Here is a 355,322-nt window from a genome sequence, read left to right on the forward strand (position 1 = left end):
ACCGGGTTGGACCAGAAGCCGGTGGCCTTCTGGGTCTCACCGGTGTCCACCCACACCAGCGGCCTGCTGACCAACCACCCAGGGTGCTCCAGGCCGTGGTCGCTGTCCGCGCGCACGGTCTTGAGGCCACCCGCGCCGAGCCGCGAGTAGAACCCCGCGCTCACCGCTTTCGCGATCGGCCCGCGCATTCGACGCTGCTCGGTCAGCTCCAGCCTGGGAGCGTCCGAACGGTCGTCCGCGAACAGGGAGCCGAAAGTGCTGAACACGTCCATGAAACCCTTTCGCGCCTCCCACCAGCCCGCGACGATCGGATCGGGGTCCTCGTGGCAGCTGTCCAGGAACCGCTCCACGTCGGAGCGGGCGAACGCCCCGATCTGCGCCTGGTCGCCGATCAGCGTCCATCGCGTTCCACGCACCAGGGGCAGCGCCAGCTCCGTTGGCCACGCCTTCGCCGCCTCCTCGACGACCACCCAGTCGAACGGCTCCGCCGTGCCCTCTTGGACCAGCCGCTCGGCCGTGGAGGCGCCAGTGGTGGCGAAGACGACGTTGGCCCCGCGGCGCAACCTGGCTCGCAGTTCCGGACCGGAGTTGGGCAACGCGCCCAGCCAGTCCTGGACGATCTTCCGCACGCCGGGTGAATCCACCTGCGCCGTTTCACCAGAGACGATCTTTGAGCGGATGCCGTCCTGCATCCGGCTGAGCGCTTGATCCGCCAGGAACTGGTCCACCGGCTTGGCCACGTTGCGCTCGGTGAACTTGCTGGCCACACGTAGCGCCAGCCACTGGGTGTGGGCGGGTTCGCCCCGGTCGTCGACTGTGCCGATCTTGCGCAGTACGCGGGAGGCCAGGTTGTCCAACGCGTCGTGGGACTGCGCGGACACCAGCACCCTGGCGTACGGGTCGTCCTGCAGGTATGCCGCCACGGCCTGCGAGGTCACCTCGGTCTTGCCCGTGCCCGGAGGTCCCTGCACAGCGAACATCGCCTCGTGCTCCAGCATCGCGCGCACGGCTTCCCCGCCCTCGCCCTGCAATCCGGTACCCGCTTCGACCCAACGTCGGGGATCGCCAAGCAGCCCGAGCGGTCGGATCAGCGACTGGAGCAGGACGGGGTTGTTGGCCAACTCCTCCACCGCCTTGATCTGGTTCTGCAGGTTCCGCCGGACGATCGTGTCCTTCTTCAGTCGCAACCAACCACGCTCAGGTAGTTGCACCTGGTCGACCAGTTCCAGCACGACGGTGTCCTCGTTCCTGACCCCGGCCAGCCGGAAAGCCCCTACCTCGGTCTTGGCAGAGCCTGATTCCCGTTCTCCGCGCACCTGGATCTGCGAGCCTTCCAGGTCGTCGGCGGTGACCTCGGCGAAGAAGTCGGCCATGCTCGCCCGCAGCAGGGGGTCGCCGAAGATCTTCGCCTGCATCGCCGACGACCGGTACGCGCGTTTGCGATCCCGGTCGCGGTCCCAGCGCAGCACCGCCTTGGTCGCCGCGCCCCCGTTGTCCTCCAGGACGTAGGCGTACTCACGTGCTTGGAGAGTCGCGCTCTGGTACTGGACGAACCAGTCGAGCGCGTCGAGGTAGTGCTGCTGAGCCCGCGTCCTCGGTCGCAACTGGGCGGTGCCGCGGACCAGCGCCTTCCAATCAGGGCGCCCCTCGGACTTGAGCTTGAGCTCCGCCGAGTCCGTGAGGTGGTCGAGGGCCTCCACCGCGAAGACCTTGCCGCGCAGGCTGTTGTCGTGCAGGTCATGCAGGGCCCGTGGTGCCTTGGAGCGCTCAAGCACGTGCTTGATCACCTTGATCTTCTCGTGGTACTCCTTGCCGCCCATCCGCCTGTGGAACAGCGTGGTGGCGAACCACACGAAGTCCTTACCGAACAGCACGTCCTTGGCCTGCTCCAACGTCTCCTTCGCCGCGTTCCCAATGAACGGGGCTGCACCTTGCTCGCTATAGCACACGGAGGCTTCGCGCAGGTCGTTCTCGATCAGGTCGACCAACTGGGCCTTGCCTTCGTCGGTCATCGCCGACTCGCTCAGGCACTTCCACTTGAACAACGTGCGGTCGCTGTCCTTGCGCATGTAGGCCACCAGGTAGGGCAGGCCTGTGCCTTCATCGGGCGAGTAGTGGGAGAGCAAGGCGCTGTGCTGCTTGCTCAGTTCCGATGTGACCTCGGCTGCGGTCGGTCGCCCTCCGGCGACCGGCTCGAGCATCCGGCCCAGCAGTTCGGCCAGCGCGGGGGGCAATGAGCTTGCCGTGCGCACCTGGGCGCGAATGCGGCGGTGGAACTCCCGGTGCTCGGTTCTCAGCACTGGGTCTGAAGCTCCGGGTGCCAGCACCGGGTGGTCGTCGAGGAGTTCGGGACCCAGCAACCACTCCGCCGCGATCACCGCGAGACCGAACACGTCCCCGGCTGCGTCTCCCGCGCCCGTGTCGGTCGCCCCGGTGAGGAAGTCGATCCGTTCCGGCGGGCAGTAGGCCAGGAACCTCGGGTGCTGCCCCAAGTACAGCGGGCGGACCTGCGCCGCCCCTGCCCGGTCGACCTGCCGTCCGCGCAGCAGGTTCGACACCATGGTGCTCATCTCGAACCGGGCCAGCAGCACCCGGTAGCCCTCGTCCTCCTCGAGCGGGTAGCTCTCCAACGTGCCCGGCCACAGGTTGCGGTGCGCTATTCGCGAGTCGTGCAGCGCCGCTAACGCGTCCGCGAGCAGCCCCAGTGCGCGGATCGCGTCCACCCGGTCGGTGGCGAAGTACTCGGCCATCTCCCTGGGACCGTCCGCGCTGCTGTTGTGCACCGCGGTCCGGATGAAACCCGCGCCCGTTGCTCGCGCGTCCGACTCGAAGTCCTCAGCACGCACGTAACCACCTCCCTCCAGCACGGGGAGCGCCGGGTGCCCGAGGCTGCCGATGTGCTGGAGCACGCGCAGTTCCTGCTCCCACAGCCGTCCGCCCATCTCACCCAGCCCCAGGTAGACGGTCAGCGCCACTCGACGGTCCTGGTCGGACAGCAGGTGGTAGCGGTAGATCGAGCCCTCGACGATCGCGAAACCCGGTTCCCCGGAGAGCAGGCGGAACCGTCCGCCGCCGTACACGTCGTTCGAGAGGATGGTCCGCACCACGCGGTCGGCTTCGTCGATGCTCATGACCTCTCCCCGGTCGGAACCGCGCCCTCGTCTGTCAGACCACCGGTGGTTGTGGTGGGGAGTCAGGAGCAGCGTTGCGGTCAGGTGATACTCGTTACAGCGAGTCATCGCATGTTGGGGTGTTTCCGTTTCCAGCCGCATGGAACTTGGCGTTCAATCACCCATTCGCTGCTAAGGATTAACTGTGAGTGCCCAGTCGTGTCCGCATTCGTGCGGCTTACGGCTTTTTGGTGATAGGAAGCCGGTGTCGGGCAGGGCGGGCGATTCCGGGCCGGGAAGCAGGCATACGCTCACCGCCGGGAACGTGCCAGCACGCCCCCGCAGCACGCGCCAGACCCCGGTCCCGGAGCCCCGGCCGCCCTGCGGGGCGCTGGCCGCGAGCGGAACCGGGAGAGGTGCTGGGCGTGATCGGGAACTGGTGCGCGGACGACCGGCTGGACCTGGCGGGGCGGGTCGTGGTGGTGGCGGACGGGTCGCACGGCGTGGCGCTGGCCGTGGCGGCGGCGCTCTGCGACCGCGGCGCCCACGTGGTCGTGACCTGCCCGCCGAACGACGTCGACGCCGACCGCGCCCGCCTGGTCCTGACCGGCAGACCGGGGCCCGCGACCCTGGTGGAGCTGCCCCCGCACGACGCGGACGCCTGGCGCGAGCTCCTGGAGGGCGTCCACGAGCGCCACGACCGCCTGGACGCCTGCGTCCACCGCGCCCACCCCCGGCTCAGGGAAGCGGCCGAGGGGCAGGCGAAGGTGGCGGGCGGACGCCTGGTGCTGCTCACCCGACCCGACTCGGACGACGACCCGGTGGACGCCCTGGCCGACCTGGACCTGCTCCTCGACCCGGTCCCCGTGCCCGCGCACGACCCGGACGACGCGCGGGCCGCTCACGACCTGGTCGCGGAGGCGGTGGCGCTGCGCTGCGCGGGCTGACCGCCGCGCACGGGCACAATCGAGCCGTGCCCACCAGGACCGCCCGCCACCGCGCGCTCGCCGCCGAGCTGTCCGCCCTGCCCGACGCGGAACTCGCCGCCCGCCTCGCCGAGGCCCGCCAGATCGGCGTCGGCGTCGGCGGAGAAGCCTCGGTCCTGGACGTGGCGGGCGCCTTGGTGTTCGCCAAGCGCGTCCCCCTCACCGCCCGTGAACTGGCCGCCCCGCACTCCACCGCGAACCTGTTCGACCTCCCCCTCCACCACCAGTACGGCCTGGGCGGTCCGAGCTTCTCCGCGTGGCGCGAGCTCTCCGCCTCCCTGACCACCACCGAGGCCGTCCTGTCGGGCGGGACCGCCGCCTTCCCCCTGCTGCACCACTGGCGCGTCCTGCCCGGCCGCCCGCCGATCCCGGCCGAGCACGCCGGTCCGGAAGCCGCCGACCCCGCCACCCTCGCCCGCCTGGATGCCCTGGCCGACGCCCCCGCCAGCCTGGTCCTGCTGACCGAGCACCTCCCGCTCTCCCTGGAGGACTGGCTCCGCGCGGACCCCCTGGCCAAGGCCCCCGACCTCGAACGCCAGCTCACCGGGATCGTGACGGCCCTGCGCCGCCACGACCTGCTCCACATGGACGCCCACTTCGGCAACTTCCGCGTGCGGCAGGACCGCGTCCACCTCACCGACTTCGGCCTGGCGATCTCCCCGCGCCACGACCTGTCCCCGCCCGAGCGCGAGTTCGTCGCCCGGCACACCACCTACGACGCCGACCACACCGCCATGCGCCTGGTGAACTGGCTGGTCACCACCACCCACGACACCGCAGGCGACCCGGCGACCCGCAACGCCCACGTCCGCCGCTACGCGCGGGGCGCCGTCCCGGAGCACGTCCCCCCGGCCGTGGCCGCGATCATCACCAGGCACGCCCCCGCCGCCGAGGCCGGGAACGACCTCTGGTGGCGCCTGTTCGACGGCGACCTCACCGCCCGCCATCGCGCCTGACCCCCGAGGTCCGGCCTCAGCCGACCGCCGCCACCCCCGCGCCCGCCCCGGCCCTCTCGTACACCCGCTCGGTCTCCACGGCCACCCGCTGCCACGAGTACCGCGCGAGGACCCGGTCCGCCCCGGCCTCCCCGTACGTCTCCCGCCGCGTCCGGTCCGACAGCAGCGCCCGCAGCGCCACCGCCAGCGCCCTCGGGTCGCGCGGCGGCACCAACCGCCCCGTCACCCCGTCCACGACGCTGTCCACCAGCCCGCCCACCGAGGTCGCCACCACCGGCACCCCGCAGGCCATCGCCTCCAGCGGCACCAGCCCGAACGGCTCGTACCAGGGCGCGCACACCACCGCGTCCGCCGACTTCAGCAGCGCGGGCATCGCGTCCCGGCGCACTGCCCCGACCAGTCGCACCCGCCCGGCCACCCCGCGCTGCCGGGCGTGCTCGACCAGCCTGCGCGCCTCCGGGTCCCGGCCCACGTCCGAGGGCCCGCCCGCGATCACCAGCTCCGCCTCGGGCACCGCGGCCATCGCGCTGATCACGTCCGCGAACCCCTTGTGCGGCACCAGGCTCCCCGCGCACACCACCCGCCGCAGCAGCCCCGACCGCTCCTCGGACTCCCGCCGCGAGAACAGCGCCGTGTCCACCCCGAACGGCACCACCGACACCAGCCCCCGCGCCGTCCCCGCGCTGACCAGCTCGAACGCCTCCTCGTCCGAGGTGGCCACGATCCCGTCGACCTCCCGGCAGATCAGCTGCTCGGTCTGCGCCCGCACCGGGACCCCGGCGCCGCCCCGGTGCCACCGCTCGACCCCGCCCAGCCCGTGGAACGTCTGCACCACCGGCACGCCGAGCCCGCGCGCCCCCAGCAGCACGGCCAGCCCCGATGTCCAGGAGTGCGCGTGCACCAGGTCGGGCGGCGAGATCGCCCAGCGCCGCCGCAGGTACCGGGCGAACGGCCCGGTGTGGGGCAGCAGGTCCCCCTGCGGCGCGGGCTCGGCGGGCCCGGCGGGCACGTGCACCACCTCGTACCCCTCCGGCGCGCGCACCCGGTCCGGCTGGTCGACGCGGGTGCGGCGGGTGTGCACGACGACCTCGTGCCCCTGCCGGACCAGCGCGGCGGACAGCTCAGCCACGTGCACGTTCCGCGCTCCCGCGACCACACCGCCGGGAGCCACCAGGGGACTGGCGTGCTCGGACACCATCGCGATCCGCAACGAACCCACCTCCACGACCGACCGGCACCGCTCGTGCGGAGCCGAGAAATCCTATCCCTATTTCTCTCCACTCAGAATCGGACAAAACCTCCGGGAAGGATTTTGTGCGCGCTGTTCTCCCTGGTGAGCGCCCTGTGAAATTGTTTTCCGGAACACCGAATAACCGTCCGGGAGAACTTCACGAATTCCCGGAAGGCGCTTTTCCCGATAGCTACCAGGCCTGGTCGGCCGCCCGCTGGCGGGGCAGGGCGAGCGCGGCGAGCGCCGAGGCCACGTCGTCGCACGGCCGCAGCACCGCGTCGAGCCCGGCCGCCGCGACGGGTCTGCGCACCGCGCGCTGCCCGGCCACCACCGCCCACGGCACGCCGAGCCGCTCGGCCGCCGCCGTCACCGCGAGCAGCACGCCCAGCGCGGCGGCCGAGCAGAAGCGCACCGCGCCCAGGTCGACCACCAGCGCGGAGGGCGCGCGCGAGACCTCGTCGAACAGCCGCGCGCGCAGCGGCCCGGTGGTGCAGGCGTCCAGCTCACCGGTCACCCGCACGACGACCGCGTCGGCCAGGGCGGCGTCCGGAACGGCGCCGGGCGCCGTGGAAAGGGGAAGCGTGGAAGAAACGGGGCACATGGTTCAGCGCTCTTCTCCAACGCGCGCACCCGCCCGGTGGCGTGGACCACCCGACTCCGCGCGCGTTCGGTTGGCGAGAGGGGGCGGCTGTGCTCTCAACCGCGTCTGCCCTCGAACGGACCACCCGCCGGGCGGGGGGCACCGGACCTGCCGGTCGGACCGCCTCCCGCTCCTCCCGCTGGAAGGTGGCCCGATCCGAGTCCACCGCGTTCCGCGACCGACCGATAGCAGCCCGTGCGAACCGCCCGTGCAGCCGGAACGAAGCCCGCGCCGCCCCGGACGCGCGAAAGCCCAGCTACCCGACCGGCCGGCCCCACCGCCTCGTGCTCCAGCCGCACCGGCGACCGCGTCCCGCTCACCGGGGCCGTGCGCACCGCCCGGCGGCGGCAGCGAGTCGAACCGGTCGCCGCGCGCCGCCGCTGTCCGCGTGCTCCTCGGCGTCCCCCGCGCGGCTCAGCTCTCGCGCAACGTCTGCGACGGCGGCACCCCGTAGGCGGTCCGGTAGCGGGCCGCGAACACGCTCGCCCGGCCGTAGCCCCACTTCGCGGCGATCCTGGTGACCGTGTCCTGCCCCGTCGTCGCGGAGGCCAGGTCCGCGCGCGCGTGGTCGAGCCTGACCTGCCGCAGGTAGGCCATCGGGGTCGTCCCGAGGTGGCGGCGGAACGCCAGCTGCACGGCCCTGGTGCTGACCCTGGCGGCCTCGGCGACGTCCGAGGTGGTCAGGTCGCGGTCGGGGTTGGCGTCGATGAACGCGATCGCCCGCCGCAGCGCGTCCGGGTGGGCGTCGCGGCGGTCCTCGATCGTCGGGTCGGGGGTCGTGCTGTTCGGGAACGCGGCCAGCGCCGTCGCGGCCAGCGCCGTCGCGGCCAGCAGGCGGGAGGCGTGGCCCACCACCAGCGGGTTGGTCATCAGCTCCGGGCCTGCCAGCAGCTCGGCGCGCAGGTGGTCGCGGGTGGCGGTCCAGCCGCGCGCGGCCTCGGGGGACAGCGGCGCGTACCCGGTGAAGCGGACCGGCTCCGGGCCGGGCGCGACCTGCTGGAGCAGCGAGGTCGGCAGCACGGTCACGCTGAACCCGCCGCGCTCCACCCGCGTCCGGTACGGGTCCTCGGGCCGGGCGGCCAGGAACGCGTCACCGGGGCCGTGCGCGCGCGACCCGTCCGCCGAGTCGGTGTCGACCCGGCCGGAGCGCACCAGGCCGAACAGGTAGCTGCCGGGCGGGTCGACCTCGGCGTCGACGGTGGTGCGCAGCTCCACGTCGTCGAACCTGACCTCGCCGAGCGCGGCCGACGCCAGGCGCAGCCCGCGCCGGGGGCCGCTCGACCGGAGGACGAGCCTGGTGTAGCTGGCGCTGAGCAGCTCCTCGGCGGCCTCGTCGTCGGAGACGTCGACCACGTGCTCGACGGCCGTGACCTCCACGCGCCCGGCGCTCCGGGGCTCCGGCACCTCCGCCAGCGCGTCCTCCAGGCTGGTGCGCCGGACCAGCACCCCGCCGGGGTCCACCGCGTCCAGCACCACCCGGTCCAGCGCTCCGCCCGGTTCGACCAGCAGCGCGCACCGGCTCCCGCGCTCCGCGCACGTCCGCGCGAACGCCACCACCGCCCGCGCCCACCCCGAGCACCCCGGCCCCACGCGCGTCGAGCACCACCAGCGGCGGCAGCGGTCCGGCGGGGACGGCGGCGAGCAGCGCCCGCGCCACCTCGGCCGTCCCGGCCCGCAGGGCCCCGCCTGGCAGCGCCAGCACCAGCGCCCGTTCCCCGTGCAGCGCGGTGATCTCCACGTCCTGCTCTCCCGTGCTCCACGGGACGAGTGCCGGTGGGCCCTGGATCCGCAGCTGTGCGCCTCTGGTCCTCCACACACAGCAGGTCTGCGGGCCGCCCGCACCTCGGCGAGCGGTGCTGATCGGGTGAAACACCTCTTCGCCCGTTCGTCGCGGGGACCGCCCGCCGCTCACGAACCACCCGATCGAGTGGCCACAGCGGTTCTCCGCCGATCCGTTTTTGTCGGACCCCGCCCCTACTGTCCGGGTAGGACGGACGACCAGGGGAGGAAGCGGTGGCGGGGAGCGGGGCGGCAGGGGGGTTCACGGTTCCGGCGGCGTGGCACCGGAACGCGCACGAGCGGCGGGGCGGGCCCTCGCCGTGCCGCGCGGCGGTGGACCGGAAGGCGGCGGGGCGGGCGAAGCTGCCCGCGCTCGACCTCGGAGCGCTCGCGCGGGACGGGGACACGCACCCCTGGCTCCGCGCCGAGGCCGCCGAGGAGCTGGCGGGCAGGGCCAGTCCGCTCATCGCCGCCGGGCGGGTGAGCCTGAGCCGTCACACCGAAGACGCGCACGTCGTGGACGCGTGGGCGCTCGACCACGGGGTGGTCTTCGCCGCGCTCGCGGTGCTGCGCACCTGCTGGTTCGACCGGGAGGCGCGGATCGTCGACCCGGACGCCGAGGACAGCACCTGGTGGCGCCACCTCGCTCTCCTGCGGCGGGCCCGCGCGCTGCTGGCCGCCGCCTCCGACGAGGACCACGCCGCCGCCGTCGCCGCGCTGGACGGGGAGCGGAAGAGCGCTCGCCCCTCGGCCATCGCCACCTACCTCGTGCCGGGGCAGCCGGGGTGGGTGGAGCAGGCGCGCGACGGCCTTGCCGGGCTCGGGCGCCACGACATCGCCATCTGGCGGTTGCTGCTGCACTCGGTCGACTCGCCGGAGCAGTTGCGCGCCCTCCTGCGGGTGTCCGGGCGGCGCGCGCTGCGCGCGGACGGCGACGTCCTGCACACGCTCGGCACCGTCATCGGGCCGGATCTGGTCCCGTTCATCACGCACCTCCTCGTGGACGCCGAGGGCTACCGCCCCACCAGCGAGCAGACCAGGGGGATGCTGGTCCGCTTCGCCACCGCCCCGGCGTTCGACGCGCTCCTCGGCGAGGCGCTGGAGGGCCAGTCCCCGTTCCCCGTGCTGGAGGTGGCGCACCGACGTCCCCGGATGGCGCTGGAGCGGTTCGCGGCGGCGGGGGAGCCCGCGCGGGAGCTGCTGCTCGACCACGTCCGGAGCCACCCGGACCTGCTGGACGACGCGCCCGCGTGGGCGCGCGAGGTCGTCGCCCCCGAGCTGGCCGCGCGGTCGGCGGTGCCCGACGCGGTCGACGCCGAGCTGCCCGCCGCGCTGGTGACCCCGCCGTGGGAGGCGGTGCGCGAGCTGCCGGAACCGCTGGTGGTCGAGGGGGTTCCCGCGCCCGACGACCGGGCCGTGGTGTGGCGGGCCGGGCTGCGCGAGGTGTGGGCGGCCAGGAGCCTGTACACCGGGAAGGCCCACGACTCCTACTGGAACGGGTTCCCGGAGCGGTTCGAGCGGGGGGAGCTGTCCGCGAGCCAGCAGTTCCACTGGTTCGCGGAGGGGCCGCTCGACCAGGTGCTGCCCAGGGTCGCGGACTGGACCCTGCCGGAGCTGAACCGGCACTCCGGCGAGCTGGTCCAGGCGCTGGTGAACCGGTTCGAGGTCGACGCGTTCGGGCTCGCCCTCGACTACGCCCGCAACCCGGCGGCGCGCGCCTACGACGTGGTGCTGCCGCTGGTGTCGGTGGAGGTGGCCCGGCTGGTCGCCGCGCGGCTCGACGGGCCGAAGTCGGCGCGGCCGGTGTCGGCGCGGTGGGTGCGCGCGCACCCCGAGGCGGCGGCGCGGTTGTTGCTGGCGGACGCGGTCGGTCCGCCGGGGGAGCGCAGGGCGGCGGCGGAAGCCGTGCTGCGGATGGTGCCCGAGCAGGCGCGGGCCGCTGCGGAGGAGCACGGCGAGGACGTGGTGGAGGCGGTGGAGCGAGTGCTGTCGGTGGCCCCGTTGGACCTGGTGCCGTCACCGGTCCCCGATCCCGGCTGGTGGTGCCCGCCCGAGGCGCTGCCGAGGCTGCTGCTGCGCGGCGGCGGGCGGGTGCTGCCGGACCGGGCGGTGCGGCACGTGACGACCATGCTGGCCATGACCTTGCCCGGTCGGCACTACGCCGGGGTGGACGTGGTGCGCGAGGTGTGCGACCCGGAGTCGTTGGCGCGCTTCGCCGAGGCCCTGCTCGACCGGTGGCTGGCCCACGGGCTGCCCGCGCAGGGCAGGTGGGCGCTGTTCGCGCTGGCCCAGGTCGGCGACGACGCGGTGGTGCGGCGGCTGGTGCCGCTGATCACCGCGTGGCCGGGGCAGTCGCAGCACCACAACGCGGTCGCCGGGCTGGACGTGCTGGCAGGGATCGGCAGCGAGGCCGCGCTGGTGGCGTTGAGCGGGATCGCGCAGCGGGCGAAGTTCACGGCGCTCAAGCAGAAGGCGGTGCAGAAGGTCGCCGAGGTGGCCGAGGACCTGGGGCTGACCGCCGAGCAGCTCGGCGACCGCCTGGTGCCGACCTTCGGCCTCGACGGGTCGAGCGCGCTGGTCCTGGACTACGGGCCGCGCTCGTTCACCGTCGGCTTCGACGAGAAGCTCGTCCCGTTCGTGCTGGACGCCTCGGGCAAGCGGCTGAAGTCGCTGCCCAAGCCCGGCGCGAAGGACGACCCCGAGCTGGCGCCCGCCGAGCAGAGGCGGTTCGCGGCGCTGAAGAAGGACGTCAGGGCCATCGCGGCGGACCAGGTGGCGCGCCTGGAGCGGGCGATGGTCGCCGGGCGGGACTGGAGCGCCGGGGAGTTCACGGCGCTGCTGGCCGGGCACCCGCTGGTGCGGCACCTGGTGCGCGGACTCGTGTGGACCGCCGACGGGGCGGCGTTCCGGGTGGCCGAGGACGGCACGTTCGCCGACGCGGCCGACGAGCCGTTCGAGCTGCCCCCGGACGCCCGCGTCGCCCTGCCGCACCCGCTGCGCCTGCCGGACCTGCCGACGTGGTCGACCCTGTTCGCGGACTACGAGGTCCTGCAGCCGTTCCCGCAGCTGGCCAGACCGGTCCACCGGCTCACCGGGGCGGAGCTGGCCGGGCACGACCTGAGCCGGTTCGTCGGCGCGAAGACCGTGGTGGTGCCCGCGTCGGTCAAGCGCGCCTGGGAACTGGGGCCACCGGCGGACGCCGGGATGATCCTCGGCCTGCGCCGCCCGCTGCCGGGCGGGGCGTCGGTGTGGGTGGAGCTGGAACCGGGGCTGTTCACCGACCACTGGCAGGACTGGTCGGGGCAGCGGGTGGTGGAGGTCGAGCTCAGCGGGGTGGCGGACTTCGCGGCGGTGGACGAGGTGCTGGTGTCGGAGGTGGTGGGGGAGCTGGTGACCATGACTGCTGGGTGAGAGGGGTCGGGATGGCTGGGTGAGGGTGGCCAGGTCGGTGGGGCGGGGCCAGGTCGGCGGGGTGAGGGTGGCCAGGTCAATGGGGCGGGCGGCCAAGTCGGCGGGGTGAGGGGGGCAGGACGGCGGGGTGAGGGTGGCGGGCGTTGAGGGGGTGCTGCTCGCAGGGCGGTCACGGATCGCTGTCGTCGCGCGGAGGACGAAGTGCTGTCCGGGGGGCTGAGGTGGCTTGAGCGTCGTCCAGTGAGCGAGGACGGGTGATCGGGAGGGGCAGGTGACTGGACGGAGTGGTGACCGGGAAGGGCGGGCAACCGGACGGGGCGGGTGACCGGGCGAGAGGCGGGTGACCAGGGGGCGGGGGAGCGAGTGCCTGCCGGAGTCGGAGTCCACTGTGGACGGTGTGCGGGCAGGGGTGGTCGCGCGGGTTGGAGCGGCGCGGCTTCCTGCTGTTCCGGCCGCCTATCCAGTGCTGCTCGGTGCTGTCCGGGATCGGGCCAAGGCCAAGGCCAAGGCCGGGGCCGGGGCCGGGGCCGTTGCCTTGGCCGTGGTTGGGCCGGTGTCGGGTCAGGGCATCGCTGGGCAGCCGGTGCTGTCGTTCCCCGGTTCGGTGTGTCCGGATCGTCCTGTCGTTCCGGGGTCTGGGGTCTGGGTTTGGGTTCTGTGATCCGGTGTCCTGTGCGGACCTTCGGTGTGCCGGGTGACCTTTGCGCCCAGGCGCAAAGGCCTGCCTCGGTGCGTCGTGCGGGAGCAGGATGGTCGGGTTCGCGCCTCGGCGTGGACGTGGAGTCCGGGGACGCCCGCTCGGCGGGGTCGCCCCCGCCCTCGGTCTCCGGGCACGGCGCGCCTCGGCGTTCCGGCACGCTGCCAGGAGCCTCCTCCGGGGGCTCCTCCGGTGCGGGGGAGCGGCGCGGTGGCGTGGTGCCCGTCCGGTGCAACGGGAACCGCCGCACCGGGGGGACGGGCGCGTCTCCCCGCCGCGCGGCGGGTGAGGAGGACGCACGTGCTCGTGGACGAAGTGGCGATCAGGGTGCTCGGACCGGTCAGCGTCGTGTGGCGGGGCGGTGAGGTTCCGCTCGGACCCCGGCAGCGCAGGGTGCTGCTGGGCGTGCTGGCGGTGGAGTGCGGTCGGCGGGTGGGGGTCGCCGGGCTGGCCCGCGTCCTGTGGGGCGAGCACCCGCCGCGCACCGCCCGCGCGTCGGTGCAGGCGCACGTGTCGCGGCTGCGGAAGGTGCTGCGGGAGCACGGGGTGCCGCTGGAGATCACGACGGCGGACGACGCCTACACCGCGCGGGTCGACCCGAGCCTGGTCGACGCGCACCGGTTCGCGCTGCTGGTCGACCAGGCCAGGGCGGCGCGGGACGACGACGCCGCCGTCGAGCACTACCGCGCCGCGCTGGCGCTGTGGTGGGGCGGTGGCGCGGACAGCCCGGTGCTGCCGGGCGCGGGCGTGCGGGAGCTGCGGGTGGTGGCGCAGGAGGAGTGCGTCCGCGCGGAGCTGCGCAGGGGCAGGCACCGCGAGGTCCTGCCCGAACTCCTGGAACTGGCCGAGTCCAACCCCGGCCGCTCGCGCCTGATCGCCCAGCTCATGCTGGCCCTGCACCGAAGCGGCAGGCAGGAGGAGGCGCTGCGCGTGTACGACCGCGCGCGGGAGCGCCAGGCCACCGAGTTCGGCCTCGACCCGGACCCGCTCCTGGAATCCCTGCAAACCGCCGTCCTGGACCGCGCGCCCCTGCTGCTCGACCCGGCGTTCACCCCGGACGCCCTCCCGGTCCCGCACTGAGCGGGTGAGGGGCGCTGGACCGGGGGGCGTGCGATTCGCGCTGGACCGGGGCGAGTGATCCGCGCGGGAGCAGGAGGACGTGTTCCGGCTGGGCGCACGTTCCGGGCGGGTGTGGGGGACGCGTTCCAGCTGGGCACACGCTTCGGGCGGGCGCGGGGGCCGGTCGGGCGCGTGACCTGCGCGTGAGTCGGGCGGCAAGTCCTGGTTGGGCGCATGTTCCGGCCGGGCACAGGGTGGTAAGTCCCGCCCAGGTGCGGGGCTGCGCGATCAGGCCTTCTCGTCCCCGCCGGGCGCGGGACAGCTGAGTCCTGCCGGGTGTGGGATAGCCGAGTCCTGCTGGGTGTGGGGCAGCTGGGTCCTGCCGGGTGTGGGATAGCCGAGTCCTGCTGGGTGTGGGGCAGCTGGGTCCTGCCGGGTGTGGGGACAGCCGAGTCCTGCCGGGCTTGGGCGAGGCGGGCCCCGGTGGGTGCGGGGCGGTCGCGTTCCGCCAGGTCACCGGTCCGGTCAGCGCCGGGCAACCGCGCGACAAGCCGGAAACAAGCGGCTGCTCCTAGCGTTGTCCACGTGGCACCGCACCGGGTCGTCCGGCCGGGGACTGGGGACCGGCGCCGCGACACGATCGACACCGAGCTCAAGGAGGACGCCATGCGTCGTACTTACGAGACCCCGCGCCTGTCCAAGGTCGGCTCGTTCCGCAAGAGCACCGGCTACCTGGTCGCCCGCAAGGCGGCGGACGTCATCACCGGCTGGAAGGACCTGACCTGATCCAGGTCCGGTGATCACCCGGTGGGGCCGCGCGGCCCGCGGCCCCACCGGGGCGCCACCCACACCCCAACCGCAGCGAGTGGAACCCGAGTGGAACCGGAGTGAGCCCTGTGACCGCTTCCCCGAACAGCGCTTCCACCGCCCCCGGCACCGTTTCCACACCTGGCGCCGTTTCCGCCGCTACGGGCGCCGCTCCTGTCGCCCCCGCTTCCGTTTCCGCCGTCACGGGTGCCGCTTCTGCCACCCCCGGTACCGTTTCCGCCGCTACCGGTGCCGCTTCTGCCACCACGGGCATGGCTTCTGCCGCCTCCGGCGCTGCTTCTGCCACCACGGGTGCCGCTCCTGCCGCCCCCGCCCCCGCTTCCGCCGCGCTCGGCGCCCCCGCCCCTGCCGCCACTCCACCCCCCGCTGCGGCCCCCGTCCCCGCGTCTGCCCGCGCCCGCACACCACCGCGCGCGTTCCCCGCCCGCGCCACGTGGTTCGTCGCGCTCCCCGACGTCCCGGACGCCCACCCGGTCGCCCAACGATTGCGCGTCCACGCGCGCCGCCTCGTCACCCACCCCGGCGGCAGGCCGTGGCTGGTCGGCGACTGGCCGGACGGTGCGCTCGCGGTCGGGCGGGCCCGTGACACCACCGTCGCCCTGCTCGGGCAGCACGCCGTCACCGCCGAGGGGCTCACCGCCGTCGCCGAGCGGCTCACCGCGCCCGGCGCGGCACCCGGCTTCCCCGGCAGCGCGCACCTCCTCGTCTCCTCCGGCGGCGCGCAGCACCTGCGCGGGTCGGTGGTCCGGGCGCGCAGGCTGTTCCGCGCCACCGCGCACGGGGTCGCCCTGGTGTCCGACCACGCCGACGTCCTCGCCCACCTGCTCGACGCGCCCGTGGACGAGGACGCGCTCAGCCTGCGCCTGCTGTCCCCGAACGCGCCCCACCCCCTGGACTCGCTCTCCACCTGGCGCGGGGTGCGCGCGGTTCCCGCCGCGACCGCCGTGGACGTCGACCGGCGCGGGGTGGCGCGTGAGCGGCGGTGGTGGTGGGCGCCCGAGCCGGTGCTGCCCGCCGCCGAAGGGGTTCCGCTGCTGCGCGCGGCCATCGCGGAGGCGGTGCGGGTGCGGTTGCCGCGCCTCGGCGAGGTGACCGCCGACCTCGGCGGCATCGACTCGACCGGGCTGTGCTGCACCGCCGCGCGCGCCACCGGACGGGTGCTGGCCTGCACGTTCGCCAACCCCGACCCGGCCGACGACGACGTCGAGTGGGCCAGGCGCACCAGCGCCGACCTCGACGCGATCCGGCTGCACGTGATCCCGGTCGAGCGGCAGGCGGTGCGGTACGTTGGGCTCGGCGCGGTGACCGAGGTGTTCGACGAGCCCGCCCTGTTCGCCCCCGACCTGGCCAGGATCGCCGTGCCGTTCGACTGGGCCGCCGAGCACGGCTCGGCCGTGCACCTGTCCGGCTACGGCGGCGACGAGGTGTTCAGCGGCGCGCCCGCCTGGGTGCTGTCCCGGCTGCGCGCCGACCCGCGCGGGGCCGTGCGCGACCTGCGCGGGTACCGGGCGCGCGGCCGGTGGCGGTTCGGCGCGACCGCCAGGCAGGCGCTGCTGCCCCGCCCCTACCGCTCGTGGCTGCGCGGCGCCGCGACCGGCCTGCGCGGCCCGGTGGACGACCGCGCGCCGGTGCTCGACTGGTTCCTGCGCCCGACCGCGACCCCGTGGACCACCCCCGAGGCCGAGGCCGCCGCCCGCCGCCTCCTGCTCGCCGCCGCGCGCGACGCCGAACCGCTGTCCCCGGTGCGCGGCCAGCACGTGGACCTCCAGCTGATGCACGGCGGCTCCGCCGAACTGCGCAAGATCACCCAGCTCGCCGCCGCGCGCGGCGTCACCCTCGCCACCCCGTACTACGACGACGCCGTCGTCACCGCCGCCCTGTCGATCGCCCCGGCCGACCGGGTGAGCCCGTGGCGCTACAAGCGCCTGGCGGAACCGGTGTTCCGCGACGTGGTGCCCGCCGCCTCGGCGGCCAGGCAGACCAAGGGCGACGGCGCGACCTCGCACGCGGTCGGCCTGGCCCGGCACCGGGCGGAGGTCGTGGAACTGCTGGAGGACTCGCACGCGCACCGGTTGGGACTGGTGGACGCGCGGGCCGCGGCGGCGGCGCTGCGGTCGTCGGTCGACACGTCGGACGCCCTGGCGGGAGACCTGTACCCGCTGCTGGGGTGCGAGGTGTGGCTGCGCACGGTCGGTTGGGGTGGCAGCGCGACCGGGGGCGCCGCGGGGTGAGGCGGGCGGCGGGACCGGGGCAGGGGTTGTCCCGGCAGGACGAGCAGGGGAGTGGTGGGCATGAGGCTCGTGGACGGGGTGTCGGTCGCCGACACCGAGTACGGCGCGGTGCTGCTCGACGGTTCCAGCGGCGACTACTGGCAGCTCAACCCGACCGGTGTTCTGGTGCTGCGCGGGATCGCGGACGGGCTCGCGCTCGACGCGGTCGTGGAGCAGGTCACCACCGAGTTCGAGGTGGACCGGGAGGTGGCCGAGCGGGACGTCTCCGAACTGGTCGCCGAGCTGCGCGGGCAGCGGTTGTTGCGCGACTGAGCGATGGCGACCGGCGAGCGGAGACCGGCCACTGGCGACCGGCGAGTGGAGACCGGCCACTGGCGACTGGCGATCGGCGACCTGCCGCCACCCGCCAGCCGCCGTCGCGCACTCCGCCGCCCTCCCCGAACCCCCTTCCCCCGCACCACCTCCGCGCACCGAGAGGACCCTCCCGTGGCCCAGGCCGAGCACGTCGTCCACGATCCCGGCGCGGTGCCCGTGCGGCGCAGGTGGGCGGTCCGGGTGGTCGCGGTCGTCGCCGCGCCGCTCGCGCTGCTGCCGCCCAACCGGTTGCGCGCCCTGCTGACCGCGCTCAGCCGCCGGGCCCGGCCGGCGTCCGCCTCCGTCGCCGCCGCCGCGCGCCGCGACGTCGTCCTGGTCACCCTGTCCTGCGCCGGTCCCGAGAGCTGCCTGCGCCGCTCGCTCGCGGCGGCGCTGCTGTGCCGGGCCTCCGGGACCTGGCCGACCTGGTGCGTCGGGGTGCGCCGGGTGCCGCCGTTCGGGGCGCACGCCTGGATCGAGGTCGACGGCGACCCGGTCGGCGAGGGGGTCGCGGGCGACTACTTCCAGCGCCTGATCACCGTGCCCGCCGGGCGGGCCGGGTGAGCGCCATCCGGCCGCGCGACCTGCTCCCGCTGCTCGACGGCCGCCGCCGCTGGGTCGTCGCCGCCATCTCGCTGTCGCTGACCGCCACCCTGGTCGGCATGGCGCAGCCGCTGCTGGTCGGGCGGGTCCTGGACGGCGCGGGGCGCGCGGGTGGCGTGCCCACCGGCACGCTCGTGCTCCTCGCCGCCGCCTTCACCGCGCAGGTCGTCCTCGGGCCGCTCGGCGGCTTCCTGCTCGCCCGCGTCGGCGAGGGCGTCGTGCTCGGCCTGCGCACCCGCCTGGTGCGGCGCCTGCTGCGGGTGCGCGTGCCCGAGCTGGACCGGCACCGCGTCGGCGACCTGCTCTCCCGCGCCACCTCCGACCCGGCCGCGCTGCGCCAAGCCCTCGGCGGCGGGGTCGCGGACCTGGTCACCGGCGGGATCGGGGTGGTCGTCGCGCTCGTGGTCATGGCCGTGGTCGACCCGGTCCTGCTGCTCCTGGTCGCCGGGCTCGTGCTGCTCGCCGCCCTGGCGGTGCGGGCCACGCTCGGCGGCATCCGGGCCGCCGCCCACCGCACCCAGGACGCGCTCGGCGAGCTGACCGCCGACCTCGACCGCGCGCTCGGCGCGATCCGCACCGTCCGCGCCTCCCGGGCCGAGGAGCGCGAGAGCGCGCGCGTGCTGGCCGCCGCCGACCGCGTCCACCGCGCGGGCGTGCGGGTCGCCGGGCTCCAGGCGGTGGCCGCGCCCGCCGTGCAGCTCGCGGTGAACGGGTCGTTCGTGGTGGTGCTGCTGGTCGGCGGGCTGCGGGTGGTGAACGGGAGCGCGTCGGTCGCGGAGCTGGTGACGTTCCTGCTGTACCTGACCTACCTGGCCGCCCCGATCAGCTCCGTCGTGCACGCGCTCGCCGCGCTCCAGGAAGGCGCGGGCGCGCTGCGGCGCACCTCTGAGGTGCTGGCGCTGCCGGTGGAGCGGTCGGGCGGCGAGCGGGGCGGGGACGTGCCGGGCGCGCCGCTGCTGGAGCTGCGGGACGTGCGGCTGTCCTACGGCGCGCGGACCGTGCTGGACGGCCTGTCGTTCACCGTGCCCCGGCGCGGGGTCGTGGCGCTGGTCGGACCGTCCGGCGCGGGCAAGTCCACGGTGTTCGCGCTGGTCGAGCGCTTCGCCGAACCGGACTCGGGCGCGGTGCTGCTCAACGGCCGCGACACGTCCACGGTGGACGTCGACTGGTGCCGGTCGCGGATCGGGCTGGTCGAGCAGCACGCGCCGCTGCTGCACGGGACCCTGCTCGACAACCTCCGCTACGCCGCCCAGGACGCGACCGACGACGAGGTCCAGCGGGTGCTGCGGCTGACCGGGTTGCACGACCTGGTGCGCCGCCTGCCGGACGGGCTCGGCACGGACGTCGGCGACCGGGGCGTGCGGTTCTCCGGCGGGGAGCGGCAGCGGATCGCGATCGCCCGCGCGCTGCTGGCCGGGCCGGAGCTGCTGCTGCTCGACGAGCCGACGTCCCAGTTGGACGCCGAGGCCGAGCGCGCGGTGGTCGCGGCGATCGAGCAGGTCTCGCGCGAGTGCGCCCTGCTGGTGATCGCGCACCGGTTCAGCACGATCCGCTCCGCCGACCGGGTGGTGCTGCTGGAGGGCGGGCGGGCCGCGCCGGACGGGGAGCACGACCGGCTGGTGGAGAGCAGCGCGTTCTACCGGTCGCTGGTGGGGGTGCGCTAGGGGAACCGTTGCGGGGCAAGCGGTTCGGGGCCGCCGGGACGGGCCTTGACCCGTCCCGGCGCGGCTGCGGTCAGGCCGCGGTCTCGGCGGTCGCGGTCAGCACCGCGCGGCCGAGGACGTGGCCCGCCATGCTGAACCCGAGCAGCGCCGGGGTCGCGTCGGCGGGCACGCCGATCGACTCGACGTCGAGCGCGTGCACCACGACGACGTACCGGTGCTCCCCGTGCCCGGCGGGCGGCGCGGCCCCGACGTAGCGGGGGAGCCGGGCGTCGTTGGGGAGTTGGAAAGCGCTTCCCGGCAGTCCGGAACCGGTGTCGTCGCCCGCGCCCTCGGGCAGTTCGGTGGTGGACGCGGGCAGGTCGGCGACCGCCCAGTGCCAGAAGCCGGACCCGGTCGGGGCGTCCGGGTCGTAGACCGTCACGGCGTAGCTGCGGGTGCCCTCCGGCGCACCGCTCCAGGACAGCTGCGGGGAGCGGTCCGCGCCGCCGAGCGCGGACGAGAGCTGCGCCGGGGCGAACGGCTTCCCGTCGGTGGCGCTGTCGCTGGTGACGGTGAAGGTCGCCGCCTCGGGCAGGCGGGCGAACGGGTCGTTCATCGGGATCGGTCCTCTCGGGAGGGTGCGGCGGCCGGGGCTCCCGGCCGGTGCGATGAATCGACCATAGCACGGATAATCGATTATCCGTCCGATCGTCTACGCTGACCGGCATGACCAGGACTCCCGCCGAGGACGGCAAGCGGATGCTCTCCGAGCAGGTCCACGAACGGCTGCGGGACGCGATCATGCGCGGCGACCACGCGCCCGGCGCGCCGCTCAAGCCCCAGGACCTGGCCAGGGAGCACGGGGTGAGCCTCGCGGTCGTGCGGGAGGCGCTGGTGCGCGTGGTCGGCGAGGGGCTGGCGGACCGGCTGCCGAACCGGGGCTTCGCCGTGCCCGCCTTCACCGATCGCCGCTGGCAGCAGATCGCGGAGGCCCGCGCGACCGTCGAACCCGCCGTGCTGCGCCTGGCGGTCGAGCGCGGCGACGTCGACTGGGAGGCCCGCGTGCGCGCCGCCCACCACCGGCTCAGCCGCACCCCGGCGTTCACCCCCGACGACGGCGAGCACTACAGCGCCGAGTGGGCCGAGGCGCACCGGCGGTTCCACCGCGCCCTCCTCGACGGCTGCGGCAACCCGGTGCTGCTGGACGCCTTCGACCGGATGTGGTCGGCCAGCGAGCTGGCCCGCCGCTGGGCCGGGACCCGCACCCCGCAGCGGGACCACGCGGCGGAGCACCGGGCGCTGGAGGAGGCCGCGCTGGCCCGCGACGCGGACGCGGCGGCCGAACTGCTGGTCAGGCACCTGAGCCTGACGGCGGAAGCGCTCAAGGGGAACGGGTAGCGGGGGCAGGGCTGGTGATCCCTGCCCCACCCCACCGGTCAGCGCGCCCCCTCGCCCGCCACCGCGAACCGCAGCGCCCGCCCCAGCCACTCCAGCTCCCCGGTCGCCTCCGGCCACCCGCGCTCCCCGCGCACCCGCGACACCAGCACCCGGTACCGCTCCATCCGCGCCGCCACCCCGGCCTCGCACGAGCGCAGCACCGCCGCCAGGTCCTCGCCGGGGAACCACTCCTTCAGCAGCCCCGCGGCCTCCGCCCCCTCGGGCGGCACCCGGCGCTCCACCGCCCGCCCGACCTCGCCGACCAGGCGCCGCGCCCACCAGATCGACGCCCCCGGCGGCCGGGGCCGCTCCGGGGTCGGGGTGCTCAGCGCCAGCGCCACCCGCATCCGCTCGCGGAAACCGCCGTCCCCCACCAGTTCCGCCAGCTCCACCCACGCGTCGACCTGGTCGGCGCTCGGGTCGTCCGGCAGGTCGATCCGCAGCCCCCGCATCCGCTCCCGCTGCTCGGGCGTCAGCGCCAGCGGCCCGAACACCTCCTCCTTGAACTCCGCCACGACCCGTGCCCGCTCCTCGGTGGAGAGCCTCGCCAACCGGTTCACCAACGCCGTCTCCTCGGTGCTCGCCCCGCGCTCCGCCACTACCGACAGGACCGCCCGGCTGACCTTCAGCGCCCTGATCCGCGCGTCGATCGCGACCACGTGCGCCCTCGCCACCTCGGCCACGCTCGTCCGCCCGCCCAGCACCCGGCCCACCTCGTCCAGCCCGAGCCCCAGCTCGCGCAGGGCGCGAACCAGGTCGACGCGCGCCACGGAGGCCGAGTCGTACAGGCGGTAGTTGCCGGTGGAGCGGGAGGTCGGGGGCAGCACGCCCTCGTCGGACCAGAAGCGCAGCGTGCGCACCGGGAGCCCGGTCCGCGCGGCCAGCTCGCCGATGGTCAGCTCGTCGTCCATGCCGGGAATCCTGCGGGTTCCAGCGGGTGGAGGCTCAAGCCCGAACCCGCGACGAGCCGGTGACCGGCGCCGATCAGGCGGGCGGCCAGGCGCGCAGCGCCGCGTCCGCGACCAGCTCCAGCACCTCGGGGGGCGCCCCGCCCGCCGCCTGCACGGCGATCCCGTTCGACACCGCCATCAGGTACCGGGCCAGCAGCTCGGGGTCGCTGCCTGCGGGCAGGTCGCCCTCGGCCACCGCCTGCTCGAACCGCTTCCGCAGCCACGCGCAGCCCTCGTCGCGCCACGCGTTCAGCGCCTCGCGCGCGGACCGCGCGTCGTCGCCGACCGCCAGCGCGCCCTGCACGCCGAGACACCCCCTCGGGCTGCCTGGCGTGGTGGTCGAGCGCACCGAGCCGTGCAGGAACGCCCTGGCCACGTCGGCCGAGGTCGACTCCTCCAGCGCCTGCCGCGCGTAGCTGGCCCAGGTGCCCGCGTACCGGTCGAGCGCCTTGCGGAACAGCTCGTCCTTGTTGCCGAACGCCGCGTACATGCTGGTCCGGTTGATGCCCATGGCGGCGGTCAGGTCGGTGAGCGAGGCGCCCTCGTAGCCCTTGGCCCAGAACACCCGGACTGCCTGGTCCAGGGCCTCGTCCGCGTCGAAGCCCCTCGGTCGTCCCGTCCTGCGCCCGCTCTCCACGTCGCCCAGTCTACCTTTTCCGTACCGATCGGTACGTAAGTGCTAGGGTCGAGTTCAGCACCGGTCAGTGCGAAAATCGGAGGTCCGGAGTGGGGCAGCTCGAAGGCAAGACCGCCGTCGTCACCGGCGGCGGCACCGGGATCGGGTTAGCCAGCGCGGTCCGGCTCGCCCAAGAGGGCGCGCACGTCTTCATCACCGGCCGCCGCGAGGCCGCGCTCGCCGCCGCCGTCGCGGAGATCGGGGAGGGCTCGGCCACCGCCGTGCGCGGCGACGTCACCGACCCCGCCGACCTCGACCGGCTCTACGCGGCCGTCGAGGCGCGCGGCGCCGGGCTCGACGTGGTCTTCGCCAACGCCGCCGCCGCCTCGCGCGTCCCCCTGGAGAAGATCACCGAGGCCGACTACGCCGCGATCTTCGACGTCAACGTCCTCGGCGTCCTGCGCACCGTGCAGAAGTCCCTGCCGCTGCTCAACGAGGGCGCCTCGGTCATCCTCAACGCCTCCACCGCCGCCGAGCGCGGCGCGCACTCGTTCGGCCTGTACGCCGCGTCCAAGGCCGCCGTCCGCACGTTCGCCCGCACCTGGGCGACCGAGCTGAAGGACCGGGGCGTGCGGGTCAACGCGATCTCGCCCGGCCCGATCGCCACGCGCGGCCTCGGGCTGCTCGACGGCCTCGGGGACGAGGACGTCGACGCCTTCCACGAGCAGCTCGGCGGCGCGATCCTGGCCGGTCGGATGGGGCTCGCCGAGGAGGTCGCGGCGGCCGTGGCGTTCCTGGCGTCGCCGGGGAGCAGCTTCGTGATGGGCTCGAACCTGTACGTGGACGGCGGGGAGAACCAGGTCTGACGCTGCGTGCGCCGCGCGGCGGGTTAGGCTGCCGCCCATGTCCGACCTGGAGGTTTGGGTGGAGGCCGCGGTGACGCGGGCGGTCGAGTCGGGGTGCGCCGACCGGCTGTCCGTGCGCCGCGAGCGAGCCGGTGACGATCCCGTCGTGCTGGTCGACCTCGCCGAGGGGCACGTGCTCTCCCTGCGGGTCAAGGGCGAGCGGCGGGTCCAGTTCAACCTCGACGGCGCGGGCGTGCTGGAGGTCGACTCCGGGGACGGGGACCGGCTCGACCTGGAGTGGCTGCTGATGGCCTACTGCGCCGCCGAGCTGGAGGTCGAGGTGGACCTGCGGCTCGGGCAGTACCGCGCCTTCCGCCGGGGCGACGACGTGTTCTACCTGTCCCAGCCGCTGTTCGCGCGCTGGTGGGGGCCGAGGGAGTGGCGCCGGATCGACTGATCCGGCACTTCCCGGTTTCCGCCCCGTTCCCGCGGGTCACCCGGTGGGGAAGTCGTTGGGTGGACGCAATTAGACCGGTCGTCTAGAGTCGGTGGGGTCAGCGCACCTCGACGACAAGGCGGACCCGTGCACATCCTCATCGTGCTCACCTCCCACGACCGGCTCGGCGACACCGGCAAGCCCACCGGCTTCTGGCTGGAGGAGCTCGCCGCCCCCTACTACCGGTTCAAGGACGCGGGCGCGCGGCTCACCCTCGCCTCCCCCAAGGGCGGTCAGCCGCCGCTCGACCCCAAGAGCAACGAGCCCGACAGCCAGACCGACGACACCCGCCGCTTCGAGGCCGACCCCGAGGCCACCGCCGCGCTCGCGAGCACCGTCGAGCTGGGCGCCGTCGACCCGGCCGACTACGACGCCGTCTTCTACCCCGGCGGCCACGGCCCGCTCTGGGACCTCGCCGAGGACGCCGACTCGCTGCGCGTCATCCAGGACACCCACCGCGCGGGCAAGCCCCTCGCGCTGGTCTGCCACGCGCCCGGCGTCCTGCGCCACGCCGTCGACGCCGACGGGAAGCCGCTGGTCGAGGGCAAGCGCGTCACCGGGTTCACCAACACCGAGGAGGACGGCGTCGGCCTGACCGACGTCGTGCCGTTCCTGGTGGAGGACGTGCTCAAGGCCAACGGCGGCGACTACAGCAAGGGCCCCGACTGGGCGCCCTACGTCGTGCGCGAGGGCCTGCTGGTCACCGGCCAGAACCCGGCCTCCTCCGCGCCCGCCGCCGACGCCCTGCTGGACCTGCTGCCCGCGCGCAACGGGTGAACCCGCAGGTCGGACCGACCGGCCCGGTCGCCGGATAGGCTCAGCCCATGGCGAGCAAGAGGGGCGACCAGGGCACGCGCACCGCGCTGCTGGAGGCCGCGCAGCGGATCTTCGCGAAGAAGGGCTACGCGGCGGTCGGCATCAACGAGGTGCTGACCAGCGTCGGTGTGCCGAAGGGGTCCTTCTACCACTACTTCGCGTCGAAGGACGCCTTCGGCGAGGCCGTCGTGCGCCGGTACTTCGAGGAGTACCTGGCCGACCTGGACCGCCTGCTCGCCGGTGACGGCGACTGGGCGGCCAGGCTCGACGCCTACTGGGCGGGCTGGAGGGAGACCCAGGCGCTGGACGACTGCCAGGGCCGGTGCCTGTCGGTCAAGCTCGGCGCCGAGGTCGCCGACCTGTCCGAACCGATGCGGCTGGCGCTCAAGGACGGCACGACCGCCGTGGTCGACCGCCTGGAGCGCGCCGTCGCGGCGGGCAACGCGGAGGGCTCGCTGACCTCGGCCGGTCCGGCCAGGGGCACCGCGCAGGCGCTGTACTCGCTGTGGCTGGGGGCGAGCGTGCTGGCCAAGCTGCACCGCAGCCTGGCCCCGCTGGACGACGCGCTCGCCACGACCGGTGTGCTGCTCGGGCGGTAGCGCGGCGTCCGGCGTCGCGCGGTCAGGCGGTCCAGTGCGGGTCGCGACCCGCCAGACCCAGCAGGCGGTGCAGGGTCGGGGCGTCGTGCGGGACGGGCACCTCCTGGCCGAACGCGCCCATCTCCCGGCCCATCGACGCGGTCCGGACCAGCTCGGCGTGCACGGCGGCGACCAGGTCGGCGTCCAGCTCGACCTCCTGGCCGGTGGCGCGGGCCAGGTCCCAGGCGTGCACGAGGTACTCGCACAGCACCATGTTGCCGATCAGCGGCGCGGGCAGCGGGTCGGGTCCGCCCATCGTGGTCATGCCCTCCCACGCCGCAGGGTCCGCCCAGGCGCTCGTGCAGCGCTCGACCTGCGCCCGGACCTCGTCGGCCCACGGGCCGTCGCCGGGGTTCACCGGGGTGGTCGCGCCCTTGGTCGCCGCGCCTTCGAGGGCGGGGCCGTAGCGCAGGACGTGCGCGCCGAGCGCTCGCACGTCGAACTCGGCGCAGGGGGTGGGGGAGTCGAGCTGGTCGGGGCGGATGCCCGCGACGACCCGCGCGAACGCGGCGTTCGCGGCGGCCAGGTGCTGTGCGGTGGACATGTCCGGGAACCCTAGGCACCGCCCCGACCGGAGTCTTGGACGAACGCGACACGCGGTTGTCTAGGGTCGGCGGCGTGACCACCGACGAACGCGGCCTCGCGGGCGCCTGGCGGCGGCACCAGCGGCACGACTACCCGGACCCCGCGCCCGACCTGGCCCCGTTCATCGCCAGGCACTGGCACGTGTCCTGGGACTACGCGACGCCCTACCACCAGCTGATCGTGCCCCTGCCGAACGTGCACCTGACCTTCGGCTCCGGGGGCGCGCGGATCTCGGGCGTCGCGCGCGGGCACTGGACCAAGGTGCTGGCCGGTCGGGGCGAGGTGCGCGGGGTGGCGTTCCGGCCGGGCGCGTTCCGGGCGTTCCTCGGGGCGTCCGTGTCGACCATCACCGGTCGGGTGCTGCCCGCCGAGGAGGTGTTCGGACCGCTGTCGCCGCCCACGTCGACCGCCGAGCTGGAGGAGCTGCTGCGGTCCCGGTCGCCGGTGCTGGACCGGGGGGCGCTGGACGCGGTGCGCGCGGTGGGGCTGATCGAGTCGTCACCGGGGCTGACCCGCGTGGACGCGGTGGCGCGCGAGCTCGGCGTGGGGGTGCGGAGCCTGCAGCGGCTGTTCGCGGAGCACGTGGGCGTCGGGCCGAAGTGGGTGGTGCGCCGCTACCGGCTGCGCGAGGCCACGGACCGGCTGGCCGAGGGCGGGCGGATCGCCTGGGCGGATCTGGCGGCCGAACTGGGCTACGCGGACCAGGGGCACCTGACCAGGGACTTCACCGAGGTCTTCGGCGAGCCGCCGACCACCTACGCCCGGCGGTACTGAGCCGGTCGCCCCGGAGCGGTCACGGGGAGCGGTGCGGTCGGGGTGGTGCTGGTGGGGGGATCGGGAGCCGTGCTGCGGGGGACTGGGGCCGTGCTGCGGTGACCGGTGCCGAGCCGTGCGGCGCGGGTCACAGGCTGCCGAAGTTCTCGGTCCAGTACGCCTTGCCGCGCGAGTTGACCGTGTACGCGACACCCAGGTCCTTGTACGCGCAGTTCAGGATGTTGGCCTTGTGCCCGGCGGAGTTCATCCACGCCCGGACCACGGCCGCCGGGGTCGACTGCCCCATCGCGATGTTCTCCGCGGTGGCCCGCCAGTAGTAGCCAGCCGCGTCCACGCGCTGCGCCGGGGCGCTGCCGTCGGCGCCGGTGTGGCTGAAGTAGTTCTTCGCGGCCATCTCGTCGTTGTGGCCCTTGGCGGCGGCGGCGAGCTTGGTGTTCGCGACCAGCGCGCCGCACCCGGCCTTCGCGCGCTCCTGGTTCGTCAGCTTCAGCACCTCGGCGGCGTACGCGGGGGCGTCCTGGGCGGCCTTCGCGACGACCGAGGAGGTGGCCGGGTTGGTGGTGCGGGGCGCGGCGTTCGCGGCGCCGGTGGCGGCCAGCAGGCCGGTGACCGTCATGCCCGCGAGGAGGGCGAGACCGGCGATGCGCTGGGCGGTGGTCTTGGCGTTCATGTCGTGTCCCCGATCCGTTCGTCCCGACTTGCTGATGGGACAAGGTTCGGGTGCGTCGAGTGCGCTTCCGGTTCCACCTCGGTTGCGGAACGGGTGTGATGCGTCAGAACCCTCGAACCGGTGCCGTCCACGCCGTTCACCGGGGGCTCTGCGGGGCTGTGAGCTGCGGAGATGTCCCCCAGTGGGGAGAGAGCGCGCAGGCGCGCGGGTGCGGGCGGGGAGGTGGGGCGGCAGGCGGGTCCCGGCGGTCGGGGTGGACCGCCGGGACCCGCCCGCTCACGCCTCCGTGCCGGTGGGGGCCCGGTCGTCGCGCATCCTCGGCAGCCCGTGCGGCAGCTCCGCCCAGGTGCGCGGCGCCCGCTCGCCGTCGTGGCCCCAGCGGGCGGTCACGGCCTCGTCCGGGACCTGGAGCGGGCGCCACGCCGCCCTGCGGGGGAGCGGGCCGCCGAACAGGCGCCGTCCCGCCACCGGCGCGGCCGACAGCATGGTCCGGCGCAGCCGCTCCACCGTGCCGTCGCGCACCGGGTCGAGCGCGATCGACGCCGCGTGCTGCTTCCCGCCACCCCAGTCCGGCCTGCGCTCCAGCAGGTCCGGGCGCGCCGACACCACCAGCAGCAGCGGCACCGGGTTCGGCGAGTCCACCAGGGACTCCACCGCGTCCTGCACGGACCGCACCGCCAGGTGCAGGTCGCGCAGCACCACCACGAGCGGCCTCTCCTGGGCCGCCGCCTCGGTGAAGCGCCGCCACGCGTCGACCGCGTCGACCGGCACCCGCTCGCCGCCCGGCTCGAACAATCGCAGCACCCGCGCGGTCAGCTGCTCGGCCTGCCTGCCGGTGCGGCACAACCGCCCGCACCGCGACGCGAGCGCCGCCCGCACCGCCTCCCGGTCGCCGGGGGCCGTCCCGCACAGCGCGGCCACGACCCGCGCCAGCACCTCGGGGCCCCGGTCGCCGGGCAGCACCCGGCTGTCCACCACGCGCGTGCCCACCGACCGGGAGAACCCGTCCAGGAACTCGTCGCCCTCGCCGAACACCGTCACCAGGTGCGGGGTGTCGCGCCGCACCACCCGGTCCAGCAGGCCCCGCACCACCGCCAGCTCGCTGTCGTGCTCCCCGGACCGCGCCGCGCGCGTCCCGTCGACCCGCCACACCCCCGGCGCGCTGCCCGGCGCCGAGGTGAACGCCTCGCCCACCAGCTCGCGCGTCCGGTCGCACACCCACACCGCGTCCTGCGCCTCCGCCGTCAGCAGCTGCTGGCACCGCTCGACGAGCGCGCCGTCCACCGACGGCCCGAACGCGCGCCCCACCCGCACCAGCGCCGACCCGGTGGCCACCGCCACCCGCACCTCCACGCCCAGCCCCGCGCCCTCGGCGAAGCAGTCGCGCAGCGCCAGCGCGGCCTGCACCGCCCGCCGCGCGTCCTGCTCGTGCGAGTCGCCGCCGCAGAACAGGACCAGTGAGGCCGAGCCGATGGAGGTGGCCACCACGCCGCCCAGCTCCCGCACCCCCGACCGGACCATCGCGGTCACCGCGGCGAGCGCGTCGTCCACCTCCGAGGAGTCCCCGTGGCACCCGCTCGGCCTGACCCGCACCAGCGCCACGCTCAGGTCCCTGCGGCGGGCGCCCGAGGGGCCGCGCCGCGCGCGCAGGCGCTCCACCGGGTGCTCGGCCACCGGGTCGCCCGCGACCGGCCGGATCGCGGTGACCGGGGCGACCTCGCGCCGCGCGGGCGGGTCCAGACCGGGGTCCTGGGTGAGGATGCAGCCCTGGAGCTTGCGCAGCGCGGGACCGGGCTCCAGCCCGAGGTCGTCGACCAGCGCCGCGCGGAGCCTGCCGTAGACGGCGAGCGCCTCGGCCTGCCTGCCGCACCGGTAGAGCGCGAGCATCAGCTGCCCGCAGGAGCGCTCGCGCAGCCGCTCGGCCTCGACCAGCGACTCCAGTTCGGACAGCACCGACTGGTGCCTGCCGCAGGCCAGCTCCAGGTCGAAGTAGTCCTCCAGCGTGTCCAGCCGGGCGTTCTCCACCGCGGCCAGCTCCGGCCAGGACAACCCGCTCTCCACCAGGTCGGCCAGCGCCGAGCCGCGCCAGGCGCCCAGCGCCTCGCGCAGCAGCCCGGCGGCCACCTCGGGGTTCGCGGCCTCGGCGCGGGCCTGCTCGGTGCGCCGGTGGAACCGGGTCAGGTCGACCTGCTCGGGGTCGACGCGCAGCACGTAGCCGGGGGCCTCGGTGGACAGCCGGGGCGCGTCGGGGCCGCTCGTGGCGGCCAGCACGGCGCGCAGGCTCCACACCGCGTTCTGCAGGATCTTCCGCGCGGAGACGGGCGGGTCCTCGCCTGGCCACAGCGCGCCCACCAGCTGGCTGATCGGGACCACCTGGTTCGCCTTCAGCAGCAGGAGTCCCAACGTCGCCCGCTGCTTGATCCCGCCCAGAGCGAGCGGGCGTCCCTCGTGGAGCACTTCCAAGGGGCCGAGTAATCGGAACTGCATGTCCTGTCATCCCCCAGTGTGATGGCGATCGGGCGGGTGCCGCTCGCGCCCGCCCGACCGTCGTGGGTCCACTCAGTACCGGCGAAGAGGGTCCTTCCACGCGCACGCCCGGCGCCGCCGAGGCGAGTGGTGACGAGGCTGCCACCAGCCGCCCACCGGGTCATTCACCTGATCAGGTGAGCAGTCCGCTATGTCCCGCTCGTCTGTTCCCCGGCCTGCGCCGGGGCCGGGACACCGGCGTGCTCCGGGGCCTTCGGGCCACCGCGCTCGCGTGCCGCCGCGAACGACACCGCCGCGACGACCAGCGTCACCGCCGCGCCGATCCAGCCGATCGCGGCCAGGCCCGAGGAGAACGCCTCGCGCGCCGACGACACCAGCGCCGCGTCGCCGTCGGCGACGGCCAGCGCGCCCGCCAACGACTCGACCGCGTCCGGCGGCGCGCCCTCGGGCAGCCCGGCGCGGTACACGGCGGTGCCCACGCTGCCCAGCACCGCCACGCCCAGCGCCAGGCCGAACTCCATCGCCGTCTCCGACATCGCCGCCGCCGACCCCGACCGGTTCGCGGGCGCCGCGCCCACCACCAGGTCCGTGCCCAGCGCCATCATCGGGCCGATGCCCGCGTAGACCACGACCAGGCCGACCACCACCAGCACCAGCCCGCCCGGCCCGTCCAGCAGGCCCAGCAGGGCGTAGCCCGCCGCGGACAGCACCAGCGCCGCCGCGACCAGCCTGCCCGGCGGCACCCGCAGCGCCAACCGGGGAGCCGCCACCGACGAGACGATCATCGCCACCGCCGACGGCAGCAGCCACAGCCCGGCGGCCAGCGGCGAGTGCCCCTCGACCATCTGCAGGTACTGGGTGGCGAACATGTACACCACGCCCACCACCGCCAACCCGGCCAGCAGCGCCAGCAGCGCCGCCCGGAACGCGGGCCTGGCGAACAGCGCCAGGTCCAGCAGCGGGTCGGGCAGCGTCCGCTGCCGCCGCGCGAACAGCGCGCCGAACACCACGCCCGCGCCGACCGAGGCCAGCGCCACCGGGCCAAGGCCCTCCGAGGCGATCACCTTCAGCCCGTAGACCACCGGCAGGATCGCCGCCAGCGACAGCGCGACGCTGGCCGGGTCCAGTCGGCCGGGCGCGGGATCGCGCGACTCCGGCAGCAGGAACGGCGCGGCCACCAGCAGCAGCACCATCACCGGCACCGCGAGCAGGAACACCGAGCCCCACCAGAAGAACTCCAGCAGCAGCCCGCCGAGCAGCGGGCCCACCGCGACGCCCGCCGAGAAGCACGCCGCCCACACGCCGATCGCCGCGCCCCGCTGGGCGGGGTCGCGGAACATGTCGCTGATCAGCGCCAGCGTGGACGGCATCAGCGTCGCGCCCGCCACGCCCAGCAGGGCTCGCGCCGCGATCAGCACGGTCGGGTCGGTGGCGTAGGCCGCGGCCACCGAGGCCGCGCCGAACGCGACCGCGCCGACCAGCAGCAGCCTGCGCCTGCCGATCCGGTCGCCGAGCGTGCCCATCGTGATCAGGAAACCGGCGATCATGAAGCCGTAGACGTCGATGATCCAGAGCGTTTCCGCCCCGCTCGGGCGCAGGTCCGCGCCCAGGTGCGGCAGCGCCAGGTACAGCACCGTGGCGTCCACCGACAGCAGCAGCGTCGGCAGCGCCAGCACCGCCAGCCCGAGCCACTCGCGGGCTCCGGCGCGTTCGGCCGTGTTCTCCATGTCCTCCCTCTTCCCCAGGCATTCCGGTTCTTCCGCGTTCCGCGCTCTCCCGCTCGCGGCAGCACCGCTCACCGCGGGTCCGCCGCCGTCCGCGCCGCCGAGGGCCCGAGGGGGCGCGCGGCCCCCTCGGGCCGATCCCGGCTACTCCGCCGCGGGCTTGCGCAGCACCTCGTACAGCGCGGTGAAGCCGTCACCGGCGTGCCCGCGCTTGATCGCCTGCTCCGCGCGCTCGCGCAGGAACTCCGGCAGCGCGGTGTCCACGCCCTGCGCGCGGCTGGCGTCCACCAGGTGCTCGATCGCCACGGCCTGCATCCCGAGCGTGGAGTCGTTGTCGGGGTAGCTGCCCGCGTCCACCTGGGCCGCGATGTTGGGCACCTCGGGGGAGACCACGTGCTGGAACCAGTCCTGCGCGTACGGCAGGAACGACTCCGCGCGGACCTTCTCCGTGCCCACCAGGGCCAGCGAGTGCATGAACCCGGTCCAGGTCGTCCACATCAGACCGAGCAGCGCCGCGTCGTAGAGCGACGGCAGGCCCGCGTCCTCGCCGAGGTACGTGCCCGCGCCCGCCACCGACGACAGCGAGGCGGCGTGGCGCTCGTACAACGCCTGCGGACCACCGTAGAAGATCAGGGTGTGCTCCGAGCCGATCATCGTGGGCACGGCCATGATCGCGCCGTCCACGTAGTCCACCCCCCGCTCGGCGGCCCAGCGCGCCGTCTCGCGGGCCTCCTCGGGGGTGCCGGAGGTCAGGTTCACGATCACGCGCCCCGAAGGCGCGTCGCCCAGCGAGTTGACGATCTCCCGCATCGCCCGGTAGTCGAGCACGCACACGACGACCAGCTCGCTCGCGGCCACCGCCTCGGCGACCGTGGCCGCCCGGACGGCCCCCTGGGACACCAGGTCGTCCGCCTTGCCGGGAGAGCGGTTCCAGACGGTGGTCCGGTGCCCCTTCTCCAGGAAGGCCTTCGCCAGCGCGGAACCCATCGACCCCAGGCCGATCACGGTCACCGGCGCGAGGTTGTCCGAAGTCATCACAAATCCCCTCGTGTCGAACGCGGTCGCGGCGGCCGGGGCGCGCGGTCCTGCCCGCCCTCCGGCCGCTCCCACTGCCGAGCAGCCTGCGCGGGCCCCCTCTCAAAACCCTCTCGGTGGCCCGACAGGTCACCGGGAGCGGGCTGAACTGCGGATTTCCGGAATTTCCTGTCGGATATGGTGCTTTCATGCGCTTCGGCATCCTGGGGGAGCTGGCGGCGTGGTCGTCCGACGACCGCGTCGTCCCCTTACCGGGCACCAAGGTCCGCACCCTCCTCGCCGCACTCCTGATCGACGCGGGCCGCCCCGTGTCGGCCGACCGCCTCGTCGACGCCCTGTGGGGCGACACCCCGCCCAACAACCCGTCGGGCGCGCTGCACACCAAGGTGTGGCAGCTGCGCCGGGCGCTGGAGGAGGGCGAGCCGGGGGCGAGCGAGCTCCTCGTCGCCCAGGTCCCCGGCTACCGCCTGGACGTCACCGACCTGGACGCCCACCGCTTCGAGCGGCTCCTGGCCAGGGCCCGCGACAGCGCCGACCCCAGGGCCAGGGCCGCCGCGCTCGGCGACGCGCTCTCCGCGTGGCGGGGACCGGCGCTGGCCGACCTCGCCGACGCCGACTTCGCCCGCGCCGCCACCGCCCGCCTGGAGGAGCTGCGGCTGACCGCGCTGGAGGACCGCGCGGACGCCATGCTCGAACTCGGCGACCACAGCCTCCTCGTCGGCGAGCTGGCCGACCTGCTGGTGCGCCACCCGCTGCGCGAGCGCCTGCACGCCGCCCACATGCGCGCCCTCTACGGCGCGGGCAGGCAGGGCGAGGCGCTGGCCGCGTTCGACGCGCTGCGCGTCCGGTTGGCCGAGGAGCTCGGCGTCGAACCGGGTGCGGAGCTGGTCGCGCTGCACGGGTCGGTCCTGCGGCGCGACCTCGCGCTCGTGCCCCGCCCGAGCCCCATCACCACCAGCGCGCGCCCGGTCACCAACCTGCCGACCCCGGTGAGCGGGCTGGTCGGCCGGGAGGCCGCGGTCGTCCAGGTCCGCGCGCTGCTCGACGCGGGCAGGCTCGTGACGCTGCACGGCGTCGGCGGCGTCGGCAAGACCCGGCTGGCCGTCGAGGTCGCCTCCCGCGTCGCCGACGACTACCCGGACGGGGTGTGGCTGGTCGAGCTCTCCACCGCCGACGCAGGCACCGACGCCGACGTGGCCGCGGGCGGCTACTCGCCGGTGGCCAACCTGGTCGCCGGGGTGCTGGGCGTGCGCGACGAGGTCGCCTCCGGCGCGCACGGCGGCAGGCAGGCCGAGCAGCTCGCGGACGCCGTGCGCACCAAGCAGTTCCTGCTGGTGCTGGACAACTGCGAGCACGTCGTCGAGCAGGCGGCCCGGTTGAGCGAGCTGCTGCTGCGCAGCGCGCCCGGCGCGCGCGTGCTGGCCACCAGCCAGGAACCGCTGGGCATCGGCGGCGAGCGGCTGTGGACGGTGCCGCCGCTGACCCTGCCCAGCCCCGGCGGTCCCGGCGGTCCCGACGACGTCGCCGGGTCGACCGCCGTGCAGCTCTTCGTGGCCCGCGCCACCGAGGCCGCCCCCGGTTTCGCGCTCGACCCGTCCACCGCCGCCGCGGTCGGCGCGATCTGCCGCAGGCTCGACGGCCTGCCGTTCGCGCTGGAGCTGGCCGCCACCAGGGTGCGCGCGCTGGGCGTGCGGGAGGTCGCGGCCCGGCTGCAGGACCGGTTCGCGCTGCTCACCGTCGGCAGCCGGGGCGCGCCCGCCCGGCACCAGACGCTGCGCGCGGCCATCGACTGGTCCTGGGAGCTGCTCGCCGAGCAGGAGCAGGTGGTGCTGCGGCGGCTGTCCGCGTTCAACGGCGGCTGCTCGCTCCAGGCCGCCGAGGAGGTGTGCGGCGGCGGGCCGGTCCGGCGCGACGAGGTGCTCGACCTGGTGGCCCGGTTGGTGGACCGCTCGCTGGTGACCACCGCCGACGTGGACGGCGCGCGCCGCTACCGCCTGCTGGAGTCGGTCTCCGCCTACAGCTCCGAGCGGCTGCGCGAGGCGGGCGAGCAGGACGAGGTGCGGCTCAGGCACGCCGCCCACCACGCGGACCTGGCCGAGTGCGCCCTGCCGCACCTGCGCGGCCCCGACCAGCGGCGCTGGCTGGACCGGCTCACCGCCGAGGCGGGCAACTTCCGCGCCGCGCTGGACACCGCCGACCTGCCCGAGGCCACCGGGCCCGCGCTGCGCGTGGTCAACGCGCTCGCCTGGTACTGGTTCCTCAGCGGCAGGCTCGGCGAGGCCAAGCACGCCTTCGCCACCACGCTGCTGCGCGCCGGTGAGGCGGAGGCCGAGGCGGGCGGCCACGCCTCCGACCGGTCGGAGGCGCTGGCCTGGCAGGCGGGCTTCTCGCTGCGCGCGGGCGACTCGACCTACCCGCTGGAGCAGTGCGATTCCCTCGCCGAGGGCATCCGCGACCCGCTGCGCCGGGCGACCACCCGCTGGTTCCTCGGGTTCGCGCGCATCGGCTTCGGCGACCAGGACAGCGCCGAGAAGCGCATCGACCGGGCGCTCGGGGAGTTCCGCGCCCTCGGCGACCGCTGGGGCACCGCCGCCGCGCTCGCCGCGCTGGCCACGCACAGCGTGCTGCGCGGCGACCTCGCCACCACCCGCCAGTGCGGCGAGGAGGGTGCCCGGCTGTTCCGCGAGCTGGGCGACGGCTGGGGGCTGCTCCAGGCCACCGACGCGCTGGCCTCGCTCGCCGAGATGTGCGGCGACTACGCGGAGACCGCCAGGCTGCACCGCGACGGGCTGCGCACCGCCGAGTCGCTGGGGCTGTGGAACGAGGTGTCGACGAAGCTGTCCGGGCTCGGCCGCACCGCGCTGCTGCGCGGGGACTACGCGCAGGCGCGCGAGCTGCACGGGCGCGCCATGCGCCTGGCCGCCGAGCAGGGCTTCACCTTCGGCGAGCAGTTCGCCGAGGTGGGACTGGGGCTCGGCGCGCGCCGCGAGGGCAGGCTCGACGCCGCGCAGGCGCACCTGCGGCGGTGGCTGGACTGGTGCCGCCAGCTCGACGGCGGCCACGGCGCGGCGCTCATCCTGGCCGAGCTGGGCTTCGTCGCCGAGCTGCGCGGCGACGCGGCGGGCGCGCTGGCCCTGCACCGGGAGGGCTTCGCCTCGGCGTGGGCGACCGGCGACCCGCGCACCATCGCGCTGGCGGTCGAGGGCGTCGCGGGCGCGCTGGCGCTGGCCGGGCGGCACGAGCGGGCCGGGCTGCTGCTCGGCGCGGCGTGCGCGGTGCGCGACGCGGCGGGCGCGCCGCTGCCCGAGGTGGAGCGCGGCGACGTCGACCGGGCGAGCGCGCGGGGCGCGGCGGCGCTCGGCGGGGCGTTCGCGGACGTGGTCGAGCGCGGGAAGGTGCTGGGCCTGGGCGAGGTGCCCGCGCTGCTGGCGGAGGACTGACCCTCGGGCGCACCGCGCCGGACGCCTCGGAGGCGGCGACCGCTCGTCGCCCGCCCCCGGTCGTCGCGCGCCTGAGGGAGGTCGCGCGACTCGTCGTGCGGCCGCGCCGAGCGCCTCCCCGGTCGGCCGGCGGGGTCGTGGAGGTGGGCGATCCGCCACCGGGTCACGTGACGGCTGCGGTGACCGACCAGTTCCGGAAATCCGCACGCGCAATCCACCGGCGCAATCCGCCCGCGCCCCCCGAAAAGCATTTCCGCCGCACCCTCCCGCGCCATTCCCCGCGCCTCGCGCTCACCCCGCGCCCGCGTTCTCCCCGGCCGTCCCGGCGCTGCGGCAACCGCCCGGTAATCGTCCGCTCATCGCCTGCTCGCAGGCTTTTCGGTGAACCCGCGATGACCGCTCGGGCATCTTCCCTGCGCTAGAAAAGGACCGGCTCGCCAGTACAGCGGCGCCGCTCCAGCACCACCACTTCTCCCACCACCCCCCGTCGATCGGAGATGAGAAAATGAGGGCTTCCCCCGGAGCGCCCGAATTCGCGGACTCCTACCTCGTCGAGGTGCTGTCCGAGTTCGGGCTGGCGCTGAAGTACGTGCGTGCCGAGGGCAACACGCTGCACTACCTGGCCGACGACGGCAGCGAGGTCGGCGTCTTCGACGCGGCCAGCGGGTTCGGCTCGCTCATGTTCGGCCACAACAACCCCGAGCTGATCGAGCACGCCAAGCGCCTGCTGGACGAGCGCACGCCCGTGCACGCCCAGTTCTCCGGCTACTCCTTCGCCATCGACCTCGCGGCCAAGCTCAACGGGATCATCCGGCGCGAGCTGGGCACCGACGACAAGTTCTACGGCCTGTTCGGCAACTCCGGCGCCGAGGCCGTGGAGATCACGATCAAGCACGCCGAGCTCGACCGGGGGATGCGCGTCGCCGAGCTCAAGGAGCGGCTCGCCGCGAACGCCGGGACCGCCCGCGCCGCCGCCGAGGCCGGGGCCCGCCTCTCGGGGGCCGCCACCGCGCTCGCCGGTGGCGGCGACTTCGCCGCGCTCGCCGCCGAGGTCGCCCGCCGCAACGCCGCCACCGAGGCCCGCCCGCCGCTGTTCCTGGCGCTGGAGGGCGGTTTCCACGGCAAGCTCGTCAGCAGCGTGCAGCTCACGTTCAACGAGGAGTTCCGCGGCCCGTTCAAGTCCCTCGCCGCCCAGGCCAGGTTCATCCCGCGCGACCGCCCCGACCTGATCGACAAGGTCGTGGAGCAGGAGCGCGCCGTGCTGCTCGACCTCGTCGAGCGCGACGGCGTCGTCGACGTCGTCGAGCGGGACTTCCCGGTGTTCGCGGCGTTCCTGGTCGAGCCGATCCTCGGCGAGGCGGGCATCCTCCCGATGACCCGCGAGCTGGCCACGGCCGTGCGCCAGGCCTGCGACCGGCACGACGTCCCGCTGGTCTCCGACGAGATCCAGTCCGGCATGGGCCGCACCGGCTCGTTCCTGGCGGGCACCCGCATCGGCCTGCGCCCCGACTACGTCATCCTCGCCAAGGCGCTCGGCGGCGGCATCGCCAAGCTCGGCGTCGTGCTCGTCAACGAGCACCGCTACCGCAAGGACTTCGAGCTGATGCACACCTCGACGTTCGGGCGCGACGGGTTCTCCAGCAGGCTGGCCATCAAGTTCCTGGAGATGCTGGAGGCCGACGACGGCCAGGCGTACCGGGGCGCGGCCGAGCGCGGCGCGAAGGCCAAGGCCGTCATGGAGGCCATCCGCGACGACTACCCGGACGTGGTCGCCGAGGTCCGGGGCGAGGGCCTCATGCTCGGCTTCGAGCTGCGCGACCAGAGCGGCTCCGCCTCCGCCGAGATCCGCGAGGCCGTCGAGCACGAGGCGTTGGCGTTCGTCATCGGCGGCCACCTGCTGCGCGCGCACCGCATCCGCATCTTCTCCACCGCCTCCAACGTGGACACGATGCGCTTCGAGCCGTCGATCCACCTCACCGACGAGGAGATCGCCAGGGTCGACGCCGGGTTCCGGGACGTGTGCGAGATCCTGCGCGCCCAGGACGCGAGCAGGTTCGCGTGACCACCGCCCCTGCCGTCCCGCTGATCGACACCGCGGGGCGCGACGTCCACGGCGAGTCCGAGCGCCTGCGCGCGCTCGGCCCCGCCGTGCGGGTCGAGCTGCCCGGCGGGGTCCTCGCCTGGTGGGTCACCGACCACGCGCTCGTCAAGCGGCTGCTCACCGACCCGCGGATCTCCCGCGACACCTACCGGCACTGGCCCGCGTGGGGCAACGGCGAGTCCGAGCTGGCCCGCACCTGGTCGCTGGCGATGTGGGTGGCCGACCACAACATGATCACCGCCTACGGCGCGGAGCACACCCGGCTGCGCAGGCTGGTGGCCAAGGCGTTCACCGCCCGCCGCACCCAGGCGATGCGACCGCGCGTCGAGGCCATCACCACCGGCCTGCTGGACGCTCTGGCGACCGTCGCGCCCGGCGAGGTGGTCGACCTGCGGGCCCGCTTCGCCCACCCGCTGCCGGTCCAGGTGATCTCCGAGCTCCTGGGCATCCCGGACCTGCTCCGGGGACCGCTGCTGCGCTCCGTGCACGAGATCATGGACACCTCCGCGTCCCCGGAGCGCGCCAAGGCCACCGAGGTCGAGCTGTACCGGCTGCTGCGCGAGCTGGTCGAGGTCAAGCGCGCCGCCCCCGGCGACGACGTCACCTCGGGGCTGATCCAGGCGCACGGGGACGACGGCGCGGGCCTGGACGAGCGCGAGCTGGTCGACACCGTGCTGCTGATGTTCACGGCGGGCCACGAGACCACCGTGAACCTGCTCGACCAGACCACCGCGCTGCTGCTCACCCACCCCGAGCGGCGCGCCGCCGTCGAGTCCGGCGCGCTGGCCTGGGAGGACGTGGTCGAGGAGTCGCTGCGCCTCGAGGCCCCGTTCGCGAACCTGCCGCTGCGCTACGCGGTCGAGGACGTCCCGGTCGGCGACCTCGTCATCGCGGCGGGCGACCCGATCGTCATCGCCTTCGGCGCGGCGGGCCGGGACCGGGCCGTGCACGGGCCCACCGCGACCGAGTTCGACCCGACCCGCCCGACCCGGCGCGACCACCTGGCCTTCGGGCACGGCGCGCACCACTGCCTCGGCGCGCCGCTGGCCCGCATGGAGGCCGCGGTCGGCCTGCCCGCCCTGTTCGCGCGCTTCCCAGGGATGCGCCTCGCCACCACCCCCGACGGGCTCCGGCCGCTGGGCTCCTTCATCTCCAACGGCCACGCCGCCCTGCCCGTCCTGCTGCGCCCGCCGACCACCCGATCCGGAGAGGAAACCCGATGAGCGACGTGCTGGACGCCGTCAGGCAGCTCGTGCCCGTGCTGCGGGAGAACGGCAAGGAGGCCGAGCAGCGGCGCTGGATCCCCGACGAGAACGTCGACCTGCTCGACAAGGCGGGCGTGTTCGCGATGGCCGTGCCGAAGCGGTTCGGCGGGCTCGACCTCCCGGTCGCCGAGCAGATCGCCGTGCTCACCGAGATCGCCAGGGGCTGCGGCTCCACCTCGTGGACGGCCGTGGCGTGGGTGTCGAGCGCCTGGATGGTGACGCTCTACCCGGACCGCGCGCAGGAGGAGCTGTTCGCGAACGGCTCGGTGCGCGTCTCCGGCGGCTTCACCCCCACCGGCCGGGCGACGCCCGTCGACGGCGGCTACACCCTGAACGGCTCGTGGCGGTTCAACACCGGATGCCGGGGCGCTGACTGGGACCTGCTGGCCGCCGCGATCGAGCTGCCCGACGGCTCCGAGGGCGAGGTGTTCGCCCTGGTGCCCATGTCGGACCTGACGATCGCCGACGACTGGCACGTGTCCGGCGCCTCGGGCACCGGGAGCTCCACCACCACCGCCACCGACGTGTTCGTCCCGGCCCACCGCGTCGTCACCGCCGAGGAGGCGCTGGTCGAGGGCGCCGAGGGCCGCACCCCCACCGCGCACGGCCGCGCCTACAGCCTCATCAGCTACGTCGTCGCCGAGTCGGTCGCCGCCTACGTCGGCATGGCCAAGGGCGCGCTGGAGGTCTTCCTGGAGCGGCTGCCCGGACGCGGCCTCGCCTACACGTCGTGGACCGACCAGCGCGAGCACCCGCTGACCCAGCACAAGGTCGCGCTCGCCGCCAACAAGATCGCCGCCGCCGAGGCGCTGTCCGCCGCCTACGTCGAGCTGCTCCAGCGCCGCGCGGACGCGGGCGAGCAGCCCACGACCGAGGAGAAGGCCGCCGTCCGGGGCCAGGCGGGCACCGCGATCCTGCTGGCCAAGGAAGCGGTGGAGCTGCTCCAGACCATCGCGGGCGCCTCCGCGCTCAGCACGTCCGCCCCGTTCCAGCGGTACCACCGCGACCTGCTGGGGCTGACCACGCACGGACTCATGTCGCCCGACATGAGCCTAGAGGTGCACGGCCGGGTCCTGGTCGGGCTCGACCCGCAGTCCGTGTTCCTCTGACCTCACCGCAGGGGGATGAACCGAGATGAGTGAAGTGGGCAAGTCTGCCGGACCTACCCGACGCAGCCTGCTCAGAGGACTGGCCGCGACCGCCGTCGCGGCCGGAGCGCCCGCTCTCCTGCCCGCGCGGGCGTCCGCGGCGCGCCGGACGACCCACGACGTCGTCGTCGTGGGCGCCGGCTTCGCGGGCGCCACGGCGGCGCGGGAGCTGGCGCGGAAGGGCTTGCGCGTCCTGGTGCTGGAAGCGCGGGGCCGCGTCGGCGGTCGCGTGTGGACCAGCGAGTTCGAGGGCGCGCGGATCGAGCTCGGCGGGAACTGGGTCGACCCCATGCAGACCACCGTGTGGCGGGAGATCGAGCAGCAGGGCGTCGGGATGCTCGCGGACCAGGGCGCCGAGCGCGTCGTCTTCCCGAGCGGGAACGGGTTCGGGTTCCTCGCGCCGGAGGAGGCGTTCGGCAGGCAGGGCGAGCTGCTCGCCAGGTTCGCCGAGCGCTCCCGCGAGCTGTTCCCCGACCCGCTCGACCCGCTCGCGCGGGCCGACCTGCTGCGCGCGCCGGACGCGCTGACCGTGCTGGCCAGGCTGGACGAGATGGGCCTGTCCGCGCTGGACCGCAAGTGGCTGACCGGCGCGACCGGCGGCCTCGGCGGCAGCTCGGCGCGCGCCGCGTACACCCAGTTCCTGCACTGGTGGGCGCTGTGCGGCCACGACGCCGGGCTGTACTACGGCATCAACACCTACAAGCCCTCGGGCGGGCTGGGCTCCGTGCTCTCGGCGATCCTGGCCCAGTCGCGGGCCGAGGTGCGGCTGCGCGCCCCGGTCGCCTCGATCGCCGACGACGGGCGGCGGGTGACCGTCCGCACCCGCGCCGGTTCCGAGCACGTGGCCGGGGCCGTCGTGGTGGCGGTGCCGGTGAACACCTGGCGCTGCATCGACTTCGCGCCCGGCCTGCCCCCGGAGAAGCTCCGGGCGGCGGACCAGACGATCGGCGTGCCCAACGCCAAGAAGTTCGTGGTGCACCTGGGCGAGGGGTTCGGCAACACCTACGTGCACACCCCCGAGGGGTACCCGGTCGACACGCTCGTCCCGCTGCAGCGGACCTCCAGGGGCTGGCTGGCGGCGGGGTTCAGCGGGGACCCCGCGCTCGACGTCAACGACCCGGCGCGAGTCCGGGAGGCGATCAGGCTCGTCGTCCCGGACGCCGAGGTGCTGGCCGTGCGCGGTCAGGACTGGGGCGCCGACCCGCACTCGCGCGGCGGCTGGGCCTTCCGCAGGCCGGGGCAGCTGACCGGGCTGCTCCGGCCCGCCCAGCGACCGCACGGGCGGATCTCCTTCGCCACCAGCGACATCGCCTCCGGGTGGAGCGGTTACGTCGAGGGCGCGATGGAGTCCGGGCTGACCGCCGCCGCGCAGGTGGCGACCCGCGTCGCGGCCTGACCGGGGTGCGGCCCGCCCGGCTTCGGGTCGGGTGGGTCGCACCCACGGGCGTGCGGGAGCGGTGCTGGTGCGCGCGGCGACGGCGAGTCGGGCTGCAGCGGGTGCCCGGTGGCAGGAGTCCGGTGACGACGAGTCCGGGAGCACCGGACGGGGAGGGGTTTTCCGTGCTGGCAGAACGAGGTCCGGCGCCCGGCGCGCGGGAGTACGACTACGTCGTGGTGGGCGCGGGGTCGGCGGGGTGCGCCGTCGCGGCCAGGCTATCCGAGGACCCCGCAGTCTCGGTCGCGCTGGTGGAGGCGGGCGGGCCCGCCGAGCACCCGGACATCGCCGTGCCGCTGGGCGCGCTCGACCTCATCGGGTCCGAGGTGGACTGGGCGTTCAGCACCGGGCCGCAGGCCGGGATGGGCGGTCGGGTCGTGCCGTGGCCGCGCGGGCGGGTGCACGGCGGGTCGTCGGCCGTGAACTTCCAGATGTGGCTGCCCGGCCACCCCGCCGACTTCGACGACTGGCCGCCGTCCTGGTCCTGGCGCGCCGTGGAGCCGTTCCTGCGCCGCGCCGAGCGCTGGGCGGGCGAGCCCGGCGACGGGGGCGCGCTCGGCGTCGACGGGCCGCTGTGGATCTCCCCGCAGCGCGACCCCGACCCGAGCACCGAGCGCTTCCTCGGCGCGTGCGAGGAGGTCGGGCTCAAGCGCGTCGAGGTCGGCCCCGGAAACCCGGACGGCGTCGGCTGCGCGCCCACCCCTGTCACCCAGCGGGACGGCGCGCGCTGGAGCAGCGCCGACGGCTACCTCGCGCCCGCGCTCGGCAGGCCCAACCTGGACCTGCGGGACCGGGCGCTCGCGCACCGCGTGCTGCTCGACGCCGACCGCCGCGCCACGGGCGTGCTGCTCGTGGGCGGGGAGGTGCTGACCGCCCGGCGCGAGGTCGTGCTGTCGGCGGGCGCGGTCGGCTCGCCGCACCTGCTGCTGCTGTCCGGGATCGGCCCGGCGGCCGAGCTGCGCGCGGCGGGCGTCGACCCGGTGCTGGACCTGCCGGTCGGCCGGGGGCTGCGCGACCACCTGATCCTGGACCTGGCGGTGGGCGTGCCGGGGGCGACCCGCTTCCTCGCCGACGGCCGCGACCGCTGGGCGCGGGAGCGGAGGGGGCCCGCGACGTCGAACATCGCCGAGGCGGTCGCCTTCTTCCGCGCCGACGGCGGCGAGGGGCCGCCCGACCTGGAGCTGATCTGGTCGCCGATGGCGTTCGCCCCCGACGGGACCCCCGTTCCCGGCTACACCGTCGGCGTCGTGCTGCTGCGCCCCCGCAGCCGGGGCGCGCTCACCCTGGAGCGCGCGGACCCGCGCGTCCCGCCGCGCATCGACCCCGGCTACCTGACCGACCCGGCCGACGCGCGCGCCCTCGCTGCCGGGGTGCGCTTCGCCGAGCGGGTGCTGCGCGCGGGCGCCCTGCGCGAGCCCGGCGCGCGGCTGCTCGACCCGTGGCCGGACGGGGACGCGCTGGAGGGGTACGCGCGGGAGCGGGCCTCCACCGTCTTCCACCCCGTCGGCACGTGCGCGCTCGGCGCGGTGGTCGACGAGCGGCTGCGGGTGCGCGGGGCCACCGGGCTGCGGGTGGCCGACGCGTCGGTCGTCCCCGAGGCCCCGCGCGGGCACACCCACGCCCACGCGGTCCTGGTCGCCGAGCGCGCGGCCGACCTGATCCGCGCGGACGGGCCGTGATCGCCGCGTTCCGCCCGCCCGTCCGGTGAATTCTTTCGTCCACTTCCGGAATCGACGTCCGCCAGCCGCCCCCGCGTCCGGGGGAGAGCGCTGAAACCCATTCCGTCCGCGGACCGGATCGTTTCACGAAGAGAGCTGAGGAACTGCCATGACCGTTCAGACCGATCTGGGAACCCTCGACCTCACCGACGACCCCGAGGTGCAGAACGAGGTGTTCCTGGCCGCTTTCAACTCGGGCCGGGGCGCGATCTTCGACAGCCTCTACCGGGACGACTCGATCTCCAACCTGTCCGGGGCCCCGCTGACCGGGCAGGCCCGCACCGACGCCATCACGGCGCTGCTCGCCACCGGGCCCGAGCTGAAGTCGACGGTGCGGTCCTACTACAGCACGGCGGACACCTCGCTGATCATCGTCGAGTACGACCTGGTGGTGACCAAGGAGGACGGCGGCAGGCAGCGCATCCTCGGCAGGTGCACCGACGTGCTGGTGCGCGACGACGAGGGCAAGTGGGTCATGGCCGTCGACCGGCCCGTGGCCGACTCCACCGAGGACCTGTCAGCCGAGGAGCTGTGAGCCGGGGGCCGACTCCGGGCGCCCGCGCGCCCGGAGCGGTCCGCGCGGGAGGAGGTGTGCCATGGACCTGGCCCCAGAGCTGTCCGGGGTGACCCCGGTCGAGATGCGCTCCACCCTGTCCCGGTTCGCGACCGGGGTCGTCGTGCTCACCGTCGGCGGCGAGCACGTCCACGGGATGACCGCGAACGCGTTCACCTCGGTGTCCCTGGAACCGCCGCTCGTGCTGTGCTGCGTGGCCAGGACGGCCGCCATGCACCGCGCGATCACCTCGGCGGGCCACTACGCGATCTCGGTGCTCAACGCCGACCAGGAGCACTGCGCCCGCCACTTCGCCGACCGCCGCAGGCCCGAGGGCCGGGCCCAGTTCGACGCCGTCGACTGGCTGCCGGGCCGCAGCACGGGGGCTCCGGTGCTGACCGACGCGCTGGCCTGGGTCGAGTGCGCGCTGGAGGAGGCGCACGAGGCGGGCGACCACTCGGTGTTCATCGGCCGCGTCCTGGGCGCCGGGCGGGAGGAGAGCGGGGCGGGACTGCTGTTCTTCGACGGGAACTACGGGAAGGCCCCCGCGCAGGCGGGCCGCTGACCCGCGCGCACCACCGCGCCCCCGACCTGAGCAGGTCGGGGGCGCGGTGGTGCGCGCGGGATGCGCCCGGCGGCCCAGGCCCTGTGCGGTCGGGGCTGGGGAGACGGGATGTGGCGGCCCTGACGCCAAGCCGTCGGCGCCCCGGCTGAGGTGGTCGCGGCCGTGGGATGCTCCCGGCGGCCCTGGCCCGGTGTGGTCGGTGGTGGTGCGTGGCCGTGCGGCGGGCGTCCAGCCTGCTACCGGGATCGCGGAGCGCCTTCCGCCTTCGCCTCGCTCGCTCCCCGCCTCTCCCCGCCCGCCACCCGCGCCCTGCCCGCCTCCGCCATGCGCTGCTCGCCGCCCATCCGCACCTTCCCGTCCGCGCACGGCAGAACCCGCCCACCCGGTGGGGGAACCGGGTGGGCGGGTCGTGTCGGCCGGGTCGGTCGGGGGGCGACCGGTCCGGCGGCGCCCCGGCGCGGCTGGGGGTCCGCGCCGGGGTTCGATCAGGGGATCGACCAGGCGCTCTCAGCCCGCGGGCAGCAGCCCGTCGCCCCCGCCGCGCAGCTCCGCGCACACCGCGCGCAGCCCCGTGACCAGGCGGCCGATCGCCGCGTCGGTGATCCCCACCGACGGCTCGAACCGCAGCGCGTGCGTGGCGCTCGCGGTCGGGAACACCCGGACCGCGTGCTCCCGCAGCAGGTAGCCGGACACCAGGTAGCCGAACAGCCCGGTCCGGGCGAACTCCGCCACCCCGCCCGTCCCGCCGCCCTGGTCGTGGAACTCCAGCCCGAGCATCAGCCCGCGCCCGCGCACCTCGGCCACCACGTCCGGGAACTCCTCGCGCACCGCCCGCAGCGCGGCGGCCAGCGCCCCGCCCCGCTCCTCGGCCGCCCGGTACAGCGCGCCGCCGTCCGCTTCCAGCAGCTCGACCACCCGCACGCCCAGGTGGCACGAGAGCGCGTCCTTGGCGAACGTGGAGCTGTGCAGCAGCTCGAAGTCCGGCAGGTACCGGTCGCGCCGCACCAGCAGCACCGACGACTTCGCCAGCCCGCCGCCCAGCGCCTTGGCCAGCACCACGTAGTCGCCGAGCAGCCCGACGTGCGAGGCCGCGTAGAACGCGCCCGTGCGACCGACGCCGCACTGCACCTCGTCGACCACCACCGGGAACCCGGCCAGGTCGGCCGCCGCCCTGATCTCGCGCGCCACCTCGGCGTCCAGCACCCGGATGCCGCCCTCGCCCTGCACCGGCTCGACGAAGAACGCCGCCACCACCGGCACGTCGCGCTCCACCAGCGCCCCGTCCACGACGTCCAGCACGGTCACCCGCTCGGCCTCGACCGCCTTGGCGACCTCACCCGGCGGCACGAACCTGGCCTGCGCGGCCATCGCCTTGAACGGCAGCCGGTAACCGGGGTTGTGGGTCAGCTGCACGCTGCCCGCGAGCTTGCCGTGGAACGCGCCCTCCAGCGCCAGGAACACCGGCGGCAGGTCGAACCGGCCCGCGTTGTGCGCCCGCGCCCGCGCGGCCAGCGCCGGTTCCGCGCCCGCCAGGTGCTCCTCCACCTCGGCGCGCAGCGCGGCGACCCGGCCCGCCCGGTCGAGCTCGGCGTGCTTCATCGCCACCTCGACCGCCTCCGCGCCGGTGTTGGCGAAGATCGCCGAGTACGGCCGGTCGACGCCGAACTCGCGCCACAGCACCCGGTTGAGCGCCAGCGCCAGCTCGTTGGCGTACGGGTGGTACGAGAACTGGGCGTGCACGGGCGCGTCCGCCGCCAGCAGCTCGCGGGCCCGCTCCACCAGCGCGGGGTGGTTGTGCCCCAGCACCAGCGAGCCGTAGCCGCCGACGAAGTCGTCCACCGGGGCGGGCCCGTCCGGGGTGGCGCGCCACAGCACGTCGCCCCGCGCCCGCACGTACTCCGCGTCCAGCCCCAGCTGCGTCAGCAGCCCGCGCAGGTGCGCCTCGGCCAGCTCGGGCGCGGCGCCCGCGCCCACGTCGGCGGCCACGTCAGTTGTCGCCGAACGGGTTGTCGACGGCGTAGCGCCACCGACCGTCGGCGCCCTTGCGCAGCACGTCCAGGCCCGTGCCGGACAGCGGCTCGCCGTCCTCCACCTCGAACGTCCAGTCCACCACCAGCAGCGCGGTGTCCCCGGTGACGTAGGACTCCCGCAGCTCGGCGGTCATCCGGGGAGCGGACGCCATGAACTCCTCGATGGTCCGCTCGTGCTCGGCGCCGGACACCGGCAGGTCCGGCTCCCACACCGACACCGCGTCCTCGGTGTAGAGGTTGAGCACCGCCGCGCTGTCACCGGAGTTCATCGCGCGCACGTACAGGGCCGTCATCTTGGTCGCGTCGGTGGGGAGCTCGAACTCCTCAGCGGTCGTGGTCATGGCGAACCACTCCTTTTCTGCGGGTATCGGCCAAATGGCGATCCGGACGTTATCGGGGGTGCGGTCACGGACCGGTAATCGCGCGGCCCGAGAACGCCCGGCTACCGGTCCGTGACTGGTTCCGCGCCATTTCTCGGTAGGAACGGGGGGCAACAGCAATCCCCGGTGCGGAAGGGCGGCCGATGACGAACGTGGATGACGCGGTGGCGGTGGTCGGACTGTCCTGCCGGTTGCCGGGCGCGCCCGATCCCGACGCCTTCTGGCGGCTGCTCGTGGACGGCGGGCACTCGGTGACCGAGGTCCCCGACGACCGGGCGGGCGGGCTGCGGGGCGTCCCCGCCGAGGCGGGCGCGCGGTTCGGCGCGTTCCTGGAGCGGGTGGGCGACTTCGACGCCGACTTCTTCGGCGTGTCCCCGCGCGAGGCCGCGGCCACCGACCCGCAGCAGCGGCTGGTGCTGGAGCTGGTGTGGGAGGCCCTGGAGGACGCGGGCATCGTCCCCGAGCGGTTGGCGGGCAGCGCCTCGGCGGTGTTCGTGGGCGCGCTGCGCGACGACTACGCGACCCTGGTGCTCGGCAGCGGCGCGATCACCCAGCACACCAACACCGGCACCCACCGGGGGATCATCGCCAACCGGGTCTCGTTCGCGCTCGACCTGCGCGGGCCCAGCGTCGTGGTGGACACCGCGCAGTCGTCGTCGCTGGTTGCCGTGCACGTGGCGGCGCGCGCGGTGCGCTCCGGCGAGGTCCCGCTGGCGATCGCGGCGGGGGTGAACCTCAACCTGCTGGCGGAGGGCGCGGAGGGCGCGCGCCGGTTCGGCGGGCTGTCGCCGGACGGGCGGTGCCGGACCTTCGACGCGGGCGCCAACGGCTACGTGCGCGGCGAGGGCGCGGCGGCCGTGGTGCTCAAGCCGCTGCGCCGGGCGCTCGCGGACGGAGACGACGTCCGCGCGGTGCTCCTGGGCAGCGCGGTCAACAACGACGGGGCCACGCCGGGGCTGACCGTGCCGGACGCGCGCGCCCAGGAGCTGGTGATCAGGGCCGCCCTGGAGCAGGCCGGGGTGACCCCGGACCAGGTCCAGTACGTGGAGCTGCACGGCACCGGCACCCCGGTCGGCGACCCGGTCGAGGCGGCGGCGCTGGGCGCGGTGTTCGCCGGGCGAGCGGAACCGCTGGCGGTCGGGTCGGTGAAGACCAACGTCGGCCACCTGGAGGGCGCGGCGGGCATCACCGGGCTGGTGAAGGTGCTGCTGGCGATCCGGCACCGCGCGCTGCCCGCGACGCTCAACCACACCACGCCGAACCCCGCGATCCCGCTGGCCGAACTGGGGCTGACCGTCCACACGGGACTGTCGGGGTGGGCGGCGCCCGACCGCAGGCTCGTGGCGGGGGTGAGCTCGTTCGGGATGGGCGGCACGAACGCGCACGTGGTGGTGGCGGAGCCGCCGCCGGTGGGGGAGGGCGCGGGAACATCCTTTGTGGACTTCGGAACGTCGTCGGCCCCGACCGAACTCGCGCCGGTGGCCGACCCCGCGCTGGCAGTCAATCCCGCGCAGGCGAACCATCCCGCGCCGGTCGCGGTGCCCCTCTCCGGGCGCACCCCCGCCGCCCTGCGCGCGCAGGCCGACCGGCTGCGCCGGGTCGACGGCGCGCCCGCCGACCTCGGCTGGTCCGTCGCCACCACCCGCACCGCGTTCGAGCACCGGGCCGTCGTGGTCGCCGCCGACCGGGCCGGGCTCGACGTCGGGCTCGACGCGCTCGCCTCCGGGGCGCCCGACCCCGCCGTGGTGGTCGGTTCCGGTGGCGGCGGTTCGCTCGGCTTCCTGTTCACCGGGCAGGGCGCGCAGCGCGCGGGCATGGGATCGCGGCTGCGCCTGGCGTTCCCCGCGTTCGCCGCCGCCTTCGACGAGGTGTGCGCCGCGCTCCACCCGCACCTGCCCCGCGACCTGCGCGAGGTGATCGCGACCGGGACCGGGCTGGACGGCACGGAGTGGGCGCAGCCCGCGCTGTTCGCGGTCGAGGTCGCCGCCCACCGGCTCGCCGGGTCCTGGGGCCTGACGCCGTCCGCGCTCGTCGGCCACTCGGTCGGCGAGGTCGCCGCCGCGCACGTGGCGGGCGTGCTGTCCCTGCCCGACGCGGCCCGGCTGGTCGCCGCGCGCGGCAGGCTCATGGGCGCGCTGCCGCCCGGTGGCGCGATGATCGCCGTCGAGGCCGCCGAGGACGAGCTCGACCTGCCCGCCGGGGTGTGCCTCGCGGCGGTGAACGGGCCGCGCTCCCTGGTCCTGTCCGGCGAGGAGGGGCCGGTCGCGCGGTGCGCGGAGGAGCTGCGCGCCCAGGGCCGCCGCACCACGCGGCTCCCGGTGAGCCACGCCTTCCACTCGCACCTGGTCGACCCGGCGCTGGAGCCGTTCCGCGAGGTCGTCACCGGACTCGACCTGCGCCCCGCGCGCCTGACCGTCGTGTCCTCCAGGACCGGCCGCGTCGAGGACCTCACCGACCCCGACCACTGGGTGCGCCAGATCCGCGAGCCCGTCCGGTTCGCCGACGCCGCCCTCGCCGCCGGGGCCGACCTGCACGTCGAGCTGGGCCCGGACGGCGTGCTGTCCGCGCTGGCGGGCGCGCTCGGCCTGCGCGCCGTCCCGCTCCTGCGCGCCGGGGCCGACGAGGCGGTCACCGCCCTGACCGCGCTCGGCACGGCCCACGCGCGCGGCTTCGAGGTCCGCTGGCCCGGCGTCTACGCGGGCACGGGCGCCCGACGCGTGCCCCTGCCGACCTACCCGTTCCAGCGCGAGCACCACTGGTTCACCACCACGACACCCGCCCCGGCGCCCACGGGCGCCCGGCCGCCCGCAGGCGCACCCGCCGCAGCACCCGCAGCGACCCGGCCTGCCGCGCCCGCCACGTCCACCGGAGCCCTCCCCGCCCACGAGGTCGCAGACCTGGTCCTCGCGCACGTCGCCGCCGTGCTCGGCAGGCGCGACCCCGCAGGCGTCGACCGGACCCTGACCTTCCGCGCGCTCGGCCTGGACTCCCTCATGGGCGTCGAACTCCGCGAGGCCCTCGCCACCGCCCTGGACCGCCCCCTGCCCACCGGCCTGCTCTACGACCACCCCACCCCCGGCGACCTCGCCGCCCACCTCGCGAGCGCCGAGACCCCGGAGTCCCCCCAACCGCCCACACCCGACGGCGACCCCGCCGAGCCCATCGCCGTCATCGGCATGGCCTGCCGCTACCCCGGCGACGTCGCCTCCCCCGAGGACCTCTGGCGGCTCGTCGCCGACGAGCGCGACGCCGTCGGCCCGTTCCCCACCGACCGGGGCTGGCCCGCCGACCTCTACCACCCCGACCCGGACCGCTCGGGCGCCAGCTACGTCCGCGAGGGCGGCTTCCTGACCGGCGCGGCCGAGTTCGACGCCGGGTTCTTCGGCATGTCCCCGCGCGAGGCGCTGGCCACCGACCCGCAGCAGCGCCTGCTCCTGCACACCGCGTGGGAGGCCGTCGAGCGCGCCGGCCTGGACCACGCCGCGCTGCGCGGCACCCGCACCGGCGTGTTCGTCGGCGGCACCTCCGGCGACTACGGGCCGAGGATGCACGAGGCGGGCGAGCGCTCCGAGGGCCACGTGCTCACCGGCTCCGCGCCCAGCGTCCTGTCCGGCCGCATCGCCTACCACCTCGGCCTCGTCGGCCCCGCGCTCACCGTCGACACGGCCTGCTCGTCCTCGCTGGTCGCGCTGCACCTGGCGGTCCGCTCGCTGCGCTCGGGCGAGTCGAGCACCGCCATCGCGGGCGGCGTCTCGGTGCTGGCCGCGCCCGGCATGTTCCTGGAGTTCTCCCGCCAGCACGGCCTGTCCGCCGACGCCCGCTGCAAGTCGTTCTCCGCCGACGCCGACGGCACCGCGTGGGCGGAGGGCGTGGGCCTGCTCGTCCTGGAGCGGCTCTCCGACGCCCGCCGCAACGGCCACCGCGTGCTCGCCCTGATCCGGGGCAGCGCGATCAACTCCGACGGTGCCTCCAACGGCCTCACCGCCCCCAGCGGGCGCGCCCAGCGGCAGGTCATCCGGCACGCCCTGGCCGACGCGGGCCTGGCGACCGGCGACGTCGACCTGGTGGAGGCGCACGGCACCGGCACCGCGCTCGGCGACCCGGTCGAGGCCGAGGCGATACTCGCCACCTACGGCCACGACCGCGACCGCCCGCTGTGGCTCGGCTCGCTCAAGTCCAACCTCGGCCACACCCAGGCCGCCGCGGGCGTCGGCGGGGTGATCAAGCTCGTGCAGGCCATGCGGCACGGCGTCCTCCCGCGCACCCTGCACGTCACCGAGCCCACCCCGCGCGTGGACTGGTCGGCGGGCGACGTGCGGCTGCTCACCGAGTCCCGCGCCTGGCCCGACGGCCGCCCGCGCCGCGCCGGGGTGTCGTCGTTCGGCATCAGCGGCACCAACGCGCACGTCGTCCTGGAGCAGGGCGACCCGGAGCGCGCCGCCACCCGCGTCCCGGCCACCACCCCCGTCCCGTGGCTGCTGTCCGGCCCCGACGCCGACGCCGTCCGCGCCCGCGCCTCACAGCTCGCCGCGCTGCCCGACCCGGACGTCGTCGGCGTCGCCCGCGCGCTGGCCGCCCGCTCCCCGTTCGAGCACCGGGCCGCCGTCGTCGGCGTCACCGCCGAGGACTTCGCGCGGGCGCTGGCCGACGTCACGCCGGTGCGCGCCGTCGCGGGCGCCCGCACCGCCGTGCTGCTCACCGGCCAGGGCAGCCAGCGCGCGGGCATGGGCCGCGAGCTGGCCGCCGCCCACCCGGTGTTCGCCGCCGCCTTCGACGAGGCGTGCGCCGCGCTCGACCCGCACCTGGACCGGCCGCTGCGCGACGTCGTGCTCGGCGACGGCCCCGAGCTGCACGAGACCCGCTACGCCCAGCCCGCGCTGTTCGCGTTCGAGGTCGCCCAGCACCGGCTCGCCGAGCACCACGGCCTGACCCCCGACCTGCTGGCGGGCCACTCGCTCGGCGAGCTGGTCGCCGCCCACCTCGCGGGCGTGCTGACCCTGCCCGACGCGGCGCTGCTGGTCGCCGCGCGCGGCAGGCTCATGCAGGCCGCGCGGCCAGGCGGCGTGATGGTCGCCGTCCAGGCCGACGAGCGGGACGTGGTGCTGCCCGACGGGGTGTGCCTCGCGGCCGTCAACGGTCCCGGCTCGCTCGTCCTGTCCGGCGACGAGGGCCCGGTGCTGGAGCTGGCCGCCCGCTTCCCCCGCGCCCGCAGGCTCGCGGTCAGCCACGCCTTCCACTCGCACCACGTGGACGGGGTGCTCGACGAGTTCCACGCGATCGCCGCGACCGTCGAGCACCACGAGCCCCGGCTGCCCGTGGTGTCCTCGGTGACCGGCGAGCCGCTCGACGCCTCCGCCGACCACTGGACCCGCCACGTCCGCGCCACCGTGCGCTTCCAGGACGCGGTGCGCGCGCTGCGCGACCTCGGCGCGGGCGTGTTCGTCGAGGTGGGCCCGGACGCCGTGCTGGCCCCGCTGGTCCGCGCCCAGGGCGCGCCCGCCGTCGCCCTCGGCCGCGCGGGCCGCCCCGAGGTGGAGGTGTTCACCCGAGGCCTGGCCGAGGCGCACGCGCTCGGCGCGCCGCTGGACCTCGCCTCCCTCGTCCCGGACGCCGAACCGGCCCCGCTGCCCACCCAGCCGTTCCGGCGCGACCGCTACTGGCTCACCGGGCCCGCCCGCGCCTCCGCGCTGGTCGACACGACCGTCGAGCTGGCCGAGCCGGGCGCGCTCGTGCTGTCCGGCCGGGTCTCGCTGGCCGCGCAGCCGTGGCTGGCCGGGCACGTCGTCGACGGCGCGGTGCTGGTGCCCGCCACCGCGTTCCTGGACCTCGCGCTCGGCGCGGGCGCCCGCGCCGGGTTGCCCAGGGTGGACGAGCTGACCCTGGAGAAGCCGCTGCTCGTGCCGGCCACCGGCGAGGTGGAGGTGCAGGTCGAGGTCCGCGACGGCCGCTTCACCGTGCACTCCCGCGCGGACGGCTGGCTGCGGCACGCCTCCGGCCTGCTCGCCCCGGCCGCCGCCGAGCCCGAGCCGGTGCTGGTGCCCGAGCACGCGGTCCTCGAGCCCGTCGACGACGCCTACGCCAGGCTCGCCGCCCTCGGCTACGACTACGGCGACCCGTTCCGGGGGCTGCGCGGCCTGTGGCGCGACGGCGACGTGCGCTACGCCGAGGTGGCCGTCGACACCGGGGACCGGGCGTTCACCGCGCACCCGGCGCTGCTCGACGCCCTGCTGCACCCGATGGTGCTGCGCCCCGCCGACGGCTCCCTCCTGCTGCCGTTCGCCTGGCGCGGCGTCGAGCTGGCCGCCGAGGGCGTCACCGAGCTGCGCGCCCGGATCACCCCGGTCGGCCCCGACGAGTACGCCGTCGCCATCGCGGACGGCGCGGGCAGGCCGCTCGGCTCGGTCGACGCGGTCACCCTGCGCGCCACCCCCAGGGGGGCGCTCGCCTCGGCCCCGGTGTTCACCGTGGAGTGGCCCGAGGTGCCCGCGGACCTGCCGGTCGGCGAGCACGTCGTGGTGCCGCCCTCGGGCGCGGGCGACCCGAGCGCCGCCGTGCGCCGCGCGCTGGCCCTGGTCAAGGACTGGCTGGCCGAGGAGCACGACCCGACCGAGCGGCTGGTCCTGCGCACCTGGGGCGCGGTCGCCGCGGGCGGGCCGGTGCGCGACCTGGCGGGCGCGGCCGTGTGGGGCCTGGTGCGAGCGGTGCAGTCCGAGCACCCGGACCAGGTCGTCGTGGTCGACGCCGAGCGCGACGAGGACGTCGCCGCCGCGCTGGCCACCGGCGAGCCGCAGGTGGCCGTGCGCGGCGGTCGCTGCCTCGCGCCGCGCCTGGTCCGCGCCGACCTGCCCGCCGCCGCGCCGGTCCGCCTGGACGGCGCGGTGCTGGTCACCGGCGGCACCGGCGGGCTGGGCGCGCTGGTGGCCCGGCGGCTGCACGAGCGGCACGGGGTGCGCGACCTGCTGCTGGTGAGCAGGCGCGGCCCGGACGCCCCCGGCGCCCGCGAGCTGGCCGACGAGCTGGGCGCGCGGGTCGTGGCCTGCGACGTGTCCGACCGGGACGCGCTGGCCGCGCTGCTGGCGGGCGAGCGGCTCGCCGCCGTCGTGCACGCGGCGGGCGTGCTGGACGACGCGACCGTCGCCGCCCTCACGGACGAGCAGGTGGACCGGGTGCTGGCGGGCAAGGCGGACGCGGCCCGGCACCTGCACGAGCTGGCGGGGGACGTGGACGCGTTCGTGCTGTTCTCCTCCGTCTCCGGCGTGCTCGGCACGGCGGGGCAGGCGAACTACGCCGCCGCGAACACCTACCTGGACGCCTTGGCCCAGCACCGCCGCGACCTCGGCCTCGCGGGCGTCTCGCTCGCCTGGGGCCTGTGGGACGCGGGCATGGGGGAGGCGCTGTCCGAGGCCGACGTCGCCCGCTGGGCCCGCTCGGGGGTGGCGCCGCTGTCACCGGAGCGCGGACTGGAGCTGTTCGACCGGGCGCTGCTCGGCGGGCTGCGGGCTCGTGGCGACCGGGGCGCGTCCGATGGGGGCGCGCCTGAGCAGGCGGTGTCCGGCCGAACCACGCCCAGCCGAGCCGAGTCCGATGGGCCCGCGTCAGGACAGGCCGCGTCCGATGGGCCCGCCGCCAACGGCCCCGCCCCCGCCCAACCCCTGCCCACCGTCCCGGCGCTGCTGGTGCCCGCCGCGCTGGAGCCCGGCCGGGTCGACCCCGGTGGCGCGGTGCCCGCGCCGCTGCGCGGCCTCGTGCGGGTCAGGACCGCCCCGGCCGCCGTCGCCTCGGGTGCGGGCGCGTTCACCGGCTCGTCCGCGCTCGACCTGGTGCTCAGGTCCGCCGCCGCCGCGCTCGGGCACGCCGACCCGGCCGCCGTCGACCCCGAGCGGGCGTTCCGGGAGCAGGGCTTCGACTCGCTCGCGGGCGTCGACCTGCGCAACCGGCTCATCGCCGCCACCGGCCTGCGCCTCCCCCCGACCCTGGTGTTCGACCACCCCACCCCCGCAGGGCTGGCCGCGCACCTCGCGGGCGCCGCCGGACCCGCCACCCCCACCGCGCCCACCCCGAGGAGGGCCCCGGACGAGCCGATCGCGATCGTGGGCATGGCCTGCCGCTACCCCGGCGGCGTGTCCTCGCCCGAGGACCTGTGGCGGTTGGTCGCGGACGGCGTGGACGCGGTGAGCGGCTTCCCGGTGAACCGTGGCTGGGACCTGGACTCGCTCTACGACCCGGACCCCGAGCGCGTCGGCACCAGCTACACCCGCCACGGCGGCTTCCTGCACGACGCGGACCTGTTCGACGCCGAGTTCTTCGGCATGTCCCCGCGTGAGGCCCTGGCGACCGACCCGCAGCAGCGGCTCCTGCTGGAGACCGCGTGGAAGACGTTCGAGGACGCCGGGGTCACCCCCGAGTCGCTGCGCGGCACCCGGACCGGCGTGTTCACCGGCGTCATGTACGACGACTACGCGTCCCGCCTGCCGGAGACCCCCGGCGAGGTCGAGGGCTTCCTGCTGGCGGGCAACACCTCCAGCGTGGTCTCCGGCCGCCTCGCCTACACCTTCGGGCTCGAAGGCCCCGCGATCACCGTCGACACCGCCTGCTCCTCCTCCCTGGTCGCCCTGCACCTGGCCGCGCAGGCGCTGCGCGGCGGCGAGTGCGACCTGGCGCTCGCGGGCGGCGTCACCGTCATGGCGGGCCCCGGCACGTTCGTCGAGTTCTCCCGCCAGCGCGGGCTGTCCCCGGACGGCCGCTGCAAGTCGTTCTCCGCCGACGCCGACGGCACCGGCTGGGCCGAGGGCGTCGGGCTGCTGCTGGTGACCACCCTGTCCGAGGCCCGCCGCCGGGGCATGGACGTGCTGGCCGTCGTGCGCGGCAGCGCGGTCAACTCCGACGGCGCCTCCAACGGCCTCACCGCCCCGAGCGGCCCCGCCCAGGAGCGGGTGATCCGCTCCGCGCTGGCGGCGGCCCGGCTCTCCGGACCCGACGTCGACCTGGTCGAGGCGCACGGCACCGGCACCACCCTCGGCGACCCCATCGAGGCGACCGCGCTGCTCTCGGTCTACGGGCAGGAGCGCGAGCACCCGCTGTGGCTGGGCTCCCTGAAGTCCAACATCGGCCACTCCCAGGCCGCTGCGGGCGTCGGCGGCATCATCAAGGTCGTCCAGGCCATGCGGCACGGGATCATGCCGCGCACGCTGCACGTCGGCGAGCGCACCGACCACGTGGACTGGTCGTCCGGCGCGGTCGAGCTGCTCGCCGAACCCCGCGCCTGGCCCGACGACCGGCCTCGGCGCGCCGGGGTCTCCTCCTTCGGCATCAGCGGCACCAACGCCCACGTCATCCTCGAACAGGCCCCCACCACCCCCGAACCCCGCCGGGAGCCGACCACCGGCCCCACCGCCCTGCTGCTGTCCGCCCGCGACGGCGCGGCGCTGCGCGCCCAGGCCACCCGCCTGCGCGCCCACCTCCTCGCCCACCCCGACCTCGACCCCGCCGACGCGGCCCTCACCCTGGCGGGCCGGTCCCGGCTGCCCGAGCGCGCCGCCGTCGTCGGCGACCGCGACGCCCTGCTGCGCGGCCTCGCCGACCTCGACGGTCCCCAGGTCGTCCTCGGCGGCGGCGCGGGACGCGGCAGGACCGCGTTCCTGTTCACCGGCCAGGGCAGCCAGCGCCTCGGCGCGGGCCGCGAGCTGGCCGCCTGGTCCCCGGTGTTCCGGGACGCGCTCGACGAGGTGTGCGCGCGCTTCGACCCGGTGCTGGAGCGGCCACTGCGGGCGGTGCTGTTCGCCGAGCCCGACACCGCCGACGCGGCCCTGCTCGACCAGACCCGCTACACCCAGGCCGCCCTGTTCGCCGTCGAGGTCGCGCTGGCCCGCTTCGCCGAGGACCGGGGCGTGCGCCCGGACGTCGTGCTCGGCCACTCCATCGGCGGGGTCGTCGCCGCGCACGTCGCGGGCGTGCTCGACCTGGCGGACGCGTGCACGCTCGTCGCGGCGCGCGGCAAGGCCATGCAGGCCGCCCGCGACGACGGTGCGATGGCCGCGGTCGAGGCCACCGAGGACGAGGTGCGCGCCGCGCTGCGGCCGGGGGTGGCGATCGCCGCCGTCAACGGGCCCCGCTCGGTCGTCGTCTCCGGCGACGGCCACGCGGTCGCCCGCGTCCTGGCCGACTGGCGCTCCAGGGGGAGGCGGGGCCGCGCGCTCGTGGTCAGCCACGCCTTCCACTCGCCGCACATGGACGAGGTCCTGGAGGGCTTCCGCGCCGACCTGGCGGGCATCGCGTTCCGCGAGCCCCGGATCACCGTCGTCTCCGACCTGACCGGCGAGCCCGCGACCTCGAACCAGCTGCGCAACCCCGACTACTGGGTGCGGCACATCCGCGAGTCCGTGCGCTTCCTGGACGCCGTGCGCGCCGCCGAGCGGTCCGGCGTCACCGAGTTCGTCGAGCTGGGCCCGGACGCCGTGCTCACCGCCCTCACCCGCCAGTGCCTGCTCGGCGAGCCGGGCAGCGCGGTCCCGCTGCTGCGCGCCGGGCGACCGGAGCCGCAGAGCGCGCTCACCGCGCTGGCCACCCTGCACACCAGGGGAGTCCCGGTGCGCTGGGACTTCCCCGGCGCGCGACCGGCGCCGCTGCCCACCTACCCGTTCCAGGGCCGCCGGTTCTGGCTCGACGCGCCCACCACGTCCCGCCCGGCGGCGGGGCTGCGCCGCACCGGCCACCCGGTGCTCGGCGCGGCCGTGGAGGTGGCGGGCGACGGCGGCCCGGTCGTGCTCACCGGGCGCGTCTCGGCCTCCGGCTGGTGGGCCGACCACCGGGTGCGCGCCGACGTCCTGCTGCCGGGGGCCGCGTTCGCCGAGCTGGCGCTCGCGGCCGGGCGGCTCGCGGGCGCCCCGCACCTGGCGGAGCTGACCCTGGCCGCGCCGCTGGCGCTGGGCGCGGTCGACCTGCAGGTCGTCGTCGCCCCGCCCGGCGGGGAGCGCCGCGCCGTCACCGTCCACTCGCGCGCGGACGGCGGCGACTGGGAGCTGCACGCCACCGGCGCGCTCACCGGGCGAGCGCCCGAGCCCTCGGGCGTCGGGCAGTGGCCGCCGCCGGACGCCGAACCGGTCGACCTCGGCGGCGTCTACGAGCGGCTCGCCGACCACGGCTACCACTACGGCGCGGCGTTCCGGGGCCTGCGGGCGGTGTGGCGGCGCGGCGCGGAGGTCTTCGCCGAGCTGGCCACCCCGGAGCCCACCACCGGGTTCCTGGTGCACCCGGCGCTGCTCGACGCGGCGCTGCACGTGCTGCTGCCCGGTGTGGTGGACGAGGACGCCGACCCGGTGGTGCCGTTCGCCTGGCACGGCGTCCACGCGCACGACGGCGGCCCGGCCACCCGCGCCAGGCTCACCAGGGCGGACGGCTCCGTCAGCCTCGTGCTGGCCGACGACGCGGGCGCGCCCGTGCTGGAGGTCGACGAGCTGGTGCTGCGCCCGCTCGGGGCGGGCGCGCCCCGCGCCGACCTGCACGCCCTGACCTGGCGGGCGGCGGGCGGGACGACCGCGCCCACTCCCGTCCCGCCCCGGCACCGGGTGCGCGCCACCGGCCGCGCCGCCGTGCACGAGGCGCTGACCGCGCTGCGCGGCGCGGGCGACCGGCTCGCCGTGGTGATCGGCGACGGCGTGGAGCAGGCGGCCGTGCGCGGCCTGGTCCGCACCGCGCAGGCCGAGCAGCCCGGCCGGTTCCTCCTCGCCTCGGTCGACGCCGACGCCGACCCCGGTGCCGGGCAGGCGCTCGACGCCGCGCTGGCGCTGGGCGAGCCCGAGGTCGCGGTGCGCGGCGGCCAGGTCCTGGTGCCCAGGCTGACCCGCTCGGCGGGCGCCGGGAACGGGGTCGACTGGGGCTGCGGCCCGGTGCTGCTGACCGGCGCGACCGGCGCCCTCGGCGCCGCCCTGGCCAGGCACCTGGTCACCGGGCACGGGGTGCGCGAGCTGCTGCTGGTGAGCAGGCGCGGCCCGGACGCGCCCGGCGCGGCGGAGCTGGTCGCCGAGCTGGGCGGGCACGGCGCCCGCGCCACCGCGCTCGCCTGCGACGTGGCGGATCGTGGTGCGCTGGCGGGGTTGTTGGCCGAGCACCCGGTGACGGCGGTGGTGCACGCGGCGGGTGTGCTGGCGGACGGGACCCTGGAGTCGTTGTCCGCGGAGCAGGTGGACGTGGTGCTGCGGGCGAAGGTGGACGCGGCGTGGAACCTGCACGAGCTGGTGGGTGACGTGTCGGCGTTCGTGCTGTACTCGTCGGTTGCCGGTGTGCTGGGGACGGCGGGTCAGGCGAATTACGCCGCTGGCAATACTTTCCTGGACGCGTTGGCCGAGCACCGGCACGCGCTCGGTCTGCCCGCGGTGTCGATCGCCTGGGGTTTGTGGGAGTCGGACAGCGCGATGTCCGGCGGTCTGTCCGAAGTGGACCGCAAGCGCATCGCCAGGGCCGGACTGGTCCCCCTGCCCACCGCGACCGGGCTGGAGCTGTTCGACGCCGCCCTCGCCCACGGCGCGCCCGTGCTCGCCGCCACCGGGTTCGACCGGACCGCGCTGCGGGACCTGGTCGACCCGCCCGCCGCGCTGCGCGACCTGGTCCGCCCCCGACCCCGGCCCGCCGCCGCGCCCGAGGGCCGCGCGCCGGTCCCCACCACCGACCTGCCCGCGCTCGTCACCGCCCAGGTCGCCGCCGTCCTCGGCCACGACACCCCCGGCGCGATCGCGGGCGACCGCCCGTTCACCGACCTGGGGTTCGACTCGCTCACCGCCGTCGAGCTGCGCAACCGGCTCGGCGAGCGGCTCGGCCTGACCCTGCCCACCACCGTGGTGTTCGACCACCCGACCCCCGGCGCGCTCGCCGAGCACCTGACCGGGCTGCTGTCCCCGCGCGAGCAGGCCGGTCCGCTGCTGGACCGCCTCGACGCCGCGCTGCGCGACGGCCTGCTCGACCCGCGCGAGCTGGACCGGTTGCGCGCGCTGCTGGACCGGGGCGAGTCCCGGCCCGCCCAGGACACCGACCTCGACGCCGCCGACGACGACGCGCTGTTCGCGCTCGTCGACGAACTCGACTGACACGGGAGACGACGTGGCTGACGAAGACAAGCTCCGCGACTACCTGAAGCGGGCCATCGCCGACGCGCGCGACGCCCGGCGCAGGCTCAAGCAGGTCGAGGACCGCGCGCACGAACCCATCGCGATCGTCGGCATGGCCTGCCGCTACCCCGGCGGCGTCGCCTCGCCCGACGACCTCTGGCGGCTCGTCGACGAGGGCCGCGACGCCGTCACCCCGTTCCCGGTCAACCGGGGCTGGCCCGCCGACCTGCACGACCCCGACCCCGAGCGGGTGGGCCGCTCCACCACCGGGCAAGGCGGGTTCCTGCACGACGCGGACCTGTTCGACGCGGAGTTCTTCGGCATGTCCCCGCGCGAGGCGCTCGCCACCGACCCGCAGCAGCGGCTCCTGCTGGAGACCGCGTGGGAGGCCCTGGAAGGCGCGGGCGTCGACCCGGAGTCGGCGCGCGGCAGCCGGACCGGCGTGTTCACCGGCGTCATGTACAGCGACTACGGGGCGCGCCCGAACCTGCCGCCGGACGAGGTGGAGGGCTACCTGTTCAGCGGCAGCGCGGGCAGCATCGCCTCCGGTCGCCTGTCCTACACCTTCGGCTTCGAGGGGCCGTCGGTCACCGTCGACACCGCCTGCTCCTCGTCCCTGGTGGCGCTGCACCTGGCGGCGGACGCGCTGCGCCGGGGCGAGTGCGACCTGGCGCTCGCGGGCGGCGCGACGGTGATGTCCACGCCCACCGCGTTCGTCGAGTTCTCCCGGCTGCGCGGGCTGTCCCCGGACGGCCGCTGCCGGTCGTTCTCCGCCGACGCGGGCGGCACCGGCTGGGCCGAGGGCGTCGGCGTGCTGCTGCTGGCCAGGCTGTCGGACGCCCGCCGCGACGGCCGCCGCGTGCTCGCGGTGCTGCGCGGCAGCGCGGTCAACTCCGACGGGGCCTCCAACGGGCTCACCGCCCCGAGCGGCCCGGCGCAGGAGCGGGTGATCCGCTCCGCGCTGGCGGCGGCCCGGCTGTCGGGTTCCGAGGTGGACCTGGTGGAGGCGCACGGCACCGGCACCACCCTGGGCGACCCGATCGAGGCGGGCGCGCTGCTCTCGGTGTACGGGCAGGAGCGCGACCGGCCGCTGTGGCTGGGCTCGCTCAAGTCCAACATCGGCCACTCCCAGGCGGCGGCGGGCGTCGGCGGGGTGATCAAGGTCGTGCAGGCGATGCGGCACGGGGTCATGCCGCGCACGCTGCACGTCGGCGAGCCCACCGGGCACGTGGACTGGTCGTCCGGGGCCGTCGAGCTGCTCACCGAGCCCCGCGCCTGGCCCGACGACCGGCCACGCCGCGCCGGGGTCTCGTCGTTCGGGTTCGGCGGCACCAACGCGCACGTCGTCCTGGAGCAGGGCGACCCCGAGCCCACCCCCGAGCCGAGCGCGGGACCGCTGCCCGTGGTGCTGTCCGGGCGCGCGCCCGAGGCGGTCGCGGAGCTGGCCGGGCGGCTCGCGGACGTCCCGATCACCCCGGACGTCGCGCTCTCGCTTGCCACCCGCGCGCCCATGCGGTTCCGCGCGGGCGCGGTCGCCGTGGACGGCGCGCTGCGCGAGGTGCCCACCGCCGTGGCGGCCGAACCCGGCCCGGTGGCGTTCGCGTTCACCGGTCAGGGGGCGCAGCGCGCGGGCATGGGCCTGGAGCTGGCCGAGCGCTTCCCGGTGTTCGCGCAGGCCTACGACGAGGTGCTCGACCTGCTGCCCGACCGGGTGCGCGTCGCGATCACCACGGGGGAGGGCCTCGACGAGACCGGGGTCGCCCAGCCCGCGCTGTTCGCCATCGAGGTCGCGCTCGCGCGGCTGCTCGACTCCTGGGGCGTGCGCCCCGACTTCGTGGTCGGCCACTCCGCGGGGGAGTTCGCCGCCGCCCACGTCGCGGGTGTGCTGTCGCTGCCCGACGCGGCCCGGCTGGTCACCGCGCGCGGCGCGCTGATGCAGGCCCTCCCGCCGGGTGGGGCGATGGTGGCGGTGCGCGCCGGGGAGCACGAGCTGGACCTCCCGGACGGGGTCGCCGTCGCGGCCGTCAACGCGCCCGGCTCCCTGGTCCTGTCCGGCCCGGAGGAGGCCGTGCTCGCCTGCGCCGCGCCGTTCCGGCACACCAGGCTCGCGGTCAGCCACGCCTTCCACTCCCCGCTGGTGGAACCGGCGCTCGCCGAGCTGGACGCGCTCGCAGGCACCCTCACCCACCACGCGCCCACCGTCCCCGCCGTGTCGGCGGTGTCCCCGGACGCCGACTGGACCGACCCCGGTCACTGGGCCCGGCAGGCCCGCGCGACCGTGCGCTTCCACGACGCGGTGACCGCGCTCGCCGAGCGGGGCGTGCGCACCGTCGTGGAGGTGGGCCCCGACGCGGTGCTCTCCGGCCTCGTCGCCGCGGCCCGCGACGACCTCGCCACCATCGCCCCGCTGCGCGCGAACCGCCCCGAGGCCGAGACCGCCGCAGCGGCGCTGGTGGCCCTGCACGTGCGCGGGGTTCCCGTGGACTGGACGGCCGCGCTGCCCACCGCCCGGCGCGGCGCCGCGCCGACCTACCCGTTCCAGCGCAAGCGCTTCTGGCTCGAACCCGACGGGCGGCGCGACGTCACCGCCTCCGGCCTCACTGCCGCCGTGCACCCGCTGCTGGGCGCCTCGGTCGACCTGCCCGACGGGTCCACCGTGCTCACCGGCCTGCTCTCCACCGCCGCCCACCCGTGGCTCGGCGACCACCGCGTGCGCGGCGAGGTCGTCGTGCCGGGTACGGCGCTGGTCGGCCTCGCGGGCGGCGACCTCGCCGAGCTGACCACCTCGGAACCGCTCGTCCTCCCGGACGGCGAGGCGGTCACCGTGCGCGTGGTGCGCGACGGCGACGCGGTCGAGGTGTACGCGCGCCGCGACGGCGAACCGTGGACCCACCACGCGACCGGCGTCACGACCCCGGCCGGGGCGCGCGCCGACCGCACCCCCGAGGACCTGCGCGAGTGGCCGCCCGAGGGGGCCGTCGAGCTGGCGCCCTCCTACGACGGGCTCGACCGGCACGGCTACGGCTACGGACCCGCGTTCCGGGGCCTGCGCCGGGTGTGGCGGCGCGGCGGCGAGCTGTTCGCCGAGGTCGCCCTCCCCGAGGGCGTTCCCGCCTCGGGCCACCCGGTGCACCCCGCCCTGGTCGACGCGGCGCTGCACCCGCTGCTGCCCGGCGTCGTGGAGGACCGCGAGGCGCTGCTGCCGTTCTCCTGGCGCGGCGTGCACGTCCACGCCACGACGGGGCCGGCGGCGCGCGTCCGCCTCACGCCCACCGGCGACCGCGCGGTGTCCCTGCTGCTGACCGACCCCTCCGGCGCGCCCGCGCTGACCGTCGACGAGCTGCTCCTGCGCCCGCTGCGCGGCCTCGGCGCCACCCGCCTGCTGTTCGCGCCGCAGTGGCGCGCCACCGACGAGCGGCTCGACGCCACCACCGAGATCCCCTCGGGCGAGGGCCCGCTGCCCGAGCGCGCCCGTGCCGCCGCGCACCACGCGCTGGCCGCGCTGCGCGACTGGCTGCCGGGCTCCGGGCGGCTCGGCGTCGTCGTCGACGGGGACGACCTCGCGCACGCCGCCGTGACCGGCCTGGTGCGCAGCGCCGCCGCCGAGCACCCCGGCCGGTTCGCGCTCGTGCACGGCGGTGTCACCACCGAACCCCGGCTCGTGCCCACGACCCCCGCCGACGGCACTGCCCCGGACTGGGGGACCGTCCTGGTCACCGGGGCCTCGGGCGCGCTCGGCGCCACGATCGCCCGGCACCTGGTCGCCGCGCACGGCACGCGCAAGCTCGTCCTGGCCAGCCGGAGCGGACGCGCCCCCGAGATCGACGGCGACGTCGAGGTCGTGGCCGCCGCCTGCGACGTGGCGGATCGTGGTGCGCTGGCGGGGTTGTTGGCCGAGCACCCGGTGACGGCGGTGGTGCACGCGGCGGGTGTGCTGGCGGACGGGACCGTCGAGTCGTTGTCTGCGGAGCAGGTGGACGTGGTGCTGCGGGCGAAGGTGGACGCGGCGTGGAACCTGCACGAGCTGGTCGGTGATGTGTCGGCGTTCGTGCTGTACTCGTCGGTCGCCGGCGTCCTGGGCACGGCGGGTCAGGCGAACTACGCCGCTGGCAACACTTTCCTGGACGCGTTGGCCGAGCACCGGCACGCGCTCGGTCTGCCTGCCGTGTCGATCGCCTGGGGTTTGTGGGAGTCGGACAGCGCGATGTCCGGCGGTCTGTCCGAAGTGGACCGCAAGCGCATCGCCGGGATGGGCCTCGCCCCGCTGCGCGCCGAGGAGGCGCTGGCCGCGTTCGACGCCGCCACGACCGGCGCCGCGCCCGTGCTCGCCGTGACCGGGCTCGACCGCGCCGGGCTGCGCGGCTCGCCCCACCCCGCCCTCGCCCACCTCGCGCCACCCGCCCCGACCACCTCGCGGCCCGCGCCGTCCGCGCCCGACCGGTTCGCCGCGCTCGCCGAGGCCGACCGGGCGCGCGCCCTCCTGGACCTGGTGCGCGCCCAGGCCGCCTCGGTGCTCGGGCACGCCGACACCGCCGACGTCCCCGCCGAACGGATCTTCACCGACCTGGGGTTCGACTCGCTCACCGCCGTCGAGCTGCGCAACCGGATCGCCGAGCAGACCGGTCAGCGGCTGCCCACCACGCTCGTGTTCGACCACCCCACCCCCGCCGCGCTGGCCGCGCACCTCGCGGGCGCGATCACCCCCGCCGAGGCCCCGACCGCCCCGGTCCCGGTGGACGAGCCGATCGCGATCGTGGGCATGGCCTGCCGCTACCCCGGCGGGGTGTCCTCGCCCGAGGACCTGTGGCGGTTGGTCGCGGACGGGGTGGACGCGGTGAGCGGTTTCCCGGTGAACCGGGGCTGGGACCTGGACTCGCTCTACGACCCGGACCCCGAGCGCAGTGGGACGAGCTACACCCGTCACGGCGGCTTCCTGCACGACGCGGACCTGTTCGACGCGGAGTTCTTCGGCATGTCCCCACGAGAGGCCCTGGCCACCGACCCGCAGCAGCGGCTCCTGCTGGAGACCGCGTGGGAGGCCCTGGAAGGCGCGGGCGTCGACCCGCGCTCCACGCGCGGCACCCGCACCGGCGTGTTCACCGGGCTGATGCACCACGACTACGGCTCGGGCGGCGTCACGCCCCCGGAGCTGGAGGGCTACCTGGCCAGCGGCACGGCGGGCAGCGTCGCCTCCGGCCGGGTCGCGTACGCGCTCGGCCTGGAAGGCCCGGCCATCACCGTCGACACCGCCTGCTCCTCGTCCCTGGTCGCGCTGCACCTGGCCGCGCGGGCCCTGCGCGGCGGCGAGTGCGACCTGGCGCTCGCGGGTGGCGCGGCCGTGATGTCCACCCCCGCCGCCTTCGTGGAGTTCTCCCGCCAGCGGGGCCTGGCCCCGGACGGCCGGTGCAAGCCGTTCTCCGCCGACGCCGACGGCACCGGCTGGGCCGAGGGCGTCGGCGTGCTGCTGCTGTCGACGCTGACCGAGGCCCGCCGCAGGGGGCTGCGCGTGCTGGCCGTCGTGCGGGGCAGCGCGGTCAACTCCGACGGGGCCTCCAACGGCCTCACCGCGCCCAGCGGGCCCGCGCAGCAGCGAGTCGTCCGCGCCGCGCTCGACGCCGCCGGGCTGCGCCCCGCCGACGTCGACCTGGTGGAGGCGCACGGCACCGGCACCAGGCTCGGCGACCCGATCGAGGCCGAGGCGCTGCACGCCACCTACGGCGGGGAGCGGGACCGGCCGCTGTGGCTGGGCTCGCTCAAGTCGAACCTCGGGCACACCCAGGCGGCGGCGGGCGTCGGCGGGGTGATCAAGCTCGTGCAGGCGATGCGGCACGGGATCATGCCGCGCACGCTGCACGTCGGCGAGCCCACCCCGCACGTCGACTGGTCCGGCGCGGTGGAGCTGCTCACCGAGCCCAGGGCCTGGCCCGACGACCGGCCGCGCCGCGCAGGCGTCTCGTCGTTCGGCATCAGCGGCACCAACGCCCACGTCATCCTCGAACAGGGCGACCCCGAGCCCACCCCCGAGCCCCGTGCCGCCCTGCCCGTCCCCGTGGTCGTGTCGGCCCGCACCCCGCGCGCCCTCACCGAGCAGCTGGCCCGGCTCGCCGCCACCGACGCGCACCCCGCCGACCTGGCGTTCACCCTCGGCGCCGGCCGCGCCCTGCTGGAGCACCGCGCCGTCGTGGCCGCCCGCTCGTCCGCCGACCTCGGCCGCGCGCGGGTCCTGCCGACCGCCGCGCCGGGCCGGGTGGCGTTCGCGTTCACCGGTCAGGGGGCGCAGCGCGCGGGCATGGGCCTGGAACTCGCGGAGCGGTTCCCCGTGTTCGCGCAGGCGTACGACGAGGTGCTCGACCTGCTGCCGGCTCGGGTGCGCGTCGCGATCACCACGGGGGAGGGCCTCGACCAGACCGGTGTGGCGCAACCCGCGCTGTTCGCGATCGAGGTCGCGCTCGTGCGGCTGCTCGACTCCTGGGGCGTGCGCCCGGACCTCGTGGTCGGCCACTCCGTGGGGGAGATCGCCGCCGCCCACGCCGCCGGGGTGCTGTCGCTGCCCGACGCGGCCCGGCTGGTCACCGCGCGCGGCGACCTGATGCAGGCCCTGCCGCCCGGCGGGGCGATGGTGGCGGTGCGCGCCGACGAGCACGACCTCGACCTGCCGGGATGCGTCGCGGTCGCGGCCGTCAACGCGCCAGGCTCCCTGGTCCTGTCCGGTCCCGAGGCGGAGGTGCTCGCCTGCGCCGCGCCGTTCCAGCACACCAGGCTCGCGGTCAGCCACGCCTTCCACTCCCCGCTGATGGCCCCTGCGGAGGCCGGGATGCGCGCCGCCGTCGCCACCCTGGACCTGCGCGAACCCGACCTGCCCTGCGCGCCCACCGCCGCCTCCGGTGGCCGCTGGGACGACCCGGACTACTGGGTGCGGCACCTCGGCGACGCGGTCCGCTTCGCCGACGCCGCCCGCGCGCTGCTCGACGCCGGGGTCACCACCGTCGTCGAGATCGGCCCCGACGCGGTGCTGACCGGCGCACTGGCCACCCTGCTCCCCGACGGTGCCGCCGCGCTCCCCGTCCTGCGCCGCGACCGCGCCGAGGCGGACAGCGCGGTCGAGCTGTTCGCCCACCTGCGTGCCCGAGGCGTCCCGGTGGACTGGACTGCGTTCCCCGGCGCGCTGGTCGCACTGCCCGCCCAGCCGTTCCAGCGCGAGCGCTACTGGCTCACCGCCCGCACCCCCCGGACGGCCGCCCACCCGACCCTCGGCGACGCCGTCCCGGTCGCGGGGAGCGGCTACGTGCTGTTCAGCGGAGAGGCGGACGGACCGCTCACCCCGACCGAGATCGCCGCGCTCGCCTGGCACGCGGGCCGCAAGCTCGGCCACCCGGTCCTGGACCTGGACGTCCCGCCGCTGCCCGAGCGGCTCGGCACGCGGGTGCAGGTCAAGGTCGGCCCGGTGCGGATCAGCACCGATGGGGCAGGGGCGGGGAGGACCAGCGCTGAGCTGACCGGTGCCGAGCTGATTGGCGCCGAGGGGAACGGCGCCGAGGGGAACGGCGCGCAGCCGACCGCCGCCGAGTTGATCGGCGCGGGGGAGACCGGCGCACGACGCGAGGTGACCGTGCACGTCTGGGCCGACGGCTGGGTCGAGATCGCGGGCGGGACCCTCACCGGCTCCGCCCCCGCAGAGGACCGCCCCACCACCGACGTCGACCTGGCCCTGGCCGCCGACGGTGACCGGGACCCGGTGCGCTGGCGGGGGCTGCGCCCCACCGGCGCGGGCCGCGCCACGACCTGGGACGGCCGGGCCTTCCGCGACGAGCGCGGCGCCGAGGTCGCCCGCGCCGACGAGGTCGGCCACCGGGCCGCCGACACCCCGCTGCACGAGATCGTGTGGCGCCCGGTGCGGCTGCCCGAGACCGAGGCCGGGATCGGCGGGCCTCGGACCGCCGCGCCCGAGACCGGGAACGACGCGTTCGGGGCCGCCGTGCCCGAGACCTCCGTCCCCCGGCCCGCCCCGCCCCGGACCTCCGTCCCCACCCCCGAGGTCGTCCGCGTCCACGCAGGCCCCGACCCGGTCACCACCGCGCACACCGAGACCCGCCGGGTGCTGGCCGAGCTGCGGGCCCGCGCCACCGGTGACGGCCTGCTCGTCGTGCTCACCCCGGACCCCGCCGACCCCGGCGTCGCCGCGGTCTGGGGCCTGGTGCGCGCGGCCCAGGCCGAGGCGCCCGGCCGGATCTTCCTGATCGGCGGCGAGCCCGAGCGGCTCGCGCCGGTCGTGGCGCTCGGCGAGCCCGCCGTCCTGGTGCGCGACGGGGAGGTGCTCGTGCCACGCCTGGAACCGGTCAGCGGGCCCGAGATCACGCCGGTCGCCCCGGTCGTGCTGCACGCGGAGCGGCCGAGGCCCGCGCTGCTGGCCGCGCTCACCGACGACGCGCTCGCCGAGGCGCTGCGCCAGATCGCCGAGCAGGCCTGGGAGCTGCACGAGGCCGTGCCCGACCGGCACCTCGTGCTGGTCTCCGAGCTCGACGGCGCGCTCGGCGCGACCGGCTTCGCCCACTACTCGGCGGGCGTCGCGTTCACCGAGGCGCTGGCCGCGCTCCGCCGGGCCAACGGGCTCCCCGCGGCCTCGATCGCCCTCGCCGCCACCGGGCCGGGGGAGCGGGCGCTGACCCGCGCCATCGCCGCCGACCGCGCCCACGTCGTCGCCGCCCCCCGCACCGCCCTCCCCGACCACCTGCTGCCGCACCGCCCCGACCACGGCCCCGCGCCGCTCGCGGACCGGCTCGCCGCCGCCCCGAGCGGGCAGCGCCACCACGTCCTCGACGAGGAGGTCCGCGCTCACGTCGCCTCGGTCCTCGGCCACGGCGACCCGCGCCGCGTCGACCTGGACCGCCCGTTCACCGACCTCGGCCTCGACTCGCTCACCGCCGTCGACCTGCGCAACAGGCTCGCCGCCGCCACCGGCGCCCGGCTCGCCGCCACCGCCGTGTTCGACCACCCCACCCCCCGCGCGCTCGCCGCGCTCCTGTCCGACCTCACCACCCCGGAGGAGGACCCCGCCGCCCCACCCGCCCTCGCCGAGCTGGACCGCCTCGAAGCCGCCCTGTCCGTCGTCGGCCACGACGACGACCACCGCGACGAGATCGCCGCCCGGCTCCGCGCCATCCTCAGCCGCTGGAACGCGCCCGCCACCGACCGCGCGCGCCCCGACTTCGACGCCACCTCCACCACCGAGCTGTTCGACTTCATCGACAACCAGCTCGGCCGCGCCGCGCGATGACCACCCCGAGCAGAGAGGCAAACCCCGTGTCCAACGAGGAACGGCTGGTCGAGTACCTGAAGTGGGTGACGGCCGACCTGCACCAGGCCAAGGAGCGCATCGCGGAGCTGGAGGCCGCCGAACCCGAGCCCGTCGCCATCGTCGCGATGGCCTGCCGCTACCCCGGCGGCGTCACCTCCCCCGAGGACCTGTGGCGGCTGGTCGACCAGGGCGTCGACGCCATCACCGACTGGCCCGCCGACCGGGGCTGGGACGCCGACCGCCTCTACGACCCCGAACCGGGCGTCCCCGGCCGCACCAGCACCCGCGAGGGCGGGTTCCTGGACGGCGCCACCGCGTTCGACGCCGACTTCTTCGGCATCTCCCCGCGCGAGGCCCTCGCCATGGACCCGCAGCAGCGGGTGCTGCTGGAGACCGCGTGGGAGCTGTTCGAGCGCGCGGGCATCGACGTCGGCGCGCTGCGCGGCAGCCGCACCGGCGTCTTCGCGGGCGTCGGGGAGCAGAGCTACCTCGGCCTGTCCGGTCCCGAGGAGCTGGAGGGCTTCCTCATGACCGGCAAGCTCTCCAGCGTCGCCTCCGGCCGCATCTCCTACGCGCTCGGCCTGGAGGGCCCCGCGCTGTCGGTCGACACGGCCTGCTCGTCGTCGCTGGTGGCGCTGCACCTGGCCGTCCGGTCGCTGCGCTCGGGCGAGTCGACCCTGGCCGTCGCGGGCGGCAGCACCGTGCACGGCTCGCCCACCGGCTTCGTCGACTTCTCCCGCCAGCGCGGCCTCGCCCCGGACGGCCGGTGCAAGTCGTTCTCCGCCGACGCCGACGGCACCGGCTGGTCCGAGGGCGTCGGCCTGCTGCTGCTGGAGCGGTTGTCCGACGCCCGCCGCAACGGCCACCGCGTGCTGGCGCTGGTGCGCGGCAGCGCGGTCAACTCCGACGGGGCCTCCAACGGGCTCACCGCCCCCAGCGGCCCGGCCCAGGAGCGGGTCATCCGTGCCGCGCTGGCCGACGCGGGACTGCGCCCCGCCGACGTCGACCTGGTGGAGGCGCACGGCACCGGCACCAGGCTCGGCGACCCCATCGAGGCCCAGGCGCTGCTCGCCACCTACGGGCGCGACCGGGAGGGGCAGCCGCTGCTGCTCGGCTCGCTCAAGTCCAACATCGGGCACAGCGTCGCGGCGGCCGGGGTCGGCGGCGTGATCAAGGTCGTGCAGGCCATGCGGCACGGCGTCGCCCCGCGCACCCTGCACCTCGCCGAGCCCACCCCGGTCGTGGACTGGTCGTCGGGCGCGGTCGAGCTGCTCGCCGAGGCCCGCGACTGGCCGTCCACCGGGCGTCCGCGCCGTGCCGCCGTGTCCTCGTTCGGGGTCAGCGGCACCAACGCGCACGTCGTGCTGGAGCACGTGCCCGCCGACGAGCCCGAGCGGGAGCCGCGCGCGCCCGGACCGTGGCCGGTCCTGCTGTCCGCGCGCACCCCGCAGGCGCTGCGCGCCCACGCCGGGCGGCTGCGCGAGCACCTGGCCGCCGACCCGGCCGTCGAGCCCGCCGACGTCGCGCTCACCCTGGCCACCGCCCGCGCCGCCCTGGAGCACCGGGCCCACGTCGTCGCCCACGACCGGGCGGGGCTGGTCGCCGCGCTCGACCACGTGGCCGAGGCCGCGCCCGTGCCGCCGCAGGGACGCACCGCCTTCCTGTTCACCGGGCAGGGCGCGCAGCACCCCGGCATGGGGCGCGGCCTGCACGCCCGGCACCCGGTGTTCGCCGCCGCCTTCGACGAGGTGTGCGCACTGCTCGACCCGGCGCTCGGCGGGTCGCTGCGCCGGGTGGCGTTCGGCGACGACCCGGTGCTGCACGACACCCGGTGGGCGCAGCCCGCGCTGTTCACGTTCGAGGTCGCGCTGGTGCGGCTGCTGGAGTCCTGGGGGGTGCGACCCGACTACGTGGCGGGCCACTCGCTCGGCGAGCTGACCGCCGCGCACGTCGCGGGCGTGCTGTCGCTGCCCGACGCGTGCGCGCTGGTCGCGGCCAGGGCCCGCGCGCTGGGCGACCTGCCGCCGGGCGGGGCCATGGTCGCGGTCGCCGCGCCCGCCGCCGAGGTCGCCCCGCTGCTCCCGGCGGGCGTGGCCGTCGCCGCGGTCAACGGCCCCGCCTCGGTGGTGGTGTCCGGCGCGGAGGCGGCGGTGCTGGGGCTGGTGGAGGAGCTGCGCTCGCGCGGCCACCGCACCAAGCGGCTCACCGTGAGCCACGCGTTCCACTCGCCGCTGGTCGAGCCCGCGCTGGCCCCGTTCCGGGAGGCCGCGAGCGCGGTCGACTACCGGCCGCCGACCGTGCCGCTGGTGTCCAACAGCACCGGCGCGCCGGTGGGGGTGGACGCGCTGTGCGACCCGGAGCACTGGGTGCGGCACGTGCGGGGGACCGTGCGGTTCGCGGACTGCCTGCGCGCGCTGGCGAAGGAGGGGGTGACCACGTTCGTGGAGATCGGCCCGGACGCGGCGCTCACCCCGCTGGTCCGCGAGACCCTGGACGAGGTCGCGGCGATCCCGCTCCAGCGCCGGGGCGGGCGCGCGGCGGCGGGCGGGGCGCTGTCGAACGGGACGTCGCCGGACGTGGCGGCGGGCGAGGCCGCTGCGCTGAACGAGACGTCGGCGCTCTGCGCGGGCGTCGCCGACCTGCACGCGCACGGCGTCGCCGTCGACTGGCCCGCGTTCTTCGCGGACAGCGGCGCCCACCCGGTCGACCTGCCCACCTACCCGTTCCAGCGCGAGCGCTACTGGGCCGAGCAGTCGGACGCCGCCGACCCCGACACCCTCGGCGTGGACGCCGCGGACCACCCCCTGCTCGGCGCGGCCACCCCGGTCGCTGGCCGCGACGAGGCCCTGTTCACCGGCCACGTCCGCCCGAGCGCCCACCCGTGGCTGGCGGCCCACCGGGTTGCGGGCCACACCGTGCTGCCCCCGGCCGCGCTGGTGGAGCTGGCCGTGCGCGCGGGCGACGAGGTCGGCAGGCCGCGCCTGGAGTCCCTGGAGGTGCTGGCGCCCGTCGTCCTGCCCGAGCGCGGGGCGCGCCTCCAGGTGCGCGTCACCGAGGGCGCGGTGACCGTCCACACGCGCCTCGACGGCGCCTGGACCCTCCACGCCACCGGCACCGTCACCCACCCCACCCCGGCCCGCCGCGCACCCGTCAACCCCGCGCCTGCCGGCTCCGCGCCTGCCGGCTCCACGCCTGCCGGCTCCGCGTCCGCCGACGCCCGCCCTATCGCCGCTGGTCCAGTGCCTGCGGGCCCAGTGCCTGCCGATCCTGCGCTTGCCGATGCCGTGCCCGCCGGCTCCGCGTCCGCCGACGCCCGCCCCATCGCCGCCGGTCCCGCGCCTGCGGGAGCAGCACCGGCCGTCCCGGCGCCCGCCACCCCCACGCTTCCCGGCTCCGCGCCCGCCGACCCCTCCCACCCACCGCAGGCCGTGCCCCGATCCGCCCCCGCCGCCTCCCAGCCCTCGAACGACGACGGCGTGTGGATCGAACTCCCCGATGGCGTGAGCCCCGAGGGCCACCGCCTGCACCCCCAGCTGCTCGACCAGGCGATCCGCCTGCTCGGCGGGGGCGTGGTCGCCCGCTGGCGCGACGTCCAGGTCCGCGCCACCGGCGCGCGGGCCGTCCGCGCCCAGCTTCTCGACGGCGGCCTCCTGCTCACCGACGCCGCAGGCGCCCCGGTGGCCTCCGTCGGCGCGGTCGACCTCGTCCCCGAGGACGAGCGGGCCGTCGCCGACGGGTCCCTGCGGCCCACCGACGCGCTCCTCCAGGTCGACTGGGAACCGGTGGCCGCCCCGGCCCCCGCGACCGACCTGCCCAGGGTCGTCACCTGGTCGCCCGGCGGCGACCGGGACACCCGGATCGCCGACGCGCTCGCCGACCTCCGGGCGGGCGACCGGGTCGTCGTCGTCACCACCCGCGCCGCGGGCCCGGACGTCACCGACCTCGACGGCGCCGCCCTCCTCGGCCTCGCCCGCTCGGCCCAGGCCGAGGAACCCGGCCGCGTCGTGCTCGTCGACACCGACGGCGCCGACCCCGACCCCGCCGGGACCGCCACCGCGCTGGCGGCCATCGGCGCCCACCAGGTGCTCCTGCGCGGTGGCGTCCCGCACCTGCCCGTCCTGCGCCCCGCCGTCCTGCCGGGACACCGCTGGTCCCCGGACGGCACCGTCCTGATCACCGGCGGCACCGGCGCGCTCGGCGCCGCCGTCGCCCGGCACCTGGTCACCCGCCACGGCGTCCGCGACCTGGTCCTCACCAACCGCCGGGGCCCCACCGCCCCCGGCGCCGCCGACCTGGTCGCCGAGCTGGCCGACCACGGCGCCACCGCGCGGGTCCTGGCCTGCGACGCCGCCGACCGGTCCGCGCTCACCGCCCTGCTCGCCCGCGAGCCCGTCACCGCCGTGGTGCACGCCGCAGGCGTCACCGACGACGCCCTCCTGGCCGACCTGACCCCCGACCGCGTCCGCGCCGTGCTGCGCCCCAAGGCCGACGCCGCCCGCCACCTGCACGAGCTGACCCGGGACCGCGACCTGACCGCGTTCGTCCTGTTCTCCTCCGTCGCGGGCGTCCTCGGCGGCGCGGGCCAGGGCAACTACGCCGCCGCCAACTCCTACCTCGACGCGCTGGCCGCCCACCGCGCCGCCCTCGGCCTGCCCGCCACCTCGATCGCCTGGGGCCTGTGGTCGCTGCGCAGCGGCATCACCGCCGACCTCGCCGACGCCGACCGCGACCGCATCGCGGGCGCGGGCCTGCGCCCGGTCGGCACCGAGCTGGGCCTGGCCGTGCTCGACGCCGCACTCGGCGCCACCGCCGTCCTGGGCGTGCCGCTGGACCGCGCCCGCCTGCGCTCCCGCGCCGACCGGGTGCCGCCGCTGCTGCGCACCCTGCTGCCCACCACCCGCCCGGCCGCGCGCAACGACGCCCCGGCCCCCGACCTCGCCTCCCTCCCGGAGGCCGACCGGCTGCGCGCGGCCACCGACCTGGTGCGCGCCGAGGTCGCCGCCGTGCTCGGCCGCCCCGCCCCCGGCGACGACCGCCCCTTCCCCGACCTGGGCTTCGACTCGCTGCTGTCGGTGGAGCTGCGCAACCACGTCGCCACCGCCACCGGCCTGACCCTGCCCGCCACCGTCGTCTTCGACCACCCGACCCCGAGGGCGCTCGCCGCCTTCCTCGCCTCCGCCACCGGCCCCGACCGCGCCACCGACCGCGGGGCCGCCCCCGACTACGAGGCCGACGCCGCCCTCCCGGACGACGCGCGCCCCGCCGCCGAGGTCGTGCGCACCACAACCGACCCGGCGAACCTGCTGATCACCGGGGCCACCGGCTTCCTCGGCGCGTTCCTGCTGCGCGAGCTGCTCGACACCACCTCGGCCACCGCGCACTGCCTGGTGCGCGCGGCCGACCCCGCCGAGGGGATGCGCAAGCTGGAGGCGAACCTGCGCTGGTACCGGCTGTGGGACGGCGTCGACCCCACCCGGCTGCGCGTGGTCGTCGGCGACCTGGCGCTCCCGCGCCTCGGTCTCGACGCGGACGTCTTCGACCGCCTCGCCCGCGAGGTCGACGTCGTCTACCACGGCGGGGCCACGGTGAACTGGCTGCGCCCGTACACCGACCTGCGGGCCGCGAACGTCGGCGGCACCCGCGAGGTGCTCAGGCTGGCCGCGCTGCACCGCACCGTGCCGGTGCACCACCTGTCCACCACCGGCGTCTTCGCTGGCCCCCGCGCGGACGGGACCCCGCTGCGCGCCACCGACCCGACCGGCCCCGCCGACCTGCTGCCCAGCGGCTACCTGCGCTCCAAGTGGGTGGCCGAGCGCCTGATCGCCACTGCCCGCGACCGGGGCCTGCCGGTGTCCACCTACCGCGTCGACCTGGTCTCCGGCGACCGGCGCACCGGCGCCTGCCAGACCAGGGACTTCGTCTGGCTGGCCACCAAGGGCCTGGTCCAGGCGGGGGCCGTGCCGCGCGGGCTGTCCGGCACGGTGCCGATGGTGCCGGTCGACTACGTGGCGAGCGCGGTCGTGGCGCTGTCCGCGACCTCGGGGGCCACCCACCACCTCTACAACCCCGGCCGGGTGTCCTGGGAGACCCTGGTGGACCGGCTCCGAGCGGGCGGCCACCGGCTGGAGGAGCGGGACCCCGACCGGTGGCGGGCCGCCGTGCTCGCCGACAGGGACAACGCGCTCATCCCGCTGCTCGACGCCTTCGACCTGATGACCTCCGACAGCGCCGCGTTCTACCCGCTGGTGGACGTCTCCCACACCGAGGAGGCGTTGCGCGGGACGGGCATCACCTGCCCGCCGGTGACCGCGGACCTGGTCGACACCTACGTCCACTTCTTCACCGAGACCGGCTACTACCCACCCGCAGGTCGTTGACCAGCGCCGATCCCGCGCCCCGAGGCTCGGTCCCGCACCCGGCGACCGCGCCTCGGGGCGCCCCGGCAGCACCGGACAGCAGCACCGGACAGCAGCGCCCGACCACAGCGCAGTCCCTCAGGTCCGCTGCCCGCCGTCCGATTGCACGGTCATGCCGAAGCACCGCGCGCCGCGCCCGCCCGCGCCCGCGGTCTCCGCCACCGCATGGACGGTCGGGGCCGCGCTCGTCGGCGTCGTGCTGTGCCTGACCATGGTCCTGCGCACCTCGGAGGCCGCGTTCTCCGGCACGGTCAGCAACAGCTCGAACTCGTGGGAGACCGGCTCCATCGCGCTGGCCGAGAACAGCTCCGGCTCCGCCCTGTACAGCAGCGCCTCGGACGGCAGGCTCACCGGCGGCCAGGCGGTCACCAGGTGCATCACCGTCCGCTACGACGGCACGATCACCCCCAGCGCCACCATCAAGCTCTACGGCTCCGCGACGGGCGCGCTCGCCCCCTACCTCGACCTCGTGGTCGACCGGGGCGCCGACAGCTTCACGTCGCCCGCGCCCAGCTGCGCCACCTTCTCGGCCAGGGCGGGCGGGGTCTTCCGGGGCACGCTCGACGAGTTCAACGCCACCGCCACCGACTACGCGAGCGGCGTCGGGGCCTGGTCCACCGCCTCGAACGGGGCGACGGTGGCCTTCCGGTTCACCATCACCGTCAAGTCCGTCGCCGAGGCGCAGAACAAGACCGCGGCGGCGACGTTCACCTGGGAGGCCAGGGGGTGAGGACCCGGTGGCGCCTGGTGGCGCGGTGCGCCCTGGCGTTCACCGGCGCCGTCGCGCTCACCCTCGCGCTGTGCGCGTTCGTCCCGGTGCTGTGGGGCTGGCGGCCGGTGGTGGTCACCTCCGGGTCGATGGGGCCGCTCGTGCGCCCCGGCGACGTGGTGCTGCTCGACCCCGCACCCGACCGCGAACCGCTGGTCGGGGACGTCGTCGTCTACTCCCGGTCCGGCGCGCCGTCGGTGACGCACCGGGTCGTCGGCCGCGACGACGACGGCCGCTACCGCACCAGGGGCGACGCGAACCCCACCCCGGACGCGGCGTCCGTCGCGCCCGAGGACGTGCTGGGGCGGGTGCGCGGGCTGGTGCCGGGGCTCGGCGCGCCCGCGCTGTTCCTGCGGCGGCACCCGTCCGCCGCCGTCCCGCTGGCCGTGCTCGGCGGCGCGGGGCTGCTCGTGCTGCTGCTGGCCGGGCGCAAGCCCCGCGCCGCCGCCGCCGTGCTGCTGGTCCCCGCGCTCGCGGTCACCGCGGGCGGGGTCGCCGGGCGCACCGAGGCGGCGTTCTCCGCGACCGCCGCCGTGCCCGCGAGCGTCGGGACGGTCTCCCGCTTCTACCCGCAGAAGGTGCTCGCCGCGAACCCGGTCGGCTACTGGCGGCTCGGCGAGAGGTCCGGGACCGCCCGCGCCGACGAGCGCGGCGCGAACCCGCTCACCTGCGTCGGGGCCACCGGCGGCGCGCCGGGCGCCCGGCCGCCGGACTCGGACACCGCGACCACCCTGCCGACCGCGTCGGCCCACTGCGCCGCAGGCAGCGGAGCGGCGCTGAGCTTCACCGGGCCGTTCACGGTGATCACGTGGACGCGCTCGACGGCGTCCTCCCCGACCCCGCACGGCCGCCTCGTCGCCAAGTACGGCGGCGGGACCGGGCAGATCAACTACCTGCTGTCCTGGAACGACGCCACGACGGCCATGCGCGCCTTGCTGGACACCGAGAACGGGCGGTACACCGTGGTCAAGCCGATGCCGTTGGACACGGCCTGGCACGAGGTGGCGATGACCTGGGACGGGGCCTTCCTGCGGCTGTACCTGGACGGGCAGCCGAGCGGCTCCACCGCGACGACGGGCACCCCGGTGACCACGTCGAAGCCGTTCACGCTCGGGTACACCGACTCCGACTCCGTGGTGGGGGACGTGGACGAGGTGTCGGTGTTCGCGCGGGCGCTGAGCGACGCGGAGATCGCCGACCTGCACGCCGCGTCCTGAACCCCCTGCCTCCTGAACCCCCGCGTCCCTCCCTGCGCCACGGTCCACTGTGGAGCCGCGCCGCGCTTCCGCCTCGTAGCTCTCGGTTCCCGCCCCTTCGCTCTCCGGAGTCGTTGCAGCGCCTAGAGTCCCGGAGCGTGGAAGCACAACCCCGTTCCCCGTTCCCGCCGTGGCTGACCGCCGCGCTCGCGCTGTCCGCCCTGCCGGTCACCGGTCCCGGCGAGCAGGGCCTGCTCGGCGTCGGCCGGGTGGACCTGTCCCTGACCTGGCCCGGCCCGCTGGTGCTCGTCCTGCTCCTGGTCGCCACCGGCGCGGCCGTCGCGTTCGCCCGGCACTGGCCGTGGCTGCTGCTCATGGGCGTGATGTGGAAGGTCCCGCTGCTGCTGTGGGCGTTCTGGCCCACCGACCACCCGTCCGCCGCCGTGCTCGGGCTGAGCGCGGGCGGCGGGGCGCTGGTGGTCGTGGGCGCGCTGGCCGCCGCGACCGCGCTGGACCGGGGCGCGCCCGCGCTGGTGGGCGCGGTGGTCGGCGCGCTGCTGCTGTCCGCGCTTCCCACGCCCCGCAGCGCGGTGGTGGACCTGGTGCTGCTGCTGGTGGCCCTGCTCGGGGGTGTGCTCGCGGTCGCGGGCGCCCGCGCCCCGCTCCCCGAACCGCTCACCGACCGGGCCCGCCGCCTCGGCTTCCTGGCCGCGCTGCTCCCGCTGGTGCTGGCCGCGACCGAGCACCTGGTGAACCTGGGGGTCGACGCCCCCGACGGCGAGTTCGCGCCGGTGGCCAGCACGGCGGCGGGCGTGCTGGTCGCGCTGCTGGCGGCGGGCGCCGCGCTGGCCGTGACCAGGGGCGCGCTGCTGCGCACCGCCGCGTGCGCCGTGCTGCTGGCCGCGCTGGCCAACCCGATCGACTCGGCGTTGCGGCAGGTCGAGAACCCGTGGCAGCCCGCGCTCCTGGCGCTGGTGGTGGGCGTCGCGGTGGCCCGCACCCGCTGGTCCGCGCTGACGGCGGTGGCGCTGAGCGCGGTGCTGGCGGTGTCCGTGCTGCTGTCCGGCCCGCTGCCGGGCAGTCCCACCGCGCAGGGCGACCAGGTGCTGCCGCCGTGGCTGCTGCTGGCGCTCGCGGTCGCGGCGGCGGTGACGGCGGTGGCCGGGGTGACGCCGGTGCTGGCCGGGACGCGCGCGCTGCCGGTGCTGGTGGGACCGCTGCTGCTGGCGGGCTGCTGGGCGGCGCGCGACGCGGCGCGGGTGTTCGTGCCGGGCGGCGACCTGCCCGCGCCGGACCGGACCGCGCTGTGGGGCCTGCTGCTCGCCGGGGCGGCGTTCCTGCTGCTGGTGGCCGCGTTCCAGGACCACCGGGCGGTCCCGCCGCGCGGCTGAGCGGGGTGGGGGAGCACCACCTGCCGGAAGGTGCTCCCCGGTCTTCGGCGCCTGCCCGCGATCACTCGGCCAGCGCGGCGCGAATCCTGCCGATGACCGCCTGCTCGGCCTCCCCGACCTTCCCGTCGGCCTCGGCGACCTGGTGGCAGATCGCCTCGACGGCGGCCGGGAACGTCGCGGCGTCGGCCGGGGACTTGGCGGCCAGGACGCGCGCGGACTGCCGCAGCGCCTCCATGACCCGCTCCTCCAGTTCGGCCTCGGCGATCCCGGACAGGTCGACCCTGCTGGAGTGCAAGGCGTTCCGCAGGTCGGGGGACAGGTTCTTGAGCGCCTGCAACCCCGCGTACCGCTCCTGGATCACCGGGCCGGGGTCGGCGTGCGAGACGAGCAGCATCACACCGAAGACGGCTTCACGCAGAGCGTTGCTCTCCGCGCCAGTGTAGAAGATCATGCGGTCAGCATAGGGATTCCGCGCCCGCACCCGATGGCGACCGCGCCGCTCTCCCCGTTCAGCGGTCGGCTCTCCGGCGACCTCCGCTGACCGGTGGTCCAGACCGGTCCGGGGTCGTTCCGGAACGATCGGACCACCCGCCCGCTCCGCCGGGCGGTGGAGCCGGGCGGTGGACCGGTCCGGGAGAACCCGCCGCGCGCGCCACCGGACCCCGGCCCGGTGGCGCGCCCGCCTCACGCCCTGCGCAGCGGGGCCACGCCCGGCGCCCCGCCCTCCTGCCCGATCTCCGGCACCCGGCGCACCGCGAGCGCGCCCACGACGCCCAGCAGCGCCAGGAACCCGAAGAACGCCGTGTACCCGCCCAGCGCCAGCAGCAGCGGCGCCACCAGCGGCACCAGGGACTGCGGCAGCATGTTCGCGATGTTCACGATCCCCAGGTCCTTGCCCGCGTTCGCCCCGTCCGGCAGCACCCGCACGCACATCGCCATGTCCACCGCCAGGAACATGCCCATGCCCAGCCCGAGCACGCCCGCCGCCACGAACACCACGGTGAGCGAGGGCGCGAACGCCAGCAGCGCCATGGACAGCACGCCGATCGCCGCCGACGCGATCACGAACGGCTTCTGCCGCCGCAGCACGTCCGACAGGTAGCCGCAGCCCAGGCTGCCGATGATCGCGGCGGGCACGTTCACCACCGACCAGATCAGCACCAGCCCGCCGACCTCGGCCTGCCCGACCCCGAAGCGCTGGATCAGGTACAGCGACACGTAGCTGCCCGCCGCGTACGTCGCGGTGATCAGGAACCGCACCAGCCACGCCCACCCGAACGCCGGGTAGCGGCGCGGGTCCAGCCAGAACGACTTCAGCAGCTCGCCCAGCCCGCCCGGCGCGACCGGCCGCCGCTCCGGCCTGCCCTCGCGGATCAGCAGCACCGCGACCACGCCGCCCGCCGCCGCGATCGCCGCGACCACCTGCCACTGCAGCGCCGAACCGGGCGGGAGCTGGTTCACCACGATCAGGCCCAGCATCGGCGCGAACGGGATCACCAGCCCGAGCAGCCCGGACGCCAGGCCGCGCCGCTCGGCGGGCACCTGGTCGGCCAGCACGGCGGTCGTGGAGGCCTGCTGGAAGCTGAACAGCGCCTTCGCCAGGCACCACAGCAGCACCACCTGCCACACCGCGTCCGCCTGCCCCAGCACCACCAGCGCGGTCGCGCCGGTGAGCGAGCCGAACAGGATCCAGGTGCGGCGGCGGCCCAGCGCGAACGCCGCCAGGTCGCTGATCCGCCCGGCGATCGGGGTCACCACCAGCACCACGATCGCGGCCAGGCCGGTGGCCACGCCGAACGCGCCCGTCGCCGACCCGCTGTCCCCGGTGATCCCGACCAGGCGCAGGGTGAGCAGCAGCTGCAGCGGGGTGATGATCGCTACGTAGACCCCGAACTGCGAGGCCAGCAGCGCGGCGGCGATCCGGCCGAACCGCGTTGTCCCTGCCTTGCCGGAGGTGGGCACGTCGACGCTCATTCCTGGTCTCCGTTCGCGCGCGCCGGTAGGCGCCAAGTCGCGGTGGGGTCCGGCCGCGGCGTTTCATTTGCGCCGATCCGGGGTTGACGGGTGGCACGGTACGACCGCGCGCGGGCGCTGTCACCTGTTCGGCTTTCGCGCCGCCGGGGATTGCAGGGGCGCGCGGGGGCCGCTGCCAGGTGAAAAGCGCGGAGAACCGGCTGGAAAACCCCGCCAAGTGAGACGCGGACTCCGTTCGGGGGTACTTCGGGGCCTTTTCGGGGTTGCTCCGCCTGGCCGCCGCGCTTTCCGCCTGCCGGGGCAACCGCGTTGCGGCACAAGGCAAAACCCGGTGGTCGCCCGCCCGGCCGACGTGGCATCGGGATTCCGAACCTGTTGACCGGGCGGTGGGTGCGCGCGTTAGGGTAAGAGGCGGTGCAGTTAATTTCCCGGAGGTTGCCGTCGGGTAAAAGCTGCCCGGTTCGGGTTGTCTGGACACGGGACTTGACGGCATCCGGTCTTGATCGTTAGCGTTTTGCTGGATTTATTCGGCGGACAATCAAATCGAATGCGTCGCAGCCACCGCGAAAGGCTGGTCCCGTGGCCCGGATCGTCCATCAGCTCTCCCTGAACGAGAACCACTCGCCGCCGCTGCCGGGGGTGCCCGAGGCGGTGGCCGGGTTGGTGGACCGGGTCAACCTCACCCTGGACCCGCTGTCGGCGGGCCTGGAGGCGCGGATCGCCGAGCACCTGGACGTCGGGGCGGAGCGCGTGGTGGCCGGGGTGGGCTCGGCGGCGCTGCTCCAGCAGTTCCTGATGACCCACGCGGGCGCGGGCGCCGAGGTCGTGCACACCTGGCCCTCGTTCGAGATGTACCCGCTGCTGATCGGCAACTCGCACGCCACCGCCGTCGCCGTGCCCGGCCCCGAGGACCGGATGGACCTCGACGCGGTGGCCGCCGCCGTCACCGACGACACCAAGGTCGTCCTGCTGTGCAACCCGAACAACCCCACCGGCGAGGTGCTCGACGCCGCCCGGCTGCGCGGCCTGCTCGACGCCCTGCCGCCGCACGTGCTGCTGCTGGTGGACGAGGCCTACCGCGAGTTCGCCGACCCGGACGTGGTCGCCGACGCGCTCGACCTCGCGCGGATCGACGACCGGGTCGCGGTCGTGCGGACCTTCTCCAAGGCGCACGGCCTGCTCGGCCTGCGCGTGGGCTACCTGGTGGGCGCCGAGAAGGTCGTCGCCCCGCTGCGGATGACCACCCTGTTCTTCCGGGTGCCCACCGTCGCCCAGGCCGCCGCGCTGGCCGCGCTCGACGCCGAGGACCAGGCGCGCCGCAACTGCGCCGCCGTGGCCGTCGAGCGCGACCGGGTCCGCGACGGCTTGGTCGAGCTGGGCCTGGACGTGCCGCCCAGCGGCGGGAACTTCGTGTGGGTGCGGCTGGGCGAGCGCAACGAGGCCTTCCGCGACCACCTGGCCGAGCACGGGATCGCCGTGCGGGTGCTGGCGGGCGGCAGCGGCGTGCGGGTGAGCACCGGGCTGCGCGAGGCCAACGACGCGGTGCTGGCGGCGGCGAAGTCCTTCACCGCCAACGGGTAGCGGACCGGGCGGCGAGGTCGGTCCACCGGCGCTGACCCGCGCGGACCGGCCTCGCCGACCCCTGCCCGCAGCACCCCGCCGCGTCCCGTCGCGTCCCACCGCGCGGAACCCGGACCCGCAGCGCCCCACTCCGCAGCACCTCACTCCGCCGAGCGCCGCCCCACCCGGCGTCGACCGGCCGAGCGCCGACTAGTCCAGCGCCACCCCGCCCAGCGTCGCCCCGTCGAACGTCACCCCGCAGAGCACCAACCCCGCCCAGCGCCGCCCCACCGAGCGCCGCCCCACCCAGCCCCGCCCCACCGAGCGCCACCCCACCCAGCCCCGCCCCGCCCAGTGCCACCCCGCAGAGCGCAGGCAGGCAGAGCCCGCCCCACCCCGCCCTACCCGTCCCGCCGGGGGCTCCACCCCTCGCCCCGCGACCTCGAAGCGCCCACCGCCCACGAGTTCCGGCCCCGCTGCCGGGCGAGAGGAGCCAGCATGACCTCGGTCCACGCCGACCCGGACCCGTTCACGGACGTGCTAGACCGCGCCATCACCGAGGGCGCCGAGGCCCTGTTCCGCGCCCAGCGCCCGGACGGCGTGTTCGACTACAGCGAGGACAACCTCACCTCCACCCTCGGCACCGTCGGCGCCCTGTCCGCGCTGCACTACGCCGACCCCGAGGGCAGCGCCGACCTGATCGAGGCGGGCGCGGGCTGGTTGCGCCGCACCCAGAACGAGGACGGCGGCTGGGCCATGGTCCCCGGCCTGCCCAGCGAGGCGGGCCCCACCGCCGTCTCCTCCGCCGTGCTGCACCTGGTCGACCCGGTCGGCAGCGCCGCCCAGGTCGGGGCCGGGCAGCGCTGGATGGACGAGCACGGCGGCCTGGAGGCCATCCCGCACCCGGAGGTCGTCTCCTGGTGCCGCCAGTACTACGGCTTCGTCGGCTGGCTCGCCCCCGAGGACATGCGCCGCTTCCCCCTCGAACTGGCGCTGCTGCCCGGCCTCTACCGCAGGCTGTTCGACCTGCGCGTGCCGATGGCCTCCGCGCTCGGCCTCGCCCAGGCCAAGCACAAGCCGCTCAACCCCCTGCAGCGCCTGCTCGCCCGCCTGGGCACGCCGAACGCGCTCACCGCCATCCGCCAGGTCTACGAGCACGAGGGCTCCACCGGCGCGTGGTGCGAGAACGCCTGGGTCACCGGCCTGGTCTGCACCGGCCTGGCCCGAGCCGACCTCGCGCCCGACATGGTCGCCGCCGCCGTCGGCTGGTTCCGCCGCACCATGGACCCCGACGGCTGGTGGCAGACCGGCCCGCTCGACGCCGCCTGGACGATGTACGCGGTGCGCGGCCTCACCGAGGTCGGCTACGCCGACGACCCGCGCCTGGTCGCCTCCAGGGACCTGTTCACCCGCCTCCAGCAGCACCGCCCGTTCCTGGCGTTCGGCTGCCCGCCCGGCTACTGGGGCTGGGCCGGGACGGAGGGCTGGCCGTCCACGCTGGAGACCGGCGAGATCCTGTCCGTGCTGTGCAGGCTCCCCGGCGACGAGCAGGCGAGCGCGGTCGAGCGCGGCGTCGACTGGCTCACCCGCGTGCAGGACACCCGAGGCTCCTGGGGCCTGTGCGTGAAGAACACCAAGGTCGCCAACAGCGGCCCGTGCCCGATGACCACCGTGCAGGCCGTCGACGCGCTGCTCGACGCGGGCGTGCCCGCCACCGACCCCAGGGTGAGCCGCGCCCTGACCTGGTTGGGCGAGGCCCAGCTGCCGGACGGCTCGTTCGAGTCGGTCTGGTACCGCCAGCACACGATGGGCACCGCCGCCGTCCTGGAGACCTTCACCAGGGTCGGCCGCACCGACGACCCGGTGGCACGCAAGGCCGTGGCCTGGCTGGAGCGCGCCAGGCTCGACGACGGCTCCTGGGGCGACGGCGCGGGCGCGCCCGGCACGGTCGAGGAAACCGGCTGGGCGGTGTCGGCGCTGCTCGCCGCAGGCGCGGACGCGGCAGGCCTGCGCACCGGCGTCGACTGGCTGCTCGCCCACCGCGCGGACGGCGGCGGCTGGCCGTCGGAGATCGTCCACGAGTACGTGCGGCACGTCAGCCGCTACACCAACCCCGCGTTCGCCCAGGGCATGGCGCTGCGCGCGCTGGGCCGCTACCGGGACGCGGTCGCCAAGCCCTGACCCCGGCCGTTCCCGCACCAGTCCCAGGAGAACCCGATGACGAGCACGCGGCAGGATTCGTTCACCGACGACTACTGGCTCGACCCGCACGCCACCCTCGCGCGGGCGCGGGAGAACGAGCCCGTGCGCACCGCGCACTTCGAGTCCGGCCCCACCTGGCTGGTCACCCGCTACGCGGACGTGCGCGCAGGCCTGGTGGACGAGCGGCTGGCCAAGGACTGGCGCTCCACCCTGCCCGAGGCCGAGCGCGCCGACGCCCCGCCCGGACTGCCCGCGCCCATGTCGCACATGCTGACCTCGCTCGACCCGCCGGAGCACACCCGGCTGCGCGCCCTGGTCACCCAGGCGTTCACCGCCAGGCGGATCGCCGCGCTGCGCCCCAGGGTCGAGCAGCTCGCCGAGGAGCTGCTGGACGGGCTGCCCGAGGACGAGCCGGTCGACCTGGTCGGCCGCTACGCGATCATCCTGCCGATGATCGTGATCTGCGAGCTGCTGGGCGTGCCGGAGCTGGAGCGCGACGAGTTCGCCAGGCTGTCCACGGTGCTGATCGACGAGTGCCCCGAGCCGGAGCTGGCCGAGGCGTCCGCGCAGATGGCCACCTACCTGGAGGGCCTGGTCGCGGCCAAGCGCGCCGACCCGGACGACGCCCTGCTGTCGGCGCTGATCTCGGCCTCGGACGACGCCGACCGGCTGACCGACCTGGAGATCACCGCGATGGCCATGCTGCTGCTCATGGCCGGGCACGAGACCACCGCGGTGTTCCTGACCAACAGCGTGCGCGCGATGCTCGACGACCCCACGCACGTGCACCGGCTGACCGACCCGAAGGCCGCGCCCGCCATGGTGGAGGAGCTGCTGCGCTGGCTCTCGCCCGCCATGAACGCCTCGCTGCGCTTCGCCACCGAGGACATGGAGATCGGGGGAGTGCCGATCGCGCGCGGCGAGTCGGTGATGCTGTCCACGGCCGCCGCCGACCGCGACCCGCGCGCGTTCCCAGACGCGGACGTGTTCGACCCGGACCGCAACACCTCCAAGCACGTGGCGTTCGGGCACGGCATCCACCGCTGCCTGGGCGCGGCGCTGGTGCGGCTGGAGGCCGAGGTGGGGCTGGCCGCGCTGTTCCGCCGGTTCCCGCAGCTGCGCGCCACCGCCGACCCGGCGACGCTGACGTTCCGGCGCAGCGTGCACGTGCACAGCCCGAGGGTGTTCCCGGTGCTGCTGGGCCCGCGCGCGGACTGACCGCCGCGCGGGCCTGCCCGAGAAGCCGACGAACGCCGAACGGGCCGGGGGACGTGATCCCCCGGCCCGTTCGGCTCGTCCGCGCTACCGGACGGTGCCAGGCGGTGCTAGTCCTTCACGACCGTCGCCGCCATCGCGCCCTCCTGGAAGTGCGGCCAGCGCGGCTCGGCCCCGCGCGGGTCGTCGCCCATGACCGTCACCCGCTGCCCGACCCGCCTGCCGGTGTAGTCGTTGACCGCGTAGTGCTGGGTGGCCCGGTTGTCCCACATCGCCACCGCGCCCGGCACCCACCGGTAGCGGCAGGTGCGCTGTGGGCTCTCCGACACCTCGAACAGGTGCTCCAGCAGCGCCGCGCTCTCGCCCCGGCTCAGCTGCAGGACGCGCTTGGTGAACATCCGGTTCACGTACAGGCTCTTGCGCCCGGTCACCGGGTGCACCCGCACCACCGGGTGCTCGACCTCGCTGCGGAACGTGCCCTGCGGGTGCGCGAACACGTGCGAGGCGGTCGTGCCCTCCAGCAGCTCCCGCATCGGCTCGGACAGCGCCTCGTACGCCAGGTACTGGTTGCTCCACATCGTGTCCCCGCCCGCCTCGGGGGTGAGCGTGATCTGCAGGACCGACGTGATCGGCGGGTGCTTCACGTAGGACACGTCGGTGTGCCACACGTCCGCCTTCGCGCCCTTATCGGAATCGAGCACCACGATGTGCTCGTGCCCCTCCAGCTTCGGCAGGAACGGGTGCACCTCCAATTCCCCGAACCGCGCGCCGAACGCCTGGTGCGCCTCCGGCGTCAGGCCGCCCGCCTCCGGGAAGAACAGCACCAGGTGGCGGACCAGCAGGTCGTGGATCTCCTTGAACTGCTCGTCGTCGACGGTGTTCAGGTCGACGCCGTACACCTCCGCGCCGATCGAGCCGGACACCGGGCGAACCTGGAAAGTCATGCCGCTCCTCATTCTCGTGAATTGTGGAAAACCTCGCGCGAATACCTGACTACCGCGCTCGCGGGCAATTCTCCGAACAATCGGACAACGCTCTTGACCTTGTTCTCCGGTCGCTGTCAGGATCGAGTGGTCCGCATTTCCTCCCGACTTTCCGGGATCGACGAGAGGACCAAGCCGGGATGACCGCACAGGACGAGCTGGCCAGGATGATCGACCTCGCGACGCCGTTCGCGGTGCGCGCGGCGGTGACCCTGCGCCTGCCCGAGCTGGTCGACAAGGGCGCCACCGCGCTGCCCGACCTGGCCACCGCCGCCGGGGCCGACCCCGACGCGCTGCGCAGGCTGCTGGCGCACCTGACCTCCATCGGCTTCCTCGCCGAGCCGGAGCCCGGTCGCTACGCGCTCACCGACGTCTCCCGCGTCCTGCTGCGCGACGACCACGCCGCCGCCCGCGCCTGGCTGGACATCGAGGGCCCCGGCGCGAAGATGGACCTGGCCTACGCGGGCATGGCGCACTCGGTGCGCACCGGCCGCTCCGCCTACGCCACCGTGCACGGCGTGCCCTTCTGGGAGGACTACAGCGCCGACGAGGCGCTGCGGGTGTTCTTCGGCCAGGTGATGGCCGTGCACGCCTGGCAGACCGGCCCGGTGCTGGCCGCCGACGTGGACTGGTCCGCCGACGCCCGCGTGCTCGACGTGGGCGGCGGCATCGGCGCGCTGCTCGGCGACGTGCTGCGCGGCAACCCGCACCTGACCGGCGCGGTGCTGGACCTGCCCGCCGTCGAGCCCGAGGCCGTGGAGGCGCTGCGCGCGGCGGGGCTGGCCGACCGGGCCGCGTTCGTGCCCGGCAGCTTCTTCGACCCGCTGCCCGCCGGGTACGACACCTACGTCATCTCCCGCGTGCTCACCGACTGGCCGGACGAGGACGCCCAGCGCATCCTCGCCCGCGCCGCCGAGGTGGTCGGCGACGGCCGCGTGCTGGTGGTGGAGGTGCTGGCGGGCGCGGAGCACGCCAAGAACAACTCCTCGTTCGACCTCCAGTCCCTGGCGCTGCTCGGCGGCCGGGAGCGCTCGGCCCCGGACTTCGAGGTCCTCGCCCGGCGCGCCGGGTTCGCCTCCGCCACGCCGCGCCGCTGGGACGGCGGCCTGCTCGTGGTGGAGTGCCGCCGCTAGCGAGCGCGTCACCGGCGCGCCCAGCCCGGCAGCTGCCCGCCCCTCGGGTCGGGCAGCACGCCGAGCTGGTGCAGCCGGTCCAGCGGGCGCAGCGCGTGCTGCCCGAGCCCGGACATGTTGTGCATGATCGTGTAGGTCAGCCTCCGGTTGCCGCCGGTCTTGCGCAGCGCCCGACGTCCGAGCGCCCGGCCGACCGGCGACAGGTCGGTGATCATCCGGGTGGCGCTGTGGCTGGTCGTGGCCACGTGCAGCAGCGCGCGCCTGCGCTCGTCGCTCCACGCCGCGAGCACCGGGTCGAGCCTGGCGGGCGCCAGGTCGCCCTCCAGCGCGGCGACCCGGTCGGCGAGCCTGGCCGCGTTGACGATGGAGCTGTTCATGCCCTGCCCGGCCGCCGGGTGCACCGCGTGCGCGCTCTCCCCGAGCAGCACGATCCCCTTGCCGGACAACGACTCCGTGAGCGAGCGCCCCACCGGCAGCACCTGCTTGCCGTTCCACGCCCGCAGCACGTCGGCGCGCTTCCCGGCGAACGCGGGCACCTGCCGGACGAACCCGTCCACCCAGTCCTGCGCCTTCTCCCGGTCGACGCCGCGCAGCTCGTCCGCCGAGACCTGCACGTACAACCGGGCCCGGTCGCCCGGCAGGGAGTAGCTCATGGCCAGCCCGCGCGGGGTGGCGTAGGTGGACACGTCCTCGCCCACCGGCTGGTCCGCCAGGTCGAACGCGGCCAGCTTGTGCGGGTACTCGGCGCGCGCCAGCTCGATCCCCGCGTCCTTGCGCAGCCGCGAGGACAACCCGTCCGCCGCCACGACGAGCGCGGCCGTGACGTCACCGCCGTCCAACCGCACCCCGCGCGCCCTGCCATCGCCGTCCCGCAGCAGCTCCCGCACGACCGCGCCCCGCCGCACCTCCACGCTCGCGGGCAGGTCGCGGGCCAGCGCGCCCAGGATCACGTGGTAGTCGTGCACCAGCAGCCACGGCCGCTCCGCGTCCAGCAGCGTGCGGTAGTCCATGGTCAGCAGCGCTTCGCCCTCGTGGTCCCGCGCGACGAGCGCGGGCACCCGCAGCGCCCCGTCCGCGAGCAGGCCGTCGACCACGCCCCAGCCCTGCAGGACGGTGATCGCGCCGGGTTGCAGCAGCTCGCCCTTGGCGATGGGCCGGACCTCGCGCTGCTTGTCCAGCACGAGCACCCGAAACCCGCCCCGCCCCAACGCGTGCGCCGCCGCGAGCCCGGCCACCCCGGCCCCGACGACCACCACGTCCACGTCCGTGCCCGTGCTCACGCGCCACTCCGCTCCACGTCGCGGACGCGCCGACGCGCCCGGTTCCGAGGGGACCGGTCGACGCCGGTCCCCGTTGCCCCGCGGGCGATCGCGCTCACGAGGCGGTCGCGTTCCGCAGCCCGGCGGGCGGGATCTCGTGCCGCACCCGCATCGCGTTCTGGGTCAGCAGGCTGAACAGCAGCACCGGGACCAGCACCGCCGCCGCCACCGTCACCCCGGTCCCGGCCGCGACCACCGCGCAGGCCAGCACCAGCCGCTCGCCCACCAGCAGCGCGTGCGCCCGCAGCGCCGACTCGCGGGTGATCCCGCCGCCCTGCGCCAGGAGCCCGCCGAACACCCACGCGCCGACCGCGAGCGCCACCACCAGCAGCGCCAGGTACGCGGCCCGGTCGGGCAGCGGCTCCAGCAGCGCGGCGAACGCGATCGCGCAAGCCCCCGCGTACAGCCCGGCCGCGAGCCGCGCGCTGTACGCGACCCCGCGCAGCACCGGCACCGACCGGTACCCGCCCGCCGCGTCCCCCGCCACGTCCCGCACCGCGCCGACCAGGTTCGAGGACGCGTCGTGCAGCAGGAACAGCACCGCGAACGGCACCGCGGCCCACACGTTCCCACCCGGCGCGCACGCCGCGCCCGCCAGCACCGCGAGCGAGGTCAGCGCCCCGCGCACCAGGTTCCCGGACAGCCCGCGCCCCTTGCACACCCGGCTGTACGCGGCGATCCCGACGACCCCGAGCACCAGCAGCGCCAGCACCCGCCAGCCCACCGACAGCGCCAGCCCGGCCGCGCCCAGCTCGCACACCGCCGCCGACACCAGCGCCGCCCGCGCGCCCAGCCGCCCGGACGGGATCGGCCGCTGCGGCTTGTCGATCGCGTCCAGCTCCCGGTCGAACCAGTCCCCGAGGTAGTGCCCGCCCAGCCACACCAGCACCGGCACGACCACCGCCGCCAGCACGTGCCACGGTCCGGGGTCCCCGCCCGCGACCGACAGCCCGGCCAGGCCGACCACGCCGGGGTAGGGCAGCGTGTAGGGGCGCCAGGTCTGGACGTGCGCCCAGGCCGCGCCCAACCCGTTCGCCACTACCGCCTCCGCGCCACGGACTTGTCCGCGACCCCGGCCAGCGTCGCGGTGTGCTCGTTGCCCGGAAGCCCGGCCAGGCAGGACTTGGCCAGCGCCACCTCGGCCTCGGCGTGCTCGGTGGCCACCGCCAGCGCGCCGGTGTCCACCAGCAGCTCGCGCAGCGCCGGGTAGGCCTCCTCGGCGGGCAGCTCGCCGCTGAGCACGCGGGCGATCCGGGCGCGCTGCCCGGTGGTGCCCCGCTCGTGCGCCAGCAGCACCGGGTAGGTGGGGCGCAGGTTCCGCAGGTCGCTCAGCTCGGACTTGCCGGTGACGGCCGAGTCGGACAGGTACGGCAGCAGGTCGTCGTGCACCTGGAACGCCAGCCCGAGGTGCTCGGCGTAGGAGGTGACCGCCTCCACCGCGTCCGGCCCCGCGCCGCCCAGCAGCGCGCCCGCCCGGCAGGCGCCCCGGAACAGCGCGCCGGTCTTGAGCGCCATCACGGTGACGTAGTCGCCCAGCGGGTGCGTGGGGTCCGCGGCGAGCGCGCCCTCCAGGGCCTGGCCCCGGCACACGTCCACGCCCGCGTCGGCGATCGCCCGCGCCGCGCCCAGCGCCGCCTCGGCCGGGACGCCCAGCTCGGTGCAGGCCGCGACCGCGCTGAACGTCTTGAAGATCAGCGCGTCGCCGACCACGATGGCCTCCGGCACGCCGAACCGGTGCTGCACCGACGGCTGGCCGCGCCGCACCTCGTCGTCGTCGATCACGTCGTCGTGCACGAGCGAGCCCACGTGCAGGTACTCGACGGCGAGCGCGGCGGGCACGACCCGCTCCACGTCCCCGCCGACCGCGCCCGCCGCCGACGCGAGCAGCAGGGGGCGCAGCATCTTGCCGGGGGTGAGCAGGGCGTACCGGGAGATGTCGAGCACCGGGTCGTCGCTCTCGGGCCACTCGGCGCGCAGCGCCTCGCGCAGCCGCGCCACGACCGCGACGGCGGCGGGGGAGAGGGCGTCCCGGTCGGGGCCGCCGCTCCTCGGGGCGGTCGTGGCGGGCGGGGGTGTGCCCGGCTCGGCGAGGGTGGTCCCGGCTGGGCCGTGGTCGTCCTCGGAGTGCTCCGAGACGAGCGCGATCACCACGTCGTTGCTCTCCTTCGCCGCCGCCGACACGCTCGTTCCCGCTTCCCCGCCGGTGCTCGTGCTGTCGCCGCTGTCGCCGCTGGCACTGCCGCCGCCGCTCAACGCGGCCAGCGCGCCGTCCCGCTCGTCGGGCCCGATCCGCCCGGCGGGCACCTCGGCGCGCAGCCGGGCGGCCACGTCCGCGCCGCCCACCAGGTACTCGACGCGGGGCGTGAGCGAACCGACCACGACCACGCGCGGGTCCAACCGCCGCAGCTCCAGCACGCGGTCGCCGGATACGCGCCCGCCCGCCCCGTCCACCACGAGCAGCCCGTCCGGCGCCAGCGCCGCCAGCGCCCGCGCGACCCCGCCCGACGTCGGGTCGCTCCCGTCCCGGCCGTCCACGACCACGACCGCGCCCCCGCCGCCGAGGAGCCCGTCGAGCAACCGCCGCAGCAGCACGCCCGTTCCCGGCCCGACCACGACCTCGGCCTCGGGCACCCCGAACCGGTCGGCTATCGCCCGGTCGAGCGGTGGGGGCTGCTCGGAACCCTCCCGGATTCCGGACGGCGACGGCGCTGGGCGCCCGTCGCGGGAAAGCTGGTGGACGATGTTCGGCACGCTGAGGTCCCCGTTCACCGGTTGAGTCCTGTCGGGAATCGCAAAGCTGTTCCCGAACACCTCTACCCAATTGGGGACTGGTGCGGAAGAGGGCTGTCCGGTTTTCCGCGATGCCCTTCACCGGATGTGCTGAGCAGTGCAAAGGACGACGTGCGGGTTCACCGCCCGGAAACTCCGGGGCGTGGACGTGTAATCATCCGCGTGCTATGCCGGGGGGTGCGCGTGGGACTTTCGGGGTATTCCCGGCCGTTCGGCTGCGTCCATTCGCAGGATGGCGCTGCACACCCTCGTTGACCTCCCTAACGGTGCGCTGCCGTCATTTCACCTGGTGGGCGCGGGTGCAGTTGCGGTACTCGGCCTTACCTGAGCAATTCTTAGCCTGAACAGTGCAGCGCCGACCGGCTCCCGCGTCCACCGCCCTGAGGTTCACGACGGTTCGGACCCCGAAGTGCTCCACTGCGGTCCGCCGTCCCACCGGGTGCCCCGTTCGGCCCACCCGTCCACCAGGCGGACACCGCCACCGGCGTTGCCTCGGATGGCGGGAAGCCGTCGGAAAGTGGCAATTCGGGCCATTCCCGCGACCGGCCGGGCCGCCTACCGTCCCCGTCGACCGGGAAAGGACTGATCTGGATTGTCGACCGAGTTCACACTCGTCCCACGCGTTCCGCTGTGGTTTTCCTGCCCGAACCGGGCTTTCCGGCGCGAACCCGTCCGCATTCCGAACGCCGAGCGGCGGAGCCGACCGTGCGCCTGCTGATCGCGGGCGCGAACGGCCGCCTGGGCGGCCGGGCCGTGGCGCACGCCCTCGCCGGTGGCCACGCGGTCACCGCCTTCGTCCGCACCAGGGGAGCGCTCCCCGACCACCCCGCGCTGACCGTGGTCACCGGCTCGGTGGTCGACGACCCCACCCGCCTGACCGAGGCCGTGCACGGCCACGACGCCGTCCTGTCCGCCCTGGGGAACCCGCTGTGGCTCAAGGGGAAGCGCGGACCGGCCATCGTGGAGACCGCCGTGCGCAACCTGACCGCGGCCATGCGCGCCACCGCCGTGCCGCGCATCGTGGTCCCCCCTGGCCTGGGGGACGGGCCGCAGCCGTCCGGCGTCCTCCAGGGTGGTCCGCCTGGTGACCACGACCCTGATCCGCCGCGACTACCGCGACTTCGACGCCGCCGAACGCGTCCTGGCCGAGTCCGACCTGGCCTGGACGATCGTGTACTTCGGCGCCCTGACCGATGGCGAGTCCACAGTGGACTTCACCCCCACCCGCCGGATCGTAACCCCGTCCCCGCTGGCGATCCCCAGGTCGACGCTGGCCGGTTTCCTGGTGCGGGCGGCGGAGACCGACGAGCACGCCCGCGCCAGGCTGGTCCTGAGCGGAGCGGTCCGATGAAGATCGTCCTCACCGGCGCGACCTCCGGCATCGGCGCGGCGGCGGCCAGGGGCCTGCACGCCCGAGGCGTGGACCTGGTCCCCGTAGGCCGCTCGCCGGAACGCGCGGCAGCCCTGTCCGCAGAACTGGGAATCCCCTGCCACACGGCGGACTTCACCGACCTGGCAAGCGTCCGCGCGCTGGCCGCCACCCTCCTGGAGGCGCACCCGCGCATCGACGTCCTGGCCGCCAACGCGGGCGGAATCCCACGCGGCGCCACCAGGACCGGGGACGGCCTGGCCCCGATCTTCCAGGCGAACGCCCTGTCCCCCTGGCTCCTGACCACCTTGCTGACCCCGTCCCTGCGCGGCGGCAGAGTGGTCTCGACCTCCTCCCGCTCGCACACCGCGGCCACCCTGCCCACCCCGCTGGCCAAGATCGCCGAGGACACGACCGGCCTAAGCCCGCACGCCGTCTACGCGTGGGCGAAGCTGGCGGGCGCCCTCCTCCTCCGCGAGTTCGGCAGGCGAGAGCCGGACATCACCGTGACCGACTTCCACCCCGGCCTGGTCGCCTCGGACTTCGGCCGCTACCTGGGAGGCGCGGGCGCCCTCCTGAAACTGCTCGCGACCCCGTTCCTGGACTCCCCGACCACCGCGGCCACCCGCCTGATCGACCTGGCCACCACCACCGAGGACGTGAACGGCCACTACCACGTCGACAACCGCAGGGCGCAGGGCTCACCCCTGCTCGACGACCGGGCGGCGGCCACCGCCCTGTGGGACCTGGCCACCCGCCTGACCGGCGGGTAGTTGCCGGTGGGCTTGGTCGTCGGGAGTTGTCCGCACCGCTGTGCTCGCCACCGGCAGAGTAGATCGGGTGCTACGTCACCTGGCCCGACGCGCCTAGGCCTTGTGCGCTATTCGGTGTAACTGATTTAGGGGGTCTGGCCTGCGGCCCGTTGCCGCACCTGGGGTGTTTCCACCCGCGACGCGGTCCGCCCGTTTTCGCAGTTGAGCGCGCTATATGTTATTCGCGTCCACCCGGCAACGTCTGTTCGGGTGAAAGATGGCTAACTTTTGGTGTGCGCCGTTGCTGCGGTAAGGCGAATGAGGAACTGAATATGGTTCACCCGTTCGGACGTTAACGGAAGGCGAGGCCGACGCGACGTAGTCGCTGTCACTGTTCGTAGGCCAACCGCGTGAGCGGGCCTTGCCTTGAGGGGGCCTGGTGAAGCTGATCGACCGGCTGCGACGGGTGTTCGGAGACCGGACCGCGCCGTCCCAGCCGCTGCGCACGCCGCCACCGCCGATGCCTCCCGCCCCGGTGCAGGCGCCGCAGGTCCAGCAGGCCCCGCCGCCGCGAACGCGCGCTCACACGCCCCCGCCCGCTCCGCCTGCGCCGATGCGGAAAGCGCCTCCACAACCGCCGACCTGGTCGCCCTTCGGGGCGACGGCTCAGGTGGCGGGTCGGATGGTCTCGGCCTCCATGCTCTACGTCGGCAAGCTCCCCGGCGGGACGCACTCCCACGACCGCGACGTCGAGGTGGTCGACCCGACTCTCCCGGTGGACTGGGCTCACCCGGACTTCAACGGCCGGAGCATGGGCTACTGGCCCGCCTACCACTCCATCGACCCGCGCAACCGCGCCGCCTACCTGATGTGGCTCGACAGCGGGCGCAAGGCGCCGGACGCGTACATCGGGTACGTCTTCCTCTACTTCTACGGCCTGGAGCGCCGCGTCCTGGTGGACCCCAGGCGCGACCCGACCGCCGAGGCCGACCTGCCGCGCATCTTCGCCGAGGTCACCCGCCTGCTCGTCGTCTACGGCGACAACCGCTCGTTCCACGGCTACGCGACGGCTTTCCGCGACCTCCTGCACACGCTCCTCGACCAGGGCGGAGACACCCCGCCGGACCCGGACGAGCACAACAGGTGGGACCCGCCGCTCCGGCTGCGCCTGGGCGTCGGCCGCTTCGCGGAGGCGGGCAGTCCTGTCCCCGCCGACTGGGCCTGGGCCTGGGCGATGACCCACCCCGAGATCCACCCGAGAACCCCCGCGTCCCGCTGTCCTGACGAGTTCCGTGCCTTGTTCACCGCCCGCTACCGGGCGGACCACGGTGACGGCATCGTGGTCCGCCCGCTCAAGAAGCGCGTCGAGCTCCGCTACCACCCGGCCAGCGGCGGGATCGGCGAGGTGGTCGTCACGACCGGTGTGCCCGACGTGCTCACCGCGACGATCCCGACCAGGAAGCTCGCGGCGCTCGTCGATTCCTGCGCCGACGACCTGGACGCGTACAGCCGCCTGCTCGGCAGGCAACCCGAGGCCTCGGGCACCCTGCCCGCGCTCGCGCTGCTCCCGGCTGAGCTGGCGGCGGGGGAGGGCCTGCGCCCCGTGCGCGAGCTCGTCGACCGCCTGCTGCCCGCCGACCTGTCGCAGGCCCGGTTCGAGCTGTCCGAGCTGACCGGCCTGTGGCCCGCCCGCACCCCCGGCAAGTTCCTCAAGGCCGACGCGGTCGGGATCGCCCAGCTGCTGGACAAGCTCGGCGTCGGCATCGAGCCGGACGTCCGCCTGGGAGGCCCGGTGCTGGCCTCCGGTCCCGCCGTGCTGTTCCGCGTGACCGCCGCGCAGCCCACCTCCGCGAGCCCCGAGTACACCGCCGCCACCACGCTGCTCCACCTCGCCGCCGTGGTCTCCGCCGCCGACGACGACGTGTCCGACGACGAGCGCGACCACCTGGTGGCGCACCTCGAATCCAGCCTGGACCTCACCGAGGGCGAGCGGATCAGGTTGGCCGCGCACCTGGACCGGCTGCTGGTGTCCGCGCCCAAGCTGACCGGGTTGACCAAGCGGCTCGCCGCGCTCGGCGACGCGCAGCGCGCCCACGTCGCCCGGTTCGCCACCGTCGTCGCCGCCGTGGACGGGGTGGTCTCGCCGGGGGAGGTCGACACGCTGCGCAAGATCTACAAGCTGCTCGGCCAGGACCCCGACTCGGTCTACGCCGAACTGCACGCCCTCAGCGCCGAGGCCCCGCAGTCGGCGAAGGGGACCCCGTCCCGGCCCGCACCCGCCACCGAACCCGTCACCGTGGTCCCCTCCGACGGCGTTCCGAGCGGCTACCTCATCCCACCCCGGCCGGAGCCCGAGCGTCTCGCGCAGCCGGGGCGGACGGGGAGCCTGCGCCTGGACCCGGAACTCATCGCGGCCAAGATGCGGGAGAGCGCCGCAGTCGCCGCGCTGCTCGCGGACGTCTTCGACGACGAACCCGGGGAACCCCGGCCGGCGCCCGCCGCACCACCTGCCCCGGTGGTCCAGGTGGAACCGGTGGGTTCCCTCGACAACGCCCACTCCGCTGTGCTGCGTCGACTGGCCACCGCACCGGAGTGGAGCCGAGCGGACTACGAGTCCCTGTGCGCGGGGTTCGGCCTCCTCCCGGAGGGCGTGCTGGACGTGCTGAACGAAGCCGCCTGCGAGGCCTCCGACGAACCGGTCGTCGAGGACGACGGCGACCGCCTGACGATCAACGACTACGCATTGGGAGAACTGCTCGCATGAACGACACCCGCATCAGGCCCCGTGAGCGCGACGCGATCGTCCAGTCGCTGCGGGCAGGCGTCGTGCCCCGCTCCGGGCAGCAGCACGTGCAGGTCGGGCGGATGCGCGAGGTCGACTCGCTCCTGCGCGACCTCGACAGCGTCGCCGACGGGGGCTCGACGGCCAGGTTCGTCATCGGCGAGTACGGCTCGGGCAAGACGTTCTTCCTGAACCTCATCAGGTCGGCCGCCCTCAAGAAGCGCCTGGTGACCGTGCACGCCGACCTCGCCCCCGACCGCAGGCTGCACGCCACCGGTGGCCAGGCCAGGAGCCTGTACACCGAACTGGCCCGCAACACCTCCACCGCGGCCAAGCCGGACGGCGGCGCGCTCGCGGGCATCGTCGAGCGGTTCGTGTCCCAGGCGCTGGCCACCGCCCGCGAGCAGGGCGCCTCGCCGGAGGACGTCATCCGCAAGCGCATGGCCGAGCTGTCGGAACTCGTCGGCGGTTACGACTTCGCCGCCGTCGTCGAGGCGTACTGGCGGGGGCACGACACCGACAACGAGCAGCTCAAGATCGACGCGGTGCGCTGGCTGCGCGGCGAGTTCGCCACGAAGACCGAAGCGCGTGCGGCCCTGGGCGTGCGCACGATCGTCGACGACGCGAACTTCTACGACCAGCTGAAGCTGCTGTCCCGCTTCGTGCGCATGGCCGGGTACAGCGGTCTGCTGGTGTGCCTGGACGAGATGGTCAACCTGTACAAGCTGACCTCGGCCCAGGCCCGCTCCGCCAACTACGAGCAGATCCTGCGCATCGTCAACGACAGCCTCCAGGGCATCAGCGGCCACATCGGGTTCCTGTTCGGAGGCACGCCCGAGTTCCTCATGGACACCAGGCGCGGCCTGTACTCGTACGAGGCGCTGCAGTCCCGGCTGGTCGAGAACGCCTTCGCCACCGGCGGCCTGGTCGACCACTCGGGACCGGTGCTGCGGCTGACCAGCCTCACCCAGGAGGACTTCTACGTCCTGCTCACCAAGCTCCGCCACGTCCACGCGGCCGGGGACCCGGAGAAGCACCTGGTTCCGGACGAGGCGCTGCACGCCTTCATGGACCACTGCGCGCAACGCGTCGGCGACGCCTACTTCCGCACACCGCGCACCACGATCCGCGAGTTCCTCAACCTGCTGTCGGTGCTGGAGCACAATCCGGGGCAGCGCTGGGAGGAGCTGGTCGGCGGTGTCCGGTTGGAGGCCGAGACCAACCCCGATCTGGCGCCGGTCGGGGAAGCGGTTCCCGACGCGGCCTCCGCCGTCGTGCCGGACCCGGCTCCGACGCGGGCGGGGGAGGCGGGAGCCGACGATGAACTCGCGACCTTCCGGCTCTGACCGGGACTCCGCGCAGTTCCTCCGCCTGCACGAGAAGGTCCAGCGCTGGGTCTACCGCAAGGGCTGGACGGCGCTCAACGACGTGCAGGAACAAGCGATCCCCCTGGTGCTGGGCGGGACCGACGACCTGATCGTCTCGGCTGCCACCGCGTCGGGCAAGACGGAAGCCGCGTTCCTGCCGATCTGCTCCGCCATGCTCGACGAACCCGCTGGTGGTGGCATCCGCGCGCTCTACGTCTCCCCGCTCAAGGCCCTGATCAACGACCAGTTCCGGAGGCTGGACGAGCTGTGCGAGGACCTCGGACTGCCTGTGCACCGCTGGCACGGTGACGTGCCGGGATCGGCGAAGTCCAAGGTCCTCAAGGAACCCGACGGCACGCTCCTGATCACGCCGGAGTCCCTGGAGGCCATGTTCGTGCTGAGAGGGCCGGAGATCGGCCGATTCCTGCGCGGACTGCGGTGGGTGGTCGTCGACGAGATGCACTCGTTCGTCGGCACCGAGCGCGGGGCCCAGCTCCAGTCCCTGCTGCACCGGGTGGAGCTGGCCGCGCGGAGGCGGGTCCCGCGCATCGGGCTGTCCGCCACGCTGCCCGCCTCCGGCGAGGGGATGGCCTCGGCGCGGGACTACCTGCGACCGGGTGGGGGCGACGACGTCCACGTGCTGACCTCACGGGCGCAGGGCGCGGAGATCAAGGTCCAGTTGCGGGGGTACGTCGACGCGGCGCCCGCCCTCGGCGAGGAGCGCGCACCGTCCGAGCACCCGGCGGACGCGCGGGCCGAGGAGGACGCCGACGAGAACGGTGACGAGAACGGGGAAACCGGTAGCGCGCTCATCGGCGAGCACTTGTTCACGACCCTGCGCGGCGGCAACAACCTGGTGTTCTTCGACCGCCGCAGGGAGGTCGAGAGCTACGCCGACCGCCTGCGCCGCCGCAGTGAGCAGCTCGCTGTGCCGAACGAGTTCTTCCCCCACCACGGCAACCTCGCGAAGGACGTCCGCGAGCACGTCGAGGACCTGCTCAAGAGCAACCGCCCGGTCACCGTGCTCTGCACCTCCACCCTGGAGATGGGCATCGACATCGGCGCCATCGCGTCGGTCGCCCAGATCGGCGCGCCACCGTCCGTGGCCGGACTGCGCCAGCGCATCGGGCGTGCGGGCCGTCGCGGCGAGCCCGCGGTGCTCCGCCTGTACGTGACCGCGCCGGAGATCACCGAGAATCCCGTCCCGCAGGACGAGTTGCGCGTCGAGCTGTTCCAGGCCGTGGCGATGATGGACCTGCTGGCCGAGCGCTGGTACGAGCCGCCGGACACGTCCGCGCTGCACCTGTCCACGCTCGTCCAGCAGATCATGTCGGTGATCGCGCAGCACCAGGGCGTGAGCCCGGTGGACCTGTTCGGCGCGCTCTGCGCGACCGGCCCCTTCTCGCACGTCGACAAGGGGACCTTCGTCGTGCTCCTGCGCGACCTCGGCGCGGCCGGGATCGTCCAGCAGGAACCCGATGGCCTGCTCCTGCTGGGACCGGTGGGGGAGCGCGTCGTCAACCACTTCTCGTTCTACGCGGTGTTCGCGGACAGCTCGGACTACCGGGTCGTCCACGGCGCGCGACCGCTGGGCCTGATGCAGCTGACCTCACCGACGCCGATCGGTTCCCTGGTCATCTTCGCGGGCAGGCGCTGGAAGATCGTCTCGGTGGACGACCGGGCCAAGCTGATCGAGGTCGAGCCGTCGAGGGGCGGCAGGCCGCCCACCTTCCTCGGCGTCGGCGCGGAGATCCACGACGAGGTGCGGCGCCGGATGCGCGTCTGGTACGAGTCCGACGTGGTCCCCGGTTACCTGGACGCCACCGCGCAACGCCTGCTGGACGAGGGGCGCGCCGCCTACCGCCGGTTCGACCTAGCAGGCACCCCGGCCCTCGCCAGCGGCGCCGACACGGTGGTCTTCCCCTGGCGCGGCGACCGGGTCCTCGGCACCATCGTGGCCTGGTTGACCACAGCCGGTCTGCGGGTGCTCAAGGACGGTGTCGCCTTCACCGTGTCGGACCACAGCCCGGCACGGCTGCGCGAGGTCGTCCAGGAACTCCTCTTCCTGGAGGGGCCCACCGCCGAGGACATCGCCGCCGCGCAACCCGACACCGTCGTGGAGAAGCACGACGTCCACCTCGGTGAACCACTTCGCGCGCGTGCCTACGCGGCCGGGCTGCTCGACCTGGACGGTGCTCGCGCGACCCTCGTGGACCTGGTCGACCGACTGCCGGAGTGCGAGGAGGACCCGATCAGCGGTCTGGCTCCTGCTGCGGCGCCACCACGGGGAACCGGGCTGCCCGTGCCGCTGTCGCAGGGCGGGACGTCCGCCTCGGCCGGTCCCGCCGCGACCTACGCGGTCGTGGACCTGGAGACCACGGGCTTCTCCGCACGAGGCCGTGACCGGATCGTCGAGGTGGCGGTGGTCAGGGTGGCTGCCGACGGCACCGTGCTCGGGGAGTGGAGCTCCCTAGTCAACCCGCAGCGGCGTGTCGCGGCGACCGGGGTGCACGGCATCACCGACGGCGAGGTGGCGGACGCTCCCACGTTCGCGGACCTGGCCCCGATCCTGGCCGACCACCTCCGGGGCGCCGTTCTGGTGGCGCACAACGCCTCCTTCGACGTGGGCTTCCTGAAAGCCGAGTTCGAGCGGGCGGGGCACCCCTACCCGTCGGGCGGCACGCTGTGCACGATGCGGTTGGACGCCCACGTGGCGGGCAGGGGGCGGCGCAAGCTCCAGGACTGCCTGGCCGGGGTCGGCGAGGGGCGCGCGAACGGCGCAACCCACCGGGCTCTGGCCGATGCCAGGGCCGCGACGGCCCTGCTGCGCCACTACCTGGCCGCGGCGCCTCTGGAGGTGCGGAAACTCGTGGCCGGGTGAACCGGGAGGTGGCCGAGGCGTCGGCTTCGCGCTGAGCTGCCAGGGAGGTGGTGTGCGCGAGCACCGCCCCGCTCACCGCAACGCGTGAACATTCCGGAATAGTCACCACACCTCCGATCACTTCAGTGCAGAACAAAACCAACCAGTTCGCACGATCAGGTGAGTGCCGGCAATCTTGACCGTGACCCACCGGCATGGTCTCTACTGGTCGCACCGCGCCCCGGAGCGCACGCGGAAAGGGGGTTCTCGTGGCCTGGAGCACCCGGCAGCTCGCCGAGTTGGCGGGCACCAGCCTGCGGACCGTGCGGCACTACCACGAGATCGGCCTGCTGCCCGAGCCCGAGCGGCGGGTCAACGGGTACAAGCAGTACGGGGTCGCCCACCTCACCCGGTTGTTGCGGATCAAGCGGTTGGCGGAGCTGGGGTTCTCGCTCGACCGGATCGCCTCGATGGGCGACGGCGGCGAGCACCCCGCGCAGGCCCTGCGCGACCTGGACGCCGAGCTGGCCGCCACCATCGACCGGCTGCAGGGCGTCCGCGAGGAGCTGGCCGTCATCCTGGCCGAGTCCGCGCCCGTCGACCTGCACCCGGACCTGGCGCCCGCCGTCGCGCTGGAGAAGTACGGCGAGGCCGAGCGCTCGTTCGCCGTCGTCATGGGGCGGTTGCTCAGCCCGGAGGCCATCGGGCGCTACCGGAAGGTGCTGGAGGAGTACTACGGCGAACCCGACGCCACCGGGTTCGACGAGCTGCCCGAGGACGCGGACGAGGCGACCCGCGCGCGCGTCGCCGTCCTGCTCGCCCGGCAGCTCAAGCGCATCAAGGAGAACCACCCCGGTGTGACCGAGCTGCGCGACAGCCGCCCGGACGCCCGCGAGCTCGCCGGGAGCGCGGTGGCCGCCGCGCTGCGCGACCTCTACAACCCGGCCCAGCTCGACGTCCTCATCCGCGCCGAGCGGATCAACGCCGCCGAGGGGTGAGCGAGGGGCCCGGCGCGGCGGCGCCGGGCCGCCCGGTCACCCCAGCGCGTAGGCCCGGATGGTCGTCTGCGCCACCGAGAACCCGGCACCGTCCGAAGTGGACGCCCGCAGCGACGCGCACCCCGCCCCGTCCGGGTTCTGCACCGTCGCCGTCCAACCGCCCTCGCGGTCGCCCACCGGAACCGCCGCCCAGGTCGCGCCGTCGTCGAACGACACCTCCACGGTCGGCCGCGCGATCCCCGACACGTCGTCGGTCCCGTTGCGCTGCGCGTACAGCGGGATCTCGAACTCCCCGCGCGGCGCCCGGTTGCGCTCGTCCAGCTCCGGCGCGTACCGCACCACGTGCAGCGGAACCGCCCGCAGGGCGGCGGTGCGCGCGGACGGGAAGCGCCACTCCGCGCTCACCCTCGTCGCGAGCTCCACGCCCGGCAGCCCGCCCGACTCGGCCGTCAGCACGTACTCGCCTGCCGACGCGGGCACCTCGCCCCGCAGCGACGCCGCCCCGTCCGACTCCAGCAGCACCTGCCCGTCGCGGCTCAGCGCCGTCCGCGTGCTCCGGCCGTAGAACGTGCCGTGGTGGTCCGGGTCCTGGTCGCTGTGCAGGTTCGGGGTGAACGAGACCTGGTCGCCCGAGCGGCCCGCGAACTCGGCGTCGCCGTGGCGCGACCTCGGGAAGGCCGGGCCGAGCACGCCCCGGTACCACGACTCCGCGCGCACCTCGCCCCTGCGGAACACGGTCGTCGCCGCGTCGCTCTGCGTGGCGTCGAGCTGCTCCCCGTCCGGGGACAGCAGCAGGTCCACCGCGTGCCACCACTCGACGTCCGGCGTGTAGTACAGCCGCATCACCTGCGGGACCGGTCCGCGCGCCCGCAGGGCGTGCACGGCCTGGTGGCCGTCGCCGATCGCGGCGGTGGTGGCGTCGACGCGGGCCAGGTCCTCGTCGCGCACCACCGTCGTCGGGTCCTGCGGGTAGGCGCCCGGCCTGGTCGTCCGCAGCGCGTACTGGTAGTCGCCGCCGGTGAAACCGCCGTCGCCGTCCGGCTCGGCCAGGTACGCGACCACCGACAGCGAGACGCCCTCGGCGCTGGTCCGGGACGGGGCGAGCAGCGTCTTCTCCGGCTCGTGCAGGTAGAGGGAAGTGCCGTGCTCCTTCCCGGCGACCGGCGCGGTGACCGTGATCTCCAGCGTCACCGGCGTCGCGTTCGGCTCGGCCACCTCGTAGCGCGGGCGCTCGCCGGTCCGCGCGTCCAGCTCCAGGGTCGTCGCCCCGTCGACCACGATCGCGGGCTCCACGAAGCTCGTCGTGCGGTCCCCGGTCACCACCGCGGCCTGGAGGAAGTAGGTGCCGCGCGGCAGCCTCAGCGCGGGGCCCGCGCCCGTGCCGCTGTGGTACTCACCGGTCTCCACGTCGTACAGGCCGTAGTACGCGCTGGACGTGGGCGCGCCCCCGTGGTCGATCGCGTCGACCTTCACCTCGTGCTTCTCCTCCTCGCGGTCCAGGCCGATGGGCACGCGCACCGCGTCACCCGCGAGCAGCACACCGCTGTGCGCGCCGGTGGGGGCGTCGTCCGCCACGGCGACGGTGACGGTCGCGCTCGCCCGACCACCGGCCGGGACGGTGATCGAGGACGGGAAAACCGTTGCCCCTCCGGGGACTTCGGCGCCGGAGGCGTCGCGCAGCACGGCGGTCAGCGGGAGAACCAGCTCCCGGTCACCGGTGTTGTGGTAGGTGACGGTGCGGGTCTGCGGCACGTCGTCGCCGTGCGGCCACGTCTGGCGCTCCAGGCTCAGGCTCGCCGGTTCCGCCAGCACCGCCGAGGTGATCGCGCGCGCGAGGTCGAGCCGTCCCGCGCCCTGCCGGAAAGCGCCGGCGCCCCTGGGATCGACGGTCGAGCCCATCAGCGCCGCCTTCAGCTGCGGCGCCCGCCAGTCCGGGTGCTGCTGGGCCAGCACCGCCGCCGCGCCCACCACGTGCGGGGTGGCCATCGACGTCCCGGACAGCGCGACGTGCGCGTCGTCCACCGGCGTGCCGATGTGCCCGTCACGCGCCTTCGCGGCCACGATGCCCACGCCGGGCGCGGTGATCTCGGGCTTGATCGCCCCGTCGCCGAGCCGGGGGCCGCGCGAGGAGCTGGTCGCGAGCACGTCGTCCCGGTCCACCGATCCCGCGGTCAGCGCCGAGGTCGCGCTGCCGGGGCTGCCGACCGAGGGCGACCTCGGCCCCGCGTTGCCCGCCGCGATCACGAACAGCGCGCCGGTCTCGGCGGTGAGCCGGTCCACCGCCAGGGACATCGGGTCGTCGGCGGCGCTGGGGGTCGGGGTGCCCAGGCTCATGTTGACCACGTCGGCGCGGGCGGCGGCCCACTCCATCCCGGCGATGATCCCGGACTCGTCGCCGTGCCCGAAGTCGTCCAGCACCTTGCCGTTGACCAGTTCCGCGTCGGGCGCGATCCCCCGGTACCGGCCGGAACCGGTGATGGTGGAGGCGACGTGCGTGCCGTGCCCTTCCCGGTCGCCCGCGTCGGCGGTGCCGGTGAAGTTCGCCGACTCGACCACCGCACCCACCAGGTCGGGGTGCTCGGCGTCGATCCCGGTGTCCAGCACGGCGACCCGCACACCCGCGCCGGTCAGCCCCGCGCTCCAGGCGGCCGGTGCGCCGACCTGGGCGGCGCTGCGGTCGACCAGCGCGGACACCTTGCCGTCCAACCAGATCCGGCCCGGCGCGCCGTCCGAGGCGCCGCCGAGCAGCGGCTGCGACTTGGGCGCCCGGACCGCGTACCCGTCGACGCTCGGCAGCTCCTCGACCGCGTCCGCGCCCGCCAGGCGCGGCGCGGCGGACGCGTCGGTGACGATCAGCGGGGTGCGGTCGGTGCTGCGGTCGTCGTACCCGGCCGCGATCAGCCCGGCCACGTCGAACAGCCTGCGGTCGAGCCTCCCGGACGCCACGTCCCGCGCCACGTCGGCCGGGATGACGTACCGGGCGTCGGCGGACCTGGTGCTGTGGAACGTGATCCGCTCCCGACCGGCGCCCGGCTCGACGTCGACGTCGTCGCCGCGCAGGGTGACGGTGTCGCCGGTCAGCAGGGTCACCGCGCCGCTGGGGCCGGTCGGGGAGCCGGGGACGGGGTCGGGTCCCACCGGTGGTGCGGGGGCCGCCGTCGCGGGCGAGGCCAGCACCGCCGCCGCCACCACCGCCACGAGCCCGACCGGAAGGGGGTGTCCTCCGAGCCATGCGCTCTCCTCGTTCGCGCGGCGGTCCGGACGACCGCCGTCACCGGGACCCACTGATCCGGGGCGCGTGGGGTTGCTGTGCCGCGCGGGAGCGCTTCGGGCACAACGGGGAATTCGGTCGAGAGGGCGCGCCGGGGGTGCGGCCGTTCGGCGGAGGCGGGGCCGGTGCGGCGGCGGGGGGAAGTCGCCGCACCGGCCCGCCCGACGCGGGTTTCCGCCGGCGCCGGGGGTGACGGGGGCGTTGCGCGTCGCGGACCCGTCGTTCGGAGATGACCGATCCGGCGGGGGCGGGGTTGCCCGTGGGGCGGGGGATTTCGCTGCGCCGCAAGGGATTGGGGCGAACGGGGGTGAGGTCGGCCGCCGTTCGGCGGGTCAGCGGCGGCGGGGCGCGCGGTGCCGTCCCGGTGGCAACGGGCGGGTGGTCGAGAGCACGGCGGCGCCCGCCGTCATCAGCACCAGCCCGGCCAGCAGCAGGAGCCGGGCCGGGCGGCCGGTGGTGGCCAGGGGGTCTTCCGGTCGGGTGGGGAGATCATCTTGAGACGGTCAGCGCGACCCGCGCGCCGGTGATGGTCGTGCTCGCCACCGGCGTCCCGTCCGACCTCAGCAGCACCACCGCCACCGACCCCAACCGGCCGGGCTCGTCGTCGTCGATCACCCCGTCGCTGTCCGCGTCCACCCACGCCGTCTCGGTCAGCGCGCCGCATCCCGAACAGCGACCCGGTGGACGTGTACCCGTCGATCCACCGTCACGTGCGACAGCCGGTTCGGCGCGGTCACCGTGCCGCCGCCGTTCCCGGTGGTGGTCCTCCCGTCCGCGCAGGCCGCCGGGCGCGGCACGGTGATCGCGTGGTCACCGCTCTCCAGCCCCGTCACGGTGAACGTCCCGCCCGCGTCCTTCGTCGCCGTCGGGCTCACCGCGCACGCGGGCTGCTCGGCGGGCGGGCACGAGTAGCGGGTCCCCGTCACGCGCACCACCAGCCCGGCGACGCCCGGCTCCCCACCGCCCTGGGCGCCGTTGTCGTCGTCCCGGCACACCTGCCCGGTGAGCGACCCGGTGGCCGCCCGCGCGCCCGGCGGGTGGACCGGTCCGGGCGAAGTGGGCCGGTTCCAACCTCACCCGGTCGGGAAGCCCTGGTCGGGTGAGTCCCGCATGGCCTCGCCGCCCGCGCGGATCGCCTCGCGGATGCGCGGGTAAGTGCCGCACCGGCACACGTTCCGGATGCCGTCCAGGTCCGCGTCGGTCACCGCGCGCCCCTCGGCCGCCACCCGCCGGACCAGCGCCACCGCCGCCATGATCTGCCCCGGCTGGCAGTAGCCGCACTGGGAGACGTCCAGGTCCAGCCACGCCCGCTGCATCGGGTGCAGCCCGTCCTCGCCCGCCAGGCCCTCGATCGTGGTCACCTCGTCCTCGGGCCCCAGCGCGCCCACCGGCACCGAGCACGGCGTCACCTCCCGGCCGTTCAGGTGGCTCGTGCACGCCCTGCACACGGCGATGCCGCACCCGTACTTCGGACCGGTGAGGCCGAGCAGGTCGCGCAGCACCCACAGCAACCGCAGGTCGTCGGGCGCGCTCACGGTCACGGGTGCGCCGTTGAGGCGGAAGGTGTGCTCGGGCACGGGGGTCTCCTCGCGGCAGGGGGAACGGCGGTCACTCGGCGCCGTCGTCGGGCGGCGCGGGCACGGGCGGCACGGTCGGCTTCGGGGTGAACGACAGCGCGCCGTGGTTGATCGGGAACACCGTCGGGTCCGTTCCCGTCGCCCGCGCGTACGCGCAGGCCACCGCCGCCATCACCGCCGGGACCCCCAGCTCGCCCGCGCCGCCCGGCGCGCGCCCCTCGCCCGGCAGCACCACCACCTCCACCTCGAACGGCGTGTTCCACTGCCGCGTGTAGGCGTAGTCGTCCCAGCTCGCCTCCAGGAAGTGCCCATCCCGCAGGTGCAGGCTGGACGTCAGCGCGAGCGCGATCCCGTCCGACGCGGCCCCGGTCAGCTGCGCCCGCAGCCCGCTCGGGTTCACCGCGAGCCCCACGTCCACCGCCACCACCACCCTGGTCACCCGAGGTCCGGTGACCGCGTCGCGCACCCGCCGGTTCACCACCTCCGGGCGGCAGTCGATCTCGACGACGACCGCGACCACCGAGTGGTACTCGGCGTGCAGCGCGATCCCCTGCGCGGTCCGCGCGGGCATCGACCGCCCCCACCCGGCGACGTCGGCCGCCTTCAGCAGCGCGGCCCGCGCCCGCTCCTCGCGCAGCTTCGCCAGCCGGAACCGGAACGGGTCCTGCCCGAGCCTCCGCGCCAACCGGTCCACGACCAGCTCGCGCGCGCACGTCACGTCGGGCGAGTAGACGCCCCTCATGCTCCCGGTGTTGAACCCGCCGCCCGCCTCCGCCTCGCCGAGCAGCCGCGTGGTCGCCCCGAACTCGTACGGCATCGCCTGCGACAGGTGGAAGAACGTCTGCGAGAACGCCGCGTCCCCCAGCGGCAGCCGCGCGGCCATCGCGGTGAGCAGCTCGCCGAGCCCGTGCCCGAAGTCGGTGCGCACGCTCGCGTGCCGCTGCGCGTACCCGAGCACCACCGACCCCAGGTGCGACACGCGCACCCGCGAGGTCGACATCGGGTGCGCCCGGCCCTGGCGGCAGTCGTCCGCCCGGTGCCACATCAGCTTCACCGGCTTGTTCCCGAACGCCCGCGACGCCTCGGCCGCCTCCAGCGCCGCGTCGCAGAACAGCTTGCGCCCGAAGGAGCCCCCGCCCTCCACCACGTGCACGGTGACCGCGCTCGGCGGCAGCCCGAGCTTCGCGGCGATCTCCTTCTTCGCCACGATCGGCGACTTCAGCGCCGACCACACCTCGGCCCGGTCCGCGCGCACGTCCGCGACCGCGCAGTTCGGCTCCAGCGCGCTGTTGCCCCTGAAGTGGAAGGTGAACACGTCCTCCACGGTCTGCGTCAGCGGCGGCGCGGGGCCCAGCGGCGGTTCGGCCGCGCGCAGCTCCGCCAGCACCGCCGCCTCCGACCGGGCGCCCACCGGGCCGGGGCGCCACGTCACCCGCAGCGCCCGCACGGCGTCGACGCACTGCCCGAAGGTCTGCGCCCGCACCGCGACCCCGGTCGACACCACCGCGACGTCGGTGACGCCGGGCATGGCGCGCACCTGCGCCAGGTTGTCCACAGTGGACACCCGGCCGTTGATGGTCGGCGGGCGGCACAGCATGGTCGGCTTCGCGCCCGGCACGTCCAGGTCCATCGCGAACCTCTTGCGCCCGGTCACCGCGTCCAGCGCGTCCACGCGGGTGCGGGGCGTGCCGATGACCCGGAAGTCCGCGTCGGGCTTGAGGGTCACCGCCACCCGCGCCGTCCGGTCGGCGGCGGCGACGGCGGACAGCTCGCCGATGCCCACCCGCCTCCCGGACGGCGCGGTGACCAGTCCCCCGGAGAGGACCAGCGCGGCGGCGGGCGCGCCGAGCACGCCCGCCGCCGCGTCCAGCAGCCTGCTCCGGGCGGTCGCGGCGGCCACCCGGATCGGCAGGTACGTGGCGATGGTGGTGTTGGAACCACCGGTGAGCTGGTTGAACAGCAGCTCGGGGCGCGCGTCGGCCAGGGTGACCCGCACCCGCTCCAGCGGCACGTCCAGCTCCTCGGCGATCAGCATCGCGGTGGAGGTGGTGACGCCCTGCCCGACCTCGGTCCTGGGCAGCGCGAACGACACCACGCCGTCCTGGCCCACCTCCACCGTGATCAGGTGCGCGGTGGGCAGCGCGGCGGCGGTCATCACCGAGTTCAGGTCCAGCAGCAGGTCCGCGCCGCCGACCGCGCCACCGCCGCCGCCGTCACCGACCGCACCGTCACCGGCCGCGCCGCCGTCACCGGCAGCCCGCGCCGGTGCCAGCTCCGCGCCGGCCACCAGAACCGGGGCCGCCAGCACGTACCCGAGGAACCCGCGCCGCCCGAGTCCACCGCCCCGCGCCGCGCTCTCCCGTCCCGCGCTCTCCCGCTCCACCACCGCCCCCGCTCTCAGGACGGCCGGTTGGCGTCCGGGATCTCCAGGTGGATGGGCCGCCCCTCGCCGAAGAACAGCAGCACCACCCGCCGGATGACCTCCTCGATCGTCCACGCGGCGGCCGGGACCAGCGGCAGCGGCAGCAGGTTCTCCCGGAACGCCACCAGCTTCGGCCACGCCGCCGCGATCACCGGCTCCCACAGCGGTTCCCGCTCCAGCCCGATCCAGTCGCCGATCTGCCCGCCGATCGTGTACCGGGAGAACGCGCCGATCAGCGGCCGGGTCAGCCCGCCGTCGACCTCGGCGACGATGTCCAGCAGCACGTCCGCCAGCACCTTGCCCTCGGCGGTGGGCCCGAGCACCGGGTCGAGCAGCTGCCGGGACTGCGCGTACGCGGCCTCCCAGGTCGCCGGGATGTACTCGTCCGACACGCCCAGCATGTTCGCGGTGACCTGCCACAGGTGCAGGTAGGCGGCCGACTCGCTCGGCGTGATCCGCACGCCCCACTCCAGCATCTTGCGCATCACGTGCGTCGGAAGGCTGTGCCAGGTGACGAGGATGTCGGCCTGGCTGATGGGAATCCGCTGCCCACCGCTGGTCTCCGACCACCCCGGCGACTTCGGCAGCAGGTGCCGCACGGCCGCGTGCACCAGCCGGGTCTTCACCGCCGTCACGACCATCGTGCCCTGAGGCCGGTACGCGTCCAGGTCGCCCACGTCGTAGCCGAGCTTCGCGGTCTTGGCCACGCGGTCCTTCATGTCCGCGCCGCCCTTGGAGTAGTAGACCGCGCGCGCCTCCCTCGGGATGGCCGTGCTCATCAGCCCGCTGCCCAGCCCGTACAGCACCCCGGTGTAGATGCCCCGGTTCACGCTGAACCGCGCGCCCGCGTCGAGCTTCGCCGTCTCCGCCCACGACGGCATCCGCCGCGCGTGCTCCATGAAGTCCCGCAGGTCCGACGGCAACCCCGCAGGCAACGCCTGGTCGTTGCGCTGCCAGCCGCGCAGCAGCTGGTTCACGCGGGGCACGTCGCCCCGGTCGATCACGGCGGCCAGCACCGGATCGGCCTCCTCGTCCCACAACCACTGCGGGTCCACGCCCGCGGCGGCCCCAGGCGCCGCCCCCGCCACCGACTGGTCCGGTGACCAGGTCCACGCGGGCCTGGCCGCCGCGGACGGCGTCACGCCGAACGCGGTCAGCGCGCCCAGCGCCCCGCCGGTCATCATCAACTTGCGCCTGCTGACGTCACTCATGTCCGGAACTCCTCGTCGAGCCCACTGGTGCCGGCGGTCAGGAAGGGCGGTTCGTCTCCGGGATCTCGATGTGCGTCTCCCGGCCCTTGGTCAGGTAGAACATGATGTAGCGGCGCAGCGCCTCGTCGATGGTCCAGGCGATCGGCGGCACCAGCGGCAGCGGCAGCAGGTTCTCCCGGAACGCCACCAGCTTCGGCCACGCGGACGCGAGCGTCGTCTCCCACAGCGGCTGCCGCGCGATGCCGTTCCAGTCGGCGATCCGGTCGCCCACCAGGTACCGGGCTAGCGCGTCCACCAGCGGTCGGCCGACGCTGCCGGGGCTGGTCTGCTCGGCGAGCTGGCCCAGCAGCACGTCGGTCAGGTGCACGCCCTCGGCCGTCGGCCCGAGCACCGGGTCCAGGAGTTGTCGGGACTGCGCGTAAGCGGCGTCCCAGCTCGCGGGCAGGTACTCGTCGGGCACGCCCAGCAGGTGCGCGGTGACCTGCCAGACGTGCAGGTAGGCGGCCGACTCGGCGGCGGTGATCGGCACCCGCCACTCCAGCATCTTGCGCATCGCGTACGTGGGCAAGGTGTGCCAGGTGACCAGAACGTCGGCCTGGCTGATCGGAATCCTTTGCCCGCCACTGGTCTCTGCCCAGCCGGGCGACTGCGGCAGCAGGTGCCGCACGGCCGCGTGCACCAGCCGGGTCTTCACCGCCTCCACGACGATCGACCCGCTGGGCCGGTACGCGTCCAGGTCGCCGACCGCGAAGCCGAGCCGACTCGTCTTGGCCACGCGGTCCTCCATGTCCGCGCCGCCCTTGGAGTAGTACACGGCGCGCGCCTCGCGGGGGATCGCGGTGCTGAGCATCCCGCCGCCGACCCCGTTGAGCAGGTTCAGGTAGAAGCCCCTGGTGACGTTGAACCGCGCCGCCGCGTCCAGCCTGCCCTCATCCGCCCAGTCAGGTAATCGCCGCGCCCGCTCCACGAAGTCCCGCACGTCGGCGGGCAGATCGCCCGGCGTCGGCTGGTCGTTGCGGGTCCACGCCCGCAGGGCCTGGTTCACGCGCGGCACGTCGCCCCGCCGCACCACCGACGCGAGCAGCGCGTCGACCTCGTCGTCCCACACCCACTGCGGGTCGGTCCCGCTCCCCGCGCCCGCCACCGAGTCGCCCGGCGACCACGTCCACGCCGGTCTGGCCAGCGCGATCGGGGAGACGCCCAGCGCCCCCGCCGCGCCCAGCGCGCCACCCGCGATCAACAACCCCCGCCTGCTGGGTCCACCCATCGCCGCGAACTCCTCGTCGAGTCCCGAAACCGCACCCGCCTGATACGCTGAAACACGATTTGTATCCGTGTATCTCACAGGGAAGCACGCTCCGGTGGCGAGCACCAGACCCCAACGCCGGAACGCGGCTCCTGAATCGTGCCGATGGACAGCGGAGGCGCCCGTGGAACCCGTACTGTCCGCAGCCATGGGCCCCGACGAACCCCGCTCGCTGCTGGAGGTCGCCTTCACCGCCGCCGCCACCGGGGCCGAACCGGCGGAGCCGGAGGACGACGAGATCACCACCCGGCTGCTCGACGCCGCCCACGACCAGTTCTGCCGGATGGGCGTCAAGCGCTCCACCATGGCGGACGTGGCGAAGCTGGCCGGGCTGTCCCGGATCACCCTCTACCGCCGCTTCGCCACCAAGGACGCGCTCTTCGAGCAGGTGGTGCGGCGGGAGTTCCGACGCTACTTCGACCGGTTCACCGCCGACGTGAGCAAGGCCGAGACCGTGCAGGACCGGGTGGTGGAGGGCTTCGCCAGCTCCCTGCGCGCCATCCGCGACAACCCGCTCATCGGCGGCCTGATGTCCACCGAGCCGGACGCGGTCCTGCCGTCCATGCTCTTCGACGGCGGGCGCACCCTGGCCGTGGTGCGGCGGTTCGTCGCCGGGCAGCTGCGCGTCGAGCAGCACGCGGGCACGGTCGACGCCGAGGTCGACGCCGACCTGGTCGCGGAGATGATGGTGCGCACCTGCGCGTCGTTCCTGGCGATCCCCAGCTTCGTGGTGGACCTGGACGACGAGGCGCAGGTGCGCGCGGTGGCCCGGCGGTTCCTGGTGCCGATGCTCGAACCCCCGCGCGCGCCCTGAGCCCCGTCGCGCCGCCCGCTACTCGTACCGCTCGCCGCGCTCCGCCCTGGCCACCACCGACTCCGGCGGGCTGAACCGCTCGCCGTACGCCGCCGCCAGCTCCCGCGCCCGCGCCACGAACCCGGTCAGCCCGCCGGGGTAGCCGTTGGCGTACTGGAGCACCCCGCCGGTCCACGCCGGGAACCCGATGCCCAGCACCGACCCGACGTTCGCGTCCGGCACCGACCGCAGCACGCCCTCGTCCAGGCACCGGATGGTGTCCAGCGCCTCGGCGAACAGCATCCGCTCCTGCACGTCCAGGAACGGGATCTCCACGCCCTCGCGGGTGAAGTGCTCCCGGAGCCCCGGCCACAGCCCGACCCGCTTGCCGTCCGCGTACTCGTAGAACCCGGCCCCGCTCGACCGCCCGCCGCGCCCGAACTCGTCGATCATCCGGTCCACCACGGCCTCCGCGCCGTGCGCGACCCACTCGCCACCGGCCGCCAGCGTCGCCGCCTTCGTCTCCTGCCGGATCTTGCGCGGCAGGGTCAGGGTCAGCTCGTCCATCAACCGCAGCGGCGGGGCCGGGTACCCGGCCTGCGACCCGGCCTGCTCGACGGTCACCGGGTCGACGCCCTCGCCGACCATCGCCACGGCCTCGTCCACGAACCGCCCGATGACCCGGCTGGTGAAGAACCCCCGGCTGTCGTTGACCACGATCGGCGTCTTGCCGATCTGCCTGGCGATGTCCACCGCCTTGGCCACGGTGTGCTCGCTCGTCCGCTCGCCGACCACGATCTCCAGCAGCGGCATCTTGTCCACCGGCGAGAAGAAGTGCAGCCCGATGAAGTCCTCCTGCCGGGTCACCCCCTCGGCCAGACCGGTGATCGGCAGCGTGGAGGTGTTGGACCCGAGCACCGCGTCCGCCGCGACCACGCTCTCGACCTCGGCGAACACCTTGTGCTTGAGGCCCTGGTCCTCGAACACCGCCTCGATCACCAGGTCGCACCCGGCCAGGTCCGCCACGTCGGCGGTCGGGGTGATCCGCGCCAGCAGCTCGTCCCCGCGCTCCCTGCTGGTCTTCCCGCGCGCCACGGCCTTGTCCACCAGCTTCGCGGAGTACCCCTTGCCGCGCTCGGCCGCTTCCGCCGTGACGTCCTTGAGCACGACCTCCAGCCCGCCCCGCGCGCACGAGTAGGCGATGCCCGCGCCCATCATGCCCGCGCCCAGCACCGCGACCTTGCGCGCGGCGTGCGCCGGGAAGCCCTGCGGCCGGTTGCCGCCGGAGTTGACGTGCTGCGTGTCGTAGAAGAACGCCCGCATCATGTTCTTCGAGACCTGGCCGATCATCAGCTCGACCAGGTAAGCGGTTTCCACCCGCTGCCCGGACTCGAAGTCCAGCTGCGCGCTCTCCACCGCCGCCGCCAGGATGTTGCGCGGCGCGGGCAGGGGAGCGCCCTTGACCTGCTTGCGCAGGTTCGCCGCGAACGCGGGCAGCAGCGCCGCGACCTTCGGGCTCGACGGCGCCCCGCCGGGCATCCGGTAGCCGTCGGCGTCCCACGGCTGCACCGCGTCCGGGTTGGCCAGCACCCACGCGCGCGCCTTGGCCAGCAGCTCCTCGCGGCTGGACGCCAGCTCGTCCACCAGGCCCAGCTCCAGTGCCTGCGCGGGCTTGTACCGCTGGCCCTGCAGCAGCACCTGCGTGAGCGCCTTCTGCAACCCCAGCAGCCGCACCGTCCGGCTGACCCCGCCGCACCCCGGCAGCAGCCCCAGCGTCACCTCCGGCAGCCCGATGCGGCTGTCCGGGACGTCGAGCGCGATCCGGTGGTGGCAGGCCAGCGCGATCTCCAGGCCGCCGCCCAGCGCCGACCCGTTCACCGCCGCCACCACCGGCCTGCCCAGCGTCTCCAGCATCCGCAGCTGCGCCTTGAGCACCGCGCACACCTCGGTGAGCGCCTCGGCGTCCTCGGGCTCGGCCCTGCTCATGAACCCGACGTCACCGCCCGCGAAGAAGCTCTTCTTCGCCGAGGTCAGCACCACGCCGGTGATGCTGTCGCGCTCGGCCTCCAGCCGCGTGACGACGGCCTCCATCGACGTCCGGTAGGCCGGGTTCATCGTGTTGACCGGGTGGTCGGGGTCGTCCATCGTCAGCACGACGACGCCGTCCTCGCCCCGCTCCCAACCGATCATGTCCTGCTCCCGCATCGGTGCTCCTTCCCGGCTCGCGGGGTCCTGGGGGTGCGGCGCGCTCACACGCGCTCGATCACGGTGGCGATGCCGATGCCGCCACCCGCGCACAGGGTCACCACGGCCCGCCGCGCGTCGCGCCGCTCCAGCTCGTCCACGACGGTGCCCACGAGCATCGCCCCGGTCGCGCCCAGCGGGTGGCCCATGGCGATCGCGCCGCCGTTGACGTTGACCTTGTCCCACGGCAGGTCCAGGTCCTTGACGTAGCGCAGCACCACCGCCGCGAACGCCTCGTTGATCTCGAACAGGTCGATGTCGTCCACGGTCAGGCCCGCCAGCGCCAAGGCCTTCCGCGTCGCGGGCGCCGGACCGGTCAGCATGATCGTCGGGTCGGCCCCGCTCACGGCGGCGGCCACCACGCGGGCGCGCGGGGTCAGCCCCAGCTCGCGCCCGGCCCGCTCGGAGCCGACCAGCACCAGCGCCGCGCCGTCCACCACTCCGGAGGAGTTGCCCGGCGTGTGCACGTGCTCGATCCGCTCGACCCGGTGGTACTTCTGCAGCGCCACCGCGTCGAACCCGCCCGCCTCGCCGATCGCGGCGAACGAGGGCTTGAGCCCGGCCAGCGCCTCCGGCGTCGTGGACGGCCGGGGGTGCTCGTCCTCGGCCAGCACGGTGACCCCGTTGCGGTCCTTGACCGGCGCCACGGACTTGGTGAAGTGCCCGCCGCTCCACGCCGCCGCCGCGAGCCGCTGCGAGCGCAGCGCGTACTCGTCGACGTCGGCGCGCGAGAAGCCCTCGATGGTGGCGATCAGGTCGGCGCTCACGCCCTGCGGCACGAACGGGATGTCGTAGGCGGTCTCCGGGTCGGTGGCCATCGGCCCGCCGTCGGAGCCCATCGGCACCCGCGACATCGACTCCACGCCACCGGCCAGCACCAGCTGCTCCCAGCCGCCCCTGACCTTCTGCGCGGCCAGGTTCACCGCCTCCAACCCCGAGGCGCAGTACCGGTTCAGCTGGAACCCGGCGACCTCGTCGGGCAGCCCGGCCACCAGCGCGGCGGTCTTGCCCAGGTTCATGCCCTGGTCGCCGACCGGGGTGACCACGCCGAGCACGACGTCGTCGATCCGGGCGGGATCGAGGCCGGGGTGCCTGGCGCCGACCTCCCGGATCAGCCCGGCCACCAGCGACACCGGTTTGACGTGGTGCAGCGCGCCACCGCGACCCTTGCCCCTCGGGGTGCGGATCGCGTCGTAGATGAATGCCTCGCTCACTGTGCTCGCACTCCCTCCCCGCCGGCGACAGCGCATCCCCGGCCCCCCGATACTGGCAGTTGTTGACGAAGTGTCAATAGCGCGGCCGGGGGAGCAAACCGCTGGCTGATAGAGCTTTCCGGTGTCTTTATCGATGCCACTGCGGACATCCGGTGGATGCTTGTTGACACCTTGGCAACAAGCGATGCAGGGTGGTGGCGCTCCGGGAAGCCCGCACGGGACCACGATGGAGGGGAACCTGACGTGACGACCACAGCAGAGCTGCTGCACGAGTCCGCGCGGGAGGCGACGATCACCCGGCTGCTCCGGCGCGACGCCGAGCTGTTCCCCGACCACCCCGCGCTCACCTCCGGCGGGACCACCCTGACCTGGTCGCGGCTGCGCGCCGAGGTCGCCACCCTCACCAGGGGACTGGCCGCGCTGGGGATCCGCCGGGGCGACCGGGTGCTCATCGCCATGTCCAAGCGCCCCGAGCACTGGACCACCGACCTGGCCGCCGTCCACCTCGGCGCGGTGCCGTGCAGCACCTACGACACCCTCAGCACCGAGCAGATCGGCCACATCGCCAGGCACAGCAGGGCTACCACCATCGTCCTGGAGGGCGCCGAGCAGCTCGCCCGCTGGCGGCCGGTGCTCGACGACCTGCCGAACCTGCGCACCGTCGTCGTGCTCGACCCGGCCGCCCTGCCGTCCGGCGACCCGCGCTTCGTCGGCTACGCCGAGCTGCGCGGCGAGCCCACCACCCCCGACGCCGCGTTCGAGGCGCTCACCGACGCGGTCGGCCCCACCTGGCCGCTCACCCTGGTCTACACCTCCGGCACCACCGGCGACCCCAAGGGCGTCGTGCTCTCGCACCGCAACGCGGTCTACGAGTCGTTGGCGCAGGAGCACCTGGTCCCCGGCCCCGAGCACCCCAGGACGGTGGCCTACCTGCCCATGGCGCACATCGCCGAGCGCGTCCTCGGCGTCTACCTGCCGATCTGCAACGCCGGGCACGTCACCACCTGCCCGGACCCCAAGCAGCTCCTGCCCACCCTGCTCGCCGTCCGCCCGCACGGGATCTTCGGCGTCCCCAGGGTGTGGGAGAAGCTGGTCACCGGCCTGCGCGCCAAGCTCTCCGCGCTGCCGCCCGAGCACGCCGCCCCCGTCGAGGCCGCCCGCCGCACCGCCTTCGAGGCGCACCGGCTGCGCGCCGATGGCGCCGGGATCCCCGAGGACCTGGCCGAGCGCGCCCGAGCCCTGGACGCCGCCGTGCTGCGCCCGATCCGCGCCGCGATCGGCCTGGACGAGTGCGTGCGCGCCTACAGCGGCGCCGCCCCGATCCCGGTGCCGGTGCTGGAGTTCCTGGCGGGACTCGGACTCCCGGTGCTGGAGGTGTGGGGCCTGTCCGAGACCACCGGCGCCGCCACCGTCAGCACCCCGGACCTGTTCGCCACCGGCGCGGTCGGCGCGCCCATGCCGGGCGTGGAGGTCGCCGTGGCCGAGGACGGGGAGCTGCTCGTGCGCGGACCCGTCGTCTGCGAGGGCTACCTGCGCGCGGACGGCGGCATCGACCCGGTGGTCGACGGCGACGGCTGGCTGCGCACCGGCGACGTCGGCGCGGTGGACGGGCGCGGCCTCGTCACGATCACCGACCGCAAGAAGGAGCTGATCATCACCGACGGCGGCAAGAACATCGCGCCCACCAAGGTCGAGGCGCTGCTGCGCGCCCACCCGCTGGTCGGCCAGGCCGTGGTGATCGGCGACCGCCGCCCGTACCTGACCGCGCTGCTGGTCCTGGACGAGGACGCCGCCCCCGCCTGGGCCGCCGCGCACGGCATCACCGCCGGTTTACCCGAGCTGGCCGAGCACCCCGAGGTGCTCGCCGCGCTCGACCACGCCGTCGCGGAGGCCAACGCGCCGCTGTCGCGCGCCGAGCAGGTCAAGGCGCACCGCGTGCTGCCCGGCCCGTGGACCGCCGAGTCCGGCGAGCTGACCCCCAAGCTCAGCCTGCGCCGCAAGGCCGTCGCCGAGCTGCACGCGGCGACCATCGACTCGATGTACACATAGCACCGGCAGTGGTGGCTGGACCTTTTCACGGAAGAGCGGGTGGTCGGCATGGCCGGGCAGCACCAGGCGCAGCGGCGCCGGATGGAACCGGACGCCAGGCGGGCGCAGCTCCTCGCCGCCGCGCGCAAGCTCTTCGGCGCGCGCGGCTACGCGGGCGCGTCGACGGCGGACATCGCCGCCGAGGCGGGGGTGGCCCGCGCCCTGATCAACCACTACTTCACCGGCAAGCGCGGCCTGTACCTGGAGGTGGTGCGCCAGATGATGGTCATCCCCGCCTCCGTCTCCGAGCGCCTGCCGCGCACCACCCCCGAGGAGCGGGTGTCGATCTGCGTCGACCGGTGGCTGGAGGTCGTCGAGCGCAACCGGGAGATGTGGCTGTCCGCCATCAACCTGGAGGCCATCGGCGGCGACCCGGAGATCGACCGGATCATGCTGGAGGCGGACGAGATCGCCACCGACCGGGTGCTGGAAGCCGCGCTGATGACGGACGTGGTGGACGGCCGGGAGAAGCTGCGCGCGCTGGTGCGCGCGCACGGCGCGATGCTCAAGGCCGCCTCCAGGGAGTGGCTGGTGCGCGGCGCCCTCAGCCGCGCCGACCTGCACGTGCTGCTGACCAGGACCGTCCTGCACCTGGTGGACGAGGTCTTCCCGGCAGTCCGGGACGAGTAGCAGGAAACCCCGTTGCGAACAGGAGTGCACGCCATGCCCCGAGCACTGACCGACGAGCGCCGCGACCTGGTCGCCGCGGTCGCGGACTTCTGCCGCCGCGAGTGCGGGACCAAGGAGCAGCGGGACAAGCTGACCGAGAACGGCAGGGAACCGCACAACCAGCGGCTGTACGAGAAGATGGCCGACCTCGGCTGGCTCGGCATCGCCATCCCCGAGGAGCACGGCGGCGCCGGGCTGGGCATGGTGGACCTGTGCCTGTTCCTGGAGGAGAGCTCCTACGGGCTCGCCCCCATCAGCGGCTTCGGCACCACCATCATCACCGCCGCCGCGTACGAGAAGTTCGGCACCGAGGAGCAGAAGCGCGCCGTCCTCGGCGGCGTGGTGCGCGGCCGGGTCGAGGCGGTGTCGATGTCCGAGCCGGGCGCCGGGTCCGACGTCGGCGCGCTGACCTGCCGGGCCGACGAGGTCGACGGCGGGTACGTCATCAACGGCCAGAAGACCTGGTGCTCCAACGCCCACTTCGCCGACCACGTCCTGCTGATCGCCAGGACGTCCAGGGACGAGGGCAAGCACGGCGGCCTGACCCAGTTCATGGTGCCCGCCGACGCCGAGGGCCTGCGGATCAGCGGCATCGAGACCATGGGCGGGCGCGAGGTCAACGACCTGTACTTCACCGACTGCTTCCTGCCCGACTCGGCCGTCGTCGGCGTGCCGGGGCAGGGCTGGGCGCAGCTGATGGCCGGGCTGAACCTGGAGCGGATGATCCTGGCCGCCCTCATGCTCGGCGTGGCCAGGCGGGCGTTCGACGACACCCTCGCCTACGTGCGCCAGCGCGAGCAGTTCGGCAGGCCGATCGGCTCGTTCCAGGCCCTCAAGCACCGCATCGCGGACATGGCCGTGGAGCTGGAGTGCGCGCGGCTGCTGCTCGACGACGTCGCCGCCACCATCGACGCCAACCCCGGCAAGGTGTTCGCCCGCGAGGCGTCCATGGCCAAGCTCAAGTGCACCGAGCTGGCCAAGCACTTCGCGCTGGAGGGGATGCAGATGCTCGGCGGCTACGGCTACGCCACCGAGTACGGCATGGAGTCGCTGCTGCGGTCCGCCGTCGTGTCCACTGTGTACGGTGGGACGAGCGAGATCCAGCGGGACATCATCGGCAAGACCTACGGGCTGTAGAGGGGGGAAGCGTTGCTGCGGACGAGGTTCACCGAGCTGTTCGGCGTGCGGCACCCGATCGTGCAAGGCGGGATGCAGTGGGTCGGCAGGGCCGAGCTGGTCGCGGCCGTCGCGGAGGCGGGCGCGCTGGGCTTTTTGACCGCGCTCACCCAGCCGACCCCCGAGGCGCTGGCCGCCGAGATCGCGCGCTGCCGCGAGCTGACCGACCAGCCGTTCGGCGTCAACCTGACGATCCTGCCGTCGATCAACCCGCCCCCGTACGACGAGTACCGGGCGGCGATCGTGGAGTCCGGCGTGAAGATCGTGGAGACCGCCGGGTTCAACCCCGAGGCGCACCTGCCGGGGTTCCACGCGCACGGCGTGAAGGTGCTGCACAAGTGCACCAGCGTCCGGCACGCGCTCAAGGCCGAGCGGATCGGCGTGGACGCGATCAGCATCGACGGCTTCGAGTGCGCCGGGCACCCCGGTGAGGACGACATCCCCGGCCTGGTGCTGATCCCGGCGGCCACCGCGCGGTTGAGCATCCCGGTGATCGCGTCCGGCGGGTTCGCCGACGCGCGCGGCCTGGTCGCGGCGCTGGCGCTGGGCGCGGAGGGCGTGAACATGGGCACCCGGTTCCTGTGCACGCGGGAGGCGCCGGTGCACGAGAAGGTCAAGGCCCAGATCGTGGCGAGCACGGAGCTGGACACCGAGCTGATCTTCCGCCCGCTGCGCAACACCGCCCGCGTGGCGAGCAACTCGGTCAGCCGCAAGGTGGTCGAGGTGCTGGCGGAGGGCGGCGAGTTCCCGGACGTGCGCGACCTGGTCGCGGGCGCGCGGGGCCGCAAGGTCTTCGAGGACGGCGACCTGGAGGCGGGCATCTGGAGCACCGGCATGGCCCAGGGCCTGATCGACGACGTGCCCACCGTGCGGGAGCTGGTGGACCGCATCGTCACCGAGGCCGAGCAGCTCATCGCGGGCCGCCTGGCGGGCGTGCTGAGCGCGGGCTGACCGGGACCGGTCCGGCGCGTGGCGGCGCGCCGGACCGCCGGTGTCACGGCTGCGGCCACCACCGGGCCGGGTAGCCGTGGACGTCCTCGCCGACCAGGACGCCCTCGTCGTTGATCGCGTTCGCGCTGCGCAGGTCGGTCAGCTCCGTCACGCCGCCGCCCGCCCGCGCGAGGAACCCGTGCCGCGTGCCTGCGAACGAGGCCCAGCCGACCACGTCGCCCGCCGCGTTCACGTCCAGGGCGAGCCCGCCGAGGCCGTAGCCCGTCGACGTGCCGTCCGGGTTCCAGCGCGCCGGGCCCTCGGCGTAGAACCCCACCGCGACGTTGCCCTCGTTGGCCGCGCGCGCCTCCGACCAGCCGCTGCTCTGGAGCACGGTGATCGTGCCGTCCGGGGCCCAGCGCGCGGCGCTGATGAACTCGCGGCTGGCCACCCAGCCGACCACCGTCCCGTCGCCGCCGACGTCCTCCCCGAAGGCGTCGCTGAAGCCTGCGGGGAACGCCAGCGTGGACATGACCCCGTCGACGTCCCACCGCACGGCCCAGCGCGCGGCCCAGGGCATGGTCGAGGGGTTGTCCTTCGGCGAGTTCGCGTAGCCCGACACCTGGCCCGCCTCGTTGATGCCGGTCGCGACCGCCCCGGAGTACCCCGGCGGCACCGGCAGGACCTCCACGGTTCCGTCCGCCGCCCACTTCACCGGCGCGCCGCCCGCCATGCCCACGGCCACCCCGCTGTCGTTGACCTCCGAGGCGTACCCGCCGGACGTGCCGGGCGGGGTGGGCAGCGGCGTCGGCCACGTGGCGCCTGCGGCCCACCTCACGGGCCCGCCGTTCGCGCTCCCGACCACCACCCCCGCGTGGTTGACGTCCCTGGCGGTGGTGGTGGTCGACGCCGGTTGGAGCGGTTCGCGCAGGTAGGACGCGGCCCGCGCCTCGGCGGCGGGCGCCAGGGACAGGACCAGCGCCGCCGCCCCGAGCAGGGCGGTCGTGGCGCGTGAGCGGGTTCTCATGGGGTCGGCCTCCACGGCGTCGCGGCGCTCGGCGAGCGCGTGCGCGGCGAGGATGGCAGCCCGAACCGGCCCGGAGCCCCTGTCCGGCAAGGATTTGCGGCGAACGCACCCCCGCCCCGCGCGATCGCGCCGGTCCCCGCCACCCCGGCGGGGGAGCGGCCCGCGTTCCGGAACGGGGAACTTTCCGCCCCCGCCCACCGACTCCTGTGGCATGACCACCCGCGCCACCGCCGCCCCGCCCGCGCCGGTCGGGACCGGCGCGGGCGCGGGCCGTCCCCGCAGCCCGCACCCGGTCCCCGCCCGCGCCGTCCCCGCCCTGCTCCTCGCCCTCACCGCCGCACTGGTGCTGGCCACCGCCCTGGCCATCGGCGTCGGCACGGTCTCCGTGCCCCTCGGCGCCGTCCTCGCCGTCGTCCGCGACCACCTCACCGGCGCGGCCCCCACCACCTCCCCGCTGCACGACCAGATCGTCTGGCAGTTCCGCGCCCCCAGGGTCCTGCTCGCCGCCGTCGCGGGAGCGGCGCTCAGCCTCGCCGGGGTGTGCCTGCAAACCCTGGTCCGCAACCCGCTCGCCGACCCGTACCTGTTCGGCGTCACCTCCGGCGCGTCCCTCGGCGCGGTCATCGCGCTCACGGCGACGGGCGGCGTCACCGCCTCGCTCGGCGTCGCGGGCTCGGCGTTCGCGGGCTCCCTGCTCACCCTCACCGCCGTCTTCCTGCTCGCCCAGCGCGGCGGCAGGCTGGCAGGCACCGACCTCGTGCTGGCCGGTGTCGCCGTCGCCTACCTGGGCAGCGCCGCCACCAGCTACCTCCAGCTCCAGGCCAACCCCGCCGAGCTGCGCGGCGTCATGTTCTGGCTGCTCGGCTCGGTCGCCAACGCGGGCTGGGACGACCTGGCCATCCCCGCCGCGACCACCGCCGCCGTCGCCGCCCTGCTGCTCACCAGGGGGCGGGCGATGAACGCGCTCGCCGTCGGCGACGACACGGCGGCGGGACTCGGCGTGGACGTGCACCGGCTGCGGATCACCCTGCTGCTGACCGCGTCCCTGCTCACCGCCACCGTGGTCAGCGCGGTCGGCGGCATCGGCTTCGTCGGCCTGATCGTCCCGCACGCCGTGCGCCTGCTGGTCGGCCCCGACCACCGCAGGGTCCTGCCGGTCACCCTGCTCACCGGCGCCCTGTTCCTCGTCCTGGTCGACCTCGTCACCCGCACGGTCGACCGCCCCAACGAGATGCCCGTCGGCATCTTCACGGCGGCCCTCGGCGCACCGTTCTTCCTGGTGCTGCTGCGCCGCAGGAGGAGTTCCCAGCGATGAGGGTCCACGTCTCCGAGGTCCGCGTCGACATCGACAAGACCCCGATCCTGCACGGCGTCGACCTGGACGTCGCACCGGGTTCGACCACCGGCCTGATCGGCCCGAACGGCTCCGGCAAGTCCACCCTGCTGCGCTGCCTGTACCGGGCGCTGCGCCCCGCGCACGGCGTGGTCCTGCTGGGGGACAAGGAGGTCCGGCGGATGCGCGCGAGGGAGGTGGGCCGCGCGGTGGCGGTGGTCGCCCAGGACCACGACCTGGACAACGACTTCACCGCCCGCGAGACCGCAGCCATGGGCCGCACCCCGCACCTGGGCCCGCTGGACCGCGAGTCCGAGCGGGACCGCGACCTGGTGGAGGAGGCGCTGGAGCGGGTGGGCATGGCGTGGGCGGCGGACCGGGCGTTCCCGACCCTGTCCGGCGGTGAGCGCCAGCGGGTGCTGCTGGCCCGCGCGCTCACCCAGCGCTCCCCGGTCCTGCTGCTGGACGAGCCGACCAACCACCTGGACGTCGGCGCCCAGCTGGAACTGCTGGCGCTGGTGGCGGACCTGAACCTGACCACCGTGACCGCCCTGCACGACCTGGACCACGCCACCGCGCACTGCGACGAGCTGGTCCTGCTGCACGAGGGCAGGGTGGTGGCGTCGGGGAAACCCGAGGACGTCCTCACCCCGGACCGCGTGGCCGAGGTCTTCCGGGTCCGAAGCGCCGTGGTCCCCCACCCCCTGACCGGCCGCCCCCACTTCGTCACGGCCCCGCTGGCGCTCAGTCCGGAAACCCGGCGACCGCGCTGACCAGGAGCCCCACGACCCACAACCCCATGAACGTCACCCCGAAAGCGCCCAGGGCCTTCACCTCCCGCACCCCCTGCCGCCGCTCGCCGGAGCCTGCCACCGCCCCGGCCGCCACGGCGAACCCGGCGGGCGCCAGCAGCATCATCACGAGGAACCCGTTGTAGTCGACCACGTCGGCCCACCAGGGGAACTCCCCGCGCAACCGCCGCGCCTCCTCCTCCGGCACCCCGAGGTCCCCCACCTGCACCCAGGGCGCGGCGGGCCCGTACTGCACCACCCTCCGGCACCCGATCTCCCGCCCCTGGAACGAGGCCGAGCAGGCCCCGGCCCACGCCGCCCTCGGCACGGTCATCGGCGCGTGGACCACCAGGGTCCCGCTCTCCAGGGGGATCTCGCACCGGGAGGGGGAGCCGCAGCCGACGTCGGCGCCCGCGATCGAGAACTGCGGCGCGTCGACCCGGTGCACCCCCGTGGCCAGCGACGGCGCCACGGTCGTCACCCCGAGCAGCAGGACCAGGTAACCGGCGCACAACCCGGCCACGACCAGCCGCCTTCACGAGGACGGCTCCTCCCGCACGACGGGCCTGCCTGCCAAGAACGGGGACGCGGTCATCGGCCACCTCCTCGCCGATCAGGTCGCCTGCCCGCCACCCGCCGTTACACCGCCGCGACGGAGCGCGATCCGGTTCGCTGGGCCCGTGCTCGGTGTCGTCAACCGACGTGGCGGGCGTGGTCCACTCAGCCGGGAAACCCCGCCAGCCCGGCGACGACGACCCGCACCCACCCCAACACCCAGGCCGTCACCAGGAACGCCAACGCGCCGCTCCCCACCCGCACCCCCCACCGCGCGAGCCGCCCTCCCCGGAACCACGTCCCGCCGGACAGCGCCCCGACCGCCACCCCCACCGCGGCCGGGACCAGCACCAGCAGCACGAAGAACCCGAGGCCGTCGACCAGCCCGGCCCACCACACCCCATCGGCCGAACGCCGAACCTCCTCGGCCGGAACGGGATCGACCCGGAACGCGGTCATCGCCCACCTCCTCACCCCCCGAGGTCGCCGAACCCCGCCCCGCCGTTAACCCACCGCGAACCGTCACGACCACCCGAGCGGCCGTCACCCGAAAAGATCAACGGGCCCTCTCGAACGGATGATCCCCCTCATCCGGATCATGGGCGCGTGACCTCGGAACTGCTGGGCCACCTGTCCGGCCTCCACGACATGGGCGGGGCCGCCACGCTGCGCGACCTGGTCCTGAGCCACCTGGGCCCCGACCCCGGCGACTACGACGTGCCCGGCATCGAGGCCGCCTACCGGGACGCCGTCAACGCGCACCTGGACCAGGTCGGCCTGTTCGTGGACCCCGATGGCCGCGTCTACGCCGAGGGCAAGGTCGACGACGACATCCAGGAGACCCTCGGCGACGGCTTCCACCGCGTCGACCTCACCCGCCTGGCCGAACGCCACCGCACCCGCTGACCACCGCACCCGCCGACCGGCGCACCCGCCGACCGGCGCACCCGCCGACCGGCGCGACCCCCGAGCAGCGCGGGGCCCCCAGCCCCGCCCCCTCAGCCCAGCCCGGTCAGCTCGCCCCTCAGCCCCGCCCCCTCAACACCGCACCCCCACGAACAACCCCCGCCCGTTCAACCCGCCCGGCAGGTGCGCGGCGCTGATCCCGGCCGACGCGAACGCCTCCAGGTACTCCTCCTCGCCGAACAGCGCCAGCTCCTCCCGCTCGGTGAAGTCCCGGATGCCGCTCGCCTCGGCCACCGTGTACCGCACCGTCGTGCTCGTCGTCCGCCCCCGCCGCACCGAGTGCGACAACCGGCTCACCACCACCCCGTCCCGCTCGACCACCGCCCCGCTCACGCACCCCTCCGGGAACCGCTCGGGGAACCACCACGGCTCCACCACCAGCACCCCGCCGTGCACCAGGTGCCGGGCGAAGCACTCCGCGATCGCGCCCAGCTCCGCCGCCGACCGCGCGTGGGCCACGGCGAAGCGCAGGCAGGTCACCGCGTCGAACCGCGCCCCCAGGTCGAACCCGCGCACGTCCCCGGCGTGCACCGGGACCCCCGGCAGCCTCGCCTCGGCGATCCCGCGCATGGCGGGCGACAGCTCCACCCCGGCCACCCTGGCGAACCGCGACCCGAACCGCCGCAGGTGCTCGCCCGTCCCGCAGGCGACGTCCAGCAGCGACCCCGCCCACGGGTTGCGCGCGAGCACCAGCTTGGCGACCAGGTCGGCCTCCGCCACCCAGTCCCGCCCGCGCGCCGAGTGCACCACCTCGTGGATCTCCGCGTGCTCCCGGCCGCGAGCGGGCACCGCCCGGTCAAGCGCCTCGGTCACCTCGAACTCCTCTCACCGAAGGAAACCCGCCGCCACAGGGGAGGGGAAGGACCCAGGGACCCCTGCGGACCACCACCGGGAGCCGTCGCCGGGAGCCGTCGCGGCGGAGCGGGCGAACCGCTCGGACACCGCCGAACCGGCTCGGGGGGAAAGTCCGGTGACACGGGGAAAAGCGCTCGCGGAACCGGTCGGAACCGGTGCGCGCCGCGTGCGGAACCCCGTCATCCCGGTTTTATAGCAGGGCTTTTCCGGACCCGGCCGAACGCGCGTGATCACCTCACTCGAAGGTGTGGCCGAGGTGCGCCGGACCGCCGGGTCGATATCGTTCGCCCCAATTCACGGCCACACCCTCCACCGCCACACCACCACGATCGGAGCGGTCCGTGCGAGTCCTGTTCACCGCGCTCCCGGCGGCCCCCCGCTTCGCCCACCTCGTCCCGCTCGCCTGGGCCCTGCGCGCCGCCGGTCACGAGATCCGCGTCGCCACCCGCCCCGACGGGACCGGCGCGGCCACCGGGGCCGGGCTCACCCCGGTGCCGGTGGGCGCGCCCGCCCCGAAGAACGCAGGCGGAACCGCCCCGACGCCCACCGGAACCCCCGCCCCGGACGACGACCTGCCGGGCCTCGCGCTGCTGGACGGCCCGGCGTCCGCGCTGGGGGAGCGCCTCACGCCCGTCGACGACGTCGTGGGCGACCTGGTCGCGTTCGCGCGCCGCTGGCGCCCCGACCTGGTGGTGTGGGACGCCGGCGACTACTCCGGCCCGGTCCTCGCGCAGGTCCTGGGCGTGCCCAGCGCCCGCGTGCTCCTCGCGCTCGACCTCGTCGGCTGGCACCGCGCCGTCCCCGACCGCACCCGCCCCGACGCCCTCGCCGACCTGCTCGGCGCCGCGCTGGCCGAGCACGGCGCGGTGTTCACCGAGGAGGTCGCCCTCGGCACGGTCACCCTCGACCAGCTCCCGCCGTGGATGCGCCTGCCCACCGACCACGACCACCTCCCCACCAGGCACGTCCCGCACAACGCCCCCGCGACCGCCCAGGGCCCGCTGCGCGCGGAGCGCACCCGCCCGAGGATCTGCGTCCTGCCCGGCCCGAACGGTCCGGACCACGCCCGCACCCTGCTGCGCGGCGCGGCCAGGCTCGGCGTCGAGGTCGTCACCGCACCGCCCGCCGAGGACGTCGCGCTCCACCTCCCCGACCACGTCCGCGTCCACGACCCCCTCCCGCTGCACGAACTCCTCGCCACCTGCGCGGCCCTGGTCCACCACGGCGAGGCCGAGGCCCAGAGCGCCGCGATCGCGAACGCCGTCCCCCAGCTGATCGTCCCCGCCCCGAGCTGGGACGAACCGCGCCGCGCCCACCTGCTGGCCGCGCGCGGCGGCGCGCTGGTCGTGCGCCGCGACCGCCTCACCGAGGGCGCCGTCGCGGACGCCCTGGTCCGCCTGCTCGGCGAGCCCTCGTTCACCGAGGCCATGGCCGTGATCCGCAGGGAGACCCTGGCCGTGCCCAGCCCGCACGACCTCGTCCCGCACCTGGAAGCCCTGGTCACCGAGCGCGCGGCGCGGTCGGTCCCGGCCGCGCGCGCCGCCCGCCCGCAGCGCGCCCCGGTCCGCTGATCCACCAAAAGTGTCCGCGCGCGCTCCCACCCCGCCCGCAGGGCCGGGACGAGGATTCCGGGAGGGGGCCCGATCCCCGGAAGGAGATCGACCGTGCGCGTCCTGTTCACGCCGCTCCCGGCGGACCCGCGCCTGCGCGGTCTCGCCCCGCTGGCCCAGGCCCTGCGCGCCGCCGGTCACGAGGTGCGCGTCGCGGTCCGCCCCGCGGGCGTGCCTGTGGTCACCGGGGCGGGTCTCAGCGCGGCCCCGGTCGGCGACGACGCGCCCACCCCCGTCCCGGTCCAGGGCGCGCCGGGCTCGGACGCCGCCAAGCGCCTGCTGCACCTGGACGACGCGCTGCTCGACGACCTGCTCGACCTCGCCGAGCGCTGGCGGCCGGACCTGCTGGTGTGGGACCAGGCCGTCCTCGCGGGCCCGGTGGTGGCCAAGATCCTCGACCTGCCGCACGTGCGCGTCCCGCACGCGGTCGACGTCATCGGCCTGCACCGCGCGGCCCTGCCCGCCGCCCCGCCGGACAACCTGACCACCCTGCTCGGCGAGGCGCTCGCCCTCCGGGGCGCGGTGTTCACCGAGGACGTCGCCGTCGGGCACCTCACCGTCGACCAGCTCCCGCCGGGCGTCCGACCACCCGTCGACCTGGACCACCTGCCGCTGCGCCACACCCCGCACGACGGCCCGACCGACCTGCCCGACCACCTGCGCGAACCCCCGACCAGGCCCCGCGTCTGCCTCGCACTCGCCCACCCCGACCGGGAGGGCGGGCTCGCCCCGGCCGAGCGCGCCACCGCCGAGGTGCTGGTCGGGGGAGCCGCGCTGCTCGACGTGGAGGTGGTCGCCCTGCTGCCCGCCGGGACGCCCCCGCTGCCGGTCGCCACCCACCCGCACGACCACGAGCCCCCGCAGGAGCTCCTGCGGTCCTGCGCCGCGATCGTCCACCGGGGCGACCCCACCACCACGTCCGCCGCCGCGCTCGCGGGCGTCCCCCAGCTGGTCGCGCCGGGCGGCGGCTGGGACGAGCCGACCCTCGCCGCGCTGCTCGCCGAGCGGGGTGTCGCGCTGGTGCTGGACCGGGTCGCCGAGGAGGCCGTCGCCGAGCACCTGCTGCGCCTGCTCGGCGAACCGGGGTTCGCCGAGCGCGCCGCCGACCTGCGCGCGGAGGCGCTGGCCCGGCCGACCCCGCACGACGCGGTGCACCGGCTGGAGGACCTGGTGGCCGAGCACACCGGACGGGTGGTCCCGTGGGGGCGCGGAACGCGGTCGGGCAGAACGGCGGCCCGGCGCTGAAAACGCTTTCCCGCGAAGACCGGGCGACTTTCCCGCGCGCATTCCCACGTCAGCGCGGCAGAGCCCATTCCCGCCCCGGAAAACGCGCCCGCACAACGCTCCCACCCTTTCGGGTAACGCGGAGTGCGTTTCCCCCGGCCCTCTGTGAGACTCGCGATTCGCCGCACGCCGACGCGGTTTCCAGGGGGCCGGGTGATCGCCGCGAACGGGCCGCCGAGGGGGCGCGGTGGACCCGCCGACCGCGTCCCGACACCGAGAGCGAGCACCGACGTGGCTGACCGAGCAGAACCCGCGCTGGTCCCGTGGGTGGTGTCCGGGAGCGCCCCGCTCACCTTGCGCGCGGGCGCCGTCGCCCTGCAGGCCCACCTCGTCGGCGCGGACCGCCACTGGACGCCCGGCGGTGTCGGCCGCTCGCTCGCCGCGCGCCCGGCCGATGCGCACCGCGCCGTGCTGCTGTGCCGCGAACCCGCCGAATTCCTGGCCGCGCTGACCGAACTGGCCTCGGGGACGCCGTCCGCGCGCGTGGTGACCGCCGCCCCGGCACCCGGTCCCGGCCCGGTGCTCGTCTTCCCCGGCCAGGGCCCGCAGTGGCCGGGCATGGCCGCGCTCGCCGACGCCGAACCGGTGTTCCGCGCCGCGCTGGTGGACTGCTGCGCGGCGTTCGCGCCGTTCCTGGACCGCCCGCTGCCCAGCGTCCTCGACCAGCGCACCGAGCTGGAGGCCCCCGAGCTGGTCCAACCGGCGCTGTTCGCGGTCATGGTCGCCCTGGCCGCGCTGTGGCGCTCGCGCGGCGTCGAACCGTCCGCCGTGCTCGGCCACTCCGCAGGCGAGTTCGCCGCCGCGCACGTCGCGGGCGCGCTGCCGCTGGACGAGGCGGCGCGCGCGCTCGCGCTGTGGAGCCGCGCCCAGTCCGAGCTGGCGGGCAGGGGCGAGATGATCGCCGCCGCGCTGCCCGCCGCCGAGGTCCGCGCCCTGCTGCCGCGCTGGGCGGGCGCGCTGGACCTGGCCGCCACGAACTCCCCGCGCTCCACCGTCGTCGCGGGCGACCGGGCCGCCGCGCTGGACTTCCTGGCGCACTGCCGCGAGTCCGGCGTGCCCGCGCGCAGGCTCGCGATCGGCCTGGCCGCCCACTCCGCCCAGGTGGACGCCCTGCGCGAGAGCCTGCTGACCGACCTGGCCCCGATCCGCCCGCGCGAGGCCGAGATCCCACTGCACTCCTCGACGACCGGCGGTCAGGTCGACGGCAGGTCGCTGGACGCCGCCCACTGGTTCGCGAACCTGCGCGGCGAGGTCCGCTTCGCCGACGCCACCCGCGCCCTGCTGGACGGAGGGCACCGGCTGTTCCTGGAGGTCGGCCCGCACCCGGTCCTCGGTCCCGCCCTGCTGGAGACCGCGCACGCGGGCGGGGTCCCCGACGTCGCCGCGCTCGCCACGCTGCGCCGGGGCGGGGGAGGGGAGGAGGACTTCCTCACCGCGCTGGCGGAGGCGCACGTGCGGGGCGCGGACGTCGACTGGACGCCGGTCTTCGCCTCGGACCACCCGGTGCTCCTGCCGGAACCGCCCAGGAGCAGGCACGCCGCCGAACCGGATGGCGCTGGGTGGGGGAGCGCTGGGCAGGAGGGTGCTGAGCAGGAGAGCGGCGGGTGGGGGAGCGCTGGATCGGAGAGCGCCGGGTGGGGTGTGGCCGGTCCTGGGAGCGCCGAGCCGTGGGCCGCCGGGCCGGAGACCGCCGACTGGGATTTCGCTGGGCCTAGGAGCGCCGAGTCGGGAGCCACCGGGTCGGAGAGCGCCGACTGGGATTTCGCTGGGCCTAGGAGCGCCGAGTCGGGAGCCATCGGGCCGGGGAGCGCCGACTGGGGTGTCGCCGTGCCGGAGACCGCCGAGTCGGGAGCCGCCGGGCCGCAGAGCGCCGAGCGGGGAGCCACCGGGTGGGAGGCCGCCGAGCGGGCAACCGCCGAGCACGGGGCCGCTGAACCCGGTGGGCCGGAAAGCCTCGCGCCCCAACCGATGCCCGATGGCCGGGCCGACCTGGGGAAGCGGGCGCTGCGCGACCTGGTCCGCGTCCACCTCACCGCCCTGCTGCCCGTCGGATCACCGCCCCCGACCGACAGCACGAGCTTCTGGGAGCTGGGCCTGGACTCCGGCGCGGTGGTCCGGTTCCGCGACCGGATCACGGCGGCGACGGGCGTGCCCCTGCCCGCGACGCTCCTGTTCGACCACCCCACACCCGGCGACGTGGTGGCGGCCCTGGTCGCGGCCACCGCCGAACTGCCCGCGCGGACCGCCGAGGACGAGCCGATCGCCGTGGTGGCCGTGGCGCGCAGGTTCCCCGGCGACACCACCGCGCAGGAGGACCCGGCGCCCCCGCTCCACCCCGCCCCCGGCACCCTGCTCGACCCCGAACCGGCCGACTTCGTCCCGGCGGGCGCCACCCCCGCCGACCCCGACTCCGCCGCGTTCACCCGCACCGGCTCCGATCCCGCCGCAGCCCGCAACCCCGCTCCCGCCACCACGTTCGACCCCACCCCCTTCGGTCCCGACCCGCGCGAGGTCGGGTGGATCGACCCGAGGCAGCGCCAACTCCTGGAGACCACCGGGGAGGTCTTCGAGCGCGCCGGGCTCCCGCAGCTGTCCAGGGGCGGTGCGCGGGTCGGCGTGTTCACCCGCGCCGAGCTCCCCACCACCTCCGACCTCGTGGCCACCGTCTTCGGCCTGCGCGGCGGCCCGTCGACCACCGCCGACCCCACCCGCTCGTCGCCCCTCGCCCCGCTGCACCTGGCCGTGCGGGCGCTGCGGAGCGGTGACTGCGCGCTCGCGCTGGCAGGCGGCGAGACCGGTCGGGACGGCGGTTCCGACGGCGTCGCCGTGCTGCTCCTGGAACGCCTCGCGGACGCCCGCCGGGGCGGCCACCCGGTGCTGGCCCTGGTGCGCGGCCCGGCTGCGGACCAGGTCGACCCGGACCCGCAGGCCGCGTCGGACCTCGTGGACGTCGTCGAACTGGTGCTCGCCCTGCACGACGCCGCACCGTCCCGAACCGCGCTGCCCCGGACCGCCTCATCCCGGTCCGGCGACGCGGACGACCACCTCGTCCTGGAACCCGCGCCCCCGCCCGTCGCCGCGCACCACGCCCCGGTCGAGCTGGACCCGGTGCCGTGGGTGCTGTCCGCCGCGACCGCCGAGGACCTGCGCGAGCAGGCGCGCCGCCTCGCCGCGTTCGCGACCGGGGGAGCGTCCACTGTGGACATCGGGCGCACTCTGGCCGTGACGCGGGAAGCGCTGCCGCACCGGGCCGTCGTGCTGGGCGGCGACGACCACGTGCGCGGCCTCGACCTGCTCGCGGACGGCATCTCCCTGGACCGCGTGATCACCGGCCGGGCCCGCGAGCGCCGCGTCGTGTTCGCCTTCCCCGGCGACCGCACCCCGTGGACCGGCGCGGCCGAGGAGCTGCTGCGCGACTTCGAGGTGTTCCGCGCCGCGATCGCCGAGTGCGACGAGGCGCTGCGCCCGCACACCGGCTGGTCGCTGACCGCCGTCCTCCTCGGCGACCCGGACGCGCCGCCGCAGCACCGCGACGACGTGCTCCAGCCCGTCCAGCTCGCCGTCGCGGTCGGGCTGGCCGCGCTGTGGCGCGCGCACGGCGTCGAACCGGACGCGGTGCTCGGGCACGGCGCGGGCGAGCTCGCCGCGGCCCACGTCGCGGGCGCGCTCACCCTGGACGAGGCGGCCGGGATCGCCGCCGTGCGCGGCGAGTTCGCGCACCCGGACGACCGCCACGACGCCCTCCTGACCAGGCTGGGCGGGATCCACCCGCGCCGCGCGCCGATCCCGCTGCACCGCGCCACCGCCCACGGCGCCACCGCCCGCCGCGCCGGGACCGGAACCCCGCCCGACCTCGCCGAGCCGGACGCGCGCCATTGGTCGCGCGACCTCCACGACCCCGCCGGGTTCGACCGGGCCACCCGAGCGCTGCTCGCCACCGGCCACGACCTGGTCGTCGAGATCAGCCCGCACCCCGAGCCCAGCGCGATCCTCACCCGTGCGGGCGCGGACGTGATCGGCGCCCTCGGACGCGGTGGCACGGCCGGGTTCACCCGCAGCCTGGCCGAGGCCCACGTGCGCGGCGCGCGCGTCGACTGGACCCCGCTCTTCGGCGCGGGCCCGCTGGTGGACCTGCCCGCCCACGCCTTCCAGCACGCGCACCGCCACGAACCGGACAACTCCACCACCCGACTGCTCCTGGTCCCGTCCGGTCGGGCCGACCACCCCGCCGTGGCCGAGGCCGAGCGCGCGCTGGGCGAGGTGGGAACCGCGCACCGCCTCGACCTGGACCCCGCCGACGTCGACCGGGAGTCCCTGCGCCGGGCGCTGGACCCCGCCCCCGACCTGGTGGTGTCCTTCCTCGCCCTGGACGAGACCCCGCACCCCGAGCACCCCGAGGTCCCGCGCGGCCTGGCCGCGACGCTCGCCCTGCTCCAGGTGATCGGCGACGTCCCGCTGCGCGTGATCACCACCGGCCAGGCCCTGCCCAGGGGCCTCGCCGAGACCTTCGCGGTCCAGCGGCCGGAGAGCCGGGTCGTCCCGCTGGACCTGACCGAGCACCCGTTCGACGCCCTGCCGGACCTCCTGCTCGCGCCGGTCCACGAGAGCACCGGCGCCCCCGCGCCGGACGGCGCCGTGCTCGTCCTCGGCGGCCACGGCGAGCGCGGCAGGAGCGCGGCCCGCGCGTTCACCCGCGCCGGGGCCCCGCACGTTGTGCTGGCCTGCCGCAGGGGAGCGGACGCGCCGGGCGCGATCGAGTTCGGCGCGGAGCTGGTCGCGGGAGGCGCGCGGGTCACGCACGCCCGCTGCGACGTCACCCAGCCCCACGACCTGGCCAGGCTCGTCGTGCTCCTGGCCGAGCAGGGCGAGCGGGTGCGCACCGTCGTGCACGCGGCGGGACCCCACGCGCCCCGCCCGGTCGCCGAGCTCGACCTCGCCGCACTCGCGTCGGCGGTCCGGACCGGGATCGTGGGAGCCTGCAACCTGGTCGCGCCCGCGCGGTTCGAGCCTGCCCCCGCGTCGCGCATCACCACGCGGACCGGCGACCTGTTCCCCGCGCCGGACGAGGAAACCCCTGCCGCGCAAGCGGATCCGGGCGTCGACGACCGGATCGCCGTGCTCGCGGCGGGCTGCCGCCTGCCCGGTGGCATCCGCACCCCCGACGACCTGCGCCACCCCGGAGAAGCCCCCACCACCCCGACCGACCGGGGCTGGACCGGTGTCACCGGCGCCTACCTGGACCGCGTCGCCCTGTTCGACGCCGACTTCTTCGGCCTCACCCCGGACGAGGCCCGCGCCGCCGACCCCGCGCAGCGCCTCCTGCTGGAAACCGCCTGGGAGGCCGTGGAACGCGCCGGGATCGACCCGACCTCGTTGCGCGGCAGCCGAACCGGCGTGTTCACCGACCAGCCCGGCCGCACCGCCGACCTCGTCAGCCGCGTGCTGGGCCTGCCCGCCCCGGCGGAGTCCCCGGCGGACCGGGACGCGCTGCGCCGGGCGGTCCGCGCGCTGCGCTCCGGCGAGTGCGAGCTGGCGCTGGTCGGCAGCGCGACCGCGCTGCCCGAGCCGCCACCCGCCGGTTCCAGCCCCGCCGAGCACGCCGTGGTCCTGCTGCTGGAACCCCTGGCCACCGCCCGCCACCACGACCACCCGGTCCTCGGCGTCGCCGAACCCACCGGCGCGGACCTCGTCACCACCCTGAAAGCCCTGCTGGAGAAGCCCTTCACCGAAACCGACCGCCCGCCCGCCGGGCCGCCGTCGGGAGCGGTCGTCCCGTGGGTGCTCTCCGCCGCCGAACCCGCCGCCCTGCGCGCCCGCGCCCGCGACCTCCTCGCCCTGCTCGACCGGACCCCGGACGTCGACCCGGTGGACGTCGGCTTCGCGCTCGCCACCGGCCGCAGCGCCTTCCCGCACCGCGCCGTGCTCGTCGGCGCCACCGCCGACCGGTTCCGCGCCGGGCTGTCCGCGCTCGCCGACCGCGCCACCGACGCCCCCGCCACCCCGCGCAGCCCGGTGTTCACCTTCCCCGGCCAGACCGCCCGCCGCCCCGCCCCGGTGGACGACCTGCTCGCCGACTCCCCGGTCTTCCGCGACCGGATCGCCGAGTGCGAGCGCGCGCTGGCCCCGCACGTCGACTGGTCGCTCACCGCCGTCCTGCGCGGCGACCCCGGCGCCCCGCCGCCGGAGCGCGCCGACGTCGCGCAGCCCGTGCAGTTCGCCGTCGCCGTCGCGCTGGCCGAGGTGTGGCGCGCGCACGGCGTCGAACCCGCCGCCGTCCTCGGCCACGGCCACGGCGAGATCGCCGCCGCCCACGTCGCGGGCGCCCTGTCCCTGGCCGACGCCGCGCGCGTCGTCGCGGTCCGCAGCCGCCTGCTGCACGAGCACCTCGCGGGCGCAGGAGGCCTCGTCGCGGTCTCCGCCGACCCCGAGGACGTCGCGGAAGCGCTGGGGGAGCTGGAGATCGCCTCCGTCGACGGTCCCGGCGCGCTCACCGCGTCCGGCGCACCGGCCGCGCTGGAGGCGTTCCTGGCCCGCTGCGCCGACCGGGGCTGGCGGGCCAAGTGGCTGCCCGTCGACCACGCCCCGCACAGCCACCACGTCGACCCGCTGCTGGACCTGCTGCGCGCCGAGCTGCACGGCATCCGCCCGCTGCCCGGCCGCATCCCGCTGTGGTCCCCGGTGACCGGCGGCGAGCTGGACCCCACCCGGCTCGGCCCCGACCACTGGGCGGACAACCTCCGCCTGCCGGTCCGCTTCGACCCCACCACCCGCGCCCTGCTGGACGCGGGCCACGACCTGTTCGTCGAGGTCGCCCCGAACCCCGTGCTGTCCCACCAGGTCCAGCTCACCGCGAGCGACCACGGCAGGCCCGCGCGCGTCGTCGGCGCGCTCCACCGCGACGGCGACGGCCGGGAGCGGCTGCTGTCCGCGCTCGGCGAGGCCCACGCGCTCGGCGCGGACGTGAGCTGGGAGCGCGCGTTCACCGGCCTGGACCCGCGCCGCGCCGACCTGCCCACCTACCCGTTCCAGGGCCGCCGCCACTGGCAGGCCGACCGCGCCGCCCGCAGCGCGCCCACCTACCGCCTGGACTGGCGCGAGCTGACGCCCGGTCCGGCAGGACCGTCCGGCCGCTGGCTCGTCGCCGCGCCGGGGGAGTCGGTGCTGGCGGAGGCGCTGCGCGACCGGTTCACCGCGCTCGGCGCCGAGGTCGTCCGGTTCGACCCCGACGCGCCGCACCGCGCCGCCGGGTCTCCCGACCTGGCCGGGGTCGTCGCGGTGCCGCCCGCCGACCTCGCCTGGACGCTCGCCCTGCTCCGCGACCTCGGCGACGCCGGGATCACCGCGCCGCTGTGGTGCTGCACCAGGACCGCCGCGCCGCTGGGCCCGCAGGACCCGGCGCGCGCCACGACCTGGGGCTTCGGCCAGGTCGCCGCCCAGGAGCTGGCCAGGCGCTGGGGCGGCCTGATCGACCTGCCGCCGGTCGCGGGCACCCGCGAGTTCGACCTGCTGGCCGGGGTGCTGACCGGCGCGACCGGCGAGGACCGGTGCGCGATCCGCGACGGCCGCGTCCTGGTCCCCAGGCTCGTCCCGGCGGAACCACCGGCGCCACTGGACTTCCGGCCCGAGCGGGGCACGGTCCTGGTCACCGGCGCGTTCGGCCGCACCGGCGGGCACGTCGCGCGCTGGCTGGCCCGCTCCGGGGCCGAGCACCTGCTGCTCGTGGACGTCACCGACCGCGCGGAGCCCGCGCTGATCGCCGAGCTGACCTCGGTCGGCGCGCGGGTCACCACCGCCACCTGCGACCTCGCCGACCGGGAGGCGCTGCGCGCGCTGCTGGCCTCGGTGCCCGAGCACACCCCGCTCACCGGGGTCGTGCACGCGGCCACGGCGGGCGGGGACGCGCCGGTCGACGCGCTCGACCCGGCGCGGGTCGCCGAGGCGCTCGACACCGGGTTCGGCGCGGCGCTGGCCCTGCACGAGCTGGTGGGCGACCTGCCGCTGTTCGCGCTGGTGTCCTCGCTCGACGGAACCGTCGGCACACCGGGGCGAGCGGTCAGCGCGGCGGTGGGCTCGGGTCTCGACGCGCTGGCCAGGCACCGGGTCTCGCTCGGGTCGTCGGCCACCGCGATCGCCTGGGAGGGCGACCAGGGTCCCGTCACCACCGCGCTGGGCCGCGCGCTCGCGCACGACGTGCCGGTCGTGATCGCCGCCGAGGTGGACTGGGAAGCGCTGCGCGCGGGCCTCACCCGAGGCGCGATCCTGACCGAGCTGGTGGCGGAGAAGCCCGAGCCGGAGGCGGAGAAGCCCGAGTTGGTGGCCGAGACCTCCGAGTTGGTGGCGGAAACCTCCGAGTTGGTGGCGGAGAACTCCGAGCCGGAGGCGGACACCTCCGTGCGGGTGGCGGAGCCCCCTGCGCTGGTGGCCGAGACTCCCGAGCCGGTGGCCGAGACTCCCGAGTTGATGGCGGACACCTCCGCACTGGTGGCGGACACCTCCGCGCCAGAGGCGGAGACCCCCGCGCGGGTGGCGGAGACTCCCGAGCCGGAGGCGGAAACCTCCGCACTGGCGGCGGACACCTCCGAGCCGGTGGCCGAGACCTCCGCGCACATCGTTGCCGCACAAGGGGAATCCGACGAGGACGCCCCGCTCGCGGTGATCGCGGTCGCCTCCCGCGCGCCGGGCGAGGTGGTCGCCGCCGAGGACTTCGACACCGGGTTCTTCGGCCTCACCCCGGCCGAGGCGCTGGTCGCCGACCCCCGGTACCTCCTGCTCCTGGAAACCGCCCAGGAGGCGTGCGAACGCGCCGGGCTCGACCCGGAAGCCTTGCGGGGCCAGGCGATCGGCGTGTTCCTCGGCGTCGCCCACCGCGCCCACCCGACGCCGGGCGGCGTCGTCGCGGGGCAGCTCGCGCACCGGTTCGGCCTGGTCGGGCCCGCGATCACCGCCGACACCGAGCACTCGTCGTCCCTGATCGCGCTGCACCTGGCCGCCCAGTCGCTCCGGCGGCACGAGTGCGACCTCGCGCTCGCGGCGGGCGCGGACGTGACCGAGGGCGCGGGCGTGCTGCTGCTGGCCCGTCGGTCCGACGCCGATCGCGACGGCCACCCGGCGCTCGCGCTGCTGCGAGGCAGCGCGACCAGCTCCAACGACCGGCCCCAGCAGGACGTCGTCCGCCGGGTGCTGGCCGACCAGCCGCAGCGGACCGGGTCGGGGATCGTGCACGCCGTCGAGGTCGTCCTCGCGCTGCGCGACGACCTCCCCGCCGACGACCCGTGCTCGCTCACCGAACCCGTCGAGTGGGCGACGGTCGACGGCCGCAGGCGCGCGGGCGTGTCGTCGTTCGCGACCGGGGCCAACGCGCACGTGATCCTCGAAGCGGCGCCCGTCCCGCCGCACCCCGAGCGCGGTGAACCCGGTGTGGTGCCGTGGGTGCTGTCCGCCCGCACGCCCGAGGCGCTGCGCGTCCGGGCCGAGCGGCTTCGCGCGTTCCTCGCCGCCAACCCCGAGGTCGAACCGGTCGACGTGGCCCGCGCCCTCACCCGCACCCGCTTCGAGCACCGGGCAGTCCTGACCGGTGTCGATCACCAGGACTTCCTGCCTGGGCTGGAAGCCCTCGCCCAGGGCCGCGCGGAGACCACCGCGACCGCGCGGCACGACGGGGTCGCGGTCCGCTTCGGCGGCCGGTCCGGCCAGGCCGACGAGCGGGCGCTCACCGAGGCGTTCCCCGCTCTCGACCGCGAGCTGCGCCTGGCGCGCGCGGAACTCGACCAGTCCGCTGGGACCGTGCTCCAGGTCGCCCTGTTCCGGCTCCTCCGCTCCTGGGGCGTCGAACCGGCGCGCCTGATCAGCGACCCGGACGGCGAGACCGCCGCGCTGCGCTGCGCCGACGCCACCACCCCGGTCGTCCGGGTGCGCGCGCGCGAACCGCTGCCGGACCGGGGCCACGTGCTGGACCTCGCCGCCGTCACCGACCCGCACCACCTGATGTCCGCGCTCGGCCACCTGCACGGCGGCGGCGCGCACGTCGACTGGGACGCGGTGCTCGCCGGTCGGCGCCCGAGCCACGTCGACCTGCCCACCCACCCGTTCCAGCGCCACCACCCGACCCCGGAACCGGACGTCGCCGAACCCCGGCGAGAAGCCAAGGAACCGCCGCACCCGGCCGGTGACCTGCTGCGCCTGGAGTGGTGCCCGGTCCCCCTCGGCGCGCCCGCCACCGATCCGGTGGTCTGGTCGCCGCGCACCGCCGCGACCACCACCGAGGACGCCGTCCGCGACCTCACCGAGCAGGGCTTCGCGCGGGTCGGGGACTGGCTCGCCGACCCCGAGCGCGCCGACACCCGCCTCGTCGTCCTGACCAGCGGCGCGGTCGGCCCCGGAGCCACCGACCTCGCGGGCGCGGCCCTGTGGGGCCTGCTGCGGGCCGCCCAGTCCGAGCACCCCGGCCGGTTCACCCTGGTCGACGCGGACGACCCCGACCTCGGCGTCCTGTCCGCCGCCGTGGCCACCGGCGAGCCCCAACTGCTCCTGCGCGAAGGCCGCGCGCACGCCGCCCGGCTCACCAGGGTCCCCGCCACCGCCGCCGCCGCACCCCGGTGGCGCGGCACGGTCCTGGTCACCGGCGGCACCGGGGTGGTCGGCCGCGCGCTCGCCACCCACCTGGCCCGCGCGGGCGCCGAGCACCTCGTCCTGGCCAGCCGCACCGGCCCGAACCACCCGGACACCACCGCCCTGGTCGCCGAGCTGACCGCCGAGGGCGCGGCCGTGACCGTGGTGGCCTGCGACGTCACCGACCGCCCCGCCGTGTCCGCGCTGCTGGACCAGATCCCGGACGACCAGCCGCTCACCGCCGTGGTCCACGCGGCGGCGATCCCCGGTGGCAGCGCCACCACCCTCACCCCCGAGCGCCTCACCGCCGCGGTCCCGGACCCCGCAGTCACCGGAACCCTGCTGCTGCACGAGCTGACCCGGCGCCTGGACCTGACCGCGTTCGTGCTCTGCTCGTCCGCCTCGGGCACGCTCGGCGGCCTCGGTCGGGCGGAGCAGGCGGTGGCGGGCGCGTTCCTGGACGCCTTCGCGTCGAGCCGCGCGGACGCGGACGACCCGGTGGTGTCGCTGGCCTGGGGCCCGTGGAACGCCCCGGAAGGCCACCTGCTCCCACCGGCGGACCCGACCGCCCTGTTCGACGCCGCGCTCACCTCGGGCGAACCGGTCCTGCTGCCCACCCACCTCGCCCCGCTCGACCACACCGCCCCACCCCTGCTGCGCGACCTCACCGCACCGCAGACCGGCGGATCGGCGGCCACCCCACCGAAGCCCGCCGGACAGGAGACGGCCTCGCCGCAGACCACCGGGCAGGAGACGACCCCGCCGCAGACGACCCCGCCGCAGACGGCCGCGCCGCAGTCCGCCGTCCCGCTGATCGCCGCGCCGCAGTCCGCCACGCCGGACACGGCCGCACGCCAGTCCGCCGTTCCGCAGCCGGCCGCCCCGCAGTCCACCGCGCCGGACACCGCCCAGCCGCACACCACCGGGCAGGAGACCACCACCTCCCGAACCGCCCAGCCCCCCACCCTCCCCAGCCCGCGCCACACCCTGCGCCGCCGCCTCGCCGAGGCCGACCCCGGCGCGCTGCTGCTGGCCGAGGTCCGCGAGCAGGTCGCCCGAGTCCTCGGCCGCGACGACGTGCCCGAGGACGCGCGCTTCCCCGAGCTGGGCGTCACCCCCGCGTCCGCGCTGGAGATCCGCAACCGCCTGGAGCGCACCACCGAGCTGCGCCTGCCCGCCACCCTGCTCCACGACCACCCCACCCCCCGAGCCCTCGCCGACCACCTGCGCGCCCGCACGGCCCCCGACCGCACCCCCGCGTCACCGCTGGCCGACCTGGCGCGGGTGCGGGCCGCGCTGCCCGAGGTGCTGTCGGACGGGCGGGCCAGGGCGCGGGTCGCCGCCGAGCTGGCCGAGCTGTCCGCCCTGCTGGCCCCGGTCGCCGTCCCCGAGCAGGACCCGGTGGCGCTGCGGCTGCGCGACGCCGGTGACGCCGAGGTCTTCGAGTTCATCGACAAGGAGCTGGGCCTGTGAAGCAGCGGACGTCGCACGTCGTCGTGCTGGGCGGCGGGCTGGCCGGGATGCTCGCCGCGACGGTCCTGGCCGAGCACGCCGACCGGGTCACCGTGGTGGAGCGCGACGACCTCGCCGCCGACCCGGTGGCCCGCCCCGGCCTGCCGCAGCACCGGCACGCGCACCTCCTGCCCTCGACCGGCGTCCGAGCCCTGGAGGCGCTGCTGCCCGGTGTCGTCGACGCGCTCGTCGGCGCGGGCGCGCACCGCATCGCCCTGCCCACCGACCTCCTCGCGCTCACGCCCTCCGGGTGGCGGCGGCGGTTCCCCGGCAGGCGGTTCGCGCTCACCTGCAGCCGGGGCCTGGTGGACCGCCAGGTGCGGCGCAGGGTCTTCGTGGAGCCGGCTGTCGAGCTGCTCGACGGCGTCGAGGTCACCGGCCTGCTCGGCGACGCCCGGCGGATCACCGGGGTGCGCGTGCGCGGTGGCGGGTCCCTGCGCGCGGACCTGGTCGTGGACGCCACCGGCCGTGGCGCGAACGCCCCCGGCTGGCTCGCCGGGATCGGCGCTCCCGCACCGGAGGTGGAGGTCGTGGACCGCGCGGTGGTGTGCGCGTCGCGGGCGTTCACCGCGCCCGCCTCGGCCCGCAGCGGGTTCCCGGCCGTGACGACCGCGCTCGACCCGCGGACCGGGGCCCCCGGCCGCGCCTCGCTGCTGACGCCCGTCGAGGACGGCCGCTGGCTGGTCACCCTCGTGGGCTCCGACGGGGTCGAGCCGCCGTCGGACGGGGCCGGGTTCGCGGAGTTCGCGCGTGCGCTGGCCACCCCGCTCGTCGCCGAGCTGATGGCCGCCGCCGAACCGGACGGCGGCGTCCACCTCTCCCGCGCCACGGCCAACCACCGCCACCGCTACGAGCGGATGTCCTTGGCGCCAGTGGGTTTCCTGGTGCTCGGCGACGCGCTGAGCGCGGTCGACCCGGTGCACGCGCACGGCATGGCCAGCGCGGCCCGGAGCGCGCTCGCGCTGCGCGCCGAACTGCGCGCGCACGGCCTGACCGCCGGTCCGCAGCACCGGGCGCAACGGGTGCTGGCCCGCGCCGCGCGCCCGGCGTGGACCACCGCGACCGCCCGCGACCGGCTCGATCCCGACCCGGTCACCAGGGTGCGCCGGGCGGTGTCCCGGCGGTTGCCCGCCACGGCGGCCCTGCCCGGTTCCGCCGCAGGCCTGGCCCACCCGCGCGTGCTGTCCGCGCTGCTGCGCGGCGGTCCACCGGACGGGGGCGGCGCCGCGCCGCCGTTCACCGCCGAGGAGCGTGCCGCCCACCCGTTCCTCGGGGCGCGCCGATGACCGACCAGCTGCGCGACTACCTCAAGCGCGTCGTGGCGGAACTGCACCGCACCAAGGAACTTCTGGTGCGGGAGCGCAGGCGCGACCCGGTCGCGGTCGTCGGCGTGGTCCGCCGGTCCCCCGGCGGCGAGGTCGACTTCGACGCGGACTTCTTCGGCCTCTCCGCGCGGCAGGCGCTCGCGCTGGGACCGGAGCAGCGGGTGCTGCTGGAGAGCGCGTGGGAGGCGTTCGAGCGCGCGGGGATCAACCCGATCACCGCGCGGGACAGCGGAACCGGGGTGTTCGCAGGCACCACCGACCCCGCCCCCGACCCCGCCGCTACCCCCGACAGCGCTACCCCCGACCCCGCCGCTACCCCCGACAGCGCTATCCCCGACACCACCGCTCCCGACGCCGCTATCCCCGACGCCGCCGACCTGCCTCGCGGCACGTCCGGCCGCCTCGCGCGCCTGCTCGGGCTCGGCGGGCCCGCGCTCACCGCCGACACGGCCCGCTCGTCCGCGCTGGCGCCGCTCCAGCTCGCGGTCGAGTCGCTGCGCCGGGGCGAGTGCCCGCTGGCGCTGGTCGCCGAGGCGTCCCCGACCGAAGTCGTCGTGCTGCTGCTGGAACGCCTCCCCGACGCCACCCGCGCGGGTCACCCGGTGCACGCGGTGCTGCGCGGGTGCGCGATCACCACGGCCGAGCCCCGCGCCGCCGCGCTCGCCGACGCGGGTCTGACGGCGGCCGACGTGGACGTCGTCGTGCCGGGCGCGACCGGGCTGGGCGCGGTGGTCGACCTGGCGCGGGCGGTGCGGAGCGGCCACCCGGCCGAGGGCGCCCAGGGCGGTGCGCCGTGGCCGGAGGGGAACCGGGTGCGCCGCGCGGCCGTGTCCACCGCCGAGGCCTGCGGAGCCCGCGCCCACCTGGTCCTGGAGGAACCACCCGCCGACGAGCCCGCGCCGAGCCGGGAGCACGCGGGGACCGTGCCGTGGGTGCTGTCCGCGACCACGGCCGCCGCGCTGCGCGAGAGCGCCGACCGGCTCCGGGAGCGCGTGCGCGCGGGCGCCCACGACCTCGCCGACGTCGGCTGGACCCTGGCGCGCGGGCGCGGCGCGTTCGAGCACCGCGCGGTCGTGCTCGGGGCCGACCGGGACGCGCTGCTGACCGGTCTGGACGCGCTCGCCGACGACCGATCGGCGGAGAACCTGTTCCGGGGCGAGGGTTCCGGCCACGCACCCGTGTTCGTCCTCCCCGCTCAGGGCGCGCGGTGGTCGGACGCGGCGCGCGGGCTGCTCGACGTGGACGCCGTGTTCACCGGGCACGTCGAGGCCTGCGCGGAAGCGCTCGACCCGCACACCGGGTTCTCCCTGCTCGACGTCCTGCGCGCTGAGCCCGCACCGGAGCGGCCCGACGAGCAGCGGGCCGCGCTGTTCGCGGTGACCACGGCGCTGGTGGCGGTGTGGCGGGCGCACGGGGTCGAACCCGCCGCTGCGGTGGGGGACGAGGTCGTGGCGGCGCACGTCGCGGGCGCCCTCGCCCTCGCCGACGCGGCCCCGCTGGTGGCGCGGCCCGGTCCGCAGTCCACTGTGGATATCGCGGGACAGGTTCGATCGCTGCTCGACGCGGGCCACCGGTGGTTCGTGGAGCTGCTCCCCGACCCCGAGGCCGCCGCGCAGGAGGCCGCCGAGCAAGAGTCCGGCATCACCGACCGCGTCACCGTGCGTGCGTCGTTCCACGAGGACGACGGCCTGCTCGCCGCGCTCGCCCGAGCGCACACCTCGGGGATCGACGTCGACTGGACCGGCGCGTTCACCGGACGTCGCGGGCGGATCGCGGACCTGCCCACCTACCCGTTCCAGCGGCGGCCCCACCCGATCGCGATCCCCGTCCAGGACGCCGACCCCGCCTGGGAGCGGCTCGGCGACCTCACCACCGCGCGCCCGCCCGGCCAGTGGTTGGTGCTCACCCCCGAAGGCGCTGCCGCGCGGGAGCTCCCCGAGGCCCCCGGTCTCGCCCGGCTGGCCGTGGACACGACGACGGTCACCGCCGACGACCTCGCCGCAGCGCTCGACCTCGGCCCCCTCACCGGGGTGCTCTCCCTGCTGGGCCTGGACGAGCGCCCGCACCCCGACCAGCCCGACGTCCCGCGCGGGCTCGTCGCGACCGGTGAGCTGGTCAAGGCCCTCGCCGGGAACCGGGCCGCGCTGTGGTGCGTGACCACGGGCGCCGCGCCCGTCGACGGCGCGCGCCCCAGCCCGGCGCAGGCCCGGTTGTGGGAGCTGGGCGCGGCCGTCGCCGCCGAGCACCCCGAGCGGTGGGGCGGCCTGCTCGACGTCGCGCCGGACGTCGACCCGGTCACCGCCCTGGCCGCCGCGCTCGACCGGGGCGAGGACCGGGTCGCGGCCAGGCGCTCCGGACTGTGGGCGCACCGGTCCGCCTCGTCGGGCCGCGCTGCGCGGAACGGTTTCCCACCAACCGATCCCGACCTCGCCGACCTCGACGACGAGGAGCTGTTCGCCCTGATCGACCAGGGCTTCGGCCTCCGCTAGCAGGCGTCGCACCACCGCCCCGCCGCACCACCAGCACCACCACCGCCGTCCGCTGATCAGCTGAAAGGGCCAACCCGCATGGGCAACGAGGACCGGCTGCGCGCCTACCTCAGGCGCGTCACCTCCGACGCCCGCGAGCTGCGCGCTCGCCTTGACCGGGCGGAGGACCGCGACCGCGAACCCGTCGCGGTCGTCGGCGTCGGCCGCCGCGCGCACGGCGGCTCCGAGTCCGATGTGGACTCGTTCGACGCCGACTTCTTCGGCATTCCGGCGCACGAGGCGCGCGTCATGGCCCCGGCGGAGGGCCTGCTGCTGGAAACCTCCTGGGAGGCCGTGGAGAGCGCCGGGATCAGGCCGGACTCGCTCGCCGGTGGTGACACGGGGGTGTTCGTCGGCGCGAGCGCTCGACTCCTCGACCCGCGCACGTCCCGTGACCCGGCCGTCCTGTCCTGGCGGATCGCCCACGTGCTCGGCCTCGGCGGTCCCGCGCTGACCGTGGACACCGGCTGCTCGGCGTCGCTGGTGGCCCTGCACCTGGCGGTGCGGGCGCTGCGGCGCGGCGAGTGCTCGCTCGCGCTGGTGGGCGGCGCGGAGGGCGTGCTGCTCCTGGAGCGGCTGTCCGACGCGCGGCGGCACGGGCGCCCGGTGCGCGGGGTCGTGCGGGGCAGCGCGGTCAACTCGGACGGCGGTGACGACGGGGCCTCGCGGCAGGACGTCGTCCGCGCGGCGCTGCGCGACGCAGGTCTGGACGCCGCGCAGGTGGATGCCGCGCGGGTGGACGCCGGGCAGGTGGACGTCGAGCACCCCGCAGGTGCCGGGGTGATCGACGTGCTGCTGGCGGCCGGGGCGGGCGCCGCGCCGCGCCGGATCGGGGTGTCCGCGTTCGGCGGCGGCAACGCCCACGTGGTGCTGGAGCGGCCCGAGGCCGAACCCGAGCCGGAGGAGAGCGGACCGGAGCCGGTGGTGGCCTGGCCGCTCTCGGCCAAGACCGCTGAGGCGCTGCGCCGCGCGACCGACCGCCTGCGCGCGCGCCTCGCCGACGACGGGACCGGCACGCCCGCCGAGGTCGCCGACGCCCTCGCCCGCCGCAGCGCGTTCGCGCACCGGGCCGTGGTGGTGGGCCGGGACCGCGCCGAACTCCTGCGGGCGCTGGACGACGACGCGGTCCGGGGAGTCGCCGTCCCCGGACGCCGGGCGGTGTTCGTGCTCCCCGGTCACGACTCGTCGTGGCCGGGGATGGCCGAGGAGCTGCTGGACACCGCGCCCGCGTTCGCCGAGGCCGCGACCGGGTGCGCCGCCGCGCTCGCGCCGCACGTGGACTTCTCCGTGCTGGACGTGCTGCGCGGCGCGGAGGGCGCGCCGCCGCTCGACCGCCCCGACGTGGCGCGGCCCGCGCTGTTCACGGTCCTGGTGTCGCTGGCCGCGCTGTGGCGCGCGCACGGCGTCGAACCGGTCGCGGTGCTCGGCCACGCCGGAGGCGGGATCGCGGCGGCCCACGTCGCCGGAGCGCTGTCCCTGGCCGACGCGGCGGAACTGGCCGCGGAGCTGAGCCGGGTGCGCGCAGAACCCGTCGACGCGCGCCCCACGACCGCCGCCACCCCGTTCCGCTCGACCACCACCGGTGACCAGTTCGCGGACGCCATTCGCGAACTGCTCGACCACGGCGCGCTGATCGAGATCAGCCCGCACCCGGTGCTGACCGGCACGATGACCGAGCTCGTCGGGGACCGCGCCGCCGTCCTGGGCACGCTGCGCCGCGACGACGGCGGGATGTCGCGGTTCCTCCGTTCGGCGGCGCACGCGCACGTGTCCGGCGTCGAGGTGACCTGGCCGGTCGAAGCCGGGACGCGGCACGTCGACCTGCCCGGCTACCCGTTCCAGCGCGGGGACCTCCGCCTTGACGAGCGTCCTGAGCCAGCCGCCCCCGCGCACGAGCCGATCGCCGTCATCGGCATGGCCTGCCGCCTGCCCGGCGGCGTCGCCTCGCCCGACGACCTGTGGCGACTCCTGTCCGAGGGGCGTGCCGCAATCGCGCCTCTGTCCGATGTGGACGGTTTCGACGCCGCGTTCTTCGGCTTCACCCCTGACGAGGCCGCCGCCCTCGACCCGAGGCAGCGGCTGCTGCTGGAGACCTCCTGGGAGGCGCTGGAGCACGCGGGCGTCCTCCCGGAGGACCTGCGCGGCAGCCGCACCGGCGTGTTCGTCGGCGCGAGCGGCGACCACCCCGCCGCCGCCCCGTCCGGCCGGATCTCCCACGCCTACGGGCTCGAAGGCCCCTCCCTCACCGTCGACACCTCCTGCTCCGCGTCGCTGGCCGCGCTGCACCTGGCCTGCCAGTCGCTGCGGCAGGACGAGTGCGGGCTGGCGCTCGCGAGCGGCGCGACCACCACCGGTGGCGTCGCGCTGGTGCTGCTGGAACGACTGTCGGACGCCAGGCGCGCCGGGCGCGAGGTGCTCGCCGTCGTGCTGGGCAGCGCGGTCAACGCGGACGGCGCCTCCCGGCGCGGCGCGCTGGAACCCGCGCTGGGGCGCGCCGGGCTGACCGTCGCCGACCTGGAGCTCGTGGAGGGGAGCGGTGGCGGGTCCGAGCTGGCCGCCGCCTGCGACCCCGACCGGGAGCGCCCGCTGCTGGTCGGCTCGCTCACCGCCGCCCTCGGCGACACCGGGGCCGCGGCCGGGATCGCCGGGCTGCTCAAGGTGGTCCTCGCGATGCGGCACGGCCGCGTGCCCGCCACCCCGAGCGCCACCCCCACCACCGGACCCGTGCGGCCCGTCGTCGACGCCGTCCCGTGGCCGAACCGCGCCGACCGACCGCGCCGCGCCGCCGTGACCTCCTCCGGGCCGGACGGGGCCGACGCGCACGCCGTGGTCGAGCACGTGCCGCCCGCCGTGCTGCTGCCCGCCCAGCGCGCCGGGAAGCCGCGCGCCCACCCGTGGGTGCTCTCCGCGCGCGACGGCGAGGCGCTGGCCGCGCAAGCGCTCCGGCTGCGCGAGCACCTGGCCGCGCACCCCGACCTGGGGGTGGCCGACCTCGGCTGGTCGCTGGCCACCCGCAGGGCCGCGCTGGAGCGGCGGGTCGTGGTGATCGCCAAGGAGCGCGCCGAGTTCACCCGCGCGCTCGACGTGCTCGCCGGGGGCGGGCGGCCCGCGAACGCGGTGCGCGGCGGTGAGCCGACCGGCGGGCGCGCGGTGTTCGTGTTCCCCGGCCTCGACGGGAGCTGGGCCGGGATGGCGCGCGGGCTGCTGCGGGACTTCCCGGTGTTCGCCGCCAGGATCGAGGACTGCGAGTGGGCGCTGGCCCCGCACGTCGACTGGTCGCTGACCTCCGCGCTGCTCGGCGACGCGTCCGCGCCGCCGCTGGAGCGGGTCGACGTGGCGGTGCCGGTGCTGTTCGCGGTGCTGGTGTCGCTGGCGGAGCTGTGGCGCGCGCACGGCGTCGAACCCCTCGCCGTGGTGGGGCACTCGTGCGGTGAGATCGCGGCGGCCTGCGTCGCGGGAGCGCTCTCACTGGAGGACGCGGCGGCCGTCGGCGCGCTGCTGGGCCGGGCGCTGCTGCCGCTCGCGGGCACCGGGGCCGCGGCGTCGGTCGCGCTGCCGCCCTCGGAGCTGCTCGGGCGCGACGGGATCGTGGTCACCGCCGTCGACGGGCCGCGCGCCACCACCGTCGCCGGGGACGCCGACGCGGTCGACCGGCTGTGCGCGGAGCTGGCGGGCGAGGGCGTGCGCACCCGCCGCCTGCCCGTCGACCACGCCGCGCACTGCTCGCGCGTCACCCCCGTGCGCGCCGAGCTGGAACGGCTCCTGGCGGGCATCGCGCCCCGCGAACCCCGAATCCCGCTGTACTCCAGCGCCGAGGCCCGCCGGATCGGCGCGGAGCCGCTGGACGCCGAGCACTGGTACCGGAACCTGCGCTCACCGGTGCGGTTCGCCGACACCGCGCGGGAGCTGATCGCCGACGGTTTCGACGCGTTCATCGAGATCAGCCCGCACCCGGTGCTGGTGGACCCGCTGCGGGAGACGGCGGAGGAAGCCGGGGCGCGCGTCGCCGCGCTCGGGACGCTGCGCCGGGACGAGGACGGGGCCGAGCGGTTCCTGCGCTCCGCCGCGCGGGCCTGGGTGAGCGGGGTCGCGGTCGACTGGGCGCCCGCTTTCCCGGACGGGCGGGCGGTGCCCCTGCCCACGTACGCGTTCCGGCGTGACCGGCCCGTGCCGGGTGGGGCATCCGCGCCGGGCGGGACGCCTGTGCCGGACGGGACCTCCGCGCCGGAGGGGGCCATCTCGCCGGATGGCGGCCGGTTGCCGGGTGGCGCCTTCTCGCTGGACGGCGGCCGGTCGCTGGTTGGCGCTCCTGTGCGGGATGGTGGCTTCTCGCCGGATGGTGACCGGTCACCGAGCGGTGTTCCTTCACCGGGTGGTGTTCCCGAGCCTGATGGTGCCTTCCCGTCGGATGGCGGTCGGTTGCCAGGCGGTGTTCCCGAGCCGGACGGCGCCTTCTCGCCGGGTGGTGGTCGGTTGCCGGGTGGTGTTTCCGCGCCTGACGGCGGCTTCTCATCGGACGCCAGCCGGTTGCTGGGCGGCACCCCTTCGCCGGACGTCGACCGGTCACCAGGCGGTCCCTCCTCGCCGGACGCCAGCCGGTCACCGGGCGGTGCCCCTTCGCCAGCTGACGGCTCCGCGTCGGACGACGACCGGTCGCCCGACGTCGAGTGGACCCCGGTCGAGAGCGACAGCGCGGCCCGGTTGTCGGGGGAGTGGCTGGTCGTGCGCCCGCCGGGGCCGGGGTTCGACGAGTGGGTGCGGCAGGTCCGGGCCACCGCCGACGGGGTGCGCGCCCTGGTCGTCGGCCCCGGTGGGGCGCGGCGGGAAGCGCTGGCCGCGCGGGTCGGCGGCCGGTGGGCCGGGGTGGTGTCGCTGCTCGCCCTGGACGACCAGCCGCACGGCGAGTCCGGGGTGAGCCGGGCGGTCCTGGCGACCGCCGCGCTCGTCCAGGCGCTCGGCGACGCGGGCGTCACGGCGCCGCTGTGGTGCGTCACCTCCGGCGCGGTCGCGCCGGGCGGGACCACGCCCGTTCCCGCGCAGGCGGCCGTGTGGGGGCTGGGCGGCGTCGCCGCGCTGGAGCACCCGGAGCGCTGGGGCGGGCTGGTCGACCTGCCCGGTCCCGAGGCCGCCCGGCTGCTCGGCGCGGTGGTCGCGAGCGGGGTGGACCGGGTGGCGGTGCGCGGACCGGAGCTGTTGGCGCGCGACCAGGTCCCGGCGGCTGGCGGCCCGGCGCCGGAGTGGCGGCCGAGGGGGACCGTGCTGGTCACCGGCGACCGGGGCGCGCGGATCACCGGCTGGCTCATCGAGAACGGCGCCGAGCACGTGGTCCTGGTGACCTCCGGCCCGGACTCCGTCGAACTGGCGCGGGTCGGGGGTCGGATCACCGCCGTGACCTGCGACTTCACCGACCGCGCCGCACTGGCCGCACTCCTGGAGGGCTTGCGCGCGGGCGGCCACCGGCCCACCACCGTCGTGCACGCGGCGGGGGAGGGGCCCGCGATCCCGCTGGCCGAGACCACCGCCGAGGACCTCACCCGAGCCTGGGCGGACGCGGCGCGCGGCGCGGAGGTCCTGGACGAGCTGCTGCGCGGCGAACCGCTCGACGCGTTCGTGCTGCTCTCCTCGGACGCGGGCGCGCTGGGCGTGGCCGGGCAGAGCGCCCGCGCGGCGGCGACCGCGCACCTGGACGCGATCGCCCAACGCCGCCGCTCCCTCGGCGAGACCGCGACCTCGCTCTCCGCCGAACCGTGGACCGGTGGTGTGGGCTCGACCGTGGCGGGTTCGACCTGCCTGGGCCCGGCCGCCAACGGGACGTCCGGCGCGAGTCTCGCAGCCAAGGGGCGCTCCGCCATAGGTGCGACCACCACGAGCCCAACCACCACAGGCCCAACCACTGCGGGCCTTTCCGGCGTGGAATCCGCCACCACGGGCCCAACCGGTGCCAGGCCGACCACTGCGGGCCCGTCCGGCGCCAGGCCGACCACCGAGGGGCCGTCCGGCGCGAACCCCGCCCCGGACCGGCCCGCGTCCACCACTCCGCCCGCGACCGCCCCACCCGCGCCCGACCCGACCGCCGAGCCGCAAACCCCCGCCCCCCAACGGTTCCAGCCCACCGTCTCCGCGTCCGAGTTCGCCGCCGACCTCGCGGCCATGCCCGCCGCCGACCAGCGCGGCGCGCTCGTGGAGCTGGTGCGGTCCGTCGCGGCCCAGGTGCTCGGCCACGACGGGCCCGCCCGGATCACGCCCACCCGCCCGTTCCGCGACCTCGGCGTCGACTCGCCGCGCGCCGTGGAGCTGCGCGACCGGCTCAGCGCCGCCACCGGGCTGCGCCTGGCCACCACCCTGGTGTTCGACCACCCGACCCCGGCCTCCCTCGCCGGGCACCTGCGCCGCTCCCTGTTCGGCGCGCCCCACCCGGAAGCGGCGCTCCCGTCGAAGCCCGCCACCCGCGTGTCCTTCAAGCCCGCCAAGCCCACCGACCACCCCGCGAACCCCAGGCCGACCGACCCAGGGCCCACCACCCCGCCCGTGGTCGACCGCAGGCCACCGGCCAAGCCCGCGCCCGTCGCGGACGACCCGCTGGTGATCGTGTCGATGGCCTGCCGCTTCCCCGGCGGCGTCACCACCCCCGAGCAGCTCTGGGACCTGCTCGCCTCCGGCGACGACGTCGTCGGCCCGCTCCCGCGCGACCGGGGCTGGGACCTCTCCGGACCGCGCGCCACCGACCGCGCGGGCGGGTTCCTGCCCGACCTCGGCCTGGTCGACCGGGAGCTGTTCGACCTCGGCGAGCGCGAGGCCCGCACCCTCGACCCGAGGCAGCGGCTCCTGCTGGAAACCGCCTGGGAGGCCTTCGAGCGCGCCGGGCTCGACCCGACCGCGCTGCGCGGCAGCGGGACCGCCGTGCTCGTCGGCGCGTCCCAGGAGGGCGGCCCACGGGGCCAGGACGCCGACGACCCGTTCGGCGGCTGCGCAGGCGGCGCGCTCTCCGGCCGCCTCGCCCGCGCCTTCGGGCTCACCGGCCCGGCCATCACCGTCGACACCGCCTGCTCCTCCTCCCTCGTCGCGCTGCACCTGGCGGGCGAGGCGCTGCGGCGCGGCGAGTGCTCGCTCGCGCTCGTCGGCGCGGCCACCGTCCTGGCCGAACCGCCACCCGCAGGCTCGCCGGACGGGCGCTGCAAGCCCTTCGCGGACGACGCGGACGGCGTCGTGCGCTCCGAGGGGGTCGGCGTGCTGCTGCTGGAGCGGCTGTCCGACGCCGAGCGCGCGGGCCGCCCGGTGCTGGCCGTGCTGCGCGGCGCGGCCGTGAACTCGGACGGCGCGACCGGCAGCGGGGACGCGCAGCGCGAGGTCATCCGCGCGGCGCTGGCCGACGCGGGGCTGCGGCCCGGTGACGTGGACGCGGTGGAGGCGCACGGAACCGGTGTCCCGCAAGCGGACGAGGTCGAGCTGCGGGCGTTGCAGGAGGCCTACCGGGAGCGCGAGCGACCGCTGTGGGTCGGCTCGCTCAAGTCCGCCCTCGGGCACGCGCACGCCGCCGCCGGGCTCGCCGGGGTGATCAAGACCGTGCTGGCGCTGCGCTCCGGCCGACTGCCCCGCACGCTGCTCGCCGGTCGGCCGACCACCAGGGTGGACTGGGCGCTGGGCCAGGTCAGGCTGCTCGACGAGGACCAGCCGTGGCCGACCTCCAGGGGCCAGGGCACGGCGAGGCCGCGCCGGGCCGGGGTGTCCGCGTTCGGGGCGAGCGGCACCAACGCGCACGTCGTCCTGGAGCAGGCGCCGAGGAAGTCCGCCGCGCCGCGCTCCCGGCGGACCGCGCGCCCCCTGCCCTGGCTGCTGTCCGGCGCGAGCCCGGACGCCTTGCGGGAGCGGGCCTCCCGGCTGCTCGACCGCGTCCAGTCCGAAGTGGACGTTCTCGACGTCGGCTTCTCGCTCGCGCGCTCCCGCGCCGGGCTGGCCCACCGGGCCGCCGTCCTCGGCGACGACCTGGCCGGGTTCCGGCGTGGGCTCGCCGCCCTCGCGCACGGCGAACCGGCCTCCGAGCTGCGCCGCGACACCGCGCAGGGCGGCGGCGTGGCGTTCCTGTTCCCCGGCCAGGGCGCGGAGCGGCCGGGTGTGGCGCGCGAGCTGTGCGCGGCGTTCCCGGTGTTCGCCGCCGCCGTGGACGAGGTCGTCGGCGCGGTCGACGCCGACCTCGCCGACGGGCTGCGCGCGGTGCTCACCGGCGACGCGGAGGACCTCGCGGCCAGCACGGTGTTCGCGCAGACCGCCCTGTTCGCGGTCGGCGTCGGGCTGCTGCGGCTGCTCGGGTCGTGGGGCGTCGTCCCGGACTTCGTGTTCGGCCACTCGGTCGGCGAGATCGCGGCGGCCCACGCGGCCGGAGCGCTGGCGCTGGCGGACGCGGCCCGGCTGGTGTCCGCGCGCGGCAGGCTCATGCAGGAGCGGATGCCCGAGGGCGCGATGGTGGCGCTGCGCCTGACCCCGCAGGACGTGCTGCCGCTGCTGGGCGAGCGGCTGGGGCTGGCCGCCGTGAACGGGCCGGAGTCCGTGGTGGTGGCGGGCGCGCTGGACGACGTCGCCGGGCTGGTGGAGCGGTGCGCGGCGCTCGGCGTGCGGCACCGCAGGCTGGCCACCGGCTGGGCGTTCCACTCGGCCGACGTCGACCCGGTGCTGGACGACCTGGCCGAGGTCGCGACCGGGCTCAGCGCGGCCGAACCGGTGATCCCGCTGGTGTCCGGGGTGAGCGGCGGACCGGTCGGGGCGCGGGATCTGGCCGCGCCCGAGCACTGGCGGCGGCAGGCCAGGGACACCGTGCGGTTCCACGACGCGGTCCGCTGGCTCGACGGGCGGGGCGTGCGCACGTACCTGGAGCTGGGCGTGGGGAGCGTGCTGTCGGCGCTGGGCGCGGAGTGCGTGCCCGAGCCGGGGCGGGCCGCGTTCGTGCCGCTCGCCAGGAGCGGGCGGGACGTGGAGCGCGCGGTCACCTCGGCGGTCGCCCGCGCGCACAACCGGGGCGTGGCGGTGGACTGGGCTGCGGTGTTCGACGGCACCGGCGCGCGGCGCGTCGACCTGCCCACCTACCCGTTCCAGCGGGTGCGCTGCCAGGTTGACGAGGTGGTCGGGGACGTGGCCGGGGACGTCGCCGAAGAGGCGGCCGACGAGGTGGGCGGCGAGCTGCGCCGGTGCGACTGGGTTCCCGCGCCCGCCGGTGGCGAGCCGGGGACGTGGGCGTTCGTCGGCCTGGACTGGGAGCTGCCCGGCGAGCGGTACCCGGACCTGGCCGCGCTGGAGCGGGACTCCGAGCGCGCGCCCGACCACGTCGCGGTGCGGGTGTCCGCAGCCAGGCAGGGGGACCCGGTGCAGGGGGCGCGCCTGGTCGCGCACGAGGTGCTGGCGCTGCTGCGGTGGTGGCTGGACGAGCCGAGGTGGGCCGGTGCGCGCCTGGTCGTGGTCACCGGGAACGCCACGACCACCGGGCTCGTGGACGCCCCGGTGTGGGGCGCGGTCCGGTCGGCGCGGGTCGAGCACCCCGACCGGTTCGCGCTCGTGGACGTGGACGGTTCCGCCGCGCCCGAGCGGTTGTTGCGCGTGATCGCCTCGGGGGAGCGGGAGGTCGTGGTGCGCGAGGGGGCCGTGTTGAGTCCACAGTGGACCGATGTCGAGATGCGGCCGTCCGACGTCGACCTCTCCGGCGGCACGGTGCTGATCACCGGTGGCACGGGCAGGCTCGGCTCCTCGGTCGCGCGGTTCCTGGTGGCGCGGCGCGGGGTCCGGTCGCTGCTGCTCGCCTCCCGACGCGGCCCGGACGCGCCGGGAGCGGCGGAACTGGTGGCGGAGCTGGAGAACTCGGGCGCGCGGGTGCGACTCGTGCCCTGCGACGTCGGCGAGCGCGCCCAGGTCGAGGCGCTGCTGGAGCACGTGCCGGACGCGCTGCCGCTGCGCGGGGTCGTGCACGCGGCGGGCGTCGCGGCGGACGACGTGCTCGCCGGGACCCGGCCGGACGCGCTGGACGAGGTGTTCCGGGCCAAGGTCTCCGGCGCCTGGTGGCTGCACCGGGCCACCGCCGGGCACGACCTGGCGCTGTTCACCCTGTTCTCGTCGGCGGCCGGATCGCTCGGCGGCGCGGGCCGGGCCGTTCCCGCCGCCGCCGACGCCTTCCTGGACGGCCTGGCCAGGACCCGCCGCGCCCAGGGCCTCCCGGCCCGCTCGCTGGCCTGGGGACCGTGGGAGGGCGGGCGACCGGCGCACGTCGAACGCCTTGCGGGCGCGGACCTCGCCCCGCTGACCGGGGAGCAGGGCGTGCGGCTGTTCGACGCGGCCCACGCCGTGGACGAGCCGGTGCTGCTCCCGGTCCGCACCGCGCCCCGACCGGGGTCCGCGCCCCGCGCCACCGACCTGCTCGGCCGGATCGCCGACCTGGAGGCGGAACTGGCCGGACTGGCCCCGGACAGCGCGCCCCGCGCCGCCGCCACCGCCCGGATCAGGACGCTGCTCGCGGCCCTGTCCGAAGCCCCCGTCCCCCAACCCGCGCACGACTAGGGTGGCCGGGGGAGGAGGACGTGATGGCGCCACGCCTGCAGTGCCTGGTCATCGACTGCCCGGACGCCCGGGGGCTGGCCCGCTTCTACGCGGCCGTGCTCGGCGGCGAGGTCGACCGGCCGGACCCGCGCTGGAGCCTGGACGAGGACTGGGCCACCACCCACCTGCCGGACGGCCAGGTCCTGTGCTTCCAGCGCGTCCCCGACCACCGGCCGCCCACCTGGCCGGAGGGCGCGCACCCGCAGCAGATGCACCTCGACCTGACCGTCACCGACCTGGACGCCGAGGAGCCCGAGCTGCTGCGCCACGGCGCGGTGCTGCTCGACCGGGGCGACGACGAGCGAGGCTGGCGCGTCTACGCAGACCCCGCCGGGCACCCGTTCTGCCTCGTCGTGGACTGACGCCGCACGGCGGTTGATCCCGCACGGCGCCCGGTCCCGCACGGCGGCTGATCCACCACGGCGGCCGGTCCCTCACGGCAGCAGCAACCGCTTGTCCGGCTTCCCGCTCGGCGCCAGCGGCGGTTCCCGGATCAGCGTCACCCGCGTCGGCGCGCACGCCGGTCCCAGCCGCCCGATCACCAGCTCCCGCAGCTGCGCTGGATCGGGCTCGTGCTCGCCGGACGGCACCACGAACGCGTGCACCGCCTCCCCGGTCTCCTCGTCCGGCACGGCCACCACGTACGCCTCGGCGACGTCCGGGTGCTCGGCGATCACCCGCTCGATCGGGCCGACGTGGTGCAGGTTCGCGTTCACGATCACCACGTCGCGGGTGCGCCCGGTCAGCCACAGCACGCCGTCCTGGTCCAGGTGCCCGAGGTCGCGGGTGCGCACCCACCCGTCCACGAACACCTCCGCGGACTCCTCGGCGTCGCCCCAGTAGCCGTCCGCCTGCGCGGGCGCGCGGACGAACAGCTCGCCGCTCACCCCGCGCGGCACGACCCGGCCCCGCTCGTCCCTGACCTCCAGCGGCACCAGGGGACGCCCCACCGACCCCGGCGGGTCGTCCGGGGTGGCCATGGCGATCGTGCTGGTCTCGGTCTGCCCGTAGCCGTGGAACACCACCGGTCCCAGCACCTCCAGGGCCTCCCGGTGCCGGGACGCGCTCAGCGGCGACCCGGACACCAGCAGCGCCCGCAACGTCGACAGGTCGGCGGGGGAGGAGCGGTGCGCGGCGACGAGCTTCGCCAGGCGCGGCACGGTGATCACGCTCGCGCTCGCCCGGTGCCGGGTGATCGCGCCGGGCAGCGACGGGTCCTCCGCGACCACCACCACCCCGCCCGCCGTGATCGACAGCACCGCGTACTCGAACATCACCTGGCTGGCCAGCGTCCCGAACACCAGGTACCGCTCCAGCCGCGCGGCCAGCTCGGCGACCGCCTGCGGCCAGCGCGACGGGACCGCCGTCCACGCCGCCGCCATCGCCCGGTAGGTCTGCCCGACCGCCTTCGGCGCCCCGGTGCTGCCGCTGGTGTGGATCAGCCTGGCCACGTCCGCCGCCCGCGCGCCGAGGCGCAGCGGCTCAGGCTCCGCCGCGCACAGCTCCGCGAGCCGGACCCCTCGGCGCGCGGGCGAGTCCACCACCACGAGCGCGACGTCCAGCTCCAGCAGCCGCCGCACGTGCGCCTCCGGCAGACCCGGCCGCACCCCGACCACCCGCGCGCCCACCGCGTGCGCGGCCAGGATCGCGGCGAACGCCTCCGGGGTCACGCCCAGCAGCAGCGCGACCCCGTCGCCCGGCCCGATCCCGCGCCGCCGCAACCCGGCCGCCACCCGCGCGACGAGGTCCAGCAGCTCCGCCGCGCCCACCGACCGCGCGCCGTGCTCCAGCACGACCCGGTCGCCCGCCCGCGCCAGCACGTCCAGCACCGCCCCTGGGAACGGCTCACCCATCGGCCAGGCACTCCTTCACGAACACCGCGAGCGGCTGCTGGTGCACCTGCGGCAGGTCCCAGTGGTTCTCCAGGTTCTCCGCCAGGTGGTGCACCCCGGCCAGTTCGCCGTCCCGGTAGTGCCGCACCACCGGGTGCAGGTAGCTGGCGTCCTGCGCGTGCTCCACGTCGTTCTCCAGCACGCGCGGCACGGTGATGTCGAACGGGTCGACGGTGTCGTGGTTCGGCCCGTACTCCAGGGTGATCACGAACCGGTGCGGCGCGGGCCCGAGACCGCCGTCGGCGACGTACGCGGTGGGGACCTCCTCCTCGTACCGGGCCTGATCGCCGGACACCGTCACCACGTCGCCGAGCACCCCGAACTGCTGCCACAGCGCGGAGGAGCGGTTCACCCGCGCCACCAGCGCGTCGCTGATCGCGTCCGGCGCCGCCGCCAGCCCGGTCGACGGCCACGGGCGGTCGTGGTGCCGCGCGGTCAGGATCCGGTGCAGCGCCCGCGCCCCGTACCGGAACCCGTGGATGAACCCGCTGGTGGACCGCTTGAAGTCGCGCTGCTGCGTGAGCGTCCCGGCGAAGTGCAGTCCGGGCACGTTCACCGACTCGTAGGCCGAGGTCTGCTCGGGGAACCGGTCGTCGATCACCAGCGCGGGGCGGCAGGAGTCGTCGAACACCGAGGCGTCGAAACGGAAACCGGCGCACGAGACGATCCGGTCGTACTCCAGCTCCCGCAGCTTCTCCTCGGTGCGCGCGTACCGGAACAGCACCCGGAACCCGCCGCCGGGCCTCGGCTCGATCAGCTCGATCGTGCCGTCCAGCACCGCGTTCTCGGACTTGAGCTGGTAGGTGTCCAGGAAGTTGTTGTTCACCGCCCGCAGGTGCCCGACGAAGTGCGTCTGCCAGGCCAGCTTCACCGAGTGCGGCCCGGCGACGTGGATCACCGCCGCGTGCTCGATCAGCGAGTCGGCCGTCTCGAACGCCGAGTTGCCCTTGCCGATGATCAGCACCCGCTGGTCGGTGAACGACTCGGGGGACGGGTCGAAGGTGTCGTAGCGCTCGGCGTGCTCGACGCCGGGGATCCTCGGCACGTTCGGCCGCGACACCCCGGTCGCGACCACCACCCGAGCCGCCCGCCACTCCTTCCCGGCGCCGTCGAGCACGGTGAAACCGGTGTCGTCGCGGGAGATCCGCACGACCTCGACCCCGTAGTGCGCCCGAACCCCCGTGGCGGCGGCGAAATCGGCCAGGTAGCGCACCATGTCGTCGGCGTGCGGGAAGTACTTCCCGGTGTACCGGCCGAACAGCAGCTCCGGGTCGTCGGACAGCAGCGAGTTCCAGTCCACCCGCAGCCGCTGCTCCGGGTCCCGGTACCCGCTGCGCACCTTGTTGATGGAGATCAGGGTGCGGTGCCTGGGGTAGCGGGAGAAGAACGCCCCCGGCGCCTCCCCGCGCTCCAGCACGGCGTAGTCCCGGCCGTCCCGCTCCAGCAGTGCCGCCAGCTGCAGGCCCGCCGGGCCCGCGCCGATGATCAGGTACTCGTGCGCCATGCGTCCGGAAGCTAGCCCGGCGATCTCAGAGAACTCTGAGATCGCTTTCCTACGGTCAGCCGGTGACCACGACCAGCCCCGGCGCCACCGCCGCACCCGCCGACCCCGGCGCCCCGATCGACCTGGGCGCGCCGCTGAGCACCGCCGACCTGCGCCGCGCGGCCGATCCCGTGCCGCTGCTCGTCGGGCCGGAGGTGCGCGGGCGCGTCGAGCGGGCCCGCGAGTTCCTGCGCGTGGTGCGCGCCGACGACGACCGGCCCGTGTACGGGGTCAAGACCGGGTTCGGGGCGCTCATCGGCTACGCCGGGCGCGCTGAGGAGGCCGACCAGTGCGACAACACCCTCGCGCACCTGGGCGCCGGTCAGGGACCGGACCTGCCGCACGACGTGGTGCGCGCCGCCCTGCTGCTGCGGGTGTGGTCGCTCGGCCAGGGCTTCTCCGGGGTGTCGACCGAGGTCGTGGACACCCTGGCCGCGATGTTCGCGACCACGTTCACCCCGGCCGTGCCCCGGTTCGGCTCGGTCGGCGCCAGCGGCGACCTGATCCCGCTCGCCTACGCCACCCAAGCCCTGCGCGGCAGGGGGAGCGCGCACCTCGACGGCGAGCGGCTGCCCGCCGACGAGGCCCTGAACCGGGCCGGGCTCGCCCCGCTCACCCTGGACGGCCGCGACGCGCTCGCCCTGGTCAACGGCACCTCCGTGACCACCGCCGCGACCGCGCTGGCACTGGACTCGGTGCGCGCGAGCCACCGCGCCGCCCAGGACCTCACCTGCCTGCTCGCCGACGTCCTCGGCTGCGACCCCGGTTTCCTGCACCCCGGCCTGATCGGCGCCTACGGCCACCCCGGCGCGATCGCCGTCGCGGAGCGGATGCGCGGCGCGCTCGACGGGACCACGCCCGCCGGCGACCGGCCGCTGCAGGAGCCGTACAGCATCCGCTGCTCGCCGCAGCTGCTCGGGGCCGCCGAGGACGCGCTGCGCTACGCCGACGGCGTCGTGGCCGCCGACCTGACCAGCATCAGCGACAACCCGCTGTTCTTCCCCGAGGACGACGTCGTCGCGCACGGCGGCAACTTCTTCGGCCAGCCCGCCGCGTTCGCCGCCGACGCGATCGCCATGGTCACCGCGTCGGTCGGCAACCTCGTGGAGCGGCAGCTCGACCTGCTGGTCGACCCGGCCCGCAACACCGGCCTGCCCCCGATGCTCGCCGCGGGACCGGGGCAGCAGCACGGTTTGCAGGGCGTGCAGCTGGCCACCACCGCGTTCATCGCCGAGATCCGCCGCAACGCCGTGCCCGCGAGCACGCAGAGCCTGCCGACGAACCTGCACAACCAGGACGTCGTGCCGTTCGGCACCCAGGCCGCGCTGCGCTCGTACGACCTGGCGGAGCTGCTGCGGCTGCTGTGCGGCTCGCTCGCGCTGGGACTGCGGCAGGCCGTGCACGTCGGCGGCAGGCGGCCCACTGCGCCGCGCTGCGCGGAGCTGCTGGACCTGCTGGCGGACGCGATCGCGCCGGTCGACCCGGACCGCCCGCTGGACGCGGACGTGCGCCTGGCGGCGGATCTGGTGACCGGGTGGCGGGGCTGATCCTGGGGCTGGGGTTGGGGCGCTCCTCGGGGCTGGGCAGCCGGTTCCGGGCAGTCGGTTCCGGGGAGCCGGTTCCGGGGAGCGCGCTCCACCCCGGCGCGCTCCCCGGTGGGCGTGGTTCCGCCGGGTGCGCGGCTTCGGTGGTCCGCTACGGGTGTCGCGGGCTCGGCACCTCCTGGGACCACGCAGGATGCCGCTCCGCCCGCGAGAGCTCCGCCTGGACCTGTCCCAGCGGGTCAACGCCGCCGGGCCGCACCGCTCCCGGCCGATGTTCCGCGCCTGTCACCCCCGGCCGGTGTTCCGCGTTCTCGGGTCGAGCGGTTCCCGTCCGGCGTCCCGCATTGGTCGTCCCCGGCCGATGTTCCGCGTCGGTCGCCCCCGGTCGGTCCTCCGCCCCCTCGGGCCCACCCACCACGCCTGCCGCCCCCGCCGGTTCCGCCGGTTCCGCCGGACTCCCCGCCCGCCAAGGCTCCCCGCGCACCCCCGCCCCACCACCCGTGGGAGCGCTCTCCGCCAGCGGCAGCCGCACCGTGAACCGCGCGCCCCGGCCCGGTGCGCCCACCGCGCCGACCGCGCCCCCGTGCCCGACCACGACCTCCCGCACCAGCGCCAGCCCCAGCCCGAACCCCTGCTCCCCGCCACCCGGCCCCCGGTGGTGCCGGTCGAAGAGCCGGTCCGCCGCCACCGGGTCGAAGCCCTCGCCGGTGTCCGCCACGGTCAGCTCCGCGACCCCGCCCGCCCGCGCCAGCCCCACGTCCACGCGCCCGCCGGGCGGGGTGTGCCGCACCGCGTTCGCCAGCAGCTCCGCCACCGCCCGGAGCAGCGCCGTCTCCACCCCGGTCACCACCAGCGGTCCCGATGGCAGCCGCGCCGACAGCGCGATCCGCCGCTCCGCCGCCCGGTCGACCTCGGCCGCCACCGCGTCCCGCGCGAGCGCCGCCAGGTCCACCGCCCGGCCGGACTGCTCGGTCAGCAGCGCCGACCGCAGCAGGTCGTCCACCACGTCGCCGAGCCCGCCGATCGTGCCGATCAGCCTGTCCAGCCCGGCCCGGTGCTCGGGCGGCAGCCCCTCCGCCTCGGCCTTGCGCGCCAGCAGCTGCGCCCGCAGCCGGGCCCGCGCGATCGGCGTGCGCAGCTCGTGGCTCGCGTCCGCGACGAACCGCCGCTGCCTCGTCAGCGCCTCCGCCAGCGGCGCCACCGCCTCGCGCCCCACCAGCACCCCGGTCGCCGCCGCCGCGACCAGCGCGCACGCCTCGCCCACCGCCAGCGCCGCCAGCAGGTACCGCCGGTCGGCGAGCTGGTGGCGGGCGTCGAACACCGCCTGCACCACCTCGCCGCCCTGGTCCGCGCGGGTCAGCACCAGGTACTCGGTGCCGTTCGCCGCGACGGTCCGCTCCACCTCGCCGCCGTCCGCGCGCACCCGCGCCAGGTCGTCCCGCAACGGGAACCCACGCGGCGGCGTCCCGGCCCCCAGCTCGGTCCCGGCCCCGGTGAACAGCCAGGTGCTGCCGGACGGCGGCCCGTGCTCGACGCCGTGCCGCAGCTCGCGCCGCACCTGCTCGCCCTGCGCCCGCTCCAGCACCGCGTAGGCCGTCCCACCGATCAGCGCCACCAGCCCGGTGATCGCCAGCGCCACCAGCGCGCTCACCCGCAGCCGGGCGCGCAGCACGATCGCCCGCTCCGCCTCGGTCCACGAGCGGCGGGGCGCCCTCACAGCGCGCCAAGGCGGTAGCCGACGCCCGGCACGGTGTGCACCACCGAGCGGCCCGCCTTGGCGCGCAGGTAGTACACGTAGGTGTCCACTATGGACGGCGAGGTGGTGTCGTGGAACACCGCGCGCCGCAACGAGGTCCGCGTGTGCACGGTGTCCGGGTGCGTCGCCAGCACGCGCAGCAGCCCGAACTCGCGCGAGGTCAACCCGAGCCGTCCGCCACCGGGCAGCACCACCTCGCGCTGCCCGACGTCCAGGTGCCCCGCGCCGATCCGCAGCACGTCGGTCAGCTCCAGCGCCCGGCGGCACAGCGCCCGCAGGCGCGCGCTCAGCTCGTCGAGGTCGAACGGCTTGACCAGGTAGTCGTCGGCGCCCGCGTCCAGCCCGTCGATCCGGTCGTGCACGGTGCCCTGCGCGGTCAGCAGCAGCGCGCGCGCCCGCACCGACCGGGACCGCAGGCGCACCAGCAGGTCCAGCCCGTCGAGCGCGGGAAGCCCCCGGTCGATCACGACCACGTCGTAGGGCCGGGTCAGCCCGAGGTGCAGCCCGCGCTGCCCGTCGGCGGCGACGTCCACCGCGTACCCCTCGGCGCGCAGCGACTCGGCCAGCAGCTCCGCCAGCTCGCGGTCGTCCTCGACCAGGAGCAACCGGAACCGGCCGTTCGGCTGCGTCCCCGTGGTGCCGTGCACGCAGAACAGAGTCCCACGTCAGGAGGGTGCGTCAACGTTCGCCGAACCCCTGCTCGACCCGGTCGTTCGGGGAGCCGCACCGGTGTCGCGCCCAGGTGCGAGGGGGCGGTCGGAACACCGTGCCGGGGTGTCGGTGGTGCGAGCCACGCTGCCCGCACCGGGTTCGGATCAGAGCGCGACCGGGTACCGCCCCGGCCGGTGGTTCGCGGACACCACGAGGTTCACCACGACCGCGCCCAGCGCGGAGAGCGCCACGGCGTCCAGCGGCATGAACAGCGCCGACACGGCCACCACGACCGCGTCCAGCGCCAGCAGCACGTACCCGGCCCGCCAGCCGAACCGGTCCTGGCAGACCAGCGCCACGATCGTGAAGCCGCCCAGGCTGGCGTGGTGGCGGAAGACGAACAGGATGCCGATGCCCGCCGCCAGGTTCCCCAGCAGCGCGGCGTACAGCGGGTTGATCGCGTCCACCCGCAGGTAGGACGCGTGGGCCAGCGAGGACGCCGACAGCAGCGCCACCGCCACCGCCGAGGCCACCACGAACCGGGGGCCGCGCCTGCGCCACGCCAGTGCCACGAACGGGGCGTTCAACAGGGTGAACACCACCGCGAACGGCCAGTCGACGAGGTGCCCGACCAGCAGCACCAGTCCCGCCGTGCCACCCGTCACCACCCCGGCCGACTTGAGCAGGAACAGACCCAGCGAGGCCACGAAAGCCCCGATCACGATGCCCGCGACGTTCTCCGCGGTGCTGTGCTTCGGCGGCGCCTGCTGCACTTGTGGTGCGAGGGGAGCCGATTCGATCGTTGTCACGGGGCAAAGAATGCCGAGTGACGTGGCATTCGCACAACAGAGCCTCCGGGGGCTGCGCATCCTGACTCGACTGACTCGATTCAGGTGTCAGAATGCGCAGCGTGGACAGCCTCGATGCCCGAATACTGCTGGCCCTGGACGAGCAGCCCGACGCGACCAGCCTCGCGCTCGCCCAGCGGCTGGGCATCGCCAGGAACACCCTGCACGCGCGGTTGCAACGGATGCAGCGGTCGGGGGCGATCGGCGAGTTCAGCCGCAGGGTCGACCCGGCTTCGCTCGGGTGGCCGCTGGTGGCGTTCGTGTCGATCGCGCTCAGCCAGAGCACGGCGCGGAGGGTGAACGACGCGCTGCGGGGGTTCCCGGAGGTGGTGGAGATGCACTCGACCACCGGGGAGGCGGACCTGCTGGTGAAGGTCGTCGCTCGGGACACGGCTGATCTGCACCGGATCACCAGCAGTTTTTTGACGGTGCCGGGGGTGATGCGGACTAACACGGCGATCTCGTTGAGCGAGGAGATGCCGTTCCGGATCAGGGCGTTGATCGAGGCTGTCGCGGAGGAGGGGAGTGGCGGCTAAGCCCGGTTGAGGGGGAGCGTGGCCGACGAGTCCACCCCTCCGGGTCAGCCCTGCTCCCCCAGGTCGGCCGCCGTCAGGTGCTGCTCGATCCGCGCCAACAGCTCCGCGCACCGCCGAACCTCCTCCAAATCCTCCCCCAACACCCCAGCCAGCTCGCTCGACCAAGCCGCCCGCAGCACCCCCAGGTTGCTCGCCGCCCGCTCCGTCGGGTGCACCGCCACGCTCCGCCCGTCCGAAGCGACCCGCGACACCATCCCCTTCTCCTCCAACCCCCGCAGCGCCGCGCTCACGTTCGTCCGCTGCAACCGCGTGTGCCGGGCGATCTGGCTGGGCGACGCCCCAGGGAACAGATCCACCACCCGCATCACGAACCGCTCAGTCTCGGTCAGCGCCACCACATCCGCCCCGGTGGGCGTCCGGGCGCGCACCAGCCTGCCGACGTTCAGAACCAGGTCGGCCAGTTCGGCGAGCGGGTCGTCCGCGCTGCCTGGGCGGTGGGGCATGGCGTTCAGCCTAGCGGGTTATGTCATCATAATTATGTGTCCATAACCTCCGCCGACCGCACAGCCACGCCGACCCCCGCCCTCAGCCGGGGTCGTCGCGTGTGGCTGGCCCTCGTGCTCGGCTCGCTCAGCGCCTTCGGCCCGCTCACCATCGACATGTACCTCCCCGCCATGCCCGACATGGCCCGCGAGCTGAGCACCAGCGCCTCGGCCGTCCAGCTCACCCTCACCGTCTTCGTCATCGGCCTCGCGGTCGGCCAACTCCTCGTCGGCCCGGTCTCCGACGCCTGGGGCCGCCGCCGTCCGCTGCTCGCGGGCCTCGCGCTGTACGCCGCGGGCTCCCTGCTGTGCGCGCTGGCCCCGGACATCACCTGGCTGCTGACCGGCCGCGTCGTGCAGTCCCTCGGCGCTGCGGCGGGCGTTGTGCTGGCGCGGGCGATCGTGCGCGACCTGTTCGACGGCGTCGCGATGACCCGGTTCTTCTCCACCCTCATGCTGGTCAACGGCGTCGCCCCGATCATCGCCCCGGTGATCGGCGGGCAGCTGCTCGTCGTCGCGAGCTGGCAGGCGGTCTTCCACGTCCTGGCCGGCCTGGGCGTCCTCCTCCTCGTGGCCGTCCTGGTCGCCCTGCCGGAGTCGCTGCCCGCCGCGCGCCGCAACGCCCGTCCGCGCGACACCCTGCGCAGCCTCGGCGCCCTGATCGCCGACTGGGGCTACCTGCGGTACGTCCTCGCCGCCGCCCTGGTGTTCGCGGCGGTGTTCGCCTACATCTCCGGCTCCTCGTTCGTGCTCCAGGACGGCTACGGGCTCAGCGCGCAGCAGTACAGCCTCGTCTTCGGCCTCAACGGGGTCGGCACCGTGCTGCTCGGCGCGGGCAACGGGCTCGTCGTCGGCAAGCTCGCCTCCGAGCGGACCCTGCTGCTCGGCGGGGCCGCCGTCACCGCGCTCGCCGCGCTCGGCGCACTGGTCGGCGCGCTCGCCGGGTGGCCGCTGCCGTGGCTGCTGGGGTGCCTGTTCCTGGTCGTGTCGATGATGGGCGTGGTCATGGCGAACGCGACCTCGCTCGCCCTGGCCGGGCACGGGTCGGCGGCGGGCGCGGCGTCCTCGTTGCAGGGGTTGCTCCAGTTCCTCATCGCCGGGATCGCCGCCTCCGCGATGAGCTGGGGCGGTCAGGCGACGGCGGTGTCGATGGGCGCGACCATGGTGGTCTGCGCGGTCGGCGCGCTGGCCCTGCTGCTGGGCCGCCGCACCGCCTGAGACCCGAAGGGCCGAAGGCGCGAACCGCGTTCCGCGCAATTCCAACCGAAACGGTTTCCCGGACAGCCCGAGGTGGTTCGGAGTATCGTCCGCAACGCCACCGCCGAACACGCGGAAATCCCACTCCCGCAGCACTTCCGGGACTTCCGAGTACCGGCGGGCGGCCTTTGTCGGGGGCGTCTCGCGGAACAACCACCTTGGGGGTCGTCGTGGAACCTGCTGAACGATTAGCGCCCGCGCGGGACGAGGTCACCCGCTACCTCTGCGCCGCCGCGCACCTGGACCCGGAGTTCGCCGACAGCGCCGTCCGCGAGTTCCTGGGGTCGCCGAACCGGGCCATCCCGCCGTCGCCCGGCGTCGACAGCGAGGCGGTGCTCCGGGAGGCGCTGGCCGCGCGCGGCAGGCGGGTCCTGCGGGACGCCGCGCTGCTGCTCCTGCTGGTGGTGGCCCTGCTCACCGAGCCGCTGGTGGTGGTGCTGTGGCTGCTGGTCGGGCTGCCGTTCGCGTTCCGCAAGCCCGATCCGAGACGTGCGGGCAAGCAGCAGCAGGGGGTGCTCATCGCGCTCGGCGTGATGGGCGTGTTCCTGGTGTACGTGCTGATCGCGCTGGAGGAGTACAACTCGCCCCGCAGCCGCTACGCGCGCGAACCGGAACTGATCCCCGGCGTCGACGGCGAGTTCTTCGTGCTCGCCGCGATCTTCTTCCTCCTGGCGCTCCTGCTGCTCCTCGCGGACCGCTTCGCCGTGCACAACCTGGTGTTCACGAGTTTCCAGCGCGGGAACTTCACCGGGGCCAAGCGGACGCGCAGCTGGTTCGGCGAGTGGCGGTTCTCCGCGGACAACGTGCGGGCGCGGGAAAAAGGCCTCGAGGTGCTGCGCCGCGCCGCCGTCCCCGACGACCGCCCCAGGATCGTCGTCTACCGGGGCGAGCGCCCGTTCGTCGGCACCGGCCTCGTCTACGACCCCTGGTCGCTCGCGCTCACCCTCGACCCGGCGGACGAGCCGGGTCGCCCGGTGGACGTGGACCTCGGCGAGCTGTACGAGGCGCTCGCGCACGGCCTGACCGAGCTGGTGGGCCCGTCGTCGCTGTCCCCGAGCGGGCGGCTGACCGGCCTGCGCGCGACCGAGCAGGTGGTGGCCTCGGCCGCCGAGCTGGCCAACCGCGTCGACGACCCCCGCGCCACCGGCCTGCTGCCCGGCGCGCACGGCAGACCGCCGCACACCCTGCCCGCCGAGCGCGCGGACGGGGTGGCGCGCGAGCCGCAGGAGTGGCTGCGGTACTTCCGGTGCTTCCAGGTGGAGAGCTGGGACCGGCAGCTGGTGGTCACCTGGTACCTGCACCTGGGGTGCGACGACGGCAGGCTGTACGTGGAGTGGACGCCGACCGTGCTGATGCCGGTGCGCGCGGTGTACAAGGACATCGACGCCACCCGCCCCACCCCGCTCAAGCCGGTCCGCGAGGCGCTGGCCCGCGCGCTGTCGCTGCCGCTGACCGCGTTCAGCCGGGCCCGCAGGCTGGTGTCCCGGCTGGTGGGCCCGTCGCGCTCGCTGTCGCCGTCCGAGCGGTACGGGGCGGAGTCCAGCCTGCGCGAGCTGGGCGCGGGGGACGAGGTGCTGGACTACTTCCAGCGCGCGGACCTGGAGCGGTACGCGAAGCTGATGGACCGGCAGCTGCTGCGGACCCTGGGGCGGTACCTGGAGCGCAGGGGCGTGACCACCACGGAGTTCATGCGCCAGGCCACCCAGGTGGCGGACCGGCACATCCACATCAAGGGGTCGGTGAGCGGCAACGTGTTCATCGGCGACCGGAACACCGTCGGCGAGGACGGGAAGAAGGACGACCGGAAGTGAGGGGTGGGGACGTGGGCGGCGGCGGCAGGATCGAGATCGGCGGCAACGCGACCGGGGCGGTGTTCCAGGGGGACGGCAACACGATCGGCGACGTCCACGCGAACGCCGCGCCCGCGCCCGAGCGGGTGCGGGACGTGCGCGGGCTGCTCGCCGAGGCGCGCGCGGAGGTGGAGTCCGCGCCGGAGGGCGCGCCGGGGCGGGAGGCGGCGCTGGCGGCGTTGGAGGACCTGGACGAGGAGCTGGCGGAGCCGGACCCGGACCGGGGCGCGGTGGTGAAGCAGGCCCGGCGGTTGTCGCGGCGGGTGACGGCGGGACTGGTCGGCGCGGCGGCGGTGGCGGGACTCGTGGAGCGGGTGGTGGAGCTGTTCGGCTGACGGCCCGTCCCGGCGCGGACCCCCGCGCCGGGACGGACCCCGGCCTCACCCCGCCCCGACCCCGCTCCGCTCCACCGCCTCCCGCCGGTCCCGCTCCACCAACCCCCTCGGGTACACCAGGTTCAGCAGCGGCCCCGCCATCGCCGTCGTCACCACCGCCATCACCACCATGATCGAGTACAACCCCCGGTCCAGCACCCCCAGCTCCAACCCCACGCTCAGGATGATCAGCTCGGTCAACCCCCTGGTGTTCATCAGCGTCGCCAGCGCCGCGCTCCTGCGCGCGGGCACCCCGTGCGCCCGCGCCGCCGCGAACGCGCCGCCGAACTTCCCGCCGATCGCCGCCAGCAGCACCAGCCCCAGCTCCAGCACCCCGGTCCACCCGATCGTCGACAGGTTCACCTTCAACCCGGCCACGATGAAGAACACCGGCAGCAGCAGCGCCCCGTTGAACTCGGCCACCCGGTCCACCAGCGCCGCCCGCAGCGCCTCCGTGCCCTCGCGCGGGACCACCACGCCGAACAGGAACGCGCCGAAGACGAAGTGCAGGCCGACCCACTCGGTGAACGCCGCCGACACCAGCACGCCCGCCACCACCAGCGCCAGCTTCGTCCCGGTCAGCTCGGCCCCGCGCCCCAGCAACCCGCCCACCAGCGGCCGGACCGCGCCGAACATCACCGCCACGTACACCGGGCACAGCAGCAGCAACCACATCCCCGGCCCGCCGCTGCCCGACAGCAGCACCACGACCGCCAGCAGCGTCCACGCGAGCACGTCGTCGATCGCCGCGCAGGTCAGCGCCAACCCGCCCAGCGCCGTCCGCAGCATCCCCCGGTCGGCGAGGATGCGCGCCAGCACCGGGAACGCCGTCACCGACATCGCCGCGCCCATGAACAGCGTGAACCCCACCCGGTCCTCCACCGGGTGGTTCGCGATCAGCCGGAACGCCAGCGCCACGCCCAGCGCGAACGGCAGCAGGATCGAGCTGATCGACACCGTCGCCGCCAGCCCGCCCTGCCCGCGCGCCTGGGACCGCTGGAGCTCCAGCCCGATGACGAACATGAACACCGCGACGCCGATGTTCGCCGGCACGGCCAGGAACGGCCGCACGTCCACCGGGAACAGCGCGGCGGTGAAGCCCTCGCCCAGCAGGCTCGGGCCGAGCAGGACACCGGCCAGCACCTCGCCGATCACCGGCGGCTGACCGATGCGGCGGGCGGCCACGCCCAGCAGCCTGGCCAGCACGATCACCAGCGCCAGGTCCAGGAGCAGGAACACCACTTGGTGGGTGGTCACGGAGCACCTCCGAAGCGTCGCGGGACGGCCCGGTACCGCGTGGCCGCCGTTCCGCGAAGGTCCAGCAGCCCGGCCCGCGCGGACAAGGGCGGCGGGCCGAGGAGGTGCGAAGCCGTCGACACCCCCTGCCCGGTGCCCCGCACGGGTGGCCCGCGCGTCCGGGCGGGGTGGCCGCCGATCCGGTCGCCCCCGGCCCGACCACGGAGCGGGGCAGCCGCGCGTCCGAACCGGGGGAGGTCGCGCGCGACCGGGGGGACGCCGCGCGCGCCGACCGGACCCGGTCACGGTCCGGAACCGGGCCGGTCGCCGCCGCGACTTCGGGACCCGCGCGGCGCGTCCGCGCTCGTGCGGACCACCGGGTCACCCGCCCGGACCAGCGGCGGGCGAGCCCCGGCCACACCGCCACCGCGCGCGGGACCGGCCCGGTTGATCCCCGCGACCGCGCCCGTGATCCTCTTGCGTGCGACCGGAACCGGAACCGGCACAGGGGAGGAACGGGGAGATGTCCCGCGCGCTGCTCGGATACGACGTGCTCGACGTGCTCAGGCAGGCCCACCGGCGATCGGCCGGTGAGCCCGCCATCGGCACCGAGCACGTGCTCGCCGCCCTGGTCGACAAGGCCGCCGTCCCGGCGGAGGTGCTGCGCGGGGTCAGCGAGGTCGGGTCCACCGTGGACGAACCGCCCGTGCGCGCCCCCGCGCCCGAGGTCGTCGGCGTCGTCCGCGAGATCGCCCACCGGCAGCGGAGGGCGGTCGTGCTCAGCGACGCCGTCGAGGACGCGCTGCTCGACGCCCTGCGGGACGCGGGGGAGGGGGACGGGGACGGGCCGGTGCTCGTCACCGTCGAGCACTTCGGGCGGGCGCTGCTGCGGCTGTCCGGCACGCGGGTCGCGGAACTGCTGGCGCGCAACGGGTTCACCGCCGAGCAGGTGCGCATCGGGCCGGTGCCGGTGGACAAGTCGGCGTTGACCCTGCTGGCCGAGAGCAACGTGCTGGCCGGGCGCGACCACCCGGTCAAGGGCGCGCTCACGAACCTGTTCACCCGCGCGCTCGGCCTCGGCGGCTCGCTGCTGCCGCTCCACCTCCGCGCGCTCGCGGGCACCCAGGCCGTCCGGGGCGGGCGGGACGCCACCACCGCGGCCGACCTGCTGCTCGGGGTGCTCGCGCTGGACGAGCTGCTCCACGCGCACGGCGAGGCGCTCAAGCCGGAGCTGCTGCCCGCCAACGACGCGGGCACCGTGCTGCGCTCCTGCGGCGCGGACGCCCACGCCCTGCGCGCGCTCGTCCCCTCCGGCCGGGTGTTCATGGGCAGGCCGTTCCTGGTCACCCCCGCGGCTCCCGGCGAGGAGGAGGACGTCACCCGGCTGAGCCCGGCCGCCGAGCGGGTCATGGAGGCGGTGCGGCAGCGGGTCTCCGACGGTGAGCAGGCGGGCACCCGCGCGCTCGTGCGGGAGCTGCTCGACGACGAGGGCGGCGAGGTCGCGAAGCTGCTGGCGCGCCAGGGCGCGGACGTGGAGCGGTTGCGCGCGGAGCTGGCCGGGACGCGGGCGTAGGGTCGTCGCGCGGGGGACGGGGGCGGTCGCGTGGACGAGGCAGGCGCAGGCGCGAAGCGCTGGGCTCCGCTGCTCACCGCCCTGATCTTCCTGGTGGCGCTCAACCTCCGCCCGGCGATCACCTCAGTCGGCCCGCTGCTGCCGGGCATCGCGGCCGACGAGCGGCTGAGCGAGGCGCGGCAAGGACTCCTCGGCGCGCTGCCGCTGATCGCGTTCGGCCTCGCCTCGCCGTTCGTGCACCGGATCTCGACCAGGCTCGGCGCCGAGCGCACCCTCCTGATCGCGCTCCTGGCGCTCGCGGCGGGCGTGCTGGCCCGCTCGTTCACCGGCCACACCGGACTGTGGGTCGGCACGGCCCTGCTGGGCGCCGCGATCGGCGTGGGCAACGTGCTCGCGCCCTCGGTGGTCAAGCGCGACTACAGCGGCAACGTCTCCAGGGCGACCGGGGTCTACTCGGCGTTCATGACGACCGCCGCCGCCACCGCGTCCGCCGTGGCCGTCCCGCTGTCCGCGCCGCTGGGCTGGCGCGGCTCGCTCGCGGTGTGGGCGGTCCCGGCGCTGCTGATCGCGCTGCTGTGGCTGCCCAGGGCACTGCCCGCGCCGACGAGGGACGACCCGGTCGCGGAAGCGGAAGCGGCCACCACCAGCGTGTGGCGGCAGCCGACCGCGTGGGTGCTGACCGCGTTCATGGGCCTCCAGTCGACCACCTTCTACGTCATGGTCACCTGGCTGCCCACGATCGAGACCACGGCGGGCGTGCGCCCCGAGCAGGCCGGTCTGCACCTGTTCGCCTACCAGGTCACCGGGATCGGCGCGGGACTGGCGATCCCGCGCCTGATGCGCGACCCGGCCACCCAGGTCGCTGCGGCGGTCACCGCGAGCACCCCGATGCTGCTGGGCGTGCTCGGCCTGCTGGCCGCGCCGGGGCTGAGCGCGCTGTGGACCGTCGTGATCGGCCTGGGCACCGGGGCGTCGCTGGTGGTGGCGCTGTCCCTGATCGGCCTGCGCGGTCGCACGCACGCCGAGACCACCGCGCTCTCCGGCATGGCCCAGTCCCTCGGCTACCTGCTGGCGGCGGCGGGCCCGGTCGCGGCCGGGCACCTGGCCGAGCGCACCGGGTCGTGGCGGGCCTCGTTGTGGCTGGTCGCGGCGCTGGCGGTGGTCCAGATCGTGGTGGCCCTGCGCGCGGGCCGGGTGCCCGACCACCGCACCTCGGCGCGCTGAACCCAGGCACGAACCCACTCCCGTGACTGTGTCGCGCCTCACGAACTGACCAAATGACCGATCTGGTCAGTATCTTCAAAAACATGATCACCACGAAGCAGCGACGAGTCCTCGTAGTCGGCGCCGGGATCACCGGACTCGCCACCGCCGGACGCCTGCGCAGGGCCGGGTGGACCCCCGTCCTCGTCGAGCGCTCGGCCACGCGCCGCTCCGGCGGCTACTTCATCGCCCTGTTCGGCGCCGGTCACGCCGCCGCCCGCAGGCTCGGCGTCCTCGACCACCTGCACGACCGCACCGCGCCCCGACCCCCGCTGGAGATCGACCGGTCGGGCGGCTCGCGCCCCGGCTTCGGCATGACCGACCTGCCCGGCAAGCCCTGGATGATGCTGCGCGGCGACGCCGAGCGGGCCGCGTTCGCCGCGCTCCCCGGCGACGTCGAGATCCGCTTCTCCACCGTCCCCACCGCCATCGCCCAGGACGCGGACGGCGTCGACGTCACCCTGCTCGACACCGCGTCCGGCACGTCGACCACCGAGCGGTTCGACCTGGTCGTCGGTGCCGACGGGCTCCGCTCGACGGTCCGCTCGCTCGTGTTCGGCCCCCACGAGCGCTACCTCAGGCGGCTCGGCTACATGATCGCCGCGTTCGAGCACGACGGCCCGGTCGACGGCCTCGAACCGGGCCAGGGCGCGATGCTGCTCGAACCCCACCGCTCGATGTGGGTCTTCACCTTCGCCGACCACAACCCGACGATCCTGTTCAGCTACCGCACCGACGACGTCGACGCCCAGTTCACCGGCACCCCGGCGCAGCGGGTCAGGGAGGCGTTCGGCCCGCAGCCCACCGGCCGCGTCCTCGGCGCCGCGCTCGACGCGCTGGAGAAGGCCGACACCGCCCTGTTCGACTCGGTCGAGCAGGTCCGCGTGGACACCTGGAGCCGGGGCCGCGTCGTCCTGGTCGGCGATTCCGCCTGGTGCGTCACCCTCTACTCCGGCATGGGCGTCTCCGCGGGCTTCGCGGGCGCCGAGCTGCTCGGCGCCGCCCTGGAGGCCGCACCCGACGACGTGCCCGGCGCGCTCGCCGAGTGGGAGCGCGGCCTGCGCCCGCACATCACCGCCTACCAGGACGCCGCCCCCGACCAGCGCCGGGTGTTCGTGCTGGACAACCGGTTGCAGGTCGCCCTGCGCCGCGCCCTCCCGCTGATCACCCGCACCCGGCCGGGCAAGCGGCTGGCCGAGCGGGTCATGGGCTTCGACGAGATCGCCCGCACCAAGAACGCCGATATCGTGGGCGAGGCGCTGAACCGCTCGGCCCGAACCGGAGCGCGGGAGAAGAACACCCTTGTCCGACCTGCTTGAGACCCCCTCGCCCAAGGCGGCCCGAATCCTGGCCGCCGCGGGCGAGCTGCTGCTCGCCCGAGGCGTCCGGGGCGTCACCATCGCCGAGGTCGCCCAGCGCGCCCACGTCGGCAAGGGCACCGCCTACCTGTACTGGAAGACCAAGGAGGACCTGGTCCTCGAACTGGTCTGCCGCGACTTCCTCGCCCTCTCCGGCGAGGTGACCGCGCGGCTCGCCGCCGACCCCGGCCTGGTCCGCCCCTCCCGGCTGTGCGGGCACATCGTCGCCACCGCCCCGGCGCACCCGTTCGTCAGCGCCGTCAAGGCCGGTGGCGGCGAGCTGCTGGGACCGCTCGCGGCCGACCCGCGCGCGGCCGAGCTGCTCGACCTGCTCGGCCCCGACGCGGTGATGCGGCGCGTCCTGCCGATCTGGCGCGCCCACGACCTAGCCCGCGACGACTGGCCGCTGCCCGACCAGGCGTTCGCGCTCCAGGCCCTGCTCACCGGCTTCCTGCTGTGCCCGGCCCCCGCCGACCTCGACCCGGCCGCCGTGCTGCCCGCGGCCGTGACCGCGCTGCTCGGCCCGGAGCGGGCCGCCGAGGAGCAGGTCCGGTCCGCCGCGGAGGCGGGAGCGCTGGTCATCGCGCGGGAGCAGGCCGCCGCGCGGGCGCTCGTCGGCCTCCCGGCCACCACCGGTTGAAGATCCGCCGTCCGGGTAACCGCTGACCGTGCGTCACCAACTTCCGGGGGACGGAACGGTCACCTCCGCCTCAGCCGGGGGAATCGGACAAAGGTCGCACTCCTTCAGCAACCGTACAGGTTCCCGTGTTATGGTCCCCGCCATGCCCAGCAGTGCCGACCGGAGCGCCGACGCTGACGAGTGCAGTACCGGGCCGGGTTCAGCCCGGCCTGACCTGCGCGAACCCGGCGGCGCCCGGCCGTCGGCCACGCCGCCGTGCCCGGCTGCCCGCGCCCTCCCCGTCGGAGGCCGCGCCCGCTCGGCGGTGCGCTTCCCGTGCCCGAGACCGCCGACGACCGGCGGTGGCACGTCACCGCGCGTAACCCACTTCCGGGGGAACGCGCGTCCCCGGCTCTCGCCCGTCCGCGTCCCGCACCGGACCGCGCCGCCCCGCTCGCCCGCGCCGAGGCGCCCCTAGTCGGCGACCCTGGACGACGGGCGGACCGCGCTCCCCGCGCGAGCCCGCGTCCCGGCGCGCGCCACCACCACGCCCCGCCGAGGGCGATCCCGAAGCCGCACCGCGCCGGACCCACCCGGCGCGGTGTCCAACCCAACCCCGAGCACAACGTGAGGACGGACCGGACCCCGCATGGAATGGATGCTCAGCCCCGAGCTGTGGATCGCCTTCAGCACCCTGCTGCTGCTGGAGATCGTGCTCGGCATCGACAACATCGTGTTCATCTCCATCCTCGCCGGGCGGCTGCCCGCCGACCAGCAGAAGAAGGCCAGGACCATCGGCCTCTCCCTCGCGCTGATCACCCGGCTGATCCTGCTCGCGTCGCTGTCCTGGGTGATCGGCCTGACCGCGCCGCTGTTCACCGTGCTCGGCCAGGAGATCTCCGGGCGCGACCTGATCCTGCTCATCGGCGGCCTGTTCCTGCTGGGCAAGGCCACCTACGAGATCCACGAGCAGCTGGAGGGCAGTGACCACTCCAAGTCCAGCAAGACCGTCTCGTTCGCCTCGGTGATCGCGCAGATCCTCGTGCTGGACGTGGTGTTCTCGCTCGACTCGGTGATCACCGCCGTCGGCATGGTCGACGAGCTCGGCATCATGATCGCCGCCGTCGTGGTCGCCATGGCGATCATGCTGCTGTCGGCGGGCGCGATCAGCGACTTCGTCAACCGCCACCCCACGGTCAAGATGCTGGCCCTGTCGTTCCTGCTGCTCATCGGCGGCAGCCTGATCGCCGAGGGCCTGGACCAGCACATCGCCAAGGGCTACGTGTACGGCCCGATCGCGTTCTCCGTCCTGGTGGAGTTCCTGAACCTGAAGGCGCGCAGCAAGCGGGAGAAGAAGCCCGTCCAGCTGCACCCGACCTACGTGAAGGGCCAGCAGGACGGCGCGGCGGGCGAGGGCGCGGCGGCCACGGCCACGGCCGTCGAGCCGGGCGCCACCGCCACCGCCACCGCCCCGGCGAAGACCGAGGTCGAGACCGATCCCGGCAAGTCCTCCGGGGAGCCATCGGGCAAGGCGTGAGGCGCTGAACGGCCGCCCCACCCCGGTGGGGCGGCCGTTCTTCACGCGATCGCCACGCGCCGCGCCCGCCCGCGCCGCTAGGTTGATCACTGTCCGCCCGGTGCTCGCAGGGGGAGTGGGAACGTGGAACTGCCGCGCAGCCGCCCGGCGAAGGACCGGCCGGGAGCCGCAGCCTGGTTCGGCCCGGTCGCGCTCGGGCTGGCCCTGATCAGCTGGCTGTTCCCCATCGGCGCCCTGTGGACGGCGGGCGTCGCGCTCGCGCTGGCCGTGCTGTCCATGACCACCGACCGCGCCTACCGGCTGGACTGGACCGCCGTCGCGGGCTGCTGCCTCGGCGTCGCCCAGTACGCGTTCACCGCCCTGCTGCTGGTCGTGGAGCTGTCCCCGGCCTAGACCGGCCCCGCACCCCCGGTCGGCGCCCCCGACGGGCGTGCGCGAGGATCGGCCGCCAGTGCGGTGGCTGGTCGTGGCCCGTGGCGGCCTCGGCGGGAACGGGGTGGGCGTGGACGAGCGGGACAGGTCGATCATCCGGGAGCTTCAGGCCGACGCGCGGCTGACCAACCGGCAGCTCGCCGCGCGGATCGGGCTCGCGCCGTCGAGCACGCTGGTGCGCACCAGGGCGCTGGAGCAGAGCGGCACGATCGCCGGCTACCACGCCGAGGTCGACCTGACCAGGATCGGGCGCGGCGTGCAGGCCCTGATCGCGTTCCAGGTCCGGCCGCTCAGCCGCGAGGTGATCCGGGCGTTCGAGGCGTTCGCCCTCCAGCAGCCCGAGGTGCTGTCGGTGTTCGTGCTCGGCGGCGGCGACGACTTCCTGGTGCACGTCGCGGTGGCCTCCGTGGAGGACATGCACGCGCTGATGATGGACCGGTTCAGCAAGCGCAAGGAGGTGGTCGGCTTCCGCACCTCCATCGTCTACGACCACACCCGGCGCTGGGAGGTCGAGCCGAACGGCGACGCGGGAAACCGCTGAGCCCCGCCGAACGGAGTTCGGCCCCCTGGGCGCCGGGTGGGCCGCTGCCGAACATCGTTCGGCGCGCGCGCCGTGTCGCCGACGTTCCTGCTTGTCTCCGGGTGTCGCACCGAACCGGAGAGAGGCGGACCCGATGGACGGACTTGGCAGTCCCGCGCCCGAGCGGCTGGTGGTCGAGCGCGGTCGCCGCAGCGGCCAGGTGATCGCGGTCAGCGTCGACTCCACCCGGCTCGGCCCGGCGCTGGGCGGCTGCCGCGCGCTGGCCTACCCGGCGTGGCAGGACGGGGTCGCGGACGCCGTGCGGCTGTCGGCGGCGATGACCGAGAAGGCCGCGCTCGCCGGGCTGGCCCACGGCGGCGGCAAGACCGTGGTGGTGCTGGAACCGGGTTTCACCGGGCCGCGCGCGGACCTGCTGGCGGACGTCGGCGACGCGGTGGAGGCGTTCGGCGGCGACTACGTGACCGGCCCGGACGTCGGGACCGGACCCGCCGACATGGTCGGGATCGGGCGGCGCACCCGGCACGTGCTGTGCAGGCCCGAGGCGGAGGGCGGCAGCGGCGACTCGTCCGCGCCCACCGCGCTCGGGGTCGGCGCGGCAATCGACGCGGTGCGCGCGCGCCTGTGGCCGGGGCGGGAGCTGGGCTCGCTGAGCTTCGCGGTGCACGGGCTCGGGCACGTCGGGTCGCTGGTGGCGCGGAGCCTCGCGGCGGCGGGCGCCCGGCTGGTGGTGTCCGATGTGGACACCTCGCGGCGGGCGCTGGCCGAATCCCTCGGCGCGGACTGGGTCTCCCCGCAGGAGGCGCTGGTCGCCGACGTGGACGTGCTGGCGCCGTGCGCGGTGGGCGGCGTGCTCACCGCCGGGATCGTCGGGGAGCTGCGCTGCGCGGCCGTGGTCGGGGCGGCGAACAACCAGCTCGACCACGACGGGACCGCCGACCTGCTGCACGCGCGCGGCGTGCTGTGGGCGCCGGACCCGGTGGTCAGCGGCGGCGGGGTCATCGCGTCGGTGGCCCGCGAGCGCGAGGGCGCCTCGGCTCGGGAGGCGCAGGAGCGGGTGCGCGGCATCGGGGCCAGGCTCGGGCGGATCCTCGACGCCGCAACGGCTTCCGGCACGACCCCGCTGCACGAGACCCGGCGGTTGGTGCGGGAGCTGCTCGACGCCGCGTGACGAGCGGCGCCCAGCGGCGGCGGTGTGCTGGGTGGCGGTGTGACGGGGGGCGGTGTGACGGTGCCGGGGCGTGCCGCGACCGGGGCCGGGCCGGGGCCGGGCCGGGGTGCGCGCCCCGGCCCGGCCCCGCGCCTCAGGCGGTCTCCGCCGCGGCGGCCCGACCGGCCTGCCGCCCGGAGAACAGGCACCCGCCGAGGAAGGTCCCCTCCAGCGCCCGGTACCCGTGCACCCCGCCGCCGCCGAACCCGGCGACCTCGCCCGCCGCGTACAGCCCCCGCACCGGCTGCCCGTTCGCGCCGAGCACCCGCCCGGACAGGTCCGTCTGCAACCCGCCCAGCGTCTTGCGCGTGAGGACGTTCATCCGGATCGCGATGAGCGGCCCGGCCGCCGGGTCCAGGATCTTGTGCAGCGGCGCGGTCCTGGCCAGGCTGTCGCCCACGTACGCCAGCGAGTTCCGGATGCCCATCACCTGGTTGTCCTTGGTGAACGGGTTGTCCACCTGCCGGTCCCGCACCTCGATCTGCGCCCGCAGGTCCTCCAGCCGCACCCGGTTCGACCCGGTCAGCCGGTTCATCCCGGCCACCAGGTCCGGCAGCGAGTTCGCGACGACGAAGTCCGCGCCCCGGTCCATGAACGCCTTCACCGGCGGCGGCGTGCTGTTGAGCAGCCTGCTCGCCAGGTACCCGAGCAGGTCCTTGCGGGTCAGCTCCGGGTTCTGCTCCGACCCGGACAGCACGAACTCCTTGTCGATGATCCGCTTGTTCAGCACGAACCACGAGTGGTCGTGCCCGGAGCGCGCGATCAGCTCCAGCGTGCCGAGCGTGTCGTAGCTGGGCACGCCGGGCAGCGGGAACCGGCGGCCGTTGCCGTCCAGCCACAGCGACGACGGCGCGGCCAGCACCCGGATGCCGTGGCCGGGCCAGATGGGGGAGTGGTTGGCCAACCCCTCGGTGTAGTGCCACATCCGGTCCCGGTTGACCAGCCGCGCCCCGGCCGACTGGCTGATCGCCAGCATCCGCCCGTCCACGTGCGCGGGCACGCCGGTGACCATCCGCGCGGGCGGCGTCCCCAGCCGCGCGGGCCAGTTGGCGCGCACCAGGTCCAGGTTGCCGCCGATGCCGCCGGAGGTGACGACCACGACCGGCGCGCGCAGCTCGAAGTCCCCGACCTGCTTGCGGGAGCTGGGAGTCCCGCGCGCCGCGCCGCTCGCCTCCAGCACGGCCCCGCGCACGCCGGTGACCGCGCCGTTCGTGGTGACCAGCGCGTCCACCCGGTGCCGGAACCGGAACGACACCCGCCCGCGCTCCGCGTTCTGGCGCACCAGCTTCTCGAACGGCTCCATCACGCCGGGGCCGGTGCCGAGGGTGATGTGGAAGCGCGGCACCGAGTTGCCGGGACCGTCCGCGAGCTGCCCGCCGCGCTCGGCCCAGCCGACGATCGGCACCCACGACACGCCGAGCCCCGCCAGCCACGACCGCTTCTCCCCGGACGCGAACTCCAGGTACGCGTTCGCCCACTTGGCCGCCCAGTGGTCCTCGCCCAGCGGGTCGTTCACACCCCGGTCGAAACCGGCCGTGTTGAACCAGTCCGCGCGGGCCAGGTCGAGCGAGTCCTTGATGCCCGCCAGGCGCTGCTCGGTCGAGTCGACGAAGAACAGCCCGCCGAGCGACCAGAACGCCTGGCCGCCCAGGCTCGCCTCCGGCTCCTGGTCCAGCAGCAGCACCTTCCGGCCCGCCGCCGCGAGCTCCGAGGTCGCCACGAGACCGGCGAGCCCGCCGCCGACGACGATCGCGTCGGCGTCCGCGCTCGCCGAGGGCGCGGCGGCGGCTTCCGCGAAACCCAGTGCTCCCAACGCTGATCCGGCGGCTGCCCCGCCACCGGCCGCCAGCAGTGCCCGTCTGGTCAAGCTGCTCGGGTCCGGACGCATCGTCGCAAGTCCTCCCTGGCGCTGGGTGCGCACCGGGGCGCCCGCCGAGGGGGCCGACGACCCGGTGACCGATCACCACAGCGAACCAGCAGCCCTCCGGCCGGTGATAGTGGCCGAGGTGCTAAAAGCGTCGGGAGGTGTTGTGCGCGCGCCGCAAAACCCGCGCGGCGGAACCGGGTCAGCGGAACCGGGTCAGCTGGGTGGGCTCAGCTGGGCGGGCTCAGCTGGGAAGGCGGGCCACCGAGCCGAAGAACTCGTCGATCCGGTGCACGACCTCGGTGAAGCTGTCCGCCGTCAACGGCTTGCGCACGTAGGCGTTCGCCCGCAACCGGTAGCTGGCCAGCAGGTCCGCCTCGGCGGCGGACGAGGTGAACACCACCACCGGCAGCGACCGCAGACCGGGGTCGGCCTTGATCTGCTCCAGCACCTCGTGCCCGGACAGGCCGGGCAGGTTCAGGTCGAGCAGCACCAGGTTGGGCTTCGGGGCCTGGCTGTACCGGCCGCTGCGCAGCAGGAACTCCAGCGCCTCGGCGCCGTCGCGCACCACGTGCAGCTCCACCGGCCGGTCCACCAGCGCCTCCGCCACCAGCAGCGCGTCACCGGGGTCGTCCTCCACCAGGAGCACGTCGATCCGGGGTCGGGGCGCACCCTCCACGGACGCCCAGAACGCGGCCGTGAAGTCGTACAGTCTGCTCACCGCTCGACCGTACCGGCTGGGCGCGCCGCGCACGTGATGAACGACCCCGCCACGGGGGCGCGCGCGATCACCGTTACAGGGGTTGCCCCCGACCCGCCCCCGCGCGCAGACTCGGTCGGCAAACTGCCCATACGCACCAGCGCGCCCGGAAACACCCTGAGCACCACCCGCCTACCCCTGCGGCGGTCCCGAAGCACCCCGTGCGCGCGAGGTGCCCCTGCACAGAGTGGAACCCGTTGTGAGCAGAGTGAAACCCAGGCTCGCCGCAGGCGCGGGCCTGTCGGCCGCGGTCGTCGTCGGCGCCGCCTTCCTCGTGGTGCAGCCCGCCACCGCAGACGGCTTCACCGGCCCGGTGGTCGGCCTCGGCGGCAAGTGCCTCGACGTGGCGGGCGCGAGCAGCGCCAACGGCACGGCCGTGCAGCTCTACACCTGCAACGGCACCGGCGCCCAGGCCTGGACCGTGGACACCGGCGCCAAGACGATCAAGGCGCTGGGCAAGTGCCTCGACGTGGTCGACGACGGCAGGAACGACGGCGCGCTCCTGCAGATCTGGGACTGCGCGGACGTGCCCGAGCAGAAGTGGACCGTCGACCAGACCGGCCGCATCGTCGGCCAGGGCAGCGGCAAGTGCGTCGACGTGCCCGCCGGGAACACCGCCGACGGCACCCGCCTGCAGGTCTGGACCTGCGACGCGTGGAGCCCGTACCAGCGGTGGACCACGCCCGGCGGTGGTGGCACGAACCCGACCACCACGACCACCTCCCAGGTGCCCGGCCGCTCCGACCTGGCGACCCCGGCCAAGAAGGACATCGCCATGCGGCTGGTGTCCAGCGCCGAGAACTCCTCGCTGGACTGGCGCGCCCAGTTCTCCTACATCGAGGACATCGGCGACGGGCGCGGCTACACGGCGGGCATCATCGGCTTCTGCTCCGGCACCGGCGACATGCTGGAGCTGGTCGAGCACTACACCTCGGTGAAGCCGAACAACGCCCTCGCCGGCTACCTCCCGGCGCTGCGCCGGGTCAACGGCACGCCGTCCCACGAGGGCCTCGACCCCGGCTTCCAGCAGGCGTGGCGCACCGCCGCGCAGGACCCGGTGTTCCAGCAGGCGCAGGAGACCGAGCGGGACCGGGTGTACTTCAACCCCTCCGTCAACCAGGCCAAGTCCGACGGCCTGCGCGCGCTCGGCCAGTTCGCCTACTACGACGCGATCGTCATGCACGGCGGCGGCAACGACCAGGCCAGCTTCGGCACGATCCGCCGCAAGGCCATGGCCCGCGCCAAGACCCCCGCGCAGGGCGGCAACGAGACCACCTACCTGCACGCGTTCCTGGACGAGCGGGTCGCGGCGATGAAGCTGGAGGAGGCGCACGAGGACACCACGCGCGTCGACACCGCCCAGCGGGTGTTCCTCAACAACGGCAACCTGGACCTGAACACGCCGCTGGCGTGGAAGGTCTACGGGGACTCGTTCCGGATCGACTAGCCCGGACCCGTCGAGGCGCCCGGTCCCCGCTCGCGGGGGCCGGGCGCCTTCGTCCCGCTCCGGATCACCGACCGGGATCGGTGGTCACGGTGATCGGCGCGAGGTGCGCCAGCGGGGAGGACGTGCCGTCCACGACCGCGTCGAACCGGCGGTCGCCCTTGAGGTGCTTGGCGAAGAACGCCGACAGGTAGGTGACCGCGACCTGGCGCTGCTGCGACTCGGTCAGCTGCCGCACCGGCCGGTCGTCCGCGACCTGCGCGCACCGGCCCGGTCCGGGGCGGGTGCTCGGTCCGCCCGCCCAGGCCTCGGCCGCGTCGTCGGTGGCCATCACCTGCCCGCTCGACGGTGACCACTCGGTGTTGTACGCGTTGTGGTTCGCCCCCTGGACCTCCCACAGCGCGATCTGCGCGGTGTTGCGCCCACGCGCGTTGGCGAAGTACTGCGGACCGCCGGTCGCGTAGTCGCAGGACCCGGCCAGCGCGCCGAACGGGATGTCGGTGACCCGGTAGTCCAGGTTCTCCGGCGCGTCGTCGTCCGGCGCGTAGTAGGTCACCGCGGCCAGCGGCACCACCGCGCGGATCGCCACGCCCTCCGGCATCCGGCCCCGGTTGGCCTCGGCCGCCTGCCACATCACGCCGCGCCCGCCGCGCGAGTGGCCGACCACGCCCACCGAGCCCAGGTCGACGTGACCGGTGAAGCCCAAGCGCCCCAACGCTCCCGCGAGCGGACCCGTGCCGTCCTCGGCCAGCCGCCGCCACATCCGCAGGTGCTCGTAGCCGACCTCGGCGCGCGCCAGGTCCGCGATCTGCCCCATCTCCCCGGCGTTGACCCCGCTCACGCCGATCGACACCACCACGAAACCCCGCTCCGCCAACGCCCGCCCGAGGTAGTCGTACCCCCGGTGGTTGGGCAGCGCGGGCGTGCCCGGCGCGCACGGCCACCGGCTCAGCGCCACCGACGCGTCCTGCAACCGCAGCTCCAGCCGCTCGACCTCGGCCGGGTCGGTGACCGGGTCCGCGCCGTAGAGCGCGCCGTAGGAGGACTTCCAGGCGGCCTCGGCGTCCCGGTCCGCGCAGCTGTGCCAGAGGCCGTGCTGGATCAGCACCAGCGGCAGCTTCCCGCGCCTGGCGAGGTCGGCGGGGTAGTGCACCCGACCGACCAGCTCCAGGTCGGCCAACCGCGCGGGCTCGCCCTCCACGGGCGAGGTGTGGAAGCCGGGCACGTGGAACACGGCGTCGCCCAGGTCGTAGTCGGCGGTGCGCACCCCGGCCGGGTGCGCCAGCGCGGTGGCGGGGGTGAGGGTGACCGCGAGCAGCGCGGCGGCCACCAGCAGTGATCGCTTGAGCATGGGGGAGTTGTACCGGGGTGTTGTGCGGAACCGGTGAGCGTCGTGCGATGGGCTCGCGCGCGGGTGGCGCGCTCAGCTCTCCAGGACGGCCTGCGCCAGCAGGGTCAGCGCCGCCTGCGACGGCGAACCGGGCTCCGCCGTCACCAGCGTCAGCGTCTGCTCCGGCGCGTCGGCGGGCCGCAGCGCCTGCTGCCGCACGGACATCGCGCCCACCAGCGGGTGCCGCATCTCGTGCTCGTCGCTCCCGCACGCCTTCACCCGGTGCCCGGCCCACAGCGCCGCGAACTCCGCGCTGCCGGTCACCAGCTCGCCGACCAGGGCGCTGAGCAGCCGGTCGTCCGGGTGCTTGCCCGCCGTCGCGCGCAGGTTCCCCACCACCGCCCTGGCCTTGCCCTCCCACCTCGGGTACAGCTCGCGGGTGTGCGCGTCCAGGAACACCAGGCGCGCCATGTTCGGCCGCTCCGCCGGGCGGTCCACCGAGTCGCGGTCCAGGTGCCCGGCGAACAGGGCGTGCCCCAGCGGGTTCCAGGCCAGCACGTCCGTGCGCCGCCCCAGCAGCACGGCGGGCACGGTCCCCAGCGCCGCCAGCAGCTCCGCCGCCGACGCGCTCACCCGCTCCACCGGCGGTCGCCTCGCGGCGCCCCTGCGGCGCGGCCTGGCGAGCGCGCGCAGGTGCTCGTGCTCGTCCCGGTCCAGCCGCAGCGCGCGGGCGATGCCGTCGACCACCTCGGTCGAGGCGTTCACCGACAGCCCCTGTTCCAGGCGCACGTAGTACGACGCGCTCACCCCGGCGAGCCCGGCCACCTCCTCCCGCCGCAACCCCGGCACGCGCCGCCGCTCGCCGTAGGTGTCGAGCCCGACGTCGGCGGGGCGCAGCCGCGCCCGGCACGCCTGGAGGTACTCCGCGAGCTGACCCGGTCCGTTCACGGTGACCAGTGTGCTCGACGCGGGGGCGCGCCCGCCTGCCAGCGCGAGTGGTAGGAAGCGCGCGGGCTGGTCGGGGCGCGGCGGCGGGCGGCAGCCTGGGCGGCGACCACCGAACCAGGGAGAACCATGACCACCACCCCCGCCCGCGCCGACGTCCGGTCCGACGACGACCCGACCGGGACCCTCGACCTCGCCGACTTCGCCTTCACCCGCGCGGCCTGGCTGCCCGCGCCGGTGGAGCGGGTGTACGCGCTGGTCAGCGACGTCTCGCGGATCGACCTGTGGAGCCCGACCGCGTCCGGCGTGCGCTACGACGACGGCGCGGGCCCCGAGCCCGGCGCGTGGTTCGGCGGGCGCAACCGGCGCGGCGAGCGCGAGTGGGCCAGCCGCTCGCAGGTGCTCGTGGCCTCACCGCCGGGGGAGTTCTCGTTCGTCGTCGGCGGCGTGGAGGAGGGGGCGGTGCGCTGGCGCTGGACGTTCCGCGCCGACGGCGGCGGCACGATCGCGCGGCAGGAGTGGACCCTGCTGCGCCCCCACCCGGCGTTCGGCCCGACCCGCCGCGACGTGACCGCCCTGCGCGCCACGATGGCCGCCAGCGCGGAGACCACGCTGCTGGGCCTGGCCCGCTGGCTGCACGAGCACCCGGAGGGCTGAGTCGGGTTGGGGGCTGAGTCGTGTTGGCGGACCGGGCCGCGTCAGGGCTGAGTCGTCTTGGGGGACCGAGCCGCGTCAGGGCTGAGTCGCGCCGGGGGACCGGGCCGCGTCAGGGGTGGGCCGCGCCGGGGACCGGGTCGCGCCGGAGGACTGAGCCACGCCGAGTGGCGGCCCGCGCGGTCCACACCGCGCGGGCCGGTGTCCGGTGGTGGGTGCGCGCCCACCGCCGCTTGACCGCCGGTGCCCGGTGCCTGGCGGCGGTGTCCGGTGGCGCGGTGTCCGGTGGGGGTTGCGGGCCTGTCGCCGCTCGCCTGCTGCCACCGCTCAGCCCTCACCACTCCGCTGCCGCCACTCGACCCCGCCACTCCGCTGCCGCCACTCGACCCCTCACGCCGCCCCCACCCCTTCGCCGTCCGAAGCCCTTTCGCCCGTTTTGGCTACACTCGACGTGGTCGGTGCCGTCGTCGGGGAGAGGTCGTCCGTGGGCCACGCGCGCGCAGAACGCGGTCACCCCGCGACGCGGCGCGCCCGCGAGGTGGCGCCGGTGTCGCTCGTCGCCCCGTTCGCCGCCTCGGTCGTCGCGGTCGCCGACCCGCTGCCCGACGTGCACCTGTCCGTCCTGTCCGCCGCGCTCGTCGTGCAGTCCGCGCTGTGGCACGGCGCGCTGCTCCGGGTCCGCTCGACGTGGCTGTTCGTCCAGCTCGCGGTGATCCTCGGCGGGTTCGCGGGCACGCACGTCGCCTCCACCAACCACGCGCCCGCGATGGTCGCCGACCCGCTGCCGTGGACCGTGCCGATGCTGGACCTGGTGGCCGCCGTCGGGGTGGTCGCGCTGCTCGCCGCCTTCGAGGACGCCCTGGTCACCGGGGGTCTGCGGGCCTGGCACGCGCTCGCCGACCGGGTGCGGACCTGGCTCGCGGCCCTCGTGCGGGCGGTGCGCTGCCGGGTCGACGCCGTGGCGCCCCGCCTGGACGCCCCCGCGCCGCGCGACGTGGTCCGCGAGGTGCTGCTGCGCTCCTGCGCCGCCCGCCGGGGACCTCCGCTGCCCGCGTAGCACCCGAGTTCCGACCGAGGGGCCTTCCCACCGGTGATCTCCGCATCCCCGCACGGCGTCCCCGTGCGGTTCGACCCCCGACGCCCGCGCGGTCCGGCCACGCCCTCCTGACGAGGGCGCGCACCCGCGCGCAGGCGTCGACCTCAGAGAGGAAAACCCGACGTGGGCATCTTCGACATGTTCAACGAGCAGGCGTCCGAGTTCACCCAGGGCGTGTTCGGCCAGGCGAACGAGGCCGTGGGCGGCGTCGCCGACCAGGCGGGGCAGTTCACCGATCAGGCCGGTCAGTTCGGCGAGCAGGCCACGCAGTGGGGCGGCGAGCAGGTCGGCCAGTTCGGCGAGCAGGCCGGGCAGTTCGCCGACCAGGCGGGCCAGTTCGGCGACCAGGCCGCCCAGTGGGGCGAGGCCGCGACCGGTCAGGCGGGCGAGTACGCCTCCGGGTACGCGGCCGACGCCGGCGCGCAGGCGGGCGAGTACGTGCAGGGCGGCCAGGAGGCGTGGGGCGCGGCCCAGGACGTCGCGTCCGACCCGGCGGGCGCGGCCATCGACAAGATCTTCGGCTGGTGACCCGAGCCTGATCCCGGCGGCCTCGCCGCGCCGCGCCGCAGCGTCGCCGCAAGGCCGCCACCAGCGGTTTCGCGACCTCGGTTCGTGTTCCACCGTGCCCCCGGCCCTCACCCGGCCGGGGGCACGGACACGCTCACCAGGGTCACCGCATCGGGTATTCGCACTCGCACGGGTGGAAGCGGGTCCGGCCGGGATGCCCGGCGCTGAGGGTGGCGGGGATGCTTCAGGGGTCCGCTCATCCAGCCCGTCCACCCCAGGACCCGGCACGGGAGGCTCCTCGTGTTCCCCAGGTCGACCAGCGCCGCTGTGCTCGGCGCGCTCGTGCTCGCCGCCACCGCCGTCCCCCACGCCTCCGCCGCGCCGGGTGGCACGGGGCCGGGTGACACGGGTCCGCGGAGCGGCGAGTACACCCTGACCCTGGCGGGCGCCGACCAGACCTGGTCCCGCGCGATCCGGCTGCGCTGCCCGGCCGACGAGGCGAACTCCTACCACCCGATGGGCGCCTCCGCCTGCGCCGACCTCGACTCGGTCAGGGGCGACATGAACAAGCTCAAGCGCGTCAGCGAGCTGTGCAGGCCGGAGTACGGGCGGCTGGTGGCGACGATCAGCGGGCTGTACGACGGCACCTACGTCGAGTGGACCAAGGCGTTCCGCGACGAGTGCGTGCTGCACAAGACCACGCGCTCGATCTTCGACTTCTGACCGGCCACGTGGGGCCGAACCCGAGAGCCCCCGGTCCCCGCCGAACCAGAGCCGGTCAGATCCCGCGCCGCCGGGACAGCGAGTGCGCGCCGAACCCCAGCAGGAGCAGTCCGAGCCCGCCCAGCGCCACCACGCCCACCGACCGGCCGGTCAAGGCCAGGTCGCCGTCGCCTGCCATCGGGGGAGCCGCAGTCGTCGGCGGCGCGGGCGGCGCGGTGGTCGTGGTCGTCGCGGCAGGTGGCGCGGTCGTCGTCACCGCCGGGGCGAGCACCGTCACCGTCGTCGTGGCGCCGTCGTTCGCCGCGTTGTCGTCCACGTTCCCGTTGTACCGGCGCACCAGCGCGGTCGCGCTCACCGGCCCGGCCCGCTCCGCCGTCGCGGTGATCCGCACCGGCGGGAGCGCCGCACCGGCCGCCACCACGTCCCGCGTCCCGCACACCACGTCCCGCCCGACCACCGGGCACGTCCACCCGCCCGCCACCTCGCCGATCGCCAGCCCCTCGGGCACCGTCACGGTCACCTGCGCCCCGGACACCGGCACGCTGCCCGCGTTGCCCACCACGGCCGTCAGCTCGACCTGCTCGCCCACGACCGGCTCCGGCCGGTCGGCGGTCAGGGTGACCGCCAGGTCCTCCACCCGCTGGAACAGCCCGGCGTCCACGGTCAGGTCCTGGGTGATGCCGCTGTCCACGATCTCCACGACCATCGGCTCGCTCAACCCGGTGACCGGGTCGAACACCGAGCCGGTGCCGCGCGTGCCCGCGTTCGGCCTCGTGAACACCTTGTACGGGGGCGCGACCACCCGGACCCGGTAGGTCCCCTCCTCGACGCCGACGAAGTAGTACTCGCCGGTCGCGTTCGTGGCCTGCTCCTGCACCACCGCGCCCTGCCCGTCCAGCAGCCGCACGGTGATCCCCGCGATCCCCGGCTCACCGCTGTCCTGGACGCCGTTCCGGTTCAGGTCGTCCCACACGAAGTTCCCGAACGCGCCCTTGGTCATCGCGAAGTCCACCACCTGACCGGTGGTCCCCGAGATGGTGAACGGGACCGAGGTCGGTGACGACGCGCCATAACCGGGCGCCAGCACGGCCCGCACGATGTAATCCCCTGGGGTGAGCCCGGTGAACGAGTAGGTGCCGTCGGCGGCGGTGGTCGTCGACCCGACCGACGCCCCGCTCGACCTGATCAGCGACACCGCCACCCCGGCCAGCCGCACCGGTTCGAGCGGGCTGACCGACCCGTCGCTGATCAGCCCGTCGCTGTTGGTGTCGAAGAACGCGGCGCCGCCCACGCTGCCCGCCTGGGCGAGGGCGACCGGCCCGGCCGGGGGCAGCACGGCGAGGGCGAGCAGCACGGCGAGGAGAACCCTGGCGACCACCCCGGCAACGCTCCGCCCCCGTACCCGCTCGCGCGCGCCGGGAACCCCAAGTGAACCGGACCGGGCGACGCGCGACGCGCCGCCCGGCGGCGGGGGATCAGGACAGGGCACCAGGACGGGGCACCAGGACGGAGGAGCCGCAACCAGGGGTCAGGGCGCGCCGGTGCGTGGTCTCGCGCCGCTTCGCAGCGCGGGGATCGACTCCACCAGCGACCGGGTGTACTCGTGCTCCGGCGCGCCCAGCACCGCCTCCACCGGCCCGTCCTCCACCACCCGCCCCCGGTGCAGCACCGACGCCGTGTGCGCCAGCTGCCGCACCAGCGCCAGGTCGTGCGACACGAACACGTAGGTCAGCCCCAGCTCCGCCTGGAGCTCCAGCAGCACCTCCACGATCCCCGCCTGCACGCTCACGTCCAGCGCCGACGTCGGCTCGTCCAGCACCACCACGTCCGGCCGCAGCACCAGCGACCTGGCCAGCGCCACCCGCTGCCGCTGCCCGCCCGACAGGGTGGCCGGCTTGCGGGTGCGCAGCTCCTCGTCCAACCCGACCGCCCGCAGCGCCTGGAGCACCCGCCGCTCCCGCTCGCGCCGCGTCCCGACCTTGAACCGCCCCAGCGACTCGCCGACCAGCCGCTGCACCGTCCACGTCGGGTCCAGCGAGGTGAACGGGTTCTGGTACACCAGTTGCAGGTGCCGCCGCAGCGCCCGCAGCGACGCGTGCGAGCGCCCCGACACCTCCTCGCCCGCCACCCGGATCGAGCCCTCCTCCGGCTCCTCCAGCCCGAGCAGCAGCCGGACCGTGGTCGTCTTGCCCGACCCGGACTCGCCCACCAGCGCGTGCGTGGTCCCGGCCGGGACGGCGAACGACACGCCGTCCACCGCGCGCAGCGACCCGAACGACTTCACCACCCCGGACACCTCGATCTTCGGCGGCCCGGCCGACGCGGCGGCGGTCGCGCGGGCCTGGGCGTGCCGGTCCGGGTTGAGCGCGGGCACGTCCGCGCGCAGCCGCCGGGTGTACTCCTGCGACGGCGAGGCGAACACCTCCGCCGTCGGCCCGGACTCGCGCACCCGCCCGTCCTTGAGCACCACCAGCGAGTCCGCCCGCTCGGCCGCCACCGCCAGGTCGTGCGTGATCAGCAGCAGCCCGATGTCCAGCTCCCGGCCTAGCCGACCGAGCAGGTCCAACACGCGCTTCTGGATCGTCACGTCCAGCGCGGACGTCGGCTCGTCGGCCACGACCAGCGCGGGCCGGGGCAGCACGGTCAACCCGATCAGCACCCGCTGGAGCATCCCGCCGGACAGCTGGTGCGGGTACGAGTCGAACACCCGCCTCGGCTCGTCCAACCCGACCTGCGCGAACACCTCCAGCACCGCCGCGCGCCGGTCAACGTCCCCGTCCAGCAGGGCCGCCGCCTCCAGCGCCTGCGCGCCGATCGTGCGCACCGGGTTCAGCGAGCTGGCCGGGTCCTGCGGCACGAACCCGATCCGCCTGCCGCGCAGCGGCCGGAAACCCCGCTCCGGCAACGACAGCACGTCCCGGCCCTCGAACTCGACCCGCCCGGTCGCCCGCCCGGAACCCAGTCGCAGCACCGCGCGGGCGATCGTGGACTTGCCCGAGCCGGACTCGCCGATCAGCGCGAGCGAGCGCCCGCGCGCCAGGGCGAAGTCCACATCGGACACCACCTCATTTCCGCCGTAGGAGACGGAAAGCCCCTCGACCCGGAGCAGCTGCCCGGCGTCGGCCCCCCGGTGGGACTCGGGGCGGTCCAGGGTCAGTCTGTCCTGCGGAGCCATCGGCTGATCCTGTTCACGGAGAGGACGGTCGTGATGATCACCACCGCGGGCGCGGTGACCAGCCACGGGGCCAGTGGGAAGTCCTTGCCCACCGAGACCAGCAGGCCCCAGTCGGACGCGGGCGGCGGGTCGCCGTAGCCGAGGAACGCGAGCCCCGCGATCACCAGCACGGACAGCCCGAACTGGAGCACCGCCAGGGTCAGCACCGAGCGGGACGCGTTGGGCAGCACGTGCCGCAGCAGCACGTGCCAGCGCGACCCGCCCTGCAGGTGCGAGGACTCGATGAACACCGCCCGCCGGGTCTTGATCACCTCGGCGCGCATCACCCTGGCGAACACCCCGACCGCCGAGACCCCGGTCGCGATCGCGGCGTTCACGGTCTGGAAGCCGAGCGCGCTGACCACGACCACCGCCAGCAGGAACGACGGGATCGCCAGCAGCACGTCGACCAGCCTGGCCAGCACCGAGTCCACCCAGCCGCCGAGGAACCCGGCCACCAGCCCGACCAGGCCACCGGCCAGCACGCCGATGCCGACCGCGATCAGCGCGCTGGACACCGACGACGCCGTGCCGTGCACGACGCGGGTGAACAGGTCGCGCCCGAGGTGGTCGGTGCCGAACCAGTGCTCCCAACCCGGCGGCAGGAACTTGTCGGCGGGCACCCCGTCCACCGGGCTCGCCGAGGTGAACAGGCCGGGCAGCGCCGACCAGGCCAGCACCAGCGCCACCACCGCGAACGACAGCAGCACCGTCACCGGCAACCGGGAAGGGGTGCGGCGCAAGGCCTTGGGCCGGGTGGCGGTGACCGAGGAGACGCTCACGCCGCCACCCCCGCCCGCTCGCGCGCCGCCAGTCCGGTCCGCACGCGCGGGTCCAGCAGCGGGTACACCAGGTCGGCCACCAGGTTCACCACCACGAACACCACCGCCGCCAGCGCCACGACCGCTTGCAGCACCGGCAGGTCCTGCGTCGTCACCGACCGCTCCACCAGCGACCCGACCCCCGTCCGCCCGAAGATCTTCTCGGTGATCACCGCGCCGCCCAGCAGCTCCCCGACGGTCAGCGCGACCACCGTCACCACCGGCAGCGCCGAGGGCTTGAGCAGGTGCCGCAGCAGCAACCCGGTGCGCCCCAGGCCCCGCGAGCGCGCCACCGACGCGTACTCCTGACCGGCCTCGTGGTCCAGGTTCGCGATCAGCACCTCCGCCACCTGCGCCGACACCGGGATGCCCAGCGCGATCGCGGCGAACAGCGTCGCCAGCGGGCCCTCCGAGTCGATCACCCGGAACAGCCCGAGCTGGAACGCGAAGACGTTGATCAGCAGCAGCCCGATCACGAAGTTCGGCACCGACAGGAACAGCGACGGGAACGCCCGCAGCACGCCCTGCCCCCGGTTCGGCGGCAGGTACCGCACCCCGGCCGCGACCGCGAACGCCAGCACCAGCGCCACCGCCAGCGCCGACAGCGCCAGCACGACCGTCGACCACAGCACCTCGCCGACCAGGTCCGCCACCGGAAGCCCCGAGCGCAGCGAGACCCCGAAGTCCCCGACCAGGAACCGGGTCAGCGACTCCCACAGCTGCTCGTGCACCGGCCGGTCCAGCCCGTAGTAGGCGACGATCGCGGCGATCTCCTCCTCGGTGAACCCGTTCTGCGGGTCGCGCAGGGTGGAGGTGACCGGGTCGCCGGGCAGCACGCTGATCACGACGAACGTGAACGCGTAGGCCAGCAGCACCACCACGACCGCCTGCGCGACGCGCCCCGCCGCGTACCTGCCGTACCCGCCGCTCACTCGCCCAGCCAAGCGGTGTAGTAGTTCGCGTACGCGACCCCGTTGTAGGTGACGCCCTGCAGCTTCGGGGTCTGCACGTAGAGCCGCTGCACGATCTGGGTCAGCGGCACGTAGTAGCCCTGCCGGAGCACGTGCCCCTGCAGCTCGTCCAGCAGCGGCGCGCGCTCCTCGGCGCTGGAGGAACCGGCGACCGCCGCGCTCAGCCGCACCAGCTCCGGGTCGGACTGCCCGAGCCCGAACCAGTTCTCGCCCCGGTTGGCGTCGGTCAGCACGCCCGCGACCGTGCCCGCGTCGATGATGCTGCGGGTGACCTCGTAGGCGGCAACGCCGGGGCTGTTGACCTTGACCCGCTCGCCGTAGGTCACCACGTCGAACGCCTGGATGGCGACCGTGAAGCCGAGCTTGCGCAACTGCTGGGCGACCAGCTCGTCCACCGACTTCGACGTCGCCAGGTACGGGTTCGGGTACAGCGTCAGCTCGAGCGCCTTGCCGTCCTTGGACCGCAGCCCGTCCGCGCCCTTGACCCACCCTGCCTCGTCCAGCAGCTTCGCCGACTTCGCCGCGTCGAACGCGAAGTCCGCGCTGCGGTCGGTCGCGCCGGGCACGTTGGACTGGAAGAATGACTTCGCGGGCAGCCAGTCCTCGGTGTAGACCGTCGAGATGATCTCCTGCCGGTCGATGCCGTGCTGGAGCGCCTGCCGCACCCTCGGGTCGTCGTACGGCGCGACCTTCGTGTTGATCGCGAACCCGCTCACGAACCCCAGGTAGCGCGGCGCGGCGGTGGTGAAGCCCTGCGCCTTGAACGAGGCCAGCTCCTGCGGCGACGGGTTGTAGGCCACGTCGGCCTGGTTCGACCGCACGGCGGCCGTGCGCAGCGACGGCTCGGCGACGATCTTGTACGTGATCGAGTCCAACCGCGCGGGACCGCTGTGGGACAGGGCTTCCGGCGCCCAGTCGTAGTCGGGGCGCTTCTTCAGCACGACGCTGTCGCCCTGCTTCCAGGACTGCACGGTGAACGGGCCGCTGCCGATGTCGTTGGACAGGTCGGCCTGCTCCTCGGCGGGCAGCGCCAGCGTCTTCGGCGAGATCAGGATCGACCCGTGGTAGCCCAGGGTCGGGATGAAGCCCAGCGTCGGCGCGGAGAAGAACACCTTCACCGTGCTCGGGTCCACCGCCTCGGACCGCTGGTAGGTCTTCGGGAACAGGCCGATCGGGTTGATCCCCTCGTCCGGCGCGCCCTTCGACCAGGTGTCCAGGTTCGCCACCACGGCGCTCGCGTCCACCGGCGTGCCGTCGGAGAACGTGACGCCCTCGCGCAGCGTGAGCGTGAACTCGGTCGCGGTCTCGTTCTGTTCCCACTCGCGGGCGACCCACGGACTGGTCTTCCCGTTCTCGTCGACGTACACGAGCTTGTCGGTGACGTGCCCCCAGATGTGCCCCTGGAAGCTGGAGATGGCGCTGTTGTTGGGGATCCAGGTGTCGCCGAGCGAGTCGATCAGGAACGTCAGGTCCCCGCCCTGCCTCGGCTCACCCGAACCGCCCTGCCGCGCCGCGACGCCGGAACCGCAGGCGGCCAGCGCGGCGGCGGCCACGAGGCCCGCGACGAGCCGCGTCGCGCGGCGGGGGGATCGGCGGCGGGGGGACGGGCGGGACGTGTTCACGGGGGTGCTCCTCTAGTGGTCGTGCGGTGGGCGCTCGGGCACGGCACGAACGTAGGAGCGGGTCGCGAGCGCGGTCCAAGATGAAAAGGGGATGGGTACCCATCGAGGATGCCGATGGGCTGAAACCGCTGGTCACGGCCGCGCGCCGGTACTGTCGGCCGGGTGGTCGGGCCGATGTCCAACGGGTGGGAGCAGTCGATGGGGCAGAGCCGGGAGACCAGCGCGCACTGGGGTTCCTACCTGCTGGAGGTCGACGGCGACGGGCTCACCGCGCGCCCGCACCCCGACGACCCCGACGCCTCGCCCGCGATCGGCAACGTCGACGCCTACCGGCACCGCTCGCGGGTCACCCGGCCCGCCGTGCGGCGGCGCTGGCTGGAGGACGGGCCCGGACCGGACGGGCGGCGCGGCGACCCCGGCGACGAGCACGTCGAGGTCGACTGGGACACCGCGCTCGACCTGGTCGCCGGGGAGCTGCGGCGGGTGCGCGCCGAGCACGGCCCCAGCGCGGTGTTCGGTGGCTCCTACGGGTGGGGTGAGTGAATCACCCGACGGGAGAAGAGCCCAACCGACTGAGCGGCAGCGGGGCGTCGAGGTGCTGGTGACTCGTGGTCTCGCACTGCTGCGCAGCGCGGGGCTTCGCCGCTCCAACACCTGGGTGGTGCCCGGCGGGCACAGCAGGCACCTCGGCTCCGACCTCGCCCGCGCCGCCGCCAGGACCACGGAGGTGGTGAGCCTGTCGGCGTGGCGCGACGACGCGTGGGACGAGCTGGGCGCCGAGTGGGTCGGCGTCCTGCCCGGCACGGACACCGCCGTCATCCTCGCGCTGATCCACGTGCTGGTGGTGGAGGGCTTGGCGGACGACGAGTTCCTGGCCCGCTGCGCGGTCGGGGCCGACGTGGTGCGCGCGCACGTGCTGGGGCGGGACGGCGGGACGCCCAAGACCCCCGAGTGGGCCGAGCGGATCAGCCGGGCGCCCGCGCCGGTGATCCGGGACCTGGCGCGGCGGATGGCGCGCGGGCGGACCCTGGTCAACGTCGCGTACGCCGTGCAGCGCGGGGAGCGCGGCGAGCAGGCGGTGTTCGCGGCGCTGACCCTCGCGGCGTTCCTCGGGCAGATCGGGTCGCCCGGCGGCGGGTTCGCGCACGGGTTCGGCTCGATGGGCGACTACGGCGTTGGCGTGGCGGGACCACCGCTGCCGACCTTCCCGCAGGGGAGCAACCCGGTGCCGGACTTCATCCCGTGCGCCAGGATCAGCGACCTGCTGCTCGACCCCGGTGCGACGATCCCGTACGACGGCGGCGTCGTGCGCTTCCCCGACACCCGGCTCGTCTACTGGGCCGGTGGCAACCCGTTCCACCACCACCAGGACCTCAAGCGGTTGCGGCGCGCCATGTCCACAGTGGACACGCTGGTGGTGAACGAGACGCACTGGACCGCCACCGCCCGGCACGCCGACGTGGTGCTCCCGGCCGCGAGCAGCCTGGAGCGCGACGACCTGGCGGCGGGCGCGGGGGACCGGCGGCTGCGGGCGGTGCGGCGGGTGCTGGAACCGGTCGGCCAGGCCCGCGAGGAGTTCTGGATCTACGCGCGGCTCGCGGAGCGGCTCGGCGCGGGGGAGGCGTTCACCGAGGGGCTCGACTCGCGCGGCTGGCTGGAGCGGATCTACGAGCGGTGGCGGGCCGCGCCCGGCTCGCCGCCCGCGCCGCCGTTCGACCGGTTCTGGCGCGACGGCGGCGTCGACCTGCCCGCCGAGCCCTACCGGGACGCGGTGTTCACCGACTTCCGCGCCGATCCGGAGCGGTTCCCGCTGGACACGCCCAGCGGCAAGCTGGAGCTGTTCTCGGCCGCGATCGCCGGGTTCGCTCTGCCGGACGTCGCCGGGCACGCGGTGTGGCGCGCGATGAGCCCCGTGGCCGCCGAGTTCGACCTGCGCCTGCTGTGCAACCAGCCCACCCACCGGCTGCACAGCCAGCTCGACGCGGGCGCGGCCAGCCGGTCGACCAAGATCGCCGGGCGGGAACCGGTCCGGCTCAACCCGGCGGACGCGCGCGCACGCGGCCTGCGCGCCGGTGACGTCGCGCTCGTGCGCAGCCCGCAGGGCAGCCTGCTCGCCGGGGTCGCGCTGGACGACGGGCTGCTGCCCGGTGTCGCCCGGATGCACACCGGCGCCTGGTACGACCCGAGCGCGCCGCACGTGGCCGACTGCGTCGCGGGCAACGTCAACGTGCTCACCCGCGACGCCCCCACCTCCACGCTCACCCAGGCCACCAGCGGGGCGCACGTTCTGGTCGCGATCACCCGGCACGACGGCGAGCTCCCGCCGGTGCGGGCCCACGAACCCCCGCCGTCGCTCGGGTGACGGTCGCTCGGGTGACCGTCGCCCGGCGGGGTGGCTTTGCTACCGTGGGTCGACCGGAGAGGGGAGCCACGTGAGCGACGCCGAACGCGCCTCCGCGAAGACCCCTCGGCGGTCGGCCAGCCGGGGCAGCCTGTCGCTGGCGCTGACCGCGCTGACCCTGGCCGCCCTGGTGCTGCTCTACCCGCTGGCCCCCGTGCCCGCGCTCGCCGCGCTGGTCAGCGGGGTGCTCGGGATGCGGGTCAAGGGCGAGCCGAAGGTGCGGCACCTGGTGGCGTGCGTGGTGGGCGGGTTCGTGCTGCTGCTCTTCGCGGCGGCGCTGGTCGAGCTGCTGCCCGTGAGCACGACGGTGACGGTGCGCTGAGCCGCGACGGCTCCTCCCGGAAGCCGCCACCCCGGTCCGCCGTCACCTGCCCCGCAACGTCCGCGACGGCGTCTCCCCGTACGCCTCCCGGTAGTGCGTGCTGAACACCCCCGGTCTGCTGTACCCCCACCGCATCGCCACCGCCGTCACCGTCGTGCTCCCCGGCTCCGCCGCCGCCAGCTCCGCCCGCGCCGCGTCCAACCGCACCCGCCGCAGGTACGCGGTCGGCGTGGTCCCCAGGTGCCTGCGGAACGCCAGCTGGATCGCGCGCGGCGTCACGTGCGCCGCCGCCGCGATCTCCGCCGCGCTCAGGTCCCGCTCCGCGTTCGCCTCGATGAACGCCACCGCCCTGCGCACCGTGCGCGGGTGCGCGTCGCGGCTGTCCTCGGCGGTCGGCCCGGTCGGCGCGGTGGTCGGGAAGGCGTCCAGCACCGCCGCCGCCAGGTACCGGGTCGCGGCCCCCACCAGCAGCGGGCTCGCGGCGGCCCCCGGCGTGGCCAGCACGCCGTCCCGCACGTGGTCGATCACCATCCGCAGGTTCCCGGCCACCAGCGCGTCGACCGGCCGGTGGTCGAGCAGCCGCACCTGCTCCTCGCCGCCGACGACCTGGTTCAGCAGCGCCGGGTCCAGCATGGTGATCGTGTAGCTCGCGCTGCGGGCGCTGCCCTCGTACGGCTGGTCCGGCTGGGCGAACGAGAACAGCTCGCCGGGGCCGAACGTGCCCGGCTCCCGCCAGTCCGCCGCGCGGTGCCGGGCGATCGTGCCGGACCGGACGTCGCACAGGCAGATCTTGCCCAGCGGCTCCACGTGGTAGTTCATGTCGAACGTCAGCGCCACCTCGTCGGCGCTCACGGCTCCGCCCGCCACCCGCGTGATGCGCGCCCCGGACCGCCCCGTCGCGCTGCCGATCCGCAGCGGCGCGTAGTGCTTGATCAGGAACTCCTCGGTGGTCTCCAGGTCGGTGCTGTCGAACACCACCTGCCCCGCGTCGCTCCCGTCCTCCCGCGAGCCCCCGGCCCGCCCGTGCCCCGCCTCCACCTGCGCCGACCTCCTCCCGGCGCGGTCCTGGGACCTCCGGGACCGCACTGGAAAGGATGCCAAAACCGGGGTGCGCCCAGCGCCTCGCGTTGTCGCACGAAAGGGTGATATGTCCGACTCGCCGGGGCCGTGCTGCCCGCTCACCCCCGCCCGCCGCTGAACGAGCGCCGGTACTCGCGCGGAGTGGTGCGGGTGAACCGGCCGAAGTGGTGCCGGAACGTGCTCGGCGAGCGGAAGCCCACCTCGCGCGCGATCCGGTCCACCGGCAGGTCGGTCGCCTCCAGCAGCTCCTTCGCCCGGCGCACGCGGGTGCGCAGCAGCCAGTGCACCGGGGTCGTGCCCACGCCCGCCGCGAACCGGCGGCTGAACGTGCGCGGGCTCATCGCCGCGTGCCTGGCCAGGTCGGCGAGCGTCAGGTCCTCGGCCAGGTGCTCCTCGGCCCAGCGCAGCGTCGCGGCCAGCTCGTCGGGCCGCGCGGGCGGGCGGTAGTCGATGAACTGGGACTGCCCGCCCTCCCGCCGCATCGGCGCGACCAGGTAGCGGGCGGTGGCCGCCGCGACCCCGACGCCCAGGTCCAGCTCCACCAGGTGCAGGCACAGGTCCAGCGCGGCGGTCACCCCGGCCGCGCTGTACACGCCGTCCTGGCCGGTGAACAGCCGGTCGGTCTCCAGCCGCACGGCCGGGAAGCGGCGGGCGAACTCGTCGGCGAAGTGCCAGTGCGTGGTCGCCGGGCGGCCGTCCATCAGCCCGGTCGCCGCGACCGTGAACGCGCCGACGCACAGCGAGGCCACCCGCGCGCCGCGCTCGTGCGCGGCGAGCAGCAGGTCCCGAACCCGCGCCGGGGGAGGGTCGAGCGCCCCGCCGGTCGCCGGGACCACCACGGTGTCCGCGCCGTCCGCCCACGACCAGTCGTGCTCGGCGCGCACCGAGAACGACGGCGGCCCGGTCAGCGCCGCGCTCGGCGCCCACTCCCGGCTCCCCACCACGCCCACCCGGTAGGCGGGGCCTCCCCGCTTGAAGTTCGCGATCTCGAAGACCTGCACGGCCGTGGCCAGCTCGATCCCCACCACGTCGTCCTGCGCGAGCACGGCCACCCGGTGCATGGCGCGATCTTAGAACTCATTGGCGTCACCGCCACTCACCCGGACGTGCGGGCACGGGCACGCTGGGGTGGTCCCGATCAACCAGGAGGTCACCCGATGTCCACCGAACGGCCCGTCGTCGCGATGCTGCTCTACCCCGGTTTCACCCACCTCGACCTGATCGGCCCGCACGCGGTGTGGAGCCCGTGGATGGACGTCCACCTGGTGTGGCGCACGCTCGACCCGGTCGCCTCGGACAGCGGGCTCAAGGTGCTGCCGACCACCACGTTCGCGGACTGCCCGCGCGACCTGGACGTCCTGTTCGTCCCCGGCGGCACGGGCACCACCAACGCCCTGCTCGACCCGGAGGCCCTGGCGCTCACCGCCGAGCTGGGCGCGACCGCCCGCTACGTCACCTCGGTGTGCACCGGCTCGCTGGTGCTGGGCGGCGCGGGCCTGCTGGACGGCTACCGCGCGGGCACGCACTGGGCGTTCCGCGAGCTGCTGGCCCCGCTGGGCGCGCAGGCCGTGGCCGAGCGCGTGGTGACCGACCGCAACCGGATCACCGGCGGCGGGGTCACGGCGGGCGTCGACTTCGGGCTCACCGTCCTGGCCGAGCTGCTGGGGGAGGAGCTGGCGCGGTTCACCCAGCTCGGCCTGGAGTACGACCCGGCCCCGCCGTTCGACTCCGGCAGCCCGGAGAAGGCCGGTCCCGAGCTGGTGGAGCAGGTGCGGAACGCGTTCGTCGGGGACAACGGGAAGATGGAGGACGCCGTGGCGGCGCTGGCTGCCGCGCGCTCGGGCGCGCCTGCCTGAGCGGGTTTCCGGGTCGGGCGGCCCGCACCGGGCCGCCCGCTCGTCACCCCATCGCCGTCACCCCATGGCCGTCAGGGCCGCGTCGCAAGCCCGGAGCAGGGCCAGGTCGCGGGGGACCTGGTCGCTGCTCCACACGTTCGACACCGCCGTGTGCCTGCGCACCTGCCCCAGCTCCGCGCGCAGCAGCGGCCCGGCGGACGCCGCGCGGGGGCCCAGCTCCGCGAAGCAGCGGGCCACCTGCGACCGCGCGTACCGGTTCTCCGCCCAGACCCGGCTCAGCACGTCGACGTGCGCCTCACCGGCCACCCGCCACAGCGCCTGCGCCACGCGCAGCTCCACCCACACGTTCCCCTTGCCGCGCAACGCTTCTCGCAGCGCGGGGCGCGCGGACCCCGCCTCGGACCCGAGCTCGGCCAGCGCGTCCGCCGCGTCCGCCGCGCGGTGGTGGTCCGCCCCGGCCAGGTGGCGCAGCAGCACCGGCAGCACCGGCCCGGCGTCCGCCGTCACGCGCCACAGCGCCCGCGCGGCGGCCAGCTCCACCGGCGGCCGTCCGTCGTCCAGCAGCCCGAGCAGGACCGGAGCCGCCGCCGACGCGGACGGGCCGATCGCGCCGAGCGCGTCCACCACCTCGGGTTCCGGCGGCAGCGCCAGCAGGTCCGGCACGGCCACGGCCGCAGCCTCGCCGATCCGCCCAGCGCGCCCGCCGCCCAGAGCAGGCGCGGGTCCCGCAGGCGCGCGCGGAACAGCGGGACGAAGTCCGCCGCGACCGGTCCGTACGCGCCGATCAGACCACCGATGCCCCTGGGCGGCTCGGGTCGCTCCAGCGCCCGCCGCAGCGCCGGGAGCGCGCGCTCGTCCAGCAGCCCCACGAGAGCCCGCAGCACCGGGCCGGGGGACTGGGCCCGGTTGGCCTCCGCCACCGGTTGTTCGGCGTCCAGGGCGCGGGCCAGCGCGTCGGCTGCGGGGGCGGCCAGCTCGTCCCAGTGCTCCAGGGCCTTCGCCGCCCGCACGGCCGTCGCGGGGTCGTCCAGTTGGTCGCCGACCAGCGCGACCAGCTCCCGGTAGTCGCCGCGCCAGCGGGACACCAGCACCGACGCGGGCCCCAGCGCGTCCCCGCGCGCCTCCCGGCTCGGGGAGCGCAGCAGCGAGGTCAGCAGCCCGATCCGCTCGACCACCCGGTCGTCCAGCGTCGTGCTCAGGTCCCTGATCAGCCCCGCCCGGTGCGGGAACCCGCCCTCCCGCTCGCGCGGCGCGTCGGTGGGGAACCCGGCGGGCGGCTCGGGGCGCGCGTCGGCGTCGTAGAGCGCCGGCAGCGGCGACGCGAGGTCGGCAGGCAGCTCGGCCGGGGCGAGACGGGCGAGCTGGGCCAGCGCCGAGGCGGCCCGCACCGGGTCGTCCTGACCGGTCAGACCGGCCAGCCACGCCACGACCCCGGCCCGGTCGACGCCCTTCCGATCGGCCAGCGCCCCCACGCTCTCCACGATCGCCAGGCGCGCCTCGGGATCACCCTCCTCGGGCAGCCGCGCGCGCAGCGCCGCGACCACCGGGCGCGCGTCGCCCCCGCACACCCGCAGCACCGGCGGCACGGCGCGGCGCACGCGCGGGTCCCCGTCGTCCAGCAGCCCGAGGAACAACCCCCTGGCCGCGCCCACCTCGCGGCAGCACTCGTCATCGATCCCGTCCCCCACCTCGGCGTAGGAGGCGAGCAGCCCCAGAACCCCGTCCCTGCCAGGACTTCCGGCGGCGACGGCCTCCAGCAGTAACGGGATCGTGGCGACCGTGCACTCGTACACGTCGCCCTGGTGGTGCACCGTCCCGTACATCCCCTCCAGCGCGCTCTCCCGCACCGCCGGGTCCGGGTCCACCAGCCCCCGCAGCAGGTCCGGCACCTCGGTCGCCGGCCCGTAGGCGTGCTCCATCGACGCCCAGTCGACCTCGTCCAAACCCTCGAACACGTGCGGATTCCCCCTGCGCGCCAGCGGAACCCGCCGGGACGGGCGGGTTTCGGGCCACGGTAACCGGCGCCCCTGACACAAACGCCCCGCGCCGCTACCCCAGCACCCGCCGTCCCGCCGCCAGCAGCGCCGCGTCCTCCTGCGGCGGGTGCACGCGCACGCACAGCACGTCCCGCAGGTGCCGCTCCAGCGGGTTCCGCCGGGACAGCGCCGGGTTCCCCAGCGCGGCCACCGCCGTCTGCACCGCCGCGACCACCGCCCGCGCGATCGACGCCTTGACCACCGGCAGCTGCGGCAGCACCGACGCGTCCCCGGCCTCCACCCGGAGCAGGGCCCCGTGCAGCAGTGTCTCCGCCACCGCGACCTGCGCCTCCACCTCCCCGGCCACCACCTGGATCCGCTCGGTCGTCGCGATCGGCCTCCCCAGCCCCGCCGGGACCCGCGCGCGGGCGAAGTCCGCGAACGCCGTCCTGGCCGCCCGCGCCACCCCCACGTACAGCGCCGAGTGCGCGAACCCGCCCGGCCCGGTGGTCGCGGCCGGATCGCGGTACGCGCCGTCCGCGTCGCGCGGGATCTCCACGAACGCCTCCTCCGGCAGCTCGACGTCCCGGTACACCACGTCGTGCGTGTTGGAGGCCCGCAACCCCAGGTGGTCCCACGTCTCGACCCACTCGATGCCCGGCAGGTCCGCCGCGACCAGCGCGTGCCCGACCCTCGGCGTCTCCACGCCCGGCTCCCGCGCCACCACCCACACCACGTGGTAGGCCAGCGCGGAACCCCCGGTGGCGTAAGCCTTCCGGCCGTTGAGCACCCACCCCGACGTGGTGCGCCGCAACGTCGTCGCGGGCAGCCCGCCGCGCGCGGGCGCGCCCAGCTCCGGCTCGGCCCGCACCGCGTTCACCGGCGCGGGCCCGTGCGCCGAGCGCTCCAGCACGTCCGCGTACAGCTTCTCCGGCCAGTGCGGGCGCGCGGCCTCGGAAGCGTGCGCCACCAGGGTGTTCGCCGCGATCAGCGCCACCGACGGATCACCCTCGCCCAGCGCGGTCAGCACCCGCGCCACGTCCCGGTGCCCCAGCTCGGGGCCGCCGTGCCGCCGCGCCACCGACGCGGTCAGCAACCCGGCCCGGTGCGCGACCTCCAAGCCCCGCACCGGGATCGCGCCGCTGCGGTCGTACTCCTCGGCGGTCGCCGCGACCTCCGCCGTCACCGCCGCGAGCGCGCCCTCCGACAGGTCGGGCGCCGGGAACCCCGTCACCGCCCCGCCTCCGCGAACCGGCGGTAGTCCTCGCCGTAGTTGCCCAGGTGCTCGGCCTGGAGCCTGCCGCGGGTGCCGGTGGCCGCGCGGTGCGCGAGTTCCTGCCGCACCAGGGGAAGCACGTGCTTCCCGTAGTCCACCGCGTCCGCGAGCGTGTCGTACCCCCGGATGCTCACCAGGTCCGCGCCCCGGTCCACGTAGTCCAGGATCGCCGCCGCCACCGTCTCGGGCGAGCCGACCAGCGCCGTCGACGCCCCGGCCGCGTTCGTCACCGCCGCCGTCCTGGTCCACAGCGCCCGGTCGTACAGCTCCGACCGCTCGGCGAACGACAGCGCCCGCTGCGACCCGACGTTCTGCGGCGCGTGCCGGTGGTGCACCTGCTTGCCGTACGCGGACTTCGCGAACGTGTCCCCGATCCTCGCCACGTACTCGTGCGCCTTGCGCCACGCCAGCTCGTCCGTCTCGGCGACGATCGGCCGGAACGTCACCCAGATCCTCGGCAGCACCGTGCGCCCGGCGGCGCGCGCGATCGCGTGCACCCGCTCGATCTCACCGCGCAGGTCGTCCAGCGGCTCGCCCCAGAAGCTGAACACGTCCGCCCGCTCGCCGCCCACCTGGAACGCCTGGTCGGACTGGCCGCCGATGGAGATCGGGATCGTGTCGCCGTGCGGGGCGAAACCGGGGCCGAAGTCGTCGAACCGGTAGAACTCGCCCTCGTGGCCGAACGGCGCCCGCTCGCCCCACGCCCGGCGCAGCAGGTCGATGTACTCGGCGGTGCGCGCGTAGCGGCGGTCTTTCGGCAGGTAGTCGCCCTGCCTCGCCTGCTCGGCGTCGCTGCCGCCGGAGATCAGGTGCACCACCGCCCTGCCCTCGGTGAGCTGGTCCAGCGTCGCCAGCTTCTGCGCCGCCACCAGGGGGAACGTGGTGTTCGGCCGCAGCGCCACGATCGGCTTGATCCGCTCGGTGAGCTGGCCGACGGCCGAGGCCACGACGAACGAGTCGGCGCTGTTCGAGCCGTAGGGCAGCAGCGTGTAGTCGTAGCCGCCGTCCTCCAGCGCCCGCACGTACTCCCGGAAGTAGCCGAGGTCGATCCCCCTGGTGGGAACGGGGTTCAGCTCGGTGGACGGGTTCAGGTGCGAGAGGCTGATGAACTCGACCCCCCGCGCCGCGGTGTCGGGGATCTGCTGGGTGAAGACGGGTGCGCTGGTCACGTCCCCGAACGTATGGGCCGGTCTCGGCGGGCGTCCAAGACAAGAGCGCGATGGGTTCCGATAGTGCCGCGTTATGTTCCCCGGCAAGGGGATCACGCGCCCTGGGCCGCCGCCGTGCCGTGCGCGCCCGCGCCGGGCACGAGCTGCAGGTGGGGCCGCTGCGCGAAGAAGTCCACGCCCGCGCTCAGCGCCGCCCGCTCCACGTCCGCGTCCAGCCCGCGCCGCGACACCATGCGCAGGTGCGTGGTCCCGGCCTCCGGCAGGTCCGAGCACACCACGAGCCCCTGCGGGCGCGACCCGGCGTTGGGCAGCAGCGCCACCCCCAACCCGGCCCGCACCCCGGCCAGCACCCCCTCCAGGGTCGTGGACTGCGCGGTCACCTGGACCTGGTGCCCCTCGCCGGTCAGCACGGACAGCGCCCGCTCCCGCAACCCGCACGGCTCCTCGAACGCGACCAGCGGCCACGTCCCGCTCGCGCCGTCCGGCTGCCACCCGCGCGCCGCGTACCACACCAGCGGCAGCCGTCCCACCAGGTGACCGGGCCCCTGGCCGCCGGGGTCGAGCACGAACGCGAAGTCCACCGCGCCCTTGTGCACCGACTCGGCGAGCTGCGTGGACCGCCCGATCTCGAACCGCGTCGAGCAGTCCGGGAACGCCTCCCGCAGCGCCCTGATCATCTCCGGCAGCACCTGGCCCGCGCTGTGCTCGGTCGACCCGACCACGATCGTCCGCTCCGGACGGGCCTCCAGCCTGCGCAGCGACGCGTCGTGCACCTCGATGATCCGCCTCGCCTCGGCCAGCACCCGCTCGCCCTCGTGCGTGAACCGCATGTTCCGGCCGTCCCGCTCGAAGAGCTTGCGCTTGAGCCCGCGCTCCAGCAGCCGCACGTGCTGGCTGAGCGCGGGCTGGCTGATGTGCCTGACCGCGGCGGCCTTGCCGAACCCACCGCACTCGGCGATCGCGACCAGTGTCCGCAGGTGTTCGAGGTCGAGTGAGTTCGCCATGCCGACGATTAGAGCCGACGGGGGCGGTGGTGGGACACGCCTGCCGGCATGTGGGACTCGCCCGCGCCACCCCTTGACCCGGATCGATCCATCGCACTCCCGCATGGGAAGCGATCGAGGAACGCTCTTGGACGCGGCGAGCGGGGTCCGGCGAGGGTGGGGTGGACCTGCGGGGTCGGAACCGGGGAGGGGAGCGCCGATGGGCCACGAGGCCGCACGCGAACGGGCGGGGCTGCTGGAGCGCGGACTCGCCCCACCGCCGGACCCCGCGAGCCCGTTGAACCCCACGAGCCCGCCGGACCCCACGAGACCGCCAGCCCCGACGAGCCCGCTGGACCCGACGAGCCTGCGAGCCGCGTTCGGCGCGTTCCCGAGCGGGGTCGTGGCGGTGGCGGCGGAGGTGGACGGCGGGCTGGTGGGCCTGTGCGCGAGCTCCTTCACGGCGGTGTCCCTCGACCCGCCCCTGGTGTCGTTCTCGATCGCCACCGGTTCCCGCACGTGGCCGTCCCTGCGCCGGGCCGACCGCATCGGCGTGACCGTCCTGGCCGACCACCACGGCCCGGCGGCCCGCAGGCTGGCGGGCCCGGCGGAGTCCCGCTTCACCGGCCTGGACGCGGTGGTGGGGGAGGGCGGCGCGGTCACGCTGGCGGACGGCGTCGCCTGGTTCGAGACGTCGCTGGAGCGCGGCGTGGAGGCGGGCGACCACACGATCGTCCTGCTGCGCCTGCACTCGGCCGCGCACACCCCCGGAACCCCGCTCGTGTTCCACCGCAGCGGTTTCGGCCTGCGCGCGGCTCCCTAGACTCCGGGGATGTCCACGAGCAGCGCCCCCGAACCGCGACCGCGACCACTCAGCGAGTGCGAGGACGTCTACGACGTGCTGCGCGAGATCGCGCTCAGGCCGCGCATGTGGGTCCGCTCGCTGAGCGAGCTGGAGGCCCTGCTGTGGGGCTACGGCACGGCGCTGCAGGTCCACGGGATCGCGGAGCCCTACCCCTTCAACAGCAGCCGGGCGTTCTCCGACTGGCTGCGGGCCCGGTTCGGCTGGGGGATGGCCCCCGGCTGGGCGCGCGCGATCGAGGAGCACGCGGGCGACGAGGAGCCGTTCGAGGTGTTCTTCCGGCTGGTCGAGGAGTACCGGCTCGACCAGCTTCCCGACGCGCGCGCCTGACAACCGTCCACGGTGGACCCGAGGGCACTTCGCCCTCGGGCCGCCCCTGACTCGGCCCACCCCGGACTCAGCCCACTCCCGCCCCGGTCAGCGCCCGCGCCAGCAACCGGTACGACCGCAGCCGGTCCGCCGGGTCGTGCGTCAGCGTGTTCACCACCACCTCCCGCACCCCCAACCCGCCCGCCAGCCCGTCCAGCGCCGCCGCCACCGCCTCCGGCGTCCCCGACAGCAGCCCCGGCCGGTTCGCCCGCGCGCGGTCCAGCTCCGCCGACGTCCACCGCCACCGCCGCACCCGCTCCGGCGACGGCAGCGGCTCGTCGTGCCCCAGGTCGCGGCGCGCCCGCCACAGCAGGAACCCCAGGGCCAGCTCCTCGGCGCGCTCCTCGGACTCCGCCACCACCGCCCGCACCGCCAGCACCCCGGCCCGCCTGCTCGCCCGGTACCGGGCCAGCGCCGCCTCCGCCAGGTCCGGCACCAGGAAGTGCGCGAAGCAGTACGACACCCCCAGCCGCACGGCCAGCTCCGCCGACCCCGGACTGGAACCCAGCAACCACAGCGGAACCCCGGAACCCGAACCCCCCGGCCCCAGCGCCGCCAGCAGCTCCGCGACCTTGCCGGGGAAGTCCGGGCTCGGCCCACCGGCCCGCCCCACCCCGAGGTCGACCCGACCGGGGTGCAGCGCGGCCAGCACCCCGAACACCTCGGCCACCTTCGCCGCCGGGTAGCGCGGCAGCAGCACCCCGCCGCTGCCCACCCGCACCCGCTCGGTCACCGCCAGCGCCGCGCCCGCCAGCACCCCGCCGCTGCCCACCCGCACCCGCTCGGTCACCGCCAGCGCCGCGCCCGCCAGCACCTCCGGCGCCCGCCCCGCGAACGCCGCGGACCCGTGGTGCTCGGCCACCCAGTACCGGTGGTACCCCAGCGCGTCCACCTCCCGCGCCAGCTCCAGCGACGCCCGCAGCGCCTCCGCCCCGGACGACCCCTCGGGGACCGGCGACTGGTCCAGCACCGACAGCAGCACGGCCTACCTCCCCGCCGTCGTCGCGGGCACGATCCGGAAGTCCGCCTGGAACACCAGGTTGTGCAGGTCCGCCGACACGATCGCGCGCATCGTCGCCTCCTCCGCCTCGGCGTCCGCCGCGCTGAACACGTTCAACGGCCACTCGCCGACCGTCCCGCCGCTCAGGTGCGGGTGGTGGAACCCGGCCCCGTAGTGGGCCCGGATCACCACCGGCGCGACCCGCGCCCGCGCCTGCTCCGGCCAGGACAGCGCCCACAGCGCCTGCTTGCCGCCGTCCTCGGTGCCGATCAACCCGGTGGCGGTCACCGAACCCCGCCCCAGCAGCATCCGCGCGTCCAGGTCGGCCAGCACCCGCCGGGCCACCGGGTCGAGCAGGTCGACGGTGGCCGCGAACAGCTCCTCCTTCGCCCGCCGCGTGGTGGCGGCGCCGCCGTGGTTGCCGTCGCGCAGGTCCGCGAAGTGCCGCAGCAGCGCCTGGTGGTGGTCGGTCACGGGGAACTCCTCAACTCGTCGTGTCACGGGGGAACTCGCGCAGCGCTCCGGCGAGCGCGGCGCGCAGCGGGGACCGGCCCGGCCGCAGGAACTCGCCGTGGCCCAGCCCGCGCAGCACCTCCAGCCGCACGGCCACCCCCGCCGCGCCCAGCCGGTCGGCGTAGGCGCGCACGTCGCCCGCCACCGGGTCCGCCTCGCCGACGACCAGCAGCGACGGCGGCGACCCGGCCAGGTCGCCCGCGTGCCACGGGGTGGCGGCTGGTTCGGCGACCGGCGCGGGCCCCAGGTAGGCCCGCCACGCCGGGCGCAGCGCCGCCGCGCTGGGGAACGCCCCGGTCGCGTAGCCGGGGGACGCGCAGTCGGGGTCCAGCGGCGGGTAGGCCAGCACCTGGGCCACCGGCGCGGCGCGGGTGCCGCGCAGCGCGAGCGCCGCGCCCGCCGCGATCGTGCCGCCCGCGCTGTCCCCGCCCACCGCCACCGGCCGCCCGGTGGCCTCGCCCGCCCAGGCCACCACCCCGGCCACGTCGTGCAGCGCCGCCGGGTGGTGGTGGGCCGGGGCCAGCCGGTAGCCGACGCTGGCCACCAGCCACCCGCTGGCCACCGCCAGGTCCGCGCACGACTCGTGCCAGTCCGCCACCGACCCGCCGGTCCAGCTGCCGCCGTGCGCCCAGACCAGGGTCCCGCCGGTCCACCCGCTGGAGCGGAACAGCCGGACGGGGCGACCCGCGACGGTCGTGTCGCCCCAGTCCAGCGCGGAGCCCACGGCTCCCGGCGTCACGACACCCGCTCGGCCGAGGGCGGGCGCAGGAGCAGGCCGACCAGGACCGCCGCCACCGCGCACAGCGCGGCGTTCACCCAGATCGCCGAGGTGACCCCGCTGAGCACGGTCGCCGGGCTCTCCCCGCCGAGCGCGCCGATCCGGGCCGCCGCGATCGCGCTCATGATCGGGATGCCCATGGTGATGCCGATCTGCTGGCTCATCGTCGCCAGCCCGGTCGCCAGGCCCTGCTCGCTGTCCGGCAGCCCCGAGGTCGCGGTCACCATGTAGCCGACGATCGCCACCAGGTTCGCCACGCCGCCGACGAACGTCGCCACCAGCAGCACCGGCACCCACCCGGACGACGGGCCGAGCAGCACCAGCGGCAGCGTCGCCGCGCACTGGAGCGCGAAGCCGGAGATGATCGTCCTCTTCGGACCGAGCGCGCCGATCACCTTCGGCGCCACCACGCCGCCGATGACCGTGCCGATGCCCAGCACCGCGAACGAGAGCCCGGCGGCCAGCGGCGTGAAGCCCAGCACCTTCTGCAGGTACAGGGTCAGCAGGAACACCAGCGAGGTCTCGGTCAGGAACGCCAGCACCCCGGCCAGGTTCCCCAGCCCCACCGAGCGGCGGCGCAGGATCGACACCGGCACCAGCGGCTCGGCCACCCGCTTCTCCACCGCCCAGAACACCACCAGCAGCAGCGCCCCGGCCCCGAGCCCGGCCAGCGCCAGCGGGTCGGCCCAGCCGTGCGAGCCCGCGCGGGTCAGGCCGTACACCAGCGCCAGCAGGCCCAGCGTCACGCTCGCCGCGCCGGGCACGTCCAGCCGCGCCCGCCCCTCGGGGCGGCTCTCCGCGATCACGGCGGGGGCCAGCGCCAGCACCAGCACCGCGACCGGCACGTTGATCAGGAACGCCCACCGCCAGCTCAGCAGGTCGGTCAGCAGCCCGCCCAGGATCGCGCCGGTGGTGAAGCCCGCCGCCATGAGCGCCCCGTTGAGCCCGAGCGCGCGTTCCCGAAGCGATCCCTCGGGGAAGGACGTCGTCAGCAGCGACAGCGCGGCGGGCGTCACCGCCGCCGTCGCCAGGCCCTGCGCGACCCGCGCCACCAGCAGCACCGCCGGGTCCTGCGCCAGGCCGCCCGCGAGCGAGGCCGCCCCGAGCAGGGCCATGCCCAGCAGGAACAGCCGCCTGCGCCCGAACAGGTCGGCGACCCGGCCGAACAGCAGCGTGAACCCGGCCGCGCACAGCGCGAACGAGGTGGCGATCCACTGCAGGTCCTCCAGCGAGAACCCGACTTCCGAGCCGATGGCGGGCAGGGCGACGTTCAGGATGGAGAAGTCGACCGCCAGCGTGAAGCTCGCGGTCAGCAGCAGCACCAGCACGAGCCGCTGGCGGCCCGTCATCCGCTGCGGCGGCGCGCCCGCCGCGGGCGCGGCGGTGTTCTCGGCCGTGGACATGGTGGTTCCTCTCCGGCGTGGGAGTGCTTGTCGGGGACCACGGTGTCGCCGCGCGGGCGGGGCAGCCAGCACCCTGCGCTGCGTAGCACCGCTCTGACTAGCACTGACAGGGACAGGCGGGGCCGGGGCGGCTCGGCGACCATGACCCCTACCAAGGCCGGTCTGCGGGAAGGAAGAGCGATGGACCTGGGGCTTTCCACGGGGGTCTTCCTCGTCACGGGCGCGTCGGCGGGCATCGGGGAGGCGGTGGTCCGGCTGCTGGAGGCCGAGGGCGCGACCGCCGTCGGCGTCTCCCGCTCGCCGGTCCGCGACGGGGACGTCGCCGCCGACGTCACCGACCCGGCCGCGCCGGAGCGCGTCGTCGCCGAGGTGCTCGCCAGGCACGGCAGGCTCGACGGGCTGGTCAACAACGCGGGCGGCGTCGACCCGACCGAGGGGTTCCTGTCCACCACCGACGGGCACTGGGCGGCGGCCTTCGAGCTGAACCTGCACTCGGTGGTCCGGTTCAGCCGGGCCGCGCTGCCCGCGCTGCTGGAGCGCGGCGGCTCGCTGGTGCACGTGGCCAGCGAGGCGGCCCGCTTCCCCGACCACCCGATCGCCGCCTACGCGGCGGCCAAGAGCGCCGTGCTGTCGGTGTCGAAGTCGCTGGCCGCCGAGTTCGGCCGCGCGGGCGTGCGCTCCAACGTCGTCTCGCCCGGCCCGACCAGGACCCGGCTGTGGGACCGGCCGGGCGGGTTCGCCGACGCGCTCGCCCAGCGGTACGGGCTGCCCGTCGAGGAGGCGGTCACCCGGTTCGTCCAGCAGGAGCGCGGGCTGCCCACCGGCAGGCCCGGCACCGCCGACGAGGTCGCGCGGGTGGTCGCGCACCTGCTCTCCCCGCTGTCCGGCCAGGTGACCGGCGCGGAGTGGTCCGTCGACGGCGGCGCGCTCCGCCAGCTCTAGCCGCGCGGGTCCCGCACCGGCCGCGCACCGCGCCGGTGCCCACCGCTCCCGATCCCGGCTGCCCGCCGGGCGCAGCACCACCCAACGGCACCACTCGGACGGCAACTGGGGGTCCTCCGTGTCCGCAGCACTGATCGCGCTGGCCATCGGCGCCTTCGCCATCGGCACCACCGAGTTCGTCATCGTCGGACTGCTGCCCGAGGTCGCCGCCGACCTCGCGGTGTCCATCCCCTCGGCGGGGCTGCTGGTCTCCGGCTACGCGCTCAGCGTCGTCGTCGGCGCCCCGCTGATGACCGCGCTGGGCGTCCACCTGCCCCGCAAGTCGGCCCTGCTGGGCCTGATGGGCGTGTTCGTGCTGGGCAACGTCCTGTGCGCGGTCGCGGACGACTACGCCCTGCTGATGGTCGGCCGCGCCGTCGCCGCGCTGTGCCACGGCGCGTTCTTCGGCATCGGCTCCGTGGTCGCCGCCTCGCTGGTCCCGCCGCACCGGCAGGCGGGCGCCATCGCGCTGATGTTCTCCGGCCTGACCCTGGCCAACGTGCTGGGCGTGCCGCTGGGCGCGTTCATCGGCCAGGAGCACGGCTGGCGCGCCACGTTCTGGGTCGTCGGCGCGCTCGGCGTGCTCGGCGCGCTGGGCGTCGCCGCGCTCGTGCCGAGGCAACCCCGGCCCGAGGTCGGGCTGCGCGGCGAGCTGGCCGCGTTCACCCGCCCCGCCGTGTGGCTGGCACTGCTCACCACCGCGCTCGGGTTCGGCGGCGTCTTCGCCTCCTTCACCTACCTCGCGCCGATGATGACCGAGCTGGCGGGCTTCGCGCCCGGTTCGGTCGCCTGGCTGCTGGTGCTGTTCGGGGTCGGCCTGTGCGCGGGGAACTTCCTGGGCGGCCGGGCCGCCGACCGGGCGCTGGCGCCCACCACCTACGCCGTGCTCGGCCTGCTGGCGCTCGTGCTGGCCGCGTTCACCCTCACCGCCTCGGCGAAGGTCCCGGCGGCGGTGACCGTGCTGCTGCTCGGCGTGGTCGGCTTCGCCACCGTGCCGCCGCTGCAAACCCGCGTGCTGCGCGCGGCCGAGGGCGCGCCCTCGCTCGCGTCGGCCGCGAACATCGCCGCGTTCAACCTCGGCAACGCCCTCGGCGCCTGGCTCAGCGGCCTGGCCATCGACGCGGGGCTGGGCTACCGCGCCCCCAACGCGGTGGGCGCCCTCCTGGTCCTCGCGGGCCTCGGCGTCGCCGCGCTGTCCGGCGCGCTCGATTCTCGAAAACCCGCTCGGGTGAGCGGCGCCGAAGTTCCCGAACTTCGGCAATCCGCCTGAGCGAACAGCTCGGCGACCACCGCCGCTGCGGATGTTCTTTGTTCTTCACGACCGGGTAACTTTGTTTCTTGACGACCCGAGAGAAAGTTCGCTACCTTCACGGCCGAATGCCAATTCTGCGCATTCCGCTCCCTGTTGTCCTGTTGAGAATGGGGGATTTCCATGTCCGAAGAGTCCGGAACCTCGCGCCGTTCCGTCTTAACCGGGGTCACCGCCGCGCTCGGCGTCGGTGCGGTGGCCGCCGTCCCCGGCGTCGCGCTCGCCGCGCCCGCCGAACCCGTCAGGGCCCCCGGCGCGACCGTCCGCCCCGGCGACCCGCGCTACCCCGAGCTGCGCACCGGCAACAACCAGCGCTTCACCGCCTCGCCCGAGCACATCCGCCTGATCACCTCGCCGGAGGACGCCGAGCGCGCCGTCCGCGACGCGGTCGCGGCGGGCAAGCGGGTCTCCCTGCGCGGCGGCGGCCACTGCTTCGCCGACTTCGTCTGCCACCGCGAGGTCGAGGTCATCCTGGACGTCTCCCCGATGAACCGGGTCGACTACGACCCCGCCCGCCGGGCCTTCGTGGTGGAGGCGGGCGCCCGCCTGTCGAACGTCTACGAGACCCTGTTCAAGAACTGGAACGTCACCATCCCCGGCGGCATCTGCTACAACGTCGGCGTCGCGGGCCACGTCTCCGGCGGCGGCTATGGCCTGCTCTCCAGGGCCCACGGCCTCACCGTCGACCACCTCCACGCCGTCGAGGTCGTCACGGTCGGGCACGGCGGCCAGGTCCGCCGCGTCATCGCCACCCGCGAGCCCGACGACCCCCACCGCGACCTGTGGTGGGCCCACACCGGGGGCGGCGGCGGCAGCTTCGGGCTGATCACCCGCTTCTGGTTCCGCTCGCCCGGCGCGCGCGGCAGCGACCCGTCCGCCCAGCTCGTCAACCCGCCGTCCAAGGTCCTGGTCAGCGCCGTCGAGTTCCCCTGGGACGAGCTGGACCGCGCCTCGTTCGGCAGGCTCATCGCGAACTTCGACTCCTGGCACCTGGCCAACTCCGCCCCCGACTCGCCGTTCACCCGCCTGAGCAGCCTGTTCAACGTCAGCTCCAAGGCCCACGGCGGGCTCGGCATGTTCACCCAGGTCGACGCCACCGCGCCCGGCGCCCGCCAGCTCCTGGCCGACTACCTCGCCGCCATCACCGACGGCGTCGGCGTCACCCCGCGCTCGGCGGGCCGCCCCATCGCCGAGATCGGCGCGCTGCCCGGCTACGACGTGGCGCGCGAGCTGCCCTGGCTCCAGGCCGCCCGGCTGGTCGGCACCAACAACCCCACCATCACCAACCCCACCTCGCGCGGCGCGCACAAGTCGGCGTACATGCTCGCCGCCTTCACCCCCGACCAGGTCGACACCCTCTACGACCACATGACCCGCCCGGACTTCACCAACCCGGACACCATGCTCGTGCTGTTCTCCTCCGGCGGGCAGGTCAACGCGGTCGCCCCGGACGCCACCGCCAACGCCCAGCGCGCCTCCGCCTACAAGATGTGCTTCCAGACGTTCTGGGAGCGCCCCGAGGACGACGACTTCCACCTCGGCTGGCTGCGCAGCCTCTACTCCGGCTTCTTCAAGGCCACCGGCGGCGTGCCCGTCCCGGACGGCCAGGCGGACGGCTGCTACGTCAACTACCCCGACAACGACCTGGCCGATCCCGCGCAGAACCGCTCCGGGGTGCACTGGTCCGAGCTCTACTTCAAGGGCAACCTGCCCAGGTTGAGCCGGGTCAAGCGGCGCTACGACCCGACCGACTACTTCCGCCACGCGATGTCCATCCCGCTGCGATGAGCGCCACCTGGGGGAACGCGGTGGACGTCCAACCTGGCGGGCTGGCGGTGGCCGCGCTCGCGGCCACCCCGGTGTTCACCGACCGGGTCGCCGCCGCCGAGCGGATGCTCAGGGAGCGGCCCGCCTCGTCCGACCGGGGCATCGCCGCGGCCACCGGGCTCGCGGCGGGCACCGTCGCCGCGATCCGGCTGCGCCTTGGCGAGGCGGCGACCGCGCGGATCGGCCGCGACGGCAGGATCAGGCCGGTGAGCTGCGCCGACGGCCGCGAGGCCGCCGCCAGCTACCTGGCCCGCTACCCGGCGGCCACGCTGCGCGCGGTGGCCTCGGCCGCGGGGATCTCCCTCGGCACGGCCCGCGACGTCCGCGACCGGCTGCGGCGGGGCCAGGAGGTCGTCCCGGCGCGGGCCAGGACCGGGCGGGTGCCACCGACGGTGCGGCCCGCGCCGCCGCCGAGCGCCCGCGTGGCGCTCGCCGTGCTGCGCAACGACCCGTCCCTGCGCGGGGCCAGCACCGGCAGGCAGCTGCTGCGGCTGTTCGACGCGCACGCGGCCGTCGCGGACTGGCAGCGGCTCGCGGAGACCCTGCCGCCGCACTGCGCCCTGCTGGTGGCGGGGCTGGTCGCGGAGTACGCGCAGCGGTGGAGCGCGCTCGCCGCCAGCCTCGACCGCGCGCGGCGCGCGTCGGGCGGCTGAGCCGGGGGACCGGGCGCACGCCTGACCGGGCGCGCCTGCTGATCAGGGGCGCTGGCTGATCAGGGGCACCGCTTGAGCTGGCGTTCCGCCTGACCGCGCGGGCACCACGTCCGCGCGAGAGCCGCTCCCGCGCGGGAGCGCGCCTGTTCCGGACCGCGCCTGCGCCGGACCCGTCCGCGCGAGATCGCGCCCGTGCCGGATCCGCGCCCGAGCACGACCACGAGGGCCCGACCGACAGCGCCGTCGCCGGGCCCGAGGGGGAGCCGCTGGAGCCTCAGCGCTCCCGGTGCGAGCGCTCCACCACGTCCGGGATCGACAGGTCCGCCCGCTCCTGCGCCGACGGCCGCCCCAGCAGCCGCAGCGCGGCCTCCGCAGGGGTCCCCGGCTCCGCGCTGTACATCAGGATCCGGTGCGCCGAGTCGTCCGGCAGCTGCACCACCTCGAACTGCAGCTCCAGCCGCCCCACCCGAGGGTGGGCGAAGTACTTCACGCCGAACGCGCAGTTCAGCACCGGGTGCCGCGCCCACAGCCCGGCGAACCCGTCGCTCTTCACGCACAGCTCGCCGATCAGCTCGGCCAGGTGCCGGTCGTCCGGGTGCCGCCCGGCGACCAGCCGCAGCGACGCCACCGACCGCTTCGCCTCGTCGTCCCAGTGCGCGTACAGCGCGCGGGTGTGCTCGTCCAGGAACAGCATCCTGGTCAGGTTCGGCCGCGTCGCCGGGCTCGCCGGGCTGTCCTCCGGCAGGTGCCCGGCCAGCAGCCGGTGCCCCAGCGCGTTCCAGGCCAGCACGTCGCTGCGGCGGTCCATCGCCACCGCCGCGACCCCCTCCATCGCCGCGATCAGCTGCGCCGTCCCCGGTCGGGCGGACTCCGCGCGCGGCGCCGCCTGCCGCCTGCGCCTGCTCGGCCTCGCCAGGTCGCGCAGGTGCGCGGACTCGTCGTCGTCCAGCCGCAGGGCCCGCGCGATCGCGTCCAGCACGTCCTCCGAGACGTTCTGGCTCTGCCCCTGCTCCAACCGCGTGTAGTAGGTGACGCTGATCCCCGCGAGCTGCGCCAGCTCCTCCCGGCGCAGCCCCGGCACCCGCCTGCTGCCGTAGGAGGCGACACCCAGCTCGCCGGGGCGCAGCCTGGCCCGCCGCGAACGCAAGAAGTCGCCCAACTCGGTGTCCATGCGTCGGATTGTCCTCCGGGCCCACCCGCCGCGACAGACCCTGCCAGTGCCACCCTCGACCGGGGGCGGCGCCGCCGGTAAACCCGGCCGGCGCATTCGCGGGGCGTGCAACTGCGGATGACCGTCTGGTTGAACATACATTCCTCTCCGCGCGGACCTCTGCCTAGTATCCGGTTATCCGATCGGGAGCCGGCAATTCCGGGCCCCCGGCCGCTCCGGAAAAGCGAAATTGACGTCGAAAGGGACGTGATGCGCTCCGTAGCAGTTGTTCTCGGTACCCGTCCCGAAGTCATCAAGTGCGCGCCCGTGATCCACGCCCTGCGCGCCGACCCCCGCTTCGCGCCGGTGGTGCTGTCCACCGGCCAGCACCGGCAGATGCTCGACGAGACCCTGGCGGCGTTCGGCATCCGCCCGGACGTCGACCTGGGCGTCATGGCGCCCGCGCAGACCCTGTCCCAGGTGACCCACCGCGCCCTCGACGGCCTCTCCGAGCACCTGGCGCGCCACCGCGTCGAGGCGGTCCTGGTGCACGGCGACACCGCCACCACCCTGGCGGGCGCGCTCGCCGCGTTCCACAACCGCATCCCCGTCGTGCACGTCGAGGCGGGCCTGCGCAGCGGGGACCTGCGCTCCCCGTTCCCCGAGGAGGCCAACCGCAGGCTCGTCGCCCAGCTCGCCGACCTGCACCTGGCCCCCACCCCCGGCAACAGCGCCAACCTGATCCGCGAGGGGATGCGCGAGTCCAGCGTCGTGGTCACCGGCAACACCGTGGTCGACGCGCTGCGCTGGGCGGGGTCGCAGCGCCCGGCGGGCACCGTCCCCGAGCTGGCCGACCTCGGCCGCGACCAGCGCCGGATCGTCGTGGCCAGCGCGCACCGCCGCGAGTCCTGGCGGATGCTGCCGCAGATCGGCCAGGCGCTGCGCGAGCTGGCCCGGCGCCCGGACGTGCGGATCGTCGTCCCCCTGCACCGCAACCCGGTGGTCCGCGAGGCCCTGCTGCCGCTCATCGGCGGCGTCCCCGGCGTCACCGTGGTCGACCCGCTGCCGTACCTGGAGTTCTGCGGGCTGATGTGGCGCAGCGACCTGATCCTGTCCGACAGCAGCGGCGCCGAGGAGGAGGGCCCCGCGCTGGGCAAGCCGACCCTGGTGCTGCGCGACCTCACCGAGCGGCCGGAGTCGATCGCCTCGGGGGCCGCCAAGCTGGTCGGCCGCACCCGCGACAAGATCGTCCACCACGTCACCGCGCTGCTCGACGACCCGGTCGAGCACGCGCGGATGGCGGGCGCGGTCAACCCCTACGGCGACGGCCTGGCCACGGGCCGCGTGGTGGGCGCGCTGGCCCACCACTTCGGCGACGGCCCGGCCGTGCTGCCCTTCGTGCCCGGCCACCTCGCCGCGCCCGAGGTGGTGGCGGCGTGAGCGCGCCCACCGCGCCTGCGACGCGGGTCGTGCTCGCCGACGGGTTCGCCGAGGCGCTCGTCACCGCCGCGCCCGAGCCGCTGCCCGTGCCCGGCCGCGCGGTCGTGCTCAACCTCGCCCCCACCCCCGCCCTGCTCGGCGGCGACCCGCCCCGGCCGCTGCCGCCGCTGTCGTCCACCACCCTGGTCGACGGCGTCGTCGAGCGGGCCGGGCTGGTCGCCGTGCTGCGCGTCGCCGACGACGTCACCGGCCTCACCGGGGCCCCCGGCTGGCGCCACTTCGCCGACCTGCTGCCCGCCCACCCCCGCGAGGTCGCCCTGCACCGGGGGCCGCGCACGCGGGTCGGGCGGGTCGAGCTCGACGCGGGCGAGCTGCTCGGCCAGGAGCGGCCGGACGGGCTGGGCGCGTTCGACGTGTGGCTGAACCTGTGGTTCGCCCCGGCGGGCACCGACTGCGGGCTGCACGACCGGCACGACTTCATCGAGGTCCACACCCAGCTGCACGGCCTCGGCCGGATGCAGAAGTTCCACGCCGACGACCGCGCCTCCCTGCACGAGGAGCAGCTCATGGCGCCCGGCCACACCCCGCCGGTCCCGTTCTGCCGCACCAGGTCCGACGGCGGCTTCCACTACCCCTGGCACCAGTACCGCGCCGACACCGACTGCGCCTGGCTCGCCGTCGAGTACCACCGGACAGGAGGACGAGGATGATCACCCCACCCCGGTTCAGCACCGAGGTCGTCGCGGAGCAGCTGCGCGACGGCTACTGGCTCGAAGCCGCCGACGTCGACGGGGACGGCGCGCCCGACCTGGTCGGCCACGGCCTGCGGCTCGGCGAGGTCTACTGGTACCAGCAGCGCGAGGGCTGGCCGCGCAAGCTCGCCGCCGACGGCTTCCGGATGCCGGTGGGCGGCGACTTCGCCGACATCACCGGCAACGGCCTGCCGGACGTCGTGGTCTGCCACGAGCTGTACGGCCCCATCGGCACGATCGTCGACCCCGACCCCGAGGGCGGCAAGATCGACTGGATCGAGAACCCCGGCGCCGCCGACAAGACCGACGCCCGCTGGGAGCGGCACTACATCGGCCGCGCCACCGGGATGCACCGGCTGCGCGTGGGCCACTTCACCCAGACCGAGCGGCTGGAGGTCGTCGGCGTCCCGATCGTCGCCACCGCCGACGTGCACGCCGTGCTGCCGCTGGTGATGTTCACCCAGCCCGACGACGTGCGCACCGCCGCCGAGTGGCCGATGACGGTGATCGACGACCACTCGTTCCGGATGATCCACGGCGCGGAGAAGAAGAAGGGCCTGGTGCCCGGCTCCGACCTGGACTCGCTGCTGCTGGCCTCCGACGAGGGCTGCACCTGGCTGCGCTACGACCCCGAGCGCGGCTGCTGGCTCACCGAGCTGGTCGGGACCGGCGAGCTGACCCAGTTCCGGCGCACCGGCTTCAAGGGCAGCGGCGACCTGGACGCGGGCGGCCTCGGCGGCGATCCGATGGCGTACGTGGCGGCGCTGGAACCGTTCCACGGCAACACGGTCGCCGTCTACACCAAGGACGGCGACGGCGGCTGGCAGCGGCGCCTGTTCGACGTCTTCGGCGACCCCAACGAGAACGACGAGGGCCCCGGCCACCAGGTCGTGTGCGCGGACTTCGACGGGGACGGCGACGACGAGTTCCTGGTGGCGCTGCGCGGGCCCTGGCCGTGGCAGGGGGTCATGTACTACAAGGCGATCGACGCCGCGCGCGGCATCTGGACGAAGTGGCGGGTGGCCGACGAGTCCGTGGCCCGCATCGCCGCGGCCGACTTCAACGGCGACGGGCGGATCGACTTCGCCACCATCGCCTACTCCGTGCAGAACTACTACGTCGCCGAGGACGCGAAGATCGTGCTGCACCGCAACGAGATCCCCAGGCCGTCATGACGAACCCGACCCCGACCCCGACTCCGGCCCCGACCGCGTCCCCGAACCCCGCCGCGCGCAGGGCCGCGCTGCCCTCGTTGACCGGACTGCGGTTCCTGGCCGCGCTGCTGGTCTTCTGCTTCCACGCCACCCTGTTCGACTCGCCGATCCCGCCCAACGACCCGATCAACCCGTTCGCGGACGAGGCGCTGGCGCGCGGGCTGGAGCAGCTGTTCAGCAAGGCGGGCTACCTGGGGGTGTCGTTCTTCTTCGTGCTCAGCGGTTTCGTGCTCACCTGGTCGTCGGTCGAGGGCGAGCCGATGCGGGCCTTCTGGCGCCGCAGGGTGCTGAAGATCTTCCCCAACCACGTGGTCGTGTTCGCGGCGGCGATGCTGCTGTTCGCGGGCGCCACGACCCCGCTGTCCGGCTGGCTGCCCAACCTCCTGCTGCTGCACTCGTACTCGCCCGACCCGGCGGTGTACGTCAACGTGAACCCGCCCGCGTGGACGCTGTGCAGCGAACTGCTGTTCTACCTGCTGTTCCCGCTGATCGTCAAACCGGTTCGGCGCATCGCGGACGACCGGCTGTGGCTGTGGGCGGGCGGGACGGTGCTGGGCATGATCGCCGTCCAAGTGGTCAACCTGACCCTGGTGCCCGACGCGCCCAAGTCGCCGATCACGCCGATCTCCTCGGCGCAGTTCTGGTTCGGCTACGTCTTCCCCGTGCCGAGGCTGTTCGAGTTCGTGCTGGGGATGCTGCTGGCCACGGCGGTGATCCGGGGCGTCGCCCCGAGGATCAGCCCGCTCGTCGCCGCGCTGTCGGTGCCGGTCGGCTACGCGGCGGCGCTGGCGCTGCCGTTCGTGTTCGGCTTCGCGGTGGCGACGATCGTCCCGGTGTCGCTGGTGATCCTGGCCTGGGCGGGCGCCGACGTCGCGGGTCGGCCGAGCGGTCTGCGCGGCCGGGTCGCGGTGTGGTTGGGGGAGGTCTCGTTCGGCTTCTACCTGTGCCAGGGCGTGGTGGTCTTCTACGGCCGGACCCTGCTGCCACCGGGTCCGTTCGGCCCGGTGGCCGCGATCGGCGTGGTGCTGGCGCTGTTCGCGGGCGCGCTCCTGGTCGGCTGGGCGCTGTTCGCGCTCGTGGAGCGCCCGGTGATGCGCAGGTGGGCCAGACCGCGCGCCCGCAGGCCCGCGCGGGTGAACCCGGTTCCCAGCGCGGTGTGAGCGACCGGGTGGGGCAGGGCCCTGCCCCACCCGGTCGGCGGTGCGGCCTCCGGGCCGCGAGCCCCGGCGGTCCGGAGCCGCCGGGGCTGTGCGCTGCCGAGGTCCTGCGCTGCCAAGGCTTCGCGCGCTCCCGCCGCGCTCCCGCCGCACTACCTGGCCGGGCGGGCCACCTCGACCACCTCCGCCTCCGGCAGGTCCGCGCCGAGGCGCAGCCGCTCCAGGAAGCGCACCACCAGCGCGGCGGCCGTGCGGTGGGTCTGGTTGTTCAGGGCGTCGTGCGCGGTCCCCGCGATGCCGACCAGCTCGCCGTCCGGCAGGCGGGAGAACCAGGCGCGCGAGGCGTCCGGCGCGGTCAGCGGGTCGTCCGCGCCGCGCAGGCCCAGCACCGGCGCCACGACGTCCTCCGGCGCGGCGCGCTCGACCCAGTCGGCGGGCGGCTCGGCGCCCAGCAGGCCGCGCCGCACCGCCGACTCGTCGGAGATCCGGGCCCGGTGCGCCGGGCAGGTGGTGCGGGCGTCCAGCTCGGCCTCCCAGTCGGCGGGCGCGGCGCCCGCCCGCCCGGTCGGCAGCCCGGCCAGCACCGCGCCGTCCGCCGCCACCGCGCCCTCGGCCAGCAGCACCGCCGCGAACAGCGCGCCGGTGTCCGAGCCGAGCAGCACGTGCGGCCTCGGCGCGTCCGCCTCGTCGGCCAGCAGCGACTTTACCTCCGCCGCCACCCCGGCCGGGTCGAGCGCCGGGTCGGAGGTGATCCGCACGCGGTAGGCGTCCGAGGCCAGGCGCAGCCCGAGCCGCTCGTACACGGCGGCGCTCTCCCCCCGACCCGGCAGCACCACGACGGTGCCGCGCGGGCCCAGGTGGGCGGGGTTGTCGTACGAGGTGGTCATGCTCGGCCTCCGCAGGTCGTGTGGCGCCATCAGCCGATGGCCTTGCCGGGGTTCAAGATCCCCGCCGGGTCGAACACCGCTTTGACCCGGCGGTGCAGCTCCAGCACCGGCTCGCCCAGCTCCGCCGCCAACCACGGCCGCTTCAGCGCGCCGACGCCGTGCTCGCCGGTGAGCGTGCCGCCCACCGCCAGCGCCTGCTCGAAGATCGCCGCGACCGCGCGGTCCACCCGCTCGCGCGGCGCGCTGCCCGCCAGCACGATGGGGTGCAGGTTGCCGTCCCCGACGTGCGCGAACACGAAGATCCGCACCCCGGTCGCCTCGGCGATCCCCCCGATGGCGCCGATCGTCTCCGCGATGCGGCTCCTGGGCACGGCGATGTCCTCGATGAGCACCGGCCCGTGCCGCTCGATCGCGGGCAGCGCGGCCCGCCGCGTCGCCACCAGGGCGGCGGCGACCTCGGGGTCGGCGGTGCTCTCCAGCGCGGTGGCGAGCGGCCGGATCACCCGCGCGGCGGCGTCCATCTCCTGCTCCGCGCCGAACCCGTCGGTCTGGAGCAGCAGGAACACCTCGCCCCGGCGGTGCAGGTCGCCGCCCAGCGCCTCGTCGATGGCGCGCAGCGTCGGGCCGTCCAGCAGCTCGGCGGTGGACGGCCGGATTCCCTCGCGCTGCAACGCGGTCACCGCTTCCACGGCGTCCTCGGCGGTGGCGAAGAACGCGCTGGCGGTGGCCGTGCGCACCGGCAGCGGCGAGAGCCGCACGGTCGCGCCGACCACCACCCCGAGCGTGCCCTCGGACCCGACGAGCAGCCCGGTCAGGTCGTACCCGGTGACCCCCTTGACCGTGCGCCGCCCGGTGCTGACCAGCGACCCGTCGCCGAGCACCACGTCGAGCCCGAGCACGGCGTCGCGCGTCACCCCGTACTTGACGCACCGCAACCCGCCCGCGTTGGTGGCGATGTTGCCGCCGATGGTGGAGAACGCCGCGCTGGCCGGGTCGGGCGCGTACCGCAGCCCGTGCGCCGAGGCGGCGGCGTCCAGATCCGCCGTGACGACACCGGGTTCCACGACGGCCAGCGCCTCGTCGGCCCGCAGCTCGGTGATCCGGTCCAACCGGGACAGGTCGAGCACGATGCTCCCGTCGCCCGCGAGCGCGCCACCCGCGACCCCGGACCCCGCGCCCCTGGGCACGACCGGGATTCGGTGCGCGGCGGCGTGCGCGACGGTCCGCTGGACCTCGGCGACGGAGGTGGCGAAGACGACCAGCCGGGGCGCCCCGTCCGGAGCGCTCCCGGACCGGTCCACCGACACCCGCGCCAACTCGGCCGGGTCGGTCGACCAGGCGGTCAACGAGCCGGTCAGCTCGCCCAGGCTCACGGCCCGACCTCGATCGGCCGGTCCGGGTCGGACGACCACTGGGACCACGAGCCGGGGTACAGCGCGGCGTCGATCCCCGCGATCGCAAGCGCCGCAACGGTGTGCGCGGCGGTGATGCCCGACCCGCAGTACACCGCGACCGGCGTCCCCGGCGCCACACCGAGCCCCGCGAACCGCCGCGCCAACTCCTCGGCGGGAAGGAAAGTCCCGTCCGCAGCGAGGTTCTCCCCGGTGGGCGCGCTCACCGCGCCGGGGACGTGCCCCGCCCGAGGATCGACCGGCTCGACCTCACCCCGGTACCGCTCACCGGCGCGCGCGTCCAGCAGCACCCCGCGCGCGGGCCAGGTGGCGGCCTCGTCCGCGCCGATCCGCGCCAACCGGTTTTCGGAGACCACCACGTCCCCAGGCGCGGGCACGACGTCCCCGCCCTCCACCGGGAACCCGGCGGCGACCCAGGCCCCGAGCCCCCCGTCGAGCAGCCGCACGTCCACCCCGGCGTCGCGCAGCACCCACCACGCGCGGGCGGCGGCGAGGTTGCCGGAGTCGTCGTACACGACGACCGGTTCGCCGCCCGTGATCCCCCACCCGCGCAAGGCTTCCTGCAGCGCGCCCGGACCGGGCAGCGGGTGCCGCCCGTCCCCGGCCGCGCGCGGAGCGGCCAGGTGCGCTTCGAGGTCGACGTGGACGGCGCCGGGCAGGTGCCCGGCGAGGTAGGCGGGCCGCCCGTCCGGCGCCCCGAGCGCCCACCGGACGTCGAGCACCCGGAACCCGGAGAACCGCTCGTGCAGCTCGGTCGCGGAGATGGTGACTGTCACGCCCCGGATGCTAAGCGCGCCAAGGCATCGAGCACCGCACGGAAATTCTTATGGGTACCGATGGGAAAGTCCGCCCGGTTCCACCGCGCCGGGGGAGCCGGTGGGCTCCGCGCGGGGCAGGCGGGCGGCCAGCACGTCGAAGTGCCGCTGCCTCGACCAGGCCGCGTGGTCGCCGATGACGTAGAGCCGCCGCTTCGCCCGGCTCACCGCGACGTTCAGCAGGTTCGGCCTCCCGGCCGCCCACCGGCGCGCCCCGTGCTGCCCGGCGCCGGTGCCCAGCACGACCACCACGACGTCCGCCTGCTTGCCCTGCGAGGTGTGCACGGTGCCCGCGACCAGACCGGGGTGGCGCCGCGCCCGCTCCCGCAGCTTCCGCGCCACGTCCCGGAACGGGCTGACCACCAGCACCTCGGACATCGGGAACCCGTTCCGCGCCAGGGCGGCGAGGATTTTGTCCACCTGGCGGCCCTCCTCCGCCACCCAGTGGTTCTGCGCCTCCCCGCCCGCCACGTCGATCCACTTCGACGCGGGCAGGTAGCCGTTGGCCGCGTCGAAGGCCGAGCGGGCCGCCCGGCTGGTGCCGTCGATCATCAGCCCGCCGTAGGCGATCTCGTTGACGATCCCGAACATCGGCTGGTCGCAGCGCCGGTGCACGGTCAGCGGGACGCCCACCCACGTCGGGCCGTCGTCACCGGGCAGCGAGGTGCCCAGCCGGGTCAACCGGTCGGCCAGCCGCTGCACCGAGCCGCCGGTGACCGACCACTGCGGGTCGACGCCGAGCTCGTTGCGGATGGCCTGCTCGGTCCGGAAGGGCAGCGTGCTCACCGGTTCCAGCTGCAGCGGGTCGCCGACGACCACCGCGCGCCTGCTGCGCCACAGCGCGCCCACGGCGTTCTGCGGGGTCGCCTGGCCCGCCTCGTCCACCAGCAGCCAGCCCAGCGCCTCCCGGCCAAGGACGCCGAACAGCCGGGCGTACGAGGCGAACGTGGTCGACACGACCGGAACGACCAGGAACAGGTGCTGCCACGCGGCGAGCGCGGCCTCGGGCTCGACGTCGCGGGGAGCCTCCCCGCCGACCAGGTCCATCGTGGCTTGCAGGCTCTTGCGCACGTCGTCGGCGGCGTGCCGGAGGAAGGCCTTGTGCAGCGCCAGCGCCGCCAGGAACAGCGCGCTGCGCGCCGCGTTCCACTCGGCGTCCGTCCACAGCGCGACCCGCTCCCGCCGGGCGCGCGCCTCCTCACCCGCCTCGGCCCAGCGCTCGTCCGGGTAGTGCGCGCCCAGCGCCCCCGCCGCGTCCGCGACCTGCCGGGCGCGCACGGCGACCCGGTTCCGCTGCGCGGTCAGGGCTTCGCGCAGGCGCGCGACGGCGCGCTCGGCGTCGGCCGCCTCGTGCTCGGCCGAGGCCAGCGCGCGGACGGCCGACTCCAGCGGCGGGTACGGCGGGGGAGCGGTGGCGACCGGCCGGGGCGAGCGCCGCAGCACCTCCAGCCGTCGCCAGGCGTCCTCGACCTCGGCGGCGGAGACCCCCGCCCAGCGCTGCCACTCCTGCCCCGCCCCGCCCAGGGTCCTCACCCGCTGCCAGATCCCCGGACGGGCCCGCTGGTGCTGCTCGAACCGCAGCAGGGCCGCGCTGTGCCGCTCGGTGGCGGCGAGCAGCTCGCGCTCCAGGTCCGCCCGCTGCTCCGCGGCCAACCGGGCGACTTCCCTGCCGTGCGCCAGCGCGATGTCCGCCGCGCGCCCGCGCTGCTCCCCCTCGTCGGCGCGGGCGCGGGTGAGCAGTTCGCGCGCTCGCGCCGATCGCCGCTCGGCCTCGGCGAGCTGCTCCTCGGCCAGCTCCGCAGCCGCCCGCGCCGGGGCCAGGTCCGCCCAGGCGCGGTGCGCCGACGTCCTGGCGGCGCGCAGGTCGGCCACCCGGTCCGCCACCCGCCGGAAGGCCGCGACCTCCTCCGCCCAGGTCCGCTCCGGGGGCTCCTGGGCGTAGCCCTTGAGCACCGGGAGCAGCCCGTGCCACGGGTTCTCCTCGCCCTCCTCGGGCTGGTGGTACCAGAACCTGTCGACGAACCTGCCCCGGTTCTTCTTGTTGCCGAGGCGACCCGCGACCAGCGCCCAGCCCTTCGGCGCCTCGTGCTCCCGCTCGCCCTCGTCGTCGGCCAGCAGCGCGGTGGCGATGCCGGGGAAGTAGTCGACCGCCTCGGCCCGCGCGTGCCACGACTCGTCGATCGCGTCCGCGCCGGGGATCTCGTCGGTGACGTTCTGCACCGCCCCGTTGTTGGACGAGGCCAGCACCACCTCGAAACCGGTCAGCTCGGGCCGCAGCTGCCGCACCACCCTGGAGTAAGCCCCGGTCTTCCACCTGTGTGTCCCGGTGAAGGCCCGGTCCGGGCTGCGCAGCCCGGCGAGGGCCTCGGCGCGCCGGACCACCAGCGCGGCGACCAGGTCGCGCAGCATCGTGGTCTTCCCGGTGCCCGGCGGCCCGTTCACCCCGAGCACGCCCGCCTCCAGCTCCAGCGCCGTGCTCACCGCGAGCTGCTGGTTCAGCGCCAGCGGGTGCTCCGGAGCGCTCGGCCACCGCCCGGAGGGCACCAGCTCCGGCGCGGTGCCCGCCAGCGCTTCCAGGGGCCGCTCGCGGACGTCGACCCGGTGCTGCGGGGTGATCCGGTCGGCGGGGCTGAGGTAGGAGCGCAGCGCCTCGCCGAGGTCGCCCTCGGCGACCCGCGCGGCGACGTGGTCGAGGTCGGCCATGATGAAGCTGTTGAGGAACTCGCTGTTCGCGGCGGACCTGGGCGAGACCGCGACGCTCCTGATCCGGATCTCGACCGCGTCCAGCACGCCGTCCGACCCCGTCGCGCCCACCGCCAGGTCGAGGCACTCGGTGAGGAGGTCGTGGTCCAGCACGCGCGGCAGCGGAACGGGACCGTTCCCGTCATGCGGGATCGCGACCAGCTCGGCCAGGTCGCTCGCGAACCCGGCCGAGGCGTCGTCGAACCCGGAGACCCAGTCCTGCCTGCTCCGCCCGTCCCGCACCGCCCGGCCGACCGCCCACGCGCAGCTGGACAGCACCTGGCCGCCCTCGACCACGCGCCCGTCCGCGCCGACGACGAACGCCGCGAGAGCGCTCTCACCGCCGGGCCGCTCGTCCAGGCTCTCCCGGTCCGGCTCGAACACCGAGGCGAGCCGCTCGAACACTGACTCCAGGGAGTAGATCCCCAGGTAGACGGTGTGCTGCCAGACCTGCCCCCGGCGCAGCCGCCGCTCCGCCAACCGGTGCCCCGGCTCCCACGGCAGCAGCGCGCCCGGCCGGGCCGGGAGCACGTCGTTCGCGGGATCGACCCGTTCCACGCCCTGCGGGCTGAACATCTCCACGGTCCGCCAGAACCGCACCACCTCGGCCCGCTCCGCGTCGTCTCGCCGCCCCACCCGGTCTCCGATCAGCTGTCGAGGAGTGGCGGATGCTAGCGGAGGTCGCGGGCGCGGCGGGGGCGGTTCGGCGAGGCTGGTTCGGCGGGGTGCGCTCAGCGGGGCGGTTCGGCGGGGCGGCTTCGGCGGGGTGCGCTCGGCGCCGGTCAGCCGCAGTCCTGCCGGTGGGCGTTCGGGCGGCCGGGGCAGGTCGGGCACTCGAACACGTGCACCGCGCCCAGGTCGCCGATCTCCAGGCCGGGGTGGGCGAAGTCGACGCCGAAGTCCTCCAGCGGCGTCCACGAGCGCGACTCGGGGTCGCCCTCGTAGGACGCCACCGTCACCAGCGCCCGCATCGGCCGCGCGCAGCCCGCGCACACCGGCCAGTCCGGTTCCTGGCTCCAGAACGGGTAGCCGAGCAGCTTCGTGCCCGGCGCCACCGACAGGTCCGCGTCGTAGTCCCAGCCGGTCTCCGCCGCGACCCGGTCGACCCGCTCGTCGTCCCGCGCGGTGTCGGGCAGCTCCGCGCTCGGGTACTCCACCACCAGCTCCGGGTGCACCGCGCACGGGCGCGGGATCAGGTCGCGCTGCACCGACCTCGGCTGAGGTGGCGCGTCCAGCGGGGTGCGGACGGCGCTCGCGTCGCGCCAGAGCACCAGGGGCAGCACCCAGCCGTCGCGGTGGTCGTCGGACTGGCACCAGAGCAGTTGCAGCAGGTCGGCGCCGGGCGGGAAGTCCAGCGCTCCCAGCACGTCCGCCCGGAAGACCTGGAGCACCGGCACGAGCGCGTCGTCGTGCGCCGGGCACGTCGGCCACGGCTCGTCGGCAGGCCACAGCAGCGGACCGCCGACCGAGCTGTCCAGGGCGGTGGGGGAGCCCGCGCGCGGGTGCAGCCGGATCGCGTCGCGGCGGAACGGGGCCACCTCGGGGAAGACGCGCTCCACGTCCAGCGGCCGAGGGGGCGTCGTGCGGGTCACGGGGCAAGACTGCCAGGACCGCTGCGGCGCCGGACGATCACCCGCCCCACCCCGCAGCGGGGAGGGGCGGGCGATCGCGGTGCTACGCGGGCAGGACCGGGACGGCCTCCTCGTAACCGCAGTTGCGGCAGGTGCCCACCCAGGTGCCGCCGCCGGAGTGCCGCCACCCCGCGCCCAACCGCACCGCGTAAGGACCGGCGGGGAGGCCGGAGAACAGGACCCGGCCGCTCGCGTCGGTGACCGCGCTCGCCGTGATCCGGGGGTCGAACCGGTTCACCAGCTCGACCCGCACCCCCACCACGAGCTCGTCGTCGTCGGCGGTCCAGTTCGAGTTCCGGTCGTGGAACAGCTGCATCCCCTTGTCCAGCGCGGCCGGTCCGGGCGCGCTCCCCATCGCCCCCGCCTTGGCACGCCCCCGCTCGGTGCCCGCGCCGCCGAAGTCGCAGCTGTAGCCGACCGCGCCGTGCTCGGGCGCGTCCCGGGGCACGCTCCCGCTGATCGTGAAGGAGACCGGGGCGCCCGCAGGCGCGGTGACGCCAGGACCGCTCCAGGCGAGCGCGCCCAGGTCGACGTCGAACAGCTGCGGCCCCTCGCCGCCGCTGCGGTCGCACACGGCGTTGACGCCGGTCAGGTCGGTGTCACCGGTGTTGGTGAGGGTGATCTCGACCTGCGCCCGGTCACCGGCCGCGTAGCCTCCCCCGGTGAACGCCATCGTCGCGTCGAGCCGCTCGCTGACGGGGCGCACGGCGGCGATCAGCTGCCCCGCGCCGGAACCGCTCCCGTCGACCGGGACCTCGCGCTGGAACCGGTGGACGATCCAGCCGTCGGGCAGGTCCCACTGCGGGGACAGGGCGTACACGCGCAGCGGGAGCCCGGTGAACCGGTAGCCGCCGTCGGCGTCGGTGGTGGTCGTCCTGGTGTCCCCGTACGCGCTCGCGGTCATCTCCACACCGGGGAACCCCTCGCCCGCGTCGAACTCGCCGTCGCCGTCGCGATCGGCGAAGAGCGCGCCGGAGATCTCGCCGGAGCCCGTGCCGGGGTCGCGCACCGCGATCGACCGGTTGGTCGCGAGGTGGCCGGAACCGCCCCGCACGAGCGTGAACTCGACCTCGGGCGCCGCGCCGCTCCACTCCCGGACCTCGCCGGTGGTGCTCTTGACCACCTGCTGACCAGGGGTGAGGGTCCCCCTGCCCGCGGAGTAGCCGCCGTACTCGCCCAGGGGGCCGGTGTTCAAGGAGAAGCGCGAACCCCTGACCGTGGAGGCGCTGATCCACAGGTCGGAGGCGGTCGTGCCGCCGGTGTTGGTGATGGTCAACCGGACCGGGACGCCCTGGCCGACCAGGTGCGGGCCCGCCGGGATGGCGACGTCCAGCGACAGCTCGACGGCCTGCGCCGCCGAGGCGGGCGCGGCCACGGCGCCGAGTGCGAGGAGAACCGCTGCGGTGAGCGGAAAAGCGCGCGCCGAGGTGCGCGCTCTGAGCGCGGTCATGGTGGTGTTCCCCCTGGTGATCGGGTTGGCGCGGTCGAAGCTAAAAGAAGTGAATAACCTTCACAATCGGCCGACCGGGCGTGTCGCCCACCACTCGGGCCGACCACCGCCCAGGTCACGGGCCACGACCACTCGATCGGGCCGTTCACCAGCCCGGCCCGCCCCTGCGGGTTCCCGCGCGGTGCGCCCGTCCCGCCCTTGCCCGGTAGGGGTGGTTCGGGCGAACACTGGTGGCAGCCGCCGCCAGTCGCCCGACGCCCGTCGCCCCGGAGGAACCGTGCCCGACCACACCGACCCCGACCTCGTCCACCGCATGTTCCCCCGCCTCGGCGCCGTGCAGGCCGAGGCCGAGGGCGCCTCGGACCTCTTCGCCCGCATCTACGCCGACGAGACCTGGCGCCCCGAGCGCGGGCAGGTGGAGACCTCGCTGTCCGGGCCCGGCTCCGACCTCGTGCAGACCGCCGTGCTGCGCGCCGAGCTGCCCCGGCTGGTCGCGGAGCTCGGCGTGCGCAGCTTCCTGGACCTGCCCTGCGGCGACCTGTTCTGGATGTCCCGCACCCCCCTCGGCGTCGACCGGTACGTCGGCGCGGACATCGTGCCCGCCGCCGTCGAGCGCAACCGCGAGCTGCACGCCGCGCCCGGCCGCGAGTTCCTGGTGCTGGACCTGGTCGACGACGAGCTGCCCCGCGTCGACCTGGTCTTCACCCGCGACTGCCTGGTCCACCTGCGCGACGCGGACGTGCGCGCGGCCATCGCCAACGTCAAGCGCAGCGGCGCCCGCTACTTCGCCGCCACCACCTTCCCCGGCCGGACCAACGGCCCGGACATCACCACCGGCGGCTGGCGCCCGCTGAACCTCGCCGCCGCGCCGTTCGACCTGCCCGAACCGGTGCGGGTGATCAACGAGGGGTGCACGGAGCGGTACCGGACCGTCGAGGACGGGCGTGAGGTCGAGTACTCGTTCGAGGACAAGTCGATCGGGGTGTGGGCGGTCGACGGGATGTAGGTGCGGAGAATGCGGGCGTGGACATCCGGATCGGCGTGGCGGGGGCGGAGCTCGGGCCCTTCCGCATCGGCATGGCTTTCGAGGAGGCCCTCGCCACCGCGCGTTCGCTCGAGGGGTACCAGCCGCCGAGACCCGGCGTCCGCCGTCAGCCGGGGGTCGCGCACTACGCCTCGGGGCTGAGCGTCTTGCTGGGAGCGGACCGCCGGGGGCGGCTCCAGGTGATCGAGTTCTACCGGCCCGAGGTGGAGGTTCGCCTGTGGTACCGGGACATCTCCCTGTTCGAGCTGTCCGCTGACGAGGTCATCGCCCGTCTGGTGGAGCAGGCGGAGGGGTGGGAGAACGAGGACGGCGAAAGGGTGTCCTTCCGCACCGAGGACGAGGTGGTCGCGCTCTGGCGGCCCTTCAGGTCGTCCAGCGCCGAGGACGACCCCCAGGGCTGGTACTTCCAGTCGGTGCTCGTCGCGGCCCGCGACCACTGCGACGGCCCGCCCTCACCCCGCTGATTCCAGTCGACCGGTCGGATAAAATCGCGCCGTGGGTCAGAGCGTGCGCATCGGGGTGTTCTACGACGGGACGTGGTTCGCCTACCTCAGCGACTTCTACGCCACCACCCACCCCCGCCGCGCCCGCGTCTCCCTCGACGGCTTCCACGACGCGCTGCGCTGGCACGTCCACCTCGCCGAGGGCGTCCCCCTCGACGACTGCGTGATCCGCGAGGCCCACTACGTGCGAGGCCGCATCGAGACGCCCGCCACCGGGTTCGACGAGGCGCTCGCCCTCGCTGGCATCACCCGGCACGACCTTCCGCTGCACGGCGGCAAGGAGAAGGGCGTCGACGTCCACTTCGCCCTGGAGACCTGGGACCGCGCCGTCACCGCCGGGCTGCACTGGGTCGTCCTGGTCACCGGCGACGCCGACTTCACCCCGCTCGCCGCCCGCCTGGTCAAGCGCGGCGTCCGGGTGCTCGTGCCCGTCGCGGACCCCCGGCGCGCGCCGGAGAAGTGGCCGGAGAACGGCCCGCGCACCGCCGCGCCGCTGCGCGCCAACGCCACCGACACCCCCGGCTTCGACGCCCTGTTCGCCCCCGCCGACCAGGGCGACTACCCGCTGCGCTCGCCGTTCACCCGGAAGTCCGGGACGGTCGCCCCGTCGGGCGGGGCGCCACGCGGCCGTCGCTACGGGCGGATCACCGGCTGGCGCGACGACCAACCGCACGGCTTCATCACCGACACCCGAGGCGGCTCCTGGTACGCCTCGCGCGACGACCTGCCCGGCGGCGCCCCGATGCTGCCGGTGGGCACGCAGGTGTCGTTCACCGGTTCGCCCGCGCCGGGGCCGGGGCGCAAGTACCCGCGCGCGCAGGCGATCGAGCTGGCCTGAGGCCGGAGAGGGGTGCCGGGTGGGCACGGGAAACCACTTCGGGACGGTGATCACCGGTTCGGATGACCGCGAGTCCACCCCGGACCCCGCCGCGCCGCCGACCGTCGCGCCGCCGACCGTCGCGCCGCCGACCGGCGGTCCGCCGAACGTTCACCCGACCAGGGGACGTCCCAGCCTCGCGGAACCCATTTGACCGCACCACCCCGGTCACTCGTATGACCCGTCGGATCGCGCTCCCGCGCCGCTCCCGTTCCCCCCTCCCGTTCCCCGCCCCGACGACCTCGTCGAACCGCCCGTGAAACCCGGATCCGATCGTCACCCAGCGTCCCCTGTGGAACGTCTGCCGAGGTCGGAAGCCCGTTGCCGATTTCGATGCGTGATCGCAGGTCGGCGGTGACCTGCCGGGCGGATATCGCGGCGGGGATTCGGCTAGCCTGGGTGTCACTGGTACGGCTCAGCGGTTCACCCGGCTGCTGGGTTTTTTGTCACCAAATGTATTTGCACGCTTTCGGACTGTTCCTTGTCTTACCGCAGGGGGAGTGACGTCAGGGGGAGGGACCTATGCGGGAAGTGGCCGCTGAAGGGCGCTTCGACGGGTGGGAACAGCTGGTGGGTCTCCGGGTCGTCGGCGTCGGAGCGGCCTCCCGCGAGGCGCGCGACCTGAGCATGAACGAGTGGGAGACGCTCGGCGTCGGGCTCGGGATGCCGGTGCTGCGCGCCCGCGTCGACAACCCCGAGGTTCCCTACGGCGGGTTCATGGAGGCCATCGACCCCGCCTCCGGCGAGCACGGCGAGATGCTCCGCAAGCTGTTCCGCAAGCTCGACGAGCGCGGCTGGGCGCGGATCATGCTCGGGTTGACCGAGGAGGACGTGCAGCGCGTGGTCCGGGCCGCGCTGGTGATCGTCGGCGGGGAGACCGGCGTCGTGCTGGCGCTGGACGACGTGCACCACGCCGACGCGCGCACCATAGGGCTCCTGGAGTACCTCGCGGACAGCGCGGCGCGCGTGCTGCTGGTGCTGGGCCACGACCCGCTCAACGGCAGCCCCCGCCTGGCCGCGCTGCTGGCCAAGACCCGGAACCCGGACGCGACCGAGCGGCTGGCCCGGATCTTCGAGCTGCCGCCGGACCGCGCGGGCTACCGGCTCACCCGGCGCGAGGCGACCGTGCTGGAGGGCGTGGCGCAGGGCCTGACCGACGACACGATCGCGGACCGGCTCGCGATCTCGCCGCGCACCGTGCACCGGCGGTTGCGGCACGTCTCGCGCAAGCTCGGCACCGAGACCGAGGACCGCGAAGAGGTCGTCGAGCTGGCCAAGTCGGCCGGTCTGCTGCCCGGCGAGGACTGACCGGACCTGCGGGACCACCCCTCCCGCAGGTCCGAGCCCACCGCCCCGGTTCACCCGCCCGGTCCCGTTTCAGCGCCTCCCCTCGGGGCGCACGTCCGGTCATGGATCACGGGCGAGCACCGGTGCTGGAGGCGATCGAGCGGTACCACGAGCGGGGGCACCTCCCGTTCATCCCGCCGGGGCACAAGCAGGGGCGGGGCGTGGACCCGCGCGTGCTGGACGTGCTCGGCGCGGACGTCTTCCGCTCCGACGTCATCCTGATGAACGGCCTGGACGACCGCCTCATGTCACAGGGCGTGCTCGCCGAGGCCCAGGACCTCATGGCCGACGCCGTCGACGCCGACCACGCGTTCTTCTCCACCTGCGGCAGCTCGCTCTCCGTGAAGACCTGCCTGATCACCGTCGCCCGACCGGGGCAGCAGCTGCTGGTGTCGCGCAACGCGCACAAGTCCGTCGTCGCCGGGCTGATCATCAGCGGCGTCGACCCGGTGTGGGTGCACCCGCGCTGGGACGCCGACTGGCAGTGGGCCTACCCGCCCGGCGTCGACGCCGTCGCCGAGGCGCTGGACCGCGCCCCGGACGCCGCCGGGATGCTGCTGATCACCCCCACCGACTACGGCACGTGCGCGGACGTCCGATCGGTGGCCTCCCTGTGCCACGACCGGGGGAAGACGCTGATCGTGGACGAGGCCTGGGGCGCGCACCTGCCGTTCCACCCCGACCTGCCCGCCTGGGCGATGGACGCGGGCGCCGACCTGTGCGTGACCAGCGTGCACAAGATGGGCGCGGGCCTGGAGCAGGGCTCGGTCTACCACCTCAGGGGCGACCGGGTGGACCCCGCCGTGCTGCGGATGCGCGCCGACCTGCTCGACACCACCAGCCCGTCCGCGCTGGTCCACGCCGGGCTCGACGGCTGGCGGCGGCAGATGGTCGAGCACGGCCGCGAGCTGCTCGACCGCGCCCTCGAACTCGGCGCCGACGTCCGCGCGCGCCTGGCGGGCGCGGTCACCGTCGTCGGCCGCGACGACGTCGTCGGACCGGGCAAGGCCGACGACCACGACCCGCTCAAGATCGTGCTCGACCTCGCCGACCTTGGCATCTCCGGCTACACCGCCAACGAGTGGCTGCGCGAGCACCACCGGGTCGACGTCGGCCTGTCCGACCACCGCAGGATCGCCGCGCAGATCACCGTCGCCGACGACGAGAAGACCACCGACCGCCTGGTCGCCGCCGTCACCGACCTCGCCGCGCACGCCCCCGACCTGCCCCGCGCGGCCCGCGTGGACGTCCCCGACCCCGGCGAGCTGGAGCTGGAGCAGGCGCTGCTGCCGCGCGAGGCGTTCTTCGCCGACGCCGAGCACGTGCCGCTGGAGCGCGCGGTCGGCCGGATCTGCGCTGAGACGATCAGCCCCTACCCGCCGGGCGTGCCCGCCGCGCTCCCCGGTGAGGTGATCACCCGACCGGTGGTGGACTACCTGCGCAGCGGCCGGGACGCGGGCATGTACCTGCCCGACCCGACCGACTCGGACCTGGACACCGTCCGCGTCGTCCGGCGCTGACCGGGGCGGGTAGCCGGGGACGCGCCCGACCGCTTGTCCCGGTCCACCGGGGTAGGGTCGGTGCGACGACCGGTGGCGCGGTGCCCGGTCGCTGGTGGCCGAGGGGGATCGATGCTCCGGGACGGCGGTGGCCTGCTGCCCGAGGAGGGGACCGAGCTGCTGCTCAAGCAGCTCGACGGGGTCACGCGGGCGCTGCTGGACGTGCGCACCGCCGCCGAGGCGCTGGGCAAGGTCGTGGACGCGGCGACGCAGGTCATCCCCGGCGCCGACCTGGCCAGCATCACCCTGCGCGGCCCGGACGGCTCGTTCTCCAGCCCCGTCGAGACCGACCCGGTCGCGACCGCGCTGGACCGGGCGCAGTACCGGGACGGGGTGGGGCCGTGCGTGGACACCGCGCGGCCGGACGGCCCCGGTTACGCCGAGAGCGGCGACCTGCGGACCGAGTCGCGCTGGCCCGGCTTCGCCGCCGAGGCAGTGCGGCACGGGTACCACTGCGTGCTCGCCACCGAGCTGCTGCCGTCCGAGGGCGGGGTGTCCGGGGCGCTCAACGTGTACTCGCGCGAGCCGGGCGCGCTGACCGCCGACGACCGGCACGTCGCGCTGCTGCTCGCCACGCACGCCTCGCTCGCCCTGGCGCACGCCCACACCGCCGAGGTCGCCGACCTGCGGCAGGCCCAGCTGCGGCGGGCGGTGGACAGCCGGGACGTCATCGGGCAGGCCAAGGGCATCCTGATGACCCGGCGGGGGATCAGCGCCGACGAGGCGTTCGCGCTGCTGCGGCGCACCTCGCAGGAGCTGAACGTGAAGCTGGTCGACCTGGCCAGGACCCTCGCCGACCGGCACGACCAGCTCGACCGGGGGTGACGCGGCGGTGACCGTCCGCGCGCGCCCGGCGACCGGCCCGTCGCACCCGCGCTGACCAGCCGGGAGACCAATCCCGCAAACCGCTGCCGCCGGGCGCGCGCGGCGTCTACCGTCGTCCGGTCGGAGTGTCGGGCGCGCGCGGGCGGAGGAGGGGCGATGGCCGATCCGGGCCAGTTCTTCAGCAGGTACGAGGAGCAGTTCGCCAGGGCGCAGCGCGCCGAGGCGGCGGACGGCGAGCCGGTGGCGACCTTCCGGGTCGTGGTGAGCAGCGCGGACGGCGAGATCGCGGTGACCGTGGACGACTCGGGGCACCTGGTGGACCTGAAGCTGGGCGAGTCGCTGCGCCACCACGACGGGGCGGCGGTGGCGGCCGAGGTGCTGCGGTTGTTGCAGGCGGTGCGGGCCACGAGCGACGTGGTGCCGGAGCGGGTGAAGCCCTCGGCCCAGTCGCGGGAGGGGGCGGGGCGGTTCTCCGGGCAGGTGCTGGAGCCCGTGGGGGAGCCGGTGCGCGAACCGGTCGAGCAGTTCCCGACACCGCAGGTCGTGGCGCCGCAGTTCCCGACGCCGTCGGTCGTGCAGCCTCCGGCCCCGGCGCGCCCGGTCCCCGTGCAGGCGCCCTCGGCCGACCCGTTCCACGACGGCGACCACCCGCGCCCGGCGGGCCACCTCCGCCCGGCCGACCCGCCCCGCAAGGGCGGCCACCTGCGCCCCGTCGACCAGCCCCTCCCGGTCGAACCCGCCCGCCCGGCCGGTCACCACCGCCCGGTGGACCCGTCCCGCCCGGTCGAACCGCACCGCCAGGCCGAGCCCAGGCACACCGAACCCCGCCGCACCGCACCCAGGCCCGTCGACCCCGGCCCCACCGAGCCCAGGCCGGTCGAACCCCGCCCCGTCGAGCCGGGCCCCGCCGAACCCCACCGGGAACCGCGAGCCGCCGACCCGTCGCCCTCCGACGACGGCAAGCCGAGGATGCCGCTGTTCCCGCCGCCCGCCACCCCCAGGCGAACCCCCTAACGCGAGTGGTCCACTACCCACCGTCAGGTCTTCTTCGGCGAAAAGTGTGACTTCCCTGGTAAACCGCAGAAATGACTGAACGATCTACCGCCCCCTGATTACGTTCGGTCAATTCGGCCGCACCAGGGGGGAGGGCTGATGGTCGACCCGGACCAGCTGTTCAGCCAGTACGAAGCGCGCTTGGCGGAGGCCCAGCGCAAGGGGGACGCGCTCCGCGAGGGCCTGGCGGGCCTGCGCGTGTCCGAGCGCAGCGCCGACGGCCAGATCACCGTCACGGTCAACGACGCGGGCAACCTCGTCGACCTCAAGCTCGGCAACTCGCTCCAGCGCCGCGACGGCGACACCGTCGCCCAGGACGTGCTCAGGGTGCTGCAGGCCGCGCAGTCGAAGGTCGCGACGGCCGTCCAAGAGGCCATGTCGCCGGTGCTGGGGGCGGACTCGGAGGCGATGGCCTTCATGGTCGACAAGCTCCGCAGCGCCCAACCCCCGCCCCCGCCGGGCTACCGGCCGGGCGGCGGCGGGTACGGCAGCGACCAGCCCCGCCTCGGCGCGATCGAGGACGACGCGCCGCCACCCCCACCGCCGCCACCCCCGACCAGGCGTCCCGCGCCGCGCGGTGACGAGGACGAGGACTTCGGCGACGGGGGGTTCCTGCGATGAGGCACAGCAGCGACGAGGGCGAGCTGCGCGCCCACCTGTCCAAGCTGGACGACGTGGGCGCGCGCATCAACGAGGCGGTGTCCGCCGTGGAGCAGACCTCCAACCCGATGGCGTTCGGCGCCCTCGGCGCGCCGCTGATGGCGATCTGCGCCGCCGCGCAGGCGATGGCGGGCAGCGCCATCGACGAGGCGGCCGAGTCGGCGGTCGAGCACCACCGGGCGTTCGGGGCGATGGCCCTGGACATCAGGCACAACGAGCAGGCCAGGGTCTCCGCGTTCGACGGGATGCACAACGGATGAACAACCCACTCGTGGCCAAGGCCGAGGACGTCAAAGCGACCGAGGGCGCTGGCCTGCTGCACGACGCGACCGAGGTGGTCACGGCGGTCAGCAAGGGCGACTTCGCCGAAGGCCTGATGAACGTGGCCGGTGGCGCCCTGGGCGTCTCCGGCTTCCTGGCCGACCCGCTCGCCGGGCTGTTCAGCGCCGGGTTCGGCTGGCTGATGGAGCACGTGTGGTTCCTCAAGGAACCGCTCGACTGGCTCACGGGCGACCAGCAGCAGCTCGACGTCATGACCAAGACGTGGGGCAACGTCGGCACCCGCTTCGACCAGGTCGCGAACGACCTCAAGGGCTGGGTCGGCGCCGACGCCGCCCAGTGGGAGGGCGACGAGTTCCGCGCCTACGAGCGGTGGGCCAAGGATCGCGCCGACTCGTACGCGGCCGTCGGCAGCGGGGCCTCGGCCGTCTCCGTGCTGGTCACCGTCTGCAAGACGATCCTGAACGTGGTGCGCGGGATCGTCCGCGACCTGATCGCCGAGGCCGCGGGGAAGTTCGTCAGCATCTGCATCCGCTGGGGGCCTGCGATGGCCGCGTTCGGCGCGGGCGTCGCGGGAGCGGTGGCCGAGTGCGTCACCCTGGCCATCGGCTACGCCCGCAAGATCATGGACTGGTGCAAGAGGCTCAGCACCGCGTTCCGCAACGCCCAGGGGCTGTTCCAGCGCGCGGGCGCGATCTTCGACGCGGTCCGCGAGGCGCTGTCCAGGACCGTGGGCACCGGGCTGGTCCAGTACGCGGCCAAGGAGGCGAGGCAGGGCGCGGTCGAGACCATCAAGAACACGCCCGCGATGGCCCACAAGCTCCTGGTGGACTTCGGCAAGGAGGGCGCCAAGTCCGTCGACCGCGTGACCGGCGACCTGTTCGCCGACGAGAAGAAGAACGGCCAGGGCTGACGGTGAAGGTGCTGCTCCGCCTGCTCGGCGCGTTCGGGGCGCTGGTGGTCTACCCGGTGGTCGCCTACCTGGTGCTCGCCAGCGGGATCTTCACCTACGTGACCAACGTGGACACCTCCCCGCGCCCCAGCACGCCGGTGCTCGCGGTGACCTCCTGCGAGGAGCACGGGCCGATCTCCTTCTGGGGGTTCGGCACCTGGTGGGAGTGCCGGGCGCTGCTGACCGACGTGGACGGGAAGGTGCTGCGGGAGGTGTCGGCCAGCGGGTACCTGACGCCGGACGACATCGGTGAGCAGGTCCCGGTCAACATCAACCGCAACGGGCAGATGCAGCCCTACGACGGCAGCGGCACCGGGATCTGGCTCTTCCTGTCCGCCATCGGGATCATCCCCGCGCTCTTCGTCTGGGCGCTGCTGGCCGCCCCGGCGCTCGCCGCGAACAGCAAGAAGCTGGCTGCGAGCGTGGACAGGTACAACGAGGAGAAGGCCCGCAGGGAGGCCGGGACGGACGAGGCACCCGAGGTGGTCCCGGAGCCCGCGCCCGCCCTCCCCCCGGTGCAGGCCGTCCCGAGCGGTGGGGGAGGGCTGCTGCGCGCGGTGCTCCTGCTGGGCGTGCTCCCCGTCGTCTTCGCCCTGCTGGCGGTCAGCGCGCTCGCGTCCGCGCTGGACGACGTCGACAAGTCCGAGCGGCCCGACCTGCCGGGGATCGTCGCGACCTCCTGCGTGGAGAACGGGCCGGTGTCCCACCGGGGGATCGGCACGTGGTGGCGCTGCCGGGCGAAGGTGGTCAGCGCGGACGGCGAGGTGCTGCGGTCGCGAGCGTCGGTCGACGGCTACCTCACGCCCGCCGACATCGGGAAGCGCGTCCCGGTCGACCTGGAGCGGAACGACCGGTTCTCGCCGCACCGGAACACGGGCGTGGTCTGGCTCCTGCTGCTCGCGGTCGCCATCGGTGCGGCGGTCGTCGTCTGGTGCGGGCGGGCCGATCGCCTGCTGGGCGAGATCGGCGCGCGCGGGCGGGCCGGGAACACCGCCGAGCCGGTCGGGCGGCCGAAGCTGAACGGTGCGGCGTTGTTCATGGCGCTGGTCGTCTCGGGCGGAGGGGTGGTCCTCACCGCCGTGCCCGTGCTGCGGGGCGACCGGGTGGCGCTGGCGGTGGCCGCGCTGTGCGCCACGGCGCTCGCCGTGATCGCCCTCGGCGAGGCGCGCTGGCGGATCAGGGACCCGCGCGGCGTGCGCGAGCCGATCCTGCCCCGGCCGGGCAAGCCCACGCCGCCGCCGTGGCTCGACAAGGGGTGAACGGGGCGGCGCGGGGATTTCTGGTCGGCGTCGGGTGAAAAGCGAGCACAACGCACCCGGAATTCGCCGGGTGACGTGCGCGCCCGTCCCCGTCAACCCCCGGTCGGCCGGGCCTCGTGCACTACCGGTCGTCGTCCCGTGCGGCGACGGGCGCGTCGCCACGCCGCCCACCTGCGCCGATTCCGCCCGACGTCGCTGCCCCCGCAGGTCGGAAACCGGTGCTCCGTTCAGCGGCGGGTGGTTAGTAGGGTTTTGAAATCCGCGTTCCGGGTGCTTCCTGCACTGATTACGGAACGTGCGTCGAACATCCGGCTGTGACACGTTTTAACCCTAATCGGACCATTGTGTAACACCTTCGCCCATTCCTAGTCTCACCCTCGGAGGGTGGTCCGGAAGAGCGACACCCGAACGGGTAAGTCGATCATTCGCCGCCCCGGTCCTGGAATGCCCGGACAGCCGGTCCTGCACCCGGCCGCCCGGTCCCTGCATCCGAGGAGAAGACAACATGACCGCACGGAAAGTCGCCCGCACCTCGGGCGTCGTCCTCGCCGCCGCCGCGCTGGCGATCCTGAACGGGATGCCCGGCTCGGCGCAGCCCGCCTCCACCGACGGCGCCCCCGCGTTCGAGGCCGCCCACCCCGGCCTGGTCAGCGCCATGCAGCGCGACCTCGGCCTGGACGCGGCCGAGGCGCGGACCCTCATGGTCAAGCAGGACGCGGCCACCGCCACCGAGGGCTCGCTGCGCACCAGCCTCGGCTCGTCCTTCGGCGGCGCCTGGTTCGACATCTCCACGGGCAAGCTCACCGTCGCCGTGACCGACGCGGCCGACGCCGCCGAGGTCAAGGCCGCTGGCGCCGAGGCCACCGTGGTCGCCCGCAGCGCCGCCCAGCTCGACGCCAAGGTCGCCCAGCTCAACGCGGTCGAGAAGTCCGCCCCGGCCTCGGTCACCGGCTGGTACGCCGACAGCAAGACCAACACCGTGGTCGTCACCGCGCTGCCCGGCAAGGCCGCCGACGCCGCCGCGTTCGCCGGCTCGGACGTGCGCGTCGTCGAGGCCGACGCCCCGACCACGTTCGCCAACATCAAGGGCGGCGACGCCTACAACATCGGCTCCTCGCGCTGCTCCGCCGGCCTGTCGGTGACCACCGGCTTCGTCACGGCGGGCCACTGCCAGGCGCTGACCGGCGGCGGCGCGCTCTCGCGCAACGGCACCGCGCTCGGCACCTGGGGCGGCGTCTCGTTCCCCGGCAACGACTACGCCTACGTGCGCACCAACTCCAGCTGGACCCCGCAGGGCCTGGTCGGCAGCGTCCGCGTCGTCGGCACCACCGTCGCGGCCCAGGGCGCGGCCATCTGCAAGTCCGGCTCCACCACCGGCTGGACCTGCGGCACCAGGGGCGCGGCCAACCAGACCGTCCGCTACGCCGAGGGCACGGTGACCGGTCTGACCGCCTCGAACGTGCGCTGCCAGGCCGGTGACTCCGGCGGCGGCTTCATCACCAGCGCCGGCCAGGGCCAGGGCGTGGTCTCCGGTGGCAACACCGCGACCTGCTACTACAACCCGCTCGGCGAGATCCTGTCGGCCTACGGGCTGACGATCGTCCGGGGCTGACCCCGACGATCCGATCCACCCCGGTTCCCCGGCGCGGCCAGTCCGCACCGGGGAACCGGCATGTCCGGACCGGGGAACCGGTGTGTCCGGACCGGGAGCACCCCCTGGAAAGCGACCCCTGGAAACCCGTCGCGGCGCCACCCGGCGCGGCCTGCGCCGATCGTTCGCCACCCGAACGTCTATGCTCCGGGCGGCCACTGCGGCGCGTGACACCGGCGCGCCCGCACCCGGTGACCCTTCGCGCCCGTTTCGTCACGCTGGTCGGCGATGTCCGACTCAGATCACACGGGGAAACCGCCCGCTCAGCTTGATCTCTGGGTGGTCCATGAGGTTAGGCTAAGCAAACTTACGGGGGGTCACGCAGCGTCGCGACCGCCCGGTGACGCCGCGCCGCGAACCGGCCGAGGCGTCGCTTTCGCTGATTTTCGAGAAGGGTCCCCCCGTGCGCACAAACCGCCTGCGAGTCGGCGCCATCGCCGCAGCCGCAGCGATCGTCCTCACCGCCTGCTCCTCCGGTGGGTCCGACACCGCCGCTCCCAGCTCGCAGCCGGCCGGGGACTCCGGCGCGTTCCCGATCACCATCGAGCACGCCCTCGGCAAGACCACCATCGAGGCCAAGCCCGAGCGCATCGCCACGGTCAACTGGGCCAACCAGGAGGTCCCGCTCGCGCTGGGCGTCGTGCCCGTCGGCATGGCCAAGGCCAACTTCGGCGACGACGACGGCGACGGCGTCCTGCCCTGGGTCTCCGAGAAGCTCAAGGAGCTCGGCGGCGAGGCCCCGGTCCTGTTCGACGAGACCGACGGCATCGACTTCGAGGGCGTGGCCAACACCAAGCCCGACGTCATCCTGGCCCCCTACTCGGGCCTGACCGCCGAGGACTACAAGACCCTCAGCGACATCGCGCCGGTCGTAGCCTACCCGAAGACCGCCTGGGCCACCCCGTGGCGCGAGAGCATCGAGCTCAGCAGCAAGGCCATGGGCCGCGCCGACGACGGCGAGAAGCTGATCGCGGACATCGAGAAGCAGATCACCGACACCAAGGCCAAGCACCCGCAGCTGGTCGGCAAGTCGGCGATGTTCATGACGCACTTCGACACCACCAACCTGAGCCAGGTCGGCTTCTACACCACGCACGACACCCGCGCCATGTTCTTCGAGGACCTGGGCATGACCCACCCGAAGTCCATCGCGGACCTGTCGGCCACCACCGACAAGTTCTCGCTCAAGCAGAGCACCGAGCAGATCGACGTGTTCAACGACGTCGACATCATCATCGGCTACGGCGACGACACCGTCCTGGCCGCGCTCCAGGCCGACCCGCTGATGTCCAAGCTCCCGGCCGTCGCCAACGGCGCCGTCGTGATGCTCTCCGGCAGCGGCCCGGCGGGCACCGCCGCCAACCCCACGCCGATGTCCGTGTCGTGGGTGCTCGACGAGTACGCGGGCAAGATCGCCGCTGCCGCCGACAAGGTGAAGTGACCACCGCGACCCACCGGTCCGAGCAGGGTGCCGCCGAGAGGCGGCACCCTGCTCGTGTCCGGACCACCTGGCTGGTCGTGCTGCTCGGCGTCCTCGCCGCCACCGCGCTCGCCTCGGTCGTGCTCGGCGCCCGCGACATCGGCTTCGACGACGTCGTCGCCGGGCTCGGCGGCTCGCAGGACACCCTGGCGCAGGCCGCTGTCGCCAAGCGCGTGCCCCGCACCCTGCTCGCCATCGTCGTCGGCGCCGCCCTCGGCATCTCCGGCGCGGTCATGCAGGGCGTGACGCGGAACCCGTTGGCGGACCCCGGAATCCTCGGCATCAACGCGGGGGCCTCGCTGGCCATCGCGGTCGGCATGACCTCCTTCGGCCTGGTCAAGGCCTCCGCCCACATCTGGGTGGCCATCTTCGGCGCGGCCGTCACCGCCGTGCTCGTCTACACCATCGGCTCCCTCGGCAGGGGCGGCCCCACCCCGCTCAAGCTCGCCCTCGCGGGCGCCGTGTCGTCGGCCGCGCTCACCTCGCTGATCAGCGCGGTCGTGCTGTCCCGCAACGACATCTCCGGCACGTTCCGCTCCTGGCAGATCGGCGGCGTCGGCGGCGGCTCCTACGAGGGCATCGCCCAGGTGCTGCCGTTCCTGGCCGTCGGCCTGCTGCTGTGCCTGGCCACCGCGCGCGGTCTGAACTCCCTGGCGCTGGGCGACGACGTCGCCGCCGGGCTCGGCGAGCGCGTGCTGCTCACCCGCACCCTCGCCTCCGTCGGCGCGGTCGTGCTGTGCGGAGCGGCCACCGCCGCCGCGGGCCCCATCGGGTTCGTCGGCCTGGTCCTGCCGCACCTGTGCAGGCTCCTCGTCGGCCCGGACCACCGCTGGCTGCTGCCGTTCTCCGCCATCGGCGGGGCCGCGCTGCTCACCGCCTCCGACGTCTTCGGCCGCGTGGTCACCCGGCCCGAGGAGATCGACGTCGGCATCATCACCGCGCTGATCGGCGCGCCGTTCTTCATCTGGATCGTCCGCCGACAGAAGGTCCGATCGCTGTGACCGACACCGCCACCCGCGCCGCCCACCGCGCTGCGGCCCTCGGCGCCGTCGCCGCCGCCGCACCGTCCACACTGGACGCGGTCACCCGAACCCGCCGCCGCAACGCCCGCCGCAGGCGGATCGTCATCGCGGTGCTCACCGCGCTCATCCTGGTGATGATCGCCGTGTCGCTGATGTTCGGCCAGCGGTACTACCCGCCGTCCGACGTCATCGCGGTGATCCTCGGCGAGCAGGTGCCCGGCGCCTCGTTCACCGTCGGCAGGCTCCGCCTCCCCCGCACCGTCCTGGCCACCCTGGCCGGTCTGTGCTTCGGCCTCGGCGGCGTGGCGTTCCAGACCATGCTGCGCAACCCGCTGGCCAGCCCCGACATCATCGGCATCAGCGCGGGCGCCTCGGCCGCCGCCGCGTTCGCGATCGTCGTGCTGGGCCTGTCCGGCGCCACCGTCGCCGCGTTCGCGATCGTCGCCGGACTGCTGATCGCGCTGCTGGTCTACCTGCTGGCGTTCAAGTCCGGCGGCGCGGGCACCCGGCTCATCCTGATCGGCATCGGCACCGCCGCCATGCTGCACAGCGCCATCAACTGGATCCTCGACAGCGCCGGCGAGTGGGACCTGCAGGAAGCCCTGGTGTGGCTGACCGGCAGCCTCAACGGCTCCTCGTGGACCGACGTGCTGCCCGTGCTGTTCGCCTCGCTCGTGCTGGTCCCGGTGCTGCTGGCCCAGACCCGGCGCCTGGGCGCGATGCAGCTGGGCGAGGACGCGGCGGGCGCGCTCGGCGTGCGGGTCGAGCTGGTCCGGCTCACCGTCGTGGTCGCCTCGGTCGGCCTGATCGCCTTCGCCACCGCCGCCTGCGGACCGATCGCGTTCGTCGCCTTCCTGGCCGGTCCCATCGCGGCCAGGCTGGTCGGCCCCGGCGGTTCCCTGCTGGTGCCCGCGATGCTCGTCGGCTCGCTGCTGGTGCTGGTGGCCGACTACAGCGGCCAGTACCTGCTGCCCGCCCGCTACCCGGTCGGCGTCGTCACCGGCGTCCTCGGCGCCCCCTACCTGATCTACCTCATCATCCGCACCAACCGTGCCGGAGGCTCGCTGTGACCACCACCCACACCCTCGCGGTCGAGGACCTGACCATCGGCTACGGGGACCGGACGGTCATCAGCGGGCTCGACCTGGAGATCCCGCCCGGCAGGATCACCGTGATCGTCGGCGCGAACGCCTGCGGCAAGTCCACGCTGCTGCGCTCGATGTCCCGGCTGCTCGCGCCCAAGGGCGGCAAGGTCCTGCTCGACGGCAAGCTCGTGCACAAGATGCCCGCCAAGGAGCTCGCGCGCGTCATGGGTCTGCTCCCGCAGGCCCCGATCGCCCCCGAGGGCATCACCGTGACCGACCTGGTCGGCCGGGGAAGGCACCCGCACCAGGGCATCATGTCCCGCTGGAGCAAGGAGGACGACGTCGCGGTGGCCGCCGCGCTCGACGCCACCTCCACCGCCGACCTCGCCGAGCGCTCGGTCGACGAGCTGTCCGGCGGGCAGCGGCAGCGGGTGTGGATCGCGATGGTCCTGGCCCAGCAGACCGACCTGCTGCTGCTGGACGAGCCGACGACGTTCCTGGACGTGAGCCACCAGGTGGAGGTCCTGGACCTGCTGACCGACCTGAACCGCGCCCGTGGCACGACGATCGTGATGGTCCTGCACGACCTGAACCTCGCCGCCCGGTACGCCGACCACCTGATCGCGCTGGCGGACGGCGCGCTGCACTCGGCGGGGCCGGCGGAGGAGGTGCTGACGGAGGAGGGCGTGCGCGCGACGTTCGGCCTGGACTGCCGGGTGATCGCCGACCCGGTCTCCGGCAAGCCGCTCATGCTGCCGATCGGTCGGCACCACTCGGTGGCTGCGGGCGGTCCGGCGGCCGAGGCCCCGGTGGCGGACGTCCCGGTGGCGGACGGCGAGTAGTCCGCGCGGAACCGGTGGTCGGGCGCGGTCCTCCTCCTGAGGGCCGCGCCCGGCCTTTTTGTTGCGGCGCAACGCTTTCCGGCGGCTCTCAGCGCAGGTCGCCGAAGAACCCCGCCAGGTCGTCGGCCAGCAGCTCCGGTTCCTCGACCGGCGCGAAGTGGCCCCCGCGCGGCATCTCGGTCCACCGCGTGACCCGGTAGGTCCGCTCCGCCCACTCCCTCGGCGGGATCGCCAGGTCGCCGGGGAACAGCGCCACGGCGGTCGGGACCTCCACCCGGCGCGCGTCGGGCTCCGGCGCGCGACCGCGCTCGTAGTACGGCCGCAGCGACGTCCCGATCGAGTTCGTGAACCAGTACAGCGACGCCTGGGTGAGCAGGAAGTCGTCGCTGTGCGCGCGAAGCCCGGTGTGGCTCCACGCGCGGTACTTCTCCAGGACCCACGACAGCAGGCCGACCGGCGAGTCGGACAGCGCGGGCGCGAGCGTGAGCGGGCGGGTCCGGTGCTGGTGCTCGTACGCGCCCTCCTCGTTCCACCACTCGCGCATCCGCGTGAGGTGGGCGCGCTCGGCGTCGGTCAGGGCCGAGGTGTCGAACGAGGTGGGCGGGGCGACGGCCATCAGGTGCAGCCCGGCCACGGACTCCGGGTGCGCCTTGGCCAGCAGCGTCGACACGCCCGCCCCGAGGTCGCCGCCGTGCGCGCCGTAGCGGGCGAAGCCCAGCTCCTCGCGCATCAGCCGGTGCCACAGCTCGTGGGTCGGGGTGGAGGTGAGCGACGGCCGGGGCGCGGAGAGCGGGTAGCCGGGCAGGGAGGGGACGATCGTGGTGAAACCCCTGGCCGCCAAGCGCTCCGCGAGCCCGACCAGCTCGTAGAAGGTGCTCGGCCAGCCGTTGGTGAGCACCAGCGGGAGCGCGTCGTCCGCGCCGTCGTAGCGCAGGTAGTGCAGCCGGACGCCGTCGACCTCGGCGAAGTGCGAGGGGAGGGCGTTGATCTCGGCCTCGCGGGCGCGCCAGTCGTAGCCGTCCGCCCAGTGGCGGGCCAGCCGCTCCAGCTCGTCGGGGTCGGTGCCCGCCTCCCAGGCGGGGGCGGGCCAGCGCGCGGCCCAGCGGGTGCGGCGGAGTCGGTCGCGCAGGTCTGCCAGGTCGTCGTCGGACACGGAGAGAACCGGTTGATTCGACACCGCTAAAACGTAACACCGGTGTCGCTGGGACACCAGTGGGGAGTTACGATGGTGTCGTGGAAGACCGGGTGCACGTGGTCGAGGCGTTCCTCAACACGCTCGACGAGCGGACGTTCAGCAGGCACGGCGAGGCGCACGCGCCGACGGACGAGCTGACCTCCGGGGCGGCGCTCGCGCGATGGTTGGCGCGCCACGGCCTCGCGCCCGAGGGGACCCGCCCGAGCGCCGCGCACCTGGCGGCGGCGCGGGAGCTGCGCGCCGCGCTGCGCCGCTCGCTGGCCGAGCCGGGCACCGCGCCGCTCGCGTTCCCGCTCCGGCTCGTCCCGGACGGCGAGGGGGACCTGCGCGTCGCGGCGGAACCGGTGGCGCCGGGGGTGGACGCGCTGCTGGACCTCGTGGTGACGACCGTGGGCGACGGCCGGTGGCGGCGGGTGCGGCTGTGCGCGGCCCCGGACTGCCGGTGGGCGTTCTACGACACCTCCCGCAACGGTGGCGGCCGGTGGTGCTCGATGGCGGTGTGCGGCAACCGGACCAAGACGAAGGCGTACCGGCGGCGGCAGACCGGCTGACCGGCGCGCGGACCTCGCCAGCGCGCGGACCTCGCCGTCGCCGGATCTCGTTCCCCGGCGCGGGACTAGTCCCCGTCGTCCGCCAGCAACCCGCGCAGCACCGCCTCGTCGGCCGGGCTCAACCCCCGCACGAACCGCGTCAGCACCGGCGCGTGGTCCGCCTCCGCGTCCAGCAGCCGCGCCATCCGCCAGGCCACCAGCGCCGACGGGTCCGCCATCGCCGAGTACCGGTACGCGCGCCCGTCCTTGACCCGCGTCACCGCGTCCTTCTCGTGCAGCCGCGTCAGCGTGGTCACCACCGCGCTGTACGACCGCGCCCCCGCCGAGTCCAACCGCTCCAGCACCTCCGCCGGGGTGAGCGCTTTCCCGGCCCGCACCAGCGCGCTCAGCACTTCGGCGGCCAGTGCCCCCGGCCTGCGGCGGGCCGACCCACCGGTGGTGTCCCCGCGCGTGGCCTCGGTCACGGCGTGGATGGTACTCGGAACGGTTGCACCGGACCATCCGTCACCGCCGCGCGAGGGAACCCGCGCGGGGGACACCGGGGGGTCAGGCGAACAGCGCCTGACCCCAGAACTCGCCCTCCCGCAACCCCGGCGGCACCGCGAAGTGCGCGGAACCGTTGTGCTCCAGGTACTCCACCATCGGATCGGCGCCCGCCAGCACGCGCTGCAGCGGGATGAACTGGCTCCGGCTGTCCCGGTTGAAGCACACGAAGAACAACCCCGCGTCCAGGTGCCCGAACCCGTCGCTGCCGTCGGTGAAGTTGTACCCCCGCCGCAGGATGCGCGCCCCGCCCAGGTTCTCCGACGCCAACCGCACGTGCGAGTTCACCGGCACCACCGGCTCGCCGCCCGCGCCGAGCACCGAGGTGTCCACCGGGTCGAACTCGTCCCGCTGCCCCAGCGGCGCGCCACTTCCCTTGTGCCGCCCGGTGATCGCCTCCTGCTCGGCCAGCGGGGCGCGGTCCCAGGTCTCCACGTGCATCCGGATCCGCCGCGCCACCAGGTAGGTGCCGCCGACCATCCACGCCGGGCCGTCGCCCTCCCCGACCCACACGTGCCGCTCCAGCGCCGCCGGGTCCTCGGCCTTCAGGTTGTTGGTGCCGTCCTTGAACCCGAACAGGTTGCGCGGGGTCGCCTGCGCGGTCGACGTGGACGAGGTGCGCCCGAACCCCAGCTGGGACCACCGCACCGCCGCCCTGCCGAACCCGATCCGCGCCAGGTTGCGCACGGCGTGCACCGCCACCTGCGGGTCGTTCGCGCACGCCTGCACGCACAGGTCGCCCCCCGACCTGGCGGGCTCCAGCGCGTCGCCCTTGAACCTCGGCAGGTCCACCAGCGCCTCCGGCCGCCGGTCCGCCAACCCGAAGCGGCCGTCGAACAGGGACGGGCCGAAGCCGATCGTCGGGGTGAGCGCCGACGCGGGCAGGTCCAGCGCCTCGCCGGTGTCGGCGGGCGGGGCCTGCGGCGACCCGCCGACCGCGCCGCCCTCGGCCGCCTCCAACCCGGAGGTCATCCGCTCGGCGGCGGCGGTCCAGTCCCGCAGCAGGCCGACCAGCGCCTCCCGGTCGGTGGTGGTCACGTCGAACGCCACGAAGTGCATCCGGTCCTGCGCCGGGGTGGTGATCCCGGCCTGGTGGGCGCCCCGGAACGGCACGGCGGCCGTCGGGTCGGGGCCCGCCGCGGCGGGAGCGGCCACCCGCACGCCCAGCGCGCCCGCCGCCGCGCCCAGCCCGGCGGTCGTGACACCCGCGCCCGCCAGCCCGAACACCCCGCGCCGCGACAGCCCCCGCCGGGGCACGCCGCCCGCAACAGTGCCGTCCGCAGCCGCGCCGCCCGCACTCGCCCCGCCCTCGGCCGTCCCGCCGGGCGCGGCGGCGCCCTCCGACGCCACCGCCTCGGGCCCCGAGCCGCCCGATCCCGTCCCGCTCACTTCTGCGCCACCACCTCGGCGACCTTGCTGACCGGCTCGCCCAGCGCGTCGACGGCCGCCGCGAACGCCTTGACCTGCTCCTGCGACAGGTCCGTGTACAGCTTGTACCCGTCGCCGTCCCGCTGCGCCTCCAGCAACGCCTCCACCGCCGCGAACCTGGTGTCCACGGTGGACGCCAGCTCCGCGTCCCGCTCCCGCACCACCGGCCGCAGCGCCGCGACGGCTGCCCGCGAGCCCTCCACGTTCGCCGCGAAGTCCCACAGGTCCGTGTGCGAGAAGACGTCCTCCTCGCCGGTGATCTTCCCGGTGGCCACCTCGTCCAGCAGCTCCTTGGCCCCGTTGGCCAGCTGCAGCGGGGTCAGCTCGACGGTCTTGGCCTTCCCGACGATCTCGGTCACGTCCGCGAGCAGCCGGTCCGCGATCGCCGCGCTGTCGCCCTGCAGGCCACCGGTCCACAGGTCCTTCTCCAGCCGGTGGAACCCGGTGAACTCCTGCCCCTCCTCCAGGTCCGCCTCCCGGCCGTCGATCCTCGGGTCCAGGTCGCCGAAGCTCTCCGCGACCGGCTCGATCCGCTCCCAGTAGGTGCGCGCCACCGGGTACAGCGCCTTGGCCTCCTCCGCCTTCCCGTCCTTCACGGCGGTGGCGAACTCGGTCGTCTTGGCCAGCAGCGAGTCCGCCTGCGAGTTCACGTACCGCTGGTACCCGGAGGTCGCCTCGCCGAGCCGGGTGTCCGCGTCCGCCTGCCGCGTCGCCGCGCCCTTGACCGTGAACGCGGCCCGGATGCCGTCACCGGCCATGCCCGGCCTGCACGAGGTCTGGTAGGCGCCGCCGTCCGGCACCTCCACCAGCAGCCTGCGGGTCAGACCCGGCGCGATGTTCTCGACCTCGCCCATGATCCGGTCGCCCTCGGCGTACAGGTAGAACTCGGTGACCCGCGCGCCCTCGTTGGTCACCTCGAACGTGATGGTGCCCGCGTCGGCCTCGGTCCGCGCCACGCCGCACGCGCTGTCGCTCGCCTTGACCGCGATCGGCCCGCCCGGCGAGGCGGCCTCCGGTGTCGCGGACGAGCACGCCGACAGCGCCAGCGCGCCCAGGACGAGGGCTCCGACTCGCTTCACTTCACTTCTCCCTGTGTCGGGGCGACCCGCGTGCGCGCGGGACGCAGGAACAGCGGCAGCGTGACCACCACGTACACCGACCAGGCGATGGCTTGGACGACGGTCGTGCGCGCCGAGTAGTTGAAGACGCCCTTGAGCAGCGCGCCGTACCAGGAGTCCTCGGGGACCGGCCCGGACAGGTCGAACGCGAGCACGTCCAGTCCGGGGATCAGCGCGGCTTCCTGGAGGTCGTGCAGGCCGTAGGCGAGGACGCCCGCGGCCACGAACACCAGCAGCACGCCGGTGATCGTGAAGAACCGGGACAGGTCGATGCTCAGCGCGCCCCGGTAGATGGCCCAGGCCAGCGCGACCGCGATCGCGAGCCCGATCAGGAACCCGGTGAGCGGGCCGCCGTTCTGCCCGGCGGACTGGGCGGCGGCGTAGAAGAAGACCGCCGTCTCCAGGCCTTCGCGCCCGACCGTCAGGAACGCCAGCGCCACGACGGCGACCGGTCCGATCCCGGTGGCCTCGTCGAGCCTGCCGCGCAGCTCCCCGCCGATCCGGCGGGCCGCGCCGCGCATCCAGAACACCATGCCGGTCACGAACACCACCGCGATCAGCGACATGGTCCCGCCGAACGCCTCCTGCGCCCGGAAGTCCAGCGAGGCGCTCGTGAACGTGACCAGCGCGCCCGCGCCGACCGAGAGCAGCACCGCGATCCCGACGCCCAGCCAGACCCACCGCAGCTCGCGCCGCCGGTCGGTCTTGACGAGGTACGCCACCAGGACGCTCACCACCAGCGCCGCTTCCAGGCCTTCCCTGAGGCCGATCAACGCGCTGCCGAACACGTGCTCCACCCGGTCCTCCTCCCGATGCCGCCGGGTGAACATAGGTAAGGCTTGCCTTGTTTGTCCAGTCGTCACAAGGTCCTGACCTGCGGGTTCGTGTCCGCTATGTCGTAAATCTACAGCGATGTGCGACCAAGTCGGGGCGAATCGGGCGGTAACGAATCGGCGGCGGACCCGCTGGGCGGAACGGGGTGGCGGCGGGTTCGGGGGCGCGCTGGTGCGAGCATTGCGGGCATGGGCGCGCGCGAACAGGTGGCAACAACGCAGGACTGGCAACAGCTGCCGCCGGACGCGCACGTCGACGCGGCCGTCGACGGGTTCCGGATGCTGGCCGACGGGACGCGGCTGCGGATGATGTGGCTGCTGTGCGGCGACGAGTACGACGTGACCACGCTCGCGGGCGCCGTCGGCATCGCGCGGCCCGCCGTGTCGCAGCACCTGGCCAAGCTCAAGCTCGCCGGGCTGGTGTCGGTGCGGCGGGACGGGCGGCGGGCGGTCTACCGGGCGCGCGGCGGGCACGTGCGGCGGCTGCTGGCCGAGGCCGTCGAGGCGGCCGACCACCACGTGACCGGACGGCCCGACCACGACTAGCGCCGGGGGCTAGCCCGGCCAGCGGGTGTGCAGGTCGTCGATCCGGTACGCGTGCGCGTGCCTGCGGCGACCGCCCACCGGGAGCGCGTCGCGCAGGTGGTCGTGGTCGGCGTCCAGCCCCCGGTGCTCGTGCTCGATCCACTCCGGGTCGTGCTCCGGCCACAACCGGGTCGCCACGAGCGCGGCGACCAGCGCGACCGCCGACAGCACGAGCAGCGCGGCCACCATCCCCGCCCCCGTGGCCAACGCGCCCGCCAGCGGGTAGCAGAGCAGCCAGCAGGCGTGCGAGAGCGAGAAGTCGGCGGCGAACACGGCGGGCAGGTCCGCCCGGTCCGCCGACCGGCGCAGCAGCCGCCCGCCCGGTGTCAGCACCAGCGCGCCCGCCGCCCCGATCGCCGCCCACAGCGCCAGCAGCGCCGGCCAGCGCAGGTCGTCCAGCGCGGCCGTGGCGAGCGCGGCCAGCGCGAGCAGCGCGCCCAGCGCCGCCGCCGCGCGCAGCACCACCGGCCGGTCCGGGTGGCGGTCCAGGACGCGCGGCAGCGCCAGCGCCGCGACCGCCGAACCCAGCCCGTACGCGGCCAGCGCCACCGCCACCGACGTCTCGTCCCGCCCGAGCAGCTCCCGCACGTACCCGACCGTGTTGACCAGCACCACCGACCCGGCCGCCGCCACCGCCAGGTGCACCGCGATGAGCCCGCGCAGGCGCGGGGTGCGCAGGTACACCCGGACGCCCCTGGTGACGGTGGCGGGGGAGCGGTCGGCGGGGGCGGTGCGGGCGTCGGGCAGCGGGGTGCCCGCGACCAGCAGCGCCGAGGCGGCGAACCCGACCGCCGTGCCGAGGAACAGGTCGCCGTGGCCGACCACCAGCAGCGCCGCCGCCGCGAGCAGCGGGCTGAGCAGGCTCTCCAGGTCGTACGCCAGGCGGGACAGGCTGAGCGCGCGGGTGTACTCGCGCTCGTCGGGCAGCAGGTCCGGGATGGTCGCCTGGAACGTGGGCGTGAACGCCGCCGACGCCGCCTGGAGCACCAGGATCAGCGCGTAGACCTGCCAGACCGCGTCCACCAGCGGCAGCGCCGCGACCACCGCGACGCGCACCGCGTCCAGGCCGACCAGCAGGCCCTTGCGGGGGAACCGGGCGGCCAGCGCGCCCGCCAGCGGGCCAATGCCGACGTAGGCGAGCATCTTGATCGCGAAGGCCGCGCCGAGCACCGCGCCCGCGTCCGGGCCCGCGAGGTCGTGGGCGAGCAGGCCGAGCGCGACGGTGGTCAGGCCGGTGCCGACGAGGGCGACCACCTGGGCCGCGAGCAGGCGGCGGTAGGCGCGGTTGGCGGGCGCGGTGAACATCGTGCTGCACCTCCGGGGGCGTTCGGGCCGCTCCGCCACTATAGGTGCTCAGGTACGCACACGACGACGGTCAATTCGGGTGGTCCGCGCCGGGTGTTCCGGAGACCGCCCGGTGCCCTCGGCCACCCCCGGCGTCCCCTGCCACCCCCGGCGCTCTCGGTCGTCCCCCGGCCCCCCGGCCCCCCGGCCCCCGGCCACCCCCCCGGCGTCCTCGGTCGTCCGGCCCCCGGCCCCCGGCGTCCCCGGCCCCCCGGCGTCCCCGGTCGTCTGACCCCCCGGCCCCCGGCCCCCCGGCGTCCCGGCGTCCCCGGACCCCGGCGTCCCGGCGTTCCCGGCCCCCGGCGTCCCGGCCCCCGGCCCCCTGCCCCCCGGCGTCCCCGGTCGTCCTTGGCCCCCTCAGCCCTCGGCCTTCGCCTTGCGCCACGCCGCCTCGCGCAGCAGGCGCAGGCCGTTCAACCCGACGATCACGGTCGAGCCCTCGTGCCCGGCCACGCCCAGCGGCAGCGGCAGGTCGCCGATCAGGTCCCACGCCACCAGCACCACGACGAACGACCCCGCGATCACCAGGTTCGCCACCACCACCCGCTTCGCCCGCCTGGCCAGCGCGATCGCGGCCGGGATCGTGGACAGGTCGTCCCGGACCACGACCGCGTCGGCGGTGCGCAGCGCCAGGTCCGCGCCCGTCGCGCCCATCGCCACGCCCGCGTGCGCCACGGCCAGCGCGGGCGCGTCGTTCACCCCGTCGCCGACCACCACGACCCGGCGCCCGTCGTCCTGCAGCGCGCGCACGGCCTCCGCCTTCTCCTCCGGCAGCAGCCCCGCGCGCACGTCGGTGATCCCGACCCGCTCGGCCAGCCGGTCGGCGGTCCTGCGGTTGTCCCCGGTCAGCAGCACCGGCGCGGCCCCGGTCGCGGCGGTCAGCGCGGCCACCGCCGCCGCGGCCTCGGGGCGCACCCGGTCCGCGATCGCCAGCACGCCCGCCGGTTCACCGTCCACCAGCACCAGCACGGCGGTGCGCCCCTGCGCCAGGAACCCGTCCACCGCCTCGGCGACCGCGCCGACCGGCGCCGCCGGTGCGCCGATCTCCACCAGCCTGCCGTCCACCCGCGCCGTCACGCCCCGGCCCGGCCGGGCGCTGAACTCCCGCGCCCGAGGCACGTCCAGACCGCGCTCGCGGGCCGCCCGCACGACCGCCCGCCCCAGCGGGTGCTCGCTCGGGTGCTCCGCCGAGGCCGCCAGCCGCAGCAACCCGTCCTCGTCCAGCCCCGAACCCGGCAGCACGCGCAGCCCGGCCACCTCCGGCTCGCCCCTGGTCAGCGTCCCGGTCTTGTCGAACGCCACCCGGTCCGCGCTCGCCAGCCGCTCCACGACCACCGCCGACTTCACCAGCACCCCGTGCCGCCCGGCGTTGGCGATCGCGGCCAGCAGCGGCGGCATCGTCGCCAGCACGATCGCGCAGGGCGAGGCCACGATCATGAACGTCATCGCCCGCAGCAGCGCCTCGCGCACCGGCTCGCCCCACAGCAGCGGCGCCGTGAAGATCACCAGCGTGGCGACCACCATGCCGACCGAGTAGCGCTGCTCGACCTTCTCGATGAACAGCTGCGTGCGCGCCTTGGTCCGGCTCGCCTCCTCCACGGCCGCCGCGATCCGCGCCACCACCGAGTCCTCCGCGCGCCTGCCCACCCGCACGCGCAGCGCGCCGGTGCCGTTGAGCGTGCCCGCGAACACCTCGTCGCCCACCGCCTTGTCCACCGGCAGCGGCTCGCCGGTGATCGTCGCCTGGTCGACCTCGCCCGCGCCCTCGACCACCGCGCCGTCCGCCGGGACCAGCTCGCCGGGGCGCACCAGCACCACGTCCCCGACCGCCAGGTCCGCCACCCGCACGACCTCCTCCACGCCGTCGCCGACGCGGGTCGCGGTGTCCGGGGCCAGGTCGAGCAGGCCGCGCACCGAGTCCTCGGTGCGGGCGGTAGCGAGGGCTTCGAGCGCGCCGGAGGTGGCGAAGATGACGATCAGCAGCGCGCCGTCGAGCACCTGCCCGATGGACACCGCGCCGATCGCCGCGACCACCATCAGCAGGTCCACGTCCAGGGTCCGCTCGCGCAGCGCGCGCACCCCGGACAGGCCCGGCTCCCAGCCGCCCGCCGCGCAGCAGGCCAGGTAGAGCGCCCAGCGCACCGGTTCCGGGCCGTCCGCGAGCTGCACGGCCAGCGCGGTCAGGAACAGCGCCAGCGAGAGCGCCGCCCACCTGGCCTCGGGCAGCGCGGTCCACCGGGTGCGGCGCGCGGGCGCGCGGGTCGCGGGGCGTTCTGGCGCGACGGTGGTCATGGGGGTCCTCCGGGGTCGGGTGCTCGCTCGCCGAAGGAAGAATATACGTACAGATGAACAGGCTTTCATGTGTAGGTGGTGAACTACCATTCGCCTCATGGGGCACATCGCGAGTGGACGGGGGACGCCCGCCGCGCGGCTCGACGCCGAGTCGGCCGCGCACGTGGCGAACACCCTCCAGGCGCTGGCCACCCCGAGCAGGCTGCTGATCCTGGCCGAGCTGCGGCACGGCCCGCTGCCGGTCACCGCGCTCGCCGAGGCGGTCGGCATGGAGCAGTCGGCGGTCTCCCACCAGCTGCGGCTGCTGCGCGCCCTGCGCCTGGTCGTGGGCACCCGCAACGGGCGCAGCATCATCTACAGCCTGCACGACGACCACGTCGCCCACCTGCTCGACCAGGCCGTCTACCACAGCGAGCACCTGCGGCTCGGCCTCGTCGACCGGCCCGCAGGCAGCGATCAGGACGCGGGCTGACCGGTCACAGCCAGCCCCGGTAGACCTCGGCCGCCCCGTCCGCGAGCGCGTGCCAGCGCTCCAGCCAGGCCAGGCGCAACCGGCTCGGCCGCCACGGGCGCGTGCGCAGCTCCGGCGGGACCAGCGGGTCCTCGCGCATCGCGGCCTCCAGCGCGGCGGCGAGCCGGAGCCGTCGCACGAGCGGCGTCCCCCGGTCGTCGGCGAGCGCCTCCTCGACGGCGTCGTAGGCCCGGTCGACCGGCGCGGCGGGCCACAGCGCCTCGGTGATCTCCGCCGGGTCGTCGACCCCGCGCAGGTCCAGCGCGGTCGCCGACGCGGTGACCAGGTGCGCGCGGGCGTCCGCGTCGACCACGTCGGTCAGGTCGTGCGGGCTCGCGTACAGGCCGGTGGAGATCGGCGCGGCCCCGGCGGCGAGCAGATCGCGGCGCAGCGCGTCCCGCACCGCCCGCTCCCGCTCGGGCGTGCTGATCGCCGCGAGCCACCACCGCCCGTCCCACGGCGCGTCCCCGGCGTCCTGCGCGAACGCCAGCGCGAGCCCGACCCGGTCCCGCCGCAGCCGCTCCTGGCCCAGCCCGGTGAGCCGGGTGCTGCCGCCCCGCCCGCGCCCGTCCAGGGTCAGCTCGCCCGCCGACGCCATCCGCCGCAGCGCCAACCGCAGCGGTTGGTCCGCCACGCCGACCGCGTTCGCCGCGTCGTACACCAGGGCGAGTGCGACCTCGCCCTCGTCCGGCAGCAGCGCCTCGATGACGGTCCTCGGGGTGATCCGCTCGTCCACGCGTCGAATATATCGCATATGCTACGAACGTGAGAGCAACGATAGTTCTGCGGCGGGCGCTGGTGGCGGCGCTCGTGCTCGCGCTGGTCACCGGCCTGGTCGTGGTGCTGGGCAACGACTACCGGTTCACCCAGCGCGCGGTCTCCATCCCGTTCGGCGACGGCCACCTGTCCGGAGTCCTGGCCCTGCCGCCGGGGGACGCGGTCGGCGTCGTCCTGGTGGTGCATGGGGACGCGGCGGTCGACGCCACCCACGGCGGGCTCTACGCGCCGTGGTTCGAGGGGGCGGCGGACGCCGGGTACGCCACCCTGTCGTGGAGCAAGCCGGGGGTGGGCGGCTCGACGGGGGACTGGCTGGCCCAGACGATGGCGGACCGGGCGGCCGAGGTGGGCGCCGCGCTCGACTGGGCCCGCGCCCAGGCCGACGTCCCCACCGGCCGGGTGGTGCTGTGGGGCGCGAGCCAGGCGGGCTGGGTGCTGCCGAAGGTCGTGGCCGCCCGCGCCGACGTGGACGCGGTCGTCGCGGTGTCCCCGGCGGTGAACTGGCTGCGCCAGGGCCGGTACCACCTGCTGTCCGGGCTGGCGGGCGCCTCGCCCGCCGAGCGCGCGGCTGCCGTGGCGGACAGCGACCGGGTGCGCGCGCTGCTGGAGCGGGGCGCGTCGTACGACGAGTACCGGGCCGTCGCGACGGACCCGATGCCGCCCGCGCGCTGGGGTTTCGTGTCGCGGAACTTCCGGGCCGACGCGACCGCCGACCTGCGCGCGGCGGCCGGGCGGCACGTGCCGGTGCGCCTGCTGCTCGCCGACCACGACCGCAACGTCGACGTGGCCGAGACCGAGCGCGCCTACCGGGAGGCGTTCGGCGCCGACCTGACCACGTCCCACCACGACGCCGCGCACTCGATGGCCCGCCCGGTCGTGGAGGAGTCCGAGGCGGTCGGGCTGGCCGTCGGCGTGCTCTGGCCGCGCGCCCTGCTCGCCCCGACCGCCGTCCCCGACTACCGGGACTTCCTCGCCCGGCTGTGACCGGCGCGCCCCAACCGCCGCAGCACCACCAGCGCGCACCCCGCCGACACCACCTCACCGGCCGCCAGCGCCACCCACACCCCGTCCGCCCCGGCCCGGCCCAGCACCACCACCAGCGGCACCTTGACCAGCGTCAACGTGCCCACCGCCAGCGCCCACGCGGGCCGGGGCAGGCCGAGCGACTGGGCGTGCGCGGCGACCAGCGGCGTCACCCCGGCGGCCACGAAGCCGACCGCCAGCACCCGCAGCGCCCCCTCCGCCCGGCCCGCGACGGCCGGGTCGTCCAGGAACACCGCCACCAGCGGCCCGGCGAACACCGCCACCAGCGCCGCCACCACCGCCCCGTACCCGACCGTGGCGCGCAGCGCGAGGTCCCTGGTGCGCGCCACCCGCTCGTGCAGCCCGCGCCCCGCGTTGTACCCGACCAGCGGCTGCACGCCCTGCGCGATGCCGACCTGCGGCATCGTCACGAACGTCTGCACCCGCGCCGCCACCGCGTACGCCGCCAGCGCCGCCGCCCCGATGCCCGCCAGCGCCGTGTTCACCAGCACCGCCAGCAGCGTCGCCCCGAACCCGGCCAGGAACGACGGCGCGCCGATCCCCAGCAGCGCCCGCACCGTCGGCCCGTGCGGGACCAGGTCGGCCGCGCGCACCCGGTACGGGCGCTCGCGCTGGCCGAAGAAGAACCACAGGCTCAGCGCCGCCGACACCGCCTGCCCGCCGACCGTGCCCAGCGCCGCGCCGCGCACCCCCAGGTCGAACCCGAAGATCAGCAGCGGGTCCAGGGTGATCTGCACCAGCACCGGGACCAGCCACAGCAGCGTGGAGAACCGCATCCGGCCCTCCGCCCGCACCAGGCTGGAGAACCCGGTCGACAGCACCGAACCGGCCAGGACCACCACCGCGTACTCGCGCGCCACCTCCCGCGCCCCGTCCCGCGCGCCCAGCGCCGTGAGCAGCGGCTCGATTCCGAGCAGGCCGACCGCCGTGATCACGACCGCCGCGCCCCAGAAGACGCTGAACGCGTTCCCCGCCGCCCGCCCGGCCGCCGCCGCGTCCCGCGCGCCCAGCGCCCTGGACACCAGCGACGCGCCACCCGCGCCCACCGTCGTGGACACCGCGCCCAGCACCAGCAGCACCGGCGCGACCAGGTTCACCGCCGCCATCGCCTCGGGCCCGACGCCGCGCGCCACGAACCAGGCGTTGGTCAGCGCGTAGATCCCGTACACGCCGACCGACAGCGTGGTCTGCGCGCAGGTGCGCCACAGCAGCGGCCCGACCGGCGCGGAGCCGAGGGCCTCGGCGGACTCGGGGGCGCGCATCAGCGGGTGCGGCCGAACTGGCCCATCACCTCGGTGAGGCGTTCACGGGCCCAGTCGTACTGCGTGGTGTCGGCGTGCCCCCGGTAGACCGTCTCGATCACCATCACCAGCACCAGGTGCAGGCAGTACAGCCGCCGTCGGGTGACCTCGCCACCGGTCAGCGGGCCCCGGCCGTACCCGCGCAGGAACGCCGAGGGGTCGCCGAACGCGGGCAGCACCGTCGCGGCGAACCCGGCCTCGATCAGCGGGTCGCCGTAGAAGGCGCGCTCGTGGTCGATGACGCAGACGATCTCCCCGTCGCGGACCATCGTGTTGCTGTCCCACAGGTCCCACTCGACGTAGCGCGGCTCGACCACCTCGTCCAGCGCGTCGGCGTGCTCGGCGAACACCGCCCTGACCTCGTCGTACCCCCACCCGAGGTCGACCCCGCGCCGCTCGCCGTCGCGCAGCAGGTCCTCCGCCAGCGCGGTGAACGCGGCCCGCCAGGTCGGGTGGCCGGGACCCGCCAGCGGCCCGAACCAGTCGCTGCGGATCTCGTTCAGCTCCCGGTTGGCCCGGCCGAGCGCGGTCATGCACGCGGCCACCTCGGCGGCGGGCAGGTCGGCCTTCGCGATGCCGAGGTTGGCGGCGTCGACGAAGGGCATGAAGAAGTAGTCCGCGTCGCACAGGTCGTGGCCGAGGTCGGCGTGGTGGACCTCGGGCACGGGCACGGTCGTGCGCTCGCGGACCAGCTCCAGCGCGGCCAGCTCGATCCGCATGGCCCCGCGCTCGTAGGTCATCACCTCGACGCCGGGGGGCGGGGCGATCTTGAGCACCACCTCGGCCCCGTCGCGCAGCCTGATCCGGTAGGCGACGTTGAACCACCCGTGTCCCAGCTCGCTCACCCAGTCGGTGCCCGCCTCGGGCACCCGGTCGGGGCCGTAGGCGCGCTCGACCATGGCGAGCAGGGTGTCCTCGGACTGCCGGTTCTTGGTGATGCTCTCCACTGCGGCTCCGGTGCTCCTCGGGGAGGGCGCCCAGGGCGTGAGAGCGCTCTCATGATGTGTACGACCGTACACCCAGGTGTTCTCGGACCTGACCGGTGGCGTAACGGATCGGGGCGCGCGCCTACAACCGGGGTGTGGACAAGCGCGGTCTGCCGCTGGCCGGTTCCCTCCTGCTCGGGGCGCTCCTGATCGGCGGGGCGCTGCTCTGGACGCGCGGCGCGCCGACCGCCCCACCCGCGCGGCCACCGGTGGACACCCCGTCGCGGTACGCGTTCACGACCTCGGCGGAGCTGTCGGTGGCCGAGGGCGAGGACGTGCTCGCGTCCGCGCCGCTCGCCGACGCGGACTCCCCGGAGGGCGACGGTGGCGGCGACCAGGAGGGCGACCCGTCGACCCGGCCCGTGGACGACCCGGCCTGGACCGCCGACGGGCGCTTCGCCTTCACCGTCGTGGACGCGGTCGTCGTCGCCCTGGAGGCGGGGACCGGGTCCGTGCGAAGGATTCCCTGCGCCTGCCCGCACGCGGCGCCGCTCGGCGAGTCGGACGTGGCCTGGATCGACGCCGACGGCCTGCGCCGGGTCGACCCCGCAGCCGGGACGCCCGCGCTCGACCCGCGCGCCGTTCCCGCGCCGCCGGAAGGCGCTTTCCACCCGACGCTGGTGGGCAGCCTGGGGGAGCGGGTCTACCTGACCCAGGAGCTGATCGCGTCCGCGAGCGTCGACGCGGACCGGCTCTACGCCCTTGACCGGGACGGCGCCGTCACCGAACTCCTGCCCGACACCTCGACCATCGAGGCGGTGCTGCCGGGGCCGGGCGGGCTGCTCGTGCACGCGCACCGCTCGTTCAGCGCGTGCGAGTCCTACGACAGCGTGATCCTGCTGCCCGACAGCGGAAACCCCGTGCCGTTCGCGCTGGACGGGATCGACCTGGTCGACTCCCCGCAGCCCAGGACCGTGCACGACCTGTGGTGGGCCGGGGACGTGCCCAGGGCGGCCATTCGCGTGTGGCGGTGCCCCGAGGAACCCGGCGTCACCGGTGAGGTGTGGGAGTCGCGCGGGGAGCGGTGGGGGCGCGTGAGCGAGGAGAACGTGGTGGCGCAGCGGGACTTCGCCAACGGCGACCGGGTGACCGTGACCTCTGGGCGCGATCTGGTGTTCTCCCGGCGCGGCACCGGGGAGCGCGGTGTGGCCAACGACGTCCTCGCCGTCGCCCCGGCCCCGTGACTCACCGCCGCGCCCACGTCCCGGTGGCCTCGTCGTAGCGGTACTCGGTCGTGAAACCCCTGCCCGGCAACGTCTCGAACGGCTTCCCGCCCGCGTCGACCACCGTCGGGTAGTGCCTGCCGTCCACCTCCAGGTCCAGCTCCAGCGACCACCGGCAGAAGCAGTCCGCCGACCGCGCGCTCACCTCCACCCGCTCCGCGCCGTCCGGCGGGATCACCAGCGCGAACGGGATTCCGGGAAGTCCGGCCCCCTCCGGGAAGTCGGTCCGCTTGGCCCCCTCGACCGGGTACCGGTACTCGTAGGTCCCGCTGTCCAGGTCCAGGTCCAGCCAGGACGTGGTGATCGCGCCCCCGGTCCCGCCCTCGCACCGGATCGCCTCACCCGCCGGGGCGGAGTCGAGCCGCTCGATCACCGGGGTCAGCCCGTGCACGCGCAGCGGCCGGTCGCCCGCGATGAGGGTGACCGAGGCGGCCGAGACGCCCGCGTGCCGGTCGGCCCCGTGCTCGCGGGCGAAGGGGTGCCACGCCGCGCACCGGGCCGGGGGAGCGGGCAACCCGGTCACCGCGCCCGCCGGGAACACCAGGTCGGAGACCTTCGGCGTGCCCACCGGGTCCTCCCGCTCCACCTCGACCAGGAACGGCCGTGGTTCCCCCGGTGCGGCGGTCCCGCCGTCCCGACCGGTCGCCACGATCACGGCGGCCACCACCACCGACACCGCCACCACCCCGATCGCGGCAGGCGTCATCCACCGCCCCGGTCCGGGTCCGTGCAGGTGCAGGCCGCCGTGCACGTTCCCCACCTGCGCGGCCATCCCCACGTCGCCGGTGACCGAGTTCGCGTGCGCCTCGTCCGCCACACAGGGGAAGTCGGCGCCCCCGCGCCCGCGTCACCCCCGCGCGGGCAGCGGTTCCGAACCCCCCGGCCGCAGCCCGTCCAACGACACCCGCAGCAACCGGTCGACCGCCTCCGGCCCGCCCCCCTGCGTCAACCGGGCCGCGTGCCCCAGCGACACCAGCAGCAGCAGCACGTCGTCCGCCGTCACGTCCCCGCGCAGCGCCCCGGCCCCCTGGGCGCGCCCGGTCAGCCCCTCGATCACCCCGCGCAGCTCGCCCAGCCCCTCCACGTCCGGCTCCTCGCTCCACGTCAGCGCGAAGCACTCCGAGATCGCCCGGTGCCTGCCGTAGCCGGTCAACGCCTGCCGGAAGAACTCCACCAGCGCCGTCCACGGGTCCTCGGCGCGCTCCGCCGCCTCGCGCGCCGTCGCCGCCCACGCCAGGAACTCGCGCCGCAGGATCGTGCGGACCAGGTCCTCCTTGGTGGGGAAGTGCCGGTACAGCGTGCCCATGCCGACCCCGCTGAGCCGGGCGATCTCGCGCACGTCGACGGCCGTGCCCTGCTCGGCCAGCACGCGGGCCGCCGCGTCGAGGATCGCCTCCTGGTTGCGCGCGGCGTCCGCGCGGGGCTTGCGGCGGGTGGTCCCGGTCGGCTCGGCGGTCACGGGACGACCCTACCAACCCATTCCGGAGCACTTGCTCCGTTTTGTGCTAGCTTTGCGGAGCAGTTGCTCCGGATAAGGGTGCGCACCCGGCGCGCCGACCTTCCGGTGCTGGTCACGAGGAGTGCCACGACATGACCGACACCTCGACGCGGGACGCGGAAGCGCTGTTCCGCCCCTACCGCCTCGGCTCGCTGGAGCTGCCCAACCGCGTCGTGATGGCGCCGATGACCCGCGAGCACTCGCCGGACGGCGTGCCGGGCGAGGACGTGGCCCGCTACTACGCGCGGCACGCGGCGGGCGGCGTCGGGCTGATCATCACCGAGGGCGTCTACCTGGACGACCCGGCCTCCGGCCCCAGCAGCCGCACCCCCCGGATGCACGGCGAGGCCGCGCTCGCCGGGTGGCGGCGGGTCACCGAGGCCGTGCACGCCGAGGGCGTCCCGATCGTCGCCCAGCTGTGGCACGTCGGAGCGGCCCCCGACGCGAGCCGCTGGCCCGTCGCGGACTTCCGGTCGGTCACCCCGTCCGGCGTCGGTCCCGACGGGCAGCCGCTGACCGAGCCGCACACCGTGCTGGACCAGCGCGGCATCGACGCGATCACCGCCTCGTACGCCCGCGCCGCCGAGGCCGCCGAGCGGGCGGGCTTCGACGGCGTCGAGCTGCACGCCGCCCACGGGTACCTGATCGACCAGTTCCTGTGGTCGGTCACCAACCGCCGCACCGACGGGTACGGCGGCGACGCGGTCGCCAGGACCCGCTTCGCCACCGAGGTGATCGCCGCCGTCCGGGCCGCCGTGTCCCCGGACCTCCCGGTGTTCCTGCGCCTCTCCCAGTGGAAGGGCAACGCCTACGACGCGAAGCTCGCCGACGACCCTGCGGCCCTGGGTCGCCTACTCGCCCCGCTGGTGGCCGCGGGGGTGGACGTCTTCCACGCCTCGACCAGGCGCTACTGGGAACCCGAGTTCCCCGGCTCGGACCTCAACCTCGCCGGGTGGATCAAGCGGCTCACCGGCCGCCCGGTCGTCACGGTCGGCTCGGTGGGGCTCGACCTGGACATGGTCAGCAGCCTGTCCAGGCCGGGGGAGTTCGGCGAGAACACGGTGTCCCGCACCGGGATCGAACCGCTGCTGCGGCGGTTGGAGCGCGACGAGTTCGACCTGGTCGCGGTCGGCCGCACGCTGCTGGCGGACCCGCTGTGGCCGCAGAAGATCCGCGCGGGCCGGGGCGACGAGGTCGCCGCGTTCGACCCCTCGGCGCTGTTCACCCTGGGCTAGCACCGAAGCGGCCCCGGTCCCTCCACCGCGCGGGGGAGCTTCCGGGGCCGCGAACCCACCTCGCGGTTGATCCGGCCCCCGGTGGACGCGCGGCACGCTCGACGTGCACCGCGGACCACCGGGGTCCGCGCCGAGGGAGGGAAGAGATCATCACTTCACCCAGGAGGTCACCCGCTCCGATCCTCGCCGTGACCACGGCGCTGGCCCTGCTCCCGGTTCTCGCGCCTTCCGCTTCCGCTGGCGAGGACTTGGACTGGAAGCCCTGCGCGGACATCGCGGCCGGGTGGGACGCCGAGGACCGGGCCACCGAGTGCGCCACGGTCACCGTTCCACTCGACCACGGGAACCCCGGCGGTCGGACGATCGACCTGGCCGTCAGCCGCTTTCGCGCCGCCGAACACGCCGAAGGCGTGGTCGTGCTGAACCCCGGCGGACCGGGGCAGCAGGGCGTGACGATGCCCCGGCACGTCCGGGAGAGCCGGGCGGCCGGGATCGGCGCCCGCCACGACCTGATCGGCTTCGACCCGCGCGGAATCGGTTACAGCGCGGGGATCGAGTGCGAGCCGCCGGACGTGGAACCCGATCCCTCGTCGTCCGCGAAGGACAAGGCGAGGGTGCTGGCGGAAGCCGACGCCGCCCGCAACCGGGAGTGCGCGGCCGGTGATCCCGAGCTGACCCGCTCGCTCATTCAGCAGAACGTGGCGCGTGACGTGGACCTGATCAGGGAGGCGCTGGGCGTCGAGCAGATCGGTTTCTACGGCGAGTCCTGGGGAACCGCGCTCGGGGCCACGTACCGAACCCTGTTCGACGACCGGGTTTCCGCGATGGTGCTGGACTCGGTCATGTCGCCGGACCAGGGCGTCGGCGAGCTGGACGACGGCCAGACCGGTGCGGCGGAGGCGGCGTTCCACCGCTTCGCCGACTGGGTTGTCGGGCGCTATCCGTTGGGGGACAGCGGGAGTGAGGTCCGAGAGCGCGTGCTGGACCTGCGCGACGAGCTGGACGCCCACCCCCGGACCGCGCTGGACGGCAGCCGGATCGACGGCATGACCGTGGCCACCTTGGCGACCGGCCCACGCGCGAACCGGGCGCAGGCCGCGGAGCAGCTGGTCGTGCTGGCCGAGGGCGGTGTTCCCGAGACCGGGCCGTGGGCACGCGCGGGTGGCCTGGGGTGGGACCGCGAGGCGAGCGGGATGGACCGCTTCGCCCAGACCGCGCTGCTGTGCAACACCTCCGACAGCCCGCGCGAGTTCGAGGGGTGGTGGCGGAGCCGGGAGGAGCGGGCCGAGCGCTACCCGTTGGCCGGCGGGTTGGGGATGTACGAGGTGAGGTGCGTCGGGTGGGACGTTCCGCAGCGCGCGCTGCCGTACGGCGCGGGAACCAGCCCGCTGCTGCTGGTCGGGCACGCGGAGGAGCAGGTCACGCCGCACCCGTGGGCGGTGCGGATGCGGGAGGTGATCGGCGGGGAGCTGCTGACGGTGGACGACGAGCGGCACGCGTCGTTCAAGTCCTTGCCGTGCGCGGAGATCGCGGTGCGGCTGTTCGACGGCGGTGAGGTTGAGGGCGGGACCTGCGCGGGGTAGATCCGGGACTGCGTTGGACCGAATCGCAACGACCCTTTGAGCCTGTAAAGTCACTGGTCAACAAGTGTCTTCCCCGCGTACGCAGGGGTGGCCCGCTGCACTACCAGCCGGGCGACAACCGGAAGCGGTCTTCCCCGCGTACGCGGGGGTGGTCCCTGGTCCACGGCCATGAGCCGCGCCACTTCGTGGTCTTCCCCGCGTATGCGGGGGTGGTCCGGGCACCCGCGAGGAGTTTGCGGTCTGGGGGCAGTCTTCCCCGCGTACGCGGGGGTCCCCCAGCCCTGCCCGCCCCTCCCGCCTGATCAACTACCGTTCCCCCATGCCCACCCCGCCCCCCGAGCCCACCCCGCTGGTCGGCAGGGCCCGCGAGCTTGCCGCCCTCACGGCGGTGCTCGACGCCGCCCGCGAGGGTCGGGGTGGGTCCCTCGTCCTGACCGGCGAGCCCGGCGCCGGGAAATCCGCCCTCCTCGACCGCGTCCTCGCCGCAGCCACCGGTTTCACGGTCGTCCAAGCCACCGGCGCCGAGTTCGAGCGGGACTTCCCCTACGCCGGGCTCGCCCAGCTCTGCGTCCCCCTCCTGCCCCACCTCGACCGGATCTCCCCGCACCACCGCGAGGCCCTCCGCGTCGCCTTCGGCCTCGCCGAGGGCACCCCCGACCCGTTCCGCGTCGGCCTCGCGACCCTCGAACTGCTCACCTCCACCGCCCGCGCCCGCCCCCTCCTCTGCCTGGTCGACGACGCCCACTGGCTCGACCCCGCCTCCACCGCCGCCCTCGCCTTCCTCGCCCGCCGCACCGCCGCCGACCCCGTCGCGATCCTCTTCGCCACCCGCCCCCCTGCCGCCGCTCTGGACCGCCTCCCCGCCCTCCCCGTCGAAGGCCTGCCCGACGACAGCGCCCGCGCCCTCCTCGCCGCCTCCCCGCTCGACGAGCGCGTCCGCGAGCGCCTGGTCGCCGAAGCGCGCGGCAACCCCCTCGCCCTGCTCGAACTGCCCCGCGCGGGCGGGTTCGCCCCTCCCGGACCGGACTCCGCGACCACCCGCGTCGAACTCGGCTTCCGCGCCCGCCTGGACGCCCTCCCCGCCCCCGCCCGCCTCCTGCTCACCACCGCGAGCGCCGACCCCACCGGCGACCCCGACCTGCTCTGGCCCGCCGCCCGCCTGCTCGGCGTCGACGTCCGCCAGGCAGGCGCCGACGCCGCGTCCGCCGAGCTCGCCGAGTTCGGCGCCCGCATCCGCTTCTGCCACCCGCTCGCCCGCTCCGCCGCCTACCGCGCCGCGTCCCCCGACGAGCGCCGCCGGGCGCACGCCGCGCTCGCCGAGGTCACCGACCCGCTACTCGCCCCCGACCGCCGCGCCTGGCACCGCGCCCAGGCCACCACCAGCCCGGACGCCGAGGTCGCCGCCGAGCTGGAGCGCTGCGCCTCCCGCGCCCAGGCGCGTGGCGGGGTCGCGGCGTCGGCGGCGTTCCTGGAGCGCTCCGCCGCCCTCTCCCCGGACCCCGCGCCCCGCCTGGCCCGCACGCTGGCCGCCGTGCGCGCCCACCTCGACGCGGGCGACGGCGAGGCCGCCTCCACCCTCCTGGGCACCGTCGACCCCGCCCCGCTGGACGAACCCCGCCGCGCCTCGGTCGACCTGCTCCGGGGCCGCGTCGCCTTCACCCGCCCCGGCGACGGCGCCGGACCGGACCTGATGATCAGCGCCGCCGAACGGCTGTCCACTGTGGACCCTTTGGGTGCACGTGAGTGCCTGGTCGAGGCGATCGAGACCAGCCTGCTGGTCGGGCGCGGCGGCGGCGTCATCGACGACGTCGTGAGCCGCGCCGCCCGCACCGCGCCGCCCTCCGCCGAACCGGACGTCCTGGACGCCCTGATCACCCTGTCCCGCAGCGGTTACCGCGTCGCCGCGCCCGCGCTCGAAGCCGCGCTGCACGCCGGAACCAGTCCACTGTGGACGCGTTGGCCCGCCGTCTCCACCATGATCGCCGCCGAGCTGTGGGACCTGGACGCCCTCACCGCCATCGCCGAGCACCTGGTCGTCACCGGCCGCGACCTCGGCTCCCCGGTCGCCCTCCGCCTCGGCCTCGCCCAGCGCGCCACCTGCGCCACCCTCGCGGGCGACGTCGCCGCCGCGCTCGCCGCCACCGCCGAGGAGGAAGCCGTCGCCGACGCGCTCGGCGAACCGCCGCTCGTCCACCCCCGCCTGCACCTGGCCGCCCTGCGCGGCAGGCGCGCGGACGCCCTCGCGCTCGCCGAGGCCGCGGACCAGGGGCCCGGCGGCGGGCGCGTCACCAACCTGCACTGGGCCACCGCCCTGCTCGCCAACGGCCTCGGCGACCACCCCGCCGCGCTCACCGCCGCCCGCGAGGCCACCGCGCCCAGTAGGCTGTTCCTGGTCGGCGCGGTCCTGCCGGAACTGGTCGAGGCCGCCGTCCGCTGCGGCGAGGACGCGCTCGCCGCCGAGGCCCTCGACGCGCTGACCGAGCGCGCCGAGGCCAGCCCCACCCCCTCCGGCCTCGGCGTCGCCGCGGGCGCGCGCGGGCTGGTCACCGGCGGCGAGGAGCATCACCGCGACGCCGTCGACCTCCTCGCGCGCAGCCCGCTCGCGCCGTACCGGGCCCGCGCCCACCTGTGGTACGGGGAGTGGCTGCGCCGCGCGGGCCGTCGCCGGGAAGCCGTGGCGCAGCTGGGTTCCGCGCACGAGCTGCTGTCCGCGTCGGGCGCCGAGGGCTTCGCGCGCCGGGCCGAGGCGGAGCTGCGCGCGGCGGGGGAGCGGGTCGACCGGCGGCCCCGCGCGGACCGCGAGAAGCTCACCGCGCAGGAGGTCGCGGTGGCCGGGCTGGTGGTCGGCGGGGCCACCTCGCGGGAGGTCGCGGTGCAGCTGTTCGTCAGCAAGCGCACCGTGGACGCCCACCTGCGCAACATCTTCCGCAAGCTCGGCCTCACCTCGCGCAGGCAGCTCAAGGGCCACCCCGACCTGGTCGGGCTGGACCGGCTGCCGTGAGTCAGCCGATCGCGGCGGCCCGCCGGGGCGTCGGCGCGCTCCTGCGGGACTTCGGCGCGAGCATCCGGTGCACGATGAAGTACTCGGCGATCAGCACGTTCCCGAGCAGCCCGGCCCACGCGCTCGTGGTGTACATGTCCCGGTAGTCCACCCACGGCAGCAGCGCCATGCCGGTCAGCTGGTAGACCCGCAGCGTCACGGCGGCGAACGTCAGCGTGTAGTTGCGGACCGTCCACACCCGGTGCATCCGCACGTCGCCGCGCCTGATCGTCCGGTACGCCTCGAACGCCGTGTACAGCCACGCCGCGATCAGCATGGTGAACACCACCTGCAGCGGGAACCCGCTGGGCGTCACGACCGTCGCGTAGGCCGACGTCGCCGAGGCCGCGACGACCGAGAGCAGGTAGACCCGCCCGGAGATCCGGTGCGCGCGCGGGAAGCGGGCCCGCAGCCTCGGCACGAACTGCAGCGGCCCGATCAGCAGCGTCAGCCCGGCGGGCACCGAGTGCAGGACCAGGCTCGTGTAGTAGCCGACGATGGTCCGGTCGAGGGGGAAGTTCGCGCCGCCGGTCAGGTAGGGCGGGACCGAGATGGCCGTGATGGCGATCGCGAGCACGGTCACCAGGCCCCAGGAGGCCCACCACCAGCGGCGGCGGGCGGTCGGGGACAGGGCTGCGGAGGACATGCGCGGGGCTCCAATGCTCGGACGCGACCGGGTGCGGTCGCGCTGTGACGAGCCCTGATGGTGGTCGCCGGGGCGGCTCCCGCGCATCGGTCGGAGTTGCCCAGATCCGGTGCGCGGCGATGCCTAGGCAATCCCGCCCGGCGCCTGCTCCCCACCGCCCAACGCCTTCTCCAGCAGCACGAGCAGCTCCGTCCGCTCGCGGTCGGTCAGCACGCCCACGGTCTCCTCCAGCACCTCGTCGACGATCCCGGACCCGGCCTCGTGCGCGGCGATCCCCTCGTCGGTCAGCGCGTGCCGCACCGCCCGCCCGCCACCGTCGACCCGCCGCAGCAGGCCGCGCTCGACCATGCGCTTGGCCAGCTCGCCCATCGACTGGTCGGTCTGGAACGTCAGCGCGGCGAGGGCGCGCAGCGAGGCGTCCGGGTCCTCGCGCAGGTGCCGGAGCACGTCCCACTGCACCAGCGACAGGCCCGCGCCCGCCGAGAGCCGCCGGTTGGCCTCCCGGTGGTGCCGCCACTGCAACCGCTTGATCGCGAGTCCCACTCGCTGCTTGGAAGGCACCGGGGGAGCGTAGGCAACCCCGGCCGGGCCTGCAAGGTTGTTTAGTTAAGGAACCTGACCTAAGGTTCCTTAACTAAACCGCCCGAGGAGGACCCCCGTGACCACCACCCGCATCGCAGGCATCACCGTCGAGCAGCACGACCGCACCCGCACGTTCCTGCTCCTGCACGGCGGCGCGGGCGCCGCCACCGTGCGCCCCTTCGCCGCCCTGCTCGCCGAACGGGCGCGCGCCAGGGTCCTGACCCCCACCCACCCCGGCTTCGACGGCGCCGAACGCCCGGCGGCCCTGGCCACCACCCGCGACCTGGCCGCCGCGTACACCGACCTGCTCGACCGCCTGGACCTGACCGGGGTCACCGTCGTGGGCAACTCCTTCGGAGGCTGGCTGGCCGCCGAGATCGCCCTCCTGGGCAGCCACCGCGTCACCGGGGCGGTGATCGTCGACGGCATCGGGATCGAGGTCGACGGCCACCCGCTCACCGACGTGCGCGGCCTGACCCCGGACGAGCTGCGCGCCCTGTCCTTCCACGACCCGGCCAAGGCGCCCCGCCCTCAGGCCACCGGTCCGCAGGCCGCTGACCCGCAGACCGCCGGCGCCCCCGGCCCGAGCCCGGACGTGCGCGCCCTGCTCGCCTACGCGGGCCCCACGATGTCCGACCCGACCCTGCTGACCAGGCTCGCCGCCACCACGACCCCCGTCCACGTCGTGTGGGGCGCGAGCGACGGCATCGTCGACGTCGAGTACGGGAAGGCCTACGCCGCGGCGATCCCCGGCGCCCGCTTCACCGTCCTGCCCGAGTCCGGCCACCTGCCGCAGGTCGAGACGCCGGAGGCGCTGCTCGGCGCGCTCCTGGGCGGCTGAGCGGGGCGTCGACCGCCGGGGCCGATCGCCGCACCGGGGAACCGCGCCGGTTCGCCTTGCCGCAGCCTGGAACCCCACCGCCCTGCGGTTCACCGCTGCCGTCCCCGCCGAACCGCCACCCCGCGCGCCCACCGCCGTCCACGGTGTGCCCGGCACCGCCACGAACCCAGGGGGACACGCATGGAACCGTCCGGAAGACCCCGGCGCGCGCTGCGCGCCGGGCTGCTCGTCACCGCCCTGCTCGGCGGCCTGGTCGCCGCGCCGGGAACCGCCTCGGCGGTCCCGTCCACCTCCTACCGGCACCCGACGACCAGGGTGACCGTCGACTCGGCCACCCCCGACACCTCCGACGCGTCCGCCGACGCCAGGACCGGGACCTGGGTGGACGAGGCCGGGACCAGCCACACCGGCAAGTCCTACCTCACCTACGACCTGGCCTCGTACCAGCGCGCCGACGTCCTCGGCGCGAGCGTCCAGCTCATCGAGCGCTCGGTCGCCGACTGCTCCGCGCCGCGCGCCACCGAGGTGTGGGTGGTCGAGCCGACCGGCCCGATCACCTGGGCGAACCAGCCTCCCGAGCTGACCAGGCTCGAACCCGAGACCCCGGTGGGGGAGTGCCCCGGCTACCCCTCCTGGAACGCGCACGACGCCGTCGCGCGGGCCGTCGCCGAGGGCCGCACCTCCCTGACGGCCCGCACGACGCCGTCGCGCGGGCCGTCGCCGAGGGCCGCACCTCCCTGACGGTGGTGGTCCGCGTGGCCGAGGAGCACCAGGCCGACCCGGCCAGGTCCCGCGTGCACGGGCTGGCGGGCTCGCCCCTGCGAGGCGCCTACAACCACCCGCCGGACACCCCGACGAACCTGTTCGTGGAGCACTACGGGTGCGGAGCCGTCCCGTACATCACGACCGGCCGCCCGGTCGTCTCGGCCACCACGCACGACCTCGACGGGGGCGGTGTGGCCGGTCGGACCGGTCAGCTCGCGTTCTGGCCGGTGGCCGAGCCGGAGCGGCGCGTCGAGGTCACCCTGGACGACTACTCGGGCAGGTTGTGGGGTTCGTTCCCCGAGGGCATGGTCCAGGACGGCGGGACCTACGCGTTCGCCGCGCGCAGCGACGACGGGCTCGCCAAGTCCGCCTGGTCCGAGCCGTGCGAGTTCACCGCGGACCTGGTGGGCCCCGGTCAGGCCCCGAAGGTCAGCTCCACGGTGTTCGGCGAGAACGCCGGACCTCCGGGGGACGGCGCCCAGAACAGGCCCGGCGACTTCACGTTCGACGCGCTCGGCGACGAGCAGATCGTCACCTTCGAGTACAGCGGAACCGGCATCCAGGGCGGTCGGGTCGAGGCCGATCGACCCGGCGGCCGGGCCACGGTGGTGGTCACGCCCGCTGAGTCAGCGCTGAACGACCTCCAGGTGGTCGGGATCGACCGAGTGGGCAGGCGCTCGCCCAGCACCCTCTACCGGTACTGGGTGCGCACCACCCAGCCCTCCGCGACGAGCCCGCACTTCGAGATCGGGGCGCCCACCGACGTCGAGCTGACCGCCGAGCTGGACGACGCGGTGGCGTTCGGCTACCGGATCGACGGCGGCGCGGAGAAGACCCTGCCGGTCGGCCCCGACCGCAAGGGCGTCATCACCCTGGCGTTCCCCGTGCCCACGCCGGACAACTGGTGGCACACCCTGGAGGTGTGGACCACGAACGCGCAGGGCGAGCGCTCGGGCGTGCTCAGGACGTCCTTCCCCGTGTTCCAGGTGCCGCCCTTCATCTCCCCGGCGCCGTGGAGGGGCGTGGTGGGTGAGAAGCGGGTCATCACCTTCGAGCCGAACTACCGGAACAACGTGGTCTCCTACGCCTACCGGATCGGCGACGGACCCGAGCAGGTCGTGCCCGCCGCACCCGACGGCACGGCGACCGTCGAGCACACGCCGACCGTGAAGGGCACCACCAGGATTCGCGCGGTGAGCGTCAACTCCTCGGGCATCCGCTCCGGGGTGGGCGACGGGCGGCTGCTGTCCGAGGCGCCCGCGCCGACCGTCACCAGCGCCACCTACCCCGGCGGGTACGACAACGGCGGTCCGGGGGTGGAAGGGGACTTCACCCTCTCCTCGCCGCAGCTCCCGGTGGCGTCCTACCGGTACAGCTTCAACGATGGGCCGGAGCAGACCGTCCCGGCGGGGCCGGACGGGACGGCGACGATCCGGTGGGCGCCCGCCAAGCCCGACTACTCCACCCTGACCGTCGTGGGCGTCACCGCGAGCGGGTTCGTCACCGACTCGCGGTCGCACTCGTTCTGGGTGAAGAAGCTGCCGCCCACCGCGACCAGCCCGCAGTTCCCCGAGGGCGGCACGCCGACCGCGCGCGTGGGCGAACCGGTCAGGTTCGTCGTGACGCCCGCGCTGCCGGGCTCGACCGAGGTGCTGTGGCGCGACCACGCCACCGGTGCGGTGCTGGCCGTGCCGGTCGGCGCGGACGGCACGGCCGTGTTCGACCACACGCCGTCCGGCAGGTACTTCCAGCTGACCTTCTGGACCAGGAAGGCGGACGGCACGGTGTCCGGGGACCTGCTCAAGTCCTACTCGTTCTAGCCCCCGCGGTTCCGGGCCCGTCGACCCGCTCGGGGTCGGTGGGCCCGCGCACCGGTGCGCCGCCAGGCCCCCTGTGCGGTGCGGCACAACGGGAACCAGCGCCCGCGCCCGGCCGACCACCGTGGCATGACCCCCTCCACCACCGGTCGCCGCGCCACCGCCGCCGTGCTGACCGCCGCCCTGCTCGCGGCCGGGTGCGGCTCGCCCGCCCCCGCCGGGACCGCCCCCACCGCCGCGCCGACCCCGGTCACCGCCGCCGCCACGACCTACCCGCTGACGATCCGGAACTGCGGGCGGGAGATCACCTTCGACCGCGCGCCGGAGAAGGTCGTGCTGCTCAACGGCGCGTCGGTCAGCGAGGTGGAGAGCTTCGTCGTGCTCGGCCTGCAGGACCGGATCGTCGCGAACAGCCAGTCCTACGGCGTCTCCGACGACCCCGGCATGGTCGCGGCGGTCAAGGCGATCCCGACCGGCGGCGTGGAGCTCGGCCGGAACCGCGAGGTGCCCGCCGAGCAGGTCCTCGCGCTGGAGCCGGACCTGGTGGTGTCCACCTGGGCGGGCGGGTTCGACGAGAAGATCGGGGCGGTGGGCCGGGACCGGCTCGACGCGGCGGGCATCCGCAGCTTCGTCACGCCGGTCAACTGCTCGTACGGCGACCCGGCCGCGCCGCAGGCCGATCGCGACCGGTACCTCGGCCAGTCCACCGAGTCCTCGTTCGAGCTGCTGCTGGAGCTGGGCCGGATCTTCGACGTGCAGCAGCGCGCCGCCGACTACGTCAACGCCCAGCGCGCGCGGATGGCGGCGGCCGAGGCGAAGGTCGCGGGGGAGACCAAGAAGATCCTGATCGCCTACCCCGGCATGTCCATGATGAACAGCAACGGCCTGCCCGCCATCCTCGCGGGCGGCGTCTACGACGACGTCGTGGCGCGGGCCGGTGGCGTGAACGCCTTCGCGGGCAGGGGGAGCGCGGAGCTGTCGGAGATCAATGCCGAGGCGCTGGCGGCGGCGGAGGTCGACCTGCTGGTGATCGGCCTGTTCAGCCCGGAGGACGACCCGGCCGCGCTGGCGGACGAGCTGTTCGCGAAGTTCCCGCACTGGAAGGCCGCGCAGGAGCGCGAGTTCACGTCCCTGTCCGACTCGCTCTACCTGGGGCCGCTGAACGCGATCGCGCTGGAGAAGCTCGTGGCGGCGCTGCACGGCTGAGCCGGGGACGGGGGCGTCCCGCAGCCGGAACGCCCCCGCCGGTCGCTCAGCTCGCGGCCTGGGGCGGCGGGTGCCCCTCGGAGGCCTGCACGACCACGATGCCCTGGCCGCTCAGCGCCAACTGGTACGCCTCGCCCGACCCGCGCCCGATGAGCGCGCCGAGCTTCGCGGTCTTCTTGATCGAGGACTGGAGCGTGGTCGACCACAGCACGGCGGACTGCATGTCCACGTACGTCGGCACGTCCACGTTGAGCACCACGGGCGTCCCGAACGCGGTCACCGCGAGCGCGCCGGTGCCGGTGAACGTGGTGTTGAACAGCCCGCCGCTGAGCATGGACGCGCCCTCGACGCGGTTGATGTCCCACTTGAGCGAGCTCTCGAACGCGAGCACGTTGCCGCCGTTGACGGTGACGCCCTCGTCCTCCAGGTGCAGCACGAAGATCTCGTCGGCGTCCTGCGCGAGGAAGACGTCCCCGCTGCCGGAGACCTTCATCAGCGACATGCCCTCGCCGGTGAACGCCTTCTTGAACAGCTTCCCGATGCCACCCGCGCCCTCGTAGGCGAAGTCGACGTCGCCCTGGTAGGCGACCATCGACCCCTGCTTGGCGAAGAAGAACCCGCCGCTGCCGGTGAGGTCGACCTTGAGCATCCGCTCGTTCTGGAGCTGGAAGCTGCCCGGCTCGACTTCCCGCTCGGCGTGGTTGAACAGTGAGCTCCGCATGATCGGAATCGTCCCGGGTCCGGTCGCGCGGCGCGCGCTGATCGCGTGAGCCGCGTCCGGGTCCGGAGTAGCGCTCGTCACGTCCACACATTCCATAGCATTGCTTTGTTATGTTCATGGGGCGCGGCGAGCCCACGAGGGGCGCGCCCACCGACCACGTTGGAGACCGGCCGTGGCCATCACGCTGATCAACCCCGAGGGCCTGCCCGAGGTGCCGCCCTACCGCCAGCTGTCCGTGGCCACCGGCTCGAAGCTGCTCTTCCTGGCCGGGCAGGTGTCCTGGGACGCCACCGGCGCCGCGGTCGGCGAGGGCGACCTGGCCGAGCAGGTGGCCCAGTGCTACCGCAACGTCGCGAAGGGCCTGGCGGGCGCGGGAGCCACCCTCGCGGACCTGGCCAAGCTGACCGTCTACGTCGTGGACTGGACCCCGGACAAGATGCCGCTGTTCCTGGAGGGCGTCGCCCGCGCGGCGGCCGACCTCGGCGAACTCCCGCTGCCGCCCGCCAGCCTGATCGGCGTCGCCGCGCTGGACGTGCCCGAGCACCTGGTCGAGGTGGAGGCCGTGGCGGTCCTGGACTGACCGGCGGCGCGGGGGAGCGGTCAGCCCGGCTCGACGGCCAACCGCTCCCGCGCCCGCCGCAGCACCTCCTCCTCCCACGCCGCCCTGGCCGCCTTGACCGGAGCCGCGTGGTGGGGGTCGCCGAGAGCGCGCGAGAGCGCGTCGACCACGTGCTTGATCCCGTCCTGGTCCTCGTCGTGCCGCAGCGCCGCGAGGTCGAGCAGGTGCGCGAGCAGTCCGCTGTGGACGTTGTCGCGCAGGTGCTCCCCGGCGGCGGACACCGCGACCACGCGCACGAACCCCATCGGGTCGTTGTCGGCCCCGTCCAGGAACCGCCGCAGGTCGACCAGGTACCGCTCGCACATGCCCCAGAAGCCGCACAACGTCTGGAGCGCGATCCGCGCCAGCTCGTCGTCGCACTGATGCGTCAGGTAGCCCGCGATCAGGCCCTCGTACTGCGTCGAGAACGACCGCCCGAGCGTGTAGATCCGCTCGTAGGAGTGCTCGCCGAACGGGTCGGCCACCAGCGCGTCCGCCACCTCGGCCGCCTCGTGGAGCGTCAGGGTCCCGCTCTTGGCGTGCGCCAGCAGGTTCGCGCTCCGCTCGGCCTCGGTCCACCGCTTCGGCCGCTTGGGCAGCTTCGGCGCCACCTCCCGCGCGGCCCGCTTCTCCCGCCTGGCCGACTTGAGCTGCTTCCCCCGCTTCACCGGACCCCCGTCCCGACCACCACCTGCTCCTCGCACTCGATCCTCCCGCCAGCCCTCCCCCGCCGCGAACCGGTTTTGTCGGACCCCGCCGCTACCGTCCACCCCGACGGAAAAGGGGAGCGATGGACGTCACCGAGAGCACCTACGCCATGGGCCCGGCCCTGGCGCGCCACGTGCTGCCCCGGCGCGGCGACGGCAGCGCCCCCGAGCCGCAGAAACCCCCTGGTCCCGCCGACCAGGCCCTGGTCGCCGACCTCTGCCTGCGCGTCCGCTCCCGCGTCCCCGCGAACCCCCGGCTCGACGACTTCCTGCGCGGCGTCCCCGACCCGTTCGGCGCGGCCGTGCTCTACCGCGCGCTCGACGGCCTGGTCACCTCCCCCGGCAAGGCCAGGGCCCAGCGCCTGCTCACCCGCCGCTGGGCCGCCGACCACGGCCTGCCGTTCGCCGCCGAGGCGGTCACCGCCGCCACCGCCCTCACCCTCTCCCACCAGCACGAACCCCACCCCGCACCCGAGGGCCAGACCTACCACCCCCTCTGGACGCTCGACCGAGGCGCCGTCCCCCTCCGGCACGACCTCGCGCACGCCCCCGACGAGGTCCGCGCCGCCGCCCGCGCCGCGATCGCCCGCCACCGCACCACCCCGGCCGCCCGCGCCATCGCCGCGTTCCTGCTGCCCGACGAGCCCGCCTGGACCGCCGGGCTGTGCGCCGAGATCGCCGCCGCCGACCCGGACGCCCTCGGCCACGACCTGGCGCTCCTCGTCGCCACCGTCGCCGACCGCGCCCAGTTCGAGACCGTCGTCGACCGCGCCGACCCGGAGTGCCTGACCTCCCGCCCGTGGGCCCTGCCGACCCTCGTCGCCACCCTCGGCCCGGACGACGCGCTGCCCGGCCTCACCCGCCTGCTCCCCGCCCTCGCCGCGCCCCAGCGCGCGAAGGTCCTGGACGTCGTCGCCGAGTTCCCGTCCGACGAGGCCTTCACCCTCGTGCTGACCGCCGGAGCCCCGGCCGTCCAGCGCAAGGCCCGCGACCGCTTCCCCCTCCGCGCCGCCCGCCTCGCCCCGGAACCCGGGCCCGCCCCCGCGACCCACCCCGAGGCCGACCCGGCCGACCTGCCCAGCCCACTCGTGAACCCGCCGTGGGAAACCCCGAAATCCCAGTCCCCACGCCTGCGCGTCGCCGACCGCCCGCACGAGCGCTGGCTGCCGGGGGAGCGCGAGGAGTGGGCCGCCCGCCCCCTGCCCGAGGTCTTCGCCGACCCCGGCGGGCTCCCCGACTGGCCCGAGGCCGTCGCCGCGCCCCACGCGGGCGCGCTCGCCTGGCACCAGCAGTTCACCCTCCTCCTGAACGCCCCCGAGGACGTCGTCACCCCCATGCTCGCCACGTGGCGCCCCGACTACCCCGTGCGCCTCGCCGAATGGGCGCACCGCCTGGCCGCCACGCACGGCCACGCCGCGTCCGCCTTCCTCAGGGACGCCGTCAAGCACGACCCGCGCGTCGCGGCCTCGGCCCTGGTCCCGCTGGCCGACGCCGACACCTCCAAGCTCCTGGCCGCCCAGCTGCTGCGCCGCACGCCCCCGCTCGCCGAGATCACCGCCTACTTCACCCGCCACGGCGCGCACGCCCTGCGCCCCCTCCTGCCCGCCCTGCTCGGCAGACCGGGGCCGTCCCGCCGCGCGGCCGAGGCGGCGCTGCGCCTGCTCGCGGGCCCCGAGCACCGCGAGCCGCTCCTGGAGACGGCCGCCGAACTCGGTCGCGCCGACGCCCTGCGCGCCCTCCTCGACGCGGGACCGCTGGACTCGCTCACCCCCACCACCCCGCCGGGCTGGCTGAACCACGCGATCCCCGCCCTGCCCCCGGTGCTCGTGGCGGGTCGCGCCCTGCCGGAGCCCGCCGTGCGCAACCTGCTGCACGTCCTCGCCGCCCACCCCGACGCCCGCCGCGCGGGCCTCGTCCCGGTCAAGCGGGTCTGCGCGGCGGACTCGTTGGCGCGCTTCGGTTCCGCGCTCCTGGACCGCTGGCTCGCCGAGGGCGCCGACCCCGCGTCCACCTGGGTCCTCCAGGCCCAGTCCGACCTCGCCGACGACCGCGCCACCGCCGAGCTCACCGCGCTGGTCGCGCGCTGGCCGGGCGAGGGCAACCACCAGCGCGCCACGACCGGGCTCGCGGTCCTGGCGGGCATCGGCACCGAGGAGGCGCTGCGCGGCCTTGACCGCATCGCCCGCACCGCCAAGTTCCCCGTGCTCAGGGCGGACGCGACCCGCCGGATCACCGAGGCCGCCCGCGCGGTCGGCCTGGACGCCGAGCAGCTCGCCGACCGCCTCGTCCCGCACGGCCGCCGCGCCGCCGCGGTGGTCCGCGACCAGACCAAGCGCCTGGAGCGCGCGATGGTCGAGGGCCGGACGTGGAGCGCGGCCGAGTTCCACGGCGTCCTGCGCGCGAACCCGCTGCTGCGCGACCTGGTCGACCGCCTGCTCTGGTCCACGGCGGGCGGAACCCGCTTCCGCGTCGCCGAGGACGGCACCGCGGCCGACCTCGCGGACGCCCCGGTCCCGCTGCCCGACGACACCCGGCTCCACGTCGTCCACCCGCTGCACCTGGGCGCCGACCTGCCCGCGTGGGCCGAGCTGCTCGCCGACCACGAGGTCGTCCAGCCCTTCCCGCAACTGGGCCGCCCGGTGGTCGCGCTGACCGCCGCCGAGCGCGCCACCAGCACCCTGACCAGGTTCGACGGCGCGCAGGCCGCGCCGGGGGCGCTGCTCGCCCTGGTGCGGCGCGGCTGGCGGCGCGAGGACCTCGGCGGCGGCCGGTCCGAGCCGTGGCTGACCAAGCCCCTGCGCGGCAACACCGAATTCGTCCTGCACCTGGACCGGGGCGTGCCGTTCGGCTCCTTCGCCGGGCTCCCGCGCATCCGGCTCGGCGCGCTCGACCTGGTCGAGCAGGGCTCCCCCGGACCGGATCCCCTGTTCGGCGACCAGGACCCGGTCCGGCTGTCCGAGGAGCTGGCGCACGTCGCCGCCGCGACCGGCTGACGACCCGACCGGGCGAACACCGCAGGACCGGCCTCCCCGGTCCCCGGAAATCGTCAGACCCCCTCGCTAGCGTCCTGACCGGCGATTCCGAGTGAGGGGGCGGGTGTCCACGGTGGACGGGTACGTCATGGGGGCCGCGCGGGCGCGGCAGGTGCTGTCCCGGCGCGGTGACGGTCGAGGGCCCGGCGCGCCGGTCGTGGCCACGGGGCAGGACCGGGTCGTGGTCGACTCGCTCGTCGGCGAGGCGCGCGACGCGGTGCACCCGTCCGGCGAGCACCACGCGGCGCTGAACGCCCTGTTCGCCGGTCGTCCCGAGCCCGCAGGGGCGGCGCTGCTCTACCACGCGCTGTGCGCCAGGGTGCACTCCCCGAACCTGGGCAAGGCGCTGGCGCTGCTGGTGGTCGACTGGATCACCCGGCACGGGGTCCCGTTCGCCGCCGAGGCCGTCCTCGCCGCCACGGGCGTCCGGATGGACGGCGGCCCGGTGCTCGTGGACGGCCGCACCGCCTGGCGCCACGAGAAGGCGGACCCGGACGCCTTCTACTCCTCGCTCTTCCTGTTCGACCGGGGCGCGGTGCTGCTGCGCCGCGCGCTCGCCACCGCGCCCGACGAGGTCCGCGCCGAAGCGCTGGCCGCGATGCAGCCGCACCGCGACGTGAACATGGCCGCGCGCGTCCTCGCGTCGTTCCTGGCGCCTGACGAGAGCGCGTGGGCCGACGACCTGTTCGCCCGCGTCGGCGCTCCGGCCCCGCACCGCTCCGGCAACGACTTCGCCGTGCTCGCCGCGAGCGCGCGCACCCCCGAGGACCTGGACCGGTTCCTGCACCGGAGCGACCTGGAGGGCCTGGAGTCGCGCGGCTGGGCGTTCCCGACCCTGGTCGACGCGATCGGTCCGGAGGCGGCGCTGCCGAGGCTGGTGTCGCTGCTGCCGAGGTTGACGAAGGCGTTGCGCGGCAAGGTGCTCGACCTGGTCGCCGAGTTCCCGTCGGACGAGGCATTCGCCGTCGTGGTCGAGCGCGCCGACGCCCACCCGGCCCCGCTGCGGGCGGCCAGGAAGCTGTTCCCGGAGCGTGCGTCCCGCCTCCGCCCCACCGCGCCCGCCCGGAGGGACCACGGCCTGCCGGAGGCGCTCCCGGCCGACCTGCCCAGCCCGCTGGCCGACCCGCCGTGGGAGGCGCGCCGGGTGGAGTTCCCCAGGGTCAAGGGCCTGCAGGTGATCGACCGACCGGGCGAGTCGTGGCTGCCGGGCGAACGCGAGGAGTGGGCGTCCCGCCCGCTGCCCGCGCACCTGGTGAAGACGACGGGCCTGCCGGAACTCGCCGCGCCCGAGTCGGCGCGCTCCGACCGGCCGTCCGGGATTCCGGACCCCGAAGCCGCGCCGTCGTCCGGAGCCACCCCGGCAGGGGCCGCCGCCGCGACCCCGGTGTCCGGAGCCGCCGCCGCGCCCGACCCCACCCCGCTGATCGACTGGCCGGAGGCGGTGCGGGCGACGATCGCGGGGGAGTACGGGACGAAGCGGCAGCACGCGGTGCTGCTCAACGCGCCGCCCGACCTGCTCCCCGACCTGCTGGAGCGCTGGGAGCCCGAGTCGTTCTGGGACCTGCCCGACTGGGGTCCCCGCCTGGTCGCCACCCACGGCCACGCCGCCGCCACGCTGCTGTGGCGGGCGCCCGCCGCGCAGGAGCACGTCGTGGCGTCCGCGCTCCTCCCGCTCACCGACGCCCGCAGCGCGTCCCGGTTCGCCCGCTGGCTCACCAGCCGAGGCGGTCCCGTCGAGCAGGCCACCGAGCACTTCACCCGGCACGGCGCGCACGCCCTGCGCCCGCTGATCCCGGCCCTGCTGAACCGCCCGAACCCGAACCGCCCCACCGCTGCGGGCCAGGCCGCCGAGGCCGCGCTGCGGGTCGTCGCCACCACGCCCGAGCGCGTCGCCGAGGTGCTGGCGGTGGCCGCCGAGTACGGCCCGGAGGCCGAGGCGGCGGTGCGGGTGCTGCTGGACGGCGACCCGCTCGACCTCCTGCTCGCCCGCGCCCCCGCCCTGCCCGACTGGCTGGAGGACGCCGTCCCCGGCCTGCCCCCGGTGCTGCTGGCGGACGGCCGCGCGCTGCCCGAGTCGGCGGTCCGGAACCTGCTGCGCGTGCTCGCCGCCGTCCCCGACGCCCGCGCGGCGGGGCTGGAACCGGTGAAGCGGGTGTGCGCGCCCGAGCCGCTGGCCCGGTTCGGCTTCGCGCTGCTGCGGCTGTGGCTGCGCGAGGGCGCCGAGCCCAAGCACTCCTGGGTCCTGCAGGCCCAGGGGCTCCTCGGTGACGACCGGACCGCCGTCGACCTCGGCGAGCTGGTCAACGCCTGGCCGGGGCAGGGCGCGCACCAGCGGGCCTCGGTGGGGCTGGACGCGCTGGTCGGGATCGGCACCAAGGTCGCGATGCACCAGCTCGACACCATCGCGCGCAAAGCCAAGTTCAAGAGCGTCGAGAGCGCGGCCGGAGCGCGGGTGCGGGAGGTCTCGGCCAAGCTCGGCCTGACCGACGAGCAGTTCGCCGACTTGGTGGTCCCCGACTTCGGCCTCACCACCGGCGCCGTCTTCGACTACGGCCCGCGCCGTTTCACGCTGGCGTTCGACGAACTGCTCACCCCGCTGCTGGTCACCGAGGACGGCAAGCGCCGCAAGAGCGCCCCGAAGATCGCCGCGACCGACGACCGGGAACTGGCGCAGGCCGCGCAGGACCGCTTCAAGGCGCTGTGCAAGGGCATCCGCGCCGTGGCGCGCGACCAGCTGGCCAGGATGGAGCGGGCGATGGTGTCCGGTCGCACGTGGACGGTCCGCGAGTTCCGCGAGGTCCTCCTGGCCCACGCCCTGCTGCGCGACCCGCTGGAACGCCTGGTGCTGACCCTGCTCGACGGCGACCGGACGACGCACTTCCGCCTGGCCGAGGACGGCACGGCGGCGGACCTGTCCGAGACGACCGTCCCCCTGCCGGACGAGGCGCTCCTGCGCATCGCCCACCCCGTGCACCTGGGCAGGCGGGACGTCGAGGCGTGGTCGGAGCTGTTCGCCGACTACGAGATCGTGCAACCGTTCCAGCAGCTGGGCAGACACGTGGTCACGCTGACCGACGAGGAACGAGCGGGCTCGACCGTGACCCGCTTCGACGGCACGCCCGCGAAGCCGGGCAGGCTGCTGGGCCTGCTGCGCCAGGGCTGGGAGCGCAGGGGTTACGGCAAGTGGCTGGCGGCCCACCCGTCCGACGCGGTCCTGATGGAACTGGCCCTGGAGCGGGACCTCCCGTACAGCTCCTTCGACGGCCTGGCGGACATCCCGGTTGGCCCGGTGCGCCTGCACCACGCGGACGGCCGGGAGGAGGGGGATCCCCCGCTGTTCACCGACCTGGACCCGGTCGAGGTGTCGGAGGCGTTGGCGGCACTGGCGACGGCACTGCGCGGATGACCGCTCCAGGAGGACGATGACCGCTCCGGCGGGACGGACACGGGGCCCCGCGCACCACCGCGCGCTCAGACGTGCGGCCGGGCGCGTGGGTGGTGCGGGCGTGCGGCCGGGCGCGTGGCGTGGCTGTCGCCTGTCACCTGTCGTCGTGTCCTGACCTGCGTGTTCAGTTCGCCCGCCCACTACCTTGCGGTGCAAGGTAGCATGTTGTGCATGGAAGCCGGGGGCGCTGATCGCAGTCCGTTGGCGCAGATGCGCCGAGGGGTCGTGGAGCACTGCGTGCTCGCCCTGCTCCGCGATCGCGAGCGGTACGCGGTCGAGCTGGTCGAGGTGCTCCGGGAGCGCGGGCTCATCGCGGGCGAGGGGACGGTCTACCCCCTGCTCGCCCGGTTGCGGAAGCAGGGACTGGTCGAGACCCAGTGGCAGGAGAGCGGCAGCGGGCCGCCTCGGCGGTACTACCGCGCCAGCGCCGAGGGGGTCGCGGCCGTGGAGCGCTTCGCCCGTGACTGGGCGGTGCTGCGGGACTCGGTCGACCTGGTCATCGAAGGTGAGGGGGAACGCGCGTGAACGAGTCGATCGACGAGCACCCGCTGGTCAGCGCCTATCTGGAGGAGTTGCTCCTGCTGGCCTCGCGGCTCACGCCCCGTCGACGGGCCGAGCTGGTGGGCGACATCGCCGGGCACATCGCCGAGTCGTTGCCCGAGCACCCCACCGAGGCGCAGATCCGCCAGGTGCTCGACCGGGTGGGCGACCCGCAGGAGATCGTCGACGCCGAGATCGCCGAGAATCCACTGCCCCACAACGGAAACAGCAACGGAAACGGCAACGGCAGCGGCAGCGGGACCGGTGGCGGCGGTGGCGCGGTGGGGACCCCGCCGGTCGACCCGTCCGCGCGGCTCCCGCTCACCCCGGTCGACGTCGCGGGTCTGGTGCTGCTGCTCATCGGACCCGCGCTGCTCCCACCGGTCGGCTACCTGATCGGCGCCGTCCTGGTCGTCGCCTCACCGCGCTGGTCGGTCGCCGCCCGCCTGCTGTTCGTCGCCGCGCCCGCCGTGGTGGTCTTCGGGTACTTCGTCGGAGCCGTGGCCCAGGGCGCGTGGCACAGCCTCTCCGACCTGGTCGACGACCCCTACGGCGCGGCGGGCTCGTTCCTCGGCACCTGGGTGTCCGTGCTGCTCTGCACCACGCTCCAGGTCATCGCCCTGCTCCTCCAGTGGCGCCACACGGATCGTCGACCGGTCACCGCCTGACCGCACCACGCCCACCGGCGCCCGGCCCGTCCCACCGGACGGCCGGGCGCTCGTCCGCGCCCGACGCCGCACCGTCCACTGTGGCCTCAACCGCCCCGCCCACCCTCTCCGGCGAAACCGTCCACCACCTTCCCCCGCACCGGGTTACCGTCCCCGCGCAGGAGGCGATCTCCTACTCAAGTCGCAATCCGATCCCCGCCCTGCGCCAGAAGACCCGACCCCGCTGCCCGCAATAGCTTCTAGGACAACCGAAGCCGGACCGCGCACACCGAGGTCCGGCACACCCGATCCCGGAAGGCAGCACCGAGCACGTGAGCCCCCACGACGCACCCCCGAGGCCCTCGGCGCCGCCGCGCGCCGCCCGTTCGCGCAGGGCGGGCGCGCTGGTCGCGGTCGCCGCCGCCGCGCTGCTCGCCGGTTGCGGCGCGGCGCCCGGTCAGGGGCCTGCCCCGCACGTCACCACCCCCGCCGCGCCCGAGACCGCCCGGCTCACCGAGGCCGACGTCAACGCCTGGCTCGACGGCGTCATCCCGGCCGGTCTGGAGAACGGCGGGGTCGTCGGCGCCACGGTCTCCGTCGTCCACGACGGCCGGATCCTCACCTCGCGCGGCTACGGCCTCGCCGCGACCGGCGCCGCCGACACCCCGGTCGACCCCGAGAAGCACCTGTTCCGGCCCGGTTCGGTGTCCAAGCTGGTCACCGCCACCGCCGTCATGCAGCAGGTCCAGGCGGGCAAGATCGACCTCGACGCGGACATCAAGCAGTACCTCGACTTCGACCTCCCCACCGAGTTCGACACGCCCATCACCACCCGCCACCTGCTCACCCACACCCCCGGCTTCGAGGAGCGCGTCACCAACCTGCTCCGCCTGGACGGCGTGCCCGCGAACCTGCGCGAGGGCCTGGTGACCGACCCGCCGGTGCAGGTCTACGAGCCGGGCACCACCCCCGCGTACTCCAACTACGGCAACTCGCTGGCCGGCTACCTGGTCGAGCGGGTCACCGGCACCCGGTTCGAGGACTACGTCCAGCGCGAGGTCTTCGACCGGATCGGCATGGCGTCCTCCTCGTTCGAGCAGCCGCTGCCCGAGCGCCTGGCCGACCGCATGTCCGGCGGCTACAACGACTCCGCCAACCCCGCCGCCCAGCCGTTCGAGATCGTCACCACCCCGCCCGCGGGCGCGCTGTCCGCCTCCGCCACCGACATGGCCCGCTTCATGCTGGCCCACCTCGGCGCGCAGACCGGCGGCACGCCGCTGCTGGACGAGGCGACCACGAAGCTCATGCACCAGGGCGCCCTCGGCGTCGAGCAGCTCGGCGGCATCGCGGACGGCCCGCGCATGACGCTCGGCTTCTTCGACGAGAGCCGCAACGGCCACCGCATCATCGGCCACGGCGGCGACACGAACTTCTTCCACTCGCACCTCCAGCTCTACCCCGGCGCGGCCCCCGGCCAGGGCACCGGCCTGTTCGTCTCGTTCAACAGCACCGGCGTCAACGGCGGCGTGCAGGGCGTGCGCAACGCCGTGCTGAACGGCTTCGCCGACCGCTACTTCCCGAAGGGCGCAGCCGCCGAGGGCGCCCCGGCGGTGGAGTACGACCACGACGCCGCCCCGCTCGACCGGGTCCAGGCCGCGAAGCTGGCCGCGCGCGTCCAGGGCGAGTACGACTCGTCCCGCCGCATGGACTCCACGCTGCTCTCCGCGATCGACCTGACCAGCCGCACCACCGTCACCGCCCGCGAGGACGGCACCCTGCTCTTCCAGCCAGGCCCCGCCTCCGCGAGCCCGGCGGTCTACGAGGCCATCGGCGAGCACACCTGGCGCGAGGTCGGCGGCCAGCGCGTGCTGTCCACCCGGATCGAGGACGACCGGGTCACCGGCATCGCCTACGAGGACGCGTTCACCCTGCTGCCCACCCCGGCGCAGCGCTCGGCGGGCCTGGTGCTCCCGGTGCTGATCGGCTCGCTCGTCGTCCTCGCGCTGGCCGTGATCTCCTGGCCGATCGCGGCCGTCGCCCGCCGCGCCATGGGCGTGGCTCCCCGCGACCGCGCCGGTCGACTCGCCCGCGTCCTGGCCAAGGTCGGCACCCTGCTCGGCGTGCTCGCCGCCGCGGGCTGGGCGGTCTCGGTGACGGGGCTGATGCAGCTCCAGGACATCCCCGTCGCGCAGATCCGCGTCCTCCAGCTCTTCCAGCTGCTCGCGCTGCTCGCGGTGCTCCCGGCGGGCGTGCGCCTGCACGACGACGTCCGCCGCCGCACCGGGTGGACCAGGGTGGTCGGCAGCGCGCTGGTGCTGCTGGCGCTGATCGGCCTCGGCTGGTTCGCCGTGGAGTTCAACTTCCTGGCGCTGGACATCTCCTACTGACCCCGCCCGGCGCGAGCCGGACCGCACCGAGGACTCTCACGCACATGGACGACCACCCCAGCGGCGCCTGGCCCTCCGGAAGGCTCGACCGACTGCTCACCCGGATCGGCGTGACCGGCCGGTTCGCCAGGGACTGCCTGCTGGCGGTGGTCGTCGCGGCGCTCAGCACCGGGATGCTCCTGGTCCTGTTCGAGGTCGACCTGCCCTCGTCCACCACGCGGTTCAGCACCACCCGCAAGATCGCGATCAGCGCGCTGATCCTCGTCCAGGCGCTGCTGCTGTGCCTGCGCCGGATCGCGCCCGCGCCGCTCATGGCGGTCATGGCGGTCACCCAGGCGGCCATCACGATCGCCACGCCCGACGCGGCCTCGGTGCGCGGGTTCGCCCCGTTCATCGCGGCCATCACGCTCGGCGCGCTGCTGCCGGTGCGCAGGGCCGTCGTCGTCGCGGCGTCGGCGGCGGGCCTGGAGGTGGCCATCACGCTCGGCGCGCTGCTGCTCGGCCAGGTGTCGTCGATGTCCAGCATGGTCATGGGCTTCGCGCTGGAGCCCGACACCCCCAGCTCCCCCCTCGCCGCGCTGTTCGGGCACACCGCCGCCAGCCTGCTCGCGTTCGTCGGCGGCGTGTTCGTCGGCAACTACTTCGCCACCCAGCGCCGCTACGCCGCCCTGCTGCGGCTGCGCGCCGACGAGGCCGAGCGCGAGCAGCAGGCCAGGATCGCCTCCGCCATCGGCGAGGAGCGCGCCCGGATGGCCCGCGAGCTGCACGACGTGGCCGCGCACCACCTGTCCGGCATGGTCGTGCAGGCCTCCGCCGTCGAGCGGCTGATCGACCGCGACCCCGCCGCCGCCAAGGAGGGCGTGGTGTGGCTGCGCGGGCAGGGCAGGGAGACGCTCGACAACCTGCGGATGGTCGTCGGCGTGCTGCGCGGCGGCGAGGACGGCGAGGACGCGCCGGTGCCGGGCCTGGAGGTGCTGGACGGGCTGGTGCGCACCGCCGCCGAGCTGGGCGCGCGGGTCGAGCTGGTCAGGGAGGGGCACGAGCGGCCGGTGCCGCCGATCGCGGACATCGCCCTGTACCGGGTGGTGCAGGAGTCGCTGTCCAACGCCCGCCAGCACGCGCCCGGCGCGCCGGTCCGGATCAGCCTGCGCTACCTGCCGAGGAAGGTCGAGCTGGAGGTCGTCAACGAGCGGCCCCGGCAGCCGGGGGGCGGTCCGGGCAGCGGGGTCGGGCTGATCGGGATGCGCGAGCGCGCGCAGCTGATCGGGGCCGCGTTCAGCGCCGCGCCGACAGCGGCCGGTGGCTGGTGTGTCATGGTGAGCCTCCCGACCTGACCCGAAGGTGGAGGCCCTCCCGTGATCTCGGTGGTGCTCGTCGACGACCAGGCGGTCGTGCGCGCCGGTTTCCGCGTCATCCTCGACACCGAGGACGACCTGCGCGTGGTCGGCGAGGCCGCCGACGGCGACAGCGCGGTCGACCTCGTCGCCCGGCTCAAGCCGGACGTGGTGTGCATGGACGTGCGGATGCCCGGCGGCGACGGCCTCACCGCCACCCGCCGCATCACCACCGCGCTGGCCGACCCGCCGCCGGTGCTCGTGGTCACCACGTTCGACCTGGACGAGTACGTGTTCGGCGCGCTGGAGGCGGGCGCCAGCGGGTTCATCCTCAAGGACTGCGACCCCGAGGACCTGGTCGCCGCGATCCGCAAGCTCGCCGCCGGTCATGGCCTGCTCGACCAGGCGGTGACCCGCCGGGTGATCAGCGAGTTCGCCCGCCGCACCCCGCTGCCCTCCGCCGACGCCGCCGCCGACCACCAGCTCACCGCGCGGGAGCGGGAGGTCGTGGTGCTGCTGGCCGAGGGCCGCTCGAACGTGGAGATCGCCGAGGCGCTGTTCATCGAGCCCAGCACGGTCAAGTCGCACCTGGGCCGGGCGATGACCAAGATCGGCACCAGGGACCGGCTCCAGACCGTGGTCTGGGCCTACCAGAACGGCCTCGCCGCCCGCTGAGGGCGTGCTCCGGTGGGGCGCTCCGGTGGGGCGCTCCGGCAGGGCGCGCCGACCCGCCCGCCGGGGGCGCGCGGAGGATCAGACCACTTCCGCGCGGGTTCCGCTTGATGACCGGGCGAGCACCACCCTGCCGCCCGACACCGCTTGCCGCCGATCGAGTGGCCGCGCCGGGTGGGCGCGCTGCGTGTATTGCTCCACAGCGGAGCGTGACGGTAGCGTCCTCACCGTTCGCCGACAACACGATCCGGCCGTCGCGCCCCGCTCGAGAAAACGGGTGGCGCGCCACGCGGCGCCCCTTCCGGTCGTGCCCGCACACGACCCTCTCCCGAGCACTCCCGCGCAGGTGTCGGCAACCGCGCGCGGGACGGCGCTCCGCCCCCACCGCACACCGCACCGCTCCGGCGCTCCCGCACGGGACCGCGCCGCGACCGGCGCTGCCCTCCTGCCGACGGGAACGAGCCATGACGACGAACCTCACCGCGACGGTCACCGCCACGGAGCACGACTTCCGGGTGCGCGCCGTCGAGGAGCGCGACTACCTGCTGACCTACGTGGACGGGGCGTTCTCCCCGCACAACGGCCGGATCGCCGAGCACCACCGCGCGCACGGCCGGTGCCTGATGATCGTCGACGCCAACGTCCACCGCCTGCACGGCGACCGCATCCGGGCCTACTTCGAGCACCACGGCATCGCGCTCACCGCGCTCCCGCTGGCCATCGACGAGACGCAGAAGTCGCTGCGCACCGTCGAGCGGATCGTGGACGCCTTCGGTGAGTTCGGGCTCATCCGAAAAGAACCCGTGCTGGTGGTCGGCGGCGGCCTGCTGACCGACGTGGCCGGGTTCGCGTGCGCGGTGTTCCGCCGCTCCACCGACTACGTGCGGGTCCCCACCTCGCTGATCGGGCTCATCGACGCCAGCGTCGCCATCAAGGTCGCGGTCAACCACGGCCGCACCAAGAACCGGCTCGGGGCGTTCCACGCGTCCAAGGAGGTCGTGCTCGACTTCTCGTTCCTGGAGACGCTGCCGACCGAGCAGGTGCGCAACGGCATGGCCGAGCTGGTCAAGATCGCCGTGGTCGCGAACGCGGAGGTGTTCCGGCTGCTGGAGAAGTACGGCGAGGACCTGCTGCACACCTCGTTCGGCACGGTCGACGGCACCCCGCAGCTGCGCGAGACCGCCCGCAGGGTCACCCACGAGGCCATCGGCACCATGCTGGCGCTGGAGGCGCCGAACCTGCGGGAGCTGGACCTTGACCGGGCGATCGCGTTCGGCCACACCTGGAGCCCCGCGCTGGAGCTGGCCCCGGAAACCCCTTACCTGCACGGGCACGCGATCAGCGTCGACATGGCGCTGTCCTGCACGATCGCCGAGCGGCGCGGCTACCTGGCCACCAGCGAGCGCGACCGGATCTTCTGGCTGCTGAGCAGGGTCGGGCTGTCGCTGGACAGCCCGCACCTGACGCCGGAGCTGCTGCGCGCGGCCACCGAGTCGATCGTGCAGACCCGCGACGGGCTCCAGCGCGCCGCGATGCCCCGGCCCATCGGGACGTGCTGCTTCGTCAACGACCTCACCGAGTCCGAGCTGCTGGACGGGCTCGCCGCGCACCGCGAGCTGGTCGCCCGCTACCCCAGGGGCGGCGCGGGCGAGGACGTGCGGGTGACCAGGAGCGGTGCCGCGTGAACCCGTCGCCCACCAAGGGGTCCGTGCCCGGCGCCGTGTCCGCGCCGGGCGCGCCCCGCCCCGTGACGCCGGTGGCGCTGCTCGCCGACACCCTGGCCCGGTTGGCGGCGCGGTCGGACCTGCCACCCGACGTCGCCGCCGAGCTGCGCGGCGCCGCCGAGCTGGCGTCCGGAGTGGACGGTTACGCCCGCCGGTGCACCACACCCGAGTCGCCCGCGCTGCGCGAGCTGGCCGCCAGGACCGCCGAGCACGACTGGCGGGAGCGGGGCGGCGGGGTCGCGCTGGAGCAGGAGATGCTGTCCGGGCACGTCGAGGGGCAGCTGCTCAAGACGCTGGTGCGGGCGCTGCGGGCGCGGCGCGTGCTGGAGATCGGCATGTTCACCGGCTACTCGGCGCTCGCCATGGCCGAGGAGCTGCCGGAGGACGGGGTCGTGGTGGCCTGCGAGCTGGACCCGGACGTTGCGGGGTTCGCCCGCGACCGGTTCTCCGCGTCGCCGCACGGCGGGAAGGTCGACGTGCGGGTCGGGCCCGCCCTCGGCGCCCTCGCGGAGCTGGCGGGCGGCGAGCCGTTCGACCTGGTGTTCGTGGACGCGGACAAGGCCGGGTACACCGACTACCTGACCGCCGTGCTGGACACCGGGCTGCTCGCGCCGCACGGGCTGGTCTGCGTGGACAACACCCTCATGCAGGGCAAGGCGTACCTGCCCGGCGCGCGCGACGAGGTGGGCGACGCGGTGGACCGGTTCAACCGGCACGTGGCGGATCGGGCGGACGTGGCGCAGGTGCTCGTGCCGGTGCGCGACGGGCTCACCCTGATCCGCCGGGTGGGGGAGGGGACGTGAGCGGAGCCGTTGCCCCGCAAGGGGTTCCCGGTCGGCACGGGCGGGTGGCCAGGACCCTGGGCGCGCTCGCGCTGCTGCTGGCGGCCCTGCCGTTCAGCGCCGCCCTCGTCGCGGTGGCGGCGCTGCGCGCGGCGGTCCGGCCCACGCCCGCGCGGGCGGCGCCGAGGCGGCCGAGGACGGTGCTGCTGACCGGCGGCAAGATGACCAAGGCGCTGCACCTGGCACGCGCGTTCCACCGGGCCGGGCACCGGGTCGTGCTGGTCGAGACGGCCCGCTACCGGATGACCGCGCACCGGTTCTCCCGCGCGGTCGCCGCGTTCCACGTCGTGCCCGACTCGGCCGACCCCCGGTACCCGCGAGCGCTGCTGGCGATCGTGGAGCGGGAAGGGGTGGACGTGTTCGTGCCGGTGTGCAGCCCGGCGTCCAGCGTCCACGACGCCGCCGCCGCGCCGCTGCTGGCCACCCGGTGCGAGGTGCTGCACGCCGGGCTGGAGGTGGTGGAGCTGCTGGACGACAAGCACCGCTTCGCCGAGCTGTCCGCCGAGCTGGGCCTCGCGGTCCCGCGCTCGCACCGGATCACCGCGCCGGAGCAGGTGGCGGACCTGCCGCTGGACGGGCCGTACGTGCTCAAGAGCATCCCGTACGACCCGGTGAACCGGCTGGACCTGACCCCGCTGCCGAGGCCGACCCGCGCGGAGACGCTGGAGTTCCTGCGCGGCAAGGACATCCGGGACGGGCACCCCTGGGTGCTCCAGGAGTTCGTGGCGGGCAAGGAGTACTGCACGCACAGCACGGTGCGCGACGGGCGGGTGGTGGTCTACGGGTGCTGCGAGTCCTCGGCGTTCCAGGTGAACTACGCGATGGTGGACAAGCCGGAGATCGAGCGCTGGGTCCGGGCGTTCGCCGAGGCGACGGGCGTGACCGGGCAGGTGTCGTTCGACTTCATCGAGTCGGCGGACGGGCGCGCGCTCGCCATCGAGTGCAACCCGCGCACCCACAGCGCGATCACCATGTTCCACGACCACCCGGACCTGGCCCGCGCCTACCTGGACCCGGACGCGCCGCCGATCCGCCCGCTGCCGTCGAGCAGGCCGACCTACTGGCTGTTCCACGAGCTGTGGCGCGCGCTGTCCGAACCGGGCGCCGCGCGGGAGCGGCTGCGGGTCGTGGCGCGGGGCAAGGAGGCGGTGTTCGACTGGTCCGACCCGCTGCCGTTCCTGCTGCTGCACCACGTGCACGTGCCGTGGTTGCTGCTGCGGGCGCTGGTGACCGGGCAGGACTGGGTGCGGGTGGACTTCAACATCGGCAAGCTGGTCGCGCCATCGGGGGACTGATCCGTGCTTCGCGTTCTGCACCTGACCGGTTCGCCGGTGAGCCCGTTCTTCGCTGAGTTGTCCACTGTGTACGGTCGGGACTGCCTGCGCGCGACGGCGGACCCGGCGCGCTACGAGTTCCACGTGGCGCACGTGACCCCGGACGGCCGCTGGCGCTTCCCCGCCGACCTGACGGCGGGGGCGTTGGCGGTCGCGCCCGCGCTGGACCTGCCGGACGCGCTCGGCGAGATCCGGTCCCTGGCCGTGGACGTGGCCGTGCCGCAGCTGTTCTGCCTGCCCGGCATGACCACGTACCGGGCGCTGCTGGACGCGCTGGGCGTCCCGTACCCCGGCAACCCGCCGGACGTGATGGCGCTGGGCGCGGACAAGGCCAAGACGCGCGCGGTGGTGGCGTCGGCGGGCGTCCCGGTGCCGGAGGGCCGGGTGGTGACCCCGGCGGACCCCTGCCCGCTCCCGCCGCCGTTCGTGGTCAAGCCGGTGGACGCGGACAACTCGGACGGCCTCACCCTGGTCCGCGACCCGGCTGACTACCGGGCGGCCCTGGAGGTGGCGTTCGCCTGCTCGGCGCGCCCCAGGGCGCTCGTGGAGCGCTACGTGCCGCCGGGCCGGGAGGTCCGCTGCGGCGTGCTGGTCCGGGACGGCGTCCCGACCGCGCTGCCGCTGGAGGAGTACCCGCTGCCGTCGGGCGTGCGCCCGCGCGCCGACAAGCTGGCCGACGACGGGGACGGCGGCCTGTCCCTGGTGGCGAAGGCGGCGGGCCGCTCGTGGATCGTCGACCCGGCCGATCCGGTGACCGAGGTGGTGCGGGAGCAGGCGCTGCGCTGCCACGAGGCGCTGGGGTGCCGCGATTACGGCCTGTTCGACTTCCGGGTCGACCCGGAGGGGCGGGCGTGGTTCCTGGAGGCGGGGCTGTACTGCTCGTTCGCGCCGACGAGCGTGATCACGACGATGGCGGGCGCGGCGGGGATCGGGCTGGCGGAGCTGTTCGGGGAGGCGGTCGCGGCGGCCGTGCTCAGGGGGTGAGGGTTGGGAACTCGATCAGAGCGGCTCCTGCTGGGCGGACACGTCCGGCTCGGGGCGCGGGCGGACCCACCGGTCAAGGCCGTCGATGTGGGTTCGCGGCTCGAACTCCCCGATGGCGGACGCGTAGAACGACGCCATCAGCTGGGTCAGGCGAAGCCCCTGGACCACCATGGTCCGGTTGATGTGCTCACCTGCGGCGCCGCTTTCCAAGGCGTGGTCCGCGAGCCTGGCGAGGTTCGAGGCCTGTCGCGCGATGCGCACGGACTGGTGTCCCCAGTCCTGCCTGGTCTGCTCGTCGACCAGGGAGAAACGCCGTGAGGGGGGCGGTTCGGCCGGTTCCACGACGTCGAAGATCCGGGTGCTGAGCAGTGCGCCGAAACGGCTCTCGGCGAGCAACCGCTGGTAGAGCGTGGACTCGAGCGCGTCGAGGCGCTGACGGGCCAAGGTTTTCGACTCGGGGGACTTGGGGTGGGATTCGTTCTCCCACAGCGGCCACAGCTCCATCTCCGCGACCTCGCGCACGTCCAGGATGCCTGATGCCGTGGCATCAGTGCGCTGGTGCGACAGGTGCCGGCTGACCCGCGCGCGCAACGACTCGACGGTCTGGCCGAGGTAAAGGGGCTCACCGTCGTAGTCGTAGAACACGAAGCAGCCGTGCTTCGCGTCGGCCCACCGCCTGCCTTGGTCGTCCACCTGGGTCAGCGCGTCGTTGAGCAGCGCCTTGAAGGAGCGCACGCGCGACGGTAGGAATCGGTTCTGCTGTGCCCGCTGGTGCGTGGACGTCTGACTTGAGCGGGTGGAGGGCCACGTGCGCGGGGCGCCCGGGGGTGAGGGCTCGGTCAGGGGGGCGGAGGGCTCCTCCGCGCGTGGCGAAGTGCTCGCTTTCGGGCTTTCGGTCTGCGAGGCCAGCCGGATCTTGCGCCACAGGGTGAACCAGTGGTCGACTACCTCGGCGTGTTCGGGCAGCGTCCCGCCATCGCGGTGGCGCAGCACGGCGCGGACGAACGCCCGCACTATCTCGGGCTTGGTCTGACGCTTCCCTGTCAAGAGCGCGTGGACGCTGCCAACCGAGATCGACTCCCGATCTTTGCTGGTCAGCCTGCTGATGAGTGCGAAGCTCGGTTCACCGCAGTCGATGCGCAGTTCCCGCAGTTCCCGTGCGAAGTGCTCGATGGTGGGCACTTCAGATGGAGTGGTCACGCTTTCCTCGCTGCAAGATGAATGGTGCTGAACGCCGGTGAACGTGTTCGGGCGCAGCGGAGCGGTTCGTGCGGTCAGCTGTAGTGATCAACTTTGTTCAGGAACGTTCAAAATTCTGGACCGCTCAGGTTGAACATGTCAAGCTGCTGTCAGCACCGAAGAATGGAGACGCACCCCATGTCCGACGATCATGTCGATCCCTGCTCGCGCGACGTGCCAGGAGCGTGTGGTGAACGCCCCTTGCGGTCGGGGTCGAGCGAGCCGGTGGGCGGCTGGTCCCGTTGCCCGGTCTGTTCCGGTACCCCCTCGAGCAGGGGCGGGCTGGTTGAACAGCGAACCGCCTTGATCGTCGTCGCGTCGATCCTCTGCGGTTCGATCGTCGGTCCGCTGACCTACTTCGCCTCGTTGAACGTCGCCAGTGCCGTCCTTGGTGGCGTTGCCGCCACCGGGGCCGCCCTTGTCGCCCTGCCCGCCCTCATTCGCTAGCCGACCGGAACACCGCTCACTCCGCCCCGATCTCCCGCACCACCCGAGCCGGGTTCCCCACGGCCACCGCGTTCGCGGGCACGTCGCGCGTCACCACCGCCCCGGCGCCGATCACGCTGTTGTCCCCGATCGTCACCCCTGGGCACACCACGACCCCGCCGCCCAGCCACACGTTGTCGCCGATCGTGATCGGCTTCGCGGCCTCCAGCTTGTCGCGCCTCGGTTCCGGCTCCACCGGGTGGGTGGGGGTCAGCAGTTGCACGCCCGGTCCGAACTGGCAGTCCTCGCCGATCGTGATCGGGGCGACGTCCAGCGCGGTCAGGTTGTAGTTCACGAACGTCCGCGCCCCGATGCGGATGTTCTCGCCGTAGTCCACGAACAGCGGCGGCTTCACCACCACGCCCTCGCCGACCTCGCCCAGCACCTCGGCGAGCAGTCGCCTCGCCTCCTCGTCGCGGCTCGCGGTGAACGCCACCCGGTAGTCCTCCAGCAGCGCCAGCGCCCGCCGGGCGATCCGCTCGCTCTCCGGGTCGTCGGCGACGTACAGCTCGCCCGCCAGCATCCGCTCGCGGTTGGTCCTGGGGTCGCCCGCGAAGTAGTCCCTCGGCATGTGTACGAACGTACCACTGTCCCGCCGGTCCGCCGGGTGGGTGCGGCGCACCCTGGGGGCGAGGTCGCCGCGCGCCTAGCGTCGGACCCGTCGACCGAGCGAAGGAGCCACCGATCATGACCACCACTACCGTCGAGCAGCTCCACCGGGACTGGGTCTTCGGCTGGGAGCGCGCCCCGCACGACCCGCCGTTCGACTTCGCCGCCGCCCAGGGCCACCGGTACGCCGAGGGCGAGGTCCTGCTCTACGACGACTTCGACCCCGAGCACCGCACCGCCCGCACCGCCCGCGAGTACGGCGCCATCTGGGAACCGGCCTTCCGCGACCTGCGCCTGGCCCGCCACACCGTCGTCTCCGGGCCGCACGTGCTGGAGCTCGGCGACCTGGCCGCGTCCACCCTGGTGTTCGAGGTGGACCTGGAGACCGCCGACGGGACCCGGTCGCGGTTGCGCACCACGACCTCCCTGGTGTGGCGGTGGGGCTCCGGCGAGTGGCGGATCGTGCGCGAGCACAACTCCTCGGTCCGCCTGTGAACCCGCGCCCCCGGCGCTAGGATGCCCAGCTGTCCGGGTCGTAGCGCAGAGGCAGTCGTCCCACCTTTCCAGGGTGGTCCACGCGGGTTCGAATCCCGCCGCCCGGACACCCCGGCGTCCCGGCGGCTATCCTGGCCCGCGCTGCCGGGGTCGTAGCGCAGGGGCAGTCGCGCCCGCCCGCCAGGCGGGAGCACGCGGGTTCGAATCCCGCCACCCCGGCAGCCCCGCGCCCCCCCCGGTAAGATCATCGGCAATGCCGGGGCCGTAGCGCAGGGGTAGACGCGCCGTTCCTCGTTCCAGGGGCGGAGGACGCGGGTTCGACTCCCGCCGTCCCGGCAGCCGCGCTCCACACCGGACAGCCCCGACCGGCTACGATCCCCGGCAATGCCCCGGTCGTAGCGCAGAGGCAGTCGCACTCGTCTCGCAGGCGAGGTCACGCGGGTTCGAATCCCGCCGCCGGGGCAGGCCCGAAGGGGAGACGTGGCGCACGACGAGTTCGACGAGGCGGCCTTCCACGCCGCCCTCGCCCGCCTGCGCGCGCTCCCCGACGACGACCCGGTCCGCCTGCGCGCCGAGCGGGCCGCCGAGTCGCTCGTCCGCGACGGCAAGCGCCGCCGCCGCAAGACCCGCGACGCCCACCAGGCCGTCGCCGACGCCCGCACCCGCGCCGCCACCGCCACCGGCGCCGCCGACCGCAGGGACGACGCCCCGCTCGCGCCCGTGCCGCCCGCCCAGCCGAGCCCGACGCACCGCTCCCGGCTCTGCTACGTCTGCAAGCGCCCCTACCGGCTCGTGGACGCCTTCTACCACCTGCTCTGCCCCGAGTGCGCGAGCGACAACACCCGCCGCCGCACCGCGTCCACCGACCTCACCGGCCGCCGCGCGCTGCTCACCGGCGGGCGCGTCAAGATCGGCTTCCAGCTCGCCCTGATGCTGCTGCGCGACGGCGCCGAGCTGATCGTCACCACCCGCTTCCCGTGCGACGCCGCCCGCCGCTTCCGCGCCGACCCGAGCAGCGCGGACTGGCTGCACCGGCTCACCGTCGTCGGCGTCGACCTGCGCGACCCGCGCCAGGTGCTCGGCCTGTGCGACGACCTGCGCGCGGACGGCCGACCGCTGGACGTCCTGATCAACAACGCCGCCCAGACCGTCCGCCGCCCGCCCGAGGCCTACGCCCCGCTCACCGCCGCCGAGACCGGCCCGCTGCCGCCCGGCGTCCTGCTCGCCCCCGGCTACCGCGCCGCGCTCCCGGCCGACCAGAGCCGCGCCGCCCTCGAACTCGTGCTCGCGGACGGGGCCGCCGACCTCTCCGCAGGCGCCGCGCCCGCCCGTCTGGACGAGTCCGCCCGACCGGCCGCGCCTGCCCGACCAGCCATGCCCGCCCGACCGGACACCCCCGCCCGGCTGGACGAGGCTGGCCTGGTCCCGGACACCGCGCCCGCCAACTCCTGGTCCGCGCGCCTGGGCGAGCTCGACCCCGCCGAGGTCCTGGAGACCCAGCTGGTCAACGCCTTCGCCCCGGTCCTGCTGTGCGACCGCCTGCTGCCGCTGCTGCTCGCCGCACCGGCCCCGCGCCGCTACGTCGTCAACGTCACCGCCGTGGAGGGCCGCTTCGCGGTCCGCAACAAGACCTCCGGCCACCCGCACACCAACATGGCCAAGGCCGCCCTGAACATGCTCACCCGCACCAGCGGCCCCGACCTCGCCCGCCACGGCGTGCACATGTGCGCGGTCGACACCGGCTGGGTCACCGACGAGAACCCCGCGCCGAAGAAGGAACACCTCGCGCAGCAGGGCTTCCGCACCCCGCTGGACGTGGTCGACGGCGCCGCCCGCGTCTACGACCCGATCGTCCGGGGCGAGGCGGGCGACCCGGTCTCCGGCGTGTTCCTCAAGGACTACCGCGAAGCCGCCTGGTAGCCACGGGGAAGCGCCTCACCCCTTGCGCGGCAACGAGGTGAACGCGTCCACCCAGAACCGCTGCCGGTCCGGGGCCGCGCCGACCAGGTAGGTGGCCCGCAGCTTCGGCGGCAGCAGCACCACCAGCCGCCGCACCGCCTTCCGGTGCTTGCGCAGCTGCGACACCTCCGCGTTCGCCAGCACCCGGTGCACCACGTCGCTGTCGTCGTCGCCCTCGTCCGAGGCCTCCAGCGCCCGCCGCAACCGCGCCTCCCACACCTCCACCCGCCGCGCCAGGTCCCCGAGCCCGGCCACCGGCCGCCGCCGCTCGAACCGGTCCACCAGCGACTCCAGCGGCACCGGCGCGTACTCCCCGTCGCCGAGGTAGATCAGCGCCGACTCCAGCGGCAGCCCGTGCAGGTGCAGCTTCACCAGCCGCTCGGCGGTCCGCTTGGTCACCCACGCCCGCGCGTCGTCGTCCAGGTCGTGCTTCCACCAGTCCAGCACGGTCTCCGCGGGCGCCCCGTACCGCGCGATCAGCCACTCGTTCGCGGGCACGTCGCCCGGCTCCACCACCAGCGAGGCGGTGAACCGGGTCGCCTGCGCGATGTTGTTGCGCGACACGTTCAGCTTGCGCCCCAGGTGGTACGGCGGGTTCTGGATCGCGACCTGCGCGCGCAGCCCCGCGATCGGCCGCCCGGCCAGCGACCACTCCTGCGTGATCTCCATCAGCTTCGCGAACGCCGACCGGTCCTTGGGCCGGTTGTACTCGTCCCACACCACCGCCTTCGGCCCGCTCCCGGCGAACCGCGCGGCCAGCAGCGACTCCAGCGACCCGTCCGGCGTCGGCACCGGTACGCACAGGTCCTCCACGCTGGTCACCGGCATGGAGAAGTACACCGGGTCGCGCCCCAGCTCCTCCCGCACGACCTGCCGCACCAGCGCGGTCTTCCCGCACCCCGGCGGCCCCTGCAGCAGCACCGCCCACCGGTTCCGCAGCGCCGCCCGCAGCACCCGCCGCACCGGGTCGTCCACAGTGGACGGGTTGGGCACGCCCAGCGCGTCGGCGATCCGGTCCAGCACCTCGGTGGTGCGGTCCTCGCTCCGCCCGTCCGGCAGCCGCTCCACCAGCGCCATCCGCTCGCCGTTCACCAGCGGCAGCCCCCACACCAGCGGGAACCCCTCGCGCGCGTTGGCCAGCACGTGCTCCACGGTGCGCGGCGCCAGCGCCTCCCGCAGCGCCGGGCCCAGCGAGGACCACACGTCGAACACCCCGCGCAGGTCCCAGTCCCGGAACCGCTCGGCCAACCGCACCCGCCACGCCGTGTCATCCGCGCCGACCCGCACCGTCACCATGCGGTCCAGAACCGCCAGGTCGTCGCGCCGCGCGCCCGTCTCGGCCAGGTCCTCGTTGTCGGTCAGGAACACCCCGACGCAGCCCAGCTCGCGCAGGTCGTGCTCGCCGAGCGTCCAGTCGCACGCCACCTGCATCAGCTGGGACTGGATCGCGGGCCCGGCCTGGAGCGAGTCGTCGACCAGCAGCACGAACGGCCTGCCCGGCTTGAGCTGGCCCATGACGAGCTGGCGCAGCACCAGCTCCCCGGTCGCCGCGTCCCGCACCGGCGCGTTCACCAGCAGGTCGTCCGGGGTGAGGTTCGCGGCGGGCACGACCACCAGGGTCTTGTCCGGGTGCGCCTCGGCCAGGTGCGAGGTGAACGTGGCCGTCTTGCCGATGCCGTGCGAGCCGAAGACCTGCCCGGTCTGACCGGTGGCGATCATGGCGTCGATGAAGTCCGCCAGCCGCGACCCCCGGCCGCGCGGCGGCGGCTCCGGGTAGGTCGCGCTGGGGCGCCAGGTGCTGCTCACGTCCGCTGTCCCGTCTGGAGAACCGGTCTGATCCGGTGGCACGCCATCTGCGGCCGGTGCGCGTCCGGCCAGTCGTCGCCGCCGGGGGTGATGAGCCAGATCCACTTGTCCGGCTCGGCCGGGGTGACGCGGGGCGCGAAGCCGTCGGTGAGCACGACGACCGCGTCCACCGGACCGTCGAACCCGGCACCGTCCACAGTGGACTTCCCTTCGACGTGGTCCACCACCGCCTGGAAGTCGGTGCCGCCACCGCCGCGCACCGCCTGGCCGGGCGTGAACGGCACGACGGCGGTGTCGAACGCCAGCCAGCGCACCCGCGCGCCCTCGATCCGCCCCACCAGCTCCGCCATCCACGCCACCACGCCGTCCACCAGCGAGCCAGACACGTCGAGCGCGACCACCAGCGACACCTCGCGCCTCGGCCCCACCCGCGCCAGGGTCGGGTCGTGCCCGAGCGCGGCCAGCACCGCGCCGCGCTTGCGCGGGTACACCAGCCGCTCGCCGGGGCTGAGCAGCGTGCCCAGCACCCCGACCAGCCAGCGCTGCCACCAGTCGGTCACCTCGTGGTTCGAGGTCCGCCCGCGCACCAGCCCGGCCGCGCCGAGCCCGGACCACCGCCTGCTCGCGCTCTCCGAGGTGCCGTCGGTGCGGCGCACCAGGTCCGTCACCTCCGAGTCGGCGTGCCGGTTGCCCCTGCGGGCGGACAGCAGCGCGTCCAGCAGCGCCGACGAGGCCAGCGCGTCGGCGGACCCCTGGTCCAGCGGCGCCTCGCCCTCGCCCTGGTGCACGCACACGGCGGTGGGCACGGGCGGGGTCGCCATCCGCTTGAGCTCGCGGTAGATCCCGAGGTCGGTGGCGGTGAAGGCCTGGTACGCCAGGGGGTCCAGGCCACGTCCGGCCAGATCCTCGCGGTAGCGGTCGTGCACGGCCCTCGGGTCGACGCCGACCGGTTCCCCGGCCACCTCGGGCAGACCGGTGCGGCGCAACCGGATCAGCGCCACGTGGTTGATCGCGACCTCGGCGGCGAGCGTGAACAGCGGGTCGCCCGCCAGCTCCGGCTCGACGAACAGGTGCCGGTGCACCAGGTGCCTCGCCTCGTGGAACAGCACGAACTTCACGCCGTCCAGGCCCAGCGCCACGAAGAAGTCCGGGTTGTAGAGCAGCAGGCACGAGCCGTCGCCGGAGGCCACGACCGCCGCCGTCGGCACCGCCGTGGTCGGGACCTGGTGGCGGCACTTGGCGAACAGCCACGACGCGACCGGCGAGCCGGACAGGCCGAAGTCCAGCAGGGCCGCCTCCTTGAGCCGGGTCGCCTCCGCCACCACCTCGGGCGCCGCCGGTCGCCACGCCAGCAGGGCCCTCCGGTCGGCCAGGTCGACGACGTGCCGCCGCGCCGAGCGCTCCACCGCGCGTCAGACCCGCGTGATCGCGCCGCAGGTGCGCAGCAGCTCCGGCGCGGTGCCGGTGAACGTGGGCAGCAGCTGCGCCAGCACCGACCAGGCCTCCAGGTCCTCGCCCAGCTCCTCGCGCACCAGCGGGCCCAGCGCGGCGGCGGCCTCGGCCGCGCGGTGCGGGAACGCCCACCTGCCGGTGTTCAGCACCTGCAGGACGTAGGAGGTGTTCGGGAACTCCAGCGCGTACTCCGCCGCGTCGCGCACCAGCCCCGCGTCGCGCAGGCGGGTGCGGTGCTTGCGGTGCGTGGCCAGCGCGAGGCGGACCTCGTGCGGGCAGTCCACCCGGCCCGCCACCGCCCACTTCGCGTAACCGGGCAGCGGCTCCGCGCGGTCGGCGGCCACGACCGCCTCCCAGTCGTCCCAGGCGACCGCGCCCGCGGCCTGGTTGCCCTCCGACATGCTGGTGACCGAGCGCAGCAGCGCGATCGCGCCCTCGGTGGTGTCCGCGCCGTCCGGGAGCGGCGGCGGGGCGTGGTCGCACCTGGAGTAGCAGTCGAGCACCGGCAGCGGGCCCGGCGCCGAGCCGAACGGCACGCCCGTGGCGATCCGGCGGCGCAGCGACCAGTCGGGCAGGGAGTGCGCGATCGCCCGGTTGACCTCGGGGTCGTCGTTCTCCAGCCGCCACAGGATCGCGGAGCGGAACGGGAACCAGTCCGCCTGGAAGCGCGGCCGGTCGTCCGGCGGCAGGTCGATCCGCTGCCGCACCGCCGAAGCGAGGTCCGGGTCCACTTCGGACAGCAGCAGCTGCACACCCGACGTCGTCCCCGCTCGCACCATGGGCGGGAGTATCGCACTCGCGGGGCGAGCGGCGGAGCGGATTCCCGGTGGGGGAGAGGCGGAACACGCGCGCGGGCCGTGGGGCGCGCCGGTCCCGCGAGCGGGAGGTATGCGGATTCCGCATGGCTGCCGTGCTCGATCATCGCTGGTCGGCATGGGTGCGGATCACTAGCGTCGGTGGGGTCGTCAACCGGAGGGGAAGTGCTCGCATGTCCACCACGTGGTTCGTCACCGGGTCGTCCAGGGGGATCGGGCGGGAGATCGTCGAGCGGGTCCTGGCGCGCGGGGACCGGGTCGCCGCGACGCTGCGCGCGCCCGAGCGGCTGGACGACCTGGCCGAGCGGCACGGCGACCGGCTGTGGCGGCGCGCGCTGGACGTCACCGACACCGCCGAGGTCGAGCGCGCGCTCGCCGAGGCCGTCGCGCGCTTCGGGCGGCTCGACGTCGTGGTGTCCAACGCCGGGCACGGGGTGTTCGGCGCGGCCGAGGACCTGAGCGACCGGCAGGTGCGGGACAGCGTCGACACCAACCTGACCGCGTCGATCCAGCTCGCCCGGCGGGCCGTCCCCGTGCTGCGGGCGCAGGGCGGCGGGACGCTGGTGCAGATGTCCAGCATGGGCGGGCACCTCACGTTCCCCGGCTTCGCGATCTACCACGCCACCAAGTGGGGCCTGGAGGGCTACTTCGAGGCGCTGGCGCGCGAGGTCGAGCCGTTCGGCGTCAGGACCGTCCTGGTCGAACCGGGCATGGTGCGCACCTCGTTCTACGACGCGGCCACCAGGGTCCCGGTCAGCGAGCCGTACCGGGGCGGGCCCGCCGACCAGGAGCCGGTGCCGGTGGAGCGGATGCCGGGCAGCCAGTCCGGGGTGGCGCACGCGGTGATCGAGGCCGCGCTGTCCGCAGACCCGCCGCTGCGGCTGCTGCTGAACTCGGACGCGCACGAGCTGGTCACCGGGGCGGTCCGGGAGCGGCTGGCCGCGTTCGAGGCGCGGAAGGACGCGGCGTTCGCGGCGGACGCCGAGCGGCCCTGATACTGGTCGCCGTGTCCGGGATGACCCTGCTGGGGCTGCGCGTGGTGGTCGAGGTGGCGCGGCGCGGGTCGTTCACCGCCGCCGCCGAGGCGCTCGGCTACACCCAGTCCGCCGTGTCCCGCCAGGTCGGGGCGATGGAGACCGCCGCGGGGAGCCCGCTGTTCGAGCGCGGGGCGCGCGGCGTCCGGCCGACCCCGGCGGGCGAGGCGCTGCTCGGGCACGCCAGGCGGGTCGTCGCCCACGTCGAGGCGGCCGAGCTGGAGATCGCCGGGCTGCGCGACCGGCTGGCCGGGCGGCTGGTCGTCGGCGCCTACCCGACGGCCGCCGCCGCGCTGGCGCCGGGCGCCGTCGCCCGGCTGCGGACCGCGCACCCGGCGCTGGTCGTGTCGCTGGGCGAGGCGGGCAGCCCCGCGCTGCTGCGCAGGCTGCGCGCCGGGCGGCTGGAGGTGGCGGTGATCGCGGTCGGCGACGGGCTGCCCGACTACGACCTGACCGGGCTGGTGGTCGAGCAGGTGCCGGGGCGCTCCGGGATGGGCGTCGCGGTGGCCGACGACCACCCGTTCGCCGGGCAGGCCGAGGTGGACGTGGCGCAGCTCGCCGACCAGGTGTGGGTCGTCGGCGCGGGCAAGGAGGGCGAGCCGCAGTTCGGCGCGTGGCCCACGCTCGTGGACCCGGTGGTCGGGCACGAGGCGCGGAGCTGGCCGACCCGGTTCGGGCTGGTGGCGGCCGGGCTGGGCATCACGGTGCTGCCCGGCCTCGCCGCGAGCACCGCGCCGCGCGGCGTGACCTGGGTGCCGGTGCGCGACCCGGAGCTGGTGTGGGGCAGGCGGACCGTGGCCCTGACCCGCCCCGACCGCTCGGACGCGGCGAGCGCGTTCGTGCGCGCGCTGCTGGGGTGAGCCCGCGCCGGACCGCTCTGTGCCGAACCGCTCTGCGCCGGACGTGTCGGGGCCGGACGTGTCGGCGCCGGACGTGTCGGGGGCGGGCGAGCCGGGGTCGGGCGCCCTGGCGCCCGGTCAGGACGCGCAGGCGCTGGTCAGCGTGGCGACCTGCTGGGCCTTGAGCTCCAGCCACTGCGCGGGCCGGGTGATCACGTCGTCCACGGTGACCTCGCGCAGCGTCGTGGCCAGCGCGGTGATCGCCTCGTTGACCGTGGTGTCCGCCGCGCGGGCGGCCAGGTCGCCGAGGTCGGCGGCGGCGGTGTGCGCCTGGTCGACGGCCTGCTCGGGGTTGCCCGTGTCGAACGACGCGCTGGTCCGGGCGAGCGCGTCGGTGCACACCTGGATGGTGGAGGCGGTGTCGGCGACCGAGGCCGCCGTGTCCGAGGCCTCCTGCAGCGCGCCGCACGCGGACAGCGACAGCACGGCCGCGACGGCGGCGACAGCGGTGGTGATTCGGGTGGTGGCGCGCATGGCGGGTCCTCCGGCTCTCGTTCGGGCCAGAGGTCTCCCCGACCACCGCCTGACGCGGTGGCGCCGTGACCGGGTCGTCGCGGGACGACCGTACTGACGATCACGGGCGGAGTGGGTACTCCCCTCTGCCACCAGGGTGCCGGTGGATCGGCGGACCGTCAAGCTCCGCAGGTCAGCCCAGGTGCACCTGCCTGCCGGGGAACTCCTCCACCCCCAGCACGCGCAGCAGGTCGAGCCGCTCCCGGCTCTCCGCGTCGGCCGGGGTGAGCACGAGCAGCAGCTGCCGCTGGTCCGGCGTCACGAGCGTCTCGCAGTCCATCACCAGCCTGCCCACCGCCGGGTGCAGCAGCGTCTTGCGATCCACCGCCCGCACCGCGACCTCGTGCCCGGCCCACAGCCGCCGGAAGTCGGCGCTCAGCGCGGACAACCGCCCGACCAGCCGGTTCGCCACCGCCTCGTCCGCCGTCCCCACCCGCCGCCCCACGGCCGCCCGCAGGTCCGCGACCAGGCTCCGCGAGTGCCGCTCGCGCTCCTCCGGGGCGTGCGCGGCGAGCGCGTCCGGGTCGGTGAACCAGCGGTGCAGCAGGTAGCGGTCGTCCCCGGTGAACGCGCCGTGGTCACCCATCAGCAGCACCGCCGCCCGGTTCTGCGCCAGCGTCTCGCCCAGGTCCGACAGCACCACCGCCGGGGTGCCGTCGATCAGGTCGAGCAGCCGCACCAGCCCGGCCCGCGCCTGCCGCGCCGAGCCCGACGCGGGCGGCGGCTGGTGACCGGCCAGGCGGAACAGGTGGTCGCGCTCGTCGGCGGACAGCCGCAGCGCCCGCGCCAGCGCCCCGAGCAGCTGGGTGGACGGCTGGCTGCTGCGGCCCTGCTCCAGGCGCACGACGTAGTCGGTGGACATGCCCGCGAGCATCGCCACCTCCTCGCGGCGCAGGCCGGAGGTGCGGCGGCGCGGGCCCTCGGTGAGGCCGACCTCGGCGGGTCGGATCGCCTCGCGGCGGCGGCGCAGGAAGTCGGCGAGCTGGTCCCGGTGCACGGGGGTCATGGTCGTCCGCGCGAGCGCCGCGAGCCAGGGAGCGGCCCTCCCACGATCAGCGCTCCGCTCCCGCCGGGCCGCCGCGCCGCGCAGGGTTGGCGCGGTGACCGCAGCTTCGAGGAGCGATGAGATGCAGAGCCGAACCACGAGCCGACCCGCCGCGTCCAGGCTGGGGCTGGGAGCGATGGCGATGTCCGGCGCGTACGGCGCGTCCGACCGGGAGGAGAGCCTGGCGACGGTGCGCGCCGCGCTGGACGCGGGGGTGACCCTGATCGACACCGGCGACTTCTACGGGTCGGGGCACAACGAGCTGCTGCTGGCGGAGGCGCTGCGGGGGAGGGCGCGGGAGGAGTACGCGCTGAGCGTGAAGTTCGGGCAGCTGATCGGACCGGGGATGGAGTTCCTCGGCGCGGACGCGCGGCCGTCGTCCGTGAAGAACTACCTGGCGCACTCGCTCACCAGGCTGGGCGTCGACCACGTGGACGTCTACCGGCCCGCGCGGCTGGACCCGGCCGTGCCGGTCGAGGACACGGTCGGGGCGGTCAAGGAGCTAATCGAGGCCGGGCACGTGCGGCGCCTTGGGCTGTCGGAGGTGGGTGCGGAGACGATCCGCCGGGCGCACGCGGTGCACCCGGTCGCCGACCTGCAGATCGAGTACTCGCTGATCTCCAGGGCGGTGGAGGCCGAGGTGCTGCCGGTGCTGCGCGAGCTGGGGATCGGGGTGACCGCGTACGGGGTGCTGGGGCGGGGGCTGATCTCCGGGCACTGGGACCCGTCGCGGGTGGCGGCGGGGGACCACCGGGCGCGCTCGCCCCGGTTCGGCGCGGGGAACGTGGAGCACAACCTGTCGCTGGTGGAGGCGCTGCGCGCCGTGGCGGGGGAGAAGGGGTGCACGGTGGCGCAGCTGGCGATCGCCTGGGTGGCGTCGCGGGGTGACGACGTCGTGCCGCTGGTGGGGGCGCGGACGCGGGAGCGGCTGGCGGAGGCGCTGCCCGCCGCCGAGCTGGAGCTGACCGAGGGGGACCTGGCGGCGATCGAGCGCGCGGTGCCCGCCGGTTCGGCGCGGGGCGACCGGTACCCGTCGGCGATGATGGCGTCGTTGGCGGTGGGGAATTAGCGGCTGGGCCGTTGGAGGATTCCACCGGGCTGGGAAGAAAACGGCATATGGGTGAAAAGGCCCGCTTCCCTCTTCATTGCGCCTGCCTTCGAGTGCGCCGGTGTGCGAGCCTTGACCGGCGCGAACAAGCTTTTCCGCGCGTGTGCGACCGCCTCCAGGGGGCGTATCGCCAGTCGGCCACTCGGCCGACTGGCGACGCGGGAAAAGAGGAGGTCGTAGTGGAGAAGCATACTGCCGAGACGATTCAGATCATGCTCATCGTGATCGTTCTGATCGTCGTTGTCGGATTCGCGAGAGTGGTCTGATGTAAAGAGGGCACCCCCCTGCCCGTTTCCGTCAGTCCCGGCCTCGGAGCACGCCGCACGCCAGTGGCGTGTTCCGAGGCGCGATCGCCCGCCACCACGACCGGCCGAGCGCGCCCCTCTACCGGATGACCTCCAACGGGTGGTTTCCCCGCCACCGCCGCCGCGCCCCCACCACCCCGCCGCACCGCGCGCACCAGGCACAACGCCCGCCCGCGCCCGTCCCACCCGCCCCGCGCAACCCCCGTCCACCACGCGGACGACCTCGACACAAGATCGCCCCCAACCCCATGATTCCCCGCAGTTCCGAGCCGGGGAGGTGGTGTCATGGGCACCGGGGGACTGGACCGACGCTCGTTCCTCGCGGCAGCCGGGCTGCTCGGCCTCGGCCTCGGCGGCGGCCCCGCGCTGACCGCCTGCGGGTCCAACACCGGCCGGGACGGGTCCGCGCCCGGCACGCTCAGCCACTGGTACCACGCCTACGGCGAGGACGGGGTGCAGGACGCCGTCCGCCGGTACGCCGCCGGTTACCCCGACGCCCGCGTCGAGGTGCAGTGGAACCCCGGCGACTACGACTCCAAGATCGTCACCGCGCTCCAGGGCGGCCGGACCCCCGACGTGTTCGAGGCCCAGGTCAAGGTCGACTGGGTCAGGCAGCAGCAGGTCGCCCCGCTCGACGACCTCCTCGGCGACCAGCGACCCGACTTCGTCAAGGCCCTCCTGGACGCGCAGACCGTCGACGGCCGCCTCTACGGCATCCCCCAGGCCATCGACACCCAGGTCCTCTTCTACCGCCCCAGCCTCCTGCGCGAGGCGGGCGCGACCCCGCCCACTACCGTGGACGAGCTGGTCGACGCCACCCGCCGCCTGTCCGGCAACACCGCGCGCGGCCTGTTCGCGGGCAACGACGGCGGCGTCGCCGTGCTCACCGCGCCGCTGCTGTGGTCCGCGGGCCTCGACCTGCTCAGCGCGGACGGCAGGTCCCCCGGCTTCGACGACCCCCGCGCCGCCACCGCCATCGGCAAGCTCCGCGAGCTGCACGCCACCGACGGCCTCCTGCTCGGGGCCCCCACCGACTGGGCCGACCCCGGCGCGTTCACCGAGGGCCTGACCGCCATGCAGTGGACCGGCCTGTGGAACCTGCCGAAGATCGTCGAGGCGCACGGCGACGACGTGGGCGTGCTGCCCTTCCCCCGGCTGGACGCGGACGGCGCCGAGTCCGTGCCCGTCGGCGCCTACAGCGCGATGGTCAACGCCCGCGCCGCCGACGTCGACCGCGCCAAGGACTACGTGCGCTGGCTGTGGGTCGAGCGGACCGACCACCAGGCCGAGTTCGCCACCGCCTTCGGCGCCCACCTGCCCGCCCGCGCCAGCCTGGAGGACGCCGCCGACCGGCTCGCGGGCGGCCTCGGCGGGCAGGTCGCCCAGCTCGTCGCCGACCTCGGCCGCGTCGCCAGCCCGGCCCGCTGGACCGCCGCCGCGAACACCGCCCTGTCCGACGCCGTCTCCCGCGTCGCCCGCGCGGGCGCCGACCCCGCCGAGGAGCTGCGCGCCGCCGTCGCCACCGCCCGCGACGAGCTCACCAGGCTGGACCGGTGACCCGCAGCCGCCCGCCGGCGTTCTGGCTGTTCGTCGGCCCGTTCGCGGCCGGGCTGCTGCTGTTCACCGGCGTCCCGATCGCCTGGAGCGCCTACCTCAGCCTGTTCGACGCCAGGGGCACCGTCACCCCGACCCGCTTCACCGGCCTGGACAACTACACCGCGATCCTCACCGACCGGGCGTTCCTGGACAGCGTCGGCACGTTCACCACCTTCGCCGCCCTCGTCGTCCCCGCCACCACGGTCCTCGCGCTCGGCCTCGCCCTGCTGCTCAACGGCATCACCGTCGCCCGCGCGTTCTTCCGCTCGGTGTTCTTCCTGCCGTTCGCCTGCTCCTACGTGGTCGCCGCGCTGCTGTGGCGCTCCGCCCTGTTCCCCGGCACCGCCGACGGCGCGGCCAACACCGCGCTGGGCTGGTTCGGCGTCGACCCGCTCGCCTGGACCGGCACGGTCGACCCGCCGCTGTACTGGGTCGTGCTGGTCAGCGCCCGGCTGTGGCTGCAACTGGGCTTCTACGCGATCCTGCTCGTCGCCGCCCTCCAGCGCGTCCCCCAGCACCTCTACGAGGCGGCCTGGGTGGACGGCGCGTCCCCGCGCTGGCAGACCTTCCGGCACGTCACCCTGCCCGGCCTGCGCAGCGCGCTCGTGGCCGTGCTCACCCTGAACCTGATCAACGCCTACCAGGCGTTCGACGAGTTCTACAACATCCTCGGCGACTCGCGCGGCTACCCGCCGTTCGCCCGCCCGCCGCTGGTGTACCTGTACTACACCTCGCTCGGCTCCGGCGGGCAGGACCTCGGGCGGGGCAGCGCGGGCGCGGTCGTGCTCGCGCTGGTGATCGCCCTGGTGACGCTGCTGTCCGGGCGCGCGCTGCGGGGCGTCCGGCGGGAGCCGGGCCGGTGAGGCCGGTCGGGCACCGCCGCACCACCTCGGGCCTGGTCGGCGCGCTCGCCCGCTGGACCGTCCTGCTGCTCTCCTCGGCGCTGTTCCTGCTCCCGTTCGCCCTGCTGCTGCGCGACGGCGTCGGCACCGGGTGGGCCACCGTCCGGCAGGTCTTCACCACCACCGACGTCCCGTTCGCCCGCAGCCTGCTCAACTCCACCGCCGTCGCCGTGCTCCAGACGGCGGGCCAGGTGCTGCTCTGCGCGCCCGCCGGGTACGGGCTGGCCCGCGTCCCCCACCGGCACGCGAACCGGGTGCTCGCCGCGATCGTCGCCACCCTGATGGTCCCCGCCGCCGTCACGTTCCTGCCGACCTTCGTGGTCGTCTCCAGCCTCGGCTGGGTCTCCGACCTGCGCGGGCTGGTCGTGCCCGGCCTGTTCAGCGCCCTCAACGCCTTCCTGTTCCGGCAGTGCTTCCTGGACTTCCCGGCCGAGCTGGAGGAGGCGGGCACGCTCGACGGCCTGTCCCGCTGGGGCGTGTTCCGCCGCATCGTGGTCCCGAACCGGCTGGGCTTCCTCGCCGCCATCGCCGTGATCGACTTCATCGGCGCGTGGAACCAGTTCCTGTGGCCGCTGGTGATCGCCCAGGACTCCTCGTCGTGGACCGTCCAGGTGGCGCTGTCCGCCCTGCTCACCGCGCAGAACCCCAGGACGACCCTGCTGCTCGCCGCCGCCGCCGTGTCGATCCTGCCGGTCGTGCTGGTGTTCGCGCTCCTGCAGCGCCACCTGGTCAGGGGCGTCACCGAGACCGGCCTCAACGGCTGAGGGGTCCCTCCTAGCTGCCGGGCGCGGCTGCGCACCCCCGTAGCGCGGTCACCCCGACGGCACCCCTACCACCGTGCAAAACCGACAACCCGCGCCACGGGTTCGGTAAAACCCAGGTAGCTCTGGGTGATCCCCTGGCGATCTTTCCCCTACGCCGCAACCGGCGGTTCTCCCCTCCGGAGGAACTTGTGTGGCCGTTGATCCGTGTGGTAACCGCTCAGCGGCCTTTGTCGACACCCTACAAACCGGCCGCCCCGCCACACCCCATCACGAACATGGTGCGCGGGTGGCCGAGCCGTCAGGGTTATGAATCAGGCTGCGGGCGGCGCTCCGGTACGCGGACGCCGCCTTTCGCGCGTGGGTAATCGGGAGGCTCAGCAAGGTGTTCACTCGTGTCGCCATCGTCAACCGCGGTGAGGCCGCCATGCGGCTCATCCACGCCGTCCGGGACCTGTCCGCGGAGACCGGGAGGCGCATCGAGACGGTCGCCCTCTACACCGACGCGGACCGGGGCTCGACGTTCGTCCGCGAGGCCGACCTCGCCCACTGCATCGGCCCGGCCTCGGCCCGCCCCTACCTGGACCACGCGGTCCTGGAGCGCGCCCTGCTGGAGACCGGCGCGGACGCGGCCTGGGTCGGCTGGGGCTTCGTCGCCGAGGACCCGCTGTTCGCGGAGCTGTGCGACCGGATCGGCGTGACCTTCATCGGCCCGTCCGTCGAGGCCATGCGCAAGCTCGGCGACAAGATCGGCGCGAAGCTGATCGCCGAGGAGGTCGGCGTCCCGGTCGCCCCGTGGAGCAAGGGCGAGGTCGCCACCCTGGAGGACGCCCTCAGCGCGGGCGCCCGCATCGGCTACCCGCTGATGCTCAAGGCCACCGCCGGTGGCGGCGGGCGCGGCATCCGCATGGTCGCCTCCGCCGAGGACCTCACCGAGGCCTACGAGCGCACCAGCCAGGAGGCCCTGCGCGCCTTCGGCTCCGGCATCGTGTTCCTGGAGCGCCTGGTCACCGGGGCCCGGCACGTCGAGGTGCAGGTCATCGCGGACGGCCAGGGCACCGCCTGGGCCCTGGGCGTGCGGGACTGCTCCGTGCAGCGCCGCAACCAGAAGATCATCGAGGAGTCGGCGTCCCCCGTCCTCGATCCCGAGCAGACCGCCGAGCTCAAGGCCTCCGCCGAGCGCCTCGCGCTCGCCGTGGACTACCGGGGCGCGGGCACCGTCGAGTTCCTCTACCACCCCGGCGAGAAGCTGTTCGCGTTCCTCGAGGTCAACACCCGCCTCCAGGTCGAGCACCCGATCACCGAGATCACCACCGGCACCGACCTGGTCAAGCTCCAGCTGCACGTCGCGTCCGGCGGCAGGCTGGAGGGCCCGCAGCCGGTCGAGAGCGGCCACGCCGTGGAGGCCCGGCTCAACGCCGAGGACCCCGACCGCGACTTCGCCCCCTCGCCCGGCCGCATCACCCGCCTCGTGCTGCCCTCCGGCCCCGGCATCCGGGTCGACACCGGCGTCAGCGAGGGCGACAGCATCCCCGCCGACTTCGACTCGATGATCGCGAAGATCATCGCCTACGGCCGGGACCGCTCCGAGGCGCTCGGCCGCCTGCGCCGCGCCATGGCCGAGACCACCGTCGTCATCGAGGGCGGCGCCACCAACAAGAGCTTCGTGCTCGACCTGCTCGACCAGCCCGAGGTGATCGACGCCAGCGCCGACACCGGCTGGATCGACCGGGTCCGCGCGGACGGCGGCCTGGTCGTGCACCGGCACTCCGGCGTCGCGCTCGCCACCGCCGCCATCGCCTCCTACCTGGAGGAGGAGGCGGTCAGCCGCCAGGGCCTGCTGGTCACCGCGTACGGCGGTCGCCCCCAGGTGCAGCACGAGACCGGCCGCCCGCTGAACCTCAAGCTGCGCGGTGCGAGCTACCAGGTCACCGTGGCCCGCGTCGGCCGCTCCCGCTTCCGCGTCGGCGTCTCCGGCGGCGGCGCCGTGCACACCGCCGACGTCGAGGGCGAGCGCTTCGACGACCACAGCGGCCAGATCACCGTCAACGGCCGCCGCCACCGCCTCGTCGTGGCCACCCACGGCCCCGTCCACCTGGTCGAGGTCGACGGCGTCGCGCACCGCATCAGCCTGGACGAGGGCGGCGTCGTCCGCTCGCCCGCGCCCGCGCTGGTCGTGGCCACCCCGATCGCCGTCGGCGACGAGGTCGAGGCGGGCGCGCCCGTGCTGGTGCTGGAGAGCATGAAGATGGAGACGGTGCTGCGCGCGCCGTTCCGCGCCCGCGTCCGGGAGCGCCCGGTGTCCGTGGGCAGCCAGGTGGCCACCGGCGCGCCGCTGATGCGCCTGGAGCCGCTGGCCGACGGCGCCGCCGCCGAGGCCGAGACCGCCACCGAGGAGGCGCCGGTCGACCTGCCCGCCGAGCGCGACGGCGTCGCCGCCGAGGACCGGCTCGGGCACTGCCTGGCCGACCTGCGCAGCCTGCTGCTGGGCTTCGACGTCGACCCGCAGGACCGGGGCCGCGTGCTGTCCGGCTACCTGGCCTCGCGCGCCGAGCTGGGCGGCCGTCCCGTCGAGGGCGAGCTGGACCTGCTGACCGCGTTCGCCGACCTGACCGAGCTCAGCCGCAACAAGCCGCGCGGCGAGCTGGAGGCCGAGCCGGGCAGCCCCGTGCACAGCCCGCGCGAGCACTTCCACAGCTACCTGCAGAGCCTGGACGTCGAGCGGGCCGGGCTGCCCGAGGACTTCACCGCGAAGCTCTCCAGGGTGCTCGCCCACTACGGCGTCACCGAGCTGGACCGCACCGCGCCCGGCCTGGAGTCGGCGGTCTTCCGGATCTTCCTGGCCCAGCAGGACCCGGCCGCGCACGCTGCGGTGATCTCGGAGCTGCTGCGCCAGTGGATCGAGTCCCCGCCGCCCGCCGAGCCGCTGCTCCAGCGCGCCGGTCTGGCACTGGAGCACCTGGTCGAGGCCACCCAGGTCCGCTTCCCGGCGCTGTCGGACCTGGCGCGCGGCATCGTGTTCCGCTGGTTCGCCCAGCCGCTGCTGCGCCGCAACCGGGCCAAGGTGTTCGTCGAGGTCCGCGACTCGCTGCGCTACCTGGACCACAACCCGGACGCCCCGGACCGCGCCGAGCGCATCCAGGCCATGGTCGCCGGTCCGCAGCCGCTGGTGCGCCTGGTCTCCGGCCGCGTCGGCCGCCCCGACCGGGACAGCGGGCCGCTGCTGGAGGTCATCACCCGCCGCTACTACGGCAACCGCAGGCTGTCCTCGGTCACCACCACCGACCTGTCCGGCTGCCGGTTCGTCACCGCCGACTACGAGGGCGGCAACGGCGTGCACCGGGTCGTGGCCACCGCCGTCGACATCGACTCGCTGCCCGCCGCCGTCGACGCGGTCGGCCGGATCGCGGCGAACGGCGAGGGCGGCCTGGCGGCCGACCTGTACCTGGTCTGGGACGGGCAGCCCGACATCGAGGGCATGGCCGTGCGGCTGGCCGAGGTCCTCGCCGCGCACCCGCTGCCCGACTCGGTCCGCCGGGTCACCACGACCGTGGCGGGCTCCACCGGCGCGGTCATGCACCACCACTTCACGTTCCGCCCGGAGAACGGCGCGCTCGTGGAGGACCGGCTCATCCGGGGCCTGCACCCGCAGATCGCCCAGCGCCTGCAGCTGCACCGGCTGCGCGAGTTCGACCTGACCAGGCTGCCCTCGGTCGACGAGGAGATCTACCTGTTCAAGGCCACCGCCCGCAGCAACCCGGCCGACGAGCGGCTGATCGCCATGGGCCAGGTCCGCGACCTGACCCCGCTGCGCGAGTCCGACGGCAGGCTCGTCGCGCTGCCCGCCGTGGAGGAGGCCATCACGGCCTGCCTCGACTCGATCCGCAACATCCAGGCGAAGCGCCCGCAGAACAAGCGCTTCGACACCAACCGGATCATGATGTACGTCTGGCCGTCCACCGAGCTGACCCCGGACGAGCTGAACACGCTGGTCGAGCGCATCCTGCCGACCGCCGTCGGCGCGGGCCTCGAGGAGGTCCAGTTCCTGGCCCGCCAGCGCACCTCGTCCGGCGACCTGGCCGAGGTGGCCGTGCGGATCGCGCTCGACCCCGGCCACGGCGCCACGCTGCACGTCGGCGAGCCGTCGAACGAGCCGGTGCTGCCGCTGGACGACTACGGCCAGAAGGTCGTGCGGGCGGCCAGGCGCGGCAACACCTACCCGTACGAGCTGGTCGGGATGCTCACCGGCGCCGAGGGCGAGTTCGTCGAGCACGACCTGGACGAGCACCGCGCACTGGTGCCCGTCGACCGGCCGAGGGGCCGCAACACCGCCGCGCTCGTCGCGGGCGTGATCAGCACCCCGACCGACCGGCACCCCGAGGGCGTCACCCGCGTGATCCTGCTCGGCGACCCGACCAAGGCGCTCGGCGCCCTGTCGGAGCCCGAGTGCGCGCGGATCATCGCCGCGATCGACCTCGCTGACCGGATGGACGTGCCGCTGGAGTGGTTCGCGCTCTCGGCGGGCGCCCGGATCTCGATGACCTCCGGCACCGAGAACATGGACTGGGTCGCGGCGGCGCTCAAGCGCATCGTCGAGTTCACCCAGGACGGCGGCGAGATCAACATCGTGGTCGCGGGCATCACCGTCGGCGCCCAGCCGTACTGGAACGCCGAGGCCACGATGCTCATGCACACCAAGGGCATCCTGGTCATGACGCCGGACTCGGCGATGGTGCTCACCGGCAAGCAGTCGCTGGACTTCTCCGGCGGCGTCTCGGCCGAGGACAACTTCGGCATCGGCGGCTACGACCGCGTCATGGGCCCGAACGGGCAGGCGCAGTACTGGGCGCCGAACCTGGTGGGCGCGCGCGACGTGCTGATGTCGCACTACGACCACTCGTACGTCGTGCCCGGCGAGACCGGCCCGCGCCGCGCGCCGACCTCGGACCCGGCCGAGCGCGACGTGTCCGGCTTCCCGCACGCCGTGGCGGGCAGCGACTTCGCCACCGTGGGCCAGATCTTCTCGGCCGAGCACAACCCGGACCGCAAGAAGCCGTTCGACATCCGCACCGTCATGCGCGCGGTCACCGACCAGGACCACCCGGTGCTGGAGCGCTGGGCGGGCATGGCCGACGCGGACACCTCGGCGGTGCAGGACGCCCGCATCGGCGGCTGGCCGGTGTGCCTGATCGGCATCGAGTCCCGCTCGGTGCCCCGTCGCGGCTTCCCGCCCACCGACGGCCCGGACACCTACACGGCGGGCACGCTGTTCCCGCGCTCGTCCAAGAAGACCGCGCGGGCCATCAACGCCGCGTCGGGCAACCGGCCGCTGGTGGTGCTGGCGAACCTGTCCGGGTTCGACGGCTCGCCGGAGTCGATGCGCAAGCTCCAGCTGGAGTACGGCGCGGAGATCGGCCGGGCCGTGGTGAACTTCGAGGGCCCCATCGTGTTCTGCGTGATCTCGCGCTACCACGGCGGCGCGTTCGTGGTGTTCTCCAAGGCGCTCAACCCGAACATGACGGTGCTGGCGCTGGAGGGCTCGTTCGCCTCCGTGCTCGGCGGCGCGCCCGCGGCGGCCGTGGTGTTCTCCGGCGAGGTCAACAACCGCACCGCCACCGACCCCCGCGTCACCGAGCTCCAGGCGCTCGTCGCGGCGGCCACGGGCGCGGAGCGCGCCTCGCTGAACACCCAGCTGGCCGAGGTGCAGGCGTCGGTGCGGGCCGAGAAGCTCGGCGAGGTCGCGGCCGAGTTCGACCGGGTGCACAGCATCCAGCGCGCGGTCGAGGTCGGCTCGGTGGACGAGATCATCAGCGTGGCGCAGCTGCGCCCGAGGATCATCGAGGCGATCGACCACGCGCTGAAGGGGTGAGCTGATCCAGGACGGCGCGGGCCACGACGTGAGTCGTGGCCCGCGCCGTTCCGCTTCCGGCGGGGAGGAGCGCTCCCGTGCCCTGCCGCCGTCGCGGATCCGGTGGCGCCGGGTCAGGAGACGGTGATGTTCGAGCTGCCGCTGCTCTGGTAGCCCTCGGTCGCCATGATCATGTAGTAGCGGAAGTCGCCCAGCCGCAACCCGTACCGGCTCCAGGCGTCGAAGTGGTTGCCGGTGGTGATGGACCCGCCGACCCGCTTGGACTGCCGGGTGCTCCAGAACTGCGGGAACGTCTTGTTGTTGCCCTCCACCGAAGGCGCGTTGTAGCGCATCGTCTGGTAGACGTCGTACGTGCCGCCGTCGCTGCCGACGGTGCCCTTGAACGTGCCGGTGGGGCGGTAGTTCCCCCAGCTCTCCACGATGTAGTACTCGACCAGCGGGTTGGACGTCCAGCCGTACAGGCACAGGTAGCCGTTGCCCGAGGGGCTGAAGCCGCCCGAGTAGTTCACCGTGCGGCGGCTGCCGTTGCTCCAGCCCTTGCCCACCACGAAGTTCCCGGTGTTGCGCCACGACGTGCTGTAGTTCCCGCCGCCGCCGAGCGTCATCGAGATCGTGTTCTGCGAGTCGGTCCAGAACGAGAAGTAGTACCCGTTGTGGGTCCCGGTCTGGTTGGTGGTGATCGTCTGGGCGTGGGCGGTGCCGGGGAGCACCAGCCCGGAGGCCGCCCCCAGCACGGTCGCGCCCGCCCCGCCCAGGAACAGCCTGCGGCCGATCCGGTGGTCGCCGCCCGCCGCTGCGCCGGCTGCTTCTGCCATGTCCGCCTTCTCCTCCTCGTCGAGGTCCGGCGCGGGCCTCGGGCGGCGGCGCCCGGCCGGAACGCGTGGCACCAGTGTTTTGCGCGCCCGGTCCGGTGTCAACGCTTTGCGAAACTGTTGCGCGGCAACGGGGTGCGCAACAGTTTCGCGGCGGCGGCGAGTTCCGGCGGTCAGGCGGCGGGCGGCACCCGGTCCAGCAGCGAGTTGGCCTTGACCACCTGGAGCGAGAGCGTCTTGTAGCCGACCTCGTGGAACAGCACGGTGATCTGCTCGCCCTCGGTGCGCACCACGGTGCCCTCGCCCCACTTCGGGTGCGTCACCCTGCTCTCCGGCGGGAACTCGTCGTCCTCGGCGACCGGGGTCTGCGTGTCCACGCCGCCGTCGCAGGTGTCGCAGTTGCCGCAGGCGAAGCCGAGCACCTGCCCGAAGTAGCCCAGCAGGTTCTGCCTGCGGCAGCCCCTGGTCTCGGCGTAGGCGCGCAGCACCTCCACCCGCGACAGCTCCAGCCTGCGCAGCCGCGCGGCCTCCTCCACCGCCTCCTCGGCGGCCTCCTTCGGCAGCTTCTCGGCGGTGAGGCCGTCCTCGTCCACGCTCAGCGCGCCGACCGCCGTGAGCAGCGCGACGTGCGCGGCGATCTTGCGGCGGGACATCTCCAGCGCGTCGGCGGCCTCCTCGGCGGTCACGCCCGGCTTGCCGTGCACGTGCGCCATCAGCGTGGCCAGCTCCGCGCGGTCCGGGCGGCGGGCCTTGAAGAACCGCTGCAACCCCAGGTCCTTGGGGCTGAAGAACAGCACCGCGTGCGCGGGCTCGCCGTCCCGACCGGCCCGGCCGATCTCCTGGTAGTAGGCGTCCAGCGAGCCGGGCGCGGCGGCGTGCGCGACGAACCGCACGTCCCGCTTGTCGATGCCCATGCCGAACGCGGAGGTCGCCACCACCACGTCCACCTCGCCCGCCATGAACGCGTCCTGCACCCGCACCCGCTCGGAGGCGCGCATCCCGGCGTGGAACGGCTCGCCGCCCAGCGCCTCCGCGTAGGCCTCGGCGTCCTTGCGGGTGGCCACGTAGACCAGGCCGGGGCCCTGCGCCTCGCGGACCCACGACAGCAGCGCGCGGCGCCGGTCGTCGTCGTCCGCGAACTCGCGCACCTCCAGCTTCAGGTTGGGCCGGTCGAAGCCGCTCACCAGCACCACCGGGTCGCGCATCCCCAGCTGCGCCACCACGTCGTCGCGCACCGCCGAGCCCGCCGTCGCGGTCAGCGCCAGCACCGGCGGCCTGCCGAGCGACTCCACGACCTGGCCCAGGCGCAGGTAGTCGGGGCGGAAGTCGTGGCCCCACGCGGAAACGCAGTGCGCCTCGTCCACGACGAACAGCGCGGGCCTGCCGAGCTTCTCGACCACCTCGGGCTTGGCCAGCTGCTCGGGCGACAGGAACAGGTAGCGGGCCTGCCCGCGCTCGACCGCCTCCCACGCATCGCGGTTGTCCGCTTCGGACTGGGCGGCGTTGACCGCGTACGCCGGGGGAGCGCCGACCTCGCGCAGCCGGGCGACCTGGTCGCGCTGGAGCGCCACCAGCGGGGAGACCACCACGATCAGCCCGTCGAGCAGCAGGCCGGGCACCTGGTAGGCGCCGGACTTGCCCTGGCCGGTGGGCATGACGACGAACACGTCGCGCCCGCGCAGCACCTCGCGGATGGCGGTGACCTGCTCGTCCCGCAGCCGGTCCCAGCCGAAAGCGCGCTTGGCGGTCCGGTTGACCTCGCGCCGCTCCCCACCCTTGACCATGCGGGTGAACCTGCGCCTCCACCCCTGAAACCGTGTGCTGCTCATGCGGCCCACTTTCCCAGCACGAGGGGGTGGGAAACCGCGTTCCGGGTCACAAGGTGGTGGAGCGGCGGGCGCGCGCCGGTCCGGCTCGGCGGTTTCTTGTTGCGCGCCAAGGGAAAGCGCTGGCTCCGGGCAGGTGTCCCCGGTGGTGGGCCTGGAAAACTTAGGGGTCGAGCAGCACGGGCAGCGAACGCCAGCCGGTGACCGTCTGGGAGCGCCTGCGCACCAGGTCGTCCGGGCTGCCCGAGCGGCGGAAGTCCGGGAACCGGTCCAGCAGCCCGCGCAGCGCCACCTCGGCCTCCAACCTGGCAAGCGGCGCGCCGACGCAGAAGTGGACGCCGTGGCCGAACGCCAGGTTGCCGCTGTCGGCCCGGTCGGCCAGGAACTCGTCCGGGTCGGGGAAGCGGGCCGCGTCCCGGTTGGCGGAGGGCAGGCTCACCAGCACGATCTCGTTCGCCGGGATGACCGTGCCGCCGACCTCCACGTCCTGCGTGGTGAACCGGGCCGTGGTCATCGCGACCGGGCTGGTCAGCCGCAGCAGCTCGTCCACCGCCCCGCGGGTCAGGTCGGGGCGCTCCACGAGCAGCCTGCGCACGGGTTCCTCGCGCAGCAGCAGGTCCGCGCTGGAGCTGATCAGCCCCACGGTGGTCTCGTGCCCGGCCACCACCAGCACCAGGCAGGTGCCGAGCAGTTCCGCCTCGGTGAGCCGGTCCCCGTCGTCGGCGGCGCGGGTGAGCGCGGACAGCAGGTCGTCGCCGGGGGAGGAGCGCCGGTCCGCGATCAGCCCGCGCAGGTAGGCGGGCATCTCCTCGGACGCCCGCAGCGCGTCCGCCTGGCCGAACTCGCCCATCAGCTCCTGCGACCAGCGGCGCATCGACGGCCGGGCGTCCTCGGGCACGCCCAGCAGCTCGCAGATGACCGTCATCGGCAGCGGCAGCGCGAACCGCTCGACCAGGTCCACCTCGGTCGTGGTGGGCAGCGCGTCCAGCAGCTCGGCGGTGAGCTGCTCGACCCTGGGGCGCAGCCGCTCCACGCGCCGGGCGGTGAAGTCCTTGGCCAGCAGGCGGCGCAGCCGGGTGTGGTCGGGCGGGTCCATGACCAGCAGGTTGTCCCGGAACAGCGCGGACAGCCTGGGGTCGCGCCCGGCCTCGACCAGCTTGCCGCTCATGATCTCGCCCAGCCGCCGGAAGTCCTTGGCCACCCGCTCGTCCCCGAGGACGGCGCGGGCGCACGCGTGGTCAACGACGACCCACACCGGCAACCCGTTCGGCAGCGCGGAGCGGTGCACGGGCCCCTGCTCGCGCAGGGCGCGCAGGGTGGGGTGGGGGTCGTGGAGGTACGCGGGGCTGAACAGCGGCGGCGCGGTCACCTCCCCGATGGTGGCCCAGCGCGGCGGGCGTGTCAGCGGTTTCCCGGCGCATTGCGCCGATCGGGCCCCCACGCGCGTCGGCGCGCTCAGCCCAGGCGCGCCCGGTTCCCACCGCTGCTTGTCCCGGCGCGCCCGATCCGCACCGCGTCCGGTTCCCGCCGCTGCCTGTCCCGGCGCGCCCGGTCCACACCGCCGCCCGCACCACCACCCCCGGTCCCTACCGCACGGCCCGCGTCGCCACCTGCCCCGTCACGCCCCCGCGCAACCCTCGCCCCGCATCTCACCCCGCCCCGCCCCACCCCGCCCTCATCCGGTCCGCTTCTCCGCGAAGATCCACCGGTTGTCCTCCAACGGGTCGTCCGCCTCCGGCGCGGGCCCCCGGCCGTGCTCGACCGCGAACTCGAACGGCACCCTGGAGGTCGCCGTCCAGCCGCGCGCCGCGAGGTCCGTCGCCGTGTCGGGCCGGGGGTCGGGGTTGAACAGCGACAGCAGGTCGACGCCGATCCGCTTGCGCGCCACCGTGTACAGCGGCCCGGTGCGCACCGGAGCGCCGTCCGCCGGGAACGTCTTGAACTCGAACGCCAGGCTGCTCCCCGGCGCGGACAGCCGGTCCAGCTCCCGCACCAGCCGCCGCTCCGCCGAGTGCGACAGGAACATGAAGATGCCCTCCGCCAACCACCCCGTCGGCGCCTGCGGGTCGAACCCGGCCGCCACCAGCCGGGGCGTCCACGTCCCGCGCAGGTCGGCGGCCACCGGCGCCCGCGCGGCCCCGCCGCTCGCGCCCAGCCCGTCCAGCACCCGCTGCTTGAACGCCAGCACGTGCTCGTGGTCGACCTCGAACACCGTGCACCCGTCCGGCCAGTCCAGCCGCAGCGCCCGCGAGTCGAGCCCGGCGCCCAGCAGCACGAACTGCCGCGTCCCGGCCCGCGCGACCCGCGCCAGGTGGTCGTCGAACACCCGCGTGCGCAGCCCGAAGTAGCGGCCGAGCCTGCCCCACAGCGGGTCGGCGTCGCCGTCCGCCACGTCCTCGATGCGCAGCGGCCAGCCCTCGGTGTCCGGTAACGCCCGCACGAAGTGCTCCGCGTACCCGTCGACGGCGAGCGCGTCGCCCCGGTTGCTCTCGATCGCCCGAGCCGCCGCGACCATCAGCGCGGTGCGGCTCACCCCGGCCGCGACCCGTTCCTCCTCCGCAGTGGTCACCGCGTCCCCTCCCCGCGAAGCCGGGCGCTCCGCCCCCGGATGCCGCCCAACGCCGTCGTGGGGCGGTCGGGGGCGAAACTACGCTACGGCGCTGGCGGTTCCGGGTGCGTCGGCTGAGGGGGTGACGCGCGTGTTGCGCAGAGTCGTCCCCGCTCCCGCGCCGCTGACCGGTGAGGTCGCGCCTGAACGTGTCAGCGGTGCTCCCCGGAGTGCGCCCGCCCCGCCGCCGGGCCCCCGCCCTTGAGTCGAACGGATGAATCCGCGCCGGGGGCCGACTTCCCCGCCCCGGCCGCGCGCCGGACCTCGGGCTCAGCCGATGCTCTGCCCGTACACCCGGCTGACCCGAAGGCTGATCAGCACCCGCCGCTCGGCGACCATGGCGGTCCGGTACTCCTCCCAGTCCGGGTGCTCCCCGGCGGCCCGCCGGTAGTAGTCGACCAGCGCCTCCACCTCGGGCCCGCGCGGGTCGGCGCCGGGCCCGGTCAGCTCGACGGTCCCCTCGGCCGTGGCCCAGCTCAGCCCGTCGCCGCTGGTGACCTCCAGCGCGGCGCGCGGGTCGCGCCCCAGGTTCCTGGCCTTGGCCCGGTCGGCGGAGGTGGAGATCAGGACGACCTCGGCCGCGCGGTCGTAGTAGGGCTGCACGGGGGAGAGCTGGGGCGTCCCGTCGGACTTGAGCGTCGCCAGGACCCCGAGGGAGCTGTGCGCGAGCAGGTCCCTGGGGTCGAACTCGGTGGTGGTCATACCCGGATGATCCCCAAGTGCGGCGCACCCGTCACCCGGTGTCCCGCACCCGTCACCCCGTCACCCCGTCACCCTGGCGACGAACGCGCTCAGGTTCACCACGATCCGCCTGCTCCGCTCCTCCACCCCCAGCGTCTCCCGGTTCGGCTCACCGGAGTCCCGCTTGCCGCGCACGTACAGCGAGCACGCCAGGTCGCCGCACAGGTACGTCCCCACCGAGTCCCCGGCCTTGCCCGCCTTCCCGGCCTTCGGCGCCACGACCAGCGACACCCCGCCGCTGTGCGTGGTCACGCAGATCGAGCACATGCCCCGCCCCCGCGCCACCGGCGCGGGCGCCCGCAGGGCCAGCCCGGTCACCTGCCCGTCCAGCTCGGCGACCAGGTAGGCCCGCTCGGGCGCCTTCGGATCGCGCCACCCCAGGTAGTCCAGGTCCTCCCAGGGCTGCTGCGCCAGGTCGCGCGGCACGTTCAGCCGCTTGGCCTCGCCCTTGCTGCAGTTCACGAACGCGCCCCGGATCTCCTGCTCGGTCAACGGCCTCATGGTGGGGTACGGTAGGTTCCCTAAAGCTTTTAGGCAAATGACTAAGACCTTTCGGAAGGTGGTGCGGCGTGACGCGTGCGGGCCTGACCACGGAACGCCTCGTCCGAGCGGGGGCCGACCTGGCGGACGAGCTCGGCTTCGACCGCCTGACCGCCTCCGAGCTGGCCCGCAGGGTCGGTGTCAAGGTGGCGAGCCTGTACTCGCACGTCGCCGGGTTCGACGACCTGCGCGCCCGGATCGCCGCCTTCGCCCTCGCGGAACTGGCCGACCAGGCGGCCGACGCCCTGGCGGGCCGTTCCGGCCGGGACGCGCTCGCCGCCCTGGGCGGCGCGTACCGCGACTACGCCCGCCGCTGCCCCGGCCGGTACGCGGCGACCCGCAGCCGGGTCGCCCCGCAGGACGTCGCCGTCGGCCGCAGGCACTCGGACCTGGCGCGCGCCGTGCTCCGGGGCTACGACCTGCCGGAGGCGGAGCACGTCCACGCGGTGCGGTTCATGGGCAGCGTGTTCCACGGGTACGCGGAGCTGGAGCTGGCGGGCAGCTTCCAGCACAGCGAACCCGACAGCGCGACGAGCTGGCAGCGCGCCCTGGACGCCCTGGACGCGGCGCTGCGCGCCTGGCCGACGCCCCGGTAGCCCGAGCCCCGGTCCTTGGCGCTTTTCCCGACTCCTCGATACAGTTCGGCGTCAGCGGAAAAAGGCACTTTGCAAGTTTCTCCATTTCCCGGTTTTCCCGGTTCGGGTGTTCAGGGGAACGCCTCCGGGGGAGCGTGCACACCGGGTTGAAAATCCCCCTCCCCTTTCCTGCGAACGGGGCATGGGCAGCTACGCGGAACGGGTGGCTTCCCTTACGGTGTCGCCCCTGCGGCGGACCCTGACCTGTGGGAGTCCCGAGGACGCTGCGGGACCCCGGCTCATCGAGAGGGAATTGGCCTGTCCGGCCGCAGCGCCAGGGGACCCCTCTGGCTCTAGGGTGGACGGGTCGGCGCCCAGGACGGGGAGGCGTGTTGTGGGTCTTTCCCTCGGGCCGCGCGCATCCCGGGAAATCCCCACCGAGCATTGCTCGGTCGTCCGCACCGCGTTCCGGCGATCCCGGCACACCTGCCACTGAACAGGAGAATCCTCGGCAACCAGGGAGCAGGCATGGTCCGTGAAGGCAGTCGCGACAGCCGGGGGCGGGGAACCGTCCTCCCGTTCGCCGAGGCGCTCAGCGGCATCCCCGGACTCGACACCCAGGCCGACCGGGACGCGTTCGTCGACGTCCTGCGCGATGAGCTGGACGAGCCGATGGTCCTCAAGGAGCAGACGCACCCCAGGATGCAGCTCTACCGGATAGCGGAGTTCTGCGCGCGGACCCCCGAGCGGCTGGACGCGCTCCTGCGCGCGGCCCGCTGGTGCGCGCACGACCCGGCGCGCGTGTCCGCGCTGGAGCGGCTGGTGCTGGGCTCCGACGTCGAACCGGTGCACACCTCAGCCGCCACGACCACGCTGCTGGCGCTGCTGGAGGGGACCTCGCTGCCCGACCTGGCGGAGCTGTGCGCGTCCATCGCGGGGCCCGCCGCGGACGACCTGCGCGGACCCGTCACCTACCGCCAGGCGTTCGCCCTGCTGGACAACGTCAACACGGGCGCGTCGGGCCTGCCCAGGACCCTGGAGCTGGTCGAGCGCATCGCCACCAGGTTCCCGGCGGGCCTGGGCAACGAGCTGCGGGACTGGGCGTTCCGGCAAGCGCTGGAGCTCGAGGTCGTCGACCAGCTGCTCGCCCTGCGCGGCGCCGCGCACACCACCGCCGGACCGGCCCCCGGTTCCCCCGCCTACCTCGTGCTGCGCCTGGAGCGGCACGGTCCCAGCGGGGAGGAGTACCGGCTGTGGGACTGGCGGCAGCTCGACGGCACGGCCGACTGGGCGCCCGTCCCCGGTCGCGAGGTCACCGGGCCGCTCCCGGTCGTGAAGAAGCACGTCGCCGACCTGGTGGACCAGGTCGAGCGGGAGTGGGCGCGGCACGACGTCGAGATCCGCATCGAGGTCTTCCTCAGCCCCGAGCTGCTCAACCTCGACGTGGACGCCTGGCCGTGGGAGCGCGGGGCCCTGCTCGACGAACCGGTGGGCTGCCGCTACCAGCTGGTGGTCCGCAGCACCCGGCGCGCGGTGAACCCCCGCTACCTGCGGGTGTGGTTCAAGCGCTGGTCCGCGCTCCTCAGGCACCTTGCCGAGGGGCGCGTGATCCCGCTGTCGGGCCGGGTCGACTGCGAGGCGGGCGCGCTGACCGCGCTCATGACGGAGCTGAACCGGGACCGCGAGCTGGTCGCCGTCGTCCTCAGCGGTCCGCCCGAGCCGGGGTCCCCCGGTTTCCAGCAGGTCGAGGCGGGGGAGCGGCACGGCGTCCCGCTGATGCTGTGGCACCGCGACCGGACCGCGGCTCCGGGGTTCCCCGACCTGGTCGACGCGCTCCTGCACACCGACGACGACCGGCACGACCTGCTGGGCAAGGTGCGTCTGATGCGCGTCGCGGCGTTCGGGGCCGAGACGGGCACACCGCCGAAGGCGGGCGCCGCCGTGACCGTGCTGTACGACGACCCCGACCGGCTCGTCACCCCGTCGGGCGCGGGCGTCCCCGAGGAGGCGGTCGCGCCATGACCGCCGCCGGGGGAACAGGATGAGCGGGCTCGACGAGGACGACCCGAGGGGAGTTGCCTTCGTGCAGCACCTCGACCCCCTCGACGAGGGCGGTCCGGTGTTCGACGCCGCCGGGCTGACCGCCGTCGAGGTCCGCGACGTGCTGTGGCTCGCCGCGGTCGTGGCCGGTCCCGACCGCGAGCCGACCTCGTCCGACGATCGAGGACCGGCGCAGGACGAGGACCCGGTGGGCGACCCGCCCGTGCGGCACGACCGGGAGGAGGACCCCGGAGAGGACAGCGGGCCGAGCGCGGACGAGGAGCAGGAGCAGGAGCAGAGCAGCGGCCCGCCGAGCACCGGCCTGGGGCCCTCGCCACCCGCCGGTCGCACCGGGCGGAGGTGGGGCGTCGGTGGTTCCGAGACCGCGCTCCTGCTGGACGCGGCGTCACCCTCCCCGGACGCCCCGCTGTCCGAGGGCGGTTGGCCCACCGTCCAGGGCCTCCCAGACCGGCGGCGCATCAGCCGGGTGCTCCGCCGCCTCGACCGCGACACCCGCTCCCCCGACCACGACGTGCTCGACGAGGAGGCCACCGCCGTCCGGGCCGCCGAGGCCGGGCTGTGGGCTCCCCGGTGGCTGTCCGAGCCGCGCCGCCACTTCGAGGTCCTCCTCGTGGTGGACACCTCGCTCGCCACCGGCCTGTGGACCGAGCTGGTCCGCGAGTTCCGCGCGCTGCTGGAGCGGCAGGGCGTCTTCCGGGACGTGCGCGTCTACTGGTTCGACAGCGAGGACACCGACCACCGCAGCCGCTCCCTGCGCAGCGAGGGCGGCGTACCGCACGGCTGGTGGCACCTGGTCGGCGGGGCCACCCCGAGGATCGTGCTCGTGCTCACCGAGGCCACCGGCAAGGCGTGGCGCACGGGCGTCGCGGCGCACCTGCTCAACCGGTGGGGCAGGAGGCTCCCGGTCGCGGTGGTCAACGTGCTCCCGCAGCGCATGTGGCCGTGGGGCGGGCTGGCGGTGCGGCGGATGAGGTTGTCCGCCCCGCACTCGGGCGCGGCCAACCGGTGGCTGAGGGGCGCGGGCGAGCAGCCACCGGGGGACGGGGTCCTCGTGCCCGTGCTCGGACTGGCCGCGCCGTGGTTCTCCGGCTGGGCCCGGCTGCTGACCGCGCGGGGGCACCAGGAACCGGTGGAGACCACCGCGGTGCTCGTCCACCCCCAGACCGACGAGCAGCCCTCCGCCCAGGACGAGCACCAGGGCGCCGAGCGGGACGAGTCCACCCCGGCGCAGCGGGTGCGCCGGTTCCGCACCTACGCCTCGGCGGACGGCTTCCAGCTGGCCGGGCTGCTCGCCGCCACCCCGCTGAGCCCCACCCTGATGAAGCTCGTCCAGCGGGTCATGCTCCCCGGCTCGGACATGTCAGCGATGGCCGAGGTCGCCCTGGGCGGCCTGCTGACCCGTCGCGCACGCGCCGACCAGGGGCGCGACACCATCGCCTACGACTTCGCCGAGGGCGTGCGGCCCGAGCTGCTCGCCACCTGCCGCCGCTCCGACACGGCCCGCGTCGCCCGCGTGCTCGCGGAGCGTGCGGGCGGGCGCTTCCCCACGCTGCTCACCCTCGGCAGGGCGATCGACGCCCCCGACACCGCCGAACTGCCCCCGGTCACGGAGGAGACCCTGCCCTACGTCCGGGTCCAGGCCGCCGTCCTCACCGCGCTCAGCGGGCGCTACGCCAAGCACGCGACCAGGCTGACCAGGTCCCTCGTGGAGCAGGGATTCCACCCCGCCGAAGCGATCCCACCACCGCACCCCGCCGAGGATGCGCCATCCCCACTGGAGCCGACCGTGAGCACAGCCCACCACCCGCAGGAGCGGAGCGCAGGCGCCGCGATCGCCTCCCCCGACCACGTGCGCGCGGACGACGCGCGCACCGGGTGGGAGCCGGGGGAGCCGTCCACGCGCGACAGCGGCCAGCCCCAGGTGTGGGGGCAGGTCCCCCTGGCTCCCCCCAACTTCGTCGGACGCGCCTACCTGCTGGAGAAGCTGCGCGCCCGGCTCACCGAGAGCGGCCCGACCGCCGTGCTCCCCGAGGCGCTGCACGGCATGGGCGGCGTCGGCAAGTCCTACACGGTGATCGAGTACATCCACCGGCACGCCGGGGAGTACGACCTGGTCTGGTGGATCTCCGCCGAGCACGTCGCCCAGATCAACTCCGCCTTCGTGGAGCTGGCCAAGCGGCTCGGCGTCCCCAGGGCGGAGACGGCGGACGCGGCCGTGCCCGCCGTGCGCGAGGCGTTGCGCAGGGGCGAGCCGTTCGGGCGCTGGATGCTGGTGTTCGACAACGCCGACCGGCCGCAGGACGTCAAGCCGTTCTTCCCCTCCTCCGGCGGCCACATCATCGTCACCTCCCGCAACTCCGAGTGGGCGATGGCCGCGCGCGCGGTCGAGGTCGACCTGTTCACCCGCGCGGAGAGCGTCGAGCTGCTCAAGCGCCGGGGCGGCGCGCTGGCGGACGACGAGGCCGACGCGCTCGCCGAGGCGCTGGGCGACCTGCCCCTCGCGGTGGACCAGGCCGCGGCGTGGCGGGCGCAGACCGGCATGCAGGTCTCCGAGTACCTGGAACTGCTGCGGCAGAACCGGACCGAGCTGCTGGAGGCGGGCACCTCCAGCGAGGACCAGCTGCCGGTGGCCGCCGCGTGGAACGTGCCCCTGAAGCGGCTGAGCGAGTCCCACCCCGCCGCGCTGCAGCTGCTCCAGCTGTGCGCCTTCTTCGGCCCGGAGCCGATCTCGCAGCGGTTGTTCCGGGGCGTCCACGAGATACCGGTGCCCCCGGCCCTCAGTGAGGCGCTGCGCGACTCCATCAAGTTCAGCAGGGCGGTGCGCGAGATCAGCCGCTACAGCCTCGCCAAGCTGGACCACCGCAACAACACCCTCCAGCTGCACCGGTTGGTGCAGACCGTGCTCAAGGACCGCCTCGACGAGGCCGACCGCGAGCAGTTCCGCCAAGCGGTGCACGAGCTGCTCGCCAAGGGCGACCCGATCGACCCCGACATCGTCGAGAACTGGCCCCGCTACGCGGAACTGCTGCCGCACGCGCTCATGTCGCAGGCGCTGGAGAGCGACTCCCGGCTGGTGCGGGTGTTCGTGCTGAACCTCGTGCAGTACCTGATCAACAGCGGTGACTGGACCGGAGCCCGCGACCTCGCGAGCCGGGCCGTCGCGGTGTGGGACGCCGACCTCGGCCCGCGCGACGACGAGCAGGGCCTGCACGCGCTGGAGATGTCCAGGCGCCTGGCCGTCGCGATCCGCAGGCTCGGCGCCGCGGACGAGGCGGTGGAGCTGAACAAGCAGACCCTGGAGCGCTTCCGCGCCACGATCGGCGAGGACCACGAGCTGTTCCTGCGGATGCTCGACACCGTCGCCGCCGACCGGCGCTCGCAGGGCCGCTACACCGAGGAGCGCGAGCTCCAGCAGCAGGTGTGCGACCGGGCCGTGGCGCTGCTGGGCGAGGACGACCCGGAAACCCTGGTCTACGTGCACAACCTGGCCAGCTGCCACCGGCTGATGGGCGACTACGGGCGCGCCCGCGCGCTCGACGAGGACAACCTGCGCCGCCGCGTCAGCACGCTCGGCCCCAAGCACATCCTGACCTTCGGGTCCCGCAACGCCGTGTCCATGGACCTGCGCGAGTGCGGCTACTTCGTGCAGGCGGCGGAGATCCAGCAGAAGACCCTCGGCTACATGAACGAGCTGTTCGGCCCCGACCACCCGGCGACCATCGGCGCCAACCGCAACCTCTCGGTGGCGCTGCGTAAGGCCGGACGGCACGAGCGCGCCAAGGAGCTGGCCGACGAGTGCCTCGAGCGCTACCGGCGCAAGCTCGGCGACGACCACCTGGACACGATGACCGCGCTGATGAACACGTCCACCGACCTGCGCCACCTCGGCGACCTGGAGGCGTCGGAGGAGGCGGCGCTGCGCTCCTACCGCGCGTGCCGCGACCTGATCAGCGGCCCCGACCACCCCTACACGCTGATCGCGGCGCTGAACCTGGGGGTGACCTACCGGCTGCTCGGCAAGCTGGACGAGGCGCTGGACACCAACCGCAGGACCCACGACGCGCTCCTGCGGGTCTTCGACGCCGACCACCCGACGACGCTGGTGGCCGTGACCAACCTGGCGAGCGACCTCGCCGAGTCGGGCCAGGTCGAGCTCGCGCGGGAGCACGACACCGACACCCTGGCCCGCTCGACCAGGGTTCTCGGCCCCGAGCACCCGTCCACGCTGGCCGTCGCGCTGAACCTGGCCATCGACCTGGCGGCGCTGGGGGAGGAGTCGCAGGCCGCGGTGCTGCACGGCAGGACGGTCTCCTCGTTCCGCAGGGTGCTGGGTGACGACCACCCGGCGACGTCCTCGGCGGCGCAGTACGTCCGGGCCAACTGCGACACGGACACGATGCAGTTCTGACGGCGCTGTTCCGACGGCGCGGTTCCGACGGTGCTGTTCCGGCGGTGCGCGTTCCCGCTGCGCGGCTCCGGCGGTGCGGTGGGCGCTGCCTCCGCCGACGCTCAGCGCTCCCGCCGGTCGAGCCAGCGCGCCAGTTCGACCGGGCCGGGAACCCCGCCCCGCCGTCCCCCGAGCGCGCGGCGCACGGCCGCGACCACCTCGGGGCGCTCCCGCAGCGCGGGGGAGTCGAGCGCCGCCCCGAGCCCGCCCCACGCCTCGACGTCCCCGTCCTCCCGCTCGATCCGCCGCGCGTACCCCGCGACCGCGGTACCGACGTCCCCCAGGCACAGCGCGGAATCCGGGTCGCCCGGTGTGCCCGCCGCGATCCGCGCGAAGCCGTCCGGGTCGACCTCGCGCAGCTTCAGCAGCACCGGCAGCCGCGCGGTCGCGGGCGCTGCGGCGGGGACCACCCGGCTGCGGACCGCGCCGGGCGGCGCCGAGGCACCCGCGCGCCACGCGTCGGCCAGCGCGGCCACCGCGTCCCCGGAGGGGCGGACGTGTCGCAGCCGCCACCGGACGCCGTGCGCGGTCCCCGTCAGCCGCACCGCCTCTCGCGTCCACTCACCGACGTCGACGGGACCGCGCACCGCCAGCCGCGCGGACGCCGAGGCCACCAGCAGGCGCCCCGGTCCGGTCAGCGAGGCGGCGCCGCGCAACCGCGCCACGGCCCGCCCCACCTGGTCCGCGCGCAGCGCCAGGCTGTAGTCGGCGAGCCCGCGGAGCGACGGCGGCACGAGATCGCGCTCGACCCGCCAGAACTCGACCACGGCGGTGAACGCGTAGATCCCGTGCAGCATCCCCAGCAGCGGCCTCGGGTCCTCGCGCCACGGCGCGCAGTACCCCACCCCGTCCGGCCGCCCCAGCTCGACCAGGGGCAGCAGCGCGTTCACCTTCGAGTGCTGCGCCTCGTGCACCAGCGCCTCGGCCAGTTCGAGCGCGGACTCCTTCGGGGACATGGCCACGCACCCGAACGCGTCCGCCGACGACGCGGCGAACACCGGTCTCGCCCGCTCCAGCGGCACGATGCTCGACAGCACCGAGGACAGCTCCTCCGCCGCACCGGGGTGGTGCCGGGTCAGCAGCTTCCACGCCTCGTCCAGGTGCTTGGCCCACTCCAGGCGGCGGGCCGGGTCCAGCGGCCGGGCGGGTGTCGGGGCGCCGAACTCGCGGTAGGGGTCGCTGTCGTCCAGCACCACCTCGACCGCCAGGCCCCGGCCGGACAACCGGTGCCGCTTCACCGGTTCCACGACGAGCGGTTCCCGCCCGCCCGCGACGGTCACCGACGCCCCGTCGGCGTCCAGCGCGAACCGGGCGTGCCCCACCGGGAGCGCCGTGCGCACCGGGAAGGTCCCGACGGCAGGCAGCGTGACGGCGCCGTGCAACACCGGCACCGGCAGCGAGCAGGGCAACCCCGTGCGCACGGCGGCCGAGGCGGCGAGGGCGTGGAACCCGCCCACCTGGGACCACAGCGGCGTGGGGTCGTCCCGCGCGCCGAGCACCTGCCGCAGCGCCCGGCCCAACCACACCCCGACGGTCGGGTGCATCAGCACGTCCGCGACCACGTCGGCCGACCGCAGCTCGGCGTCCGCCAGCACGGCCCACGCGGCCCCGACGTCGGTGAACGGCCCGAGCCCGCCCGGCAGCGCCGCGACCGCGTCGGCGAAGGCCAGCAGCTTCAACCTGCGGGTGCTGTGCTCGGCCTCGCGCAGCAGGGCGACCTCCCGCCGGGTCGCCGCACCCGAGCAGATCCGCTCGAAGGCCCGCAGCGGCAGCCGGTGCCGCGACGGTCCCACCCCGCGCGGACCGCCGCCAGCGGTCAACGCTGCTCTTGGACGCGGTCGTCGCCCTCGCGCAGGGCCTGCTCGCAGATCCGCCGCAGCGCCTCGACGATCTCGGGCGTGCGCAGGCTCCTCAGCGTCGACAGGGGGAGCGCGGAGACGTCGGGCAACCTGGACGGCAGAGCGTCCCGTTCCACCACTGCGACCACCTCCTCGTGAGCGGTCCCGGTGCGACCATCATGCCCGACCCCGACCGGGGTCCGAATCGGCCAGGTGGGCTGGTGCGCCCCGCGCGCGCGGGCGGAGAACCCGGCCACGACGTGCTGCTCCCGACTGAACGGCCCATCGGGGGCACGGTGTTCCGCCGATCGTCCGCCGGGAGTCCGCGCGGTGCTCCCCGCACCCGCCCAGCGGACGGGGTTTCCCGCGCAGACCGCAATTCTGCGTATTCGGCGACCGCGTCGGTGGCCGATCATCCGGACAGGTACCTGTCCGGCCGCTCCCGGCGGGCGGCGGGCGGGAACGTCGATCGGGGTGGTGTCCTTGCTGTCGCCGAGTCTCCCGCTGCACCACGGCATCGTCATGCTCGACGTCGAGGGCTACGGCTCCGGCGAGCGCACCGACGAGCACCGCGCATCCGTCCACAACGGACTGAACCGCGCCGTCAGGAGGGCCTTCTCCGCGACGGGCGCGGACTGGACGGCGTGCACCTACCAGGACGGCGGGGACGGCGGTCTGCTGCTGGTGCCAGCCTCGGTTCCCAAGCTCCTGCTGCTGGGCCCGATGCTGGCCTCCCTGGCCGCGGAGGTCGCCAGGCACAACGCGGTGTCCTCGCCCGCGGCGACCATCCGGCTCCGGTGCTGCCTGCACGCGGGCGAGGTGCGCTCGGTGGAGCACGGGATCGTCGGCGGCGGGGTGGTGCACGCCAGCAGGCTCCTCGCGTCCGAACCGCTGCGCGCGGCGCGGCGCGGCTCCGACTCCCCGGTCGTGCTGATCGTCTCCGACCTGTTCTACCAGGACGTGGTGCGGCACGACCCGGCCGAGGAGCCCGACCGGTACCGGCGCGTCGACGTGGCGGTCAAGGAGCTGCGGGCCCCGGCGTGGATCAGGGACGGTGCGGCGCCTGCCCCGATCGACCCGACCGACCTGCCCGACCCGACCTGTGGTGGCGGGGCCGGGCGGGCACCCGCCGCGCCGGTGATCCGGTTCACCGAGGTGGTCGACGCGCTGCTGGCCGTGCCCAGCGTGCACGACGAGGCGAGCAGGCGGTTCGTGCTGGACGTGCTGTCCGCCCGGATCAGGGACGCGGTGCCGCACCACCCGCGCACCCGGTTCCACGTGCACGCCCTCGTGCGCACCTGCGCGGGCTACGAGGGAGGGCTGGCCGAGCTGCTGGCGGCGGTGCGCGAGCTGGAGGGCGACTCCGAGGCGGTTCGCCGCGCCGAGGTGGTGGTGAGGTCTTGGACGGACGCGCAGGGGCGCGCGGGGAGTTAGCCCGGCGCGCGCGGACCACGCCCCACCACACGGGGGAAGGGGAGCGGGATGGCCGCTGTCGGTGACTCGTGGAAGCTGTACCGGGGCAGCGCGGGGCGGGCGGAGGGGCCGCCCGAGCACTGGCCGCCGCCGCCACCGTGGCGCCGCTTCACGGGAACGGGCACGGCCCCCAGGCCTGCGGACGACGGGGGCGAGGCCGACCGCAGGGTGGGGGCCGCTCCCGCCGCGGGGCGCACCCCGCACCGGGGCGAGGTGGAGATGGTCAACGCGGCCATCCACCTGCGGCGCCCCCTGCTGGTCACCGGCCCGCCCGGCACCGGGAAGTCCTCGCTGGCCCACCTCGTCGCCCGCGAGCTGGGGCTCGGCCCGGTCCTGCGCTGGCCGGTCACCAGCCGCACGCGCCTCGGGCACGGCCTGTACGCCTACGACGCGATCGGCCGTCTCCAGGCGGTGCGGGCGCGCCCCGACGAGGAGGCGGACCCGGTGGACATCGGCGGCTACGTCCACCTCGGGCCGCTGGGCACCGCGCTGCTGCCGCACGACGTGCCCAGGGTGCTGCTGATCGACGAGCTGGACAAGGCCGACATCGACCTGCCCAACGACCTGCTCGACGTCTTCGAGGAAGGCGCTTACCAGATCCCGGAGCTGGTCCGGATCGCGAAGATCGCCCCGCTGGTCCACGTGCTCAGCGCCGACCGCCAGCTCGTCCCCGTCGAGGAGGGCGGCGTCCGCTGCCGCGAGTTCCCGCTGGTGGTCATCACCAGCAACGGCGAGCGCGAGTTCCCCGCCGCGTTCCTGCGCCGCTGCCTGCGCCTGCGCATCGAGCACCCCGGCCCCGAGCAGCTCGGCCAGATGGTCGCGGCGCACTTCGGCGCGAACGCGGAGGTCGACGTGGCCCGCCTGGTCGGCAGGTTCCTCGACCGCAGCAGGGAGGTCGGCGGCCTGGCCTCGGACCAGCTCCTCAACGCCGTCCACCTGGCCACCCGGCTGGTCACCTCGGGCGACCTGGAACCGGACGGGACGTGGGAGGAGCTGCTCAGGGCGATCTGGCACTCGTTGTCGGACGAGGAGGGGTGAGGCGGGTGTCGGGGCTGCTTCAGCGCTGGTCGCGGCTACCCCCGCAGGCTCACCCCGCACCCGCTCCGACCTGCGGGTTGTGCGCTCCCGGTGCGCCTGCGGTGCCCCCGCCGGGCACGGTTGCCCCGAACCCGCCGCCACCGGGGCGGCGGGTCGGAACCGAGGGGGAACCCCGTGGGACTCACCAAGCTGGCCGCCGCGCTGACCCTGGCCACCGCCGCGCTGCTCGGCGGCGCCGGCGCGGCCACCGCCGCCACCGCGTCCGCACCGGCCGCCCAGCCCGCCGCCGTCCAGGCCGCCAGGAGCTGCGGCTACTACTCCGGCACCGCCACCTTCCGCCTCGGCTCGACGGGCAGCGGCGTGCGCGAGATCCAGTGCCTGGTCAACCTCATGGTCGGCGGCAAGAAGCTGGACGTCGACGGCATCTTCGGCGCCAACACCGACTCCGTCATCCGGTCCATCCAGCGCTGCGCCGGCCTCGCCGCCGACGGCATCGTCGGCCCGAAGACCTGGCAGGCGCTGCGTTCGACCAAGACCTGCTGACAGACGGTGCGGGCCGGGCCCCCAGCCCGGCCCGCACCACCCACCCCCACCTACCCGACCGAGTCCAGCAACCAGTGGTGCCGCAACCGCAGCGCCCGTTCCGTGCTGGCCGCCGCCGTGACCAGGGTGAGCGCGGTGTTCCCCCACCACGGCAGCGCCACCGGCGAGGTGAACACCCCGAACCGCTCGGCCACCGGCGGCACCCGCGTCAGCGCCTCCAGCAGCTGCGGGACCAGCAGCAGCACCGGCACGACCAGCAGCGCCACCACCCCGATCCCGATCCACCGGCTCGCCACCGGGTGCTCGCGCCCGAACCGGGCCCGCCGCCCCTCGCCCGAGTCCGGGTCCGGCACGAGCTGCCGCTCCCCGCCCCCGTCCGGCAGGTAGTGGCACCGCTTCAGCCCGAACGCCGACGCCTGCACCTCCACCACCCCGCCCGGCACCGGGAAGACGGCGGGCACCGAGGACTCGGCGTGGTGCGCCCCGTTCCGGTACAGGTGCGCGACCGGCCGCCCGTCCTCGGTGGTGAGCTGCTTCCAGTGCAGCACCTCCACCGTCCACACCGCGCCGTCCCCCGGCTCCAGGGACAGCAGCGACCGGGACAGCGTCTGCCACCGGCGAAAGGGCTTGAGCACTCGTCCGTGACCGGGCCTGACCCGCTTCAACGCGTTCCGCCGCCGCAGTTCCGCGAACACCTTCGGCCTCCCTCGTGGGTTCCGTCCGCCTCCCAGTGGAAACCCTGCCCTCGGGGCACGGTCAAACCCTTGACCCTGCCCCAGGGGCACGGTGTCCACTGGAGCGGTGACGGAGGGCAAGCGCATGACGTGGAGCACCCGGCAGCTCGCGGAACTGGCCGGGACCACGGTGAAGGCCGTCCGGCACTACCACGCGACCGGCCTGCTGGACCTCCCCGACCGGGCGGCCAACGGCTACAAGCAGTACAAGATCCCCCACCTGGTCCGGCTGCTCCAGATCAAGCGCCTGAGCGACCTCGGCGTCCCGCTGGCGCAGATCGCGGTGATGGGGAAGGCGGACGAGGAGTCCGAGGAGGCCATCCGCGCGCTGGACGCGGAGCTGGCGGCGTCCGTCGAGCGGATCAACCGCGTCCGGGCGGAGCTGGCGCTGGCCCTGCGCCACCGCGCGCCCGCGCACGTCCCGCCCGCGCTGGCCCCGTTCTCCCGGCAGCTGACCGAGTCGAAGCGGTCCATGCTCACCGTCCTGGCCTCGGTGTTCGACAAGCAGGCGATCGAGGGCTTCGGCACGCTGGACGCGAACCCGGACCCGGCGGAGGTCGACTTCGACGCGCTGCCGCCGGACGCGGACGAGGCGGCCATCGAGGAGATCGCCCGGCGGCTCGTCCCGGTGGCCCGCAGGACCCAGGAGGACCACCCGTGGACCAAGGACCCCACGGCCGGGTCGCCGCTGGACCCCGAGCTGACGCAGAGCGCGATCGCTGAGGTGGTGCTGCAGATGTACCACCCGGCGCAGCTGGCCGCGCTGCGGCGGTTGCGCGAGCTGATGCTGGAGCAGGGCCTGGTGCGGGACGAGCCGGAAACCCCGCCGGACAGCGAGAAGCCCCGCGAGGCCGACCGGTGAGACCGGCGTCGCGGGGCGTGGTCCGGGCGCTCAGGTGGGCAGCAGACCCTGCTCGCCCAACAACTCCCGCGCGTGCGCGATCGCCTCGGGCGTGCTGTCGAACACCGGCGCCCCCAACGTGTCCAGCGCCCGCCTGTGCTCCTCCCGCACCCCGGACACCAGCACCGTCACCCCGCGCACCTCCAGCCGCCGCACCGCGTCCCGCAGCACCGCGACCCCGGTCGCGTCGACCCCGGACAGGTGCGACATCCGCAGCACCACCACGGCCATCGGCGACACCTCGCTCAGCTCCAGCAGGAACCGGTGCGCGGCGTGGAACAGCAGCGGCCCGTCCAGCCGGTACGCCACGATGTGCTGCGCCAGCAGCGCCTGCTCCTCCGCGCTGTGGTCACCGGGCTCCAGCGGCACCTCGCTCAGCCGGGCGCTCCTGGACACCGCGCGCAGCGCGAACACCCCGGCCAGCACCAGCCCCACGATCACCGCCGTGACCAGGTCCAGCGCCAGCGTCGCCACCGCCGTCAGCGCGAGCACCACCGCGTCCGGCCTGCTCGCGCGGGCCATCGCCCGCACCGCGCCGACCTCGACCATCCGCACCGCCGTCGCCAGCAGCACGCCCGCCAGCACGGCGAGCGGCACCTGCGACACCAGCGGGGCCGCCGCGAACACGATCAGCAGCAGCACCGCGGCGTGGGTCAGCGCGGCCAGCCGGGACGTCGCGCCGGAGCGCACGTTCACCGCCGTGCGGGCGATCGCCGCCGTCGCGGGCACCCCGCCGAACATCGGCGCCACCAGGTTCGCCACGCCCTGCCCGAACAGCTCGCGGTCCGGGTCGTGCCGCTGGTTGACGCTCATCCCGTCGGCCACCGCCGCCGACAGCAGGCTCTCCAGCGCGGCCAGCGCGGCGACCGCCACCGCCGAGGGCAGCAGCGCCCACAGGGTGCTCGGGTCGAGGAACCCCAGCGACGGCACGGGGAGCGTCGAGGGCAGCGCGCCGATCCGCGCCACGTCCAGCCCGGCCCAGTTCGCCACGAGCGTGGCCAGCACCAGCGCGGGCAGCGAGAACGGCACCGCCTGCCGCCACCGCGCGCCCAGCAGCATCACCGCCGCGACCCCGAGCGCCAGCCCCACGGCCGCCCAGTTCGGCGCGGCGGCGAACTCCGCCACGGCCGCACCGGCGGCCAGCGCCACGTTCTCCACGTCGGGCGCGGGCACGCCCAGCGCGGCGGGCACCTGCTGGAGGCCGATCACCGCCGCGATCCCGATCGTGAACCCCTCCACCACGGGAGCGGGCACGTACTTCATGTACTGGCCCGCGCGCAGCACCGCGAGCGCGATCAGCAGCACGCCCGCCATCAGACCCACGGCCAGCACCCCGTCGGCCCCGTGCGCGGCCACGATGGGCACCAGCACGACGGTCATGGCCCCGGTGGGCCCGGAGACCTGGAGGCTGGACCCGCCGAACACGGCGGCCAGCGCCCCCGCGACCACGGCGGTCACCAGCCCGGCCGTGGCGCCCAGCCCGGACGCCACGCCGAAGCCCAGCGCCAGCGGCAGCGCCACCACGGCCACCGTCACCCCGGCGAGCAGGTCCCGCCGGGTCGCGCCCGCCCAATCGGCCTTGGCGGGCAAGAACGTCGTCACTCTTCTCCCTCTTCCCTGAGCAGTGCCAGCAGTTCGTCCTTGTTGGTGATCAGCCCGGCGAGCACCCGGCGCGCGGCGCGCAGCAGCTCGGCGACGTCGGGACTGGTGAGCTCGTAGACGACGGTCGTGCCGTCGCGGTTGGCGGCCACGATGCCGGACCGGCGCAGCACAGCGAGCTGCGCGGACAGGCTGGAGGCCTCGCCGCCGACGTCGGCCAGGAGGTCGCGGACGGGCAGCGGGCCGTCCTGGAGCAGTTCGAGGACCCGGATGCGGACCGGGTGGCCGAGCATCCGGAAGAACTCGGCCTTGGCCTGGTGCAGGGGCATGGTCACGGGGGAGCTCCGGGTGGTTCAAGAGTTGCGGATTTCTTCAACTGTACAACATTACAGTTAGTGAAGTTTGCGGGTTCGCAGGTCACGGGCTGTTCACTCGAAAGTGGCGACCGCGCGCACGCCCCGGCGCGGGACGATCGGGCGCACGGGAGAGCGAGGGAGGAGCGCGGTGGACGGGTGGCACGTGCGGGGCGCGGCGGTGGGGATCGAGGTCCGGGTGGGCGAGGTGGTCGTCTCGGTCCGGCGGCACGACGAGGAGCACGTGGTCGACGGCATCGGCAGCCCCGGCGTCAGCCACCGGGGCAAGGCCTGGATCGAGATCGTCGACGGCCAGCTCGGTGAAGTGGGCATGACCGCGAGCGACGTGCGCTCGATCGGGCTGTGCGTCCAGGAGGCGGCCGATCCGCTCCGGGGTCGTGCGTGGGAGGAGGCGCTGGCGGAGCGCTTTCCCCACGTGCCGGTCGTGCGCGGCGACGCGGACGGGTTCGCCGCCTACGGCGAGCACGTGCACGGCGCGGGCGGGGGCGCCCGGGTGCTGCTGTCCGCCCACGTCTCGACCGGGTTCGGCGCGGGGCTGGTCGTCGGCGGCACGATCTTCCGCTCCGGGGCCCTCGAAGCGCTGGGGAGCGGGCCGCTGGGCCGTCCCCGGCTCGTCGAGCGGGTCCACGAGCGCTACCGGGGTCTGCGGGCGGACCTGCCCGCCAGACCGGTGGAGGTCGTCTGGCGGGCCAAGGAGCACGACCCGGCGTGCGTCCAGGTCCTGCACGAGGTCGGCCGGGCCCTCGGCGCGGAGCTGGCGCGCGTGCGCGCGGTGGTCGACCCCGACGTGATCGTGCTGGGCGGCGACCTGTCCTTCGCACCCGACGCGCTGGTGCGCGGCCCGGTGCGGGAGGAGCTGGAGCGCGCCGCGTCCCCCGGCGACCGGCCGGTCGTGGTGCGCAAGTCCCGGCTCGCCGACCTCGCGGGCGCGCGCGGCGCGCTGGCGTTCGCCGCCTCCTGACCGGAAGCGCCCACCGGACCGAGTCCGGTGGGCGCCCGTGGTCACGTCCGATCGATCACCGAGGCGTCGAAGCCCGGCAGTACAACGCGTCCGGCCCCTTGTCCGAGAAGATCCGCCCCGTCCAGGCGATCCCCGCCACGTGCTCGTTCTCCGCGCACTGCCCCTTGTACCTGCTCGGCGCGAACTCCCCGCCGGGGTTCCCGGCCGGCCTGCTGTCCCCCCGGTCGAACCACACCGTCCGCCCCGTCCCGCCCAGCGCCGCCCCCGACCGGGCGCACAGCGCCGCCGAGAACGCGCCGCCCCGCACCGAGTAGCCCGCGACGTAGTGGTCCGCCGGGCACTGCACCTTCGTGTACCCGCTCGCCCAGTCCTGCGTCACGTTCTCCTCCCCCCGCACCACCACGAACCCGCCCGGCGCGCCCGCGACCCCGGTGCACAGCGCCCGCGCGCCCGCCTCCGCGAGCCCGACCAGCCGCTGCCCGTCCGCGCACACCCCCTTGCGCGCCCCGGAATCCCAGTCGCCCAACCCCCGCGCCGCCCGCGACGCCGACAGGTCCGCGTGCTCCAGGCCCAGCATCGACCACCGCGCCCCCACCGGCACCACCCCGGTCCGCCCGGACGCCCCGACCAACCTGCGCCACGCCGCGCCCCGCCAGTCCGCGTCCACCGACGTCCGCCGACCGTCCCGGTCCAGGTTCAGCAGCGACCAGTTGTTCCCCGACTCGCCGTTGCCCACCACCGGCCAGTACGCGAAGTCCGCGTCCGCCTCCACCAGCAGGTCCACGAACCGCTCGAACCAGTCCCGCGTGTTCGCCGCGCTGTCCCGCCCGACCCCGAACTCGCTGATCCACACCGGCGCGGTGAAGTGCTGACCGGTCTCGGCCGACACGTACAGCGCCTGCCGCCGCACCACGTCCTTCAGCTCCTGCGGCGACAGGTCCTGGTACCTCGGGTCGGTCGTCTCGCCGATCCCGGTCGCCCCGGAGTGGTTCGGCCCGGTGTAGCCGTAGAAGTGCGCCGAGTACACCAGCTTGTCCGACTCCACCAGCGCGTGCGACAGCGTCCGCACCGGCTCCAGCGTCGGCCTCCCGTGCGGGAACCCGTCGACCGGCAGCCCGGTCCAGTTGATCCCCTCCACGATCACCAGCAGGTCCGGGTTGGCCTCGGTCAGGATGCGGTTCGCCACCTGCTGGCTCGCGCGGTGCCAGTCGTGGTCGTTGCCCCGGCCCCAGTTCGGGTCGTCGGTGATGTTCCGCCGGACCTCGTTGTACAGGTCCGCGCCCACCACCCGCTTGTTCGACGCGTACCGCCGCGCCATGAACAGCCAGTCCTCCTGCCACTGCGCCTCGGTGCGCGCGGTGTTCCACCGCTCGTTCCCGTCGACGCCGCAGCACCACCGGGACGTCCCCGTGTGGTTGTTCAGGATCACCGCGAACCCGCGCGCGGTCAGCCGCTCGACCACCCGGTCGTACACGCCCAGCGGGGTCAGGCCGCGCAGGGCGGGGTTCGCGGGCAGGTCAGGCACGGGCGCGGTGTCGCGCACCATCTCGTTGGAGAACGGCAGGCGCACGCTGTTGAGCCCGAGCTCGGCGAACCCGTCGATGACGCTCTCCAGCGGCGCCCGGTCAAGGCCCAGCGGCGTCTGGTGGGCGATCTCCCCGGCGTGGTGGTTCGCCGGGTCGGACTTGGAACCGGAGCCCGTCCAGGTGCCGCTGGCGCCGTGCCAGTTGCCGGACTTGAGCTTGAACCGGTTGCCGTCCGCGTCCACGACGTACCGGCCCCGCGTGCTCAGCGGGGCCTTCCAGTCGGCGAGCGCGGACGTGGCGGCCCGGGAGTCGGCGGGGGAGTCGGCTGGGGCCGCGACGGCGGGCAGGGCGCCCGTGAAGGTCGACGCGGTCAGCAGGGCGATGAGTGCGATAGGTCCAGACCTCACGGTCGGACCGTAGCGCCGCGTGATCGGTCGTGGACAGGGCGCGGCCGGGATTGGTCCGGACAAGAACCGGCCGTCACCTCTCGGACGGCCCAGGCGCGTCTCACACCGGACAAGCGGAACTGGCCGGTCGGGGGACAGCGCTGGGTCAGGAGTGGAGATCAACACCCGCATGAATGACTCACAGGTGCTTTTTGGTAGCAGGATTGGTCCGTTAGGAGTTCAGACCTCCCCTGCTGAGAAGGGGTCATGCATACTCCCTTCGGGTGATCGAGGTCCCCCGATCGCGTCGTCGCGATGCGAGTTCGACGCAGCTTGGGGAACGTCGGCCCCAGTGCACCGCACACCGGGCGCACCGCCCAACCGGCTCCAGCGAACCAACCGAGAAAAGGGACGCCCAGTGGCCCTCCACGAGCAGACCGCGGACACCGCTGTCTACGAAGCCGCCCTCCAGCGCCGAGGGGTCGACCCCACCAGGATGCACGAGCTGAAGGCGATCGCCCTGTCCACCCCGGAGGGCGCCCAGCGGCTCAAGACCGCGCTCAGCGTCCAGGCCGTGGGCGCCGAGGTCCTGGTCGCGCGGAGCCGCAAGATGCTCTTCGACCTGAGCGTGCCCGTGCAGGTCGGCGTCTCGGTCTGCAACACCACCGACAGCACGATCACCTGCCGCATCGGCGGGCGCGCGGTCGTGGAGACCACCACCAGCTTCCACATCCCGACCTGGGGCGAGAAGACCTTCTACGACGTGCTCGCCTCCGCCACCGCCGCCGCCTACGGGCAGGCGTGGCGCCAGGAGGAGGTGTTCGAGGACTACGTGGACGTGCCGATCGAGCCGGGCCGCGCCTGCTGGCTGGAGCGCGAGACGGTCATGCGCACCAGCATCGGCGCGGACTTCATCGTGGCCACCCCGCCGCTGCGCCCGTTCCGCCTGGTCGGCGACTACACCGGCCCCGGCACGGCGGGCGGGCTCACCGACCGGGTGACCGTGCGCACCCGCGTGCTCGACCAGGCCATGCAGGCCGCCATCCGCGAGGCCGCCGCCGTGGGCACGCCCGGCGTGCGCGGCCTGCCGGACGGCAGCGTCGAGCTGTTCGAGGGCCTGGCCACCCTGCTGGACGGCGAGCCCCCGACGACCCTGGGCGTGCTGGACAACCGGCGCTGACCACCGCGCCCCCGTTCGGTCGGGGAGAGCGGGGCGCGGGGTCCGGGAAGACGGCCCTGGACGAGCGGAAGGCCGGGCGCGGCGGGTGGGAACCCGCAGCGCCCGGCCTTCGGCGTGCGTGCGGGCGCGCACCGACCGGTGCGCGCCCGCCCGCGAGCGTCACGGACGCGAGGCGTAGGTCTGGTCGTCCACGTTCGACCCGTACACCGCCGCGTTCTTCGGCACCTGCACCACCAGGTTCTCCGCGATCGTGGTCGCCGCCGCCGTCGGGACCTTCTTGGGCATGGACTTGGCCAGCGCCGCGCTGACCTTGTCCAGCACCTTCAGGAACTGGTCCACCAGCTTGGACAGCTTCCGGATCGTCGAGACGATCCGGTCCACCCACTCCCGGATCTTGTTGGCCCACTTCACCACGACCCGGATGCCGTCCGCGACGATCGCGGGCGTGGCCAGCCCGATCGTGAGCGCCGCCGCCGCGGCGGCCCTGATCAGCCACTGCACCAGCTCGCTCATGCCCATCGCGATCAGGTCCCGCACCGTCGTGCGCACCACCGCGACCGCCGCCGCAGCGCCGGTCAGCGCCGCGCCGACCCCGCTCGCCGCGAGCGACGCGCCCTGGATGGCGTCGGCCTGGAGCATCGCCACCGGCCGGTAGGCGCTCACCGCCGGTCCGGTCCACGGCTCGGTGTCGGCCTGCACGACCCGCCGCATCTCCTCCGCCGCCTTGGCCAGGTGGTCGGAGACGTTGCCCCAGGTGCCCGCGTTCTGGTTGACCACGGCGGGGTTGCCCGCCAGCGCGTCGAGCATCTCCTTGAGCGGCGAGGTGTGCTCGATGAACCAGGCGAACGCGGAGGACAGCAGCGCGCCGAACGGGTCCGCGACGAACCCGAGCGCGTCGATCCCGGCCGCGCCCGCGTTGATGCCTGCTTCCAGCCAGTCGCCGCGCTGCACGGCGAGCACCGCGTCGGCGGCCGGTTCCAGGACCGCCGCGCCGGTGATGCCGTCGAAGCCGTCGTCCGACGCGGGAGCCGCGATGAGCGGGTTGTCGTTCATCGGACCCCGTCCAGTGCCTTGTCGATGATGTCCATGCCCTTGATGACCGCAGCCTCGACCGCGTCGTAGGTGTCCGCCATGCCGGTGATGCCCTCGGCGGTGGCGTGCACGACGGTGCGCGCGGTGCTGATCGCGGTGTGCCCCATGGCCTCCACCGAGCCCATCAGCGGCAGCAGCAGCGGGCTGCACAGGATGCCGTAGGCGGTCGTCCCGCTGATCGTGGCCTGCGTCGCCGCGTCCTTGGCCACGTCGATCTGGTCGACCACGCCCCCCAACCTGCCCGCGTGCTCCCGCATCTCGCCGGTGTGGACGCCGAACCCGTCAACCACCGCTGATCACCAGCCCTTCCGGTCGCTCGCCCAGTCGCGGTTGCCGAAGTCCTCGTCGTCGTCCGGTCGCGCGGCGCGGCGGGGGGCCGCGCCGGGCGCCGGGGTCGTGCCCTGCTGCGCCGGTCCGGCGCCCTGCGGCGCTCCGGGGAACGCGCCCGGCGCCGGGGGCGGCGGGGGAGGCGGCGGACCGGGGTGGGGCGGCTGCTGGCCCGACGGCGGTTCCGGCGGCGGCTCGGGGAACTTCTCCTTGAGCCCGCCGACGATCGCCTCCGTCGCGGTGGAGTCGCCCAGGATCGGGGTGACCGCCTCCTGCATCCGCGCGGCGAGCTGCGACTGCGCGGCGCGCATGGTGGACATGATCTCCGCCGACAGCTCGGGGGCCCGCTTGCGCAGCGCCGCCTCGCCCAGGTCGAGCGCGGTGACGTTGCCGCCGCTGTCGACCGTGACGGTCACCGCGCCGTCGGGGGAGCGCCTGGTCACGCTCAGCTCGCGCGCCACCTGCGTGAGCTGGTCAGCCTGCCGGAGGCTGTTCTGGATCTGCTGGTCCCACCCGCGCATCAGCGCTTCGGGATCACCAGTGGCCGGATTCAAGCGCCACCCCTGCCCTTCTCGTCGTCCTTGCCGATTCGCGACGCCGCTCCGAGGAGGACCAGCAGGAGGAGGGCGCCACCGCCGAGCGCGCCGAAGACCGACCCGAGGCCGAGCAGCAGGCTCGGCTCGAAGTCGGCCCGGTAGACCCGCTCGACGTCGCCGCCGCCCTTCGGCCTGGTCTCCAGCCGCCGCACGACCGCGAGGTCCCGGCCTTCGTCGGCCGGGGTGAACTGGCCCGAGGGGGTCTGCTCGACCCGCGAGGTCGTGCCGTCGTCCCAGCTGGCCTCCGCCGCGCAGGACCACCTGGTCCCGAAGCCGGGCCCGCCCACCTCGCGGCACTGCCCGATCGTGGCCGTGCCCCGGCCCGCGACGTCGGCCAGCGCGGCCTGCGGCTGCCAGCGCGCCATCCCGTCGAGGCCCAGCACGCCCAGCACCGCCCACGCCGACAGCCCCGTCAGCGCGGCGATGACCAGCGCGAGCCTGCGCACCACGTCGTGGACCTTCCCCCTCGTCCGGCTCTCCCCGGCTTACGACGCGGAGTGTCGCCCATCCGGTTCCGCCGTTTGCCCGTTTTGTGCTCGCGGGTCCACGAAAGGGTGAGGTGGGGTGAGGCGGGTCGCCCAGCGTGTGAAGATCACCTGAAGATCGGGGCGGAACACGTTGCGCCGGGCGCGGTCACCTGCTCGTTCGTGCACGGGCGTGCTCGGCAGTGCCTGCGCGGTGGCTCAGCCCGCCGCGATCGCTACCGCTCCGGCGTGCCGGGGCCGCTCGGCCTCGGCCAGCAGCAGCGCGGCCACCGCCGAGCGCCGGATCGGGCGGGGCAGGCGCCGGGAGCCGAGCGGCAGCAGGCGGGCGCCGGTGGGGTCCTGCGGGGCGCCCCCGGTCGCGGTCGGACCGGTCAGCGGTCCCGCGTGGACGACCGTCCCGCCCGCCGCGAGGACCAGCGCGTCGGCCGCGACCTTGTCGGCGATCTCGTCCGCGCCGAGCGCCAGGCGCAGCAGCGCGGCGGTGGCGGCGTTCGCGGACGGTCCGGAGCCGTGCGCGCCCAGCCACACCAGGCGCGGCGGTCCGGCGGCGACCACCGACGCCGCGCCCGCCGCCAGCACGCCCGGAGCGGACCCCGGCGGGTTGCCCAGCGCCGAGACGACCGCGTCGCACCCGGCCAGCGCGGTCGCGACCGCGTCCCGGTCCCGCACGTCCACCGCCACCGCCCGCAGCGCCCCGTGCTCGGGCAGGCCGCGCGGGGTGCGGCTGAGCGCGGTCACCGACCAGCCGCGCCGCAGGGCGCGCGCCACCACGTGCCCGCCGACGCCCCCGGTCGCGCCCAGCACGACCAGCCGCAGGCCGCTCACAGCGCGGCCAGCACGGCGACGGCCTGCGCGTGCACGCCCGGCGCGGCGGCCAGGAAGTCGCCGCTCGCCGCGGTCCACGCCTCACCCCGCAGGTCGCTGACCACCCCGCCCGCCTCGGCGACCAGCAGCGCCCCCGGCAGCAGTCCCGAGCGGACCGCGCCGTGCTGCCAGAACACGTCCGAGCGCCCGTCGGCCACGTGCAGCAGCCGCAGCGTCGGCGGCACGCTCACCCCGAGCACCCCGGACGCGGCCATCATCGCGGTCGCCGACCGGCCGATCAGCCGCCACGTCCCCTCGGTCTCCCTCGGGCTGGCCTGCCCGGTGCCCACGAGCGCGCCGCGCAGCTCCGCCTTGACCGACGCGCGCAGCCGCTCCCCGTTCCGCAGCGCCCCGCCGCCCGCCGTCGCGGTGTAGGTCAGGTCCGCCAGCGGCAGGTGCACGGCGGTGAGCACCGGCAGGTCGTCCTCGACGAGGGTCGCCGTGACGCCCCAGTCGGGCAGCCCGTGCACGTGGTTGATCGCACCCTCCACCGGGTCGACCACCCACCACCGGCCGCTCGGCAACCCGCCCTCGGCCAGCTCGTCCTCCACCCAGCCCGCGTCCGGGACGGCGGCTTCGAGCCTCGGGCGCAGCTGCGCGAGGGAGACCCGGTCGGCGGCGGCGATGGCGGCTTCGACGTCGGCCCGGTCGACCAGGTCGTGGCTCGTGCGGTACCGCCGGGCCAGCGCGGCGCCTGCGGCCCGGACGGCGTCGACGGTTTCGGCGAGCGTGCTCATCTTGTTGTCCTCCAAGGGTTTTCCCGCGCTCCCGGCGGTGCCGCCGGTGCTGTCGACCACGCTAGGAGGACCCGATCATTAACTCAAATGCATCTTTTTCAATCGAGCATTTACTCCGGTGCAATCAACGCGCGCAGCCGCTCCAGGCACAGCTCCCGCAGCCAGCGGTGCGCCGGGTCGCCGTCGTGGCGGCGGTGCCAGGTCAGGTGCAGGGTGATCTCCGGCGCGTCCAGCGGCAGCGGGCGGCGGGCCAGCCCGTGCTCGCGGGCGAGCGGCCCGGCCACCGAGGACGGCACCGTCGCGACCGCCCCGCAGCGCAGGGCCAGCCGCAGCGCGGCGACCCCGGTCGGCGCGGCGGCCACCACCGTCCGCGCGAGCCCCAGTTCGGCCAGCAGCGCGTCGACCCGGTCGGTGAGCGCGCCGCGCCGCGACACCACCACGTGCTCGGCGGCGGCGTACCGCTCGGCGGTCAGCGCGCCCCGCGCGAGCGGGTGGTCCTGGGCCAGCACGACCACCGGCAGGTCCCGCCCCACCGGCTCGTGGTGCGCGTCGGGGGTGGGCGCGGGACCGGCGCTGGTGCCGAGGTCGACGTCCGCCAGCGCCTCCCGACCGTCCGAAGCGGACTCCCCGAGGAACCGCAACCGCACCCCCGGCGCCCGCTCGCGCACCGCCGCGAGCACCTCGGGCCCGGCCAGCTCGGTCACCGAGTCGTGCCACCGCAGCAGGAACACCCGCTCCAGCGCCGGGAGGTCGACGGCCCGACGCGGCGAGAGCACCTCCTGCGCCTCCCGCACCAACCGCCGCACCTCCCCGCGCACCTCGGTGGCGTAGGGCGTGGGGACCATGGAACGCCCGCTGCGCACCAGGATCTCGTCCCCGGTGGCCCGCCGGATGCGCGCGAGCGCCCGGCTGACGGCGGGCGCGGTGAGGTGCAACCGCCGCGCGGCGCCGGTGACGCTGCCCTCGTCGAGGAGGGCTTCGAGGGCGCGCAGGAGGTTCAGGTCCAGGGACACGGGGCGCACTGTACGGAGTCGGGTGGTGGTCGCCGCGGCGCTCGGGACGGCGTGGTGATTCCACCTATTCCTTCAGTGTCCCCCGAAATCAGCCCGAGACGCCCGCGCCCACCGCGGGCCACAGCTCCCGGACCGCCCCCGCCACCTCGCCGGCGTCCTCGAACACCCGCCACACGTGCCCGTCCGGCCTGATCAGCGCCGCCGCCAGCCCCGGTCGCGGCAGCTCCGCCGCAGGCACCCGCACCACCGGAACCCCGTCCGCCACCACGCCGCCGTCCGCGCTCAGCACCACCGGCGTCCCCGCGTGGAAGTGCCGGAACAGCCCCTCGCCGAGCACCGCCCGCGCCCCCACCACCCCGTCCCCGCCCGGTTCCGCGTAGGTCACGTCCAACGCCGACAACCGCATCGCCAGCGTCCGCGCCAACTCCCGGTTCCCCTCCAGCAGCCCCGAGAACAGCTCCCGCATCGCCCGCCCCTCCGCCGACACCCCGGTGATCAGCACCGTCTGCGCCCGCGTGTGCTCGCCCAGCGCGACCCCCACCGGCCACCGCTCCGCGTGGTAGGTCTCCAGCAGCGACTCCGGGGCCCGCCCGCGCACCGCCGAGGCCAGCTTCCACCCCAGGTTCATCGCGTCCTGCACCCCCACGTTCAACCCCACCCCGCCCGCCGGGAAGTGCCGGTGCGCCGCGTCGCCCGCCAGCAGCACCCGCCCCTCCCGGTACCGCGCCGCGACCTTCGTGGCGTTGCCGAACCGGGACAGCCAGCTGGGGGAGCGCGCCCCGAAGTCCGTGCCCGCGATCCGCCTGGCGGTGGCCCGCAGCTCGTCCAGGGTGAGCGGCGCCGCGCCCGCCGCCGGGTCGTAGCCGACCAGCCGGACCCGGCCGTCCGGCAGCGGCGCGGCCATGAGCGCGCCGTGCTCGCCGTGCCAGCTCGCGCCGGGCGCGGGCGGGTCGGACAGCTCCACGTCGCCGAGGAACCCGTAGAACGTCGACTCGCTGCCGGGGAACCCGATGCCAGCCGCCTCCCGCACCGCGCTGCCCGCCCCGTCCGCGCCCACGACGTGCCCGGCGCGCAGCTCGTAGCCCCCGTCCGGCCCGGCGACCTCCAGCACCACCTCGTCGCCGGTCTGCGCCAGCCCGGTCACCCGGTGCCCGCGCAGCACCCGCACGCCCAGCGCCCGCGCCCGCTCCTCCAGCAGCCGCTCGGTCTCGGCCTGCGGCTGGGTGAGCAGGAACGGGAACTGGGTGGGCAGGGCGCTGAAGTCCAGGCGGGTCGGCAGCATCCCGAAGTGCCAGCCGGGCGCGCGACCGCCGGTGCGCAGGAACCCGTCCTCGACCCCGCGCAGCGCCAGCACCTCCAGCGTGCGCGGGTGCAGCCCCAGCGCCTTGGAGTGCGGCGACCGCTCCAGCTCGCGCTCCAGCACGACCGGCCGCACCCCGCCCAGCGCCAGCTCGGCCGCCAGCCACAGCCCGACCGGCCCCGCGCCGACCACGACGACCCTGCCCGAGGAATTCATAGTAACGAACCTCCAGTGAATGTAGGTGCGCTACTGTAGATCTTGTGGAGACCCGTGGCTACACCTCCCCCCTCCGCGAGGAAGCGGCGGCCCGGACCCGCGAGCGGGTGCTGCTCGCGGCGGCCGAGCTGTTCGCCGAGGGCGGGTACGCGCGCACCAGCGTGGCGGCCATCGCGCGCGCCGCCGGGGTCGCGGTGAACACCGTGTACACGAGCGTCGGCGGCAAGTCCGCGCTGCTCCTGGCCATGGTCGACGACGGCGTCGCGGACGAGGCGGTGCGCGCGACCACCGCCGCGCTGACCTCCGCGACCAGTTCCGCCGAGGTGCTGGACCTGGTCGCGCAGGGCACGTCGGTGACCAGGGACCGGCGCGAGCTGACCCTGTCCGTGCTGCTGGACAACCGCGACGCGCACCCCGACGTCGCCGAGGCCGCGCGGGTGGCCGAGGCCGAGGTCAGGGCGCGGTTCGCGGAGGCGGCGGACCGGATGCTGGAGCTGGGCGGGCTGCGCGAGGGGGTGGGCCGGGACGAGCTGCGCCGGGCGCTGTGGTTCTACTTCGGCTTCCCGGCGTGGCGGGTGGTGCGGGCGGAGGGCCTGTCCTGGGGTGACGGCGCGGTGTGGCTGTGCGGCCAGGCGGCGGACTCGCTGCTGGCCCGCTGACCTTCCGGGGGAGCCGGTCCGTCCGTGGTGGACAATGGCCGGGTCTTTCCGAGTGGAACGGGTGGTGCTGGTGCGCGCGCAGGTCGAGGTCGTCGGGATCGGCGCCGGGGACCCCGGTCACGTCACGGTGGCGGCGGTGGACGCCCTGCGGCGCGCCGACGTGGTGTTCTTCCTGGACAAGCCGGGCGAGGCGCGCGAGCTGTCCGACCTGCGCGAGGCGATCCTGGCGACCCACGTCCCCGGCGGCGGCTACCGGGTGGTCCGCGCCGAGGACCCGCCCAGGGACCGCGCGGCCGACGGCTACGCCGACGCGGTGGTGGACTGGCGGGTGCGGCGGGCCGACGTGTGCGAGCGGCTGATCGCCGAGCACCTGGGGGAGGGCGAGGTCGGGGCGTTCCTGGTGTGGGGCGACCCGGCGCTGTACGACAGCATCATCGCGGTGGTGGAGGACGTCCGGGCGCGCGGCACGACGGAGTTCGACGTGCGGGTGATCCCCGGCATCAGCAGCGTGTCCGCGCTGGCGGCCAGGCACGCGACCACGCTGAACCAGGTGGCGGGCGCGGTGCAGATCACCACCGGCAGGCGGCTCGCGGCCGGGTGGCCGGAGGACGCGGACGACGTGGTGGTGATGCTGGACGCGCGCAACGCGTTCCTGGAGCACCTGGCGGAGCCGGGGGTGACGATCCACTGGGGCGCGTACGTGGGCACCGAGGACGAGATCCTGATCTCCGGGCCGCTGGCGGAGGTCGCGGAGCGGATCGTGGAGACGCGGGAGCGCGCGCGGGCGGAGAAGGGCTGGATCATGGACACCTACCTGCTGCGCCGCACGCGCTGACCTGACCTGGCGGGGCGGGCGACGGGCCTCGGCGCCCGTCGTGCGCGGCGCCCGCCGACCGGCGGGCTTCGACCCGCTTCACCCGGCTCCGGGTAGCCCGAGCGCGTCCATCGCGGTCCTGAGCAGCACCGACGCGGTCAACCCGTCCACGTCGCACGGCTGGCAGGCCAGGTCGACCACCTCGGGCGCGTCCACCCCGGCGATGATCAGGTCGCAGGCCAGCCGGACCGCGTCCTCGCCGTCGACCTCCCGCGCGCCCGGCGCGCTGGCCAGCGCGTTCGCCTCGACCACCCGCGCCGCCAGCTCATCCGGCAGCGCGCGCAGCCACGCGGGCCCCTCCACCGGTCAACGCCCCTCGGCCCGGTCCGCGCCGCGCCCGTCGTGCTCGGCCAGGCGCTGGTCCGCCAGTTCCACCGTCGCGCGGGCGAACGCGCGGATCCGGGTGCGCAGGACCACCCGCTCCTCCTCGTCCGCCCCCTCCCACTCCGCGCACAGCAGCAGCGCGCCCGCGACCGACGTGCTGTCCGGGGTCGAGTCCCAGCGGTCCCACAGGTCGTACATGCCCTCGCACGGGCCGACCTCGCCGCGCAGCACCACCCCGGCGACCTTGCGGGTGATCGTCCACTCGAAGCGGTACCAGTCGACGGCGGGCAGGCCCAGGTCGTCCAGCGCGGCCCTGAGCAGCGCGTTCGCCGTCTCGTCGGCCACCTCGCCCGGTGACTGGCAGGCCAGGTCGACCACGTGCGGCGTGTCGACGCCCGCGAGCACGAGGTCGCAGGCCAGGCGCACGGCGTCCCGGCCGTCGATCGCGTGCCTGCCCGGCGCGCTGGCCTCGCAGTTGGCCTCGACCACGCGGGTCAGCAGGTCGGGCGAGAGCTCGAGCAGTCTGGCGGGGAGTTCGTCCACAGTGGTCATTACAGGCGATCGCCCCCGTGATCACCAGCGGTTTCGCGGAACTCGTCGGGTGCGTCGCGCGACAGCGGAGCGGCGGCCGATCACGCACCGCCCCGGAGCGACCACGAAGAGCGAGAGGGGCGCGCGGCCCCCGTCTCCCGCCGTCGGGGACGGGGGCCGCGCGCCCCGGTGCTCGAACCCGCTCAGCCCCCGATGTTGCCCTGGGGCCCCGCGTACGTCCCGAGGATCTTCGGGATCTCGGCGGCCGGGTCGAGGGTGTAGCTGTAGAACGTCTTCGGGTCGAAGGCCGCCCCACCGCTCTGCTGCTTGCCGCTGGAGTTCACGACCACGTTGCCGCTCTGCTTGAGCTGCGCGGTGTCGTCCCGGTAGTACGGGTCCTTGACCTTGTCGAAGTAGGAGTTCTCCAGGACCATCTTGGTCCCACCACGCGCGTAGTTGCCGTACGACTTCACGTTCTGCAGGTAGTTGTTGTACAGGTGCGCGTAGGCGACGTTGTCGGTGCTGGGGTTGCGCTGGTTGGTGTCGCGGATCCAGTTGTGGTGGATCGTGATGCGGGCGGTGACGTTGTCGGTCCAGCCGATGCCGAAGGACTTGTTGTTGTCCGCCAGCACGTTCCAGGACACGGTCAGGTTGGTGGTGTCCTTGCGGCTGTCGATCAGGCCGTCGTTCATCCGCGTGATCGTGTTGTGGTCGATCCAGACCTTGTTCGAGCTGTCGATCTGGATGCCGTCGTAGTCGAAGTCCTTGTCGTCCGGGTCGTCGGAGGCGACGCGGGTGTCGCGGATCGTCAGGTTCCGGATGATCACGTTCGACACGCCGTTGAGGTTGAACCCGCCGTTCACGACCTGCCCGGACGTGCCGACCCCGACGATCGTCTTGTTCGACGCCACCGGGATCTCCTTCCCGTACGGCGTCACGGTGATCGCCCGGTCGACCCGGATCACGTGCGGCGTGCTGGCCGACGCGTACTTCACCAGGTCGGCGAAGTTCGTCGCGGTCACCACGGTCCCGCCCGCGCCACCGGTGGTCCCGGCCGCGCCCGCGAACCCGTCGGGCGTGCCCGACCAGGTCCGACCGGACACCGGCGTGAACAGCCACTGCTTGTTGGAGTTGGCCGTGCAGCCCTCCTGCGCGATCGCCACGCCCAGGCCCTGCCCGGCGTCCTTGTTGGCCAGGCACAGGTTGCTGGCCACGTTGACCAGCTGGTACGTCCCGGACCCCGAAGCCGTGAGCCGCCACTGCTGCATGGTGTCGCCGGAGCAGCTCCACTGCTGGGCCTGCACGAAGTACTCGGTCGTGCCGTAGGGGATGTCCAGGCACTTGCCGGTCGCCACGTTCACCAGCGCGTACGTCCCGGACCCGGACCCGCGCAGCGTCCACTGCTGCATGGTCCCGCCCCAGCAGTCCCACTGCGCCACGAGCGCGCCGTTGGCGGTGTTGCCGTCCAGGACGTCCAGGCACTTCCCGCTGTTCTTCACCGCGATGGTGTAGGTGCTCCCGGCGGCGGGCACGGCCGCCTGCGCCGAGGGCGTCGCCACGGTCAGCGCGATCACCGCGCCCAACCCGACCGCCGCGGCAGCGGCCTTGAACAGGTGCTTCTTGCGCATCGTCTCGGCTCCTCGCCGTGTCAGCTGATCGGGTTCCAGCCGTCGCTACCGGCCAGGTACTTCTGCGGCGTGTACTCGGCGGCCTGCGAGTCGGACAGCTGCGGCCGGTTCGAGTTCGACCCCGCGCCGCTGCCCGTGTTCCGGTACTCCAGGAAACGGGCGTTCTTCCAGTTGTTGTCCGACATGTTCGTCCACGGCTCCGCCGTCTTGATCGTCGACGACAGGCTCGACTCCCGGTACAGCACCTGCGCGTCCGGACGCCACGGCCGACCCAGCTGCGTCACGTTGTTCGCCGCACCCGTGATCGTGGACTTGTAGAACAGGAACCCGTACTTCCGGCCCGCCTCCGTGCTCGCCGCCGTGATCGGCCCACCACTGGAGCGCTTCTCGTGCACCGTCGTCCGGTGGAACACGATCGTCCCCCCACCGAAGATGAAGTCCACCGTGCCCTCGACATACGAGTCCACCACGTAGGCGCGGGTGGCGTCGTTGACCAGGAACGTGTCCTGATCACCCAACAACCGCACGTTCCGCAGCACGATCCGATCCGCGTTCGTCTGCAACGCCACCGCCTGCGCCCCCGACGGCACGCTCGACTCGTCCAGATCGTTCGAGATCGTCAGGTTCTCCGCCACGAAACCCGCACCCCGCGCGAAGAACGACGCGCTGTTCGACGTCCCGTGCGTGTACGCGCTGTTGTTGTAGACGATCACCGTGCCCGACGGCCCCGACCCCAACCCCCGCAACGTGATGTTCGGCTTGTTCGCCGGAACGG

259 protein-coding genes, 3 tRNA genes and 2 pseudogenes (1 of these 264 running past the window's edge) are annotated in these 355,322 nt (G+C 75.1%); 151 read left to right on the forward strand and 113 right to left on the reverse strand.

Going from position 1 to position 355,322, the window contains the following annotated elements:
- A protein-coding gene (locus tag LV78_RS12075) for an AAA domain-containing protein (RefSeq protein ID WP_253845123.1) crosses the window boundary here: on the reverse strand, window positions 1-3,131 show its 5' portion. The gene continues 427 nt to the left of window position 1, outside the view; the window shows 3,131 of its 3,558 coding nt (coding positions 1-3,131); it begins with the start codon at window positions 3,129-3,131; its stop codon lies off the left edge, out of view.
- A gap of 404 nt (window positions 3,132-3,535) precedes the next feature.
- Here LV78_RS12075 and LV78_RS12080 point away from each other — a divergent pair, with 404 nt between their 5' ends.
- Window positions 3,536-4,057: an SDR family oxidoreductase gene (locus tag LV78_RS12080; RefSeq protein ID WP_253845125.1), complete on the forward strand. Its 522-nt coding sequence runs from the start codon at window positions 3,536-3,538 to the stop codon at window positions 4,055-4,057.
- Between the two features lie 26 nt (window positions 4,058-4,083).
- The gene (locus LV78_RS12085; RefSeq protein ID WP_253845127.1) at window positions 4,084-5,052 is read left to right on the forward strand and encodes a BUD32 family EKC/KEOPS complex subunit; all 969 of its coding nucleotides are present in this window, start codon (window positions 4,084-4,086) and stop codon (window positions 5,050-5,052) included.
- Between the two features lie 16 nt (window positions 5,053-5,068).
- On the opposite strand, the gene LV78_RS12090 is transcribed toward LV78_RS12085, so the two are convergent.
- The 3 genes from LV78_RS12090 to LV78_RS41555 all read right to left on the reverse strand — a co-directional run bounded on the left by LV78_RS12090 (window position 5,069) and on the right by LV78_RS41555 (window position 8,480).
- On the reverse strand, window positions 5,069-6,262 hold the full coding sequence (locus LV78_RS12090) for a glycosyltransferase (protein ID WP_253845128.1): 1,194 nt from the start codon (window positions 6,260-6,262) through the stop codon (window positions 5,069-5,071).
- A 211-nt stretch (window positions 6,263-6,473) separates the two neighbouring features.
- Window positions 6,474-6,884, reverse strand: coding sequence for an STAS domain-containing protein (locus LV78_RS12095; protein WP_253845130.1), 411 nt, complete (start codon window positions 6,882-6,884; stop codon window positions 6,474-6,476).
- Window positions 6,885-7,337: 453 nt separating this feature from the next.
- Window positions 7,338-8,480, reverse strand: coding sequence for an AraC family transcriptional regulator (locus LV78_RS41555; protein ID WP_253845132.1), 1,143 nt, complete (start codon window positions 8,478-8,480; stop codon window positions 7,338-7,340).
- A gap of 456 nt (window positions 8,481-8,936) precedes the next feature.
- Here LV78_RS41555 and LV78_RS41560 point away from each other — a divergent pair, with 456 nt between their 5' ends.
- From LV78_RS41560 to LV78_RS12135, 7 genes are all read left to right on the forward strand, one after another.
- Entirely contained in the window at window positions 8,937-12,113 is a 3,177-nt protein-coding gene (locus tag LV78_RS41560; RefSeq protein WP_308208705.1) for a DUF4132 domain-containing protein, read from the forward strand.
- Window positions 12,114-13,110: 997 nt separating this feature from the next.
- Window positions 13,111-13,890, forward strand: coding sequence for an AfsR/SARP family transcriptional regulator (locus tag LV78_RS41565; RefSeq protein WP_253845134.1), 780 nt, complete (start codon window positions 13,111-13,113; stop codon window positions 13,888-13,890).
- 645 nt (window positions 13,891-14,535) lie between these two features.
- On the forward strand, window positions 14,536-14,655 hold the full coding sequence (locus tag LV78_RS12115) for a keywimysin-related RiPP (protein WP_253845135.1): 120 nt from the start codon (window positions 14,536-14,538) through the stop codon (window positions 14,653-14,655).
- 527 nt (window positions 14,656-15,182) lie between these two features.
- The gene (locus LV78_RS12120; protein WP_253845137.1) at window positions 15,183-16,928 is read left to right on the forward strand and encodes an asparagine synthase-related protein; all 1,746 of its coding nucleotides are present in this window, start codon (window positions 15,183-15,185) and stop codon (window positions 16,926-16,928) included.
- A gap of 60 nt (window positions 16,929-16,988) precedes the next feature.
- Window positions 16,989-17,240, forward strand: coding sequence for a lasso peptide biosynthesis PqqD family chaperone (locus LV78_RS12125; RefSeq protein ID WP_253845138.1), 252 nt, complete (start codon window positions 16,989-16,991; stop codon window positions 17,238-17,240).
- A 174-nt stretch (window positions 17,241-17,414) separates the two neighbouring features.
- A complete protein-coding gene (locus LV78_RS12130) occupies window positions 17,415-17,846 on the forward strand; it encodes a lasso peptide biosynthesis B2 protein (protein WP_253845140.1) in 432 nt (143 codons plus the stop codon).
- Window positions 17,843-19,549 carry an ABC transporter ATP-binding protein gene (locus tag LV78_RS12135; protein WP_253845142.1) on the forward strand — a complete coding sequence of 569 codons (1,707 nt, stop codon included), beginning with the start codon at window positions 17,843-17,845 and terminating at the stop codon, window positions 19,547-19,549. Before LV78_RS12130 ends, LV78_RS12135 begins: the two co-directional genes overlap by 4 nt.
- A 70-nt stretch (window positions 19,550-19,619) precedes the next feature.
- Here the strand turns inward: LV78_RS12135 and LV78_RS12140 are convergent, their stop codons facing one another.
- Complete coding sequence (locus LV78_RS12140; protein WP_253845144.1) at window positions 19,620-20,144, reverse strand: YbhB/YbcL family Raf kinase inhibitor-like protein; 525 nt, start codon at window positions 20,142-20,144, stop codon at window positions 19,620-19,622.
- A 143-nt stretch (window positions 20,145-20,287) separates the two neighbouring features.
- Between LV78_RS12140 and LV78_RS12145 the strand changes: the two genes are divergently transcribed.
- Window positions 20,288-20,926, forward strand: a complete 639-nt coding sequence (locus tag LV78_RS12145; protein WP_372494881.1) for a GntR family transcriptional regulator — start codon at window positions 20,288-20,290, stop codon at window positions 20,924-20,926.
- 38 nt (window positions 20,927-20,964) lie between these two features.
- On the opposite strand, the gene LV78_RS12150 is transcribed toward LV78_RS12145, so the two are convergent.
- Entirely contained in the window at window positions 20,965-21,876 is a 912-nt protein-coding gene (locus LV78_RS12150) for a helix-turn-helix domain-containing protein (protein WP_253845147.1), read from the reverse strand.
- Between the two features lie 73 nt (window positions 21,877-21,949).
- Entirely contained in the window at window positions 21,950-22,552 is a 603-nt protein-coding gene (locus tag LV78_RS12155) for a TetR/AcrR family transcriptional regulator (protein WP_253845148.1), read from the reverse strand.
- Window positions 22,553-22,641: 89 nt separating this feature from the next.
- On the opposite strand from LV78_RS12155, the gene LV78_RS12160 reads away from it, so the two are divergent.
- The 4 genes from LV78_RS12160 (at window position 22,642) to LV78_RS12175 (ending at window position 25,287) form a co-directional block, all read left to right on the forward strand.
- On the forward strand, window positions 22,642-23,397 hold the full coding sequence (locus LV78_RS12160; RefSeq protein WP_253845149.1) for an SDR family NAD(P)-dependent oxidoreductase: 756 nt from the start codon (window positions 22,642-22,644) through the stop codon (window positions 23,395-23,397).
- A 37-nt stretch (window positions 23,398-23,434) separates the two neighbouring features.
- Window positions 23,435-23,833, forward strand: coding sequence for a hypothetical protein (locus LV78_RS12165; protein WP_253845151.1), 399 nt, complete (start codon window positions 23,435-23,437; stop codon window positions 23,831-23,833).
- 126 nt (window positions 23,834-23,959) lie between these two features.
- Window positions 23,960-24,649 (forward strand): type 1 glutamine amidotransferase domain-containing protein, encoded by a 690-nt coding sequence (locus LV78_RS12170; RefSeq protein WP_253845153.1) that lies wholly within the window; start codon window positions 23,960-23,962, stop codon window positions 24,647-24,649.
- Between the two features lie 47 nt (window positions 24,650-24,696).
- Entirely contained in the window at window positions 24,697-25,287 is a 591-nt protein-coding gene (locus LV78_RS12175; protein WP_253845154.1) for a TetR/AcrR family transcriptional regulator, read from the forward strand.
- A 22-nt stretch (window positions 25,288-25,309) separates the two neighbouring features.
- Here LV78_RS12175 and LV78_RS12180 read toward each other — a convergent pair whose 3' ends face one another.
- A complete protein-coding gene (locus LV78_RS12180; RefSeq protein WP_253845156.1) occupies window positions 25,310-25,870 on the reverse strand; it encodes a TIGR03086 family metal-binding protein in 561 nt (186 codons plus the stop codon).
- A 74-nt stretch (window positions 25,871-25,944) separates the two neighbouring features.
- On the opposite strand from LV78_RS12180, the gene LV78_RS40685 reads away from it, so the two are divergent.
- The gene (locus LV78_RS40685) at window positions 25,945-26,685 is read left to right on the forward strand and encodes a helix-turn-helix domain-containing protein (protein WP_308208706.1); all 741 of its coding nucleotides are present in this window, start codon (window positions 25,945-25,947) and stop codon (window positions 26,683-26,685) included.
- Window positions 26,686-26,812: 127 nt separating this feature from the next.
- Here the strand turns inward: LV78_RS40685 and LV78_RS12190 are convergent, their stop codons facing one another.
- From LV78_RS12190 to LV78_RS12205, 4 genes are all read right to left on the reverse strand, one after another.
- Window positions 26,813-27,355, reverse strand: a complete 543-nt coding sequence (locus LV78_RS12190) for a CAP domain-containing protein (protein WP_253845157.1) — start codon at window positions 27,353-27,355, stop codon at window positions 26,813-26,815.
- 276 nt (window positions 27,356-27,631) lie between these two features.
- Window positions 27,632-29,842, reverse strand: coding sequence for a BTAD domain-containing putative transcriptional regulator (locus LV78_RS12195; protein WP_253845159.1), 2,211 nt, complete (start codon window positions 29,840-29,842; stop codon window positions 27,632-27,634).
- A 188-nt stretch (window positions 29,843-30,030) separates the two neighbouring features.
- Entirely contained in the window at window positions 30,031-31,569 is a 1,539-nt protein-coding gene (locus tag LV78_RS12200) for an MFS transporter (RefSeq protein ID WP_253845160.1), read from the reverse strand.
- A 141-nt stretch (window positions 31,570-31,710) separates the two neighbouring features.
- Window positions 31,711-32,601 (reverse strand): NAD(P)-dependent oxidoreductase, encoded by an 891-nt coding sequence (locus LV78_RS12205; protein WP_253845162.1) that lies wholly within the window; start codon window positions 32,599-32,601, stop codon window positions 31,711-31,713.
- A 188-nt stretch (window positions 32,602-32,789) separates the two neighbouring features.
- On the opposite strand from LV78_RS12205, the gene LV78_RS12210 reads away from it, so the two are divergent.
- From LV78_RS12210 to LV78_RS12245, 8 genes are all read left to right on the forward strand, one after another.
- Entirely contained in the window at window positions 32,790-36,041 is a 3,252-nt protein-coding gene (locus LV78_RS12210) for an ATP-binding protein (protein ID WP_253845164.1), read from the forward strand.
- 505 nt (window positions 36,042-36,546) lie between these two features.
- Window positions 36,547-38,103 carry an aspartate aminotransferase family protein gene (locus tag LV78_RS12215; RefSeq protein ID WP_253845166.1) on the forward strand — a complete coding sequence of 519 codons (1,557 nt, stop codon included), beginning with the start codon at window positions 36,547-36,549 and terminating at the stop codon, window positions 38,101-38,103.
- Entirely contained in the window at window positions 38,100-39,365 is a 1,266-nt protein-coding gene (locus LV78_RS12220; protein WP_253845168.1) for a cytochrome P450 family protein, read from the forward strand. The genes LV78_RS12215 and LV78_RS12220 overlap by 4 nt, the downstream gene beginning before the upstream one ends.
- Window positions 39,362-40,516, forward strand: a complete 1,155-nt coding sequence (locus tag LV78_RS12225; protein ID WP_253845170.1) for an acyl-CoA dehydrogenase family protein — start codon at window positions 39,362-39,364, stop codon at window positions 40,514-40,516. The genes LV78_RS12220 and LV78_RS12225 overlap by 4 nt, the downstream gene beginning before the upstream one ends.
- Window positions 40,517-40,541: 25 nt before the next feature.
- Window positions 40,542-41,951, forward strand: coding sequence for a flavin monoamine oxidase family protein (locus LV78_RS12230; protein ID WP_253845171.1), 1,410 nt, complete (start codon window positions 40,542-40,544; stop codon window positions 41,949-41,951).
- A 164-nt stretch (window positions 41,952-42,115) separates the two neighbouring features.
- Window positions 42,116-43,669 (forward strand): GMC family oxidoreductase, encoded by a 1,554-nt coding sequence (locus LV78_RS12235; RefSeq protein ID WP_253845173.1) that lies wholly within the window; start codon window positions 42,116-42,118, stop codon window positions 43,667-43,669.
- A gap of 148 nt (window positions 43,670-43,817) precedes the next feature.
- Complete coding sequence (locus LV78_RS12240) at window positions 43,818-44,243, forward strand: YybH family protein (RefSeq protein ID WP_253845175.1); 426 nt, start codon at window positions 43,818-43,820, stop codon at window positions 44,241-44,243.
- Between the two features lie 61 nt (window positions 44,244-44,304).
- Window positions 44,305-44,826 carry a flavin reductase family protein gene (locus LV78_RS12245; RefSeq protein WP_253845177.1) on the forward strand — a complete coding sequence of 174 codons (522 nt, stop codon included), beginning with the start codon at window positions 44,305-44,307 and terminating at the stop codon, window positions 44,824-44,826.
- A gap of 507 nt (window positions 44,827-45,333) precedes the next feature.
- On the opposite strand, the gene LV78_RS12250 is transcribed toward LV78_RS12245, so the two are convergent.
- Both LV78_RS12250 and LV78_RS12255 read right to left on the reverse strand, forming a co-directional pair.
- Complete coding sequence (locus LV78_RS12250; RefSeq protein WP_253845179.1) at window positions 45,334-46,812, reverse strand: aspartate aminotransferase family protein; 1,479 nt, start codon at window positions 46,810-46,812, stop codon at window positions 45,334-45,336.
- A 1-nt stretch (window position 46,813) separates the two neighbouring features.
- Entirely contained in the window at window positions 46,814-47,197 is a 384-nt protein-coding gene (locus LV78_RS12255) for a YybH family protein (RefSeq protein ID WP_253845181.1), read from the reverse strand.
- A gap of 182 nt (window positions 47,198-47,379) precedes the next feature.
- Here LV78_RS12255 and LV78_RS12260 point away from each other — a divergent pair, with 182 nt between their 5' ends.
- The 6 genes from LV78_RS12260 to LV78_RS12285 all read left to right on the forward strand — a co-directional run bounded on the left by LV78_RS12260 (window position 47,380) and on the right by LV78_RS12285 (window position 79,403).
- Window positions 47,380-60,315 (forward strand): type I polyketide synthase, encoded by a 12,936-nt coding sequence (locus tag LV78_RS12260; protein WP_253845183.1) that lies wholly within the window; start codon window positions 47,380-47,382, stop codon window positions 60,313-60,315.
- A 13-nt stretch (window positions 60,316-60,328) separates the two neighbouring features.
- A complete protein-coding gene (locus LV78_RS12265; protein ID WP_253845184.1) occupies window positions 60,329-69,610 on the forward strand; it encodes a type I polyketide synthase in 9,282 nt (3,093 codons plus the stop codon).
- 26 nt (window positions 69,611-69,636) lie between these two features.
- Window positions 69,637-76,008 (forward strand): type I polyketide synthase, encoded by a 6,372-nt coding sequence (locus LV78_RS12270; protein ID WP_253845186.1) that lies wholly within the window; start codon window positions 69,637-69,639, stop codon window positions 76,006-76,008.
- 151 nt (window positions 76,009-76,159) lie between these two features.
- Window positions 76,160-76,777 carry a hypothetical protein gene (locus LV78_RS12275; RefSeq protein ID WP_253845188.1) on the forward strand — a complete coding sequence of 206 codons (618 nt, stop codon included), beginning with the start codon at window positions 76,160-76,162 and terminating at the stop codon, window positions 76,775-76,777.
- Entirely contained in the window at window positions 76,774-78,033 is a 1,260-nt protein-coding gene (locus LV78_RS12280; RefSeq protein ID WP_253845190.1) for a signal peptidase I, read from the forward strand. Before LV78_RS12275 ends, LV78_RS12280 begins: the two co-directional genes overlap by 4 nt.
- Before the next feature lie 137 nt (window positions 78,034-78,170).
- A complete protein-coding gene (locus LV78_RS12285) occupies window positions 78,171-79,403 on the forward strand; it encodes a hypothetical protein (RefSeq protein WP_253845192.1) in 1,233 nt (410 codons plus the stop codon).
- A 61-nt stretch (window positions 79,404-79,464) separates the two neighbouring features.
- Here LV78_RS12285 and LV78_RS12290 read toward each other — a convergent pair whose 3' ends face one another.
- Both LV78_RS12290 and LV78_RS12295 read right to left on the reverse strand, forming a co-directional pair.
- Window positions 79,465-79,854, reverse strand: coding sequence for a hypothetical protein (locus tag LV78_RS12290; RefSeq protein ID WP_253845194.1), 390 nt, complete (start codon window positions 79,852-79,854; stop codon window positions 79,465-79,467).
- Window positions 79,855-80,087: 233 nt separating this feature from the next.
- Entirely contained in the window at window positions 80,088-81,377 is a 1,290-nt protein-coding gene (locus LV78_RS12295) for an MFS transporter (RefSeq protein ID WP_253845195.1), read from the reverse strand.
- A 579-nt stretch (window positions 81,378-81,956) separates the two neighbouring features.
- Here LV78_RS12295 and LV78_RS12300 point away from each other — a divergent pair.
- From LV78_RS12300 to LV78_RS12310, 3 genes are all read left to right on the forward strand, one after another.
- Entirely contained in the window at window positions 81,957-82,958 is a 1,002-nt protein-coding gene (locus LV78_RS12300) for an aminotransferase class I/II-fold pyridoxal phosphate-dependent enzyme (protein WP_253845197.1), read from the forward strand.
- A 477-nt stretch (window positions 82,959-83,435) separates the two neighbouring features.
- On the forward strand, window positions 83,436-85,118 hold the full coding sequence (locus tag LV78_RS12305) for a prenyltransferase/squalene oxidase repeat-containing protein (protein WP_253845198.1): 1,683 nt from the start codon (window positions 83,436-83,438) through the stop codon (window positions 85,116-85,118).
- Window positions 85,119-85,154: 36 nt separating this feature from the next.
- Window positions 85,155-86,357, forward strand: a complete 1,203-nt coding sequence (locus LV78_RS12310; protein ID WP_253845200.1) for a cytochrome P450 family protein — start codon at window positions 85,155-85,157, stop codon at window positions 86,355-86,357.
- Window positions 86,358-86,464: 107 nt separating this feature from the next.
- Here the strand turns inward: LV78_RS12310 and LV78_RS12315 are convergent, their stop codons facing one another.
- Window positions 86,465-87,298, reverse strand: a complete 834-nt coding sequence (locus tag LV78_RS12315) for a TauD/TfdA dioxygenase family protein (protein ID WP_253845202.1) — start codon at window positions 87,296-87,298, stop codon at window positions 86,465-86,467.
- Between the two features lie 179 nt (window positions 87,299-87,477).
- Here LV78_RS12315 and LV78_RS12320 point away from each other — a divergent pair, with 179 nt between their 5' ends.
- Entirely contained in the window at window positions 87,478-88,470 is a 993-nt protein-coding gene (locus tag LV78_RS12320) for a methyltransferase (RefSeq protein WP_253845203.1), read from the forward strand.
- An 8-nt stretch (window positions 88,471-88,478) separates the two neighbouring features.
- On the opposite strand, the gene LV78_RS12325 is transcribed toward LV78_RS12320, so the two are convergent.
- The 3 genes from LV78_RS12325 to LV78_RS12335 all read right to left on the reverse strand — a co-directional run bounded on the left by LV78_RS12325 (window position 88,479) and on the right by LV78_RS12335 (window position 92,558).
- A complete protein-coding gene (locus LV78_RS12325) occupies window positions 88,479-89,750 on the reverse strand; it encodes an FAD-dependent oxidoreductase (protein ID WP_253845205.1) in 1,272 nt (423 codons plus the stop codon).
- 94 nt (window positions 89,751-89,844) lie between these two features.
- Complete coding sequence (locus LV78_RS12330; RefSeq protein WP_253845206.1) at window positions 89,845-90,828, reverse strand: UbiA family prenyltransferase; 984 nt, start codon at window positions 90,826-90,828, stop codon at window positions 89,845-89,847.
- Window positions 90,828-92,558 (reverse strand): polyprenyl synthetase family protein, encoded by a 1,731-nt coding sequence (locus LV78_RS12335; RefSeq protein ID WP_253845208.1) that lies wholly within the window; start codon window positions 92,556-92,558, stop codon window positions 90,828-90,830. The genes LV78_RS12330 and LV78_RS12335 overlap by 1 nt, the downstream gene beginning before the upstream one ends.
- Window positions 92,559-93,332: 774 nt before the next feature.
- Between LV78_RS12335 and LV78_RS41995 the strand changes: the two are divergent.
- The 7 genes and pseudogenes from LV78_RS41995 to LV78_RS12365 form a co-directional block, all read left to right on the forward strand.
- Window positions 93,333-93,560, forward strand: a pseudogene (locus LV78_RS41995) (NAD(P)H-binding protein); the annotation flags it as partial.
- Window positions 93,561-93,663: 103 nt separating this feature from the next.
- The gene (locus LV78_RS12340; protein WP_253845210.1) at window positions 93,664-93,930 is read left to right on the forward strand and encodes an NAD(P)H-binding protein; all 267 of its coding nucleotides are present in this window, start codon (window positions 93,664-93,666) and stop codon (window positions 93,928-93,930) included.
- Between the two features lie 14 nt (window positions 93,931-93,944).
- Window positions 93,945-94,721 (forward strand): annotated as a pseudogene (locus LV78_RS12345) (SDR family NAD(P)-dependent oxidoreductase); the annotation flags it as partial.
- Between the two features lie 592 nt (window positions 94,722-95,313).
- Window positions 95,314-97,464 carry a tellurite resistance TerB family protein gene (locus tag LV78_RS12350; RefSeq protein ID WP_301306386.1) on the forward strand — a complete coding sequence of 717 codons (2,151 nt, stop codon included), beginning with the start codon at window positions 95,314-95,316 and terminating at the stop codon, window positions 97,462-97,464.
- Window positions 97,461-98,828, forward strand: a complete 1,368-nt coding sequence (locus LV78_RS12355; protein WP_253845216.1) for an ATP-binding protein — start codon at window positions 97,461-97,463, stop codon at window positions 98,826-98,828. The genes LV78_RS12350 and LV78_RS12355 overlap by 4 nt, the downstream gene beginning before the upstream one ends.
- A complete protein-coding gene (locus LV78_RS12360; RefSeq protein WP_253845218.1) occupies window positions 98,803-101,730 on the forward strand; it encodes a DEAD/DEAH box helicase in 2,928 nt (975 codons plus the stop codon). Before LV78_RS12355 ends, LV78_RS12360 begins: the two co-directional genes overlap by 26 nt.
- A 248-nt stretch (window positions 101,731-101,978) precedes the next feature.
- Window positions 101,979-102,707, forward strand: a complete 729-nt coding sequence (locus LV78_RS12365) for a MerR family transcriptional regulator (RefSeq protein ID WP_253845219.1) — start codon at window positions 101,979-101,981, stop codon at window positions 102,705-102,707.
- A gap of 36 nt (window positions 102,708-102,743) precedes the next feature.
- Here LV78_RS12365 and LV78_RS12370 read toward each other — a convergent pair whose 3' ends face one another.
- The 7 genes from LV78_RS12370 to LV78_RS12400 form a co-directional block, all read right to left on the reverse strand.
- Window positions 102,744-105,905: a S8 family serine peptidase gene (locus LV78_RS12370; RefSeq protein ID WP_253845221.1), complete on the reverse strand. Its 3,162-nt coding sequence runs from the start codon at window positions 105,903-105,905 to the stop codon at window positions 102,744-102,746.
- Between the two features lie 562 nt (window positions 105,906-106,467).
- Window positions 106,468-106,614 (reverse strand): hypothetical protein, encoded by a 147-nt coding sequence (locus LV78_RS12375; protein ID WP_253845222.1) that lies wholly within the window; start codon window positions 106,612-106,614, stop codon window positions 106,468-106,470.
- 14 nt (window positions 106,615-106,628) lie between these two features.
- Entirely contained in the window at window positions 106,629-106,973 is a 345-nt protein-coding gene (locus LV78_RS12380; protein ID WP_253845224.1) for a hypothetical protein, read from the reverse strand.
- 78 nt (window positions 106,974-107,051) lie between these two features.
- Entirely contained in the window at window positions 107,052-107,555 is a 504-nt protein-coding gene (locus LV78_RS12385; protein WP_253845225.1) for a (2Fe-2S)-binding protein, read from the reverse strand.
- Window positions 107,556-107,586: 31 nt separating this feature from the next.
- Window positions 107,587-109,941 (reverse strand): molybdopterin cofactor-binding domain-containing protein, encoded by a 2,355-nt coding sequence (locus tag LV78_RS12390; RefSeq protein WP_344621217.1) that lies wholly within the window; start codon window positions 109,939-109,941, stop codon window positions 107,587-107,589.
- A gap of 11 nt (window positions 109,942-109,952) precedes the next feature.
- On the reverse strand, window positions 109,953-111,188 hold the full coding sequence (locus LV78_RS12395; protein ID WP_253845228.1) for an oxygenase MpaB family protein: 1,236 nt from the start codon (window positions 111,186-111,188) through the stop codon (window positions 109,953-109,955).
- Window positions 111,189-111,225: 37 nt separating this feature from the next.
- Window positions 111,226-112,455: an oxygenase MpaB family protein gene (locus LV78_RS12400; protein ID WP_253845229.1), complete on the reverse strand. Its 1,230-nt coding sequence runs from the start codon at window positions 112,453-112,455 to the stop codon at window positions 111,226-111,228.
- A gap of 187 nt (window positions 112,456-112,642) precedes the next feature.
- Between LV78_RS12400 and LV78_RS12405 the strand changes: the two genes are divergently transcribed.
- The gene (locus tag LV78_RS12405; protein ID WP_253845231.1) at window positions 112,643-113,308 is read left to right on the forward strand and encodes a TetR/AcrR family transcriptional regulator; all 666 of its coding nucleotides are present in this window, start codon (window positions 112,643-112,645) and stop codon (window positions 113,306-113,308) included.
- A gap of 18 nt (window positions 113,309-113,326) precedes the next feature.
- On the opposite strand, the gene LV78_RS12410 is transcribed toward LV78_RS12405, so the two are convergent.
- Both LV78_RS12410 and LV78_RS12415 read right to left on the reverse strand, forming a co-directional pair.
- Window positions 113,327-115,492 (reverse strand): 3-hydroxyacyl-CoA dehydrogenase NAD-binding domain-containing protein, encoded by a 2,166-nt coding sequence (locus LV78_RS12410; protein ID WP_253845233.1) that lies wholly within the window; start codon window positions 115,490-115,492, stop codon window positions 113,327-113,329.
- A gap of 44 nt (window positions 115,493-115,536) precedes the next feature.
- Window positions 115,537-116,781 carry an acetyl-CoA C-acetyltransferase gene (locus LV78_RS12415; protein WP_253845234.1) on the reverse strand — a complete coding sequence of 415 codons (1,245 nt, stop codon included), beginning with the start codon at window positions 116,779-116,781 and terminating at the stop codon, window positions 115,537-115,539.
- Window positions 116,782-116,988: 207 nt separating this feature from the next.
- Here LV78_RS12415 and LV78_RS12420 point away from each other — a divergent pair, with 207 nt between their 5' ends.
- From LV78_RS12420 to LV78_RS12435, 4 genes are read left to right on the forward strand one after another with little or no spacing between them, the layout of a single operon-like run.
- Window positions 116,989-118,794, forward strand: a complete 1,806-nt coding sequence (locus tag LV78_RS12420; RefSeq protein ID WP_253845236.1) for an AMP-dependent synthetase/ligase — start codon at window positions 116,989-116,991, stop codon at window positions 118,792-118,794.
- A 48-nt stretch (window positions 118,795-118,842) separates the two neighbouring features.
- Window positions 118,843-119,463 (forward strand): TetR/AcrR family transcriptional regulator, encoded by a 621-nt coding sequence (locus tag LV78_RS12425; protein ID WP_015803105.1) that lies wholly within the window; start codon window positions 118,843-118,845, stop codon window positions 119,461-119,463.
- A gap of 33 nt (window positions 119,464-119,496) precedes the next feature.
- On the forward strand, window positions 119,497-120,639 hold the full coding sequence (locus LV78_RS12430; RefSeq protein WP_253845238.1) for an acyl-CoA dehydrogenase family protein: 1,143 nt from the start codon (window positions 119,497-119,499) through the stop codon (window positions 120,637-120,639).
- 12 nt (window positions 120,640-120,651) lie between these two features.
- Entirely contained in the window at window positions 120,652-121,629 is a 978-nt protein-coding gene (locus LV78_RS12435; protein WP_301306388.1) for an NAD(P)H-dependent flavin oxidoreductase, read from the forward strand.
- Between the two features lie 43 nt (window positions 121,630-121,672).
- On the opposite strand, the gene LV78_RS12440 is transcribed toward LV78_RS12435, so the two are convergent.
- Window positions 121,673-122,635: a hypothetical protein gene (locus LV78_RS12440; protein WP_253845240.1), complete on the reverse strand. Its 963-nt coding sequence runs from the start codon at window positions 122,633-122,635 to the stop codon at window positions 121,673-121,675.
- A 211-nt stretch (window positions 122,636-122,846) separates the two neighbouring features.
- On the opposite strand from LV78_RS12440, the gene LV78_RS12445 reads away from it, so the two are divergent.
- Window positions 122,847-123,950, forward strand: a complete 1,104-nt coding sequence (locus tag LV78_RS12445) for a FecCD family ABC transporter permease (RefSeq protein WP_253845242.1) — start codon at window positions 122,847-122,849, stop codon at window positions 123,948-123,950.
- Window positions 123,947-124,741 carry an ABC transporter ATP-binding protein gene (locus LV78_RS12450; protein WP_253845244.1) on the forward strand — a complete coding sequence of 265 codons (795 nt, stop codon included), beginning with the start codon at window positions 123,947-123,949 and terminating at the stop codon, window positions 124,739-124,741. The genes LV78_RS12445 and LV78_RS12450 overlap by 4 nt, the downstream gene beginning before the upstream one ends.
- Here LV78_RS12450 and LV78_RS12455 read toward each other — a convergent pair.
- Together LV78_RS12455 and LV78_RS12460 are read right to left on the reverse strand one after the other, a co-directional pair.
- Window positions 124,713-125,282, reverse strand: coding sequence for a hypothetical protein (locus tag LV78_RS12455; protein ID WP_253845245.1), 570 nt, complete (start codon window positions 125,280-125,282; stop codon window positions 124,713-124,715). The genes LV78_RS12450 and LV78_RS12455 overlap by 29 nt on opposite strands.
- Before the next feature lie 197 nt (window positions 125,283-125,479).
- Complete coding sequence (locus LV78_RS12460; RefSeq protein WP_253845247.1) at window positions 125,480-125,773, reverse strand: hypothetical protein; 294 nt, start codon at window positions 125,771-125,773, stop codon at window positions 125,480-125,482.
- Window positions 125,774-125,920: 147 nt separating this feature from the next.
- Between LV78_RS12460 and LV78_RS12465 the strand changes: the two genes are divergently transcribed.
- Window positions 125,921-126,220, forward strand: a complete 300-nt coding sequence (locus LV78_RS12465; protein WP_253845248.1) for a hypothetical protein — start codon at window positions 125,921-125,923, stop codon at window positions 126,218-126,220.
- A 132-nt stretch (window positions 126,221-126,352) separates the two neighbouring features.
- Here the strand turns inward: LV78_RS12465 and LV78_RS12470 are convergent, their stop codons facing one another.
- On the reverse strand, window positions 126,353-127,093 hold the full coding sequence (locus LV78_RS12470; protein ID WP_253845250.1) for a class I SAM-dependent methyltransferase: 741 nt from the start codon (window positions 127,091-127,093) through the stop codon (window positions 126,353-126,355).
- A gap of 383 nt (window positions 127,094-127,476) precedes the next feature.
- On the opposite strand from LV78_RS12470, the gene LV78_RS12475 reads away from it, so the two are divergent.
- The 7 genes from LV78_RS12475 (at window position 127,477) to LV78_RS12505 (ending at window position 156,939) form a co-directional block, all read left to right on the forward strand.
- Window positions 127,477-128,706, forward strand: a complete 1,230-nt coding sequence (locus LV78_RS12475; RefSeq protein WP_253845252.1) for a nucleotide disphospho-sugar-binding domain-containing protein — start codon at window positions 127,477-127,479, stop codon at window positions 128,704-128,706.
- Between the two features lie 93 nt (window positions 128,707-128,799).
- Complete coding sequence (locus LV78_RS12480; protein ID WP_253845254.1) at window positions 128,800-129,990, forward strand: nucleotide disphospho-sugar-binding domain-containing protein; 1,191 nt, start codon at window positions 128,800-128,802, stop codon at window positions 129,988-129,990.
- A 270-nt stretch (window positions 129,991-130,260) separates the two neighbouring features.
- Complete coding sequence (locus tag LV78_RS12485) at window positions 130,261-142,110, forward strand: SDR family NAD(P)-dependent oxidoreductase (RefSeq protein WP_253845255.1); 11,850 nt, start codon at window positions 130,261-130,263, stop codon at window positions 142,108-142,110.
- Window positions 142,107-143,435: an FAD-dependent oxidoreductase gene (locus LV78_RS12490; protein ID WP_253845257.1), complete on the forward strand. Its 1,329-nt coding sequence runs from the start codon at window positions 142,107-142,109 to the stop codon at window positions 143,433-143,435. The genes LV78_RS12485 and LV78_RS12490 overlap by 4 nt, the downstream gene beginning before the upstream one ends.
- A complete protein-coding gene (locus LV78_RS12495) occupies window positions 143,432-145,963 on the forward strand; it encodes a beta-ketoacyl synthase N-terminal-like domain-containing protein (protein WP_253845259.1) in 2,532 nt (843 codons plus the stop codon). Before LV78_RS12490 ends, LV78_RS12495 begins: the two co-directional genes overlap by 4 nt.
- A gap of 78 nt (window positions 145,964-146,041) precedes the next feature.
- Entirely contained in the window at window positions 146,042-156,538 is a 10,497-nt protein-coding gene (locus tag LV78_RS12500; RefSeq protein WP_253845260.1) for a type I polyketide synthase, read from the forward strand.
- A gap of 23 nt (window positions 156,539-156,561) precedes the next feature.
- Window positions 156,562-156,939 carry a VOC family protein gene (locus LV78_RS12505; RefSeq protein WP_253845262.1) on the forward strand — a complete coding sequence of 126 codons (378 nt, stop codon included), beginning with the start codon at window positions 156,562-156,564 and terminating at the stop codon, window positions 156,937-156,939.
- Between the two features lie 72 nt (window positions 156,940-157,011).
- On the opposite strand, the gene LV78_RS12510 is transcribed toward LV78_RS12505, so the two are convergent.
- Window positions 157,012-158,430: a class I adenylate-forming enzyme family protein gene (locus LV78_RS12510; protein WP_253845263.1), complete on the reverse strand. Its 1,419-nt coding sequence runs from the start codon at window positions 158,428-158,430 to the stop codon at window positions 157,012-157,014.
- Window positions 158,423-159,973: an NAD(P)-binding domain-containing protein gene (locus tag LV78_RS12515; protein WP_253845265.1), complete on the reverse strand. Its 1,551-nt coding sequence runs from the start codon at window positions 159,971-159,973 to the stop codon at window positions 158,423-158,425. The genes LV78_RS12510 and LV78_RS12515 overlap by 8 nt, the downstream gene beginning before the upstream one ends.
- A gap of 62 nt (window positions 159,974-160,035) precedes the next feature.
- Here LV78_RS12515 and LV78_RS12520 point away from each other — a divergent pair, with 62 nt between their 5' ends.
- Window positions 160,036-161,559, forward strand: a complete 1,524-nt coding sequence (locus LV78_RS12520) for an aromatic amino acid ammonia-lyase (protein WP_253845267.1) — start codon at window positions 160,036-160,038, stop codon at window positions 161,557-161,559.
- Between the two features lie 148 nt (window positions 161,560-161,707).
- On the opposite strand, the gene LV78_RS12525 is transcribed toward LV78_RS12520, so the two are convergent.
- The 3 genes from LV78_RS12525 to LV78_RS12535 form a co-directional block, all read right to left on the reverse strand.
- On the reverse strand, window positions 161,708-163,273 hold the full coding sequence (locus tag LV78_RS12525; protein ID WP_253845268.1) for a sensor histidine kinase: 1,566 nt from the start codon (window positions 163,271-163,273) through the stop codon (window positions 161,708-161,710).
- Window positions 163,270-163,917 carry a response regulator transcription factor gene (locus tag LV78_RS12530; protein ID WP_301306454.1) on the reverse strand — a complete coding sequence of 216 codons (648 nt, stop codon included), beginning with the start codon at window positions 163,915-163,917 and terminating at the stop codon, window positions 163,270-163,272. The genes LV78_RS12525 and LV78_RS12530 overlap by 4 nt, the downstream gene beginning before the upstream one ends.
- 210 nt (window positions 163,918-164,127) lie before the next feature.
- Window positions 164,128-164,772 carry a YitT family protein gene (locus LV78_RS12535; RefSeq protein WP_253845271.1) on the reverse strand — a complete coding sequence of 215 codons (645 nt, stop codon included), beginning with the start codon at window positions 164,770-164,772 and terminating at the stop codon, window positions 164,128-164,130.
- 92 nt (window positions 164,773-164,864) lie between these two features.
- Here LV78_RS12535 and LV78_RS12540 point away from each other — a divergent pair, with 92 nt between their 5' ends.
- A complete protein-coding gene (locus LV78_RS12540) occupies window positions 164,865-165,347 on the forward strand; it encodes an Lrp/AsnC family transcriptional regulator (RefSeq protein ID WP_253845273.1) in 483 nt (160 codons plus the stop codon).
- Window positions 165,348-165,391: 44 nt separating this feature from the next.
- Here the strand turns inward: LV78_RS12540 and LV78_RS12545 are convergent, their stop codons facing one another.
- Window positions 165,392-165,850 (reverse strand): MarR family winged helix-turn-helix transcriptional regulator, encoded by a 459-nt coding sequence (locus LV78_RS12545; protein WP_253845275.1) that lies wholly within the window; start codon window positions 165,848-165,850, stop codon window positions 165,392-165,394.
- Between the two features lie 36 nt (window positions 165,851-165,886).
- On the opposite strand from LV78_RS12545, the gene LV78_RS12550 reads away from it, so the two are divergent.
- The 3 genes from LV78_RS12550 to LV78_RS12560 all read left to right on the forward strand — a co-directional run bounded on the left by LV78_RS12550 (window position 165,887) and on the right by LV78_RS12560 (window position 169,331).
- Window positions 165,887-167,107, forward strand: a complete 1,221-nt coding sequence (locus LV78_RS12550) for a multidrug effflux MFS transporter (RefSeq protein WP_253845277.1) — start codon at window positions 165,887-165,889, stop codon at window positions 167,105-167,107.
- Window positions 167,108-167,316: 209 nt separating this feature from the next.
- A complete protein-coding gene (locus tag LV78_RS12555; protein ID WP_253845278.1) occupies window positions 167,317-168,957 on the forward strand; it encodes an AbeC-like domain-containing protein in 1,641 nt (546 codons plus the stop codon).
- Window positions 168,954-169,331: a hypothetical protein gene (locus LV78_RS12560; protein ID WP_253845280.1), complete on the forward strand. Its 378-nt coding sequence runs from the start codon at window positions 168,954-168,956 to the stop codon at window positions 169,329-169,331. The genes LV78_RS12555 and LV78_RS12560 overlap by 4 nt, the downstream gene beginning before the upstream one ends.
- A gap of 45 nt (window positions 169,332-169,376) precedes the next feature.
- On the opposite strand, the gene LV78_RS12565 is transcribed toward LV78_RS12560, so the two are convergent.
- A complete protein-coding gene (locus LV78_RS12565; protein ID WP_253845281.1) occupies window positions 169,377-170,627 on the reverse strand; it encodes a cation:proton antiporter domain-containing protein in 1,251 nt (416 codons plus the stop codon).
- Between the two features lie 502 nt (window positions 170,628-171,129).
- Here LV78_RS12565 and LV78_RS12570 point away from each other — a divergent pair.
- The 8 genes from LV78_RS12570 to LV78_RS12605 all read left to right on the forward strand — a co-directional run bounded on the left by LV78_RS12570 (window position 171,130) and on the right by LV78_RS12605 (window position 179,097).
- Window positions 171,130-172,179: a Clp protease N-terminal domain-containing protein gene (locus tag LV78_RS12570; RefSeq protein WP_253845283.1), complete on the forward strand. Its 1,050-nt coding sequence runs from the start codon at window positions 171,130-171,132 to the stop codon at window positions 172,177-172,179.
- A gap of 30 nt (window positions 172,180-172,209) precedes the next feature.
- A complete protein-coding gene (locus LV78_RS12575; protein WP_253845285.1) occupies window positions 172,210-173,403 on the forward strand; it encodes an MFS transporter in 1,194 nt (397 codons plus the stop codon).
- Between the two features lie 83 nt (window positions 173,404-173,486).
- A complete protein-coding gene (locus tag LV78_RS12580; protein ID WP_253845286.1) occupies window positions 173,487-174,761 on the forward strand; it encodes an FAD-dependent monooxygenase in 1,275 nt (424 codons plus the stop codon).
- On the forward strand, window positions 174,745-175,440 hold the full coding sequence (locus LV78_RS12585) for a TetR/AcrR family transcriptional regulator (RefSeq protein ID WP_015803076.1): 696 nt from the start codon (window positions 174,745-174,747) through the stop codon (window positions 175,438-175,440). The genes LV78_RS12580 and LV78_RS12585 overlap by 17 nt, the downstream gene beginning before the upstream one ends.
- Before the next feature lie 628 nt (window positions 175,441-176,068).
- Entirely contained in the window at window positions 176,069-176,956 is an 888-nt protein-coding gene (locus LV78_RS12590) for a TerC family protein (RefSeq protein ID WP_253845288.1), read from the forward strand.
- A 123-nt stretch (window positions 176,957-177,079) separates the two neighbouring features.
- Window positions 177,080-177,349, forward strand: a complete 270-nt coding sequence (locus LV78_RS12595) for a hypothetical protein (RefSeq protein WP_253845289.1) — start codon at window positions 177,080-177,082, stop codon at window positions 177,347-177,349.
- A gap of 58 nt (window positions 177,350-177,407) precedes the next feature.
- On the forward strand, window positions 177,408-177,929 hold the full coding sequence (locus LV78_RS12600) for an Lrp/AsnC family transcriptional regulator (protein ID WP_253845291.1): 522 nt from the start codon (window positions 177,408-177,410) through the stop codon (window positions 177,927-177,929).
- A 133-nt stretch (window positions 177,930-178,062) separates the two neighbouring features.
- Window positions 178,063-179,097 carry a Glu/Leu/Phe/Val dehydrogenase dimerization domain-containing protein gene (locus LV78_RS12605; RefSeq protein WP_253845293.1) on the forward strand — a complete coding sequence of 345 codons (1,035 nt, stop codon included), beginning with the start codon at window positions 178,063-178,065 and terminating at the stop codon, window positions 179,095-179,097.
- 133 nt (window positions 179,098-179,230) lie between these two features.
- Here LV78_RS12605 and LV78_RS12610 read toward each other — a convergent pair whose 3' ends face one another.
- Window positions 179,231-181,024, reverse strand: a complete 1,794-nt coding sequence (locus LV78_RS12610; protein WP_253845294.1) for an FAD-binding dehydrogenase — start codon at window positions 181,022-181,024, stop codon at window positions 179,231-179,233.
- Window positions 181,025-181,244: 220 nt separating this feature from the next.
- On the reverse strand, window positions 181,245-181,679 hold the full coding sequence (locus LV78_RS12615; RefSeq protein WP_253845568.1) for a response regulator: 435 nt from the start codon (window positions 181,677-181,679) through the stop codon (window positions 181,245-181,247).
- A gap of 394 nt (window positions 181,680-182,073) precedes the next feature.
- Here LV78_RS12615 and LV78_RS42000 point away from each other — a divergent pair, with 394 nt between their 5' ends.
- The gene (locus LV78_RS42000; RefSeq protein WP_372494882.1) at window positions 182,074-183,207 is read left to right on the forward strand and encodes a chitosanase; all 1,134 of its coding nucleotides are present in this window, start codon (window positions 182,074-182,076) and stop codon (window positions 183,205-183,207) included.
- A 64-nt stretch (window positions 183,208-183,271) separates the two neighbouring features.
- On the opposite strand, the gene LV78_RS12630 is transcribed toward LV78_RS42000, so the two are convergent.
- Both LV78_RS12630 and LV78_RS12635 read right to left on the reverse strand, forming a co-directional pair.
- Window positions 183,272-184,555 carry an alpha/beta hydrolase gene (locus tag LV78_RS12630; RefSeq protein WP_253845296.1) on the reverse strand — a complete coding sequence of 428 codons (1,284 nt, stop codon included), beginning with the start codon at window positions 184,553-184,555 and terminating at the stop codon, window positions 183,272-183,274.
- A gap of 72 nt (window positions 184,556-184,627) precedes the next feature.
- The gene (locus LV78_RS12635) at window positions 184,628-185,482 is read right to left on the reverse strand and encodes a helix-turn-helix domain-containing protein (RefSeq protein ID WP_253845298.1); all 855 of its coding nucleotides are present in this window, start codon (window positions 185,480-185,482) and stop codon (window positions 184,628-184,630) included.
- A gap of 126 nt (window positions 185,483-185,608) precedes the next feature.
- On the opposite strand from LV78_RS12635, the gene LV78_RS12640 reads away from it, so the two are divergent.
- From LV78_RS12640 to LV78_RS12655, 4 genes are all read left to right on the forward strand, one after another.
- Window positions 185,609-186,136 carry an SRPBCC family protein gene (locus LV78_RS12640; protein WP_253845300.1) on the forward strand — a complete coding sequence of 176 codons (528 nt, stop codon included), beginning with the start codon at window positions 185,609-185,611 and terminating at the stop codon, window positions 186,134-186,136.
- A gap of 544 nt (window positions 186,137-186,680) precedes the next feature.
- On the forward strand, window positions 186,681-187,190 hold the full coding sequence (locus tag LV78_RS12645; protein WP_253845301.1) for a hypothetical protein: 510 nt from the start codon (window positions 186,681-186,683) through the stop codon (window positions 187,188-187,190).
- Window positions 187,191-187,352: 162 nt separating this feature from the next.
- Window positions 187,353-187,757, forward strand: a complete 405-nt coding sequence (locus tag LV78_RS12650) for a hypothetical protein (protein WP_253845303.1) — start codon at window positions 187,353-187,355, stop codon at window positions 187,755-187,757.
- 279 nt (window positions 187,758-188,036) lie between these two features.
- On the forward strand, window positions 188,037-188,459 hold the full coding sequence (locus tag LV78_RS12655) for an SSI family serine proteinase inhibitor (protein WP_253845305.1): 423 nt from the start codon (window positions 188,037-188,039) through the stop codon (window positions 188,457-188,459).
- A 55-nt stretch (window positions 188,460-188,514) separates the two neighbouring features.
- On the opposite strand, the gene LV78_RS12660 is transcribed toward LV78_RS12655, so the two are convergent.
- The 5 genes from LV78_RS12660 to LV78_RS12680 form a co-directional block, all read right to left on the reverse strand.
- Window positions 188,515-189,837, reverse strand: a complete 1,323-nt coding sequence (locus tag LV78_RS12660; RefSeq protein WP_253845306.1) for an SdrD B-like domain-containing protein — start codon at window positions 189,835-189,837, stop codon at window positions 188,515-188,517.
- Window positions 189,838-189,987: 150 nt separating this feature from the next.
- Window positions 189,988-191,634, reverse strand: coding sequence for a dipeptide ABC transporter ATP-binding protein (locus tag LV78_RS12665; protein ID WP_253845308.1), 1,647 nt, complete (start codon window positions 191,632-191,634; stop codon window positions 189,988-189,990).
- On the reverse strand, window positions 191,613-192,455 hold the full coding sequence (locus LV78_RS12670) for an ABC transporter permease (protein WP_253845309.1): 843 nt from the start codon (window positions 192,453-192,455) through the stop codon (window positions 191,613-191,615). Before LV78_RS12670 ends, LV78_RS12665 begins: the two co-directional genes overlap by 22 nt.
- Complete coding sequence (locus LV78_RS12675) at window positions 192,452-193,426, reverse strand: ABC transporter permease (RefSeq protein ID WP_253845311.1); 975 nt, start codon at window positions 193,424-193,426, stop codon at window positions 192,452-192,454. The genes LV78_RS12670 and LV78_RS12675 overlap by 4 nt, the downstream gene beginning before the upstream one ends.
- Window positions 193,423-195,087 (reverse strand): ABC transporter substrate-binding protein, encoded by a 1,665-nt coding sequence (locus LV78_RS12680; protein ID WP_253845312.1) that lies wholly within the window; start codon window positions 195,085-195,087, stop codon window positions 193,423-193,425. Before LV78_RS12680 ends, LV78_RS12675 begins: the two co-directional genes overlap by 4 nt.
- 174 nt (window positions 195,088-195,261) lie before the next feature.
- On the opposite strand from LV78_RS12680, the gene LV78_RS12685 reads away from it, so the two are divergent.
- The 3 genes from LV78_RS12685 to LV78_RS12695 all read left to right on the forward strand — a co-directional run bounded on the left by LV78_RS12685 (window position 195,262) and on the right by LV78_RS12695 (window position 197,810).
- On the forward strand, window positions 195,262-195,630 hold the full coding sequence (locus LV78_RS12685; RefSeq protein WP_253845314.1) for a molybdopterin-dependent oxidoreductase: 369 nt from the start codon (window positions 195,262-195,264) through the stop codon (window positions 195,628-195,630).
- 58 nt (window positions 195,631-195,688) lie between these two features.
- Window positions 195,689-197,449, forward strand: coding sequence for a molybdopterin-dependent oxidoreductase (locus tag LV78_RS12690; protein WP_253845316.1), 1,761 nt, complete (start codon window positions 195,689-195,691; stop codon window positions 197,447-197,449).
- A 70-nt stretch (window positions 197,450-197,519) separates the two neighbouring features.
- Window positions 197,520-197,810 carry a hypothetical protein gene (locus tag LV78_RS12695; RefSeq protein ID WP_253845317.1) on the forward strand — a complete coding sequence of 97 codons (291 nt, stop codon included), beginning with the start codon at window positions 197,520-197,522 and terminating at the stop codon, window positions 197,808-197,810.
- Between the two features lie 42 nt (window positions 197,811-197,852).
- Here the strand turns inward: LV78_RS12695 and LV78_RS12700 are convergent, their stop codons facing one another.
- Window positions 197,853-198,848, reverse strand: coding sequence for a helix-turn-helix transcriptional regulator (locus LV78_RS12700; RefSeq protein WP_253845319.1), 996 nt, complete (start codon window positions 198,846-198,848; stop codon window positions 197,853-197,855).
- A 140-nt stretch (window positions 198,849-198,988) separates the two neighbouring features.
- The gene (locus LV78_RS12705) at window positions 198,989-199,951 is read right to left on the reverse strand and encodes a GlxA family transcriptional regulator (RefSeq protein ID WP_253845320.1); all 963 of its coding nucleotides are present in this window, start codon (window positions 199,949-199,951) and stop codon (window positions 198,989-198,991) included.
- Between the two features lie 96 nt (window positions 199,952-200,047).
- Here LV78_RS12705 and LV78_RS12710 point away from each other — a divergent pair, with 96 nt between their 5' ends.
- A complete protein-coding gene (locus LV78_RS12710) occupies window positions 200,048-200,746 on the forward strand; it encodes a DJ-1/PfpI family protein (protein WP_253845322.1) in 699 nt (232 codons plus the stop codon).
- Between the two features lie 503 nt (window positions 200,747-201,249).
- On the opposite strand, the gene LV78_RS12715 is transcribed toward LV78_RS12710, so the two are convergent.
- The 4 genes from LV78_RS12715 to LV78_RS12730 all read right to left on the reverse strand — a co-directional run bounded on the left by LV78_RS12715 (window position 201,250) and on the right by LV78_RS12730 (window position 206,171).
- On the reverse strand, window positions 201,250-202,701 hold the full coding sequence (locus LV78_RS12715) for a hypothetical protein (protein ID WP_253845324.1): 1,452 nt from the start codon (window positions 202,699-202,701) through the stop codon (window positions 201,250-201,252).
- Window positions 202,702-202,795: 94 nt separating this feature from the next.
- On the reverse strand, window positions 202,796-203,956 hold the full coding sequence (locus LV78_RS12720) for an acyl-CoA dehydrogenase family protein (RefSeq protein ID WP_253845326.1): 1,161 nt from the start codon (window positions 203,954-203,956) through the stop codon (window positions 202,796-202,798).
- Window positions 203,953-205,167, reverse strand: coding sequence for an LLM class flavin-dependent oxidoreductase (locus LV78_RS12725; RefSeq protein ID WP_253845328.1), 1,215 nt, complete (start codon window positions 205,165-205,167; stop codon window positions 203,953-203,955). The genes LV78_RS12720 and LV78_RS12725 overlap by 4 nt, the downstream gene beginning before the upstream one ends.
- A 92-nt stretch (window positions 205,168-205,259) precedes the next feature.
- Window positions 205,260-206,171 carry a LysR family transcriptional regulator gene (locus LV78_RS12730; protein WP_253845329.1) on the reverse strand — a complete coding sequence of 304 codons (912 nt, stop codon included), beginning with the start codon at window positions 206,169-206,171 and terminating at the stop codon, window positions 205,260-205,262.
- Window positions 206,172-206,370: 199 nt separating this feature from the next.
- Here LV78_RS12730 and LV78_RS12735 point away from each other — a divergent pair, with 199 nt between their 5' ends.
- Entirely contained in the window at window positions 206,371-206,973 is a 603-nt protein-coding gene (locus LV78_RS12735) for a flavin reductase family protein (protein ID WP_253845331.1), read from the forward strand.
- 9 nt (window positions 206,974-206,982) lie between these two features.
- Window positions 206,983-207,342: a hypothetical protein gene (locus LV78_RS12740; protein ID WP_253845333.1), complete on the forward strand. Its 360-nt coding sequence runs from the start codon at window positions 206,983-206,985 to the stop codon at window positions 207,340-207,342.
- A 67-nt stretch (window positions 207,343-207,409) separates the two neighbouring features.
- On the opposite strand, the gene LV78_RS12745 is transcribed toward LV78_RS12740, so the two are convergent.
- From LV78_RS12745 to LV78_RS12760, 4 genes are read right to left on the reverse strand one after another with little or no spacing between them, the layout of a single operon-like run.
- Entirely contained in the window at window positions 207,410-208,363 is a 954-nt protein-coding gene (locus LV78_RS12745; protein WP_253845335.1) for an LLM class flavin-dependent oxidoreductase, read from the reverse strand.
- A gap of 3 nt (window positions 208,364-208,366) precedes the next feature.
- Entirely contained in the window at window positions 208,367-208,855 is a 489-nt protein-coding gene (locus LV78_RS12750) for a hypothetical protein (RefSeq protein ID WP_253845336.1), read from the reverse strand.
- A 10-nt stretch (window positions 208,856-208,865) separates the two neighbouring features.
- A complete protein-coding gene (locus LV78_RS12755; protein ID WP_253845338.1) occupies window positions 208,866-209,633 on the reverse strand; it encodes an alpha/beta hydrolase fold domain-containing protein in 768 nt (255 codons plus the stop codon).
- A complete protein-coding gene (locus tag LV78_RS12760) occupies window positions 209,630-211,075 on the reverse strand; it encodes an MFS transporter (RefSeq protein WP_253845340.1) in 1,446 nt (481 codons plus the stop codon). The genes LV78_RS12755 and LV78_RS12760 overlap by 4 nt, the downstream gene beginning before the upstream one ends.
- A 180-nt stretch (window positions 211,076-211,255) precedes the next feature.
- Here LV78_RS12760 and LV78_RS12765 point away from each other — a divergent pair, with 180 nt between their 5' ends.
- The 4 genes from LV78_RS12765 to LV78_RS12780 all read left to right on the forward strand — a co-directional run bounded on the left by LV78_RS12765 (window position 211,256) and on the right by LV78_RS12780 (window position 215,845).
- On the forward strand, window positions 211,256-212,017 hold the full coding sequence (locus tag LV78_RS12765; protein ID WP_253845341.1) for an SDR family NAD(P)-dependent oxidoreductase: 762 nt from the start codon (window positions 211,256-211,258) through the stop codon (window positions 212,015-212,017).
- Window positions 212,018-212,135: 118 nt separating this feature from the next.
- Complete coding sequence (locus tag LV78_RS12770; protein ID WP_253845343.1) at window positions 212,136-213,326, forward strand: MFS transporter; 1,191 nt, start codon at window positions 212,136-212,138, stop codon at window positions 213,324-213,326.
- A gap of 162 nt (window positions 213,327-213,488) precedes the next feature.
- Entirely contained in the window at window positions 213,489-215,153 is a 1,665-nt protein-coding gene (locus LV78_RS12775; RefSeq protein ID WP_253845344.1) for an FAD-binding oxidoreductase, read from the forward strand.
- Window positions 215,150-215,845 carry a hypothetical protein gene (locus tag LV78_RS12780; RefSeq protein ID WP_253845346.1) on the forward strand — a complete coding sequence of 232 codons (696 nt, stop codon included), beginning with the start codon at window positions 215,150-215,152 and terminating at the stop codon, window positions 215,843-215,845. The genes LV78_RS12775 and LV78_RS12780 overlap by 4 nt, the downstream gene beginning before the upstream one ends.
- A gap of 274 nt (window positions 215,846-216,119) precedes the next feature.
- Here LV78_RS12780 and LV78_RS12785 read toward each other — a convergent pair whose 3' ends face one another.
- Complete coding sequence (locus tag LV78_RS12785) at window positions 216,120-217,016, reverse strand: helix-turn-helix transcriptional regulator (RefSeq protein ID WP_253845347.1); 897 nt, start codon at window positions 217,014-217,016, stop codon at window positions 216,120-216,122.
- 249 nt (window positions 217,017-217,265) lie between these two features.
- Here LV78_RS12785 and wecB point away from each other — a divergent pair, with 249 nt between their 5' ends.
- From wecB to LV78_RS12805, 4 genes are read left to right on the forward strand one after another with little or no spacing between them, the layout of a single operon-like run.
- Entirely contained in the window at window positions 217,266-218,435 is a 1,170-nt protein-coding gene (gene wecB, locus LV78_RS12790) for a non-hydrolyzing UDP-N-acetylglucosamine 2-epimerase (RefSeq protein WP_301306390.1), read from the forward strand.
- Window positions 218,432-219,145, forward strand: coding sequence for a hypothetical protein (locus tag LV78_RS12795; protein WP_253845351.1), 714 nt, complete (start codon window positions 218,432-218,434; stop codon window positions 219,143-219,145). Before wecB ends, LV78_RS12795 begins: the two co-directional genes overlap by 4 nt.
- Window positions 219,142-220,362, forward strand: a complete 1,221-nt coding sequence (locus LV78_RS12800) for an FG-GAP repeat domain-containing protein (RefSeq protein ID WP_253845352.1) — start codon at window positions 219,142-219,144, stop codon at window positions 220,360-220,362. Before LV78_RS12795 ends, LV78_RS12800 begins: the two co-directional genes overlap by 4 nt.
- Window positions 220,359-221,561: an acyltransferase family protein gene (locus LV78_RS12805; protein ID WP_253845354.1), complete on the forward strand. Its 1,203-nt coding sequence runs from the start codon at window positions 220,359-220,361 to the stop codon at window positions 221,559-221,561. The genes LV78_RS12800 and LV78_RS12805 overlap by 4 nt, the downstream gene beginning before the upstream one ends.
- 149 nt (window positions 221,562-221,710) lie before the next feature.
- Here the strand turns inward: LV78_RS12805 and LV78_RS12810 are convergent, their stop codons facing one another.
- The 6 genes from LV78_RS12810 to LV78_RS12835 form a co-directional block, all read right to left on the reverse strand.
- Window positions 221,711-222,445: an alpha/beta hydrolase gene (locus LV78_RS12810; protein WP_253845356.1), complete on the reverse strand. Its 735-nt coding sequence runs from the start codon at window positions 222,443-222,445 to the stop codon at window positions 221,711-221,713.
- Window positions 222,446-222,474: 29 nt separating this feature from the next.
- Complete coding sequence (locus tag LV78_RS12815) at window positions 222,475-223,818, reverse strand: FAD-binding oxidoreductase (RefSeq protein WP_253845358.1); 1,344 nt, start codon at window positions 223,816-223,818, stop codon at window positions 222,475-222,477.
- Window positions 223,815-224,633 (reverse strand): sulfurtransferase, encoded by an 819-nt coding sequence (locus LV78_RS12820; protein WP_253845360.1) that lies wholly within the window; start codon window positions 224,631-224,633, stop codon window positions 223,815-223,817. Before LV78_RS12820 ends, LV78_RS12815 begins: the two co-directional genes overlap by 4 nt.
- A 48-nt stretch (window positions 224,634-224,681) precedes the next feature.
- A complete protein-coding gene (locus LV78_RS12825) occupies window positions 224,682-228,050 on the reverse strand; it encodes a DEAD/DEAH box helicase (RefSeq protein WP_253845362.1) in 3,369 nt (1,122 codons plus the stop codon).
- Window positions 228,051-228,196: 146 nt separating this feature from the next.
- A complete protein-coding gene (locus LV78_RS12830; RefSeq protein WP_253845363.1) occupies window positions 228,197-229,006 on the reverse strand; it encodes a YwqG family protein in 810 nt (269 codons plus the stop codon).
- 82 nt (window positions 229,007-229,088) lie between these two features.
- Complete coding sequence (locus LV78_RS12835; RefSeq protein WP_253845365.1) at window positions 229,089-230,495, reverse strand: hypothetical protein; 1,407 nt, start codon at window positions 230,493-230,495, stop codon at window positions 229,089-229,091.
- Between the two features lie 277 nt (window positions 230,496-230,772).
- Between LV78_RS12835 and LV78_RS12840 the strand changes: the two genes are divergently transcribed.
- The 16 genes from LV78_RS12840 (at window position 230,773) to LV78_RS12915 (ending at window position 246,934) form a co-directional block, all read left to right on the forward strand.
- The gene (locus LV78_RS12840) at window positions 230,773-231,501 is read left to right on the forward strand and encodes a class I SAM-dependent methyltransferase (RefSeq protein WP_253845366.1); all 729 of its coding nucleotides are present in this window, start codon (window positions 230,773-230,775) and stop codon (window positions 231,499-231,501) included.
- Between the two features lie 17 nt (window positions 231,502-231,518).
- Complete coding sequence (locus tag LV78_RS12845; protein WP_253845368.1) at window positions 231,519-232,004, forward strand: hypothetical protein; 486 nt, start codon at window positions 231,519-231,521, stop codon at window positions 232,002-232,004.
- A gap of 31 nt (window positions 232,005-232,035) precedes the next feature.
- Window positions 232,036-232,881: an NYN domain-containing protein gene (locus LV78_RS12850; RefSeq protein WP_253845369.1), complete on the forward strand. Its 846-nt coding sequence runs from the start codon at window positions 232,036-232,038 to the stop codon at window positions 232,879-232,881.
- Between the two features lie 561 nt (window positions 232,882-233,442).
- Window positions 233,443-234,228: a helix-turn-helix transcriptional regulator gene (locus tag LV78_RS12855; protein ID WP_253845371.1), complete on the forward strand. Its 786-nt coding sequence runs from the start codon at window positions 233,443-233,445 to the stop codon at window positions 234,226-234,228.
- A gap of 101 nt (window positions 234,229-234,329) precedes the next feature.
- Window positions 234,330-235,787 carry an aminotransferase class I/II-fold pyridoxal phosphate-dependent enzyme gene (locus LV78_RS12860; protein ID WP_253845372.1) on the forward strand — a complete coding sequence of 486 codons (1,458 nt, stop codon included), beginning with the start codon at window positions 234,330-234,332 and terminating at the stop codon, window positions 235,785-235,787.
- Window positions 235,788-235,898: 111 nt separating this feature from the next.
- Window positions 235,899-236,651 carry a GAF and ANTAR domain-containing protein gene (locus tag LV78_RS12865; RefSeq protein ID WP_253845374.1) on the forward strand — a complete coding sequence of 251 codons (753 nt, stop codon included), beginning with the start codon at window positions 235,899-235,901 and terminating at the stop codon, window positions 236,649-236,651.
- Between the two features lie 156 nt (window positions 236,652-236,807).
- The gene (locus LV78_RS12870; RefSeq protein ID WP_253845375.1) at window positions 236,808-237,665 is read left to right on the forward strand and encodes a hypothetical protein; all 858 of its coding nucleotides are present in this window, start codon (window positions 236,808-236,810) and stop codon (window positions 237,663-237,665) included.
- A gap of 138 nt (window positions 237,666-237,803) precedes the next feature.
- Window positions 237,804-238,325 (forward strand): YbaB/EbfC family nucleoid-associated protein, encoded by a 522-nt coding sequence (locus LV78_RS12875; RefSeq protein ID WP_253845377.1) that lies wholly within the window; start codon window positions 237,804-237,806, stop codon window positions 238,323-238,325.
- Entirely contained in the window at window positions 238,322-238,624 is a 303-nt protein-coding gene (locus tag LV78_RS12880; RefSeq protein ID WP_253845378.1) for a hypothetical protein, read from the forward strand. Before LV78_RS12875 ends, LV78_RS12880 begins: the two co-directional genes overlap by 4 nt.
- Window positions 238,621-239,556, forward strand: coding sequence for a hypothetical protein (locus LV78_RS12885; protein WP_253845380.1), 936 nt, complete (start codon window positions 238,621-238,623; stop codon window positions 239,554-239,556). Before LV78_RS12880 ends, LV78_RS12885 begins: the two co-directional genes overlap by 4 nt.
- Window positions 239,557-239,558: 2 nt before the next feature.
- Window positions 239,559-240,854, forward strand: a complete 1,296-nt coding sequence (locus tag LV78_RS12890) for a DUF6346 domain-containing protein (protein WP_253845382.1) — start codon at window positions 239,559-239,561, stop codon at window positions 240,852-240,854.
- A 505-nt stretch (window positions 240,855-241,359) separates the two neighbouring features.
- Window positions 241,360-242,466 (forward strand): S1 family peptidase, encoded by a 1,107-nt coding sequence (locus tag LV78_RS12895; RefSeq protein WP_253845384.1) that lies wholly within the window; start codon window positions 241,360-241,362, stop codon window positions 242,464-242,466.
- Window positions 242,467-242,908: 442 nt separating this feature from the next.
- Window positions 242,909-243,946: an iron-siderophore ABC transporter substrate-binding protein gene (locus LV78_RS12900; RefSeq protein ID WP_308208707.1), complete on the forward strand. Its 1,038-nt coding sequence runs from the start codon at window positions 242,909-242,911 to the stop codon at window positions 243,944-243,946.
- On the forward strand, window positions 243,943-244,986 hold the full coding sequence (locus LV78_RS12905; RefSeq protein WP_253845386.1) for a FecCD family ABC transporter permease: 1,044 nt from the start codon (window positions 243,943-243,945) through the stop codon (window positions 244,984-244,986). Before LV78_RS12900 ends, LV78_RS12905 begins: the two co-directional genes overlap by 4 nt.
- Complete coding sequence (locus LV78_RS12910; RefSeq protein WP_253845388.1) at window positions 244,983-246,077, forward strand: FecCD family ABC transporter permease; 1,095 nt, start codon at window positions 244,983-244,985, stop codon at window positions 246,075-246,077. Before LV78_RS12905 ends, LV78_RS12910 begins: the two co-directional genes overlap by 4 nt.
- A complete protein-coding gene (locus tag LV78_RS12915; RefSeq protein ID WP_253845389.1) occupies window positions 246,074-246,934 on the forward strand; it encodes an ABC transporter ATP-binding protein in 861 nt (286 codons plus the stop codon). Before LV78_RS12910 ends, LV78_RS12915 begins: the two co-directional genes overlap by 4 nt.
- 88 nt (window positions 246,935-247,022) lie before the next feature.
- On the opposite strand, the gene LV78_RS12920 is transcribed toward LV78_RS12915, so the two are convergent.
- Entirely contained in the window at window positions 247,023-248,111 is a 1,089-nt protein-coding gene (locus LV78_RS12920; RefSeq protein WP_253845391.1) for an epoxide hydrolase family protein, read from the reverse strand.
- A 56-nt stretch (window positions 248,112-248,167) separates the two neighbouring features.
- Here LV78_RS12920 and LV78_RS12925 point away from each other — a divergent pair, with 56 nt between their 5' ends.
- Window positions 248,168-248,680 (forward strand): CGNR zinc finger domain-containing protein, encoded by a 513-nt coding sequence (locus LV78_RS12925; protein ID WP_253845393.1) that lies wholly within the window; start codon window positions 248,168-248,170, stop codon window positions 248,678-248,680.
- A 65-nt stretch (window positions 248,681-248,745) separates the two neighbouring features.
- Here LV78_RS12925 and LV78_RS12930 read toward each other — a convergent pair whose 3' ends face one another.
- From LV78_RS12930 to efeU, 4 genes are all read right to left on the reverse strand, one after another.
- The gene (locus tag LV78_RS12930) at window positions 248,746-249,144 is read right to left on the reverse strand and encodes a BlaI/MecI/CopY family transcriptional regulator (protein ID WP_253845395.1); all 399 of its coding nucleotides are present in this window, start codon (window positions 249,142-249,144) and stop codon (window positions 248,746-248,748) included.
- An 82-nt stretch (window positions 249,145-249,226) separates the two neighbouring features.
- Entirely contained in the window at window positions 249,227-250,480 is a 1,254-nt protein-coding gene (gene efeB, locus LV78_RS12935) for an iron uptake transporter deferrochelatase/peroxidase subunit (RefSeq protein ID WP_253845573.1), read from the reverse strand.
- A gap of 128 nt (window positions 250,481-250,608) precedes the next feature.
- On the reverse strand, window positions 250,609-251,730 hold the full coding sequence (gene efeO, locus LV78_RS12940) for an iron uptake system protein EfeO (protein WP_253845396.1): 1,122 nt from the start codon (window positions 251,728-251,730) through the stop codon (window positions 250,609-250,611).
- Window positions 251,727-252,599, reverse strand: a complete 873-nt coding sequence (gene efeU, locus LV78_RS12945; protein WP_253845399.1) for an iron uptake transporter permease EfeU — start codon at window positions 252,597-252,599, stop codon at window positions 251,727-251,729. Before efeU ends, efeO begins: the two co-directional genes overlap by 4 nt.
- Window positions 252,600-252,791: 192 nt before the next feature.
- On the opposite strand from efeU, the gene LV78_RS12950 reads away from it, so the two are divergent.
- Window positions 252,792-253,148: an ArsR/SmtB family transcription factor gene (locus tag LV78_RS12950; RefSeq protein ID WP_253845400.1), complete on the forward strand. Its 357-nt coding sequence runs from the start codon at window positions 252,792-252,794 to the stop codon at window positions 253,146-253,148.
- A gap of 9 nt (window positions 253,149-253,157) precedes the next feature.
- On the opposite strand, the gene LV78_RS12955 is transcribed toward LV78_RS12950, so the two are convergent.
- Window positions 253,158-254,492: an MFS transporter gene (locus LV78_RS12955; RefSeq protein WP_253845403.1), complete on the reverse strand. Its 1,335-nt coding sequence runs from the start codon at window positions 254,490-254,492 to the stop codon at window positions 253,158-253,160.
- A gap of 396 nt (window positions 254,493-254,888) precedes the next feature.
- The gene (locus LV78_RS12960; RefSeq protein ID WP_253845405.1) at window positions 254,889-256,823 is read right to left on the reverse strand and encodes a heavy metal translocating P-type ATPase; all 1,935 of its coding nucleotides are present in this window, start codon (window positions 256,821-256,823) and stop codon (window positions 254,889-254,891) included.
- Between the two features lie 97 nt (window positions 256,824-256,920).
- Between LV78_RS12960 and LV78_RS12965 the strand changes: the two genes are divergently transcribed.
- Complete coding sequence (locus LV78_RS12965; protein WP_253845407.1) at window positions 256,921-257,295, forward strand: ArsR/SmtB family transcription factor; 375 nt, start codon at window positions 256,921-256,923, stop codon at window positions 257,293-257,295.
- Between the two features lie 4 nt (window positions 257,296-257,299).
- Here LV78_RS12965 and LV78_RS12970 read toward each other — a convergent pair whose 3' ends face one another.
- On the reverse strand, window positions 257,300-258,070 hold the full coding sequence (locus LV78_RS12970) for a PaaX family transcriptional regulator (protein WP_253845409.1): 771 nt from the start codon (window positions 258,068-258,070) through the stop codon (window positions 257,300-257,302).
- Between the two features lie 29 nt (window positions 258,071-258,099).
- On the opposite strand from LV78_RS12970, the gene LV78_RS12975 reads away from it, so the two are divergent.
- On the forward strand, window positions 258,100-259,095 hold the full coding sequence (locus LV78_RS12975; protein ID WP_253845411.1) for an alpha/beta hydrolase family protein: 996 nt from the start codon (window positions 258,100-258,102) through the stop codon (window positions 259,093-259,095).
- Here the strand turns inward: LV78_RS12975 and LV78_RS12980 are convergent.
- Both LV78_RS12980 and LV78_RS12985 read right to left on the reverse strand, forming a co-directional pair.
- Window positions 259,068-260,417 (reverse strand): MATE family efflux transporter, encoded by a 1,350-nt coding sequence (locus LV78_RS12980; RefSeq protein ID WP_253845413.1) that lies wholly within the window; start codon window positions 260,415-260,417, stop codon window positions 259,068-259,070. The genes LV78_RS12975 and LV78_RS12980 overlap by 28 nt on opposite strands.
- Window positions 260,417-261,403, reverse strand: coding sequence for a phosphotransferase family protein (locus LV78_RS12985; RefSeq protein ID WP_253845414.1), 987 nt, complete (start codon window positions 261,401-261,403; stop codon window positions 260,417-260,419). Before LV78_RS12985 ends, LV78_RS12980 begins: the two co-directional genes overlap by 1 nt.
- 134 nt (window positions 261,404-261,537) lie before the next feature.
- On the opposite strand from LV78_RS12985, the gene LV78_RS12990 reads away from it, so the two are divergent.
- Window positions 261,538-262,626, forward strand: a complete 1,089-nt coding sequence (locus LV78_RS12990) for a hypothetical protein (RefSeq protein WP_253845417.1) — start codon at window positions 261,538-261,540, stop codon at window positions 262,624-262,626.
- A 1-nt stretch (window position 262,627) separates the two neighbouring features.
- On the opposite strand, the gene LV78_RS12995 is transcribed toward LV78_RS12990, so the two are convergent.
- Both LV78_RS12995 and LV78_RS13000 read right to left on the reverse strand, forming a co-directional pair.
- Window positions 262,628-263,482, reverse strand: coding sequence for a hypothetical protein (locus tag LV78_RS12995; protein ID WP_253845418.1), 855 nt, complete (start codon window positions 263,480-263,482; stop codon window positions 262,628-262,630).
- A gap of 30 nt (window positions 263,483-263,512) precedes the next feature.
- On the reverse strand, window positions 263,513-264,124 hold the full coding sequence (locus tag LV78_RS13000; RefSeq protein WP_253845420.1) for a TetR/AcrR family transcriptional regulator: 612 nt from the start codon (window positions 264,122-264,124) through the stop codon (window positions 263,513-263,515).
- A 131-nt stretch (window positions 264,125-264,255) separates the two neighbouring features.
- On the opposite strand from LV78_RS13000, the gene LV78_RS13005 reads away from it, so the two are divergent.
- The 3 genes from LV78_RS13005 to LV78_RS13015 all read left to right on the forward strand — a co-directional run bounded on the left by LV78_RS13005 (window position 264,256) and on the right by LV78_RS13015 (window position 269,982).
- Window positions 264,256-265,398, forward strand: a complete 1,143-nt coding sequence (locus LV78_RS13005; protein WP_253845422.1) for an NADH:flavin oxidoreductase — start codon at window positions 264,256-264,258, stop codon at window positions 265,396-265,398.
- A gap of 188 nt (window positions 265,399-265,586) precedes the next feature.
- A complete protein-coding gene (locus tag LV78_RS13010; protein ID WP_253845423.1) occupies window positions 265,587-266,981 on the forward strand; it encodes an alpha/beta fold hydrolase in 1,395 nt (464 codons plus the stop codon).
- Between the two features lie 319 nt (window positions 266,982-267,300).
- A complete protein-coding gene (locus LV78_RS13015; protein ID WP_253845425.1) occupies window positions 267,301-269,982 on the forward strand; it encodes an AAA family ATPase in 2,682 nt (893 codons plus the stop codon).
- A gap of 1 nt (window position 269,983) precedes the next feature.
- On the opposite strand, the gene LV78_RS13020 is transcribed toward LV78_RS13015, so the two are convergent.
- Window positions 269,984-270,667: a DUF2306 domain-containing protein gene (locus tag LV78_RS13020; RefSeq protein WP_253845427.1), complete on the reverse strand. Its 684-nt coding sequence runs from the start codon at window positions 270,665-270,667 to the stop codon at window positions 269,984-269,986.
- Between the two features lie 123 nt (window positions 270,668-270,790).
- On the reverse strand, window positions 270,791-271,228 hold the full coding sequence (locus LV78_RS13025; RefSeq protein ID WP_253845429.1) for a MarR family winged helix-turn-helix transcriptional regulator: 438 nt from the start codon (window positions 271,226-271,228) through the stop codon (window positions 270,791-270,793).
- A 97-nt stretch (window positions 271,229-271,325) separates the two neighbouring features.
- Between LV78_RS13025 and LV78_RS13030 the strand changes: the two genes are divergently transcribed.
- From LV78_RS13030 to LV78_RS13045, 4 genes are all read left to right on the forward strand, one after another.
- The gene (locus tag LV78_RS13030; protein ID WP_253845431.1) at window positions 271,326-272,090 is read left to right on the forward strand and encodes an alpha/beta fold hydrolase; all 765 of its coding nucleotides are present in this window, start codon (window positions 271,326-271,328) and stop codon (window positions 272,088-272,090) included.
- Between the two features lie 180 nt (window positions 272,091-272,270).
- Window positions 272,271-272,831: a hypothetical protein gene (locus LV78_RS13035; RefSeq protein ID WP_253845433.1), complete on the forward strand. Its 561-nt coding sequence runs from the start codon at window positions 272,271-272,273 to the stop codon at window positions 272,829-272,831.
- A gap of 14 nt (window positions 272,832-272,845) precedes the next feature.
- Complete coding sequence (locus LV78_RS13040) at window positions 272,846-274,675, forward strand: hypothetical protein (RefSeq protein ID WP_253845434.1); 1,830 nt, start codon at window positions 272,846-272,848, stop codon at window positions 274,673-274,675.
- Window positions 274,676-274,801: 126 nt separating this feature from the next.
- The gene (locus LV78_RS13045) at window positions 274,802-275,878 is read left to right on the forward strand and encodes an ABC transporter substrate-binding protein (RefSeq protein ID WP_253845436.1); all 1,077 of its coding nucleotides are present in this window, start codon (window positions 274,802-274,804) and stop codon (window positions 275,876-275,878) included.
- A 46-nt stretch (window positions 275,879-275,924) separates the two neighbouring features.
- On the opposite strand, the gene LV78_RS13050 is transcribed toward LV78_RS13045, so the two are convergent.
- Window positions 275,925-276,599 carry an AIM24 family protein gene (locus LV78_RS13050; RefSeq protein ID WP_253845437.1) on the reverse strand — a complete coding sequence of 225 codons (675 nt, stop codon included), beginning with the start codon at window positions 276,597-276,599 and terminating at the stop codon, window positions 275,925-275,927.
- 172 nt (window positions 276,600-276,771) lie between these two features.
- On the opposite strand from LV78_RS13050, the gene LV78_RS13055 reads away from it, so the two are divergent.
- A complete protein-coding gene (locus LV78_RS13055) occupies window positions 276,772-277,179 on the forward strand; it encodes a RidA family protein (protein ID WP_253845439.1) in 408 nt (135 codons plus the stop codon).
- 20 nt (window positions 277,180-277,199) lie between these two features.
- On the opposite strand, the gene LV78_RS13060 is transcribed toward LV78_RS13055, so the two are convergent.
- Window positions 277,200-277,865: a hypothetical protein gene (locus LV78_RS13060; protein ID WP_253845441.1), complete on the reverse strand. Its 666-nt coding sequence runs from the start codon at window positions 277,863-277,865 to the stop codon at window positions 277,200-277,202.
- Between the two features lie 122 nt (window positions 277,866-277,987).
- On the opposite strand from LV78_RS13060, the gene LV78_RS13065 reads away from it, so the two are divergent.
- From LV78_RS13065 to LV78_RS13115, 11 genes are all read left to right on the forward strand, one after another.
- Window positions 277,988-280,897 (forward strand): DUF4132 domain-containing protein, encoded by a 2,910-nt coding sequence (locus tag LV78_RS13065; protein WP_253845442.1) that lies wholly within the window; start codon window positions 277,988-277,990, stop codon window positions 280,895-280,897.
- A gap of 103 nt (window positions 280,898-281,000) precedes the next feature.
- A complete protein-coding gene (locus tag LV78_RS41580) occupies window positions 281,001-284,342 on the forward strand; it encodes a DUF4132 domain-containing protein (RefSeq protein WP_253845445.1) in 3,342 nt (1,113 codons plus the stop codon).
- Between the two features lie 210 nt (window positions 284,343-284,552).
- A complete protein-coding gene (locus LV78_RS13075; protein WP_253845447.1) occupies window positions 284,553-284,906 on the forward strand; it encodes a PadR family transcriptional regulator in 354 nt (117 codons plus the stop codon).
- The gene (locus tag LV78_RS13080; protein WP_253845448.1) at window positions 284,903-285,589 is read left to right on the forward strand and encodes an HAAS signaling domain-containing protein; all 687 of its coding nucleotides are present in this window, start codon (window positions 284,903-284,905) and stop codon (window positions 285,587-285,589) included. The genes LV78_RS13075 and LV78_RS13080 overlap by 4 nt, the downstream gene beginning before the upstream one ends.
- 311 nt (window positions 285,590-285,900) lie before the next feature.
- A complete protein-coding gene (locus LV78_RS13085) occupies window positions 285,901-287,955 on the forward strand; it encodes a serine hydrolase domain-containing protein (RefSeq protein WP_253845450.1) in 2,055 nt (684 codons plus the stop codon).
- Window positions 287,956-287,999: 44 nt separating this feature from the next.
- Window positions 288,000-289,289: a sensor histidine kinase gene (locus LV78_RS13090; protein ID WP_253845452.1), complete on the forward strand. Its 1,290-nt coding sequence runs from the start codon at window positions 288,000-288,002 to the stop codon at window positions 289,287-289,289.
- A 21-nt stretch (window positions 289,290-289,310) separates the two neighbouring features.
- Complete coding sequence (locus LV78_RS13095) at window positions 289,311-289,964, forward strand: response regulator (protein ID WP_253845454.1); 654 nt, start codon at window positions 289,311-289,313, stop codon at window positions 289,962-289,964.
- 461 nt (window positions 289,965-290,425) lie between these two features.
- A complete protein-coding gene (locus LV78_RS13100; protein WP_253845455.1) occupies window positions 290,426-291,646 on the forward strand; it encodes a sedoheptulose 7-phosphate cyclase in 1,221 nt (406 codons plus the stop codon).
- The gene (locus LV78_RS13105; protein ID WP_253845456.1) at window positions 291,643-292,488 is read left to right on the forward strand and encodes an O-methyltransferase; all 846 of its coding nucleotides are present in this window, start codon (window positions 291,643-291,645) and stop codon (window positions 292,486-292,488) included. The genes LV78_RS13100 and LV78_RS13105 overlap by 4 nt, the downstream gene beginning before the upstream one ends.
- The gene (locus LV78_RS13110; protein ID WP_253845458.1) at window positions 292,485-293,822 is read left to right on the forward strand and encodes an ATP-grasp domain-containing protein; all 1,338 of its coding nucleotides are present in this window, start codon (window positions 292,485-292,487) and stop codon (window positions 293,820-293,822) included. Before LV78_RS13105 ends, LV78_RS13110 begins: the two co-directional genes overlap by 4 nt.
- Window positions 293,823-293,825: 3 nt before the next feature.
- The gene (locus tag LV78_RS13115) at window positions 293,826-294,845 is read left to right on the forward strand and encodes a D-alanine--D-alanine ligase family protein (RefSeq protein WP_253845460.1); all 1,020 of its coding nucleotides are present in this window, start codon (window positions 293,826-293,828) and stop codon (window positions 294,843-294,845) included.
- 15 nt (window positions 294,846-294,860) lie between these two features.
- Here the strand turns inward: LV78_RS13115 and LV78_RS13120 are convergent, their stop codons facing one another.
- A complete protein-coding gene (locus LV78_RS13120) occupies window positions 294,861-296,027 on the reverse strand; it encodes a GIY-YIG nuclease family protein (RefSeq protein WP_253845461.1) in 1,167 nt (388 codons plus the stop codon).
- Between the two features lie 360 nt (window positions 296,028-296,387).
- Here LV78_RS13120 and LV78_RS13125 point away from each other — a divergent pair, with 360 nt between their 5' ends.
- Window positions 296,388-296,531, forward strand: coding sequence for a hypothetical protein (locus LV78_RS13125; RefSeq protein WP_253845464.1), 144 nt, complete (start codon window positions 296,388-296,390; stop codon window positions 296,529-296,531).
- Between the two features lie 16 nt (window positions 296,532-296,547).
- Here the strand turns inward: LV78_RS13125 and LV78_RS13130 are convergent, their stop codons facing one another.
- Complete coding sequence (locus tag LV78_RS13130; protein ID WP_253845467.1) at window positions 296,548-297,141, reverse strand: sugar O-acetyltransferase; 594 nt, start codon at window positions 297,139-297,141, stop codon at window positions 296,548-296,550.
- Window positions 297,142-297,257: 116 nt separating this feature from the next.
- On the opposite strand from LV78_RS13130, the gene LV78_RS13135 reads away from it, so the two are divergent.
- From LV78_RS13135 to LV78_RS13155, 5 genes are all read left to right on the forward strand, one after another.
- On the forward strand, window positions 297,258-297,674 hold the full coding sequence (locus tag LV78_RS13135; RefSeq protein WP_253845468.1) for a YybH family protein: 417 nt from the start codon (window positions 297,258-297,260) through the stop codon (window positions 297,672-297,674).
- Window positions 297,675-297,707: 33 nt separating this feature from the next.
- Window positions 297,708-297,781, forward strand: a tRNA-Gly gene (locus LV78_RS13140).
- A 38-nt stretch (window positions 297,782-297,819) separates the two neighbouring features.
- Window positions 297,820-297,893: transfer RNA gene (locus LV78_RS13145), tRNA-Gly, on the forward strand.
- A 167-nt stretch (window positions 297,894-298,060) separates the two neighbouring features.
- Window positions 298,061-298,138, forward strand: a tRNA-Ala gene (locus tag LV78_RS13150).
- A 16-nt stretch (window positions 298,139-298,154) separates the two neighbouring features.
- Entirely contained in the window at window positions 298,155-299,594 is a 1,440-nt protein-coding gene (locus LV78_RS13155; protein ID WP_253845471.1) for an SDR family NAD(P)-dependent oxidoreductase, read from the forward strand.
- Window positions 299,595-299,609: 15 nt separating this feature from the next.
- Here the strand turns inward: LV78_RS13155 and LV78_RS13160 are convergent, their stop codons facing one another.
- The 3 genes from LV78_RS13160 to LV78_RS13170 are packed head-to-tail and all read right to left on the reverse strand — an operon-like array spanning window position 299,610 to window position 303,670.
- Window positions 299,610-301,439, reverse strand: a complete 1,830-nt coding sequence (locus tag LV78_RS13160; RefSeq protein ID WP_253845474.1) for an AAA family ATPase — start codon at window positions 301,437-301,439, stop codon at window positions 299,610-299,612.
- Window positions 301,436-302,845, reverse strand: a complete 1,410-nt coding sequence (locus LV78_RS13165) for a vWA domain-containing protein (RefSeq protein ID WP_253845476.1) — start codon at window positions 302,843-302,845, stop codon at window positions 301,436-301,438. Before LV78_RS13165 ends, LV78_RS13160 begins: the two co-directional genes overlap by 4 nt.
- A 6-nt stretch (window positions 302,846-302,851) precedes the next feature.
- Entirely contained in the window at window positions 302,852-303,670 is an 819-nt protein-coding gene (locus LV78_RS13170) for a hypothetical protein (RefSeq protein ID WP_253845478.1), read from the reverse strand.
- A 209-nt stretch (window positions 303,671-303,879) separates the two neighbouring features.
- Here LV78_RS13170 and LV78_RS13175 point away from each other — a divergent pair, with 209 nt between their 5' ends.
- Both LV78_RS13175 and LV78_RS13180 read left to right on the forward strand, forming a co-directional pair.
- Window positions 303,880-304,701, forward strand: a complete 822-nt coding sequence (locus tag LV78_RS13175) for an SDR family oxidoreductase (protein ID WP_253845479.1) — start codon at window positions 303,880-303,882, stop codon at window positions 304,699-304,701.
- Between the two features lie 20 nt (window positions 304,702-304,721).
- The gene (locus LV78_RS13180) at window positions 304,722-305,600 is read left to right on the forward strand and encodes a LysR family transcriptional regulator (RefSeq protein WP_253845575.1); all 879 of its coding nucleotides are present in this window, start codon (window positions 304,722-304,724) and stop codon (window positions 305,598-305,600) included.
- Window positions 305,601-305,717: 117 nt separating this feature from the next.
- Here LV78_RS13180 and LV78_RS13185 read toward each other — a convergent pair whose 3' ends face one another.
- The gene (locus LV78_RS13185) at window positions 305,718-306,113 is read right to left on the reverse strand and encodes a bacteriophage spanin2 family protein (RefSeq protein ID WP_253845481.1); all 396 of its coding nucleotides are present in this window, start codon (window positions 306,111-306,113) and stop codon (window positions 305,718-305,720) included.
- Window positions 306,114-306,285: 172 nt separating this feature from the next.
- Entirely contained in the window at window positions 306,286-307,149 is an 864-nt protein-coding gene (locus LV78_RS13190; protein ID WP_253845483.1) for a helix-turn-helix domain-containing protein, read from the reverse strand.
- A gap of 130 nt (window positions 307,150-307,279) precedes the next feature.
- Here LV78_RS13190 and LV78_RS13195 point away from each other — a divergent pair, with 130 nt between their 5' ends.
- The 5 genes from LV78_RS13195 (at window position 307,280) to LV78_RS13215 (ending at window position 317,738) form a co-directional block, all read left to right on the forward strand.
- Entirely contained in the window at window positions 307,280-308,266 is a 987-nt protein-coding gene (locus LV78_RS13195) for an aldo/keto reductase (RefSeq protein WP_253845484.1), read from the forward strand.
- 629 nt (window positions 308,267-308,895) lie between these two features.
- The gene (locus LV78_RS13200) at window positions 308,896-310,167 is read left to right on the forward strand and encodes an ABC transporter substrate-binding protein (protein WP_253845486.1); all 1,272 of its coding nucleotides are present in this window, start codon (window positions 308,896-308,898) and stop codon (window positions 310,165-310,167) included.
- Window positions 310,164-311,069 carry a carbohydrate ABC transporter permease gene (locus LV78_RS13205; protein WP_253845488.1) on the forward strand — a complete coding sequence of 302 codons (906 nt, stop codon included), beginning with the start codon at window positions 310,164-310,166 and terminating at the stop codon, window positions 311,067-311,069. Before LV78_RS13200 ends, LV78_RS13205 begins: the two co-directional genes overlap by 4 nt.
- Complete coding sequence (locus tag LV78_RS13210; protein WP_372494876.1) at window positions 311,066-311,872, forward strand: carbohydrate ABC transporter permease; 807 nt, start codon at window positions 311,066-311,068, stop codon at window positions 311,870-311,872. The genes LV78_RS13205 and LV78_RS13210 overlap by 4 nt, the downstream gene beginning before the upstream one ends.
- A gap of 382 nt (window positions 311,873-312,254) precedes the next feature.
- Window positions 312,255-317,738 carry an ATP-binding protein gene (locus LV78_RS13215; protein WP_253845491.1) on the forward strand — a complete coding sequence of 1,828 codons (5,484 nt, stop codon included), beginning with the start codon at window positions 312,255-312,257 and terminating at the stop codon, window positions 317,736-317,738.
- Window positions 317,739-317,851: 113 nt separating this feature from the next.
- On the opposite strand, the gene xynA is transcribed toward LV78_RS13215, so the two are convergent.
- The 6 genes from xynA to LV78_RS13245 all read right to left on the reverse strand — a co-directional run bounded on the left by xynA (window position 317,852) and on the right by LV78_RS13245 (window position 324,226).
- Entirely contained in the window at window positions 317,852-318,553 is a 702-nt protein-coding gene (xynA, locus tag LV78_RS13220; RefSeq protein ID WP_253845495.1) for an endo-1,4-beta-xylanase XynA, read from the reverse strand.
- A 170-nt stretch (window positions 318,554-318,723) separates the two neighbouring features.
- Window positions 318,724-320,334 (reverse strand): RecQ family ATP-dependent DNA helicase, encoded by a 1,611-nt coding sequence (locus tag LV78_RS13225; RefSeq protein WP_253845579.1) that lies wholly within the window; start codon window positions 320,332-320,334, stop codon window positions 318,724-318,726.
- Window positions 320,335-320,539: 205 nt separating this feature from the next.
- Window positions 320,540-321,745 (reverse strand): cytochrome P450 family protein, encoded by a 1,206-nt coding sequence (locus LV78_RS41585; RefSeq protein ID WP_253845497.1) that lies wholly within the window; start codon window positions 321,743-321,745, stop codon window positions 320,540-320,542.
- A gap of 306 nt (window positions 321,746-322,051) precedes the next feature.
- Entirely contained in the window at window positions 322,052-322,945 is an 894-nt protein-coding gene (locus tag LV78_RS13235; protein ID WP_253845499.1) for an SAM-dependent methyltransferase, read from the reverse strand.
- Between the two features lie 309 nt (window positions 322,946-323,254).
- The gene (locus tag LV78_RS13240) at window positions 323,255-323,686 is read right to left on the reverse strand and encodes a PPOX class F420-dependent oxidoreductase (RefSeq protein ID WP_253845501.1); all 432 of its coding nucleotides are present in this window, start codon (window positions 323,684-323,686) and stop codon (window positions 323,255-323,257) included.
- A 60-nt stretch (window positions 323,687-323,746) separates the two neighbouring features.
- Window positions 323,747-324,226 carry an FBP domain-containing protein gene (locus LV78_RS13245; protein ID WP_253845502.1) on the reverse strand — a complete coding sequence of 160 codons (480 nt, stop codon included), beginning with the start codon at window positions 324,224-324,226 and terminating at the stop codon, window positions 323,747-323,749.
- 68 nt (window positions 324,227-324,294) lie between these two features.
- On the opposite strand from LV78_RS13245, the gene LV78_RS13250 reads away from it, so the two are divergent.
- The 3 genes from LV78_RS13250 (at window position 324,295) to fxsT (ending at window position 331,309) form a co-directional block, all read left to right on the forward strand.
- Entirely contained in the window at window positions 324,295-324,861 is a 567-nt protein-coding gene (locus LV78_RS13250; protein ID WP_253845504.1) for a TetR/AcrR family transcriptional regulator, read from the forward strand.
- 507 nt (window positions 324,862-325,368) lie between these two features.
- On the forward strand, window positions 325,369-326,862 hold the full coding sequence (locus tag LV78_RS13255) for a VMAP-C domain-containing protein (RefSeq protein ID WP_253845506.1): 1,494 nt from the start codon (window positions 325,369-325,371) through the stop codon (window positions 326,860-326,862).
- Between the two features lie 19 nt (window positions 326,863-326,881).
- A complete protein-coding gene (gene fxsT, locus LV78_RS13260; protein ID WP_253845508.1) occupies window positions 326,882-331,309 on the forward strand; it encodes an FxSxx-COOH system tetratricopeptide repeat protein in 4,428 nt (1,475 codons plus the stop codon).
- A 101-nt stretch (window positions 331,310-331,410) separates the two neighbouring features.
- Here the strand turns inward: fxsT and LV78_RS13265 are convergent, their stop codons facing one another.
- The gene (locus LV78_RS13265) at window positions 331,411-333,168 is read right to left on the reverse strand and encodes an HEXXH motif domain-containing protein (RefSeq protein WP_253845510.1); all 1,758 of its coding nucleotides are present in this window, start codon (window positions 333,166-333,168) and stop codon (window positions 331,411-331,413) included.
- The gene (locus LV78_RS13270) at window positions 333,165-333,323 is read right to left on the reverse strand and encodes an FxSxx-COOH-like cyclophane-containing RiPP peptide (protein ID WP_157767766.1); all 159 of its coding nucleotides are present in this window, start codon (window positions 333,321-333,323) and stop codon (window positions 333,165-333,167) included. Before LV78_RS13270 ends, LV78_RS13265 begins: the two co-directional genes overlap by 4 nt.
- A 346-nt stretch (window positions 333,324-333,669) precedes the next feature.
- Between LV78_RS13270 and LV78_RS13275 the strand changes: the two genes are divergently transcribed.
- From LV78_RS13275 to LV78_RS13285, 3 genes are all read left to right on the forward strand, one after another.
- Complete coding sequence (locus tag LV78_RS13275) at window positions 333,670-334,620, forward strand: effector-associated domain 2-containing protein (protein ID WP_253845512.1); 951 nt, start codon at window positions 333,670-333,672, stop codon at window positions 334,618-334,620.
- 48 nt (window positions 334,621-334,668) lie between these two features.
- Window positions 334,669-335,697, forward strand: coding sequence for an AAA family ATPase (locus LV78_RS13280; RefSeq protein ID WP_253845513.1), 1,029 nt, complete (start codon window positions 334,669-334,671; stop codon window positions 335,695-335,697).
- A gap of 174 nt (window positions 335,698-335,871) precedes the next feature.
- Entirely contained in the window at window positions 335,872-336,240 is a 369-nt protein-coding gene (locus LV78_RS13285) for a peptidoglycan-binding domain-containing protein (protein ID WP_253845515.1), read from the forward strand.
- A 50-nt stretch (window positions 336,241-336,290) separates the two neighbouring features.
- Here LV78_RS13285 and LV78_RS13290 read toward each other — a convergent pair whose 3' ends face one another.
- Window positions 336,291-336,935, reverse strand: a complete 645-nt coding sequence (locus LV78_RS13290) for a hypothetical protein (RefSeq protein WP_253845517.1) — start codon at window positions 336,933-336,935, stop codon at window positions 336,291-336,293.
- Window positions 336,936-337,041: 106 nt separating this feature from the next.
- Here LV78_RS13290 and LV78_RS13295 point away from each other — a divergent pair, with 106 nt between their 5' ends.
- A complete protein-coding gene (locus LV78_RS13295; protein WP_253845519.1) occupies window positions 337,042-337,836 on the forward strand; it encodes a MerR family transcriptional regulator in 795 nt (264 codons plus the stop codon).
- Window positions 337,837-337,866: 30 nt separating this feature from the next.
- Here the strand turns inward: LV78_RS13295 and LV78_RS13300 are convergent, their stop codons facing one another.
- Complete coding sequence (locus tag LV78_RS13300; RefSeq protein ID WP_253845522.1) at window positions 337,867-339,477, reverse strand: SulP family inorganic anion transporter; 1,611 nt, start codon at window positions 339,475-339,477, stop codon at window positions 337,867-337,869.
- Window positions 339,474-339,809 carry an ArsR/SmtB family transcription factor gene (locus LV78_RS13305; RefSeq protein WP_015802969.1) on the reverse strand — a complete coding sequence of 112 codons (336 nt, stop codon included), beginning with the start codon at window positions 339,807-339,809 and terminating at the stop codon, window positions 339,474-339,476. Before LV78_RS13305 ends, LV78_RS13300 begins: the two co-directional genes overlap by 4 nt.
- 169 nt (window positions 339,810-339,978) lie before the next feature.
- Between LV78_RS13305 and LV78_RS13310 the strand changes: the two genes are divergently transcribed.
- Window positions 339,979-340,809 carry an ROK family protein gene (locus LV78_RS13310; RefSeq protein ID WP_253845524.1) on the forward strand — a complete coding sequence of 277 codons (831 nt, stop codon included), beginning with the start codon at window positions 339,979-339,981 and terminating at the stop codon, window positions 340,807-340,809.
- A gap of 55 nt (window positions 340,810-340,864) precedes the next feature.
- Here the strand turns inward: LV78_RS13310 and LV78_RS13315 are convergent, their stop codons facing one another.
- Window positions 340,865-342,742 (reverse strand): glycoside hydrolase family 5 protein, encoded by a 1,878-nt coding sequence (locus tag LV78_RS13315; protein WP_253845526.1) that lies wholly within the window; start codon window positions 342,740-342,742, stop codon window positions 340,865-340,867.
- Between the two features lie 397 nt (window positions 342,743-343,139).
- Between LV78_RS13315 and LV78_RS13320 the strand changes: the two genes are divergently transcribed.
- The gene (locus LV78_RS13320; RefSeq protein WP_253845528.1) at window positions 343,140-343,901 is read left to right on the forward strand and encodes a hypothetical protein; all 762 of its coding nucleotides are present in this window, start codon (window positions 343,140-343,142) and stop codon (window positions 343,899-343,901) included.
- A 159-nt stretch (window positions 343,902-344,060) separates the two neighbouring features.
- Here LV78_RS13320 and LV78_RS13325 read toward each other — a convergent pair whose 3' ends face one another.
- The 8 genes from LV78_RS13325 to LV78_RS13360 all read right to left on the reverse strand — a co-directional run bounded on the left by LV78_RS13325 (window position 344,061) and on the right by LV78_RS13360 (window position 350,531).
- Entirely contained in the window at window positions 344,061-344,954 is an 894-nt protein-coding gene (locus tag LV78_RS13325) for a hypothetical protein (RefSeq protein WP_253845530.1), read from the reverse strand.
- Window positions 344,951-345,283, reverse strand: coding sequence for a type VII secretion target (locus LV78_RS13330; RefSeq protein ID WP_253845532.1), 333 nt, complete (start codon window positions 345,281-345,283; stop codon window positions 344,951-344,953). Before LV78_RS13330 ends, LV78_RS13325 begins: the two co-directional genes overlap by 4 nt.
- A 6-nt stretch (window positions 345,284-345,289) precedes the next feature.
- Window positions 345,290-345,841: a YbaB/EbfC family nucleoid-associated protein gene (locus LV78_RS13335; protein WP_253845533.1), complete on the reverse strand. Its 552-nt coding sequence runs from the start codon at window positions 345,839-345,841 to the stop codon at window positions 345,290-345,292.
- A gap of 29 nt (window positions 345,842-345,870) precedes the next feature.
- Window positions 345,871-346,365, reverse strand: coding sequence for a DUF6346 domain-containing protein (locus LV78_RS13340; RefSeq protein ID WP_253845534.1), 495 nt, complete (start codon window positions 346,363-346,365; stop codon window positions 345,871-345,873).
- Window positions 346,366-346,599: 234 nt separating this feature from the next.
- Window positions 346,600-347,226: an NAD(P)-dependent oxidoreductase gene (locus LV78_RS13345; protein ID WP_253845537.1), complete on the reverse strand. Its 627-nt coding sequence runs from the start codon at window positions 347,224-347,226 to the stop codon at window positions 346,600-346,602.
- Window positions 347,223-348,002 (reverse strand): inositol monophosphatase family protein, encoded by a 780-nt coding sequence (locus LV78_RS13350; protein WP_253845538.1) that lies wholly within the window; start codon window positions 348,000-348,002, stop codon window positions 347,223-347,225. Before LV78_RS13350 ends, LV78_RS13345 begins: the two co-directional genes overlap by 4 nt.
- A gap of 110 nt (window positions 348,003-348,112) precedes the next feature.
- Complete coding sequence (locus tag LV78_RS13355; protein ID WP_253845540.1) at window positions 348,113-349,015, reverse strand: LysR family transcriptional regulator; 903 nt, start codon at window positions 349,013-349,015, stop codon at window positions 348,113-348,115.
- Window positions 349,016-349,103: 88 nt separating this feature from the next.
- A complete protein-coding gene (locus LV78_RS13360; RefSeq protein ID WP_253845541.1) occupies window positions 349,104-350,531 on the reverse strand; it encodes an FAD-dependent monooxygenase in 1,428 nt (475 codons plus the stop codon).
- 44 nt (window positions 350,532-350,575) lie between these two features.
- Between LV78_RS13360 and LV78_RS13365 the strand changes: the two genes are divergently transcribed.
- Together LV78_RS13365 and cobF are read left to right on the forward strand one after the other, a co-directional pair.
- The gene (locus tag LV78_RS13365) at window positions 350,576-351,190 is read left to right on the forward strand and encodes a TetR/AcrR family transcriptional regulator (RefSeq protein ID WP_253845543.1); all 615 of its coding nucleotides are present in this window, start codon (window positions 350,576-350,578) and stop codon (window positions 351,188-351,190) included.
- 34 nt (window positions 351,191-351,224) lie between these two features.
- A complete protein-coding gene (gene cobF / locus LV78_RS13370) occupies window positions 351,225-352,025 on the forward strand; it encodes a precorrin-6A synthase (deacetylating) (RefSeq protein ID WP_253845545.1) in 801 nt (266 codons plus the stop codon).
- Window positions 352,026-352,103: 78 nt separating this feature from the next.
- Here the strand turns inward: cobF and LV78_RS13375 are convergent, their stop codons facing one another.
- The 4 genes from LV78_RS13375 to LV78_RS13390 form a co-directional block, all read right to left on the reverse strand.
- Window positions 352,104-352,367, reverse strand: a complete 264-nt coding sequence (locus LV78_RS13375; protein ID WP_253845546.1) for a hypothetical protein — start codon at window positions 352,365-352,367, stop codon at window positions 352,104-352,106.
- 3 nt (window positions 352,368-352,370) lie between these two features.
- Complete coding sequence (locus LV78_RS13380; RefSeq protein ID WP_253845548.1) at window positions 352,371-352,931, reverse strand: hypothetical protein; 561 nt, start codon at window positions 352,929-352,931, stop codon at window positions 352,371-352,373.
- Window positions 352,932-353,122: 191 nt separating this feature from the next.
- Window positions 353,123-354,547, reverse strand: a complete 1,425-nt coding sequence (locus LV78_RS13385; protein ID WP_253845550.1) for an RICIN domain-containing protein — start codon at window positions 354,545-354,547, stop codon at window positions 353,123-353,125.
- Window positions 354,548-354,567: 20 nt separating this feature from the next.
- Window positions 354,568-355,322 (reverse strand): pectinesterase family protein (locus LV78_RS13390; protein ID WP_253845552.1); only part of this gene is annotated, 755 nt, incomplete at its 5' end.

Source organism: Actinosynnema pretiosum (genome assembly GCF_024171695.1).
Taxonomy (GTDB): Bacteria; Actinomycetota; Actinomycetes; order Mycobacteriales; family Pseudonocardiaceae; genus Actinosynnema; species Actinosynnema pretiosum.

Coding starts and splice junctions, on each gene's coding strand:
- LV78_RS13020 (WP_253845427.1), bottom strand. CDS start 270,667: ATGTCCTCCGCAGCCCTGTCCCCGACCGCCCGCCGCCGCTGGTGGTGG.
- LV78_RS12835 (WP_253845365.1), bottom strand. CDS start 230,495: ATGACCGCGCTCAGAGCGCGCACCTCGGCGCGCGCTTTTCCGCTCACC.
- LV78_RS13385 (WP_253845550.1), bottom strand. CDS start 354,547: ATGCGCAAGAAGCACCTGTTCAAGGCCGCTGCCGCGGCGGTCGGGTTG.
- LV78_RS12405 (WP_253845231.1), top strand. CDS start 112,643: ATGGGCCCCGACGAACCCCGCTCGCTGCTGGAGGTCGCCTTCACCGCC.
- LV78_RS13180 (WP_253845575.1), top strand. CDS start 304,722: ATGACCCTGCTGGGGCTGCGCGTGGTGGTCGAGGTGGCGCGGCGCGGG.
- LV78_RS12215 (WP_253845166.1), top strand. CDS start 36,547: ATGAGGGCTTCCCCCGGAGCGCCCGAATTCGCGGACTCCTACCTCGTC.
- LV78_RS12810 (WP_253845356.1), bottom strand. CDS start 222,445: ATGACCACCTCGTACGACAACCCCGCCCACCTGGGCCCGCGCGGCACC.
- LV78_RS12140 (WP_253845144.1), bottom strand. CDS start 20,144: ATGAACGACCCGTTCGCCCGCCTGCCCGAGGCGGCGACCTTCACCGTC.
- LV78_RS12740 (WP_253845333.1), top strand. CDS start 206,983: ATGTCCACGAGCAGCGCCCCCGAACCGCGACCGCGACCACTCAGCGAG.
- LV78_RS12775 (WP_253845344.1), top strand. CDS start 213,489: ATGTCCGAAGAGTCCGGAACCTCGCGCCGTTCCGTCTTAACCGGGGTC.
- LV78_RS12665 (WP_253845308.1), bottom strand. CDS start 191,634: ATGGCTCCGCAGGACAGACTGACCCTGGACCGCCCCGAGTCCCACCGG.
- LV78_RS12870 (WP_253845375.1), top strand. CDS start 236,808: ATGGCCGATCCGGGCCAGTTCTTCAGCAGGTACGAGGAGCAGTTCGCC.
- LV78_RS12450 (WP_253845244.1), top strand. CDS start 123,947: ATGAGGGTCCACGTCTCCGAGGTCCGCGTCGACATCGACAAGACCCCG.
- LV78_RS12230 (WP_253845171.1), top strand. CDS start 40,542: ATGAGTGAAGTGGGCAAGTCTGCCGGACCTACCCGACGCAGCCTGCTC.
- LV78_RS12765 (WP_253845341.1), top strand. CDS start 211,256: ATGGACCTGGGGCTTTCCACGGGGGTCTTCCTCGTCACGGGCGCGTCG.
- LV78_RS13005 (WP_253845422.1), top strand. CDS start 264,256: ATGACCGACACCTCGACGCGGGACGCGGAAGCGCTGTTCCGCCCCTAC.
- LV78_RS12225 (WP_253845170.1), top strand. CDS start 39,362: ATGAGCGACGTGCTGGACGCCGTCAGGCAGCTCGTGCCCGTGCTGCGG.
- LV78_RS12415 (WP_253845234.1), bottom strand. CDS start 116,781: ATGCGCTGTCGCCGGCGGGGAGGGAGTGCGAGCACAGTGAGCGAGGCA.
- LV78_RS13245 (WP_253845502.1), bottom strand. CDS start 324,226: ATGAGGCCGTTGACCGAGCAGGAGATCCGGGGCGCGTTCGTGAACTGC.
- LV78_RS12175 (WP_253845154.1), top strand. CDS start 24,697: ATGGCGAGCAAGAGGGGCGACCAGGGCACGCGCACCGCGCTGCTGGAG.
- LV78_RS12190 (WP_253845157.1), bottom strand. CDS start 27,355: ATGAACGCCAAGACCACCGCCCAGCGCATCGCCGGTCTCGCCCTCCTC.
- LV78_RS12800 (WP_253845352.1), top strand. CDS start 219,142: ATGATCACCCCACCCCGGTTCAGCACCGAGGTCGTCGCGGAGCAGCTG.
- LV78_RS13075 (WP_253845447.1), top strand. CDS start 284,553: ATGGAAGCCGGGGGCGCTGATCGCAGTCCGTTGGCGCAGATGCGCCGA.
- LV78_RS12350 (WP_301306386.1), top strand. CDS start 95,314: ATGCGGAAAGCGCCTCCACAACCGCCGACCTGGTCGCCCTTCGGGGCG.
- LV78_RS12320 (WP_253845203.1), top strand. CDS start 87,478: ATGACCGCACAGGACGAGCTGGCCAGGATGATCGACCTCGCGACGCCG.
- LV78_RS12460 (WP_253845247.1), bottom strand. CDS start 125,773: ATGACCGCGTTCCGGGTCGATCCCGTTCCGGCCGAGGAGGTTCGGCGT.
- LV78_RS12545 (WP_253845275.1), bottom strand. CDS start 165,850: ATGCCCCACCGCCCAGGCAGCGCGGACGACCCGCTCGCCGAACTGGCC.
- LV78_RS12980 (WP_253845413.1), bottom strand. CDS start 260,417: ATGCGCGCCCCCGAGTCCGCCGAGGCCCTCGGCTCCGCGCCGGTCGGG.
- LV78_RS13090 (WP_253845452.1), top strand. CDS start 288,000: ATGGACGACCACCCCAGCGGCGCCTGGCCCTCCGGAAGGCTCGACCGA.
- LV78_RS13015 (WP_253845425.1), top strand. CDS start 267,301: ATGCCCACCCCGCCCCCCGAGCCCACCCCGCTGGTCGGCAGGGCCCGC.
- LV78_RS12630 (WP_253845296.1), bottom strand. CDS start 184,555: ATGCTCAAGCGATCACTGCTGGTGGCCGCCGCGCTGCTCGCGGTCACC.
- LV78_RS12275 (WP_253845188.1), top strand. CDS start 76,160: ATGCCGAAGCACCGCGCGCCGCGCCCGCCCGCGCCCGCGGTCTCCGCC.
- LV78_RS12885 (WP_253845380.1), top strand. CDS start 238,621: ATGAACAACCCACTCGTGGCCAAGGCCGAGGACGTCAAAGCGACCGAG.
- LV78_RS13225 (WP_253845579.1), bottom strand. CDS start 320,334: ATGGTCAAGGGTGGGGAGCGGCGCGAGGTCAACCGGACCGCCAAGCGC.
- LV78_RS12505 (WP_253845262.1), top strand. CDS start 156,562: ATGGCGCCACGCCTGCAGTGCCTGGTCATCGACTGCCCGGACGCCCGG.
- LV78_RS12875 (WP_253845377.1), top strand. CDS start 237,804: ATGGTCGACCCGGACCAGCTGTTCAGCCAGTACGAAGCGCGCTTGGCG.
- LV78_RS13200 (WP_253845486.1), top strand. CDS start 308,896: ATGGGCACCGGGGGACTGGACCGACGCTCGTTCCTCGCGGCAGCCGGG.
- LV78_RS13280 (WP_253845513.1), top strand. CDS start 334,669: ATGGCCGCTGTCGGTGACTCGTGGAAGCTGTACCGGGGCAGCGCGGGG.
- LV78_RS12950 (WP_253845400.1), top strand. CDS start 252,792: ATGGGCGCGCGCGAACAGGTGGCAACAACGCAGGACTGGCAACAGCTG.
- LV78_RS13100 (WP_253845455.1), top strand. CDS start 290,426: ATGACGACGAACCTCACCGCGACGGTCACCGCCACGGAGCACGACTTC.
- LV78_RS12735 (WP_253845331.1), top strand. CDS start 206,371: ATGGGCCACGAGGCCGCACGCGAACGGGCGGGGCTGCTGGAGCGCGGA.
- LV78_RS12805 (WP_253845354.1), top strand. CDS start 220,359: ATGACGAACCCGACCCCGACCCCGACTCCGGCCCCGACCGCGTCCCCG.
- LV78_RS12760 (WP_253845340.1), bottom strand. CDS start 211,075: ATGTCCACGGCCGAGAACACCGCCGCGCCCGCGGCGGGCGCGCCGCCG.
- LV78_RS12095 (WP_253845130.1), bottom strand. CDS start 6,884: ATGTGCCCCGTTTCTTCCACGCTTCCCCTTTCCACGGCGCCCGGCGCC.
- LV78_RS12540 (WP_253845273.1), top strand. CDS start 164,865: ATGCGCAGCGTGGACAGCCTCGATGCCCGAATACTGCTGGCCCTGGAC.
- LV78_RS12865 (WP_253845374.1), top strand. CDS start 235,899: ATGCTCCGGGACGGCGGTGGCCTGCTGCCCGAGGAGGGGACCGAGCTG.
- LV78_RS13350 (WP_253845538.1), bottom strand. CDS start 348,002: ATGAGCACGCTCGCCGAAACCGTCGACGCCGTCCGGGCCGCAGGCGCC.
- LV78_RS12180 (WP_253845156.1), bottom strand. CDS start 25,870: ATGTCCACCGCACAGCACCTGGCCGCCGCGAACGCCGCGTTCGCGCGG.
- LV78_RS12590 (WP_253845288.1), top strand. CDS start 176,069: ATGGAATGGATGCTCAGCCCCGAGCTGTGGATCGCCTTCAGCACCCTG.
- cobF (WP_253845545.1), top strand. CDS start 351,225: ATGGCCGGGTCTTTCCGAGTGGAACGGGTGGTGCTGGTGCGCGCGCAG.
- LV78_RS12445 (WP_253845242.1), top strand. CDS start 122,847: ATGACCACCCGCGCCACCGCCGCCCCGCCCGCGCCGGTCGGGACCGGC.
- LV78_RS12705 (WP_253845320.1), bottom strand. CDS start 199,951: ATGCACCGGGTGGCCGTGCTCGCGCAGGACGACGTGGTGGGGATCGAG.
- LV78_RS13325 (WP_253845530.1), bottom strand. CDS start 344,954: ATGAACGACAACCCGCTCATCGCGGCTCCCGCGTCGGACGACGGCTTC.
- LV78_RS12395 (WP_253845228.1), bottom strand. CDS start 111,188: ATGAGTGACGTCAGCAGGCGCAAGTTGATGATGACCGGCGGGGCGCTG.
- LV78_RS12125 (WP_253845138.1), top strand. CDS start 16,989: ATGAGGCTCGTGGACGGGGTGTCGGTCGCCGACACCGAGTACGGCGCG.
- LV78_RS12515 (WP_253845265.1), bottom strand. CDS start 159,973: ATGGCGCACGAGTACCTGATCATCGGCGCGGGCCCGGCGGGCCTGCAG.
- LV78_RS12500 (WP_253845260.1), top strand. CDS start 146,042: ATGGGCAACGAGGACCGGCTGCGCGCCTACCTCAGGCGCGTCACCTCC.
- LV78_RS12960 (WP_253845405.1), bottom strand. CDS start 256,823: ATGACCACCGTCGCGCCAGAACGCCCCGCGACCCGCGCGCCCGCGCGC.
- efeU (WP_253845399.1), bottom strand. CDS start 252,599: ATGTTCACCCGGCGGCATCGGGAGGAGGACCGGGTGGAGCACGTGTTC.
- LV78_RS13175 (WP_253845479.1), top strand. CDS start 303,880: ATGTCCACCACGTGGTTCGTCACCGGGTCGTCCAGGGGGATCGGGCGG.
- LV78_RS12570 (WP_253845283.1), top strand. CDS start 171,130: ATGTCCCGCGCGCTGCTCGGATACGACGTGCTCGACGTGCTCAGGCAG.
- LV78_RS12200 (WP_253845160.1), bottom strand. CDS start 31,569: ATGGAGAACACGGCCGAACGCGCCGGAGCCCGCGAGTGGCTCGGGCTG.
- LV78_RS12730 (WP_253845329.1), bottom strand. CDS start 206,171: ATGGCGAACTCACTCGACCTCGAACACCTGCGGACACTGGTCGCGATC.
- LV78_RS12400 (WP_253845229.1), bottom strand. CDS start 112,455: ATGGGTGGACCCAGCAGGCGGGGGTTGTTGATCGCGGGTGGCGCGCTG.
- LV78_RS12360 (WP_253845218.1), top strand. CDS start 98,803: ATGAACTCGCGACCTTCCGGCTCTGACCGGGACTCCGCGCAGTTCCTC.
- LV78_RS12510 (WP_253845263.1), bottom strand. CDS start 158,430: ATGGGTGAGCCGTTCCCAGGGGCGGTGCTGGACGTGCTGGCGCGGGCG.
- LV78_RS12240 (WP_253845175.1), top strand. CDS start 43,818: ATGACCGTTCAGACCGATCTGGGAACCCTCGACCTCACCGACGACCCC.
- LV78_RS12165 (WP_253845151.1), top strand. CDS start 23,435: ATGTCCGACCTGGAGGTTTGGGTGGAGGCCGCGGTGACGCGGGCGGTC.
- LV78_RS12255 (WP_253845181.1), bottom strand. CDS start 47,197: ATGACCACGACCGCTGAGGAGTTCGAGCTCCCCACCGACGCGACCAAG.
- LV78_RS13335 (WP_253845533.1), bottom strand. CDS start 345,841: ATGCGCGGGTGGGACCAGCAGATCCAGAACAGCCTCCGGCAGGCTGAC.
- LV78_RS12315 (WP_253845202.1), bottom strand. CDS start 87,298: ATGACTTTCCAGGTTCGCCCGGTGTCCGGCTCGATCGGCGCGGAGGTG.
- LV78_RS13035 (WP_253845433.1), top strand. CDS start 272,271: ATGGAACCGTCCGGAAGACCCCGGCGCGCGCTGCGCGCCGGGCTGCTC.
- LV78_RS12780 (WP_253845346.1), top strand. CDS start 215,150: ATGAGCGCCACCTGGGGGAACGCGGTGGACGTCCAACCTGGCGGGCTG.
- LV78_RS12195 (WP_253845159.1), bottom strand. CDS start 29,842: ATGCAGTTCCGATTACTCGGCCCCTTGGAAGTGCTCCACGAGGGACGC.
- LV78_RS12710 (WP_253845322.1), top strand. CDS start 200,048: ATGTCCACCGAACGGCCCGTCGTCGCGATGCTGCTCTACCCCGGTTTC.
- LV78_RS12205 (WP_253845162.1), bottom strand. CDS start 32,601: ATGACTTCGGACAACCTCGCGCCGGTGACCGTGATCGGCCTGGGGTCG.
- LV78_RS12425 (WP_015803105.1), top strand. CDS start 118,843: ATGGCCGGGCAGCACCAGGCGCAGCGGCGCCGGATGGAACCGGACGCC.
- wecB (WP_301306390.1), top strand. CDS start 217,266: ATGCGCTCCGTAGCAGTTGTTCTCGGTACCCGTCCCGAAGTCATCAAG.
- LV78_RS12580 (WP_253845286.1), top strand. CDS start 173,487: ATGATCACCACGAAGCAGCGACGAGTCCTCGTAGTCGGCGCCGGGATC.
- LV78_RS12785 (WP_253845347.1), bottom strand. CDS start 217,016: ATGGACACCGAGTTGGGCGACTTCTTGCGTTCGCGGCGGGCCAGGCTG.
- LV78_RS13360 (WP_253845541.1), bottom strand. CDS start 350,531: ATGAATTCCTCGGGCAGGGTCGTCGTGGTCGGCGCGGGGCCGGTCGGG.
- LV78_RS12965 (WP_253845407.1), top strand. CDS start 256,921: ATGGGGCACATCGCGAGTGGACGGGGGACGCCCGCCGCGCGGCTCGAC.
- LV78_RS12290 (WP_253845194.1), bottom strand. CDS start 79,854: ATGATCTTCTACACTGGCGCGGAGAGCAACGCTCTGCGTGAAGCCGTC.
- LV78_RS12305 (WP_253845198.1), top strand. CDS start 83,436: ATGACCTCGGTCCACGCCGACCCGGACCCGTTCACGGACGTGCTAGAC.
- LV78_RS13130 (WP_253845467.1), bottom strand. CDS start 297,141: ATGCCGAGGGACTACTTCGCGGGCGACCCCAGGACCAACCGCGAGCGG.
- fxsT (WP_253845508.1), top strand. CDS start 326,882: ATGAGCGGGCTCGACGAGGACGACCCGAGGGGAGTTGCCTTCGTGCAG.
- LV78_RS12860 (WP_253845372.1), top strand. CDS start 234,330: ATGGATCACGGGCGAGCACCGGTGCTGGAGGCGATCGAGCGGTACCAC.
- LV78_RS13135 (WP_253845468.1), top strand. CDS start 297,258: ATGACCACCACTACCGTCGAGCAGCTCCACCGGGACTGGGTCTTCGGC.
- LV78_RS13240 (WP_253845501.1), bottom strand. CDS start 323,686: ATGACCACCACCGAGTTCGACCCCAGGGACCTGCTCGCGCACAGCTCC.
- LV78_RS12245 (WP_253845177.1), top strand. CDS start 44,305: ATGGACCTGGCCCCAGAGCTGTCCGGGGTGACCCCGGTCGAGATGCGC.
- LV78_RS13045 (WP_253845436.1), top strand. CDS start 274,802: ATGACCCCCTCCACCACCGGTCGCCGCGCCACCGCCGCCGTGCTGACC.
- LV78_RS12955 (WP_253845403.1), bottom strand. CDS start 254,492: ATGTTCACCGCGCCCGCCAACCGCGCCTACCGCCGCCTGCTCGCGGCC.
- LV78_RS13195 (WP_253845484.1), top strand. CDS start 307,280: ATGCAGAGCCGAACCACGAGCCGACCCGCCGCGTCCAGGCTGGGGCTG.
- LV78_RS13170 (WP_253845478.1), bottom strand. CDS start 303,670: ATGGTGCGAGCGGGGACGACGTCGGGTGTGCAGCTGCTGCTGTCCGAA.
- LV78_RS12895 (WP_253845384.1), top strand. CDS start 241,360: ATGACCGCACGGAAAGTCGCCCGCACCTCGGGCGTCGTCCTCGCCGCC.
- LV78_RS13255 (WP_253845506.1), top strand. CDS start 325,369: ATGGTCCGTGAAGGCAGTCGCGACAGCCGGGGGCGGGGAACCGTCCTC.
- LV78_RS12610 (WP_253845294.1), bottom strand. CDS start 181,024: ATGCGTCCGGACCCGAGCAGCTTGACCAGACGGGCACTGCTGGCGGCC.
- LV78_RS13050 (WP_253845437.1), bottom strand. CDS start 276,599: ATGCGGAGCTCACTGTTCAACCACGCCGAGCGGGAAGTCGAGCCGGGC.
- LV78_RS12260 (WP_253845183.1), top strand. CDS start 47,380: ATGACGAACGTGGATGACGCGGTGGCGGTGGTCGGACTGTCCTGCCGG.
- LV78_RS12880 (WP_253845378.1), top strand. CDS start 238,322: ATGAGGCACAGCAGCGACGAGGGCGAGCTGCGCGCCCACCTGTCCAAG.
- LV78_RS12410 (WP_253845233.1), bottom strand. CDS start 115,492: ATGCGGGAGCAGGACATGATCGGTTGGGAGCGGGGCGAGGACGGCGTC.
- LV78_RS13065 (WP_253845442.1), top strand. CDS start 277,988: ATGGACGTCACCGAGAGCACCTACGCCATGGGCCCGGCCCTGGCGCGC.
- LV78_RS12430 (WP_253845238.1), top strand. CDS start 119,497: ATGCCCCGAGCACTGACCGACGAGCGCCGCGACCTGGTCGCCGCGGTC.
- LV78_RS12605 (WP_253845293.1), top strand. CDS start 178,063: ATGGACGGACTTGGCAGTCCCGCGCCCGAGCGGCTGGTGGTCGAGCGC.
- LV78_RS12685 (WP_253845314.1), top strand. CDS start 195,262: ATGTCCAACGGGTGGGAGCAGTCGATGGGGCAGAGCCGGGAGACCAGC.
- LV78_RS12310 (WP_253845200.1), top strand. CDS start 85,155: ATGACGAGCACGCGGCAGGATTCGTTCACCGACGACTACTGGCTCGAC.
- LV78_RS13185 (WP_253845481.1), bottom strand. CDS start 306,113: ATGCGCGCCACCACCCGAATCACCACCGCTGTCGCCGCCGTCGCGGCC.
- LV78_RS12145 (WP_372494881.1), top strand. CDS start 20,288: ATGCTCTCCGAGCAGGTCCACGAACGGCTGCGGGACGCGATCATGCGC.
- LV78_RS12210 (WP_253845164.1), top strand. CDS start 32,790: ATGCGCTTCGGCATCCTGGGGGAGCTGGCGGCGTGGTCGTCCGACGAC.
- LV78_RS12440 (WP_253845240.1), bottom strand. CDS start 122,635: ATGAGAACCCGCTCACGCGCCACGACCGCCCTGCTCGGGGCGGCGGCG.
- LV78_RS12150 (WP_253845147.1), bottom strand. CDS start 21,876: ATGGACGACGAGCTGACCATCGGCGAGCTGGCCGCGCGGACCGGGCTC.
- LV78_RS12355 (WP_253845216.1), top strand. CDS start 97,461: ATGAACGACACCCGCATCAGGCCCCGTGAGCGCGACGCGATCGTCCAG.
- xynA (WP_253845495.1), bottom strand. CDS start 318,553: ATGGCAGAAGCAGCCGGCGCAGCGGCGGGCGGCGACCACCGGATCGGC.
- LV78_RS12640 (WP_253845300.1), top strand. CDS start 185,609: ATGACCACCACCCCCGCCCGCGCCGACGTCCGGTCCGACGACGACCCG.
- LV78_RS12115 (WP_253845135.1), top strand. CDS start 14,536: ATGCGTCGTACTTACGAGACCCCGCGCCTGTCCAAGGTCGGCTCGTTC.
- LV78_RS12295 (WP_253845195.1), bottom strand. CDS start 81,377: ATGAGCGTCGACGTGCCCACCTCCGGCAAGGCAGGGACAACGCGGTTC.
- LV78_RS12495 (WP_253845259.1), top strand. CDS start 143,432: ATGACCGACCAGCTGCGCGACTACCTCAAGCGCGTCGTGGCGGAACTG.
- LV78_RS12855 (WP_253845371.1), top strand. CDS start 233,443: ATGCGGGAAGTGGCCGCTGAAGGGCGCTTCGACGGGTGGGAACAGCTG.